Genomic DNA, 446,812 nt, shown 5'->3' on the forward strand with positions numbered 1-446,812 from the left:
CACCCTCGACCCGGACAGCGGTGCGCTGGACCTGTTGATGCCAAGCCAGTTCATGGCCGACTGGGTGCGCTCGCACTTCGGCGAACGGTTGACCCTGGCGTGGCGCGCGACCTTGCCGATCGTCCGCGAAGTGCGGGTGATGGCGGCCGCCGACGCTCCCAAGCCGGCGCCCCTGCTGATCCTTGAGGAAATCCCGGCGGCATCGCCCGCGGAGCGCGATCCTTCGACTCCCAATTTCGACCCGCGTTACCGGTTCGAAACTTTCGTCCTGGGCAAGGCGAACGAGGTTGCGGCGACCGCCGCGCGGACGCTCGCCACCAGCGAGGAGGTGGGCTTCAACCCGCTATTCATCCATGGCGGCACGGGTCGCGGCAAGACCCACTTGCTTCACGCCATCGGTCACGCGTTTTCGGAGCGTCACCGCGGCCGCAAGATCGTGTCGATGTCGGCCGAAAAATTCATGGTCGAGTTCATCCGGGCGCTGAAGGAAAATGACACGATCGGCTTCAAGAGCAGGTTGCGCGGCGCCGACCTGCTGCTGATCGACGACGTCCAGTTCATCGCCGGCAAGGATTCGACCCAGGAAGAATTCTTCCACACGATGAACGAGATCATCGGCGCCGGTAAGCGGCTGGTGATCACCTCCGACCGGGCGCCGCAGGACCTGGACGGGATCGCGCCGCGAATCCTCTCGCGCCTGTCGTGGGGCCTGGTTGCCGACATCAACTCGGCGGACTTTGAGCTTCGCTACAACATCATCCTCGCCAAGCTTGGCGCGCTGCCGGCGGTCGAGATGCCGCGCAATGTCGTCGAATTCCTGGCACGGCGGGTGACCTCCAGCGTCCGCGAGCTGGAAGGGGCGCTCAACCGCATCGCCGCTTATGCGATGATGACTGGCCGCGAAATCGACATTGCCTTCGTCGAGGAAGTGCTCGCCAACGTGCTGCGTGCCAACCAGCGGCGGATTACGATCGACGAAATCCAGGCGCAGGTCGCCGAGCATTACCGGATCCGCAAGGCCGAGATGACGTCGGCACGGCGCGCCCGCGAAGTCGCCCGGCCGCGCCAGGTGGCGATGTACTTGTCCAAGCAGTTGACCCCCAAGTCGCTGCCCGACATCGGCCGGCGCTTCGGCGGGCGCGACCACACGACCGTCATCCACGCCGTCCGCCAGATCGAGAAATTGCGCGCGCAGGACACCGAGCTGGACGCCGATATCCGCCTGCTGACGAGGCAGCTCGAGGGGTAAGAGCGAGCAAGCGGTCAGACGGCGCCGCTCCGACTTTCAACCATACTTCGAACTACCGCCAAGCCGGCCCCTCGATCTGGAATCCCGAGGCGCGAAGCCTGTCGAGCAGCCCGCCGTTGCTGGCCAAAGCATTGAGCTTGAGCACGGCGAGTGTCGTTCCCCGCGCGTGCAATGCCCCTACGGCTCGGTTGAACAGTGTGGCACTGGCCGGCAGCCGTGTGTTCGAAGGCCAGCAGGATTGCCCCAAGGCGCTTGCCGGAGCCGCGAGGGATGCCTGGACTTGCTTGTTTGCCCAATCGCGTGAGCGCTTGCGCAACCCGTCGGGGCCGGCCTCGAGGGCGCCGATCGTGGCGCGCAGGCAGGGCAGGTGTTCCGCCGGCTGGGAAGCAAAGACGCTTCCGAGCATGTAGCTGGCCGAGGTGCGATCAATCGCCACTCTCGGCACCTTATACTTGCTGGCCGCACGCGCGACGGTGGTGACCGGCCCTTCCATCAACTTCGTCTGCTTGCGGAGTCGGTCCTGCATGTTGAAGGCGAGGTGAAGCGGGTGCCATCGGTCAAAATCGGCCGGTACGAAGCCGCTGCGTGCCAAACGCTGCAAGCGGGCTGCGTCCGCGGGACCGAGCATCGCCGACAAGCTTTGCCCTTGTGGCAATCGCGCCCGTCGTTTCCATTTCGCATAATAGCCAACGATGCTGAACGGCGAGATTCCGACTGACACCATTTGCGGAAACATGACGCGATCCGATTTGCTGACCGTCTCCGCCAGCGCCTGCGGCCGCCAGTTCGTACCCGCGGCGACGTCGTCGATGGCGCCAACGAGGACCAAGGTCGATCCACCCGAAGTCACGCGCCAGACTGGCGCGCCGGTACGCACCGCCGTTACGATAATCTCGTCGGCAGAAGCCGCAGCTGGAGCCTGAGCTTGAGCCGGTACCGTTAAGACGACAAGCGCCGCCGCACAGAGTTTAGACGACTTCAGCATACCGACCCTTTTCTCAATTCGCTCCAAGGCCGAGCCGCCATCCCTGCGTGGGACAACGATAGTTCGACCGGGGAGTCCTCACGTTCGACCGGTGGTCGAGAAAAAGCCCGCCCGGACCTTGTCCGGACGGGCCGCTTCTCCCGCTCTAGTGCGCTTGCTTAGCGATGCGCGGGAACGGTGATCCGCACAGTCTCGCCATTGCGACCGGGGAAGCCGGTGAACATCGCGTCGACCAGGTTCGGGACGAGGGTGCCGAGCTCGTCGGTCTGCGAACGCGCCCGGGCATGGCCTTCGAACAGCGGCGCATTGTCGGCGCGGCGGACGATGTCCATGTCCAGGAAGCTCTGGAAGACGGTGTAGACCCGCACGTCGCCGCCCAGGCCGCCGCCACGGCGGTACCAGAACGGGTCGTTCCAGCCGTAATAATAAGGCGAGCGCGGGCCCCAATAGCCGTAGCGGCTATAATAAGGGCGGCCGTAATAGACGCCGAAGCGCGGGTCGTAGAAGCCGCGGTAGAAGGGATCGCCGAACCGGCCGTAGCGGCCGAACGGATCGACCTCGACCTCCTGCTTGCCCTGGTCGACGCCGTAGCTGACCCGGACGAGCATGTCCGCGGCCTGCGGCGAGGCGGCGGCCCGGTATCCGCGCGCCGCCAGTTGCCGAGTCACGACACCGGCGAAGCTGTTGAACTGCAAGCCGGACGCGGTGCCGTTGCCGGGAACCACGTAAAAGGACTGGCCGGCCGGGACCGGCATTGCGGAATAGCGCGTAACCTTGGCCGGAAGGCCGGTCGTGCAGGCGGAAAGGGCGAGCGAAGCGCCGATCAGCGCCGCAGCCCCAAGCTTCTTGATGATGTTCATTACGCCTCGACTCGGAAGGAATTTCCTAGGAACTTCCGCAGTGTAGCACGGACGGCCGCCAACCGTCGATGCGAGGCCCTCAGCGCGACAGGCCGACCGCGCGATAGGCTTCGGCCAGCGTCGGCTCGCTCAAGTCGCGGGCCCTCGCGGCGCCGATTTCCAGCAGCCGGTCGAGTTCGCCGGGATCGCCGCGAAGCTCGACCAGGCGCGTCCGGATCGGCGCGAGTAGCGCAACCAGCGCATCGGCCAGCTCCGGTTTGAAAGTGCCGAACCCCTGGCCCGAAAAGCGCGCAAGCACCGCTTCGACGCTCTCGCCGACAATTGCGGCATAGATGCCCACCAGGTTCTTCGCTTCCGCGCGGCCGGCCAGCTCGGCAGGGTCCGCCGGCAGCGGCTCGGGATCGGTCTTCGCCTTGCGCACTTTCTGGGCGATCGTGTCGTCATCGTCGGTCAGCAGGATCCGGCTAATTTCCGAGGGGTCGGACTTGCTCATTTTCGCAGTGCCGTCGCGAAGGCTCATGACCCGCGCGGCGGTGCCGCCACCGATGTACGGTTCGGGCACGACGAACAGGTCGACGTTGAAGTCGTTGTTGAACTTGAGCGCGATGTCGCGGGTCAGTTCGATATGCTGCTTCTGGTCCTCACCCACCGGCACGTGGCTGGCGTGGTACAGCAGGATGTCGGCGGCCTGCAGCACGGGATAAGTGAAGAGCCCGACCGACGAGCCTTCCTTGTTCTTCCCCGACTTCTCCTTGAACTGGGTCATGCGGTTCAGCCAGCCGATACGCGCGGTGCCCTGAAGCACCCAGGCGAGCTGGGCGTGGGCGGGCACGGCGCTCTGGCGGAACAGGGTCGACTTCGCCGGATCGACGCCGCTGGCGATCAGAGCGGCCGCCATTTCGCGGATGTTGGACGCAAGGTCCGCGGGATCGACGTCGACGGTCAACGCGTGGAGGTCGGCAAGGAAGAACAGGCATTCCGCCTCTTCCTGCATCCGGACCCAACGCAAGATCGCGCCGAGCAGGTTGCCGAGGTGAAGCCCGCCGGTCGGCTGGATTCCGGAGACGACCCGGGTCACCGGGGTGGGAGAGGGGCTATCCAGCATCTTCGACCGGCCTCTTGCGGCGGAGCAACGTCTTGAAGGCGTCCTTGTCCATGCCGCCCAGCAACCATGCGAGCGGGAAGTAGACGGCCATGCCGACCCCGACGAGGGCGATGACGCCCAACAGGCGATGTCCGACGCCGCCGGTGAACCAGTCGCCGATGACGAACCGGACGCCGTAGATGGCGGCGGCCATGGCGGCCGCAGCCAGCAATTGCCTGACGATCCGGCTGGCCAGCCAGCGTTCGACCCGGAAATGCCCGCGGCGATGGAGGATGACGTAGAGGATCACGCAGTTGAGCCAGCTGGCGATGGCGATCGCGGCGGCGAGGCCGGCGATTCCGAACGGCGGGATCAGGATGAAGTTGAGCGCGATGTTGGCGAGCAGCACGAAAGCGGCTGTCTTCACCGGCGTCGCGGTGTCCTGCCGGGCGTAAAAGCCCGGAGTGAGGACCTTGACCAACACGTAGGCGGGAAGCCCTACGACGATCAGCGTTAGAACGGTGGCGGTGATCGACGCGTCGGCGGCCTTGAACTCGCCGCCCTGGAACAGGGCGCCGATCAGGGGTTCCGATGCAACGGCGAGTGCGACAGCGGCCGGAAGGCACAGCAGCATCGCAAGCTCGGCCGCATCGCCCTGGACCTTCGCGGCCCGGGCCGGGTCGTTGGCGCCGACAAACCGGCTGACCTGCGGCAGGATCGCAGTCCCGAGCGCGGCCCCGATGACGCCGAGCGGCAGCTGGTTGAGGCGATCGGCATAGTTGAAGATCGCCGGCGCGCCCTCGCTGATTCGGGCGAGGAAGAACGTGTCGATGAAGGCGCTGATCTGGTAGACGCCCGCGCCCAGCGTAGCTGGCACGACGACGCGCACGAATTGCCGAACGCCCGGGGTCATCCGCGGCCGCCGCAGCTTCAGGGAAATGCCGGCGCGCCTGGCGGCGAAGATCAACAGGGCAAGCTGCAGGACCCCGCCGATGGTGACGCCGATCGATAGCGCGGTGGCGGACGGCTGCCCGCCCTCCGGGACAAGGATCAGCGCCGCGAGCATCGCAAGGTTCAGAAGGGCAGGGGCGAAGGCCGCAGCCGTAAAGCGCGCGAGCGAATTCAGGATTCCCGAAAACAGCGAGACCAGGCTGATCAGCAGCAGGTACGGAAATGTGATGCGTGTAAGGAAAGTCGTGACCGCGAGCTGCTCGCCCGAATAGCCGGACAAGGCCGCCACGAAGAGCGGCATGATCAGCTCGAACACCAGTGTAAACAGCACCAGAGTCGGCAGGAAGACCGCCAGCACTTCTTCGCTGAACTGCCGCGCGTCTTTCTCGCCGCCTTCGCCGTGCAGCCGCTGGCTGAACAGCGGCACGAAGCCCGCCGAGAACGCGCCTTCGCCGAACAGGCGGCGGAATGTGTTGGGAAGCCGGAAGGCGATGACGAATGCGGACGCTTCGGCGCTGGCGCCAAGAATCCGGCTCATCAGCATCTCGCGGGCGAAACCCGCGATCCGGCTGACCATGGTCAAGCCGCCGATCGTGCCCGTGGCCTTGACGAGGTTCATTGGCGCAGCCGCCCTGTCAGAGCCGCCGGTTTAGGCGTCGGTCGAACCTTCGACGGCGGGCGTGGCCCCGCCTCCGGCGCCCTCGCCCTGCTGCGCCTGCACCTGGTTCATGTAAGCGGCGGCGAAGTCGATCGGGTCGAGCAGGAGCGGCGCAAAGCCGGTGTTCTGGATCGAATCGGCGACGATCTGGCGCGCGAACGGGAACAGCAGGCGCGGCGCTTCGATCAGCAGGAAGGGCGCCATCGCTTCTTCCGGCAGGTTGCGGATGCCAAACAGGCCCGCGTAGGTCAGGTCGACGAGGAAGTGGGTCCCTTGCGCCGACGTCGCCTTCACCTCGATCTTGAGCGAGACTTCGTGGACGTCGGTCTGGACGTTGTTGACGTTGAGCTGGAACTGGACGTCGAGGCCCGGCTGTTCCTGCCACTGGAAGACCTGGGGAGAGCTTGGGCTCTCGACCGACAAGTCCTTCACATATTGCGCGATGGTCGCGACCTGCGGCTGGTCCTCTGCACCGTCGGCGCCGTTGCCAGCGGGGTTCGGATCCTGGTCAGCCATGCTATTTCGCCTCAATATCTGATGTTGGGGAGCCGGACGGATGCCAGCTGCGTTATCGGCAGGGCGCCTAGCAGCCGGTGAAATGGGGTGCAATGGCGCCGACACGTGCGAACGGCCACTTTGAATCCTGTTCGCTTGCGCACTATGTTGATTTGAAACTCTTGGCTCTGGAACCGCTCTTTTGACCCTGATTGTCATCCTCGCGCTGATCGCATTGTTCGTCGGCCTGCGGCTTTACAGCGTGCTTGGCGAACGGACCGGGCATGAACAGCAGCCGATCCTGAAGCCGGCCGATCCCGATGCTCGGGTCGAGCCGCGGCCGGCCGCACCCTCTGCGATGCCGCAACCGGCGAGCGACCCGGCCGACCTTGCGTACCTGCCGATGGCGGGGCCCGGCGTTCGCGCGCTGCTTGCCGCCGATCCGGCGTTCGACGTTGCCCGGTTTCTCGACGGCGCCAAGGCGGCTTACCGGATGATCCTGGAAGCTTACTGGAAAGGCGACATGGAGGCGGTTCGTCCTTACGTGGACGATAATGTGTTCGACACTTTCGCCTCCTCGGTCGAGCAGCGGAAGGCGGACGGCCTGGTCGTCGATAACCGCATCGTCGCCATCGAGCAGGCGGTGATTGCTTCGGCGACGCTCGAGCAAAGCGTCGCGTTCGTTACCGTCCGGCTTGAAGCCGACATTGCCGCGGTGACCCGCAATGCGGCGGCGGAAGTCGTCGCCGGGTCGATGAGCGATGCCGTCCAGACGCGCGACCTGTGGACCTTCCGCCGCGACATCGGCGCGCGCGATCCCAATTGGCTCCTGGTCGAAACAGACGAGGAAGAGTGAGGTTCGCCGCGCGCGCAGCCGCGCTTGCTTCTTTGTTGTTCGTCGCTGCCTGCGCCACCAAGCCGGCGCAGCCGCCGGTCGGCCAGCCGCCAGTGGTTCAGCCACCGGTGAGCCAACCGCCGGTCGTGCAGCCGCCGCTCGTCGAACCGCCCAAGCCGGCGACGGCGCGGGAAGCGGGAATCCTGCTTGCTGCTCCGCAACTGATCGGCGCCGAGCAGGCAGCCCGCGCGCTTGCTGCCTTTCGGATCAGTTGCCGGTCGGTCCGCACCCGCGCGGACGCATCCGGCCTCGCCAATCCCGCCGATTGGGTGGCGGTGTGTGCGGAAGCGGCAACGATCACGCCGCTGCAAGCGCCGGCCTTCTTCCGGGAGCGCTTCGACTGGGTCCAGGTCGGGGACGGCAAGGCGTTCGCGACCGGCTATTACGAGCCGGAAATTGCCGGCTCGCCGACGCCGCTGCCGGGCTACGTCCCAATCTATCGCACGCCGCCCGATCTCATTCGTTGCACGCGGGCCGACGGGCAGACTGGCCGCGGCCGGATCGACGCCAACGGCGCCTGCGTCTTTTATTACGACCGCCCGCAGATCGAAGATGGCGCCTTGGTCGGCAAGGGCCTTGAAATCGCCTGGGCCGCCGACCCGATCGAGCTGTTCTTCCTGCAGATCCAGGGCTCCGGCCGAGTCCGATTCCCGGACGGCAGCATCTTGCGAATCGGTTACGACAATCAGAACGGCCGCGAATATGTCGCCATTGGGCGCCAGCTGCGGGAGCGCGGGATCCTGCCGCCCGGCGGGGCCAACATGGACGCGATCGTCGCGTGGATGCGCGCCAACCCGGAGCAGGGCCGGGCGCTGATGCGGGAAAACCTGTCCTATATCTTCTTCAAGGTGCTGACCGGGCCGGGCCCGCTGGGCGCGCTTGGCGTGCCAGTGACGGAGCGGACGACGGTTGCCGCCGATCCGAAATTCGTGCCGCTGGGCGCACCGATCTTCATGCGGGTCGACCGCCCGGAGGCGAACGGGCTGTGGGTCGCGCAGGACACCGGCGGCGCCATCAAGGGCGCCAACCGCTTCGACACCTTCTGGGGCGCCGGCGATTACGCAAAGCGCACCGCCGGCGGCATGTCGGCTTCGGGACAAGCGCTGATCCTCTTGCCCAAGGGCGCAGCCCAGCGTGCGCTCGCTAGGCCCTGAAGAGGCCGAGCTCTGGTCGCGGGTGACCGCGACGATCCGACCGCTTTCCCGCGACGCTCCAGAGAAGCCGGCAGCAACGCGCCAATTGCAGGCTGAGCCCACTGTCGCTGCTGCGCCGCGCGGGCGCACCCCCGCGCCGCGCGCTCCCGTTGCGGTGAAGCAGCGGTCCCGGACGCACGCGGATGCGACGCTCGATGCGGCGTGGGACCGACGCCTCCGGTCCGGCACCGTCCAGCCGGACCGGACCATCGACCTACATGGGCGCAATCTCGACCAGGCGTGGCAGGCGATTGACGACGGGCTCGACCGGGCGATCGGCGCCGGGGACCGGTTGCTGCTGCTGATTACCGGGCACGCGCGGGCTGGGGCGCCGCCGGTGCAGCGCGGGAAGATCCGCGCCGCGGTGCACGATTGGCTGGCCGCGTCGCGCCACAGCGGCCGCATCGCCGCGGTCAGGGGCGCGCACCAGCGGCACGGTGGCGGGGGCAGCCTTTACATCGTCCTTCGCCGCGCTCGCTAGGCACTCCACTTTTTCTTAACCGATCCCGTTTAATCCGCATGTCCGGCGGGAAAGTCCGCCAAGCGGGGCGCAAGAATACTTCCGATGCAACCAGGCATGGCGCAGAAGATCAGCAACGCGGTGCTGTCGACCGCGGCCGGCGTGGCGTCCTTCGTCTTTTCGCTCGCGACCCTGCTGTACCTGACCGAGCTCGACACCAAGATCTTGGCCTCGCTGATTGCCGGTACATTTTGCTTGTTAATCAGCTACATAGCGTCGGAACGCCCCAATAGCGAAAGCGCCCGGGCGCTTTCGACGCTGGCCGAACGGCTGCTCGCGGTCGAAGACGGCGACCTGGTCTCCCCTGCACCGCCGGCCGTCCGCAAGACGATGCCGAAGCTCGCTGCGGCGGTCGACCGCCTGTTTTCCGAAGTGCGCGCCTCGATCGAAAACGCCCATGCGCTGGGCATGTACGACCCGGTCACCTCGCTTCCGAACCGACTCCATTTCCGCTCCGAAGCCGACAAGTTGCTTGGGGGCATTCCGGCAGGCGAAATGTCGGCGATGCTGTTCGTCGACCTCGATCGCTTCAAATCGGTCAATGACAGCCTTGGCCATGCGCGCGGCGACCAGCTGTTGATCATGGTCGCAAACCGCCTGCGGGTGGTCGTGACGAACGAGATGGGGGGCGGGGCCACCAAGCGGCCGCTGCTTGCGCGCCTTGCAGGCGACGAATTCACGATCTTCTTCCCGGCCGTCAAATCGGCCGATGAGATCGAGCGGGTGGCGCGCCGGGTCGCGATGGCGATCGCCGAGCCGTTTGAGCTATATGGCCACAGCGTGGATATCGGTGCTTCGGTCGGCGTTTCGATCAGCCCGGAACATGGCGCCAGCATCGAGGCGCTGATGCGCGCCGCGGATATCGCCATGTACCGCGCCAAGGCCCGTGGCGGCGGCCAGCATTGCTTGTTCAACGAAGAATTGGCGGCCGAGCACCAGGACAAGATCGAAACCGAGCGCGCGCTGAACGAGGCGCTGCTTCGCGGCGAGCTGGAACTGGCGCTGCAGCCGCAGTTGAGCCTGGTCAGCGGCGAAGTCGTCGGCGCCGAAGCGCTGCTGCGCTGGAACCATCCGCGCGACGGACTGCGCATGCCCGATACCTTTATTCCGATCGCCGAGCGCACCGGCATGATCAGTGAAGTCGGCGATTGGGTGACCAGCGAAGTCGCGCTGATGCTTGCGGGCTGGCAGCGCGATGGTGCCGCACACCGGATTTCTTTCAATGTCAGCCCGCGCCAGCTCGACCGCGCCGACTTCTTCACGCGCCTGCGCCAATCCTTTGCCGAACGGGACGTGCCGCTATCGCTGATCGAGCTCGAGTTCATCGAGAGCGCGGCGATGGAAGCGAGCGAGGCTGTGCTGGCCGAGATCGCCGCCCTTCGGCGCGACGGAGCGCGGATCGCGATCGACGACTTCGGGACCGGCTATTCCAACATCGCGCGCTTGCGCTCGATGCCGCTCGACCGGGTCAAGCTCGACCCATCGCTGATCAGCGACATCGAAACCTGCGAAAAGGCGCGGGTGGTGGTGCAGGCGGTCATTCACCTGGTCCATGGCGTCGGCTGCGAAATCGTTGCTGAAGCGGTGGAAACCGCCGCGCAGGCCGACATCCTGCGCGCGATGGGCTGCCAGACCGTCCAGGGCTACGTCTTCGCGCAGCCGATGCGGGAAGGCGAATATCGCTCGTGGGTCCGCCATGCCGGCGGCCTGTCCCGGTCGGTGGCTTAGCCCACGACCTTGCGCAGGGCGCGCGCGTAAATCCGGGCCAGCGCACGAATATCCTCAACCGCGGCACATTCGCCCACCTTGTGCATGGTCGCGTTCGGCAAGCCGAAATCGACGACCGGGCAAAGCTGGATCAGAAACCGCCCATCGGACGTTCCGCCACTGGTCGAAAGCTCGGGCTTCGCCCCCGTTTCCTCCTCGATCGCGCTGACGACGACGTCGAACAGCTCGCCGGGCGGAGTCAGGAACGCTTCGCCCGAGATTCGCGCACGCACCGTCGCTCCTGGCGCCTCGCGTGCCGCAACCTCTTCGACCATGCGGACCAGGTCCTCGCCGCGCTGAAGGTTGTTGAAGCGGATATTGAGCTGCGCCGTGGCGCTTCCGGGAATGACGTTGCTGGCGTGGGTCGGCGTGTCGATGCCGGTGAATTCCAGGTTCGACGGCGGGAAGGCGTCCGTGCCGTCGTCGAGATGAACCGAATCGAGGGCGGCGATGACCCGGGCGAGCGGGCCGATCGGGTTGGTCGCGCGGTGCGGGTAAGCGACGTGCCCCTGCACGCCCGGGACGTCGATCCACATGTTGGCCGACCCGCGGCGGCCGATCTTGATCGTATCGCCAAGCCGGTCGACCGAGGTCGGCTCGCCGATCAGGATCATGTCCGGCCGGATGCCGCGTTCATTGAGCCAGTCGATGATCCGCGGGGTGCCGTAGGTCGCATAGCCTTCCTCATCGCCCGTGATGAGCAATGAGATCGTCCCGCGCGCCTGCCCGATGCTTGCGACTGCGGCGACGAAAGCGGCAATCGCCGACTTCATGTCGTTGGCGCCGCGTCCGACCAGCAACCCGTCGGCAATGGCCGCGTGGTACGGGTCGCCGACCCAGCCTTCGCCGGCAGGCACGACGTCCAGGTGCCCGGCAAAGCCGAAATGGGGCGAGCCCTCGCCGCGGATCGCCACCATATTCTCGGTCGGCCCGTCCGGCGCTTCGCCCATCACCCAGCGGTGGACGGTGAAGCCGAGCGGAGTGAGCGCTTGTTCCAGCACATCGAACACTTCGCCGCGCGCGGGCGTGACGCTCGCGCAGTTGATGAGTTGCGATGCGAGACTTACTGGATCGATATCGGCCATGCCGCGGCCTAGCAAACGAGCAACGGGGATGCACCATGCCCAAAATCGACCTCGATCGGATCGAACCGACCAACCGGACGGGCTATCCCGCGCCATATGACCGGGAGGTCGCGGGACGCTGGCAGCGGCCGCTGGCCCAAGCCGCGGGAATCACCGAGTTCGGCGTCCGCCAGGTCACGCTGAAGCCGGGCGCCTGGTCGAGCCAGCGGCACTGGCACGACAATGAAGATGAATTCCTGGTCATGCTTTCCGGGCAGGCGGTGCTGGTCGAGGATGAAGGGCGGACGGTGCTTGGCGCCGGCGACTGTGTCGGCTGGCGCAAGGGCACCGGAAACGGGCATCATTTGCGCAACGAAAGCGATTCCGACTGTGTGTTCGTCGTGGTCGGCGGCGGTGAGTGCACGGGCGGCGGCTATTCCGATATCGACATGCTGTTCACCGCCGACGGCACGTACGTCCACAAGGACGGGACGCCCTATTAAGCGGCGTCGTTTTCGCTTTCATATTGGTCGATCACCCAAGGCTCGTCCTGCGCCTTGTCGATCCAGTCGTTCACGTCCGGATGGGACAGCACCGCTTTCATGTAGAGCGCGGCGAACGGCGGCATCGGCACGCCGTAGGTGATGAAGCGGGTGACGACCGGCGCGAACATGATGTCGGCCGCGCAATACCGCCCGAACAGGAAATCGCCGCCGCCGCCGTAACGCGCGCGAGCCTGCGCCCATAGCTGCAGGATGCGGTTGATCTCGTCACGGACATCGTCGGAAAGCTTGATTGGCGGGTAGGTTCGCCGGACATTCATCGTCAGCTCGCGGCGAAGGTTGGCGAAGCTGGAATGCATTTCCGCAGCCATCGACCGGGCCATTCCGCGTGCCGCCGCATCTTCCGGCCAGAACACTTCGCTTCCGACCCGGTCGGCGAGGAATTCGATGATCGCCAGGCTGTCCCAGACGACGCAATCGCCGTCCCACAGGATCGGCACCTTGCCGAGCGAGGGGGCAAATTCGTCACCCTGCCGGTGACGCTCCCATTCTTCGCCGAACATCGGCACGACCAGTTCCTCGAACGACTCGCCCGACTGCTTGCAGGCGAGCCAGCCGCGCATCGACCAGCTGGAATAAGCGCGATTGCCGATGATGAGCTTCAACGGGCGTTCCTATTGGTTGGCGGCTTCGAGGATTGCTGTACGCAACTCGGCGATGCCGGCGCCGGTTTCGCTGGAGGTCGCGAATAATTGCGGATGCGCCGCAGGCCGCTTCGCCGCTTCGTCGCGAGTCGCGGCGAAGACCGTTTCGAGTTCGGTCCGCTTTACCTTGTCGGACTTGGTCAGCACCAAATGGTAACCGACCGCCGCCCCGTCGAGCATGTCCATGACTTCACGGTCGACCGGCTTGATCCCGTGGCGCGAGTCGATCAGCACCAGCGCGCGCTTCAGCGCGGCTCGACCGCGCAGGAAGTCGTTGACCAGGAATCGCCAGCGCTTGACCAGGTCCCTTGGCGCTTCGGCAAAGCCGTAGCCGGGCATGTCGACCAGCCGCATCTGCAGCGGCTCGCCGACGTCGAAGAAATTGAGCTCCTGCGTCCGTCCCGGCGTGTTCGACGTGCGAGCCAGGCTCTTGCGGTTGGTCAACGCGTTGAGCAGCGAGCTCTTGCCGACGTTCGAACGGCCAGCGAAGGCGATTTCCGGCGCCGTCGGGTCGGGAATGAACTGCAGCGACGGCGCCGATTTCAAAAAGGCGATCGGCCCCGAAAACAGCTTGCGCGCTGCCTCTGCGAGCTCTGCCCGGTCGTCTTCCACGTCAGGTCTTAACCGGATGGGTGTCGGACAAATGCAGGCCGAACCGCCGGTACAGCCACCATTGCTGAGCGATCGTCAGGATGTTCGACGTCACCCAGTAAAGCACCAGCCCGGCCGCGAACGGCGCCAGCACGAACATCATGATCCACGGCATCCAGGCGAAGATCGCCTGCTGCGCCGGGTCCATCTGCTGCGGGTTGAGCTTGAACTGCAGCCACATGGTCACGCCAAGCAGGATCGGCAGCAGGCCCAGCGCAAGGAAGTGCGGCGGCGTGAAGTCGAGCAGGCCGAACAGGTTGACCGGAGTCAGCGGGTCCGGCGCGGACAGGTCCTTGATCCACAAGGCAAACGGCTGGTGGCGCATTTCCACCGATACCATCAGCACCTTATACAGCGCATAGAAGACTGGGATTTGCAGAAGGATCGGAAGGCAGCCCGCCGCCGGGTTGATCTTTTCCTGCTGATAAAGCTTCAGCATTTCCTGCTGCTGCTTCTGCTTGTCGTTCTTGAAGCGCTCCTGCATCGCCTTGATCTTCGGCTGCACCCTGCGCATCGCCGCCATCGACGCGAATTGCTTCTGCGCGATCGGGAACATCAGCAGTCGGACGATGAAGGTCAGGCAGATGATGGCCACGCCGAAGTTACCGGTGACCTTGAACAGCCAGTTCAAGAGGTCGGCAATCGGCCGCATGAACCATTCGAACCAACCCCAATCGATCGACTTGGACAGCTTGGGAATGCCCGCGTCCTCGTAACGGTCGAGCAGCGCCTTTTCCTTGGCGCCGGCGAACAGGCGAGTCTTGGTCGTTACCGTCGCCCCCGGGGCAACCACCTGCGGCGCGGCCGCATAGTCGGCCTGGTAACCGCCACTCGGCGTGCCGCGGAAGCTTGCGGCGATCGGCGCATTCCCGGCCGGCGCAAGCGCTGTCAGCCAATATTTGTCGGTGAAGCCAAGCCAGCCGCCATTGCTCGATACGGACTTCGACTTGCCGCCGTTAAGCGTGTCCCAATCGACCCCATATTCGGCCGATCCGCCAAGGAAGCCGAGCGGACCGACGTGCATCGTCCAGCTGGTGGCGTCTTTCGACTTGTCGGCGCGGCTGAGCAGCCCATAGGGACGAACCGCGATGGCGCCCGTGCCGCCGTTGGCGACCTGCTGCTGGACGCTGAATAGATAATCCTGGTCGACGCCGATGGTGATGGCGAAGCGCTGGCCGGTGGCGTTGCTCGCGGTCAGCGTGACCGGCTTGCCGGGCTCAAGGACCGGCGCGCTTGCCGTCCAGACCGTGTCGGGACCCGGCAGCTTGGCCCCTTCGCCGCTCCACCCGAACGAAGCGAAGTAAGCGTCGGGTGCGCCGGCGGGCGAGAGCAGCCGGACCGGCGGCGAATCGGCGCCGATCGACTGCCGCTCGCGCTGCAGGACGAGGTCGTCGATGCGCGCACCCTTGAGGTTGATCGAACCGCTCAGGCGTGGCGTGCGGATTTGCACCCGCGGCGTTTCGCCAAGCACCTGGGCCCTGGCGCGGATCTTCGGCGGGGTTTGGACCACCGGCCCCGCGCTCGGCTGCTCCACCGGCTTCACGGTCCCGTTTTCGACCTTTTGGGTCTGCGGCGCGGCGGTCGGGAAGAACCGGTCGGAAAGGAAGCTCCAGCCGAGCAGCACGAGGGCGCTCAGCACCAAGGCGAGAATCATGTTGCGATTGTCGTTCACGCGGGTCGGATCCTCGAAATGGTCATGGGACGGGGTCGAAACCTTGGCCGCCCCAGGGATTGCAGCGAAGGATTCGCTTCAAGGCAAGCCAGCTGCCCTTGGCCGCCCCGTAGCGCGTCCAGGCAGTGATCGCATAGGCCGAACAACTCGGCTGGAAGCGGCAGCTTGGCGGGAGCACCTGGCTCGGGCCCTTCTGCCAGCCGCGGGCGACCAGGATCAAAAGCCGGCTGATCACGGTGCGACCCGCTGCAAGGCGCGGGTTAGGTCTTCGCGAAGCAGGCCGAAGTCGCGTTCGATGCCGCTGCTGCGACCGATCATCACATGGTCGGAGCCATCGAAGCCGCGCGCCGGGAGAATTTCGCGGGCAAGCGCCCGGAAACGCCGCTTCATGCGGTTGCGAACGACGGCGTTGCCGATTTTCTTGGTGACGGTGAACCCGACGCGCTTGGCCGAATCGCCGTCCTTGCGGTCGCGGACCAGAAGCACGAAGCCAGCAGTCGCCGCTCGCCGGCCCGAGTTGGCGGCGAGGAAATCGGCGCGTTGCTTGAGGATCGAAGGGAAGGCTAGGCGCTGAGCTTGTTGCGGCCGCGGTTGCGGCGCGCATTCAGGACCTTGCGACCGCCGACCGTCGCCATGCGCGCGCGGAAGCCGTGGCGGCGTGCGCGGACCAGGTTGCTCGGTTGAAAGGTGCGCTTCATCGCTCATGCCCTTGAAAACTTGATTTTCAAAAATGAAAAGGGCCGCCGTTGGGCAGCCGCTGTCGGTCGCGCCAGTAGGGCAGGCGACCCGCGAAGTCAATCATTACAGGGCTCGCTGGGTAGCTGTTGCTGGCTCTCCCGACGCTTCTGCATTTCCTTGCGCCGCTGCGCGCTCTTCCGGCGCAGCGCCCAGTCGCCCCAGCGGCCCGCCAGCGGCTGCCAGCGCTTGACCCGCACGTAATTGCGCTTCGCCCACATGCTGGTCTTCAGGATCAGCGCCAGCCCGGGGCGATGAAAAAGACCCCGCCGGGCCCGGGAAGCGGCGAAATGATGATCCCGATGATGACGAGGATGATGCCGAAGATGAACAGCAAAGTCTCGCCAAGCGGCGAGTCGAAAAATGCGCTGAACCGGCTTCGGCGAGTCATGCCTTTCATGTGGTCGAGCGATGCCCCGCTCGCAAGGGCGCTTGCGGAAGAACCGTTCCGCGGGCTAGCCGTGCGATGCCGAGCTAGGGGGACAGTTGCGTGCTTGCGAATGGCTGATTGAGCGGGGGCGGCCCTGATGGTCGCTACCGTCGCCACTGTCGCCTACCTCGGGCTCGAAGCCCGCGCCGTCGAAGTGCAGGTCCAGCTTGCGTCCGGGTTACCGGCCTTCGTCATTGTTGGCTTGCCGGACAAGGCCGTGGCCGAAAGCCGCGAGCGGGTTCGCGCCGCCCTGGCCGCAATCGGGCTCGCGCTCCCACCCAAGCGAATCACGGTGAACCTCTCGCCGGCCGACCTGCCCAAGGAAGGCTCCCATTTTGACCTTCCCATCGCGCTTGGCCTGCTCGCGGCGATCGGCGCCGCCGACGCCGAGGCGCTGTCGCACTATGTGGCGGTGGGGGAGCTGTGCCTCGACGGCCGGATTGCGTCGTCGCCTGGCGTCCTGCTTGCGGCGCTGCATGCGTCCGGGGCCGACAAGGGCCTGATCTGCCCCGCCGCACAGGGCAGCGAGGCAAGCTGGGCCGGGCAGTTGGAGGTGCTCGCCGCGCCCGACCTGCTGGCGCTGCTTGCGCATTTGAAGGGCTCGGCCCTGCTCGCGGCGCCATCGCCGGCCGAAGCCGAGCCGGCCGACCGTGGCCCCGACCTGGCGCAAGTGAAAGGGCAGGAAGTCGCCAAGCGCGCGCTGGAGATCGCCGCGGCCGGCGGTCACAATTTGCTGATGAGCGGACCGCCGGGGGCAGGAAAGTCGCTGCTCGCCGCCTGCCTGCCGCGAATCCTGCCGCCGCTGGAGCCGGCGGAAGCGCTGGAAGTGTCGATGGTCGCGTCGGTCGCGGGCGAACTGGATGGCGGCAAGATCCGGCGTCGCCGTCCCTTCCGCGCGCCGCATCATAGCGCGTCGATGCCGGCGCTGGTCGGCGGCGGCCTGAAGGTGCGCCCGGGCGAGATCAGCCTTGCCCATCTCGGCGTGCTGTTCCTCGACGAGCTTCCCGAGTTCCAGCGCCAGGTGCTGGATTCGCTGCGGCAGCCGCTGGAGACCGGGAATGTCAGCGTCGCCCGGGCCAACACTCACGTCACCTTTCCGGCGCGCGTACAGCTGGTCGCGGCGATGAATCCCTGCCGTTGCGGGCATCTTGGCGATCCGGCGCTGGCGTGCAGCCGGGCGCCGCGCTGCGCCGCCGATTATCAGGCGCGGGTCTCCGGGCCCTTGCTCGATCGAATCGACCTGCACGTCGATGTGCAGGGCGTATCGGCCGCCGACTTGACGCTGCCGCCGCCGGCGGAAGGAAGCGAGCAAGTCGCGTCGCGGGTCGCCGCCGCACGCGCGGTCCAGTCACGCCGCTTCAACGGTTCCGGGGTGAGGACCAACGCCGAGGCCGACGGAGACTTGCTCGATCGCGTCGCCACGCCGGACGAAGCGGGGCGCAAGCTTTTGGCCGATGCGGCAACCGCGATGCGACTATCGGCGCGCGGCTTCCACCGCGTCCTTCGCGTCGCCCGCACGATCGCCGACTTGGCGGGCGCGGAGCAGGTCGGCCGAATCCACATCGCCGAAGCGCTGAGTTATCGCCGGCAGGCACCGCGCAATTGATCTGGCGAAGGCTCTCGCCTAGCTAAGCCGTGTCGCAGTGCCCCTGTGGCGGAATGGTAGACGCGCTCGACTCAAAATCGAGTTCTTCACGGAGTGTCCGTTCGAGTCGGACCAGGGGCACCACTGCTGCTGGTAGCTACAGTGCGACTTGGCTATGCTCAGCCGCGATGGACGCGCGCACCCGAAAAAAAGAGATTGAGGCGAGCGTCGACGCGCATGTCATCGCCGATGCCTTCACCGCCAAGCGTGACCGCCTGCTGGCCGCATTGGCGCTGATTGCCGGCGTCGGCCTCATCATCGCCCTTCCGTTTGCATTGCGCGGCGGCGCCGAATTCTTTTTGCCGGTCACCGCGGCGATGGTCATCGCGATCGCGCTGGTGCCTCTGCTGGAATGGTTCGAACGGCGCGGCATCCCGCCGGCCTTATCGGCCGCTTTATGCGTATTCCTGTTCCTGACCCTGGTGCTGTTCGCCATCGGGTCGATCGTCATTCCGGCGATCGACTGGGTCGCGTTGATCCCGAAGCGGATCGACAAGGTGCGGACGGCGATGGAGCCGTTGCTCGACCTCTACAAAAACCTGGAGCGGTTCGTCGATCGTACAACGGCCCAGATCGTGACTGCCGAAAGCGGACGCACGGTGCGGCTGGAAACGCCCAATTCGATGCTGGACCTGCTGACGACCTCGGCCCCGCACGCGATTATCCAGCTGTTCTTCGCCTTGCTGGTGATCTTCTTTTTCCTTTCCGGCTGGACCGGGATGCGCAAGCGCACGATCGTCAGCCGGGGAAGCTTCGAAGGCGCGCTGACGACTGCCCGAGTGATCCAGCAGGTGGTGGATTCGACCTCGACCTATCTGGGTACGATCACGCTCATCAATGTCACGCTCGGCGCGCTGACCGCGCTGATCATCTGGCAGCTGGGCATGACTTCGCCGCTGATGTGGGGCGGCATCGTCGCGGTTCTGAACTACATCCCTTACCTTGGCCCGATCGCTTCGGCGGGCCTGCTGTTCTTCGGCGGGCTGATGGTGTTTCCCGACGCCTGGTCGGCGCTATTGCCGCCCTTGGTGTTCGTCGCGCTTCACATGATCGAAGCCAACTTCATCACGCCGATGATTGTCGGCAAGCGGCTGACCATCAACCCGTTGGCTATCCTCGTGTCGCTCAGCTTCTGGGCATGGGTGTGGGGCACGACCGGTGCATTGCTGGCAGTGCCGCTGCTGATCATCATGAAGCAGATCTTTTCGGCTGCCGGAACGCCCGACATCGCCGGCTTCCTGTTCGAACATGGCACGTTGACGCATGTCGGCGAGGAAGTTGAAGACGACGCCGTTGACAGTGCCAAGGGCGTCACCTAGGTCGCCCGCCTCAACCCAATATGCGGGTGTAGCTCAGTTGGTTAGAGCGCCGGCCTGTCACGCCGGAGGTCGCGGGTTCGAGCCCCGTCACTCGCGCCATTTTTGGCATCGGCGGCATTGCCGCCGCTTTGGCAATCGCCGCGTGCCGCGCTAGTTGGGCAGGGTGAACGGGTCTCTCGAAGCCGCTTATGCAATGCTTGGCCTGCGCCCGGGCGCCAACCGCGATGCGGTCGAGCGCGAATATCGGCGCCTGATCAAGGAATATCATCCTGACCATGCCGGCGGCGACGGCGAGCGGGCGGCGGAAATCAATCGCGCCTACGCGCTGATCCGCAAGACTCCGGCTCATCCCCCACCCGTTGCGACCTATCCGCAGCATTCGTTGCAGCGGCGCAAACTCACCGGCCTGTCGCCGTTCCTGGGCCTCGCCTTGCTGATCGCGGCGGTGTTGGTGGGCTGGAACGTGGCCGGCAATGACGAGGTTTCCTGGACGGCCCTCGGCGCCTCGTTCGACGGCTCCGCGGCCAACGAGACCTTCATCAATGCCCAGCCGCGCCCGGGCCTCGACGAACCGCTCGCGACCAGGCTGATCGATCTGGCCGTCGCCGACGCAATCCGGTTGCACGAAGCGGCCGAGCCGCGATCGATGGCGGCCAATAGCGCTGAATGCCTGCGCGCGCTCCGCGCCGACCCGAGCGCGACCCGCTTCGACTCCTGCGCTGCCTTCGACGAGGCGATTTCCATCCTGGAGACGGGCCGCGCCGGATTCCAGCGCGGTCCGTTCAACGCGGCGTCGGTCTCTGCCCGTCAGGTTGCTGCCGGCCGGCTGCTATCGACCGATACGTTCGCGGTGGATTCGCGGCTTCAGCAGATGCGCTCGCGGGTGCAGATGACGCTGTTCCCAAGGATTCCCGATCCGCCGCGGACGGAGCACCGCAAAGAGGTCTAGTTCGAGGAGGCAGCGCCTGCCGGGGCAGCCGCCTTGCCGAGCGGCGCTTCATCCGAGCTCAGCCCTTTGGACAGGGTCCAGCGCAAATTGTCCGACGCTCCGGCCTTTTCGATATACGGCTTGTGCGTGGCATTCTCGACCGCCGCCTTGGCGAGGTCGAAGCGAATTGCGATGCGCCCGGCGTCAGCTTTCTGAATCTTCGCGCCGGGGATTTCCTCGACGGCCTTCTCCGCCTCGGCCTCAAGGTCTGCGACGGCTAGCGGTGTCTCGGCCGAGCGGTTGCCGAACGCGGCCAACGCGGCGGTGCGAAGCGCCAGCGAATCGGGCTCCTGCTTCGCATAGCGCTGGCTGAATGCCGGCGGGCGGCCCCAGCCGCCGCTCCAGCGATAGAAAAGGTGCGCGCCGACGACAGCGTTCTTGACCAGGCTCGAAGCCCAATAGGGAAGCACGTAATTGGCGTGATAATGGGTCGCCCAGCCGGCGGGCGCATAGACCGCGCCGTTGAGCGCCGCATAGGCGACGCGGCTTGCGCGCGCCCAGCCTTCGCTGTCGGGCCGGCGCTGCAGCGAGCCGTCGCAAGTAAAGGTGAACTGGCAGCCCGTCGCCCGGGTCGAGCCCTGGTAGACGACGCCGCAGACAGTGGACGGGAAGGCCGGGTGGCGGAGCCGGTTGAGCACGACCTGCGCGACCGCGCGCTGGCCGTCGTCGCTTTCCTGCCCGGCTTCGTAATAGACTGCGCTGCTCAGGCATTCGAGCGCGCGCGCCTTTGCCGCCGGGGTCAGCCCAGCCATCGAAAATGGCGCGGCCGCCGGGTTGGGCCCGCTTGCAACCGGGATCTTGCCGTTGAGCGCCAGCGCCTCTTCCGGGGCGACGTTGCGCACCAGCATGGGCGGCGGCGCGGGGGTGGCGGCAGCGACCTGTTCGCGGCTGAAGCCGGACAATCCGGGACTCGACCAGGCGGCGCCACCCGCGGTCAGCAAAATCGCCGCGGCAACGCCGCCCAGCGCGATGAGTTCGCGCGGGTGTTGCTGCCACAGGCGGGCCGGGGAGAGGTTGGTTGCGATCATCTTGGAAGGGGCAGTGATATACTCGGCTAATACGGCGAGTTCAATGACCCCCGCCTGAATGGGCCCGCCATTGCCCCGTTTCGGCCCACCGCAGCAGCGGCTTCAACGGCAGTATCCAGACCAGCCCGAGCGCGAGGTAGAAGACCGATTGCAACAGTACAGGCCAGCTTCCGACGAACCGTGACAAAGCGACGGCGATCAGACCGGTGACCACGATCAGTCCGACGATCGCGACGATTGCCGCCGGCTTGCGCCAGGATGGCGTTACCGGAACCATTCGAGGCCGTCCGGGCTGGCAAAGGCATGGAGCGGGATGTCCCACGGGTCGGATGGAATCAGGACGTCGATTCGCTGCAGCGGCCAGCCGACCCCGATCAGCTTCGCCCCGCCCTTGCGAAGCCGGGTCAGCGCCCGGTCGTAGTGGCCCTTGCCGCGGCCGAGCCGGGTGCCGCGCTTGTCGATCGCGATCAGCGGGACGAGGATCAGGTCCGGCTCGACCGCCGGCGCCGACAGCTTGGGCTGCATCATCCCGAACGGCCCGGGCGAAAGCGGGTCGCCGGCAAGGAAGCGGAACGGCTTTCCGGGATCGTGGAAAGCCGGAAAGGCGACGATCCGGCCGACCGCGCGGGCTTCCTCCATCGCCAACTGCGGACTTATTTCGCTGCCCAGTGGGGCGTAGCCGCCCACGACCGAGGCGGAGGCGCACAGTGCCGTGAGCCGTTCGGCAAGCTTTTGTTCGAGGCGCGCCTTCGCCCCGTCGCTAAGCGAACGGACGAATGCCTTGCGCGCGTCCAGGGTCGCTCGGCGAAGCACGTCCTTCTCGAACGGAGCGGACATGCCGAGCCCTCCGGTGCCAGCTGGGAAAGGGGGAAGTGACGGGACCACCATGGCCGTTTGCCGGAAATCCACTGACGCCACAAACGTCAGGTGGGAACCATGTGCATCGGACCAGGGTCCGAACAGGGACAGCTCCCTAGGATTTTAGATAGCCTCAGGGATTTTGAAGGCCACGTACCGGGCAGTTCCCGTCGCTTTCTATTTAGACCTTCGGCGCTTCATTCTCAAGGGCGTCGGCAAGCGACTCGAGGCGGCTGGCGAGCCGCTCCGCGCGCGCTGCAAGTTCCGGGTCTGGCGTAGACGGCAACGTCGTGCCGCCGCCTTTGTTCTCGATGATCTGGTCGGCCAGCAGGAGGCCGGCGAACAGCAGCTGGCGCGCTTCCGACAAGCTGCCCAGGCCGGACAGGGCCTCACGGCTTTTGGCGTCGACCATCCGCGCCGCGGCGCGCAGATTCTCTTCCTCTCCCGAGCGGCAGGCGACCCGGTACGGCCGGCCGGCGATGATGAGGTCGACTTCAGCCATTGGCGGCCCGGACCATTTGATCGAGTTCGGCGATGGCGGCGCCGACCTTCGCGCGCAATTCCTCGTCGCGGAGCTGCTTCGGGCGTTCGCGGATCGCGCGCTCGATCCTGCCGAGCGCGCGCTCGGCGCGGTCGAATGATGTCGCCAGGCCCCCGTCGTCCATGCCCTTGGGCCTACGCAAAGTGCGGCTGACCCGCAAGCATTGACGCTAAGCGACGCGGCTTCCAAAGGGGCGCGCGACGCCACGGCGAATCCGCCGTTTGCGGCCACACCCCATTGCGGAGCTCGGATGCAGCCGACCCAACGCCGACTTGCCAACGCCATCCGCGCCTTGTCGATGGATGCGGTGGAGACCGCGAACAGCGGCCATCCCGGCATGCCCATGGGGATGGCGGATGCCGCGACGGCCTTGTTCACGCGCTACCTGAAATTCGATCCCGCCGACCCCAGGTGGCCGGACCGAGACCGCTTTATCCTGTCGGCCGGCCACGGGTCGATGCTGATCTATTCGCTGCTTTACCTCACCGGCTACGACAACCCGACGCTCGAAGAGATCAAGAATTTCCGCAAGCTCGGCTCGCCGTGCGCCGGGCACCCGGAAAACTTTGAGCTGCCGGGCGTCGAAGTGACGACCGGCCCGCTCGGCCAGGGGCTGGCGATGGCGGTCGGCATGGCGATGGCAGAGCGGCATCTCAACGCTTGCTACGGCGACGAGCTGGTCGATCACCGCACCTACGTGATAGCCGGCGACGGCTGCCTGATGGAAGGCGTCAACCATGAGGCCGTCGGCCTTGCCGGCAACCTCAAGCTCGGTCGGCTGATCGTCCTGTGGGACGACAACAAGATCACCATCGACGGTTCGACCGACCTGTCGCGCAACGAAGACGTGATTGCCCGTCACGCCGCCTGCGGCTGGCACACGGTCGAATGCGACGGCCTCGACAGCGGCAAGGTGTCGAAGGCGATCGAGGAAGCGATTGCCGACGAGCGCCCCTCGCTGATCCGGTGCCGGACGATCATCGGCTATGGCGCGCCCAACAAGCAGGGCACGGCCGCCACCCACGGCGCAGCGCTCGGCAAGGACGAGGTAGAGGCGGCTCGGAAAGAACTCGGGCTCGACCCGCAGGAGTTCACTGTCCCCGACGACGTGCTCCAGGCATGGCGCACCGCGGGCCAGCGCTGCCAGCAGGCCCACGCCGAATGGAAACAGCGGCTCAAGCAAAGCGGGAAGGGCGATGAGTTTCTCGCCCGAATGGCCGGCCAGGCGGACGACAGCTGGCTCAAGCCCTATCTCGACGGACTGATCGCCAATCCGCCCACCGTCGCCACGCGCAAGGCGTCGGAAATGGCGCTGGAGGCGATCAACCCGGTGGTCACTTCCACCATCGGCGGTTCGGCCGACCTCACCGGATCCAACAATACCAAGACCAAGGCGCTGCAGCCGCTGACCGACAAGAATTACGGCGGCCGCTACGTCTATTATGGAATCCGCGAATTCGGGATGGCGGCTGCGATGAACGGGATGGCCCTTCACGGCGGAGTCATCCCTTACGGCGGCACGTTCCTGGTCTTTACCGATTACGCGCGGCCCGCGATCCGGCTGTCGGCGCTGCAGCGGGCCAAGGTCATCTACGTGATGACTCACGATTCCATCGGCCTTGGCGAAGACGGGCCGACCCACCAGCCGATCGAGCACCTGCAGAGCCTGCGCGTCATTCCTGGGCTGGAGACCTACCGGCCCGCCGATGCGGTGGAGACGGCCGAATGCTGGGCGCTGGCGCTGGCGAGCGAAGGGCCGAGCGTGCTGGCGCTGACCCGCCAGAACCTGCCGCCGGTGCGGACAAAGGCGTCGGGCGAGAATTTGTGCGCGCGCGGCGCTTACCGGCTGAAGGCGGCCGGCGCGGCGCGGAAGGTCATCCTGATCGCCACCGGTTCGGAGATCGAAATCGCGCTTGGCACGGCGGCGAAGCTTGAAGCGCGCGGCATCGGTGCCGACGTTGTGTCCATGCCGTCGACCGACCGTTTCGACAAACAGGACGAAGCCTATCGCGAAAGCGTCCTTCCGGACGTTTCCAACCGCGAGATCCTGCGCGTCAGTGTCGAGGCGGGGACCACGATCGGCTGGGAGCGCTATACCGGCCTGCATGGCCTGCGCATCGGCATCGACCGCTTCGGCGTCTCGGCGCCGGCGCCGGACGCTTACGAATATTTCGGACTGACGGCTGAAGCGATCGAATCGCGCGTCGTCGACCTCCTGCAAAAAAGGGAAATGCTATGACCAAAGTTGCAATCAACGGCTTCGGCCGGATCGGTCGCCTCGTCGCCCGCGCCATCCTGGAGCGTCCCGACAGCGGGCTTGAGCTGGTCGCGATCAACGACCTTGCGGACGCGAAGGCCAACGCCTGGCTGTTCAAGCGCGACAGCGTCCACGGCATGTTCCCGGGCGAAGTTTCGGCCGACGGCAACGACCTCATCGTCAACGGCAAGCGGATCAAGGTGACCGCCGAGCGCGATCCCGCCAACCTTCCGCACGGCGCCAACGGCATCGATATCGCGCTGGAATGCACCGGCTTTTTCACGGACCGTGCCGGCGGCGAAAAGCATTTGTCGGCCGGCGCCAAGCGCGTGCTGATTTCGGCCCCGGCCAAGGGCGCCGACCTGACCGTCGTCTACGGCGTCAACGACGACAAGCTGACCGCCGAGCACAAGATCGTCTCCAACGCGTCGTGCACGACCAACTGCCTGGCCCCGGTCGCCAAGGTGCTGAACGACACGATCGGCATCGAACGCGGGCTGATGACGACCATTCACGCTTACACCAACGACCAGAAGATCCTCGACCAGATCCACCCGGACATGCGCCGCGCCCGCGCCGCCGGAATGTCGATCATCCCGACCACCACCGGCGCCGCGCGCGCCGTCGGCGAAGTGCTTCCGGAACTGAAGGGCAAGCTGGACGGCTCCGCGGTGCGGGTGCCGGTGCCCAATGTCAGCCTCGTCGACCTGACCTTCACGCCTAAGCGCGACACGAGCGTCGAGGAAGTAAACGGAGCGCTCCGCGCCGCCAGCGAAAGCGGCCGGCTGAAGGGCATCCTCACCTATTCGGAAGAACCGCTGGTCTCGATCGACCTCAACCACAATCCGTCGAGCTCGACCGTCGACAGCCTCGAAACCGCGGTGCTCGAAGGCAAGCTGGTCCGCGTCGTTAGCTGGTATGACAACGAATGGGGCTTCTCCAACCGCATGGTCGATACCGCCGCGGCGATGGCCAAGCTGGGTTAGGGATGCCGTTCAAGACCCTCGACGACCTGCCCGACGACCTGACCGGCAAGAAAGTGCTGGTGCGGGTCGACCTCAACGTGCCGATGGAAGGCGCGTCGGTCGCCGACGACACGCGGCTCCGCGCCATGCTGCCGACGGTGCTGGACCTTAGCGACCGCGGCGCCATCGTGCTGCTGCTGTCGCACTTCGGGCGGCCAAAGGGGCAGGTGCGGCCGGACATGTCGACTGCGCAGCTGGTGATGCCGATGTCGAAGCTCACCGGCCGGTCCGTCCGTTTCATCGAGGACTGCCAGGGGCCGGAAGCGCAACGCGCGCTGACGACGATGCTGCCGGGCAACATCGGCATCCTCGAAAATACGCGCTTCCACGACGGCGAAGAGAAGAACGATCCAGCGCTTGCAAAGGCGATTGCGGCGCTTGGAGATTATTACGTCAACGACGCCTTCTCCGCCGCGCACCGGGCGCATGCCTCGACCGAGGGTGTTGCGCATTTGCTGCAAAGCTTTGCCGGCAGGGCGATGGAAGCTGAACTCAAGGCGTTGGAGCGCGCGCTCGGCAATCCCGAGCGGCCGGTGGCGGCGGTCGTCGGCGGCGCCAAGGTGTCGAGCAAGCTCGGCGTGCTCGGTCACCTGATCAGCAAGGTCGATCACCTGATCATCGGCGGCGGCATGGCCAACACCTTCCTCGCCGCGCGCGGCGTCGATGTCGGCGAGTCGCTGTGCGAGCATGAGCTGACCGGCGAAGCGAACGACATCTTCGATCGCGCCGATCAGGCGGGCTGCACGATCCACCTGCCTTACGACGTCGTGGTGGCCAAGGAATTCGCCGCCAACCCGCCGAGCGTCCGCACGTGCAACGTGCACGAAGTCGCCGCGGACGAGATGATCCTCGATGTCGGGCCGGCAGCGGTGGAAGCCCTGTCCGACGTGCTGAAGAATTGCCGCACCCTCGTCTGGAACGGGCCGCTCGGCGCGTTTGAGACGGAGCCTTTCGACGCGGCCACCGTTGCGCTCGCGCGAACTGCGGCGGCGCTGACGCAGGACGGCAGCCTCGTTTCCGTAGCCGGTGGCGGCGACACGGTCGCGGCGCTCAATCACGCCGGCGTCGCCGACGATTTCAGCTTCGTCTCGACCGCCGGCGGAGCGTTCTTGGAATGGATGGAAGGGCGCGTGCTGCCAGGCGTTGCCGCCCTTCAGAAGCAATAGGGGAAGTCATGAATTCGTCGGAAATGGCCCGGAAGATCGAACAGGGCCAAGGTTTCATCGCTGCGCTCGACCAGTCCGGCGGCTCCACGCCCAAGGCACTGGCCGGTTACGGTGTCGAAGAAGGCGCCTGGTCGAATGACGAGGAAATGTTCGGCCTCATCCACGACATGCGCAGCCGCATCATCACCGCGCCCTCGTTCGGCAGCGGCAAGGTCATCGGCGCGATCCTGTTCGAACGCACCATGGACGGCCAGGTCAACGGCAAGCCGACGCCGCAGGCACTGATCGATCAGGGCGTGGTTCCCTTCATCAAGATCGACAAGGGACTCGAGGACGAAAGCAACGGCGTCCAGCTGATGAAGCCGATGCCCGACCTCGACGCGTTGCTGGTGCGGGCCAAGGGCCTGGGCGTCTTCGGCACCAAGGAGCGTTCGGTCATCAACGTCGCCAACCCCGACGGCATCGCCGCAGTGGTCGCGCAGCAATTCGATGTCGCCCGGGAGGTGCTCGCCCACGGCATGATGCCGATCATCGAGCCGGAGGTAAACATCAAGAGCTCGTCCCGCGACGCCGCGGACCGGCTTCTGCTCGAAGCGCTGCTCGGCCAGCTCGATAGCTTGCGCGAAGGCGAGCGCGTGATGCTCAAGCTTTCGATTCCGGCCCAGCCGGGCCTGTTCCAGCCGCTGGTCGATCACCCCAATGTGCTGCGCCTCGTCGCGCTGTCGGGCGGCTTCAGCCGCGAAGATGCCTGCCGGGAACTTGCCCGCAACCCGGGGATGATCGCTAGCTTCTCGCGCGCCTTGCTGTCGGACCTGCGCCACGGCCAGAGCGACGAGGAATTCGACCGCACGCTGGGCGCCGCGATCGATGACATCCACCGCGCCTCGACGGAGAAGGTGGCGGCCTGAGTGGACGACGAGTTCGATCCGACGCTGTTCACCCCGCCCACACGAACGGCGCCGGCGCAGCTGTATCTGATCAGCCCGCAGGATGTCGGCGGCGTCTTCCCGGACCGGCTGAAGGCGGCGCTGGAGGGTGGGTCCGTCGGTGCGTTCCAGCTTCGCGTCAAGGATGTCCCTGACCACGATCTTGCTCGTCTCGCCGAGCCGCTGCAGCGCATCTGCGCCGACGCGGACGTAGCCTTCATCGTCAACGACAGCATCGCCCTGGCCAAGCGGCTCGGCGCGGACGGCGTCCACCTTGGCCAGCGTGACGGCGATATCCGCGAAGCGCGCGCCGAGCTTGGACCGGATGCACAGATCGGCAAGACCTGCCACGACAGCCGCCACTTCGCGATGGAAGCGGGGGAGGCCGGCGCCGATTATGTCGCGTTCGGCGCCTTCTACCCGACCACGACCAAGCCGAGCGACTACCGCCCCGATCCGGCGATGTTGAGCTGGTGGTCGTCGCTGTTTGAAATACCGTGCGTCGCGATTGGCGGCATCACCCCCGATAATGCGCGGCCGCTGGTCGCTGCCGGCGCCGATTTCCTCGCGGTCTGCCAGGCAGTCTGGGGCGCGGGCGATCCCGGCAAGGCGGTCGCCGATTTCGCCGACGTCCTCGCCGGCTGAGATTGCGACGGAAACACTTATCCGATCGGTCGTTACACCTCGGCAACAGACAGGGACGCTCGCGAGGCATGAATAGCCGGACCTTCAGCATCATCGCCACCGCGGTCGTCACGGCGATCCTGACCAGCGCATTCTGGATATTCGCGTTCAACATCGCCAAGGCGCCGAGCGGGCCCCAGCCCGCCGGCAAGGTGGCGAGGATCGACACGCCGCAAGGGCCGGAGGTCGCCATTGCCGAAGGCGTGGTGGTCGGCCCCGCCGGGCTCGCCATCCCGGTTGCAGGCATCAAGCCCGACAATCTGGTCGATACGTTCACGCAGGCGCGGGCCGGCGGGGCCCGGGTCCACGACGCAATCGACATCATGGCGGCCGAAGGCACGCCCGTCGTCGCCGCCGCCGACGGCAAGGTCGAAAAGCTGTACTTCTCCGACGGCGGCGGCGGGGTCACCGCCTACGTGCGCTCGCCCGACGGCCTCTGGTCTTATTATTACGCGCACCTGCAAGGGTACGCGCCGGGCCTGGCGGAAGGACAGCAGGTCAGGCGCGGCCAGCTGATTGGCCGCGTCGGCCATACTGGCAACGCGAACCCGGCCGGTCCGCACCTCCACTTCGCCATCAATCGGATGCAGCAGGGCCAGAAGTGGTACGACGGGGAGCCGGTCAATCCGTACCCGCTGCTTGCCGGGAAGAAGGTCGGCGGCTAGGGCGCAGCCTGCTCTTTCACACTCTATCACGAGACCGGTCATGAAGATCAGCGGCGTGGACATCCGTCCCGGCAACATCATCGAATATGAAGGCGGCATCTGGCGCGCGGTGAAGATCCAGCACACGCAGCCCGGCAAGGGCGGGGCCTACATGCAGGTCGAGCTGAAGAACCTCATCGACGGCCGCAAGAACAATGTCCGCTTCCGCAGCGCCGAGACGGTCGAGCGAGTCCGCCTCGACACGAAGGATTTCCAGTTCCTGTTCGCCGAAGGCGACATGCTGACCTTCATGGACAAGGAAAATTACGAGCAGATCAGCTTGCCGCGCGACTTGCTCGGCGACGCCGCGGCCTTCCTTCAGGACGGCATGGACGTGGTGATGGAGCTGTACGACGAACGGCCGATCTCGGTGCAGCTTCCGGACACCATCGAAGCGATGATCGTCGAGGCCGACGCAGTGGTGAAGGGGCAGACCGCCTCGTCCAGCTACAAGCCCGCGATCCTCGACAACGGCGTTCGCGTGATGGTGCCGCCGCACATCGGCAGCGGAACCCGAATCGTCGTCGACGTCTACGAGCAGACCTACGTCCGCCGCGCCGATTGATCGTGGCAATCTGAATGGTTTCCCACTCCGGCCTCATCACCGTCATGACCCGCGCCGCCCGCAAGGCGGCGCCGCGGCTTCGGCGCGACTTCGGCGAGGTCGAGCACCTGCAGGTCAGCCGCAAGGGGCCGGGCGACTTCGTGTCGATGGCCGACAAGCGTGCCGAGGAAAGCATTGTCGAGGAGCTTCGCACCGCGCGTCCCGACTGGGGTCTGCTGCTCGAAGAGGGCGGCGAGATCGCGGGCAACCCCGACAAGCCGCGTTGGGTCGTCGACCCGCTCGACGGAACCAGCAACTTCCTCCACGGGATCCCGCATTTCTCGATCTCGATCGCGGTAATGGAAAAGCGGCCCGACGGCCGCGAGGAACCGAGCAGCGCGCTCGTCTACCAGCCGCTGACGGACGAGACCTTCTGGGCCGAAAAGGGCAGGGGCGCCTGGCTTCACGATCGGCGCCTGCGCGTTTCCTCGCGCCGCGACCTGGCCGATACGGTTATCGGTACCGGCATTCCCCACCTTGGCCGAAGCGATCCCGCGCGCTGGTCGAGCATCTACGCCGCGGTGGCCCCCGAAGTGGCCGGAATCCGCCGCTTCGGATCGGCGGCGCTGGACCTTGCCTGGGTCGCCGCTGGTCGGATGGACGGCTTTTGGGAAGACGATCTGGCGCTTTGGGACACCGCCGCCGGCGTCCTCCTGGTCAAGGAAGCGGGCGGGTTCGTCACCGACTATCGCGGCTCCGACCGCGCGTTCGAGCGCGGCGAGTATGTGGCCGCCGCCGGCAGCATCCACAGCAAGCTGCAGAAACTCGTCGCCGGAGCGGTTCGATAGGCGCTCAGATGGTTGCGACCCGCTACTCGCTGGCCTAAAGCGCCGCCAAGTTCGAAGCCCCTGGAGTTCCCCTTGGCGAGCGTTGCCTTCGGTTACCTGCCGATCCTGCTGTTCCTGCTGGTCGCCCTGGGCCTTTCGGCGGCGTTCGTCGTGCTGCCGATGATCGTGTCGCGTTTCACCGGCGCGCACCGGCCGGACCCACAAAAGCTCAGCGAATATGAATGCGGCTTCCCGGCGTTCGAGGACAGCCGGTCCCAATTCGACGTCCGCTTCTATCTCGTCGCCATCCTGTTCATCGTCTTCGACCTCGAAGCGGCCTTTCTGTTCCCGTGGGCGGTTTCGCTCGACGCGACAGGCTGGGTCGGCTGGGGCGCGATGATGGTGTTCCTCGCCGAGCTCGCGCTTGGGCTGGCCTATGCCTGGAAGAAGGGAGCGCTCGAATGGGAGTGATGCTTCGCCCGGGCGAAGACCCGATGCCGACCGAGGAGGAGATTGCGCGCGCCGCGGGACTGCTCGCCGGCGACGTGGACCAGAAGCTGTTCGAGGAAATGCGGGCCGAGCTGGACAGCAAGGGCTTTATGGTCGCGAAGACCGAAGACCTGTTCACCTGGGCGCGCACCGGCTCGCTCTGGTGGATGACCTTCGGCCTCGCCTGCTGCGCGGTCGAGATGATCCACGTCAACATGCCGCGTTACGACCTGGAGCGCTTCGGGGTCGCCCCGCGCGCATCGCCGCGCCAGTCGGACGTGATGATCGTCGCCGGGACCCTGTGCAACAAGATGGCGCCGGCGCTGCGCCGGGTTTACGACCAGATGAGCGAGCCGCGCTACGTCATCTCGATGGGCAGCTGCGCCAACGGCGGCGGCTATTATCACTACAGCTACAGCGTCGTTCGCGGCTGCGACCGCATCGTGCCGGTCGACATCTACGTTCCCGGCTGCCCGCCGACGGCGGAAGCGCTGCTTTATGGAATCCTGCAGCTGCAGCGGAAAATTCGGCGCGAAGGGACGATCGAGCGCTGATGCTGGTCCCCCACGTCCCCAGGGCCGCGTCCGACGACGGCGTGATCGAGGCTGCGCGGGCGGCCATCGGTGATGCCGTGCGCGATGCGAAGGCGGCCGTCGGCGAGATCACGCTGACGGTGGAGCGCGGCGCGATCGTCGACGTGCTGCGGACGCTGCGCGACACGCCCGGCCTGGAATATCAGCAGCTGATGGAGATCGCGGGCGTCGATTATCCCGACCGGGCCGAACGGTTCGAAGTCGTCTATCACTTGCTCTCGCTGACGATGAACCGGCGGATCCGGGTCAAGCTGTCGACCGATGAGGCGAGCCCGGTGCCTAGCGTGGTCGGCCTGTGGCCGGTCGCCGGCTGGCTCGAGCGCGAAGTCTACGACATGTACGGCGTCAGCTTTGCCGGCAACCCGGACCTTCGGCGGATCCTGACCGACTACGGCTTCGAAGGCTTCCCGTTCCGCAAGGATTTCCCGCTGACCGGCTATACCGAGCTTCGCTATTCCGAAGCCGAAAAGCGGGTCGTCAGTGAACCTGTCGACCTGCCGCAGGACTTCCGCAGCTTCGATTTCCTGATGCCCTGGCAGGGACCGGAATATCTCCTTCCTGGCGATGAGAAAGCGAAAGCGGAAGGCGCCGGCGCACCGAGCCCCGCGCCGCCGCCAGCCGGCCCGGCGCCGGCCAATGTCGCGACCCCGGCCGACACGCCCAAGACCACGGAAAGCCCGGCGCAGACCGGCGGCGGCGCACCTGCCGACAAGGCGGCCGCCAAAAGCGCGGCGAAGAGCAGCGCAAGCAAGGCCAAGAGCCAGGTCAGCAAGGACAGCAACGAGCCGCAACCGAACCCGAAGGGGCCGGGCCGCCGCCGTCCGACGGGGAGCGCGTGATGAGCGAGACCCGCGCTGCCACCCGCAAGGTCGAAATGAGCGTCGGTGCCGCCGGTGCGGAGGGCGTTGTTGCCGGCCGTGAGACGGCCGCGGGCGCCGTCGGCGAAGCGATCGACAATTACACGATCAACTTCGGCCCGCAGCACCCGGCCGCGCACGGCGTGCTGCGCCTGATCCTGGAGCTGGACGGTGAGATCGTCGAACGCGTCGATCCGCACGTCGGGCTGCTCCACCGCGGCACTGAAAAGCTGATCGAGTACAAGACCTACGCGCAGGCGCTGCCCTACTTCGACCGGCTCGATTACTGCTCGCCGATGTGCATGGAGCATAGCTTCGTGCTGGCGATCGAGAAGCTGCTCGGCCTCGAGATCCCGCTGCGCGCCCAGTACATCCGGACGTTGATGGCGGAACTGACCCGCATCAAGAACCACATGCTCAACCTCGGCGCCCACATCATGGACGTCGGCGCGATGACCCCGAACCTGTGGCTGTTCGAGATCCGCGAAGACATCATGCAATTCTACGAGCGCGCGTCGGGCGCCCGGATGCATGCCAATTACTTCCGCGTCGGCGGCGTCCGCGAGGATTTGCCGGAGAAATTGCTCGCCGACCTCGGCGACTGGCTCGACACGCGCTTCAAGCTGTTCGAGGACGCGATCAGCCTGGTTGCCGACAACCGCATCTTCAAGCAGCGCAACGTCGACATCGGCGTGGTCAGCAAGGAAGATGCGATCGCGTGGGGCTTCTCCGGCCCGATGATCCGCGCGTCAGGCATCCCGTGGGATATCCGCCGCAGCCAACCGTACGAAGTCTACGACCGGATGGAATTCGACATTCCCGTCGGCACCAACGGCGACTGCTACGACCGCTTCATGGTCCGGGTCGAGGAAGTGCGCCAGTCGATGCGCATCATGCGCCAGTGCCTGAAGGAAATGCCGGCCGGCCCGATCGGCGCCGACAGCAAGGTCTTCCCGCCGCGCCGCGCCGAGATGAAGACCTCGATGGAAGCGCTGATCCATCACTTCAAGCTCTACACCGAAGGCTATCACGTCCCCGCTGGCGAAGTGTACGTCGCGACCGAAAGTCCGAAGGGCGAGTTCGGCGTCTATCTCGTCGCCGACGGCACCAACCGGCCTTACCGCTGCAAGATCAGGCCGACGGCGTTCAGCCACCTGCAGGCGATGGACTTCATGATGAAGGGCCATATGCTCGCCGATGTCACTGCGGTGCTCAGCGCCATCGACGTCGTGTTCGGGGAGTGCGACCGGTGATCTCGATGATCGGAGGAATTATCGGTATCACTGCCCTGCTTCTGTTTGTCGCCGCGCAAGGATTGGTCGTCTTCGTTTCGGCGTACCTGATATTGCGGGTTGTCGGTTCGACGAGTTGGGCAGCCAAGGGTGCTGCAATGCTGATTTCTTACGTGATTTGGGTCGCAGTGACGATCGTCGGCTACTCACTTATCGGCGGCGACGGTGGATTGATGGACGGCTTCGGAATGGTGCTCACGCTTTGCTTCTGCGCGCTGATTAGTTCGATTGTTTATTTGCTCGTGTGGGCCGCACCCAGTCGTAGGGTCGTCGACTAGTGGCCGTAAATGCACCAGTTGAGGATCCACAGGTCCTCGCCCAGTGGCAGGACTTCGCGTGGACGGCCGACAACGCGAAGCGCGCCACCGAAATCATCGCACGCTATCCGGCCGGTCGCCAGCATTCGGCGGTGCTGCCGTTGCTCGACCTCGCCCAGCGGCAGGTCGGCGCGCAGACGAATACGCAGGGCTGGATCCCGATTCCGGTGATGGAGTTCGTCGGGCGGCAGATCGACATGCCGTACATCCGCGTGCTTGAGGTCGCGACCTTCTACACGATGTTCAACCTGGCGCCGGTCGGCCGCTTCCATGTCCAGGTGTGCGGGACGACGCCATGCATGTTGCGCGGGTCGGACGACGTGCTCGACGCATGCTACAAGAAGGGGCTGGAGAAGGGGCACACCACCCCCGACGGCCTGTTCACGTTGAGCGAAGTCGAATGCCTCGGCGCCTGCGCCAACGCGCCGATGGTCCAGATCAACGACGACAATTACGAAGACCTGACGTTCGACAGCATGACCGCGATCCTTGACTCGCTCGCCGCGGGAAAGGCGCCCAAGCCGGGCCCGCAGGTCGATCGCCAGACCAGCGCGCCGGAAGGCGGCCCGACCAGCCTGAAGAAGATGGCCGAGCGCAATTACGACTACCGCTCGCAATGGGGCGCGGCTCCGGCTGGAGAGGGCGCATGAGGGCGAAACTCACTCCGGATTTCATGCGGGCGCATCCGGTCAGGTCGGGTCTGTGGTTCGCGCTTCCTTTGGCGTTTGGCTCCTTGCTCGGAACATGGCTCTTCGGCCGGTTCAACCTGCCCTTTGTGGTTACCGCGCTTCTGGTCTGGACCCTCGGAGGCCTTGCCTGGGGCTACTCGATGAAGTCCTACCATACCCGTTTCAGGAGTGATCGATGACGATCGTCGGAATCATCGTCCTCGCGCTGCTCGCCTTCCTCGTCCTCAAGGTCGTGGTTGGGGTCGTGAAGTTTGCGCTGCTCGCGGTCATTGTCATCGCCGCGGTCGGCTTCGTCGCGAAGAAGCTGCGCTGATGGACGCGCTTGCGATCATCGTCGCCGTCGTGCTCGGCTTCATCGCGCTGAAGTTCATCAGCGGGATGATCAAGTTCGCCGTGCTCGCGGTCATCGTCGTCGCGGCGGTCCTGTTCCTGACCGGCGGGTTCGGCGGATGAGCTACACCGGGCCGCTCAGCGACAAGGATCGCATCTTCACCAACGTCTACGGCTATCAGTCCGCCGGGCTGAAGGCGGCGCAGCAGCGCGGCGACTGGGACAATACCAAGGCGCTGATGGCGCTTGGCCAGGACGCGATCATTGACATCGTCAAGGAAAGCGGGCTTCGCGGCCGTGGCGGCGCGGGCTTCCCGACCGGCATGAAGTGGGGCTTCATGCCCAAGGAGCCCAAGCCCGGAAAACCCAACTTCCTGGTCATCAACGCCGACGAGTCTGAGCCCGGGTCGTGCAAGGACCGGGAAATCATCCGCCACGACCCGCACAAGCTGATCGAAGGCGCGCTGATCGCCAGCTTCGCGATGCGGGCGCGGGCCTGCTACATCTACATCCGCGGCGAGTTCATCCGCGAGGCGGAGGCGCTGTCGAAGGCGGTGGCCGAGGCCTATGACGCCGGCCTGCTGGGCAAGAATGCGGCTGGCTCGGGCTACGATTTCGACCTGTTCGTCCACCGGGGCGCGGGCGCCTACATCTGCGGCGAAGAAACGGCGATGCTCAACAGCCTGGAAGGCAAGAAGGGCTGGCCCCGGCTGAAACCGCCGTTCCCGGCGGGCGCCGGCCTCTACGGATGCCCGACCACGGTCAACAACGTTGAATCCATCGCCGTCGTGCCGACCATCCTTCGCCGCGGCGCAGCCTGGTTCAAGGGCTTCGGGCGCGAGAAGAACGAAGGCACGAAGCTGTTCCAGCTGTCGGGCCACATCAACACGCCGTGCGTGGTCGAGGAGACGATGAGCATCAGCTTCCGCGAGCTGATCGACCGCCATGGCGGCGGCATCCGCGGCGGCTGGGACAATCTGCTGGCGGTGATTCCGGGCGGATCGTCGGTGCCGCTGGTGCCCGCGCATGAGATTATGGACGCGCCGATGGACTTCGACGGCTTGAAGGCGCTCGGCTCCGGCCTTGGCACCGCGGCGGTCATCGTCATGGACAAGTCGACCGACATCGTCCGCGCGATCAGCCGCATCAGCTACTTCTACAAGCATGAAAGCTGCGGCCAGTGCACGCCGTGCCGCGAAGGCACCGGCTGGATGTGGCGGACGATGGAGCGGCTGCGCGACGGGGACGCCACCCCGGCGACCATCGACAAGCTGCTCGACGTCACCAAGCAGGTCGAAGGCCACACCATCTGCGCGCTGGGCGACGCCGCCGCCTGGCCGATCCAGGGCCTGATCAAGCATTTCCGCCCCGAAATCGAACGCCGTATCGCCGAACGCGCCGGCCGGACGATGCTGGAGGCGGCGGAATGAAGCTCATTCTCGCCATTGGCATCGTCGCCATCATCGCCATCGTCATCATCTCGATGCAGCGCAGCGGCCCGCGCGTGACGACGATCGAGCATCGCCGCGAAGACGAAGATACCGAGGATCGCGGGTGATGTACGGCGGCCTTGCCCTCATCCTGCTGGTGTTCGCGCTGATCCTGGCGCTGCCGCTGTTCGCCGTTTCCGCACGCGTGTCCCGCCGCGAAAATGCGAAGCTGGCGATGCGCGACGAAGAAGCGATCGGAGAGATTGAGCGCGAAGATCAGGTTCCGGGAGCGCGTCGCTAATGCCTAAGGTCACCGTCGACGGCGTTGAGCTGGAGGTTCCGCAAGGCGCGACCGTGCTGCAGGCGTGCGAGCTTGCGGGCAAGGAGATACCGCGCTTCTGCTACCATGAACGGCTGAGCATCGCCGGCAATTGCCGCATGTGCCTGGTCGAGGTCGCGCCGGGGCCGCCCAAGCCGCAGGCGTCGTGCGCGCTGCCCGCGGCCGACGGCCAGGCGATCCGCACCGACACCGCGATGGTCAAGAAGGCGCGCGAAGGGGTGATGGAGTTCCTGCTCATCAACCACCCGCTCGACTGCCCAATCTGCGACCAGGGCGGGGAATGCGACCTGCAGGACCAGGCGATGGCCTACGGCCGCAGCTTCTCCCGCTTCGACGAGAACAAGCGGGCGATCGACGACAAGTACATGGGCCCGGTCATCAAGACGTCGATGACCCGCTGCATCCAGTGCACGCGCTGCGTCCGCTTTGCCGAGGAAGTCGCCGGCGTGCCGGAAATCGGGATGCTCTATCGCGGCGAAGATTCGCAGATCACGACCTATCTGGAAAAGACCGTGTCGTCTGAGCTTGCCGGCAACCTTGCCGACGTCTGCCCGGTCGGCGCGCTGCTGCAGAAGCCGCAAATCTTCGAAATGCGGCCGTGGGAGCTGCGGCGCGTACCCGGCATTGACGTGATGGACGCGGTTGGATCGAACATCCGCATCGACGTTCGCCAGCGGCAGGTGATGCGGATCCTCCCGCGCGTCCACGACGACGTCAACGAGGAATGGATCAGCGACAAGACGCGCCACCATGTCGACGCGCTCGTCCGCAACCGGCTCGACCGCCCCTGGGTGCGCGAAAAGGGCAAGCTTCGCGAAGCGAACTGGACCGAAGCGCTGCAGTTGTTCGCCAAGAAGCTGAAGGCGGCGGGTCCGAGCGTCGCGGCGATTGCCGGCGACCTGCTCGACGCCGAGACGATGTATGCTGCCAAGGCGCTGCTCGCCCAGCAGGGCTCGACCTTGCTGGAAGGGCGGCAGACCGGTCTCGACTATGACGTGTCGAACCTCGCCTCGGTCGCTTTCAACTCGACCATCGCCGGAATCGAACATGCGGACGTGGTCCTGCTGGTCGGGAGCAATCCGCGCTGGGAGGCGCCGCTGGTCAATACGCGCCTGCGCAAGGTGGCGCGCAAGGGCGGCAAGATTTTCGCCATTGGGCCGGAAGTCGATCTCGCGCTCAAGGCCGAATGGCTGGGCGACGACCTCAAGCTGCTCGGCAAGCTGCCCAAGGCGGTGACGGAAGCCTTTTCGAGTGCCGAGCGGCCGGCGGTCATCGTCGGGCCGGGTGCGCTGGCCGCAGGCGGTTTCGGCGCTGCCCTGGCGCTGGTCGAACCGCTCGGGCTGATCAAAGACGGCTGGAACGGCTTCAACGTCATCCACACCGCCGCGTCGCGGATGGCGGGGATCATCCTCGGCTTCGCGCAGCCGCGCGGGCTCGCCGATATCGAGGCTGCGCAGCCTAAGCTCGCCATCCTGCTCGGCGCCGACGAAATTGCGGCGACCCGAATCCCGGGCAGCTTCAAGGTTTACATCGGCCACCACGGCGACAAGGGCGCGGCCTCGGCCGACCTCGTGCTTCCGGGCGCCGCTTACTCCGAAAAGCACGGCACCTACGTCAACCTGGAAGGCCGGGTTCAGCGCGGCGAGAAGGCGGCATTCCCGCCCGGCGAAGCGCGCGAGGATTGGTCGATCTTCCGCGCGGTTTCCGAACTGGCCGGCCAGCCGCTGCCGTTCGATACCTTCGGGCAATTGCGGCAGGCGATGGTCGCCGACCATCCCGAGCTTACCACCGAAGGGCTGCTCAAGCTCGACTGGTCGCCGCCGAAGCTCGATGCGAAGGCTTCGGGCCCGGTCGGCTACCCGATTGCCGATTTCTACCTGACCAACGCGATCTGCCGCGCCAGCCCGACCATGCACATCTGCTCGGCCGAAGTGCTGCACGGCCGCGCCCCAGCGCTGGAGGCTGCGGAGTGACCGCACAGTTCCAACAGTGGGGAATGACCTACGAATGGTCGTGGTTCCTCGCCACGATCATTGGCATCCTCGTCATCGCCCTGCCGCTGATGCTGGCGGTAGCGATGATCATCTATGCCGACCGCAAGATCTGGGCCGCGATCGCGCTTCGCCGTGGTCCGAACGTGGTCGGTCCGTGGGGCCTTCTGCAAAGCTTCGCCGACGGCCTGAAGGTGTTCCTGAAGGAAACCATCGTCCCCTCAGCCGCGAACAAGGGCCTGTTCCTGATCGCGCCGATCGTCGCCTTCACGACAGCGTTGATCGTCTGGGCGGTGATCCCGTTCGCACCGGGGGTCGTCCTGGCCGATATCAACGTCGGGCTGCTCTACGTCCTCGCGGCTTCGTCGCTGGGCGTTTACGGCGTGATCGTCGCCGGCTGGGCATCCAACTCCAAATACCCGTTCTACTCGGCGCTCCGTGCCGCAGCGCAGATGGTCAGTTACGAGGTTTCGATCGGCTTCGTCCTGATCTGCGTCGTGCTCTACGCCGGGACGTTCAACATGAGCGGGATCGTACTGGCGCAAACGGGGCACATCTTCGGCCTGCTCAACGGCTTCGGCTTCAACCCCTTGCTGTTCCCGATGGCGGTCGTGTTCCTGATCAGTTCGATGGCCGAGACCTTCCGCACGCCGTTCGACCTCACCGAGGCGGAGAGCGAGCTCGTCGCCGGGTTCCAGACGGAATATAGCTCGATGAGCTTCGCGCTCTTCTGGCTTGGCGAATATGGCAACGTCATCCTGATGTGCGCGCTCAACGCCATTCTATTCTGGGGCGGATGGTTGCCGCCGCTCAACATCGACCTCATCCCCTGGTTCGATATCCCCGGCATCCTCTGGCTGTTCCTGAAGATGAGCATCTTCTTCTTCATCTTCAGCTGGGTCCGAGCGACGGTGCCCAGGTACCGTTACGACCAGCTGATGCGGCTCGGCTGGAAGATCTTCCTGCCCTTGAGCCTGGTTTTTGTCGTCCTTGTGTCCGGCTGGCTGATGCTGACCCGTTATGGAGCCGCCGCATGATCGCGCACTGGATCAAGTCGTTCACCCTCTGGGAGCTGGTGAAGGCGCACTGGCTGACGCTGAAGTATTTCTTCAAGCCCAAGGCGACGATCAATTACCCGTATGAGAAGGCGCCGCAGAGCCCGCGCTTCCGCGGCGAGCATGCGCTGCGCCGTTACCCGAACGGCGAAGAGCGCTGCATCGCCTGCAAGTTGTGCGAGGCGATCTGCCCGGCGCTGGCCATCACCATCGAATCTGAACCGCGCGAGGACGGCAGCCGCCGCACCACCCGCTACGATATCGACATGGTGAAGTGCATTTACTGCGGGCTGTGCGCCGAAGCCTGCCCGGTGGATGCCATCGTCGAAGGCCCGAACCTGGAATTCGCGACCGAAACGCGGGAAGAATTGCTTTACGACAAGGCGAAACTGCTGGCCAACGGCGACCGCTGGGAACAGGCGATCGCCGCCAACCTTGCCGCCGATGCACCCTACCGATAAGCGCGCCGCAACCGGGACCCCCACTTGATAGCACTCATCGCCTTTTACCTGTTCGCGACCGTGACCATCGCTTCGGCGATCTGCGTCATTTTCGCGCGTAACCCGGTGCATTCGGTGCTGTGGCTGATCGTCGCCTTCTTCAACGCGGCCGGGCTGATGCTGCTGGTCGGGGCGGAGTTCATCGCGATGCTCCTCGTGATCGTCTACGTCGGCGCGGTCGCGGTGCTGTTCCTGTTCGTGGTGATGATGCTGAACGTCGATTTCGGGCAGCTTCGCTCCGGCTTCACCCGCAACCTGCCGCTGGGGCTTCTGGTCGCGCTCGTCCTGCTTGCGGAAATCGTCATTGCGGTGAACGCTTGGAAGGCGGGACCGATCTTGAGCGGTGCGGCGCCGCCGGCAGCCGAAGTGCAACCGAACATCATCGCTTTCGGCGAGCTCCTTTACAGCCGCTACCTGTTGCCGTTCGAACTTGCCGGCCTGATCCTGCTGGTGGCGATGATCGGCGCCATCGTCCTCACGCACCGAAGCCGCGGCGACACGCGCGGGCAAAAGCCGTCCAAGCAGATATCGCGCGTTCCCGGCGAAGCGGTGAAGAACCTCAATCCCGGCGTGGGCGAAGGGATGAAGCTGTGATCGGCCTGGTCCACTATCTCACCGTTGCCGCGATCCTGTTCGTGCTGGGCGTGCTCGGCATCTTCCTCAACCGCCGCAACGTCATCCTGATGCTGATGGCGATCGAGCTGATCCTGCTGGCGGTGAACATCAACCTGGTTGCGTTCAGCGCCTACCTTGGCGACCTCACCGGCCAGGTGATGGCAATGTTCGTCCTGACCGTCGCCGCCGCTGAAGCCGCTATCGGCCTTGCCATCCTCGTCATCTTCTTCCGCCGCCGCGGCTCTATCGCCGTCGATCTCGCCAGCCGGATGCACGGCTGATGATCCAGCTGATCGTCTTCCTGCCGCTGATCGCGGCCATCGTCGCCGGCCTTGGCGGGCGCTGGATTGGCAACGTTCCGGCCAAGGTCGTCACCACGGGTGCGCTTTTCGTTTCCTGCGCGCTGAGCTGGCCGATCTTCCTCGGATTCCTGTCCGGCGATTACCATGGCGGCTGGGTCGAACCGGTGCTGCAGTGGATCAATTCGGGCGACCTGCAGGTGCAATGGTCGCTGCGCGTGGACACGCTGACGGCGGTCATGCTCGTCGTCGTCACCACCGTCTCCAGCCTCGTCCACCTCTACAGCTGGGGGTATATGGAGGAGGACCCGAGCCAGCCGCGATTCTTCGCTTACCTGTCGCTGTTCACCTTCGCGATGCTGATGCTGGTGACCGCCGACAACCTCGTGCAGATGTTCTTCGGCTGGGAAGGGGTCGGCCTCGCGTCCTACCTGCTGATCGGCTTCTGGTATCACAAGCCCACCGCCAACGCGGCGGCGATGAAGGCCTTCGTCGTCAATCGCGTTGGCGACTTCGGCTTCAGCCTGGGCATCTTCGGCACCTTCCTCGTGTTCGGCACCGTCTCGATCCCGGCAATCCTGGCCGCGGCGCCCGGAATGGCCGGCTCGACCATCGGTTTTGCCGGCATGCACATCGACACGATGACCTTGCTCTGCCTGCTTCTGTTCGTCGGGGCTTGCGGCAAGTCGGCGCAGCTTGGCCTCCACACCTGGTTGCCGGACGCAATGGAAGGCCCGACCCCGGTCAGCGCGCTGATCCACGCCGCGACGATGGTCACCGCCGGCGTCTTTATGGTCTGCCGCTTGTCGCCGATGTTCGAGGTCAGCCAGGCGGCGCTCAACGTCGTTACCTACGTCGGCGCGATCACCTGCTTTGTCGCCGCCACCATCGGTACGGCCCAGAACGACATCAAGCGCGTCATCGCTTATTCGACGATGTCGCAGCTCGGCTACATGTTCTTCGCCGCCGGAGTCGGCGCTTACGGCGCGGCGATGTTCCACCTGTTCACCCACGCCTTCTTCAAGGCGTTGCTGTTCCTCGGCGCGGGCTCGGTGATCCACGCGATGCACCACGAACAGGACATGCGTTACTACGGCGCCCTGCGTAAGGAGATTCCGTTCACTTTCTGGGTGATGGTGATGGGCACGTTGGCGATCACCGGCGTCGGAATCTTCGGCGTCGGCTTCGCCGGCTATCACTCCAAGGATGCGATCCTCGAGAGCGCCTTCGCCAGTGGCAGCGTGGCAGGCGGCGTGGCCTTCTTCCTCGGTGGGGTAGCGGCGCTGCTGACCAGTTTCTATTCGTGGCGCCTGATCTTCCTGACCTTCTTCGGCAAGGCCCGCTGGGCCTCGTCGGAGCATATCCAGCACGCGGTCCATGGCGATCACGATCACCCGTCGGAAGAGCATGGCGACAGCTCTCACGCCAAGGGGATGCCGCCCGAAGGCACCGCCGGCTATCACCCGCACGAAAGCCCGCTGTCGATGCTCATCCCGCTTGGGCTTCTCGCGCTCGGCGCGATCGCGGCCGGCTTCGTCTTCAGCCACTATTTCCTGGAATCGGCCGAATTCTGGAACGGGAGCGTCGCGTTCGACGAGCATCTGGCCCACGCGATGCACGAGGCGCCGCTGTGGGTGAAATTCACCGCTACGGTGGCCATGCTCGCCGGGCTGCTGATCGCCTGGAACAACTACATCCGCCGTCCGGACGCCGCCGCCGGCTTCGTCCGAACCATGCCCGCGGTCCATCGCTTCGTGCTCAACAAATGGTATTTCGACGAGTTGTACGACCGGGTCTTCGTCCGGCCCGCGGTCTGGCTCGGCGGCCTGTTCTGGAAGCGCGGTGACGAGCAGACGATCGACCGCTTTGGGCCGCACGGCGCGGCTTATGCGGTTGGCGTCGGCAATCGGTTCACGACCCGGCTCCAGTCCGGCTACCTCTACAGCTACGCGCTGGTGATGCTGCTCGGCCTCATCGGCGCGGCGAGCTGGGCAATCTGGTGGGCGCAATGACCGGCTTGCCAATACTGTCCCTGCTGATCGCAGTGCCGATGATCGCGGCGCTCATCTGCCTGTTCGTCAATGCCAGCACGGCCCGCTGGCTGGCGCTGGCCGCGACGCTGATCGATTTCGCTCTTGGCATCGCCATGTGGGTCGGCTTCAACCCCGACCGAGCGCAATGGCAGTTCGTCGAAGCCGCGGACCTTGGCGGTGGCATCAGCTGGGCGCTCGGCATCGACGGCATTGCGCTGATGCTGATCATGCTCAGCGTATTCCTGATGCCCATCTGCATCGGCGCCAGCTGGCGCGCGATCGAGCGGCGCGTGCCCGAATACATGTCGGCCTTCCTGCTGATGGAAGCGCTGATGATCGGCGTCTTCGCGGCCCAGGACCTGTTCCTGTTCTACATCTTCTTCGAAGGCGGCCTGATCCCGATGTATCTGATCATCGGCATCTGGGGCGGGGCCGAGCGGATCAAGGCCAGCTACAAGTTCTTCCTCTACACGCTGCTCGGCTCGGTGCTGATGCTGATCGCAATGATCTACATGGCGACCACCGCGGGCACGACGAACATCCCGGCGCTGATGGCCTATGATTTCCCGCCGGAGGTGCAGCAGTGGCTATGGCTCGCCTTCTTCGCCAGCTTTGCGGTCAAGATGCCAATGTGGCCGGTCCACACCTGGCTGCCCGACGCGCACGTGCAGGCGCCGACCGCCGGGTCGGTGATCCTCGCCGGCGTGCTCCTGAAGATGGGCGGCTACGGCTTCGTCCGCTTCTCGCTGCCGATGTTCCCGGACGCTTCGGCGCAGTTCATTCCGTTGGTCTTCATCCTGTCGGGCATCGCCATCGTCTACACCTCGCTGGTGGCGCTGGTGCAGCGCGACATGAAGAAGCTGATCGCTTATTCCTCGGTCGCCCACATGGCGTTCGTCACCTTCGGCCTGTTCGCGCTGAACCGGCAGGGGATCGAGGGCGCGCTGATCGTGATGCTCAGCCACGGCCTCGTCTCGGGCGCGCTCTTCCTGTGCGTCGGCGTCATCTACGACCGCCTGCACACCCGCGAGATCGCGCAATATGGCGGGCTGTCGAACAACATGCCCGGCTATGCCCTGCTGTTCATGCTGTTCACGATGGCCAGCGTCGGGCTTCCCGGCACCAGCGGTTTCGTCGGCGAATTCCTGAGCCTGATGGGCACGTTCGAAATGTCCACTTGGGCAGCGATCGTCGCCACTACCGGCATCATCCTCGGCGCCGTCTACATGCTCTACCTTTACTGGCGCATCGCTTTCGGCGCCGCGCGCACTGCGGAGGCGGCGCAGATGGTCGACCTGTCCGCGCGCGAATGGTGGCTGCTGGCGCCGATCGCGGCCGGTGTGTTGTGGATGGGCGTCTATCCGGAAAGCTTCATGCGCCCAATGCGCGCCGATGTGGGCCGCCTGCTCGAGCGGCTGGAGCCGGCAACGCCCAAGGGTGACGCCAACCCGACCGCCGGCAAGGGAGCGCCCGCGCCCGCGCATGGGGAGGCGCACCACTAATGGATTATTTGGCTCCGATTTTGCCCGAAGCGATCCTCGCCATCGGCGGGATCGTGCTGATGATGGCCGCCGCTTTCGCCGGGCGGAAGGGCGCCGGCGCGATCAGCTGGGCGGCGGTTGCCTTGCTCATCGCGGCCACCGTCGCGCTGATCGGCGCGCCGTCCACCACCGGCCCGATCTTCGGCGGGCTGATGTCGGCCGACTGGTTCGGGTCGTTTGGCAAGGCGCTGATGTTCCCGGCCGCGGCCATTGCCATCCTGCTCGCCCACGGTTGGTTCGAGCGCGGCGCCGAGCACGGCAGCGAATATCCGGTGCTGATCCTGTTCAGCTCCGTCGGCGCCGCCGTCATGGTGTCGGCAACCAACCTGATCACGCTCTATGTCGGGCTCGAGCTGTTGAGCCTGTCGAGTTACGTGCTCGCGTCCTACCGCCGCACCGACGACCGCTCGGCCGAAGCGGGCCTTAAATATTTCGTGCTCGGCGCGCTTGCCAGCGGCATCCTGCTTTACGGCATTTCGCTGCTCTACGGCTTTACCGGCACGATGAGCTTCGCCGGCCTTTCTGCGGCCTTCGCGCGGGAGGGCACGCCGTCGCTCGGATTGCTGTTCGGCCTGGTCTTTCTGCTCGCGGGCATCGCGTTCAAGGCCAGCGCGGTGCCGTTCCACATGTGGACGCCCGACGTCTACGAAGGCGCGCCGACGCCGGTCACCGCTTACTTTGCGACCGCGCCGAAGATTGCCGCGATCCTGCTCGGCGTTCGCGTCTGCCTCGAAGGCCTCGGGCCGGCCATCGATGCGTGGCGGCAGATCATCATCTTCGCGGCGCTCGCCTCCATCTTCCTCGGCGCCGTTGCCGCCTATGGTCAGACCAACATCAAGCGGCTGCTTGCCTATTCGTCGATCAACAACGTCGGCTTCGCGCTGATCGGCCTTGCCGCCGGCGGACAGGCGGGTGCGGCATCGGTCTTGTTCTACATGGCGGTCTATGTCGTGATGACGATCGGCGCGTTCATCTGCGTGTTGTGGATGCGCGGCCCGGACGGCGAATCGGTCGAGGATCTCGCCAGCCTGTCGGGCCTGTCGCAAACCCGGCCCGCTTTCGCCGCCGCGCTTGCCGTCTTCATGTTCAGCCTCGCCGGGATCCCGCCGCTGTTCGGCTTCTGGGCCAAGCTGGTGGTGTTCAATGCCGCGGTTGACGCCGGGCTGTTGGCGCTTGCTGTCGCCGGGATCGTCGGCACCGTCGTCGGCGCTTATTATTACCTGCGCATAGTCAAGATCCTCTATTTCGACGATCCGGCCGGCACGATGCCGCGGGTGCGCGCTCCGCTGGAAGGCGCGCTGATGTTCATCGCGGCGGTTGCCGTTTCGCCGCTTGGCTACCTGCTGATCGGGCCGCTCAACGATCTGACCGCTCGCGCCGCGGGGTCGCTCTTCTGAGCCGAATCCGAATCGTCGAGCGGACCGGCTCGACCAACGCGGACCTCCTCGCCGACTCCAATAGCCGCGAAGGCGACTGGCTGGTCGCGCTGGCGCAGGACTCCGGCCGTGGCCGCCAGGGGCGAAGCTGGGTAGCCCAGCCGGGCAACTTCTTCGGCAGCACCGTCGTCGAGCTCAAGCCGGGCGACCCGGCGCCCCAGTCCCTGTCCCTGGTCGCAAGCCTCGCCTTGGTCGAGGCGGTGGACGTAGCGGCGCCCGGCGCTGCCACCATGCTCAAGTGGCCCAATGACCTGCTGCTCAACGGCGCCAAGTTCGCCGGCATACTGCTGGAGCGTTCCGGCGACCGGGTGATCGTCGGCATCGGCGTCAACCTTGCCGCCGCGCCCGCGCTTCCGGACCGCAGGGTCGATCATCTGGACGGGCGCATTACCCCGCAGGCCTTCGCGCCGCTGCTGGCCGGCAGCATGGCCAAGATGCTCGGCTTGTGGCGCGCGACCGCGCCGGATGCTTTTGCCTGCGCCTGGCTCGCCCGCGCCCACCCGGTCGGCACGGAATTGAAGGTTCATTCGGAGGAGGCGGAGGCGATCGAGGGCCGTTTCGACGGCATCGATCCCGACGGCACCTTGCGCCTGCGCCTGGCGGACGGCAGCGTCCGCGCCATTCACGCGGCCGACGTCAGCCTAAGCTAGAACGGGGATGCCCATGGCTTCCCCCGCGGCGGTTGAAGCCTCGCCACTCGCCAAGGTCAAGTTGCACCGCTAGTGGGGCGCAATGCTGCTCGCGGTCGATGCCGGTAACACCAACGTCGTCTTCGCGCTTGTCGACGGCGGGGAGATCAAGACGCGCTGGCGCATCGCCAGCGACCCGCGCCGCACCGCCGACGAATATGCCGTCTGGCTATACCAGCTGCTGGAGATCGAAGGCTTTACCAAGGCCGACGTCGATGCGGTGATGATCGGCACCGTTGTGCCGCGCGCGCTCCACAACCTCGAAGTGCTGGCCAGCAAGTATTTCGGCGTCGAGCCGATGGTCGCCGGCAGGGGCAGGGCAGGCTGGCCGATCCAGCTCGATGTGGATGAACCGCACAGCGTCGGCGCCGACCGAGCGCTCAACATCATCGCCGCCCACGCCAAATATCCCGGCGACATAATCATCGTCGATTTCGGCACCGCCACGACGTTCGACGTCGGCGACGCCGGCGGCGCCTACAAGGGCGGGATCATCGCTCCGGGCATCAACCTGTCGCTCGACGCGCTGGTCAACGCGGCTGCCAAGCTGCCCCGGATCGCGATCGCCGCGCCGGATGGGAACATGAGCGTCATCGGCCGAACTACCGAAAGTCAGATGCTGGTCGGCATCTACTGGGGCTATGTGGCGATGATCGAAGGCCTGCTCGACCGGGTGAAGGCCCAGATCGCGCAGCCGGTGAAGGTCATTGCCACCGGTGGCCTCGCCAACTTGTTCGACAAGCACAGCGACGCCTTCGACGCGATTGAGCCCGACCTGACCGTCCAGGGATTGAGCCTGCTCCATCAACGGATAGCAAACCAAACATGATTCCTGGAGAAGAGCTGCTGTTCTGCGCCCTCGGCGGTTCGGGCGAGATCGGCATGAACGTCAACCTGTACGGTACGCAGGGGCAATGGCTGATGGTCGATCTCGGCCTCACCTTCGCCGACCCATATTATCCCGGAATCGACCTGATCCTGCCGGAGCTCGAGTTCATCGAGAAGCAGCAGGACCGGCTGGCGGGAATCGTCCTGACCCATGGGCATGAGGACCATATCGGCGCGCTTCCCTACCTCGCGCACGACCTCAAGGTACCGCTTTACGCGACCCCGTTCACCGCCGCGCTGATTGCCCGCAAGCTCGAAGAGGAGGGGCTGACCGGCAAGGTTCCGCTGCACGTCATCGACCGCGACGGAAGCATCGAAGTCGGTCCGTTCAAGGTACGCTTCGTCGCGCTCGCTCACTCCATTCCAGAGGGCAACGGACTGCTGATCGAAACTGCTCACGGGCGAGTGTTCCACACCGGCGACTGGAAGCTCGACGAGACCCCGGTGCTTGGCAATCCATCGAGCGCGGAAGTGCTAAGCAGCATTGGCGACAAGGGCATCCTTGCCTTGGTCTGCGATTCCACCAACGTCTTCCAGGAGGAACCGTCCGGGTCCGAAGCGGGGGTGCACGTCGGGCTTCGCGAAGCGGTCGAAAAGGCGCGCGGGCGCGTGCTCGTCACCACCTTCGCTTCCAACGCCGCCCGGCTGAAGACGATCGGCGAAGTCGCGCTTGAAACGGGACGCCAGGTCTGTGTCGCCGGGCGTTCGCTCGACCGTATCCTCAGCGTCGCGCAGGCGACCGGCTACCTGCTCGATTTCCCCCGTCCGCTCTCCTTCGACGAGGCAATGCGCCTGCCGCGCAGCGAAGTGCTGATCGTCGCGACCGGCGGGCAGGGGGAGCCGCGCGCGGCCCTGGGCCGGATTGCGGCGGGCAATCACGACCTCAAGCTGGCGGCGGGCGACACGGTGATCTTCTCGTCGAAGATCATTCCCGGCAACGAAATCGGCATCGGCAAGGTGATGAACGACCTGTCGGACCTCGGCGTGCGGATCGTCACCGAACGCCAGGAACATGTCCACGTGTCGGGCCATCCCGGCCGGCCCGAACTTGCCGCAATGTACGGCTGGATGCGCCCGCAAATCATCGTGCCCGTGCACGGCGAGGCTCGTCACCTTAACGAACACGCCCGTTTCGCGGTGGCCAACGGCGTGCCCAAAAGCGTCATCCAGCAGAACGGCGACGTCATTCGTCTCGCGCCCGGCGAGCCCAAGAAGGTCGGCGAAGCGCGCGTCGGCCGCCTGGTTCTCGACGGCGACGTCATCCTCCCCGCCGACGGTGGCACGATCAACGAACGGCGGCGGATCAGCTTGAGCGGGCTAGTCACCGTCGTGCTTCCTGTCGGCGGCGACGGCAAGCTTGCCGGCGAACCGCACGTGCGCCCGTTCGGCGTTCCGGTCGAAGAGGACCGCGACGATTTCATTGCCGATGCAACCGATTCCGCCACGCGCGCCTTCGACAGCGGCAAGGGCGAGGAGCAAGTGCGCGAAGCGGTCCGGCTTGCCGTGCGCCGCTGCGCCACCGCGTGGACGGGCAAGAAACCGCTGGTCGAGGTTTCGATCGTCAGGGTCGGCCGCCGGTGAAGTGGACGTCGATCGTTGCGATCTACTTTCTGTTCTTCGTCGCCAGCGCCTTCATCCTGCTGCCGTTCGGGGTGAAGACCGATGAGGAAGTGGGCAATTCGCTGGTCGCCGGACAGGCCGACAGCGCCCCGCATCGGTTCGAACTCGGGAAGCACCTGGTCCGCGCATTGCTGCTCGCCGCGGTGCTGATGGCGCTTTACTACGCCAACTACGTCAACGGCTGGATCACCGCCGACGACCTCGACTTCTACAACTAACGGCGGCGGTCGATGGCCTGGGCGAGGGCGGCATAGAGCTTGCCCATGTCCGAGGACATGAGCGTGACCGCGATCATCCCGCCGTCGCGCTCCGCAAGCACCCGCCGAAGCATCGATTCGAAGTCGTGGACGTAGCGGTTGACCGACTGCTGGAACTCACCGTCGCCTTCGTAATGCGACCGGATCGCCCGGCTTTCGCCACCGTCGAGTAGCCGGACCGCGCGGCGGGTGAAGATTCCGCGATTGCCCTTCAGGTAGGAATCCCAGGCTTTTTCATCGACTTCGTCGGACAGGATCTTGCCGACGTCGATCGATGCCGAGTGCATGGAATCGATCAGTAGCGACACGCGCCGGGCAAAGTCCTCGCTGGCCTTCTCACGGTCCGACTCGCGTTCGCGTTCCAGGTGCTGCTCCAGCGCGTTGGCGCTCTGGCCAAGCGTCAGCATCTGTTGGGTCAGCCGCTCCGTCGCGTTGCGGGCCGACTCGACCGCACCCGCCGCAATCCCCTCGACTTCGCGCAGCCGCTCCTGGATCGTGTCGGCGATCACCCGTTCCAGCGCCGTTCGCGTGGCGTCGGACAGCGCTTCGGCGCTTTGCGGGATGACGCTTGCAATCGCTTCGCGCGCCCGCTCGGCAGCGTGGGCAGCGGCTTCCTTGATCTGCACCATCGCCGTGACCAGCCCAGGCCCCGTCTCCGCGCCGAAGGTTTCGGCCTGTGCGTGCGCCTCTTGGATCGCTTGCGACAATGCCGCCAGCCGGTCCTCCGCGGTGCCAGTGCCTTCGTCCAGATGCGCGAGCAACGCCGAAAGCCGGTCCTGCTGCTCGCCGATGCCGTCGGCGCCCGCGACGATCCGCTCGCTCGCTTCGCGGCTGGCGTCGCGCAGCCATTCGACTTCGGGGCGTAAGCGCCCGGTCGATTCCGCAAGCCGGTCGGCATCGCCCAAGGCGCCGCCAAGCGCTCCACCAAGTTCGTCGCGCACGTTCGCGCACAGCCGGTCGATGCCGCTGCGCAGCGCGTCCGTGCGATCGACGAGCAAGGAGATCGTCTGGTCCTGCCCCTCGGCCGCCTGGGCGAGGCCCTCGAGCTCGATCCGCGATCGGCCCAGTGCCTTGACGAAACGGCTGGCCCGCTCGTCGCCGCTCTCGCTGAGGGCGGCAAAGCGCTGCTCCAGGTCGCCAAGCGCCAGGTCGATGCCGGCGACCATGCGCTGCGACGTGCGTTCCTGCTCGGCAACCTGCGCGGACAGGGTTTCAAGCGCGCTGTTCGCGGCATTGAGGTTGCTTCCCAGCGCCTGCGACGCTTCGACCCCGGCCCGGCCGAAGCCGGCGGAAGCTTGCGCCACCAGCGCCGATACGGCCGCGCTTTGCGAATCGATGCCGGTGCGGATCTGCGCCAGCGAGTCCGCTGTCCGCTCGAGCAAGGCATCGACGGCGGCGGTAAAGCGCGACTCGGCATCGCCGACCTGCGCGGCCGCCGCGGCGCCGGCGCTTTCGATATGGGTGAGATGCGCGACCATCCGTTGGGCGGCGGCGGCGACGATCTCGTCGGCTTCCCGCGTTCGCGCGCCGATCGCGGTCACTTGCTCCGAGAAATCGGCGGCGCGGCCGGCGGTTTCGGTGCCGCAGGCGCGCAGCTCATCCGACATCGAACGGAAATGCTGCTCGGCGCGCGGCAAATCCTCGAGCATCACGGCCAGGTCGTTGCGGGCCGATTCGGCGGCGCGGTCGAACAGTATTGCCTGCTGCGCCAGTTTCTCGGTGCGTGCGCCCAGTTCGCCGCTGGTGGCGCCAAGCCGCGCCGTCGTCTCGTCGCCAAGGCGCATCAGGTTTTCGGCCATCGCGCTCAGCTCGCTGCGGCTGTCGCCAATCCGCTGCGAGAGGACGCCGAGCAGCCCTTCGAGCGAGCGCGCCTCGGCCCGCATTGCCACGACCGAACGGGTGAACCGCTCCGCTTCCTTGCGGCGGGTCCGGCCGAACATCAGCCAGACAAGGCCCAGCAGCGCCAGTGGGCCGGCCGCGACCGCGACCCATTGGGCGATAGCTGGCGACGTCAGCGCCTCGCGGGCAAGCGCCCGGCCCGCCGACCAGGCGGTGTAACCGATCCACAAGGCGGCGAGTAGCGACAATGCCCAGCCAAGCACGGCCCGCCCGCCGGCGCCATGGAGGTCGCCTTCCGCCCGGCTCTCGTCCCAGCGCAGGGTGTCGAAGCCTTCGTCCAGGCTCTCGCCCATCGGCATTGGCTCCTCGCGGAGAGGGGGCTCGGACGGCGCGTGCGGCTGCGGGTTAATCATGGTCGTGCAGTTTACCACCTTTGACCGCGCGCGAAAGCGATTAGAACGTGGGTCAGGATCGGGGAGGGACATGGGGCTCGGCGCTCTCATCGGAGCTTATCAGGAAGACGATTCCGGCGGCTTGCGCGCATTGCTTCCGCTCGCCGGCAGGACCCTGCTCGAATATCAGGTGCGCTGCGCCGCTGCCGCCGGCGCCGCACCCATCGTCGTCCTGGTCGACCGGATCCCGCCGGCGCTCAACGAGGCCTTGGAGCGGCTCGAAGGCGAACGCCTGCCGGTGACCGCCGTCACCGATGCTAATGAGGCCGCCAGTCGCTTCGGCGCGGGCGACCTCGTCCTGCTGCTCGCCGATGGGGTCGCGGCCCCGCCCGAGCTCGTTGCCGCCGCCGCCGCGGAGGAAGAGCCGACCGTGCTCACCCTTCCGGACGATCCCGACCATGCCGAATTCGAACGCCTCGACGCGGCGTCCCGCTGGTCGGGCATTGCCGTCGTCGATGCGCAGGCAATCGGCGCCACCGCCGCCATGCTTGGCGATTGGGACCTGCAATCGACCCTGCTTCGCCGAACGCTCCAGTCGGGCGCGCGACTGTTGGCGATTGCCCCCGGAGCGGCGGAACCGGTGCTCGCTTTTTCGGCGGACGATATCCACGCGCTCGACCGCCAGCTGATCGTCTCCTCGCGCCGCGGCAGGCGCGACTGGGCGAGCCGCTTCGTGCTGCCCTTGGTCGAGGACTTCGCCACCGAATCGCTGCTCGCGACGCGAATCGCGCCGGAACGGCTGATTGCCGCCGCTGTGCTGGTGACGATCGGCGCCGCGGCGGCTTTCCTGCTCGGCTGGCGATGGGTTGGCCTCGCCATGCTGGTCGTGTCCACGCCACTGGACCTGATTGCCCGCCGCCTCGCCGCGCTTCGCCTGCGTCCATTGTCGGTACGCTCCCATGCGCGGCGACTGCTGTGGCCCGCCGCCGGCTTGGCGATGCTCGCCCTCGGCTGGTGGATATGGCGCGATGACGGACAGTGGGGCGCGCTGCTGGCCGCCGCCGTCGCGGCTGCCTTTGCGGAGGCTTTCAGGGTCGAACGGGGCAGGACCGAGCTGCCGGGCCAATTGTGGCTCTTCAGCCGTCGCAACGCGATCCTCGGCTTCGTTCCGTTTGCCGCGTTCGGCCTGTGGACACTGGGGCTGGTCGCGCTCGCCATTTATGCCGCGGTCAGTTTCTTCATCGCCCAGTTCGCGCAACATCGTTTAGGCGCGGAGTTGACCGCGCGTTAACGTCGTTCGGATACTGAAGGTGCGATGGTGCCGATTGAATGGCCAATCGCTGGCCGGTCCGACGACCGTGGCCAACTTGCCGCGCGCCGCGCGGGCAGCGACCGCTTGTCCGTCGTCCGCGCCGATTTCTTCCTCGATTCCGGCCAGCGCCTGACCGAGCAGGAACGCTCGCTGATGACGGCGATGCTCGGCGATCTCGTCCAGGTCATTGCCGACGAAATCGCCGCCGAGCTTGCGCTGGACCAGGACGGCGACGGCGACTTCGCGTTGCTCGAACACTTATCGGCGACAGGCTTGCTCGACCTGCCGCCGCTGATTGCCGCGCTGCTCCGCCGTGCGGAGGAGCAGCGGGTCATTTCCGTCATTCGCGCCCGACAGGCCGGGAACGGCCGCCGTTTCCTGCACCGGCTGGTGGCTGATGCGGATCCCGATGTTGCCGCTGCGGCGATGGCGCTGGTGCTTGCCCGAAGCCGCCGGCGCGACCGCTTCGACTCCCCGCGAATCGATCTTGACGACGTGCCGGCGGAAGCGGTCGTCACCTTGGTCTATCGGATCGCCGCCGCCATTGGCCGCCGCTCTGGCACGCCGGAGCGGAGCCTGACCGACGCCGCGGCGAAAATCCTGTCCGGCCACGACGAAGGCAAGCGGCTGGAAGCGCTCAACTTCGGCCTCGTCCATGCGCTCGACCGGGCCGGCCGGCTCGACGAAGCAGCGATTGCGATGGCCTTTGACGATGGCGAGGCCTTCATCGGAGTCGAAGCGCTCGCCCGCGCCGCCGGGATCGAATTCGAGACCGCCTGGTCGCTGTTCGTGGCCGGCGCTCCGGGGCTGGCGCGCCTGCTGCGGCTATCCGGCGTCTCCCGGCAGGCTGCGGCCGAATTGCTGTCCGGCCTTGGCGATTTCATTCCCGGCGGGCCGGGCGAGACCATCGCCGACTTTGATTCGCTGTCCGAGGAGCAGGTCGCCGGCCTGCGCGCCTGGCTTCGGCTCCATCCCGCCTATCGCGACGCCGCGATCGCGTTGAAAGAATCCGATGGCCACGCGCCCGACTGATCGGCAGCCGGTAAGGGGCCGGGTCGACGGCCACGGCCGGCTTGTCTCTGCTGAGCCGCAGCTTGCGCGGCTGCAGCAGGAGGCCGGTTCGCGGATCGGCGCGCCGCTTGCCGTCCCGCAGCTCGCAGCCATTGCCCGGATCGCGCACCAGCTCCAGATTCCGGTCTCGCGCCGGGCGGTCGCCGCTGCTGCAAGGCAGGACATCGACATGTGGGTGCGCGCGGTGCCCGAAGGCGATGAGGTGATGCTGACCATCGAGCGATGGGAGCCGCGACCGCCGCGCCAACCGAGGCTTGCGACCGTCGGTGGAATCGAACCGGCGCCCAAGACTGGCCCCGCTCATTGGCGCCTGGACGAGCAGCTTCGCGTTGCCGAACTCTCCCCGGCTGCCGCCGACCTGTTTGGCGTCGATGCCGCTGACGCCGCCGGGCAATCGCTGACCCGGCTGGTCAGGCTGGAAGAGGCTGAGGATGGCGCGATGCCGCTGCTCGAAGCGCTTGCGCGCCGCGCTGCGTTCGATGCGCAACCGGTTCGCCGGCGCGGCGATGACCTTCGCCTGCTGCTGACCGGGGAACCGGTGTTCGACGAACAAGGGGGCTTTTCCGGCTTTCACGGCACCCTGCGCGGCGAAGAGCAGGCTGTTCCCGAGACGTCCGCGATCGTCGATCCGGCGATGAACGAGGTCCTCCGCTCGCCGCTCAAGCACATCATCGAAAGCGCCGACCGGATGGCCGGCGGCGCCGACGGGCCGCTGCGCCGCGAATATGAAGATTATGCCGCCGACATTTCGGCCGCCGCGCATCACCTGCTCTCGGTCGTTCGCGGCATCAGCGAGGAAGCGCGCGGGCGCCGGGCGACGGTCGACCTGGTCGAACTTGTTTCAGAAGCCGTCGGGCTGGTCGATTCCATCGCTACGGAGCGCCAGGTCGCGGTCGGGGTCGAGCACGCCGCCGGCTGCACCGCGCGCGGCGAATCGCGCAGCATCATCCAGATCCTGGTGAATTTGGTCGGCAATGGCGTCCGCTATTCCTACGAACGCGGCACGGTCACCGTTTCGTTCGAGCGTTCGGGGGACCAGGCGATCGTCCATGTCGCCGACGACGGCCCCGGCATCGACGCCGCCGACCAGGAACGCATTTTCGAACGCTTCGAACAGGCGGGGCAGGGCACGGGCCAGGGCACGGGCCTGGGCCTTGCCATTTCCCGCCGCCTTGCTCGTCAGATGGGCGGCGACATTTTGCTCGCCAGCCGGCCGGGCGTCGGCTCGCGCTTCAGCCTGGTGCTGCCCGCCGCCTAGCGCTGGCCGACCGGGACGTAGTCCCGCTGGGTCGCGCCGACGTACAGCTGGCGCGGCCGGCCGATCTTCTGTTCGGGATCGGAAATCATCTCGTTCCACTGCGCCACCCAGCCGACGGTCCGGGCAAGGGCGAACAGGGCAGTGAACATGTCCGTCGGGAAACCGATCGCGTTCAGGATCACGCCCGAATAGAAATCGACGTTCGGATACAGCTTCTTCTCGACGAAATAATCGTCGTGGAGCGCGATCTGCTCGAGCTCCTTGGCGACGTCGAGCACGGGGTCGGAGATGTTGAGCTCTTTCAGAACCTCGTCGGCGGTCTGCTGCATCACCTTCGCGCGCGGGTCGTAATTCTTGTAGACGCGGTGGCCGAAGCCCATCAGGCGGAACGGGTCGTTCTTGTCCTTGGCGCGGGCGATGTAGTCGGGGATGCGCTTCACGTCGCCGATCTCGCGCAGCATGTTGAGCGCCGCTTCGTTGGCGCCGCCATGCGCCGGCCCCCACAGGCAGGCGATGCCCGCGGCGATACAGGCGAACGGGTTCGCGCCCGACGATCCCGCCAGGCGGACGGTCGACGTCGACGCATTCTGCTCATGGTCGGCGTGGAGGATGAAGATCCGCCGCATCGCCCGCTCGATCACCGGGTTGATTTCATACGCCTCGGCCGGGACGCCGAACGTCATGCGCAGGAAATTCCCGGTGTAGGTCAGGCTGTTGTCCGGGAACATGAACGGCTGGCCCATCGAATATTTGAAGGCCATCGCGGTCAGCGTCGGCATTTTCGCGATCAGCCGGTGCGACGCGATCATCCGCTGTTCCGGGTCGGTGATATCGGTGCTGTCGTGATAGAAAGCGGATAAAGCGCCGACGACGCCGCACATGATCGCCATCGGATGGGCGTCGCGCCGGAACCCGCGGAAGAAGGTCGCCAGCTGCTCGTGCACCATGGTGTGGCGCGAAATGGTGTAGGTGAAGGTCGACAGCTCGTCCGCGGTCGGCAGTTCGCCGTGGATCAGCAGGTAAGCGACTTCCATGAAGGTCGAATGCTCGGCCAGCTGGTCGATCGGATAGCCGCGGTGAAGCAGGATGCCTTCTTCGCCGTCGATATAGGTGATCGCGCTCTGGCAGCTTGCGGTCGAGGTAAAGCCCGGATCGTAGGTGAAACGCCCGGTCTGGCCGTAGAACTTCCGGATATCGACGACCTCCGGCCCGACGGTACCTGGAAGCACGGGGTAGTCCCACTGCTCCGCGCCGGTTTTCATGGTCATCGTCTTCTCGGTCATTCGTTCGGCTCCACCATCTGATCGGCTATTCGGGCGAGGGCCTCGCCCTGCCCCAGCAATACGAGAACGTCAAAAATGCCCGGGCTGGTCGTCCGCCCGATCAGCGCCGCGCGCAGAGGCTGGGCCAGCTTGCCCAGCTTGACGCCTGCGCCGTCGGCAACTGCGCGGATAGCGGCTTCGACCGCATCATGGTTCCATTCGCCGACGCCCGACAGCGCCTGGTGGGCGGAGGCGAGCAGCTTGCGCGCTTCGTCGCCCAGCAATGCGGAAGCCGCCTCGTCGACGTCGAGCGGGCGCTGGGCGAACAGGAATTTCGCACCGTCGGCGAGCTGGTGAACGGTGGTCGCACGCGCCTTCAGCTCCGGCATCGCACGGACCAGCAGCTCCAGGTCCGCGCTCGGCCCCAACTGCGCCGCGACCATGTCGGCCAGCCGCCGGTCGTCGGCTTCGCGGATGTAATGGCCGTTGAGGTTTTCGAGTTTCTTGAAGTCGAAGCGCGAAGGCGACTTGCCGACATGGTCGAGGTCGAACCATTCGATCGCCTGTTCGCGGCTGATGATTTCGTCGTCGCCATGGCCCCAGCCAAGCCGCAGCAGGTAATTGGAGACGGCTTCGGGCAGGTAGCCGAGCTCATCGCGATAGGAATCGACGCCAAGCGCGCCGTGCCGCTTCGACAGCTTGGCCCCATCGGCACCGTGGATCAGGGGCACGTGGGCATAGACCGGTTCCGGCCACTCCATGCCCTTGATGATCGCCAGTTGGCGGAAGGCGTTGTTAAGGTGGTCGTCGCCGCGGATCACGTGGGTCACGCCCATGTCATGGTCATCGACCACCACTGCAAGCATGTAGGTCGGGCTGCCGTCCGAACGCAGCAGGATGAAATCGTCCAGCTCGCTGTTTTGGACGACGACGCGGCCCTGCACCTTGTCCTCGATGACCGTCTCGCCCTCGCGCGGAGCCTTTAGCCGGATCACGAAAGCGCCGTCGCCTTCCTTGCCGGAATCGCGCCACGGGCTGTCGATTCGGAACGGGCGTCGCTCGGACTGGGCCTTTTCGCGCTGCGCGGCCAGTTCTTCCTGGCTCATCCAGCAGCGGTAGGCATGGCCGCGCTCGAGCAATTGGTGTGCCACTTCCGCATGGCGGGCCCAGAATTGCGACTGGTAATATTCGTGCCCGTCCCAATCGAGGCCGAGCCAGCGCATCCCGTCCAGGATCGCGTCGATCGCCTCGGTCGTGGACCGCGCCTTGTCGGTGTCTTCGATGCGCAGCAGGAACTTGCCGCCGTGGTGCCGTGCGAACAGCCAGTTGAACAGGGCGGTGCGCGCACCGCCGATGTGCAGGAACCCGGTGGGGGAGGGCGCGAAGCGGGTGACCACGGACGTCGTATTGGTGCTTGCGCTCAAGCCCGCTTTCCTCTTCTTCTCATGCTGCAGTGCAATGGACGAGCGCCCCTAACATAGCGGGTGCGCCTCTTCCACAGCGTGCTCGGGGCTTTTGGAAGGCGCGCGCAAGCGCAGCGAAAGAGGGGGTGGAAAGCTTCCTCGAGGCGGAGCGCGCCCAGCTTCCGCCTTGGGTCGTCGTTGGCTTCGGGCTCGGCATCGCCCTCTGGTTTTGGCTCGACACGCCCGTGCAGTGGTTCGCCGTCCTGGCGCTGTCGAGCGGAGTCGGGATCCTCGGTTTCGCCATGGTCGGAGGCAGGGCGGAGCGCGCCGCCGGCTGGTTCGCGCTAGCCCTGGCGCTCGGCTGCGCGCTGATCTGGACGCGGTCGGAATGGGTCCGCGCGCCACGGCTGGAGCGCCCGGTCGTCACCAGCTTTCAAGCAACCGTCGAACGCGTCGAGCCACTCGTTGCCAAGGGCGCCGTTCGGCTGACCCTGGCGCCGCGCGATCCCGCCATTCCTCCCCGCGTGCGGGTCAGCCTGAAAGCGAGGGACGAGCCGCCCGGGCTTTCACCGGGCGCGCTGGTCCAGCTTCGCGCCCGGATCGCGCCGCCGCCGCAAATGGCCATGCCCGGGGGTTACGATTTCGCCCGCGACGCCTGGTTCAAACAGATCGGGGGCGTGGGAGCAGCGCTCGGCCCGGTGACGGTGCTCGCACCCGGCAAGTCGGGCGGCCTCGACCGCCTTCGCGACCGGCTCGGCGAACATATCCGCGGCCGCTTGCCCGGGCGGGAAGGCGGCATCGCCACCGCGCTTGCCAACGGCGACCAGAATGCGGTCGGCGAGGCGGATGCCGAAGCGATGCGTCGCAGCGGCCTGACGCACTTGCTGTCGGTCAGCGGCCTGCACATTGCGGCGGTGATCGGCGCGGTAATGCTGCTGACGCTCAAGCTGCTCGCACTGTCGGAACGGCTCGCGCTCCGCTTCAACCTCGTCCTCGTCTCGGCCGGCGCCGGGGCGATTGCCGGGGTGGCCTACACTTTGCTGACCGGCGCCCAGGTGCCGACCGTCCGAAGCTGCGTCGTAGCTTTACTGGTCCTGCTCGGGATTGCGCTCGGCCGCGATGCGTTGAGTATGCGCCTGCTCGCCGTCGCGGCGCTGGTAATCCTGCTGGTCAAGCCAGAGTCGCTTGCTGGGGCGAGCTTCCAGCTCAGTTTCGCGGCGGTCGGTGCGATCATCGCGCTCCATTCCACCGGCTGGGCGCGGCGTACGTTCCAGCGGCGCGATGAGGGTGTGGCGGGGCGTTTCGGGCGCTCCGTCGGCGGGATGGTGGCCACGGGGCTGGCGGTGGAGATCGCGCTGATCCCACTCGCGCTCTACCATTTCCACCGCGCCGGGCTTTACGGGATTGGCGCCAACCTCGTCGCCATCCCGCTGACCACCTTCGTCATCATGCCGCTGGAGGCGGGCGCGCTCTTCCTCGATTCCCTCGGTCTTGGCGCGCCTCTCTGGTTCCTCGCCGGCAAGGCGATCGCGCTGCTGCTCTGGATCGCGCACAGCGTCGCCGGGGCCCAGGGCGCCGTTGCAATGCTCGCCCGGATGCCGACGCTGGCCTTCGCGTCGATGGCGCTTGGCGGCCTGTGGCTGGCGCTTTGGACGACCAGGGTGCGGCTGCTCGGCCTTTACCCGCTTGTGCTCGGCGCGGCAGCCGCCGCATTTTCGCCGACACCCGACCTGCTCGTCAGCGGCGACGGTCGGCACGTCGCCCTGGTCGCCCAAGATGGGACGCCGCTGCTGCTGCGGGAACGGACCGGCGACTTCATGCGCGAAGTGATGGCGGAGAGCGCCGGGTTCGACGGCGATCCCGGTGCGCTCGGGGCCGCGCCTTTCGCCACTTGCTCGACCGACAGCTGCCTCGCCGACATCCGCCGGGGCGACCGTAGCTGGCGGATCATGGCCACGCGCTCGCCCCACCTGCTGGACTGGCGCCAGATGATTGCCGCCTGCCGTCAGGCCGACGTCGTCATCGCCGACCGCCGGTTGCCGCCGCAATGCCGGCCGCGGTGGCTGAAGCTCGACCGCCCGATGCTTCAGGGCATGGGCGCCGCAGCGCTCTACCTCGACGGCGTGCCGCGGATCGACAGCGTCGCGGCGCGGCTGGGCCAGCATCCGTGGGCGACGCTGCGGGAAAAATCGGCTATGCCCCGCGTCCTCACAGGCAGGAGGTAGGACAATGCCGCAGTTCGTGATTGAGCGTGAGATGCCGGGCGTCGGCGGGTTGGGGCAGGACGAGCTCAAGGGCGCATCGCAAACCAGTTGCGCGGTCCTTCGCGACCTCGGCCCTGAAATCCAGTGGGTCCACAGCTATGTGACCGACAACAAGATCTACTGCATCTACCGGGCGCCGAGCGAAGATTTAATTCGCCAGCACGCACAAACGGCCGGTTTCCCCGCCAATTCGATCAGCCAGGTGCGCAACACGATCGACCCGACGACGGCCGACTGATCAGCCTTCGGCGGGTTGCCAGACGGCCAACTCGTTTCCGGACGGGTCGATGAAGTGGAAGCGGCGGCCGCCTGGAAAGGCGTAGATCGGCTTGGCGATGATTCCGCCGGCCTTGCCGACGGCATCGAACGCCGCCTCCAGGTCGTCGACTCGAATCACCGGCAGCGGCGCCGAAATTTCGTCCTCCGGCGATCCGCTCAGGCCGAGGTCGACGTCGCCGGTCGTGGTCGCGGCATATTCCGGCCCGTAATCGGTGAAGGTCCAGTCGAACGCCTTGGCATAAAAGGCGCGCGTCAGCTCGTGCGCGGTCATGCTTGGTAATTCGACATAATCTATCCGCGCCATGGTCGCTCCTTACTCAAACGCTGCACACTGCCTCGATCAGATAATCGTCGCGATCGCGCAGGAATGCCGCATAATATGTCTCGCCATAATGCGGCCGCAGGTCCGGCGCGCCCTGATCGGTGCCACCGGCCGCCATTCCGCACGCATGCCAGCGATCGACCGCCGCCCGCGTCGCGGCTGCGAAGGCGAGGTGAAAACCCGGGCCGGGCGCCGCCGCATGTTCCCGCTGCTTGATCGCGAACACGTCCTCGCCCCCGGGCGCTCCGTAGCCCGCGGCATCCGCCGTCTTCCACACTTCGACCATGCCGAGCGGGGCAAGCACCGCCCCGTAAAATCGTGCCGCCGAATCCAGGTCGGCAACGCCGAAGGACAAGTGGCTGAGCATCGGCCGCTCAGTACCGGCGAATTAGACCGGCAAGCCGCCCCTGGATTTCGATCTGTTCGGGCCGGTAACGCTGCGGCTCGTACGACCGGTTGGCCGGATCGAGCCGGATCATCGCGCCTTCGCGGCGGAAGGTCTTGAGCGTCGCTTCCTCGGCATTGACCAGGGCCACGACGATTTCACCGTCCCGCGCCGTGTCGACCTTGCGGATCAGCGCGAAGTCGCCGTCGAGAATGCCTTCTTCGACCATCGAATCGCCGGACACTTCGAGCGCATAATGCTCGCCCGGGCCGAGCAGCGCCGCGGGCACGGCGAAATGCTCGGTGCCCTGGAGCGCCTCGATCGGCGTGCCGGCCGCGATCTTCCCGTGCAGCGGGATTTCGATCGTGTCGTTGGCCGGCGCCGGGACGACTGTCCGGACCGCGGCAGCGACCGCGGCGGGCGTGCTCGAATCGGGCAGTTTGAGCACCTCCAGCGCCCGCGCCCGGTTGGGCAGGCGGCGGATGAAGCCGCGCTCCTCGAGCGCGGAAATCAGCCGGTGAACCCCCGACTTCGACTTCAGGTCGAGCGCCTCGCGCATCTCGTCGAAGCTTGGGCTGACCCCGGTTTCCCCGAGCCGGTCCTGGACGAAGATCAGCAATTCACGTTGCTTGGCAGTTAGCATTCCGCCGGTCCCTTTCTGGAACGAACGGAGAACGTCTAGGCAACAAAGCGAATCGCGTCAAGCGATCAGCTACCGCCTTCGATCAATTGCTTGCGGGTGGCGGCGATGGCTTTCTCGTTCCGCCGCACTTTCAACTGCTTACGGACGGCGGCGACGAATTGCTGCGCATATTCCTGGGCCAGTGGGTCCTGGAATTCGCGCTGAACCGTGGTGATCAGCCCCGGCTGAGCCAGCGCGTTGCCCGGCGTTAGCTTCGTCAGCTTGACCACATAATAGCCGCGGCCCTCCGGGTCGGCTGCGACGCGGCTCTTGCCGGCGCCGAGCGTGAACATCAGCCGGATCGGCGGCGGCACCTGGTCGCCCATCTGCGACAGCTGGATCCGCCGGGCGCCGATATGCTTGGCTGGGGCAAGCTTGACCGGCGCCTGCTTGAGCGCGTCGGCAAGCGACCCAGCGCCGGTTGCCTTCGCCGCGATCGCATTGGCTGCGGCACGCGCGCGCTCGGTCGCCTGCTGCCCGATCCAGTCCTGGCGCACGCGGTCGCGGATGCTCGCCAGCGGCGCCGGGGCCGCCGGCACGACCTGCGCCGGGGCGACCATTGCAAAGCCTTGTTCGCCAAGTGCTTCGAGGACGGGGGGATCGTTGGTCGCAAGCTCGAAACCGCTCTTGAGCGCCGCTGCGAACTCCGCCGGCAATTTATAGGCTGGATTGCCACGCTGCTGGCCGTTGGCCGTAATCAGCGGCGTGGTAGTGACGGTCAGCCCGGCCGATTTCGCAGCCTCGTCGAAATTGCTGCCGTTATCGATCGAATCCTGCAGCTTGGCCTCCAGGTCGGCCAGGGCATTGGCCCGCTTTTCCGTCGTCAACTTCTCGGCGATCTCGCCGCGCACTTGGGCGAGCGACTTGCCGGGCTGGTTCTGCACCCCGTCGATCTTGATCACGTGCCAGCCAAGGTCGGACTGGACCGGCCCGACGATTGCGCCCGACTTGGCGGCAAAGGCGGCATTGGCCACCGCTTGCCCCGCCATCTCGGTGAATTGCGCCTTGGTCTGGGGCCCGACGGACACGTCGGCGGCGGCTAGGCCGGCGGGCTTGACCGCGTCGACGAAGCTTTGCCCACCCTTGGCCTTCGACGCGATCTGGTTGGCGACGTTGCGGTCGGGCACCACCGCCTGGCTGATCACGCGAATGTCCTTGGCCGCATATTGGGCCTGGTTGTCCTGGTAATATTTGGCGATTTCAGCGTCCGTCGCGGAAATTCCGGCGACCTGTTCCGGGCCAAGCCGGGCGATCCGCAGAACGCGCTGCTCTGGGACCAGGTAGCGGTTGCGGTTGAAGGCATAGAATTGCTGCAATTGCTGGTCGGTGGGGTTCAGCCCGGCGGCAAAGGCGGACAATGGCACCAGCGCGACATCGGCTTCGCGCGTTTCCAGAAGCATCGAGGCATAAGGCGTCGCCATGCCCAGCGGCACGCGCGGATTGTTGGCGCCGGGCAGGAGCAGCATCCGCTGCAGCATCGCACCCTCGATCACTTCGCGTACTTCGGCATCGGTCAGCCGCCGCTGCGCCAGGAACGCTTCATAGGCGGCCTGGCTGAATTGCCCGTTGAGGCCCTTGGTCCCCGGGATATTGGCGATTTCCGCGTCGATCAGGCGCTTGGAGACCTGGAAGCCGAACTTGTCGGCGAAGGCCTTGAGCGTGCGCTGGTCGATCAAGCTTTGCAGCAGCGGGTCGAAATCGCCGGCCAGGTCCGCGTAGGTCGCTTCCGGGTTCTGCGCGCGCACTTGCGTCAGCTGCCGCTCCATCGCCCGGCGCATGTCGCGGTCGGTGACTTCCAGGGAGCCGGTCTTGGCCAGGGTCGAGCTGCCAAGGCCGCCGTTCCCGCTCAGGCCAAGCCCCTGGATATCGCCCATTGCGAAGCCGATCAGGATGAACACGCCGATCAGCGCGACGACGATCGTTCCGATCTTCGACTTGGACGCGTTGCGGAAGGACTGAAGCATTTGGAATTTGAACTCTCTTGGGACGGTCGCAGGGCTTTACGGGCGCCTGCGGCCTCCATCAAGCGCGCCGCTTCCCGAAGCTCCGCAGCGCCGCTAGGGAACCGCTCTTGGATCAGGGGAAGACGATGCCGCGAACGAAGCTGGTGGTTGGAAATTGGAAGATGCACGGGGTCGGCAGCGACCTCGCCGAAATCCGCGCCATTGCCGACGCGTCGAGCGCTTACCCCAACGTCGACAGCGGCCTGTGCGTGCCGGCCACCTTGCTGGAGCGCGCGGCCCGCGAGGTCGCGCCATTCCCGATCGGCGCGCAGGACGTGCACCGTGCCGCGCAGGGCGCGCACACCGGCTGCAGCTCGACGACGATGCTGCTCGATGCCGGTGCGGCGATGGTCATCGTCGGCCATTCCGAACGGCGCGAAGCGCAGCGCGAAACCGACGCGGAGGTGCGCGCGAAGGCGCAGGCCGGCCTGGGCGGTGGGCTGCTGGTCATCCTGTGCGTCGGCGAATCGCTGGAAGTGCGCGAAGCGGGCGATGCGGTCGCGACGGTCCAGCGGCAGCTCGACGCCTCGCTTCCGCGCGACATTTCGGTCGACAAGCTCGCTATAGCCTACGAACCGATCTGGGCGATCGGGACGGGCCGCACCGCCACGCCGCAAGATATCGGTGAAATGCACGGCGCGCTGCGGCAGCGGCTGGTCGCCGCTTACGGCGCGGCGGGGCAGAGCATCCGCATTCTCTACGGCGGCTCGGTGAAGGCGCAGAATGCGGCCGAAATCTTCGCCGTTGCCGACGTCGATGGCGCGCTGGTCGGGGGCGCCAGCCTCAAGTCGGAGGATTTCGTTCCGATCATCGCCGCCGCCGCCGCAGCGGGCGAAGGTTGAACGCGCCGCGGCCATCGCCTAAGTCGCCGCCGCACATTCTCCTCGAAAGCCCGACCCCATGTTCACCTTCCTGCTGATCGTCCAGTCCGTGATTGCCGCCGCGCTGGTCGGCGTCATCCTGATGCAGCGCTCCGAAGGGGGCGGCCTTGGGGTGGGCGGCAGCTCGTCGGGCTTCATGACTGCGCGCGGCGCCGCCGATTTCCTCACCCGGACCACCGCCATCCTCGGCGGCATCTTCATCGTCCTGTCGATCACGCTCGCGGCGTTGGCCGGCGTGTCGCGGCAGCCGGCGACCATCGACACCTCGCTTGCCAACAAGGTCGCGCCGCAAAGCGGCCCGCTGCCGGCGCAGCAACAGCCGGTTAAGCCGGCCGCACCGGCGCAGCAGCAGCCGGCGCCGGTCGTTCCCGTCGCTCAGTAAGCGGCTTCACTCACAACTTTTTTGACTCAAGTGGCTTGCCCAATCGGGCAGTCGCACCCTAAGCCCCAACTCCCATGGCGCGGTTCATTTTCGTCACCGGCGGCGTGGTCTCATCGCTCGGTAAGGGTTTGCTCTCGGCATCGCTGGGGGCGTTGCTGCAGGCGCGTGGCTACAAGGTCCGAATCCGTAAGTTCGACCCTTATCTGAACGTCGATCCGGGGACGATGTCGCCCTACCAGCACGGCGAAGTCTACGTCACCGACGACGGTGCGGAGAGCGATCTCGACCTTGGCCATTACGAGCGGTTCACCGGCGTTTCGGCGCGGCAAAGCGACAACATCACCACCGGCCGCATCTACCGCGACATCATCGCCCGCGAACGCCGCGGCGATTATCTCGGCGCGACCGTCCAGGTGATCCCGCACGTCACTAACGCGATCAAGGAATTTGCCCGCGCCGACGTCGACGATGTCGATTTCGTCATTTGCGAGATCGGCGGCACCGTGGGCGATATCGAAAGCCTGCCCTTCGTGGAGGCACTTCGCCAGCTCCGCAACGACCTTGGCCGCGACAACACGGTCAGCGTCCACACCACTTTGGTGCCGTGGATCAAGGCGGCCGGCGAGCTGAAAACCAAGCCGACCCAGCACAGCGTCCGTGAGATCTCCAGCCTCGGGGTCCAGCCCGACGTGCTCCTGTGCCGCTGCGAAAAGCCGATCCCGCAAGGCGATCGCGAAAAGATCGCCTTGTTCTGCAACGTGCCCGCGTCGGCGGTCATCCAGGCGCTCGATGCCCGTTCGATCTACGACGTGCCGCTGCAATATCATTCCGAAGGGCTCGACGACGAAGTCCTGCGCGCCTTTCGGATCGACGATGCGCCCGCGCCCGACCTCTCGCGCTGGCACGACATCATGGACCGCCTCGACCATCCCGAGGGCGAGGTCACCATCGGCGTCGTCGGCAAATATGTCGGCCTTCCCGACGCCTACAAGAGCCTGAACGAGGCGCTGGTCCACGGCGGCCTCGCCAACCGCACCAAGGTCAACATTCGCTGGCTCGACGCGGAGTTGTTCGAGCGCGGCGACGAGAGCCTCGCGGCTGAGCTGGAGCCGCTGCACGGGATCCTGGTTCCCGGCGGCTTCGGCGAGCGCGGCAGCGAGGGCAAGATCGCCAGCGTGCGCTTCGCCAAGGAACGCGGCGTGCCCTTCTTCGGCATTTGCCTCGGCATGCAGATGGCCTGCATCGAAGGCGCCCGCGCGTCAGGCATAGAGCAGGCGTCGAGCACCGAATTCGGCCCGACGCCGGAACCCGTCATCGGCCTCATCACCGAATGGATGGGCAAGGAAGGCTTGCAGGAGCGGGCGGCCGATGGCGACCTTGGCGGCACCATGCGCCTAGGCGCCTATGAAGCGGAGCTGGGGCATAACAGCCGTGTCGCTTCGGCCTATGGCAGCACGCAGATCAGCGAGCGCCACCGCCACCGCTATGAAGTCAATACCCACTATAAGGACGCGCTCGAAAAGGACGGCCTGATCTTCTCGGGAATGTCCCCCGACGGCCGCTTGCCGGAGATCGTCGAGCGCCCCGACCACCCATGGTTCATCGGCGTCCAGTTCCACCCCGAACTCAAAAGCCGCCCGTTCGAACCGCACCCGCTCTTCGCCGGCTTCATCGGCGCCGCGCTCGAACAATCGCGGCTGGTGTGACAATGTGCCCCTGCGAAGGCAGGGGCCCAGCCCCGGACGCCAGTCCGGCCCTGTCGCGGTCATGAGCCCCGGCTTCGTCTACATGATGGCCAGCGCGCGCAACGGCACACTTTACGTCGGCTCGACCCGCGATCTTGCCAAGCGAGCGTGGGAGCATCGATCCGGCGCTGCCGCGGGCTTCACGCGGCGATATGGCTGCAAGCTTCTCGTCTGGTTCGAAGCGCACGACGACCTGCAAGAGGCTCGCCTCCGCGAACTGCAAATCAAGAAATGGAAACGGCTCTGGAAACTCAGCACGATTGAGGCGGCAAATCCCAACTGGACCGACCTTTATGACAGCATTGTCTAAGGCTCCGTGTGGAGCCTGTCTGGACCCCTGCCTGCGCAGGGGCACAAACTATCCACAGGCAATCGCAGGGCCTCGAAGGTCGGCGTTGCCGGATTTCGGCTGGCTTCTTAAATCCCCATTATGACGACCATCTCCACGCGACTCGCCGTTCTCGGCTCCGGCCCCGCGGGCCTGACCGCCGCCATCTACGCCGCCCGCGCCGGCCTTTCGCCGATCGTCATCCAGGGCATCCAGCCCGGCGGCCAGCTCACCACCACGACCGACGTCGAAAACTACCCCGGCTTCCGCGACGTCATCCAGGGCCCCTGGCTGATGGAGGAAATGCAGGCGCAGGCCGAACATGTCGGGACCAAGATGGTGTGGGACCACATCTCCTCGGTCGACCTGTCGCGCCGCCCGTTCGTGCTGAAGGGCGACAACGGCACCGAATATCATGCCGACACTTTGGTCATCGCCACCGGCGCGCAGGCCAAGTGGCTCGGCCTCCCGTCGGAAGAGCATATGAAGGGCAGGGGCGCCTCGGCTTGCGCGACCTGCGACGGCTTCTTCTATCGCGGCAAGAAGGTCGCGGTGATCGGCGGCGGCAACACTGCGGTCGAAGAAGCGCTCTACCTTACCAACCACAGCCACGACGTGACCCTGATCCACCGCCGCGATTCATTCCGCGCCGAGAAGATCCTGCAGGACCGGCTGTTCGCCAACGACAAGATCAAAGTCATCTGGGATTCGGAAGTCGTCGAATTCGTCGGCGGAGGCGATCCCGAAGCGCTGGTGGGCCTCGACATCCGCAACCGCCGCACGGGCGGAATCAGCCGCGTCGATTGCGACGGCGCCTTCGTCGCCATCGGCCACGCCCCTTCGACGGAGTTGTTCGCGGACCAGCTCGAGCTGGACGAAGACGGCTACATCAAGGTCGAAGTCGGCACGACCAAGACGAACATCCCCGGCGTCTTCGCCTGCGGCGATGTCATGGACAAGATCTACCGCCAGGCGGTCACCGCCGCCGGCACGGGCTGCATGGCCGCTCTCGACGCCGAGAAGTTCCTCGCCGCCGAAGAATATCAGGCCTTGGCCGCCGAGTAGATTGCTTCGACGAAATACAGCCCGTCCGGCGGCGCGTTGAAACCGAGCGCGGCGCGATCCTTCGCCGCCAGCGCCTTGCCGATATCTTCCGGCGACCACTGCCCGCGCCCGACCATCGCCAGGCAGCCGACCATCGATCGCACCTGGTGATGAAGGAAGCTGCGCGCGGCGGCCTCGATCCGGATTTCCTCGCCCTCGCGCCTCACCTCGAGCCGGTCGAGCGTCTTGACCGGGCTTTCCGACTGGCAATGCACCGAGCGGAAGGTGGTGAAATCGTGCCGTCCGACCAGGTGCTGCGCCCCCTCGGCCATTGCGTCCACGTCCAGCGGCACGCCGATGTGCCAGACCTTGCCGCGCTCCAGCGCCGGCGGCGCGCGGCGGTTGAGGATTCGGTACAAATACCGCCGCCCGGTGCAGGAGAAACGCGCGTGCCAGTCGTCCGCGACCGGCTCCACATCCAGCACCGAAATCGGCTGCGGCCGCACCAGCGCGTTGAGCCCTTCGCGAAGCCGGTGCGGCGTCAGCGCTTTCTCGACATCGACATGTGCGCTCATCGCCAGCGCGTGGACCCCGGCGTCGGTCCGGCCGGCCGCATGGACCGCCACCCGCTCGCCGGTCATCCGCCCCAGCGCCTCTTCCAGCGCCTGCTGCACCGACGGGCCATGGTCCTGGCGCTGCCAGCCCATGAACGGCCCGCCGTCATATTCGACCGTCAGCCGCCAGCGGGTCACGGCAGCATCGTGCCTTTCGGGATCGCAAAGCCGCGCAGCAATTCGCCGGCCGTCATCGCGCCTTTCCCGGCCCGCTGGACCTTGAGCGGACGAATATAGCCACTGCCGCAGGCGACGTTCAGGCATTCGTCCAGCACTTCGCCCGGCGTCCCGCTGGCGTCCTGCCCGACGGCCGCCGCAAGCAGCTTCACCCGGTCGCCATTCGCTTCAAACCAGGCGCCGGGGGAGGGCGCGAACGCCCGCACCTGCCGCTCGATCTCCTCGGCGCTCCGGCTCCACTCGATCCGCGCCTCCGCCTTGTCGATCTTCTTTGCGTAGGTGACGCCATCCTCCGGCTGGGTTTCTCCGGGCGCCGGGTCGTCCAGCCACGCCACCAGCGCCGCCGCGCCGATCCGCGCCAGCTCGCCAGTCAGCTCGCCGGCGGTCTTCCCGTCCACCGGCGTCTCGCGCTTCAGGAGCATCGGCCCGGTGTCGAGACCTTCCTCCATCTGCATGATCGTGACCCCGGTCTCCGCGTCGCCGGCCAGGATCGAGCGCTGGATCGGCGCCGCCCCGCGCCAGCGCGGCAGGAGCGAGGCGTGGACGTTGACGCAGCCATCGCGCGGCGCGTCCAGCACCGCTTTCGGCAGGATCAGCCCGTAAGCCGCGACCACCGCCAGCTCGGCCTCCAGCGCAGCGAAGCGCGCCTGCTCCTCCTCATTCCGCAAGGACTTCGGGCAGCGCACTTCAATCCCCAGTGCCTCCGCGCGTTCGTGCACCGCAGTCTTGCGCTCGCCCTTTCCGCGTCCCGCCGGCCGCGGCGGCTGCGTGTACACGCACGTCACCTCGTGCCCGGCCGCGACCAGCGCATCCAGGCTCGGCACCGCAAAGTCCGGTGATCCCATGAAGACGATCCGCATTGCCGGCGCGTATGGCGAAACTGTGCGGAAATGCCTACCTCACGCTCGTGGCCAGCCAGGAAATCGAAACGCTCGCGAACGCGCTTGCCCGGCTCCCGGGGCTCGGCCCGCGCTCGGCCCGGCGCGCCGTGCTGCATTTGATGAAGAAGCGGCACAATGCGCTGGAGCCGCTGCTGGCCGCGCTCCAGACCGTTGCCGACAAGCTTTCGACCTGCTCCACCTGCGGCAACGTCGACACCGCCGACCCGTGCAACATCTGTCGCGACCCGCGCCGCGACGAACGCTCGCTGTGCGTGGTGGAGGAGGTCAGCGACTTGTGGGCGCTCGACCGCTCGCGCCTGTTCCCGGGCCACTACCATGTGCTCGGCGGCCGGCTTTCCGCGCTCGACGGCGTGCGCCCTGAAGACCTCACCATCGACCGCCTCGTCGCGCGCGTGTCGGACGGCGGCATCGACGAGGTCGTGCTGGCGATGAACGCGACGCTGGAAGGCCAGACGACCGCGCATTACGTGGCGGAGCGGCTCGAAAGCTTTCCCGTCCGCCTGACCCAGCTCGCCCACGGCCTGCCGGTCGGCGGGGAGCTCGATTATCTCGACGAAGGCACGCTGGCGCAGGCCCTTCGCGCTCGCCGGCCGGTCAGCTGACGGCGATGACCGCCGATCCGCAGCTGCAGCAACTGCTGGTTTACGCCGTCATCGGCGCTGTCCTGATCATGCTGCTTTCGCGTCTTCCGTACGTCGGCAGGGCGGTCCGCTTCCTCTTCTCGTTCGGCCTCATCGTCTTTGCGCTGTTCCTGTTGTTCCAGCAGGCGCCTTACCAGCCGACGCTGGCGCGGATCACCGAACGCCTCGGCCTCGACGGCCAGCAGGTCGCGGGGGAGGAGCTCAGGGTGCGAATGTCGGCGGACGGGCATTTCTGGGCGCGGGCGACGGTCAATGGCGTGCCCACGCGAATGCTGATCGACAGCGGCGCAACCGTCACCGCCGTCTCCACCAAGACGGCGCACGCGGCCGGCATCGATGCGAAGTCGGGACTTGCGCCGATCGTCCTGCGCACCGCCAACGGGGTCGCCCCGGCGCGGACCGGCAGCGTCGACGAACTTCGCATCGGCAACATCGTCGCCCGCGATTTGAAGATCGTCAGCGCACCCGGGCTCGGCGACATGGACGTGCTCGGCATGAACTTCCTTTCGGAGCTCGAATCCTGGCGGGTCGAGGGCCGCACCCTGATCCTGGTGCCGCACCACCCGCAACCGGTCGCTTGACGGCCCAGACCGTCACTCTTAGCTCGCCCCCATGTCGCTCATGCACATCATCGAAGTCCCGGACCCGTTGCTCCGCGCCCAGTCGGCGCCAGTGGAGCGCGTCGACGATGAGCTTCGCGGCCTGATCGCGGACATGTTCGACACGATGTACGAAGCGCCGGGCATTGGCCTCGCCGCGGTGCAGGTGGCGGTTCCCCGGCGGCTTCTGGTGATCGACCTGCAGGACCCCGATCCAGTCGCGGAGGGCGAGGAAGAAGGGCCGCCGGTCAAGCGCCCGCACGTCTTCATCAACCCGGAAATCCTGCACCGGTCCGACGCGCGCAAAACTTACAACGAAGGCTGCCTGTCGATCCCCGATCAATATGCGGAGGTCGAGCGCCCGGATATCGTGCGCGCCCGCTGGCTCGACCAGGACGGCAAGCAGCAGGAAGGCGAATTCGACGGTCTCATGTCGGTCTGCCTCCAGCATGAGGTCGACCATCTCAACGGCGTCCTGTTCATCGACCACCTGTCACGGCTGAAGCGCGACATCATCGTCAAGAAGGTCGCCAAGGCCCGCAAGGACCGCGAAAAAGCTGCAATCCTTTAGCGCCGGCAAGCCCGTCAGGACGAAAGCAGCTACGCGACGATACTCGCCGCCGCGTTCCTGCAATCCTCGGCGCACTCGCGGCACATTTGCGCGCACAGCTTGCAATGCTCATGGTCGTGCTTCTCGCACTCGGCGGCGCATTCCTCGCAGACTCGGGCGCAGAACTCGAGCGCTTCCTTCAGCACCGCTTCGTTCGACCCGGTCCTGCGCACGGCCAGCTTGCCGGTAGCTTCGCATACGTCGGCGCAGTCGAGGCAGCGGCGGATGCATTCGCGCATGTCCATCGCTTCCGCCGAACAGGCATCGGCACAGCTCATGCACATGCGGGCGCAGTACATCAGGTGGTGCGCGGCATCGCCAAGCGGCTGGTTGACGTGGCCGTTCACGTCGGGATGCAGTGCGATCATCTTGCGAATGGACATTGATTTCTCCCCGTCATTGCCAGCGTAGCGAAGCAATCCAGCTTCGGGTTCCGCCCGCGGACCGCTTCATTGCTCACGCGCTTTGCAATGGCGCTTGAGAGGCGCGTTGAACAGCCCTACAGTTCCCATTCTGTTCCTCTGGGGATGACCAGCAATGACCACGGCCCTGATCGTCGCAACCGTCATCGCCGGCGTGGCCGTGGGAATCCTGATCGGCTGGCTTGCCGGAAGCCGCGGCGCCGCGGCGGCCAGGCACGTCACCGAATCGCTGCGGATGCAGCTCGACGGGGTCACGGCCGAACGCGATGGCGCCCGCGCCAGTTACGATGTTGCCGCGCGTGAACTGGCGACGCTTCAGGCTGACGCCCGCAATTTCGACCAAAGGATGAAGGACCTCGCCGAATCCCGCGACGCGCTGATCGCGCAATTCCGGGCCGTGGGCGACCAGTTGCTCGAAAAGGCGCACAAGGATTTCCTCGAAAAGGCGGGCGAGCGCCTCACCAAGGCCGACGAGCAGAGCGAGCAAAAGCTGAAAGCGCTGCTGCAGCCGGTCGAAACCACGCTCAAGCGCTACGAAGAAGGGCTGCAGCGGGTCGAAAAGGACCGCGTCGACAGTTACGCCGGCCTGCGCGAGCAGGTCGAGCTGGTGCGCGCTGGGCAGGGCCAGGTCCGCGATGAGACCCGCAACCTCGTCAACGCGCTGCGCTCTTCGCCCAAGGCGCGGGGCCGCTGGGGCGAACAGTCGCTGCGCAACGTCCTCACCCAGGCCGGCCTGGTGGAAGGCGTCGATTTCAACATGGAAGTTTCGGTCACGACCGACGAAGGCCGCTTGCGCCCCGACGTGATCGTCAACCTGCCGTCCAACCGCAAGCTGGTGATCGACGCCAAATGCTCGCTCAATTCCTTCCTCGAAGCGTGCGAGGAAGTGGACGACGACAAGCGGCTGGCCTGCTTCCGCGCCCACGTCGCCTCGATGCGCACCCACGTGCAGCAGCTCGGCTCGAAGGCTTACTGGGCGCAGTTCGGCGACGCCGCCGACTATGTCGTCATGTACATTCCGGGCGAACACTTTCTCACCGCCGCGCTCGACCAGGATCCGACGCTTTGGGAATGGGCGTTCGAACGCAAGGTGCTGCTTGCGACGCCGACCAACCTCGTCGCCATCGCCCGCACCGTCGCGACCGTCTGGAAACAGGAAAAGCTCGCCGCCGAAGCCGGCAAGATCGCCGAATTGGGGCGGGAACTTCACTCCCGGCTGGCGACGATGGCGGAACATGTCGCTTCGGTCGGCACCAACCTCAGCCGCGCCAACAACGCCTACAACAAGATGGTGGGCAGCCTCGAAAGCCAGGTGATGACCCAGGCCCGCCGCTTTGAGGATTTCGGCGCCGGCAGTGCCAAGGACATCGCCGAACTGCCGATGGTCGAAGCAAACCCGCGCCCACTGACCAAGATGTCGCCCTCAGCCAACGACGACCCGCACTCGATCGCGGCGGAATGAATGGCGCGCTTGTAAAATAGGGTTTCGATTGAGAGGGTCAGGGCGGCCGGGCAGGCCAGGCAGGCCAGGCAGGCCGGGCTACTCTTTCTCAACTCTCTATCCAAGGCCTTTCGACCGCGCCCCAGCCGCTGTTCTTAAAGTCACGAAAAAGCCGCACGACCGCGTGACTTTAGTGACTTTAAAGCCCGCCGCAGCCCCGATGTTGGGTGCCGTCGACGGTCACCTGGACGCTGTCGGGATAGGTCCGGCTGTTCGCGACGCAGGGGCCGTGGACGATGTTCACGTTGATCCGCGGCGTCTGGTAGATTTCGCCGGCGATGCCGATGATCGCCTGCGGCCTGGGTTGCAACACGGGCTGAGCGCCGACGCCGATGTAGGTCACGTTCTTGTCGTCGATGATCAGGTGCCAGGCCGAATCGATGCCCAGCGCATGATAGGGCGCGGGCGGGGGCGGCGGGTGCGGTCCGCAGGCGCCTGCTGCGGCGAACAGGGGGGCAAGGGCGGCGAGACGCGCGAGCTTCATGGCGGGACAAATCGCGGGCGCCGCCGCCGGTTCCCTGCTCATCGCCAACTGCCCTTGACCGCAAACGCCATGACGGCCGCGGCAACCGCTGCGTTGAGGCTGTCGGCACGGCCCGCCATCGGGATTTTCACCAGCAGGTCGCACTGCTCTTCATAGGCCGCTGGAAGCCCTTGCTGCTCGTTGCCGATCAGGAGGAAGCAGGGCTGGTCGTATTTGGCGGTAAGATAATCGTCGCTGGCCTTCAGGCTGGTGCCGACCAGCTGGCCCGCGCCGCCGCGAAGCCACGGCAGGAACTCTTCCCAGCGCCCCGCTGCCACCCGTTGCGTGAAGATCGCGCCCATCGACGCGCGCACCGCTTCGACCGAGAAGGGGTCGGCGCAGTCGTCGACCAGGATCAGGCCGCCGGCCCCGACCGCGTCGCCGGTGCGCAGGATGGTCCCGATATTGCCCGGATCGCGCAGCGCCTGCGCGACGATCCACAAAGGGGCGGCGGCACGGTCGATGCGGTCGAGCGACGTCTCGGGCTGGCGATAGGCGCCGAGCAGCAGCGGCGGATTATCCTTGCCGCTCATCTTGGTCAGTATGTCCGGCGTGGTTTCGATCGCCTCGCCGCCAGCCGCCTCGGTCGCGGCAATGATCTCCGCGGCCAGGGGATGCCGAGCGCCCTCGGCGGAGAAAGCGACGATTTCGGGAAGCTGGCCGCTGTCGCGGGCCTCGGCGAGGATGCGCAGCCCTTCGGCCAGGAACAGACCCTCGGCGCGGCGCGACTTCTTGTCCCGAAGCGAGCGCAGCCGTTTGACGGTCGTGTTGGAAAAGGCAGTGACCTGCCGCGGCATCGGTTCAGGCGTCCTCTTCGCCGAACCCGCTTTCGACCAGCGCGGTCATCCGGGCCAGCGCATCCTCTGCGCCTTCGCCCGCGACATGGATGATGATCGAATCGCCGAGCGCGGCGCCCAGCATCATCAGTCCCATGATCGATGTGCCGCAGACTCGGTTGCCGTCCTTTTCGACCTCGACGGTGGCGTCGATCTCGCTGGCGAGGTTGACGAACTTGGCGCTGGCGCGGGCGTGCAGGCCGCGGCGATTGACGATTCGGACCTCGCGGCTGACGGGGCTCAAGCGGCCGCTTCCCCGAGAATCTCCGAAGCGACCGAGATATATTTGCGGCCGGCTTCGCGGGCGGCGGCAACGGCGGCGTGGACGCCCATTGCCTTGCGCGCGCCTTCCAGCCTGATCAGCATCGGCAGGTTAACGCCCGCGATGACCTCCACCGCCTCGGTCTTCATCAGCGAGATAGCGAGGTTCGACGGGGTGCCGCCAAACAGGTCGGTGAGAATGATCACGCCCTTACCGGCGTCGACGCGCTGGATGGCTTCGGAAATATCCGTTCGCCGCGCTTCCATGTCGTCGTCGGCGTCGATGCAGACCGCCTCGATCGCCTCCTGCGGGCCGACGACATGTTCCATCGCGGTGATGAACTCCGCCGCCAAGCGGCCATGAGTCACCAGCACCAGTCCAATCATTTGCCTTAACTCGCTTCGCTCTCATTATCCGACGGGATACCAATTCCGTCTTCGATCCTGTCGTTGGGCAGTGAATCGAGGTCGCGGTGGCGGATGTTGGGGTGGAAACCCGCCGCTTGCAACCGTTCCGCCATTTCGACGACCGAAGCGACCGATCGATGCCGACCCCCGGTGCAGCCGAACCCGACGCTTAGATAGGTTTTGCCCGCTCTCCAGTAGCGGGGAATCCATGTCCTGAGAAGCGCTTCGACCCGGTCCATGCTTTCCGTCCAGCCCGGATCCCTGGCGATATAGTCGCGGACCGGCTGGTCGTTGCCGGTCAGCGGCCGAAGTTCGTCGACCCAGTGCGGGTTCTCAAGGAACCGCATGTCGAACACCAGGTCGGCGGTGCGGGAAATGCCGTGCGCGAACCCGAAGGACACAAGGGTCAGCACCGGCTGGTCGTTGGCGGTGCCGAAGTGGCGGCGCAGCTCGTCGCGAAGCTCGACGGGGGTCAGTTCGGTCGTGTCGATCACCCAGTCGGCGCTGTGCCGGAGCGGCGCGGTCAGGCTCCGCTCCCTCGCGATTCCGTCCTCGGCCGGGCGGTCTTCGGCCATCGGATGACGGCGACGCGTCTTGTCGAACCGGCGGATCAGCTCGGCGCCGGCGCAGTCCAGGTATAGGACCCCGGGCTCGACGTCGGGGATCGATCCGAGCAGGTCATTGGCCTTGGCCGGGTCGAAGCCGCGGCTTCGCACATCCATGCCGACGGCGATCGGCCGGCGGGTCCGGCGCGCCTCGGCCACGAAGTCCGCGAGCAGCGTGGCCGGAAGGTTGTCGATGCATTCCCAACCCATGTCTTCAAGCGCGTCGAGCACCGATGACTTGCCGGCGCCGGACATGCCGGTGACGAGCAACAGCCGGGGTTTGCGGCGGGCCTCGGTCATCGCAGCCCGAACCGGTCGAGGGCCATCACCGCCTTGGCGGCGGCGGAGGCCGTCGTGGCATCGATCGTCACCAAAGGCAGCGAGAGGCCAAGGATGACGCGCTGGCGATTGTCGTCCGGCATCCGCTCGATGTCGCCGGCGAGTTCGATGGCGAGGGCCACCGGCACATCACTGGTCGTGTCCACTTCGACGATTCCGATCCCGCGAATCTCCAGCTTGCCGGCGAGCGAGGGCGGCGCGGATGCAAGCAGCCGGTCGCCGTCGCGGCGGACAATGGTCTGGTCGTCGCTGACGAGCGAAAATCCGCGGTCGATCAGGCGTAACGCAAGGTCCGACTTGCCGGCCCCGCTCGGCCCGCTGATCAGCAGCGCCCGACCGTCCAGCGCGACGGTGCTGGCGTGAACGGTCTCGGAAGAAAGGCGCGGCCCAGTCATCACGATTCCATCGCTGGAAGGCTGATGACGAAGCGGGCGCCAGAGGGCGCGTCGTCGCGGTCAACGACGCCGATCTTCCCGTCATGGCCTTCGACGATGGCTTTGGCGATGGCGAGGCCCAGGCCGGAATGGCGGCCGAAGTCTTCCGTCTCCGGCCGGATGGAGTGGAAGCGATGGAAAATGGCCTCGCGCTCATCTTCGGGAACGCCGGGCCCCTCGTCGTCGATCCGGATCCGTACCTGCGATCCGACCCGGGTGACTGCGATCTCGACCAACCCGCCCGGGGGCGAAAAGCTGATCGCATTGTCGATCAAATTGTCGATCGCCCGCGCCAGCCGGCTGCCGTCGCCAAGCACGACCGCACTGTCCTTGCGCGGCCTTGCATAAGCGAGCCTGGCATCGCCCTTTTCGCGGCGGCCGTCCCACGCCTGGAACAATTGCTGGACGAGCGGGCCGAGGTCGACCGGCTCGAACCGCGCCCGCGCCATCTCCGCATCGGTCCGCGCCGCCTCGCTGATGTCGCTGATCAGCCGGTCGAGCCGGACGACGTCGTCGCGGGCCACGCCGATCAGCCGCGAACGCAATTGTTCGTCGTTTACCGTCTCCACCCCGTCGAGCGCCGAGCGAAGCGAAGCGAGCGGGTTCTTGAGCTCGTGAGTCACGTCGGCGGCGAACGCTTCGATATTGTCGATCCGTTGGCGCAGCGAATGGCTCATGTCGGACACGGCGCGCGCGAGCAGGCCGATCTCGTCGCGGCGCGAGGGCAGGCGCGGGACTCGAACTTCCCGGGCGCGGCCAAGCCGAACTCGGTGGGCGGCAAGCGCGATCCGGCGCAGCGGACGGACGATGGTCCGCGCCAGGAAGAGGGACAGAAGCACGGACAGCAGGATCGCCAGGGCCATCGCCGCTGCAAGCTCCGCCCGCTTGCCGCGGACGGTTCGGGTCAGGGTCCGCTCGTTGGCGGTGACCAGCACCGCGCCATCGCGGGCCGGCGCCGCTGCAGTCATCACCGGAGTCAGGTCGGGGGCCTGCCGGATTTCGCCGGTGACGGTTTTCGTGGCGACTGCCGCGACCGCTTCCGGCCAGGCCGACAAGCGGTCCCTCGGCGGTTCTTCGAAATCGGGCACGGCTTTGGCGCCGACCAGCGCATTGAACCCGCGGTCGAGCGCGCGCGCGGCCTCCTTGGTCCACCCTTCGGTCGCCGGGTCGCGCAGGCGATAGGTCGGCCCGGTCTGGCTCCAGCTGTCCTGGACCAGCTTCCCGCTCGAATCGTACAGCCGGATTCGGCTCCGGGTCGATTGGCCGATCGCGGCGACCGTATCGGCTTGCCTATCCGGCGCCGTCGCATTGACGACGATGGCGATGATCTGCGCCTCGCGAAGCGTGCGCTGCATCCGCTCCTTGCTGATCCGGTTGCGGAACGCGTCGAGGTAGATGATCCCAAGCGCAAGCAGCAGCACGGTCAGGATGTTCACCGCCAGGATTCGGTGGGTCAGGGTCCATTGGCCCGACCAGGCGCGAACTTTCTTGCGCTTCACTGGTCGCTGAACTTGTAGCCGACGCCGTACAGCGTCTCGATGGCGTCGAACTGCGGATCGACGGCGCGGAACTTGCGGCGGATTCGCTTGATGTGGCTGTCGATGGTGCGGTCGTCGACGTAGACGTCTTCCTGGTAGGCGATGTCGAGCAACTGGTTGCGGTTCTTCACCACGCCCGGGCGCTGCGCCAAAGTCTCGAGGATCAGGAACTCGGTGACGGTCAGGACCACGTCTTTCCCGTCCCAGACCACCTTGTGCCGGGCCGGATCCATGCTCAGCCGGCCGCGGACCAGAAGCTCCGGCTCCTGCTCCTCGGAACCTGGCTCAGCGGCGTTCTTGGCGAAATCCTGCCGACGCAGGATGGCGCGAATGCGGGCGATCAGAAGGCGCTGCGAAAACGGCTTGGAGATATAATCGTCGGCGCCCATCGCCAGGCCTAGCGCCTCGTCCAGCTCGTCGTCCTTGGACGTCAGGAAGATGACCGGCATCGCGCTGAATTCACGCAGCCGGCGGAGCAGCTCCATCCCGTCCATGCGCGGCATCTTGATGTCGAAAACGCCAAGGTCCGGCGGGTTGTCGCCGATGGCCTTCAGCGCGGCGGCGCCGTCCGAATAGACGCGGGTCGAGAAACCTTCGGCCTGGAGCGCGATGGAAACGGAGGTCAGGATGTTCCGGTCGTCATCGACCAGCGCGATCACATGGCTCATTCAGACGGTCTCAAGGCGCGGCTTACGCGGGGCACTATAGTGAAACAAGGCTAGAGCCCCGCTTTTGACCCCGCAACTTTTCTGGGGTTATAGGCGCTGTATAGCGGATCACGCGGTGGCGCCCGAAAATGGGGTCGCCGCCGCTTGTCTTTTTTACGGGAAGGAAAGCGCGTTGACCGACCGGGTCGCCACCATCGGGCTGAAAGAGCAGGGGATCGAGACCGCTGCCAAGTTGCATTGGAACCTGACGACGGCGCCTCTGGTCGAACATGCGGTGCGCCGCGGCGAGGGCATGCTTGCCAAGGACGGTCCGCTGGTCGTGCGCACCGGTGCCCACACCGGGCGCAGCGCGCAGGACAAGTTCACGGTCAAGGATGACACCACCGCTGACACCGTCTGGTGGGGCAAGTCGAACAAACCGATGGACCCCGCCGATTGGGCGCAGCTGAAGGCCGACTTCCTCGCCCACCTCGGCACTATCGACACGTTGTTCGTGCAGGACCTGTTCGGCGGATCGCAGCCCGAACATCGCGTCAACGTGCGGGTGGTCAACGAATATGCGTGGCACAACCTGTTCATCCGCACGATGCTGGTTCGCCCCAAGGCGGATGAGCTTGCCGGCTTTGCACCCGAATATACGATCATCGACCTGCCCAGCTTCCGCGCCGACCCGGCCAAGCACGGATGCCGCAGCGAGACGGTGATCGCGGTCAACCTGACCGAAAAGATGATCCTGATCGGCGGCACCGAATATGGCGGCGAAATGAAGAAGAGCGTCTTCGGGCTGCTCAACTTCATCCTGCCGGAAACGCAGACGATGCCGATGCACTGTTCGGCCAACATCGGCCCGAACGGCGACACCGCGGTTTTCTTCGGCCTGTCGGGCACCGGCAAGACGACTCTGTCGGCCGATCCTTCGCGTACGCTGATCGGCGACGACGAGCATGGCTGGTCGGACACGGCGGTCTTCAATTTCGAAGGCGGCTGCTACGCCAAGATGATCCGCCTGTCGGCCGAGAGCGAACCGGAAATTTACGCGACAACCAAGCGCTTCGGGACCGTGCTCGAGAACGTCGTGATGGACCCGGAAACGCGCGAGCTCGACCTCGACGACCCGACCCTCGCGGAAAACAGCCGTGGTGCTTACCCGATCGATTTTATTCCGAACTCGTCGGAAAAGAACCTTGGCCCGGTGCCGCAGAACATCGTGATGCTGACCGCCGACGCGTTCGGCGTGCTGCCCCCGATCGCGCGGCTGACGCCCGACCAGGCGATGTATCACTTCCTGTCCGGCTACACCGCCAAGGTCGCGGGCACCGAGATTGGCGTGACGGAGCCGGAAGCGACCTTCTCGACCTGCTTCGGCGCGCCGTTCATGCCGCGCCATCCGAGCGTCTACGGCAACCTGCTCAAGGAGCGGATCGCCAAGGGCGGGGTCGATTGCTGGCTGGTCAACACCGGCTGGACCGGCGGCAAGTACGGCGTCGGCAAGCGCATGCCGATTAAGGCCACCCGCGCTTTGCTCAATGCCGCGCTCGACGGCAGCCTCAAGTCCGCCGAGTTCCGCAAGGACCCGAACTTCGGCTTCGACGTGCCGACCGCGGTCCCGGGCGTCGATTCGGGCATCCTCGACCCGCGCAGCACCTGGGCGGACAAGGACGAGTACGACCGCACCGCGGCCAAGCTGGTCGACCTGTTCGTCGAGAATTTCGCGCAGTTCGCGGACCATGTCGACGAGGGCGTGCGCCAAGCGGCGCCGGGCAATGGCCAAGGCCAGCAAGCCCAACCGCAAGCGCAAGCCACGCCAGCCTGATTGCCCGGTCACCGATCGGGCGCCTTGAGTAGGACCCGATCGATGACCAGCTTTCCGATCCGCTATTTCAACGACGCTGCCGAGATCGAGCATCTCGGCGAAGGGCTGCTGCATTGCCGCCTCGAGCGCAGCGAATGGACGCACGAGGCGCACCTAGGGGCGACGCTCTACCTGCTTGTCCGGCGGCCTGACATCGACCTCGATGCCGAGCTGCCCGGCCTGATCCGCCGCTTCAACGAGAGCGTTGGCGGAATCAACGACGATACGCAGGGGTACCACGACACGATCACCCGCGCGTTCCTGCACGGCGTGCGATTGCATCTCGCCGCTGCGAATGGCGCAGAGCCGCTGCATCGGCTTGCCAACGCGTTGCTCGACAGCCCGATGGGCAGGCGCGATTGGCCGCTGCGCTTCTGGAGCGAAAGCGTCCTGTTCAGCGTCGAGGCACGGCGCGGGTGGGTAGAGCCCGACCGCGCGCCGCTTCCGCAGCCTACCGGCCGCTAGCGCTTGCTGGCGATATACTCGTCGATGTTACGCGCCAGCACGTCCATTGGGACGTTGCCGCCGAGCACGACCGCGTCGTCGAAGGCCTTGAGGTCGAACTTTGCCCCGAGCGCGGTCTTTGCCCGCTCGCGCTGCCGGTTGATCTCCTGGTGTCCGACCTCATAGCCTAGTGCCTGGCCGGGCCAGGTGGCGTAGCGGTCGACCTCGCTGGAGTTCGGATCGCCGACCGCGTCGAGGAAGAATTGCCGCGCCTGCTCCCGGCTCCACCTTTTGTGGTGAAGCCCGGTATCGACGACGAGCCGAGCGGCGCGGAAGGCGATCGAATTGAGGTAGCCGAGCCGGCCGACCTGGAAGTCGTCATAGACGCCAAGCTCGTCGGCCAGCTGCTCGGCGTACAACGCCCAGCCTTCGGAATAAGCGTTGAAGCTGAGCAGCGTCCGGATCAGCGGCAGCTTGTTGGCATATTCGCCCTGCCACACGTGCCCTGGGATCGCTTCGTGGTGCGTGGTCGACGGCAGGTCGTAGCGGGTGTGCTCGAATCCCGGTTTCAGGTTGATCCAGAACTTGCCCGGGACAGTGCCGTCGATCGACCCCGCACCGCCGTATGCGCCGGCAGCGCCGGGTTCCTCCTCCGGCGGCAGGCGGCGGACTTCGACATTGCCGCGAACCAGCGTGTTGAAGGCCAGCGGCATCTTCGCGCGAACGATATCGAGCCGCTGCTGGATAAACCGCATCACCTCGGCGCGACCCTTGTCATTGTCCGCGAAGCGGTACTTCGGGTCTTTCTGAAGCGCCTGCATGCGCGCACCGACGCTGCCTTGCGTGTAGCCGATACTGTCGAGGATCTGGTCCATCTGCGCGTGAAGGGTACGCAGCGTGTCGAGGCCCAGCTGGTGGATTTCGTCCGGGGTCATATCGGTCGTGGTCGAAGCCTTGACCGCCCACCGGTAATAGTCATCGCCGCCCGGCCGTGACCACATGCCGGGGATGTCCGTGGCGATTTTGCGCTGCTCTTCGAGTTCGGCAATCTGCCGGTCGAGGGCTGGGGCGACCTGCTGCCGGGCAATGGCGCGGGCGCGGGCAGCCCAGTCGCCGGCGATGCCCTTTTCCTTCGTTCGGCGCGCGATCGATTCGACCAGTGAGCCGCCGTCGCGCGCGCCCTTGGCGGTCGGCCGAAGCTGCTCAAGCGCCTTGTCGATAGCGAACTTGGGCGGCACCAGCCCTTTCGCCCGGGCGGCCTGCATCCGCGCCAGTTCGCCGTCGAGCACCGCCGGGAATTGCGCGAGCCGCGCCAGATAGGCTTCGGCATCGGCGGAGGTTTCGATCTGGTGTTCCGAATCCAGGAAGCGCGGCACATCGAGATAGGCGCCGACATTCTGGATGACGACATAAGGCGTGTTGCGCCAACTGCCGACCGCAACGTCGCCATACGGCTGGCGGAAGCCGGCAAGCGCGGTCGAATAAGCGCTCTTCACCACCTCGACGCTGGTCCGAGTCGAATGGTCGACGCCGGTCAGGTCGAGCGCTTCGGCACGCGCCAGGTCCGCGGCGAGCGTCCGGGCAAGCTGCGCCTGCCCCGCCGGCGAGCGATCGCTCAACCGCGACTTCAGATAGGCCAATTCCCCCTTGTCGATGCCAAGGCCCGTCGCGCCTTCGGGCGACAAGGCGAGCAGGTTCTTGCCGGCACTTTCGACGAACAGGGCGGCCGCGCGCTGATTGGCCTGCGTGTCGACCGCTGCGGGCGCGGGCGCCTGCACCAGCGGGGCGGTAACGACCTGCGCTGTCTGCGCGCAAGCGGACAGCAGCGGCATCGCCGTTGCGAGGGCCAGCAGCGAAAGCTTCGAATAGCGGTTGGGCGAACGGGTCAAGGCAGCGCTCCGTCAGGAAGAGGGAAGTTGCCGGTCAGCCTCCACGATCAGGCAATTGCCTTCAACCCCCGTAATGCGCACCTGCTCGCCGGCAGCGGCCGGTCCGCCCCGCGCGCTCCACTCGCCATCGCCAAGCCGGACCCGCCCGGACTGCTCGCCGATTGCGCTGATTGCCGTGACCCTGCGCCCGATCAGCCGGGCCGACGGATCGTTGAGCAGCGGGTCCTCGCTCGGAACGACCCGGCCGCCGTACCAGCGCCGGGCGACGAAGACGGCAAGCACCGCGTAAAGCGCGAAAAGGCCGAGCTGGCCGGCAACGCCGATCCCGAACAGGACGGTGAACAGGCCGGTCAGCATCGCCGCCGCGCCGATCCAGACCAGGAAAAAGCCCGGCGCGATCATCTCGGCGATCAGCAGGACGACCCCGCCGATCAGCCACAGCCAGCCGGGCTCGATGTTGTCCAGCATCAGCCCTCCACTCGCGGCACGCCAGGCAGTGCCGGCGGCGCACCGCGCCCGGCGGAGGTTCCCTTGTTCGGTGCTGGTGCCTTCGGCGGCGAATCTCCGCCCAGCGCTTGCTTGGCGATCTCCCCAATCCCGCCGAGCGAACCGATCAACTGCGTCGCCTCGACCGGGAACAGGATCGTCTTGGCGTTCGGCGAGCGCGCAAATTCGGCCACCGCCTCGACGTACTTCTGCGCGATGAAATAATTAATCGCCTGCGCGTTGCCGCCGGCGATGGCGTCGCTGACCACGCGCGTCGCTTCGGCCTCGGCCATGGCTTCGCGTTCGCGCGCTTCGGCGTCGCGGAAGGTCGCTTCCTTGCGGCCCTCCGCTTCCAGGATTCGCGATTGCTTGTCGCCTTCCGCCTTGAGGATCGCCGCCTGCCGGAAGCCCTCGGCGTCGAGGATGTTGGCGCGCTTCTCGCGCTCCGCCTTCATCTGCCGGGCCATGGCGTTTGAAATGTCCTGCGGCGGCCGGATGTCCTTCACCTCGACCCGGGTGATCTTGACGCCCCAGGCCTCGGTCGCCTGGTCGACGACGACGAGCAGCCGGGCATTGATCTCGTCACGCTTGGACAGGGTTTCGTCGAGGTCCATCGACCCCATCACGGTGCGCAGGTTGGTGGTCGAAAGCGCCATCAGCGCGGAATAAAGGTCGCTGACTTCATATGCCGCCTTGGCCGCGTCCAGCACCTGGAAAAAGACGACGCCGTCGACCGCGACCATCGCATTGTCCTTGGTGATGATCTCCTGCCCCGGAATGTCGAGCACCTGCTCCATCATGTTGATCTTGCGGCCAACGCGGTAGAAGAACGGCGGCACAAAGTTGAAGCCCGGCTGGGCGACCCGCACGAACCGCCCGAAATGTTCGATGGTGTAGCGAAAGCCCTGATGGACGATCTTGATGCTCATCATCACGAACAGCAGCGCGAGCACTGCGATCGCGGTCATGAAAGTGGTCAGCATGGTATCCCCCGGAATCGAGTCGACAGCGATGATGCTGCGTGGGCAATGCGAACTAAAGGAAAATCGCGGTGAATAGTGAACTGTTCGACGTACGATCGGTCCTGTTCCTGCCGGCGAGCAACCCGCGCGCCATCGAAAAGGCGCGCGCCGCAGGCGCGGACATGGTGATCCTCGACCTTGAGGACTCCGTCCGGTCCGAGGACAAGGCGTTTGCCCGTCAGGCCGCCGTGTCGGGCGCTGCGCAGGATTGGCCTTGCCTGGTCGCAATCCGCGTCAACGCGGTGGGCAGCGAATGGCACCGGGACGATCTTAAAGCCGTCGGCCGCTCGCTGGCCGACTTCGTAGTGTTGCCGCGCGCGGTTCAGCCGGACGATGCGCGAAGCGTCGCCGCCGCCACCGGCAAGCCCGTCTTGGCGATGATCGAAACCGCCGCCGGAGTCCTGGCTTCGGCGGACATCGCCACCGAATGTGCAGCACTGATTGCCGGCACCAACGATCTCGCCGCCGATCTGCGTTTGCCCGCGGGCGCAGGGCGAGGCCCGATGCAGACGGCGCTGCAGACCATCGTCCTTGCCGCTCGGAGCAGGGGCGTCGCCTGCTTCGACGGAGTCTTCAACCGACTGGAAGACTTGGCGGGCTTTGCCGCCGAAGCTGCGGAAAGCCGGCAGCTTGGCTTCGATGGGAAGTCCCTGATCCACCCGAACCAGGTGGCGCCGTGCCACCGCGCCTTCGCGCCCGCGCAAGCTGAACTTGACCGCGCCCAGCGCCTCATCGAGGCGTTCGGTGGGGGCGCCGGACGGTTCGAAGGCGAGATGATCGAGCGTATGCACGTCGAAACCGCCCGCCGGCTGATCGCCCGCGCGGGCGCTTAGTGGCCGATCTGACGACGAAGGCGGTGCGGATTGCCGCGACCGCCGCGCATAAGCTGCTCAAGGCATTCTGGTTCATTCGCAGGCCGCGGACGTTCGGCGCGCACGCGATCGCGCTGACGCCGGGCAACCGGCTGATCCTGGTGCGGCTCCGCTACGCGCCGGGCTGGCGGGTGCCGGGCGGCGGCAGGTCGGAGCATGAGGCGCCGGTGGAAGCCGCCTTGCGCGAATTGCGCGAGGAAATCGGCATGACTGCGCATGGCGAAGCAAAACTGGCGCGGGACTTTCAGGAACCGACCGATTTCAAGCGCGACACCGCCTCCCTCGTTATCGTCCGTGACGTCGAATACCGGCCGAAATCCTGGAATTGGGAGGTCGAGGCGGTAACCGAGACCTCGCTCGACGCGCTGCCGCAACCGATGTCGGAGATCAGTGCCCGTTGGATAGAAGCGATGCGTCCGCTGCTTTGATGCCCTTGGCGAATCGCCGCTCGGCTGCCATGGGCCGATATGGCCGTTCAGAACGACACTCCCGACATCCCGCTGGGCCTCACCTTCGACGATGTGCTGCTGCAGCCGCTGGCCTCCAGCGTGTTGCCGAGCCAGGCCGAAACCCGGACCCAGCTGACCCGCGAAATTCCGCTCAACATCCCGTTGCTATCTTCGGCGATGGACACGGTGACCGAAGCCGACATGGCGATCGCGCTGGCGCAGCTTGGCGGCATCGGCGTCCTTCACCGCAACCTCGGCATCGAGGAGCAGGCGGCCGCCGTCCGCGCGGTGAAGCGCTTCGAAAGCGGCATGGTGGTGAACCCCATCACGATGCGGCCGGACCAGACGCTGGCGGACGCGCTTGAGCTGATGAGCAGCAACCGGATCAGCGGCATTCCGGTGGTCGAGCAGTCGGGCAAGCTGGTCGGAATCGTCACCAACCGCGACGTTCGCTTTGCCGAGAACCCGCGGCAGCCGATCTCCGAATTCATGACTCGCGACAATCTGGCGACGGTGCCGATCGGAACGAGCCAGGAAGAAGCCCGCCGAATCCTTCATCAGCGGCGGATCGAGAAGCTGCTGGTGGTCGACGGCGACGGCCATTGCGTCGGCCTGATCACCGTCAAGGATATCGAGAAAGCCGTCGCCGCGCCGCTGGCAACCAAGGATGGCGAAGGGCGATTGCGGGTCGCGGCGGCGACGACGGTCGGGGATTCAGGATTTGAGCGGTCCGCGGCGCTGATCGAAGCGGGCTGCGACTGCATCGTCATCGACACCGCGCACGGCCATAATGTCGATGTCGGCCGCGCCGTCGAGCGGGTGAAGGCCCTTTCGAACAGCGTCCAGGTGATCGCCGGCAATGTCGCCACGGGTGACGCTGCGCGGGCGCTGGTCGATGCCGGCGCAGACGCGATCAAGGTCGGGATCGGTCCGGGATCGATCTGCACCACGCGGATCGTCGCCGGGGTCGGCGTCCCGCAACTAACCGCAGTGATGGAGGCTGCCGCGGCGGCGCGGTCGTCAGGCGTGCCGATCATCGCCGACGGCGGCATTCGCACCAGCGGCGACATTGCCAAGGCCCTTGCGGCCGGCGCCTCGACGGTGATGGTCGGATCGCTGCTTGCCGGCACCGAGGAAGCGCCGGGCGAGACGTTCCTTTACCATGGACGGGCCTACAAATCGTACCGTGGCATGGGGTCGATGGGGGCGATGGCCCGCGGCTCCGCCGACCGTTACTTCCAGCAGGATATCAAGGATCATTTGAAGCTCGTCCCCGAAGGGATTGAGGGGCAGGTGCCTTACAAGGGGCCGGTGCGCGATATCGTCCACCAGCTGGTCGGCGGCGTGAAAGCGGCGATGGGCTACACCGGATCGGCGACGATCGCCGAACTGCAGGCGCGGGCCCGGTTCGTCCGGATTACCAACGCCGGCCTGTCGGAAAGCCATGTCCACGACGTCGCCATCACCCGCGAGGCGCCCAACTATCCGACCCGCTAGCCGCTCTTTCTATCTCGGCAAGCGGGAGGGTGGCCGATGACACCCGCGGCCCGCCTGCAGGCCGCGATCGAGATCCTCGACCTGGTAATCGGGGCCGCGCGCGGGGAAGGGGCGCCCGCCGACGCGATCGTCACCCGCTACTTCAAGACCAGGCGCTACGCCGGATCGAAGGACCGGCGGGCGGTTCGTGAACTCGTATTCCAGGCGATCCGGCGGTCCGGCGAGCGGCCCGAAAGCGGGCGGTCGGCGATGCTCGGCCTGGCACTTTCAGAACCGGAGATGCTGGCCCTGTTCGGCGAGGGCCGGGGACCGGCACTGGCGGTCGAAGGCGAATTGGCGGCGGAGGCCCGCGTCGTGCCGCGCTGGATTGAGGCAGAATTTTCCCCGCTGGTTGGGCCGGCAGAATGGCCCGCCTTGCTGGAGCGCGCGCCGCTCGACATTCGGGTGAATATCGCGCGGACGTCCCGGGAAGCGATGCTGGCGGCGTTTGGCGGGTCCGTGCCGACCCCGCTGAGCCCGTGGGGGCTGCGGTTGCCGGTCGAATCGCGGGTCGACGACCGGGCGGAGTTCGCCGAAGGTCTCGTCGAAGTGCAGGATGAAGGCAGCCAGCTGATCGCCCTGGCCTGTTCGCCGCAAGCAGATGCTCGAATCCTCGACCTTTGCGCCGGTGCGGGGGGCAAGTCGCTGGCGCTCGCAGCCGCTGCGCCCGAGGCGGATATCTTGGCGACCGACAGCAATCGCGCGCGCTTGCAAAACCTCGTGCCCCGGGCCGCCCGGGCCGGGGCGCGGATCGAGACCCGCTTGCTCAACCCGCCCAATGAAGTCGCGGAGCTGCCTGATTGGCGGGGAAGCAGCGATGTCGTGCTGGTCGATGCCCCATGTTCGGGCAGCGGCACCTGGCGGCGCAACCCGGAAGGGCGGTGGCGGCTGACGCCCGAGCGGCTCGACCGACTGGCGGCCTCGCAGGCCCGCTTGCTCGGCATTGCCGCCGAGCTCGTCCGGCCTGGCGGCACGCTGGTCTATGCGGTTTGCTCGCTGCTTGCGCGCGAAGGCGCCAGCCAGGTCGAACGCTTCTTAGGGGAGCGTTCAGATTGGAACGCGCAGGAGGTGCTGGACGGGATCGGCCGGAAGGACGGGGCAGGCAAATTGCTTACTCCGGAACAGGACGGGACCGACGGCTTTTTCATCGCACGGCTTGTGAAGCCATGCTAATGACGGACGCGTGGAGAGAATGATGCGGATTTCGATGCGATTCCTGCTGCTTGGCGCCGCCGGCGCACTTGTCGCCAGCCCGGTGGTCGGCCAGCGGCCGGACAACCAGATCGCGCCGCTATCCCTCGATCTTGAACGCCAGGCCCAACGCGAAGTCGTTGCGGGTAACCTAGTGGACGCGGCCGGCCTTCTGGAAACGGCCCTGGCCGTCGATCCGCGCAACCGTTCCGCTTTCGTCGACCTCGCCCGCGTCGCGCAGAAGCAAAAGCTGTTCGGCAAAGCCATCCGGCTTACGAACAAGGCATTGGAGCTTGAACCCAACGACCTCGACGCGATCGAGGTGCAGGGCGAAGCGATGGTTGAGCTTGGCGCTGTGCCGAGGGCGCGCGAGAACCTGGCCAAGCTGCAGCGCATCTGCACCAGCGGCTGCAGGCAGGTGACTCAGCTTTCCGCTGTAATTTCGCGCGGGCCGACGGTCGCTTCGGTCAAGCCGGCCGGCAAGTCCAAGTCTGACTAGCTGAGCTCGCGGGCAACCGCGACGAAGTCGGCGACCGTCAGGGTTTCCGCCCGCCGCTCCGGGTCGATCCCCACCGTGGCCAGCGCATCGAGCGCGCCTGGCATCTGCCTCAGGCTTGAACGCAGCATCTTGCGCCGCTGCCCGAACGCCGCCTGGGTCAACGCTTCCATGATCGGCGCGCGAACGCCCTCTGGCGCCTCCGCGGGCACCATGTGGACCACCGCAGAGGTCACCTTCGGCGGCGGCACGAAGGCCGATCGGCTGACCGTCATCGCTAGCCGCGGATGCGAACGCCACTGCGCGGCGACCGACAGGCGGCAGTAGGCGTCGCTCCCCGGCGAAGCGACGATCCGCTCCGCCACCTCCTTCTGGAACATCAATGTCAGCGACGCCCACCAGGGCGGCCAAGCCTCGCTGCCGAGCCACCGCAACAGCAGCGCAGTCCCGATATTGTAGGGCAGGTTGGCAACGACGTGGGCGCCGGAGCCGACCGCGGCCTGCTCGTCGATCCGCAGTGCGTCGCCTTCGATCACCGACAGGCCTGGATATTCGGCCTCAAGCTCCTGGAGGGCCGGCAGGCAGCGCCGGTCGCGCTCGACTGCGACCACGCGGGCACCGGCGTCCAGCAAGGCGCGAGTCAGGCCGCCCGGGCCGGGGCCGACTTCGTAGACGGTCGAGTCTTGAAGGTTGCCGGGAATTGCGGCGATCCGCGCCAGCAGCTGGCGGTCGAGGATGAAGTTCTGCCCTAGCGCCTTGCTCGCATTCAGGCCGTGCCGGCCGATGACATCGCGCAGCGGCTCGGGCCCGCCGCTCACACGGTTTCCAGCCGATTCTGGGCGCATTGCGCAGCCATCCGGATCGCCGCCGACAGCGGCAGCGGGTTGGCCCGGTCCTGGCCGGCGATGTCGAAAGCCGTCCCATGGTCCGGCGCGGTGCGGATGATGGGCAGGCCAAGCGTGATGTTGACCGCTTCTTCAAAGTGAAGCGCCTTGATCGGGATCAGAGCCTGGTCGTGATAGGCGCACAGGGCCGCATCGTATTTGGCCCGTGCCGCCGCATGGAACATGGTGTCCGCGGGGGTCGGGCCGGTGACCCGCCATCCTTCGGCGCGCAAGGTCGCGATCGCCGGCTCAAGCACCTCGACGTCTTCGCGTCCCAGCGCTCCGCCTTCACCGGCGTGGGGGTTGAAGCCGGCAATCGCGAGACGAGGCTCGGCAATCCCGAACAGCCGCTGCAGCCCGCGCAAGGTCGTGCGCGCCCGCGCTTCCACCAGCGACGGCGTGAGCGCGTCGGCGACTTCGCGAAGCGGCATGTGAGTCGTCATCGGCACGGTCCGAAGCGTCGGTCCGGCCAGCATCATCGCCACGTTGCCGCCCGAAACGCCGCACCGCTCGGCGACGAATTCGGTCTGGCCGGGATGGGAAAAGCCGATGCCGTAGAGCTGCTGCTTCGACACCGGGCCGGTGACGACAGCCGATGCGGAGCCGGAGCGCGCCAGTCCGACCGCGATTTCGAGGCAATCGAGCGAGCAATGCGCGCCGGCCACGCTGGGGTGCCCGGGCGCGTCTTCGGAGGCCGACCGAATCTGCAACAATGGAAGGCCGGTATCGAAGGCCGCCTCGGCTTGACGGGGGTCGTCGACCAGCTCGATCGGACCGTCCCACACCGCCGCAATCGACTTGGGATCGCCAATTGCAACGAATGGCGGCAGCGAAAAGCGGTCGCGGTTATCCCAACACTTGGCCACGACCTCGGGCCCGATGCCGGCCGGGTCGCCCAGCGAGATCGCGATCGGCGGAAGGGGAGACCGCCCCATGGCGCCAAACTCTAGCGGAATTCGATCACCGCATCACGGCGAAGGTCGCGCAAGTAACGACGGGCACGCGAATTGACGCGCTGCTCGTTCAACTGCGCATAGATCTGGTCCTTGGTGGGAGTCCCTTCCTGCGGAACCTCGCGGCCGCATAGGACCAGGATGCGCGCGCTGCCGTCGTCGTTGCCGATGAACGGACGGGTCGCCTGGCCGACCTGCATCTGCATCATCATTTCCTGCAGGGCCGGCGGAAGGTCGCGAAGCTTGGTGGAATCGCTCTCGACGATTTCGCCGCTGAACTCATTGGCGATCTTCTCGGCCCCGCCGCAGCCGCCGATGTTCTGCGCGGCGGCAGCGAACCGGCGCAGCGCCGCTTCAGTTTCGGCCCCGGATGAGCCCGGCAACTTGATGGTCAACTGCTTGAGCGTGAGCACGGCATTGCGCGGATCGGGCGCGAGGAAGTTGCGGACGTCTTCAAGCCCGACAATCGACACGCCACCCGGAACCGGGATTGGGCGGCTGATGCTGCCCGGCGACATCTGCTGCAGCACGGCCGCCATCGATTCCGGCAGCTGTTCCGGGCGAACCCAGCCGAGATCGCCGCCGACCGCGGCGGTCGAAGCCTCCGAATACTGGCGCGCATAAGCGGGGAAGGATGCACCCTTCGCCAATTGCTCGAGGATCTGGGTGGCACGCGCCGTCGCCTGGGCAATGTCGCCGCCCGGCGCCGACAGGTAGATTTCGCTGACCTTATACTGGCGCGCGCCCTTGGACGCGTTCATCCGATCGATCACCGACTTCACTTCGTCGTCGCCAACGTGGATCGTGTCTTCGATCTTGGCGCGAAGCAGCTTCTCCCAGGCCAGCTCGCCTTCGAACTGCCGGCGCACTGCCTTCAGGGACGAACCGTTCGATTCCAGATATTTGGATAGCTGCTCCTGGCTCTGCTTATTAGCCTGGGCGAGCCGAGCGATTGCGCGGTCGATGTCCTTTTCCGTGACCGTGATCTTCTCGGCCTTCGCGGCCTGGATCTGCAGCACTTCGTCGATCAGGTTGCCGAGCACCTGCTGGCGAAGCTCGGGCATCTGCTCCTTCGGGATCGGCTTTCCGCTCGCGGCTGCAAGCAGCGCGACCCGCTGGTCGATGTCCGTCTGGGTAATGACCGCGCCGTTGACGATCGCGGTCGCCTTGACGACCGACGGCAGGGTCGTGCCGTACAGTTGCGGATTTTCCGGAAGCTTCAGGGCGCTGGCGCTGTTGGGTTGCGGCTGCGGTTGTGACTGCGGTTGTGCCTGGGGGGCAGTCTGCGCGAACGCCGCACCGGCAACGCCAATCGTTGCCGCGAGCAGGATCGAAGCCAGGCGCGAGCGCGTCGTTCTCGAAGTCACCACGTACGAATTTCCTTATTACCCAATATATTCTGCCCGAGCGCTTGGCCCTTTCCCGCTGAACGCAGGCTTAGCGGCCGAGGCCCTTAAGCGCGATCTGAAGCGCGAAGGTGTTGCCCTTGCGGAACTCCCCGAGCCGCTCATAGTCGCGCCGCCACGTGACGCCAAGCTCCAGGCAATCGTCCTCGTAGGAGATGCCGAGCCGGTTGCGCACCGGCTCGAACCCGTCCGCCAGCGAGAACGGATCTTCGTCCTTGTCCGTCAGGTCCAGCACCGTTGCTCCGAAGACCGACCAGTAGCGCGCGAATTTCACTCGCCCGGCGAGGCGAAGCTCTTCCTTGTCGCGCAAATCCTCGACCGTCTCGCTGATGTCGCGGTTGAGCCGCAGGTACCCGATCTGAACGTAAGTTTCCGACGAGCCGACGGTGAGGTCGAGCTCGTTCCGGCGAACGGCGAGGTTGTCCTTGTCCAGCCGGAAGCGGTGGGTGAGGTCGACAAAGGTGCCGTAGCGGATGCTGGTCCGGCCGACGACGTCGGACAAGCGGTCGGTCAGGCCCGTCCCTTCCGGAAAGATGCCGGCCCTGCGCGTGATCCGATAGCTCTGGCCGATGGTCGAACTGATCGACAGGCTTGGCCGGTCGTACATCCAGTCGACGCCGTAGGTCACCCGCGAACCGTCTTCCCAGCGGTCATAGCCGGGGAAGCGGTTGAGCGCGAACAGGTTGCTGTCCTCAAGGTCGACGGAGCGCGCGTCTTCGTTCGGGATCGCCAGGTTGGGCGTTGGCGGGGTCGCCACGATCTGAACGCGCGGGGTGACGCGCTGGATTCCGCCGAGCAACGGTCCGATCAACGGCCATTGCAGGTCAGCGGCGAGCGCGCCGATCCCGCGCACATGCCAGCCGTTGGTGCCGCGGTAGATCGGCACGACCGTCTCTTCGGCATCGTTGGTGTGATAGGCGTCGCCTCGACCGAAAGCGGTCAGGGTCAGCTGCTGCCCCAGCGGGGTCAGCCGCCGAAGCGTCCATTGAGCGCTTGCAAAGGCGCGCTGGGTGTCCTGCCCGTCGACGCGCAGGATCGCGAGGCTGTTCGCCTGGAGCTCGACCTTCCCACCCAGGATTGGCGGAGTAAGGCGCAGCCGGGCGTCGATCGCCGGCAGTGCGATCGGGAATTGCTTCTGCACGTCGTCGACGCGCAGCCCCTGGAACGCCCAGCCGGCGATCGAGACGTAGCTGTCCGGAGCGATCCGTTCGGCGTTGACGAAATTGCGCAGCCGGTCGTCGCGCGTGATGTCGTAGCGGCGCGTGACCGTCTTGTCCGAGGCCGCGCGCAGGTAGCCGGTCACTGTCCACAACGGGTCGAGCTGGGCGCGTCCGTTGGCCTCGATATATCCGCGAAGGCCGCGTTCGCGTTCGCCTGGCGCAAGGCTTGCGAAGTCGGAACTCTCAATGGTGCCGTAGGTCAGGAACCCGCCGACCTGGAAGGCGCCAAGCTCGTTCAGCTGGCGGTACTTGGCCTCGATCGCCGGCAAGGTGCCGGTGTAGAGGTGCGGGGTAATGGTGAGGTCGCGATTGGGCGCGACCCGCCAGAAATAGGGTAGCGCGACCTCAAAGCCGTTCTTGCGCGAAATCTTAAGGTCGGGGGGAAGGAAGCCGGTAGCGCCGCTGCCGTCGGAGCTGACGCTGAATATCGGCAACAGCGGCAGGGTCAGCCCGAACAGCTGCAATCGGCCGCCGCGGAACAGGACCCGGTTCGTCGCCGGATCGTGGATCACCCGGGCGGCGGTGATGACCCAGCTTGGGCGGCGCGAGCAGCCTGTCGCGCTGGTCACCGGGCACGCCGAATAAGCGGCGTTTTCAAGCGTCGTCACGTCGCCGTTGCGGGTTCCGCGTTCGGCTGCGATTCGACCGCCGCCTTCAAGCGCGACGAGAAGATTGTCGATGGTGCCGTCGCGCAACGTATCGCTCAACGCCACATTCTCACCGACCAGCTTGTCGCCGGTCGGATTGACGATGACGACATTGCCTTCCGCTCGGACCTGCCCCGTGCTTCGGGTCCAGACGACGCGGTCCGCGGCAAGGTAATTGCCCTCTCGCGACATGCGGACCTGGCCGGTCGCCGTGACGACGTCATTCTGGCTATCGTAGGTCAGCTGGTCGGCGCTGAATTCGACCGCTTCCTCGGCGGGCGCGGGCGAAGCTGGGGCGCCAACTCCCTGTGCGTGCGCGCCGCTCAGCGGGGCGAGCAGCAGCGGCAGGGCCGCCCACCAGACCAATCGACTACGCAAAATGCTTCCGCCCGCCTCGAAACCTCGTCCAGCCGACGCTATCGCACCTCGTCGGCCAGCCGACAATCACTTGTCGAAGCGGCTTTGCCAACTGACGGCAGCAGCCCTAAAGCGCCGGCAAATCACGACTTACAGGAAACGTCGATGCAAATTGAATTCCCCGCCAGCCGCCCCAGCGGAGACTATGCCCTCGTCATTCCGGCCTTGGGCTCCAACCGCCCGGCGGCAGCCGCCTTGTCCGCGGCCAACGTCGATGCGGCGCTTCGCGCCCAGCGCTTCGACGGCGACAGCGGCAGCACGGCGGAAGTCTTCGCCGACGATGGCGGGACGGTCAGGCGGATCGTGTTCGTCGGTGCCGGCGGCGGCTCGACCCCTCCGGAAGCGGCGGAAAAGATCGGGGGCGGCGCCATCGCCAAGCTGCTGACCTCGGGCGAAACGCACGTGGTCATCGACCTGTCCGGCCTCAATTTCGACGCCGATGCAGCGGCCCGCGTCGCCCTTTCGGCATCGCTGCGCGCGTGGCGTTACGACCGCTACCGGACCAAGCTGAAGGACAAGCAGAAGCCGACCGTCGCCAAGGTGACGATCGTCGGCGGCGGGGAGGGCGCGAAAGCGCGCTGGGACGATCGCTGGTCGGCGGTTGCGGAAGGCGCTTCGCTCACCCGCGAGCTGGTGACCGAGCCGGCAAACATCATCTATCCGGAAACCTTCGTCGAGCGCGTCCGCGCGGCCGCCGAAGGCACCGGCCTTGAAGTCGAAGCGCTCGATGGCGCGGCCATGGCCAAGCTTGGTATGGGCGCGCTGCTTGGCGTCGCGCAGGGCTCGGTCCGCGATGCGCGCCTGCTGGTGCTGCGCTGGAACGGCGGCGCGGAAGGCGAAACGCCCGTCGCGTTCGTCGGCAAGGGCGTTACGTTCGACACCGGCGGCATTTCGATCAAGCCGGCCGCCGGCATGGAAGCGATGAAGTGGGACATGGGCGGCGCCGGCGGCGTTGCCGGTGCGATGCTGGCGCTGGCCAAGCGGAAGGCCAAAGCGAACATCGTCGCCATCTGCGGCCTGGTTGAAAATATGCCCGACGGCAATGCGCAGCGCCCGGGCGATGTCGTGACCAGCATGTCGGGCCAGACGATCGAGGTGATCAACACCGACGCTGAGGGGCGCCTCGTCCTCGCGGACGCGATCACGTACGTGCAGCGGACCTACAAGCCGAAGACGATCATCGACTTTGCGACTCTGACCGGCGCGATCCTCATCAGCCTTGGCCATGAATATGCCGGACTGTTCTCCCCTGACGACGGCCTTGCCAACAAGCTCACCAAGGCGGGCGCGACCAGCGGCGATAAATTGTGGCGGATGCCGCTTGGCGAACCGTTCGACCGGCTGATCGATTCGCCGATCGCGGACATGAAGAACGTCGGCCCGCGCGAGGGCGGCTCGATCACCGCGGCGCAATTCATCAAGCGCTTCGTCGATGACGGCGTCGCCTGGGCGCACGTCGACATGGCGGGCAAAGCGTGGGCGGACAAGGCGTCCGACACCTACGACAAGGGCGCGACCGGCTTCGCGGTGCGCTTGCTCGACCAGTTCGTCGCCGACAATCTGGAGCGCTAGCGGAGCCGCGTGCGCGTCGATTTCTATCAGCTCGCCGGCACGCCGGTCGAACAGGTCGTCGCTGCGCTCGCGCAAAAGCTCCTCGATGGCGGGGAGCGCCTGCTGATCGTCGCGTCGGGCGAAGCCGCGCTCGCCCGGCTCGACCGGCTGTTGTGGGACTTCAGTCCGACCAGCTTCCTGCCGCATGGGCTATCGGGCGGGACCGACGACGCCCGGCAGCCGATCTTGCTTTCGACCACGCCCGACGCGGCGAACGTCGCCCGCAACCTGCTGATCGCCGACGGCGAGTGGCGGGAGGCGGCGCTGAACTTCGAGCGCGCATTCTATCTATTCGATGCCGCGACTCTCGACGGCGCTCGGCTCGCGTGGAAGCTGCTGACCGGGCGCGGCGTCGATCGCCACTATTGGGCGATGGAGGGCGGCCGCTGGGCCGAAAAGGCCTAAGCCTTGCCCGTTGGCGCTGGCGCGGCTAGGCGCTCGGCCAATTCCACCAACCCAAAGCAGGAGACGCACGGCCATGGCCGCGACGCGCACCTTTTCGATCATCAAGCCCGACGCCACCCGCCGCAACCTGACCGGCGCGGTCACCAAGAAGCTGGAGGACGCCGGCCTTCGCGTCGTCGCCTCCAAGCGCATCCTGATGAGCCGCGAACAGGCGGAAGGCTTTTACGGCGTTCACCGCGAACGGCCGTTCTTCAACGACCTGTGCAGCTTCATGACCTCGGGCCCCGTGGTCGTGCAGGTGCTTGAGGGCGAAGACGCCGTTCGCCGCAATCGCGAAGTGATGGGCGCCACCAACCCGGAGCAGGCCGACGAAGGCACCATCCGCAAGGAATTCGCCGAATCGATCGAAGCCAATTCGGTCCACGGCTCCGACAGCGACGAAAATGCGAAGATCGAGATCGACTACTTCTTCAAGCCTGAAGAAATCGTCGGCTAGCCGATCCGGGGGATCGGCGCAGCTGGCGATTGTCGGCTAGCCGGTCAGGGGGATCGGCGCGGCTGGCGATTGCCGGCTGACAAAGTCGCCTAGCGCTTCGGGATAGAGCCGGTGCTCCGCCGCGAGCACCCGCTCTTCCAGGCTTTTGGCGTCGTCGCCGGCAAGCACGGGCACCTCGGCCCGCGCCAACACATCCCCGGCATCCAGCTCCTCGGTGACCAGATGGACGCTGCAGCCGGCAACCTTGTCGCCGGCTTCAAGCGCGCGCTTGTGCGTGTCGAGACCGCGATATTTCGGCAGCAGCGATGGGTGGATGTTGAGGACGCGCCCGGCCCAGCGTTGGGTGAACTGCGCCGTCAAGATCTGCATGAAGCCGGCGAGTGCGATGGTCCCGATTCGGTGATCGTCGAGCGCTTGGTTGAGCGCCGCCTCGAATTCGGCCTTCCCACGGCCGCGGCTGTCCCATGTCCAGGTCGGAAGCTGCCTTGCCCGCGCCCAGTCGAGCCCCGCCGCCTCGGGCCGATTCGAAGCGACCAGCGCCACTTCGTACCCGCTCGCTCTTTCCACCAGGGCCCTCATGTTGCTGCCGCGTCCGGAGATCAGCACCGCGACGCGCGCCGGGTCATGCATCGTGGCTGGCCGTCCACTCCTCGGCCGAATTCCATGAGCCCGCCGGGCCACGCACCGTGCAGCCGCGCTGTCCGGCTTCGATGCGCCCGATGACGAAGGCGCGCTCGCCGGCCTGCTCGAGGCGCGCGATGACTGCAGCGCAATCGGCTTGCGCGACGATGGCCACCATCCCGACGCCGCAATTGAACGTACGCGCCATTTCCGGCGCGGCGACGTTCCCGCCGTCCTGGAGCTTGGCGAACAGCGCCGGCAGCGACCAGGCGCCGACGTCGATATCCGCCCTGCAATCCTCCGGAAGTACGCGCGGGACATTTTCCAGCAGCCCGCCGCCGGTGATGTGCGCGAGCCCGTGGATGAGGCCGTCCCGGACCAGCGGGAGCAGGGCGCGAACGTAAATCCGCGTCGGCTCCAGCAACTGGTTGCCCAGGCCGTCTTGTCCAAGGTCCCAATTGCGCTCGGCGACGATCCTGCGGACGAGGGAGAAGCCGTTGCTGTGCACGCCAGTGCTGGCGAGGCCGACGACGACGTCGCCGGGCGCGACTTTCGAACCGTCGAGCATTTCGCCCCGCTCGACCGCTCCGACGCAAAAGCCGGCCAGATCGTAGTCGCCGGCGGCATACATGCCGGGCATCTCGGCGGTTTCGCCGCCAATCAGTGCGCAGCCTGCCTGCCGGCATCCTTCGGCGATGGACGCGACCACGGCTTGCGCGACGCCGGTATCAAGCTTGCCGGTCGCGAAATAGTCGAGGAAAAAGAGTGGCTCGGCGCCCTGGACGATGAGGTCGTTGGCGCACATCGCCACCAGGTCGATTCCCACCCCCTCGTGGCGGCCAAGGTCGATTGCCAGCTTAAGCTTCGTGCCGACACCATCGTTGGCGGCGACCAGCAGCGGATCCTTGTAACCGGCAGCCTTGGGGTCGAAGACTCCTCCGAAGCCGCCAAGCTCCGCCCCTGCGCCCGGCCGCGCGGTCGAGCGCGCGAGCGGCCCGATCGCCTTGACGAGGGCATTGCCGGCGTCGATCGACACGCCGGAATCGGCATAAGTCAGTGGCTTCTGGGACATTGCGCGGCGCAGCTAGCCACATCGCGCTTGGATTTCCACGCCGTTGTCGCCAAAAGCGCCACCAATGGCTCGCCGCCCAAAGCTGATCCTTGCGCTCCTCTTGATCCTCGGCCTTTCCGCCGGGGGCTTTCTTTATGCGCAGATGGAAAGCGGCGACCGCGGGATCATGCCGCTCGACAGCTCCGGGACGCTGGAGGTTGACGACATTCACGTCGATGTCGCCGGCAAAGATTCCAATGCGGCGCGCTTCGCCGGCTGGCGAATCGCCCAGCGCGAAGGCTTCAAGAAGCTTTGGGCGAAATCCCACGGGCTGCCGGTCAGCCAGGCGCCGAACCTACCGGATTCGTTGCTCGATCAGCTCGTCAGCTCGATCATCGTGCAACGCGAACAGATCGGCCCGACCCGCTACATCGCCGACCTCGGCGTGTTGTTCGACCGCGCGCGGGCCGGGGAATTGCTCGGCATAGGCGGCGTCCAGCAACGCTCGCAGCCGATGCTCCTGATCCCGATCGTGGTGACGGGCGGAAGCGCGACGAGCGTTGAGCTGCGCAATGGCTGGCAGCGGGCATGGGCCCAGTTCCGGACGTCCCAGACGCCGATCGATTATGTGCGGATCAGCGGCATGGGCGGCGACCCGCTGCTGCTCAACGCCTCCCAGACCATGCGGCCGGGCAGGAGTGCATGGCGCAACCTGCTCGACCTGTACGGTGCCGCCGACATTCTGGTCGCGGAAGTGCAATTGCACCGGCTCTACCCCGGCGGCCCGGCGCAGGCGCGCTTCATCGCCCGTCACGGCCCGGATCGGGAGATTGTCGGCGGCTTCAGCATGACCGCGCCCAACAGCGCCGCCTTGCCCCAGATGATGGCCCAAGGTGTCGAGCGGATGGATCGGCTGTTCGCCGATGCCTTCGCGGCCGGGTTGCTGCAGCGGGACCGGACGTTGAACCAGCCCGAGCCGCCCCCGGCCGAGGATTTGGAGGAAAAGAAGGAGCCGGAGAAGAAGCCGGAGCAGGCGACGTCGACCTTCCAGGTGCAGGTCGTCACGCCCAACGCGCCGACTTACAACAGCGCGCTTGCCCACCTGCGCACCGTGCCGGGCGTATCGAGCGTCGGTCAGATCAACATCGGCATCGGCAACATCAGCAATTTCAACGTCGCCTATCGCGGCAACCTGCAGACCATGCGGGCCATCCTAGTCGCGCGGGGCTGGGGCGTGGACATCACCGGCGAAACGTTGCGGATGTACGTGGTTCGGCCTGCCGCGCCCGCGCCCAGTGCGCAGCCGGGTTCCACCGCTCCGAATTCGCCGCAGCCGCAGCCGCAACCCCAGCCGCCAGCGACGAACCAGAGCGGCGCGGCGCAGTGAACCGCGGCGCGGACCAGATCGCGCTGCCCCTGGACTGGCCGCAGACCCAAGGCGACACGCGCTTCATCCTTGGGGAGCCGAACCGGGAAGCGTTCGAGCATTTTCGCAAGTGGAGCATGTGGCCGGTCAAGGCGACGATCCTCACCGGCCCGCGACGGTCCGGCCGCAGCCTGTTGGCGCGAAGCTTCGTCGAGCGGGTTGGCGGACGGTTGATCGACCAGGCCGACCGGGCGGACGAGGAAGAGGTGTTCCATGCCTGGAACGCGGCGCAGGATAGCGGTCGACCACTGGTGATGATCGCCGATTCGGTGCCGCCGGACTGGGACATTGCGCTGCCCGACTTGCGGACCCGGATCGCGGTGACTCCGGCGACCACCATCGGGCCGCCCGACGATACTTTGTGCCAGCAGGTCATCGACCTGCATTTTGCCGACCGCGGGCTGCATATTCCGCGCGAGGCGCTGCGCTTCATGTCGGAGCGGATCGAGCGCGATTACTGGACGGCCGAGCGCGCCGTCGAAGTCGTCGACCGCTACGCCATTGCCGAGCGGGCGCGGCTGTCGCTCCCGACGATCAGGCGGGCATTGCTGGATGCCGGAATGATTTCCAGCGACTAGCTAGGCCTGGTGGATCGCCTTGACGACCTGGTAGGTCTCGAGCCCTTCCTTGCCGCCCTCGCTGCCGAAGCCCGAATCCTTGACCCCGCCGAATGGCGCGTCAGCGACCGAAATGGCGAAGGTGTTGATCCCGACCATGCCGGCTTCGATCGCGTCGCCAAGCAAGTTGGCTCGGCGACCGTTCTCGGTGAAGGCAAAGGCGGCCAGACCGAACGGAAGGCGGTTCGCCTGCTCGATCGCTTCGTCCATGTCCTTGAAGGCGCGTGACACGGCAACGGGGCCGAAGGGTTCGGTATTCATGATGTCGGCTTCGACCGGGACGTCCGCAAGCAGGGTCGGCCGGAAGAAGAAACCGCTGTCGCCCGGTTCGCCGCCTTCGACCAGGCGCGCGCCCTTCGCCTTGGCGTCCGCAACCAGGGCGCCGATCGCTTCGGGACGCCGCTTGTTGGCCAGCGGACCCATCCTGGTTTCCGCCTCCAGGCCGTCACCCATCGTCACCTTGCGGGTGCGCTCGGCAAAGCCTTTGATGAAGGCCTCGTAGATGGATTCCTGCACGTAGAATCGGGTCGGCGACACGCAGACCTGGCCCGCGTTCCGGAATTTCTGCGGGACCACCATGTCCAGCGTCTTTTCCAAGTCGCAATCGTCGAAGATCAGCACCGGCGCGTGGCCGCCAAGCTCCATCGTCACCCGGGTCATGCTGTCGGCGCACAGCTTCATCAAGTGCTTGCCGACCGCGGTCGACCCGGTGAAGCTGACCTTGCGGATCGTGGGCGACGCGATGAGGTGGCGGCTGACCATGTCCGGCACGCCGTGGACCAATTGGAACACGCCCTTGGGCAGGCCGGCATCGTCGAGCGCCTGGGCGACTGCGAGCGTGTTGCCCGGCGTCTCCTCCGGCGGCTTGGCAATCACCGAGCAGCCGGCGGCAAGTGCGGCGGCGACCTTTTTCGCGAGCAGATAGATCGGGAAATTCCACGGGGTGAACGTCGCCACCGGTCCGACCGGCTCGTGCATCACGCGTGAAAGCTGCCCCGGCGGCCGGACCAGGACGCGGCCATAGTCGCGCTTGATCTCCTCGGCGTACCAATCGAACAGGGACGCTGCCCCGAAGACCTCGCCCTTGGCTTCGGCAAAGGGCTTGCCCTGTTCCTGGGTCAGCGTCCGGCCGATCTGGTCGGCGCGTTCCTTCAGCAGTTTTGCGGCCTTGTGCAGGATGGCGCTGCGCTTCTCGACGTCGGTCGCGCGCCATTCGGGGTAGGTGCGCTTGGCGGTGTCCAGCGCTTCGTCCAGGTCCGCTTCGGTCGCCAGGGGCACGTCGGCAATGCCTTCGCCGGTGACCGGGTTGACGACCTGGAAGCTGTCACGGCCTTCGCCCGTGCGCCAGCTTCCGTTGATGAAGAGCTTGAGCTCCGGTTCATATCCCATGCTCGCCAGATAGGGCTGCCTTGATGCGCCCGCAACGGCCCGCTAGCGAATGGGACAAAGGAGATGCCGCAATGACCAAGCAGGAACTCGTTTCGAAGATGCAGGAAAACCGGGCCTGGGTTGCCGGCAAGACGGTAAAGCTCGACTTCGGTTCGGAAGGCACGGTCCTTCTGGATGGCGCGTCGGAGCAGGTTACCGAAGCCGACGGTGCGGCCGACACGACGATCAAGACCAGCTGGGAAGACTGGCAGAAAATGGCCGCTGGCGAGCTCGACGGCATGACCGCTTTCATGACCGGCAAGCTCAAGGTCGAAGGCGATATGTCGAACGCCATGCAGCTGCAGGGCGTGCTCGCCAAGCTCAAGGGCTAGCCGGTGGCACGCAAGATTTATCCCGATGCTTCGGCGGCGCTCGACGGGCTGCTGTTCGACGGGATGACGATCGCCGCAGGCGGCTTTGGCCTGTGCGGTATTCCCGAGCGGCTGATCGACGCCATCGTCGAGAGCGGCGTCAAGGATCTGACCATCGCGTCCAACAATGCGGGCATCGACAATGTCGGGCTCGGCAAGCTGCTTCGCACTCGGCAGGTCAAGAAGATGATCTCCTCCTACGTGGGTGAGAACAAGGAGTTCGAGCGCCAGTTTCTTGCCGGCGAGCTGGAGGTCGAGTTCTGCCCGCAAGGCACGCTGGCCGAGCGGATGCGGGCCGGCGGCGCGGGCATTCCGGGCTTCTACACCAAGACCGGGGTCGGCACCGTCGTCGCCGAAGGCAAGGAGCTGAAGGAGTTTGACGGGGACACCTACGTGCTCGAACGCGGGATCGTCGCCGACCTGGCCATCGTCAAAGGCCATAAGGCCGACGAGAGCGGCAATGTGACCTTCCGCAAGACCGCCCGCAATTTCAACCAACCCGCAGCGACCTGCGGCAAGGTCTGCGTGGTCGAGGTCGAGGAGATGGTAGCCACCGGCAGCCTCGATCCCGACTGCATCCACCTGCCATCCATCTACGTGAACCGCCTGATCGTCGGCGGGCCTTATGACAAGCAGATCGAATTCCGCACGACGCGGACCAGGGAGGCGGCATGATCCGGGCCTTTGCGATCGCCGGGGCGCTCGCGCTTGCCGGCTGCGCGACAACGACACCGACAGGAACCAAGATGACCGCAGCCAATCCCGCCGATTTGGCCGCAATCGATCAGGCGATCGACGGCGTCTATGCCATCATATCCGGCCCGCCCGGTCAGCCGCGCGATTTCGCCAAAATGCGGACGCTGTTCACGCCGACCGCGACGATGCGCGTGATCACGCCGGCGGGCGTTCGCGGCGGAACGCTTGACGATTACATCGCGCGCAGCGGCCCGATCCTCGAGAAAGAGGGCTTCGACGAACAGGAGCTTGGCCGCCGCGTGGAGGTCTACGGTAACCTCGCCAGCGTCTGGTCCTCCTATCATGGCAAGACAGCCAGCGGCAGCTTCGACGAGCGCGGGATCAACAGCTTCCAGCTGGTTAAGGTGGGCGGCCGCTGGCTGGTCGCCTCGATCCTCTGGCAGGAGGAGACGCCCGAGTTTCCAATTCCCGCCGACATGATCACGGAGCGATAGGCATGGCGTGGACCCGCGACGACATGGCCGCGCGCGCCGCAAAGGAGCTTCGCGACGGCTATTACGTCAACCTGGGCATCGGCATCCCGACCCTGGTCGCCAACCATGTGCCGGCCGGCATGACGGTCACGCTCCAGAGCGAGAACGGGATGCTGGGCATCGGCCCGTTCCCTTATGACGATGAAGTCGACGCCGACCTGATCAACGCCGGCAAGCAGACGGTAAGCCAGCTAGCGCAGACCAGCTATTTCTCATCGGACCAGAGCTTCGCGATGATCCGCGGCGGCCATATCGACCTGGCCGTGCTCGGCGGCATGGAGATCAGCGAGAAGGGCGACATCGCCAACTGGATGATCCCCGGCAAGATGATCAAGGGGATGGGCGGCGCCATGGACCTGGTCGCCGGGGTCAAGAAGATCATCGTGGTGATGGAACATACGTCCAAGAACGGCGACCCGAAGTTCATTCCGGAATGCACGTTGCCGCTGACCGGCAAGAACGTCGTCGACATGATCATCACCGACCTGTGCGTCTTTCACCGCCCCGACCACGACAGCGCGTTCAAGCTGGTTGAACTGGCGCCGGGGGTGACTGCGGAGGAAGTTCGCGCAAAGACATCCGCGCATTACACCGAGTGAGCGGCACGGCAGGAGGCTTGCAATGACGAAATGGCCCGCGATCGCAGCGATATTTCTGTTTGCGGGAGCCTGCGGGCAGCCCGCGGCGGAGCCGAATGCGGTTGCCGCGAATGAGGCGGGTAACGCGGCGCCGAAGCTGACCCTCGCGCGGCTCGATTGCGGCACGGCCACGATCAAGGATTTCGACAAGTTCTTCTCCGACCGCCCGGGATTGTATCCCAAGGGACCGAAGGACATCACCGATAGCTGCTATCTGATCACCCACGGCGACCAGCATCTGTTGTGGGATACCGGGCTTGGCGGCGGCAAGCCGGGCGGATCGTTCGACGCCGGCGACATGGTGGCGCACTTCGATGCGACGCTGACCGATCAACTGGCCAAGGGCGGGCTGAAGCCGGGCGACATCGACATCGTCGGGATCAGCCACATGCATCCCGATCACACCGGCCAGGCGGCCCAGTTCCCGAACGCTCGGCTGCTCGTCGGCAAGGCCGATTTCGACCAGACCGCCGGGAAGGACGATCCCTTCGGTCCGTGGCGCTCGGCCGGCGGCAAGGTTCAGCCGGTCACCGCCGACACCGACGTCTTTGGCGACGGCAGCGTCATTGCGCTGCACCTGCCGGGCCACACGCCGGATCACATGGCGCTGTTGGTCAAGCTTGCCAGCGGGCCCGTGCTACTGACCGGCGACCTCTACCATTCGACCATGGCGCGCGAGAAGCGCGGCGTGCCGCCGTTCAACACGAGCCGCGACCAGACACTGAAGTCGATGGACGCGTTTGAGGCGCTGGCGAAGAAGCTGGGCGCGAAGGTCGTCATCCAGCACGAGCCGGACGACGTCGCCAAGGTGCCGGCCTTCCCGCAAACGGCTGGGTAATGGACGCGCTTCCCCATCCGGCCTCGGCCTCGGTCGAGCGGTGGGGGAAGCATTTGGCGCATGACCGCCGGCGCTCGCCGCACACGGTTCGCGCCTATATCGGCACCGCGCACCGGCTGATCGATTTTCTCGGCCAGTATCGCGGCGAGGAAGTCGCGTTGGCCGACCTGCTCCAGGTTACCGCGCAGGATTTGCGTGCTTTCCTCGCGGCGCGCCGAACGTCCGGGCTTGGCGCGGCGTCGGCGGCACGCGAGCTTTCGGGGATTCGCGCCTTCCTTGCCTTCGCGGCTGAGATTCAAGGGGTGAAAGCGGCGGTGCCGCGCACCCGCGCGCCGCGCCGCCCGAAGACGCTGCCGCGTCCCGCCGCGCCGGCCGACGCCGTTGCCCTTGCCGAGGATGCAAGCGCCTTTGCTTCCGAGCCGTGGATCGGCGCCCGCGACCTGGCGGTGCTGCTGCTGCTTTACGGGTCGGGCCTGCGCGTTTCGGAAGCGCTGTCGCTCACCGCGCGCTCGCTGCCGCTGGGGCAAGCCATCCGCGTGACTGGCAAGCGATCGAAGACCCGGATCGTGCCGGTGGTGCCCGCGGTCCGGCAGGCGATCGCCGAATATGTCGGATTATGCCCTTATCCCGTCAGCGGCGATTCGCCCTTGTTCGTCGGCGCGCGTGGCGGGCCGCTGAGCGCCGACCTGGTCCGGCGAGCGGTGCGGGCGGCGCGCAAGCGGCTGGGGCTTCCCGACACGCTGACTCCCCATGCGCTGCGCCACAGTTTCGCGACTCACCTGCTGGCGCGCGGCGCGGACCTTCGCTCGTTGCAGGAGCTACTCGGCCACGCGAGCCTGTCGTCGACGCAGATCTACACGCAAGTGGACGCGGCCCACCTGCTCGACGTCTACCGGCACGCGCACCCGCGAGCTTGAGTGGCGGTGGGCGGTCAGTCGTCCCGGTGGCGGCGGCGCCAGGTCATCTGCCGCCACACGTAAGCGGCGACGATGCCGATGATGACGGCAATCGAAAGCGGGCCGACGACTTTCTCGATCTCGCCGAACTGCTGGCCCAGCACGAAGCCCGCGATGGCCAGCGCCGAACTCCACGCCGCGGTGCCGAGCGACGACCACAACAGGAAGCTCTTGAGCCGCATCCGAAGCAGGCCGGCGGGGATCGAGACGACAGAGCGGATGGTCGGCAGCATCCGCCCGGCGCCGACGACGATCCCGCCGAACCGGCCGAACAGGTGCTCGGCTTTCTCGACGTCGTACCAGTCGAGAGTCAGCCAGCGGCCGTGACGCTCAATGAACGGGCGGAAGCGCCCGATGCCGATGACCCGGGCGAGCAGGTACCAGAAGAAATTGCCGAACATCGCCCCGGCAGTCCCGCTCAGGATCACGCCCCAAAGCGCCATCTGCCCCCGCGCGGCGGCGAGGCCGGCGATCGGCATGATGACTTCCGACGGGATCGGCGGGAAGACCGTTTCCAGGAACATCAGCAGGAAGACGCCCACGTAGCCGGTCTGCTCGATGAGCCTGATCACCCAATCGGCCATCGCTTAGGCGAGCTTCGATTCGATGGCTTGCCAGATGAGGGCGGGGGTGTCGGTGCCGTTGAACTTATCGATGGCGACGATCCCGGTTGGCGAGGTGACGTTGATTTCGGTCAGCCACTTGCCGCCGATGACGTCGATGCCGACGAAAAGCAGGCCGCGCCGCTTCAGCTCGGGCGCAAGGGCCGCGCAAATCTCCTGCTCCCGGTCGGTCAGCTCGGCGGCCTGGGCGCTTCCGCCGGCCGCCAGGTTGGAGCGGATTTCGCCCTTGCCCGGAAGCCGGTTGATGGCCCCGGCGACCTCTCCGTCGACCAGCACGATGCGCTTGTCACCCTCCGCCACCTCGGGAACGAAGGCCTGCAGCACGTGCGGCTCGCGATAGGTGATGTTGAAAAGCTCCAGCAGCGCGGCGAGGTTGGCGCCGTCGGCCCCGATCTTGAAGACCGCCTTGCCGGCATTTCCGTGGAGAGGCTTCAGGACGATCTCGCCATGTTCGTCGAGGAACTTGCGGGCGACGCCCAGCGACCGGGTCAGGACCGTCGGCGGCATGAACTGCGCATAATCGAGCACCCACAGCTTTTCGGGCGCGTTGCGGACGGCGACGGGATCGTTGACCACCAGGGTTTCGCCGTGAAGCCGCTCCAGCAAGTGGCTGGCCGTGATGTAGCCGAGGTCGAATGGCGGGTCTTGCCGCATCAGCACGACGTCGATGTCGCGGCCAAGGTCGAGGATGGTGAAATCGCCCATTCGGAAATGGTCGCCCGGCACGGATTGCACAGCGACTTCATGCGCGCCGGCAAACACTCGCCCGTTCTCGTAGGTCAGGTCCTCGGCCAGGTAATGGTAAAGCCGGTGCCCGCGCGATTGCGCGCCAAGCATGATGGCGAAGGTGGAATCGCCGGAGATGTTGATCCCGGAAAGCGGGTCCATCTGGACTGCAACGCGAAGCGACATGGCTGCGCCGGTAGGCGAGGAGCGGGCGCTTGTCATCCTTGCCAAACGTCCTGGAGATGCCTTGGCAGCCGGCCGGGGACGAGGAAGACGGCGTCGATTCGGATGTCGTCGCCCGGGCGGGAATAGCGCGGGGCGAGCTGCTGTGCGGCCGCTGCCACGCGCCGGAGCCGGTAGCGGTCGAGCGATGCGGCGGCGCTTGCCTCGGTAGCGCGCGCCTTGACCTCGATGAACGCGACCACTTTTCCGCGCCGGGCGACGACGTCGACTTCGCCGCCGCGGACGCGGGCGCGTCGCGCCAGGATCCGCCAGCCCTTGAGCCGGAGGTAGCAGCAGGCGAGCGTTTCCGCCCATCGCCCGCGGTGCTCGGCCGCTTGCCGGCTGAGCGGGCGGTTCATTGGCCGGTGAGCTCTAGCGCGCGGGCGTAAGCGCGTTTGCGCGGGAGTCCGAGCTTCGCCGCGACCTCGGCCGCCGCCCGCGATGGCGACAAGCCGGCCAGCGCCTCCCGAAGCGCCGAATCCAGTGCGTCGTCGGACGCCGGTTCGGCTTCGGCCGGAGGGCCGACCACGACGACGATTTCGCCCCTGGGCCCGGCTTCTCGATAACGCTCGGCAAGCTCGGCGAGCGTCCCGGTCACGCAGTCCTCATGCAGCTTGGTCAGTTCGCGCGCGACCGCGGCGTGGCGCCCGCCAAGGCCGGCCGCGAGCGCGGCAAGGGCGGCGCCGAGGCGCGGCCCGCTTTCGTAGAAGACAAGTGTGGCGCGAAGGCCGCCGATCTCGGCGATCGCATCGGCTCGTGCCTTTTCCTTGGACGGAAGGAAACCGGCGAACAGGAAGCGGTCGGTGGGCAGGCCGGCGAGCGTCACCGCGGCGATTGCGGCGCATGGGCCGGGAACAGTGTGGATGGCGTGGCCGGCCGCCCGGGCCGCGCTCACCAGCTTGTATCCGGGGTCGGAAATGAGCGGCGTTCCGGCGTCGCTGACCAGCGCGACGGCCTTTCCGCCAAGCTCCGCGACGATCGCGTCCCGCTGGGCGTCGGTCGAATGGTCGTCGTAGCGCCGCATCGGAGTCCGCGTGCCGATATGCTGGAGCAGGCGGGCGGTGACCCTGGTATCCTCGACCAGCAGCAAATCGGCCCTGGCCAGCACATCGGCGGCCCGCGGCGAGAGGTCGCCGAGATTGCCGATCGGAGTGGCGACGATGTGCAGTCCGGCGGGCAGGGGGTCAGTCACCGGCGATGCCCTTCACAAGCTGCACGAAGTGAGTCACACTCCCGCCCAGTGATCGGTGCTTGGGGAGAAGGCAATGATCGCATTAGTGAGCGTGACCGCCATGCTTTTGAGCGGGGGACAGGCCGGCATCAGCGGGCCGCGCAACGCCTTTAACGATTGCCTGACACAGACCGCGACCAGGGCGATCAGCGAGAAAGTCGCTGGCGACGCCTATGAAGCGTATCTGCAGGCGGCGTGCGGCGGCAAGATCGCGGCATTCAAGAATGCGTCCATCGCATTCGATGTGAATAACCGGATCGCGCGCAAGCAAGCGACCGAGGATGCCGAAGCGATGATCGCCGATATGCTGCAAAGCGCCATCGGCAACTACAAGCGCAGGGTTGCTTCGCCGGCGAAGCCGTAACGACCGGTTCATGCTGCAAGCTCGCCCAGGATATGGTCGAGCACCAGCCTGCCTTCGGACGTTAGCGCGAGCTTGCCTGAGCGATCGCTCAGGTGCCCGCTGCGGATGAGCGCCGCAGCCTTGGCCGGGTCGAGCAGCGGAACGCCGAACCGGCTTTCGAGCGCGGCGATATCGATCCCTTCGCGCAGGCGAAGGCCCATCACCAGCGCTTCGTCCGCCGCCTCGCGCGCGGTCAGCGGTTCCTCCTCGACGATTCCGTAACCATTGCGGCTGAGGCCGGACAGGAAGTTTTCCGGCTTGCGATGGCGCACGGTGCGAACGCCGGAGCGGCGGCCGTGGGCGCCGGGGCCGACTCCGGCATAGTCGCCGTAACGCCAGTAGGTGAGGTTATGCCGGCTCTCCGCGCCCGGCGCGGCGTGATTGCTGATCTCGTAAGCGGGAAGGCCCGCTGCGTCGGTCAGTTGCTGCGTGATTTCGAACAGGCCGGCCGCCTCGTCACTGCCGAGCGGCTGCAGTTTCCCGGCGGCGTGGAGTGCGGCGAAGCGCGTGCCGGGCTCGATCGTCAGCTGGTAGAGCGAAAGGTGGGTCGTGCCGAAGCTCAAGGCGCGGCGGAGCATTGCCGACCACCGCGCTTCGTCGTCCTTCGGAAGCGCGTAGATGAGGTCAAAGCTGACTCGGCCGAAGTGGCGCTGCGCGGTCTCGAGCGCGGCGAGTCCTTCGTCGACCGAATGGGCGCGGCCGAGGAAGTGGAGCGCTTCGTCGTCAAGGCTTTGCAGGCCGAGCGAAACGCGGTTGACCCCGGCTGCCGCAAGGTTGGCAAAGCGGGCCGCCTCGACGCTATTGGGGTTGGCTTCGAGCGTGATCTCCATATCGTCCGAGACGCTCCAGTGCGCGCTGGCGGCTTCGATCAGCGCCGCGACGGTGGCTGGCTCCATCAGCGAGGGGGTGCCGCCGCCGAAGAAGATGGAGGTGAGTCGCCGTCCGGGAAGCAACCGCGCCTCATGCGCGAGGTCGGCGAGAAGTGCGGCGCGCCATTCATTTTGATCGATTTGCGCGCGAACGTGGCTGTTGAAATCGCAATAGGGGCATTTGGAAACGCAAAACGGCCAGTGGATGTAAAGCGCCAGCCCCTCCGAAGCCGGGCTTAAAGTCACTAAAGTCACGCGGTCGTGCGGCATTTTCGTGACTTTAAGCGCAGCCGCCCGATCCGGTGACTCAGCGAAGTCGGGCGCGCGCCGCATGGTCCGGGATGGTGGCGGCTGCTTTCCTATTAGGAAAGCGCCAGCGCCTCGGTGAGCTTGCGAAAAGCGTCGGCGCGGTGGCTGATCCGGTGCTTTTCGGCCGGGTCCATCTCCGCAAAAGTCTGGTCATGGCCGGCGGGCACGAACATCGGGTCGTAACCGAAGCCCTTGTCGCCGCGCGGCGGCCAGACGAGGGTGCCGTCGGCGCGGCCTTCGAAGCTTTCCGCCTGCCCGTCATCGGGCCAGGCGATGGCCAGCGCGCAAGCGAAATGCGCGTCGCTGCTGGCGTCCGGGCCGGCCTGCTGCAGTTCCGACCACGCCCGCTCCATCGCGCGGGTCCAATCGCGGTTGCCGGCTTCGTCCTCGGCCCAGTTAGCGGTGTGAACGCCGGGCCGGCCACCTAGCGCATCGATGCAGATGCCGCTGTCGTCGGCGAGTGCGGGAAGCCCGGTGAGGTCGGCGGCCTGCCGCGCCTTGAGGTCGGCATTGTCAACGAAGGTGACGCCGGTTTCCTCGGGCACCGGGAGGTCGAGATCGGCAGCGCCGACGCACTCGATCCCGAAGGGCGCGAGCAAATCGCGGATTTCGCGCAGCTTGCCGTCGTTATGCGTGGCGATGACCAGCTTCGGTCCGATCCGGCGGATCACCGTCCGGCCGCCTTCAACTGGGCCTGGAAAATCTCGCCGCAGCCGATGCGGGCGAGTCGGAGCAAGCGCAGCAGCCCTTCCTCGTCATAGCATTCGCCTTCGGCCGTAAGCTGCGCTTCGACGATCAGGCCGTCGCCGGTGAGCACGAAATTGCCGTCGCAGCCGGCGGCGCTGTCCTCGATATAGTCGAGGTCGAGCACGGCATTGCCGTCGTGGATGCCGCAGCTGACCGCGGCGACCTGGCTGCGGATCGGGTCGCTCGCGAGCGCCTTCGACTGGATGAGCTTGTCGACGGCGATCCGAAGCGCGACCCAGGCGCCGGAAATCGACGCGGTGCGGGTGCCGCCGTCGGCCTGGATGACGTCGCAGTCGACCAGGATCTGCCGTTCGCCAAGCTTTTGCAGGTCGACCACGGCGCGCAAGCTACGGCCGATCAGCCGCTGGATTTCCTGCGTCCGGCCCGATTGCTTGCCCTTGGCGGCTTCGCGATTGCCGCGGGTGTGGGTGGCGCGCGGAAGCATCCCATATTCCGCCGTTACCCAGCCCTGGCCCTTGCCGCGAAGGAATGGCGGCACCTTTTCCTCGATCGAAGCGGTGACGAGCACGCGGGTGTCGCCAAAACTGACGAGGCAGGAGCCTTCGGCATGCTTGGTAAAGCCAGGTTCGAATTTGACTTCGCGCATCTGGTCGGGGGCACGGCCGCTAGGGCGCATTCATCTCTCCTAAAACTGGTGTGCGGCAGCCCTAGACCGGACAAGAAAAATGCGGAAGGCTTGAGGAATGAGGAAAGACATCACCGTCATGGCCGTCCTGCTTGCGGCCGGGCTGGCCGCGGCGCCGGCCGAAGCCACCCGGAAACCGCGCTTCGTCGCGCCTGAGCAGGTCGAATTTGTCCGGCAAAGCTGGGGTGCGGTGACCGAGCGGTGGTCGTTGAACGGGAAATCGGTCGTCTGGGAGAAGCCCCGCGAACCGGCCTATGGGGGCGAGAAGGTGTCGGTCTACATCAAGCGCTTCACGCTTACGCCCCTGCAATATGATCTTCTGATGTCGGCGGTGCGGCGCGCGCAGGACGCGGTTCGGCTGCCCGACGAATGCGAGCAATATATTCCGGACGGGCCGTACGGCGGCGTCCGGTGGACCGCCGGATCGACGAAGGGCGAGCTGAAGTTCACCGCTTCGTGCATGAAGGGACCGAACGCGGACAAAGCCGCCGCCGGCTTCGCGGTGGGCAGGATCGTCACCGATGCGGCCGAGAAGATTGCCCGCACCGAGATGCGCATCGTCGATTGAAACGTTGAGCGGTGGGGCGGGCGGCACTAGGTCACGCCCATGACCCAGCCGATTGGCGAACTTTCCGACCGGATGCGGGCCATTTTCGGCCTGGTCGTCGAAGCGTACCTGGAGCGCGGGCAGCCGGTCGGGTCGAAGGCCCTTGCCGGCAGCGTCAGCCTGTCGCCGGCGTCGATCCGCGGAGTTATGCAGGAGCTTGAGGAGCGCGGGCTGCTGACCCACCCGCATACGTCCGCCGGGCGACTGCCCACGGAAAGCGGGCTTCGCCTGTTCGTCGACGGGATCATGCAGACGTCGGTGCCGGACGAGCGCGAGCGGCGCGAGATCGAGCGGCAGATCGGCCGCGACCAGCCGATCGAGGACGCGCTTGCGGCGGCGACGTCGGCCTTGTCCGGGCTGAGCCAGGCGGCGGGCGTGGTGCTCGCGCCAAAGCAGGAAGTGCGCCTCAAGCAGATCAACCTGGTGCCGCTGTCGGAGACTCGCGCGCTCGTGGTGCTGGTCGGCACCGACGGCGGAGTGGAAAACCGGATCGTCGAGGTCGAGCGCGGCACCAGCGCGTCGGCGCTGAACGAAGTGACCAATTTCATCAACGCACGCTTGTCAGGCATGACCCTGGGCGAGGCCGAAGCCCGCCTGCGGGCGGAGATCAAGGAGCAGCGGGAGGCGCTGGACACCGCCGCGGCCGAACTGGTCGCGTCCGGGCTCGCCGCCTGGTCGGAGGACCATTCGCGCCGGCCGGTGCTGATCGTGCGCGGACAGGCCAATTTGATCGACGACCATGCCGCGGCCGACCTGGAGCGGGTGCGGATGCTGCTGGAGGAGCTTGAGAACCGGCAGGAGATCGCGCGGGTGCTGGAGAATGCACGCGACGCGCCGGGCTGCCGAATCTTCATCGGCAGCGAGAACCGGATGTTCGCCCTTTCGGGCTCTTCGGTGATCGCCGCGCCTTATCGCGGGAGCCAGGGGCAGGTGGTCGGCGTTGTGGGTGTGATCGGCCCGACTCGGTTGAACTATGCGCGCGTGGTTCCCATGGTGGATTTCACGGCAAAGACCCTAACGAGATTGATGGGATGAACCAGGACAACGAAGACCTTCACGACGACGCCGACGAGATCCGCCGGGAAACCGCCGCGGACTCGCCCGAGCTGGCCGAACACGATCGGCTGGCCGAGCTGGAAAAGGCGTTGGAGGAGGCCAACAGCAAGGCGCTGTATGCCGCGGCCGAGACGCAGAACGTGCGGCGACGGCTGGAAGCCGAAAAGCAGCAGGCGGCGTCCTACGCGGCGGCGACATTCGCCCGCGACATGCTGGCGATCAAGGACCATCTCGACCGCGCGCTGGCGGCCGTCAGCGACGAGCTTCGCGCCGACAAGGTGGCGAGCAGTTTCCTTGACGGAATCGAATCGACGGCGCGCGAGCTCGACACCATCTTCAACCGCAACTCGGTCACCCGCATCGACACGGTCGGCCAGCCGCTCGACCCCAACAAGCACCAGGCGATGATGGAAGTGCCGAGCGACGAGCCGGCGGGGACCATCGTCCAGGAAATGCAGGCGGGCTACATGCTCAAGGACCGGTTGCTGCGCCCGGCACTGGTCGCGGTGGCCAAGAAGCCCGACTAGAACGGCAAAAGCGGCTCAAGCTGGGCGAAATCGCGCCCGGCAAGGCGAAAGCCTTGCTTCAGGATGAATGCATGGCGGACGATTTCCGCCTGCTGTTCAAGGCCGTAGCGATCGAACTGACGGCCGGGCACGAGGTCGTAGCCATAGCGGCAAAAGGGATGGCGCATCAGCGGCAGGTAAAAGCGGCCCCGCTTTTGCGACTGCCAGACGTGGGTCAGTTCGTGGATGAACAGGCCTTGCCGGGACAGCGGCTCCGCTGCGAAATCTTCGGACCACAAGGTGCCGTGGGGATGGAAGTGGATGTTGCCGGTGGGCGCCATCGCCACGTTCCTGGGCTGAAGCGGCCACCATTTGCGATTGACCATCCGCACCCGGGCGTAGTCGATCGCTTCGCCGAACACCGATCGGGCAAGTGCGATTTCACCTTCGGTCAGCGGTCGCGAACGCGCATCGTGCATACGTCTTCCAGGCCCCTTGTCCGCACTTGCTAGCCGCGGGCGGCATCGCTAGGCAGCGCACAACACATACGGAGGAAACCCCCAATGAGCGAAACTGCCGATCGGGTGAAGAAGATCGTTGTCGAACATCTTGGCGTCGAAGCCGAGAAGGTGACGGAAGAAGCGAGCTTCATCGATGACCTGGGTGCCGACAGCCTCGACATCGTCGAGCTGGTCATGGCGTTCGAGGAAGAATTCAACGTCGAGATTCCCGACGATGCCGCCGAGAAGATCACGACCGTCAAGGACGCGATCGACTATATCGACCAGAATCAGGGCTGATCGAGGCCGGACCGTCGCCGCCCATCCAAGCCGATCAAGGCGGCACGAACGGCTTCCCGAACAAAGCGGGAGGCCGTTTGTTTTTGTGATCCATGCGAGGTGATAAGATGCGCCGTGTCGTAGTGACGGGTCTAGGTCTGGTGACGCCGCTCGGCGCGGACGTCGAAACCACCTGGCAGAACCTGATCGCCGGAAAGAGCGGGATCGCCAAAATCACCCGCTTCGACGTCAGCGACCAGAAAGCGAAGATCGCCGGCGAGGTGAAGGCGAAGGACCACCCCTACGGCTTCGACCCCGACAAGCGCGTCGACCACAAGGTCCAGCGCCAGGTGGACCCCTTCATCGTCTATGCCATCGATGCCGCCGGCCAGGCGCTGGAGGATGCGGGCCTGACCGAGATGAGCGAAGCGGAGCGCGAGCGCGCCGGCGTGTCGATCGGGTCGGGCATCGGCGGACTGCCGGGTATCGAAAGCGAAAGCCTGGTGCTTGCGGAGAAGGGCCCGGGACGGGTCAGCCCGCATTTCGTGCACGGCCGGCTGATCAACCTCACCAGCGGCCAGGTATCGATCAAATACGGCCTGATGGGCCCGAACCACTCGGTCGTGACGGCCTGTTCGACCGGCGCTCACTCGATCGGCGACGCGGCGCGGATGATCAAGGACGGCGATGCCGACGTGATGCTCGCCGGCGGCGCGGAGTCGACCATCAACCCGCTCGGCGTGGCCGGCTTCGCCCAGGCACGCGCGCTCAACATGAGCATGAACGACAATCCGGAAAAGGCATCGCGCCCCTACGACAAGAATCGCGACGGCTTCGTCATGGGCGAGGGCGCGGGCGTCGTCGTGCTCGAGGAATATGAACACGCCAAGGCGCGCGGCGCGAAAATCTATGCCGAAGTCGTCGGCTATGGCCTGTCCGGCGATGCCTATCACGTCACCGCCCCGCATCCCGAAGGGCGCGGCGCCGAACTGGCGATGCGGATGGCGCTGAAGAAGGCGGGCATGGGGCCCGAGGACATCGACTACGTCAACGCGCACGGCACATCGACGATGGCCGACACGATCGAGCTTGCGGCGGCCAAGCGCGTGCTTGGCGACGACCTGAGCGGTGCATCGATGAGCAGCACAAAGTCGGCGATCGGCCATTTGCTCGGCGGCGCCGGGGCGGTCGAGACCATCTTCTGCATCCTTGCTATCCGCGATCAGATCGTGCCGCCGACGCTGAACCTGGAAGATCCGGATGAAGGCACTGAAGGCGTCGACCTGGTGCCGCTCAAGGCCAAGAAGCGGAAGGTGCGGGCGGCGCTCAACAACAGCTTCGGTTTCGGCGGGACCAACGCCAGCCTGATCGTCAAGGCCGTCGATTAGCCCGATGCGCAAGCTTGCCGGCGTCGCCATCCTCGCCGGCCTGGCCGCGCTGCTCCTGCTGTGGGGGCTGTGGTGGCGCGGCGGCGACAATGACAAGCCGGTCAACTTCATCGTCGAGCAGGGGTCGAGCATCGCTTCGGTCGCCAACAAGCTGGAGAAAGCTGGACTGATCCGCTCGGCCACCAGCTTCCGCGGGTTCGCCAAGGTGCTTGGCGGCGGCGACCCGGTGCAGGCCGGCGAATTCGAAATTCCGCCGCATTCAAGTCCCGCCGGGATTCTGCGCCTGCTGCAGCATGGCGAGCCGATCCAGCGGCTTGTGACGGTGACCGAGGGGATGCCGTCGATCATCGTCCAGGAAAGGCTGCTGGCGATTCCGTTCCTGACCGGCAGCCTGCCGGAAATCGCCGAAGGGTCGCTGCTTCCCGACAGCTATAGCTATGAGCGTGGCGAGAGCCGCGCCGCGGTGGTCGGGCGGATGCAGAAAGCGATGGCGAAGACGGTCCAATTACTGTGGGCGAAGCGCAAGGCGAACTGCCCGGTCAACACGCCCGAGGAGGCCGTCACACTCGCGTCCATCGTCGAAAAGGAGACCGGCAAGGCGGCGGAGCGGCGGACGATTGCCGGCGTTTACTGCAATCGGCTGAAGATCGGGATGAAGCTGGATGCCGACCCGACGGTGATTTACCCGGTCACCAAGGGCAAGCCGCTGGGGCGGCGGATCCTGCGCTCCGAGCTCAACGCCGACACCGGTTACAACACTTACAAGAAGCCCGGCCTGCCGGCTGGGCCGATCGCCAACCCGGGGCGGGACAGCATCGCCGCCGTGCTCGACCCGGCGCCGACCAAGGCCCTGTATTTCGTCGCCGACGGGACCGGCGGCCACGTCTTCGCCGCGACCTTCGCGGAACATCAGGCGAATGTGCAGCGGTGGTACGCGATCCGGCGGCAGCGGGGCGAGATGTGAGGAACCGGGGGATCGGCCGCGGCCGGATGTTCGTCGGCGGCTTCCTGCTGTTCGCGGCAGCCATCGTCGCACTGGTGGGATTGCGGATGAGCCCGCACGCCGACGGCGCGGCGGAGGGCACCCAATATGTGCGCGACGTCGTCGTCGTTTACGCGCGCAACAGCGCCATCGCGACGATCATCCTGTCCGCGCTTGCGGCGTTCCTGCTGTTTCCGACGCGCCGACCGCGCACGCCCAAGCGCGACTGGGCGGTGGGCCTGCTGTGCGGGCTGCTGATCGCCGCCAGCCTTTACCAATTGTGGTGGTTGCGAAGCCTCGGCTGAAGCCTCAGCCGGCGAGCGCATCCGCACGGATATAGCCGACGCGTCGTTCCGGCCCGGCATAGCCCCAGGCCCAACCGAGCGTATTGTCGAGCATGTCGAAGCCGTCGCCAGCCGTGAGCCGGCCCACAATTTCGCCGTCCGCCGACGGGCGATCCATCAAATCAGCGTTTGCGGCGAGGGAGCGGAGCAGGGGCTGCGCGTAGTGCGAAGCGATGACCTGGCCCGCAAGCGCGATGTCGGCCAAGTCCTTGCGATAAGCGTGGCGCGACGGGTCCGGCTCCGTCGAGGGGCCGGACAGGGCGAAGCCGTCAGCGCTGATGGGCGAAGGCCGGTGCCTGTCCGATGATTGGCCGGTGGGCCGCGCCGGCGCGATCGCTTTCGCGGAGGTTGCGCTTGAAGCCTTCAAGGAATTCCGCCCCGTTGCTGGTTCTGACGACGAACACGTTGCGACGGTCGTCCTGGTCGCGTTCACGGCGCAGATAGCCCAGTGCGCCAAGCGTGTTCAAGGCGCGGGTGACAACCGGCTTGGAGACCCCCAACACCTTCGCCAGGCCGCGTACCGTGTGCGGTCCGGGCGTGAGATACACCAGCATCAACAGGGCCATTTGGCGGTTGGTCAGATCGGGTTCGCCGGATCTGACATAAGCGATCAATGCCCGCATCCAGCCTGACAGCGATTCGTCGGCCATTGATGCACCTTCTCCCGTCGGTCGAGCAGTTGTCCCTTAAGAACAGGCAAGCGACAGAATTGTTGCAGGAAAGTAACTGCGACCCCAAGGAAATCGGCGCGGGCCGTTCAGGTTCGGCGGTAAAGCGACTGCAATGCGGCGAATGCGGCGCGCAAGCCCAGCGCCTCCCCGCCCTTGGGCCGGCCCGGTTTGGCTGAATCCCGCCAGGCGAAGGTATCGAAGTGCGCCCAGCGGATCGTGGGCGGCACGAAGCGCTTCATGAAAATTGCGGCGACGATCGCTCCGGCCATCGACGAATTGGCGGAATTGACGATGTCGGCGACGTCGCTTTTGAGCATCTCGTCATAGCCATCCCACAGGGGCATCCGCCACGCCGGGTCGTCGTTGTCCGATCCCGCCTGCTCGATCGCGGCGCTGAGGCCGTCGTCGTTCGCGAATAGCGCCGGCAATTCCGGGCCCAAAGCGACGCGGGCGGCGCCGGTCAGGGTCGCGAAGTCGACGATCAGTTCCGGCTCGCCCTCCACCGCCTTGGTCAGCGCGTCGGCAAGGATCAGCCGGCCTTCCGCATCGGTATTGTCGATTTCGACATGAAGGCCCTTCCGCGACCTGACCACGTCGCCGGGACGCAAGGCGTCGCCGGACACCGCATTTTCGACCGCCGGGATCAGCAGGTGCAGGCGCACCGGCAGCCCTTCGGCGGCAATTAGCCGGGCCAATGCAAGCGCATGGGCGGCCCCGCCCATGTCCTTTTTCATCAACCGCATCCCGCTTGCCGGCTTGAGGTCGAGGCCGCCGGAATCGAAGCACACGCCCTTGCCGACGATGGCGATCCGGGGGTTGGCCGGGTCGCCCCAGCTGGCCTCGATCAGGCGCGGCGCGCGGTCCGTACTGGCGGCGGCGCCGACCGCGGCGATGAGCGGAAAGCCGCTGGCAAGGTCGCGGCCGCTGGTGACCGTGACCTCGAACCCGCCCAGCGTTTCGCGGGCGGCGCGTTCGAGCTCGGCCGGGCCGAGGTCGCGCGCCGGGGTGTTAACGAGGTCGCGCACCAGCGCCGTCGCTTCGGCGAGCCGGATCGCCGGTTCGATGGCGGAAGCCTCGGCGGTGACCAAGACGCGCGGACCGGCGTCTTTGGCATCGGCCTCCCGATAGGAATCGAACCGGTGCTGGGCGAGCAGCCAGCCGAGCGCGGCCTTGCCGACGGCAGCGCCGGACAGCCGATAGCTGCCTTCGGGCAGGACGGACGGCAGCTTGGCCAGCGACCAGGTCGAGAGCGCGGCCGAATCCTTCACCGCGACGACCGCTTCGAAGTCGTCGCCGCGCGGCAGGATGGCGACCGCGTCGGGCGACTTGGCGTCGAACCGGTGGGCGGCGAGCAAGGCCCGGTCGGCAGCCGGCCGGCCGTTGAGCCAAGCGTCGAACCCGGCGGCATCGACGACGTGCACAAGGCGCGCGGCCTTGCCGCGGTCCGCGACGAGCAGGGAGGCGAAATCGGTCATTCGCCGGGGGTGATCAGGAATTGTTCGATCCGGCCGCGGCCGCCGGGCTCGTAAAAGGTCGAAAGGTCGAGCGTGCGTGTCGGATATTTGATCGTGTAGCCCTGGATCGCGAAGCCGCCGCGAAGCGTCGGCGAGCCGCGCGGTTCAAGCGCGGTCGGCGTGCCGAGCGGCGCGAGGCTGGCGCGGTAATCGGCCAGCGCCTGGGGGGTGAAATAATAATTGGCGTTTTCTGTCAGCAGCGAGCGATCGACCCGGCCGCTTGCGAGCTGGTCGAGCAGCGTCCTTGCGCGGGCCGCCGCCGTTACGCTCGCCTGGTCGGCCGGCGGCGCGGGCAGGACGATCGCGGCAAGATCGCGGGCGATCCGGCCCGACGCTCCGCCCGACCAGCTGTTGGTCAGCACGACAATCGCCGCGCGCTCTCTGGGGTAGACCGCGTTATTCGAAAGAAAGCCGACAGCTTCGCCGCCGTGCGCGATGACCCGGCGCCCGTTGGCGTCGCGGGCGAAGACGCCAAGCCCGTAATTGCTGTCGACGCCGCTGTTGAGCTTGATCGTCGTTTCCTGCTCGGCCCAGTCGTCGGCCGGGACCAGCGAGCGGTTGAGCCGCGCAATGTCCCATTTGGCGAGGTCTTCGGCGGTCATCGACAACTCGCCGGCCGCGTAGAGCCAGCCGCGGCCGGGGACGACCACCGGGCGCACCGGCCCGAGTGCGTTGCGGCCGTAGCCGGACGGGAAGCGGCGGCCGACGGCGTCGTCCTGGCTGATCACGCTGGCCATTCCCGCCGGATCGAACAGTCGCCGCTTCATGAATTGCAGCAGCGGTTCGCCGCTGACCTTTTCGGCGATCATGCCGGCGACGACGTAGCCGGTGTTCGAATATTGCCATTGCTCGCCCGGCTGGAAGTCGAGCGGCTTTTTCGCCCAGCGGTCGGCGATGGCCTGCGGGGTCGTCGGGCGGGCCATTGCCGCGAAGCTGTAGTCTTGCGGCCAATAGTCCTGCAGCCCGGACGTGTGCGAGAGCAATTGGCGCAAGGTGATCTGGTCGCCACCGCTGATGTTCGGAAGATATTTGGAGACGGTGTCGTCGAGGTCGAGCTTCCCGTCATCCTCCAGCAACAACAGCGCCATGGCGGTGAACTGCTTGGAAATCGAAGCGATCTGATAGGGCAGGGCCGGGCTTGCCGGCAGCCCTTCATTGGCTTTGCCATAAGCCTTCGCCAGCACGATCTTGCCATCGCGGACGACGGCGATCGAGGCCGAGGGCACAGAGGTTTCGGCCAAATGGCGGGTTACCGCCTGGTCGATCCGCGCGATTTCGGCCGCCGACAATGGCTGCGCATTGGCCGGGGCCGCGAAGGCAGCGGCGGCGAGGGCGAAGGCGATGGTGATCTTGGACATGGGCCGAACAGTAGTCCGTGCCCTGCCGCTGTCGAGAGCCATCTTGCGAGGGAGCCGGCCGACGGCGAAAAGCGCCTTGCTTCAGCCGGTTGCACTTGGCCGGGGGAGCGTATTAGTGGACGCAAAGCCGATCAGTCGGCCGCTCCGGGTTCTTCAGCGCCGAGTAGGGGGTTCTGAATGCGTAACGTCGAACAAGAGGCCATCGGCCGTTTCCTCGACCGTTTGCTGCTGCGTTCGCCGCTGACCCGCAAGGAACAGGAGGAAATCCTTGCGCTCGAGGGGTTTGTCGAGCGCTACGCCGCCCACCGCGACATCGTTTCGCCGGGCGAGCGGGTCAAGCATGCCTGCCTGATCGGCGAGGGACTGGCCGGAAGGTTCGACCAGATGGCCGACGGGCGACGCCAAATCACCGCCTTCCAGATCGCCGGCGACATGAGTGACCTGCTGTCCGTCGTCATCCCAATGGCGAGCTGGAGCATCACCGCGCTGAGCCAGGTGACCGTGTTCCGCTATTCGCACGAGCAGCTCAACCGCCTGATCACCACCTATCCCGGGATTGCCTTCGCCTTTTGGCGGGACACGGCCGTCGACGGATCCCTGGTCGAAAAATGGGTCGGCAACTTGGGCCGCAAGAATGCGCAGTCACGGGTTGCGCACCTGTTCTGCGAAATGGGGATGCGGATGGAGGCGGCGGGCCTGGGCTCGCGCACCAGCTACGCCTTTCCGGTGACGCAGGAGCAGCTGGCCGATGCCGTCGGGCTGACGCCCGTGCACACCAACCGCGTGATTCAGGAATTGCGGGCCAAGAACCGGCTGACCTTCCGCAGCGGCCAGGTGGAAATGCTCGATTTCGAAGCGCTCGCCGGCGACGCCGAGTTCGACCCGAGCTACCTCATCCTGCGTATGCCGGGCGATCGCCAGGCGACGCGGGTCAACCTGCAATCGACCGTTCGGGAACCGCCTGCGCCGGCGCAGTAAGCGCGCCATACAAATCGTGGTCGTCGGCGTCTTCGACGATCACGCTGACGATATCGCCGGGTTCGAGATGGCCCGCATCGCGAAGCAGGACTTCGCCATCGATTTCCGGCGCGTCAGCCTTGGAGCGGCCGGTGGCGCCGCCGCTTTCCACATCGACCGCGTCAACGATGACGTCGATGGTCTTGCCGACCTTGGCCGCGAGCTTGGTGGCGCTGATCCTTGCCGAAAGCTCCATCAGGCGCTCGTAACGCTCGGTCTTCACCTCTTCGGGAACCTGGTCGGGCAGCGCATTGGCGCTCGCACCTTCGACCGGCTCGAAGCGGAAGGCGCCGACCCGGTCGAGCTGGGCTTCTTCAAGCCAGCCAAGCAGGTAGCGAAAGTCTTCCTCGGTCTCGCCCGGGAAGCCGACCACGAAAGACGAGCGGATCGCCATGTCCGGCACTTCGGCGCGCCAGGCGCGCAGGCGCTGGAGCACCTTCGCTTCGTTGGCGGGCCGCTTCATCGCGCGCAGAACGCGCGGGCTGGCATGCTGGAACGGAATGTCGAGGTACGGAAGGACAAGCCCCTCGGCCATGAGCGGGATGACGCTGTCCACGTGCGGGTAGGGATAGACGTAGTGAAGCCGAACCCACGCGCCGAGCAGGCCAAGTTCGCGCGCCAGGTCGGTCATGTGGGCGCGCACTTCGCGGCCCTTCCAGGTGTAGCGGGCGTGTTTGAGGTCCAGCCCGTAGGCGGACGTGTCCTGGCTGATGACCAGCAATTCCCTGGTGCCCGCCGCGATAAGCTTTTCGGCTTCGCGAAGGATGGCGTCGGGGCGCCGGCTGGCGAGGTCGCCGCGAAGCTGCGGGATGATGCAGAAGGCGCAGCGATGGTTGCAGCCTTCGGAGATCTTCAAGTAGCTGAAGTGCCGCGGCGTGAGCTTCAGGCCGCTTTCCGGGACCAGGTCGGTGAAGGGCGAGGCGGCGGGCGGCGCGGCTTCATGCACCGCTTCGACCACCTGCTCATATTGATGGGCGCCGGTAATCGCGAGGACTTGCGGGAAGCGTTCGCGGATGACTTCGGCTTCCTTGCCCATGCAGCCGGTGACGACGACCCGGCCGTTTTCGGCAATCGCCTCGCCGATCGCGGACAGGCTTTCTTCCTTGGCGCTGTCGAGAAAGCCGCAGGTGTTGACCAGCACCACGTCCGCGCCGGCATAGTCGGCCGACATGTCGTAGCCGTCCGAGCGCAGCTTGGTCATGATCCGTTCGCTGTCGACCAGGTTCTTGGGACAGCCGAGCGAAACCAGGCCCACGCGGGGCGGCCGAGGAATGGTCGTGGTTTTCATGGTGAAGGGACGCGCCCTTAGCCGAGAAATCGGGCGAAAGCGAGACGCCTGGCGACGGCCGCTACGCGCGCTCGTCGATAATCTCGAGAATCCGGTCGCCGGCGGCGATCTTGGCGAAGGCCGGGTCGTGCGGGCCGAGCGGCGCGCCGTCGCGGATCAAGCGCACCGCCTGGCCGGTGCAGACCTGGCCCGGCGCCTTGCCGACCTCGTCCGCCCGCACCAGGCGTTCGCGCAGCACCACGTTGCCGCGGGTGGTCGCGAGGTCGGCGATATAGTCGGCGCGATGGGGGCCCTGCAGTGAGCTTGCGAGGAGCAGCCCGGAAAAACTGACCGGGTTGATGACGGTGTCGGCCCCGGCTTGCTTGGCGATGTCTTCATTGTCGCTTTCGCGGATGGTGACGCTGATCTTCGCTTTCGGGGCAAGCTTGCGCGCCGTCAGGACGATCAGGATATTGCTGTCGTCGCGGCCGGCGGAAATCAGCAGCGCCTGCGCCCGTTCCACGTGCGCCGCCTTGAGAGTCTCGTCGCGAGCGGCATCGCCGTGGAGGACCGCCACCCCGCAGTCGTTGGCGCGGGCGAGCGCCGCTTCGTCCGTGTCGACGACGACAATGCTCTTGGCCGCCACCCCGCGCGCGAGCAGCTCCTCCAGCGCCTTGGCGTTGCTGACGCCGAAGCCGGCCAGCACGATATGATTGCGAAGGTTCTTTTGAATCATGCGCATCACCCAACGGTTCCAGCTGCTTTTGATGACGAAGGTATAAGCGGTGCCCGCCAGGATAAGGAGGAAGAAGATCCTGATGGGCGAAACGATCAGAGCGTCGAACAGCCGCGCCCGTTCCGTCACCGGCACGATGTCGCCGTAGCCTGTCGTCGTCGCGCTGATCATCGTGAAATAGATGACGTCGGCGAAGCTGACGTGGCCGTCGATCTGGTCCTTCAGGCTGTCGCGTTCGATCCAGTGGAAGCTGACGATGAACGCCAGCAGCCCAAGCATCATCGCGACCCGGATCCAGAATTGCGTCCAGTCGCTGACCGAGGATCGGCGTCGGAGCGTTAGTTGCCGCTGTTCGAGGGACTTGCGCTTGTTCATGCCCCCGAACGGTACACAGGCCAAGCTGCACTGGCTAATGGATATGACGCTGGCTAAGAGGCCGCGGGCCTAGTGGGGGCAGGAGTGTAAGAATGCGTATCGCGATGATCGGCACCGGCTACGTCGGGCTTGTGTCCGGCGCCTGCTTTGCCGATTTCGGGCATGAGGTCGTCTGCATCGACAAGGACCAGTCGAAGATCGACGGGCTCAAGGCCGGGCGGATGCCGATCTGGGAACCGGGCCTTGAAGCCCTCGTCCGGACCAACGTCGAGCGCGAGCGGCTCAGCTTCACCACCGAACTTGCCGACGGGATCGAGGGCGCAGAGGCGGTGTTCATCGCCGTCGGGACCCCGGCGCGCCGCGGCGACGGCCACGCCGACCTGACCTTCGTCTTTGCCGCGGTGCGGGAGCTGGCGCGGGCGCTGACGTCGCCGGTGGTCCTGATCACCAAGTCGACGGTTCCCGTCGGGACCGGCGACGAGATTGCGCGCATCCTTAAGGAAGAAGGCGCGCCGGAGGGGACATCGGTCGCGTCGAACCCCGAATTCCTCCGCGAAGGCGCGGCCATCGCCGACTTCAAGCATCCCGACCGGATCGTCGTCGGCGCGGACGACGAACATGCGCGCGAAGTGCTTCGCGAAATCTATCGCCCGCTATTTCTCAACAAGGCGCCGATCCTGTTCACGGGCCGGCGCACGGCGGAGCTGACCAAATATGCAGCGAATGCGTTCCTGGCGATGAAGATCAGCTTCATCAACGAAATCGCCGACCTGTGCGAAGCAGTCGGCGCCGACGTGCAGGAAGTCGCGCGCGGGATCGGCCTCGACAACCGTATCGGCCCCAAGTTCCTCCACCCGGGTCCGGGCTACGGTGGCAGCTGCTTCCCCAAGGACACGCTGGCGCTGCTCAAGACGGCAGAGGAAGCGGGCGTGCAGCAACGCATCATCAGCACGGTCGTGGACGTCAATGACCGGCGCAAGGCGGCGATGGCCGATCGCGTTGCAGCGGCGCTCGGCGGCAGCGTCAGCGGCAAGAAAATCGGCGTGCTCGGGCTCGCGTTCAAGCAGAACACCGACGACATGCGCGACGCGGCGTCGATCCCGCTCGTCAACGCTTTGCTGAAGGCGGGGGCGGAGGTCATCGCTTTCGACCCGGCGGCGATGGATCATGCGGCGGCGCTGATGCCGGGCCTGGCGCTGGCAAAAAATGCAGCTTCGGTTGCCGACGGTGCGGATGCGCTGGTCGTCGTCACGGAGTGGGACGAATTTCGAGCGCTCGACCTCGACAAGCTGGCCAAGCGGATGCGGGGGCGGGCGCTGGTCGACCTGCGCAACGTCTATGACCAAGCGGAGGCTGAGCGGGCCGGGCTGGACTATCGAGGGATCGGCCGAGGCGCCGGCTCGAACGCCCTTCTGCAGGCAACAGCGCAGTGAGCGGCCGGATTGTCGTTGTCGGGCTCGGCTATGTCGGGCTTCCGCTGGCGGTTGCCCTGGCACGCAAGTTCGATGTCGTTGGCCTGGATATCGACGCCAAGCGCGTCGCCGAACTTCAGTCCGGTTTCGACCGCACCGCGGAAATCGACGAAGCGGACCTGAAAGCGTCATCGATCACGCTGACCGCCAATCCGGACGAGTGCCGGGGCGCAGACATCTATATCGTCGCCGTGCCGACCCCGGTGGATTCGATGAACCAGCCGGACCTTAAGGCCCTGCTCGGCGCGACGCGCACTGTGGCCAAGCTGATCGATCCCGCGGTCCGGCCCACGATCGTGTTCGAGAGCACCGTCTATCCGGGCGTCACCGAGGACATTTGCGGTCCCGAGATCGAACAGGCCGCGGGGCTGCAGCGCGGCCGAGACTTCCGGCTGGCCTACAGCCCCGAGCGGATCAATCCGGGCGACCGCGAACACACCATCGACAAGATCACCAAGGTCGTCGCCGGCGAAGACGATGAAGTGCTCGACCAGGTCGCGCAAATGTATGGCGCAATCACGTCCGGCGGCGCTTACAAGGCGGCGTCGATCAAGACGGCGGAAGCGGCCAAGGCGATCGAGAACGCCCAGCGCGACATCAACATCGCCTTCATGAACGAGGTCGCGCAGATCTTCAGCCATGCCGGCGTTTCGGTGTGGGACGTGCTCGCCGCGGCGAAGACCAAGTGGAATTTCCTGCCCTTCGAACCGGGCCTGGTCGGCGGGCACTGCATCGGCGTCGATCCGTATTACCTCAGCTACCTGGCGCAGAAGTTCGGCCATAACCCGCAGGTCATCCTGTCCGGGCGCGGGATCAACGACGGGATGGGCGGCTGGATCGCCGACCAGTTGCACGCCCGCCGCAACTCCAAGGCCGGGAGCGTCTTGGTGCTTGGCCTGACGTTCAAGGAAAACGTGCCCGACCTTCGCAACAGCCGGACGATCGACGTCATCAACCGGCTGCAATGGCTAGGCCATTCGGTCGATGTGGTCGACCCGGTCGCCGACCCGGCCGAAATCGAACATGAATATGGCATCAAGGTCGCCGACCAGGCCGGTCGCAAATACGACCTGGTCATCGGCGCCGTCGCCCACCACGAATATCGCGACTTCGCCCCTGACAGGCTGGAAGCGCTGCTTGGCGACGGCGGCACCCTTGCCGACCTGCGGGGCATGTGGCGCCACCTTTCGCTGAGCCCGGGGATCGACCGGTGGACGCTGTAACCGAGCCGCGTTCCAGGGGCGTGCGCGCCCGTTCGTTGCTGACGCGACGGCGCTTCCAGTTCGCTGGGGCAATGATGATCGGGGCGCTGTTGCCCTGGTCGCTGCGCGGACCGTTCCTGCCCGGCAGCATGTTCGAAGCAGCGAGCATCAACGCGCTGACCGGCAACGCCATCGGCGTCATCATCGCGTTCTGGATGCGGCTGTCGATCGAGACCTATCCGGGCATTCGCCGTACCTATGTCATCCTGCCGTCGTCGCTAACCGGGCATGGCGTTGCCGTCGTCTGGTTCCTGCTTACCCGCTTCCCATACGACCGCGTCGCGCTGCTGGGCGGGTTCGCGTTGCACGTGGTCTGGCTCTACCTGCTCTACATCGCCGCCGAACGGCGGGTGCAGCGCAAGATCGCTGTCGTCCCGTTCGGCGCGGTCGAGGGACTGGAGCGGATCGACGGGGTCGAGTGGTTCACGATGAAGCGCCCCCGGCTGCAGGACACGCGCGATTGCGACGCCATCGTCGCCGACTTTTCCGCCGACCTGCCGGACGAATGGGAAGGCTTCCTGGCCGATGCCGCGCTCGCCAGCCGGATCGTCTATCAGGTCAAGCAGCTCGCGGAATCGCTGACCGGGCGGGTGCAGCTGGAGCATCTGTCGGAAAACAGCTTCGGTTCGCTGGTGCCGGCGCGGGGCTATTTTCACCTGAAGGGGCTGCTCGACTTCGCTTTCGCAGTGGCTATCCTGCCAATCGCACTGCCGGTGATGGCGGTGCTGGCCTTGCTGATCCGCCTCGACAGCAAGGGGCCAGTGCTGTTTCGCCAGCTTCGCGTCGGCCACGCCGGACGGCCGATCACCGTCTATAAGTTCCGCACCATGCGCCCGCTCGATTCACAGGGCGCGGATGACGACGAACGCTTTGCGGCGATGACCAAGGCGGACGACGCCCGGATCACGAAGCTCGGCCGCGCGCTGCGCAAGCTGCGGCTGGACGAGCTGCCGCAGATGTTCAACATTCTGAAGTGGGAAATGAGCTGGATCGGCCCGCGCCCGGAAGCCGAGGTGCTATCGGTCTGGTACACCAGCGAGCTGCCCTTCTACCGTTACCGCCACGTGGTGAAGCCGGGAATTTCGGGCTGGGCGCAGGTCAACCAGGGCCATGTCGCGGACGTCGACGAGGTCCACCGCAAGCTGCAGTACGACTTTTATTACATCAAGTATTTCTCGCCCTGGCTCGACCTGCTGATCTTCTTCCGGACGATCAAGACGATGCTGACGGGGTTCGGATCGAAGTAGCGGCGCCGCGTCGCTCTTGCGGCCCGCCGTCAGAATTCGGAATCGAGCACCCAGACGCCCCAGGCAACCAGCAGCGCGATAGCGACGCTGGCGGTCAGCGCCGCGATCAGGGGTACGAGCCCGGAAACGACCAGCAGCGCGACAAAGCCGATCGCCAATCCCCCGGCGGCGAGGGAGCGGAGCTGGACCCTGGACCTGGCATGCCATTGCTGCGCAGGCGCTGGGGCCATGGGTTGGGCCATCAGCAGCGCGGCGCTTACGGACGCCCTGGTTATGGGGCGAACGAACTCGCAGCCCATGAAGACGCCATCGATGCGAACGACCTTGGCCGGCGTGCGCCCGGCATGCGGCAGATCGACATCTATCAGCTCGCCCGGCTGAAGCACGGAATCGGCCGCTTCCAATAACAGGCCGGTCGTGGACAGATTGAGAATCCGAATCTGCGTCCCAGACGCGCCGACCCGGATCCCGAGCAACAATGCCCGGCGAGGCGCCGAGCGACGGTCATCCCCCGCGGCGCGCCGCGGCTCCAACATAGCATAAAGGGACAATGGAACTCCTTCTCGAGCACAGCCCTAAGACCATACCCCTTCACGAAAGTTAAGGGGGTCAAACGGGATTTTTCGTCCGCGCCGCGAATTGATCAGCACCGCACGACGCCGTATCGATTGCGGCGGGCCCCGTAGCTCAGCAGGATAGAGCGCCGGATTCCTAATCCGTAGGTCACTGGTTCGAATCCAGTCGGGGTCACCACGAACGGAGCAGGCGCATGGCCGGGCAGAAAGGCGAGAGTGACGGCGTGGCCTGGAAGCGGCTGTTCACGGACCATCCCGCGTCGCTTGGCATGAGTTGGTTCGGCCATGGCGTCGGTGCGCTGAAGATCGGCGTGACCCTGATCGGTGCGGGGCTTGCGTGCCTGGTCCACGCCATCGTCCCGGCTCTGTTCACGCAGACCGCGGGCAAGACGGTCAGCGAAATTTACGACCACATGATGCGGCGCAAGGCGGGCGCCGCCAACCCCAACGACTGGCCCGACTATGAAATCTGACCGGCATTGGCCGGTGGTGATTGTCGGTGGCGGATTTTCAGGGACGATCCTGGCGGCGCAGCTCGCGCGGCGGGGAATCCGCTCGGTCATCGTCGAGGCGACCGACCGCGCCGGCCGGGGAACGGCCTATTCGACGACCGATCCGGCGCACCTGCTGAATGTCCCCGCAGCGAACATGGGCGCCTGGGCGGATGAGCCGGGCGATTTCGCGGCCCATAGCGGCGACCCGGCGGCCTTTGCCGCCCGGCGGGATTACGGCGCTTACCTAAGGGGCATCCTGGACGAGGCGCTGGCGTCGGGCGCGACCGTCGAGAGCGGACGCGCAGTCGGCGCGCGGCCCACGGCCGACGGTGGTTGGACCGTCGACTTGGCGGACGGCGATCCGATCACGGGCGAGGCGCTGGTCCTCGCCATCGGCAACCAGCCGCCGCAGACGATGGCCGCGCTCCGCGACGGCGGCGAGCGGGTGATCGAAAATCCGTGGAGCGTGGAAGCGCGCTCGGCCGTCGCCGAGGTCGCGACCACCGACGCGCCGGTGCTGATCGTCGGCACCGGGCTGACGATGGTGGACGTGATGCTGTCGCTGGATTCGGCCGGGCATGGCGGGCGCATCGTCGCTTTGTCGAGGCGCGGCCTGATCCCGCGCGGTCACGCGGCTTACGAAGCGCAGCCGATCGAGCGGTCGGCGCTTCCGGCGGGCGGCCTGAACGCGTTGTTCGCCTGGCTTCGGCACAGCGCGGCGGCGCTTGGAAGCTGGCGGGCGGCGATCGACCGCCTGCGGCCGCATAGCCAATATCTCTGGCAGTCCCTGCCGCCGGGCGAGCAGCAGCGCTTCCTGCGCCACGCGCGGCCGTGGTGGGATGTGCACCGCCACCGGATCGCGCCGCAGGTGTCCGCCAAGCTGGCCGGCATGATCGACGAGGGCCGGCTGGAAATCGTCGCCGGCCGGCTGGCGCACGTCGAGCCGCAGGCGAGCAGCGTCCGTGTCGGCTATCGGCGCCGGGGCGACGAAACGCTTCGCGAAGGCGAGTTCGCATACGTCTTCAATTGCACCGGCCCGCTGGGCCGGATCGAGCAAACGCGCGACCCGCTTCTACGCCAGCTCCTCGATGACGGTCTTGCCCGGCCCGACCCGCTCGGCATCGGGATTGCGGTCGACGAGCGTTCGGCGGTCGCGGGCGCGGCGCATCTGTGGGCGCTTGGGCCCCTGACCAAAGGGCGGTTCTGGGAAATCATCGCGGTGCCGGATATCAGGAACCAGGCCGCGCAGGTGGCCGACGACATTGCAAGGGAGCTTGGCCGATGAGCCCGACGCCGGATGATGGCGATACCTTTGAGGCGCCGCCGAAACTGCCCGTCCCCGACAACGTCGCCGAAGCAATCCGCACGCTGATCCGCTGGGCCGGCGACGATCCGGAGCGGGAGGGGTTGCTGGATACGCCGGCGCGGGTGGCGCGCGCGTGGAAGGAATATGCGCAAGGCTATGAAAGCGACCCGGCGGTCCATTTGAAGCGCACCTTCGACGAAGTCGGCGGCTATGACGAAATCGTGCTGTTGAAGGACATTCCGTTCCAGTCGCACTGCGAGCATCACATGGCGCCGATCATCGGCAAGGCGGCGATCGCCTACCTGCCGCGCGATAAGGTGGTCGGGATCAGCAAGCTGGCGCGGGTGCTGCACGGCTTTGCGCGGCGGTTGCAGGTGCAGGAACGGCTGACCGCGCAAGTGGCGGACTGCATCTGGGACCATTTGCACCCCAAGGGTGTGGCCGTGGTGATCGAGGCGACCCATGCCTGCATGACCGCGCGGGGCGTGAATACGCCGGGCGTGATGATGACCACGAGCCGGATGATGGGCACCTTCCGCTCCGATGAGCGTAGTCGTCGCGAAGTGCTGGCGCTGATGGGTTACTGACGCGCCGCTGACAGGAGATTTTCAGATGGCGAAGAAAGCAACGAGCGGAACGACTGGCGCGAAGGCCTCGGCCAAGCCGAAGAGCTCGCCGAAGAAGGCGTCCGGCAGCAAGGCGGTGACAAAGCCCAGTGCCCGCGCACGGTCGGGCGGAAGTACGCGGAACGAGGGCAATGGCGCGGCCGACATGCTGCTCAAGCTGCTGGAAAGCCCCTTGGTCGCCGACCTGCTGGCAGTGGGTGCGACGGCTGCGCTCGCGGCGCTGACCGAGCATCGCTACAGCGCGCGCACCGGCAGTGGCGAGGGACGCGGCGCGAAGCGGGCCCTGAAGGGCGCGGTCACGGCGGCGGCCGCGGCGATGGGCCGGCGGATCGCGAACGAGTTCGACGAGATCAAGTCGGCGGCGAAGTCCAAGCGCGACGAAGCAGCGTAAGCCGGGCGCGGCCGACGTCGCGCTCCGAATCCAGTTCCAGCGCGTGGCGGTCGACGGGGTCGCCGCGCTGAGTCTCGATCGCGGCCCAGCCGCCGGGGGCTAGCCACCCGGCGCGGACGATCTCAGCGACGACGGCTGAGCCCGATCCGGCGGCATAGGGCGGATCGGCGAAGATCAGGTCGAACGGCTGGCTTGGCGGCAGGCTGGTCGCCGAGCGCCCGAGGACTTCCGTCCTGGCCTGGACCGCAAAGACCGCGATGTTGCTTCGGATCGCGGCGATTGCGCCTCGGTCCTGCTCGACGAAGCAGGCGAAGGCCGCGCCCCTCGACAAGGCTTCGAAACCGAGCGCGCCGCTGCCCGCATAAAGGTCTGCGACGCGCAGCTCGTCGAAGGAGCCGAGGCGGCTCGCAAGCATTGAAAACAGCGTTTCGCGGACCCGGTCCGCGGTCGGGCGAGTCGCGCTTCCGGCCGGGGCGGCGAGCCTTCGCCCGCGCCATTGCCCGGCGACGATCCTCATTTCAGCGAGCTTCGGAAGTCCTGGAGGATTTGCTGCGGCACCTCGTCGGCATCGCCGGGTTCGAGCCCGCCGACGTCGAACGGGCCGTAAGCGGTGCGGATCAGGCGTGAGACCTGCATGCCGAGATGGGCGAGCACTCGGCGAACCTCGCGGTTCTTGCCTTCGGTCAGGCTCATTTCGATCCAGCAGTTGCGGCCGGTGCGACGCTCCAGGTTGGCGTTGATCGACCCGTAATGCATCCCTTCGATGGTGATTCCGTCGGCCAGCGCTTCGAGTTGCTCCTGCGTGACGTGGCCGAAAGAGCGGGCGCGATAGGTGCGCACGATCCCGGTCTTGGGAAGCTCAAGTTGCCGCTTCAATTCGCCGTCGTTGGTGAGGAGGAGCAAACCTTCGGTCATAAAATCGAGCCGGCCGACCGGCATTACGCGCGGCAGGCCGGGCGGAAGCCGGTCGTAGATCGTCGGGCGCCCCTTGGGGTCGTTGACCGCGGTCAGCGTGGTCGGCGGCTTGTAGAAACGGAACAGCCGCGCGCCTTCGGCCGCCTTCACCGGCTTGCCGTCCACGGTCACACCGCGCAAACTTTCAAGCAGGGTCGCGGGCGTTTCGAGAACCTTGCCGTCGAGTGCGATGCGGCCCTCGGCAATCATCCGCTCGATGTCGCGGCGCGAGGCGACGCCGGCGCGCGCAAGCAGCTTGGCAATGCGCTGCGGTCCGCTATCGCGTTGCTGCGGGCGCCGCCCGCGCGGACCTTTTCGGCGCTGCGGCACAGGATCGCGCTTCGTTCGTTCGGATCGCAATTGGTTGTTCCTTTGGGGGTGTGATGCTGTTCGGGAAGCGGAAGCGCATCGTCAAGCGCATCCTCATCGTCGAGGATGAGCCGCTGACCGCGTTCGACAATGAAATGATGCTTGGCGACGCCGGTTACGAGGTGGTGGCGACGCTCGATACATTCGATGACGCAATCGCGATGCTGGACAAACAGCAGATCGACCTGGTCCTGAGCGACGTCCGGCTGAGCGGCGAGCGGACCGGGATGGACCTGGCGCGCGCAGCAAAGGATCGCGGCGTGCCCGTGCTGTTTTCGACCGGCCTCGACCTGCCGGCGGATGCGGCGACCCTGGCGCTCGGGCGGCTGAAAAAGCCCTATAGCGAGCGGCAATTGCGAAGCGCGCTCGAAGCCGTCGAACGCATGCTTGCCGGCAAGGAGCCGAAGCTGCCGAAGGGGCTGGAAATCTACCGCTCCGGCAAGGCCGAGCCGGAAGCGAGCTAAACCCCTGTTCAGCGGCGGGCGTGCTGCTAAGCTTCTTTCAGAAGACGAACAGAGCGAAGGGTGGGGCATGAGCGAAGCAGTAGCGGGGCAAGCAACCGGCTGGAGGCGATCGATCCCAGCGGGCGTGCGCCCCTACACCGAAGGCGCACCGCTGGCCGCCTTGTTCCTCGGCATCTCGTCGGGCTTTCCTTACGCGATGATCGGCGCGACGCTGACCACCCGGCTGAAGCAGGACGGCATCGACAAGTCGACGATCACCGCCTTCACACTCGTCTTCCTCGCGTACAATTTCAAGTTCCTGTGGGCCTGGATCATCGACGGCGTCCGCTTGCCGCTGCTCGCCCGGCTGGGCCAGCGCGTGTCGTGGATGCTGGTGACCGGCGCGCTGGTGATTGCCGCCGTCATTAACCTGGCGCTTGCCGACCCGGCGGCAGGCATCGGCACGATGGTCACGGCAGCAATCCTGGTCGGGATCGCCGGCGCGACCTTCGACATCGTCATTGACGCTTATCGCATTGAGATCCTGGAGCCGCGCCAGCTCGGCGTCGGGTCGGGCATGTCCCAATATGGCTGGCGCATCGGTTCGGCCGGCGCCGGCGCGCTCGCGCTCGTCGTTGCGGCGCGAAGCGACTGGACCAACGCTTACCTCGCCTGCGCCGCGCTCGCGCTTCCGGCGATGATCACGGCGCTGGTGTATGGCGAGCCCAAGCGGCATCGCGATCCCATCGAACGGCGCGGGATGGGCGAAGCGGTCGCGGCCGTGTGGCGGCCGTTCACCGAATTCTTCCAGCGCCAGGGCGCGTTCCTGGTGCTGCTGTTCATCCTGCTGCACAAGATCGGCGACACGCTGGCCAACCTGACGTTCCGGCTGCTGTTCGACGACCTTGGCTTCAGCAACGACGAAATCGCCATCTGGGACGTGGGTGTCGGCTTTTGGGCCTATCTGATCGGCATCTTCATCGGCGGAATCCTCTACGCCCAGCTCGGCATGAAAAGGTCGGTGCTGATCAGCCTGATCCTGATGGCGGTGTCGAACTTCAGCTTCGCGCTGCTGGCGATGAGCGGGCATAGCAATATCGGAATGGCGGCGGCGATCGGGTTCGAAAACGCCGCCAGCGGTATCGGCGGGGTCTGCGTCGTCGCTTACTTCTCGGCCCTGTGCGACCTGCGCTTCACCGCCTCGCAATATGCGCTGATCTCCGCCGCGGCGAGCATCGTCGGGCGCTTCCTGACCGGGACGACGGCAGGCGCGCTGATCGAGGGTATGGGTTATGTGAACTTCTACCTGCTGACGACGCTCGCTGCAGTGCCCGGAATCCTCCTGTTCTGGTGGATGATGCGCGCGGGCCTGGTCGACAGCTCGATCGGTAGCGCGGGCAAGGCTGGGGAAGGCGACGTGCGCTCCGAACATCCGGACGAGGAACGGCCCGAAACGGCTTAGTCGGGCATTTCGCCGTTGGCCCTGAGAATCGCGCCGGCAAGGTAGAGCGAGCCGAGGATCGCGACGGGCGACCCGCGCGCGGCCGAAAGCGCGGTCATGGCGTCGGGAGCCGCTGTCGCATCGGGGAAGCCGAGTTCGCGGGCCAGCGCCGCCAGTTGTCCCGGGTCGTGGCAGGCGTGATCCGGTACCGGGACGGCGACCAGTGGAGAGCCTGAGGCCGCCAACGGCTTGAGGATTCCGGAAGCGTCCTTGTTGGCGAGGATCCCGACGACCAGCAGCGGGCGAGGGCCGTCCAGGTGGGACAGCCAGTCGCCAACGCGCTCCGCGGCGTCCGGATTGTGCCCGCCGTCCACCCAGATCGGCCTGCCGGTCAGTGCAGTAAGCGGGCCGGCCTGGAGCCGTTGCAGCCGGGCCGGCCACCGCGCCGCGACCGGCATGCGTTGCAGCGCGACGACTGGCACGTCGACGCTGCGCTGATGGCGAAGCATGGCGAGCGCGAGCGCGCAATTTTCCGCCTGGTGGGCGCCGGCGAGGTGAGGCAGCGGCAACTGCAACGCGCCCTCAGAATCGCGGTAATCGAGCTTTCCGTCCTCAACCGCGAAGTGCCAGTCGCGGTTCGCGGCGAACAGTGGTGCGCCCTGCTGCTGCGCAACGCGGGCGACGGTTGCAAAAATGTCTTGCGCATAGTCGCCGACGACAAGCGGGACGCCAGGCTTGGCGATCGACGCTTTTTCATAAGCGATCCCCGCCGGGTCGGCGCCGAGGAATTGTTCGTGGTCGACGCCAAGCGCGGCAATGCCGCAGACTGCGGGGAGTTCGAGGACGTTGGTGGCGTCCAGGCGTCCGCCAAGCCCGACCTCGACGATGCAGGCGTCGGCGGGGAACTGCGCGAAGGCGAGGAAGGCGACGGCGGTTGCGACCTCGAAGAAGCTCGGCTGAATGTCGGCGCCGACATCGAGCACTTGGGTAAGCAGTGCCGCCAGCGCGTCGTCCTCGATCAGCTTGCCGGCGACCCGGATCCGTTCGTTGAAGCGAACCAAGTGCGGACTGGTGAAAGCGTGCACGCGCTGTCCCGCAGCTTCGAGCCCGGCGCGCAGGAAGGCGCAGGTCGAGCCCTTGCCGTTGGTGCCGGCGACATGGAACACCGGAGGAAGCGAGTCCTGCGGACGCCCGAGCCGGTCGAGCAGTCGGGAGATGCGGTCGAGCCCGAGCTGGTCGCCGCCCGGGGACAACATCGACAATCGGTCGAGCTGGGCCTGGACAGCGGCGCTGTCCGACCGCGCGAAATCGGCCATTAGGCCGCTTTCTTCTCCGGCGCGAGATAGCCCACCAGTGCGGCCAGCCGCGTCTTCAGCTCGATCCGCGGCACGACCATGTCGATCATCCCGTGAGCGAGTAGATATTCCGCACGCTGGAACCCTTCGGGAAGCTTTTCGCGGATCGTCTGCTCGATGACCCGCTGGCCGGCAAAGCCGATCAATGCGCCCGGTTCCGCGATCTGCACGTCGCCCAGCATCGCATAGGAAGCGGTGACCCCCCCCGTGGTCGGATCGGTGAGGATGACGATGTAGGGCAGGCCGGCTTCGGCCAGCTCCGCCAGGGCCACGGTGGTCCGAGGCATCTGCATCAGCGACAAGATGCCTTCCTGCATCCGCGCGCCGCCGGCGGCCGTGTAGAGGATGTAGGGCGCCTTCGCCTCGATCGCGGCGCGCACGCCGGCGACGAAAGCCGCGCCGACCGCAATGCCCATCGATCCGCCCATGAACGCGAAGTCCTGGGCGCCGACGATTGCGGTGCGCCCGCCGACCTGGCCGCGCGCGTTGAGCAAGGCGTCGCGCTCATTGGTCGAAGCGCGGGCCGCCTTCAGCCGCTCCGAATAGCGCTTGCTGTCACGGAACTTCAGCGGGTCTTCGCGCACCTCGGGCGATGGCAGCAGCTCATACTCGCCGTCGTCGAACGTATATTCGAAGCGCAGCTTGGGCCCGATCCTGTCGTGGTAGTCGCACCGCGGGCAGACGTGAAAATTGTCTTCCCATTCCTTGAGGAAGACCATCGTCCCGCACTTGCGGCACTTGTGCCACAAGGTTTCGGCAGATTGGCGCTTGGGCAGGAACGGAATGCCGTTCCGAACGCGGCTGAGCCAGCTCATTTCTCACTCCCGGTCATCACGGCGCGGGTAGGCGCAAGCCGCCGCAATTGTCCACTCTAGAGGGTGCCGGCGATGTCGCGCGCAGCCTGCGCCGGGTCTTCTGCCTTGGTGATCGGCCGCCCGATGACCAGCACCGAAGCGCCCGAAGCGCGAGCCTGGCGCGGCGTCACCACCCGCTTTTGGTCGCCGCTGTCCGATCCCGAAGGCCGCAAGCCGGGAACCACGAAGAAGCCGTCGGGCCAGGCGCGGTGCGCGGCTTCGACCTCTGCGCCCGAGCAGACGATGCCGTCGAGGCCGGAATCGCGCGCGAGGGCGGCCAGCCGCTCGACTTGCTCGGCCGGCGCGGCGGCAACGCCGATGGAATCAAGGTCGCCAGCGTCGAGGCTGGTCAGCACCGTCACAGCGACGACTTTGGTCTCGACGGGCGCCGCGGCCTTGGCCTGCTCCAGCATTGCCCGGCCGCCGGCGGCATGGACGGTGACGATGGCCGGCCGCAAATCCGCCAATGCGCGCATCGCGCTGGCGACGGTGTTCGGGATGTCGTGCAGTTTGAGGTCGAGGAAGATAGGCAGGCCCGTCGCGGCGACCTTGGCCACGCCCGCCGGCCCGTTGGCGGCGAAGAATTCCAGCCCGAGCTTGACCCCGCCGACCGTCCCGCGAAGCGAGGCGGCGAGGTCGACCGCCTGCTGCGGATCGGGCGTGTCGATGGCGACGAAGACCGGGTTCATTCGAAGACTTCCTCGGGCCGCGTAATCGGCGGGACTGGGGGCGGTACTGCGGCCGGACGATGCTTGGCATTCCAAAGCCGCGCCTTGTAGGTCGCCCAGGCCGGAAGGAAGCCCGCCAGGAACATGATGAGGAGCAGCAGCGGCACCTTGATGTCCAGCCGCAGATCGCCCCACAGGCTGAGCGTAACGTCCTGCCAGTTTCGGATCGCGAACAGGATGATCAGCGTCGTCACGGCAACCCACATCAGGGCTTTCAGGAACTTCATCGCGCGTCTCCCTCGCGCGCTTTAGCAGGCGGCGGCGCGAAGGCCAGCGGCGGCCTGTGTTTGTCGTGACGGACACTCGCTTCGTCGCAACCCGACTCTTCCCCCGTTGAGCGGCGATTCAGCAGCGGCAAGACAGCGCTTGGGGAGGGTCGCTTTGAGGATAGTCTATCTGGCCGGGGTGGCTGCGCTTGCGCTCGGCTTCGGCACCTTCATGGCGATCCGGACCGCGCCGGACGAGCAGGGCAAGGCCGCAGGTGCGGCGGTCGCTTCGCACGCGCGCCTGGCGACAATCGCGCCCGCTTCCCGGCAGGATGTCGATTATTCCGTGTTGGACGCGCGGCTGCAGCGACTGATGGACAAGCCGGCGATGGTCGGCATGGCGGTGGGGATCGTCGAGGGCGGCCGGATCACCTTCCTTCGCGGCTATGGCGAGACTGCCGCCGGTTCGGGCGAACCGGTGACGCCGCAGACTGTGTTCCGCTGGGCATCGGTTTCGAAAGGGCTCGCGGCGACGATGGTTGCCAAGCTTGCCGAGCAGGGCAAGATCAACCTCCAGGCGCCGGTCGCGAACTATAGCGCGACGCTGAAGCTTCCGGCGGGAGCGGAGAACAGGGCAACGGTTTCCGACCTGCTCAGCCACCGGCTCGGCCTCTATCGCAATGCGTATGACAACAAGCTGGAGGAGGGGCAGGACCCGCGGCTTCTCCGGCAGACGCTGGCGCAGCTCAACCTGATCTGTCCGCCCGGCAGCTGCTGGAGCTACCAGAACGTCGCTTACGATGCCGCGTCGGAAATCGTCGCCCGGCAGACGGGGGAAAGCTATCCGCAGGCGGTGGGCCAGATGCTGTTCGGCCCGATCGGGATGACGAGCGCCAGCGTCACGATGCAGGGGTTGACCAGCGCGCAACGCTGGGCGCGGCCGCACAATGCGGGGCGCAGGGCGGTCGAGCTGACCGATGCCTATTATAAGGTGCCGGCGGCCGGCGGGGTCAACAGCGACATCAAGGACATGTCGCTGTGGATGCTGGCGCAGATGGGTGAGATGCCCGGCGTCATTTCGCCCAACGTGCTCAACACGATCCACGCGCCATTGGTGAAGACCCCGGGCGAGCGGGGACGGCTGCGCAAATTCCTCGAGCGGGTCGGCACCGCCTGGTACGGCTACGGCTGGCGGAGCTATGACTATGCCGGGCACCGGATCGTCGGCCACCGCGGCGGCGTCAACGGCTATCGATCCCTGATCCTGTTCGACCCGCAAAAGAAAAGCGGGGTCGTCGCGCTTTGGAATAGCAACACCAGCCAGCCCGGCGGGCTCGAGTTCGAAGTGATGGACATGATCTATCACCTGCCGGCCCGCGACTGGATGGAGATCGACAGCAAGAAGCCCGCGGCGCCGGCGCCGGCCGAGGAAGAAACCGCGCAGGACAGCGGCGATGGAGCGCGCCGCTAGCCTTCCCCGGCTCGTTCGAAATCGGTCACAGGAACATCACTGCCAGCGCGTTGGTTCAACCTTCCAACAAGGAGATTGGCATGGCTGAAAAGACGATGGACGCGGTTGCTTTGCTTAAGGCGGATCATCGCCGGGTCGAGGACCTGTTCGAACAATTCGAAAAGGCGAGCGGCGACGGCCGCAAGGAAAAGCTGGCGCGCGAAATCTGCCGCGAGCTGATCGTTCATTCCATGCTTGAGGAAGAAATCTTCTATCCGGCTTGCGAGGGGAAGATCGAAGAAGACCTGCTGAAGGAAGCCTTCGTCGAGCATGATGCCGCCAAGGTGCTGATCGCCCAGATCGAAGATGGCGAGCCCAGCGACGAATTCTACGACGCCAAGGTCAAGGTGCTCCAGGAGGAAATCGAGCACCATGTGAAGGAAGAGGAACAGCGGCTCGAAGGCCTGTTCTCCCAGGCCCGCAAGGCGGGGCTGGATATGGACGCGCTCGGCGAGCAGATCGCGGCGCGCCAGGCCGAATTGATGGAGCAGACCAAGTCCGGTCCGCTGCCCAAGCCCGAGCTGACGACGATGTAACCGGCAGCGCCGCTGCTCTTGCGAGCGGCGGCGCGCCGACTTCGGCTACGCGCTTGAAGCGCTAGCCTTTTTCAATGCTTAGTTGGTAGCGACCTGGCTGCCCGGCTGCGGGTCCCATCCGTAAATGTCCTTCACGAACGTCAGCTGCCCGTTTTCGGGCTGTGCCGTCAGGTAGGTGGTGAACACCGGCACGCCGCGCGGCAGTTGCTCGAACTGCTCGGCGCCGTTGCTTGGCTTGACGGGTTCATGCCCGAGCAGCCAGCGGGCGAAGCGCGGCGCGTCCTCAAGACGCACGCAGCCGTTGCTCTTGTCGCGGCTTGCGAGCTTGAAATAATCCCGCATCGGCGTGTCGTGGAGGAAGATGTCCTCCGGATTGGCGAACGGGAATTTCATGTCGCCCATTGAGTTTGCGCCGCTCGGCTTCTGCCGGACGCGGATCTGAATGGTGCCTTCCTTGACCGCTTTCCAATCGATCGACTTGGGGTCGAGCGCCGTCGATTCCGGGGTCCAATCTTTCATCACTTCATAGCCGCGCGCCTTGAGGTAGGCCGGGCCCTGGGCAAGCACGCCGGGGGCAACAGTCTTGCGCACCAGGTGGTGCGGCACGTTCCAATAGGGATTGTGCACCATGTAATAGATCATGCTGGCGATCATCGGCGTCGGCAGGCCAAGCTTGGTCTTGTCGCCGACCACGACCTTCATCGAATCGACGACCTGGCCGTTTTCGAACATCAGCAGCCGCTGCGTGGCGGCGTCGACCACCGCAAACTTGCCGGTCGCCGGGATCGATCGCGCCCGGTCGAGGTTGGCGACGACTCGCGGATCCGGCGCCGACGTCCCGGTCGCCTGCATCCGCTGCCATTCGGCATCCCGAATCTGGGCGTAGACTGGGTTGAGGGCAGACACCGAATTGAGGTGCTGGGCAAGCGACGCGGACCCGGCAGCGATGGACAGGATCTGGTCGGCCTGCGTGTTCCTCGGCTTGAGCATGTCATAGGCGTAGATCATGCCCGGGGTCGGCCGCTTGAGCGACTTGACGTAGAGCGTCCAGGCTTCAGACAAAGTATGTTCGGCATAAGCGACACTGGCCGGATCGCGCCCCGCGGCGCGCTGCATCGCTGCCTGGACGGTGGCGGCGAGCGCCGGCCCGTTGGCCAGGCCATCCAGCGGTGCCCGATTAAGGATGCGCATAAGATCGGCGGTCGCCGGCTTGGCGACACCGCCCTGGAACCAGATCGGCGCGAACTTCCACCCGCGGTAGAAATTCTGGACCTCGGACGAAGTCGCAAGGCCTGCCGACTGATAGGGCAGGGCCACGGCGACGGGGGGCGGAGGCGGCGCCTTCCGCGCAGATGCAACGGCAGGATGGAGGAGCGAGGCCACGAGGGCTGCTGCGGACAGGATTCCCGGTTTCATCATGGAAACCTACGTTAACGGTCCGCCCTGAACAACGCATGACCCGTGGCCGTGCGCGAAAAGGGCGGACCGTTGCATCGAAGACTCAGTCCGGCGTTGGGGCTCCGCCGATAGTCTTCGCGGTTAGGCGCCAATCAGGATCGGCGTGCCGACGCTGGTGGTCTTGAACAGCTTGGCGGCGAACTCCTTCGGCAGGCGGACGCAGCCGTGCGACGCCGGGCGACCGGGATTATGACCGGCGTGGAGCGCAATGCCGTACTGGTCGATGCGCTGCATGAACGGCATCGGCGCATTGTCGTACTTGCGCGAGTGATGCATCGGCTTCTTTTCCAGCACCTGGAAAATGCCGGTCGGCGTCGGGTTGGTCGAGCGGCCACTGGACACTGAAGAAACCGCCATCAATTCGTCGCCGCGATAAAGGTAGGCGAGCTGGTCGGAGAGGCTGACGACGACGCGTTCGTCGCCCTCGGCCGGCGAAACATCACGCCACAGATACTGGCCGGGCTTGAGGCTGCTCTTGCCGAACGTCGCGGCCATGTCGCCACGCGCGGTGGCGGCCGCGTCGGCCGCAGCGGCCTTGGCTTCATAGGTTTCCATCGAAGCGGCCGGGGCTGCGGTCGGAACCGCAAATGCGAACGCACCCGTCACCGCCAGCGCAATAGCTAGCTGTTTCATTTTGCACCTGAATTTAAGTGTTGACTTTTGCTGTTCTAATGCACCGTGCGCGATTCGGGTTCCCTTTCGAGTCGCGTTTCGACAATTTAAATGAGGCGGGTGTCGACCCTAGAACTGGAAGGAGATTCCGACCGCTGCCCGCTTGGAGCGCTTTTCCGGCGTCATGCCGTCATTCGACGCCCGCCGCTTCTTGGCCGTTTCGAAAAATCCGATGCCGACCATGGTGCGCGGCGCGACCTGGACCCCGGCAATGATCCCCCGCTTGCGGCGCAGCACACCGCCGGGGGTCGTGTAATTGACGATCGGGAGCGCGAAGCCGCTGCGGTCGAGCGGCGGTAGTGCGGGCGATTCCAGATTGGCCGATGGAAGGTCGAGTTTCGCCACTTCGCCAGCCGGTCCGGCGGCAGAAGCCAAGAACGTCACTGCAGCGGCGAAACCTAACACCGGTGCGCCTTCCCTGTTTAGCCCAAGTCGGAAAACTTCCGGGCTACCCAGCGGTTCCTAGTCGGTCTCGCTCGCTTCCAGCGGCGCGGCCGCGATCAGCAGCCAGCCCGCGGCAATGAAGCTGGCGGCGAAGACCCAGGCGAAGGTCGCGACGATTTCCGGCGTCGGGCCGAACAAGCCGTAGACGATGATCGCTACGGGAAGGCCGCCCAGCAAGAGGATACCAAGGAGGAAATCGACGATGGCGGCGAGATGGACCCACGTCTTCAACGGGCTGCGCGACCGCTGGGCGGAGACGAACAAGGCCGCCGCGCGCACGACCAGCCACAAGATGACCATGTTAAGGACCGCGAAGAAGTCGGCCGTCGGGTCGAGCTCGAGCCGCAGTCCGGCGAGCAAAGTCGCTGCCGCGGCGATCCCGGCGCTGAGATGGTGGGTCCGCCGAGCTGCGACGGCGAAGAGTTCGATCGCGCCGGCGGCGATCAGCAACAGGCCAATGACCCGACGCGCGGGGATGTCGCCGAACGTCGGCAGGATCGCCGAGCCGAAGGCCAGCAGGAAAATGAGCGCGCCCGCGGCGCGGATGATCAGTCCCCGGCTATTGTCCGACAGGCCGGCCATCAGTCGTCCAGGCTCAACTTGGCCCGCCACCCATCGGCGAGGAGGTCGTGCGTTTCGGAATGCTTCTTCATGTAAGCGGCGAAGAACGGACACGACGGGATGACTTTGAGCTGCCGCTTGCGAGCAGCGGCAAGGGCCGCCTCGATCAGCCGCGTGCCCAACCCCTGTCCTTCATGGCTTGGCGGCACTTTCGTATGGGTGAAAGCGATCGTGCCGTCTTTCAGCGTATATTGGGCGACAGCTCGTTCATCCCCGAGGTCGATTTCGAAGCGACTTTCATCGGGATTGTCGCGAACGGCGATCTGCGCTTCGGCCATTCGCCGCTTCTAGCCATTCCGGCACGGCAACGCCATCGCAAGCGGTCAGTGCACCTGCTTGTTAGGCTCGCGCGGTTCGCAATCGACCTCGTCCAATGCTTGCAGCAAATCTTCGAAGCAGGGCGCGTCGTCGACCGGCCAGGCGCGGTCGAAGGTCGGGCCCAGTAGGTCCAAGTCCCGCTGGGTCAAAAGGCCGAAGGCCACGATGCGCCGGTTATCATTCACAGTGCATAGAACGCCGGGAGCGGACGAGAGTGCCTTTAAATCGGCCGATGCGGGACAAGTTAAATCCGGAAACGCCAGAGCGCGCCGGCGGCGCGGCGGAGCGAACTTCCGTCGCCGATGCCTGCCCTTATGCTTGGACGCGTCGAGGGTCGGAGAATAAAAGTGGCGTGGATGATCGGCCGCACCGAAGCGGTGAACAACCCGGAAGGTGCACGGCGCAAGGCGCTGGAAAAACTACGAAATTTAGTAAATCTGGATGACCCGGAGGGGGTCGTTGTGCCGATCCTGCTGGACGCCTTGCTGATGGTCGAAAGCTATCGCGGCGCCCGCCATCAAGTCACCTTCCTCCCGGAGCTCACAGCGAGCGTCGATGCGATGCTGCGCGAGCTGACCATCGTCGAGAAGGCCGAGGCCTGGGCGGCCGAATAGCTATTTGGCAGGTGCCGGCTCGGCGCCCAGCCAGGCTGTGCGGAAGGCCTGCTGGGCCGGCGAGAGCGTCTTTCCGATCGCCTCGTCCCGCACGATTTCCACCGTCGGGTCGCCAACGAAGGTCAGCATGGCGGTGCGCTCATGGCCGCGCTGGACGAAGCGGACGGCGACCGATTGGCCCGGCTTCGTTTTGGCCAGGACTTTGTCCCAATCCGCCTTGCTCTCGATCTTGGCGCCGGCGACGCTGAGCAGCCGATCGCCACGTTCGATACCCGCGATGTAGAGCGGCGATCCCGGCTGCGTGGCGCTGTCCAAGGACAGCTCGTTCTTCGTCGCGGTCAGGTCGACGTCGCCCGCGAAGGCCTTGCCGGGGTTGGCGGGCCGGACGGACAGTCCCGCCTGCGCGAGCAACGGAGCAAGATCAGGCAGCGCGCTGCCGCGGATGAAGCGCGTGAAGACGTCGCTGGCAAAGGCCGGGTCGCGGGTGAATTCGGCCAGCCCGCGTTCGAGGTCTGCGGTCGTGAACGGCCGTTCGTTGACCCCGTTGCGAAGCCACATGTGGCGCATGAAGCCGTCCAGCGAGAGGCCGCGCTGCCGAAGCATCAGGTCCAGGGACAGCCCGATCGCGGCGCCGTAGGGGTAATAGTTGGTGATGATGTTGGGCGTCGTCGGATCGACTGACGTCGCAGCGTCGACGAACGGGGCCCGAAGGCTCATTTCCAGCGGCGAGCCGAAGCTTCGGCCCGGCCCGTTGGCGACGTAATTCCAGGTGCCGGCAAGGCCCTGCAGGAAGCGGTCCGTGCTCGATTCCCCAGCGCGGCGAATGAACAACGGCCCGTAATAGGTCGTGAAGCCTTCCGCGAACCATAGAGATGGCGTCGGATTGGCGCGGGTGAAGTCGAACGGCTCCAGCTCGCGCGGGCGCAGGCGCTCGACGTTCCAACTGTGGAAAAACTCGTGGCTGATCGTCCCCAGCTGCGCATAATCGCTGGCCGCGAGCCCGCCGCGCCCGCTTACGATCGTCGAGTTGCGGTGCTCCATCCCGTCGCCGCTCGCCTGCGGCATGGCATCGACGATGAAGGTGTACGTACCCGTGTCATAGGGGGCAGGGGCGCCGAACACCGCGATTTCCTGGGCCACCACCTTTTGCGTCTTCGCCATCAGTTTATCGACGTCCGCGGCGGTGCCTTCATGGTGAACCGCCAGCCGGATGGTTCGCGGCCCGCCGGGCGAGGGAACGGTCCAGCTGCGCATGTCGAAGTCGCTCAATTCCGCCGGGCTATCCATCAGATATTGGAAATTGGGCGCCTGGAATGTGAAGGGGTCGGCGGTCGGGAACAGCTGGGTGGCAACCTTCCAGCTCGCGTCGAACGGCTTGAAGCGGACGGTGACCGGTCGGTCGTCATAGCCCGTAGCCCACATCAGCGTCGCCGGCATGTTCAGATGCGCGTGGGTGGGATCGATCTGCGCGTAGGTGCCGTCGCCGCGGTCGGCATAGAGCGTGTAGGTGACTCGAACCGTCCCGTCGCCCGACGGCAGCACCGTCCAGCCGTACGGGTCGCTCCGGATGATTGCGAGCGGTCGTCCGGCGCCGTCGCTCGCCGAGACTGCGTAAACGTTCTTCGCAAACTCGTGGAGCGCGTAGCGGCCGGGGGAGGAGCGCGACATTTGGTATCGCATCGGACCCGGCCGGACGGCGCGGTAGGTAACGGTAATCCGCGCTTCGTTATGGACGGCGTTGTCGAAGCTTAGCGCATATTCGACCGGAGGCGCGGAAGGCTGCCGCTGCGCGGCCACCGGCATCGCGGCGCCAAGTGCAGTAGTGAAAGCGAGGACGTGCGGCAGCTTCATCGGATGCTCCGGATCGCAAAAGAGGCCGGAGCGTAGCAAGATGTTGCGCCGCCACAACAACCATCTTTCGGGGTCAATCAGGCGCAAACATGCCGGCCAAAGCCAGCGCGTCGGAAGTGGCGGCGGACGAGGCCGTGTTGTCGAAAATGCACCAGGAGTCAGGCGCGCCGTCTTCGCGGATCCCGGCGGCGACTTCCGCGATCCGGTCCGCATAGCTGGACCGATACATCACCGGCGATCCGTGCAGCCGCCAATAGGCCAGACCGCGCCAGCCGCCCGGCCGCGCGGCAGCTTCGCAAATCGCGGGATCGGCGGCCACGCGCGCCACTTCGTGATGGTCGAGCAGCGCATCCGCCTGATCCGTGAACCAGCTCAGGTGGCGCGGCTCGCAAGCAATCCGCGCCGCTGTCCGGCCGCGCAGGTCGCGGAAGAATGCGGACGCCACCGCGGCGTCGAAATCGAGCTTGGGTGGAAGCTGCACCAGCAACACGGCGAGCGCGTTGCCCAAATGGTGCGCCTGTTCGAGGAAGTCGCCGACGAGGTCGTTGCAGCCGGCCAGCTTCGCCTGGTGGGTCACCGTCCTTGGAAGTTTCACCGAGAAGCGGAAGTCCTGCGGCACGCTATCGCGCCAGCGCTGCCAGGTCGAGGCGCGGTGCGGGCGATGGAAGGAGCTGTTGATCTCAGCCGCGCCGAAGCGAGTGGCATAGCGCTGGAGCGAGGTGCCTTCGCCAAATTCGTCGGCAACCTGTCTAGGGATCGCCCATCCGGCAGTGCCGATTTTGACCGTCATGCCGCCCTAACGCCGCCGATTGCGGGAGGTGCCGCGGCTCCGCCGCTCCAAGGCATTGCAGCGCACAAAAACTTGTGGTTGAAATTGCGCTGGAGCGTGGGGCGGGGTCGATGAAACTTTACCGGATCAACAAGCTGAAGCGGGTCGGTGGACCCGTTATCAAGTCGAAGGATATCCTCGCGCGCGACGCTGCGGACGCGGTGAGCACGGCGGAAAACAGCGAGGATTGCCCGATCTGCGACGTCCTTGAAGCCGGCAAGAAGGTCGGCGCCGTCACCTGAAGCGCAACGCCGTCGGCGCGGCGGTCAGCCGGCGCTGACGAAGCTGTCGAGCACCTTTTTCATGCCCGCATGCTCGAATTCGATTTCGAGCTTATTGCCTTCGATCGCCTGGATCGTGCCGTAGCCGAACTTCCCGTGGAAGACGCGCTGGCCCAGCTCCAGATCGTCGCGCCCCTTGTTGCCAAGCGAGACGGCCGAAGCGCGGGCTTCGATCACGCGCGTGGGCTCGGTGCTGAAGCGGCCGCCGCTGCTGGCGCGCTGCCAGCCGGGGCCGCGGGTGCTGGCGCGCTTGGCCGCGCCGCTGGCGAGGTGGGCGAAGGGGTCGCCGCGCTCGCTCCATTGCGCGCGCCACAGGCTCTCGCCCCCGGTCATCGTCGTTTCGGTCTCGATCTCGGTCTCGGGCAGTTCGGCGACGAAGCGGGAGGGGAGGCTGCTTGTCCACTGGCCGTAGATCCGCCGGTTGGCGGCGTGGAGGATCGTGCATTTGCGGCGTGCGCGGGTGATCGCGACGTAGGCGAGGCGCCGTTCCTCCTCGAGGCTCTTGAGGCCGCCTTCGTCGAGCGCCCGCTGCGAGGGGAAAATGCCTTCCTCCCAGCCGGGCAGGAAGACAGTATCGAACTCCAACCCCTTGGCGGCGTGGATGGTCATGATCGTGACCTTGTCGCGGCCGCGGTCCTCGTCATTGTCCATCACCAGGCTGACATGTTCGAGGAAGCCGGAGAGGTTTTCATATTCCTCCATCGCCCGAGCGAGCTCCTGGAGGTTGTCGAGCCGGCCCGATGCCTCGGCCGACCGTTCGGCCTGAAGCATTGCCGTGTAGCCGCTTTCATCGAGGACGATCCGCGCCAGTTCCGCATGGGGCAGCTCGGCAGCCATCTGCCGCCAGCGAGAGATGTCGCCGACGAAGCGGCCCAGCGAATTGCGCGCGCGTGCCTGCAAGTCGTCGCTGTCGAGCATCGCCGCAGCGGCCATCAGCAGCGGCTGCTGGCTGGCGCGGGCAGCGGTGTGGATTGTAGCGATCGCCTTGTCGCCAAGCCCGCGTTTCGGCTGGTTGACGATGCGTTCGAACGCGAGATCGTCGGCGGGTTGGTGGATCAGGCGCAGGTAAGCGAGTGCATCGCGAATCTCGGCGCGCTCGTAAAAGCGGAAGCCGCCGATGATCTGGTAGGGCAGGCCAATGGCGATGAAGCGTTCTTCGAACTCGCGGGTCTGGAACTGCGCGCGGACCAGGATCGCGACTTCGGAAAGCGGGCGGCCGCGAGCCTGCGCGCGCTCAATCTCCTCGCCGACCCGCCGCGCTTCCTCCGGCCCATCCCAGACGCCGACGACGCGGATCTTCTCCCCGTCGCCCGCTTCGGTCCACAAGGTCTTGCCGAGCCGGCCGGAATTGTTGGCGATCAGCCCGTCGGCGGCGGCAAGGATGTGGCTGGTCGAGCGGTAATTTTGTTCCAGGCGAACGATCTTGGCGCCGGGAAAATCCTTTTCGAAGCGCAGGATGTTCGCGACTTCCGCGCCGCGCCAGCTGTAGATCGACTGGTCGTCGTCGCCGACGCAGCACAAGTTGCGCCGCGGCTCCGCGAGCAGGCGAAGCCACTCGTACTGGCCGCTGTTCGTATCCTGATATTCGTCGACCAGGATATAGCGGAAGCGGTCACGATACTGGCCGAGTACGTCGGGATGCTTGCGGAAAATGGCGAGCATATGGAGCAAGAGGTCGCCGAAGTCGCAGGCGTTGAGCGTGCGCAGGCGAGCCTGGTACGCGCTGTAAAGCTCGCGCCCGCGGCCCGGGCCGAACGCTTCCGCTTCGCCCGCATCGACCTGCTCTGGAGTCCAGCCGCGGTTCTTCCAGCGGTCGATCATCCCCGCCAGCTGGCGCGCGGGCCAGCGCTTGTCGTCGAGGTTGGCCGCCTGGATCAGCTGCTTGAGGACTCGCAGCTGGTCGTCGGTGTCGAGGATGGTGAAATTGGACTGCAGGCCGACCAGCTCCGCGTGGGTGCGGAGCATTCGTGCGGCGACCGAGTGAAAGGTGCCGAGCCAGGGCATGCCCTCGATTGCGCCGCCGCTGATTTGGGCGATGCGCTCCTTCATTTCGCGGGCGGCCTTGTTGGTGAAGGTCACCGCCAGGATCTGGCTGGGCCAGGCCTTGCGCGTGGCGATCAGGTTGGCCAGGCGCGCGGTCAGGGCGGCGGTCTTGCCGGTGCCAGCGCCGGCCAGCACCAGCACCGGCCCCTCGGTGGTCAGGACCGCATCCCGCTGCGGCGGATTGAGTCCCGCGAGCCAGGGTGATTCGGGCATCATTTCGGCGGGCTCGGGCACCATTGCGAGGTAGTGAAGCGAGAACGAAACGGCAACCGCCGCCGCAGATGGTTGCCGCACCGAAACTGTGCACGAAATCCCCGTTATCCACAGGCTAATTATGACCGATTCCGCTTTTCCGACTCGGCCGGCTGCAGCATAAGGAATGGGTGATCGGGACGGCGGCTCCCGGCCTCATCGGAAAGCCGGAAACGGACGGAAGATGCGGCAGGTGACCAAAGGTCCGATCTCCACCGGCAGGCAAGGCCGAAGCTCTTCGGAGCGGAAGCGGGCCAGTCGGAAGAGGCGCCGGAAGAGATGATCTTCGACTTGCGCGACGCGGCTTATCGGAAGGTTCTTCGGAACCGGACGTCAAGCAGAGCGAGGCGCGATGTTGGGATCGTCCCAAGAAGGGCCGCGGAACATTGGCAGGCTTTGACCTTCGGGTCAGGCACGGCAACTCCGGACGCAAGCGAGGTCTTCGGACTGGCGCAGCGAATTGAGAAGCCAGGCTCCTCCGCAAGGAGGGAGCGGTTGATGGGAAGCGACGCCTGAGCTGGTGAGCCAGACTTCAGGAAGCGGGTCCCCTGGGCTCGGTTGATGAAGCGAGGCAGATCCTTCGCTCGGCGCAGTGGGGGCTGGCAGCAATGCCGGCCCCCATTTCTGTTTGGGGCGCGGCGGGTGCCCAAATGCGACGGCTCCGTAGCTATAGCCGGTGGCTCAAGTGCGATGTGTCGAGAACCGATTTTCCCCACTTATCGGTTTGAGCGCGATGGCTGATGACAAAGTCTATGATGAGCCTACGCACGTCGATGCGGTTGAGGGTGTCGTTACCCTCATTGGACCCGATGCCGTCGACGTGCGAATGACCCCCGATGCTGCTGAAGAGACTTCGGAACGCCTGTTGGAAGGGGCGATGAAGGCGCGCGGCCAGGCGTTCTTCGGTGACAAGCGCGAACGCTGATCGCCGGCTATTTTTTTCGGGGTTCGATCCTGGCGACGAGCCGGCTGCCCTGCCAAAGTTCGCAGACGACGGATTTCTTCATGGCCTGGGCATTGCGGACGGCCGACTCATCATCGTCGGCATCGATCCACTCGGCCGCGGCAAAACTTCCCGCACCATCGATATGGTACAACCGGTACGCAGTCACAGACGAAGTGCCCCCCACATCGTAGGGGACAAGACTGGCACCGTTTTCGGGGGATTCCAATTAACTCTCGATAGCATGAACTTTTTATTGTCCTGCTTCCGCAGCGGCAAGAGCGTTGCTAGTCCAGCCGGCATGGACACCGAGCCCAGCACCACCATCGATACGCCCTTCGACGCCGCTCTGTCCGAGCGCTACCTCGTCTATGCGCTGTCGACGATCACGGCGCGGTCGTTGCCGGACGTTCGAGACGGGTTGAAGCCGGTGCACCGGCGGCTGTTGTGGGCGATGCGCCTCCTTCGGCTCGACCCGGCCGGTGCCTATAAGAAGTCGGCGCGGGTCGTCGGCGACGTCATCGGCAAGTATCACCCCCACGGCGACCAGAGCGTTTATGACGCGATGGTCCGCCTCGCCCAGGACTTCGCGCTTCGTTATCCGCTGGTCGACGGGCAGGGGAACTTCGGCAACATCGACGGCGATAACGCCGCCGCCTATCGCTACACCGAAGCCAAGCTGACAGCGATCGCGACGCAGCTGATGGCCGGGCTGGACGAAGGCACGGTCGACTTCCGGCCGACCTACAATGGCGAAGAGGAAGAGCCGGAAGTCTTCCCCGGCCTGTTTCCCAACCTGCTCGCCAACGGCGCCAGCGGCATTGCCGTCGGCATGGCCACCTCCATCCCACCGCACAACGTGTCCGAGCTCCTCGATGCGGCGGCCCACCTGATCGACAATCCCAAGGCCGAACATGCCGACCTGATGGATTTCGTCGGCGGTCCCGACTTCCCGACTGGCGGGGTGCTGGTGGACAGCCGCGAAAGCATCGCCACCGCCTATCGGACGGGCCGCGGTTCGTTCCGGCTGCGCGCTTCGATCAGCGTGGAAAAGGAAAAGGGGGGCGGCTGGTATCTGCTCGTCAGCGAGGTTCCGTACGGGGTGCAGAAGGGCAAGCTGATCGAGCAGATCGCGACCCTGATCGCCGACAAGAAGCTGCCGATCCTGGCCGATGTCAGGGACGAGAGCGCGGAGGAAGTGCGGCTGATCCTCGAGCCGAGGAGCCGGACGGTCGATCCCGACCTGCTGCTTGAAAGCCTTTACCGGCTGACCGACCTGGAAGTCCGCTTCCCGCTCAACCTCAACGTGCTCGACGCCAATCGGACGCCGATGGTGATGAGCCTGCGCGAAGCCCTGTCGTCCTGGCTCGCCTTCCAGTTCCAGGTGCTGGTGCGGCGGAGCGAGGTTCGGATCGGCAAGATCGACGATCGGCTGGAGTTGCTCGACGGGTTCCTGATCGCCTTCCTTAACCTCGATCGCGTAATCGAGATCATCCGCACGGAAGACGAGCCAAAGCCGATCATGATCGCCGAGTTTTCGCTCAGCGACCGCCAGGGAGAGGCGATCCTCAATATGCGGCTCCGCAGCCTGCGGCGGCTCGAGGAGATGGAGATCGGCCGCGAGCGCACGGCCCTGTCGAAGGAGCGGGAGGAGCTTCAAAAGCTGATCGAAAGCCCGGCGCGGCAGCGCACCCGGCTCAAGAAGGACCTGGAAAGCGTCAAAGCCAAGTTCGGCGACGACCGGCGGACCCGGCTGGAGGAAGCCGCCGGACCGCGCGAGGTCGACTGGTCGGCGATGATCGAAAAGGAACCGATCACCGTGATCCTGTCGCAGCGCGGCTGGATCCGGGCAATGCGCGGCCATGTCGATCTTCAGGAAATCGCGGACCTGAAATGGCGGGAAGGCGACGGGCCGTTCATCCATTTCCATGCGCAGACCACCGATAAGATTGCGCTCTTCGCGGCCAATGGCCGGGTCTACACGCTTGGCGGCGACAAGCTGCCGGGCGGGCGGGGCTTCGGCGAACCGGTGCGGCTGCAAATCGACCTTGCGCCGGAAGTCGAGATTGTCGGCATGATGGTCGCCCGACCGGGGACCAAGCTGCTGCTCGCATCCTCCGACGGCCGCGGCTTCATTGCTGCCGCCGAAGCAACGGTTGCCGAAACGCGCAAGGGCAAGCAACTCGTGAACCTGCGCGATCAGGCGACGGTGGCGATCGTCCGCGAAGTGCCGGTTGGTGCTGACTCGGTTGCGGTGATCGGCGACAACCGCAAGCTGCTTGTCTTCCCGCTCGCCGAACTGCCGGAAATGACCCGGGGGCAAGGCGTGCTGCTGCAGCGCTACCGCGACGGCGGGCTGGCCGATGTGATTGCATTCCGGCTGGGCGACGGGCTTAGCTGGACGCTCGGCGGCGAAAGCGCGCGGACGCGGACGGAAACCGACCTGACTCCGTGGCGCGCAGCGCGCGGGGCGGCGGGGCGGATGCCGCCGATGGGATTTCCGCGGAGCAATCGCTTCAGCTGAGCGGGTCGCCGTCGATCGGCACTTACGTTGAATTAACACCTGTCCGGCAAAGCCCCGTTATGCAGCCTGCATTCCAGCGCTTTCGGGAGCCGACCCGCGCGCGACCTGCCGGACCGAATGCGAACGCGCATCCGGCGGCAGGCGACGATGAGGCGTTGCTAAGCGCGCTGCCGATTGCCGCTGGAATCTTCTCGCTGCGCGGCGAAAAACTCTGGATTCACGGGGTCAACGACCGGTTTTTCAAGCTTGCGGGTTGTGCCGGCGCGCCGGAAAGGTTCGTCAGCATTTTCCGGCATTATGCGGCAGGGCCGGGCGGCGATTTCATCCGCAATTATCTGAAGTCCGGCGGCGACGCCTGCGACGAGATGGAATTCGACGACGGCGATGGGCCGCGCCGTCGGTTCATGAAGATGAAGCTGGCACCGCTTCGCTCGCTGAATTGCGATGAACCCAGGTGCCTGATCAGCGTCGTCGACCGCACCGTCGAAGTGCAGGCCGAGCATGCGTTGCGCGCGGAAATGGTTCGCGACAGCCTGACCGGCCTGGCCAACCGGCTTGGCTTCACCGAGACCATCGAAAAGGTCGTCGACGCGAGCGTGAAGGACGCCGAACATGCCGTCCTGGTCGTCGACCTGCTACGTTTTTCCCGAATCAACGAAAGCATGGGCAGCATCGCGGGCGACGAGCTGCTCATCACCTTCGCCCGGCGGCTGATGTCGGCGCTGCGCGGCGGCGACGTTCTGGCGCGCACCGGCGGCAACGAGTTCGGGATCCTCGTGGCGCTCGGGCGCGGGGCCGAAGATGCGCTGGCCGCGGCCGATCGGATCCAGCAGGTGATGTCGGCGCCGTTCACCATTTCCGACCTGGAAATACAGGTTGAGTGCGCGATCGGACTGGCGCTGATCCACGCCGGCGACGATGCGGAAGACCTGTTCCGCAACGCGCAATTCGCCGTCAAGCAAGCCAAGCAAAGCGGGCGGCCCCAAATCTATGAGCCGAAGGAAGCAAGCCTGGCGCGGCGCCGGTTCTCCGTCGAAACGGAACTTCGCCGAGCGCTTGATCGCGACCAGCTCAGGCTGTTCTACCAACCGCTGATTGACCTGAAATCGGGCAAGGTTGCAGGGTTTGAGGCGCTGGCTCGCTGGACCCATGAAGATCGCGGCGAAATCAGCCCGTCGGAATTCATTCCGGTGGCCGAGGAAAGCGGGCTGATCCTTCAGCTCGGCCGCTGGGCGCTGGACAAGGCGACGCAAACGCTGGCCGGTTGGGACCGCGAAGCGGGCGGACCGCTGCCAATCTATGTCGGCGTCAACCTTTCGGCGATTCAGGTCGCGCGCGACGATGTCGCTGGCGCCGTCGCCGAAGCGCTGCGATCGAGCGGGCTTGCCGGCAATCGGCTGACGCTTGAGTTGACCGAAAGCTCGATCGTTCAGGACCCGGGCCGCGCTACGCGCGTGTTCGACGCGCTCAAGGCGCTCGATACGACGGTGGCGATGGATGACTTCGGCACTGGCTATTCGAGCCTTGCCTACCTCCAGCGGCTGCCGATCGACGTGCTCAAGATCGACCGCAGCTTCGTGTCCGCAATGATGGTCGATCCCGACAGCGTCGCCATCGTCCGCGCGGTGCTCAGCCTGGCCGAGGCTTTGGGCATGTCGACCACTGCGGAAGGGATCGAGAGCGTCGAACTGGCGACGACCCTGGCCGCCTTGGGATGCGCGAGCGGGCAGGGCTTCTACTTCGCCAGGCCCCTGGAGGCGGAAGCGGCCGCCGACTATTGGAAAACCCGCCGCCGTTAGGCTTCCCCCCGGCGGCATCTCCGCGCTAAGCCCTCGTCATATGGCCTTTGGCAGTATCGACGCGATTATCGACGGCAGCCCCATGGCGGCGGTCGTCACCGATCCGCACCAGCCGGACAACCCGATCGTGGCGGCGAACCAGGCGTTCTGCGACCTGACCGGCTATGCCCGCGAAGAGATTATCGGGCGCAACTGCCGTTTCCTCGCCGGTAGCGGCACCGAGCCCTGGATGACCCAGGAGCTGCGCGACGCAATGGCCGGCCGGCGGCCGACGCTGGTCGAGATCCTCAATTACAAGAAGGACGGTTCGCCATTCCGTAACGGAGTGATGATCACGCCCTTGTTTGGGCAGGATGGCGAGCTAGCCTGGTTCCTTGGCTCCCAGGTTGATCTCGGACCGGGCGAGGGCAGCTTCGTTGCGCGCCGGCAGCGCGCCGAGCATCTGATCGGGCAGTTGTCGCCGCGGCAGCGGGAAGTGCTGGAACTGATGTCCAGCGGCCTGCTCAACAAGCAGATTGCCGGCGACCTTGGCCTGAGCGAGAAAACGGTCAAGATGCACCGGGCCCTGATGTTTCGGCGGCTTGGCGTGACAACTACCGCGGAGGCGGTTCGGACCGCGGTCGAGGCCGGGCTTTAGGCGATCAATAGTCGACGGTAACGTTGAACGTCCCTTGATAGAGTCCAGGCGCGGTCGTCGAATCCAGCTTGATCGAGCCGCCCAGCTGGAAATCGACGCCCGGCGGGCCGGAGCTGGTCAGCACCACTGAGGTCGGCCCGTCGACCGTCAGCTGCAATGTCTTCGACCCGTCACTCTGGTTGACCAGAAGGACGTCCGGCGTGGAGATGCGGACTACCATGTTATTGGTCCCGGCCACATTGTAAGCCGCGACTTGGGTTGCACCGGAGCAGGTGATTTGCACGGGGCAGGTACGCACGCCGCCGGCGGACAGGCTGAGGGTTGCGCCGCTGAAGCTTCCCGAGCCGAGCATGACCGTCCCTAGGTCGAGGTCCTGGAGGCGGTTGAGCACCAACGGTTTGACCACCTTGGCCGAGGTGGTGGCGGTAATCGTGGCGGCAGCCGCGGGCGCGGCGCAGGGCAGCGCAACAAGCGCCGTGACCCATGCAATCCTGGCCCAGTGTCCCACCATCCGCCGGGGGGTAAAGCAGCGCGGTTGAAACGCGGTTAACGGCCCGTTTGCCGTTGCTCCACCGCCGCATCCACGATTTGCTCGAATTCGTCCCCGGTGGGAAAGCCGGCCTCGACCCACATTTCTTCGATGCGTTTCAAGGTGTGCGCGACGTCCGGGCCCTGCGTGACCCCGCGATCGATCAGCGCCCCGCCGCCGATCGGCAGGCGAGGCGGCGCCCAGCCGGCGATTGCGATCGCGGCCTCGCCCTTGGCGCCCAATAGCAGGCGGTCGACGGCGCACTCGACGCCGATCCGGTAGGCGAGCGCCCTTGCATCGCCGCCAACGTCTTCCTCCGCCGCGCAGGCCAAGCGCTTGCGCGCCTTGTTGGACAGCTTGAGCCGGGCCGCGACCCGTTCGGCCGTCGCGGCGTCGCGCGGAAGCAGCGCCGACAGCCGGCGCACCGGCGCGGCCGGCAATTTGGCCTCGGCTTCGGCCCTGACCAGGAGCGAAAGGCGGGGCAGGGCGTCCGCTTCGATCTCCGGCAGCACCGGGCGGAATATGCCGCATTCGATCATCATCGCGACGGTCGCGGACGGATCGTCGACCGCCAGCAGCTTCAGCAGTTCATCGGCAATCCGCTCCCGCGAAAGGGCCATCAGGTCATTGGCGCGGGCGGTGCAGGCCTGGAGCGCTGCGGCATCGACGACGTCTCCGGCGAAGCGCGCGTGGAAGCGGAAGAAGCGCAATATCCGCAGATGGTCTTCGGCAATGCGCCGCAGGGGATCGCCGATAAAGCGGACCCGGCGCTCCGCGATGTCTTCAAGCCCGCCGAAATAATCGGACAGTTCGCCGGTCAGCGCATCGGCCATCAACGCGTTGATCGTGAAGTCGCGGCGGGCCGCATCCTCTTTCCAGTCATCGGTGAAGGCGACCGTCGCTCGCCGTCCGTCGGTGCTCACGTCGCGGCGCAGGGTCGTCACTTCGACGACATGACCCTCGCTGATCGCGGTCACCGTGCCGTGCTCGATCCCGGTCGGGACCACCTTGACCCGCGCCTGCTCCAGCCGGCGCACGACGTCTTCGGGCAACAGCCGCGTTGCCAGGTCGATGTCGCTGACCGGAAGCGATAGCAGCCGGTCGCGGACGCAGCCGCCGACGTAGCGGACCTCGCCTTCATTCGCGCCCAAGGCTTCGAGGATGCGCGACATACCGGGCACCTGCGCCCAAAGACTGACGTCGATGGTCATCGCCACTGGAGGCGCCGCGACAGGTTCACAAGCATTGCCGCAGTCGCTCCCCAAATCCGCCGCCCCTGCCAATCCACCACGTAATAGTCGCGTGTTGCGCCGCGGAAAACCGCGCTCTCGCGGCGGTGGTTGGCGGCGTCGAGCAGGTGCGCCATGGGCGCTTCGAACCAGGCTGCCACCTCACGGTCATGCGGCCGCAGCGCCAGGTCGGGCGGGATCACGGCCAGCACCGGGGTCACGACATAGCCGGTGACGGTACGATATTCGTCGGTAGTGCCGATTACGTCGGCGCCGGCGGGGTCGATCCCCAATTCCTCATGCGCTTCGCGAAGGGCCGCTGCGACCACGCCTTCGCCCGGGTCGATCCGCCCGCCCGGAAAGGCGATCTGCCCGGCGTGAGTCCGCATGTCCTCGCGCCGCACGGTGAGCAGGATCCCCGGCTCCTCTCGATCGGTGACCGCGACGAGCACAGCCGCCGCCGTGCTTGGCCCCAGCTCCTGCTCGGCAAGGTCGCCTGTCAGCGGCGGCTCGGCGGGCTCCGCGGAAAGGGTGGCGCGCAGCCGCTCGGCCAGGGTCATGCGGCATTCAGCGCAAAGTGCTGCCCGTCGCTCCAGAAACCGGGCGGGTCGCCGGCCTCGGCCAAGGCGATCTCGGCAAGCTCGTAATAAACCGGGCGCGACAGCTCCGCTTCCAGGCCATGCCTGACGGCGACGCGTGGCGCTTCGCCTTCGCCGGCCATGGTCAAGGCATGCTCGGGGCCGATGACGAGGCCATCGCCCGAATCGAGCTTGAGCGCCACCCGCCGTGCCGCGCCTTCGCCTTCCGTCGTCATCTCAATGGCTCGGAACGCCGTGCTTTCGACGTCGATGTCTAGCTTTTCGACCGGGGTGACGAGGACATGGCGCCCGTCCGGCTCCCGGCGAAGGATGGTCGAAAACAGCCTGACCATGGCCGGCCGGCGAATGGGCGCGCCCTGATGGTACCAGGTGCCGTCGCGAGCGATCCTCATCTGGGAATCCCCGCAATGCGACGGGTTCCACTTGTCCACCGGCGGCAGCTTGCGATCGGCATTATAGGCTTCGAGATCGGCGAGGGTCAGCCCGGCAAGGTCCAGCGGTGGTCGCGTTTCAGGCATCGGCATGGATTGCTTCGCTTCGCCGCGGATGACAACAGGCGAGCGATGGATGAACCCGGCACAGCAATCGTCACCGGCGCCGGCAAGCGCGTCGGCGAGACCATTGCCCGATCGCTGCTGGAAAGCGGCTGGAAGGTCATTGCGCACGTTCGGCGCGATTCGGACGAAGCGCCTGATGGCGCAGTGAAGGTCGCCGCCGAACTGGCGGACATCAATGTCGCGCGGCGGATTTTCGATGCTGCCCATGGCCTTCCGCCGGTGCGGCTGCTGGTCAACAACGCCAGCCGCTTCGCCTGGGATTCGATGGCGGACTTCGACGCCGGCGAGTTCGACGCGCACATGCACGTCAATGTGCGGGCGCCCTTGCTGTTGTCGGCGGAGCTGGCACGGCGTCACGCGGGCGGGGATGCCCTGATCGTCAACGTCCTCGACGCCAAGCTGGCTACGCCGAACCCGGATTTCCTGAGCTACACCGTGTCCAAGCAGGCGCTCGCCGGCTTCACGGAGCTTGGCGCGCGGGCGCTGGCTGGGCGGGGAATTCGAATGAACGCCATCGCCCCGGCGCTGATGCTTCGGTCGCCCGGCCAGAGCGAGGCGAACTTCGACCGAATGCATCGCCGCAACCCGCTCGGGCGCGGAGTGACGCCGGACGATGTGGCCAAAAGCGTCGCTTATCTCTGGTCGTGCAAGACCATCACCGGCGACGTGCTGATGCTTGATGGCGGGCTGCGGTTCGCGCCGCCGGCGCGCGACGTGCAATTCCTGGAGGATTGATTGGACGACGCAGCGAAACTAGACGGGATGGTGCCCCTGCATTTGCTGCCGAAGCAGGCGCGAATCATCGTCGAGGATTTAGAAATCCAGGCCGACATTGGGTTTCACCCGTTTGAAATCGGGTCGCCGCAACGCTTGCTCGTCACCGTCGAAGTGCTGCTCGATCACGCGACGCCGCCCGCCGACGACGACCCGGCGAATGCCTGGGATTACGATTTCGTTCGCGAGCAAGTGATCGCACTCGCCGTGCAGCGCCGGCACAATCTGCAGGAAACCTTGGCCTATAACATCTATTTAGGCCTGGCTGGGCTGCGCGGGGTTCGCGCGCTTCGGGTGCGCACCGCCAAGCCCGACGTTTACCCGGACACGCGCGCGGTCGGCGTCGAATATTCTTCGTTGCCGTGACACCGCGCCTGGCGTCACGACAATGACATACGCACGTGGAACAAAATGCGTTGCGCGGCACTTGGACGATAGATAAGGAAGCGCCCTTATGGCCCATGATATGTTGATACATGGGCGTCATTCGATCCAGTTTGGAGGGCCGTTTGCCGGCGGCCAATCAGACGTTGGAGTTCACGGCGTGACGAGGAGAATTGCGGCTTAATGTCCTACGCCAACCGTAAAGAGCTCAGCGGCAACCGTACCGCGGCGATCGTCGTCGTCGCGCTGATCCACCTGCTGCTCGGCTATGCGATCGTTACGGGCCTTGCCTACAATGTGATCAAGAAGGCCGCGGCCGACTTGAAAACGTTCGACGTCGAGGAACCGCCGCCCCCGCCCGAAGAGCCGCCGCCACCGCCGGAAGACATGCCTGACGTGCCGCCGCCGCCGATGCAGCCGCCGCCCGTGGTCCGGGTCAATACGCCGCCGCCGCCCATTCGGGTTCAGGAATCGACCGTGATTCCCGAACCGAGGCCGCTGCCGCCAATTGCGACCCCGCCGGGACCGCCGACGCCGCCACGTCCGCCAGCTCCGCCAGCAAAAGCGCAGTCGGCGGTGAGTGCAAAGGGAGACCTCCGTTCGCTCTTTTCGGGAGATGACTTCCCGGCAGGTGTCGAAGACGAAGGTACCACCCAAGCCACCTTGAGTATTGGAACTGACGGTCGTGTCTCAAACTGCTCAATTACGCGATCGTCTGGTAGTCGCGCTTTGGACAGCGCAACTTGTCGGGTGCTGAAAAGTCGCGCGCGGTTCACTCCCGCTCGAGATTCAAGCGGAAATCCAATTTCGGACACGATTACCACGCCGTTGATCAGGTGGGTGTTACCTGAGTAACGGACGACGATTTTTTCTCCAATCCCTACAGGAAAGTAGACGCCAATGTCCTTCATCGCTCTTACAGCTTCTGCCGCTACTGCCAGTGGCGAGAACCCATACGGTCTTCTGCCTGCGCTTCAGCAGGGCGGTGTCATCGCCTGGTCGGTGTTCATCATCCTGGTCGGCATGTCGATCTTCTCCTTCTACATCCTGTTCACCAAGCTGATGCAGCAGCAGAAGATCATCGCGCAGGGCCGCAAGGTGCGTTCCAGCTTCTGGAACTCGCCGAACCTGCGCGAAGCCGCGACCAAGCTTGAGGCGCGCAGCGCTTACCGCTCGATCGTCGACGATGCGCTGGTTGCCCAGGAACAGCACGGCAAGCTGACCGACCCGATCGACCAGCACGATTGGATGGCGAACAGCCTGGCCCGCAGTCAGGGCGCGATCGGTTCGCGCTTGGGTGAAGGCCTGGCCTTCCTTGCCACGGTCGGTTCGACGGCGCCGTTCATCGGTCTGTTCGGTACCGTCATCGGCATCTACCGCGCGCTGATCAAGATCGGTGCCGCCGGCCAGGCGTCGATCGACGCGGTTGCCGGCCCGGTCGGCGAAGCGCTGATCATGACCGCGCTCGGTCTGGTCGTCGCGGTTCCCGCCGTGCTTGCCTACAACTGGCTGCTGCGCCGCAATAAGTCGATCATGGAAGACCTCGCGGCCTTCACGAACGACCTGCACGGCTACCTGATGTCGGACGGAAAGGTGAAGCCGCGCATCGCCACCGGTGGCAAGGGTGACGTCGGCAATTCGACCACCACTGCCGGTTCGACGAGCAGCCGCACCCAGCAGCCGCTGCGCACGGGCTCGACCCAGTCGGGTTCGCAGGCGAGCAGCACGACTGGCGTATAACTTCCTGGTTCAACGGGCGGAGTGGCATTGCCGCTCCGCCCGGCGGACCGCACTAAAAAGCCGAAAGAAGGCATAGCCCTATGGCAATGAAAGTTGGCTCCGGCGAAGGCGAAGACGAAGCCATCTCCGACATCAACGTCATCCCGCTGGCTGACACGATGCTGGTGATGCTGATCATCTTCCTGATCGCGGTTCCGGTCGTGTTGCAGAGCGTCCCCGTGAAGCTTCCGTCGGTCCGCTACGAAGCGACCACGACGAAGCCCGAAAACGTCAACCTTTCGGTCCACGGCACTCCGGACGGCAACTGCGCGGTCTATTGGGGCGTCCAGAAGGTCGATAGCAAGGAGCTCCTGGAGCGCGCGGTCAAGAAGCTGGAGGACACCATCAAGGCGGTCGGCGGCGTCGAAAACGTGACTGACGAGAACATGCCCGAGGCGCACATCCGCGGCGACATCAACACGCCGTACAAGTGTGTCGGCGGCGCGATTATCACCATGCAACGCGCAGGATTCGCCCGCGTCGGATTCATCTCCGAGCCGGCACCGCAGTCCGGCGTCCGCGTCCAGTAGGAGTTTCGACCATGGCAATGACCGTCAAGCAAGGCGACTCCGAAGGCGAACCGATGAACGACATGAATGTCGTTCCGTTGATCGATGTTCTCCTGGTGCTGCTGATAATGTTCATCATCACCATTCCGGTGCAGAGCCACGCGGTGAAGCTCGACCTTCCGGTGAACCAGAACAATGTGAACCCACCGCCGGTCGATCCGGTCAAGAACAAGATCGTCATTACCGGTGACGACAAGATCCTGTGGAACGGCAACCCGGTGACGATGGACCAGCTCCGCCTGTACCTGGACACCACGCAGCAGATGGACCCGACTCCGGAACTCCACCTGCAGCCGGATTCCAAGGCTCGTTATGAAATGGTCGATGAGGTTCTTGCCGTCACCAAGCGGGCCAGGGTCGAAAAGATGGGTTTCGTCGGCAACGAATATTACATGAACGTCTTCTAGGCGGACGCTCAACCTGACGATGCTTTACAAGGGCGGCTTTCGGGCCGCCCCTTTTTTATGGCCGACGCGCCCTCTGGCGCTCTCAAAGTCGCCGTGCCATTGCTCGCCGCCATGAGTGCACCGCACGATTTCGCCGCTGTCGTCCTTGCCGCTGGGCAGGGCACGCGCATGCGCTCCGACACGCACAAGGTCTTGCATCCGATCGCCCAGCGGCCGCTGCTTTTGCACCTGCTTGACAGCATCGATGAGCTTGGCGCCAGCCGGCGTATCGTCGTCGTCGGCAAGGGCCGCGAGCAGGTCGAGCGCGCGGTCCAGGTACGCGGCGTCCTCGTCGCGCATCAGGCGAAGCAGAAAGGCACCGGCCACGCGGTGTTGCAGGCCCGCGATGCGCTTGGCGACTATGATGGCGCCGTCATCGTCCTCTACGGCGACACGCCCTTCGTCCGTGCTTCCACCTTGCAGCGAATGCTGGAGCGGCTGGACGGGGCAGGCGGTCCGGGGATCGTCGTCCTGGGATCGGTCCAGGACGATCCGGCGGCCTACGGGCGCATCATCGCCATCGGCGATCGCATCTTGAAGATGGTCGAATATAAGGACGCGACCGAGGAGGAACGGGCGGTTCGCCTATGCAATTCGGGCATGATGGCGGTGCGCGCGCCCGACCTGTTCCGCTGGCTCGAAAAGGTCGGCAACGACAATGCCGCGGGCGAATATTACCTGCCCGACATCGTCAACATCGCCGCCGCCGAAGGGCGCCAGGCGGTCGTGATCGAAGGCGATGCGTTCGAAACCGCCGGGGTCAACAGCCGCGCCGAACTGGCGCACCTGGAGGTCGACTGGCAGCGCCGCCGGCGTGAGCAGGCGCTTCAGGACGGTGCAACCCTGATCGACCCGGAAAGCGTCTGGTTCGCGTTCGACACCAGGCTCGGCCGCGACGTGACAGTCGAACCGCACGTCGTCTTCGGCGCTGGTGTCGCGGTCGCCGACGGCGCCACGATCAAGGCCTTCAGCCACATCGAAGGCGCCGCGATCGGCGCGCGCGCGGTGATCGGCCCCTTCGCCCGCATCCGGCCCGGGACCGAGCTGGCCGAGGACACCAAGGTCGGCAACTTCGTCGAGATCAAGCAGGCGCAGGTCGCCCGCGGCGCCAAGGTCAATCACCTTAGCTACATCGGCGACGCCAGCGTCGGTGAGAAAGCCAACATCGGCGCCGGGACGATCACCTGCAATTACGACGGGTTCGGCAAGTCGCGGACGGTGATCGGCGCAGGGGCGTTCATCGGTTCGAACAGCGCGCTGGTCGCGCCGGTGACGGTCGGCGACGGCGCGATCGTCGGCGCCGGATCGGTCATCACGCGCGATGTCGAAGCCGACAGCTTGGCCCTCGAACGCAACGAACAAAAGGGAATCGCCGGCTGGGCCCGCCGCTTCCGTGAACGGATGACAAAAAGGGCAGCTGAGTAATGTGCGGAATCGTTGGTATTGTCGGCAACCGGGATGTTGCCCAGCGGCTGTTCGACGGGCTCAAGCGGCTTGAGTATCGCGGCTATGACTCGGCCGGCATCTGCACCATCGACGGTGGCCGGCTCGACCGGCGGCGGGCCGAGGGGAAGCTCGACAACCTGCAGCGCGAGCTTGCCGGCAATCCGCTTGGCGGCGACGTCGGCGTTGCCCACACGCGCTGGGCGACCCACGGGGCGCCAACGGTCGGCAACGCGCATCCGCACATCGCCGGGCGCGTCGCTTTGGTGCACAACGGGATCATCGAGAACTTCAAGCCGCTGCGCGACGAACTGATCGCCGACGGGCGCGAATTCCTCAGCGAAACCGATAGCGAGGTCGTCGCCCATCTGGTCGCCCGCGAAGTCGAGCGCGGCTCGTCCCCCGCGGACGCCGTCGCAACCGTGCTGCCGCGGCTGCAGGGCGCCTTCGCCATCGCCTTCCTGTTCGAAGATCACCCAGACCTTATCATCGGCGCGCGCCTGGGTGCGCCGCTGACAGTCGGCTATGGCGAGGGCGAGAATTACCTGGGTTCCGACGCGCTTGCGGTGGCCCCCTGGACGCGCCGGATCGCCTACCTCGACGAGGGCGACTGGGCGGTCGTCCGCCGCGACGGGATCGAAATCTTCGACCGCGAGAACCGGCCGGTCGAGCGGGAGATCGTCGACAGCGGCGCATCCGCGGTGCGGATCGAGCGCGGCAACTACCGGCACTACATGCAGAAGGAAATCTTCGAGCAGCCGGTCGTCGTCGCCGACAGCCTGTCGAGCTACATTCGCCCGTTCGAAGGCATCGTCGCACTGCCCAATATCGACTTCGACCTCGCCGACGTCGACCGGCTGACCATCGTCGCCTGCGGCACCAGCTTCTACGCCGGCCTGGTCGCAAAATATTGGATCGAGCAATACGCCCGGGTGCCCGTCGACATCGATGTGGCGTCGGAATTCCGGTATCGCGATCCCGTTCTGCAGCCGGGCGGACTGGCCTTGTTCATCAGCCAATCGGGCGAGACCGCCGATACGCTGGCAGCGCTGCGCCATGCGCGCTCGCAGGAACAGCGGATCGCCGTCGTCGTCAACGTCCCGACCAGTTCGATGGCGCGCGAGGCCGACCTGCTGCTGCCGACCCACGCCGGCCCGGAGATCGGGGTCGCTTCGACCAAGGCGTTTACCTGCCAGCTGGCCGTCCTGGCCGCCCTTGCAGCGAATCTGGCGCGCGCGAAGGGCAGGCTGTCGGCCGCGGAAGAGCGCGAGATTGTCGCGCACCTGCAGGAGGCCCCGGCCGCGATCAACGGCGCGCTCGACCATGACGACGACATCGCCGCGATGGCGCATTTGATCGCGCCGGCGCGCGACGTGCTCTACCTGGGCCGCGGGCCCTATTATCCGATGGCGCTGGAAGGCGCGCTGAAACTGAAGGAAATCAGCTACATCCACGCCGAAGGCTATGCCGCGGGCGAGATGAAGCACGGCCCGATCGCGCTAATCGACGAGCATGTGCCGGTCATCGTCCTCGCGCCGTCCGGACCCTTGTTCGAAAAGACGGTCAGCAACATGCAGGAAGTGCGCGCGCGGGGCGGGAAGATTGTGCTGGTCAGCGACGCCAAGGGCCTGGAAGAAGCGGGCGAAGGCTGCATGGCGACGATCGAAATGCCTGAGGTGCACCCGTTGATCGCGCCGATCGTCTATGCCGTCCCGGTGCAGTTGCTCGCTTATCATACGGCCGTGCTGAAAGGCACCGACGTCGACCAGCCGCGTAATCTGGCGAAGAGCGTTACCGTCGAGTGATCAGGTCGAAAGGTTCAGGTCGGCCACGCGCTGCCTGATCCGTTCGAACAGGAAATCGGTGACGACCCGGACCCGCGGGCTGTGCCGGACCCGCTCGTGGGTCAGCAGCCACATGACGCGTCCGTGGCCGCTCCTTGGGCCAAAGCATTGCACCAGTTCAGGGTCGGAATCGGCAACCAGGCACGGCAGCACGGCGATGCCGACGCCGGATCGTACCGCAGCAAGCAGGCCGCTGGACGTGGCCTGATGGATCGCGACCTGCGATTCGACGCCAAGCCTGCGCAGGTACGATTGATATTCGCGCCACAGATTGCCGCCCCCGCCGCCGATCAGCGCGTGCCCGCGGAGCTGCTCGGGGGCGCCCGGGATGCCGTTGCGCTCGCCATATTCCGGTGTGCAGTAGAACGCCCAGTCATCGACACAGAGCCGACGCCCGACCACGCCTGCGGACTGTTCGAGGCGCGTTGCCCGCAGCGCGATGTCAGCTTCCCCAGCGCCAAGGTCGCGGACCTCGCTGGTGGCATCCATCTCGATAACGATTTCAGGATGCGCATCGTGCAGCGCGCGCAGCAGCGGCGGGAGCAGCTGAACGGCGAAAATCTCTTCGGTCGTTAACCGAACCGTCCCGCTGGTGTCCCGGACCTGGGCGGCTGCCGCGTCGCCGAGGGCGTCGACCGACGCGCCGACCGACCGTGCGTGACCGATCAGCCGCTCGCCGTCCGGCGTGAGCGTATAGCCCGCCTGGCGCCGGTCGAAGAGGGTAAGGCCCAAAGCCTGTTCCAGCGCGCCGATGCGACGGGCGACGGTCGTCTGGCTGACCCGCAGGTTTCGCGCCGCGGACAGCGTACTCCCGCTGTCGGCAACTGCGAGGAAGAAGCGGAGGTCGTTCCAGTCTAGCATCGCGCCATTCTGCATTATTGCAGAACCATCGTGCAACATCGTTGCTTATGCGAACTGAAATCGCGGCCTATCTGGTGTGTCGCGCCGCTCGATGCGGCTCCTCGTTGCAAAGGAAGCGACCATGAAACAGGCCCTGCGAATCATCCTTGCCTCCGCATTGCTGACGGCCGCCGGCACCAAGGCCGTGCCCGCCCTGGCAGAACCGCTGCGCAGCGACGTTCAGGTCAGCGTTGTCCACACCGGAGACCTCGACCTTTCGGGCAGCGATGGCCGACGTCAACTCCAGCTGCGGCTGTCGCAAGCGGCCCGCGAGGTGTGCGGTGCGGCGTCGGATTTCGACCTGGCCGGAAAGAACGACGTTCGCCGTTGCCGCGACGCGGTGCTCGCCAAGGCCCGTAGCGACAGCGACGCGCTGATCGCTGCTCGATCGACCCAGGGCTCGATTACGCTCGCCGCCATCCGATAGCGCCTTCGTATCCCCCCCCGGGGCGCCAGCGACCGCCGTTCGCCGAACCCAGCCCGCATTTCGCCTATACAGCGGTGACTGTTGGATTAGGCTCGTCAAAAGCGTTGGCTAACCGATTCCAACACCCGGGGGGGATTCACTGATGTTTGCTCGTAAGATTTTGCTCGCGACGGTCGCTTGGGGCGTCATCTCGGCGCCGGCCTTCGCGCAGTCCGCGCCTGCCGGTGCGCCGGACCTCAGCACGCCGGCACCGATGGTCTTCCCGGCCTGGGGCTTCGACATGGCGACGCTCGACCGGTCGGTCGATCCGGGCGATGACTTCGACGCCTTCGTCAACGGCAAGTGGAAAGCGGCTACCGCCATCCCGGCCAAATATCCCTATTATGGCGTCAGCCAGAACCTCTCGATCGTGTCCGACGCGGCGATGCGGGAGATCATCAAGGAAGCGATCGACGCCAAGGCTCCGCAGGGCGACATCCAGCAGAAGGTCGCGGATTTCTACCTGAGCTATCTCGACGTGCCGACGATCAACCGCCTCGGGCTGGAGCCGGCCAGGCCCTATCTCTCCCGCATCGATGCGCTCACCAGCCACGCCGACCTCGTGCGGCTGTTCGCGGACCCGGCGTTCGCATCGGCCATCGGGCCGGGCGTGACGATCGATCGCGACGACCCGAACCGCTATATCCCGACCTTCGGGATGGCCGGCTACGGCCTGCCGACGCGCGACAATTACCTGGTCGACAATCCGCGCAACGTCGAGATGCGCGGCAAATATATCGAATTCCTGGCATTCCTTCTCGAACGTAGCGGCGCCAGCGACGCCAAGGCGCGGGCCGAGCGCGTCTATGCCCTGGAAAAAGGCATTGCCCAGAACGATTGGGACCCCGCGGTCGTCCGCAATCCCGAGCTGACCAACAATTACCTGACCCGAGCCCAGCTGGAGGCGCTTGCGCCAGACCTGCCGATCGGCGAGCTGATCGACAAGGTCGGTTACACCGGCGAGCGCTTCCTGGTCACCCGCATCCGGCCGAGCGATGCGAAGCTCGACGAGCAGAAAGTCCCCGCCGAGCTTCGTTCGAAGATCGGCGACGGGATGATCGGGCAGCTGAAGCTCCTTAAGGCCACGCCAATGGATGTGTGGAAGGATTGGCTGAAGGTCCGCTTCCTAGCCGCTAACGCGCCGGTCCTGCCGAGCGACATCGACAAGGCGAACTTCGCGTTCAATTCGGCCTATCTGTACGGGGTGAAGACCGCTCCGCCGCGCCACGAGCGCGCGCTTAGCAACGTCAACTCGAACCTCGGGGAAGCAATCGGCAAGATCTACGTCGAGCGCAACTTCCCGGAAGCGAGCAAGACGGCGATGATCGAGCTGGTCGACAACCTTCGCAAAGCGATGGCGTCAAACATCTCCGAGTTGAAGTGGATGTCCCCGGCGACGCGCGAAGCCTCGCGCCAGAAGCTCGACGCGCTCAACGTAAAGATCGGCTATCCGTCGAAGTTCGAAACCTACGAAGGCTTCGAAGTCCAGCTCGGCCAGGCGCTCGAAAATCGACTCAACGCGTCTCGCTGGGGGCGCAAGGACACGCTGAAGAAGTTCGTCAAGCCGGTCGACCGCGAGCAGTGGTTCATGACGCCGCAGACGGTCAACGCTTATTACTCTTCCCAGCTGAACGAGATCGTCTTCCCGGCCGCGTACCTGCAAGCGCCGAACTTCAGCCCGACGGCGGACCCGGCGGTGAACTACGCCGCCATCGGATCGACCATCGGACACGAAATCGGTCACGGTTTTGACGATTCGGGCTCGCGATACGATGGCCAAGGTCGGCTGCGCGACTGGTGGACCCCGGATGACAAGGCGAAATTCCAGAAGCTGAGTTCGCAGCTGGCGGCCCAATATGGCAAGAATTGCCCCTTCGATGCCGGCAAGACCTGCATCAACGGATCGTTGACGCTGGGTGAGAATATCGGCGACCTTGCCGGAATCACCATCGCCTACCGCGCTTACAAATTGTCGCTCGACGGTAAGCCGGCGCCGGTGATCGACGGGCTGACCGGCGACCAGCGTTTCTTCATCGCTTACGCCCAGAAGTATCGCAACAAGTGGAGCGAACAGCTGCAGCGGGTCGTCATGGAGAGTGATCCGCACGCGCCGGACTATGCCCGAGTGAACGAAGTTCTGCGTAACTTCGACCCTTGGTATGCGGCGTTCAATGTGAAGCCGGGCGACAAGCTTTACGTCGCGCCAAAGAACCGCGTTCGCATCTGGTAGGGCGCGAGTGAGCGAGGCCACCGGCGGGTGCCATTGCGGGGCTGTGCGGTTCGCCGCGCAGCTTCCGCCGCCGCCGGTCCCCGCGCTCGACTGCAACTGCTCGGCCTGTCGCCGCACCGGGTTCCTGCACGTGATTGTGCCGCACGCGGGCTTTACGCTCCTGGGCGGAAGCGGGGCACTGAGCAGTTACCGCTTCGGGACGGGCGCCGCCGAGCATTTGTTCTGCTCAATCTGCGGAGTGAAGAGCTTCTACCAGCCGCGTTCCCATCCGGATTGCTGGAGCGTCAACGCGCGTTGCCTCGACGACGCCGTGCAACTGGCCATCGAGCAGTTCGACGGGCGCAACTGGGAGGAAGCGCTAACTCGCCTCGACGGCGGGCACAGCGGCGGCTAGTCGGCGGGCGATGCATCGCTCGCTGCGCCTTTCCGTCGAACGCCAGGCACTGATCGCGAACTGGCGCTGGTTGCAGGACCGGGCAGGGGTCCCTGCGGGCGCGGCGATCAAGGCCAATGGTTACGGGCTTGGCGCACATGAGGCGATGACGGCGCTGGCCCGGGCTGGGTGCCGGGATTTCTTCGTTTCAACCTACGCCGAGGCGGAAGAGCTTGGACCGCTGGCGGAGGGACTGTCGCTGGCGGTGCTCCACGGTCCGCAGCCGGCGGATCACGCGGTCGCTTTGGCATCGGTGGCCCGGCCGGTGCTGAACAGCGTCGAGCAGGTCGCGCGCTGGCGGGAGATCGCGCCGGGCAGGGCGTGCGACGTGATGGTCGATACGGGCATGAACCGCCTCGGCCTGCGGGTGGGCGAAACCGGGGCGCTCGCCGGCCTGACGATCGACACGCTCCACAGCCATCTCGCTTGCGCCGACGAGGATTCGCCGGTCAACTTGCGCCAGCTCGAGGCTTTTTCCGACCTTGCGACCGCAATCTCTGCCAAGCGCTATAGCCTCGCCAACTCGGCCGGCATCTGCCTTGGCCGCGACTTCAGCTTCGACCTCGTGCGGCCGGGTCTGGCCCTCTACGGCGGCATCCCGCGCAGCGAAGCCGGAGGGCAAATTGTGCAGGTGGCACGGGTCGAGGCGCAGGTGGTCCAACGCCGCACGATCCGGGCCGGGGAGAGCTGCGGCTACGGTTGCACCTTCACCGCTGAGACCGATACCCAGGCCGCGATCATCAACGTCGGCTATGCGGACGGATATTTGCGCGGCTTCTCGTCGCGCGGCGAAGCGTTAGCGGGCGAACGGAAACTGCCAGTTCTGGGCCGAGTGTCGATGGATCTGACCGCGGTCGGCTGCGATTCCGCGCCGGAGTTGAAGGAAGGCGACTGGGTCGAATTGAACTACGACCTGCTGAGCGCGGCTGCCGCCTCGGGCCTTAGCCAGTATGAGTTGCTGACGTCGCTGGGTTCCCGGTTCGAACGCCGCTGGACGAACTAAGCGGAACGTCCCCCAAGCGTGCCGGCCTTTGCTTGTGGCGTTAAAGTCTTGGGCTTGTAGCGGCACAGGTCGATCACTGGGCAGCGCCAGCATTCGGGGGTCCGCGCCTTGCACGTGTAGCGGCCGTGCAGGATCAGCCAATGGTGGGCATCGCGGCGGAAGGGCTGCGGGACGATCCGCTCAAGCTTGGCCTCGACCGCATCGACAGTCTTTCCGGGCGCCAGGCCGGTGCGGTTCGATACCCGGAAAACGTGCGTGTCGACGGCGAACGTCTCCTCGCCAAACGCCGTGTTGAGGACGACGTTCGCGGTCTTCCGCCCGACACCCGGGAGTTTTTGCAGTTCATCGCCCGTGCGCGGGACTTGTCCGGCGTGATCGCGGATCAACGCCTGCGACAGAAGGATGACATTCTTCGCCTTGGTGTTGAACAGGCCAATGGTCTTGATGGCGTCGCGCACGGCATCTTCGCCCAGGGCGACCATTTGTTCGGGCGTTTGCACCTTTGCGAACAACGGGCGCGTGGCGAGGTTGACGCTTGCGTCGGTGGCCTGCGCCGACAGCACGACGGCAACGAGCAAGGTGTAGGGATTGGTCGATTCCAGCTCGGTGGTCGGCGACGGGTTGTCCTCCGCCAGGCGGCGGAAGAATTCGAAAGCGTCAGCCTTGTTCACGCGGCCTCGATGACGTCCCGCATGGAATAAAGGCCGGCCGGCTTGCCGACCAGGAAGCGGGCTGCGGCAAGTGCGCCGCGCGCGAAGACCATCCGGTTCTCGGCGCGATGCGACAGGATCAGCCGCTCTTCCGGACCGGCGAAGATGACATCGTGATCGCCGGCGACGGACCCGCCGCGCAAGGAGGCAAAGCCGATGGCGCCTTCCTGCCGCTTCGATCCTGTCCCGTCGCGGCCGCGTTCCGACCGCAGCGGGCCGCCGCGGCCCTTCGCCGCCGCGTCGCCCAGCGTAAGCGCAGTGCCCGATGGAGCATCGGCCTTGTGACGATGGTGCATTTCCAGGATCTCTATGTCCCATTGCGGCCCGAGCACCCGCGCCGCCCGCTCGACGAGCTCTGAGAGAAGGGCGACGCCGAGGGACGTGTTGGACGCCTGCAGGACCGCAACCTGCTTCGATGCCTCCGCGATCCGCTGTTCCGCCAGGTCGTCCAGCCCGGTGGTGCCGACCAGGATCGGGACGCCAGCGGCGGTGGCGCGGTCAAGGCTTTGCTGGAGCGCGGCGGGCGCAGAAAAGTCGACAATCACATCGCCATGATTGTTGTCGACGATAAACCCGGGATCGGCCTCCACCGCCGCCGCAATGGCTTGCCCCATGCGGCCCTCGGGCGCGAACAGGGCGATGCGGATCGGCTGCTGGTCGGTGCGCATTGGCGGTGGTTAGCGGAGCCGCTCCTGCAGCGCCAGCGCGGCCGCCGGCGCGCGCTCCTTGGCGCCATTGATCATGTAGATGTAGGCGTCGCGCCCACCGTCGGCCCAGCGCCTGGCGCGCTCGGCGAAGGCGTCGAGCGAGGCCGCGTCATATCCGGTCTCAAGCTCCGAGCGCATGCGCTGCAGCCGCGCATAAGCGAAGTCGGCAGTGTCGACGTCGATGCATGGGAATTCGTCGTCATCCGCGAACGCGACGGCGATGTTGCGCGCCTTGCACAGCGCGAAAAATGCGGGATCGTCGAAGCTGTCATGGCGCGGTTCTATGACATGGCGCAGCGGCAACCCGTCCACTGCGTCCGGCAGCAAGTCGATGAAGCCCGCGATGTCGTCACGGTCGAAGTGCCGGCGCGGCGCAAACTGCCACAGGATCGGGCCAAGCTTCGGGCCGAGCGCGGACAGGCCCTGCGCGAAGAAATTGCCGAGGCCCTCGGCGCCTTCGCACAGCCTTGTCCGAGTCACGCAAAAGCGGGATCCCTTGATCGCGAACTGGAACCCGTCGGGCACCGTGCTCGCCCAATTCTCCCAGCTTTTCGGGCTTTGCCGGCCGTAGAAGGTGGCGTTGATTTCCAGCGTTCCGAAGCAGTGCGACGCATGTTCCAGCTCGCGCCGCTGCGGCAGCTTATCGGGATAGAATGTCTCACGCCACGGCGCGTAGCTCCAGCCGCCAATGCCGACCCGGACGATCCCCTTCGTCATTGCACCGGCTTAAGGGGCGACGGGCACGACCGCCGGTCCGGGCGTGACAAAGTCCTCAACCGCTTTCCATAATCCGTCCGACTGTTTCTTCCAGACGGTCAGGTAGCTGCCCTTGTCGACCCGCGGCTGGTTGCTGGCGGAGTCGGTGCTGGTCATCGTGAAGTGGCCGCGCGTGTAGGCGAGGTCGCCGGAGCTTGCGACGTCGACGCGGTCGCTGGCGAACTCCATCTTCAGATTGGGGTCTTTGGCCATGCCTTCGAGCGCGCCAGCGCGATCTGCCTCGGTGGTGGCGATTGGCGCGCCCGGGCTCGCCAGTGCGGCATCGGGGGCATAGTGGCTGCCAAGCGCTGCCGCGTCCTTCGACGCATAATCGCGCTGCCACTGATCTTCCTGCAGCTTGAGCGCGTGCTCGATGGACGCGCGGTCGTCTGCCGGAGCCTGGTTCTGGCAGCCTGAAAGGATCGCCAGGGCAACCCCGGCCAGCATCAACTTCGTGCGCATTGTATGCCCCCTGTTTATGGCGACTGCGATTGTATCACAGGCTGGGGAAGCATGGCCGAAATTCGCAACATCGTCATCCTCACTGGCGCGGGCGTGTCCGCGGAAAGCGGCGTCGCGACGTTTCGCGGCCCCGACGGGCTGTGGGAAGGGCATCGCGTCGAGGATGTCGCAACGCCGCAAGCGTTCGCCCGCGATCCGGCGCTCGTGCACGCATTTTACGATGCTCGCCGGGCGAAGCTTGCAACGGTGGAGCCGAACGCCGCGCACAAGTCGCTGGCTCGGCTCGATGCGTCATGGCCAGGCGACTTGCTGCTGGTCACCCAGAATGTCGACGACCTGCACGAACGCGCCGGATCGCAGCGGCTGCTGCACATGCACGGCGAGTTGAAGCGTGGCTGGTGCCTCGCATGCGGGCATCGCTTCGACTGGGAAGGGCCGATGGGCGAGCAGGCGGCATGCCCCTGCTGCGCGGTTGCCGGCCAGGTCCGGCCGGACATCGTCTGGTTCGGCGAAATGCCTTACGCCATGGAGCGGATCGAGGACGCGCTGCGCAAAGCCGACCTGTTCGTGTCGATCGGCACGTCCGGCGCTGTCTATCCCGCCGCCGGCTTCGTCCAGACAGCGAAATATTGCGGTGCGCGAACGCTGGAGATGAACCTGGAGCCGAGCCTTGGCAGCTATCTGTTCGACGAAAGCCGCACCGGTCCGGCCGGCGCATTGGTGCCGCAGTGGGTGGACGAATTGCTTGGCTAGCTGGTCCACTCCAGGCCGATGTCCTTGTAAAGCGCCCGATCCTCGTCCCAACGCGGGTTGACCTTGACGTGCAGGAACAGGTGCACCTTGCGGCCCAGGTGCTCGGCGATTTCCTTGCGCGCCGCCTCGCCGATCGCCTTGAGGCGCGATCCGCCCTTGCCGATCATGATCGCTTTCTGCGTGTCGCGCGCGACCAGGATCTGCTGGCGGATCGAGGTCGAACCGTCGGGGCGATCCTCCCAGGTCTCCGTCTCGATCGCCGTCGCATAAGGCAATTCTTGATAGAGCTGCTGATAGATTTGTTCGCGGGTCAGTTCCGCCGCGACCATGCGGTCGGTGGCGTCGGTCAGCTGGTCTTCGGGGAAATGCCATGGGCCTTGGGGCATCGCCTTGGCGAGCGCGGCCTTCAGGTCCGGTACGCCATCGCCCTCGCTGGCGCTGATCATGAAGATTTCGTCGGGCTTCAAGCGTCCCGCAAGTTCCGATGACAAGTGCAGCAGCTTGCCCTTGTCGATCAGGTCGACCTTGTTGAACGCTACGATCCGCGGATGCTGCCGGTCGGCCAGCCCCTCGATGATCCGCTCGACTTCAGGGCGGATCCCGGCGTCGGCATCGATCACAAGCAGGGTGAGGTCGGCATCGGAGGCACCGCTCCAGGCGGCCGCGACCATTGCCCGGTCGAGGCGGCGCTTGGGCGCGAAGATGCCGGGCGTGTCGACCAGCAGGATTTGCGACCCGTCGGCGATTGCGATGCCCATCAACCGGGCGCGCGTGGTCTGCGCCTTGGCGCTGACGATCGCGACCTTCTGGCCGACCAGCGCATTCACCAGCGTCGATTTGCCGGCGTTGGGCGCACCGATGACGGCGACGAAGCCGCAGCGGGTTTCAGGTTCGGTCATTGCAATTTTTCCAATAAGGCTTCGGCGGCCGCGGTTTCGGCTTCCTGCTTGCTCGACCCTTCGCCTTCTGCTTCGCCGAGCGTTGCAATCGTCACCTTGACCGTAAACCGGGGCTGATGCTGGGCACCGCTTCGGCGCACCAGTTCATAGTTGGGGTTCTTGAGCGCCTTGGCGGCCGCAAGCTCCTGAAGCGCCGACTTCGGATGTTTCGGTGCCTTGCGCTGTTCGTCGACCAACGGCTGCCACAATCGTCGTACCAGCGCTTCCGCCCTGTCCAGCCCGGCATCGACGAACAAAGCGCCGATCAGCGCCTCGACAACGTCGCCGACGACATTGTCGCTCCAGTTGGCGCCGTCGTCCCGGGCTTGCTTGCCCAGCCGGATGACCGCGGGCAGGCCGAGTTCGCGGCCGATTTCGCCGCAGGTTTCGCGCGCGACAAGCTGGTTGAAGCGATGCGACAGCTGGCCCTCGGCCTCGTTGGGGTAGCGTTCGTAGAGCAGGCGGGCGATGCAGACGCCGAGCACCCGGTCGCCGAGGAATTCGAGCCGCTCATAGCTGCTGCCGGTCGCGCTGGAATGCGTGAACGCTGCCTCGAACAGGCGCGGATCGGCCGGCGTGTGGCCGATTTCGCTAGCAATGAAGGCCTTAAGCTCTGCGTTCACGATGTCATCCGAACGTCTTGCCCAGTCGGTTTGTGCGGAGCGCGGAGAACCATGTCCACGGTTTGACGTAGCTTGACGACCCGTCGGTCGACCAGAAGGTGATCGTCGCCCTGCCGACGATGCGTTCAAGCGGGACGAAGCCCATCCCGCCTTCGATCGGGTCGAAGCGGCTGTCGAGGCTGTCGTCGCGATTGTCGCCCATCAGAAACACGTGCCCGGCCGGCACGGTCACGGTCGGGAAATTGTCCCCTGGGCCGGCGGCGACCTGATCGAGGACGGTATAGCTGCGACCGCCGGGCAACGTTTCGCGGAAAGCCTGGTAGGCGCATCGGTTCTGGCCGGCAGTTCCCATCAAGACACCCATGTCGGTGACCTGGCGGCACGGGGTGTTGGCGGAAACGGTCGCGACAAAGGGGCGTGTCGCGGTGCGCCCGACCGCCTTGCCGTTGAGCACGAGCTTGCCGCTGTCGACGGCGATGGTGTCGCCGGGAAGCCCGATGACGCGCTTGATCACGTCCTCTTCCTCATCGCCCGGCGCGCGGAAGACGACGATGTCGCCGCGGTCGGGGACGCCGGATGGCACCCGCCCGCTGAACGAGGGAATCCCCCACGGGAAGCTGTAGCGCGAGTAGCCGTAGGGCCATTTTGCAACGAGCAGATAGTCGCCAATGAACAAGGTCGGCAGCATCGAGCCGGAAGGAATGCTGAACGGCGCGAACACCAGGCTTCGGAACAGCCAGCCGACAACGGCGACCGTCAGCAGCAACCGGACGAGTTCATTGGCGCTCGACCGCTTCGTTTCTTCCCTCGGCTTGGCTCGTCGGCGCATCGCGCGCTTGTTTCGACCCGTCCACGCGCCGTCAAGCGGGGATGGCATTTGGCCGCCCGCCGACTATGTGCCTGATCGATGACCACAAGCGCCTGGACCGACCTTTCAAACCGTGGCTTGACCCCGCTGTCGACGCTGTTCGAGCAGGAGCCGGACCGGCTGTCTCGGCTCACCGGCGAAGTGGCGGGCATCTATTTCGACCTGTCTAAGACCCACATCGATGCGAAGTTGGTCGAAACCCTGCCGGGCCTTGCCGAGGAACGCGGCTTGTCTGCCGCCAGGGACGCACTGTTCGCCGGCGGCATCGTCAACCCGACGGAGGGGCGGCCAGCCGACCATCTCGCCGAGCGCGGGCAGGGCGCGGCCGGGGCGGTCGATTCGGCCGCGGCACGGCGCGAGCGGATGCGGGCGCTGGTCGACGCCATCGAGGCGGGCGCGTTCGGCGATATCACCGGAGTCCTGCATATCGGCATTGGCGGATCGGTGCTCGGACCGGCGCTGCTGGTCGACGCCCTGTCGGGCACCGCGCCGCGGATAGATGTCAGCTTCCTTTCGAACATCGACGGGCAGGCGTTCGATCGCGCGGTCGAGGTGCTCGACCCGGCAACCACCCTGGTCATTGCCGCGTCAAAGACGTTCACTACCGCCGAAACCCTGTCCAATCTCCAGGCGGCGATGGACTGGCTGCGCGGCGCGGGAATCGCCGATCCGCAAGGGCGGGTGATTGCCGTCACTGCCGCGCCGGAAGCGGCGCTGGAAGCGGGCATCGACGATACCCGAATCCTTCAATTCTCCGAGGGCGTCGGCGGCCGTTACTCGCTGTGGAGCGCGGTCTCGGTCACCGCCGCGCTGGCCTTGGGGTGGACGGCGTTCGAAGAACTCCTGGAGGGCGCCGCCGAAATGGACCGGCACTTCCGGTACAGCGAGCCAGGCAAGAACCTGGCGCTGCTCGCGGCCCTGGCCGACCAATTGTACGTGCAGAATGCCGGCGCGCAGAGCCGCGCGGTGTTCGCTTATGACGAGCGTTTGGAACTGCTGCCTTCCTACCTTCAACAGCTGGAGATGGAGTCGAACGGCAAATCGGTGTCGGTCACCGGCGAAGCCGTCGAACGAAGCGCGCCCGTCACCTGGGGCGGCGTTGGGACCGATGCCCAGCATGCGGTATTCCAGCTGCTCCATCAGGGGACCGCGTTGATCCCCGTCGAATTTGTCGCGGTTGCCGAGGACGAGAGCAGCTTGCCGGACCACCATCGCCTCTTGCTGCTCAACGCCTTCGCGCAGGGGGCGGCGCTGATGCGCGGGAAGCCGTCCGACGACCCGCACCGTAACTATGCCGGCAACCGGCCGAGCATCACGATCCTGCTCGACCGGCTCGATCCGCGAACGCTTGGTGCGCTGATTGCCTTTTACGAGCATCGCACCTTCGCCAACGCCGTATTGATGGGCATCAACCCCTTCGATCAGTTCGGGGTAGAGCTTGGGAAGGAAATTGCCCGGAAGCTGGGCGAGGGGGCGGAAGCGGCCGATCTCGACCCGTCGACCCGCGCCTTGATGGAAAGGGCCGCCATCTAATGGCCGATTACGACCTGTTCGTCATTGGCGCCGGTTCTGGCGGTGTGCGTGGGGCGCGGGTTTCAGCGGCTCATGGCGCCCGGGTCGCGGTTGCCGAAGAATATCGGGTGGGCGGCACCTGCGTGATCCGCGGCTGCGTCCCCAAGAAGCTGCTCGTCTACGGCGCGCACTTTGCCGAGGATCTGGAAGATGCCGCGATGTTCGGCTGGGACGTGCCGACCAAGCGCTTCGACTGGGCCGTCCTGCGCGACAACGTGCTGTCGGAAGTCGACCGGCTGGAAGGCGCTTACGGCGAGACATTGGGCACGCATGGGGTCGAGATTATCCGCGAGCGCGCGGTGCTAACCGGCCCCAATTCGGTTCGCCTTGCCTCCGGCCGAGAAGCGACCGCCGACAAGATATTGATCGCCACCGGCGCCCGCCCGCAACTGCCCAGGATCGAGAGCATCGAGCATGCGATCACGTCGAACGAAGTGTTTCATCTCGACAAGATTCCGCAGCGCATCGTTATCGTCGGCGGCGGGTACATCGCCAATGAATTCGCGGGCATCTTCCACGAGTTCGGGAGCCAGGTGACGCTGGTCAACCGCACCGACGTTCTGCTTCGCCATTACGACCAGCAGATCGTCGACCGCCTGCTGCAAATTTCTGTTCGCAAAGGCATCGACTTCAAATTCAACTCGAAGATCGAGCGGATCGAAAAGCTGGAAAGCGGCCGAATCCACATGACCATGACCGGTTGCGACGATTTCGAAGCGGACCAATTGCTGTTCGCGACTGGGCGGGTGCCGAACCTGGAGGGGCTAGGCTGCGAGGCTGCAGGCGTCGAAGTCACCGATCAAGGCGCGATCAAGGTCGACGACGACAATCGCACCTCGGCCCCGTCGATCTACGCCGTTGGCGATGTGACGAACCGGGTGCAGCTTACGCCCGTCGCAATCCGCGAGGCGCAGGCGTTCGCCGACACCGTCTTCGGAAACAAGCCGACCCGCGTCGATTATGGCTGCATCCCCTCGGCGGTATTCAGCCACCCGCCGCTGGCCGCTGTCGGCATGACCGAAGGCGAAGCGCGCAATCGCCTGGGCAGCGTCAAAGTCTACACGTCGGACTTCCGCCCGATGAAGAACGTGCTTGCCGGCCGCAACGAGCGTTCCTTGTACAAGCTAATCGTCGACGGCACGACCGACCGGATCGTCGGGCTGCACATGATCGGGCCGGATGCACCCGAAATCCTGCAGGCCGCCGCGATCGCGGTGCGCGCGCAACTGAAGAAGAGCGATTTCGACGCGACGGTAGCACTTCACCCGACGATGGCCGAAGAACTGGTGCTGATGCGCTAAACGCCGGGCGGGGGACGAAATGGACGCGATCATCATCGGCGCCGGCCACAACGGCCTGACCTGCGCATATTATCTCGCCCGCAAGGGGGTGAAGGTGCGGGTGCTGGAAGCGGCCGACAAGGTCGGCGGCGCGGCGGTGACCGACGAATTTCTGCCGGGCTTCAGGAATTCCGCCGCCAGCTACACCGTCAGCCTGCTACAGCCCAAGGTCATTCGCGACATGCAGCTGGAGCGGCACGGGTTGAAGGTCGTGCTCCGGAAAAAGGACAATTTCCTCCCCGGCGACGGCCAGTATCTGCTCGCCGGGCGAAACGGCCTGACGCGAAAGGACATCGCCCGCCTGAACAAGGCCGATGGCGATGGATACGATCGCTATATCGCCGAGCTCGCGGCGGTGGTTCCGCTGGTTAAGAAATGGATCCTGCGTGCGCCGCCCGAAGTGGGGGCAGGCACGCGCGGACTCCCGTCGCTCCTCAGCCTTGGGCGCGACATGATGGGTCTGTCGACGGCCGAGATCCGCGCGCTGCACGACTTCGCGACGCGCAGCGCGGGCGACATCCTCGACCGCTATTTCAGCGGGGACCTCGCCAAGGCGTTGTTCGGGTTTGACGGTATTGTCGGCAACTTCGCCTCGCCCTACGCGCCCGGGACCGCCTACGTCCTGCTGCATCACCTGTTCGGCGAGGCCGCGGGAGTCGAGGGCGCGTGGGGCCACGCGATCGGCGGCATGGGCGCGATCACGCAGGCAATGGCGCAGGCCTGCCGGGAGGCAGGTGTCGACATCGTGCTCAAGACCCCGGTCGAGGAGCTGATCGTCGAGCGCGGCCGGGCCGTGGGCGTGGTCGCGGGCGGCAAGGCCTGGCGAGCCGACGTTGTCGCGGCGGGCCTTCACCCGAAGCTTCTCTTCGACCGGCTGATCCCGCCGGGCGCCGTCGAGCAGGACATTCAGTCGCGGATGACCAACTGGCAGTCGGAAAGCGCGACCTTCCGGATGAACGTCGCGCTGTCCGAGCTGCCGAAATTCACCGTCCTGCCCAAGAAGGGCGATCATTTGACCGGCGGCATCATCGTCGCGCCGAGCCTCGACTATATGGACCGCGCCTATCTCGACGCGCGCGCCAATGGCTGGACGAAGCAGCCGATCGTCGAAATGTTGATCCCATCGACGCTCGACCCGGGCCTTTCGCCCAAGGGCAAGCATGTGGCTTCGCTGTTCTGCCAGCACTTTCGTTTCGACCTCGGGCCGGGCCGAAACTGGGACAAGGAGCGGGACAAGGCTGCGGACGCCATTATTGCGACGGTGGAAGGCCACGCGCCCGGTTTCGCCAAGTCGATCATCGGGCGGCAGATCCATTCGCCGCTCGATCTGGAGCGACGTTTCGGTCTCGTCGGCGGCGACATCTTCCACGGCAAGATGGGCCTCGACCAATTGTTCAGCGCCCGGCCGATGATCGGCTACGCCGATTACCGGATGCCGTTGAAGGGGCTGTATCTGTGCGGGTCGGGCGCGCATCCGGGCGGCGGCGTGACTGGCGCCCCAGGCCACAATGCGGCCCACGCCATCCTTGCCGACCGCAGCTGGTGGCGGAGGCGCGCCGGATGACATCCCCGCTGAACGGTCTTCGAGTCCTCGATCTCAGCCGCGTGCTGGCTGGGCCGTGGTGCACCCAGTTGCTGGCCGATCTTGGCGCCGACGTCATCAAGATCGAAAAGCCCGGCCTCGGCGACGACACGCGGCATTGGGGCCCGCCGTGGGTCAAGCATGAAGGGCGGAAGGTCGCTGCCTATTTCCTGTCCGCCAATCGCGGCAAACGGTCGGCGGCGATCGATATTGCGACGAAGGACGGTGCGGCGCTCGTCCGTCGGCTGGCTGAAACATGCGACATCGTCGTCGAGAATTTCAAGGTCGGCGGGCTGGCCAAATATGGGCTCGACGCTGCCTCGCTCCGCGCGGTCAATCCGCGCCTGATCGTCGCGTCGATCACCGGCTTCGGCCAGGACGGGCCGTACGCAGAACGCGCTGGCTACGATTATATGATCCAGGCGATGGGCGGCTTGATGAGCATCACCGGCCAGCCGGACGGCGAGCCGGGCGGCGGACCGATGCGGGTCGGGGTCGCGGTCGCCGATTTGTTCACCGGCATGTACACGACCGTCGCAATCCTCGCCGCGCTCCACCGGCGGTCGGTGACCGGCGAGGGCGGGCACATCGACATGGCGCTGTTCGATACGCAGCTGGCGATGCTCGCCAACCAGGCATCGAATGCACTCGTCTCCGGCAAGGACCCGCCGCGCCAGGGCAATACCCATCCCAACATCGTCCCTTACCAGCCGTTCGCAGCGGCCGATCAGCCGATCATCATCGCGGTCGGGAATGACGGGCAGTTCGCGCGGCTGGCCGAGATTTGCGGGCATCCCGAGTGGGCACTGGACGAGCGCTTCGCGACCAATGCTGCCCGGGTCGCCCACCGCGCCGAAATCGTCGCGCTGGTCCAGCAGTCGATTGCGGGAAGGACGGCCGCGCAGTGGCTCGAGGCACTTGAACGTGCCGGAATCCCGGCCGGGCCGATCAATTCGGTGACAAAGGCTCTGCAGGACGTGCAGGCGCAGCACCGCCAGGTCGTGCGGATGATGAGCAGCGCGTCCTTGGGCGATCTGCCGACGGTCGGCTCGCCGGTCAGGATCGATGGCGAACGGGCGGACTCCGACCTGCCGCCGCCGGCGCTGGGCGAGCATACCGATGTAGTGCTGGAGGAATTGGGGTTGCCGGCCGCCGAGACGGAACGGCTGCGAGCGGCGGGCGCGATCGGCTAGTCGCGCGCGCCTTCGATTTGCGCGTCGACGTAGCGTGACTTGATGAAGCGACCTTGGGTTTCCAGCGCCGCGACATCGGCGCGGGCAAGCTTTTCCGAAATCTCACACAGCGCGGTTCGACCGGCGGCAAGCCCCTCGACCAGCCGGTCGTTGACGCTGATATTTTCGCCGTCGCGCTCATCGCGATAATTCGCCGGCACGTTCAGGTAGCGGTCGATCAGTCCAGGCATGTGGATCGACATCAGGCGCCTTGCATCCTGCGCTTGCGGATCGACCGTCTCCAGCCGCTCCAACGTCTGCCTGAGCGTCGGTAGCTCGGCACTGATCGAGTCGATTTCCTTGCGTGCGGCGGCGGGCAGGGCGTCGCGCGTCCGATAAAGATAGGAATCGAATTTCTGGACCATCGGTCCGTTCGGCAGGTCGGCCGAGGGCGCCTTTTGCGCTTGCTCGCCCGGCATGAAGGCCAGCAATCCGGCAATGCCGATCGCGAGGCCGACCGCCGCAAGAAAGCCGAACATGCCGATCGGCATGATCAGGCCGATGACGATGGTGACGATGCTAACGATCCCGATGGCGACGGCGACTCGGCCGGCGCGACGGGCCAATCCCCGGTTCAGCCGCTGACGCTCGCGCTGGGCGGCATCGCGCGCAGCACCTTCGCGCTCATCGAGCGACCGCGTGACTCGCTCGAAACGGGCAAGCGCCCGGTCGACCTTGTCGCCGACGTCGCTCATTTGCTCTCGAGCGGGGTTAGCGGCGACGACGAGCCGGCCAGCTTGCCCTGCTGCACGCCTTCGGCCCGGGCGATGTAGCCCTTCGACTTCTCGACTTCGCTCGACAGGGTGGTGACCGTCTGTTTCATGCTGTCGAGCGCCTTGAGCTTGAACGTGTCGATCTGGTCCATCGTGTCGTAGATGTTCTGGAACGCGCGTTGCAGCGTTTCGAGCGGGATCGTCGACGATGCAGCCTGTTCGTGAATGGCGCCGGTCTGCGACTTCAGCATCTCGCCGGTCGTGTCGATCATGCCCGCGGTGGTCGTATTCAACGCGCCGATCTGTTCCAGCACCAGGCGCTGGTTGGTCATTGCCTGAGCGACGGTCACCGCAGTGCGCAGCGCCGCCACCGTCGTCGTCGAAGCTCGGTCGACGCCCTTCACCAGCTCGACATTGTTCTTCTTCACGAGGTCGAGGGCCAGGTAGCCCTGCACCGTCACCGCCATCTGCGTCAGCAGGTCGGTCGTCCTCTGGCGGGCGTAGAAGAGCGCGCTTTCGCGGATCGCCTTCGCCTTGGCGGGATCGGTGGCGTCAAGCTCGTTGGCCTTGTCCTCAAGCTGCCGGTCGAGGCTCTTGGAGATGTGGACCATCTGCTCAAGCTTGTGCATCGTCTTCCACAGCCCGGCGCGCTCGGTGTCGATCGCGGCATTGTCCATCAGCAGCTCGTCCTTGCCGGACGCAAGCCGGTTCAGCACCGCCGAGATGTGGGTCTGGGAGCTTTGATACTGGCGGAAGTAGTTCTTCATCTTGCCGCCGAAAGGGATCAGCCCGAACAATTTGCGGCCCGGATTCAGCCGTCCGTTCCTGGCGGGGTCGAGTTTCTCGACTGTGGTTCGGAGCTCCGTGAGGTCGGCGCCGATGCCGGTGTCGCTGTCGATCGCCTTTACCGGCCGGTCGAGGAAGCGGTTGGACGCGCCGGCCGCTTCCGCGACCTCCTTGCGACCCATCGCGGTCAGCTGGTCGACCTTTTTGCCGAATTCCGGGCTGTTGGAGTCGAGCGCCGCCAATTCGTTGACGAACTGGGCGACCTTCTTGTCGAGCTCGCTGGTTTCCTCCGTCTTGAGCGGGACAAGGCCCGCCGCTTCCGCCGGAGTGACCGCTTGCAACGGGTCGGGCGGGTCAAGCTTCAGCTTGGTTGCGGTGGTGGTGCCTGCTTCGGTCGCCATCGTTGCCAATCTCCTCGCGCCCTTGCCCAACGTCGCGGAAAAGCGTGAACGCCGCTCCGGCTGCGTGCAAGGGCCTTTGCAAGGTGTATTATAGGTGTAATACGGCGGGCTGCAAGGCCTCGGCGTCGCCGCGATCCCGTTAACCATCCTACGCAACGCTTCGATTACCTTGCTTACCGTAGACCGGCACCATGCGCAGGAATGTGTGGGGCTTTTACCGATGATCGCATTGTTCAAACGTCTCCGGGAAGACCGGCGCGGAAACATCCTAGTCCTTGCCGGCGCCTGCATGCCATTGCTGGTCGGCGCCGCTGGCCTGGCGACCGACACGATCCAGTGGGCCTTGTGGAAGCGCCAGCTGCAGCGCGCCGCCGACTCCGCGGCGATCGCCGGCGTGTACACGCGGGTCAAGACCGACACGGAAACGGCGGTCAACGCCAGCGTCACGACCGACCTGCAACTGAACAATCACACCGGGATCGCGCTCAATACCGGATTTCCGAAGGTGGAACTGCTCGCGAACGACGGCGACGCGCAGCGTCGGGTGCGAGTCACGCTGGAGCTTTCCAAGGCGCTGCCGTTCAGCTCCATTTTCCTGAAGAATGCGCCCCGGGTTAGCGTGGTCGCAACTGCCGCCAGCGTTCCGGGCGCCGCCGAATATTGCGTCGTCGCCCTCGACCCGAGCGCGTCCGCGGTCGGCATCGACATTGCCGGCAGCACGGATATCGACATGGGCGACTGCTCACTGATCGCCAACTCCAAGCACCCGTCGACGGCCGCAACCAACACCGGCATCGGGTCGACCGTGGTCGCGCGCTCGATCGCCGCGGCCGGCGGCGTCAGCTACTCCAGCAAGTGGACGGTCGACAGTTACGATCCGTACAGCTCGCCGGTCGCGGATCCCTTCGCCAAGGTGCCAATCCCTGCGAAGACGGCGTGCACGCGTACCGTCAACGTCAACAAAAGCGACTTTCCCATCGATTGGTCGGGCACCGACAGCGCTGGGCAAGTGGTCTGCATCACCGGCGATCTGACCGTTCAGGGCACCATGAAGCTGGGCAACGCAACCTATGTGATCAACGGCGGCGACCTGACGATGAACAGCACGGGCTCCAGCCTCAGCTGCGGCAGCTGCACGGTCATCATGACGAACTACGCCGACCCGACGAAGACCGGAAATATCAAGATCACCGGTGGCAACCTGGCGCTTACCGCGCCGACCAGCGGGACCTATCAGGGCATGGTCCTGATGCAGGACGCTCGCGGGACCGACACCGGCAAGAAGACGCAAAACCAGATCAACGGCAATAACGGCGCATCGCTGACCGGGGCGATCTACATCCCTAACCGGTCGCTTCTGTATAACGGTGGCGCCGGCACCACCGCGCCCTGCCTGCAGATCGTGTCGAAGCGGGTGGAGTTCAGCGGAAGCTCCAAGTTCAAGGTCAGCAACGAATGTGCTGCGGCCGGTCTCTCCCCCATCGGCGGCGGTGACAATGCCCGTCGAGTGAGGCTCGTCGCATGATGCTGCGTCGCTTGCGCTTACTGGCCCGCGAACAAGGTGGCGTCGCGACGATCGAGCTCGCCATGGTCGCGCCGGTCCTGGCGCTGATGGTGGTCGGCATTTCCGACATCAGCATCGCCTACAGCCGCAAGCTGGAGCTTGAGCAGGCGTCGCAGCGGGCCATCGAAAAGGTCATGCAGACGACCGGTGAGACGACGCCGGAAGCCGCTATCCAGAAGGAAGCCGTCTGCCAGATCAACGGCGCGAACGCTGACGGTACCTGCAAGACCGGGCGGATCAGCGCGTCGAACGTGACTGCGGAATATCTCCTGAAATGCAACGGCGTCACGACGGACTACTCGCTGGAGTGCGCCACCGGGGAGACCGAGCTGCGCTACATCAAGACGACCGTGACGGACACTTACACCCCCATGTTCCCGCTTAAATTCGGAACGGCGGCTGACGGAAAGTATCATATTTCCTCGACCACCGGCGTGAGGGTGGGATGAAGCTGCGGTCGGGAATCATTCGCCACGAAGAAGGCGCGACGGTCGTTGAGTTGGCATTCGCCCTGCCGATCCTGATCGCTATGCTGTGGATGATCATCCAGCTGGGCATGGTGTTCCGCGCCATGTCGGGGATCCACCACGCGCTCGGCGAGGGCGCGCGCGCTGCGACCATCTGGCCGGTCCCTGAAAAAACTGCGATCGTCGCGAAGATGAACAGCGCCGTCTGGGGAATCGGTCCGGGAAAGTTTTCCGTCTCCACGCCGGTTGACGGCACGGCGGACGGCAGCACGTTCATGGATCTCCAGGTCAATTACGAGCAGAAAACAAACCTGCTCCTGTTCCCCGGGCCGACTGTGAAGGTCAGCCGCAGCAAGCGCGTCTGGGTCGCGGAAGCCTCCTAGGACTTCCCGCGGCCAGCGAAGAAAGAAGCGATCGCAGCTTTGACTTCGTCGCTTTGCAGCCGCTCTGCGAACAATCCCGTCTCCAGGTCCATTCGGGCCAGCACTTCGTCGGTGCCGCCCTGACGCAACAGCCGCTGGGTCAGCTTCAATGCTTCCGGCGGTTTGCGCAGGAGCCGTTGGACCATTTCATCAAGCGCTTGTGGCCCTGCGCCAGGCGGGACGATGTGGCTGATCACGCCGGCCTCAAGCGCCTCCTTGGCGCCGAAGGGTTCGGCAAGCAGGAGCCAGCTTGCCGCCCTTCGGCGGCCGGCGAGAATCGGTAGCAGAAGCGAACTCGCCGCTTCCGGAACCAGGCCAAGGTCGACGAACGGCATCGAGAAGCGCGCGTTCTCCTCGGCGATCACGAGATCGCAGTGGAGAAGGAGGGTGGTGCCGATCCCGACCGCATTGCCCTGCACCGCCGCCACCAGCGGCTTGGGATTGCAAGCAAGCGCACGAAGCAGTCGCGTCACCGGTATATCCTCGGCCCGGGGCAAGGCGTTGAGGAAGTCGAACAGGTCGTTGCCGGCGGTGAAATCCTGGCCTTTCCCGCGGATCGCGATGACCCTGACCGAATCGTCGCCGGCCGCGCTTTCGACGGCGTCGGCGAGCGCTGCGTACATTGCGACGGTGATGGCATTGCGCCGCTCAGGCCGTGTCAGGGACAGCGAGAGCAGGCCGCCGTCGCGCTCGATCCTCACATGCTCGTCCATCTGCCCTCCAAGCGAATGTGATGACTGGCTGCTGCGCTGCCGCTATGCCGCTGTTCACCGCAGCAGAACAGGGTAGTCATGAAGTTCTTCGCAGATACCGCCGAGATCGATGAAATCCGCGAGCTTGCCGCGACCGGCTTGCTCGACGGCGTGACCACCAACCCGTCGCTCATCCATAAATCGGGCCGAAACTTCCTGGAAGTCGTCGCGGAAATCGCCAGGCTGGTGCCGGGGCCGGTCTCGGCCGAGGTCGTCGCACTCGACTACGACCAGATGATGCGCGAGGCCGAAGTGCTTCGAAAGATCGGCGACAATATCGCCATCAAGGTGCCGTTGACGCCCGACGGGCTGAAAACCTGCAAAGCGCTCACCAGCGACGGCGCTATGGTGAACGTCACCCTGTGCTTTTCTGCGGCGCAGGCGCTGCTCGCGGCCAAGGCGGGAGCGACCTTCATTTCCCCGTTCGTCGGGCGCCATGACGATGTCGGCTTCGACGGCATGGCCCTGATCGCCGATATCCGGATGATCTACGACAATTACGATTTCGCGACCGAGATCCTGGTCGCCAGCGTGCGTCACCCGATCCATGTGGTCGAGGCTGCGAAGCTCGGCGCGGACGTGATGACGGCACCGCCCAAGATCATCCACCAGCTGTTCAAGCATCCGCTCACCGACTCCGGTATCGCCAGCTTTCTCAAGGACTGGCAGGCAACGGGGCAGTCGATCGTCTGATTTGGTAGGAAATTAACCGCTGCGGGCGTACACTCGCCTCCTATGGCGCAGCTGATCCAGTTCGAAGAACATGCGTTGGCTCGCCTTCGCGCTCGCCTCGGCGAGGCGGAAGAAGCCAACCAGGATTTGATCGCCTTCGCCCGCGGCCATTCGGGCGCGGTTACTTCGATCCACGCGGCGGTGCTCGCCGCGCTTGAAACCGACAGCGTCGAAACGCTGCTGCACGTGGTCACCCAGGAATGGCCGCTGATTCTTGGCATCGATGCCGTCGCGGTCGGGCTGATCGTCGGCGACAAGGGCTTCCGGGCCGACGGCAGCGGGGTCCAGCTCGTCGATTCTTGCTTCCTCAGCCGGATGCTTGCCGACCTGCCGCCGGTAGACATGCGGACCGTCGAACGGGGGCACCCGCTATTCGGGCCGGCGTGCGAACTGATCGGTGCCGAAGCGCTCGTCCGGATCGATGCCGAGGCACCGTTTCCGTCCGGCCTGATCGCGCTGGGCCAGCGGGCGACGCTTGCGCTGGACGCGCGGCACGGCTCCGAGCTGTTGCTGTTCCTTGGGCGGGCGCTGGCGGCTATCATTCGACGGTGGATCGTCGAGCCCTAGGTTTTGCCATTGCCCTGGCGCTTACGGCGTCCGCCTGCAGCCGTGAGCAACCGGTGGTCATCGATGGCTCGAGCCAGCACCAATTCGAACGCACGACCGAACTTGCCCGCCGGGAGCTATCCAACGCCGACCGGCTGGTCTTCGACCGCGCCATTCACAGCATCGGCGGCCGGCGCATGGCCCAGCGCGATGCCGGAGCGCTCGCCCGCACGACCTTCGATGGAATGACCGCGCGGCAGGTGGTGGACGACCAGCGCAGCCGCGATCCTTGAGCGCCGCTGGACGATCACCGCGGCGATGCCTAATTGAAGCGCAAATTTTGAGAGGAACGGAATGACTCAGTTCGACGACCGGGAACGCGCCTTCGAAGCGAAGTTCGCCCACGATGAAGAGATGAAGTTTCGGATCGTGGCGCGGCGGAACCGGCTGCTCGGCGAATGGGCGGGCCGCAAGATGGACCTCTCCGACGAGGAAAAGGACGCTTACGCCAAGGATGTGGTTCGCGCCGACTTCGAAGAAGCCGGTGACGAGGACGTCATCCGCAAGGTGCTTGGCGACCTGACCAACGCCGGGGTCGAGACTGACGAGGCGGAAATTCGCGAGGCGCTCGAACAAAAGAATGTCGAAGCGCGCCGCCAGATCATCGAGGCGACGAACCAGTAATGCCGATGCCCGCAGACGAGATTGAACGGCTGATCGTCTCGGCGATCCCGGATGCGTCGGTGACGATCACCGACCTCGCCGGCGATGGCGACCATTATGCCGCGAAGGTCGTCAGCGCGTCGTTTGCAGGCGTCAGCCGGGTCAAGCGGCACCAACAGGTCTATGCCGCGCTCGGCGGCAGGATGGGGGGCGAATTGCACGCGCTGCAGCTTCAGACTGCAGCCCCTGAGGAGATTGCGAAGTGAGTAGCGCCAACGAGCGGATCGAAGAGATCGTCCGCAGCAATGACGTCGTCCTGTTCATGAAGGGGACGGCCCTGTTCCCGCAGTGCGGCTTTTCCGGCCGGGCGATCGCCATGCTCGATCGGCTGGGCACCAAATATGAAACGGTCGACGTGCTTCAGGATCCGGATCTTCGCGACGGCATCAAGGCTTACAGCGACTGGCCGACCATCCCGCAGCTTTACGTCAAGGGCGAGTTCGTCGGCGGGTCCGACATCATGATGGAAATGTACGAGAGCGGGGAGCTGCAACAGCTCGTCGGCGCCGAGGCTTAGCCACAACAAAAAAGGACGGTGAGGGCGGGACCAGAGAAAACCGCCGACACCGTCCTTTTCGTTGGCGTGGAACCAAGTGGACGCATTTAACTAAGCAACGCCTGTGCCAAACGGAATTTGTGGCGAAAAATAGCCATTCTTTGCCGGGGGTCGAACAGGGCTGAAGCGCATCCTGTAAGGAATTCCGACACTGCCAGCCGTGAAGGATCGGAAAAGGGCGACGGCGGCTTTGGAGTGAAGTGAAGCGATGTTGGACGAGATGGGCCGAAGCTTGTTGATCTGCGACCTGACGCAAAGCTGGTCGGCCGTCGGCGGCGGCGTCGGGACCTACATCCGCCACAAGCGCAGCCACATCCTCGAAAACACAAATCATCGGCACTTCCTGATCGTGCCGGGAGCAGCCGACACGATCGCGCAAGACCATGAGCGGGCGATGACGGTGACCATCAAGTCGCCGCCCGTGCCGGGAAGCCCCAATTACCGGCTGCTGCTTCGCAATGGCGCGGTTCGCGAAGCCCTGGCCAAGTACCGGCCCGACATTGTCGAGTGCCAGGATGCCTATAACCTGCCCTGGGCGGCATTCCGGCATCGCGAGGCGCACCCGGCCACTGCCCTGGTGGCGGTGTATATGACCGACTTTCCGACCGTTTATGTCGAACGGCCGTTCCGCCGCTTCCTTGGCGGCGCGCTCGCGGGGGCGGCTGCACGGCTGGCCTATCGGTACTGCGGCAATCTCTACCGCCATTTCGACGCGGTTTGTGCGCTTAGTGAAAATGGCGGCGCGACCAAATTGCGGGCGAGCGGGGTAAGCGATGTCGATATCGTCCCGCTGGGTGTCGAACTGGCCGAATTTTCGCCATCGAAGCGCGACCCCAGCCTTCGCGCGGAGCTTGGCCTCCGCGCCGATCAGCCTTTGCTGATCTACGTCGGGCGGCTGGATTCCGAAAAGCGCCCGCATGTGGTCGTCGAAGCGTTTCGCCGCTTGCCAAGGGAACTTGGCGCGAAGCTCGTGCTCCTAGGCGAGGGGCCGTTCCGCCAGAAGGTCCAGGAACTTGGCGACGATCGGATCGTCACGCCCGGCTTCGTCAAGGGCAGGGCCGAACTGTCGCGCTGGCTCGCCAGTGCCGACATTTATGTCTCCGGGATGCGCGACGAGACGTTCGGAGTCTCGATCGTCGAAGCGCAGGCATCCGGGCTGCCGGTTGTCGGGGTGGCGGCCGGGGCAATGGTCGACCGGGTCGATGCCCGCACCGGCCGGCTCGGGCCGATCGACGATTCGGGCGCGATGGCCGCGAACATCCTTGCCGTGCTCGACTCAGACCGGACGGCGATGAGCGACGCCGCGCAAGCCTTGGCACGCGAGTTTACCTGGGATCACAGCATGGAAGCCCTGTTCGGGCATGTTTATCCGAAGGTGCTGGCGAAGCGGGCGAAAGCAACCGCGGCGTAACCATTCACCTACCGTTCATGTGATGATTACAAATGTAATCACATGAGCGACACCAACACCAAGATCAGTGAAGCCGAGCTGCAGATCATGCAGTTGCTGTGGGACGATTCCCCGCTCGATGCTGCGGAAGTGGCGAACCGCGTGCCGGCGGAGCGAAGCTGGTCCCTGGCGACAGTGAAGACCTTGCTGTCCCGGCTCGTCGCGAAAGGTGCGGTCAAGACCGAGCCGGTAGGACGCAAGTTCCTGTACGAACCTTTGCTCGCCCGCGAGAAAGTGGCGGGACGGCAGGCGAACCGCCTGGTCGAGCGCCTGTTCGGCGGCCGCGTGTCGCCGCTCGTCGCGCAATTGGTCGAACAGCGCGAGATCGATCCGGAAGACCTTGCCGAGCTCGAACAGTTGATCCGGGACTTGCGCAAATGATTGCCTGGGTCACCGAAACGCTGATCGCGACCGCGCTGCTTATCGGCCTGGTCCTGCTGATCCGCCGCCCGGTCGCCCGCATTTTCGGCCCGCGCGCAGCTTATGCCTTGTGGCTTGCACCCTTGCTCAAGCTGCTGGTCCCATCGCCGCCAGAACCGGTCGCCGACACGGCGGTCGTGATCGTGTACGATCCGGCGACGATCGCTGCCGCGGCGCCGGCTTCGGCATCGCCCGGGCTGGCCCAAGCGCTATTCTATTTATGGATGGCGGGCGCGGCGCTCTTCCTGGTCTTCCAGCTCGTCACCCACCACCGGTTCGTATCGCGGGCGCTGCGGCAGGGCCGCAGGCTTTCGGGCGAACCCGGCCCCGTCCTGATCGAGAGCCCGGGAGTGGAGGGGCCGGTCGCGGTCGGCATCCTGCGCAAGCGAATCATCCTTCCGGTCGACTTCGCCGCGAGGGTGACCCCCGAACAGCGGGAGCTCGCGTTGGCGCATGAGCATTTGCACCACCGTCGCTTCGACCTGCTCGCGCTGGCGGGAGCGACCGTCGTCCTTGCACTGCACTGGTTCAACCCGCTCGCCCACGCCGCTTACCGCGCGTTCCGCATCGACCAGGAAGCGGCCTGCGATGCGCAATTGGCGGAACGGCTCAACGGCGACCAGCGCGCTGCCTACGCCGAAACCCTGGTGCGATGCGCCGCCGCGCCTGTGCCGCGCGCCATTTGCACCTTGACCACGATCGCCGACCTCAAAGGGAGACTGACCATGCTGAAGCTGACACACGGGCGCGCGGTGCGCCTGGCCGGGGTAGCCGTCGCTGCGCTACTGGCGGCCGGGGGGATAGCGATCACGGCACAGGCCCAGCCCACGCCCCAATCGCACACGGTCATCGCCGTGCCCATGGGGCCGAGGTTACCGACGTCGCCCATTGCGCTAACCCTCGTCCCGGCGCCGGTGCCGGCAGCGAAGGCTCCGCATCCGCCGATTGCGCCCAAGGCCCCGACCGCGCCGGCGGCAGGGATCGCGGCCGCCGCTCTTGCCGCTCCGCCGCCGCCCCCGGCGGTCCCGCAGGTGAGAAGCTTCGTCATCACCAACGGCGAAGCTCGGGCCGCCGACGGGAAGGGGCGGGTTATCCAGACCCAGCGGTTCGTCGTCACGAACGGCAAGGTCGCCGAAGCGTCGGGCGCGCCCCGCACAGCCGTCGTTCACTCATGCAGTGCGCGAAGCTTTGAAGCATCGGGCAGCTCGAACGCAAAGAATGCGCAGCAGACGTCGCACTTCTTCATCTGCGCCGACGATGGCAAGTCGAACGCCGAGTTCGCCGACATGCTGGAAAAGAGCCTCAAGGGCATTGAGGCGAATCAGGATATGGACCCGCAGAACAAGAGCTCGATCGTCGCTCGGCTTCGCGCCAAGATCGCTGAGCTGCGCGCCAATTAAGCCGGGGCTTACCCACAAGGGGCGTTCATGGCACAGGCAGTGCCGTGGACGCCCCTTACGCTTCGCTGGAACCGATCGAGCCGGCTATTGCGCGGCTGCTGGCGCATAATCCGTCGGCCTTCACCTACACCGGCACGCAAACTTACCTGGTCGGCGAGCGGAAAGTCGCCGTGATCGACCCGGGTCCCGATCTGCCGGACCATGTCGACGCCATCGTCGATGCGTTGGCCGGTCGGGAGCTGGTCGCCATCGCCTGCACTCACACCCATCGCGACCACAGCCCGGCGGCGCGGCCGCTGGCCGAGCGGACCGGCGCACCGATCGTCGGTTGCGCGCCGCTGGCACTGGCCGATGTCGGGCCGCGCGCCGATGCGTCCTTCGACACGGCCTATGTGCCGGACACGGTGCTTTGCGACGGGCACGCCATCGACATCGACGGCGAGCTGCTGACCGCCGTTGCAACACCGGGCCATACGTCCAATCACTTGTGCTTCGCCTGGGGCGATGCCTTGTTCACCGGCGATCACGTGATGGGCTGGTCGACGACCGTGGTGGTCCCGCCCGACGGCGACATGGCCGATTATATGCGCAGCCTCGATAAGTTGCGCGGGCGCGCGGACCGCATTTACTATCCGGCGCACGGGCCGGCGGTGACCAATCCGCAGCAATATGTGCGCCACCTGGTCGGCCATCGCCTGCAACGCGAGCGGCAGATCCTTGCGATCGTCGCCGACCGGCCGGCGAGCATCCCGCAAATCGTCGGCGCCGCTTACCCCGGCCTCGATCCCCGGCTGATCGCCGCCGCCGGAGGATCGGTGCTGGCCCACCTCATCGACCTTGAGCGGCGGGGCCGCGTCGTCCAGAAGGGCGAGCAATGGTTTCCAATCCCGTAGATCCACCCCGGTTGCGGCCGATTATCGGCGCCGGCACCGTGATAATCATCATCATCGGCATCCTGCTGACGATATTCTTCGCCGATCGGGCCGAGCGGCGGCGCGAGCGGGAAGAACTGGCGCAGGCACAGGGCGTCGCGCGGGTCATTTCGGCGACCTTCTCGCGGCAGAACGCGCTGAAGGTTGGCGAAGTCAGCGGCATGTTCGACGTCACGACGGTCGATCCGGGCGCGCTCAGCATCCTGCGGTCCTCGCAGAAGGTGAAGCTGCCGTATTCGATCGATTACAGCGTCAACCTCGCCGGGCTCGACGCCGACGATTATCGCTGGGATGCGGAGCGCAAGACCCTGCTGGTGGAGGCGCCGCCGGTGACCGTGGGTCGTCCCAATATAGATGAATCGCGCCGGCAGACGCTGGCCACCAGCGGCCTGTTCGTCACTCGGGGCGCCGCCGACAACCTCAGCCGCCGCGCTGCCGGCCTCGCCAACCAGGCGGCGGTGAAGGAAGCCAACAAGCCGGAACATCTGGCCAAGGCGCGGGACAATGCGCGGCAGGCGATTGCGGCGACCCTGCAAACGCCGCTCGAGGTGGCCGGCCTTGGCGATGTCAAAGTCGTCGTTCGCTTCCCCACCGATGGCTATCGCGACAAGGAGCGCTGGGATGTCAGCCCGTCGATGGCCGAAGTGCTTGCCAATGGCCCGCGCTAACCCAATCTATTCGCCGGAGGGCAATCGATGACCGCACCCGTGACCAGCCTGAAGGGGCTCGACCTCCTCGCCGAGATCGACCGGCTGAAGCGCGAACGCAATGCGATCATCCTTGCCCATTATTATCAAAAGCCGGAAATTCAGGATCTCGCCGACTTCGTTGGCGACAGCCTCGATCTCTCGCGCCGCGCGGCGGCGACCGACGCCGAAGTGATCGCCTTCTGCGGCGTCCGCTTCATGGCGGAAACGGCCAAGATCCTTTCCCCGGACAAGACCGTGATCCTGCCCGACATGGACGCCGGCTGCAGCCTGGAAGACAGCTGCCCGCCAGACCAGTTCAAGGCCTTCCGCGAAGCCCATCCGGACCACATTGCGCTGACCTACATCAATTGCTCGGCCGCGGTGAAAGCGCTCAGCGACATCATCGTCACGTCGAGCAGCGCGCAAATCATCCTCGACCAGATTCCAAAGGACCAGAAGATCATTTTCGGCCCGGACCGGCATCTGGGCGGCTATCTGTCGCGCAAGCTGGATCGCGAAATGCTGCTTTGGCCGGGCATTTGCATCGTCCATCAGGCCTTTAGCGAGACTGAGCTGCTCAAGCTCAAGGCGGAACACCCGGGCGCCCCCGTTGCCGCCCATCCGGAATGCCCGCCGCATATCGTCGACCATGCCGACCTGGTCGGATCGACCAAAGCGATCCTCGATTTCGCGCTGACTTCGCCCGCCGACACAATCCTCGTCGCGACCGAGCCGCACATCATCCACCAGATGGAAAAAGCGGCGCCGCACAAGACGTTCATCGGCGTTCCCGGCGGCGACGGGAACTGCAACTGCAACATGTGCCCCTACATGGCGCTCAACACGCTCGAAAAACTCTATGTTGCGTTGCGCGACTTGGAACCGCGGATCGAGCTGGATGCGGACACCATGCAAAAGGCGCGCGTGCCGCTGGAACGGATGCTGGAGATGGCCGGACGGACCGTTGGGCAGGGCGATGTCGGCACGCCGAAAATTGCCGACGGTCCAGTCACGCCGGAAGCGATCGACCCGCGAATCAGCGGCGATTGACCGTCGTTCGTTTGGCACGGTTCGCCGTCGCCAGGGTTACGTTCACCGGAGGTTCGGCGTGACCGGCGCAACTTTCGTTCGTGAACAGCCGTTCGCCTGACGAAACAATCAAGGATTATCCTATGCGAACTTTTTCAATGATCGGCGCTGCCGTCGCCCTGGTGGCGACTAGCTCGGTCCCGGCCGTCATGGCGCCGGCCGCGGCGCACGCCACTGGCCGTTACCATACGCACAAGCTGAAGAGCGGCAGGACTCACTATGCGCGCAAATATTGCCGCACCTCCTCGGGCACGACCGGCCTTGTCGCCGGCGGCGTCGGCGGCGCAGTGGTCGGTCGTCAGGTGCTCGGCAAGGGTATCCTGGGCACCGGCGCTGGCATCGTGGGCGGCGCGCTTGCCGGCCGCGCGATCGACCGCAGCATCACCGCCAAGAAGCGTTGTTACTGGCGCTAAATCCGGCTCGGGCCGTCATGCCCGGCAATTTTGAACCAGTGCCGCCGCGGGAGCGCTTCATTGCGCTTGCCGCGGCGGCTGTCATTCAGCTCGGCTTGCTCCTCGCCTTGCTGTGCGGGCTGCAGGTCTCGGTCGGGCGAATCAAGGACACTGCCCAGGAGCTGATCGAAGTCGCCTTGCCGCCGCTCCCAATCCCGGAACCAACGAAAATCGAGATTCTGAAGCAGCGTCTTGCGGCGAAAGCGCCGGCGGCGAGCGCGCCCAAAGCGGTCCCCGCGCCTCTGGGCGGATTGCCGGGCATCGCCCGTCCCAGCCCAATGCCGTCGGTCGAAGCCATCGTTCCCATTCGCCCGACCGCACCTGCGACGGGGGGAGGCACCGGGACCGGGCCGGCCGTCGGCAGCGGCGCCGGGGGAGGGACCGGCGGGGCCGGCACAGGTCCCGGCGAAGAGGGAGACGGCGGCGGGACCGAATTAGAGCAGATTGGCGGCGAGATCCTTCCGCGCGATTACCCCCGGCGCCTCGGCAATGCGGGGATCGGCGGCCAGGTCGGCGTGACGTTCACGGTCGAAGTGAACGGTCGGGCCGATCGGTGCCGGGTCAGGCGTTCCAGCGGCATCCCGGAGCTCGATCAACTGACCTGCCGCTTGATCGAGCAGCGCTTCCGTTTCCGCCCGGGCACGGATCGCTTCGGCCGCCCGATCGCGGATGAGGTCGAATATGACCATGAATGGACGGTCAATCGCTAAGGTTGGTGCCGAACATGGTCGTCCGCCTCGGCCCTAAGGGGTCGTAACCGATCCTTCCACGACCGCGCCGGACGGATGATGCTTGTCCAGGTGCCGCCTGATGATGCGCAGGTTGCGGCTATTCGAACGGAAGAAGAAATCGGGGATAGCGCCGACCAGCGGGATCATGCCCAGCGCCCAATCGACCCCGATGTTGCCGGCCATCCGCGACATCTGCCATTTGGACATGCCAAGATTGCGTGCTTCCCAGGCCAGATAGGCGCCGATTGCCGCCGCTGCGGTTGGCCCGGCGAACGGCACGAAGTCCAGGATCACGTCAAGGCCGACTGGCCGGTTGATTCCGGGGACGACGACCAACCGCTCCATCACGCGCTCAAGCGCTTCGACTCGGCTGCGAACTGCGGCGGCGTCGGTTGCGAAGCGGGTGCCGAGGCCGCGCTTCAAAGTATCGCTGCGATCATTCTCCACGGGTCAGGCGCTCCTCTAACCCGATGAGCGTGTGACGCCCGAAGCGGTTCCCGGCGAAGCTGGTGACTCGCGGCGACACCAGCGACCAGCGGATCGGTGCAGTGAGGGGGATGAAGAGCTGGAGCGAGTCGATCCGCTTCGACGCTTCCAGCAGCAGCGCGCCTCGCTCTGCGGCGATCGGAGTGGATCGCGCCTTGTCGAGCATTTCATCGACTTGCTCGTCGCAAACCCGAGCGGTGCCGCACCGGAAACGGCGCAGAAACCAGGCGGCGGATGTCGACGGCGCGACTTGGTCGATGAGCGTGAAGTCGGCTCCGGCAGCGCTCGTCGCGCGCTGCACCTCGAAACCGATCGCCCCCCAGTCCTGCTTCAGCCTGTCGAGCAGCGCCTGCGACCCTGGGCCAGCGGGAAGGCGCAAGCGGATGATCGGTCGCTCGCCATCCAGTCGCCGCTCCGCTTCGGCGGCAATCTGGGGCCGCCGGTCGGCGATCGCGACCTGCGTCCAGGCGGGGGGCGCGGGGTCGGCCACATTCGACAGCCCGGCTTCGAGGACGGTTGCCCGCGGCAGCAGGCCCGGAACCTTCAGCGCCGCCGTCAACGCTTCCCGGTCGATCGCCTGGCTGAGCAGCTGCCGCATCTCCGGCGAGGCCAGGGGGCCCTGGGTCCGGGTCGGGACCAGGCCGAACAGGCCCGAGGCCGGATCGAATTGGAGCGCGGTATCGGGCACCGAAGCCGCCCGCGCCGTGGGCAGGTCGACGAAGGTCCCGCCAAGGACCAGGTCGGCCGTCCCGGCCGCGAATTGAGCGACCGCTTGCTCGGCCGTCGCGCCCGACAGCTCCAAGCGCTCCTCTGTCGTCTCCTCCTCGTCCGGCGTGCTGACCGTGCGGCTAAGACGCAATTGGCCGTCACGCCGCTCGACGGAGAAGGGGCCAGTCCCCTGGCCCTTGTAGACAAGGCCCATCGCCGGCTGTGCGAGCAATTGCAGCAGTTCGGGGCGGGGGGCCGAGAGCCGGATTTCCAGCACCCGGTCGGTCATCGCCACGATCTCGTCGATCGCGCCCAGGGAGTCCTTGAGCTCGCTCTTGCTGCCCGGTGCGAGCATCCGGCGAATCATTCGCGCGATCTGCTCGGCGGTCACCTTGCGCCCATTCGGCCAGTGCGTGCTGGCGAGCCGGAAGACGTAGCTCAGCCCATCGTCGCTGACGTTCCAGCGCTCCGCCAACCCCGGTTCGATCTGCCCGCGCGCGTCGAGCCGAACCAGGCCCTGCGCACTATTGGCGATGAGCAGCGCCTGTCCGGGCGACAATGGTCCGGCCGAAGGCTCCACCAATTGGGGTGGCCCGCCGATCGAAACGACGTGGAGCGCGCCTTTGTCCTGCTTGCCGCAAGCGCCAGCAGCGCAAGCCGCAGCGGCTGCGAGCGCAAGCGCCAGCGCGCCGCTGGGGGTGAAGGGCCGCATGGATCGGCTTCTTAAACTCAATCGACTGTTCAGCAACCGTCTGGTTATAACAGCGCCACTGTTTTACACGCATAAGACAGCGAAGCGTTGGTGAGGGTCGCGCGTGGCCGATTACGACGGAATTTGGAGCCGTGGGGGCGTCAACGTGGAGGAGCTCCCCGACCCGTTCGCGCCGCCGTCGGCCGAGCCGATGCCGGAGGCGTTGCCCGAGGAGCAGCCCCGTTCGCGCTGGCGGCGGCTGCGGCCCTTCGTCTACGGCTTGTTCGGCCTCTTGCTGCTGACCCTGGTCTGGCTGATCGTCACCGCACCGCTGTCCCGGGCGCTTGAACCGCTGCCCAACCCGGCGATGCTGTTCCTGTCGGAAGAAGGGCGCCCGATCGCCCGCCGTGGCGCGATCAAGGAAGCGCCGGTCGACGTCCAGAAGCTCAACAAGCTGACGCCGGCCGCCTTCGTCGCCATCGAAGATCGGCGCTTCTACCGCCATTGGGGGATCGATCCTCGCGCCATCGGCCGCGCGTTCGTGACCAACATGCGGGCCGGGGGCGTCCGTCAGGGCGGGAGCACGATCACCCAGCAACTGGCCAAGACCAGCTTCCTGTCGTCAGACCGAAGCATCAAGCGCAAGGCGCAGGAAGTGATTATCGCTTTCTGGCTCGAAGCCTGGCTGACCAAGGACGAGATCCTCTCCCGCTACCTTTCCAGCGTTTATTTCGGCGACGGCGTCTATGGCTTGCGGGCGGCGTCGCGCCACTATTTCGGCCGCGACCCGGAAAACCTGTCGCTGGCCCAGTCGGCGATGCTTGCGGGCGTCGTCCAGGCGCCGTCCCGGCTTGCCCCGACCCAGCATCTGAAGCTGGCCCAGACGCGCAGCAAGCTGGTGCTAAGGGCGATGGCCGACACCAAGGTCGTAACCCCGGTGCGCGCCCGCAACGCGGTAATGGCGCGGCCGGTCAAGAAACGCGGCAAGCTGCCGACCGGCACGTATTTCGCCGATTGGGTCGCTCCTGCCGCGCAGGCTGCGTTCGATTCGGAATTCGGGCAGGTCGAGGTGCGCACGACGCTCGATGCCGACCTGCAGCGGGTGGCGGTCCGAGCGATCGGCCGCGCCCCGCTTGGCAAGGCGCAGGCGGCGCTGGTGGCGATGCGCCCGAGCGGCGAGGTCGTCGCGATGATCGGCGGCAAGAATTACGCCGAAAGCCCCTTCAATCGCGCGACCCAGGCGCTTCGCCAGCCCGGGTCGGCGTTCAAGCTGTTCGTCTACCTCGCGGCGCTGAGGGCGGGCTGGACCCCGGACAGCATCATCGAGGACGAACGGATCACGCTGAACGGCTGGACTCCAGTGAACGTCGATGGCGTCTATCGCGGGCCGATCACCCTTCGCGAGGCATTCGCGCGGTCGAGCAACGCCGCCACGGTGCGGCTGTCCGAATCGGTGGGGCGGAGCAATGTCCTGCGCGCGGCGCGGGACCTAGGCATCTCGACCCCACTTCCCAATGCGCCAAGCGTCGCCTTGGGCAGCGCCGGCGTGAACCTGCTCCAGCTGACCAGCGCCTATGCGGCAATTGCGGCGGGGCAATATCCGGTGCGGCCGCTCGGCCTCGATAAAAAGGAAGCCGAAGAGAGCGGCTTCGCGTCATTCTTCAACGCGCCGGCACGGCTGGAGCCGAGGCGCGACCGTGCCGCAATGCTCGATCTTTTGTGGGCAGCGGCGAACGAAGGCACCGGCCGGCGCGCCGCGCTTGCCGTCCCCACCTTCGGTAAGACCGGGACCAGCCAGGATAATCGCGATGCGCTGTTCGTCGGCATGGCCGGCGATCTGGTGGTCGGCGTGTGGGTTGGGCGCGACGACAACAAGTCGCTCGGCAAGGTCACCGGCGGCACCCTTCCGGCACGCATCTGGCGCGACTTCATGACCAGCGCGATCGCGATCGATGGGCGCTCGGGGCCGAACCTGCCGCGCGACTACGCGCCCAAGCGGCAACAGCAGCGGCAGGACAGGCAGAGCCCGCTGCCCGAGGACTGGAGCGAGATTACGCGTCCGCTTCGCCAGGCGTTGCGTGAACTCCGCCAGCTCGTGGAATAAGCCGAAACTGCCGCGCCACGTGGTTAACCCACGAAAACCGGTAGCTTTTACTCTTTGGCAACTCTCTGCCGGTTATTTCCACCCTCAACCTACGCGATGGACGGCGCAGGTGCGGGGGGAGGGTCTTCCCGTAAACGTGGAGCCTAGGAGACTTGAGATGGCGAAATTCCTGAAACTGATTAAGAACGAAGACGGTGCCACCGCGATCGAGTACGGCCTGATTGCCGCTCTCATCGCCGTTGCCGCGATCGGTGCCATGGGCGCCATCGGCACGCAGCTGAGCACGACCTTCAACTCGGTCAGCACGAACCTGTCGAGCGCCAACAGCTAAGCTGAACGCTTCGACAAAGAGAGACGGCGGTGCCGAAAGGCGCCGCCGTTTTTCGTTTTGGCAATTCGTTAACCGCTTCGCACTAGGTTCGATTCTGCAAACGGCCGACGGTCGCGAGCATCAAAGTGGAATTGGAGACTTGAGATGGCGAAATTCCTGAAGCTCATCAAGAATGAAGACGGTGCCACCGCGATCGAATACGGCCTCATTGCCGCCCTCATCGCAGTTGCGGCGATCGGCGCCATGGGCGCGATCGGTACGCAGCTGAGCACGACCTTCAACTCGGTCAGCACGAACCTGTCGAGCGCCAACAGCTAAGCTGAAGGCTTCGACAAAGAGACGGCGGTGCCGCAAGGCGCCGCCGTTTTTTTATGGCTGCCGACGGCGCGCCTGGGGGTTAGCCGAGCATTCCCTTGACCAGCGCGCTGGCGCGGGCCGGCTCGATGCTCGTGCCGAGGCGGGTTTTCACTTCCGCCATGACCCGGCCCATGTCCTTCATCGAGCTCGCGCCGGTGTCGGCGATGATCGACTGGATCTGGTCGCGTGCATCTTCTTCGCTGAGCTGCCTGGGCAGGAAGCGTTCGATAACGCCGATTTCCACCTCTTCGCTATCGGCCAGCTCGGCGCGGCCGCCCTTGCGGTACATCTCGACCGATTCGCGGCGTTGCTTGATCATCTTCTGAAGCACTTCGGTGACCATCGCGTCGTCGTCGGGCGTCTTGTCCGAAGTCCGCAGCTCGATGTCGCGGTTCTTGATTGCCGACTGTACCAGTCGCAGCGTCCCGGTGGTCGCTTTATCTCCGCTTTTCATGGCGGTGACGAGCGCGGCTTTGATGTCGTCTCGGATCATCGTTAAACTCTGGCTGGAAACGTCTAGCTTTAGCCGCGGTTTACGAAGCTGACCAGCCGTTGACCGAGGCGCCCAATGTCCATAGCAAGCGCGGCTTAGCGACATCGCTGCAAACCCGCTGACGGAAGGCTCCTCGCGCCTATGGCCGACGATCAACGCACGCGCGCACCCCAGCCAAAGGGCGCGAGCGGAGTCGTCGTCTTTGCCGACGGCCGCGTGATCTGGGGGCAGGGGTTCGGCGCGGAAGGGCAAGCGGTCGGGGAGCTGTGCTTCAATACCGCGATGACCGGTTATCAGGAAGTGATGACCGACCCGTCCTACGCGAGGCAGGTCGTCGCCTTCACTTTCCCGCACATCGGCAACGTCGGCGCCAACGACGAGGATATTGAGGCGGTCGAGGCGCATGCGCTCGGCTGCCTGGTGCGCGAGCCGGTCACGCAATCGTCAAACTATCGCGCGTCCGACGACTTTTCCGGCTGGATGGGCAAGCGCGGGCGAATCGGCATTTCCGGCATCGACACGCGCGCGCTGACCCGGCTGGTGCGGCGCGAGGGGCCGCCGACCATCGCCGTGGCGCATAATGCGTCCGGCGAGTTCGACCTCGATGGGCTGCAACGCATGGCCGCCGAGTGGCCGGGGCTGGAAGGGATGGACCTCGCCAAGGACGTTAGCCGGCTTCAGGTGGAGCGCTGGAGCGGCGGCAAATGGGCCTGGGGGCAGGGCTACGAGCTGGGCGGCGATGACGACCACCGGCCACACGTCGTCGCCATCGATTACGGCTCGAAGCGCAATATCTTCCGCAATTTGGTCGAGGCCGGGGCGCGGGTGACGGTGGTTCCGGCGCAGGCGACGTTCGAGGAAATCATGGCGCACGAGCCGGACGGATTTTTTCTGTCCAACGGGCCGGGCGATCCGGCGGCGACGGGCGAATATGCCATTCCGGTGATCCAGAAGATGCTGGAGACTCAGCTGCCGCTGTTTGGCATTTGCCTTGGCCACCAGCTACTGGCGCTCGCCGTTGGCGGCATGACGTCAAAGATGTTCCAGGGGCACCGCGGCGCCAACCATCCGGTCAAACGGCTTGGGGACGGGCGGGTCGAGATCACGAGCATGAACCACGGCTTTGCGGTCGAGCGCGAGGGGCTGCCCGAAACCATCCGCGAAACCCACGTCAGCCTGTTCGACGGGAGCAATTGCGGGATCGAGCTGAAGGACAAGCCGGCGTTCAGCGTGCAGTATCACCCCGAGGCGAGCCCGGGGCCGCAGGACAGCTTCTACCTGTTCGAGAAGTTCGTGGGGATGATGCGGTGATCGATGGAATCGCCGACGAGTTGAAGAATCCGACCAGGCCGGCATCCGTCGATGTCGACCTGCGCAGCATCGCCGTGTCCGGCGCGGCCACGACGGCGCTCGCCGACATGTATGCGCATTGGGAGGGCGGACGCGGTCCTAGAATGGTGTCGAGCCTAACGGCCACAGTCGCCCGGAAGGAAGTCTACGGCGAACAGGCGGCCAGCGCGGTCAGCGAGGCGATCGACCTTGGTCTTGCGCGAATCATAGGGCCGGGCCGGAAATCGGGAGAATATGTGCAGCTGACTCCGCTCGGAATCGCCTGGTTCGAGGAGAATTGCGATTACTGGCGGGCCGGGAACATCTACCGCTACAAATCGAGATTTGGAGCGATTGGCTGTTTTCAGTTCGATCCGCGCCTACCCTGGACGTCCCGCATTCGCGATCCGTTCGTCGCCCTTGCAGCCGTGCTTGGCGCAGTGGTGGGACTTCTGTTTGCGAGATTGGCTTTCTGATGCCCAAGCGCACGGACATCTCCTCCATCCTCATCATCGGCGCCGGGCCTATCGTCATCGGGCAGGCTGCCGAGTTCGATTATTCCGGTTCGCAGGCGGTCAAGGCGCTGAAGGCGGAGGGCTATCGCGTCATCGTGGTCAATTCGAACCCGGCGACGATCATGACCGACCCGGAACTGGCCGACGCGACCTATGTCGAGCCGATCACGCCGGGCTTCGTCGCCAGTATCCTCGAAAAGGAACGGCCGGACGCGGTGCTGCCGACGATGGGCGGGCAGACGGCGCTGAACACGGCGCTGGCGCTGTTCCAGGACGGAACGCTCGACCGGCTGGGCATCGAGCTGATCGGCGCCAATGCCGAGGCGATCGAGAAGGCCGAGGACCGGCAGAAATTCCGCGACGCGATGGACCGGATCGGGCTGGAAAGCCCGCGCTCGGCCATCGTCCATTCGATGGAGGAGGCGCAGGCGGCCCTGGAAACGGTCGGGCTTCCCGCCGTGATCCGGCCCAGCTTCACGCTTGGCGGGACCGGCGGCGGCATCGCCTACAACCGCGCCGAATATGAGCATTTCGTCCGCAGCGGGCTGGAGGCATCGCCGACCACCGAGGTGCTGATCGACGAAAGCCTGGTCGGGTGGAAGGAATATGAGATGGAGGTCGTGCGCGACCGCGCCGACAACGCCATCATCATCTGCTCGATCGAGAATATCGACCCGATGGGGGTGCATACGGGGGACTCGATCACGGTCGCCCCGGCGCTGACGCTGACCGACAAGGAATATCAACGGATGCGTTCCGCAAGCATTGCGGTGCTGCGGGAAATCGGCGTCGAAACAGGCGGTTCCAACGTCCAGTTCGCAATCGATCCGAAGACCGGGCGGATGGTGGTGATCGAGATGAACCCGCGCGTGTCGCGGTCTTCTGCGCTGGCGTCGAAGGCGACCGGCTTTCCCATCGCCAAGGTCGCGGCGAAGCTGGCCGTCGGCTACACGCTCGACGAGATCAAAAACGACATCACCGGCGGCGCGACTCCGGCGAGCTTCGAGCCGACCATCGATTATGTCGTCACCAAGATCCCGCGCTTCACCTTTGAGAAGTTCAAGGGGACCGAAGCGCTCCTGTCGACGGCGATGAAGTCGGTCGGCGAAGTGATGGCGATCGGCCGGTCGTTCCCGGAAAGCCTGCAAAAGGCGCTACGCGGGCTGGAAACCGGCCTGACCGGGCTCGACCGGGTGCGCGAGCTTGAGAACGCCGGCGAGGCGGATATCGAAAATGCGCTCGGACGGCAGGCGCCGGAGCGGCTGCTGGTCGCGGCCGAAGCACTTCGCCAGGGTTTCAGCGTCGAGCGGATCAACGCCATTTCCGGCTTCGACCCGTGGTTCCTCAATCAATTGGCTTCGATCGTCGAGGCGGAGTCGCAGGTGCGTTCCTGCGGCCTGCCGGCCGATGCCGAAGACATGCGGCGCCTCAAGATGCTCGGTTTCTCCGACGCTCGGCTGGCGCAATTGTCGGAACGATCAGCCCATGCCGCTGGCCAGGCCAAGTCGGGCGTCGTCCACGACGCAATGAAGGCGATGACCGGCGGCGTTACCGAGGCCGAGGTGCGCAAGCACCGGCTGAAGCTTGGCGTGCGTCCGGTGTTCAAGCGTATCGACAGTTGCGCGGCCGAGTTCGATGCGACCACGCCCTACCTCTATTCGACTTATGAAGCGCCGCTGTTCGACGATCCGGAAGACGAGGCCGACGTGTCCGACCGGCGCAAGGTGATGATCCTTGGCGGCGGTCCGAACCGGATCGGGCAGGGGATCGAGTTCGATTATTGCTGCTGCCATGCCGCCTTCGCGCTGCGCGATGCCGGGTTCGAAACGATCATGGTCAACTGCAACCCGGAAACGGTGTCGACCGACCCGGATACGTCCGACCGGCTCTATTTCGAGCCGCTCACGGCTGAGGACGTGCTGGAGGTTGTTGCCCGCGAGCAGGAGAAGGGCGAACTGCTCGGCGTCATCGTCCAGCTCGGCGGGCAGACGCCGCTCAAGCTAGCGGCGGAGCTGCAGGCCGCTGGGGTGCCGATCCTTGGCACCAGCCCCGACAGCATCGACCTGGCCGAAGACCGCGAACGCTTTGCCAAGCTGGTAACCCAGCTCGGCCTCAAGCAGCCGGCGAACGGGCTTGCGCGCAGCCGCGAGGAAGCGCTGACGGTTGCCGAGCGCATTGGCTATCCGGTGCTGCTGCGGCCGTCCTACGTCCTCGGCGGGAGGGGGATGGAGGTCGTCGACGGCCCCGAACAACTGGAACATTACATCGCCACCGCGGTCGCCGTGTCGGGCGCTTCACCGGTGCTGATCGACCGCTACCTGCGCGATGCGGTCGAGGTCGATGTCGACGCGATCTGCGACGGCACTGACGTCTTCGTCACCGGTGTCATGCAGCATATCGAGGAAGCAGGCGTACATTCCGGCGACAGCGCTTGCGCCATCCCGCCGCACAGCCTGCCCGTCGCCGTGGTCGACGAGATCGAGCGGCAGACGGCGGCGCTGGCCACTGCGCTCAAGGTCCGCGGGCTGATGAACGTGCAGTTCGCGGTGCAGGGCCCCTCCACGCCGCTCGGGACAGGCTTCGATGTCTACCTGATCGAGGTCAACCCGCGCGCCAGCCGGACGGTGCCGTTCGTCGCCAAGGCGGTCGGGCGGCCGATCGCCAAGATTGCTGCGCGCGTGATGGCGGGCGAAGCGCTGACCGCCTTCGATCCGATCCCGCGCGAAATCGGCCATATCGCCGTCAAGCAGCCGGTATTCCCCTTCGCCAGCTTCCCCGGCTCCGACCCGGTGCTCGGCCCGGAAATGCGCAGCACTGGCGAAGTGATGGGCATCGACCGCGACTTCGATGCGGCGTTCAGCAAGGCCTTGCTCGGCGCCGGTATCAAAATCCCGCGGTCCGGCACCGTATTCGTCTCGGTCAAGGACGCGGACAAGCAGCATATCGTGCCCGCGGTGGCGGCGATGCTGGAGCTTGGGTTCAAGGTGATTGCCACGGGCGGCACCGCCGATTTCCTGCGCAACGCCGGGCTGGACGTCGAAAAGGTCAACAAGGTGGCGCAGGGCCGGCCGCACATTGTCGACCGGATCACCGACGGCGACGTGCAACTGGTGTTCAACACCACCGAAGGCTGGCAGTCGCTGAAGGACAGCCATTCGATCCGCGCGACCGCGCTGAAGAGCAAGGTGCCCTACTTCACGACCGCGGCCGCAAGCCTTGCGGTCGCACGGTCTTTGGGCGCGCTTCAGGGCCGCAAGCTTGAAGTGCACTCGCTGCAGTCCTATTATTCCGCCTCCGACAGCTAGGTTTCCAACCACATTCCGGTCCCTCGTAGTGGCGCTGCTGGCGTCGCTGGGGTGAAGTTTTGAAGAGAGGTTTTTCATGGCGAGCGCCGACAAAGTCCCGATGCTGGCCGAAGGTCACCGCAAGCTAAGCGAGCAGTTGAAGGTGCTGAAGGCGGAGCGGCCGTCGATCGTCGATGCGATCGAAGAGGCGCGCGCCCACGGCGACCTTTCCGAAAATGCGGAATATCATGCGGCCAAGGAGCGGCAGGGCCAGATCGAGGCGAGCATCGCCGATATCGAGGACCAGCTCAGCCGCGCCCTCGTGATCGATCCGTCGACCCTGTCGGGCGACAAGGTCGTGTTCGGCGCGACCGTCACTTTGGTCGACGAGGACGACAAGAAGGTGAAATACCAGCTCGTCGGTCAGGTCGAGGCCGATGCCCGCGATGGCAAGATCAGCTTCAATTCTCCGCTTGGCCGGGCCCTGATCGGGCGCGAAGTCGGCGACGAGGTCGAAGTTTCGACGCCATCGGGCGACCGCTATTACGAGATCGAACAGGTCGACTTCATTTGAACGCCCACCCGGGCCAACTGCACAGCCAGCGCAACCTGCGCACCGCGACGGTCGCCATCACCGCGCTCACCGCACTGGCCTGGCTGATCGCCTTTCTCTTCCGGGTCGACGGAGAAGCGGCGGTGACCATGGGCTTCATCCCGATCCGCTGGAGCGGGGCGGACCTGCCCTTCGCCGCGGTGCCGGCGATCCTCACTCCGCTAAGCGCGACCTTGGTCCACGGCGGGTTGCTGCACCTGGCGCTCAACCTTTTGATTCTGCTGTGGTGCGGCACTTTGGTGGAACGGGTGCTCGGCATCGGCTCGATGATCCTCCTGTACCTCGTCGCGGCTTATACCTCGGCGCTTGCACAGTGGGCGGTGGACCCGTCGGCGGTCACGCCGATGATTGGCGCCAGCGGGGCGATCGCCGGGATCATCGGCGCTTTCGCGCTTAGCTTCGGGCGGCCGCGGCGCTTCGTGAAATCGAATTTCGTCAACCAACTGATCAACGCGGTGTGGCTGCTCGCGGCCTGGATCGTGTTGCAGCTAATGACCGGCTTCCTTGGCGGCACCCAGGGCTTGATGATCGCCACCCCGGCCCATGTCGGCGGGTTCGTTGCCGGCCTGCTTCTGCAGCGCCCGTTGCTGTTGTGGCGGTACCGGGGCGCCTAGGCGTTTGAGCGCTGCGTATCGCGGGTGTCGGTCTCCGGCTCGAGCAGGCGATGCAGGTGGACGACCACATATTTCATTTCGGCATCGTCGACGGTGCGCTGGGCGGCGCTTCGCCAAGCATCCTCGGCCTCCGCATAGCTGGCGAACAATCCGACGACGTCGAGGGTCTTGAGGTCGACGAAATCGAGGCCGCGCGGGTCCTTCACGCGGCCTCCGAAGACGAGATGCAATTTGCTCATGGCCGGACGGCTAGCACATTTCTGGCTTCAGAGAAGCGCTAGCGGTTCCCGGCCTCGTCCTTGAACGCGCCGACGGCGGCCTGGGCCGTCTCGCGCGCGGCCTGGGTCGCGCGCTCGGCAAGCGAGTCCGGCGCCAGTCCGAGTTCGCGCAACTTGTCGCTACCGACCTTGCGCGCGGTTTCGGCGGCGCTTCGGGCGGCATTGGCGACGCGATCGCCGACCGGCTTGGCGAGTTCGCGCTCGCGGCGGCTGACCGGCAGCAGGGCCGCGATCAGTGCGCCGGCAGCAGCGCCGGCGGCAAGCGCGATCAGCGGCGCCTCGTCCAGCGTATCGCTGGCCTTGCGGCCGACATCGCCGGCGCTGTCGCGCGCCGTTTCATAAGCGCTCAGCGCGCGCTGCCGCAGGTCCTGCGACGATCCCGACTGGCCGCTGGTTCCGGCCGCGTTGCTGTTGGTGTCGCTCATCATTCACTCTCCACTTTTTCCGTCTTTTCGATGTTGTCGGAATCCGCTTCCCCCTTGCGCCGGCCGATCAGCTTGGAAGCAAAATCCCACAAAGGCTCGCGGGCCAGGAACACGGCAAGCGCGGCCACCGCGCCGCCGGCGGCATAAGGCCGCTTCCGCACCGCATCGACCGCGTCTTCGGCAAGGTCAGCGCCCTTCGACTTGGCGCCCGACCACGCGTTTTGCGCAAGCGTTCCCGGCGCCACGCGGTGCTGCAGCTCGTGCAGCGTCGCCATGAAGCGGGCCTGCGCCTGCTCCGCGTCGGCCTTAGCGGCCAGCAGGTGCGGCGAATCGCTCATGGCTTAGCTCTCAGCTTTTGAACGCCGATCCAGGCCAGCAAACCGGCGGTGCCGGCAACCAGCACAAAGGCGACGAGGCCCGCCAGCACGGGCTGCATGATCAGCGCGAGCCCAACGAAGATGGTGAACGCCAGGACGTTGATCGCCGCGATGCCGATGAGCAGCGCGCCTGCGAACAGGATTGCTGGGACCTTGAACGCATTCGCGCGCTCCGAAGCGATCGTCTTGGCGACGTTCACCTCGGCGCGGGCGTAAGCCTTTCCGTCGTCGACGAGCTCGCGGACGATCTCGCCGATCGGCCGCTCGCTGGTCGGCGGGCTAGGGTCGGTCGGCTTTAGCATGGTTGGCCTAGCCGCGGTCCGACCTGTCGCCATTGTCACGATCGCTGCCGGATCCAAGGCCCGACTTCAGCAGTCGCGCAACCGCGAAGCCGACGATCGCCGCCCCGGCCAGGGCGACGCCCGGGCTCTTGCGGATGAACTGCCGCGTGTCGTCGATCAGCTCATCCGGGTTCTTGGACGCCAGGCTGTTCGCCGTGCCCTCGATCGCGCTGGCGGCGCGGCGGGCATAGTCGCCATATTCGGCGCCCAGCCGCTCCTCGATTCCATCGGCGGTATCGCCGATCATCCGGCTGACGTTGGCCAGTGCTTCCGACGAACGCTCGATGCCTTGGCCGAGCAGTCCGCGGGCCTTCTCGCCCGCCTGGCCGGAAAGGTCGCGGCCGCTGCTGCGGACTCGGTCCATCAACGCCGACGTGCTGCCCGTGGTCGAGCCGGCCGTCGCGGCGCCCGGGGTGCTGCCGCCGGAATCCGAAGCGCCTGCAGCGCTGCTGGCGGACGATGCCTGGGCGCGGCCTTCGGTGCCGCCGCCAGTTTCCATCGAACCGTCGATAACCTTGTCGGTGCCCTCGGGAAGCCCGGTATCCTGCTCAGCCATGTGATGAATCCTCCTTTTGGCAATCTCAACCAAGCATCGCGGCTGCCGTTCCGTTGCGATCCGGCAGAATGTTGCGAAGCGCCGACGTGCGTCCTAACGCACCTGCATCCACCCCATTCGTTACGCCTACGTAAGAAGGATTTCCATGACTGCAATCGCCGGCATTCGCGCGCGCCAGATCCTCGACAGCCGCGGCAACCCGACCGTCGAAGTCGATGTGACGCTTGAAGACGGCAGCATGGGGCGGGCGGCCGTGCCCTCGGGCGCTTCGACCGGCGCGCATGAAGCGATCGAATTACGCGATGGCGACAAGTCCCGCTGGGGCGGCAAGGGCGTCGAGAAAGCGGTGCAGTCGGTCAATGGCGAGATTGCCGATGCGCTGTGCGGGGTCGATGCCGACGACCAGGGCGAAGTCGACGCCTCGATGATCGCGCTCGACGAAACCGAGAACAAGGGCCGGCTGGGCGCCAACGCGATCCTGGGAGTCAGCCTTGCTACCGCCAAGGCCGCGGCGATCTCCAACAAGCTGCCGCTGTACCGCTACCTCGGCGGCGATGCGGCTACGCTGCTGCCGGTGCCGATGATGAACATCGTCAACGGCGGCGCACATGCCGACAACCCCATCGATTTCCAGGAATTCATGGTGATGCCGGTCGGCGCTGCCAGCTTCGCCGAAGCGCTGCGCTGCGGCACCGAGATTTTCCATGCGCTCAAGTCCGCGCTTCACGCCAAAGGGCTGGCCACCGCAGTCGGCGACGAGGGCGGCTTTGCCCCCAACATCGCGTCGCCCCGCGAAGCGCTCGATTTCATCATCGGCTCCGTCGAAGCGGCGGGGTACAAGGCCGGCAGCGACGTGCTGATCGCGCTCGATTGCGCGGCGACCGAGTTCTTCAGGGACGGCGCTTACCGCTTGGACGGGGAGGGCCGCAGCCTGACCCCGGAACAGATGGTCGATTATCTTGAAGCGCTGGCGAACGACTACCCCATTGCCTCGATCGAAGACGGCATGGGCGAAGACGACCTCGACGGCTGGAAGTTGCTGACCGAGCGCATCGGCAACCGCGTGCAGCTGGTCGGCGACGATCTGTTCGTGACCAACGTGCAGCGCCTGTCGATGGGGATCGAGCGCGGGCTTGCGAACTCGATCCTGGTCAAGGTCAACCAGATCGGGACGCTGAGTGAAACTATCGCCGCGGTCCGGATGGCGCAGCAGAACGGCTACACCGCAGTCATGTCCCACCGGTCGGGTGAGACGGAAGATTCGACCATCGCCGATCTCGCGGTGGCGCTCGGCTGCGGGCAGATCAAGACGGGCAGCCTCGCGCGTTCCGACCGCACCGCCAAGTACAACCAGCTGCTCCGGATCGAGGAAGATTTGGGCGATCGCGCCGCTTATCCTGGCCGCGCAGCATTGAAGTCTTATCGACCGGCTTGAGTCTGCACGACATTTTCTGCGGAAAAGCTGCGAAATTCGCTTGCCTTCATGCCGCCTTCGTGATTCTCCTGAACCCACGATGGGGGAACGGCGCAACATAAGCTTGATCAGGCGGGCCATGTGGCCGGCGCTGGCGTTGCTCGTCGTCGGCAACTTCGCCGGATACGCGGTTGCGGGGCCGAACGGGCTGCTCGCCTGGGGCGGATATCATCGCAATCTCAAGGAACGCCAGGTGGAGTTCAAGCGGCTCCAGGAACAGCGCGCGCAGCTGCGTCACCGTTCGGCACTGCTCGATCCGCGCAAGGCCGATCCAGACATGGCCGACGAACTGGTCCGCCGCGACCTCGGGCTGATCCGCCCGGATGAAGTCATCGTCCCGCTGAACTGACCCGGCGCCGCGCGAGGAGCGCGACCGCTATCACTACCAGCGACGGGACCAGCCAGTCGGCCAGCGCGTCGGCGCTCCAGACGCGCGGGTCGAAGCCGCCATGCCAGGGCATGTTCGCCCGCACTCCCGCCCCGAACCGTTCGATCCAGCGATATTCGGCCTGGGTGACTTCGCGCGCGATCGCCCAGGCGCAGGCCGCGGCGGCGCCCGCCCACCAGTTGCGCAGCGGCAGTGCGACCGCGGCCTGGATCAACAAGGCGATAACGATGTGGGCCAGCATCGACGCACTATCGCCGACACGCCGGCCATGTGCAAAAGCGGCGGGCGGTTGCCGCCCGTTGAGGCCTTTCCTATAGGCCGGAGCGCCCATTCAGCATGAAAGATAAACCGTGGCGCGTTCCGCGAAAGCAAAGACTGCTCCCTCCACCGACGAAGCGCGGCCGAACCGGCCGCCCGAGCCGAAGCGCTTCGAGGCGAGCAAGGACCAGTTGCTCGAATTCTATCGCGAGATGCTGCTCATCCGCCGCTTCGAGGAGCGGGCAGGGCAGCTCTACGGCCTCGGCCTGATCGGCGGCTTCTGCCACCTCTACATCGGCCAGGAAGCGGTCGCGGTCGGCCTGCAGAGCGCGATGACGGTCGGCAAGGACAGCGTCATCACCGGCTATCGCGACCATGGCCACATGCTCGCCTACAAGATCGACCCGAAGGTCATCATGGCCGAGCTGACCGGGCGCGCCGCCGGCATTTCCAAGGGTAAGGGCGGCTCGATGCACATGTTCAGCGTCGAGCATGGCTTTTACGGCGGCCACGGGATCGTCGGCGCGCAGGTGCCGCTGGGCTCCGGCCTGGCCTTCGCGCACAAGTATCGCGGCGACGGCGGCGTGTGCCTCGCCTATTTCGGCGACGGCGCCGCCAACCAGGGGCAGGTCTACGAAGCATTCAACATGGCCGAGCTGTGGAAGCTGCCGGTGATCTACGCGATCGAGAACAACCAATATGCGATGGGCACGTCGGTTGCCCGCTCCGCGTCCGAGCCCGACTTCTACAAGCGCGGCGAGAGCTTCCGGATCCCGGGCATTCGAGTTGACGGCATGGACGTGCTCGCGGTGCGCGGCGCGGCCGAGATGGCGGTCGAGTGGGCGCGGGACAACGGGCCGATCGTGATCGAGCTGATGACCTACCGCTATCGCGGCCACTCGATGTCCGATCCAGCCAAGTATCGTACGCGTGAGGAAGTGCAGGATTTCCGCGAGCATCGCGACCCCATCGACCGCGCGGCCAAGGAGCTGCAGGAAATGGGCGTGGGCGAAGAGGAGCTCAAGGCGATCGACAAGGAAATCAAAGCGATCATCGTCGAAGCTGCGAAGTTTGCTGAAGAAGCACCGGAGCCCGACGCGGGCGAATTGTATACCGACGTGCTGGTGGGGACGTACTGATGGCGACCGAGCTCAAAATGCCGGCGCTGTCGCCGACGATGGAAGAGGGCACGCTTGCCAAATGGCTCGTCAAGGAAGGCGACGCGGTCAAGTCGGGCGACATTCTGGCGGAGATCGAAACCGACAAGGCGACGATGGAGTTTGAAGCGGTCGACGAGGGCACGCTGGCCAAGATCCTGGTCGCCGAGGGCACCGACAATGTGAAGGTCGGCACGCCGATCGCGCTGATCGCCGGCGAGGGCGAGGATGCGTCGGCGGCCGCGCCGGCAAGCGAACCCGCAGCGCCGGTCGAAGCGCCCGAGGAACCTGCTTCGCAAACCACCGAGGCGACCCCGCCGCCGCCCGCGAAGCCTAATCCGCTGCCGACCCCCAAGCCCAAGGCCGCGCCGGTCGGTTCGGAAGTGCCCGAGGGCACGAAGATGGTGCAGGTCACCGTCCGCGAGGCGCTCCGCGACGCGATGGCCGAGGAAATGCGTGCCGACGAGCGCGTCTTCGTGATGGGCGAGGAGGTCGCGCAATATCAGGGCGCCTATAAGGTCACCCAGGGCCTGCTCGACGAATTCGGCGCCAAGCGCGTCATCGACACGCCGATTACCGAATATGGCTTTGCCGGCCTGGGCACCGGCGCCGCGATGGGCGGGTTGAAGCCGATTATCGAGTTCATGACCTTCAACTTCGCCATGCAGGCGATCGACCATGTCGTGAATTCGGCGGCCAAGACCAATTATATGTCCGGCGGCCAGATGCGTTGCCCGGTGGTGTTTCGTGGGCCGAACGGCGCCGCAAGCCGGGTCGGCGCCCAGCACAGCCAGAACTACGGCCCCTGGTACGCCAGCGTCCCCGGCCTGATCGTCATCGCGCCCTACAGCGCTTCGGATGCCAAGGGCTTGCTCAAGGCCGCGATCCGGACGGACGATCCCGTCGTTTTCCTCGAAAACGAGCTGATGTACGGCCACAGCTTCGACGTTCCGGAGCTCGACGATTTCGTGCTTCCGATCGGCAAGGCGAAGACGGTCCGCGAAGGCAAGGACGTGACGCTGGTCAGCTATTCGATCGGCGTCGGAGTCGCGCTGGAGGCGGCCCAAACCCTGGCGGGCGAGGGCATCGACGCCGAAGTCATCGACCTGCGCACGCTGCGACCGCTCGACAAGCAGGCGGTGCTCGACAGCCTGAAGAAGACCAACCGCATGGTGGTGGTCGAGGAAGGCTGGCCGACCTGCTCGATCAGCAGCGAGATCATCGCCATCTGCATGACCGAAGGGTTCGACGACCTCGATGCTCCGGTCCTGCGCGTGACCGACGAGGATGTGCCGCTGCCTTACGCCGCGAACCTCGAAAAGCTCGCGCTGATCAAGGCGGACGATGTCGTCAAGGCCGCCAAGCAGGTCTGCTATCGCTGACCAGAAGATGCGAACGCAAGGTCCCTCGGACGTTGCTGACTCGCATCTTGGCGCGGACCGTGAGTTCGCGCTGATCCACACGCCGGCGCGCCTGCGGAACGCGTTTCTCGCACTGTGGCGGCTGGACGTTGCGATGGGCGACGTCGTCGCTCGCTCGACCGAGCCGGCGCTGGCCGCGATCAAGCTCGCCTGGTGGCGCGAACGGCTCGACGAGCTTGCCGCCAAGGTCCCGGCCGAGCCCCGCCTCAAGTTCGCCGCCGAAGCGTTGCTGCCGCGCGGCGTCACCGGCGCCCAATTGGCAGCCATCGAACCGGGCTGGGCGACCCTGCTGGACGCTGAGCCCGACCCAGCCCTGGTGGCCGAGCGCGGGCGCGTACTGTTCGCCATCGGCTCGCAGCTTTTGCAATCGAACGCCGATGTTTCCGACGCGGGCGCGCTTTACGCGCTTGCCGCGGTTGGCAGGCGCGGGATGCCGCAGCTCTTCATTCCCGCCCGGGAGCTCTTGCCGCGGCTCGCCGGCAGGCGCTTCCCGCGCCAGCTTCGCCCATTGACGATGCTCGCCCGAGCGGCGGCGCGCGACCTTCGCGACGAGGTTGAGCCGGAGGGCAGCCCCGCCCGCCTGACGGCAATGCTGGGGCATCGCTGGAGCGGCCGAATCGCCTGATTGACACGCGATGCTCCGGAATGGAGCATGGGCGCGCCGAATCTCCTTGAATGGAGAAATCCCCTTATGTGGCGTTTTCTTGCCGGGGCCGCGGCCTGTTTCCTGCTGATGACCGGCGCTTTCCTGATGTGGCAGAGCCGCGCCGAGAGCGGATCCCAGCTTCCCGCCGCACCGCCGCCAGCAACCGTCCCCGATCAACCGTTGCTCGTCCAGCAACCGCTTCGTGCGCCGGAGGCGGACCCGAAGACCAAGGAAGAGAAGCGCTTCGCTCGCGCCGACAAGGACAAGAACGGGCGGATCGAAATGGCCGAATTGCTCGAGCCGCGGCGCAAGGCTTTCGCCAAGATCGACAAGAACGGCGACGGCCGCCTGTCGTTCGAGGAATGGGCGGTCAAGACGATCGACAAGTTCAACGGCGCCGACAAGGACCGGTCGCGCTGGCTCACACCCGCCGAATACGCCACCACCAAGCCGCCGCCCCCAAAGAAGAAGCGGTGCAGCTGCTGATCGTTCCTCCCCGTCCCGGACGGGAAGGGGGACCAGCGCAGCTGGTGGAGGGGTAAAGCACGACAGGAACCGGACCATCGTGCGCGCACGCGAACTGCGGCGATCTATGTCGTTGCCAGAAAGGCTGCTTTGGCAAGCACTGCGGAGCCGGCCGGGCGGACTGAAGTTCAGGCGGCAGCACCCGATCGGCCACTACGTGCTGGATTTTCACTGCCCGTCGGCGAAGTTGGCGATTGAGGTGGACGGAGAGAGTCATCGCATGGGTGACAGGTCCAGCCGCGACGAAAGTCGGGACCGCTGGCTGGCAGAGCAGGGGCTGCGAGTGAGCCGGATCGGTGCGGCCGATGTCTTCAGCGACCTCGAAGCGGTGGTCACGCAGGTCATCAACTTCGCAAAAATTTGACCTTACCCCTCCACCACCCCGGATCGCGGTCCGGGGTGGTCCCCCTCCCCAGCTTTGCTGGGGAGGAACTCGGGCTATCGCGCCGCGAGCTGGTTGCTGCCGTCCAGCTTCACCCGGGCGAGCAGGGGCTCGTCGCGGTTGTAGTGGTCGGTGCGGAAGGCGACGCCGGTGGCGGTCGGCTCGGCCGTGAAATAGGTCATGTAGACCGGTAGCGGCTCCGGCAGGTCGACGCGCTGGTCGGCCTCGCCGCTTGCAACCGGCGTTCGGCCGCCGAAGACCCAGCGCTGGAGCCGCTTGGCGTCTTCAAGCCGGACGCAGCCATTGCTGATCCAGCGGTCGTCCCCTGCGAAGGCAGCCTTGCTGGCTTCAGGAATGTCGTGAAGGTAGATGCCGAAGTCGTTGGGAAGCATGAACTTCATTTGCCCCATCGAATTCCACGGCCCGGGTCCGCGACGGACGCGCAGTTCCTTCTTGCCAGCCGAAACGGCCTGCCAGTCGATGCTTGCCGGGTCGAGCCGCGTGGCCTCCTCCGTCCAGTCGGAAAGGATCTGGTAGTCGCGGTCGGTGAGGTAGGTGAGCCCGTGCTCGAGCACCTTGTCGGCGACGAGCGGCTTCACCAGTTCCGGCGGCACGTTCCAATAAGGGTTGAGGCTGACGTACTTCATCTGTGCCGCCATCATCGGCGTCTGCGTCTTCGCATCGCCGACGATCACCTTCATGCTGTCGACCGGCTTGCCGCCTTCGTACATGTACAGGCGCGCCGCGCCGGCATCGATCAGGATATAGCGGCGCTTGTCGTCCGACGTCGGCAGGCGCAGCGCCCGCTCCATGTTGAGGATGATGACCTTTTCATAATGGTCGGAGCCAAGGTTGAGCGAAGCGATGGTGCCCGCTCCGGCGATGCCGTCCGCCTTCAGGCCGTGCGCCGCCTGGTATTCGGCGACGGCTTTGGCCAGCGCCGGGTCGAAGCTGGTACCGGCAGCCAGGCCCAGACGCTGGCGCAGGAGCGCCACGCGATCGCCGGTCGAGGCGGCCTTGAGCGTCGGCCCCTCAGGAATCGCCACGTCGGGAAGATCGCCCCAGCGTTGCTGGTACTTGACCAGCGCCTGGCGAAGGCCGGTGTAATAAGGATTGACCGAGGTGAAGAGGTCGATCGGCGCGCCGGTCCAATCCTGGAAGTCCAGCTTGTCGAGCACGCCGGTGCGCTGCTGCACCTCCGGCGCAATGTCGGGGTCGATGTAGATGAGGTCGATGCCCTGCTCGATGCTGGCGGGGATTTCCACCGGCTCGATCGGCTGATCCTCCTCGACCGGCCGGGCGAAGCTTGCAGCGACCGGGGTCGGCGGGGTCCAGGGCCGCGGTTGCTGCACTTGGATCGGCGCCGGGAACGGCTGGTACCCGGGCGGCGGGCTGGGCGGATAGCTTGGCGGCGGCGGCGCCCCGACGGGACCGCGCGGCGGCACGTACTGGCCATAAGCCGTTGACGCCGCGACCAGTGCGGCAAGGGCGGTCGAAGCAAGAACGAACCTTTTCATGACCGCCTAGGTAGCAAGCGAATGTGAACGTCTCCAGAATCAGCGGGGGTTCATTATTCGTGTTCTTGATATGTTCTCATCGATGGCTAAACTCGGCGAATGCCCATCGAGTCGATCAGCGGGCGCGGAGCGACGCGCAACGACACGCCGGCGCGCTTCAACCTGCAGGAGCGCCAGGTCGAAGGCGATTGGCTGGACAGCGTCGAAGCGCTTGACGGGCTGCCCCGGCGGCGGACCAGCGTCACGGTCGAGCATCCGCGCACGATCCTGACTCGCAACGCTTCGCCCGACATCGGCTTCGACCGCTCGGTCAATCCCTATCGCGGTTGCGAGCATGGCTGCATCTATTGCTTCGCGCGCCCGACCCACGCTTTTCACGACCTGTCGCCCGGCGTGGATTTCGAATCGAAGCTCTTCGTCAAACCGAATGCGGCGGCGCTGCTACACCAGACATTGGCGAAGCCGGGCTACGTTTGCGCGCCGATTGCGCTAGGTACCAATACCGATCCGTACCAGCCGATCGAGGAACGGTGGGAAGTCACGCGCTCGATCATCCAGTTGATGCTGGAGTGCAAGCATCCCTTCACTATCACCACCAAGTCGGATCGCGTGCTTCGCGACCTCGATATCCTGAAGCCCGCGGCCGCGATGGGGATTGCCACCGTCGCCATCTCGGTGACGTCGCTCGACCCCCAGGTCAGCCGGATCCTCGAGCCGCGCGCGCCATCGGGCCGCAAGCGGATTGCGGCGATCCGGCGCCTTAATGAAGAGGGCGTTCCTGCGCACGTCGCCATCGCCCCGGTCATTCCGCAAATCACCGACCACGAGCTGGAAAGCATCGTCGAAGCGGCGGTCGAGGCGAAGGCGCGGGGCGGATTCTACTTGCCGGTGCGGCTGCCGCACGAGGTCGCGCCGCTGTTCCGCGCCTGGCTGGACGAGCATTTCCCCGATCGGGCCGGCAAGGTGATGAGCGTGATCCGCTCGATGCGCGGTGGGCGCGACAACGATCCGAATTTCTTCAGCCGGATGCGCGGGCAGGGGGCATGGGCGGAGCTGCTCAAGACCCGATTCGCAATCGCTGCCAAGCGCCACGGACTGCGGCCCGCCAAATTCCCGGTCCGAAGCGACCTGTTTGAACCGCCGCAAGGGGACCAGTTGCGGCTGCTGTGAAGGCCAATGACAGACCGGCCGCGCTTGGCTAGGCACGGGCGATGATCACTCGCATCCTTCCTGCACTGTTCGCCGCCGTTTCCACCGCCGCAATCGCCCAGCCGGCGCCGCCGCCCGTGCAACTGCCCAGTTACGTTGCCGCGCTGCGCGATGCCGCGCTGAAGGACGATTTGGCCTGGGACATTACCGAAGGCCTGACCACCGAGGTCGGGCAGCGCTTGGCCGGGACCGAGGCGGAAGCGCGGGCGCGGGCCTGGGCGGTCGCCAAGCTGCGTTCGCTCGGCTTCGCCAACGTCAGGATCGAAACCTTCGACATGCCGGTGTGGGTGCGCGGCGCAGAAAGCGCGACCATCGTTTCGCCATTCCCGCAGAAACTGGTGCTTGCGGCGCTTGGCAACAGCGGCGCGACCCCGCCCGAAGGGATTGAGGCGGAGGTTGTCAGCTTCGACTCGCTCGACGCCTTGCGCGCCGCGCCGGATGCGCTGGTGCGCGGCAAGATCGTCTTCGTCAGCCATGCCATGCCGCGAACGCAGGACGGCAGCGGCTACGGCGAATTCGGCGCGCCCCGGCGCCAGGGCCCGAGCATCGCCAGCCGCAAGGGCGCGGCGGCCATCGTCATCCGCTCGATCGGCACCGACTATCACCGCAACCCGCACACCGGCGTCCAGCGCTTTGAAGACGGCGTTGCGCCGATTCCCGCGGCGGCGCTGTCCCTGCCGGATGCGGAGCAGTTGCAGCGCATCATCAAGCGCGCCAACGGGCAGCCGGTGCGGATGCGGCTCGTCCTTACCCCGCGCAACATCGGCACGCGCCAATCGGGCAACGTCATCGCCGAAGTCCCCGGCCGCGACCCGAGCCTGCCGCCGATCCTGGTCGGCGGTCACCTGGACAGCTGGGATCTTGGCACCGGTGCGATCGACGATGCCTCGGGCGTCGCCATCACGACCGCTGCTGCCAAGCGGATCATGGACGCCGGCCGGCCGCTCCGCACGATCCGGATTGTCTGGTTCGGGGCGGAGGAAGTGGGGCTGTACGGCGGCATCGACTATATGAAGCGCTACGGCGGCAAGCCGCATTATGCGGTCGCCGAAAGCGATTTCGGCGCCGACCGCGTGTGGCGGGTCAAGACCCGGCTCGGCGATGCGCGAAAGGCCGAAGCGGCGGCGCTTCGCCGCGCGCTGCTTCCGCTGGGCATCGTCCCCGGCGCCGAGGATGAAGGCGAAGGGTCGGACATCACGCCCCTGGTCGAGGCCGGGCAGCCGGTCGTCGAACTCAGCCAGGACGGCACGCATTATTTCGATCTTCACCACACGCCGGACGACACGCTGGACAAGATCAATCCGGAGGCGCTGCGCCAGAACGTGGCGGCTTGGACGACGATGCTCGCGGTGCTTTCGGGCGGCCTGGAGCCGATCCGCCGGCCGCGGCGTTAATTCACAAAGGGAGGATTTTTCATGCGCATCCTGTTTGCACTGCCGCTGCTTCTCGCCGCCGCCGCCTGCAACGTCAGCAAGGACGATAATGGCGTTACCGTCCAGTACGACCAGAACACTGCCGAGGACGCTGTGTCGGACGCCGGAAACGTCGCCGAAAATGTCGGCGGGGCCATCGTCAACGACGTCGAAAAGACCGCCGACAAGGTCCAGAACACGGATATTGACGTGAAGACCGACGTCGACACCAACACGGCCGACGGCAACAAGCAGTAAGGATTGGTCGGGGAGACAGGATTCGAACCTGCGACCCTCTGCTCCCAAAGCAGATGCGCTACCAGGCTGCGCCACTCCCCGACATCGCGGCCCCTAACAGGCCCCCGGCCACGGAGTAAATCCGTAACCTTGGCGGCGGTGGTGGGCCCGGAGGGACTCGAACCCCCAACCTAGCCGTTATGAGCGGCCGGCTCTACCATTGAGCTACAGGCCCCCAGGGGGGTCAGCGGGCGATAGTCGCCGCCGCGCGCGCCGCCAAGCCTGCGGTCAGGCGCGGGGGAACTGCAGCGCGATGCGATCGGCATCGGCAACCACGTCGCCGCCGCTCATCCGCGCCAGCATCCTTGCCAGCCGGAGCCAATAGCCGGACGCCATCCCTTCGCCCGAAGCGCCGAACAACTGGTCTTCCCCGGCATCGCGAATCGCCTCTGGCCGGCTGATCGAGACGATGCAGTTGCCGTTGTCGCGGTCGACCGCGAGCCGCAGCCGCTCCCCGACTTCAGCGCAACCGATGACCGCCGCGCACATGCGCAGGATCAGTCGCTCGAGCAGCTGTGGATCGATCCGCACGTTGATTTCGCCGGTTGCGCGCGAAGCCTCCAGCTCGGCGCCGCGGAGCGCTGCCTCGTCGCGGATGGCGGCGATCAGCTGCTCGACCGCTGCGCCCAGATGAACCTCGGGGCACTCGCCGGCGCGCGGCGAACACAGCTTTGCCGCCATGTCGAGGTCCTCGACCGCGCCGAGCAGCATCCGCGCCTGGGTGACGATGTCCTGCGAACGGCCGCGATAGACGTCGCTGGCCGGTCCCAGATACTGTCCCTGGATCATCTCTGCGAACCCGATGATCGCGTTCAGCGGAGTCTTGATTTCATGCACCAGCTCGCGAAGCGAATCCGGGTCGCGCGGAAGCGCTTGTTGCGCCGGCGCCGCCTCGGCTGCTGCCTCCTGCCGCTCGGCGACTCCGCGATAGCCGGCGAATCGGCCGCTCGCCGGTTCGAAGGCGGGCGTCCCGCTGACCGTCCACCAGCCGCCGAGCTCGCTGCCCGGCGCAAGCTCGATGGCGGCATCGCGAAACGGCACGCGCAGCGCGAAGGCACGTTCGATCGCCGGCTCGGCAATGCCTTCGGACCGTTCGGCGATGGTGCGGCCGATCACCGCCGTCCGCGCCGGCCCGTCGACCCAGTCGATCTCGCCGCTTTCGTCGCATTCCCACCGGAACAGTTTGGGCGGCTCGGTCGGCTGTTCGACCGGCTGCGGGCGCTCGGACGGCTGTTCGCGGGACTGCCGGAGTCGTTCGATCCGGGACAGCACTTCGCTGATCGTCGGCATCTCCCCGCTGGAAAATTGCGGCGCCGCGCGCTGGGGCGCTTCATTGCCGGCCTGGGGAGCGGGCTCGGTCCGCAGGGACGCGATGAAGCGGCGGCACTCGGGCGACGCGCACAGGTTGACCTCGGCCCATTCGGTCGCACTCAGCCTGGCCGAGGCGAGGACGGGTGCAGCGACGCTCAGCCGGTCTGCGGCGAAGGCACAGATCAGCTCGACCGGGGCATCGAGCGGCGCGATCGTCCGGGCCGCGGCCATCCGCACCCGCTCGTCGACATCCTCGAACCCGGCCTTGATCTGCGCGATCGCTTCGGACGACAGGTCGTCGTCGGCGCTGCCCGACCGAGCGAGCAGCTCGACCAGCTGGCGCCAGCGCACGGCGCGGTCGCGCGGATGGTCTGCCGGCTGGGCCAGCACCGTCCTTAAACGATCGTCGTATCGCACCGGCCAAACACTCGCCCGCAATGGAAACTGATTCGCTCTATGCCGGCGAGGAAATCGCGAAAGCTAACAACTGTTAACTATCCCGAAACGGTACAGCACCGAACAACCGGTAAATACCAATGGAACCGATTGCGTCCAGCGCTCGCGCATACGCGTACGCACACGCGCGCGGGGTGGCGTCGGTCGGTGCTATCGGCTAGACCGGACGGCAGGGGGAAAGCGCCGGACGGCGCTCTCTGACTTGTGCATGAGTTTGACAGGATAGGACAGGCTTTTGGCCACCGAACCGCCGGCCACTGACGGCCGCGAAAACAGCGACGCGACTCCTCCGGGCGGGAGCGACATTGCCCCAATCTCCATCGTCGAGGAGATGAAGACCAGCTATCTCGACTATGCGATGAGCGTCATCGTCAGCCGCGCGCTGCCCGACGTTCGCGACGGGCTGAAGCCGGTGCATCGCCGCATTCTCTATGCCTGCCAGGAGGCGGGCTATGTCGCCGGCCGGCCGCTGCGCAAATCCAGCCGCATCGTCGGCGACGTGATGGGTAAATATCACCCCCACGGCGACCAGGCGATTTACGATGCGCTTGCGCGGATGGTGCAGCCGTGGTCGATGCGGGTGCCGCTAATCGACGGGCAGGGCAATTTCGGCTCTATGGACCCGGATCCGCCGGCGGCGATGCGCTACACCGAAGCGCGCCTGGCCAAGGTCGCCAACTTCCTCCTTGCCGACATCGACAAGGACACCGTCACCTTCCAGCCTAACTACGACGCTAGCGAGAGCGAGCCGCAGGTGCTTCCGGCGCGCTTCCCCAACCTGCTGGTCAACGGCGCCGGCGGCATCGCGGTCGGCATGGCGACCAACATCCCGCCGCACAATTTGGGCGAAGTGCTGGCCGCCTGCCGCGCCTACATGGACGACCCGGCGATCACCTCGGAAGGGCTGATGGAGCATGTGCTCGGCCCCGATTTCCCGACCGCGCCGCTGATCCTGGGCACGGCGGGGATCCGCAGCGCCTACACCACCGGCCGCGGGTCGATCATGATGCGCTCGCGCTACGTGATCGAGGAAGGACGCGGCGACCGACGCTCGATCGTCCTCACCGCGATTCCCTACCAGGTCGGGAAGAACGGCCTGGTCGAAAAGATCGCGGAAGCGGCCAAGGACAAGCGCATCGAGGGCGTCAGCGACATTCGCGACGAATCCAATCGCGAAGGCGTGCGCGTCGTCATCGACCTGAAGCGCGATGCGACCCCGGAAGTGGTGCTCAACCAGCTCTGGCGGCACACGCCGGCGCAATCGTCCTTCCCGGCGAACATGCTTGCGATCCGCGGCGGCCGCCCGGAAACGCTAACTCTTCGCGACATCATCGAAAGCTTCGTCAAGTTCCGTGAAGAAGTGATCACCCGCCGCTCGAAGTTCGAGCTCCTCAAGGCGCGCGAGCGGGCGCACATCTTGCTCGGCCTGGTCGTCGCGGTGACCAACCTCGATGAAGTCGTACGGCTGATCCGTGGCTCCGGAAGCCCGGCCGAAGCGCGCGAGAAATTGATCGAGCGGACTTGGCCGATTGCCGAGATCGCCCAGTACATCCAGCTTGTCGAGGCGGTCGAACAGGAAGTCGCCGGCGACACGTATCGGCTGTCGGAAACGCAGGTGAAGGCGATCCTGGAGCTTCGTCTCCATCGCCTGACCGCGCTTGGCCGCGACGAAATCGGCGGCGAGCTGAAGACGCTGGCGGCCTCGATCGGCGAACTGCTCGAAATCCTCGCCAATCGCGCGCGCCTGTACGAAGTCATGCGCGCCGAGTTCGAGGAAGTCGAAGCCGAGTTCGCGACGCCGCGCGTGACCGAGCTTGCGGCTGCTTTCGACGGGCTCGACGATGAGGACCTGATCGAGCGCGAAGAGATGGTCGTGACCGTGACCATGACCGGCTACATCAAGCGCACCCCGCTTTCGATCTTCCGGGAACAGAAGCGCGGCGGCAAGGGCCGTTCGGGCATGTCAACCAAGGACGAGGATATCGTCACCGAATTGTTCGTCACTTCGACGCACAATCCGGTGCTGTTCTTCTCCAACCTTGGCCGCGTTTACCGGATGAAGGTCTGGCGGCTTCCCGAGGGCGGGCCGAACGCCAAGGGCCGGCCGATGATCAACCTGCTCCCGCTCAGCGAAGGCGAAACCATCTCCACGGTCCTGCCGCTGCCGCAGGATGAGGCGGAGTGGGACAACCTCCACCTGATGTTCGCCACCTGCAAGGGGCTGGTGCGGCGCAACGCGATGAGCGCGTTCACCAACATTCCCACCGCCGGCAAGATCGCGATGAAGTTCGGTGCATCCGACGAGGGGGACGAGGAAGACGTCACCGACCGCCTGATTGGCGTGGCGCTCCTCACCGAGGAGGACGACGTCCTGCTCGCCACCGGGAACGGCAAGGCGATCCGGTTCAAGTCGACCGACGTGCGCGAATTCCAGAGCCGGTCGTCAACCGGCGTTCGCGGAATCCGCCTGCTTGGCGAGGACCGGGTCATTTCCATGTCCATCCTGCGCCGCGCCGGCACCACGCAGGAAGAACGCGAAGCCTACCTCCGCTCCCCCAAGTGGCGCGACAACGATTCAGCGGAAGGACTGAGCGACGAACGCTATGCGGAAATCGCCGAGAAGGAACAGTTCCTGCTGACGATCACGCAGAACGGCTATGGCAAGCGTTCCTCGACGTACGAGTATCGCCGCACCAACCGCGGCGGGCAGGGCATCACCAACATCGTCACGTCCGACCGCAACGGCGGGGTCGTCGCAAGCTTCCCGGTCAAGCCGGGCGAGCAGCTGATGCTGGTCACTGATCAGGGCAAGATGATCCGCACCACCGTCGGCGATATCCGCATTGCGGGCCGCAACACGCAGGGCGTCACCATTTTCCGGGTCAACGAGGGGGAGCATGTCGTCAGCGTCGCCAAGATCGACGAGAGCGAGGAAGAGGAGATCGAGCTTGAGGGGGGCGAGGAAATCGACTCGGTGCCCGATGCGGTGGTCGGCGAAGACCTTGCGGCGGGCGACGAAGGCGACGGAACGGCTTGAAGCATGGCGGCGTTGCTCCTGTTGAACCAACATTAGGAGAAACGACGCGATGGCCATTCCCCACGGAGCTCTCGTCCTGGTCGCCGACGGCAAGAAGATGCTGTTCCTTCGCAACCGGGGCGATGAGGGGATCATCGACCTGCGCACCGAAGCGCACGACGAACGCAGCGATTCGATGGACCGTGACCTCAAGACCGACGCGCCCGGCGTTTCGGTGCAGAGCGGTGGCTACGGCCGGGATACGATGGAAGAGCCCGATTACCACCAGCAGGAAGAGGACCGCTGGGTGAAGGATGCCGCCGAGGAGCTGAAGAAGCGGGCGCTGCGCAACGATTTCGATGCGCTTGTCGTCGTCGCACCGCCCAAGGCGCTCGGCGTGTTGCGGAAGGAGCTGCACAAGGAAGTCGAGCGGCGGATCATCCTGACCATCAACAAGGAAATGACCGACAAGCCGATTCCGGACATCGAGACGTTGCTGACGAACGAAGCAGCGGCGGCCTGAGGTTGGCTGGAGCGTGAGCTCGGCGCGCATCGTCACGCTCACGCTCAACCCCGCGATCGATGTGTCGAGCGAGGCGGACGAGGTTCGCCATACGCATAAGATCCGGACGAGCCGGGAGGAGCTCGAAGCCGGCGGCGGCGGGATCAACGTCGCGCGGGTGCTCACTCGGCTGGGCGCCGATGTCCGGGCGGTCTTCCTTGCCGGCGGAGCGACCGGCCATGCGCTGGACGAATTGCTCGCCCGCACCTGCGTCGACCGGCGCCGGATCGAAATCGCCGGCGATACGCGGCTCAGCCTGACGGTGATGGAGCGGGCGACCGGGCACGAATATCGCTTCGTGCCGGAGGGGCCGGAGGTTTCGGACTCCGAATGGTCCGCGGCGCTCGAAGCCATCGCGGGTGAACGGTGCGATTATCTGGTTGCCAGCGGGTCGTTGCCGCGCGGCGTGCCGGCCGATTTCTACGTGCGGCTGGCCAAGGCGCTCGGCGGGCGCGGCGTTCGCCTGGTGCTCGACACGTCCGGCGAAGCGCTTGAGGCGGCGCTGGCGCACGGCGGACTGTTCCTGATCAAGCCGAGCCGAAGCGAGCTCGAGCATTTCGCCGGGACGCCGCTTCCAAACAACGACGACGTAATCGCCGCCGCCCGGCAGCTGGTTGACCAGGGCCGGGCCGAACATGTCGCGGTCAGCCTTGGCGGGGAGGGGGCAATCTTCGTCAGCCGGGACGGATCGCATTTCGCGCCCGCGCTCGACGTTCCGGCCCAAAGCGCGGTCGGTGCCGGCGACAGCTTCGTCGCCGGTATGGTGTTCGGCTTTTCGCGCGGCCTTCCGCCGGACGAGGCCTTCCGGCTCGGCATGGCGGCGGGGGCGGCGGCGGTGCTCACCTGCGGCAGCGAAATCGCCAGGGCCGACGACGTGTGGCGCCTGTTCGGCGGTCGCCCGGCGGATCGTGCAACGACCTAGCGCCGCCGCTCGTTACGCCTCCGTCGACATTCGTCTGGAGGGAAAATGAAAAAGCTTTTGATAGTTGCGCTGCTCGCGACCGCATCGCCGGCGTTGGCGCAGCAATCGCCGACCACCCAGGTCGCCCAGTTGGGGCCGGGCAGCGCCTTGCTCAGCCTGACCGCCGAGGGCCGAAGCCGGCGCACGCCGGACCTTGCCACGTTCACCGCCGGTGTCGTCACGCAAGGCACGACCGCGGCTCAAGCGATGGCCGCGAACAGCCGAAAGATGGAATCGGTCATCGCCGCGCTTCGCCGCGCGGGAATCGCGGAACGCGATATCCAGACGTCCTCGCTCAGCCTTTCCCCGCGCTACAACAATCCGGAGCGCGACGCGGAGCTTAGGGCCCGCGCCAGCCGCGAGCCCTATGTCCCGTCAATCAATCCGGAGCCGCCGCGGATCATCGGCTACGAGGCCCGCAATTCGGTGACGGTGCAGCAGCGGCGCCTGGGCGAAATGGGCCGGGTCATCGACACGCTCGTGGCCGCCGGCGCCAATGAAGTGAACGGCCCCAACTTCACGCTCGACGAGCCAAGGGCCGCCCAGGACGAAGCGCGGGTCGAGGCGATCGCCATAGGTCGCCAGCGGGCCGAGCTCTACGCACGAGCCGCGGGGATGCGGGTCGCGCGGATCGTCGCGATCAGCGAGAGCGGCGGCTATTATCCAGTGCAGGAAATCGTCGTGACGGGACGCAGTGCAAGCTACGCTGGCGCCCCTCCACCGCCGCCACCGACGCCGGTTTCGCCGGGCGAGCTCAGCATCGGCGTCAACGTGTCGATGCAGTTCGAACTGGTTCGCTAGGCGTAAAGATGCTCGACCTGGGCGTCGGGCGCCACCGCTTCGATCAGCATGGATCGGTGGCACCCGGCCGGGTCGCGCTCATAGCATAACAGGGCCGACGGCTTTTCTCGCGCCAGGTCCAGCATCTGCGCGCCTTGGGCAATCGCTTCGGGAAGCTCGAGCTGGCTGGCGTAGATGCGGGCCAGCTCTTCATGCTTGCCGGCCCGTGCCGCGGCGCGGCCATCCGCCGGCGTGCCAAGCGCGCGCAAATGGACGTAATCGATCCCGGCTTCGGCCAGGGCATTGCACAGCGGCGTCTTGGAAAAGCCCGGCCGCCGCGAATTGGGGACTGCGCGGATGTCGATCACCCGCTGCGCACCGGCGCTCGTCAGGGCCTCGATAAAGCCGCCGACCGTCGCATTTTCATAGCCGATGGTGAAGATGTGCATGGGCAGGGTGGATAGCGCAGGCGGCGGCGAGTAACAGCCCCGCCATGTCCTTCGACATCCACATCATTGGCGGTGGCTTGGCCGGCAGCGAAGCGGCCTGGCAGCTGGCCGAAGCCGGGCTGCGCGTCCGCTTGTCCGAAATGCGCGGCGGCGGCGACACCACGCCGGCGCACGACAGCGACCGGCTGGCCGAAATGGTCTGCTCCAACAGCTTCCGCTCGGACGATGCCGAAAACAATGCCGTCGGCCTGTTGCACCAGGAAATGCGCGCCCTGGGCTCGCTGATCATGCGCTGTGCCGACCAGCACCGCGTCCCGGCGGGCTCGGCCTTGGCGGTCGATCGCGAGGCCTTTGCGGCGGAGGTGACCTGGGCGGTCGAGGAGCATCCAAGGATCGCCGTCGTTCGCGAGCGGATCGATGCGCTTCCCGATCATCCGGCCATTATCGCCACTGGCCCGCTCACCGGTTCCGGCCTGGCCGCCGCCATCGCCGCCGAAACCGGCAGTGAAGCGCTCGCCTTTTTCGATGCCATCGCGCCCATCGTCCACCGCGACAGCGTCGACATGGATATCTGCTGGATGGCCGCGCGGTGGGACAAGGGCGGCAAGGACTACATAAATTGCCCGATGGACAAGCCGCAGTACGAGGCGTTCGTCCAGGCGCTGGTCGATGGCGACAAGACCGAGTTCAAGGACTGGGAAAAGGACACCCCTTACTTCGAAGGCTGCATGCCGATCGAAGTGATGGCCGATCGCGGCGTGGAGACGCTGCGCTTCGGGCCGATGAAGGGGGTGGGGCTCGACAATCCGCGCACCGGCCGCTGGCCTTACGCCTGCGTCCAACTGCGCCAGGACAATGCGCTCGGCACTCTCTGGAACATGGTCGGTTTCCAGACCAAGCTGAAGCACGGCGAGCAGGTGCGGATCTTCCGCACCATCCCGGGCCTCGAAAATGCCGAGTTCGCACGGCTGGGCGGCATCCACCGCAACAGCTTCATCAATTCGCCAAGGCTACTGGATGGGGAGCTTCGGCTGAAGACAAAGCCGAATATCCGCTTCGCCGGCCAGATTACGGGCTGCGAAGGCTATGTCGAAAGCGCCGCGGTAGGAATCCTCGCCGCGCGGTTCGCCGCGGCCGAACAGCGCGGCCACCGGCTCAGCCCGCCGCCCGTCGAGACGGCGCTCGGCGCGCTCCTCGGCCACATCACCGGCGGCGCCGATGCCGACACGTTCCAGCCAATGAACGTCAACTTCGGCCTGATGCCCCCCCTCGAAGGCCGCCCGAAGAAAGCGGACCGCAAGAAAGCCTATACCGAGCGGGCCCGCGAACACTTTCAGGCATGGCTCGACTAGGACTTGAATTTGGAAGTTTGAGGCTGACGAGGCGGTAGCGGCAACGGCGGTCGGGCAACTAACTTTAGACAACGTCAGAGTTTCCTGCCAAACTCAGATTTGTTGCGTACTGCTCTCGCGATCTGTTAGCCGACAGAGCTTCTACGCCTTCGGGGCGCGCAATAGCCGTAAGCGCTTTGCGCTTGGGCAATGTTCGGTCAGTGAGCCGGTCGGAATCATATAACGGTCAAGGTGTGCCCGTATTGAAAGTTCTCCACGTAATTAGTGGCCTTGGAATGGGCGGTGCCGAAACTTTGCTTTATCGCCTGATTCAACGGCAGTCCGGTACGAAGCACCATGTGGTTAGTCTCTCGTCTCCTGAATATTATAGTTCGTTGATTAAGCAGTTGGGTGTTCGCGTCGATCACCTAAATGCACGCGGGCTCTTGTCCGTAATTGCTACTGGCCGCTTACTCAAACTTATTCACGAAACTCGACCGGATGTCGTTCAATGCTGGATGTATCGCGCCAACATATTGGGCGGGCTGGCGGCTCGAACTGCCCAGGTACCGGTTGCTTGGGGCATTCATTCCGCGTCGATGGATGCGGTCAGGATGGGAAGTCGACGGCTGGTGCTTGCAAGCAGAATTCTAGCACGCTGGGCGCCACAGGCCATTGTGAACTGCTCTCAGGCTTCGGCCAGATTCCATGGTAGCATTGGCTATCCCACCGAACTTAGCGTGATCGTTCCTAACGGCTATAATTCCGATCAATTCTTTCCGGATGAGGCTCGCCGTCAGTCTTCACGATCTGCCCTCGGAATCGTGCCCGAACAATTCGTGATTGGAGCGCTGACCCGGTGGAACCCTGTGAAAGATGTTCCAACGCTCCTTCAGGCAATTGCAATTGCGCATCGCCGAGGGGTGCCGGTCGTTTGCTTGCTAGCGGGCACCGATCTCGATCCATCGAATTGCGAACTTGCCGCGGCAGTCGTGGAGGCGGGGGCGGCCACATCAGTTAGGGCGCTGGGGCGACGCGCCGACGTTCCTGATTTGGCTCGGGCAATGGATTTGCACGTACTGTCCAGCTTGTCAGAAGCATTTCCCAATGTGGTCGCAGAGACGATGCTTTCGAGTGTGCCGAATGCAACGACGGACGTTGGCGACGCGGCAGAAATTGTTGGGGAAACCGGGTGGGTCGTGCCCGTCGCCAAGCCTGACAAACTGGCTGACGCCATCGAAGCGGCCCATATCGAACGGAGCGAAAATCCGGCCGCTTGGCAGCGGCGGCGGGAGCATGCTCGGGCGCGTATAGTGCAAAATTTCTCGTTCGAAGGCATGGCTCGCTCTTACGAGGAAATCTGGAACGGACTTGCTGCCGGCAGGACCCACGCCACGCGAAACGGTTCGGAGGAAACAAACTAATGCGCGGTGCCGAGGCCGAGCTGGCGACATCGCCGGCAAAAGTCGTAGCGACCCTTCCCGCGCCAATTGAGGCCGCTGAGCTGAAGCAGCTCCAGTCCGTGCAATTGCAAGCGCTGCAAGCCCTCGTAGAGTTCTGCGCCGAGCGTTCCATTCGCTTATGCCTGCTCGCTGGCAGTGCTCTCGGAGCACGGCGCCATAAGGGAATTATTCCATGGGACGACGATATCGATGTCGGCATGCTACGAGCGGATTTTGAGCGGTTCATCGCTGCTTCCGCTGATTTTCCTCCAAACTTCTACGTCCAATACTGGTTGGAGGATCGCTCGCTCGCTCAGCCACTCGCCAAAATCCGCGTCAACGATACCGTTCTTGTTGAGCAAGGCTCCGCCGAAAGTGGCGGTCACAAGGGTATCGCTATCGACCTGTTTCCGCTCGACAACGTGCCCGCGAGTCGCGTGGCGCTTGGCAGGCACAGGTTGTGGATCAACATTTGGCGCAGAATCCTCATGCACCAGCGCGGATACATGGTTGGGCAGGGTAGCTTGATTAAGCGAGCGGCGGACACACTGATCGCCGGCGTGGCACGATTATTGTCACCGGATACGGTGCAACGCCGGCTGCACGCCAGGATCACCAGCTTCCAGCAAGTTCCGACCGGGGTCGTGGCTGCAGCTGCGGGCTCCTACCCGGCCACGGTGGAAAGCATCCCACTAAGTTGGATTGAATGCGCCGAACCGATGCGATTCCACCACCTCGAGGTGCTTTGCCCATCACCGGTCGACGCTTATCTTACGCAATTCTATGGGGATTTCATGGAGCTTCCGGCGCCCGAGAAACGGGTCAATAAGCACGCGATCGTGAAGCTGGAGTTTGCCTCATGAAGCGAGTGCTCACGTACGGGACGTTCGACTTGCTGCACTACGGTCACATAAATCTGCTAAAGCGGGCCAAGGCCCTTGGCGACTATCTAATCGTCGGCCTGTCTACCGACGAGTTCAACGCGCTTAAGGGCAAGCGCGCTCACTTCTCTTTCGCCGCGCGCAAAAGCATGGTGGAGGCGATCCGCTTCGTCGATCTCGTGGTTCCGGAGGATCGTTGGGAACAAAAGCGCGACGATATCACCGGCTATAATGTCGATGTGTTTACGATTGGCGACGATTGGGCCGGCAAGTTTGACGATCTGTGCGACCTTTGTGAGGTGGTGTACCTCGAACGAACGCCGGAAATATCGACCACGTCGATCAAGACCGAACTGGCGGGCCGCTCCGCTTAATGGGTTGCGAAGGGGGAGCCCCACGGCCAGCGCAGGATGGACGTCTCGACGCCGAGGAGTTTGCGGGCGTCCAGCCAGGTCATAACGTTCCAGCAAAGCATTGACAGAAGCAGGCCGAACGCACCGCCTGCAACACCGGAGGTCATCGTCAGTATTGGCACGATCACCACATTAACTGCCAGAGCCGCGGTCATCGCGCGGGCGACGCGAAGTTCGTGATGGGTCATGTTGAGCAACCATACGTTAGGTCCGAATGCCGCATTCGCGACCTGCCCGGCGGCGATGATCCGCAACGCATTTGCGGCATCGGTGAACTGCGGTCCATATGCCAGCGTCAGCAGGAACGTCGGCGCGATGACCAGAGGAAGACACAGCAACAGGACGCCCAGAAATTGCGCGTGGGCAACTGCGGTGACGGTTTTTTGCAGGCGCGCGTTCTCGTTCTGCTGATGCAGGCCAGCCATCACCGGGAGCGCGGCATGGACAACCATCGAAATCGGCGCCGCTGCCACCTGCGCCGTAACGTTGGCGATGCGCAGCAACCCGACGGTGGCTGGTCCGCTCACTAGCCCGACGAGCAGGATAGACAGTTCGGCTTGAAGGACTCGCATTCCCTCCATCAGGCCCATCGGCAGCAGGCCTCTCAGGGAATGGCTCGACAATGGCGCAATCTGCCTCGTCAAGTGGTGGGGCACGCGCCGGCGAAGCCAAAGATAGATGGGAAGCAGCGCGATCGTAGCGCTCACTGTGCTAAGCGCCATCGCACCCGGAGCGCCCGTCTTGCTACCTGACGCGAGCAGAATCAGTAGCAGGAATGCAAAGATCCCGGGACGGATGACTTGGGAAGCAGTTTGCGCCTTGACGATGGATTTCAGCCCCTGAAGGACACCGCCGTAAACACGCGTGAGTGAAGCGACCGGGATCGCTGGCGCCCCGACAAGCAGGGTCAGGCCAACGCCAGGCCATCCGAATTGTGTGAGAAACAAACCGACCATTGCCACGACGAGCGCCACGGCCATTGAAATTCCGATTGCCGCGCGCTGGGCCCAGCGGACGGTGCCGGCAACCTGCCTATCTTCGCCTGCCGCGGCAGCCCTCGCGACTTCGCGGGTGACGAGCAAGGGCAGGCCCAGTTCCGCTGGCAACGCCGCGACGGAAATGATTGCCAGCGCGATTCCATAAATTCCGTAAGCTTCAACGCCCAAGATGCGCGCCAGGAGAACGCCTGCGACAAAACTTGTCGCCATCCCCGCTAGGCGAATGGCCCCACCACCCGCCGAAGCCCGGATCAGGAACGGCCCCAGCCCGGCGCCGCGAACATAAGTGGCGAAGCGCGTGACGCGTTGTTTGGGGACCGTCGGCTTCATTCCTGCGTCGAACGGCGCGGCGGCGCTGCCGTCAAGCCTTATCGCCGATCAGGTGCAGTGCGATCGTGCGCGGCGGGCACGCGCGGCGGTGTTCGAACAGGTAGATGCCTTGCCACGTGCCAAGCATCATTCGGCCGGCCTGGACCGGGATGGCGACGCTCGTCTGGGTCATGGCTGCACGAAGGTGCGCCGGCATGTCGTCCGGCCCTTCCTCGCCATGTTCGTAAACGGCTGGATCCTCCGGTGCGACTTTCGCGAAATAGCGCTCTAGGTCGCGCCGGGCGGCCGGTGCGGCGTTTTCCTGGATCAGCAGGGACGCCGAAGTGTGCGTGCAGAAGAGGGTGAGCAGGCCATCGGCCACGTCCGGCGCGTCGAGCCAGGCCCGAACGTCCGCAGTGATTTCGTGAAGGCCAGGGGCCGGAGCGCGCACGACCAGCGAAGACGCAAATTGGGTCAGCTGGCGCAAGTCTAGACCCCAAACAGGCAAAGGGAAGCGCCCGCACAAACGGGCACTTCCCTGCAAATCCTGATGACGTCAGCCGAAGCCGACGCTCCGCTTAGGCGTTGCCGCCGCCAGCGTTGGCTTCACCGCTGCCGAGCAGCCAATTCCAGAAGCTCCAACGAGCCGGAGTGTTCTTCTTCATGATCGCAATCCCTGTCTTTTCTGCGATTCGGCAGATGAGGGATATTAACCTTAATAGATACGGTTAGCAAACGATTCACCATGTTGCGGGCGCAAATGGCCGGCGCTTGCCGAAACCGGCGACGCTAACGCATTCAAATGTAAGCTTAAGCGACCTTGACCGGACGGTCGGACTGGAGCCGCCGGCGGATGCTCTCAAAGCTCATCGGGCGGCCGACGATGAACCCCTGGGCGACGTCGCACTCCATCTCGGCAAGCAGCTCGAGCGCATCGCGCGACTCGACCCCTTCGGCGACCACGCTGCGGCCCAGCGAATGGGCGAGCGCGATGGTCGATTGCACCATCAGCCGCTCGCTGCGGTTTTCGGTCATGCCCTTGATGAAGCTTTGGTCGATCTTGATTTCGGCGGCAGGGATGCGCTTCAGATAGTCGAGCGTCGACAGGCCCGTGCCGTAATCGTCGATCGAAATCTTGATGCCGAGGTCGCGCAGCTGGGTCAGCACCTCGATGGCATCGCCGCTGCCCGCGAGCGCGGCCGTTTCGGTCAGTTCCAGCGTCAGCCGGCCCGGGTCCAGTCCGTGCTGCTCGAGCGCGATCGCGACCCTGCCGACCAACCCGCGATCGGAAAGCATACGACCGGACAGGTTGACCGAAATATTGAAGTGGGCGTGGCCCTTGTTCAACATTGCCCCGACATGGAGCGCCTGATCGAGCACGAATGCGGTCAGCTTGCCGATGCGGTCGTTCTGTTCGGCGGCGGCGACGAACTCCGAAGCGGCGATCGGTCCCTTGGTCGGGTGAGTCCACCGCGCCAGCGCTTCGGCGCCAATGATCCGCCGGGACTTGAGATCCACCTGCGGCTGGTAGGCGACCCAGACTTCGTTGCGGTCGATGGCTTCGTCGAGCTGGCTGAGCATCGACAGTTTCCACGACGCATTCTGAAGCGCGTCCGGATCGTAGAATTTCCACTTGAGCCCGTCATGCGCGGCCTCTTCCGCGGCGACCAAAGCGCTGCCGAGCCGGTTGGCCATCGACCGGCTGGAGCCGATCTCCACGCCGAAGCTGATCGCCAGGTCGATCGGCAGTCCGCCGACCCGCACCGGATTGCGGAACAGCGCGTACAGGGCCTCGAGGTGGTGGCCGAATGGCTTCGTTGGTTCATCGAACCAGGCAAAGATCCCGCCGTCGCCGTGATAATGCGTGCGCTGCTGCGCGCCGACCGAAAGACGCGAAACGATCTGCTCGATCAGCTCCCGCTCGCCGGAGGGCGGCAGCGTAGCGGCGACTTCGGCATAGTTGAGGACGCGCGCGACGATGAGCGCCTTGTCCTGCCCCGAACGAAAGGCTTTCAGCGCGGTCAGGTTGGGCAGTCCAGACACCGCATCGACGAGGCCGCGACGGTTGAACCGGCGCCGGATCAGGATGAAGCTGGTGACCAGCAGGAGCAGAAGGCCGGGCACGACGTCCACCGAAATTAGCTGCATTTCGGCAAGGACCGGCCCGAATAATACGGCGATGATCGCACCGGCCATGATGATGCCTTGCCCGGTCTCCCGCTTCCGGAACAGCAGGAGCGCGCAAATGCCCAGGCTGAGCAAGTAAATCGGGATCCAACCGAGCGCGACTGGCTTGCCGCTTTTCAAGGTTTCGGCGGCAAGCGCGTGAACGTACACGCCCCCCATCTGTCCGGTCCCGGGAAGAAAATAGATGTCGCCCAGCACGTCGGTCGTCCAACCGACGAGGACATCTTTTCCGCGCAAGCGATCGGCATTGAAACCGCCGCTGATGATGTCGGAGGCGGACACCGCCGGAATCGACGTCGGATCAAGCGAATAATCGATGAGGAAAGAGGAGGACGCAGGGCCGCTCCGGCCTCCTAGTAACGCACCGAAGCTCGGCAGACTGCCACCCTTGTACGACGTGGCGTAAGGAAGGCGCCAAACGGCATTCTGGTAATTGTAATTGACGCGGATGCTGGCAAGCTCCGCGTCGTTCATGAAGATGCTCTGGTTGGGGGCTCCTGTCCGCTCAGCCGTGCCGGGCGTAGGCACCCCGGGAACCGCAAGCACAACGTTCTTGGAGCGGCGCATCGCATTGCTCAGCCGCAGGTCATCTTCCGGATTGGTGGCGCCCGTGAACTGGATATCTAGGAAAATCCGATTGACCCGCGCCTCCGAAAGCTCATCAATGAGGCGCGCCATCTCCCGGCGCGGCCACGGCCATTTGCCAACCTGTTGCAGGGAGCGGTTGTCGATCTTGACGATGACAATGTCGCCGCTGGCCTTGTGCCAGTGAAGGCTGTTTCGACCGGTGCGCAGGACGTCTTCGGCAATTTGGCCAAGGCCAAGCAGGCCGCAGACAAGGCCGGCAAGGCCGATCCACAGCAGCAGCCGCCAGGGCTTCATTTCAAAACTGTCTTGTTCACGTGTGTGCACGAGGCCGGTCATGCCGCGCAAAGGTTAGGAAATTGGAAACTGTAAGCGGAGTTAACGGCCATATTGCGCCGCCACTGTCCTACACGCCAAGCTTGTGCAAAGGTCGATTCCGCTATTTCCCGTCCGGACGTTCCGATGGGGTAAAGTCACGAAAATGCTGCACGACCGCGTGACTTTAGTGACTTTAAGGGAGTGAGAAGGGCGCGAATGGACTTCATTTCCATCCTGTCGATCTTCGTATTGGCCTGCTTCGTCGGCTATTACGTGGTCTGGTCGGTGACCCCGGCGCTGCATACGCCGCTGATGAGCGTCACCAACGCCATTTCCTCGGTCATCATCGTCGGCGCGCTGATTGCCGCCGCAGCGGCGGGGAGCCCGTCGGCCAAGTGGCTCGGGCTGCTGGGCGTGATGCTGGCCAGCATCAACATTTTCGGCGGCTTCGCGGTCACGGCCCGAATGCTCGCCATGTACAAGAAGAAAGAGCGCAAAGCCCCGCAGGGAGGCCAGACGCATGGTTGAGGCGGCGCACGCACAGCCGGCCTGGGTGCTCCTGGCCTATCTCGCCGCCGGCATCTGCTTCATCCTCGCGTTGCGTGGGCTGTCGAGCCCCGAGAGCAGCCAGCGCGGCAACCGCGCCGGCATGATCGGCATGGGCATCGCCGTCGCGACGACGCTGGCGATCCATGACATTGCTTCCCTGCCGGAAATCATCGGCGCGATCCTCATCGGCGGCGGAATCGGCCTCATTACCGCGCGGCGCATCCAGATGACCGCGATGCCGCAGTTGGTCGCCGCCTTCCACAGCCTGGTCGGCATGGCCGCGGTGCTGGTCGGTGCGGCGGCTTTCCTCAATCCAGAAGCGTTCGGCATCGCCCAGCGGATCACGCCGATCCTCGGCCCGTCGTTCGTCAATATCTTCCCGGTGAGCCGGATCGAAATGGGGCTTGGCGTGGCCATCGGCGCGATCACTTTCTCCGGTTCGGTGATCGCCTTCCTGAAGCTCAACGGCAACATGAGCGGCAAGCCGATCCTGCTTCCGGGCCGGCACCTGATCAACCTCGGCACGCTCGCCGCGATCCTGATCCTGATCGCTTACTTCACGCAGAACCAGGACCCGTGGGTGTTCTTCACGATCCTGGGCCTGAGCTTCGTCATCGGTTTTCTGCTGATCGTGCCCATCGGCGGCGCCGACATGCCGGTCGTGATTTCGATGCTGAACAGCTATTCGGGCTGGGCCGCGGCGGCGATGGGCTTCACGCTGCACAACAGCGCGATGATCATCACCGGCGCACTGGTCGGAAGCTCCGGCGCGATCCTCAGTTACATCATGTGCCGGGCGATGAACCGAAGCTTCATCTCGGTCATCGCCGGCGGCTTCGGCGCGGTCGCCAGCAGCGGCGACGCGGCCGCCATCGACCGGCCCTACAAGCGCGGCTCGGCCGAGGATGCCGCCTTCCTAATGGCGCAAGCGGACCAGGTGATTATCGTGCCCGGCTACGGCATGGCGGTCAGCCAGGCGCAGCACGCGCTTCGCGAAATGGGCGATATCCTGAAGGCCAAGGGCGTGCGCGTGAAATATGCGATCCACCCGGTCGCGGGCCGGATGCCCGGGCACATGAACGTCCTGCTCGCCGAAGCCAACGTCCCCTACGACGAAGTGTTCGAGCTGGAAGACATCAACAGCGACTTCGCGCAGACCGATGTCGCTTTCGTCATCGGCGCCAACGACGTCACCAACCCCGCCGCAAAGACCGACAAGAGCTCGCCGATCTATGGGATGCCGGTGCTGGACGTGGAGAAAGCGCGCACCGTGCTGTTCGTGAAGCGCTCGATGGGCGGGGTCGGCTATGCCGGCGTCGACAACGAATTGTTCTACCGGGACAATACGATGATGCTGCTCGCGGACGCCAAGAAGATGGTCGAGGAGATCGTGAAGAGCCTGGGCTAGGCGCGGGGCAGGTGGATGTCGGCGATCATGCAGCGGACGCTGCCGCCGCCGACCGCTTCGATCGTCGGGATGCTCGTCGGCACCAACGCTGCGTAGCGTTCGAGCCGCCGCCGCTGTCCCGCGTTAAAGGCTTCAAAGGCCGACTGCGACATGGCGATGGCCGGGCCGCCGGAGCCCTCAAGCTCCAGGATGTTGCAGGCAAATCCGTTCATCTGCGCCGCATCGACGATGATCACTTCGTCACGAAGGGCGGAAAGCTCCTCCAGAAGGCCGATCCGCTGGTCGGCCGGGACCACGTCGAGGCAGACGACCGCGAAACGCCCGCCGAGGCTCAGCATCACGTTGGTGTGATAGATCGGCCGGTCCTGGCCGTCGAAGGCGTCGAACGTATAGGTCGAATAATCCAGCTGCGCGTCGAACTCGTCGAGCAAGTCGCGGTCGGTGCGCGGTCCGAGCGCGGCGAAAGCGCGGCGGCTCGGGCGGTCGAGGATCAGGCTGCCGGTCCCCTCCAGGTAGCGGCCGAGCTCCTCGCTGGGGCTAAGGTCGATTAGTCGGGAAATCTGGAAGCCGCGTTCGGCGAGCAGGGACCGGACATCGTCGACCCGCCGCTCGAACCGGCGGGTCGCGGCGGCCATCGGATAGATCGCCATCGTGCCATCGGCATGGAACGACACCCAGTTGTTGGGAAAGGCGGCGTCGGGCTTCACCGGGCTGGTCGTGTCTTCAAGCACGATCACCTCGACTCCGGCCCTCGCCAGCGCCTCCGCGACAGCGTCGAACTCGGCGGCGGCCCGGCCCAACACTTGCGGGTCGCTGACCGCTCGAGCGAAGGCGTTGCTGGCGGCGGTTTCGGGATTGAAGCCGAAGCTTGCTGGCCGCACCATGAGCACGCCGTTGCTGGTCTGGGGCGGGCCGCTCATCCGCTCCATTTGTGCGCGTCGGCAGCAATATGGCAAGCGCTTGCAACGGCTCATCGCAAAGCTGTTAAATGGCGGGAAACCGCGCCTGTTACCGCTTGTCGGCTGGCCGGCGTTGCGCTGAAGCTGGGCGCGGGGCGACTCCGGTCGCGGGCGAACATCTTTCCGGGGGTTTCACATTGCGCAAGTTGGGCATCGTTGGCGGGGCAAGCTGGGCCTCGACGGCTCTTTATTATGAGCAGATCAACCGCGCCGTCGGGCAGCGCCTCGGTGGCCTGCACAGCGCCCGGCTGGTGATCGAAAGCTTCGACTTCGAAGACGATTATGCCGCTTATCATCGGCGCGACGACTGGGAAGGCGCAAACCGCGTCGTCGTCGCGGCCGCGCAGCGCTTGGAGGCCGCCGGTGCGGAGGGCGTGCTGCTGGCGTCGAACACGATGCACAAGGCTGCCGACGCTGTGAGCGGAGCCGTTGGCCTGCCCCTGATCGATGTGCGCCATGCCACGGCCGACCGGTTGAAGGCGGACGGCCGATCCCGAATCGCATTGCTCGGTACGCGGTTCACGATGACCGAGGCCTTCGCTCGCGCGCCTTATGAAGCGCGAGGCATCGCCTTCCACGAACTGACTCCGCAATGGCGGGCCGAGGTCGACCGGATCATCTACGAGGAATTGGCCGCGGGCCGCGTCGTCCGCGACAGCCAGCGCAAGCTCAAGACCCTGATCACCGAACTCGCCAAACAGAAGGTGCAGGCCGTGGTTCTGGGCTGCACCGAGCTGGTGCTTGCGGTCGACGTTCGGGCCAATGTCCTCCCGGTCTACGACACGACCGCGATCCACGCCCGCGCCGCGGTCGAATGGATGCTGGCGGAAGAAGAGGAGGCCCGGGCAGCCGCCTGACGCTGGAACGCGGGGAGCGCCGCCTTGGTACGGTTGGTCCCTCTCGGGCATATGGATGAGTAAGCGCGGCGAGCATCCGCTTGGCCGGTCCCAGTTAACGCCGCTTTGCAATACACTGCGCCAGTTAAGTGGCGCACGCGATACCAAGTAACCAGGCAGAACTTCTCCACAATTCTCTGGCTAGTCCTTCAGCGAGTCAGTACGAATTGTGCTGCTCGGCCGTTCATCAAAGGCAGTCAAATGCGCGTTTTGAAAGTTGCGTCTGGTGCGATCGTGGTTGCGTTTGCTCTCCTATCCCCTGCTAACGCGCAAGAGCACAAAAGCGAGGTTGAGCGAGCAGCCGAACTGATGAGAGCAGGTGAACCCGAAAAATCGTTGGTCCTGGTGGAGCCAATCATCGCCCAAGCAATGCTTACGAGTGCTAAGAGGCCGACCGCCATCTGTCCCGGCGTAGCTGCTGCAATTTTACAGAGCTACATGAAAGGGGCGATTACAGCGACGGTAGAGAATGACTGGTGTGAAGCAATGCTTGTAAAGGGCTACGCTTTGAATGAGCTGAAGCGACACGCAGAAGCTGAACGGGTACTTGAAGTTCTAACGCACCACGATACCGGAAACGCCCAGTACCTGAATGAATATGCCTACACAGTGCGCCTGAATGGCGGATTGGAAAGGTCGCTGGATCTCTACCGACGGGCAGAGAAGCTAGCTTCAAAGCTTCCAGACCGAGCAAGCGCGGATCATTGGCGAGCAGTTGCGCTCCGCGGTCAAGGCTACGCGTTAGTTGAGCTCGGACGTTGGGACGAAGCTAAAAAAGCTTACGAAACAAGCTTCAAATACGAGCCTGCGAACGAGATTGCGCGGCACGAGTTGCAGTACATTGAGGAAAATCGACCTGACTGAACTCGTTTTCGCTCAAGCATAAGGTCGTGCCTGGCGCAGACGCGTAACCAACTCGCGAGCCGCAACAAGCGTCGCCTTCGAACACTCGCAGGTCCGCTCGTAAGTCCCTAAGTGGAAGCCGTGAACAAGGCCGACCGACCCGACCAGCCTAACGCCGCCGAGCGCTTCAACGAGGAGCAGGCGACCTATGCCGTGCGTGGCGGGGAAGGGGACAAGCCCGACCTCGACGCCGGCATCGCCGCGATCCGGTCGGTGGTGAAGACGCTGCCGGTTCGCCCCGGGGTCTATCGCATGCAGGATGCGCGCGGCGACGTGCTCTACGTTGGCAAGGCGCGGTCGCTGAAGAACCGGGTCACGAACTACACCCAGGTAAGCCGGCTGCCCAAGCGGTTGCAGCGGATGGTGTCGCAAACCCGATCGATGACGATCGTCACGACGCGCACCGAAGCGGAGGCGCTGCTGCTGGAAGCCCAGCTGATCAAGCGCTTCCGTCCGGCCTACAACGTCCTGCTGCGCGACGACAAAAGCTTCCCCTTCATCCTTTTGCGCGAGGACCACGCCTTTCCCCGGGTGCAGAAGCATCGCGGCGCTCGGCGCGCGAAGGGGCAATATTTCGGACCGTTCGCAAGTGCCGGGTCGGTGACCCGGACGCTCAACGCGTTGCAGAAGCTGTTCCTGCTGCGGAGTTGCTCCGACAGCTTTTTCGAAACGCGCTCCCGGCCCTGCCTGCTGTATCAAATCCGGCGCTGTTCGGCCCCGTGCGTCGGGCGCATTGGTGAAGCGGACTATAAGGAGCTGGTGGACGACGCGAAGGCCTTCCTGGCCGGCAAGTCGACCGGCGTGCAGGAACGGCTCGGCAAGCAAATGGCGACGGCGGCCGAGGGGCAGGATTACGAACTTGCCGCCGTTTACCGTGACCGGCTCCGCGCGTTGACCTATATCCAGGGCAGCCAGACCGTGCACGCCGAAGGGCTTGGCGACGCCGATGTCTTCGCACTCGCCTGCAAGGGCGGGGCGGTGTCGATCCAGGCCTTCTTCATCCGCGGCGGGCAGAATTGGGGCCACCGCGCCTTTTTCCCCGCGCACACGGCCGACGTTCCGGAAGCAGAGGTGCTGGCGAGCTTCCTCGTCCAATTTTACGAAGACGTGCCGCCGCCACGCCGGATCCTGCTCGACCGCGACCTTCCAGACCGCGAATTGCTGGAGGAAGCCCTTGGCGAGCGGGCGGAGCGAAAGGTCGCGATCGAGGAGCCGAAGCGCGGCCCGCGGGCCAAGTTGATCGACCAGGCCAGGCGCAATGCGGAGGAAGCGCTCGATCGCAGAATGGCCGAGACCGCGACGCAGGCCAGGGTGCTTCGCGAACTGGCCGAGACTTTCGAATTGTCCGACGTGCCCAAACGGATCGAAGTCTATGACAACAGCCACATCATGGGGACCAACGCCACCGGCGCGATGATCGTCGCCGGGCCGGAGGGTTTTCGCAAGAACAGCTATCGCAAGTTCAACATCAAGAATGCCGACACGACCCCCGGCGACGATTTCGCGATGATGCGCGAGGTCCTGCAGCGCCGTTTCGCGCGGTTGGAGAAGGACGATCCCGAACGGGCGACCGGGGAGTGGCCGGACTTGCTCCTGATCGATGGCGGCAAGGGGCAATTGTCGTCCGTGTGCGAAACCATGGAAGATGCCGGAGTCCACGATATTCCGGTGGTAGCGGTATCGAAGGGGCCAGACCGCAACGCCGGGCGCGAGACCTTTCATATGCCGGGCGGCCGCGAACTGACGCTCCCGCCCAACTCCGCCCTCATGTTCTACCTGCAACGGCTGCGCGACGAGGCGCACCGGTTCGCCATCGGCACCCATCGCGCCAAGCGGGCGAAGAGCCTTACGACGTCGACGCTGGACGACGTCCCGGGGATCGGGCCGAGCCGGAAGCGCGCGCTGCTGATGCACTTCGGAACCGCCCGTGCGGTCAAAGGGGCGGCGCTCGAAGACCTCGAGCGGGCACCGGGCATTTCCAAGGCCACCGCCCGCCAGGTCTACGACCACTTCCACCCGCGCGGCTGATCGTGGTCGTCGACACCGAGGCCATCGTCTGCGCGCTGCGTGCACATGGCGAGCATGGCGCGATCGTTCGGCTGTTCACGCCGGACGAGGGGCTGATCGCCGGCTATGTGCGCGGCGCCCGCGGTCGCCGGATGCGGCCGATCCTGATGGCCGGCAACGTCGTCGCCGCAGAATTCCGGTCGCGCAGCGAAGCGCAGTTGCCGCAGGTGTCGGTCGAACTCGCCCATAGCCGGGCGGCCGTGTTGGCGGAGCCACTGCCGTCGGAAGCGATCAGCTGGACGGCGACCTTGCTGGCAATCGCGCTGCCGGAGCGCCAGCCCTATCCCCGGCTATATCAGCTCTTCTCCGGCCTTCTCGACGCGATCGAGGCGGCGCCGTCGGCCAAGGGCTGGGCGCCGTCGCTGGTTCGCTTCGAGCTGATGCTGCTGAGCGAGCTCGGTTTTGGCCTCGACCTCGACTCTTGCGCGGCGACGGGCAGCGAAGAAGCGCTGGTCGCGGTCAGTCCCCGATCGGGCCGGGCGGTCAGCGCGGCGGCCGCGGAGCCGTATCGGGGGAAGCTGCTCCGCCTGCCGCCATTCCTTCGCGACGGGGGCACGCCCAATTGGAAGGACGTGCTGGATGGGATGGCGCTTTCGGGACACTTCCTGGTGCGCGACCTGTTGCCGCCATCGGCGCAGCCCCTGATCGAGGTTCGCGACCGGCTGGTCGAGCGCTTGAAGCGGGCAGCGGACTAGTGCAAGCCTGCACGGCACGTGCACAGCCTGATCCTCGCCAGCCGCCGCCGATGAGCGGATTCGCCGACAGTCTCGCCGTGCTGTTCCCGAACGTTGCGACCACGTCCGGAGTCACGATCCGGGTCGCCGTCAGCTACCTCGCCGAACAGTCCAACCCGGCGCTCAGCCGCTGGTTCTGGTCCTACCACATCCGGATCGAAAACGGTTCGGAACGGTCGGTGCAGCTGCTTTCCCGCTACTGGAAGATCGTCGATGGGCGCGGGTCGGTCCATGAAGTGCAGGGGGAGGGGGTCGTCGGCGAAACGCCGCTGATCGCGCCCGGCGGCAGCTTCGATTACGTTTCCGGCTGCCCGCTCGACACGCCCGGCGGTGCGATGAGCGGCCATTACCGGATGGTCGACGAGGACGGCACCGTCTTCGACGCAGCCATTCCAAGGTTCGTCCTGGCTGCCCCAACCAACTGAAAAGACACAACCTTCAAAGAAGTTCGATGCGGGAGGGAAATAAACTGCCTCCATATTGGTTGAGCGATTGTGATCGCGCCGCGGTCCGGAGGATTGTTTGAGGAGTAACGGGATGAAGCAGCGAGTAATTGGCTTGGCGGCTGGCGCCGCAATGTTGGCGGGGGCGGCCGGTACCGCTTCTGCCCAAATGGCCTGGATGCCGGGTTCGGAAATCGTCGGTCAGACCCTTCAGGTCCAGACCAACGGCGTGATGAACAGCGTCTATTTCGGCCCGAATGGCAATGCGACGATCACGACTGCTGGCGGCCGGGCCGTTCCGGCGACGTGGTCGGCAGCTGGCGGTCAGCTTTGCCTGTCCACTGGCGGTCCGCAGGAATGCTGGCCGTACACCCAGGCGTTCCGCGCCGGGCAGCAGATCGCGCTGACCAGCAATTGCCAGGCGACGTCGACGTTCATGGCGCCGAATACGAACCCGATGCAGCAACCTGCGGGCGAGCGCGGCTAAAAGCTACGCTTCCAGCTGGAAGATGCACGAGACGCACGCGGAGAAATCCGCGTGCGTTTTCGTATGGGCTTGAGATGCGTTCAATCCGGGAAGTGATCGGCCATAGAACCGAAGTCCCGGGACGTCGGACAAGAAAAAGGCGGCGCGCCAATGGCACGCCGCCTCTTGAGCTCGATTGAGCCGAAGTCCTACGGGCTGACGGGCGTCAGGTTACCGCTCGACTTGTTGCTTCCACCGAGGATCACGGCAGCCAGGCCGGCGATTGCCGCCAGACCGAGCAGCACCGGAAGAATGCCGAGGCCAATGCCGCCAGCCGCAACCGGAGCGACCATAACCGGGGTCGTGTCGACGGCGACTACCGGCGCATCGGCAACCGGAAGGACGCAGCCTGCGCCCGGCGCCTGGCCGGCAGCAGCCACTGCACCCGCAGTCGCGGCAGCACCGGCGGCCTGCGCACCCGCCGCGCAAACCGCGCTAGCAGAGGAAGCAGTCCCGAAAACGCTGAGCGAAACCAAGGGGTCAACCCGAGGGGCAGAGGTCGCCGCCACGGCGGTCGAACTGAAAGTCATTGCAAGTGCCGCCACTGCAGCACCAAATTTAAACGCGCGATTGCGCCCCATGTTCTTACTCCTACGCCCTTATCGGGGATTGGGCCCCTTTGCCACCAGAATGGATGAAACGCAAATCCCTAGCGAGGGTTGCGCTGAAAATTTTTTTCCCCTTACCTAAGAGAGAGTGACCAACTCCCTAATGATGTCCTGACGCCACAAACGTTCGAAGTGGATCGAAAGCTGAAGTCCCCTGCCGCGACTATCGAGAGTCGCGCAATTCCCCAACAGGACCCGCCACTACTCGCGCTGTCCGCGAACTCGGCCTGGAACCTGGTCAACTTTCGGACGCCCTTGCTCCAATCCCTGCAAGCGACCGGCTATCGGCTCGCGGCGCTGGTTCCGGACGGCGATGATGTCCGCCCACTGTCGGACCTCGGAGTCGAGGTGGTGCCGATCGCAATGAGCCCGCGGGGCATCTCTCCGCTTTCGGACGCACGCCTGACCTATGCCTATTGGAGGGCGCTTCGGCGGCTCAGTCCGCAGGCCTTCCTCGGTTTCACGCCCAAGCCGAATATTTATGGCTCGCTCGCCGCCCGTGCCGCCGGAGTGCCGGTCATCAACAACATTACCGGACTTGGTACGGGTTTCCTGTCCGGCCGCATGCTCGAGCGATTGGTTTCGGGCCTCTACAAGGCTGCGCTGCACGGTTCCCGGCGCGTCTTCTTCCACAATCCGGACGACCTGGCGCTCTTCGTCGAACGCCGGCTCGTTACTCCCGAGCAGGCAGAGGTAATCCCCGGCTCAGGAATCGACCTGGATGCGTTTGCGCCCGCGCCTCCGCGAAGCGGAGACGGTGTCGTCTTCCTGTTTGTCGGCCGAATGCTGATCGACAAGGGAATCGTGGAATTCGCCGAAGCTGCGCGACAGGTGCGCCGGCAGATCCCGGACACCCGCTTTGTGGTGGTCGGCGGTTGGAGCCCACACCCGAAAGCCGCTTCGGCCGAGCAGATCGATGGGTGGAAGGCGGAAGCGATCCTCGAATTCCACGGCAACAGGGACGATGTGCGCTCCTTCGTTGAAGCGTCCGATTGCGTCGTCCTGCCATCCTATCGCGAGGGCCTGCCCCGCGCGCTGCTGGAGGCGTCGGCGCTGGCGCGGCCGTTGATCGCCGCGGACGTGCCCGGGTGCCGCCACCTCGTCGAGGAAGGGGACAACGGGTTCATGTGCACCGTTCGTTCGGCGGACGCCCTCGCCGAGGCGATGGTGAGGTTCGCGCGCTTGCCGGAGGAGGAGCGAAACCAGATGGGCCGGCGTGCCCGGACGAATGCGGAGGAGCGCTTTGGGCACGACCGCGTTACTGATGCTTACATCCGCGCGTTGGAGCCATTAAGCTCCCAATTGACCTCTGTTTGAAGAGACTTGTTCGCCCCCCATGCAATTTTCGCGGAATTTCCTGTTCGGATCGTCGAAACCGTCGGCTCCCCGTGGCCATCGCGCTTATGCCGTCGGCGATATCCACGGGCGCCTTGACCTGCTCGACGACCTGCTGGCCCGGATCGAGGCCGATGCCCGCGGTCGGCGCCAGCTTAAGACGACCATCGTCTTCCTTGGCGACCTGATCGATCGCGGCCCGGATTCGCGCGGCGTCATCGAACGGCTGCGCACCTATCGGCCAGACTTCGCCAAAACGGCCTTCATCCTCGGTAACCATGAAGAGGTGATGCTCCGGGTCATTGCCGGTGAAGCGAAGCTGCTGCAGCAGTGGCTGCGTTTCGGCGGCGCCGAATGCCTCGTAAGTTACGGGCTTGATCCGGCGACCTTGAAGGATCGGTCGGAACGGGAAGCCGCGGCAATCATCGAGCGCCAGGTTCCAGCGTCGCACTTGGAATTCCTACGAAGTTTTGCTGACACCGTCAGTTTTGGCAGCTACTTCTTCGTGCACGCCGGCATTCGGCCGGGGACCAGCCTTGCCGAGCAGAGCGAATCGGATTTGCGCTGGATCCGCGAGCCGTTTTTGGCTGACGAGCGCGACCATGGATCGGTAATCGTGCACGGACACACCATCACGCAGAAGGTCGATGTCTGTGCAAACCGCATCGGTATTGATACGGGGGGGTATCGGACCGGCGTCCTGACGGCGCTCGGGCTCGAATCAACCCGGCAGTGGTTCCTGCAAACGGAAGGGGAGAATGTTGCAGCTAGTTCCTCGGCGCGTGTCGCGCATGGTTGAGCCGAGGGCTGCGACGTCTGGAGTTTATGAGATGAGCCTAGTTGAAGTCATCCTGTCGAAGGCGGGACGCCTGCTGATGTTGTTGCTGCTTGGAACGGCGGCGTTTGCCGCGTCCGGTTGCGGCGACAAGCGCGGGGGCCCGATCCCCTATGATCCGAGCAGCTTCGGAGCGCCGGACTCGGCCACTCTCGTGCCGCTTGAGCAAGGCTACAAGATCGCGCCGATGGACACGCTCTCGGTCAAGGTTTTCAAGATGACGGACCTGACCGGCGACTATCAGGTCGACTTGCTGGGTAACATTTCGATGCCGCTGATTGGCGAAGTGCCCGCGGCGAACAAGACGCCGGAAGAGCTTGATCGGCTGCTCACTGCCCGCTTTGGCGAGAAGTATCTCGAAAATCCCGACGTCAGCATCGGCATCAAGTCCTCCGCGCGGCGCAACGTCACGGTCGATGGCGCGGTGAAGAGCGCTGGCGCCTTCCCGGTCAACGGCCCGATGACCCTGATGCAGGCGGTCGCGCTGGCCGGAGGCTTGACGGAAGATGCCAACGCCAGGCGCGTTGCGGTCTTCCGGCAGATTTCGGGAACGCGGCAGGCCGCCGCTTTCGACCTTGTCACCATCCGTCGCGGCGAGACCCCGGATCCGCAGATTTATTCGGGCGACATCGTCGTGGTCGATGGTTCTTCGGTCAAGGCGACGCAGAAGAAGCTGCTGAATGCCCTCCCGGTATTCTCAATCTTCCGTCCTTTCTAATTCTTCCTACCCCGGAGACCTTTAAATGTCGCAGGCGTGCCCTTCGTGAACAGTGATATTGCGCTTACTGACCGTGAGGGGTCCTGGCCGCTCGCGCGCTTCGACCCGCGCGCCGAGCAGCAGCCGCAGACCGAGGCGGCGGCGCTCGACCTGGCGACGCTCGTCGGCATCCTCAAGGAATGGCGCTGGCTGATCATCGCGATGCTCGCCCTCGGGGCGGCGGCGGCGATCGTTTACAGCCTGCTCAGCACGCCGATGTACCGGTCGAGCGTCACGATGGAGGTCAACCCACCGAACGTCCAGGTGTCGCCGGAGCAGGAGCGCGAGCAAAGCGCCGCGCCGCAGACGTTCGACCTGGTCGCGACCAACGTCGGCCTGCTGAAAAGCCGCAGCCTCGCCTTGCGCGTCGCCGAGGATCTCAACCTGGGCAATAATCAGGATTTTCTCGAGCAACAGGGCGATCCGGGCATCCGGCTCAGCCGTGCGGCGAGCAAGGTCCTCGGCGGTCTCACGGTGAACACCCCCGAGATGGGCACGCTCATCAAGTTCAATTACGTTTCGGCCGACCCGCAGCTAGGCGCTCAAGTCGCCAACGGTCTTGCCGACGCATTCATCAACCAGACGCTCCAGCGGCGCTACGAGGCGTCTGCTTATGCCCGCAACTTCCTCGAGCGGCAGATCGGCAAGACCCGGTCCGACCTCGAGCGGTCGGAGCGCCAGCTGGTCGCTTATGCACAGGCGCAGGGCATCATCAACACCGGCACCGCGGATGAAGGTGGGCAAATCAGCGATACTGCATCGCCCACCGGCGGGTCGCTGATCGCGCTGAACACCGCGCTGGCCGAAGCCACCGCGCGCCGCGTTGCCGCGGAAGGCGCTTACCGTGCCAGCCGCAGCTCCGGACCGACGCAAGACGTCAACAGCAGCACGCAGGAGCTTCGCAACCAGCGTGCCACGCTGCAGTCGGAATATCAGGAAAAGCGCGAGCTGATGAAGCCGGACCATCCGGAAATGCTCAGCCTGCAGTCCCGCATTGCCGAACTCAACCGGCAGATCGCCCGCGAAGGGTCGACGGTCGCCACTGGACGTTCCAACTCGCTGCTTGCCGACTATCGCGGCGCGCTTGCCGCCGAGCAGGCCCTCCAGAGCCGCGTTTCCCAGCTGAAATCGCAGGTCCTGAACCTTCGTGGCCGGAGCATTCAATATACCATCCTCCAGCGCGAGGTGGACACCAACCGGGCACTCTACGACGCTCTGCTGCAGCGCTATAAGGAAATCGGGGTTGCCGGCGGTATCGGCATGGCGCCGGTCTCGATCGTCGACCGCGCCGAAGTTGCGCGGGCGCCCTACAAACCGAACCTAACGATGAACCTGCTGATCGGCGCGATCATCGGCCTCGTGGCGGGCATTGCCGGCGCAATCGCGCTCGAGTTCCTCAACGACACGATCAACACGCGTGATGACGTCCGCAAGAAGCTTGGGCTCGCCTGCCTTGGCGTCATTCCCAAGCGGTCGGGTCGCGAAACTTTCATCGACGATTTGCAGGAGCCAACTTCGCCCACGTCCGAAGCCTATTCGACCGTGGTCACCTCCCTACGCTTCAGCACGGAGCAGGGCGTGCCGAAGGTGCTGATGCTGACCAGCGCGCGGCCGTCGGAAGGCAAGTCGTCGTCGGCGCTTGCACTTGCACAAAACTTTGCCCGGCGCGGCAACCGGGTGCTGTTGCTCGACGCCGACCTTCGCAAGCCGGCGTTCAAGTCGGCGTCCGAAGAGCGTGGCGTGACAAAGCTGCTGACCGACAACGAGCCGATTACGGACCACGTGTCCCAGACCATGTATGAGCGCTTGTGGCTGCTGCCGGCGGGCCCGATCCCGCCCAACCCGGCCGACCTTCTGTCGACCGGGCGGTTTGCCCAGATCCTGCGCGAGGCGTCGACCCACTTCGATATCGTGATCGTCGACGCGCCGCCGGTGCTTGGCCTGGCCGATTCGCCGCTGCTGGCCGGCGTGGTGAAGAACGTCCTCATTGTTGTCGAAAGCGGGAAGACCCGCACCGGTGCGGCCATGGAAGCCGTGCGGGTGATGCGCGCGGCGGGAGCCCATATCCTTGGCGCCACTTTGACCAAGGCGACCAACGTGACCAGTGGCTACGGCTATGGCTACGGTTATGGCTACGGCTATGGGTACGGCTACAAATATGGCGGTGTGGACAGCAAGCGTAACCCGATTTCGCTGATCACCGATGGCTCGGACGAGTAGCACCCGCTCACGTTCACGCTTGCACGGGGGCAGGGCCATCGCCGGCGCGGTGGTCGGCCTCCTGCTGGCCGCGCTGAGCGGAGCCAATGCCTACGTTCTGCTCAAGGCGGAGTCGGATCCGGCGCGCGCCCAAAAGATCTGGGCCGGTCACCCGGCGGTGCTTCGATCCGTGGCATTCCAGGATATCGGTCTTGCCGCTGCCGCTCGCCGCGAGCCGGGTAGCGACACTCTCGCCAAGGTCGAGCGGCTTGCAGCGAACGCACCGCTGGAGCCGGATGCTTTCCTAATCAACGGGGCGCTTGCCCAGCGTGCTGGGGACAGCAAGCGGGCCGAACAATTGTTCCTGGAAGCACGGCAGCGCGACCCGCGGTCGGCGGCCGCGCGCTACCTGCTTGCCGATTATTACCTGCGCAGTGGGGCGACCCTGAAAGGGTTGCAGGAACTGGCGATCCTTGGCCGCCTTGTGAATGGCGCCACCGCACAGCTCGTGCCGGGCCTGGCCGCCTACGCCCGCCAACCGGGCGCGGCGGTCGAGCTGAAGCGAATCCTGGCCGCCAATCCGGAACTGGAGGGGCCGGTCCTGGCGTCCCTGTCCGAAGACGCGAGCAATGCCGATCTGGTGCTCACCCTTGCCAGCAAGCCCGCGCCCGGTGCGCCGCCGCCCGCATGGCAGCGCGCGCTCCTGCAAAGCCTGGTCCAGAGCGGCCAGTTCGCCAAAGCCCATTCCACATGGTCGCGCCTGGCCGGGTTGCCGGCGGTGCCGACGGGGATCTTCAAGCCGGCCTTCGCGCCAAGCCCGGCTCCGCCGCCGTTCAACTGGAGCTTTGCGGAAGCCGGCGGCGGCGTTGCGGAACCGATTTCCGGGGGCGGGCTCCATGTCCTGTATTTCGGGCGCGAGGACGTCGCATTGGCGAGCCAGACCTTGACGCTTGCCAGCGACCGCTACCTGTTTTCGACCCAGATCGGCGGCGACCTGGCCAACGTCCAGCAGCTTCGCTGGGTGCTGCGTTGCCTGCCGGGGCCCGGATCGGCATTCGACCTGCCTTTGTCGAAGCGCGACGGTCGCATATTCCGCGCCGAATTCACTGTCCCGGCGAGCGGCTGCGGCGCGCAGCGGCTTGAGCTGCGCGGTGTTGGGGAAGAGATGGCCAAGTCCAGCGATGTCACCATCGGCGCTCTCCAACTGACAAGGATCGCAGGCCAGTGACCTCGAAGCTCAAGCGGCTGGTCCTGCCGTTATACCTGGCGCTCTGCATCGTCGTCGGCGGCAGTTCGCAGGCGATCCTGCCAAGCGCGATCCTGCAGGTGGCTGCCATTGCATTGATCGTCTGGGCCATCGCGGCGCGGGCGTCCGAACAGGCGACTGCGCCGTCCCGGCGATTGCTGCTGCTGCTCGGCCTGTTTGCCTTGCTCGCAATCGTTCAACTGCTGCCGTTGCCGCCAAGTCTTTGGTCGGCCCTGCCAGGTCGCGCGATCATTGCCCAAGGCTTTGAGGCGCTTGGCTATGCTTTGCCGTGGCAGCCGCTGTCGATGACGCCATATGCGACCGTCGCATCGGCAATGGCCTTGCTTCCGCCCGCGGCCGTCCTCCTGATGGGCGTGCGTCACCGGCAACGCGAAGCGTGGCTCGCGGCCACGTTGGTGCTTTGCACGCTGGTCGGCGTGCTGCTGGGCGCGGTTCAGCTGGCGACCGGGGGACCAGCGTCGTCCGCGGCGTATTTCTACGAGGTCACCAACGACGGCGCCGTCGGCTTCTTCGCCAACCGTAACCACATGGGCTCGTTGCTGCTCGTCGGGATTCCGTTCGGGGTCGCGCTGTTCGCGTCGGCATCGTCGCTGGCCCAGCGAGACAACAAATTGGCCGGCGTGACGGTGTTCGCAGTCGCGGCACTGCTCGTCGTGCTCGCCGGAATCGCGCTCAACCGCTCGCTTGCGGCATTGAGCCTGGCGCTCCCCGTGATCCTGTTTTCCGGCCTGCTGCTGCCCCCGAGCATGCGGCTGCGCCGGTTTGCGCTGCCCGCCGGCGCGCTCGCCCTCGTTGCGACGATGATGGTCCTGGTCAGCAGTTCGATCGGCGATGAACTGACCGGATCCGATACCAGTTCGTTCACAAGCCGGGCCGAAATCTGGGACCGGACCTCCGCCCTGATCGGGAAAACGTTGCCGCTGGGGACCGGGCTTGGCTCCTTCGTCTCGGTCTATCCGCTGGCCGAAGACCCGGCCGAGGCGACCAGGACGTTCGTCAATCACGCCCACAACGACCTGCTCGAACTGACCTTGGAGCTGGGCGCCGCCGGCGTGATCCTGTTGCTCCTCTTTCTCGCCTGGTGGGGGCGTCAGGTCGTCAGGGTTTGGCGGACGACGTTGAGCACGGTCTACGCCCGCGCCGCGACCATCGCTTCGGGCGCGCTGCTGGCCCACAGCCTGGTCGATTATCCGCTCCGCACCCCCGCGCTCGCTGCTGTCTTCGCGATGTGCCTGGCGTTGATGACGCAGCCGTGGCTGAGCCGGCGAAGCTCGGAACGCGCCGCGGTCCGGCCGACCAAGCATGTGACGATTGGCTGACCCGGTGACGATTTCACGCGGGAAGGTTGAAGGTTGAAAGCGCTTTCCGAATTTCTCTGGTCGCTTCACGATGCGAAGATGTTCATAGAACATTCTTCGTCCGTGAGCCCGGATGCGCTGCACATGCTGACGGGGTGCGTGTTGCTAGTGCTGTTGGCGCTGACTCTTCGCCGGCCGCTTTCGAGTTTGCGCCCGTGGGCGGGGACTTTTGCCCTTCTGTTGCTCAACGAGGCCCTCGATCTATGGGTCGAGCAATGGCCAAGCATGGCAATGCAGCTAGGTGAAAGCGCCAAGGACTTGTGGATCACCATGGCGGTCCCCACCGCGATCATGTTGACGGCACGCTTTGCCCCCGCTCTTTACGTCGGCCATGGCAATCCCGATGGGCGGCCCGATCAAGCAGCGATAGGCAGTTAGTGTTCCCCTACTGGATTCTCTTCGGCTGCTTCAGCTTCGCTACGCTGATCGGGTCTGGGGGCGAACGCGATCGCAGGAACGCGATCTTCCTGACGGTAGCCAGCGTGTTCGTCGTGATTTTCATGGGGCTGCGATTCCAGGTCGGCGGCGACTGGATCAATTACCGCATCATCTACAACGACATTCTCTATCGAGGGATGCAGTGGTCCCTTGAAAGCGGCCGTGCGGACCCTGCATATATTTTGCTGAATTGGATTTCCCAGCAGCTGAAGACTGACATCTGGCTCGTCAACATCGTTTGCGCAGCTTCGTTGATGTGGGGCATCGTCGAGATTGCAAAGCGACAGCCGAACCCCTTTCTTATTGTCCTAATTGCTATTCCATACCTGATCATCGTCGTTGGGATGGGGTATACTCGCCAAGCATCGGCAATCGGCCTGAGCATGGTCGCACTTGTCGCGTTCCTGGACAAACGCTGGGCAAAATGCGTCGCCGCCATGATTCTCGCTGCACTATTCCATAAAAGCGCAGTAATTCTCGTGCCAATTGTCGGACTATCCTATTCCCGAAGTCGGATCGTGACGATTTCGATGTTTGCACTTCTTAGCGTCATCCTGTTCGAGCTGGTGGTCAGTTCTCGTCTTGAGACCATGTCCGAAAACTACATGACCGCTCAGTTGCAATCGCAAGGAGCGAACATTCGGGTTGCCATGAACACGTTGGCTGCGGTCTTGTTTTTAATTGCACAGCGTCGCTTCGGGTTTGAACCTCAGGAGCGCGTGCTTTGGCGAAACATTTCTTTTGCCTCACTGTTGGCTGTCCCCGCTATATTGCTGACAAGTTCTTCGACAGTCGTCGACCGCTTATCCCTTTATTTCATCATGTTGCAGCTGGTTGTGCTTGGTCGATTGCCATGGGCCTACACGCGCAACCGCAGCGTCGCTGCGCTTCTAATAGGAATCGTGATGGCCTATTCCGCCACGATCCAGTTTGTCTGGTTGAATTACGCGAACAACGCTTATTGGTGGCTACCTTACCGATCGATCCTCAGCGACGTGCCAGAGCGCAAGGTGGGAAGGCCGGGGCAAGATGAATAACTTTGCCTTGCTCGGTGCGGCCGGGTTCATCGCGCCGCGTCACATGCGCGCGATCCGCGATACGGGGCATCAGCTCGTCGCGGCGATGGATCCGTCGGATTCGGTCGGGATCATCGACACCTACTTCCCGCAAAGCGCGTTCTTCACCGAATTCGAGCGCTTCGACCGCCATGTCGACAAGCTACAGCGCAGCGGCGGGAGCGAGCGGATCGATTATGTCGCGGTCTGCTCTCCCAATTATCTTCACGATTCTCATATTCGTTTCGGCCTTCGTTCGGACGCTGACGTCGTTTGCGAAAAGCCCCTGGTGCTCAACCCATGGAATATCGACGGCCTGCGAGAGGCGGAGGAACGCTCGGGCCGCCGGGTCAACACGATCCTGCAGTTGCGCCTGCACCCGGATATCATCGCGCTTCGCGACCGGGTCGCCGCCGAACCCGCGGACGCGCCCAAGCACGAGGTCGACCTTACCTACATTACGTCCCGCGGGCGCTGGTACCTGTATTCCTGGAAGGGCGACGAGAAGAAATCCGGTGGCATCGCAAGCAACATCGGGGTCCATTTCTTCGACATGCTCAATTTCATTTTTGGCGCGCTCCAGGACAACAAGGTGCACGTCAACGACCCGCTGCGCGCATCCGGTTACCTTGAATATGAGCGGGCCAGGGTGCGCTGGTTCCTGTCGGTCGATGAGCGCGACCTGCCGGCCAGCCAGCATGAGGCGGGGCAGCGCACGTTCCGCTCGATCACGGTGGATGGCCAAGAGATCGAATTCTCGGGCGGGTTCACCGACCTTCACACTCAAAGCTACGAGTTGATCGTCGCTGGCAAAGGCTTCGGCCTGGAGAGTAGCCGCTGCGCCATCGAGACGGTGGCCGCGATCCGCACGATGGCGCCAAGCGGCGCCGGGGAACGGCACCCGCTGGCCGGCGAGCCCAAGTGAGCTATTTCGCCCACGCGACGGCGGTTATCGATGACGGCGCCGACATCGGGGAAGGCAGCCGGATCTGGCATTTCGTGCACGTTTGCGGCGGCAGCAAGATCGGCCGCAACGTCGTCCTTGGCCAGAACGTGTTCGTCGGCGGCGGCGCGGTCATCGGCGACGACTGCAAGGTGCAGAACAACGTCTCGCTATACGACGCCGTGATCCTTGAAGACGGGGTCTTTTGCGGACCCAGCGCTGTCTTTACCAACGTCAACAACCCGCGCGCGCGGGTCGAGCGGAAAGACGAATATCGGGAGACCCGGGTTCGCACTGGAGCCAGCCTGGGTGCCAATTGCACGATCATCTGCGGCGTCACGATCGGCCAATATGCCTTCGTCGCAGCCGGCGCGGTAGTGAACCGCGACGTGGCGGATCATGCGCTGGTGGCCGGGGTTCCCGCCCGGCAGATCGGCTGGATGAGCCGCAATGGAGACAAGCTCGACCTGCCGTTGGCCGGGGATGGCGAAGCGACCTGTCCTTCCACCGGAGAGCGCTATGCGCTGCGTGACGGTGCCTGCCGGCTGCACGGCGAATGATCCCGTTCATCGACCTCAAGAGCCAATATTCCGCGCTCAAGTCGCAGATCGACGGCAACATCGCCCGGGTCCTCGACCACGGCACGTTCATCATGGGGCCCGAAGTCGCGGAGATGGAGCAGGCGCTCGCCAGCTTCGTCGATGTGCCGCACTGCATCTCCGTCGGCAGCGGTACCGACGCCTTGCTGGTTAGCCTGATGGCCCTGGGGATCGGGCCCGGCGACGAAGTCATCGTGCCGGCGTTCACCTTTGCCGCGACCGCGGAAGTTGTGCTGCTGGCTGGTGCGACGCCCGTGTTCGTCGACGTCGAGCCCGACACGTGCAACGTTGACGTAGCTGCAATCGCGGCATCGATTACCCCGCAAACCAAGGCGGTGATGCCGGTCAGCCTATACGGCCAGCCCGCCGACATGGCCGAAATCAATGCGCTTGCACTGACGCACGGCTTCGCCGTCATCGAAGACGCCGCCCAAAGCTTCGGCGCGAGCTACGGCAATCGTCGAAGCTGCGCCTTGTCGCCGATCGGCTGCACAAGCTTTTTTCCGTCTAAGCCGCTCGGCTGCTACGGCGACGGCGGCGCCATCTTCGTCGACGACGATGCGATTGCGCAAGCGTGCCGCGAAATCCGCGTCCACGGTCAATCGAAGCGCTACCACCACACGCGCCTTGGCCTCGGCGGGCGCATGGACACGCTGCAATGCGCGGTTATCCTGGCCAAGCTCGAACGGTTCGAATGGGAGATCGAACGGCGCCTGGAAGTCGGCAGCCGCTACGACCGACTAATCGATTCAGTGGGGATCGAGCGCGCCCGGCTGCGTGACGGCCGGACCACCGTCTTTGCGCAATATACCGTGATGGTCGACGACAGGCCGCGGGTGCAGGACGCCTTGCACGGCAAAGGCATTCCGACCGCTGTCCATTATCCCATCCCGCTCCACCAGCAGCCGGCCTATCGCGAGCTTTCGGTGTTTGGCGACTTGCCGGTCGCGGAGGCGCTGTCGCAGCGGGTGATGAGCCTGCCGATGCACGCCGATTTGGACGAGGGCACGCAGGACCGCATCGTCGAAGCGCTGGTGGAGGCGGTTTCCGCCTGATGAAGGCCGACTTCGTCGTCATCGGCGCAGGGGTGGTGGGGATAACCATCGCCCGCGAGCTCAAGCGCCGGGAGCCGGGCGCCAAGATCGTCGTTCTCGAGAAGGAGGATCGGCCGGGGCGGCATTCCAGCGGGCGCAACAGCGGCGTCCTGCATAGCGGCATCTATTATCCGCCCGACTCGCTCAAGGCGCGGCTGTGCGGGCAGGGCGCGCGGGAAATGGCGCAATTCTGCGTCGAGCGGGGCCTGCCGCTCAACCGGATCGGGAAGGTGCTGGTCCCGACCAGGGCGGAGGACGGGCCGCAACTTGACCTGCTATTCTCGCGCGGCGCGGCAAACGGGGTCGAAGTTCAGCGCGTGGATGGAAAGGCGTTGCGCGAGATCGAGCCGGAGGCGCGGTCGGCGACGGGCGAGGCGCTCTTCGTCCCGACGACCTCGGTCGTCAGCTCCGCAGACGTGATGGCCGCGCTTGTCGATGACGCCTTGAGTAAAGGCATCGAAGTGCTTTGCGGCGGCGGCCTTGCCGGCGTCCGCCCGGGCTCGCGCGCATTGACCTGGGCAGGGCAGGGCATCGAATATGGTCATGCGGTCAACACCGCTGGCCTCCATGCCGACACCGTGGCCCACCTGTTCGGCGTCGGCCGCCGATACACCTTGCTGCCTTTCAAGGGACTGTATTGGAAACTTGATCCGCGAGCGGGGATCGCGGTGCGGCACCTGGTCTATCCGGTCCCGGATTTGCGCGTGCCGTTCCTGGGCATCCACACGACGACGGCGATTGACGGCACGGTCTACGTCGGGCCGACCGCGATCCCGGCCTTCGGGCGTGAGAATTATCGTGGGCTGGCGGGGGTCACGCCCGGGGAATTCCTTCGCATCGGCCGGCTACTGGCCGGCCAATTCGCCAGCGGCCGCGACGGTTTCCGGCGGCTTGCCTGGCAAGAAGGGCGCCGGTTCTCCCGCAATCACTTCGCAAGGGCGGCCCAGGCGCTATTACCGAGGCTGAGGGCCGAACATTTGCTGGGGTGCGACAAGGTCGGCCTTCGCGCCCAAATGTTCGACCGGGCGACCGGGTCGCTGGTCAACGATTTTCTGGTGGAGACTGGACCGGATTCGACGCACGTGCTTAACGCCATCTCGCCGGCGTTCACCAGCTCCCTTCCTTTGGCCCGGCACCTTTGTGCCAAGATACTGGCGAGCAAGGACAATCATGCAACTTGAAGGCAGCAGGCTCGTCCTGATCGGAGGCGCAGGCCTGATCGGTTCAAACACGGTCGATCGGTTGCTCCGCGAAGACGTGCGCGAAGTGGTCATCTACGACAACTTCGTGCGTGGGCGGGCCGAGAATTTGGCCGATGCGCTCAAGGATCCCAGGGTCCGTATCTTCGATATCGGCGGCGATATTCTCCAGACCGATATCCTCGAGGCCGCGCTCGATGGCGCCGATGGAGTGTTTCATTTCGCCGCCCTGTGGCTGCTCCAGTGCCACGAATTCCCACGCAGCGCTTTCGACGTTAACGTCCGCGGGACCTTCAACGTGATGGAAGCATGCGTGAAGAAGGGCGTGAAGCGGCTCGTTTATTCGTCTTCCGCATCGGTTTACGGCGACGCCGTGACCGAGCCGATGGACGAAGATCACCCGTTCAATAACCAGAATTTCTACGGCGCGACCAAGATTGCCGGCGAGGCGATGCTGCGTGCGTTCCACCACCGCTACGGGCTCGATTACGTCGGCCTTCGCTACATGAACGTCTACGGGCCGAGGCAGGACTACAAGGGCGCCTACATCGCCGTAATCATGAAGATGCTTGACGCCATCGATAATGGCGAGAGCCCCACCATCCTTGGCGACGGCTCCGAAGCGTTCGACTTCGTCGCAGTCGAGGATTGCGCGCTCGCCAATGTCCGGGCGATGCAGGCCGATGTCGCCGATCGCTTTTACAACGTCGGCACCGGCACCCGCACCTCACTCAAGGAACTGGCCGAAATGCTGCTCGACCTGACCGGCACCAGCAAGCCGATCAAATATGCGCCGCGAAGCCAGGCGACGCTGGTCCGCAACCGCATCGGCGACCCGGCCAGGGCCTCGAAGGAAATTGGCTTCACCGCCGAAATCGGGCTTCGCGAAGGCCTTGAAAAACTGATTGCTTGGCGTGCGGGCCACAAGGCGGAAGTCGAGGCGCGCCGCGCCGGGGCCGCGTCGTGAGCGCGCGCCCGATGATCCACATCTCCTTGCCGGCGACCGGCGAAGAGGAATGGCAGGCCACCCGCGAGCCATTGATGAGTGGTTGGGTGACCCAGGGACCGAAAGTCGCGGCGTTCGAGAAGGCGTTTGCCGAGCGCCACCAGGTGCCGCACGCGCTTGCGACTACCAGCTGCACCACCGGCCTTCACTTGATCCTGGCCGGCATGGGCATCGGGCCGGGCGATGAGGTCATCGTTCCCGCCTTCACCTGGGTCGCGACCGCCAATGTCGTTCTCTATTGCGGCGCGACGCCGGTCCTGGCCGATGTCGATCGCGATACCTACAACATCGACCCGGCCGACCTGGCCCGCAAGGTGACCGAGCGCACGCGCGCCGTCATTGTCGTCCACCTCTTCGGCCTGTGCGCCGACATGGACGCGATCCGTGCGGTCCTGCCCGCAGGGGTGAAGATCATTGAGGACGCCGCCTGTGCGGCCGGGGCGGCCTACAAGGGGGCGCCCGCCGGGACGCTTGGCGATGCCGCCGCTTTCTCGTTCCACCCGCGCAAGTCGGTGACGACGGGCGAGGGCGGAATGGTGACGACGACAGACGCGGATCTGGCTGCACGCATGGACATGCTTCGCAACCACGGTGCGTCCGTTTCAGAAGAACAACGCCACAAGGGGCCGCGTCCCTATTTGCTGCCGGAATTCAACTTGCTCGGCTTCAACTACCGGATGACCGACCTGCAGGGTGCGGTCGGCCTGGTGCAGCTTGGCAAGCTCGACCGCTTCATTGCCGAACGCCAGAAACTTGCCGAACGCTATCGCGACGGCCTGCAGCGCCTGGGATGGCTGCGCATGCCCGAATTCGGCAATGGCGAGCACGCCTGGCAGGCCTTCGTCACTTATGTCGATCCGGATAGCGCGCCGATGCCGCGCAACGACATCATGGAGAAGCTTCAGCAAGCCGGGATCGCGACCCGCCCCGGCACCCATGCCGTGCACATGCTCGGGCTTTACCGGGACCGCCTGGGCTGCAGCGACGACGACTTTCCAGGTGCGCGGGACTGCGACAGCAACACGATGGCGATCCCGCTGCACAATCGCATGACCGTCGAGGACGTCGATTATGTCATCGACACGATCCGCAGCCTTTAGCGTACTTTCGCGGCCAGTCGCATGTGCGGGATAGCCGGCCTCATCCACCTGGACGGCGCTCCAGTCTCGCCTGCGGTGCTGCAGCGGATGACGGACGCCATCGCCCATCGCGGGCCTGACGGCGAGGGGCACTGGATCGAAGGCAACGTCGGCATCGGCCATCGACGCCTGGCGATTATCGACCTGTCGCCTGCCGGGCATCAGCCAATGGTGACCGCCGATCACCGCTACGTCCTCACCTACAACGGCGAGATCTACAATTTCCGCGAGCTGAAGGCGGAGCTCGAGGCGAAGGGTTACTGGTTCCGTTCGCGCACCGACAGCGAAGTGCTGCTCTACGCGCTTGCGGAATGGGGAGCCAAGGCGCTCGATCGCCTCAACGGCATGTTCGCCTTCGCGCTTTGGGACCGCAAGGACCGCACGTTGCTCGTCGCGCGCGACCGCTACGGCATCAAGCCGTTCTACTACACGCAGCAGGGGAACCGCTTCGCTTTCGGGTCGGAGCAGAAGGCGATCCTGGCCGCTGGCGGGCCAAAGCCGGGCGTCGATAAGGAAGCGCTGCTCGAATATTTCACCTTCCAGAACATCTTCACCGACCGGACCCTACTTGAAGGGGTGAAGCTGCTTCCGGCCGGGCATTTCGCCATCCTCGACCTCGCCATCGCGGACCCGAAGCTTGAGCCGCAGCAATATTGGGACTTCGATTTCCGCGAGCCGGAACGGCCGCTGCCCGACCAGGAATATCGCGAGGAGCTTCGCCGGCTGTTCCAGCAAGCCGTCAATCGCCAGCTGATTACCGACGTCGAACTTGGCTCATATTTGTCCGGCGGGATGGATTCGGGCTCGATCACCGCGGTGGCGGCCACCAGCTTCCCCTATCTGAAAACCTTCACCTGCGGGTTCGACCTGTCGTCGGCATCGGGCATCGAGGTTGGCTTCGACGAGCGTTCGCGCGCCGAAGCCATGTCGTACCGCTTCAAGACCGAGCATTACGAGATGGTGCTGAAGGCCGGCGACATGGAGCGGTGCATGCCGCAACTCGCCCGGCACCTGGAAGAACCGCGGGTAGGCCAGAGCTACCCCAATTATTACGCGGCCAAGCTGGCGTCCAAGTTCGTCAAGGTCGTGTTGTCCGGCGCGGGCGGCGATGAGCTCTTCGGCGGTTACCCTTGGCGATACTACCGCGCCGTCGTGAACGACGGCTTCGACGATTATGTCGAGAAATATTACGGCTTCTGGCAGCGGCTGGTCAGCAATACCGAGCTCAAGGCCATGTTCGCGCCGCTGATGGGAGACGTCGGCCATGTGATGACCCGCGACATTTTCCGCGGGGTCTTCAAGCATCACGAAGACCAGCTCAATTCGCCCGAGGATTACATCAATCACTCGCTCTACTTCGAGTGCAAGACCTTCCTCCACGGGCTGCTGGTCGTCGAAGACAAGCTCAGCATGGCGCACAGCCTGGAAACGCGGGTGCCGTTCCTCGACAACGACCTGGTCGATTTTGCGATGAAGGTGCCGGTGCACCTGAAGCTCAACCGGCTCGAGGACGTGATCCGGATCGACGAGAACGTGCCCGGCAGCAAGCAGCAGGAATTTTTCAGCAAAACCAAGGACGGCAAGCAGATTCTGCGCGACGTCATGTCCGAATTCATCCCCGACGACGTGACTCGGGCCGAAAAGCAGGGCTTCAGCGCCCCCGACGCAAGCTGGTTCAAGGGCGAAAGCATCGACTTCGTCCGCGATCGCCTGATGGACGGCAACGCGCGGATCTATGGTCTCCTCGACAAGCAGGCCGTGCAGGGTCTCGTGCAGGAGCATCTTTCGGGTGACCGAAACCGCCGCCTGCTGATATGGTCGCTACTCAACGTCGAACAGTTTCTGGGGGAACATGCCAGCCACTGACGCGCCCGCGGTCGATCAGCCAGACTGGTTGTGGGAGTTGCTTGGTACTGGCGGTCCATGGGACGGCGAGCGGCAGATCCAGGGTCAGGGCTATGTCGTGCGCGGGGGCATTCCGCGCAGCCTCGCGGCTGTCTCGGCCAAGCAGAGTCAGACCGAAGAGACGTTCGGTTTCAAATGGAAAAAGCGGGACACCTTCGACAGCGCGAAGTCCCGCGGCAGGATGCGTGGCTGGCTAGAAGAGCGCTACGGCGCCGCGGCGAGCCACGACTTCTTGCGGACCGGCAATCCGGTGGTTGTGGACGCAGGGTGCGGCGGCGCGCTGTCCGCGCTGGAATATTTCTCGCCGGTCTTGGCCGATGTCCGTTATCTCGGCCTCGAAATCAGCGAGGCGGTTGACGTGGCGGCCGAGCGCTTTGTCGAACACGGCCGGCAAGGCGCCTTCGTCCAAGCGGACATTCTCAATCCCCCACTGGCGGACGGCAGCGTCGACGTCATTTTCTCGGAAGGCGTGCTGCACCATACCGATAACACGCGCAGCGCGTTGCTCAGGCTCGCCAAGCTGCTCAAGCTCGGTGGCCGATTCATGTTCTATGTCTACCGTCGCAAGGGGCCGGTGCGGGAGTTCACCGACGACTTCGTTCGTGACCGGATTCACTCGATGAGCCCTGCCGAAGCGTGGCAAGCCGTGGAACCGCTGACCGAACTGGGCATGAAGCTCGGTGAACTGGACGTTGAGATCGAGCTGGAGCGACCGAACGACCTGCTCGGCATTCCGGCCGGCCGGTTTAATGTCCAGCGCCTCTTTTACTGGCACGTGGCGAAGGCCTTCTACCATCCTGACCTGACGTTCGACGAACTGAACCACATCAATTTCGATTGGTACGGACCGATCAATGCACAGCGCCAATCTCCGGACGAGGTAAGAAGCTGGTGTGGCGAGGCGGGCCTGGAGGTCGAGCGCGAGGTAATCGAGGACGCCGGCATTACGATCATCGCAAGACGGACGGTTTAGCATCCAATGTCTCTCTTGGATTCCCTCCGCAGCTTCTGGCGCGACCGTCGAACGGAAGTCGATGCGCGATTCAAACGCACGCTTCCGTTCGGCGACTATGTCGTGGACCGCTGGGAAAAAGCGCGGACTCTCGGTTTCGGAGAGGGCACTTCGATCTATGACAGCTCGCTCGTCATCGGCGATGTTTCGGTGGGTGAAAACACCTGGATTGGCCCGGGAACTGTGCTTGACGGTTCAGGCGGTCTGGCGATCGGGTCCAACTGCTCGATCTCGGCGGGCGTGCAAATCTACACACATGACACCGTCGAATGGGCGGTGAGCGGGGGCGCGAAGAGCCCGGAACGCTCGGCAACGCGGATTGGAGATCGGTGCTATATCGGTCCCAACGCTGTCATCGCGAAGGGCGTGACCTTGGGCGACGGCGCGATCATCGGTGCTTGCAGCTTAGTACTCTCGGACGTCCCAGCGGGAAGCAAGGCGGTTGGGTGTCCAGCGAGGGTAATCGCAAAAGCGGAAGCATGACGTCTTGAATAAGCAATCGGCCGATCGGCCGTCAGTCTTGTACATCGACATGGCGTATTCCCTCTCGGAACTGCGCGCGCGCGGACACGACCAGTTTTTCGAGGCGCGACACAGCGGCGACTATTTCCACAAGGTCGTCGGCCTGTACCCGCTGGCCGATCGCGTCACGGCGGTGGAGGGCGCGCTCGAGCGGCATCGATTCTCCGATCGGCAAGACATCATCGAAGCCAGGTCCGCGGCATTAGGGTGGCCGAAGTGGCTGTTTCCCATTGACTTCCTCCTCACGCAGCGACGCCTGGTCGGTCATGTTGCGCGGTTGATGCGGCAAGAGCGTATCTCGCTGATCGTCGCGACGGACCCCTTATACTCGGGACTTTTCGGCCTTTGGCTGCGCCGGCGGACCGGGCGGCCGCTCGTGATATGGCTCGTGGCTAACTATGATTTGAATTTCGCGGCCACGCGATCGCTCGCCATGCCTCGACTGTTTCCCCTCCGCTTCATCGAAAAAGCGGTCGTTCGCTACGTTCTGCGGCGGGCCGACCTCGTCGCTGGCGGAAGCGGCACACTACGCGACTACGCGCTCGAGCAAGGAGCGGAGCCGGCGCGCACGGAAGTCTTTCGAGTCGTAAAAAACATGATCCCCGCGCGCCGCCTTCCCCCGGCGAGCGAGCGCCGTTGACGGCGAACGAACGCAGGGCTTTCGGCATTGAGGGCGCCACGAAGTTGCTGCTCACGATCGCGCGCCTCGAACCGGTCAAGATGGTCGATCATGCGATTAGGGCCTTCGCGATTGTCCACCGGGATCATCCCGATGCGTTGCTGCTGCTCGCGGGTGATGGCAGCGATCGAGCTCGTCTCGAAGCGCTCGCCCTGGACCTGGGCGTCGCGTCGAATGTGCGTTTCCTTGGCCTCGTGCCCCAGGAACTTCTTTCGCGCCTTGAGCCCGGGTGTCTCGTGCTTTCGCCGCTGACAGGCATGGCTTTGGCTGAAACGTCGATGGCAGGGTGCCCGGCAGTTGCGTACAATTATGACTCGGCCATGGCTGACCTGGTGATCACAGGAGAAACCGGCGTCCTCCTGTCACCGGGCGATTGGGGAGCTATGGGACGCGAGGCGAGCAAGCTTTTAAGCGACCCTGCCAAAATGCGCTCCCTCTCCACGGCGATGAGGGCGCGCGCGGAGGCGGTCTGTGACGAGCAGGCTGCCTATGCCCATGAAGCCGCGACCTATGATCGCCTCATTGCGGCGAACTCCAAGCGGGTTGCGTCGGCATGATGTCCAGGACGAGTGCAAACCGGAACGGTCTGATGAAGCGAGTGGCGCCATGGTACGTCATTTTCGCCGCTTTGGGCTTGGCGGCCGCCAGCTTTGTGCTGGGTTTGGCAATGGGGTTTCGGCAAATGACCCCGTCGCCCCAGTTGCAAAAGGCTTACGTTCTTGCTCGCGAGGCGGTCGCAGGCACCCCGACAGCGGCGGCCGAGCTAATGGCGACCGTGTTCAACGATGCGGCTGTTCCCGAACTGCTCTATCCGTCCGCCCGATCGCTCTCAGGGATCAAGGCATTCAACGACAGCATTTTCATTCCAGTTGACGACTTCCCAAGCGCCTACCGCGACTTGCGTGTCCTTCGGGCTTCGGCCTTCACCTTGGGCAGCCGTCGAATGTTGAAGGTCGAGTTCGAACTTGCCGGGCGGCGATTCGAGGCCTTTGCCTACGCCGTCCGGACGAGCTGGACGCCACTCAACCGCGAGGATCTCGCGACTTTAATGATTCCGGGCACTGGACTTAACCGCGCCATCGCAACAGTCGACCAGACGGCCGGGCCGGACACGAGCACCGCATTGCCGGCCCTGTCGCGCGACGCCAGCGACCTGTTCGTGTTCATCAAGCCGAACGAGGATGCGCTAGCCTTCCACAGTGGCCGAGCAAAGCTGACCCTGGACGCCATCAGGAACTACCAGTTAAACCGCGGCGGTTCCTATGGCGCCAGCTATATCGTGCATTCCCTTGCGGTGACCAAATATCTCCAGTCGCGCTACGCCAAGACGGTGGTGGCGGGCGTGTCGCAAGGCGGCACTGCCGCGCTGCTCAATGCCTTGCAGTCGGCGCCGGACCTTGCGATCGTCGCGTCCGGTTACAGCGCGCTTGGCGAGCAATTGGAGATCGCGAACTTCCAGCTAATTGCGATCCCCGGTTATTGGGATGAAATCGCGCCAGCAGCGCTTGCGGCGAAGTTGAAGGCGATGCCGACGCGTTTCTTCTTCAGTTGGGGTTTGCAGGATACTCCGCTCTATCGGCTCGATGCCGAATCCAATTACACCTGCAAGCGCTTCCGGGATATTTCGACAGTAACCTGCAGAGCCCATCCCGACGGCCATGCCTATCCGATCTCATTGGTGCGATCGTTCCTAAACTCCAACCTGGGGACGCCTGGAGCGGAAAGCGCCTCGGCAGCGACTCGCCAGTGATTCGTCAGCTCGCGGGACACACGGCCGCCTACACCTTCGCCAATCTCGCCTCGCGGGGGACAGTGCTGGCGTGGCTGTTGATCTTGCCCTCGTTCATGGGTGCGGCGGCCTATGGTGCGCTGGGGTTGATCATCACTGCCGCCGCACTCGTGAATTTCATCGTGCCGCTGGAGGTTTCGCAGGCCCTCGCGCGTTATTATCCGCCCGCGAATCCGGTCGATAAGGCCGCGTTCGTCACGAGCGCCTGGTCCTTCACGCTGACAATGCTTGGACTTGGCTCACTTCTTGGCCTGATCTTCGCCATCCCCCTCTGCCGCCTCCTTCTCGGCGACCTGCAATATTTATCGGCATATCGGCTGGCGGTCGGGTTTTTCCTGTTCAATACGCTATTCACGTTCATCCAGAACCAGCTGCGCTGGGATTTCCGGGTTCGAGCCTACACCTTGGTGACACTGCTCTTTGCGGTGGTGACGCTGGCAGGCTCGGTTGGGCTTGCCGCCCTTTGGCCGCGGCCGCTGGAGGGCGTGATCATCGGTCAGGCAATCGGTGCTGTTGCTGGCGTCGCTGCTGGCGCGCTCGTGCTTCGCCGCTCGCTTCGCTTCGACATTCACCGAAGCAAGTTGGCGACCCTTTTGAAATTCTCCTTGCCGATCGTGCCGGCCAGCCTGGCATTGTTCTTCAGCATCTATGCCAGCCGCTTCATCCTGCGCGACTTGCTGGACCTGCGCGATGTCGGCGTGTTCACCTGGGCAAGCCAACTGGCGAGTATCCCCGCGCTTCTGCTGCTGGGCCTCCAAGGGGCGCTGACCCCGTTGGTGATGAAAAATCTGGGCGAAGATGGCACCGCGCCGATGCTTGCCCGGACTTTCGAAGCAATCGTTGCAGCCGAGTTGCTGCTTTGCCTGGGTCTTGCCGCATTCACTCCTGAATTCGTGCGGTTGCTTGGCTATTCGCAGTTTATCGAGGCCGCGCCGCTGGTCCTCCTGCTCGCTCCGGCGAATGTGATGCTTCAATTGTATATCTTTGCGCCCGGCTTCGCGATCGCCGAAAAAACGCACCTGCAGATGTTCATCTCGGTGATTGCCGCGCTCGTTGCGGTGGTTGCAAACTACGTACTGATCGCCGGGATGGGCCTATACGGCGCCGGCTGGGCCAGCCTGGCTGCTGCAACGATTTTCTTGGGCGGCTGGTTTCTGCTTTCCCAGCGCTTATACCGCGTCCCCGTGAGGTGGGGCCGCATCGCTTTACTGTGCGCAGGCGCCGTTTCGGTGGGGTGGACGCTTTCATCGTTGCAAGGATTCCCAACCTTGGCCGCGATTGGCATCAAAACCTGCCTGCTCACCGCGTTCGGAATGGCAATCAGTTATCTGGTGGTGCGCGACGGGACGTGGGAGGCGCTGCGCCGGCGACGGGCGCGTAGCCGGACATGAAAGTCCTGTTCGTGATCAAGTCGCTCGCACTGCAGGGCGGGGGAGCCGAGCGCGTTCTTGGCGCGGTATCGTCTGAACTTTGGAATCGCCGCCAAGAGGTCGAGATTGCGACCTTCGACCGGCCAGGAGCAGAATCGTTTTACCCGTTGTGCGAAGGTCTGCAGTGGTCGCGGCTTGGCGTTGGCGACATTAAGCACAGTACCGGGCCAATGGGGTTCATTCGACAAATCCTGGCGCTTCGGGCCCTGCTGCGCCGTCACCGTCCGGCGATCGCAGTGGGCTTCATGCACAGCGGCTTCGTGCCGCTCTGGCTGGCCGCAACGGGCCTGCGAACGAAGGTGATCGCGAGCGAGCATATTTCCTTTGATCATTATCGAACACGGCCGCTTCAAGGGTTGCTGATGCGCCAAGCAATATTGAGCGCCGACTTGGCAACGGCAGTGTCGGCTGGTGTGCGGGAAGGGTTCCCCGAGGCAATCAGGCAGCGCATGACCGTTGTTCAAAATCCGGTGATTGCCTGGAGCGAGGGATCGGCCTTCGCCGGCGTCGACCTGGAACCCGGATCAGAAAACATCATCTTGTCGGTTGGCAGGCTGGAGCCGCAAAAGGATCACCGGACGCTCGTTGCAGCTTTCGACCGGATCGCGGCGCGGTCCCCCGACTGGAAGCTTCGTATCGTCGGCGATGGTGCCTTGGCCACAGATCTTATGAGAGCAGCAGAGTCTTCGGCTCATGCTGATCGTATCGAACTTACCGGGACGATCCGGGATATCGGGCCGCAATATCGCCGCGCCAAAATCTTTGCGATGCCCTCGCTGTACGAAAGCTTTGGCCTCGTAACCGCTGAGGCACTGGCAACTGGGATGCCGGCCATCGGTTTCCGCGATTGCCCGGGAACGAACGAGTTGATCGTCGACGGCGTCAATGGGCTGCTCGTCGATGGTGACGACAGGGTCGCGGCGCTTGCCGCCGGGTTGGAACGCCTCATGGCATCGCCGGAACTGCGGTCGAAGCTTGGCGCGGCCGGGCCGAAAAGCGTCGAGCGTTTTTCTCTTGGGAGCGTGGTCGACCGTTGGGAAGAAGTATTACAGGCTACAAACCGCGGAGAGCGTGTCAGTGGCTGAGCAGGCGAAGCCACAGTCGGCAGCGCAGCGCGAAGTCGCGCGCAACATCGCCATCCACGACAAGGTGGCGGGCCAGTACGAAAAACTGCACGGCGAGATCTTCAACACGATTGAGCAATCTCGGTTACGCGCCTCGCTGCAAAGCGCGCTCGACAGTGTCGAGACCGGGCGGACGCCGCCCCATGCGTTCGACTTCGGTTGCGGCTCCGGCAATCTTACCGCGCACCTGCTTGCGCTTGGCGCCAAGGTCACCGCCGCCGACGTGTCGCGTGGTTTCCTCGATCTCGTCAGCAAGCGGTTTGGCGGAGAACTGCTGCAGACGTTTCAGCTCAACGGCCGTGACCTGAGTGAAATCGCCGACGGCAGTTTCGACCTGGTCGCAACCTATTCGGTGCTTCACCACATTCCCGATTATCTCGACGCGTGCCGCGAATTGGCGCGGATCACGGCGCCGGGCGGCGTGGTCGTTATCGACCATGAAGCAAGCCCGGCCTCCTGGACCGACCCGATCCTGGCGGAATTCCGATCGAACGGGATGCGAACCGACTGGCGCAAATTCCTGACTCCGATGAACTACGTTCACCGCCTGAAACGGGTGTTCAACCCGAAGCATTCGAACGAGGGCGACATCCACGTCTGGCCCGACGATCATATCGAATGGAACAAAATCGCCGAGACCATGGGCGGGGGGGGCATGAGCGTTATCCGCGAGGAGGATTATCTGCTCAGCCGATCGCTGCAGCGACTGGACGCTTACGAGCAATATCGCGATCGCTGCAACGACACCCGGGTTACGGTCTACCGCAAGCAGCGCTGACTTAGTTTACCTGCGGACGCCGCCGATCAATTCGGCGTAGCTGCCAAATTGCACGAGCCGGCCGCGATCGAGTCGCGCCGCGATGTCGCAGCCAGCCAAGGTCGACAGGCGATGGGCAATCATGATGACGGTTCGGCCCTCCGCCTCGAGCGTATCCAACGCGTGCATGACGGCGGCCTCGGTGTCGTCGTCGAGTGCGCTGGTCGCTTCATCCAGCACCAGGACCGGCGCCTTCCTGTAAATGGCGCGGGCAATCCCAAGACGTTGGCGCTGCCCACCCGAGAGGCGCACGCCGCGTTCGCCGACCAGCGTCCGATAGCCGTCCGGAAGGGAGCCGATGAAATCGTGGAGCTGCGCCTTGGCAGCGGCCTCCTCGACCCGCCGCATGTCCATGGCGTCATCGTCCACCGCAACGGCGATGTTCCGTGCGATGGTCGTGTCGGCCAGGAAGATGGACTGCGGAACGTGGGCGATGCTGCGCCGCCAGGCCTCGCGCGCATCATCGCCAAGCTCCACTCCGTCGATCAGGATCCGGCCGGAGGTTGGCACCAGCAACCCCATCAGCAGGTCTGCCAGCGTGCTCTTGCCGCTTCCGGTCTTGCCGACGAGGGCAAGCCTGGAGCCGTTGGGAATGGTGAAGCTGATGTCCTCCAGCACCGCTTCCCGCCGGGCCTCGTAGCGAAAGCTTACCCGGTCGAATTCGATGCTCCGTTCGAACGGGAGCCTGGGGTGAGCGATGGCATCGGCACGTTGCTTGGGGAGGGGCAATCGAAACAGGTGGAGGACCTGATCGACGACTGCCTGGTTTCCCTGGGCCGTCGACCAGCCGAAATAGATTTGTTGCAGCAACGGCAGCAGCCGCTGCGCGCCGAGGGCCAGCGCCCCAAGGATTGGAAGCGCGCCGGCAAAGCCCGAGGTGCGGCTCGACAGGAGCACTGCAAGGCCCGCGATGACGGTGATCCCAAGCGCTTCGATGACGTATCGCGGGGCAGCGCCGATGAAGGCCGTGTTGGCGCGGGCCGTCGCCATTTGAAGGTCGACCCGCTTGAACATGTCCAGGTATAGCGCTTGCGAGCCATCGATGATGATGTCGCGAATGCCGCCCAGGCTTTCCTGGACGATCTGGATCCGCCGATCGTAACTTTCCGCCAGTATTTGCGAGTTTCGTTCCAGTCGGCGCCGAGTCACCGCGGACACGCCGACATAGATGGCGGCGAAGGCAACGGCGGCGGCGGCGGCAACCCTGGCATCGACCGCAATCAGTCCGGCGACGATGAAGATCGCGATGAAAGCGCCGATCGCCGCCTGCATCAGTTGCAGGATGACGTTGAAGACCAGCGACTCCACTTTTTCGATTGCGGCGACCAGTCCGCTGGTGTTCCGCCGCGTATGGAAAGCATAAGGCTGAAGCAGCAGGCGCCGCTGGATTTCGACCGCATAGCGGTGGCCGACGTGGGCCACGAATGCTTGCGTCGAGCGCGTGAGCTGGAGCCGGATTGCGCCTGCGACCAATGCGACCAGTGCAAACAATCCGGCGGCGGCAGCGAGGTTCCCGCGATCGAAGATGGCTGCGAATCTGCCGGTCGACCGCTGGAGCGCGGAAGGATCAGCCGGCAAGGGGCCCGCCAGAATGGACAGGAACGGCAAGACTGCGCCGATCGTCGCCAGCTCCGCCAAGGCCCCGAGCAGCATCAGCAACAGCAATGCGTAGAAGCGTTGCCGCTCCGCTGGTCCGAGCAATTGGTAAAGCAGCCGCATCGAGCGCAGCAGGGACGACCGTGGCGGCGCCGCTTCCATCGTCAGCGCTTCCGCCTGGAACGGCGCCGTCGCGTCATGCGACGGGATTGTCCTTCAACTTGCGTTCCCAGTCCAGTGCGTGGCGAACGATCGTCTGGATTTCATTGAAGCGGGGAGCCCATTTCAAGGTCTCGACCAATCGGGCATTGGCGGCAACCAGCATCGGCGGGTCTCCGGCGCGGCGCGCTTTCATCTCGCGCCGGACCGGCTGGTTAAGCTCGCGGTCGAGCGCGTCCAGCACCTGCAGCACCGATAGCCCTTTGCCGTAACCGCAATTCATCACCAGATTTTCATCAGGCTTTTCGATCAGCTTCTCCAGGGCCCGGACGTGGGCATCGGCGAGGTCGCTGACGTGAATGTAATCGCGCACGCACGTCCCGTCCTCGGTCTCATAATCATCGCCGAACACGTCGATATGGTCGCGCTTGCCGACCGCGGCTTCGACGGCGACCTTGATCAGGTGGGTCGATCCCTTGCCGATCTGGCCCGCCCGCCCGTCGGGGTCGGCGCCGGAAACGTTGAAATAGCGAAGCGCGCCATAGTTGAACGGATAGGCGGCTGAGCAATCGCTAAGCATCTGCTCGGTCATGAGTTTGGAAGCGCCGTAGGGGTTGATCGGCAGCTTGGGATCGTCCTCCTGGATCGGGACTCGATCGGGCGCGCCATAGACGGCTGCGGTCGAGGAGAAGAGGATATGCTTGGCGCCCTTGGCGACCGCCGCCGAAATCAGGGCGTGCGTGGCTACCGTGTTGTTCTGATAATATTCGAGCGGCTTTTCGACGCTCTCCGGAACGACGATGGACCCGGCGAAGTGCATGATCGCCTGGATTTTCTGCTCGTCGAAAATCCGTTCGACCAAGGCACGGTCCGCGATTGAGCCTTCGTAGAAGGGGACGTCGTCGGGAACGATCGCTCGGGTGCCACTGGAAAGATCGTCGATGACGGCGACCGACCAGCCGGCATCTTTGAGCGCGAGAATGGCATGGCTGCCGATGTAGCCGGCGCCGCCGGTGACCAGGACTGGGATCTTTTGCATGCGCGGTCGCTAGCGAACCTGCGCGGGGTAGGCCAGCCTGCCGAACGCGAGACGGCTTTTCAGGCGGCGGAAGCTGGCTATAAGCGCCGCTCCCGCGCCCGAGCGGGTGCGCCTGCTGGGGCGTCGCCAAGTGGTAAGGCACCGGTTTTTGGTACCGGCATTCGCAGGTTCGAATCCTGCCGCCCCAGCCAGCAGCTAGCCACCTGTCCACAGGCCGTTCCGAACTCCCGTTCGCAAGGTTGGGGAACTTCATCCTTTCGTCAGCTGTCCGGCGAACAGTTTACATCCTGTCCAAGGTGCGCTTTCTCCCGGGTTGAAAGTGGGGGGCACAGTGAGACCGAAAGCCGATCGAACTTTAAGCGCTCTCATCGCGTTAGTCTTGGCAGGAGCGGCAGCTCCTACCGCCGGCGCGCAATCCAAAGCAAATCCGTGGGAGAAGCATGAAACCGCGGCACTGGCGGAAGGGCGCGGATGCTACGCCAGCAACGACGTCAGCGCCTGCAAGCGGATGCTCGCCGCTTACGCTCTGGCGCTCAAGTCACCCGGCCTTGGGGAGCAGGCGAGAGAAAGGTTCGTGGCCGCCATGCTCGACGTCTACGCCTCAGCTGCCAAAACATCCCGCAAGAAGGGCGACGCGAACGGCGCCTTGATGCTGCTTGGCGACGGCCAGAAACTGATGGTCGACCACTATGCAGGCGGCAGTCATTGGCACATCCTTTTCGATACCTCCGACTTGCTCGTTGAAAAAGTGGCGACGCTCTGGGAGCTCGGTCACGGCAAGGAAATGGCCGCGGCGCTCGATGACGTGCGCGGAGCACAAGATACTATATTCAAGGGAATAACCGATCAGCCTTGCAGCGAGGACCAGCAAAACGCCCGCATGTACATGGTTCAGCAGGCGGCGAACTTCGAATGGCGACTTGGCCGTTTCGCGAACGACGCATCCTCCGAGGCCGGTGAGAATGTAAGCACCGAAGCTATCGATCTGTTGGTGCAGTTGGGCACGGATGCTCAGGAACGGATGACCAGATGGAACGTGGCCGCCCCTTCGCGGGTGGCGCCCGTCGTTCCCGATATTTGCAAATACCTCGGCGTGGCGAAGAAGTGAGCGCCGGCTGCATGTGCGCCGTACCGCCGCCGCTATTTGCCGATCGTGCGAAATGGCCGGATCGACCGGCTGATCCGCCACCTTTCCACGACGGTCCATGGAAAGTTGACGCTCATATGGCTGTGGCGCAGGCTGAAATCGGCGCGGACAATCGTGCTTTGGGGACGGTGTGAAAACCTTGGCATTGGCAGCTATTGCGCTGCTCTTCCTATCCGGTGCGCAAGTACCGGGCGCCCCGCCCGAACCACAAACGGAAATTAGCCTCGACCTCGATAACGACGGGTCGATGGACCGCGCTTCGGTGCATATGCGACCGCACAGCATGCGGCTCGACGTCGAGATCGTGCTTGGCAAGCAGACCAACCGCACGATCAACCTGATTGCTTTGCAGCAGCCTCCAAACGGCCCCTTGGTTTACGCAAAGTTGCGGCCAGTGGCGCCCGGGCGGTACACCTATGAGTGCAAGGTCAGCTCCAACCATGACACGCAGCCGTGTCGGGCCGGTGTCGTCGAAACCTCGACAGACAGCATTGAAGTGGTGACGCCTGACCAGCCTAACCTGCTGATCTGGCTGGAAGACGGAAAGCCCCAGGTGGCCCGGCTTACAGACAGGCAGGCCTCTGTAGAGCCGCCGCGAGCCCATGTTCTGTTTGTAGTCTCCGCGAAATCCGGTCCGCCGGTGCTCAGTAGAAGTGAATCCCTGCGCGACAGCTTGGCGCTGCCCTGGCTCGCAAAAGGCATCGCACCGCTGTCGCCGCGTTGGTTCCAGGGCTGCCCGCACGCAGGCAACCTTAACGCCATGGAGGCGTGTGTGCGCCCGATTTGGCGTGCGCGGCAGGCGCAGCAATACGATCGCGTAGTGCTTGTCCTCGCCGTCCGTCGCGACTCTCGGTCGATGATTTGGCGATGCCTCGGCAACCGCGACTTCGCGAGCGCGGTCATTCGTACAACGGGACTGCTGCGCAGGTCGGATTCCGAAGCTGCCGTGCTCTGCCTCGACGAGGCGGTGTCGGATCTACCTCCATCGAAGCTGCGGGACCGATGATGGGAAGGCGGTGCCTTTGGTCGGCTGCCGCGGAGTTGGGCGGCGTTGTTCGCTAAGTGATTGGATCTGGGGGGTAAGATATGATCATTCAAAGTCGGCTTTGGTGCATCCTGGCATCAGCGGTGATGGCTTCGGGCTGCACGACCGCACCAGCCGCGCCGCATATCCTGTGCCTGTCCGGCTGCCCGATAACCTCGAACTCGTCCGAGGGCCCGCCTGCTCCGCGCAAGCTGCCGAACCCGCATGGCGTTGGCCAGACTTACGAAAAAGACATTCAGCCGAATTGAGCTGACCCGACCGCACCTATTCGCAACATCGCCCTCCACCAGGTTACTGCTTCTCGCATTGACAAGGGCGGGCGAGTGGGGCGCGTACTGCGCTCGCAGAGCGGGGGGTCGCGCGTTATTGCGCCTGGAAATTCGTAACAGGGACAAGTGTGTTCGAGCGCGTGGTGCCGACACGATGCGTTTGAGGTTTGCGAACCCAGAATGATTTCAGATCGCGGGCTTTCGTTGAATGGCAGCTCGCCGATTGCGCCACCAATCAAAGCTCCAGGCGCATAACCAACCACGCGCAGAAGGTTAGTGTGAAGGGTCTTACTCATCCTGGTGGTCACCCGCGGTACGCAAGTAGTGCGGTCTGAAGTTGCTGACGAACGTAAGTGCACGCGTCCACAGCATTTGGCGACCCGGCGTTGGCCGCGACAATGATAGCCAGGCCGCGTTCTGGCGAAGCAACCATATGGGTGAACCAAAACGTGTTGCTTCCGTCATGGGAAAGCAAGCGACTTGGCGCCCAGATGCCTTGCGGCGAGGAACTCAGCCATCCCAAAGAATATGGTGTGCCGGCTGAATGAGTTGGCGCGGTCAGTTTTGCGTAAGTCTGTCGGGACACGAACCCTCCTCCCTCGTTGAGAAAGAGCCTGATGAACCTCGCATAATCGCTCAGGGTCATCGAGTAACGCCCCGCCGGGCCATCGATCGGCGGATTGTCCGAGTCAGGAGCCCAAGGATCCAGCGCTGCATAGCTTTTGGAAACGCTATCGTACTCGTGGCCCCATGGTTGCCCCAGTTCCTGCGGCGGCCCAAAGACGACGCTGTTCATTTTGAGTGGCTCAATGAGCTCCTGACGGAGACATTGCTCATATGGTTGGTTCGCCAACCGATCGATCGCTGCGGCGACCAGAATGTAACCGAAATTGGAGTACTCATATTCTCCCGGCACGCCGCTGGCCGAGCGTGTGAAAATCAGCTCAGCAACCATCTGCCGCTGCTTCGGTAGTGACATATGATGAGGCCAGTTTTCATTTTTGAACGGACCGCGAGCGTACATCGAATCCTTGATTCCGGCCCGGTGGCTAAGCAGATCTTCGACGAGCAAAGCTTTCCAACTCGGGTCCAATTTAAGGTCAGGGAAGAGATCGCCGACTGAGGCTTCCCAGCGGGCACGGCCCTGTTCAACCAGACGACCGTAGAGAAGGGCCGTCATTGCCTTCAGGTTCGAACCTATGTGCCACTGGTCGTGCACCGAAACCGGTTCGTTACGTCCAAATTGTCGGACGCCGACCGCCTCTTGGAACACCGTTCGGCCGGTACGGTTGATGGCCAAGGCGGCCAGGGCGGGAATGTTCCAAGACTTCCTGGCTTTAGAAACCGGGCTGAAGTCGCGGGGTCTGCTTAGATGCCACCTTGGCGATTCCTGCGGGGGCTAACAAAGCGACCGACGAGGCAGCTGCAGTATATCGAAAAATTTGACGCCTCGTGTAGTCCATGGCGACCCCCTAATTTGCGTGCCTCGAATATGAGCGGCTATGTCGAGGAGGTACGAAACGTACCGTACGAAACAGAAAGTGCAATGGTTATGCCGATTACTGAGCTCGAGGGGGTGATCCTGGGAATCGTCCACAGCCGGGGGGTTTGCTCGACTTACGCGATCCGGCGACGCTTTGAGCAGTCCCCAACGTGGGGCTGGTCGTCCAGCAAGGGCTCCATCTACCCGGCGGTCCGTAGGCTGACGGCTCGCGGGCTCCTGGTTGGCGCTCAATCCCGTGAGACCGAGCGTGGTACCGAATTGCTGCAGATCACCGCGACGGGCAAGCATGAGCTAGCTGCTTGGATAACGGCCTTGACCCCTGAGATGGGCGGAGCGCCTGTTGACCCGATTCGGACCCGAGTGAACTACCTTGGCGCACTGGTTGCGAAGGACAGGAACACGTTCCTGGCTGCGGCAGAGAAATCGATTAGAGATGCACTTGATCGCGCGTCCGCCGCGGAAAACGACCCGCTAGCAAGCGATAACTGGACGCTGCACGCTACTGCGCTTGGGATTCAGCTCCAGCTTCAGGCAAAGCTGCGCTGGATTGAGGAGCTGCGCAAGCTGCCTCGATCGAGGTCTTTCACGGACCGGTCTGGGAGTTAACCCGCAACGCGCGGATCAAAACGAAGGTGTCCATTCGCGACGGCAGGAACAGCGCGAAGTCGGCGCCGTACACAAGGTCACGAAAGGTCGGCAGCGCCTGTCCCGACAGGCCGAACATACGTCCGGCGTGGAAGTGGTTTCTCAGCGGGCGCAGGTCGACGAGGGTGGGTTTGCCGACATCTTTCGACACGAGCAGGACCTGGAGCTCGGGCGGCAGGGCTTCGAACTTCGCGCCGTCCCCGGCCTGGATCGGCAACATCAGGACATTGACGGCTTCGAGGCCGTTGGAAGCGGCGAGCTCGTGGAAGAAGTTGCCGATCGGAAAAGTGTAGTTGCCGGGAGTCCGCCCTTCGACCAAATGCTTGCTACCGGCCTTGACCAGGACCTTCGGCAGCTTGCCGTCGAGCCTTTGCGCGTTGCGGTAGTTGGCCATGAAGTGGCGGCGCATCGCCCGCTCGCGAACGGACGTATTGAACCAGGCGACCGGAACGCCCTCCGGCGTGCTCTTTTCGCCGGCCCGCGCATAGTAACTGTAGATCAGCGCCGATTCGTACAGTTCGTCGATCAATTCGGCGGCGCGGCTTCCAGGGCGCGGCCGGAACGTTTCGCGCAGCGAACGCAGCCTGGGCAACAGGGCGACCGACTGGCGAGAGATGAAGTGGCCGGTTTCGAAATCGCGAATGCCGCGCCAGTCGCGAAAGTCGGGAACTGGCCGTTCGATGTCGCGTGCCGTGCTCAACAACGCATCGACGGCGGTTCGTTGATTTGCGTTGGTGGTAAGGCCACGCAATTCTTCCAGCGGGGCAGTCGCACCGAAGGCCTGGTCGAACCCCCAATAGGGCTGCCACTTGCCGGTCGAAGTACGGCCTACCTCCGCCGTCAGCCGCAGTTCCTCGTCATTGACGAAGGTCAGCGCATAAGGGGTCCGGCGAACGAAGGCGGCGATCCGCTGCACGTCGCCGCGTAGCGGTGGCCGCGAGACCTGCTGCGCCCCCAAATAATCCTGCTCGGCCGCGTAGTAGTTAAAGGCGTTGCGGGCATGGAGCTCTCGGAACAGCGCCGCGGCGAAGGCCGGCGTCGCATTGTCCACGTGCCACAGATATTCGGACAGCAGGACGAACTGCGCGTTTCTCGAAGCTTCGAGAATCTTGTCGAGACCCGGGCCTGAGATGCGCTTTCCGTTGAACTCCAAGGGATAGGTCAGCCGCGCGATCAAGGCGGAGTCCTCGGCGGACGGTGCCGGCACCGTGGACGAAGCGGCCTGCTGCGCCGCCGCGTTGGTCGCGCTGCTCGTCGCCAAGCAAAGGCCAAGGCCGACGACTAGCGCCCAGTTGCTCCGCATCCCCTGTTCCCCGCTTGCTGGTGGGGGCCAACACAGCCCGAGGCGGCGGAAACTTGCGCCGGAAATCGACGAACGCTCGCGGTGCTTCGACTAACGTGGGAGGCTGTTGCCACATTCCCCCGGCTCCTTGCACTCGCCGTGCGGGGGATCGCGCGTTATTGCGCTCGCACATCGCGGTGGGGACACGAGTGTTCGAACTTTACGAAAATATGCGGACAAGCGTGTTCGAGCGCATGTCGGGCCTTGCCGCCAAGCACGGCGCGGTGAACCTGGGTCAGGGTTTTCCCGACTTCGGCTGGCCGCCAGAAATCCTCGACGCGGCGGCAAAAGCGGTGGTCGAAGGGTCGAACCAATATGCGCCGTCGCGCGGCTTGCCGCAGCTGCGCGCTGCAATCGCCGATCATTACAATCGTCATTTCGGGGAGTCGCTGACGCCCGAAGGCGTGTGCGTCACCTCGGGCGCGACCGAGGCGCTTTCCGCGTGCATCTTCGCCACTGTCGCGCCGGGGGACGAGGCGATCGTCTTCACGCCGGCCTATGACAGCTACGCGCCGACCGTCCGCCGCGCTGGGGGAGTTGTCCGGGAGATCGCGCTGCGGCCGCCGGAATGGCGGATCGAGCGCGATGCCCTTCAAGCAGCTGTGACGCAAAAAACGCGGATCATCATCCTGAACAATCCGCACAATCCGACCGGGCGACTGTTCAGCGCCAGCGAGCTCCAGGCGGTGGCGGATGTAGCCAAGGCCAACGACCTGATCGTCATCGCCGATGAGGTGTGGGAGCACATATTGCTCGACGGACTGACGTTCACGCCGTTCGCAACGCTGCCGGGGATGGCGGAGCGGACGCTGAAGACCGGTTCGGCGGGGAAAATCTTTTCGCTTACCGGCTGGAAGATCGGCTGGATCGCCGCTGCGCCGGAGCTGGGCGACATCGCCGCGCGTGCGCATCAGTTCCTGACCTTTGCCACCGCGCCAAACCTGCAGTCCGCGGTCGCTTTTGGCCTGGCCGAGGGCGATTCCTGGCTCGCACCGATGCGGGAGCGTTTCGCCCGCGCCCGCGACCGGATGGCCGACGGGCTGGCCAAGGCGGGATTTAGCGCGCTTCACCCGGCCTCAACCTACTTCCTGTGTGTCGACCTTGCCGCCTCCGGCCTGGCGGTCGACGACGAGACGTTCGCGGCGCGAGCGGTCGCCGAGGCGGGGGTAGCGGTCGTGCCGCTCTCAGCTTTTGCCGAGGGCGACGCGCCGCGACACCTGGTGCGGCTATGCTTCGCCAAGCGCGACGACACCATCGATGCCGGCCTCGCGGCAATGGCAAGGGCAAAGGAATTGTGCGCATGACACCCGCAGAAGAAACGCGGCGCTTGCTGGGCGAACTCGGCGTGGAATGCAGCGGCGACCTGGTCAGCCGTTCGCCGATTGACGGCAGCGCGATCGGCAGTGTCCGGGAAGCGTCGACCGGCGACGTCGAAGCGGCTTGCAGTCGGGCGACCGCCGCATTCGATGCCTGGAAGTCCATCCCTCCGCCCCGGCGTGGCGAACTGGTGCGCCTGCTTGGCGAGGAGCTTCGAGCCGCCAAGGAGCCCTTGGCGCGCCTGGTGACGCTTGAGGCGGGCAAGATCGTCCAGGAAGGGCTGGGCGAAGTCCAGGAGATGATCGACATTTGCGACTTCGCGGTCGGCCTGTCGCGCCAGCTTTACGGCCTCACCATTGCCAGTGAGCGGCCGAACCATCGGATGATCGAGCAATGGCATCCGCTGGGCCCGGTCGCGGTCATCACCGCTTTCAATTTCCCGGTCGCGGTCTGGGCGTGGAATGCCGCCCTGGCGCTGGTCTGCGGCGACCCGGTCATTTGGAAGCCGAGCGAGAAGACCCCTTTGACGGCCGAGGCGGTGATGGCGCTTGCAAGGCGTGCGCTCGCGCGGTTCGGCGATGCGCCCGATGGTTTGCTTCAGTGCCTCCAGGGCGGGCGCGATATCGGCCAGGCGCTGGTCGACGATCGCCGGGTCGCGCTCGTCTCGGCGACGGGATCGACCGCGATGGGCAGGGCGGTCGGTCCGCGTGTTGCGGAGCGCTTCGGACGGGTCCTGCTGGAGCTCGGCGGCAATAACGCGATGATCGTCGCCCCGAGTGCGGACCTCTCGCTGGCGGAGCGCGCCATCGTCTTTTCCGCCGTCGGCACGGCTGGCCAGCGCTGCACCACGCTCCGGCGGCTGATCGTTCACGAAAGTGTGGCCGACGGTCTCGTCAAGCGCATCCGCCACCTGTTCGCATCGGTGAAGATCGGCGACCCGCGCGACCCCGATACGCTGGTCGGACCGTTGATCGACCGTCCCGCATTCGAGGCGATGGCGAACGTGCTCGGCGAGCAGGTGGAAACCGTCGATGCCGTCGAGGGCGGGATCTATGTGCGCCCGGCCGTGGTGGAAGTGGAACAGCAGGTCGGAAGCGTCTTGCAGGAAACGTTCGCACCGATCCTCTACGTCCTGCGCTATAGCGACCTGGACGAAGCGATTGCGCTCAACAACGCTGTAAACCAAGGGCTTAGCTCATCGATCTTCACGAACGATCTTAGGGAAGCGGAGCGCTTCCTCAGCGCTTCTGGATCCGATTGCGGAATTGCCAACGTCAACATCGGCCCGTCCGGCGCCGAAATCGGCGGTGCGTTCGGCGGCGAGAAAGAGACCGGCGGTGGGCGCGAAAGCGGTTCCGACAGCTGGCGCGCCTATATGCGGCGGGCGACCAATACCATCAATTACGGCGCCGACCTGCCGCTTGCCCAGGGCGTCGAGTTCAACGTCGCGCCTTAACCGGCGTAGTCGGGCCAGCGCCGCCGGAAATCGCTTTGCCATGCCGGCAGGTCGTCGGGCTCGAGCGGCTGGGCGATCAGATATCCCTGTGCGACGTCGCATCGCACGCGGCGCAGGAAACGGAGCTGTTCGGCGGTCTCAACCCCTTCCGCGGTGGCGGTGAGGTCGAGCGCGTGGGCCAGGTCGATGATCGATTTGACGATCACGCAGCTGTCGTGCGCGTGGGGCAGGTCGCGAACGAACAGGCGGTCGATCTTCACTTCTGTAAAGGGCAGCTGGCGAAGCTGCATCAGCGACGAATAGCCGGTACCGAAGTCGTCGATTGCCAGGCCGATGCCCTTGATCCGAAATCGCGTGAGCGTGTCCATCAGGTTGATCAGCGGCTGCGTGGCGCCCTCGGTCAGCTCCAACACCAGCCGCTCGGCGGGCACCTCCAATTCGCGGCACATACGTTCGACCAGGTCCGGAAAGTCGAGCCGTTGGAGGCTGGTCGCCGAGATGTTGAAGGCAAGCTCGATATCGAAGCCCTGGGCCTTCCAGGCGCGCCATTGCGTCAGGACAGTGCGCAAGCCCCATTCGGTGAGCTGCTCGATGAAGCCATGTTCCTCGGCAAGCGGCACGAAGCGGGACGGTGCGACAGGCCCAAGTTCCGGTTCCACCCAGCGGACGAGCGCCTCGACCCGGCTTAGGCCGCCGTCCTCCAGCCGGACCTTGGGCTGGTAAACCATGTGCAGTTCGTCGGAAGCGAGAGCTTGCTCGAATCCCGTTGCGAAACGACGCTCCAGCTGCCCGGTCACGAGATGAGGCTGGTCCGCATGCTGGTCAGCACCTGTTCGAGATCGTCGGCGCGAACCGGCTTTTCGAGGGGGCCCGTCATTCGCAATCCAAGCGCTTCGCCGAGGCGGAACGCGGATTCGAGGACGCGGCGGTCGAAACCGCTGAGGATCAGCACCGGAGCGGCGACATTTTCGGCGGCCAGCAAGCGCAGCAGCTCCACGCCGTCGACTGGCATCCCAAGGTCGAGCGCGATCGCGTCAGGCTTTTCTTCCCGAAGCAAGGTTCGGAAATGCGCGCCGGACTCGGCAAGCAGCGGCTCGAAGCCGCAATCTTCCGCCACTTGAGCGACGAAGCTGGCCAGCGCCGGCTCGTCGTCAATCAGGAGCAGCCGGGGCCGCTTCATCACTCATCTCCTAGCCCCGATACGAATACCGGCGTCAGAAGCGCCTTTGCGCTGCGTTGCCGGCTAAAGAAACCGCTTTTTAACCGGCATCCCCCTACATCGGGTCAGTTTCGCTCCACCGCGGAGGCAATGCCCGTGTTTGCATCGATAATCCGCCGGAAGGCCGCAGTGCCTGCCTTGCCGCCGGAAGGTGTGTTCGAGTCGACCACCTTTTCGTTGAGCACGGCGGTTCCGCGCCCGGAAGAACGGCGTGCGGACGAGCGGGTGACCGCCATGTTGCGCGTCGCCAAGCTCATTTGCGACGGCGGCGATCGCCTGATGCGAGTCCGCAACGTCTCCGCGGGCGGGCTGATGGCCGAATTGCCGGATCCGCCACAGGTGGGTGAGCAGGTCGCAATCGAATTCTCGTCGCAAAAGATCGCGGCGACGGTCGTCTGGACCCGCGAGGCCTCCACCGGCCTCAAGTTCGACCAGAGCATCGACCTTGGCGAGCTTTTGGCCGGCCGCAAGCCGCGGCACGGGTTCCGGCCCCGGCCGCCGCGCCTGGAAGTCGCGTGCAAGGCCACGGTGCGGGTCGGCAAAGTCTATTACACCGTCGACGTTCACGACATCTCGCTCGGCGGGCTGAAGGTTGAGCCGATTGAGGAATATTGCGTCGGCAAGGACGTGATTGTCGCCGTCGAGAGCCTGCGCCCGGTCAAGGGTGAAGTGCGCTGGTATTCCGATCGCCGCGCCGGAATCGTCTTCAAGAAGCCGCTCGAGTTCGAGGAATTGGCCGAGTGGATCGGCAAGCGGCTGGAAGTCGCAAGCTTCAAGGCCACGACGCCGAGCCGTCCCGGGCTTTAAGACGCGCCATCCGCGCCTATCTTGGGGGCCGGAGGATTTTATGGCTGAAGACGTAGCGGTGCTCGCCGGCGGTTGCTTCTGGTGCACGGAAGCGGTGTTCAATGACGTCGTCGGGGTGAAGTCGGTCGAAAGCGGCTACACCGGAGGCTCGGTCGACAACCCGACCTACAAACAGATTTGTGGCGGGAACACCGGCCACGCGGAGGCAATCCGGATCACCTTTGATCCCGAAGCGATCAGCTATCCGGAATTGCTCGAGATCTTCTTCGCGACTCACGACCCGACCCAGCTCAATCGGCAGGGCAACGATGTCGGCACCCAATATCGGTCCGCGATCTTCCCGCAGTCGCCCGAGCAGGAAACGGAAGCTGTGAACGCGAAAGCTGCCGCTAATGTCGACTGGCTTGGCGCGATCGTCACCACGATCGAGCCAAAGGCGCAGTGGTGGCCGGCCGAAGACTATCACCAGGAGTATTGGAGCGGGGAGGGGCAACGGAACCCCTATTGCATCGCGACCATCCCGCCGAAGTTGCAGAAGCTCCGCAAGAGCTTCCAGGCGCGCCTCAAGAGCGCGGCGGCGAACGCCTAAGGGTGCGCGGCGCGGCGGCGCGGCGCAGGCGGTCGTTTATCGCCGTTCCCAGCCCCTCGTCAGGTATCGGCGCGACGGCAATCCGCGGTTGATCAGCGGCGTCGGCGACATGGAGCAAGTCGAACAGGCGCGCGGCCGCTTCCTCTAGGTTGCTGCTCGCGCTGAGGTTCGAATGCCCCGCAACCGCGCCGAAGCCGATCAGGAATTCGTCGGGCCGGCCTTCGCTGGCATTAAGGCGAAGCGGCTTGCTCGGTGCATAGTGGCTGGGCAGCTGGCCCGGAGACTGGATTTTGCCCGTTGGCGCTAGTTCGGCAGCGACTTGGACTGGGCCGGGCCGAAGCACGCGTAAGTCGCCTTCATGCTCGGCGACGATGGTCGATTCCAGCCCGCCGGGACAAGGGCCGGCGTCGACGATCAGCGGAATTCGGCCGTTCAGGCTGATGAAGACATGCTCCGCCCGGGTCGGGCTGATCGTCCCGCTGGCATTGGCCGACGGTGCCGCGAGCGGCCGACCGGTCGCAGCGAGCAACGCCCGCATCGCCGGGTGCGCCGGAACCCTGACGGCCAGGGTCGGCAGTCCCGCCGCCACCAGCGATGCGATGCGCGACGGCTGGCGCAGCGGCGCGACAAGGGTGAGCGGTCCCGGCCAGTAGCGGACCGCGAGTTCCCGCAACTCCGGGCTCAGCGTAACCAGCTCTTCCGCGTCAGCCAGCGTCGGGACGTGCACGATGAGGGGGTTGAATCCTGGCCGGCCCTTGGCGGCGTAGATCCGCGCGACTGCATGGGGGTTCGTGGCGTCGGCCGCCAAACCGTAAACCGTCTCCGTCGCCACCGCGACCGGTTCGCCCGCAGTGATTAGGCGCGCCGCCTCGGCGATTGTCTCGGCAGAGTAAGGGAGGATGCGCGTTTCGACCACGCGGCCGCGCTATCGCATCAGGCGATTGGCGTGAAGCTAGGCAGGCTGCCGCTGCAGCAATTCGTCCGGCTCGATTCCCAGCCGCTCCATCCGCTCGCGGATCGCCGGCCATTCCTCGGTCAGGAATTGCTGCCGTTCGGAATTGCGCAGCCTGGCTCGCGCCCCTTCGACCACGAACAGGCCGACACCGCGCCGTACGACGATCAACCCTTCGGTCTGAAGGCCCTGATACGCCTTGGCGACGGTAAGCGGGTTCGCTGATTCTTCCGCGGCGAAGGCACGAACCGACGGCAAAGGCGCGCCATCCTGGTACCGGCCGGTCAAGATGCCATCGACGATCGCCTCGCGCAGGCGGACGTAAACCGGCTTTTCGTGCTGTTTGCCAACCGTCATGCTGTCATAATACAGCAGTGCAGACTTTCGTCAATCGCCCGGGGTCTTAGGTCGGGGCTGCCAATCGCTGGCAACGGCGTCCAGCACGGGCCGTTCGCGCTCGGCCAGAGGGAAGTCCGGCCGGCCGATGAAGATGAAGCCGGCGATGCGCTCGCCGGGTCCGCAGAAGGCTTCGAGCACGCGCGGTGAATAGGCCCGCCAACCGGTCACCCAGCCGCCGGCATAGCCCAGCGCATGGGCGGCGTGGAGCAGGTTCATCCCCGCCGCTCCGACCGACAGTTCCTGTTCCCACACGGGGATCTTGTGGTTGGCCACCGGAGCGGACACCAACACGATGAGCGCGCCGGGGTAATGGGCGAAATCCCGCTCTTTGGCGTAATGCGCGGGGGACGGTGCAGGGTCGTTTTCGGCCAGTGCCTGGCGGAGCGTTTCGCCCAATGCGTCGCGCTGGTCCTTGGCAACCCGAACGAACCGCCAAGGATGCAGCTTGCCATGGTCGGGCGTGCGCGCAGCGATCGTCAGCATGTGATCGAGTTCGGCCGGCGAGGGGCCATCGCCGACCAGTTCGCGCGGCTTGGCGGAACGGCGCGTTTCGAGCAGCGAAAGCGGGGAGGTGAGGTCGTTGAGCATGTCTTCACGCATCTAGGCACGTCACGCCCCGGCAACAATCGGCTTCACATCGCAATTTTGCCCGTTACGGTGCCGCTCCAATATTGGGCGCCGCGCTCGCAGCATGGGACTGCTTTTTTATGAAATCGATTGGCTTGTGGCAGGAAGGCGACTGGATTGCCGCCATCGCTGTTTTGGTTCTCATCGTCTTCCTCGCGATGGGCGGGAAGATTGCGGCGCAGAAGCAGCCGGAATTCGCTGGGCACCCCAAGGGCCTGTACATGCTGTTCTTCGCCGAAATGTGGGAGCGCTTCTCCTACTACGGCATGCGCGCGCTGCTGATCTTCTACCTGACCAAGCATTGGCTGTTCGCCGATGACAAGGCCAACCTCATCTACGGCGCCTATACCAGCCTGGTGTACATCACGCCGGTCCTGGGCGGCTACCTCGCGGATCGCTATTTGGGTCAGCGCAAAGCGGTGCTGTTCGGCGGCTTGCTCCTCGCGATCGGCCACAGCCTGATGGCGGTGGAGGGCACCGGCGGGCAAAGCGACCCGACGATCAACGTCTTCTGGGCCGCGCTCGCCTTCATTATCGTCGGTTCGGGCTTCCTGAAAGCCAACATCTCGGTGATGGTCGGGCAGCTCTACAAGCTCACCGATATCCGCCGCGACGGCGCCTACACGATCTTCTACATGGGGATTAACGTCGGTGCGGCGATCGGCACGATCATGGTCGGCTATCTCGGCGAAACCATCGGCTGGGGCTACGGCTTCGGGCTTGCCGGAATCGGGATGCTTGCGGGCCTGGTCGTCTTCGTCCTTGGCAAGAAGGCGCTCAACGGCGCCGGCGAAGCGCCGCAGCCGCTCAGCCGCAACAAGGAGTTTTCGCTTTACGGCATCGGCGTCGCCGCGGTGGCGGTGATCTGGGCCCTGGTCCAGTATCAGGACGTCATCCAGGGCTTGCTCGCGGTCTCCGGCATCGCGCTGCTCGGCTACGTTCTTTACGAGAGCTTCAAGCTCGACAAGGAACCGCGCGAGCGCATGTTTGCGATCCTGTTCCTGATCAGCCTCAATCCGCTGTTCTGGGGCCTGTTCGAACAGGCCGGCGGATCGATGAACCTGTTCACCGATCGCTTCGTCGACCGCTCGGGCGTCCCGGCGTCGATCTTCCAGTCGATCAACCCGATCCTGATCATGGCGCTGGCGCCGTTGTTCGCGATCCTCTGGGTGAAGCTTGGACGTCGGCGGGCCGAACCGTCCGCGCCGGCCAAGTTCGGCCTGGCGCTCGCCCAGATGGGCTTGGCCAACCTCGTCCTCGTTTGGGGCGCGGAAGCTTATGGCGTTGCGGCAATGACCCCCGTCATCCTGGTCTTCGCTTACTACTTCTTCGCCACGACTGCCGAGCTGTGCCTGTCGCCGGTTGGGCTTAGCGCGATGAACCGGTTGGCGCCGCGGCACCTGGCGTCGCTGATCATGGGCGCGTGGTTCTACATGACCGCGGTCGGCAACTTCGTCGCCGGCAAGATTGGCGAAGCGACCGGCGGCCATGATGGCGAAATGAGCAAGCAGGGCCTGCTGGACGTCTATCAGCTGTTCGGGTGGATCTCGATCGGCGTTGCCGTCGTCGTGCTGGCACTTTCGCCGATCGTGAAACGGTGGATGCATCTGGATACGCTGCAGGACCGGGAAGACCTTGCTGGGCGCGACGAGCTGGCCGAAAACCAGGCGCCGGGCATGTTCCCCGACGGCGAGGAAAAGCCGCGTCGCGGTGGACCCAAGCCCGCCCGCAGCTAGTGCATTCGGCGCTGCTCGGTTGAGCAGCGCCGACAGGAGGTCACAATGATCGCGCTCGCGCTTGCAGCGGTGGCCTTTGTCGGCACCCATTTCCTGATGTCGCATCCGCTGCGTTCGGAAATGGTAAGCAGGATCGGGGAGCCGGGGTTCCGCGGTTTCTACTCGCTGGTCTCCCTGCTGACGTTCGCGGCGATGATCTGGGCGTATCGCGAGCTTGGCGACCAGGTGCCGCTCTGGCCGGCGGCCGACGCGCTGTGGGTCGCTGCGGCAATCGTCATGTGGTTTGCAAGCATCCTGCTGGCCGGTTCGCTAGTCGGCAATCCGGCGCTTCCGGGCGCACGTGCCGCCAAGTCGCCGCGCGGCGTTCTGGCAATCACGCGTCACCCAATGATGTGGTCGTTCGCGCTTTGGGCAATCGTCCATGCGGCGGTGATCGCGACGCCCAAGGCGCTGCTGTTCGATGGGGCCATCCTGTTCCTGGCGCTGGCTGGCTCGGTCGGACAGGATTCGAAGAAGCGCCGGCTGATGGGTGCCCGCTGGCATGAGTGGACGGCGCAAACGGCGTTCGTGCCCTTTGCTCGCGGCGTGGCCAATCCGGGTTTGGTCGCATTAGTCGGCGGGACCTTGTTTTTCCTTTTGGCGACATGGCTGCACCCGCTGCCCGTCGCCCCGTGGCGTTGGATTGGAATGGCCGGATGAAGCGCAGATTCTTCGGCACGGATGGGATCCGCGGCCTCACCAATACCGAGCCGATGACGGCCGAGATGGCGCTGAAGGTCGGCCAGGCTGCCGGCGCGCACTTCCTGCGCGGCGATCATCGCCACCGTGTGGTCATCGGCAAGGACACGCGCTTGTCCGGTTATATGATGGAATCGGCGCTGGTCGCCGGCTTCACCAGCGTCGGCATGGACGTCGTGCTGCTGGGTCCGATGCCGACTCCGGCTGTCGCGATGCTGACGACCTCGATGCGTGCCGACCTTGGCGTGATGATCTCCGCCTCGCACAATCCCTTTGCCGACAACGGCATCAAGCTGTTCGGGCCCGACGGCTACAAGCTCAGCGACGCAGATGAAGCGTCGATCGAGCGTCGCCTCGACGATGCGCCCAATCTCGCGAAGCCCGAAGCGATCGGTCGGGCCAAGCGGATCGACGACGCCCGCGGCCGCTATATCCACCACGCCAAATCGACCTTCCCCGACGAATTGCGCCTCGACGGTCTCAAGATCGTCGTCGATTGCGCCAATGGCGCCGCCTATCAGGTCGCGCCGTCCGCGCTGTGGGAACTTGGGGCCGAAGTCATCGCCATCGGGGTCGAGCCGAACGGCACCAACATCAACGACGGATGCGGGTCGACCCACCCCCAGACGTTGCAGGAAACGGTCGTCGCCAGCGGTGCCGACATCGGCCTCGCGCTCGACGGCGACGCGGACCGGATCATCATCGTCGACGAAAACGGCAAGATTACCGACGGCGACCAGCTGATGGCGCTCATCGCCCTCGACTATCAGCGACGCGGCGTCCTTCGCGGCGGGCTGGTGGCGACGGTGATGTCGAACCTCGGGTTGGAACGGAAGCTGGAAGGTGCCGGTATCGCGATGCTGCGAACGCAGGTCGGCGACCGCTACGTGCTGGAAAAGATGCGCGAAACCGGAAGCAATTTGGGCGGCGAGCAGTCCGGGCACCTGATCCTGGCCGATTATTCGACGACTGGGGACGGGCTGGTCGCCGCGCTTCAGGTGCTCGCGGCCATCGTCGATAGCGGCAAGCCAGCGAGCGAAGTGCTCGACCAGTTCGAGCCGGTCCCGCAACTACTCAAGAACGTTCGCTTTTCCGGCGCGTCGCCCCTCGACCATGATTCGGTCAAGAAGTGCATCGCCGCGGCCGAAGCCGAGCTGGACGGGCGCGGGCGCGTGCTGATCCGCAAGTCCGGGACCGAGGCGCTGATCCGGGTGATGGCGGAAGGCGACGATCCAGTGCTCGTCGAGCGCCTGGTCGACGGCATTTGCGACGCCGTCCAATCGGCTGCGTGAACGCTTTCTTTGGGTTTGTCCTTCACAACCCCATCTCGTGCACATGGAAAACTTCGCCGCTCGGGCCGGGTCGAAGGTGGATAAAGTGACGCCGACGGCCAGGATCCTCATCGTCGCCGGTTCGGATTCCGGCGGCGGGGCCGGGATTCAGGCCGATATCAAGACCGTCACGATGCTCGGCGGCCACGCGATGACCGCGATCACCGCAATCACCGCGCAAAATACCCTGGGCGTCGATGGCGTTCACCCGGTGCCGGCCGAAATGGTGCTTGCCCAGATCGACTCGGTCGTCGCCGACATCGGCGTCGATGCGGTCAAGATCGGCATGATCGGCGGCGCCTTTACCGCCGAACAGGTGGCCAAGCGACTGGAGCGCCTGCGCGCCGAACAACCCGGCCTGCCGATCGTGTTCGATCCGGTGATGGTGGCAAGCAGCGGCTCGATCCTTGCCGACGAGGCGACCATCGCGGCCTTCGGCAAGCTGATGAAGCTAGCGACGATCACCACGCCCAACCTTCCCGAGCTTAAGGCGCTGACGTCGGAGGAAGACCCTGTCGCCGGCGCATTGCACCTTGTCGGCGAGCATGGCTGCGCGGTCCTGATCAAGGGCGGGCACGAGGAAGGCGACGCGCTCGCCGATGCCTTGATCGAAACGGATAATATGACGAGCTGGCAGGGCCAGCGGATCGACACGACCAGCACGCACGGGACCGGCTGCACCCTGGCGAGCGGCATTGCGCTGTTCCTGGCCCAGGGCCAGTCGTTGACGGAATCGGTCGCCCGCGCGCGCGAATTCGTCAGGATCGCACTGCTCGATGCGCCGGACCTGGGGCAGGGGGCTGGACCGCTTGGCCACGACCGAGTGCGGCTCGACGCCGGACCGTCGTTGCGGCTCAACCAGGTGACGGTGACCGGCAAGGATTATGCCAAGTCGGTGGACTTCTACCGTCGGCTCGGCCTTCGCCAGATCGTCGCAAGTCCGGAAAATGGCTACGCGCGGTTTGAGACCGGCGGCGGAGTCACCCTATCGGTCCAGATCGATCCGGAGCAGGAGATCAACGGCACCGTCGCCATCTATCTCGAGTGCGACGACCTGGACGAGCGCGTCGAGCGCCTGGCGCGCAGCGGCATTCCGTTCGAGCACGGGCCTCGCAACCAGCCGTGGATGTGGCGGGAGGCATGCCTGCGGGATCCTTCGGGCAACATCATCTTCCTCTACAAGGCGGGCGAGGCACGGCGCTTCCCGCCGTGGCGCATCGCCTAATCCACAAAAATTTCAGGCGCCTACTGGCGGCTTGTCGGCGTCGCCCATAGGCTTGGCAAATGCCGCGCCGCTGCTCGTTCAAGCTTGAGATCGGGTTTCCGCAACCGCTCGCCGGTGTCGACGAGGCGGGCTGCGCGCCCTTGGCCGGCCCCGTCGTCGCCGCCGCCATTATCCTCGACCGGGAGAAATTCCCGCGCGGGATCGACGATTCGAAAAACTTGCCGCTCGAAACCCGCGAGGCGCTCTACGCCAAGCTGGTGAAATGCGCGTCCTGGGGCGTGGGAGTTGCGACGGTCGAGGAGATCGACAGCATCAACATCTATTGGGCACGAATGCTTGCGATGACCCGCGCGGTGGAAGCTTTGGGCATCGAACCGGCCTGGGTGCTGGTCGACGGCAATACCTGTCCACGTTGGCAGCGGCCGTCCAAGGCGATCGTCGACGGCGACGCCAAGTGCAGGTCGATTGCCGCGGCGTCCATCATCGCCAAGGTCACGCGCGACCGGATGATGGTGGAGCTTGCAGGCGAATACCCCGGCTACGGGTGGGAGACCAACCGCGGCTACGGTACGCCAGCGCACCAGCGGGCGTTGCGGGAAAAGGGGCCGACCCCGCTGCATCGCCGAAGCTTTGCGCCGGTGCGGGCGATCGAGGCGCAATGGGCGCAACCGCAGCTGCCGGTGATCGAAATCGTGCCAGCCGAGTCCTTTGAGTCACACCCACCACAGTTTGAGTCCGCACCCATCGCCGGGACTCAAGATGTTGTGCTCGTTCCTTCCCAACCCCACGCCTTTTAGCGTTTTCGGCTGCGTCGCGCCGCCGCCCGCGCTTGACCCGGAGTCCTCCCTGACTCACCCTCAAGCCTTGTGCAGGGGGCATAGCTGGCATGAACTTCGTCACGCCGATCGTCGAACCGACTCGCGCCGTCCGGCGGCGCACCGAGCAGCCGAAGCGCGAGCTTGAACTCGACCGCATAATCCAGGGGGAATGCATCGCCGAGATGGCGCGCCTGCCCGATAAATGCGTCGACATGATCTTCGCCGACCCGCCGTACAATTTGCAGCTTGGCGGCGACCTGTTCCGGCCGGAAGGGAGCCGCGTCGACGCGGTCAACGACGCCTGGGACAAGTTCGACAGCCTCGCCGCCTATGACGATTTCACCCGTGAATGGCTGGAGCAGGCGCGCCGCATCCTGAAGGACACCGGCACGATTTGGGTGATCGGCAGCTACCACAACATCTACCGGGTCGGGGCGCTGCTGCAGGACGCGGACTTCTGGATCCTCAACGACATCGTCTGGCGCAAGTCCAACCCGATGCCCAATTTCCGCGGCACCCGCTTCACCAACGCCCACGAAACCCTGCTGTGGTGCGCCAAGGACGAAAAGGCGCGTTACACCTTCAACTATCGCGCGATGAAGGCGCTGAACGACGACTTGCAAATGCGGTCGGACTGGGTGCTGCCGATCTGCAGCGGCGTCGAGCGGGTGAAGGGCGACGACGGCGCCAAGGCCCATCCGACCCAGAAACCGGAAAGCCTGCTTTATCGCGTGCTGCTCGCCTGCACGAAGCCGGGCGATGTGGTGCTAGACCCCTTCTTCGGGACCGGGACCACCGGCGCCGTCGCGCGGCGCCTCGGCCGCCATTGGATCGGCATCGAGCGCGAGCGAGAATATATCAAGGTCGCGGCCCAGCGCATCGCGTCCACGCTCCCCCTCGACGAAAGCGCGATGGCGACCGTGACGGACATGCGTTCGCAGCCGCGCGTCGCCTTCGGGTTGCTGGTCGAAAGCGGGATCATTCCCGCCGGCACCATGGTCACCGATTCAAAGCGCCGTTTCTGCGCGCGGGTTCGGGCAGACGGCTCGATCGAGTGCAAGGGCCACGCAGGCTCCATCCACAAGGTCGGCGCGGCGCTGCAAGGGGCGCCGTCCTGTAACGGCTGGACGTTCTGGCACCATGCGACCGAGACCGGGCTGGAGCCGGTCGATGCACTTCGGCAGCGTTATCTGGCGTCCTTGTGACGGCTTCCCGGACGCTGATCCGACCGACCGGCTTCGTCGATTCCCCGTTCGGGCACGACGGCAAGGTCGCGCGGCTGGCCGGCGGACTGAACTGGTTCGCGGCGGTCGAGCTTCTTCAAGTGGAAGGCAACCGCCGCGTCGGCCGCGAGCTGGTCGCAGTGGACGGGTTCGACCCCCAAGCGGATGAGAGCCTGGCGGCACAATGGAAAGCGCTGACTTCGCCACGCGCCGCACTGACGGTCGGGGCCCGGACGATCAGGCTCGACCAGCCGCAAGTCATGGGCATCCTCAACGTCACGCCCGACAGCTTTTCCGACGGTGGGCAGTTTTCGGATTCGGCGGCTGCGGCGGAAGCGGGCGCGCGTCTTGGCGAAGCCGGTGCCGCAGTCATCGACATCGGCGGGGAGTCGACGCGGCCCGGCGCAAAGCCGGTGTGGGAGCGCGACGAGATCGAGCGCATCGAGCCGGTGATCCGACAGCTTGCCGGGGGCGGCTCGGCGGTTTCAGCCGACACCCGTAAATCCGAAGTGATGGCGGCAGCGATCGCCGCCGGCGCGGGGATGATCAACGACGTGTCGGCGCTGACCTTTGACCCGCGCGCCGCCGCGGCGGTGGCCGAGGCGAAGGTCCCGGTGGTGCTCATGCATCACAAGGGCGACCCGGAATCGATGCAGGACGATCCGCGTTACGACGATGTCGTCGTCGAGGTCTATCAATGGCTGGAAGAGCGGATCGCGACGGCGGCGGCGGCGGGCATCGATCGGTCGGCGATCCTGGTCGATCCAGGCTTTGGCTTCGGCAAGGCCGTCGGTCACAATCTGGAATTGATGAACCACCTGGCGCTATTCCACTCGCTGGGCTGCGCAGTCGTCGTCGGCGCGAGCCGGAAGCGGACGATCGGCGCCTTGGCCAACGAGGCTCCGGCCGACCAGCGCCTCGGCGGAAGCATCGCGCTGGCGCTCAAAGCCGTCGAGCAAGGCGCGCAAATCATCCGCGTTCACGACGTCTTCGACACCGTTCAGGCGTTCAAGGTTTGGCGCGGCCTTCGCGATCAGGCGCTGACTCCGCCGGCCTGAAGGCAACGATCATCGGGCCTAGCAATGAATACGAATCCTGCCGCCCGTTCGCAGGATCCCAAAGCGAACTCACCGCGCCGTCGAAATAGAGCGCGTCCGGGGTCTTCAGCGAATCGCGGAAGAAGCGCGCAAGCTTGCCGAAGGACACCGGCTCTTCGGAAATGACAAAGATGGCTCGGCCATCGCGAACCCCCACGCCGTTGCGCACGTAGCGAGACTTGCCGTCCGCTTCGAAGCTTGGGTGCAGCTTGCCCTTGATGACCAGCATGGGCCCGGACTGGGTGGCAAGGTACGACGCCGTCTTGAAGGTCGGCAGCGCCTTGCTTTGGTGGATAGCTGCTCGGCCGCCGGCCTCCACGACGAAAACTCCGTTCGGCAGCAAATGGAAATTGCCGCCGCCTTTGCGCAGGTTGATGGCGTGCTTTTGCAGTCCGTCGCTAACCGCGAGCCCGATCGGGCGCCCCTCCTCGTCGAACATCCCGGCATTCATCGCGAAAGCGACTCTTGCCGGATCGATTTTGGCGGCAAGGTCGGAAAAGCTTCGCGGAGCGTCCTCGTCCGGGCCGGCGGCGATCAGGCGCAGTTGGCCGCCCTTGGCATCGCAAACCGTGAACGCCGATTCCTCGAAGATGCGTTCGGCGCAGAAGGATTGCGGCTGGGGAGCGGGCGCATCGTGTTGCGCGCAACCGGCGAGCGCAAGGGCGATCAAGCAGGGGAGGGCTCGCACAAAAACGAGCCTAGCGGCTCAAGCGGCGGTGTCGATGCCGATGTCGCCCAGCTTACGATAGAGCGTCGAGCGGCCAATGCCGAGCCGCCGCGCAACCTCGGTCATCCGCCCGCCGTAATGGCCGATCGCGAGCCGGATGATGTCGGCTTCGATCTCCTCGAGCATCCGCAAGTGGCCGTCGTTGCCGAACAAAGTGATCGACGGATCGCCATTGACCGAGGCTTCGGTCCGGCGCTGCCCAAGGTTGGGTTGGGCATCGCCGGCGCGGTTGGAAAAGCGGGCTTGGGTAGCAATGTGCGGAAAATCGGCAGCGCCGAGCGAGCCGCCTTCGCATTCGAGCGCGGCGCGAAGCAGGGCGCTGGCCAGTTGGCGCACGTTTCCGGGCCAACCGTAATGCATCAGGATCGAAAGGGCCTCGTTGTCGATGGTCAGCGGGCGGATCAGTTGCTGCTCCGCAAAGCGGCTGAGAAGGTGCCGCGCCAGCGACGGAATGTCGGCGGAACGCTCGCGCAGGGGCGGCAAGGTGACGACCGTTGCCGAGACCCGCTCCCGCAGGGCGGGGTTGAAGCCTTCGCCCAACGGCGCCCCAGCGGTGGCGATCAGGCGGACATCGACCGAATTGCTTCCGTTGCAGCCGACTGGTCGAACCTCGCCGGTGGCAAGGACTCGGTCGAGCGCTTCCTGGGTTTCGCCCGGAAGCTCGTCGATGGCGTCGAGCACGAGCGTGCCGCCGCTCGCTTCGACGATCTTGCCCTGGCGGTCGGTGAAGGCGCCGGCAAATGCGCCGGCCTGGTGGCCGAACAGCTCGCTGTCGGTGCTGTTGTGCGGGGTCGCTTTGCAATCGACGGTCACCAACGGGCCGCGCGCACGCAGGCTTGCGGCATGGATGGCGCGGGCGAAGGTTTCCTTCCCGCTTCCCGCTTCCCCGATGATCAGGATCGGCAGGCGGTTGCGGGCGGCCTTGGCGGCGATCGCCAGCGCGCTGCGGAATTCGGGGGTCGAGCCGATCAGCTCTTCCAGCGACAGCAAGGGGGCGAGCTTCTCGGCAACCGGCATCAGTTCGCCGGAAGGCCGGCGACGGTCGGCGGCGGTCGCCAGGGCGTCGAGCAGGCGCTCCGGCGCGATCGGCCGCCCGAGGAAGTCGGTGGCGCCGGCGCGAAGCGCGTCGATCGCCTTTGGCACCGCGCCGCTTTCGGTTAGCACCACCACCGGCAGCTCAGGCCGGCAAGCGCGCAGATTATCGATGATTTCGCCAGCCTTGTCGGCCTGCCAATCGCCCAGCAGGGCGACCTTGATCTCAAGGCCGTAAGGGCCGCGCAGGATGGCCACCGCGGTCTGGATTCCGTCAGCGCCGATTACCGTCCAGCCCGCGCGCGACGCCATCGCCGAAATCAATCGGCGCTCGGCCGGATTGGCATCGACCAGCAACAGTGACCGGATCTGGGACTCGGGCATTGGCTGCACCTCTCTGGCTTCGTGTAGGCGCGATGCGTAAAGGGGGCCTTAAAGTGTGTGCCTTGTATCTTGGGCGCGGCACGTTGAGTTGTTATGCACCGTGGCAGGCGACAGAAAGGGACGATTGGATGGACGTTGACGCATTGACGAACGCGAACCAGCCGGGCGAGATCGGCCGCCACGCGCGGGATTATTCGAAATTCATCTTCATGCTGAAATGGGGCGCGGTCGCAGCGATCATCATCGCCTTCTTCGTCGTCATCCTGATTGCCTAGCGCCGGCATGAAGATCGCGGTTCTCAAGGAAACTGTCGAAGGGGAAACCCGCTGCGCTGCAATCCCGGAAACCGTGAAGAAATTCATTGCCTTGGGTGCATCTGTTGCGGTCGAGTCTGATGTTGGCTCAAGTGCTGGACTGAGCGACCGGGACTTTGCCGAAGCTGGCGCGGAGGTCGTCAGCCGTCAGCAGGCGATCGCCGATGCCGACGTCATCCTGTGCGTTACCGGTCCGGAGCCGGCGACGCTTGAGGGTGTCAAAGCCGGGGCCTTACTGGTCGGCGGCCTGGACCCGCTTCGCCGCGGCCCTGCGATCCAGGGCTATGCGGCATCGGGCATCGAGGCGCTGGCGATGGAGTGGATGCCGCGCATCACTCGCGCACAGTCGATGGACATCCTGTCGTCACAGTCGAACTTGGCCGGCTACAAGGCGGTCGTCGAAGCGGCGGCCATCTACGGCCGCGCGTTCCCGATGATGATGACCGCCGCCGGCACGATCAGCCCGACCAAGGTGTTCGTGATGGGTGTCGGGGTCGCCGGGCTCCAGGCGATCGCCACTGCTCGCCGGCTCGGCGCGCAGGTCAGCGCGACCGACGTGCGATCGGCGACTCGCGAGCAGATCCAGTCGCTCGGCGCCAAGCCGATCTTCGTCGAAAATGTCGCCGGCATCGAAGGCGAGGGGCAGGGCGGTTATGCGGCCGAAATGTCGGAAGACTATCGCGCGGCGCAGGCGGAGCTCGTTTCCAGCCACATCGCCAAGCAGGATATCGTCATCACCACGGCCTTGATCCCGGGCAAGCCGGCGCCGCGCCTGATTAGCGACGACCAGTTAGCGACGATGCGCGAAGGCAGCGTGGTCATCGACCTTGCCGCTGAAGCGGGCGGCAACGTCGAAGGGTGCGTGGCCGGGCAAAGCACCAGGCGTCATGGCGTGACCGTAGTTGGCGCGATCAACCTGGCGCGGAGCTTGCCGGCCGATGCTTCCGCCTTGTTCGCACGCAACCTGTTCAACTTCCTCAGCGCTTTCTGGCACAAAGACTCGAACGCGGTCGTCCTGGCCGACGACGACGAAATCGTCCGCGCGGTGCGGCTGACGCGCGGCGGAAAAGTGGTCAACGAACGACTAGCCGCGTCCTAGGGCGCTGCCGGAAATTCGTGCGCGGTTCATAATTTCGCGCTAAAAACGTCCGATGCGCTGGGCACTGAACGCGGCGTTGTGCGCGGTCACCGCGGCGAGTTCCGCGGCGCAAGCACAACCGGGGCTGGATCCATTCTTGCAGCGGCTGCTCGCCGCTCACAATCGTGAGCGTGCCGCGGTTGGGGTGCCGCCGCTCACGTGGGATCCGATCCTTGCGGCCTCCGCCCGCTCCTACGGCCCGACCCTCGAGGCGATTGGGCGCCTGCAGCATTCCCCGCGCGCAAGTCGCCCCGGGCAGCGCGAAAATTTGTGGATGGGCACCAAGGGATATTTCACGCCGGAGCAGATGATCGGCAGCTGGAGCGCAGAGAAGCGATTCTACCGCCCCGGCCTGTTTCCCGGCGTTAGCACCACCGGTAATTGGATCGACGTTGCGCATTACACGCAGATGGTGTGGCGGACGACGACGCGGGTCGGCTGTGGACTCTATCGGGGCGTCCGCATGGACTGGCTCATCTGCCGCTACTCGCCACCGGGCAACGTCGACAACAAGCCGGTTTTCTGAATCTGTCCCACTTTCGATTTTGACGCGTGGAAGCGAACCGCTAAGCGCGGCCGATGAGTATTCTTGTTACTGGTGCCGCCGGCTTCATCGGATTTTCGACCGCCCATGCGCTGCTTGAGCGCGGGGAGAGCGTGGTCGGCATCGACAACGTCAACGATTATTACGACGTCCGCCTGAAACGGGCGCGCGTCGCTCGGCTCAACGATCGGTTCGGGAACCGCTTCCGCTTCCTGGAGGTGGACTTCAGTGATGCCGCCGCGCTCAGCGAAGCGCTTGCCAACGAGAAGATCGATTCCATCGTCCACCTCGGTGCCCAGGCCGGGGTTCGCTACAGCCTGGAAAACCCGTCGGCCTATGTGCAGTCGAACCTGGTCGGGCACTGCAACATGCTGGAGCTGGCGCGGGCGCGGGAAACCCGGCACTTCGTCTACGCCTCGTCGTCATCGGTCTATGGCGGCAACAAGAGCATTCCGTTCCGGGTCGAGGATCGGGTGGACCAGCCGCTGTCGCTCTATGCAGCGACGAAGAAGTCGGACGAGCTGATCAGCGAATCCTACGCCAACGTCTTCCGCCTGCCGATGACGGGCCTGCGGTTCTTCACCGTCTATGGCCCGTGGGGCCGCCCGGACATGGCGATGTGGATTTTCGTCAAGGCGCTGTTCGAAGGCACGCCGCTGCCCTTGTTCAACGGCGGCGACATGCGGCGCGATTTCACCTTCGTCGACGACATCGTCGCGGGGGTCATTGCCTGCCACGATTCGCCCCCGGCCGACGACGGCTCGGTGAAGGCTGGCGGCGGCACGAATCCCCATGCGCTCTACAACATCGGTAATAACCGAAGCGAAGAACTGATGCGCGTGGTCAAGCTGCTGGAGCGGGAGACCGGGCGCGAGGCGGTGATCGAGAAGCTGCCGATGCAGGTTGCCGACGTCCCCGACAGCTGCGCCGACATTTCGGCCATCCAGGCCGACCTTGGTTTCGAGCCCAAGACCACCATCGACGAAGGCGTGCCGCGGTTCGTTTCCTGGTACCGCGAGTACCACGGGCTGTGAGCCTGCCCCCGGCCCTGGCCGGATTGCGGTTGCCGGTAATCGCGGCGCCGCTGTTCATCATTTCAAATCCGCAGCTGGTCATCGCCCAATGCACGTCGGGGATCGTCGGCAGCTTTCCGGCCCTCAATGCGCGTCCAGCCTCGCAACTCGACGAATGGATCCATGAGATTACCGAGGCGCTGGCGGCGCACGACCGCGCCCATCCCGATCGCCCGGCAGCGCCGTTCGCGGTCAACCAAATCGTTCACCGCACCAACGATCGCTTCGAAGCGGACATGGAAGTGTGCGCGAAGTGGAAGGTGCCGATCGTCATCACCTCGCTCGGCGCGCGGGAGGAACTCAACGTCGCGGTCCATGGCTGGGGCGGCGTGACGTTGCACGACGTCATCGACGACCGTTTCGCGCGCAAGGCGATTGAAAAGGGCGCGGACGGGCTGATCGCTGTGGCGGCTGGCGCAGGGGGGCACGCGGGCCGCTGGTCGCCCTTCGCGCTGGTCCAGGAAATCCGCTCCTGGTTCGACGGGCCGCTGATCCTGTCGGGCGCCATCGCGACGGGTTCGGCAGTGCTCGCGGCCACCGCGATGGGCGCCGACTTTGCCTACATCGGCTCGCCGTTCATTGCGACGGATGAAGCGCGTGCAAGCGAAGGATACAAGCAGGCGATCGTCGACGGAAACGCTGCCGAAATCGTCAACAGCGACCTCTTCACCGGGGTCCACGGCAATTATCTGCGCACGTCGATCGTCGCTGCCGGGCTCGACCCCGACGCCCTGGCCCGAGGCGATGTCTCGACGATGAAATTCGCCTCGGACAGCGCCAAGGCGTGGCGCGATATCTGGGGGTCGGGGCAGGGGATCGGCGCGGTTTCGAAAATCCAGGGCGCGGCCGATTACATCGCGCAGCTTGCCGACGAATATGTGGCTGCCCGGCGCCGCCTGTGCGGCTAGTGGCCGATCAGCCCGCGCTCAAGTCGGCCCATTAGGGCCCGGGCCGGGCTCTGCGCCGGGGCGGTGGTGACATTTCCCTCGTCGAGCCGCTTCACGCGAACGTAGAGGTCGGCGCTGGCGTTGATCAGCCGCTGCGCTTCGTCGGGCAGGCGCGATACCGTTTCCGGATCGCTTTCCTGCGCATTGCCCAGCCGGCGTTCAGGCCGGCGGCCCTCGGCATATTGGATTTCGCCGCTTTCCACGGCCCGCTGCGTCAGCAGCCAGGCGACGATGTGCATGATGCGCGTCGTCACTTTCAGCGATTCGCAGGCGAAGGTGACCCGCGTGAACGGGTCCAGCCGGTCGCGATCCGACTGCGCGGCTTCGTCGAAATAGGAACGCGCCTCGTCGGCAAGCAGCATCGACTCCGTGTAGAACGAGTCGATCAGCCGCGGCGTGATGCGGACTTCTGGCTCGGAAGCATCATACGATTCGTTCATGCGCATCAAGGTGCCACCTATTCCTCGCTTAGAAAACGCTCAGGCAGTCAAGAAGCGCTCATTGTCCCGTCGCGGGACAATGCAGCGCCGGGGCGGTGGCTCGAACCTGCCGCGCGACGGGCGGATTTGGCGGGCGAGACAAACGCTTCGTTTCGTGATTTATTGACCGTTGCTGTCACGCGTTTGTCACGAAAGGAACCAGCGCCAATGGACAAGTCACAGGTCGAAGCTCTCGAATCCAAGCACGCCGCACTTCATGCGATCATCGACGAGGAAGAGCATCGACCGCACCCGAACGAAGATTTGCTCCATGAACTCAAGAAGGAAAAGCTCAAGCTCAAGGACGAGCTCGCCGGCCACTACGTCCACTAGCCGGTCGCGCCGCGCGGCGAGGTCAATCGTCGCGCGAGACCTTCTCTACCCGCTCGTGACGCTCCTGCGCTTCAAGCGTCATCGTCGCGATCGGACGGGCCTCGAGCCTGGCTAGCGAGATCGGTTCGCCGGTTACTTCGCAATAGCCGTACTCACCCTCGTACAGCCGGCGAACCGCGGCATCGATCTTGGCGATCAGCTTGCGTTGCCGGTCGCGAGTACGAAGTTCGATCGACCAGTCCGTTTCGCTGGAGGCGCGGTCGGCAAGGTCCGGTTCGCGCAGCGAATCGACCTGCAGCTGGGCCATGGTCGCGCGCGATTCATCGACGATCGCTTCCTTCCATTCCCGCAATTTCTTCAGGAAATAGGCGCGATGCAGATCGCACATGAAGCTTTCGCCGTCCGACGGCCGATACCCCTCCGGGACGATCAGCCGATCGAAAGGTTCAGGTTGTTCATTGTAGAAGTCGACTAGAGCCGTCGCCATGGAACGCCCTCCCACCGAACCCACCCGTCATCGACGAATGGGCACCCTCACGCCGCCGTCTACCGCGACCGGGGCCACCGGTGCGGCCGGAGGCGAATTCAACCAATCTTTCCCGATGCTTAAAGACCGGGCAAGTCGGTCATCCCCGACCGCGCCTATAAATATCGGTGAGTCGCTTAACAAGCGCTGACGAATGGCCTTTGTGAAAATCGGCAAGCTGTTGCGGATATGGCGCATTTCGGTCTTTCGCCGCCACTGGTTGCGGGTCTACCGTGGCTCCCGCATAGGCTAAGGCGATGCGCATCCTGCTGACCAACGACGACGGGGTTAACGCCCGCGGGCTCGAGTTGCTGGAAACGGTCGCGCGGACATTTTCCGACGACATCTGGATCGTCGCGCCGGCGGACGAGCAGTCGGGCACCGGCCACTCGCTGACGCTGACCGTGCCGGTGCGCGTGCGCCGCCACGACGATCGCCGCTTCTCGGTCACCGGGACCCCGACCGATGCGGTGATGCTGGCGCTTGCCCACATCATGAAGGATTCGCCGCCGGACCTGATCCTGTCCGGCATCAACCGCGGGGCCAACCTTGGTGAGGACGTTACCTATTCTGGTACCGTCTCGGCAGCGATGGAAGGGGCGCTGGCCGGCGTCCGCTCGATCGCGCTCAGCCAGGGCTATTCGCGCGAGGGCATGGGCGACACGGTCCCGTTTGCGGCTGCGCAGGCCTGGGCCGAGCGCGTGCTCGCTCCACTCGTCGAATTCGACATGCCGGCTCGGAGCCTGGTCAACATCAACTTCCCGGCACTACCGCCCGAGCAGATCCAGGGCATCCGCATCTGCCGCCAGGGCATCCGCGACTACGGACGACTGCGGATCGTCCAGCGCAAGGACCCCCGCGGCTACGAATATTTCTGGTTCGGCCTGGCGCCGGTGGTGCAGACCCCGGGCCACTCCACCGACCTGGAAACGGTCGCCGACGGATACATCGCCGTCACCCCGTTGCACCTCGACCTGACCCACGATGCGTCGCTGGCGACCCTGAAGGACCGGTTCGGCTGAGTTCGCCGTCCGACATCGTCAGCTTGTGGGTCGGCGAGCGGCTCGGGACCATCGAGCGCGCCTGCTTCAGGTCGATCCTTCGCCAAGGCCATCGGCTGACGCTCTATTGCTACGAAGAGCCCGCCGGAGTCCCCGCGGGGGTCGAGCTGGCCGACGCGAATGGCGTGATCGGTGCGGATCGCATCTTTCGTCATCCGAACGGCAGCATCGCGCCTTTTTCCGATTGGTTTCGGCTCGAATTGCAGCAGCGCCAACTCGGCACCTGGCTCGATTCCGACATATACTTGCTTCGCCCGGTCGACACGTCACGGCCCGTCTTGTTTGGGGAGCAGGCGCCGGGCGTGCTTAACAATGCGGTCCTGCGGTTACCGTCGGGCTCGCCTTTGCTTGAAGCTCTGCTCGCGATGTTCGCCTCCGGGGCGATCCCCGATTGGCTACCGCTCCGAGCGAAAGCGGCTGCCTGGCTGCGCTCGTTGTCCGATGAGAAATCCACCCTCGCAAAGTTGCCGTGGGGGACGACGGGCCCTCACGCGCTGACTGCCCAGGCTCGAAGATTCGGGTTGATGAGGGAGGCGAGCCCGCCGGACATTTTCTACCCGGTGCAGTGGAAGCAGGCAGGGTGGATTCGCGACCCGGGCCGCGCGCTTGAGGACGTTATTACCGATCGCACTGTGGCCGTTCACCTGTGGAACGAGTGCATCAAGGGCTTCAAGGACAATCCCGCGGCGGACGGGTCTTTCCTGCAGCGCCTGCAGCGCGAAGGGGCGTAGCAGCGTGAGCAGCACCCCGCTTGTTACCGTCGTCATCCCGGCCTGGAATGCCCAGGACACGCTGGAACGCACGCTGCGGTCCGCGGCGGCGCAAACCTATTCGAACTTTGAGATCGTGATTGTCGATGACGGATCGACAGATGCGACGGCTGAGATCGCGCGACGTTTCTGCGCTGAACGTGGGAATGCGCGGCTGCTGCAACAGGCGAACGCCGGCGTGGCGTCCGCTCGCAACCTCGGGATCGCGCAAGCGCGCGGAGAGTGGGTGGCCCCGCTTGACGCGGACGACCTGTGGCATCCCACGAAGCTTGCTCGCCAAGTCGCTGCAGCGCTCGCTGCACCCGAGCGCCCGGGCTTCGTCTATTGCTGGTACCAGGTCATCGATGAGGAGGACCGCGTGCTCAGCTCGGGTCCCGAATGGCGCATCGCAGGCCGGGTCTTCGGGCCGCTGCTTTACTGCAACCCGGTCGAAAACGGCAGTTCGCTGCTCATTTGGCGGCAGGCAGCCTTGGAGATCGAGGGTTACGACCCCAGCCTCAGGGCTCGCGGGGCCGAGGGCTGTGAAGACCTTAAGCTGCAGCTGCAAATTGCGCGCAACTGGCCCGTTGAATTGGTGGCCCAGCACCTGGTTGGCTACCGCAAGAGGGCCGGCAGCATGTCTCGCAACACCGAACAGATCATTCAGTCGTGGAACCTCGTCTACGACGACCTGGCCGCAGACCCGCAAATTCCCCGCGCGCCGATCCGGTGGAACCGGGCCTTCTTCGCGCGTGTCCGTGCCGAGGAGGGGTTGAGCCGCGGATCTGCCCGGCAAGCGTTTGGACAGATCGGGCGCGCGCTCGTACTCGACCCGGTAAAATGGGGTTCCTACCTTGCTTATCGGGCGGTGCGCACCGCGATGCGGTTGGCTCGCAACCGGCCAGCTTTGTCGCATGGACCGAAGTTCAGTGAGGTCGATCCGGGACAGTTCCTAAATCCGGATCCGAACGAAGTCGCGGTCCTCGCGCGCCTGATGCGCCGCCTGGACGAACGGCGGCTCGAGAGCCTTGCCCGCAGGCCTGTTGCGTAATCAGCCGTCGGGGATCGGTTCGATACCGGACGGGCTGATCATGAATCCGTGCTTGCGGGCCTGGCGCCAGTCCATCCTGACGATCGCCGGCAGCTTGCTCCACGGCGCTTCGGCCCCGGGCAATGCATTCGGCTGGCTCTCGTACCAGCGATTGCTCTGCCAACTCATGAAATGCAGGTACATGAAGGGGTGCGACGGATAGAATTCGTTGGTGAGCTGCCCGTCTTGCCAATACCAGCGCATGCTGTCCGTCACTCCAGGCGTGCTATGCGTCTCCTGGAACAGGCACCGAATGCCGGGCGCCTTTGCAGGAAGGAGCCGGGAGCGATTGCCTTTCAGATAGTTGAAGATCGCGCGTTCGTCGAAATTTGTGTAATCCGAAGTTGCAACACATGCCTTCCAGCCGCGCGTCTTGCGAAAAGCGGTCGTCACTTCGGGCGTGTTTCGCATCAGGCAATAATGGCCAGACACGCGATCAAGGTGCGTGGACAACACGTCATAACGCGACAGCGTTTCGTCGTCGTGAAAACGGCGCAGATCGCCGTAGATGACATCTAGATCACCGAACCCAACAAAATCATAATTTCCCACGAGGTCGCGATGCACGAACGCTAGCGATGGCCTTAAATCGCACAGCTTGTACGGCTGGGTGATGTTCAGTGGTTGGCCCAGCCGGGCGGAAAGGAGCGCGACATAATCGTCGAACCCAATGCGGACGTGACGGACGTTGGCAGCGCGGTTTTCCGGCGGCTCGCTATCGCCAAAGATGAACCAGTCGATCGAACGGTTTGCCCGGCAACTTTCCACGAAGAAGTTCATCCACCCGGGCCAGTTGCCGAAGTAAGCGATCAACACCGCAATCTTGTGCCTCACGCGGCGCCCCCCAATAGCTTATGGTTAAGCCGATCCGTTGCGGGTAGCTCAAGGGACTTTGGGAAATGACGGCCGATCGGGCAATGGCCACGGGACGAACGACTTCCGATGTTGCCATTGTCATTCCCTGTTTCCGCCATGGCGATTTCCTGTCGGGAGCGATCGAAAGCGCCATCGGGCAATCGCACCCGCCAACCGAGATCATCGTCGTCGACGACGGTTCCGACGACAACACTTCCGATGTCGCCCGATCCTATCCTGAGGTCACGCTGCTGTGCCAGGACAATGCCGGGCTTGCGGCGGCCAGGAATGCCGGGCTGCGCGCCGCGACCTCCAGCAAGATCGTGTTCCTGGATGCCGACGATTTGTTGCTTCCGGCCGCCCTTGAACTCGGCCTCCAATGCTTCGCTCGGCAAGCCGATGCCGCCTTCGTCTACGGCGCCTTCGTCGAGCGGCGGATGGGGCATGACTGGCCTCGTTTCGAACCGGCTTCTCATCACCATGATCTCGTCCGCTGCAACTGGATTGCCTGCGTCAATTCCGTAATGTTCGATCGGGCAAAGCTCGCGGACATCGGCGGTTTCGACGAGACGCTGGGCATGTGCGAAGATTGGGACGCGTACCTGCGCCTTAGCCGCTTGCACGCGTTCCTCCATCATCGGTCCGCAGTAGCCGTCTATCTCAGGCACGACACCAACATGTCGAACGATGAGACGGAGCTCCTGCGCTGGATCGAAGCTGTCCGGCGCAAGGAACTGGCGCGGGGACTTGACCCGGCGGGCCTTGCCGCTTGGCAGGAAGGCGAAGGGATTTGGCGATCCTTCTACGACCGCACACCGGTTCCGCTCGTCAAGCGGGCGTGGCGCAAGGCGTGGCGGGCCGGGGCAAAGGCCTGGACGGTCGTCAAGCGACCGCTCTCCCGGTGACGAGGACGGGATAGGCGAGGTCCACGCGTTCGAGCTTGCGAGGCCGGATTTCCTCTACCGCGGCACCGTGAAGAAAAGCGGTTGCGGCAAACAAATTGCCCTGGACCGCAACGTCGATTTTCCCCTCATCGAAGCATTCGCCGAGCAGCCGCCCGAGCGCTTCGCCGGTCAGCGACCAGTACCAGCCGTAGCCGGGGCCAGGGCGTACCGGTGTGATGCCGGGCGCCGTGACCAGCAACACGCCGCCTGGCTTGAGCGACCGGCGCAACTGCACGAGGGCGGCGCGCATGTCGTAGAGGACGTGCAACGTCTGGGTGAAAATTATGCAGTCGAAGGCGGCCGACGGAAGGACTGCGGGATCGCACACATCGCCGACGATGGTTGCACCGCTATTTCCCGGATCGACGTCCAGCACATGCTGTTCGGCGACGTCCTTCCCGCCGAACCGCGTCGAATATGCGCTGTCGCCAACTTCCAGGACGGATCCGCGAATGTCTCGCGCATGTTTCGCAAGGAAGGCGTCGATGTAGTAGCGATCGACCGGCGTTCCTCGGTCGTAACCGTAGTGGACGCTGAGCGGTTCGCTGCTTGCCACCCGGCCGACAGCCAGCGCGGCTTTCCCGCGAAAGCGCTGCAACCTTCGCTTTGCCGCCCTGGCCAAAGCGAGCGGCGTCATGCCGGTGCGCCCTTCAGGATCCGGTGGAGAACCGCTGCGCTCCAATTGCCTACGGCCAGGCGGGGCAGGGCGAAGCTGCCCGAGTCCTTGCCCACAGTCCTATATTCCGTCGTGCAGGCGCATTCGAAACCCGCCTTCCGCACCAGGACTCCGCTCTCGGTATCATAGTCGCCGAACGGATAGGCGAAGGATCGCGGCGTCGATCCGCTAAGCGCCCGGCACCGCGCGACGCTTTCGCTGACCTCGCGTGCCCTCTCCGATGGCGGAATGTTCGGCAGCGATGGGTGGGTCAGCGCGTGCGATCCAATCTCGATCAAATCGCCGGCGACCTGCCTGACCTCCTCGGGCCGCATCAGCGTCGGAGCACCTGCCGCAGTGACGCTGGACTCTTCCCGGATTTGCTCGATCGCCTTGGCGATCCTGGTCGAGGTCTGGGTTCGCAGGTGCGACCAGATCGCCAGGAAGGCATTCTGGCGCGGCGACGACGGGGGAGCATTGGGTCGCCACCGAAGGTCGCGCTCCTCGCGCGCGCCAAGGGGCATGGTCAGCCCGTCGACCACCAGCATCGTCTTCGGCGTCGTCATCACCAGCGGGACGAGTTCATCCCACCAGTAGGGCGTTTCGCTCTCCACCTGCGCCGCGGCGATGAAGATGGTGGCCGGAAGCGAATGGTCTTCCAGCAGTGGAGCCGCGATCGTCTTGTTGCACCCATAGCCGTCATCAAAGGTGATCGCGGCTGCGTTGGGCGCAAGTGTGCCGGCGGCATGCGCCCGCGCGAATTCCGGAAGCGGAAGCACGGTCCGCGCTCGCTTGAGCAGGCGAAGATGCATCGCAAAATTGCCCGGAGCGACGGCCAGCCCCCAAGGATCGAACGCCTCCACCGTAACCCGATGGTACATTAGGATGACCGGGCGGGGAGCGACCGGAAACAGGTTGCGCAGCCGACGAGCGCCGCGTGTCACGATGCTTTCGGCGTTCATCGACTACGCGACCCTCACATCTACTGGCGCTATCTTGGCATGCGGACTACAGTCGCGCCGGTGACAAGGCCAGAGCCAAGCCGATGTGCGGGATAGCCGGCCTGCTTGGAGCTGGCGCGCGCGAACCTTCCATCGTTCGCCGGATGATCGCTCCCATCGCGCACCGCGGCCCTGACGACGAGGGGGTTTGGATCGACGCCGATGCCGGCGTCGCCCTCGGCCAGCGCCGGCTTGCGATTATCGACCTATCGCCAGCTGGCCATCAGCCGATGGAAGCGTCCGACGGCCGGTACGTGATCGATTTCAACGGTGAAATTTACAACCACAACGATATCCGCGCTGCCTTGGCAGCAGCGGATGCCGTTCCCGAGGGCGGATGGCGGGGGCATTCCGACACCGAAACGCTCCTCCAGGGGATTTCAATCTGGGGTCTCGACGAAACCATTGCACGCTGTGTCGGCATGTTCGCGATCGCGCTGTGGGATCGGCGTGAACGGACGCTCACACTGGCTCGCGACCGGTTCGGCGAAAAGCCGCTTTATTACGGTTGGGCAGGCAAGGATTTCGTCTTCGGGTCGGAGCTTAAGGCGTTGCGGGCGCACCCGGCCTTCCGGGGCGAGATCGACCGTGAGGCCGTCAGCCGCTTCATGCAACGCGGCTACATTCCGGCTCCGCTGTCCATCTATCGCGGGATCTTCAAGCTCCAGCCGGGCTGCGTGCTCACCATCGAAAGCGGGCACCGGCCGGTGCGAACGCTGCCCGAAATCGGCGCCGGTTCCGACGGGCTTCGCCTGCGCCGCTACTGGTCTTACCGCAATGTCGTCGCCGATGGCCTGGCGGACCCAATCGTCAACGAGGCCGAGGCGATCGAGCAGCTCGATTTGGTGCTCGGCCAGGCCGTCAAGGACCAATCGCTCGCCGACGTCCCGGTTGGCGCGTTCCTTTCCGGAGGGGTCGACAGCTCAACCGTCGTCGCATTGTATCAGAAGCACTCCTCGGTCCCTGTGCGCACCTTCTCGATGGGGTTCGAAGATTCCGCGTTCGACGAATCGCAATATGCCGCCGCGGTCGCCAGGCATCTCGGCACGGTGCACTCGGAGCGTCGGGTCACCGTCGCTGAAGCGCAGGACGTCATCCCATTGCTTCCGGAAATGTATGACGAGCCCTTCGCGGATTCATCCCAGATACCCACCTATCTGGTCAGCCGGTTTGCTCGCCAGAAGGTGACGGTCGCACTGACTGGGGACGGTGGCGACGAATTGTTTGCCGGATACAACAGGCACTTCGTAGCGCCGAGATTATGGCGGCAGGTCGAACGCGTGCCACGTCCGTTACGCAGCCTTGCGGCGGCATCGCTTGGCGGTCTGCCTGCCGGGGCGTGGAACCTGGCCGGATCGCTGCTCGCCGGACAACGCCAAAAGACCTTTGGTGCAAAGCTGCAAAAGGCACTTTTGCTGTCCGCCAATGCGCGTTCGTTCGACGATGCCTATGTCGGACTGGTCGACGAATGGAGCGGTGGTCGCTCGCCGGTGATTGGCGAGGTCGGCAGTGCGTTCGATGATTTCGACTGCGCGGCCGACGCCCCGGACGCGGTCCGTGCCATGTACTGCGATGCGACCGGCTACCTGCCCGGCGATGTGCTGTGCAAGGTCGACCGGGCGTCGATGGCGGTCAGCCTTGAAACCAGGGTGCCATTTCTCGATCACCGCGTGGCCGCAATCGCAGCGCGGATCCCGCTGTCGATGAAAATTGCGAATGGCGGCGGCAAGCAGATCCTGCGCAAGCTTTTAGATCAATACGTCCCGCGCCACCTGATCGATCGACCCAAGGCCGGGTTCGCGGTTCCCGTCGGCGAATGGATCAAGGGCCCATTGCGCGGCTGGGCGGAAGAGTTGCTGGACGCCGGTCAGATGGCGGGGGAGGGTTGGCTCGACCCCGCCCTCGTTCAGCGTCGTTGGCGCGACCATTTGGCCGGCAAGCGCGACTCAACCGCAGCCTTGTGGTCCGTGCTCATGTTCCAGGCCTGGCTTCGCGAACAGGAAACCGCGATGCAGGCAGCCGCCTAGCGCCCGTTCGCCACCGGGAATTCCGGCCAGCGGTGCTGGGCGATGGCGGACAGGGTCGGGGTGTCCTTGCCTGCCAGCCCTTCGTACACCCATAGGTTCCGAAGGACTGCCGGAACGTAATAACGGGTTTCCCAATAAGGGATGCTCTCCATCCATAGCGACGGATCGTGGCCGCCCGGTATTGCCGCCCAGCGTCCGACCGGCAGCGGCCCGGCGTTGTAGGAAGCGATCACCTTCGGCAGGTGCCCGCCGGTAACGGCAGAGCCGCGCATCCGCTCGATGAAGGACTGGCCGAATTCCAGGTTGTAGGCGGCGTCGTACAGCGCATCGGGCGAGTAGGGGATGCCGTTGCGCGCGGCGACCGAGGCGGCGGTCACAGGCAGGACCTGCATCAGCCCAACCGCTCCCGCGTGGCTGACCACGCCGGTCTGAAAGCTCGATTCCTGGATCGCGTGCGCGAAGGCGAGGGACGGCTCGATCCGCCAGCCGCGAACCGGCGCCCACCGCGGCATTGGATAACGCTCGGCCGCCTGGACGGAGGCGCCGCGCTGTCCGTTGATCGCCAGCCAATATTGGGTGCCCGGCAGCTCCATCTTCTTGGCCACCGCGACCAGCGCCGCATGGTCGGCGGCAGCGCCGATCCGCGCCTGATGGCGAAGCATCTGCTCGGCAAGGGCCGGCTCGCCAATGCGAAGCAACTCATGGGCACGTTGCACATTCGGCAGCCGCTCCACGGCGGCGGTCGAGACCGGCACCGCTTTTGGAATTCGGGTATCGGTCCCGAGCGTTTCCCTTGCGACCAGTCCGTAGAAACTCTCCGGCGATTCCGCGGCCGCCTTCAGCAACGGAAACACCGCCTGAGGTCGTCGGCAGGCCTGTTCCGACCGGGCCGCCCAATAATACGCGCCTGCGCGAAGCTCGCGTTGGCTGCTGTTGCCAACCACTTCGCGGAAGGCGGCGGAGGACGCATTGCAGTCCTGCTGACGCCATGCCGCCAGCCCGGACACCCACGCGGTCGCAGCCGCCCAATCGCCGGTTGCGCCGAGCCGTCCGCCATCCGCGACCCGGCGCGCATTGGCGTCGTCCCCGCGTACGTAATAGGCCCAGGCCACGCGCTGCCACGCCTCGGCGCGCGCATTGGGGGTCAAATAGGGCGCCTGGCTGGCGACGAGCAGTTCCGCGTTCATCGCATCGTCGGCTTTGATCAAGGGATCGAGCTGCGTGCGCAGCGCGTCCGCAAGCGGTTCGCCGGCGACGGGCTTGATCCGGTAGCGGGTCGGCGGCGTCGGCAGGCTGATCAGCGGCTTCCTGGCGACGACTGGCGGCGCGACCAAAGCCCCGCGCGCAATCGCCATCCGCGCCAGTTGCTCCGCTTGCGGCAGGTCCGGCGCTTGCGCCAGCAGCGCCTGGATTTCGGGCAGCGACACGACGGGAGAATTCTTGGCGGTGTAGAGTTCGGCCCTAGCCACGGCGGTGGCGAGCGATGGCGGCAAGGTCTCAATCCCGGCTCGCGCGCCTGCCCAGTCGCCGGCCCGGATCGCCACAAAAACGCCCTTCCAGTCGCGCGGGACGACCAGCGGCCGAACGATCGGCGGGACGATCACTTGAGGCTGCGGCTGCGGCTGCGCTAGGGGCGGGGTGGCGGACGGGGGGACGACCGGCGCCAATGGGTCCTGCTGGGCAAGGGCAGGGTGCGCCGCGAACAGGGCCAAGGCCGGAGCCAGCCGGATGAGCTTCATTTCTGGTCTTCCATCAATAGCAGGAGGTCGCTCCAGGCCTGAGCCTTTTGCGACGGATGTTTAAGCAGGAAGCGGGGGTGGAAGGTCGCGACCGTCCGGACGCCTTCGACCGTGTGGACGTGACCGCGCGCCTCCAGGGTCAATTTTCCAAGCAGCGCCTTGGCCGGCCCGTCGCCGAGCAGGAGCAATCGTTTGGGCCTGGCCAGGGCCACATGCTGCCGCGCGGCCGCGGCGCACGCCGCGAGATCCGCTGCGGACAATTTGGCCCCCGGCGCGTAGAAGCAGCCCAGGTTGGCGACATAGGCTTGCGCGGGCTCCAGCCCGATCGCGCCCAGCATGCGCTTTGCCAGTTCCCACGCCTCGCCGCCGATCGGCTGCCCGGCCGCCGCATCGTCGCGGCCCGGCAATTCCGACAACAGCATGATCTCGGCCGCCTCGTCTCCGTTGGGAGCGATCGGCTTCGACCGCGTCGTCCCAAGCGGCGCCTCGGCGCCGGTCATCCAGCTGCGGAACGTTAGCAAATCGGCGGGCAGGCGCGGCGGAGGAGCAGGTTCCACGGCCACCTCAGTGGGTACTGGCGCGGGCGCGCGTTGTTCGAGCCAGTTGCGCGGCTCTTCCTGCACGAGGGTGTCGACGCCGCTCTCGAGCCACCAGCGCAGCGCGCTCGCAGCCTCGGCCTCGCTCATCGCAACCCGATCCCCACCCATGAACCAGACCTTCGCCACCATTGACCTGATGGTCAAGGAATTGGCAGTGCATGGCAAAGCCAAACTGCCCCGGCCCCGCGACGAGAGGTTCCAAGTGAGCGAACGCGAATCCATGCACTATGACGTGGTCATTGTCGGCGGCGGCCCGGCGGGGCTGTCGGCGGCAATCCGCCTGAAACAGCTGGCCAGCGAAGCGGGACGCGAAGTCGGCGTCTGCGTCCTGGAAAAGGGCAGCGAGATCGGGGCGCACATCCTGTCGGGGGCGGTGATCGACCCGAAGGCGCTCGACGAACTCATTCCCGATTGGGCGGACAAGGGTTCGCCGCTCACGGTGCCGGTGACCGAGAACCATCATTGGCTGCTGACCAAGACAGGCAAGTTCGGAATCCCGCATGCCTTCCTGCCGCCCTTCATGCGCAACAAGGGCACGTATACGCTCAGCCTCGGCAACTTCTGCCGCTGGCTCGCCGGGCAGGCCGAGGAGCTCGGGGTCGAAATCTTCCCGGGCTTCGCCGCCGCCGAAGTGCTGTTCAACGACGATGGCTCGGTCAAAGGCGTGGCGACCGGCGACATGGGCATCGCCCGCGACGGCAGCAGGCGCGCCGATTACCAGCCGGGTATCGAGCTTCACGCCCGCTATACGTTTTTCGCAGAGGGCGCGCGCGGTCACCTGACCAAGGAACTGACCCGCATCTTCGACCTTCGCAAGGATAGCGGTCCGCAGGTTTACGGCATTGGTATCAAGGAATTATGGGATGTTCCTGCGGAGAAGCATAAGCCCGGGCGAGTGATTCACACGCAAGGCTGGCCGCTCGACGACGCTTGGGGCGGGGGTTTCCTCTATCACCAGGACAATGGGCAGGTCGCGCTCGGCTTCGTCGTCGCGCTCGACTATGAAAACCCTTACCTTTCACCCTTCGAGGAATTCCAGCGTTGGAAGACCCACCCGTCGATCGGCGCCGAAATCGAGGGCGGCCGCCGCGTCTCTTACGGTGCGCGCGCGATCAACGAGGGCGGGTACCAGTCCATTCCAAAGCTGGTCTTCCCCGGCGGCGCGCTGATCGGCTGTTCCGCGGGCTTTGTGAACGTCCCGCGGATCAAGGGCACGCATACGGCGATGAAATCGGGCATGCTCGCGGCCGAGGCCGCCTTTGCAGCGCTGGCCGGCGAGAACGCGAACACGCTCGACGGATATGAGCAGGCGCTGCACGCCAGCTGGGTGACCAAGGAGCTGAAGACGGTCCGGAATGCGCAGCCGGCCGTCGCCCACTTCGGCGGCACGCTCGGCACGCTCTACGCGGGGCTGGACATGTGGCTGGCGCACCTGGGGATCCGGATGCCGTGGACGTTGAAGCACAAGCCCGACCACAGCACCCTGCGTCGCAAGCAGGACGTCCGGCCGATCGCCTATCCCAAGCCGGACGGGGTGATCACCTTCGACAAGCTTTCATCGGTCTTCCTGTCGAACACCAACCATGAGGAAGACCAGCCGGTTCATCTGACGCTCAAGGACGCCGACATACCCGTCGCCGTGAATTTGGCCGAATATGCCGGACCGGAGCAGCGTTACTGTCCGGCGGGCGTTTACGAATATGTCGAGGAGGGTGGGCGTCCGCGCCTGCAGATCAATGCCCAAAATTGCGTCCACTGCAAAACCTGCGACATCAAGGACCCGACCCAGAACATCAACTGGGTCGTCCCCGAAGGTGGCGGAGGGCCGAATTATCCCAACATGTAAGCTGCTCCTCGCCTCAGCCGCGGTCGCCTTGCTGCCTGCGGCCGCGCACGCTTCCGCCCCGATGAGCCCGGGGACGGCCTATGTGAAGGCGCGGGCGGCGGCGATCGGCGGCGACCATGGAGAAGCCGCAGAGCTTTACGCCGCCCTTGTCCGCTCGTCGGGCGACAAGGACTTGGTCGCCCGGGCGGTCAGCGAGGCGATCAGCGCCGGCAATATGCCGCTTGCTCTGCAGCTGATCCGTTCGACGCCCGGCGGTGTCCGCTCGATCGATGGCAAGCTGCTGCAGGTCGCGGATTCGCTTCGCCGCCGGCAATATGCCGAAGCCTCGGCTCTGTTGGCCGACAAGGAAGTCGATCTTAGTTTCTGGTTGCCGCTGGTGCAGGCGTGGAGCGCTGCGGAGACGGGCAATGCCGGCGCGGCGGCCTCGGTGCTTCGCGCAGTGCCCAAGACTAGCGCGCTGGGCAGCTTCGTCGACGAACAGATTGCGCTGATCCTGCTCCGGCTCGGCCGCAGTACGGAAGCCGAGCCTTTTGCCGAGCAAGCTTTGTTGAAGGCGGGTCCGCGCGAATCTCGGGTGCGGCTGGCGCTTGCGGCTGGCTATGATGCGGCCAAGGACCGGACACGCGCGCTCGCCGTGCTTGCCGGGGCCAAGGGATCGTCGAGCATCCTCCAGCGCGCGCTCGAAGGCGGCAACCTCAAAGGCGCGCGCATCGATTCTGCCGCCAAGGCTTATTCGGAGCAGCTCGTCGCGCTCGCGCTGGAAATGCGCCGCTCCAATCCGCGTGGGGCGCCGGTCAATGTCCTCCAGGTGGCCCGCTACGCAGCGCCTGAAAACAGCTCTGCCACGGTGTTGCTCGGCTCGCTGCTGGCCAGCGTCGACAGGACCGAGGACGCCGTCGCCGTCTTGCGATCGATCGATCCCAACGATGCCTTCGCCCCCGAGGCACTCGACGCACAGGTGCGCGCATTGACCAAGGCCGAGCGCGTGCCGGAAGCCATGGCTCTCGCGCAGCGTAGCGTCGCCCGGAAAAATGCCAGCAGCGACGATTTCGCGCGGCTTGGCGACGTGCTCGCCGACCTGAAGCGGTTCGGCGAGGCCGCCGATGCCTATCGCCGCGCCGTTGCGCTTACGCCGGCAGGCCAGGGCGATCAGCGTTGGCCGCTGCTGCTGTTGCAAGCCAGTGCATTGGAATCGGCCGGTCGTTGGCCGGAAGCCAAAGTCGCCTTGGTCGAAGCGCTCGGCCTTGCCCCGGACGAGCCGGCTTTGCTCAACTTCCTGGGCTATGCGAAGCTTGAGCATGGCGAGGATCTGGAGGCTGCCGAAGCGATGATCCGCAAGGCCAGCGAGCTTGTCCCGGACGATGCTTCGATCACCGATTCGCTTGGTTGGGCATTGTTCAAGCGCGGGCGCACCGAAGAAGCGATCAAGCTGTTGCAGGCGGCTGCCGTCGGCGACCCGGCCCAGGCGGAAATCCACGAGCATTTGGGCGACGCGTTGTTCACCGCCGGGCGCCGGTTCGAAGCGCGCTTCGCCTGGGAAGCGGCGCTTAGCACCGCCGACGACGAGGACAGCACTCGGCTGAAATCGAAGCTTGCCACCGGCCTCACTCCGGCGACGGCCGCGCGTTGAGCGACCGCGAAGTCGCCTTCGCGAAGATCAACCTGGCGCTTCACGTCCGTTCGCGTCGCCCCGACGGCTATCATGACATCGAAACCGTCTTCGCCTTTTGTGAAGACGGCGACCTGCTGACGGTCCGGCCTTCCGACGAACTGGCGCTGACAGTCAGCGGGCCATTCGCGGGTGCGCTATCCGTGCCCTTCAACCTGGTGATGCAGGCAGCGCTTCGGCTTCAACAATCCACGCCGGGCGCGCCCGGCGCTGCAATCCATCTCGAAAAGCTGCTTCCGGTCGCGGCCGGCTTGGGCGGGGGGTCGGCCGATGCCGCCGCGGCCCTGCGCCTGCTTCAGCGGCAATGGGATTCACCGCAAGGTGAAGCTTCGCTTGACGAAATTGCCGGCAAGCTTGGGGCCGACGTTCCCGCCTGCCTGGCCTCCGAACCGGCGATGGGTCGAGGCCGCGGCGACGAGCTCGACCGGGTCGATCCTGGCCTGTCCGGAACGCCGGTGCTCCTGGTCAATCCCCGTGTCGAGCTGTCGACCGAGCAAGTGTTCAAGGCCTGGGACGGCGTCGATCGCGGGCCGCTTGAGGACTGGCGGTCGGGCCGCAACGACCTTGAAGCCGCAGCAGGGGCGCTCGCTCCCCAAATCCGCGGCATTCTCGCCTGGCTCGCGATCCAGCCGGGCGCGGAACTGGCGCGCATGTCGGGCAGCGGCGCGACCTGCTTTGCATTCTTCGCCAGCGACGCGGATCGCGACCGGGCCGCGGAAGCCGTCCCGCGTGAATGGTGGCGCCTCGCAACCCGTCTGCGCTAAGCGCAAGCATGATCCAGCGACCGATTCTTGCGTCGTCCTTCATTCGGACGTCGGAACAGCGCGCGATCGACGGCGGCGCCAGCGTCGAGCAGTTGATGGAACGGGCAGGGACCGCCTTGGCCGAGGCTGTGGTCCGCTACATCGCGAAGGCGCCGGTGCTGTTGCTGTGCGGTCCGGGGAACAATGGCGGCGATGGATATGTGGCGGCGCGCCTGCTTGCCGACCGGGGTGTCCATGTCCGGGTCGCCGCGCTCGGCGAAGCGCGAAGCGAAGCCGCGGTTCGGGCCAGAGACCGTTTCGCCGGGACCGTAGAAACGCTCACGGCTGAAACGATGACCGGCCCCGTGGTCGTCGACGCCCTGTTTGGGACCGGCATGTCCCGCGGCCTCGAAGCGGCTGCCGAACACCAGTTTCTCCGGCTGTGCGAGGCCGCTAAGGTGCGCATCGCCTGCGACTTGCCGACCGGCGTGCACAGCGACAGCGGCGCGCTTTTGAACGCTGTCCCTGACTTCGACCTGACCGTTGCCTTCGGCGCGCTCAAGCCGGCGCACCGGTTGATGCCGTCAATGGCGCATTGCGGCCGCGTCGTGGTCGGCGACATCGGCATCGAGACGCAAAGCGACTGGTTCGAGATCGGTCGGCCGAACCTCCCGCCGCTCGATCGGGCCGGCCACAAATATTCGCGCGGCCTCGTCCATCTCCTGGCCGGCAAGATGCCTGGCGCCATCGCCTTGGCGGCGACCGCCGCGGCGCGGGCAGGGGCGGGCTATGTCCGCGTCAGCACCTCGCGCAGCATCGACGGGTTGCCTGCGGCAATCGTCCAGACCGACACTGCGCCGGTCAACGACCCGCGTATCGGCTGCATTCTCGTCGGGCCCGGCATGGGCGACCTGCCGCAGGTCCTGACGCTCGCACTGACGTCGCACGCGCCCAAGGTAATCGATGCGGACGCGATTGGCGCGCTTGGCGAGCCAGAGCGCCTGCGCGGGCAGGACGCGATCATCACCCCGCACGCCGGCGAGTTCGCGGCGCTGTTCGGCGACGTGCAGGGCAGCAAGGCAGAACAGGCGCTCGCGGCAGCGCAGCGGTCCGGTGCCGTCGTCATCTACAAGGGGCCGGATACGCTGGTCGCCGCACCCGACGGGCGGCTCGGCTTCGCGCCACCGGCGCCGCCTTGGCTGGCCACTGCCGGGACCGGCGATGTGCTCGCTGGAATGGCCGCCGCACTGCGCGCGCAGGGCCTGCAGTCGTTCGAAGCGGCGTGCGCGGCAGTCTGGCTACATGGCCGCGCCGCCGAGGCTGCCGGGCCGTTTATGATTGCCGACGACCTCGCCGCCGCCATTCCCGCCGCGCTGGCGCTCCGCGATGGCTGAAGAGATTATCCGGATTGCGGCGCGCGGCGACGGAGTCACGCAGAGCGGACGCCACGTCGCCTTCGCCGCGCCCGGTGACCGAATCCACGACGACGGGACGCTGGAACATGGTCCTCACCACCAGGCGCCGCCATGCCGTCACTTCCCGGAATGCGGCGGCTGCCAGCTCCAGCACGTCAACGATGCGGCATACCGCAATTACCTCGCGTCGCGGATCCAAACCGCGCTCGCGCAGCACGATCTCGTCACCGATATCCGCGAGCCGCATTTGTCCCCGCCCAACAGCCGACGGCGGGCGACGCTGCGCGCGCTGAAGGTCGGGCAGGGGGTCCTGCTCGGTTTCAACGCCGCCAAGTCGCACCGAATCGTCGACATGCGGGAAAATCACATCCTTCGGCGCGAACTGCTGGCGCTGCTCGAACCCTTGCGTCGACTGCTCGCCGAGCTGCTGCAACCCAAGCGGACTGCCGAAGTGCAACTAACCCTGATCGACCAGGGCGTGGACGTGCTCTTCAAAAACGTCGCCGCGGACGGCCTGCAGTCGATCGAGGCGCTGAGCGCTTTTGCCGAAGATCAGGGTATCGCGCGCCTGTCGCTCGACAACGGGCTTGGCCCCGAGACCATGTTCGAGCCGAACCCGGCAACGATCGAGATGTCGGGCGTCCGAGTGCCGTTCCCGCATGGCGGCTTCCTGCAGGCCACTGCTGACGGCGAAGCAGCGCTGGTGGCGGCGGTCCGCGACATCGTCGCCGACACGAACTCCGCCGCCGACCTGTTCGCCGGCCTGGGGACGTTCGCACTGGCGCTTCCGGGCCACGTCTACGCTGCGGAAGCCGGCCGGGACGCCGCCCTGGCCCTCAAGCGCGCCGCGCCCAGGATCGCGGTCGATCATCGCGACCTCTACCGTAGGCCGCTCGATCCGTCCGAGCTAAACCGCTTTGCCGCGGTCATCCTCGATCCGCCCCGGTCCGGCGCGGCTGAGCAAGTGGCGGCGCTCGTAAGTTCGTCGGTGGAGCGGATCGCTTACGTCAGCTGCAACCCTGCAACGTTTGCGCGCGACGCGCGAACCCTGGTCGACGGCGGCTATCGACTCGAATGGATCAAGCCGGTCGGCCAGTTCCGCTGGTCGACCCACGTCGAGCTTGCGGCGGCGTTCAGCCGAGCAGGCGGATCGCCGCGTGGATCGTCAGGCTGAGCAGGCACAAGGTGCTCAGTGCAAAGGCGACCAAGCGATAGCGCACGATGTTCACCGTGCCCTGGATCAGGCTGTGGACGATGCGCAAGGCGACATAGCCCCACGCCAGCCAGACGTTGATCGGATCGTCGAAGCCCATCAGCACCAGCGCAAAGACGATCGCGTAAAAGATCGTCGGTTGCTCGACCAGGTGCATGTAGTTGTGGGCTTTCCACTGCGCTTCGGGGCGGGCGTGCGGCTCCAGGTCGACGCCGCGCGACCCGTTCGGGATGCTCGCCCGGGTGATCCCCAGGCGCTTGAACTCGCCGGCCCGGGCAATCGCCATCCAGACAAGCACGATTAACGTCCAACCGACCAGCGCGACCACCGGCCCGAGCAACGGACTTGGCTGCATGAAAAACCCTCCCCCCGATAATGTCGGGAGGAGGGTGCTTCACTTCGTTTCGGCTTGCAACCTTAGTCGAAGAGTTTGGCGAAGCGGCGCTTCTCGCGCGTTTTCCAGGCCCCGCGGTGCCAGGCGTCGCTGGCCAGCAGCGGCAGCACCGACGTCGCTTCGGCGAACACCATCTGCTCCATCGCCGTCGACACCTTGCCCCAGCTCGCCGCTTCCTGGAGGGTAGAAGAGGAACAGGCGCCGTCCCGCACGTCGGCCACCGTGATCTGCACCGCATATTTGTGCACTTCGACATCGTCGTGTCCCAGGATTTCCGCGCACACGACCGTGTCCTGCGTGAAGTTCTTCGGCACGCCCCCGCCGATCATCAGCAGGCCAGTGGTGCCGGCCTTGATCTTGATGTCGGTCAGCTCGCGGAAGTCGGCGATGGCGTCGAGCACCATATAATGCCCGCCGCGCTTCATCGCGTCGACCTGGTGCTTGACCAGGCCGAAGCCGGCCGAGCTGTCTACGAAGGCCGGGCAGAAAATCGGCACGTCATGCTCGTAAGCGAGCTGGACCAGGCTGCCTTCCTTCTTGGCGTTACCCTCGCTCAGCCACTTGCCCATCTCCTTGATGAACTCGCGGCTCGAATAGGGGCGCGGCTCCAGGCTGTCGGCGATCTTGCCGATGGTGAAGTCGGTTTCCTGCAGCTTTTCTTCGTCGATGTAGGTGTCGTAGATGCGGTCGATGTAGAGCGAACGCAGCGTATCATCGTCAGGAATTTCATTGGCTTGGAAGTGCTTGTGACCAAGCGCTTCGAAGAAATCCATGTCGACGACGGTGGCTCCGGTGGCGACGATCGCATCGACCATGTTGGACCGGACGAGCTCGGCATACAGGTCCATGCAGCCGCCGGCCGAAGTCGAACCGGCGATGACCAGGATGATCGAACACTCCTTGTCCTCCAGCATCTGGTTGTAGATGCCGGTGGCCCGCGACAGGTCGCGGCTGGTGAAGCTCATCTTGCCCATCGCCTCGACGATCGGGCGCGCGTCGAACTTGGTGATGTCGATATGCTCGACCGGACTCGACAGCAGCTCCGCCTTGCGGGTGTCGTTGATCTTCGAATTCGCAGTCATGTCGAAACTCCAATGGTCCCCGCCCGCACCTGGCGAGCGAGGTCAGAGGCCTGTCGTTACCGTTCAGGAGGGGACAGCCTCACCCTCCGCTTGGCCTCAGGTCGAAACCCGAGGCTGTCTCGTTCTAGAGCGTCACCACGTTCGAACGCTTAGCCGGCTCGGCTGCTCCGTACAGGCTCGCCATCGGCTCGTCGTCGACGATCGCGACCGTCTCCGAACCGAAACCATTGAAGCCGGTCCGCATCGCGCTTCCGTAAGCGCCAAGCATGCCGATCTCGATATAGTCGCCCGGCTGGACGTCGGCTGGCAATTCGAAGGGGCCAGCCATGTGGTCGAGGTCGTCGCAGGTCGGCCCGTAAAAGCTGAACTCGGCCGGGCGAACGTGCGACTCGGGCTCGCGCAGCAACTGCACCGGATAGCGCCAGCCGATGTGGGCCGCGTCGAACAGCGCGCCATAGGCACCGTCGTTGATGTACAGCTCGCTCCCGCGGCGCTTTTCGACCCGCACGACCAGGCTGCCATATTCGGCGCACAGCGCCCGGCCCGGCTCGCACCAAAGCTCGGACGAATAGCTGACCGGCAGCTTCTCGAACGTCTCGTGGATGACCGCGAAATAGGTTTCGAGCGGCGGCGGCTCCATCCCCGGGTAGGAGGACGGAAAACCGCCCCCGACGTCGACGATATCGACCGTGACCGCCGCTTCGACGATGGCGTCGCGAACACGGCTCATCGCCTCGGCGTAAGCGGACGGGCTCATCGCCTGGCTGCCGACATGGAAGCAGATGCCGAGCGCGTCCGCGGCCTGGCGGGTTGCCATCAGCAATTGCTTCACTTCGCCGGCTTCGGCCCCGAACTTCGAGGCGAGGCTGAGCTTGGCGTGCTCCGAGCTAACACGAAGCCGGACGAGCAGGTTGAGGTCGCTCGCGGCTTCGCCGTCGCTGGCCGTCGCTTGGACGATCTTCTCCAGCTCTTCCAGCGTATCGAGCGAGAAGGTGCGGACGCCATGCGTGAAATAGGCTTCGGCAATCGCTTCGGCCGACTTCACCGGGTGCATGAAGCACAGCACGGCCTCGGGAAGGGTTTCGCTGACAAGCCGGACTTCGCCGATCGAAGCGACGTCGTAATGCGTGACGCCCGATTCCCACAGAATTTGCAGCAAGTCGGGCGACGGGTTCGCCTTAACCGCATAGAGCGACCGGCCCGGAAACTTCTCCACGAAGAAACGGGCGGCCCGGCGCGCGGCGTGGGGACGAAGCAGCGTTACCGGCTGGGCCGGGCGCATTCTGGCGAGATCGGCACCGCAGCGGATGCCGGACGGGGCGGTCGCTAGCCCCAGCGCGCGATGATGCTTGTGCAATTCAAGGGACCTCCAAGTGCCTTTCGGCGAACGTTGACGAAAGCTGCCTTGCGGTTGGAAGTCCCATGGGGCAGCGAGGGGGGCGATATATGGACGGCGACCCCCTCTGTAAAGGATTTTCCGGCCGCCTTTTCTGGCCCTCGGCGCGATTCGTCCCTCGTCGACCACGGTTCAGCTAAACTAATGATGTAAAAGGGTTTTCACGCACGGTGACAGTGACGCGCAGCGACATTCTGGAGGCGGCGGACAGCATCCGCAGCGACGTCGAGCAAACCCCGCTCATCGAAACGCGGATTTCGGGCCGCACGATGTGGCTGAAATGCGAATCCCTGCAGACGGGCGGCGCGTTCAAATTGCGCGGCGCCACCAATCGCCTGCGCCAGCTATCTCCGGCCGAGCAAGCCCAGGGCGTGGTCGCTTTCTCGTCGGGTAATCACGCGCAGGGCGTCGCCATTGCTGCCAGCCGCCTTGGCATCCGCGCGACCATCGTCATGCCATCCGATGCGCCGGCGGTGAAGATCGACGCCACCCGCAGCCACGGTGCCGAGATCGTTTTCTACGACCGCTCCAGGCAGAGCCGCGAAGAGATCGCCGCCAAGATAGCGCAAGAGCAGGGCGCCACCGTCGTGCCCAGCTTCGACGATCCGGCGATTGTTGCCGGTCAGGGGACGGTTGGGCTGGAAATCCTGGACCAGATGCCAATTCCGCCGCGCCAAATCGTCATCCCCTGCGGCGGCGGCGGGCTTGCCGCCGGAATTGCGCTCGCCTGTCCCGACGCTGAAATCGTCATCGTCGAGCCGGAGGGCTGGGACGACATGCGGCGTTCGCTGGAGGGCGGCGCGATCGTTCCGGTTCAGCCCAACCCGCCGACTACGCTGTGCGACGCCCTGCAGACCCCGCGGGTCTCGCCGATCACTTTCGGAATTTTGCAGCGGCGCTCGGCCCAGGCGCTGGTCGTCACCGATGACGAAGTCACGCAGGCGGTTCGCATCGCGTGGCGGGAGCATGGGCTGACCGTTGAAGCCGGCGGTGCGGCTGCTTTGGCGGCCGTGCTCGCTGCGAAGGCTCAGTTGGTCGAGGGAATGGTGGTGGTCTTGTCGGGCGGGAATATCGATCCCGAACTTCATGCGTCGATCGTCGAAGGCTAGGCGGCGACGGTGCGATATTGGCCCGGCTCGACCTGGGCGGGGCTCGAATGTTCTACCGCCTGCGTCAACTCCTCGAGCTCGGCGGCCAGTGTGCGTAGCTCGGCAGCAAGGGCCTTGGGATCGCTTTCGCCAAGGCCGGCAGAGGCGTCAATGAGCGTATCGAGCATCATCGCGATGCAGGGCAGGATCGTTTCCTCGATCCGTTCGAACGCCTCGTCCAGGCGTTCTTGCTGCTCGGCCAGGTTCATTGCGCCACAATGGCGCAACTACGGTTAAGTGTTGGTGAAGGATGTAGCCGCTTTGAACGATCTTTCATCGGCAGCGATGGCAATTGCCATGATCGCCGCGTTCCTGCTCGCAATCGGCGGGTTCAAGCTCCTGCGTGATCGCAGCAGCCGCAGCCGCGGGGTGCTGATGCTCGCAGCGGCCGCAGTCGTTGCCGCTAACGTCCTGATTTGGACTTTATAGGCTGCCGCTTGGGGTCGGTGGCCAATCGCATGTCGAGATAGTCGTCGACGCTCTTCATCAGCAGGTCGAGCTCGTTGGCAAAGAAGTGGTTGGCGCCCGGGATAGTGTCGTGATGGATGGTAATGTGGCGCTGGGTGCGAAGCTTGTCGACCAGCTTCTGGACCGCGCTCGGAGTCACCACTTCATCGGATTCGCCCTGGATGATGATCCCGGATGACGGGCAGGGGGCGAGGAAGCTGAAATCGTACATGTTCGCCGGCGGGGCGATCGAGATGAAGCCCTTGATCTCGGGACGGCGCATCAGCAGCTGCATGCCGATCCACGCGCCGAAGCTCACGCCCGCGATCCAGGTCGTTTCAGCCTCGGGATGGATCTGCTGCACCCAGTCGAGGGCGCTGGCCGCGTCGCTAAGCTCGCCGACGCCATTGTCGAACGTGCCCTGGCTCTTGCCGACGCCGCGGAAGTTGAAGCGAAGCGTCGCGAAGCCGCGCTTGACGAAGGTTTGGTAGAGCAGCTGGACGATTTTGTTGTTCATCGTCCCGCCGGCCTGCGGGTGCGAATGGAGGATCATCGCAACGGGTGCGCGCGGGCGCGGGCCGGGGTGGAAGCGGCCTTCAAGGCGCCCCTCGGGACCTGGGAAAATGACTTCGGGCATGGGTGCGGCTGCTCGCGTAAATGATGGGGCCACGGGTGCACCGCGGCGGCGGCTCCTATATAGGCAGGCGGGTTGAACAGGCAATCGGCAGTTATCCGCGCAAAATGAAGGATCGCATCTACCTCGACCACGCCGCGACCACGCCGGTGCTGCCATCGGCGCGGCAGGCGATGGTGCGCGCCATGGACAGCTGGGCCAACCCCAGTTCGCCCCATGCGGATGGCCGCGCCGCCCGTGCCATTCTCGAAAAAGCGAGGGAATCCCTCAAGCAAGCGCTTGTCTGGCGTCATGACGTCATCTTCACGTCCGGCGCCAGCGAAGCGGTGGAAATCGTCGCCAGCCGCGCCAAGCCCGCCCTGCGGGTGGTCGGCGCCACCGAGCATTCGATCGTGCCGCACGCCTTCGGGCCCGAGGCGGCGATCATTTCGGTGGGACCCGACGGCCTGATCGACTGCGATGCATTGGCAAGGGCGCTCAAGGAGCCCGCCGTGGTCGCGATCCAGCAGGTCAATAACGAAACGGGCGTCATCCAGCAGCTGGGCGAGATCGCCGCGATCGTGCGCGAAAGCGGTTCGCTGCTGCTGGCCGATTGCGCCCAGAGCGCGGGCAAGATCGACCTTCCCGACGCCGACTTCATCGCGGTCTCCGCCCATAAGCTTGGCGGCCCGCCCGGCATCGGCGCTCTGCTCGTCAAGGACCTTGGCGCACTGAGTGCGGTCGGCGGGCAGGAGCAGGGTTATCGACGCGGGACGCAGGACGCGCCTTCGGCCGCAGGCTTCGCGGCCGCGCTCGAGAGCCGCGCCTTTGCCGCCGCGATGCCCCGCCTCGCCAAGCTGCGCAGCCGCCTCGACGAGGGCGTAAAGGCCAGCGGCGGCCTCGTCATTGCCGAGGATAGTCCGCGCATCGCCAACATTGGCGCGATCGCATTGCCGGGGGCCGACCAATCGACCCTTCTCGTCCAGTTCGACCTCGCCGGTTTCGCGGTCAGCGCCGGCAGCGCCTGTTCCAGCGGCAAGATGAAGGCGAGCGACGTCCTTCGCGCCATGGCCGTGCCGCCGCAGGTCGCAAGCTCCGCCTTGCGCATCAGCTTCGGCCCGGAAACCTCGGAAGCCGACATCGACGCCTTCCTCGCCGAATGGGCGGCGATCGCAAGGCGCGTCGGGGCGAAAGCGGCATGATCTACCTCGATTACCAGGCCACCACCCCGCTTGCGCCGGAAGCGGCAGCCGCGATGCAACCGTGGGTCGAAGACAAGTTCGCCAATCCTCACTCGCCGTCGCGTTGGGGCGCCGAGGCCGCTGCCGCGGTCGAGGTTGCGCGCGACCGCGTCGAACGCGCCATCGGTCTCGACGGCGGTTCGCTCGCATTCACCGGCAGCGCGACCGAGGCGCTCAATTGGGCGCTCAAGGGCAGTGTCGAGAAGGCGCGCGACGGCCGCAATCGCATCCTTACGGTTGAGACGGAGCATGCCGCCGTGCTCGACAGCTGCGCCTGGCTCGAAGGGCAGGGCGCTAAGGTCACGCGCCTTCCCGTAAGTAGTGACGGTCTGCTCGATCTCTCGGCGCTCGAAGCGGCGCTCGACGATCGCGTGCTGCTGGTCGCGGTGATGCTGGTCAACAACGAGATTGGCGTCATCCAGCCGGTGGCGGAGGTCGCCAGGCTCGCCCATGCAGCCGGCGCTCTGATGCTCTGCGACGCGGTGCAGGCGCTTGGCCGTGTGACCATCCCCGACGGCCCCGACCTGGTCGCAGTCTCCGCCCACAAGGTTCACGGACCCAAGGGCATTGGCGCGCTGTGGATGCGCGAAGGCTGCGAACCGGCGCCGCTGATCCACGGCGGCGGGCAGGAACGCGGTCTTCGCTCCGGCACGCTTTCTCCAGCGCTGTGCGCCGGATTCGGCGCGGCGGCGAAGCTGGCGTCAGAACGTCACGACCGGGACTGCGATCATGTCGAGGACTTGTGGAACGCGGCGCTGGCGGCGCTCGGCCCGGGCTGGATCGTCAACGGCAGTGTTGGCCAGCGCTACCGCGGCAACCTCAACCTCCGCCGCGATGGGCTCGACGCCGGCCGGTTACTTGGCGAGCTGCGCGGGATAGCGCTTTCGCTCGGCTCCGCCTGCGCCAGCGGTTCGGGCCGGCCCAGCCATGTGCTCCGCGCGCTCGGCCTCAGCGATCGCCAGGCGCGTTCCTCGATCCGGCTCGGCTTCGGCCGCTACACCACGCAGGAGGAGTTGCGCGACGCGATCGGCCAGATTGAGGCCGCAGCGGCCCGCCAGGAGCAGTTCGCGGCGTGACGACAGTCCGGTTCCACAAGGCCGACGGTACGCTCGACCGCGAGGTCGAGGCAGAGCCGGGCCAGCGGTTGCTCGACGTCGCCTGGGCGGCGAACCAGCCGCTCGAGGGCGCCTGCGAAGGCGTGATGAGCTGTTCGACCTGCCACGTAATCGTCGATGCGGAGGATTTTCCGAAACTTCCCAAGGCCAGCGAGGAGGAAGAGGACATGCTCGACCTCGCCGCCCACGCGACCAGGCATTCCCGCCTGGCATGCCAGATCCTGCTGACCGAAGCGCTGGAAACGCTCAGCGTCCGGATCCCGTCCGGCGCCCGCAACTGGCTGCGCGGCTGAACGGCTTGCGGCGGAACGGCTTAGCGACCATATGGCGCCTCGGAAGTCGGCGGACGGCGCTGTCGCCAACCTGGTCAGGTCCGGAAGGAAGCAGCCACAACGATTTGGTGCCGGGTCGTCGGCTTCCACCCTCCTTTTCATCTTGAGCCAAGCGAAGCCGTCGCCCTTGCGGATTGCAGGGATGCGCGCCTCGCAATGACGGCGCGAACCCCGTAAACCGACCGCAATGACCGACGAATCGCTGGGATTGGGACTGGACCTGCCGGAAGCGCCGAAGAGCGCCGCTTCGCCGTATCGCGTGCTCGCCCGCAAATACCGCCCGCAAAGCTTCGACCAATTGATCGGGCAGGAGGCGATGGTGCAAACCCTCGCCAACGCCATCGAACGCGGCCGGGTTGCTCACGCCTTCCTGCTGACCGGCGTCCGGGGGGTCGGCAAGACCTCGACGGCGCGCCTGATCGCCAAGGCTCTTAACTGCATCGGCCCAGACGGGCAGGGCGGCCCGACCATCGCCCCCTGCGGCGAGTGCGAGAATTGCCGCGCAATCGCCGAGGGCCGGCACATCGACGTCGTGGAAATGGACGCCGCCTCGCACACCGGCGTCGACGACGTCCGCGAGATCATCGATGCGGTTCGCTACGCATCGGTATCGGCGCGCTACAAGATCTACATTATCGACGAAGTTCACATGCTGTCGAAGAACGCTTTCAATGCGTTGCTGAAGACTCTTGAGGAACCGCCTGAACATGTGAAGTTCCTGTTCGCGACAACCGAAGTGAACAAGGTGCCGGTGACGGTGTTGTCGCGGACGCAGCGGTTCGACCTGCGCCGGATACCGGCTGAGAAGCTCATCGCTCATTTCAAGGAAGTCGCGCGCCTCGAAGGCGTCGAGGTTGAGGATGACGCACTGACGATGATCGTCCGTGCCGCCGAGGGCTCCGCCCGCGACGGGCTTTCGATTCTCGACCAGGCGATTGCCCATGGCGGCGGCAGCGTTTCTGCGGCGCAGGTGCGCGAAATGCTTGGCCTTGCCGATCGCGGCCGGATCCGTGACCTGCTGCAGCTCATTCTCGACGGCGACACGCCGGGAGCGCTCGCCGCGCTCGACCAGGCCCACGACCTTGGCATCGACCCGCTGTCGCTGCTGCGCGGTTTGATGGAGGCATTGCACGGGGCCAGCCGCTCGAAAGCCGGCGCTAATGCCGACGTGCTCCTGTCGGCTGAACAGCGTCAATTCGCGGAAGTGCTCGCCGCCAAGCTGTCCTGGGCGCAAATTCATCGCTTGTGGCAGATGCTGCTCAAGGGCCTGGCTGACGTCACGACGGCGCCGGAACCGTCGGAGGCCGCGACGATGGCCGTGCTGCGGCTGATCCATTCGGCCGAAATGCCCGACCCGGCGGCGATCCTCGACCGCTTGAACGGTGCCGCCGTAACCGCCGGCAAGCCGGGGGCGCCGTCTCAGGCGTCCCCATCGGCGCCGGCGGCGCAATTGCCCGCGGACTTCCGGGCACTGGTCGCGACGCTTGAAAACAATCGCAAGGCGCTGCTCGCCCAACAAATGCACGACCAGGTCGGCCTGGTGCGCTATGCCGCGCCGGAGCTGGTGGTGAAACCGCTGCGCCCACTGGGCACGGACTGGCCCCGAGACCTTGCTGCCGCGCTCAAGGCGATCACCGGCCAGACGTGGACCGTCTCCATTGCCGACGAAGCGGCCGAGCCGTCGCTTCTGGAGCAGGAGAAAATGGCCGAGGAGCGCGTTCGCAATGACGTCCTCCAGGACCCGGCGGTTCGCGCCGCGTTCGACGCTTTCCCCGAGGCGGAACTTGAATCCTATTCCAATACAAGAGGTTGATGACCATGCCTGAGATGCCGAACCTGGATGAGATCATGAAGATGGCGCAGGAGGTCCAGGCCGAAATGCAAAAGGCGCAGGACAACCTTGAGAATATCGAGGTCGAGGGCGCGGCGGGCGGCGGCATGGTCAAGGTCAAGGCCTCGGCCAAGGGGCGGATCATCGCCGTGACGATCGACGAAAGCCTGCTTCAGCCGTCGGAAAAATCGATGCTGGAGGACTTGGTCACCGCCGCAATCAACGATGCGCGCGCCAAGGCCGACGCCGCTGCCGGCCCGGAAATGCAGAAAATGACGGCCGGCATCCCGCTTCCCCCGGGCTTCAAGCTGCCGTTCTAGGAAAGTCGGTCATCGCGAGCGCGGCGCAGCGATCCAGCGTCCCGGATTGCCGCGTCGCCTTTGGCTTCTCGCGATGACGTGCATCTAGAAATGCGCCTGCGCATCCCCTAATTGCGCCGCTAACCCCGCACATCTTAAAGGACCCGCGACCCCAATGGCCGCTCAATACGCATTTGTGATGAAGGACATGACCAAGTCCTTCCCCGGCGCCGCAAAGCCGGTGCTCAGCAACATCAACCTGCAATTCTATCACGGCGCTAAGATCGGCATCGTCGGCCCCAACGGCGCCGGCAAGTCGACGCTGATGAAGATCATGGCCGGCATCGATACCGAATTTCAGGGCGAGGCCTGGCCGGGCGAGAACATCACTGTCGGCTATCTGGCGCAGGAACCGCAGCTCGACCCAAGCAAGACGGTGCTTGAGAACGTCAAGGACGGGGCGCGCGACATCGCCGACATGGTCGATCGCTTCAACGCCATTTCGGCCGAGATGGGCGATCCCAAGGACGACACTGATTTCGACGCGCTGATGGAAGAAATGGGCGACCTTCAGGGCAAGATCGACGCCGCCGACGGATGGACGCTCGACAATCAGCTTGAAGTGGCGATGGAAGCATTGCGCTGCCCGCCGTCGGATTCCGCGGTGGAGAACCTGTCCGGCGGTGAAAAGCGCCGCGTCGCGCTGACCCGGCTGCTGATCCAGAAGCCGTCGATCCTGCTCCTGGACGAGCCGACCAACCACCTCGACGCCGAAAGCGTCCAGTGGCTCGAACAGCACCTCAAGGAATATGCCGGCGCGGTGCTGATGATCACCCACGACCGCTACTTCCTCGACAATGTGGTGGAATGGATCCTCGAAATCGATCGCGGGAAGTACTTCCCGTACGAAGGCAATTATTCGACCTATCTGGAGAAGAAGGCCAAGCGGCTCGAGCAGGAGGACCGCGAGGAATCCGGGCGCCAGAAGGCGATCAAGGACGAGCTTGAGTGGATCCGGCAGGGCGCCAAGGCGCGCCAGACCAAGTCGAAGGCGCGTATCGCCAAGTTCGATCAGCTCGTCGCCAGCCAGGAGAAGCGGATCCCCGGCAAGGCCGAAATCCTTATCCAGGTGCCCGAACGGCTTGGCGGCAAGGTGATCGAGGTCAACGGCGTCACCAAAGCCTATGGCGACAAACTGTTGTTCGAAAACCTGTCCTTCACGCTTCCGCCGGGCGGGATCGTCGGCGTCATCGGCCCCAACGGCGCCGGCAAGTCGACCCTGTTCAAGCTGATCACCGGCCAGGAAAAGCCCGATTCCGGCAACGTCGATATCGGCCCGACCGTGCACCTCGGCTACGTCGACCAGAGCCGCGACCATTTGAACGAGAAGAACAACGTCTGGCAGGAAATCTCCGACGGCCTCGACTATATGAAGGTCAACGGCCACGACCAGTCGACGCGGGCTTATGTCGGCGCTTTCAACTTCAAAGGGCAGGACCAGCAGAAGAACGTCGGCAAGCTGTCCGGTGGTGAGCGCAACCGCGTCAATATCGCCAAAATGCTGAAGCGCGGCGGCAACGTGCTCCTGCTCGACGAGCCGACCAACGATCTCGACGTCGAGACCTTGGGCGCGCTCGAAGAAGCGATCGAGAATTTCGCCGGTTGCGCTGTGGTGATCAGCCACGATCGCTTCTTCCTCGATCGCCTGGCGACGCACATCCTTGCCTTTGAGGGCGATGCGCATGTCGAATGGTTCGAAGGCAATTTCGCCGCTTACGAGGAAGACAAGGTCAGGCGCCTGGGCGAAGAGGCCACGCGCCCCGGGCGCATGACCTATCGGAAGCTGACCAGGTAATGATCGCCTTCGCCTCGCTGCTTTGGACTTGGCGCAGCGAAGCGACGGGAAGCTGGTATTTTGTCACCGTGCCCGAGGAGCAATCGGGGGAGATCAAGGCCCATGCCTTCGGGAGCCCGCGCGGATTTCGCTCGGTGCGGGTCGAGGCCACGATCCGCGACGTCACTTGGCGCACCTCAGTTTTCCCGCAGAAGGACGGTGGCTACCTGCTCCCGGTCAAGGCGGATGTGCGACGCAGGGCAGGGCTGGCCGAGGGCGACGAGCTTACTGTAACGCTGGAACTCCTCTGACGATCGCCGCCTTTCACTTGTGGAACTGGACCTTCGTTCCGATTGCGTAGACCTTCGGCGTCCCGTCCGCGGCGCGAACCCTGATTTTGTTTGCCGCCGGGGCTAGCGCCACCGGGGCCCAGCTCTTGCCGCCATCGCGGGTTTCAAAGCCGCCCACCATGGTTCCAACCCAACCGACGTTTGGCGTTACGAAGCCGACTCCAAACTGGCGCGCCTTGGCATTCACGACCAGCGGAACTTCCGCCCAATGCTCGCCGCCATCGACCGTCTTGGCAATCACCTGCTGCTGCCGTTCCGGATCGTACGTCTGCACTGTTGCATAGCCGGTCTTGGCGTTGACGAAGCTGCCTTTCCAGCTGTTCTCCAGCTTGCGCGGGGAGCGATAGACTTCGCGCCAGCTTTTCCCGCCGTCACCGGTTTTCAGGATCACCGCATTGGATTCCTGAATGTTGCTGTTGCTGCCGGCAAAGACGAAGCCGGTTTTGGCGTCGATGAATTTGACGTCCAAGATCATGCCGGCCTGCGCGCTAAGGTCGATGAACGTCCAGCTTTCGCCGCCGTCGGTCGAGCGAAGCAGCTTGGCGGGCCCGCTGACCCGGCCCGCAGCATGGATGATCGCACGGCTCCGCAGCTGGCCCTGGTAAATCGATTTAGTGAGAAGAACGTCGATCGCGCAAATGCCTTCCACGCTCGCGCCGCCGAGATCGACCGGGGTGAACGACTTGCCCCCATCGCGGGTGCGGTAAAGCGGCACGGTGTCGGTGACGTTGGGATAGGCGTCGCCGACGTTGCCGATGAAGCCAAGCTGCGGACTGATGAAGCCGACTGCCCGGATGAAGGTGCCGGGGTGGGACCAAACCTTGGCCCAGGTCGCGCCGCCGTCGTCGCTTCGGAAGAAGTCGCCGGCGCCGGTGCCGTAAAAGCCGGTCCGTGCATTGGCGAAGTGGATGTCGTCGCGCTTGCCCTTGTACGCCTCGGTCGTGACGGTGGTCCAGGCGCTCGCCGGAACCACCTGTTCGACACGAAGTGGCGGCTGCATGGCGCAACCGCCCATCGAAAGTGTCAGCGCTAGAGCGGCACTTCCAAGAAAAGACTTTACCCTCATTCCAGCCCCCTGAAATCTTACCAGAAGGACAGTCCAGCTTGTCAGCCGTAGTGGCGAGGGCATTTCTGCGAAACCGCCTGCCGTCTCGGCAGGCGGTTCGCTAATTAGGCGCTAAAGAACGACTTCGGCGCGGTTCTCGTCCTGCTGCTGTTTGCCCGGATCGCGGCCCAACATCTTGATGACGGCCGCTTTCAACGTCGATCCAGCGCTTGCGCGCCAGATATCCGCCGACGTCGTGTCGAACCGCAGCAGCGCCAGGTCAGGATCGTCTTTCCCGTCCTTGTACCAGGATGCGATGATCGGGTTCCACAGCCGCTCGATGACTTGGCGGTCGTTGCTGAGCTGCAAGGTGCCGTGGATCGACGCGAACAGCTTGTGATCCTTGCTCGCGTAAGTGGCGATCGCCTTCGGGTTTTGCCCAAGGCCCTTGACCAGGTCTTCGGACCGGGCGGCGAAGAACCAGATTTGGCCGTCGTCGACCTGCGCCGTCATCGGGCGTGTCATCGCGTCGTCGACGCCTTGGAGACCCAGCATCACGAAGGGCGAATCGTCCAGCTTGTCCCAAAATTCTTCGCGCAACTCCTGCTCGGCTTCGCTCATCATGTCCTCCTGCTGCTTTTGATGGGCAACGGGGAGGGGGCGGGCCGGTTCCGATTCCGGGACCAAGGGCGGTATCGGTCAGCGCAGCCGTTTCACCCGCAAGCGACCGTCGGGGCCGGGCTTCACGTCGAAGTTCGGAATCGACCGGATCAGCTCCGACAGGCGGTTGAAGCCGTAGTTGCGCGTGGCGAAGCTGGACACCGCTTTGGCCCGTTGCCCGAGTTCGGACAGCGAGGCGTATCCATCTTCGTCGCGTTCGGAGGCCTTGAAGGCCGCGCCGAGCAGGTCGAGCAGTTCGTGGTCGACCGGGCGGTCCTTGCGCTCGGCTTCGACCTCGGCCGACGCTTCTTCATTGTTCGACAAGGCAGCAACATCGAAGAAGCGCGTGCAGGCCTGGCGAAAGCCGAGCGGCGTCTTCGCGGTCCCGAAACCGTAGACGTTGAGCCCGTCTTCCCGGATCCGCTGGACCAGCGGCAGGAAGTCGCTGTCGCTCGACATGATTCCAAAGCCATCGACATTGCCGCGATAGAGCAGGTCCATTGCGTCGATTGTCATCCGCATGTCGGTTGCGCTCTTGCCTTTCACCACATCGAATTGCTGCATCGGCACGATCGAGTGGGGGCCGGTCAAATTGCCCCAGCCTTTCAAGCTGGCCTTCGCCCAATTGCCGTAGGCGCGACGGATGTTGATGGTGCCAAGCTCGCCCAGCACGAGAAGCACTTCGTCGATCGTATCGGGGGACGCATTGTCGGCATCGATCAGCAGTGCAATGTTGAGGTCGCGGCCGTTATTTTTGTCATTCATCGCCCGATTCCCTTCGCAATGGCGCGTCTTAGCTGATCAATCCGGGAACGAAACGCCTTCTCGCGCACTGAAAGCATAGTGGGTGACCGGGGAAGGTTGGAGGACGAACATGAAGCGTTTAGCATTGACGGCAGCCGTTGCTGCCAGCGTTGGCCTGACTGGCTGCGCAACGAATCCCTATGGATCGGGCTACGGCTATAACGATCCTTACAACAACAACGCGCAGGCGGGCCGTACGGCGACCGGCGCGGCCGCTGGTGCGGTTGGCGGTGCCGTCCTTGGCGCGATCGTCCCGGGCGTGAGCACGGTCGAAGGCGCGATTGCCGGTGCGGTTCTGGGCGGTGTGCTCGGTGCCGTGGTCAAGGGTAAGCAATATTACCGCGCGACCAACGGCTACTGCTATTACGTCGACCAGTACGGTCAGGCGCACTACGACTATAACGTTCGCTGCTAGTCAGCGGATCAGCTGACGGGGCGGAAGTGAACTTCCGCCTCGTCCAGCAGATAGAATTTGCCTTCCGCCACTGAAAAGTGGCCACCGTGAAGCTTAAGCCTGCCGTCCCGTTCGCGCTCAGCGATCCAGGGAAACGTCCGCAGGTTGGACAACGACAGCTTCACCGATTCCCATTCCATTTCCAGGACTGCCTGCGGTGTCAGCTCGCTATGGCGCTGCCGAACGCGATCGCGGGCGGGGCCTAGCTGGCGCACCCACGCGGCGATGAATTGGCCTTCACCGTCCTCGGCACCGTCGAACTGGCCGGTCAGCGCGGCAGCGCAGCCACCGCATGACCCGTGGCCCATCACCAGGATTTCATCGACCTCCAGCTGAGTGACAGCAAATTCCAGCGCTGCCGAAACGCCGTGGAGGCCGCCGGTCGTTTCATAGGGCGGCGCAAGGTTGGCGACGTTGCGAACGACGAAAATCTCGCCAGGACGCACATCGAAAATCTGCGCGGGGTCGACCCTGCTATCGGAGCAAGCGATCACCATGACGCGCGGACTTTGGCCTTCAGCCAGCTCTGCCCAGCGGTCGCGTTCCTCGCGCCAGCCAGTGTCGCGAAACCGGCGATAGCCGTCGAGCAATTCGGTCAAGCGGGACATGGCCGCGGGCTAGCGCCGCAGTCCGGGGCTGGCAAGCGGCGGGCTGGATCGCTATCTGGCCGGCATGAACCTCCCCGTCGCAGTCCCCCGCCAGCGCAAGCCCGATTGGATCAGGGTCAAAGCGCCGACCAGCAACGGCTATGCCGAGACCCGAAAGCTGATGCGATCGCTGAACCTGGCGACGGTCTGCGAGGAGGCGGCTTGCCCCAATATCGGCGAATGCTGGACCAAGAAGCACGCGACGGTGATGATCCTTGGCGACACGTGCACACGGGCCTGCGCCTTCTGCAACGTCAAGACCGGGATGCCGCGCGCGGTCGATCCGCTTGAGCCGGAACATGTCGCCACTGCCGCCGCCGAGCTTGGCCTTGAACATATCGTCGTCACCTCGGTCGATCGCGACGACCTGCCGGACGGCGGCGCTTCGCAATTCGTCAAGGTGATCCAGGCGCTCCGGCGGAACACGCCAAGCACGACCATCGAAATCCTGACCCCGGATTTCCGCAACAAGAGCGAAGCGGCGGTCGAAGCCATCGTCGAGGCCGGACCCGATGTCTACAACCACAACCTGGAGACGGTGCCGAGGCTTTATCCGACGATCCGCCCGGGCGCGCGTTACTATGCGTCGCTTCGGCTGCTTGAGAGCGTGAAGCGGCACGACCCGGCAATCTTCACCAAGTCCGGGGTGATGGTCGGGCTCGGCGAGCAGCGCCTGGAAGTGCACCAGGTGATGGACGACATGCGGTCGGCCAACGTCGATTTCCTGACCATGGGCCAATATCTGCAGCCGACGCCGCGCCACGCCAAGGTCGAGGAGTTCGTTACCCCACAGGCATTCGACGCTTATGCAGCGATCGCCCGGGCGAAGGGGTTCCTGCTGGTGGCCGCATCGCCGTTGACCCGGTCGAGCTACCACGCCGGCGACGACTTCAAGAAGATGCAGGCCAATCGCGCCGCCAAGCTGGAGCGGGGGCATTCGGTGGAGCGGGTGGGGGGCTGATGCCGCGGCACAGCGAAACCAGGCACCTTCCGTATCGCCCCGAGCAACTGTTCGACCTCGTTGCCGACGTCGAACGCTATGACGAATTCCTGCCGTGGGTGGTCGCGGTCCGTATCCGATCGTCCAGCGAGACGGAGACGGTCGCGGACCTGGTCGTGGGCTTCAATGCGTTCAAGGAGCGCTTCACCAGCCGCGTCACGAAGGAGCGGCCGAACCGGATCGTCGTCGATTATATCGAAGGGCCGCTGAAGTATCTGAAGAACGAATGGCGCTTCGAGCCCGCCGATAAAGGGGGCACAGAAATCTTCTTCTCAGTCGATTTCGCGTTCCGGTCGCGGATTTTCGAGGCGATTGCCGGCCAGATGTTCGACCGCGCGCTGCGGCGCATGACCGACGCGTTCGAACAACGCGCCGCCGCGCTTTACGGAATCAGCAAGTCGAGCGCGCAGAGCGCCGCCTGAAGGCGCACACCCGAACGGGTCTTTTCGTCGAAGAATTTCTGGTCGGCGACGATCCTGGCTGGGTCGGCATCGCGTTCGGCGCGGGCGAAGACGACAGTTCCGACCGGCTTGCCCGGCGTGCCGCCGCCAGGACCGGCAATGCCGGTAATCGCGACCGCAACGTCAGCTTGGGCGGCTTCGAGCGCGCCGCGGGCCATCGCCCAGGCTGTGGCGACGCTGACCGCGCCAAAGGTTTCGACCACGTCTGAACTGACTCTCAGGCCGCCGATCTTCGCCGCGTTGGAATAGGTCACATAACCGGCTTCGAACACATCAGATGAGCCGGGGATTTCGGTAATCGCGGCCGAGACGAGGCCGCCGGTGCAGCTTTCGGCGACCGCGATCCGCCGCCCGGCAGCGCGATTGGCGGCGACAACCTCTTCGGCCTTGTCGACCAATTCCTGCGGCAGGAGCCTGTCAGTCATTGTTCGCTGCGACCCATCCTGATGTTGACCACGGCTTGCGCGGCAATGCCTTCGCCGCGCCCGGTAAAGCCAAGCCGTTCCGTCGTGGTTGCCTTGATGCTGACGTCATCGCCACAAATCCCAAGGATGTCAGCGACCTTGGCGCGGATCCGTTCCCGATGCGGACCTACTTTCGGAAATTCGCAGATGACGGTGCAATCCACGTGGTCGATCACGCCGCCGCGGGCCCGGACCTGCTCCGCCGCAAAGGCCAGGAAGCGGTCGGACGCCGCCCCCTTCCACTGCGGATCGGACGGGGGGAAGTGCTGGCCAATGTCGCCCATCGCGGCTGCGCCGAGCAAGGCGTCGGTGATGGCGTGAAGAACGACGTCCGCATCGCTATGCCCGGCCAGGCCACGATCGCTGTCGATGGCGATGCCACCCAGCGTGATCGGGCCGGGGCCGGCAAAGGCGTGAACGTCAAAGCCCATGCCGGTGCGCGGGACCAGGCGCCCGGTAATCGCGGCTTCGGCGCGCTTCCAGTCGGCGGCGGTCGTCAGCTTGTCTAGCATCGGATTGCCTTCAACGGTTGCGACGCGCATGCCGGCGCTCCTGATCACGGTCGTCTCATCGGTCGGTGGGTCGCCTGACCACTCCTCATACGCTTGTCGTAACGCGGGCAACTGGAAAGCTTGGGGAGTCTGGATCCGAACGATGCCGTCCCGCGGGACCGTATCCCGGAGCTCCCCGTCGGCTCGGGCAAGCGTATCGCCGACGGCAAGCACCGGTGCAGCGCCTTCGAAGAATTCGAGCGGTGCAAGCAGCCGGTCGATCACTGCGGCAGGGCAGAAGGGGCGGGCGGCGTCATGCACCAGCACCGCGTCCCCATCGATGGCGGAGAGGCCGGCCTGGACCGAATCCGCGCGTTCGGCGCCGCCTTCGATGAACGGGCCGACGTCGAGGCCAGCGAGCGCCGCTGCGGCGAGCCCGTGCTGCCCCGGCCCGACGACGACGCGGACCCCGGCGATCGCCGGATGCTCGGCCAGCGCCTCGACCGCCCAGCGCAGCACGGGCTTCCCGGCGATCGCGCGATATTGTTTCGGCAAGCCGCCGCCCAGCCGCGTTCCGCTTCCGGCGGCGACGATGAGGGCAGTCGTTGTCATCGCTGGCGCCTTGCCCGTCCCGCGGCCCTCCTGTAAAGGCGCGGCTTCCCATGACCTTGCTGAAGCCTATCGAGATCGGTCCGGTCCGCATCGACGCGCCAGTCATCCTGGCGCCGATGACGGGCGTCACCGACCTGCCGTTCCGCAAGGTCGTGAAGCGCTTTGGCGCCGGCCTGACGGTCAGCGAGATGATCGCCAGCCAGGCGATGATCCGGGAGACCCGCCAGTCGCTGCAAAAGGCCTTGTGGGATCAAAGCGAGCAACCGGTATCGCTGCAGCTCGCCGGATGCGAGCCGCACGTGATGGCCGAGGCCGCCAAGCTCAACGAGCAGCGGGGCGTCGCCATCATCGACATCAACATGGGCTGCCCGGTGCGCAAGGTCGTCAACGGCGACGCCGGGTCGGCGCTGATGGCGAACCTGCCGTTGGCGACCCGGCTGATCGAGGCCACCGTCAAGGCGGTCAGCCTGCCGGTGACCCTGAAGATGCGGATGGGCTGGGACCACCAGAGCCTCAATGCGCCGGAACTCGCGAGGATCGCCCAAGACCTCGGCATCAAGATGATCACCGTGCACGGCCGCACCCGTTGCCAGCTCTACAAGGGCAGCGCCGACTGGGCGTTCGTGCGCAAGGTCAAGGACGCCGTGTCGCTTCCGGTCATCGTCAACGGCGACATCTGCTCGGTCGAAGACGCCAGGGAAGCGTTGCGGCAATCGGGCGCCGATGGAGTGATGATCGGGCGGGGCGCCTACGGAAAGCCGTGGCTCCTCGGCCAGGCGATCGCGGACCTGGTCGATGGCGGCAGCCGCGCCGACCCCTCGCTGGATGAGCAGCTCGACACCATGCTTGGCCAATATGACGAGATGCTGTCGCTGTATGGCCGCCACACTGGCGTCAATCTCGCGCGCAAGCACTTCGGCTGGTACACCAAGGGGCTCCCGGGCTCGGCCGAGCTTCGTAACCGCGTGAATCAGTTGGACGATCCGGCTGACGTCATCGCCATGCTCAAGGGCTTCTACGCACCCTGGCTGACCCGCGCCGCTGCCTGAGGGCGTCGCATAGCGGTAATAGTGTGTTGTTTTTGCAACGGCGCATGCTAGGGCGCGAGCGATGGATGCGCCCTCCGTTGAGTCGGACCTGGGATTGATCGACGGCGGCAGCTGGCTCGCTCGCCAGCGAGAGAGCGGCCGCTTTTACGATTATGCCGCCTGGGCCGCGGCTGCGACGCTCATTTTCACCCTCGGTTTCAGCATCTGGCTGCTTGAGAGGCCGGCAACGCCAGGGTCGCTGCTCTCGCCGGCGCTGATCGCGGCGCTGCTGATTGCCAACCTGATCCCCGCGATCGTGCTGATGGTCCTGTTGTCGCGGCGTTTCGCAATGGCCCACGCCGCGAGGGGAGGGCTCGGAACGGGCAAGCTGCACAACCGGCTCGTTGCCTTGTTCTCCGTCATTGCAGCAGTGCCGACCGTCCTCGTCGCCATCTTCGCGTCGCTGCTCTTCCAGAGCGGCATGGAGTTCTGGTTCTCCGACCGTGCCCGCAACATGATCGAGAATACCGTCGAGATCCCGAAGGCCGCCTACGCCGCGGAGGAAAGGCGCGTTGCCGACAACACGGTGACGATGAGCGCGGACCTTGCGGACTATCTCAAGCAGATGGCCATCGATGATCCGCGGTTCATCACCGCATTTGGAGGCGTCCAGCTTTATCAGCGCGAGCTCTCCGAAGGCATCATTTTCACGTACGGCGCCGACCGGCAAATCCGCACCCTGGTTCTGGTCAATCCCTACGACCGCCCGCTCGACACGGTGATAACGCCGGAACGCATCGCCCAGCTCAAGAAGCGGGACAGTGTGTCGATCAGTTCGTCGGACCGGATCGGCGCTCTGGCCAAGTTGGATTATGGTCCGGACACCTACATTTATGCGGCCCGGGTCTTCGATCCGGAGTTCCAGAAGCAGATCGATCGCGGCAATCAGGTGCTGAACGATTATCGCGCGCTGCTTGCCCGGTCCCGGACGAACCAGCTGCGATTCAACGCGGCGCTGCTGCTCGGTTCGCTGATCATCGTCGGCCTCGCCATTCTGGCGGCACTGCGCCTGGCGGACCGGCTGGTTCGCCCCGTTGGGCAATTGGCCGCGGCGGCAGGCCGTATCGAGCAAGGCGATTTCTCGACCCGCGTTCCAGTCAACCAGACGGAGGACGAGATTCAGACCCTGGCAGCTGCCTTCAACCAGATGACCGATCGCCTGGAGGAGCAAACCGGCGCGCTGAAGAGCGCCAATGCGCAGCTCGAAACGCGCCGGGCATTTATCGAGGCGGTGCTGTCGAGCGTCACCGCCGGCGTACTTGCCCTCGACGCGGCAAATCGGGTCCTGCTAAGCAACCGTTCGGCGGAAGAATTGCTTCGATCGGGCGAGGACACGATCGACGGCGCCCAACTTGCCCGCCTTTCGAGCGAACTGGCCGAATTCATGCTTGGCGAGGAGCGAGAGGCGAACGTCACGGTGACCGCCGAGGACGGACAGCGAACGCTGGCGGTCAAGCGGGTGCGCTATCAGGACGGCGCCGTGCTGACCTTTGACGACATCACCGACCAGCTTTCCGACCAGCGCAGCGCTGCCTGGGCCGACATCGCGCAGCGCATCGCGCATGAGATCAAGAATCCGCTGACACCGATCCAACTGGCGGCGGAGCGGCTGCAGCGCCGGTTCCTGCCGGAGGTTTCGTCGGACAAGGAAACGTTCGAGCGGTTGACTGGCACCATCGTCCGGCAGGTCGGCGACCTGCGCCGGATGGTCGATGAGTTCTCCAACTTCGCGCGGATGCCAAAACCGGTGTTCCGCCAGGAGAACCTGCACGAAATCGCCCGGCAGGCGCTCTTCCTTCACGAAGTCGCGCATCCGGGGATCACCTTCGCCCTGACCCCGGCCGTAGGGAATTTGCCGATGGTTTGCGATCGCCGCCAGCTCGGCCAGGCGCTGACCAACATCGTCAAGAACGCCGTCGAAGCTATTGAAACCAGGCGTTCGCGCGGCGAGCATCACCTTAGCGGCGATCGCATCGACCTGCGGCTGAGCAATGAAGATGAGCAGCTGGTGATCGACGTCATCGATACGGGCATCGGCCTGCCCGAGGATCGGGAGCGGCTGACGGAGCCGTACATCACAACCCGCGTTCGCGGCACCGGACTTGGCCTCGCCATCGTCAAGAAGATCGTCGAGGAGCATTGCGGCGAGATCGCTTTCCTTGACCAGCCGGGCGGCGGCACCCGTGTTCGCATTGCATTCGATTGTGCAAGGCTGGCCGCGCGCGAGCACGACCAAGCCGCGGATTTCACGCCGGACGCGAAGAACGACGGAAATACAGATGTTTGAGGAAGGTTTCTGAATGGCGCTCGAAGTGCTCGTCGTCGACGATGAGGCAGATATCCGCGAGCTCGTCAGCGGGGTTCTGGAGGACGAAGGGTATAGCGTCCGGACCGCGGCGGACAGCACCGGTGCGCTGGAGGCCGTGCGCGACCGGCGGCCGTCGCTGGTGCTGCTCGACGTGTGGCTGCAGGGATCCCGTCTTGATGGGTTGCAGTTGCTTGAAGAATTGAAGCGGCAGGACCCGAGCCTCCCCGTTTTGATGATCTCCGGCCATGGCAACCTGGACACCGCCGTCGCCGCCATCCGCGAGGGCGCCGTCGACTTCATCGAGAAGCCGTTTGAGGCAGAACGGCTGCTGCACCTCGTTGCCAGAGCCACCGAGACCGACCGCCTGCGCCGAGAGAATGCGAGCCTTCGCGAACAGGTCAGTCACGAGCAGGCGCTCGGCGGCAATTCGGTGACGATCAACTCGGTCCGGGCAACGCTTAAGCGGGTCGCCCCGACCGGCAGCCGGGTCCTCATCACGGGGCCAGCGGGGGTCGGCAAGGAAGTGGCCGCGCGGACCATCCACCAGTGGAGCACGAGGGCAGAGGGCCCGTTCATCGTCGTCTCGGCGGCGATGATGACGCCCGAGCGAGTGGAAGAAGAACTGTTCGGCATCGAACAGGACGACGTCAACCGCCCGGGCCTATTGGAACAAGCGCACGGCGGTACCCTGTTCCTCGACGAAATCGCCGACATGCCACTGACCACGCAGGGCAAGATCCTGCGCGTGCTGACCGACCAGAGCTATCATCGAGTGGGCGGCCAGCGTCCGGTCAAGGTGGACGTGCGCGTGCTTTCGGCCACCTCCAGGGACCTACAGCAGGAAATCGACGCTAGCCGGTTTCGCGAGGATCTCTACTACCGGCTCAATGTCGTGCCGGTGAAGTTGCCGCCGCTGCGCGACCGGCGCGAAGACATTCCCGAACTGGCCAACCAGTTCCTCGCCCGCTTCGCTGCCGAGCGGCGCATTCCGGCGCCCAGCTTCAGCGAGGAAGCGATGGCCGCGCTCCAGGCGCACGACTGGCCGGGTAACGTCCGGCAGCTGCGCAACATCATCGAGCGGACCGTCATCCTGGCGCCGTGCGAGCGGGTGGAGACGATCGAGGTGGACATGCTTCCGCCCGAAATCCTTGAGAGCCAGGGGCAGGCCGGGATGTCGAACCAGGCGATGCTGATCATGGGCAGTCCCTTGCGGGAAGCGCGGGAGTCGTTCGAACGCGAGTATCTCAAAATTCAGATTCGACGCTTCTCCGGCAACATCTCCCGGACCGCCTCGTTCATCGGCATGGAACGTTCCGCGCTCCACCGGAAGCTCAAGGCGCTCGGTATCGGCGACAAGCGGGACGAGGAATAGAAAGAACAACCGCCGCAATGGCCGACAAGCCGCTCAGCGTTCAGGATCATTTCCTCAACCAGGTTCGCCGATCGAAAACGCCGCTGACCATTTTCCTGGTCAAGGGCGTCAAGCTTCAGGGCGTCATCACTTGGTTCGATACCTTTTCGCTGCTGCTTCGCCGCGATGGGAATTCGCAGCTGGTCTACAAGCACGCCGTTTCTACCATCGTTCCAGTCGGCGACTTCGAAATCGTAGGCCTGACGGGGGAGGGGGCGAACGCCCGGCCAACGCTGCAGGATACGTTCCTGTCAGCCGCGGCGCGTGAGCATTCGGCAATGACGATCTTCCTGATGAATGGCGTCATGCTGCAGGGCGGTGTGACGGCCCACGACCAGTTTTCCTTGCTGCTCGAGCGCGGAACGCAGGCCCAGCTCGTCTACAAGCACGCTATTTCGACGTTGCAGCCCGCTGCACCGCTCCACCTGAGCGGCGAGCCGGATGTGGTGGCCCCAACGGAGGAAGAACGGTGACCATCGACGACACTGACGTCAACGACGTCACTCGGGGCGAGCGGGCACTGGTCATCGGGGTCGAGCGCCACGGCCAGACCAACGGGCGTTCGAGCGAAGCCCGACTGGACGAGGCTGCGGGCCTTGCCGAGGCGATCGGAGTCGAGGTTGTCGCCCGCAGAACCTACCGCCTTCGCCAAGTGCGACCGGCGACATTGCTCGGAAGCGGCCAGGTTGCCGAGATCGCACAACTGGCCGAAGAGCATGGCGCCGGGTTGGCCGTGATCGATGCCGCGCTGACGCCAGTGCAACAGAAGTCGTTGGAAGAAGGCCTGAAAACCAAGGTTATCGATCGTACGGGTCTGATCCTGGAAATCTTCGGCGAACGTGCGGCAACCGCTGAAGGCCGGCTGCAGGTCGAGCTTGCCCACCTCGATTACCAGGCCGGCCGACTGGTTCGTAGCTGGACCCACCTTGAACGCCAGCGCGGCGGGTTCGGCTTCCTGGGTGGCCCGGGCGAAACGCAGATCGAGGCGGACCGGCGAATGATCCGCGACCGGATGGCGCGGATCCGGCGCGAACTGGAGCAAGTGAAGCGCACCCGGACCTTGCACCGCGACCGAAGGCAGCGGGCGCCGTGGCCGGTCGTCGCGCTGGTCGGCTACACCAACGCTGGCAAATCGACGCTGTTCAACCGGCTGACCGGCGAAGCGGTGGTGGCCGAAGACATGCTTTTCGCAACGCTCGACCCAACGATGCGCGAAATCCGCCTTCCGGGGTTCGACAAGGCGATCCTCTCCGACACCGTCGGTTTCGTCTCGGACCTGCCGACGCAGTTGGTCGCGGCCTTTCGGGCAACCCTGGAAGAGGTCGCGTCGGCCGATCTGCTCATCCACGTGCGCGACATCTCCCACCCGGACAGTGAAGCCCAGCGGGCCGACGTCGAAGCTGTGCTCGAACAATTGGGCGTTGGCCGCGAAGAGGAGGGGGCCCCACCGCTGGTCGAAGCATGGAACAAGATCGACCTGATCGAGGGCGACGACCGCCAGGCATTGCTTAACGAAGCTTCCCGCCGCGCGGACGTCTTGCCGATTTCAGCGATCAGCGGCGAGGGGATCGATGCCTTAAAGGCCTTCATTGCCGAGCGCTTGCGGAGTGGATCCGCCATGCATTCGATCCGCATCCCGATCAGCGACGGCGGCAGGATTGCCTGGCTACACGCCCGCGGGGAGGTCGTCGGGCAGCGGATGCACGACGGCGAGGTCGAGATCGAGGTCCGGCTGTCGCCGGAGAATTGGGCGCGCTTCCAATCGCTCGTGGATCAGTCGGTCTGAGCTGCCTTTGCTTCGGTCCAAAGCCGTTCCATCGATTCCAGATCCATCGCTTCGAACCCGGGCGCCGTCTCGATCGCACGGAAGCGGCGTTCGAACTTGTTGGTCGCTTTCCGTAGAGCGTCTTCAGGGTCAATGTTGAGATGCCGTGCGAGGTTCACGACCGCGAACAGCAGGTCGCCCAATTCCTCCTCGCGCCGATCCCGGTGCGTCTCGGCATCGAGTTCAGCCAACTCTTCATCGATCTTTGCGCGCGGGCCGGACTCGTCGGGCCAGTCGAAGCCGGTCCGCGCTGCCCGCCGCTGCAGCTTTGCCGCGCGATCCAGGGCCGGCAACGCCAGCGCGATGCCAGCCAAGGCGCTGTCGTCGCCGCCGCCGACACGTTCGGCGGCCTTGATCGCGTCCCAGCCAGGGCTTTCTGCCGCACCGCCGAACACGTGCGGGTGGCGGCGCTCCAGCTTGTCGCCGATGCGCCGCATGACGTCATCCAGCGTGAAAAGCCCAGCTTCTTCGGCCATTTGGGCGTGAAACACGACCTGCAGCTGCAGGTCGCCTAGCTCTTCGACGAGCGCGTCCATGTCGCCGCGCTGGATGGCGTCCGCGACTTCGTAGGCTTCCTCGATCGTGTAGGGCGCGATGGTCGCAAAGCTCTGCTGCAAATCCCATTCGCATCCGCGCTGCGGATCGCGCAACCGTCGCATGATGGAAACGAGCCGCTCGAGGCTCATGAGGGCCCCCAAGCTCCGGCTAGGACACCGATATTCGCAAGTCTGATAATATGCATTATGTAAAGTGATGCAGCCATCAGGGCTTTCCCACCATCAGGAACAGCCAAATTACCAGAATGAAGATCGCCACCCAGGCAAGGATCATCTTTACCGTCGCGCTTGGCTTAAGTCCGCGGCCGATGAGCGAGCTGCCCACGAAAACGGCGGCGACGATACAAAAGACCAGATAGGCCGCCTTGTCGCCGTTCACAGCGCGATCTCCAGTCCGTCGAATGCCGGCGCTGCCCAGTCCGGAAGCTCCGCGACCAGAGTCCGATAGTCCATGCTGTTGTTCATATGGCTCAAGTAGAGCGCACCGATCCGCAGCTCGCGGGCCCAGCCGAGCACCGCGTCCAGGTGCGCGTGCGTCGGATGCGGCCGCCGTTGCAGGCAATCGCAAATCATGACGTCTGCAGCTTCGTACTGCGTTGCCATGTCGGGCGTCATCTCGTGGAAATCGATGGCATAAACCGCCCGGTGGCCGCCTTCCTCGAAGCGCAGGCCAAGCGAGGTGATTTCGCCGTGAGGCTGGTCGACGACGGCCACGTCGACGGAACCGAACCGCGTGAATTCCGCAACATCGCGTCCTTCTACGACCGGAATGTAAAACGACGAAGCATTGAAGGCATAACCGAAACGTTGCCCGAGTTTCCCCACCACATCCGGGCGCGCATAGAGCGGGATCGCGCCACCGGCGTGCTGGGCGACGGTCCGAAGTTCATCGATGCCGTGGCAATGGTCGGCATGGTCGTGGGTGACGACGACGGCGTCCAAAGTGCCGATTTCCGCCGCCAGCAGTTGCTGGCGCAAGTCGGGACCGCAGTCCACCAGCAAGCGCTTACGGCCGCTCTCAACGACCACCGAGCAGCGGGTGCGACGGTTGCGCGGCTCTTGCGGGTCGCACTGGCCCCAATCGGGACCAATCCGGGGCACGCCGGCCGAAGTGCCGCAGCCCAGGATGCGAAGCTTCAAGCGCTCACCGGTGCCGCCCGGTTGAACAGGCGGTAGAAATTGGCGCTCGTGGCGTCGGCGAGCATTTCAGGGCCCTCTTCCCGCAAGCCTGCCACGAATGCGGCCGTATCCACGACGAACGCTGGCTCGCAGGTTTTCCCGCGGTTCGGTACCGGTGCAAGGAACGGCGCGTCAGTTTCGACCAACAGTCGGTCGAGCGGGATTTGCTTGGCGGTATCCTGCAGATCCCGCGCATTCTTGAACGTGACGATGCCGGACAGGGAGATGAAGAAGCCGAGGTCCAACGCCTTGCGCGCCAAGTCGGCCGAGCCTGTGAAGCAGTGAAGCACGCCGCGTACCCCGCCCTCGGCGACCGCGGCTTCCAGCATGGTCGCGGTGTCGTCTTCGGCATCGCGCGTGTGCACGACGAGCGGCAGTCCGGTTGCTCGCGCCGCCTCGATGTGGGCCTGGAACCGGTCGCGCTGGGCGGCGCGGTCGGACTTGTCGTAGAAATAGTCGAGGCCGCATTCGCCGATCGCGATCACGCGCGGATGCTGCGCGGCCTCGACCAGCGCCGCAGCTCCTAAATCGGGGTGCGCATCCGCTTCGTGGGGGTGAACGCCGACGCTGGCCCAGACGTCCGCATTGCGTTCGGCAACGGCAATGACGTCACTCCATTCGCGCTGCCTGGTCGAGATGTTGAGGAAGGCGGTGACGCCGCGGGCACGGGCATTGTCCAGAACTTCGTCCTGGCGCTCGGCAAGGCCCTCGTAAATGAGGTGGCAATGGCTGTCGACGAGCCTCAAGCCCCCTCCTCCATCAGCTCGAGGCGAGGAAAGATCGGCACCGGCTGGGCGATCGGCGCATCGGCCCCGGCGTCAATGATGTCGATCAACTTCTGCGCGGCGGCGGGGACGACGGGCAGAACCGCCTGTGCCAGCTTGCGGACTGCTGCGACCAGCGTCCCAAGCACCTCCGCCATGCGTTTCGGATCCGTCTTGCGAAGGGCCCAAGGCGCGGTGGCATCGACATAGGCGTTGCAGGCGAAGACGGCGCTCATCCACGCTTCAAGCCCGACAGAGAACGCCATGTCCTCGAAGCGCCCTGCCAGGTCGGCGACTGCCTGGTCGACCTTGCCCAGCAACTCGCGGTCTTCCGCTCGCTCACCTTGTTGCGGAAGAACGCCGTCGAGATTTTTGTAAACCATGGATAAAGTGCGCTGCGCGAGATTGCCGAAGCTGTTTGCAAGCTCGGCATTGACGCGGTTGACGATCGCTTCGGCCGAATAGCTCCCGTCCTGGCCGAAGGTTACTTCCCGCATCAGGAAATAGCGCAGCGGATCGACCCCGAACGCATCGACCAGCGCGATCGGGTCGACAACGTTGCCGACGCTTTTCGACATCTTTTCGCCTCGGCTGAGCAGGAAACCGTGCCCGTAAACCTGCTTCGGCAACGCGATTCCCGCCGACATCAGGAACGCCGGCCAATAGACGGCGTGGAAGCGGACGACGTCCTTGCCGATGAGGTGAACATCGGCCGGCCAATAGCGGCGCCAGGCTGCAGTATCATCCGGATAGCCGACTCCGGTGATGTAGTTGGTCAGCGCGTCGAGCCAGACATACATCACATGGTCGTCGCTGCCCGGCACCGGCACGCCCCAGTCGAAGCTGGTTCGCGAGACCGAAAGATCCTTCAAGCCGCCTTCGACGAAGCGCACGACTTCGTTGCGACGGCTTTCGGGGCGGATGAAGTCGGGATGCGCCTGATAATGGTCGAGCAGTTTCTGCTGGTAGGCCGACAGGCGGAAAAACCAGCTTTCCTCCGCCGTCCATTCGACCGGCGTGCCCTGCGGGGACAGCTTCGCACCGCCCTCGCCCGCCACCAACTCGCTTTCTTCGTAGAATGCCTCGTCGCGGACGGAGTACCAGCCTTCGTAACGGTCGAGGTACAGGTCGCCGCGTTCGGCCATCGCGGTCCAGATCGCCTGGCTCGCGCGGTGGTGATCCGGTTCGGACGTGCGAATGAAACGATCGTATGAAACCTCAAGACGATCGCACATCTCCTGGAAAAGTAACGACATTTTGCCGGCAAACTCGGCTGGCGGCACATCCTGGGCACGGGCTGCCTGGGCCATTTTCAGGCCATGTTCGTCGGTGCCGGTCTGGAATCGCACGTCGCGGCCGCGGGCGCGCTGGAAGCGGGCGATGACATCGGCGGCAATAGCCTCATAGGCATGGCCGATGTGCGGCGGCCCGTTGGGATAGCTGATCGCGGTAGTGATATAATATGGGTCGGCCACGGCTGCGCCCTACCCGCGCGGCTTCAACGCTTCAAGGAAGCTGCTTCGGTGCAACCGAGGCAAGGATACCGCCAAGCTGGAACACCGTAGCGGCGGGATCGAGCGAAAGGCGCGGCGCGAGCGCAGCAAGTTCCCGAACCCGTTCGTAGGCGGCGATCGCAGGCCCGCGCCGCTCTGGGGGTAAGCGCCGGCTCTGTTGCACTAGCACTGTCGGCACGAGCTCCAGGAACGCGGCGTAACGATCGCCCGCGCCTTTCCGGCCGAGTTCTTCGGCCAGCTGGACGCGCTGCTGGTTCGTGGCATCGCCGGTTTTCAGGATGGCGACCACCTTTTGCTCCAGCGGCGCTAGATCAAGTGCGGCCATGCCCAGCGCGCGGCCAGCGGAACCGCCCGCAAGGTCAATCAGCCGCTGGCGGTCCGCCGCAGCGATTTCAGGGGCTTGGGCGTCGAGTACTGACGTCATGGCAGCATCATCCAGCTTGCTGAAGTCCAGCCGCCGGCACCGTGACCGGATCGTCGGCAGCAGTCGCCCCGGGGCATGGCTGACCAGGAAGAAGATGGTGTTGGCCGGCGGCTCCTCGAGCATTTTCAGGAGCGCATTGGCACCTTCGCGCTCAAGATCGTCGACGCTGTCGATCACGATCGCCCGCCAGGGGGAGAGCGCGGGTGTCAGGTTGAGGAACTCGCCGAGCTCGCGGACTTGCTTGACGGTGATGCTTCGTGCCAGGCCCTCGCCGCGCTCCTTGGGCAGCCGCTCGATCCAGCGCATGTCGGGGTGGCTACCGGCTTCCAGCAGCTTGACGATCGGGTGATCCGACGGTGCGTCCAGCGCGGCGGCTTCGAAAGACGGTCCCGCAGCTTCCGCGAGCACTCGCCGCGCGGCCAGGCGAGCGAAGTGCGCCTTGCCGATGCCGCGAGGTCCGCCGAGCAGCCACGCATGGTGAAGCTCGCGGCTATCCCAAGCGCGGCGGAACTGCTCGATCGCCTTGTCTTGTCCGAAAATCACGGCAGCAAGTCCGCCAACTGGTCGAGCAAGCGACCGGTGACGGCTTCCGGGGAACCCGAGGCATCGACGAGGCGGACCCGTTCGGGTTCCTCCGCAGCAATCGTCCGGAAGGCCCGCTCGACGGAGTCGTGGAAGTCGGTCGAACGGCCGCCAATGCGATCGCTTTCGCCCGTGTCCCGGGCAAGTGCGCGATCGCGCCCGCCGTCCATAAGCAGGATCAACGTGCGGTCGGGCAGGAAACCGCCACTGCCGAAAGCGTGCAACTGCCGCACCCGATCGATGCCAAGCTCAAGGGCCCCGCCCTGATAGGCCAACGAGGAATCGACGAAGCGATCGCTCAGCACCCATTGGCCGCGATCGAGCGCCGGGCGGATCGTTTTGCCCACATGGTCGGAGCGTGCCGCCGCGAACAGCAATGCCTCGGCCTCAGCCGACCAGCGGCTGTCGTCACCCTCTAGCAGCAATCGCCGGATCGCCTCGGCCCCCTCGCTGCCGCCGGGTTCGCGCGTGGTGACGACGGTGAGGCCGAGCTCCTGTAAGGCCGCGGCCAACGCCCGAAGCTGGGTCGACTTACCGACGCCTTCCCCGCCTTCGAGGCTGATGAAGCGCCCGCGCGCGTTCACGTTCGGTCAGGCCATTCCAAACAGGCTCTTGAACCCGTGCCAGGCGCGGCCGAAGAATCCGGCTTCGCCGACAGCCTCGCCGGCGACCAGCGGCACCGTCTGCGGCGCCGTGTCACCGGTCAGCACGACCAGGTCGGCGATATGCTGGCCCTTGGCGATCGGTGCCTTGATCGGGCCGTTGTAACGGACCTTGACCTGCATCTTGCCGCCATTGACCGACAAGCCTGCGGGGATCGTGACGGCCAGGTCGCGCGGGGCGACCAGCGATACTTCGCTCTCACTACCCATTTGCACCTGCGCCTTCGCGATCTCGGTCCCGGCCTTGAACAGCGGCTTGGCCTGCCAGGCATTGAAGCCCCAGCTGATCAGCCGCGTCGACTCGCTGACCCGGTCGTTCCAGCTCGGCAGCCCCGCCACGACTTCGATCAACCGGCGACCATTCTGTTCGGCCGACCCGGTGAAGCCATAGCCGGCCTCTTCCGTATGGCCCGTCTTCAGCCCATCGGCGCCCGGAACCTTGCCTAGGATCGGATTGCGATTGCCCTGAGTGATGGCGGTGCCTGAACCCAGAGTCTTGCCCCAGGTGAAGCTCAACTGGCCGTAGAACTGCTTGTAGAGCTTGGGATGCCGCTCGATCGTTGCGCGGGCGAGCGTGCCGAGGTCGCGGGCGGTCACATAGGTGCGCCCCTCGTCAGGCCAGCCGTTGCTGTTGCCAAAGTGGCTGTTCGTCAGCCCAAGCGTCCCGGCCAGCGCATTCATCTGCTCGGCAAAGGCTTCTTCGGTGCCGGCAATGCACTCGGCCAGCACCACCGAGGCATCGTTGCCAGACAGCGTGACGATCCCGTGCAGCAGGTTTTCGACGCTGACCTGCTCATTGGCGGAAAGGAACATTGTAGAGCCCGCCGCCGGACCATGCCATTTCTGCCATGTCTCCGGGCGAACGGTGCACATCTTGTCGAGCGGTAGCTTCCCCTGGTCGATCAGTTCGAAGGCGACTTCGGTCGTCATCATCTTCGCCATCGAGGCCGGCGGCATCCGCTGGTCGGCGTTCTTGGCGTAAAGGACAGCACCGGAGCTCAGGTCGATGAGGAAGGCGTTGCGCGCCGTCGTCTCGAATTGCGGCGCCCTGGCCGGCGCTGGAGCGGAAAGCATTGCTGCGGCGGTGATAAGGAAGAATGCGCGCTTCATCGGACTGACCGTGAATCCCTGATCGTTGGCTTGAACGCCTTTCCTACCGCCCGGATCGCGGCACGGCGAGAGGGCTGCGCGGATTAATCAGCGCCGGGCAATGCGATCGGCCAGCAGTCCCACCGACATCGCATAGAAGTTCGAGCAATTGTAATCGAGGATGGCGCGATAGTTGGTGGTCAGCAGATAGCCGCCGGCGCCGGGGCCGTCCGGCTCCATCAGGGTCGCCAGTTCCGTGTCCGGAAGCGTCCGATAGACCGGCGTGACGCCAAGCGCGCGCCATTCGGCGACGGTTAGCCAGCGGCTGTGCCGGCGAAAGACGGCGGCGCAACGCGGTGCATTGAGATGCGACTGGATAGCGGTGCGGTTCAGCGTCGGCGCGACCCGCACCGGAATTCCCCACGGGACATTCGGTTTCCAGCCGGCACTGCGCAGGTAGTTGGCGATCGACGCGAAGGCGTCGTCCTCGTTGCGCCAGATATCGGCATAGCCGTCTCCATCGCCGTCGGCGCGAAGGCGCAGCGCGACGGACGGCATGAACTGCGGATATCCGGTTGCGCCGGCGTAACTGCCCTTCAGCGTCCAGCGCCCCACGCCCTGGTCCAGGAGCCGGAGCGCGGCGATGAACTCTTCCTCGAAAAAGGCGCGCCTTCGCCCTTCATAGGCAAGCGTTGCCAAGGCCGGCAGCAAGTCGAAGTTTCCGGTAACCGAACCGTAACTCGTTTCCTTGCCGTAGATCGCCATGATCACCGCCGGATCGACGCCGAAGCGAAGCTGAATGCGCGACAGGTTAGGCCAATGGGCGGCGTAGCGCGCCTGCCCCCGGGTGATCAGCGACGAGGTCACGTGGTCGCGAATGTAGGGCGCCATTGGCGGAACATAGCTGGTGCCCGCCGTCGATCGCGGCCGCTGCGCGCGGTCGAGCTCGATCACCCGGTTGCTGAGTTCAAGGCCCGGAATCACCGACTGAATGGTCTGCTCCCGGATCCGCGCCGCCCGGGCAAGAGCGGTCAGACGTAGCTTATATTGCTGGAAGGCCCCGCCGGCCGGCGCTGGCTGCGCAACCGGCGGAAGCGCGTTCTGGTGAACGACCACCGGTTGCGCCTGGGTCGCGACCGCTGCCGCTGCCGGAATGGCCGACGCGCGTTGAGCCGCGCCTTGCGCCTGCGCCGGTCCCAGCGCGAGGGGCGCCAGTGCCGCGATCGTCCAGCCTATTTCCCAACGCAAACACACTCTCCCTGCCCGGCACGTAATCAACCGCCCGGCCGGATTGCTGTTCCCTTGCACCGATGCGCATTCCAAACGATAGCATCGCCAGCTTAACCGCGGATGGGTGGCCGAGTGGTTTAAGGCAGCGGTCTTGAAAACCGCCGTGCGGGGAACCGTACCGTGGGTTCGAATCCCACCCCATCCGCCAGGCGCCTGGCGGATTTCTCGGAAGCGCTTGCATAATCAGCAAAATTTGGCACTTTCCATGACCTTTCCAAGCCGCGCATTTCGGGCTTGCAAGGCTACTACAATTGTAGCATTGCTACATATGTAGCGCTTCTAAAGGTGATTCGTGCTCAACAAGATACCTCCCCGCGAACGGCAAATTGTCGACCTGCTCTTCCAACGTGGCGAAATGACCGCGTCGGATGTCTGCGAAGCGCTGCCCGTGCAGCTCAGCGGTTCCGCGGTGCGCGCGATGCTCAAGCGGCTCGAGGACAAGGGCTTCGTCAAGCGCGCCGATTCGGAGCGCGGCTATCTCTATAGCCCCGCGGTTTCCGAGACCGCGGCGCGCAAGTCTGCGTTGAGCGAAGTCGTCCGCGTCTTTTTCAACGGTTCCCCGGCGGGTGCCGCGACGGCTTTGCTGGGCATGTCCGACCGCCTCGATACCGATCAGCTCGACGAGCTCGAGCAGATGATCGCCAAGGCGCGCGCGGACAAGGGAACGAAGTAATGGACACCGTCGTCCTCCTGGCCGCCAAATCTTTCCTGGTTGCCGGCGCTGCGCTGCTTCTGCTTCGACTGATGCGCGACCGTTCGGCCGCGGACCGGAGCTGGATCGCCCACTTGGCGCTGGCCGCCCTCCTCGTCCTGCCGTTAGCGGCTTGGGCCCTGCCCTCCTACGACGTCGCCGGCCCCAGCTTCCTGGTAGGCGAGCCGCAACCGCTACCCGCTTCGGCGCCGATCGAAGTGGCAATCGCTGACGAAGTTTCCACCAGCCTCGCGGCGCCTGAAGCAGCCGCTGCGGCCCCTTCGACACTGTCCCAGGTCGATTGGCCCTTCTGGGGCTATGTCCTGCCCGCGGGCTTGCTGATGTTGCTGACCGCGATCGCGCTTGGCCGGCTGTTCGTGCTCAAGGCCCGCGCGACCGTGCTCGTTGAGCCGCATTGGCTGACCGCCTTGGCGCGGGCGCAGCAGCGCATGGGGTTTAAGCACGGGACGGCCTTGCTGACGAGCGATGAGCTTCCTTCGCCGATCAGCTGGGGCGTGGTCCGTCCGGTGATCCTGCTCAATCGCGACGCCGCCAATTCGCGGGACGAGGCGGAAGCGATCATCACGCACGAGCTCGCCCACGTGGCGAGGCTGGACTGGGCCAAGTTGATGATTTCGCGCCTTGCGGTCGCGCTCTTCTGGTTCAATCCGCTGGTCTGGCTACTCGCCCGCGAAGCCCACCAGCTACGCGAGGAAGCCGCCGACGACGCCGTCCTCGCCGCCGACATTGAAGACACCGACTATGCCAAGCTGCTGGTGGGCGTCGCCCGTCACGAATGTCGCGGCTTGCTAATCGGGGCCCATGGCGTGGCTCCGGGCCGCAACTCCCTCTCGCGCCGGATCAAGCGCGTCCTCGACGTCGCCGCCAAGCGGGCGCCCGGTGGATGGCGCTGGACCTCCGCAGCCGGCTTCTTCGCCGCGGGAATGTCGGTGCCGGTGGCGGCGCTCAACCTGGTCGCTCCAACGGTGGCCGTCGCGGAAGCGCCCCGTCAGTCGCAATCGGACCGTTATTACGGCAGCGCCGAAACGCTCGATACATCAAGTGGAACTGGCGGCCAGGCGGCGGCAATCGCCCAGACGGCGGCGATCGCCGAAACCGCCGCGGCCGCAGCCGAGGCAGCAGCTGCAGCAGGTGTGGCGTCGGTCGCCAGCGTTCCGGAAGGCTTTGTGGCCCGCGCGCCAGGCGGTGCGAGCGTCACAACGCGTGACGGACGGACGGTCCTTCGCAACCCCGACGGCGCCACGGTCACCATCGAAGCGACCGATCGCAACGGCCGGCGGCGGACGGTCCTGCGCGCACCAGGTGGCGCCATGGTCACTTTTGACGACGTCAGGCGCGTGCCAGGGCTGATGGCGGCGGCCCAGCCGTTGCCACGCTCGCCTCGCGACCGGGCGGATCGGATGGTCGACATGGCTGTCGCTGGTGTCACGCCCGCTTACGCGGCGTCCATTCGTGCTGCTGCCCCGCAGCTTCGCAACGTTAGCGACGACGAGCTGATCGATTTGAAAGCGCTCGGGGTTAATTCCAACTACATCCGGGACCTTGCTGCGGCGGGCTTCAAAAACCTCAACGCAGATTCGATAACGGATGCTCGCGGCGCAGGCCTGACAGGCCAATACGTGCGGGAAATCGCAAAGGCCGGATATGCGAACCTCAGCCTTGATGAACTGACCGAGATGCGAGCTGTCGGAGTGACCGCGGCATACATCCGCAAGCTGCGCGCTGCAGGATACTCCGGCCTCTCGGTCGACAAGCTGGTCGAACTTCGCGCGGTCGGGGTCGGCCACAACGACGCGCCTGACGACGACGGCGGCTGATCGCCAAAGGCTTCTGTCGTCTACTTAAAAGCCAGGCGTCACACCGGATCAGTCGGTTCTGCCGCCCTGGCCTCGGCAAGCTCATTTAATTTCAAACCAGCGGCGTCGAAGCGGCACCATCCTCGGCGTCGATAGAAGGCCTGCGCCAGTCCAGATTAGAGTTTCAGGGGGGATGTTATGATGCGTATCTATCGGGCCAGCCTGCTTGCGAGCGCGATCGCTTTCGCACCGGCAACTGGCCACGCACAGGCGTCCGAGACGCCGAGCGACCCGGCCGTCGTTCCGGGACCGGCGGCGACGCCCGTGCTCGGCAAGCGGGTCTACGTTGTTGGTGACTTTGCGCGGTACGCGCCGAAGACAGCTTACGACCTGTTGCAACAGGTGCCGGGCTTCACGATCCGCTCTGCAAGCCAGGACCGCGGCCTCGGCCAGGCTTCCGAAAACGTACTGATCAACGGCCAGCGCGTCGCCAACAAGTCCGGCGGCGCAATCGATCAGTTGCAGAATGTGTCGGTGAACAGTGTCGAACGGATCGAGATTGTCGACGCATCCGCCCTGGGCATTGCGGGACTGTCGGGCCAAGTCGCGAACGTGGTCTTGAGCAGCGCTGCCAAGCCTTCGGGCAATTTCGAATATGCCCCTTCCTTCCGGGCCCATTACACGAAGCCTGCCCTCTTGGCGGGGTCGGTCAGCTATTCGGGCAAGTCGGGACCGGTCGATTACACGCTGTCGGCGAAGTATAATCCCGGACGCGGAGGTTTTGGCGGCCCGGTCCTGATCTACGACGGGAACGGCGTGCTTACCGAGACTCGGGACGAAGCGTATTTCTCCCAGTTCGAGCAACCGGTCTTCCAGGCGAAGTTCGGCTTGGACGGACCCGGCACTTCGATCGGAAACCTCACCTTGGGTTACGGCCCCTATTGGGGTCCAGGGCGACAGCTCGACCGGCGAGTTTCAGTCAGCGGTGAGACGAGTGCCCGGGATATCAGGACGACCAACACCGGATATGTGTTCGACGCCAATGCGGACTATGAGTTCGCGTTCGGGCCGGGCCGGCTGAAGGTCATCGGCGTTCGCCACTTCGACCATGAACCGCTGGTCAATACGCGGGTCGATACGTTCGACAGCGGAGCGCCGGCGCAAGGCGTCCGGTTCGATCGCAACACCCGCATCGGTGAATCGATCGGTCGCGGTGAATATTCCTGGAAAACGGGAAAGAACGACTGGCAGGTCTCAATCGAGCGGGCGTTCAATTCGCTCGACCAGAAAGGAAGGCTTTTCCTGCTCGATTCATCGGGCGAATTCGTCGAGACCGATTATCCGCAAGGGACTGGCAAGGTGACCGAGGTTCGTTACGAAGCCATCGGCACTCTCAGCCGGCCCCTGACCTCGAACCTCGACCTGCAAGTGGCCGGCGGCGCCGAGGTATCGACGCTCGACCGGGTTGATGACGACCAAGCGGCGCGCAAGTTCTTCCGGCCCAAGGGCAGCCTGACGCTGGGCTGGCGCCCGGCCAACGGCTGGGATGCAAGCCTGAAAATCCGCCGGCACGTCGGGCAGATCAGCTTCTACGATTTTCTCTCCCAACCGAAGCTTAGCCAGGACAAGGAAAGCGCCGGCAATCCCGACCTCGTGCCACCGCAAAGTTGGCGGCTCGATACCGAAGTAGGCCGCGATCTTGGGCCCTGGGGTAAAACCAGGCTCAATCTCCATTACTACCGCGTTGAAGACATCGTCGACGTCATCCCCATTGGCGTGGGCGGCGAAGGCGTCGGCAACCTGCCCCGCGCGGACCGGCTTGGGTTTGAAAGCATCAGCACGATCCAGTTCGACCCGATCGGATGGACTGGCGGCAAGGTCGACCTTTCATTCGGTGCCGAGCGTACGTCCGTCCGAGATCCGCTCACCGGCGAGAAGCGCTCCATCAGCGGGGTTCGCGACCGCTGGATGAGCTTCGAAGTCCGGCATGACATTCCGCGCACGCAGATCGCCTGGAACGCCTTCGTCAATCACAACCACTATGGGCGCTACTATTATCCGACCGAGATCTCCCAGAATCTCGATCTGCCGTGGATCGCAGGATTTGGAGTCGAGCATAAGAACATCCGCGGCCTTGCGGTGCGGCTCTCCGTCGACAACGTCCTTAACGGCCGGCACCTGGTCGATCGGATCGTTTACGAAGGATATCGCAATCAGACCCCGGTCTCGTACCGGCAAAAGCAGGACCAGCTCGTCGGCCCCATTTTCAACCTCAATATTCGCGGCAGTTTCTAGATTGGCGGGCGGCTGGCAATCCGTCTTGCCGCTAGCTACCGTCCCGAACCGATGGCGGATCAGGGGAAAAGCAGGACTCTATTGTGGCCGAGCGACCTTGCGCTCGACCTGCTGGGCCCTGTCCGGCTTCGCAACCTAGCCGGCGAGGACCAAACTCCCCGCTCACGCAAGGCCCGCGCGGTGCTGGCTATCGTCACGCTTTCGCCGCGGCCGGTTCCGCGCGAGGTGCTCGCCGACCTGCTTTGGGGCGACCGCGGAGACGAGCAGGCCAAGGCGAGCCTCAGGCAGTCACTCTATGAGCTTCGCCAACTTGGCGCCGCCGGATATCTGAACATCAGCCGCGAGGCCGTGGCACTGGGCACGAAGCGGCTTCAGACGGATGTGGGCTTGCTTGAACGGCAGGCCGACGGCAACGATGCCGACGCGCTTATCGAGAGCCTGCGCGGCGTGTCGATGCCGATCCTCGGGTCGATCGACGACTTGAGCCCGCAACTCGACAACTGGCTGCGCGAAGCGCGAAGCTCGATCATTCGGCAGATTACCGGGCACGGCGAGCGTGCCGCAAACCATTGCATCGCCCAAGGCGACGGACGACGGGCCCGCCTCCTTGCCGATGAATTGGAACGTCTCGATCCGCTGGACCAGGACGCTGCACGCATCGGAATCATGGCCGATCTTGCGTGCGGGGACGAAGCGGCGGCCAGACGGCGATTCAAGCGCATCGACCAGCGGTTGCGGGAAGAACTGGGGTCGCCCGCTTCGCCCGACCTGTCCGTCCTTCTCGGCCCTTGCGGAAAAGCCGAGACGCGCGGCGAGCCTAAGCCGCAGCAACTGACGGCACCCGACGAAGCTCGCCAGGCACGTCCCTGGCAACGCCGCCGGCTTTCCGTCATCGTCGTCCTCATCGCTGCCTGCGCCGCCGCGCTCTTCGGCGTGTACCGCGCCACCTTGCGCGCCGAGACCCCGACGATCGCCGTGCTTCCCTTCGACGAGGTTGGCGGGAAGCAGGGTTACTTCGCCGCCGGCGTGTCGGACGAAGTGCTCAACCTGTTGTCCAACCAATCCAACCTGAAATTGATGGGACGGCTCACGGCCCAGGAGATCGGCGAGCGCCCAAATCCTATCGAGGTCGCCCGCGACCTTGGCGTGACACACTTGCTGGATGGAAGCATTCGAAGCTCCAGCGACCGGCTCTTGGTCATCGTCCGGCTAACGCGGGTCGCAGACGGCGCCCAGCTGTGGTCGGAGCGCTACGAGCGCCGCGCCGGCGATATCTTCGCTGTGCAGGCGGAGATCGCCAAGGCCGTCGCCGGACGCCTGTCCCGGTCGCTGATGCCCGCCGTCCAGCACCCGACCTCGCCGGTCGTCTACGAGCTCTATCTCGCCGCTCGCCGATTAGCGCGGGAGCGCCGCGACCTGACGTTGACGGAAGCCGATCGCCTGCTCCGCCGAGCCATCCGCCTCGACCCCAATTACGCGCCGCCATATGCGGAGCTCGCACAGGTGCTCATGCTGCGAAGCGACCACCCGACGGCTTATGGCACCATCCCGATCGTGCAGGCGCAGCAGGAAGCCGGGCAATTCGCGCGCAAGGCGATCGCGCTCGATCCCAACCTTGGCGACGGCTACGCGGCCTTGGGCCTCATTTCGCTCAACCTCGACGGGCATTCCGAGCCGTATATGCGCAAGGCCGTGGCACTGAGCCCGCAACGGCCCGAGTTCCACCGCTGGCATGGCGAAACGCTGGCCGCGCTCGACCGCAATGACGAGGCGGTGGAGGAGTTCCGCCAGGCGGTGGAGATCGATCCCCTGTGGGGCCTCAACTACGACCACTTGATCGGCGCCCTCTTCGCCGTCGGCCGAAACGACGAGGCGCGCAGGCAGGTGCAGCGTTTCCTTGCGCTAAGCACGGACGCGCGCGCGAAGAACCTGGTCGTGCTCTCCCTTCGCAAGCTGCAGTCGGATCTCGCCGGCCAGCTGCAAGCGGCCCGCGCCTTGTGGAAAGCTTATCCGAACGAGCGCCAGATGCGCTTCAACCTCGCCGCGATCCTCGCCCAACTGGGCGAGCGCCGCCAGTCGGCCGATCTGGTCGGCTTCGACCCATTAGCCAAGGCGGCCTTGACCGGCGACGGCGCCGAACTTGAGCGGCAGTCCGAGAAACTTGGGGCAAGCTTCTGGAATCAATCGCGGTTGTGGAATGCGACCGCGCTCCTGATTAGGGACGGCCGATCCGCTGCCGTCGTTCGCTTCTACGATCGCAACCGCAACGACCTGGCCAGCAATAACGGCGGCGAAATCGCCGTTCCCGAAGCCATCGTCGCCTTGCGCAATACGGGCCGGAACGCCGACGCCGCGGCCCTGCTTCGCCAATTGGAAGCAAGCAATGCGCGCTTGCCCAACAAAGGATTCCTGCAGAAACGAAAGGTCGTCAGGCAGGCGGCGATCGCGGCCCTCAACGGCGATGACGCGCAGGCGTTGGCCTTGCTGGACGCGGGGTCCCGGCGCCGGCCGTTCGACCTGATCGGCATCCCGGCAGCTTCGATCCGCTTCGATCCGGTCTTTGGGCGACTGGCGGACAACCCCCGCTTCGATCCTATCGACGATCGCATCTTGCAGGCCGTGAACCGTGAGCGCGCCAGGGCCGGGCTGCAGCCGCTCAGCCGCGAGGCCTGGCGCAGAGACAATCTGACGATTTGACGAACAATTGACGGTGCTTTCACGAAAGCGCTGACGCTGACCCGCTAGCGCGCTTTTTCGCAAATCAACTCGCGGAGAGTGCGTTCATGAGTGCCATCGACCCCGTTCGTCGAACTTGGGTAGCGGAAAATCAGGATCCGGAAACACTTCGCCCCGCCCAATTGCGGAGGTTCCCGATCCAACGCCGATCTTCCCTGGCCCTGACCGTCTCGCTCCTCGCCTTGACGTATCCCGGTCCCGCGCTCGCACAGACGGCGACGAACGCCGCGCCCAGCGCCAACGGCGCCCGGACGACGATTTATGACGCCGCTTTCTTCGCGCCGTTCGCGCCGCGCACCGCGCTGGACATCGCCCGCCGAGTTCCCGGCTTCACGCTGGATCTTGGCACCGGCCAGGGCGATGACGACGCCGATGTCCGGGGTTTTGCGGGGACTGCGGGCAACGTCGTATTCAACGGCGCACGCCCTAGTTCCAAGGCGGAATCGCTGGAAACCCTCCTCGCCCGGATACCTGCGCAGCGCGTGGTTCGGGTCGAGGTCGGGTCGGGCGACCTGTTCGGCTCCGATTATTCCGGGAAAAGCCAGGTCATCAATATCGTTATGTCGGCCGAGGCCGGGGTCGACGCCAATATCACCGCGTCCGTGCAGCGCCGCTATGAGGGCACGATCAACTCGGACATCTCGGCTTCCGCGCTGCTTCGCCGCGGCGCTTCCACGATCAACGTGTCCGCCGGAACCGGGCGCAACCATGAGATGGAGGAAGGCACCGATACGGTGACTGGTGCGGTAGCCGGGGAGTTCCGCGAGTTTCGCCGCAAGTTCAATGACATCTTCAACCGCGATCCCTACGTCGCGGGCAGCTGGGCTCTGGAGCGCGAGTCCGACAATGCCCTGCGGTTCAATGCCCGCTGGCAACCGAGCCGCCTGGATCTGTTTCAACGCAACCGCGTCACTCCGGCCAACGGCGCGCCGCATGATGACGTGCTCGTCCAGCGTTACCGGCGCCCGGTCATCGAGGTCGGCGGCGACATAACGCGCCCGCTTGCCGGCGGCGCAATGAAACTGGTCGCGCTCGCCACCCGGCGCAAGCGCACCGACTTCGAAGCCTATGACCTGCGCGATGGGCTGGAGAGCGACGGCGCCACTACCATCGGCGGCTACGAACAGACGCTCGATGCCCGTCGTGACGAGACGATCGGCCGAGTTAGCTGGACCCGCTCCAACCTTGCCGGTTTCTCGGTGGAGGCCGGCGCCGAAGCCGCACTCAACACGCTCGACAGCTCGCTGCTGGTTTACGAAATCGACGAGAATGGCGAGAAAATCCCGATCGACCTGAACATCAAGGATGCCCAGGTCCGAGAAACGCGCGGCGAGCTGTTTTTCAGCGCCGGCCGCAACCTTTCGCCCGCGCTTCGGATCGACGGCGGCGTCAATGTCGAATTTTCCCGCCTGAAAGTCCGCGGCGATGCCCAGGCCGACCGCAAGCTGCGCTTCCTGAAGCCCAACCTGGCCGTGGACTGGAAGTTTGGCGGCGGCTGGCACAGCCGGCTGTCGGTCCGGCGCACGGTCGCCCAGCTCGATTTCTACGACTTTGTCAGCGCGGTCCAGCTTTCGACCGATCAGTTCAGCGCCGGGAACGAGAATCTGCAGCCGCAGCGGACCTGGGAAGTGCGGTTGCTCGCTGAGCGCCCCATCCTTGGCGACGGGCTGATCAAACTCGACCTTGGCCACGACCGGGTCAGCATGCTTCAGGACCGCATCCTGATCTTCGACGAGGATGGAAAGGGCTTCGACGCGCCGGGTAATCTGGGCCGCGGAACCCGTTCCTTCGCGACCCTGACGATCGACGCGCCTTTGTCGCGGCTGTGGTCGGGGCTTCGCGCAAAGTTCGACGCCACTGTCCAGCGCACGCGGGTCGAAGACCCGATCTCCGGCGAAGACCGCAACTTCAGCGGCTTTTTTCCCGATTGGACGTGGCGGGTCGATGTCCGCCGCGACGCCGACCGCTGGTCCTACGGCCTGGCGCTAGACGATCGCAGTTCGATCACCTTCTTCCGGACCGATGAATTCGATGCCAACTTCAACGGCCGGCCCTATACCAGCGCTTTCGCAGAATTCCGGCCCTCCGCTCGAAGCTCCATCACCTTCGACGTCGACAATTTGCTCGAATCGGTCGGCAGCCGTTCGCGCCGGTTGTTCAGCCCGAACCGGGCGGAGCCGACGGATATCGAGGACGAGTTCCGTGAGCGTAATCGCCACGCCAGTTTCCGAGTGACGCTCAAACACAGCTTCGGGGGCGGCGCGGCCGCCTCGCCGGGGAACTGAACCGGGACTGGCGGACGGGCCGCCGCCTCGCTAGAGGCGGCGCATCCGTTAACTTCCAAGGCGATCCTCGCGTGGGCGAACCGAAACTGCTGCCGTTCGATTGGGCGGACCCATACGATCTTGATGGACAGCTGACCGACGAGGAACGGCTCGTCCGCGACACTGCCGAGGGCTACGCCCAGGAAAAGCTGCAGCCGCGGGTGATGAAGGCCTATATGGACGAGCAGTTCGACCGCTCGATCCTCAGCGAAATGGGCGAGCTCGGCCTGCTCGGCGCGACCATCCCAGGCGAATATGGCGGCGCCGGCCTTGGCTACGTCAGCTACGGGCTCATCGCCCGCGCCGTCGAGCGCGTCGACAGTGGCTATCGGTCGGCGATGTCGGTGCAGTCCAGCCTCGTGATGTACCCGATCTTCGCTTACGGGTCCGAGGAACAGCGGAAGAAATACCTGCCCGGCCTCGCCAGTGGGGATCTCGTCGGCTGCTTCGGACTGACCGAGCCCGATGCCGGCTCCGACCCTGGCGGCATGCGCACGCGCGCCGAAAAGGTCGATGGCGGCTACCGCATCAGCGGCAGCAAGATCTGGATCACCAACTCACCGATCGCCGACGTCTTTGTCGTCTGGGCAAAGTCCGATGCGCACGGCGGCAAGATCCGCGGCTTCATCCTGGAAAAAGGCATGGCCGGGCTGTCGGCGCCGAAGATCAACGAGAAGCTGTCGCTTCGGGCCTCGATCACCGGCGAGATCGTGATGGACGAGGTCGAAGTGGGCGAAGACGCACTCCTCCCCAATGTCGAAGGCCTCAAGGGACCGTTCGGCTGCTTGAACCGGGCGCGGTACGGCATTGGCTGGGGCGCGATGGGCGCGGCGGAATTCTGTTACGCGGCGGCGCGTCAATATACGCTTGACCGCAAGCAGTTCGGCCGCCCCCTCGCTTCCAACCAGCTGGTGCAGCTCAAGCTTGCCAACATGGTGACGGAAATCACGCTTGGGCTGCAGGCGGCGCTCCGTGTCGGCCGCCGCCTCGAAGCTGGCGAACTAGTCCCTGAAACAATCAGCCTCATCAAACGCAACAATTGCGGCAAGGCGCTGGAGATCGCGCGGACCGCGCGCGACATGCACGGCGGCAACGGCATCTCCGCCGAATTCCACGTCATGCGGCACTCCGCGAACCTGGAGACGGTCAACACCTACGAGGGCACGCACGACGTCCACGCGCTGATCCTTGGGCGAGCGATCACCGGCCTTTCCGCCTTCTAGCCCTGTTTACATTTCCGGCGTAAGATCGGCCCCGGGGTTTTAGGGGGCATTGTCCATGAGTCTTACGGGCTGGATCATCGTCGGCGTAATCGTCCTGCTGCTGCTTTACGCGGTCGCGGTGTACAACCGGCTCGTACGGCTTCGCGCGCTGGTGAAAGAGGCCTTCAGCGGCATCACCGTGCAGCTGCGCCGCCGGGCCGATCTCATCCCCAACCTCGTACAGACCGTCCAGGGCTATGCGACGCACGAGCGGCAGGTGCTGGATGAAGTCATCGCCCATCGGGCCGATGCGACCAAGGCCGGAACCGTCGAAGGCACCGCGCAAGCGGACGCGCAGATGACCAGCCTGCTCGGCCGGCTGATGGTGGTTGCGGAGGCCTATCCGGACCTCAAGGCCAACACCAACTTCCTTGAATTGCAGCAGCAGCTCGAAACGATCGAGACGGAGCTGCAAAGCTCGCGGCGCTATTACAATGCGACGGTGCGCGATCTGAACATGAACGTGCAAAGCTTCCCGCCGGTCCTGGTTGCCCGGCCGCTCGGCTTTTCGGAAGGGCCGTTTTACCAGGACGACGACCAGTCGATCCAATCGGCGCCGAAGGTCTCGTTCCCCGCCGCTACGGCCTGACTAATGCGCCTCATCAAGGCGGTCCTGGCCGTTGCCCTGCTCGCTTGCGCGGTGCCGGCCGCGGCCCAGGAGCGGATCACCCACTTCCTTAGCGACGTTCAGGTGCAGCCCGACGGTGCCCTCGACGTTACCGAGACGATCGACGTGGTCGCCCAGAACCAGCGGATCAACCACGGCATCTTCCGTGATTTTCCGACCCGCTACAAAGGCCGGCACGGCAGCCAGGTCCGGGTCGGGTTCACGCTCGGCGCGGTCACCCGTGACGGCAAGCCGGAGCCGGCCAAGGTGGAGCCGATCCGCAACGGCGTTCGCATCCGCATCGGCGATGCGGAAACGATCGTTCCCGAAGGGGAACACCGTTACGTCCTCCACTATCGAACCACGCGCCAAATCGGCCGGTTCAAGGATTTTGACGAACTGTTCTGGAACGCGACCGGCAACCGCTGGGTGTTCCCGATCGAGACGGCACAGGCTCGGATCACCCTGCCCAAGCAGGTCCCGTTCGGGCAGCGGGCCATTTACACCGGAGCGCAAGGCAGCCGGCAAAGCAACGCCATGGTCGCCAGCGAACGCCCAGGCGAAATACTATTCGAAACGACCGCCCCGCTTCAGGCTAACGAAGGTTTGAGCGTGGCGGTCGCCTTTCCCAAAGGCATTGTCGGGCCGGAAAGCGGCGAAGAGCGCACCGCCAATTGGCTTGCCGACTACGGCCCCCTGATCGTCGGGGTTGCAGGTTTGCTGGGCCTGCTCGGTTTCTACTACGTCGCCTGGCAGCGCGCGGGGCGGGATCCGCGGCCTGGCACCATCGTCCCGCTATTCTCTCCGCCCGACGATTTGTCCCCACCTGCCGTGCGCTACATTTGGAAAATGGGGCTCGACGACCGGGCCTTCGCCGCTGCGCTGGTCGATGCCGGGGTCACGGGTCACGTCCGGATCAGCGAGGAGGATGGCGGCTGGCTGTCCGCAGACAAGCGGCGCCTCACGCGGTTCGAATCGACGACTCCCCTGCCCGCGCCTGAAGAAGCGATGCTCGGCAAGCTGCTCAGTCCCGGCGAGTCGATCGCGATGGAGCAGAAGAACCACACTTACTTCGGCGCTGCGAAAAAGGCGCTGACCGAAGCGTTGAAGGACGCGTACCAGGGCAAGTTGTTCAACCTCAATTGGGGTTGGGCGTTCGCTGGGCTCGCCATCTGGGCGGCGGTGATGTGGCTTGCCGCTGCTGCCATCGTCGCTGCGACCGGGGTGTTCGACCTGCTGGCGGTCGGCGTAGCGTTGGGCGCATTGCTGAGCACCGCTTTGCTGTTGCTTGCGGTGCAGACCATGGAAGCGGTCGGCAAATGCCTCCTGGTCATACTCGCCTTCGCGTTCGGTGCGCTTGGCCTGGCGTTGGCGATGCCGATCTTCTTTGCTGCGCTGGAGCTTGGTTGGTGGCTGCCGCTCGTCATTCCGGCGCTTGGCTTTGCGGTCGTCATTTCCGGTTTCTTCTGGATGGGGGCGCCGACGCGTGAAGGCCGGGCGGTGCTCGACCGGATCATGGGCTTCCGCCAATATCTGTCGATTACGGAACGGGAGCGTCTCGACCGGATGATGCCGCCCGACGACACGCCGGAGTTGTTCGAACGCTACCTTCCGTACGCGATCGCGCTCGGCGTCGAAAATCGCTGGGCCGACCGCTTCAAAAGCGTGCTTGCGGCCGCTGCGGTCGAAGGGAAGCAGGGTTTCGCTTGGTATAGCGGCGGCAGCAGCCCGTGGCGCGATACCAGCAGCTTCGTCAGCAGCGTCGGCTCGTCGCTTGCCACCACCGTCAGCTCAGCCTCGACCGCACCCGGCTCGAGCAGCGGCTCGGGCGGTGGCGGTTCGTCGGGCGGCGGCGGCGGCGGTGGCGGTGGCGGTGGCTGGTAACTCACCGCGCACGGCGGTTGAGGACCAGGGTGCGCTCGTTGTGATACCGCGTTTCGCCGACATGCTCGAACCCTAAGCGTTCCGCCAAGCGGATCGACGGGACGTTCGACGGCGCGATGATTGCCCACAGCGGGGTTGGCGCGAGGTTCGCCTCAATCCAATCGATCACCGCTGAGCAGGCTTCGGACGCGATCCCCTGCCCGTGCGTATCGGCCGAGAAGATCCACCCCATCTCCGGTTGCTCGCCAAACTCCGGTTCGAGATCCCGCCAAGCGGTGAAGATGCCGACGTTGCCGATCAGCTTGCCGTCGCTTTTGCGCTCAACCGCCCAAGTGCCGAAGCCGTTGAGCTGCCAACCGCCGACCGCGGCCGTCAGCCGTCGCCAGCATTCTTCCGCCCCAATCGGCTCCGGCCCGAAGTGCCGGTGCACTTCGGGCTGCTTCATGATGGCATGCCAGGGGCGGAAATCTTCCTTGCGCCACGGGCGCAGGATTAGTCGCTCGGTCTCGATCCGCGGCGCTTGGCGGACCAAGCGGGTCGTGCTCACTTGCCGCTCGGACAAGCTCCGCGCGTCGCTTACTTCTTGCCGAGGCTCAGGCCGCCGAAGCGCTTGTTGAAGCGCGCAACCTGGCCGCCGGTGTCGAGCAGCTTCTGGTTGCCGCCGGTCCAGGCCGGGTGAGCGGTCGGATCGATGTCGAGGTGCAACGTGTCGCCTTCCTTGCCCCAGGTGGAGCGGGTCTGGAACACGGTGCCGTCGGTCATCTCGACGTTGATCATGTGATAATCGGGATGGGTATCGGACTTCATCTGCTTATTCCTTGAAATTGGCTGGTTTCCGACCAGCCCCAAAAGGTCGCGCGGCCCTTATCGCGAAGGGCCGCGAGTTGCAACTGAACGCTTGGGTTCAGGCCGTCGCGGCGACCGGCCGTTCGCGCAGGATCGGCACCGCCCGCTCCAGCAAGGCGAACCCGCCGAACAGCAGTCCGGCAAAGAAAAGGTCCCCGGCAACGGTGTTCTGGAAGAACGGAATGGCGGCCGCATAGCAGGCCACCAGGCCAGCGGCCGACTTGGGATACATGTCCATCATCAGCCATGTGCCAAAATTGCTCAGCACGAAGAACAAGACCGAACTTGCCAAGGCGCCGCCCGCGACCTGCAAAACCGACCGGCGGCTGGAAATCACCCAGCCAATCAGCACGGTGATTGCTACGGCCAGGTAGACGAGCGAGATGCCGGGGTAGAAGCCGAGGACCGCATCGCTGAGCAGGAGCGCACCGAACGGTGCGACGAAGCCCAGGGTGCGGCGCGGCAGGTGAGCCCCGCCGAACAGCGCGATCGCTGCGATTGGCGAGAAATTGGCCGGATGCGGCAACAGCCGGAACATGGCCGCGGCAAGGATCGCCGTCACCAATACGAGAATTCGCGTGTTGTTCGCCGTCATCGAGCCTGCCTTGTCCTTCGGCGGAGTTCATAGCGGAGCAGCGCCGCCGCGCAAACCCGCCGCTGCCGCGTTGACACTCGGGCTGCCGCGAACGTAGTGGCCTCCTCGACGAGGTGCCGCCCACAAGCTTGCTTGGCGGGGGCGGTTAAATGGGAAGCCGGCGCAATTCCGGCACTGTGCCCGCAACTGTGAAGCCGACCTTCGGCCAAGTCAGGAACCTGCCCCGTCAGTCGTCCGCACCCGGCCGGGACCAGCCACCGGTGCGTGGCGCTCTGCGGCCAGTCGCAGGGCACCTCCGAGGCGACATTCGTGTCGTTCAAGGAGGTCCAGATGATTCTATTGTTGCTCGCCCAATCCGCCGCAACGCCGCCCTTCACGACGAATCCCGACGAGATCGTCGTCGTCGCCTCGCGCGCGCCAGAAGAGCAAGCGGACGCCGCTGCAAGCGCCAGCGTTACCGACCGGGAACGGATCGAGCGGCTCGGCTCCCCGCTGGTGGACGCAATGCTTCGGCTGATCCCGTCCGCCTCGATTGCCACCAGCGGCCCGGCGGGGAGCTTCACGGAAGTCCGAATCCGTGGATCGGAGGCGAACCACACCCTCCTGTTCCTCGACGGCATCCGCGCCAACGACCCCGCGGCCGGCAACGCCGCTCGCTTCGAGTTGCTGAACAGCGACCTGGTGTCGCGCATCGAGGTCGTGCGCGGACCTCAGTCTGCCTTGTGGGGATCCGAAGCAATCGGCGGGGTTATCGCGGTCGACGGCTCAGCTTCGGACCAGGAAGGCTTTGCAGCGAGTAGCGAGGCGGGGTCATTCGGGTTCGCCCGCGCGAGCGGCAACGCATCGGTGCGGACCGGACCGGTCCACGTAAATGCCGGCGCCGCCTGGCAGCGAGCGACGGGCATCGACAGTTTCAGCGGCCTGGGCGACCGGGACGGCTACCGCAACCTGTCGGGCCGGCTACGCGCCACATGGTCCTTGTCGCCGGATATCGAAGTCGGCGTCTCCGCGTTCAGCCTGACTGGTCGCACCGAATATGACGGCATCGATCTCCTCACCTTCATCCACTCGGACACGCTCGACGTTACCCGCAACCGGCTCTCCGCCGGACGGGTTTGGGCGCAGGCCGGGCGCATGGACCAAGGCTTCCGAGGGATCGTGTCGACCTCCCTTCTTGGATCGTCGAACCGCAACGCGCTCGACGGGGAGGAACTGAACCGCACGAAAGGCCGGCGATGGACCGCTTCCGGGCAGTTCGAATATCGCTTCTCCACCGGCGCCCTCGCCCACACCGCGATCGTCGCGCTCGACCATGACCGCGAGGACTTTGGCGCCCGCGATGTCCTCTACGGCGGCTTCACCAACCAGGACCGCAAGCGGACTCACGATGCGATCACCGCCGAGTGGCGAAGCGAAGCGGCGCCCGGCGCGATCGATGTCGCCGTCCGGAAGGACCGCTTCAGCGATTTCAAGGACAGCACGACGCTTCGCGCGTCCGTTCTTGGCCGAGTCAGCGGGAATTGGTCGGTTGCCGCCTCTTACGGCGAAGGCATCGCCCAGCCGACGTTCTTCGACCTCTACGGCTTTTTCCCAGGCACTTACCTGGGCAACCCCGACTTGAAACCGGAACGATCGCGCGGATACGAGGCTTCGTTGCGCTACAGGGATTCCCGTCTGTCGGGGTCGCTGACCGCTTTCCGGCAGCGCCTGGAGGATGAGATCGTCGACGATCCCACCTTCACCAGTACGCTGAATTCGACGGGCATAAGCCACCGGTCGGGTGTCGAGGCGGAGCTCGCCTGGAAGACGAGCGACCGGCTTCGCCTGTCCGGCAATTACGCCTATTTGAAAGCCGACCAGCCGACCGATGCAGGGGTGCAAGCCGAATTGCGCCGGCCGCGCCACAGCGGCTCCGTCACGGTAGACGGGCGTATGTCGCGCTGGAGCTATGGAGCGTCGGTCAGCTATGTCGGCGCGCGGCGTGACCGGCAGGAGCTTCCGCCTTACGCCATTGTCGGGCTCGACCGGTACATCCTCGGCAATGCCAGGATTGCCTATCGCCTTTCACCCACGCTCGACATTTTCGCCCGCGTGTCGAACGTCTTTGACGAGGATTATCGCGACGCTGTCGATTACCGGACTGAGGGGCGCGGTGCGTTCGCCGGCATACGGCTGACGCGCTTTTAAGCTCAATCGCTGGGCGGGTCCGCGATCATCGCGGTGAAGCGGGCTTCGGCGGCAACCTTGCCGTCGACCAGCGCCCGCCCGGCAAACTTGCACACGCTCGGGCGCTTCTGCACGAATTCGACTTCGAGGCGGAGCAGGACGCCGGGTTCGACCGGCGCCCGGAACTTGGCCCCTTCGATCGCCATGAAGTAAACCAGCTTGCCGCTGTCGCCGAGACCGAGCGACTGGATCGCCAATACGCCTGCCGCCTGGGCAAGCGCTTCGACAATCAGCACCCCGGGCATGATCGGCCGGCCCGGGAAATGGCCTTGGAAAAACTGCTCGTTGATCGTCACCGCCTTGATGGCGACGATCGACTTATCGAGCTCGATGCTCTCGACCCGGTCGACCAGCAGTAAGGGGTAACGGTGCGGCAGGGCCGCCATGACCCGCCGAACATCGAGCGGGCCGACAGCTTCCGACGCACCGTCACTCATGCTTTAGCGGCCCTGCGGCTGCTGCTGGGTCGCCTGCTGCGGGAGCGGGGTGACGCTGATGGACGTTAGCTGCTGGTTAAGTGCAGCGAGCGTCTCCGCGGTCACGTCGATCGTCGGATCGTTAGCAAGCGTGCTCTGCTTGTTGAGGGCAATCGCCGCGCCGCGCCGAGCGCGAACCTGCTCGACAACCGCGATCAGTCGGGTTCCGATCTGCTGCTGGACGTGCGCCTGGGTGGACCGGAGCTGCTGTTGGCGTTGTGCAAGCTGCTGGCGAGCGGTGTTCTCACGCTGCTGGTAGGCATCGACACGCTTCTTGAGCGCGGCATCGCTGTTCGCCTTCGCGCCAAGCGCCTTTGCCGCCGCTTCGATCGCGCGAGCTTCAGTTTCAAGCGGTTGCGACAGCGTCGTCGAATATTGCTGGGCCGCCTGGAGCTGCTGCTCGAGCTGGGTCCGCGCAGTGCGGCAGGCGTTGCAGTTCTGGATGATGGATTCGGAATCCACGACGATGACCCCGCCGCGCTGCTGTGCGCTCGCGGTGGAGGCGGCGGAGATGGTGAGGACCGACGCTGCGGCCAGGATCAATGAATTGCGCATCAGTATGCTGTTCCTACGTTGAAGCTGAAGACTTTGTCCTCGTCGCCGTCCTGCTTGAGCAGGGCCTTGGCGAGGTCGATCCGGAGTGGACCAAAAGGCGATACCCAGTTGAAACCGAAGCCCACCGACAAGCGCGGCTTGGCCGAATTGCCGAGGAAGAATTCCTTGGAGCCCGGCTGGAAGCTCGCCACGTCATTGGCCCCGGGGACCAGCAATGTGGCGCAGTCGGCCTTGGTCTGACCGGGGTTTAGCTGCTTGAACTGGGTCACCGCATCGGCGCCGGTCCCGGAGGTAAGAGCGCAAATGCCCGGAATGTCGTTCAGCAGCGGCTTTTTGAGGCCAAAGACCGACCCCGCCTCAACATAAACGCTCGGGCGGATCCCAAGGCTGCGCAGCCCCGACGTCATCGGCGGCTCCACTTCGACCCGCGCCATATAATAAGCGTGACCGCCGACCGCGTCGCTGACCTTCTTCGCAGTTTCCAGGTCTAGCACGCCCTCGGCGTTGTAAAACAGGCGCTGAATGCGCGGCCCCACGCCCCGGATGTCGAAGCCGCGCAGTGACGGCGATGGGCCGAAGAAGCGGTCGGTGAGCCGGATTGGATCGGCGCCCGATGCGGGACCGTCGCTGAACGGATGGATGTAACCACCCTCGGCATGCGCCGACAGGACGATGCCGTTCTTCCGGCCCCAATATTTGGTGGCGTCGGCACGGGTGCGCAGGTAGCGGACGTCGCCGCCGAGCCCGGCGAAGTCCTGGGAAAGAACCAGCCGCTGACCGCGCGTGGGTCGAATGCCGTCGGTATTGTCGAAACCGATCGAATAACCGACCGTCGACGTCACCCGCTTGCCGAGTTCATCGCAAAGGTACCGCCCTGCCTTCAGTGGATCGCACTGCGAGTCCAGCGGACCGTTCCCGTCGGGATCGGTGTAGTAAAAGCTTTTCGACAAGGTGACGTCGTCGAGCACCAGCGAATATCGGGTCGCCAGGGTGGTATATTCGTTGATCGGGAAGCCGAGGCGCAAGCCGCCGCCGGTGCTGACCTGCCCGTACGTCGTGTTCTTTTGCCCGCCCGAGTAATTGAAGCTGTTGTAGTCGCGGCGATAGATCTGCCCGCCGAGCAGCACCTGCCGATCGAACAGGTAAGGCTCGGAGAAGCTCAGATTGATCGAGCGCGAATAGCGCGAATAATCGATCCCAGCGCCCAGCGACTGGCCCATGCCGCGGAAGTTGTTCTGCTGCACGGACAACGACAGGACGAATTGCTCAAGGCTGGAGTAGCCGCCGGAGAACTGGATCTGCCCGGTCGGTTTTTCCTGCAGGTCGGCAGTCAGCACCACGCGGTCATCGGCCGAGCCTTCCGACTGCTTGATCTCGAACTTGTCCTGGAAATAGCCAAGGCTCTGGATACGGTCCTGCGTCCGCTTGACCTTGATCGCGCTGAAGGCGTCGCCTTCGTTGACGCGGAATTCGCGGCGGATCACCTTGTCGCGAGTCACGGTGTTGCCGTTGATATCGACCCGTTCGACGTAGACGCGCGGAGTCTCTTCGACGCGGAAGTTGATGTTCATCAGCCGCTTGGCGGGATCGCGATCGTAGCCGGGGTTGATGTTGCTGAAGGCATAGCCAAGGTTGCCGGCGATCTCGCTAAGATCGGTGACCGTGTCCTCGATCGCCTGGGCGTTGAACCACTCGCCCGACTTGACCTTCACCTGCTCCATCACCTTTTCGGCGGGGAGGTCGCGAAGGGCGCTTTCCGCCTTGATCTCGCCGAACTTGTAGCGAGGTCCCTCTTCGACGACGTAGGTGATGATGAAGTCGCGGCGGTCAGGCGTCAGCTCGGCAAGCGCAGAAATCACGCGGAAATCCGCGTAGCCCTGCGTCAGGTAGAAAATGCGCAGCTTCGACTGGTCCGCAGCAAGGCGGTCGGGGTCGTAAGTGTCGTTGGACTTCAGGAAGCCGAGAACGCCGCCCGACTCGCGGCTGAACATTTCCTTGCGGAGACGATCGTCCTTGAAGGCGTCATTGCCGATAATGTTGATCGCCCGGATCTTCGACTTGTCGCCTTCATAGATTTCGAAAACGACATCGACGCGATTCTGGTCGAGCTGCACGATCTTCGGCTCGACCCGGGCAGCGAAACGGCCCTCGCGCTTGTACAGCTCGACGATCCGTTCGACGTCGGAGCGGGCCTGCGTGCGGGTGAAGATCTGCCGCGGAGCAAGCTTGATCTCCGGCATGATTTTGTCGGTCTTGAGCCGCTTGTTGCCCTCCAGCACGATGCGGTTGATGACCGGATTTTCCTTGACGTTGATCACCAGGTTGCCGGTCTCGGCACCAGTGATGTTGACGTCATTGAACAAGTCCGTGGCGTAAAGGTCCTTCAACGCTTGGTCGAGCGTCGCCGCGGTGTAACTCTGCCCGGGCAAGATACTGGCGTAGGAAATGATCGTCGCCGGCTCGAGTCGCTGATTGCCGCGAACGGAGATCGAGCGGATCATCGAGCTGGCCGGTGCCGCTGGGGCAGCGACCGGCTGGGCAACTGCCGGAGCCGGCTGGCTGCCGGTCGCGGGCGCGGCCGCTTGTGCGTGCAGTGGCGACCAGCCGCCAAGAGCGGTCCCAACGAGGAGCATTGCGCCAGCGCGCCGCCCGAGCTTCGTCTTGTTTGAAATCACGCGTCCCCGCCTATGAAGTCTCTACCGCGGCCCAAATCCGAGCCGCTGAACGGATGCCAGCCCCTGCCCCAACCTACCTAGCCAATCAAGCTTCCGAGGCGCTCCCACACGCCAAACGAGCCAAGATCGTTCAGCGTCGTGAACAGGAACAGGGAAAGCAACAGCGCAAGGCCGCCGCGAAATGCCCACTCCTGCGCGCGAGCGCTGACCGGGCGCCGGCGAACTGCCTCGATTGCATAGAATAGAAGATGGCCACCATCCAGCATCGGAACTGGCAACAAGTTGATGAATCCGAGATTAATTGAAATCAAGGCGACAAGGGCCGCGAAGGCGAAAGGCCCGGCCGCGGCGCCTTCCCCGGCCACTTTCGCGATCTTCAGCGGGCCACCGAGTTGCTCCGGCGAGACCCGGCCACGGACCATTTGGACAAGACCGTCGACGATCCCCTCGGTCATCCTGGCGGTGTAGCGTACCGCGGTCGCCGTCGCGTCAACGGGACCGAGCCGTTCGCGGGCAGTCACCGAAGACGTGACCCCCAACAACCCTGCCTGGAACGTCCGGGTGCCGTCTTTGAAGGTGGTGGATCCAAGCGTTACCGGGACAGACCGAAGCTGTTCGCCGTGTTGCACGGTGACCGGTATCGTTTCGTTCGGCCGAAGCAGCACGATCCTGAGAATGTCGTCGAAGGTCGGCGTGGCCCGGCCCGCAATCGCGACCAGGCGGTCGCCAGGCTGGATTCCTGCCGCCGCGGCCGCACTGCCCGGCTTCACCGATCCCACGACATTGGTCAGGGGCGCCCCGACAAAAGCGAAGAATGCTGCAAAAATGGCGATGGCGAGCAGGAAGTTCGCAACCGGGCCAGCCAGTACGATGAGGAACCGCTTCCACACCGGCTTGCCTGCGAAACTGTCGGGACGACTGGTCGCGCCCGCGGTTGCGCCAGCGCTGGCAGGGTCGGCGTCGCCAACGAAGCGCACGTAACCGCCAAGGGGCAGCCAACCGACCTTCCACCGTGTGCCGCGTTTGTCGGTCCAGCCGAAGATTTCGCGCCCGAAGCCGATCGAAAAGATCTCGGCCCCGACGCCGAAGGCCCGTGCGACCAGGAAATGACCGAGCTCGTGCACGAACACCAGCGGACCGATCATGGCCACGAAGGCGATGACAATCAGCCACAGCGGCGGATCGGCGAACATTAGGCACATCTCTCAAGCGCGAAGGAGCGGACGTCCCGGCGCACCGCCGCATCGAGCGCCGTCACTTCAGCGATAGAGCGCGGCAGCGTCGTGGACGTCGCGTCGAGGGCGCGCTCGACCATCGCGGGGATTTCGGTGAAGCCGATTTGGCCGGCGAGGAAGAGCTCGACCGCAATCTCATTGGCAGCGTTAAGGACCACCGCCGCGCCGTCTCCAGCTTCGAGCGCCCGGCGCGCAAGCCGAAGCGCCGGGAACCGGTCCAGGTCGGGCGCCTCGAAGTCCAGCCGCCCGACCTCGATCAGGTCGAGCTTCGCGGCCGGCGTTTCCATCCGCTCCGGCCAGGCCAGGGCATAAGCGATAGGGATGCGCATGTCGGCGCTGCCCAACTGGGCAAGCATCGATCCGTCGACGAATTCGACCAGCGAATGAACGATGGATTGCGGGTGGATGACGATGTTGATCTGCTCCGACGGCAATGCAAACAGGTAATGCGCCTCGATGAGCTCGAGACCCTTGTTCATCAGCGTCGCCGAATCGACGGAGATTTTCGAGCCCATCGACCATTTCGGATGGGCCACCGCTTGCGCGGGCGTGGCCGAACGAAGCTCAGCCCTCGTGGCAGTGCGAAAAGGCCCACCGCTCGCGGTGAGGACAAGTCTTGCGACGTCTTGTGAGCGGCTAGTCGCAAGGCATTGAAATATGGCGTTATGTTCGCTGTCGACGGGCAACAGAGTTGCTCCGGACTTTGCCGCCGCATCGATCATCAAATGGCCGGCCGTTACCAGCGCTTCCTTGTTGGCGAGCGCGACCGTCTTGCCCGCCTCGACCGCCGCCATGGTCGGCAGCAAGCCGGCGCAACCGACGATCGCCGCCATCACCAGCTCTGCTTCGCCAGTTGCCGCCTCGGCCAGGCCGTCGGCGCCAGCAGCCGCCTTGCAGTCGGTGCCCGACAAGGCATTGCGAAGCTCGTCCAACCGAGCGGGGTCGGCAACCACGGCCAGCTTCGCCTGCGTCGCCCTCGCGGCCTCGGCAAGCGCCGGCACATTCGTCTGCGCGGTCAAAGCGATGACGTCGAAGCGTTCGGGCGAGCGAAGGATCAGGTCCAGCGTCGATTTGCCGACGGACCCGGTCGCGCCCAGGATAGAGATGCGCCGCTTCACGCGACGCCGGCGAAGCTAATGAGGGCCGTAAGGATCGCGACCGGAAGCAGGCCGTCCAGCCGATCGAAAGCACCGCCGTGCCCCGGAAGCAGTCGCCCGGAGTCTTTCACGCCGGCGCGGCGCTTGATCCAGCTTTCGAACAGGTCGCCGCCCTGCGCCACCACCGAAAAGAGAGGCGCGACCAGGATCAGGATCCAGTGCAATTGCATCACTAAGACCCATGCCCCGGACAGGATCGTCGCCGCCGCCACGCCCCCGTAGAATCCTGCCCAGGTCTTGCCCGGGCTGATGGCGGGCGCAAGCTTGGGGCCGCCAATCGATCGCCCGACCAGATAGGCGCCAATGTCGGTGGCCCAAACGATGATGAAGGCCCAGACAACCAGCCACAGGCCGCTGTCGGCGCGATCGCGAAGCCATAGGAGCGCCAGCGCGGCGAGAAGCGAGTAAGCGAAGCCGCTGATATACCAGCCCGCTCCCCAGCCCTTGGTCAGGCGAGTCCATTCATAAAACACCGCAGTTGCCGCAGCCGCCACGAAGACCGCGAACCAGTAGCCGCCAAGGAACAGCGCGCAGATTGCGACCGAAACCATCACCACGGCCGAGATCGTGCGGACGACAAATTCGCTCATCGGCCGCCGAATCTCCGTTGCCGGGCCGCAAACTGGCCTAGCGCATCGTTGAAGGCCGCTTCATCGAAGTCGGGCCACAGGACCGGCGTGAACAGCAGCTCCGCATAAGCGGTCTGCCACAACAGGAAATTGGAAAGGCGTACTTCGCCAGAGGTACGGATCAGCAGGTCCAGTTGCGGCAACTCTGCAGTATCGAGTTCCGCTTCAATGGCGGCCTCGTCGATGGATTCGGGGGCGATCTCTCCGGCAACGGCTTTGCTCGCGAGCTTTGACGCGACCGCTGCAAGCTCCGCTCGAGAGCCGTAATTCAGCGCAATGACGAGGGTCAGTCTGCTGTTGGACGCCGTTCGCGCAACCGCCGCTTCCAGCTGCTTGGCAAGATCGGGCCCGAACGCTCTGTAATTGCCGATCAAGCGCAGTCGGACGCCTTCGCTTTCCAGTCGCTTGAGCTCTCGCTCGAGATAATAGCGCATCAGGCCTTTGAGGTCGGAAATCTCCTCGTCGGGCCGGCGCCAGTTCTCGGATGAGAAGGCGTAGATGGTGAGGACTTTGACGCCGGCGTCCGCGGCCGCTTGGAGGGTACGACGCAACGCTTCGGCGCCGGCACGATGGCCAGCGACGCGCGGCAGGCCCCGCTGGCTGGCCCAGCGCCCGTTCCCGTCCATGATGATGGCGACGTGGCGCGGCACCGCGCTGGCGCCACCATTTCCGGCGCTCTCAGCCGCGTTCACGGCGGATGGCGCCGGCTGAGAGGTCACTTGCCCAGGATTTCCTTTTCCTTGGCAGCCGACACCTCGTCGATTTCCTTGATCGTGTCGTCCGTCATCTTCTGAACTTCAGTCTCGAACCGCTTGCGCTCGTCCTCGCTGATCAGATGCTTCTTCTCGTCCTGCTTGAGATGATCCATCCCGTCGCGGCGAACGTTGCGGACGGCGATCCTGGCTTTTTCGGCATATTGCCCAACCAGCTTCGCCAGTTCCTTGCGGCGTTCCTCGGTCAGGTCGGGGATGGGCAGGCGAATCATCTGGCCGTCGGTGATCGGGTTAAGGCCAAGGCCCGCCGAGCGGATCGCCTTTTCCACGGGCCCCACGTTGGAGCGGTCCCAAACCTGGACGGAGATCATGCGCGGTTCCGGCACCGATACCGTTGCCACCTGGTTCAATGGCATGTGCGCGCCGTAGACTTCGACGTTCACCGGATCGAGCAACGCCGTCGAGGCACGACCCGTGCGAAGGCCGCCAAGGTCATGCCGCAACGCTTCTATGCCGCCCTGCATGCGTCGCTGAAGGTCTGATTTGTCATACGTGCCGGCCATCGATCAGTCTCCGTTCTGAACGATCGTCGCAACGCCACCGCCCGACAGAACCTGCGCTAGGTTCCCCGGCTGACGAATGTTGAAGACGACGATCGGAATATTGTTGTCGCGGCACAGGGCCACGGCGGCGCCGTCCATCACCCGCAAGTTGTCGCTGAGCACGCGATTGAACGACAATTCGTCGTAGCGGGTGGCGGTGGAATCGGTCTTCGGGTCGGCGGTGTAGACCCCGTCGACACTGGTGCCCTTGAACAAGGCGTCGCAACCCATTTCGGCGGCGCGCAGCGCAGCTGCGGTATCCGTGGTGAAATAGGGGTTGCCGGTGCCCGCGGCGAACAGCACGATCCGGCCCTTTTCCAAGTGCCGGAGCGCGCGACGGCGAATGTAGGGCTCGCTGATGCTGGCCATCGGGATTGCCGACTGGACGCGGGTATCGACGCCCGCCCGCTCAAGCGAGCCTTGCAGCGCGATCGCGTTCATGACCGTCGCCAGCATGCCCATGTAGTCGGCATTGGCGCGGTCGAAGCCTTTCGCCGCGGCCGCCATTCCGCGGAAGATGTTGCCGCCGCCGACGACCAGGCACAGCTCCGGGCAGATTTCCCGCGCCGTCGCGATCTCCGCGGCGAGGGCATCAACCGCTTGGGGATCGATCCCGAACTGCCCCTGCCCCATCAGCGCTTCGCCGGACAGCTTGAGCAGGATGCGTTTAAACCGCGGGCGGGTCATGCGCGAATGCAGTCCTTTAGATACACGAAGGGCGGCCATGCCTTTATGGCGCGGCCGCCCCGTTGCCAACTGCTAAGCGGCAACGCGTGCTTATGCGACCGGCTCAGCCTTGCTGGTGCCAGCGGCAGCGGCGACCTCGGCCGCGAAATCGTTGGCTTCCTTTTCGATGCCTTCGCCAAGCTGGAAACGGACGAAGTTGGTCAGTTCGATGCCTGAGCCGGCGTCCTTGCCGGCAGCGGCGAGGACTTCAGCGACCGGGGTCTTGTTGTCCATCACGAACAGCTGCGACAGCAGGGCGTTTTCTTTGCGGAACTTGGCCATCGCGCCTTCGACCATCTTGACTGCGATGTTCTCCGGCTTGCCGCTTTCCTTCGCCTTTTCAAGCGCAATGCCACGTTCGCGCTCGATCAGCGCCGGATCCAACTGGTCGCCGTTGAGCGCCAGCGGGTTCGCAGCGGCGATGTGCATCGCGATCTGCTTGCCGAGCGCCTGAAGTGTGTCGGCCGGTGCGCCGCTTTCGAGCGCGACGAGCACGCCGATCTTGCCCAGGCCCGGAGCCACGGCGTTGTGAATGTACGACACGACCGCGCCCTGCCCGACTTCGAGCACGGCAGCGCGGCGAAGCGACTGGTTCTCACCGATCGTGGCGATGTTGTTGGTCAGCTTCTCCGAAACCGAACCGCCGCCCGGATATTGTGCGGCGCCGAGCGCTTCGACGTCATCGCCCGTTTGCAGCGCAAGCTTCGCGGCATTGCGGACGAAATCCTGAAACTGCTCGTTCTTGGCGACGAAGTCGGTCTCCGAGTTGATCTCGACGAGCGCTCCGCGATTGCCTTCGACGGCAGCGCCGATCAGGCCTTCGGCGGCGGTGCGGCCGGCCTTCTTGGCAGCGGCGGCCAGGCCCTTGGTGCGGAGCCAATCGACGGCCGCTTCCATCTCGCCATTGGTTTCGGCCAACGCCTTCTTGCAATCCATCATGCCGGCGCCGGTGCGCTCACGCAGTTCCTTGACGGATGCGGCGGTGATCTCAGCCATATCTATATCCTCTTGCATGGACCCCAGCGCAGGCAGGGGCCCAGTTATTCCGTTGAAAAAAGGGCTCTGCTCCCGCTTTCGCGGGAGCGGCCAAGTCAGGCGACCGCGGCCTCGACCGGCGGTTCAGCCATGGCGCCGACGTCCTCGCCGCGCGCCTGGGCGTTGCCACTGCGGCCAGCGGCGACGGCGGCGGCGATCGAATCGCAATACAGGCGGATCGCGCGGCTGGCGTCGTCATTGCCCGGGACCGGGAATGAGATGCCGTTCGGGTCGCTGTTCGAATCGAGGATCGCGACGACCGGGATGCCAAGCACGTTGGCTTCCTTGACCGCCAGCTCTTCCTTGTTGGTGTCGACCACGAACATGATGTCCGGCAGGCCGCCCATGTCGCGAATGCCGCCGAGCGACTTTTCGAGCTTGTCGCGCTCACGGGTCAGCTGCAGCACTTCCTTCTTGGTCAGGCCGGCGGTGTCACCCGAGAGCTGCTCTTCAAGCGTCTTCAGGCGCTTGATGGAGTTGGAGATCGTCTTCCAGTTGGTCAGCATGCCGCCAAGCCAGCGGTGATTGACGAAGTGCTGGCCGGAGCTCTGCGCCGCTTCGGCGACCGCATCCTGCGCCTGGCGCTTGGTGCCGACGAACAGCACCTTGCCGCCACGCGCGACAGTCTGCTGAACGAAGTCCAGCGCGCGCGCGAACAAGGGTACGGTCTGCGAAAGATCGATGATGTGGACGCCGTTGCGATCGCCGAAAATGTACGGCTTCATCCGCGGATTCCAGCGGTGGGTCTGGTGGCCGAAATGCGATCCGGCTTCAAGCAATTGCTGCATGGTGACGACAGTAGCCGCCATAAGTCTTCTCCTCCGGTTTAGCCTCGACGGAACCGAGTCACCGATCAGCTGATCGGCACCGGTATGTATGGTTCCGTCTGTGGAATGCCCGGGCCCCTACCCGAACACTCGTGCCGTTTCAACCTTTCGCCGCGTGATCGGCGCGTGCGCTTGACACGATAGAACAAATGGGGAACATTCCCTCGTCCTACCTACCCGGAAGACCCCGTGCCGGAACAAAGCGTGTCCGACATGGTTCAACCCGAAACCCAAGGGACGAAGTCATGCTTGCACCGTTCGCAACCCTCATCTTCCTCGTCACCGCGTGGCTGATTGCCAAGCTTGTCATCGAAACGATTGACGACAGTGGCCAGCGCATCGTCGCGGCGCTTTTCCGCCGACAGCCGACAGTTGCGGTTCACGCGATGAAAATCCCGGTCAGGGCCAGCCGCCAGCGTACGCCGGCTAGGCCGGTTGCTGCACCGCGGATGCAGTGGCGCGACGCCGCTTGACCCTCGCATAGCTGCTCAGGCTGAAGGGCAAGGTCAGCAGGTAGACGCCCGCGATACCCAGCAACGTGATCCAGGGTGCCCGGATCAGGGCCGCTCCTAGCAACGCGATCCCGGCAAGCGCGAACAAGCGCCAACCGCTGCGGATCCGGAGCGACGTCCAGCTGAAGGTCGGGACGCTCGAGATCATCAGCAGTGCGATGAAGACGGTCCATGGCATTACCAGCTGCCAGGCCCGAAACAGCTCGTTGCCGGTGATCAACCAAAGGAAAATCGGGATGAAGGCGACGCCTGCTCCCGCCGGTGCCGGGACGCCGGTGTTGAAGCCGGCGGATTTGTGCGGCTGGTCGGTGACATCGATCCGCGCGTTGAAGCGCGCCAGGCGAAGCGCGCAGCACACCGCCAGCGCCAGCGCCGCGACCCAACCGAACATCGGCGCGCGCTGAAGCGACCAGAGAAACATGATCAAGGCCGGCGCAGTTCCGAATGCGATATTGTCGCTCAGGGAATCGAGCTCCGCGCCGAAGCGGCTTTGCGCGCGAAGCAGCCGGGCGATCCGACCGTCGAGACCATCGAGAACGCCGGCGAAAACGATTGAGCCGAGCGCCTTTTCCCACTCCCCGCCAATGGCGAAGCTGACCCCCGTCAATCCGAAACAGAGCGCCAGCAAGGTGATTGCGTTCGGGACCATCGCACGAAACGGAATTCCGCGCGCTTCCCGATCGGCGGTCACTGGCTGATTCCAGCGGTTGCTGGCTGCACGCCAAGCTCCGCGATCACCGTCTCCCCGGCAATCGTACGTTGCCCGAGGAGGACCCGCGGCCCGGTTCCGGCGGGCAGGTAAACGTCGACCCGGCTGCCGAAACGGATCATGCCGATGCGCTGGCCGCCCTCGACCGCGTCGCCTTCACGGACGAACGTGAGGATCCGCCGTGCGATGAGGCCGGCAATCTGGGTGAAAGCGATGCTCACCCCGTCCGCACTTTCGACGATGAAGTGCTGCCGTTCATTGTCCTCGCTCGCCTTGTCTAGGTCGGCGTTGACGAACTTGCCCGGAACGTAGGCCATTTTCGTCACTCGGCCGCTGATCGGCGAGCGATTGATGTGCACGTCGAACACGCTCATGAAAATCGAAACGCGGGTATATTCCCCCGCTTCCATGCTTCCGGCGAGCTCAACCGGCGGCGACACCTTCGAAATCAGCGTGATCAACCCGTCCGCCGGAGCGACGATCAACCGCGGGTCGCGCGGCGTCGTCCGGATCGGATCGCGGAAGAAGGCCGCTACCCAGATCGTCACGCCGACCAGAAGCCAGCCGAGGAAGTGGCTGAACGCACTGTACGTGACGATCGTCGCCACCCCGGCGATCAGGAGGAACTTGCGGCCCTCCGGATGAACCGAAGGAAAGCGCCATTTGACGTTCGTCGTAAGGGGCCCGTCGGGGCTCTTGAGTTTGGCCATGCGGCTTCCCTTAAAGACGCTGCATCGGCTGCACAATCTCGGCGCCCGGTTGCTTTGGCGGGAGCGCCTGGCCTATGCGCCCGCCGAACTTCCGTTCCAGGATAGCAGAGGCAGCAATGGCCAAGATCAAGGTGAAGAACCCCGTCGTCGAAATCGACGGCGACGAAATGACGCGCATCATCTGGCAGTGGATCCGCGAGCGGCTGATCCAGCCCTACCTCGACGTGGACCTGCTCTACTACGACCTTTCGGTCGAAAACCGCGATGCCACGGAAGACCGGGTGACCGTCGAAGCGGCCGAGGCGATCAAGAAGCATGGCGTCGGCGTGAAATGCGCCACCATCACGCCCGACGAGCAGCGCGTCGAAGAATTCGGCCTCAAGAAGATGTGGAAGTCGCCCAACGGCACGATCCGCAACATCCTGGGCGGCGTCGTCTTTCGCGAGCCGATCGTGATCGCCAACGTCCCACGCCTAATCCCCGGCTGGACCGACCCGATCGTCGTCGGCCGCCATGCCTTTGGCGACCAGTATAAGGCGACCGACTTCCTGGTCCCGGGCAAGGGCAAGCTGACCATAAAATGGGTCGGTGAGGATGGCCAGGAGATCGAGCATGAAGTGTTCGACTTCCCAAGCTCCGGCGTTGCCATGGGAATGTACAACCTCGACGAGAGCATCCGCGACTTTGCCCATGCCTGCCTGAACTACGGGCTCAACCGCGGCTGGCCCGTATACCTGTCCACCAAGAACACGATCCTCAAGGCTTACGACGGGCGCTTCAAGGATCTGTTCCAGGACATTTACGACAACGAATACAAGGCGAAGTTCGAGGCGGCTGGTATTGAATATCAACACCGGTTGATCGACGACATGGTTGCCTCGGCCCTCAAATGGAGCGGCAAATTCGTCTGGGCCTGCAAGAACTATGATGGTGACGTCCAGTCGGACCAGGTGGCGCAGGGCTTCGGTTCGCTAGGCCTGATGACGTCGGTGCTGATGACGCCCGACGGCAAGACCGTGGAGGCGGAAGCGGCGCACGGCACCGTCACCCGCCACTATCGCATGCACCAACAAGGGAAGGCGACCTCGACCAACCCCATTGCGTCGATCTTCGCCTGGACCGGCGGCCTCAAGTATCGCGGCAAGTTCGACGATACGCCCGAGGTGGTGAAGTTCGCCGAGACGCTGGAGCGCGTCTGCGTCGAAACCGTCGAGTCCGGTCAGATGACGAAGGATCTCGCGATCCTGGTCGGCCCCGACCAGCCATGGATGACGACCGAGCAATTCTTCGAGGCGATCCGCGCCAATCTCGAACAGGCGATGACCGCCGAAGGAATCGGTCAGGCGTAAGCGTTAGGCGAGCGCACCTTCTCCCGCCGGATGCCAAGGCCGATCAGACGCCCCGGTATCCGCCGCAACAGCGGGACGCGATCGAACAGCCGAATGATCACGGGCGCCTGGCGGATCGGTTCGCCGGGCTGGAGAAGCTTTCCGATCACCCTGTCCTGCGCGGCTTTCTGCCCTGCCTGGATGATCCGCGTAGGTAGCAGGCGCCGCTTCTGAACCTTGTGCAGCAACGCATCCACGTCTGCGCCCGCCGCAAGCGGACCAGCGAGGCAGTTGGCGGCCGCGACTGCGTCCTGGATGGCGAGATTGATCCCGACGCCGCCGATGGGGCTCATCGCATGCGCGGCATCGCCGATAGCCAGCAGCCCGGGACGATGCCAGCGGGTCAGTCGGTCGAGCGAGACGCTGAGCAGCTTCAGGTCGTCGATTGCATCGAGTTCGGCGAGATCGAGGTCGGGCGCTGCGGCTGCAACCGCCTGGCGGATCGGCCCGATCCCGTCGGCCTTCATCGCTTCCGCCTTGCCCTTGGGAATGACCAGCGCGCACTGCCAATAATCGCCGCGGTCGATGAGCACGAGCAAGCGGCCGCGCTCGAAGCTGCCCCGAAGCTTCTCCCCGCCGCTGCGTTTCGGAATCCGGAACCAGAAGACGTCCATCGGCGCTCCAAGAGTCTCCAGCGGCAGCATTTTCTGCTTTCGAACGATCGAGTCCCGGCCGTCGGCGGCGATCGTCAGCCTTGCCCGCATCGCGGTGCCGTCGCGTAGCCGGACGCCTTCGATGCGCCCGCCTTCCTCGATCAGCCCTTCGACCGGCGCATTCATCTGCAATGCGAAGCCCGGGAATGCGCTCGCCTGCTGGCGCAGGAAATCGAGGAAGTCCCATTGCGGCATCATCGCGATGAAGGGGGCCGGCGTGGGCAGATGTGACAAATCGCCGATCGCCCAGCGGCGGCCGGCCAATTCGAGCTCCGCACCCCTCAATTCGCTATGCGGCCGCTTTAGGAATTCCTGCAGCAGCCCGAGCTGATGGAGGATTTCCATGGTCGAAGGGTGGACCGTGTCGCCGCGGAAATCGCGGAAGAAATCGGCATGCTTCTCGAGAACTTCGACGCGGCATCCGGCGCGGGCGAAAAGCAGTCCCGCCATGATCCCCGCCGGGCCGCCACCGACGATGACCAGGTCGCGATCGTTGTTCCCCGCGGGCATTTGCCGAGTGTCGCACACTTGGCGCCGATGCGGAAATGCACTCGGTTGATCGTTCGCGCTGGTCGATCAGCCTTTCTTCAAGGCTCGTGGCTTGTGCGCGGCGCGCTTGCCCTCGTCCGTCTCCACCAGATATTCCGGATTGTCCTTCGATGCCGCGACCTTGTGACCCTTGATGGTCATTGGCGAGGTGACTTTCTTCACCACCTTGCCGTGCGCGTCGCCGCCATGCGAGCTCCAGCTGACGCGGTCGCCCTTCTTCAGTTTTTCAGCCATTACGTACCTCCGCGCGACCAACGCTCGGGCGCCCCGCCGGGGTGACAGAATCCGGGCGACCTGCTCTAAAGCGGGTATGCACGGTAATTTCGCGACTTCGGGGTTCAGCGACGCGCTGGTAATCCTTGGCGCGGCCGGAATCGTGATCCCCGCCTTCGCTCGCCTGCGCATCAGCCCGATTATCGGCTTCATCCTTATCGGCGCGCTCGTCGGCCCAGCGGCCCTCGGCGCACTTTCTCACAGCCAACACTGGCTGAGCTATGTGACGATCTCCAACCCCGAGGCGATCGGGCCGTTTGCGGAGCTCGGCATCATCATGCTGTTGTTTTCGATCGGCCTAGAGCTGTCTTTCCGACGCTTGTGGACAATGCGCCGGCTTGTGTTCGGCGTTGGCGCAGCCGAGCTGATCCTGGGCGCCTCGGTCATCGGGATCGGACTGTACCTGCTTGGCGAGAGCCTCAGCGGGTCGGTCGGCCTGGGCCTGGCATTGGCACTGTCTTCGACGGCGCTGGTCATTCCCTTGGTCGGCACGCACAGCCCGGTCGGCCGTTCCGCGCTCGCCATGCTTCTGTTCGAGGACGTTGCGCTGGTCCCCATCGTCTTCGCCCTGGGCGCAATGTCGCCTGCTGCCGATGCAGGGGTTGGCGAATTGCTGACCACCCTTGCCTTCGGCGTGGTTGGAGTCGCGGGCCTTCTGATCGGCGGCCGGCTGCTGCTCCCACGCCTGTTCGCGCAAGCCGCTCGGACCAAGAGCCCGGAGCTGTTCCTTGCCGCGTGCCTGGTCGTGGTCATCGTCGCCAGCCTGATCACCTCCGCGATCGGCTTCTCGCCAGTGCTGGGCGCGCTCGTCGCCGGGATCGTCATCGCGGAAACCGAATATCGCGGCGAGGTGGAGGTCGTGACCGCACCACTACGCGGCCTCGGCCTCGGCATCTTCCTGATCACCGTCGGCATGGGGGTCGACCTGCGCCTCGTGATTGCCGACTGGCAATCGATTTTTGCGGCCGTGCTGGGCGTCCTGCTGGTCAAGGCGATGGTCACGGCCTTCCTGCTTCGGCTCGAGGGGGCCAGGCCAGCGGTCGCGGCGGAAACCGGCGTCCTAATGGCCTCGCCGTCGGAAACGACCCTGATCGTGCTCGCGACCGCAACCGCCGCGCAGCTGATCAGCGGCGAGACGGCGGCCTTCTGGCAGATCGTCACCGCCATCGGCCTGACCGTGACGCCGCTGCTTGCCAATCTCGGCCGGCTGGCGGCGCGTGGCATGGACCGGGGCGCCCAAGGCCGGGCTACATTGAGCCTGGAAACGAGTGCTTCCGGGAAGGTCGTGGTCCTCGGCTTCGGTCGGGTCGGCCGCATGGTCTCGGAAATGCTCGACGCGCACGAGCGCGACTATATCGCCATGGATGCCGATCCTGACGTCGTCGCGGCCGGCGCCGAAGATGGCTTTCCGCTGGTGTTCGCGGATGTCGCCCACCCGGCAATCATCAGCCGCATCCAGCAAGGCCGGCCAACCGCCTTCGTGCTGACCATGGACAATCCCGTCCTCGTCAACCGGATCGCGCGTCGCCTTCGGGAGACCTTCCCGGACCTTCCGATTGTCGCACGCGCTCGCGACACCGACCATGCCGCCGAGCTCTATCGTGCCGGCGTTACCGATGCGGTGCCGGAAACGCTGGAAGCGTCGCTCCAGCTCGCGGAAGCCGCGCTGGTCGATCTTGGCGTTGCGATGGGCCCAGTCATCGCCTCCGTCCACGAAAAGCGGGATGAATTGCGCTCCAGGATCAAGGCCGCGGCCGAACTCGTCGAACAGCCGCGGCTTGGCCGCCGCCGCGCGCGGGACTCGGTCAAGGTTTAAGCGGGTACGCTTTCCAGCGCCTGCTTGACGGCGGCAAGTGCCTCGCCTGCCTTGCCACCTTCCGGACCACCGCCCTGTGCCATATCCGGGCGGCCGCCGCCGCCTTGGCCGCCGAGCGCGGAAACAGCGACTTTGACCAGCTCGACGGCGCTAACTTGGCCCGCCAGGTCATCGGTGACGCCGATCGCGACGCTGGCGCGCCCCTCGTTCACGGCGACCAAGGCGGCAATGCCGGATCCGACGCGCTGCTTCAGCGTGTCGATGGCGGAACGCAGGCCCTTGGGGTCGAGGCCTTCGACAATTTGACCGATGAAGGCGTGGCCGTTGACCTGTTCGGCGGCGGTCGTGTCCGACTTGGCCCCGCCACCCATCGCCAGCGCCTTCTTGGCCTCGGCGAGTTCACGCTCGAGCCGCCGCCGCTCGTCGACCAGCGCGGCGACACGAGCCGGAACGTCCTCAGGCGAACTCTTCAACGTGGCGGCCGCTTCACGAAGCCTCGCGTCGCGTTCGACCAGCCACTGCCGCGCGGCTTCACCGGTCAGCGCTTCGATCCGCCGGACGCCGGATGAAACCGCACTCTCGCCGATGATCTTGAACAGCTGGATGTCGCCCAGCGCGTTGACGTGCGTGCCGCCGCAAAGCTCGACCGAATAATCGGCATCGACACTGCGCCCCATGCTCAACACGCGGACCTCGTCCCCGTATTTTTCGCCGAACAGGGCCATCGCCCCGGCGGCGATCGCCTCGTCCGCGCTCATGAGCCGGGTCGTTACCCCCTCGTTCGAGCGGATATGAGCGTTCACCTCCGCCTCGATGGCGGCAATGTCGTCCGCGGTCAGGGCAGAGGGATGCGAAAAATCGAAACGCAGGCGATCCGGCGCAACGAGGCTGCCTTTCTGCGTAACATGGGTACCAAGGCGGTGGCGCAAGGCGGCGTGCAGCAGGTGCGTCGCGCTATGGTTTGCCCGAGTCCGGTCGCGGCGCTCGCCATCGACCTTCTGTTGCAGTGTCTCGCCGACCGAGACTTCGCCCACCCTGACCTTGGTGCGCAGCACATGCAGCTTGCCTAGCGGTTTGTTCGTGTCCACAACTTGCGCTTCCAAGCCCTTGAGCGAAGACAGTTTTCCGCTGTCGCCTACCTGTCCCCCGCTTTCGCCGTAAAACGGGGTCTGGTTGAGAAGCAGGTCGATCGTCTCGCCTTCCTTGGCGGACTGGACGGATGTTCCGTCCCTGACGATGGCAAGCACGACGCCCTCGCCTTCATCGCCGGAATAGCCGGTGAACTCCGTCGCGCCATGCTCTTCAGCAAGGTCGAACCAGATATCGTCGCTGGCCTTCGCGCCGGACCCTTTCCAGGCTGCGCGTGCCGCTGCCTTCTGCTGCGCCATGGCGGCGTCGAAGCCCTCGCGGTCGACCGCCAAGTTCTGGGCTCGAAGCGCGTCCTCGGTAAGGTCGTAGGGGAAACCGAACGTGTCGTAGAGTTTGAACGCGGTCGCACCGGAAAGTGTGCCGCCTTCCGGCAAATTTGCAGTCGCTTCGTCCAGGAGCTTGAGGCCGTTGACCAGCGTCTGGCGGAACCGCGTCTCTTCCTGCTGAAGCGTCGCTTCGATCAACGGCTGCGCGCGCAGGAGCTCGGGGTAAGCGCCGCCCATTTCCGCGACCAGAGCCGGTACGAGCCGATACATCAGCGGCTCGCGTGCGCCGAGCAGATGCGCATGCCGCATCGCCCGCCGCATGATCCGCCGAAGCACGTAACCCCTGCCCTCGTTAGCGGGCAGAACACCGTCGGCGACTAGGAAGCCGGACGTGCGCAGATGGTCCGCGATGATCCGGTGACTGGCCGTCATTGCGCTGCTTGCATTGCCGGTCAGGGATTGCGACGCTTCGATCAGCGCGCGGAAGGTGTCCGTGTCGTAATTGTCGTGCACGCCCTGCAGGACCGCGGCGATCCGCTCCAGGCCCATGCCTGTATCGATGCTCTTTTTGGGCAGTTCGGAGACGATTTCGCCTGCGGCCTGCTCATATTGCATGAAGACCAGGTTCCAGATTTCGACGAAGCGGTCGCCGTCCTCGTCCGGACTTCCGGGCGGACCGCCGGGAATGTGCTCGCCGTGATCGAAGAAGATTTCGGAGCAGGGACCGCACGGCCCGTCGTCGCCCATCGACCAGAAGTTGTCCTTGGTCGGGATCCGGATGATGCGGCTGTCGGGGAGGCCCGCAATCCGCTTCCACAGGTCGACCGCCTCATCATCGGTATGATAGACGGTGACGGTCAGCCGGTCGGGGCTGATCCCCCATTCCTTCGTGACCAGGTTCCACGCCAGCTCGATCGCGCGATCCTTGAAATAATCGCCAAACGAGAAATTGCCGAGCATTTCAAAGAAGGTATGGTGGCGCGCGGTGTAGCCGACATTGTCGAGGTCGTTGTGCTTGCCGCCAGCCCGGACGCACTTCTGGCTGCTTGAAGCGGTCGTGTACGGCCGGGTTTCGAGGCCGGTGAACACGTTCTTGAACGGCACCATGCCGGCGTTGGTAAACATCAACGTCGGATCGTTGTGCGGCACCAGAGGCGCCGATGCGACCCGGGCATGACCCTCCTTCTCGAAAAAGTCGAGGAAGGATCGGCGCACATCGTTGGTCGAGGTCATCAGCGGCATGTAAATGCGCCGCTGCAGTGCGGCAAGGCGGGACGGTGGACGAGTGGCGCGCCCGTGCTAGGCTTTGCCAGAGGGGGAATCAGATGATCCATTTGCTCTATGCGGCTGCCATCGTCGCGCAGGCGCCACCGCCTGCCACCCAGCCCGCCGCCGCGAGCGAGCACCGCAATCATTCCGACATGGCGGCACCGAAGTCCCCCATGCTGATGCCCGGTTACGGGAGTGGCGGCTTTCCCGTCGGAACGTCAAACCCGCGCGCGCAGGCCTTCTTCGACAACGGCATGCAGCTGGCCCACGCCTTTGCCCACAAGGCCGCGGTTGAAGCGATGGTGGAAGCGGTTCGGCTCGATCCCAATTGCGCCATGTGCCTGTGGGGTCAGGCCTGGGCCGACGGGCCGACGATAAACTATGGCAAGAACGAGCAGGAGGTCGAGCAGCTCAAGGCGCTTGCCGACAAGGCGGCCGAACTCGCCAAGCCGCGCGGAACCGAGCGAGAGCGCGCAATGATCGAGGCGCTTCAGCTTCGCTACACCGATGGCGGTGGGGGCAAGAACGGCGACTTGAACTTCGCCAAGGGGATGGCTGCGCTTGCGATGCGATATCCGGACGACAAGGAAATTGCGGTCCTTGCCGCGGACGCTTGGTTGATGACCGCGGCCGCCAATCGCGCCGAAGAAAAGCTGAATGCCGAAATGGCGATGCCCCTGCTTGAGCGAGTCCTGGCCCGCGACCCGAACTACACCCCCGCGATCCACTTTTTCATTCACGCAGCCGAGGCCGCCAGCCGTTCTGCTTCGGCGGAACGCTTTGCCGACCTACTCCCTGCCCTTGCGCCGCGGGCTAGCCACCTCGTCCATATGCCCAGCCACACCTATTATTGGGTTGGCCGCTATCAGGACGCCGCCGACGTCAATATGCGCGCTGTCCAGCTTGGCATCGAAAATGCCCAGCGGCTCGGGCTGCCGGAGCCGGACGGCGTTTGGGGTCTTCCCTATCACGTCCACAATGTGACGTTCGGCCTTGGCGGCGCGCTGATGGCCGGGGACTCCAGGACTGCGCTCGCGCTCGGCCGGCCCCTGGTCGAGCGTTCGCAAGTGGGCACCGAAGCAGGGCCGTTCCGCCAACTGATCGCCGCTAGCGGCTATGCCGCGGTCGGGCTGTTCGCACCCACGGCCGAGGTGCTGGCACTGCCCGAACCCAAGCTGCCCTACGTGACTGCCGCCTGGCATTACGCCCGCGGCGAGGCATTCGCGCGACTTGGCAATGCGGCCCGCGTTCGCGCCGAGGCTGCGGCCATCCGGGCCGTGCCGGGAGGGACCAGTCCGGACGACGGATCGATGCAGGCGCAGCAAATGACCTTCATCGCTCGCAACGTGCTCAGCGGCCGCGCCGCGCTGCTCGAGCACCGCCTGGTCGAGGCCCAGGCCCATTTCCGCGAGGCCGCCGAGCTTCAGGAAAATCATGATTTCAGCCGCTTCAGCGACCCTCCCGCCTGGTACTATCCGGTGCGCCGCGATCTCGCCGCGGCCCTGCTGGCCGCCGGCGACCGGGCCGGCGCAATTCGCGAGGCCCAGGCGGTGCTTGCGTCTCGTCCCAAAGATCCCGGCGCGCTGCAGCTGCTTCGCAAGCTCGACGCCGGCCCGAGCGCCCGCTAGGCCTCCGTCGTGCCGCCGCCCAAACGTAAACCCCTGCCGTTGCCCTACAAGCGGAAGCGCAAATATCCCGCGCTGGTCCGACCGTTCATCTGGCTGTTCAAGCTGATCCTGATCCTGGCGATCATCTCGGTGCTGTGGGTGTTCGAGTATAAATTCTTCAACCCGCCAACCACGGCGACCATGATTTCAGACAAATGGGCGGGCCGGGGAGCGACGCGCAAATGGATGCCGATCGAGCAGATCGACCGCGACATGGTGCGGGCCGCGATCGCTGCCGAGGACGGCAAGTTTTGCCAACACAACGGCTTCGATATTGAGGCGATCGAGGATGCGATGAAGCGCAACGCCTCGGGCGGGCGAATCCGCGGCGGTTCGACGATCAGCCAGCAGACCGCCAAGAACGCATTCCTGTGGCAAGGCGGCGGCTATCCCCGCAAAGCGGCGGAGGCTTGGTTCACCTTCCTGATCGAAAATCTGTGGGGCAAGCGCCGGATCATGGAGGTCTACCTCAACATCGCCGAGACCGGCATCGGGACCTATGGCGTCAACGCCGGCTCGATGCGTTATTTCGGCCATGACGCAAAGGCGATGAGCCGAACGGAGGCAGCGCGGATTGCCGCTATCCTGCCCCTTCCAAAAGCGCGCGGCGCAACGTCGCCCAAGGGCTTCACCAAGCGGTACGGCAACACGATCGCAACGCGGATCGGCACAGTTGCGCGCGACGGGTTGGACGCCTGTGTCTACAAAGGCATCCAGGCGCCGCCTGAACGGACACCAGAAAAAACGAAAAGCGGTCCGCTGCCGGGTTCGGAATATGAGAGCGCAAAGCCGTTACCGCCGGTCGAAAAGCCGGTGTCCGTGCCGGCCGAGGAAGCGCCAGTCGAGGCGGATCCAGCCACGACCCCCGACCCGGTGTCAGCCTCCCCGGTCGAACCGACCGCGACCGTCGACGGAAAGCCGGCGCCGCAGGAGCCAACGCCCGACGCGAGCTAAGCCTCAATTCGTCGCGCGACCGACTCGCAACAGGAACGCCTCCCCCGCCCTGCCGTTGAATCTCGAAACAGATTCAATGGAGGAAAATCATGGCAACACGCACCAAAAGCGCGACTTCGAAAAGCAGTGGCACGACCAGTCGGGGCCGCTCGAGCACCAAGACCAAGACGGCGCCCCGCGCCACTGCGGAGCGTGAAAGCAATACGTCAGGCGGCCGCGGATCGTCGGAGCGGAGTGCCTTCTCGTTCGGCAACGGCAACAGCAGCACCGGCGCTTTGGTCGGCGCGGCCCTGGCCGGCGCGGCCATCGGCTTTGCCGCCAATTATGGCCGCAAGCTCCTGATGCAGGGCATGGAAGCCATGGCCGGCGATTGGGACGTCATTCTCGCCAATGAGCATGAGATGACGCTGGCGATCTTCGACAAGATGCTCGCCACCGATGAGACGCAGACCTTCAAGCGCAAGATGCTGCTGATGAAACTGACGCATGCGCTCGACAAGCACGCGCACCAGGAAGAAATGGTCGTTTACCCGGCGCTCCGCGAAGCCGGCATCCGGGTCGAAGCCGACCAGCTCGAGCACGAGCATGGCGAGGTGAAGACGTTCCTCTACGAGCTGCAGCAGATGGGCGGTGAATCGCCGAACTGGATCGAGCGCGTCCGGGAATTCCGCGACCTCGTCTCCCGCCATGCCCACATGGAAGAGGAAGAAGTCTTCCCGTCGTTCAAGCGTGTCCTGACCGAGGAGCAGGATGCGAAGATCACGAGCTTGGTGAACCGCGACGGCTTCTGGCAGGCCTAACCGACCAGGGCGAGCTTCGGCGGCTCCTGCACCGACAGGTCGACGCTGGATTCGCCCGCCAACACGGTGATTCGGGCGGCAAGCTCCGCATCCAGCATGAAATCGCGGCCGGCGAGGATCACTGCCTCGTCGGCCGTTTGCGTACCGACGATCAGGCGCACAACGCCAGTCCCCCCCCGCGCGCGGTTCAGCTCCGCGGCAATTGCAGGCATGAAAGCCGGATCGCTCACGCGGATGGTCAGATGGAGCCGGGTCCGCTTCGCCAGCGTCTCTAGCGGCTGGAAGCGCTTGATCGTCACGCGTGGCAATTCGTCGCCAGGGCGGCGGTCGAGCTCCACGGTGAGTAGCCCACAGGCACCGGACTGCGCCGCTTGCTCCAGCGCAATGGTCGCCTCGTCATCGAAGGCGGTCGCAACGAACTGGCCGGAAGGATCGCTGACCGTCGCCATCTGGTAGCGTCGGCCCTTGGCCGATGTGCGCCACCGCGTGTCCTCGATCAGCGCCGCCATGGTCGCGGTCACTCGCTCCTCGGCCGGAATGGGTACGGAAGCCAGGTCGCCAAAGCGCTTCACCTTGTACGCGGCCAGCAAGTGCGCGTGCGCATCCACCGGGTGGGCCGAGAAATAGAAACCGAAGGCTTCCCGCTCAGCCGCCATGCGCTGCGACAGGCTCCATTGCATGTCGACCAGGCGGATCGGCGGGACGCTGGCATCCCCGGCGCCGAACAGCCCCCCCTGCCCGCTGGTCCGCTGATCGGCGGCGCTCGCCGCGTGGGCAAGAATGGTCTCCGCCGAAGCGAACACGCTCGCCCGATTGGCGGCCAGCTCGTCGAATGCGCCGCCGCCTGCCAAGCTTTCGATCTGGCGTCGGTTGAGTATTCGAGGATCGACCCGCTCCGCGAAATTATCGATGGTTGAAAAAGCGCCGCCCGACTCGCGCTCGGCAACCAGCGCCTCCATCGCTTTTTCCCCGACGCCCTTGAGCGCGCCAAGCGCGTAGCGGACACCGCCCTCTTCAACAGTGAAGCAGGCGCCGCTGGCGTTGACCGACGGCGGCAGGCACTCGACCCCGCCGCGCCGCATGTCCTCGACGAACAAGGACAGCTTGTCGGTCAGCGCCAGGTCGAAGGTCATGGAGGCGGCATAGAATTCGGGACGGTGGTGCGTCTTGAGCCAGGCCGTCTGGTAGGCGACGAGTGCATAGGCCGCGGCGTGGCTCTTGTTGAAGCCATAGCCGGCGAACTTGTCGATCAAGTCGAACAGCTCCGACGCCTTCTGCGGCGAAATGTCGTTCGCCGCGCAGCCTTCGACGAACCGGGCCCGCTGCGCGTCCATCTCGCTCTGAATTTTCTTGCCCATGGCACGGCGAAGCAAATCGGCCTCGCCCAGGCTGTAGCCGGCGAGCACCTGCGCCGCCTGCATCACCTGTTCCTGGTAGACAAAGATGCCGTAGGTTTCGCGCAGGACCTGTTCCAGCATCGGATGCGGATATTCGATGGCGGCGCGGCCATTCTTGCGGTCGCCGAACATCGGGATGTTGTCCATCGGGCCAGGGCGATACAGCGAGACCAGTGCGATGATGTCGCCGAAGCCGGTCGGCCTGACCGCCGACAGCGTCCGCCGCATCCCTTCCGATTCCAGCTGGAAGACGCCGACCGTGTCGCCCTTCTGCAGCAGTTCGTAGACCGCGGGGTCGTCCAGCGGGAGGGCCGTCAGGTCGACATGCACGCCGCTTGCGGCGAGCAGCCGCTGCCCTTCCTTGAGCACCGACAGGGTTTTGAGGCCGAGGAAATCGAACTTCACCAGCCCGGCGCCCTCGACATATTTCATGTCGAATTGGGTGACCGGCATGTCGGAGCGCGGATCGCGGTAGAGCGGGACGAGTTCGTCCAGCGGCCGGTCGCCGATGACCACACCCGCTGCGTGGGTCGAGGCGTGCCGCGGCAAGCCCTCCAGCCGCATCGCCAGGTCGAACAGCTTCTTCACCTGGCTGTCCGACTTATATTCGGCGGCCAGTTCCGAGACGCCGTTGAGCGACCGCTCGAGGGTCCAAGGGTCGGTCGGATGGTTCGGGATCAGCTTGGCCAGGCGATCGACCTGGCCGTAGCTCATCTGCAAGACTCGCCCCGTGTCCTTGAGCACGGCGCGGGCCTTCAAGCGCCCGAACGTGATGATCTGCGCGACCTTGTCCCGCCCATATTTACGCTGGACGTAGGCAATCACCTTGTCGCGATGGGTTTCGCAAAAATCGATGTCGAAGTCCGGCATCGACACGCGTTCCGGATTGAGGAAGCGTTCGAACAGCAGGTTGAGCTCGATCGGATCGAGATCGGTGATGGTCAGTGACCAGGCAACGACCGAGCCCGCGCCGGACCCGCGGCCCGGTCCGACCGGAATATCGTTCGCTTTCGCCCATTTGATAAAGTCGGCGACGATCAGGAAGTAGCCCGCGAACCCCATGTTGATGATGACGTCGAGTTCGAAATCGAGCCGCTCGCGATAACGCGCCAAATCCTCCGCGCTTCGATCCGTGAGCCGGTCGTCGAGGCCGGCGTGGGCATCCCGGCGAAGCTGCTCGTCTTCCTGGTCGGAGAGTCTCGGCAAGATCGGCCGCCGCTTCGGCGCACCGACGGCACAGCGCTGGGCGATGACCGCGGTGTTGGCCAGGGCTTCCGGAACGTCGATGAAGAGCTCGGCCATGGCGGCCGAATCCTTCAACCAGGCGTCGGCCGACGAAGTTACCCGCTCGTTACTTTCGACGTAGGCCGAATTGGCGATGCACAGCAGCGCGTCGTGCGCGGCATGGAAGCTGGGATCCTTGTAAGCGGCAGGATTGGTAGCGACGAGCGGCAAATCCCGTGCGTAAGCAAGGTCGATCAATCGTTCTTCGGCGGCCTCCTCGACAGGGTCACCGCGCCGGCTGAGCTCAATGTACAGCCGATCCTTGAACAGCGCCTGCAGCCGGTCGAGGTATGCTGAGGCCTTGTCGTCCTGCCCATCTGCCAGAAGCCGGGCGAGCGCGCCCTCGCTGCCAGCGGTCAATGCCAATAGGCCGCCGGACAGGCCATCAAGCTTGGCGAAGGGAACGTGCGGCTCCTGCTCGACCGGCCGATCGAGATGCGCGGCCGACACCAGCTTGCACAGATTGTCGTAGCCGCTTTCGTCCTTGGCCAGCAGCGCCAGCCAGTCGATCCCGGCAACGCCGAGTTCGGCCGGGCGGGCCACGGCCAGCATCGCGCCGACCACCGGCTGCACCCCCTTGGCGATGCAGGCGTCGGTGAACGGCATTGCGGCATACAGGCCGTTGCGATCGGTGAGTGCGACGGCGGGGAAACCAAGCTTGGCCGATTGCTCGGCAATCGTCTTGGGCTCCATGGCCCCTTCGAGCATGGTGAAGCAGGAAAAAACGCGTAGCGGGACGTAGGGGCCGGGCACGGGACGAATATGCGTTCGCAGGCGCAGCTATGGAAGCGCTGCGCGGGCAATTATCCCCAGCTTAGCGGCCGTTCCAGCGCCCGGCCATGATGTCGCTGATTTCCCGCATGCGGCCGCGATAGGTGTCGGCAACGCAAGCGTCGGACCGGCAACGGTCGCGGAAGGCCAGGAAACCGGAACGGGTCGAGGTCAGCAGTGCGCGTTGCTCCGCATCGGCACGGCCCATCGCATTGTTGAACTGGGAGGCCATCTGGCGGTCCAGCGCGGCAAGACCGGAGTCGCTGCACACCGCGACCTCCCCGCGCGTGCGGGCGAAGCGGCAGTTGAAGCTGGGCTTGGCAGAGCCGACGACCGGCCGCGCGGGTTCGTCAACCGGCGCGGGTTGCTGGACCGCTGGCGAATCGCTGCTGGGCTCAGGAGGAGATGGTTCCGCCGGCGCGTCCGGCTGCTGCGGCTGGACGCTCATCGGGTCCATGTCCGGCACTGCCAGCGGCGCGGCCGGGGCGGCACCGCTACGGCCGATGGTCGCCAGGGGCACGGTCAGCGCGTCCGTATTGCCAAGCATGATCGCATTGCCGGTCCCGTCGGCGGCCGGCTGCACCGCATAAGCGATATCGCCGCTCAACGTGCTTCCGCCTTCCGAGACTTTCACGCCGGGCGGCAATTGGAGCACTGCCGTACCTTCGCAATTGATCCGCTGCGTATCCTCATCGACCCCGCGCAGGATCGGCGACTGGACCCGCAGCAGGGCATAATCGGAAAGCTTGGCAAAGGCGGCGGCATCGCTGCCCCGGGTCGCTGCAGCGCGGCGGAACAGCTCGCGCTTGATCAGGTCGTAAGTGCTTTGCAGCGCGCACTGCTTTTCGGGCGCGAGCATGCGCTCGTCGACCTTCGCCGTGTCGAGCTTGTCCTTGTCGGCGTCGGAACGAGTCCACACCGAGCTGGCGAGCAGCAAGCCAATCAGCACCGCAGTGACGACGGCGAGGATCCACCAGGTCCGCTGCGACGGCGGCTGTCGGCCGCCGGGCGAACCTCCGTCGACACCGTCGCGGTCGGTTTTCGGTTGCTCCGGCTCGACCCGAGGAGGTTCGCGGCGTGGCGGCTCGGGGTCCTGGGAGAGTCGGATATCGACCATTTTACTTGCCTTCCTCCAGTCGACCCTCATGCAAACGCACAACTCGATCCATCTTTGCAGCCAGGCGCTCGTTATGCGTTGCGACCAGCGCGGCGCTCCCCTCGCCTCGCACCAGATCGAGGAACTCGGCAAGCACCTTGTCGGCAGTCGCCTCGTCCAGGTTGCCGGTTGGCTCGTCGGCAAGCACCAGCGGCGGGCGATTGGCTAGGGCCCGCGCAACCGCGACCCGCTGCTGCTCCCCGCCCGAAAGCTTCGACGGCCGGTGGTCGAGACGCTGGTCCAGACCAAGCTTCGACAGGAGTTCGTCGGCCCGCGCCGTTGCGGCTTCCCGTTCCGCGCCGTGGACCAATTGCGGCAGGATCACATTCTCGCGAGCGGTGAATTCCGGCAACAGGTGATGGAACTGGTAGACGAAGCCGAGCACGTCGCGGCGCACCTCCGTCCGACCGTCATCGTCGAGTTCCGCGGCCTCGCGCCCGTGCAGCCGGATCGAGCCTTCGAAGCCACCCTCCAGCAGACCCACTGCCTGCAGCAGAGTCGACTTGCCCGACCCGGACGGGCCGAGCAGTGCGACGATCTCGCCGGCCCCGACCTGAAGGTCGACCCCGCGCAGCACTTCGATCGCCACATCGCCCTGGACGAAGCGGCGGCGCAGCGCCTGCGTTTGCAGGACCGGCTCATTCATAGCGAAGCACCTGTACGGGATCCGTGCTCGCCGCTTTCCACGCCGGGTAGAGCGTGGCGAGGAACGAGAGGACGAGTGCGATCACCACGATCGCCGTCACTTCCAGCGGGTTGGTCTTGGACGGCAGTTCGGTCAGCGTCCGGATCGCGGGATCCCACAGGTTCGCACCGGTCGCGTATTGAATGGCATTCACCACATTCTGGCGGAAAAACAGGAAGATCGCGCCAAGTATGACGCCAAGGATGATGCCGAGCGAGCCGATCGTCACACCCACCGTCACGAATATCTTCATCATCCCGCGGCGGCTCGCCCCCATCGTCCGAAGGATAGCGATGTCCCGGGTTTTCGCACGGACCAGCATGATCAGCGACGACAGGATGTTGAAGACGGCGACCAGGATGATCAGCGACAAGACCACGAACATCGCCACCCGCTCGATTTCCAGCGCCTGGAACAACGCGGAATTCATCTGCCGCCAGTCGACGATGACGCCGCGACCGTTCGCGACGCTTTGCAACGGCGCCAGGATCTGGTCGACCTTGTCGGGATTGCTGGTTTGGATTTCGACCGTAGTGATTTCGTCGCCGAGCATCAGCAACTGTTGGGCATCCTCGATCGGCATGACCACGAACGCCTTGTCGTAATCATACACGCCGACTTCGATGACTGCGGCGACGGTGTAGGAGACGATCCGCGGGACGGTTCCGACCACCGTCGATCGCCCTTCCGGGCTAATCAGGCTGATCTCGCTGCCCGGATAAGCCCCAAGCGTCTCTGCCAGGCGGATGCCGATCGCGACCCGATTGCTGCCCGGCGCCATGGTGCTGAGGCTGCCCGACTTGATGTTGCCGGCGATCACCGGGTTGCTGGCAATGTCCTGCATGCGCATCCCGCGCACCAGCACGCCTTCGACGCGCCCGTTCGCCGAAGCCATCAATGGCTGCTCGACGAGCGGGAGCGACTCGGTCACCCCTGGGGTCTTTCGCGCTGCATCGGCAACCTGCCGCCAGTCGGCGAGCCTGCCGTCATACCCTTGCACTACCGCGTGGCCGTTAAGCCCGACGATCTTGTCGAACAGCTCGGCGCGGAAGCCGTTCATGACGCTCATGACGATGATCAGCGCCGCAACGCCAAGCGCGACCGCAACTAGGCTGATCGACGCGACGAGGAAGATGAACCCCTCGCCCTTCCCGGGAAGCAGGTAACGCCGAGCGACCATTCGCTCGTAGCGGTTGAGGATCATTCCGTGAGCCTCGCCAGGGCGGACTCGATGCTCAGGTCTTCACGCTCGCCAGTGGCCCGTCGTTTCAGCTCCACGGTTCCGTTGGCGATCCCGCGCGGGCCGACAATCACCTGCCAGGGCAGCCCGATCAGGTCCATCGTTCCCAACTTGACGCCGCCCCGCTCGTCGCGGTCGTCGTACAGCGTCTCGACGCCGGCTGCGTTGAGCCGATCGTAAATGGTCTCCGCGGCGGTCCGGCTCGGTTCGTCATCGGCCCGCATGGTCACCAGCCCGACGGTCCACGGCGCCACCGCCTCTGGCCAGACGATCCCAGCATCGTCGTGGCTCGCCTCGATGATCGCGCCCACGAGCCGGGACACGCCAACTCCGTAGCTGCCCATCATCGGCGTGATCATCTGCCCATCGGGGCCGGAGACCTTGAGACCCATGGCCTGCGAATATTTATCGCCAAAGTAGAAGATGTGCCCGACTTCGATGCCGCGCCCGGTCCGCTGCCGATCCGAAGCGACTTGCGACCAGCGATCCGGATCGTGGGTCTCGTCCGTGGCGGCGTAGGTCGTGCTGACCTGGTCGAACAGCCGCTGCAGTCCTTGCGCATCGCCGTAGCGAAGCTGCGCCTGGCTCCAGTCGAATTCCTCGAATGCAGCGTCGTAGAAAACTTCGCTTTCGCCGGTCGGTGCGAGGACGATGAATTCGTGGCTAAGGTCGCCGCCGATCGGCCCCGAAGCAGCCTTCATCGGTACGGCCCGGATACCCATCCGCTGGAAAGTGCGCAGATAGGCAAGCAGCTGAGTGTAATAACTCTGCCGGGCGCCGGCCTCGTCGAGGTCGAAGCTATAGGCGTCCTTCATCAGGAATTCGCGGCCGCGCATCACGCCGAACCTGGGGCGAACCTCGTCGCGGAATTTCCATTGAATGTGATACAGCGTTCGCGGCAGCTCGCGGTAGCTTTTGACCTCGTCGCGGAACAGCGCGGTTATCATTTCCTCGTTGGTCGGCCCGTAGAGCATCTCGCGCTCGTGACGGTCGCGGATGCGCAGCATCTCGGGCCCGTAAGCGTCGTAGCGGCCGCTCTCGCGCCACAGGTCGGCCGACTGAAGCGTCGGCATCAGCATTTCCTGCGCGCCGGAACGGTCCTGCTCCTCGCGCACGATCTGCTCGATCTTCTGCAACACTCGAAAACCGATCGGCAGCCACGCGTAAATGCCGGCGGCGGTTTGCCGCACCAGCCCGGCGCGAAGCATCAGCTTGTGGCTGACGATCTGCGCGTCCGACGGGCTGTCTTTCATCACCGGCAGGAAACAGCGGGAAACGCGCAAGAGTTGTCGTCCTCTGGTTGGGTGCGGCTCACCTAAGGTGGGGAACCGTTCAACGCAATGCGGCCGGCTGGGGTCCGACGCTGTGGCGCGATCGACACATGCGATGCACAAATGCGCCTGTGGGCAGTTCACGTCGTGACTTTGGCGCCGGTTCGTGGTCAGTCATGCCGGTCACAAGGGGGCTGGCGAGCAATCGTCACGCAGGACGCCCGGGTCGCTCAAGCGGCCCGGGCGTTTCCTTTTAAAGGTTCATCGGCATGGATCCTCGGCGACGTCCCGATCACAACTCTCCGGTGCAGCCGCACAGTCCTGGCCCGCTGCCCTGGATTGCTGCTGCCATCGGCCTAGGAGTGATATTGTGGAGCTGGCAGGATGTTTCCGTCGATCCGTTCAAGCCGCCATACGAACTTCGCGAAGAGCCTGAGACTCCGCGGCGTTCGCCGTCGGACTCGTCGCTCAAAGCCAACCTTCCCGGCCTCATTCGCGCCGACGATTACCCGCCGGAGGCACTTCTGAGGAATGAGCAAGGAACTGTCGGGGCCAGACTGGTGATCGATAGCGGCGGACGCGTAAGCCAGTGCATCGTGGAGCAAAGCAGCGGTTCCGCCATCCTCGATACGACGACCTGCGACATCTTCCGCAAACGGGCCAAATTCCCGCCGGCTGCCGAGGCGACGACGGGCGAACGAACGTTTTCGCAAAGCGTCCGCTGGCAGTTGCAGTGACCGGGAAGTTGGTAGCGGAGGAGGGACTTGAACCCCCGACACGCGGATTATGATTCCGCTGCTCTAACCAGCTGAGCTACTCCGCCCCAAGGGTGGCGCCACCCGTCCGGGCGGCGCAAACCAGAGCGCCCGCGGTGAGCAGGCGGGCGGCGCTATAGGTCGCCGCACCTTGACGGTCAACGAGAGGAACCGCTTGGCGTTCGATGTCGTTGAGTGACGCAAACAAGGATAGGTGAATGGACCCGCTAACGCCGCTCGAAACCCTGTGCCGAATCATCCTGCGCGCTCGTGAATATGAAGCGCAGACGCCGTCCGACTACGCCCGCGGCGAAGGGGCGGACAATATCGATGATGAAGACGAAGGCGCCCTCTCCGTCCTCGACGACGACATTAACGACGGTGTCGAAGAGGAACTTCGGGCAGCACTGGAGGATCTCGGCGAGGACCAATTGGCGGAAGTCCTGGCCTTCTGCTGGGTCGGTGCCGGCACTTACGATGCCAGCGACTGGGACGAAGCGATGGCCGAGGCCAACGACATGAACGGCAGCGGCGGCGACGGCATCGTCGACGAACTTCTCGACCTGCCGATGCTGGCGTCAGTGCTCGAACAAGGCATGGCAGCGTTCGAACTTAGTTGCGAAGGGATCGGCGAAGTCAGCTGACGCCGCGGAACTGCCAATTGCCGAGCGGCTCCCAGGGACCGCCCAAATAGCGGAACAGCAGGAGCCCGCGGATCGATAACGGCCGCGGCTCGAAGCTGCGCTCCAGTGACGTCATGAGCTCACGCGCGGCCGCCGGTTCGACCTTGTTCTGGATGGTAATATGCGGGGCCCAGCCGCCACTGTCCTGCGCGGTCAGCAACCCGTGAAACGCACTTGCCAATTCTTCGCGAACGGCATCGAGCTCCGCCGAGCGGATCCGAAAGGCAACGCCGCCTCCAAGGCTCATCAAGCCGGCAATCTCCGCGCCCGGCGGCGGCGCGGCGCAGGCTCGCTTGATCGCCCGGCGAACCTCTCCCTCGCTCGATGGCGGGAGCGCATGGAACAGCGTCAGGTGAGTGGGCACCTGGTTGCGCTCGGGTGGGAAGTGGCGGCTTCGCAGGCCGTTCGCCCAGGCGAAGTCGGCCTTTCCAAGCTCGGCAGTGACGATCAGCGGGCCGGCCATTGGTCTTTCTGTAGTTCGTCCAGGCCGGAAAACCGCGTCCGGTCGAAGTTGGCAACCAGCGTTTCATCCTCGATCCGCAAATCGTGCCAGGGCACACGTCGAAGAGTCTCACCGACCCCGGCGACTCCACCTTCAGAAACCACCACATACGCCACGCGCCCGCTGGCGCATCCAGCCATCGCGTCGACGCAGGTACCAACTTCTTCCTCGCCGCACCGAAATTTAGCGCTCGATAGCAGCGAGACGGGAAACAGCTTTTCACCCGGCGCTCGCTCGCTCGCCTTGGCTGCAGCCTTGCCCCCTTCTTCGACCCGGGCCTGGCGTCCAAGCCAGCGCCAGATGCCGAACAGGTTGAGCAGCGTCAGCACCGCGTTGGTCCATTGCAGCGCCGGCTGGCCGGTCAGCAGTCCAGTGGCGAACCAGGCGATCGAGCCGACAGTAAAAACGATGAACCCGTAACCGGTGATCCTCGAACCGAGGTTCGATGCGGTCATGCAGGCTGCGATGATGGTGGCCGCGGTCGCGACCCAGGAAATGTTGTCACCCATGGCACGTGCAATTCCGGGCGGGCCCAAAGGCTCCGCCTAGATTTCGACCTGGCTTCCCAGTTCGACGACGCGATTGGTCGGCAGCTTGAAGAACTCCATCGCGCCTTCCGCATTGCGAAGCATCCAGGCGAACAGCTTTTCGCGCCAGATCGCCATCCCCGGGCGCGCCGAGGCCAGCAGCGTCTGGCGCGCCAGGAAGTAGCTCGTTTCCATCGTCTTGCAGGTCGGTCCGCAGCCTTTCACCTTTGCCAGTGCCGCCGGGACATCGACCTCTTCCATGAAGCCGTAACGCAGGATGATGCGATAGAAGCCGCTGCCATATTCCTCCATCGAAGAGCGCTTTTCCTGCGGCACGTAAGGCACGTCCTCGATCCGGACCGTGACCAGGAATACGCGCTCATGAAGCACCTTGTTGTGCTTGAGGTTGTGAAGCAGGGCATGCGGCACGCCGTTGGGCGAGCTGGTCATGAAGACCGCCGTTCCAGGGACCCGCGCAGCGCTCGGGGCCGCCGACTTGATGAAGATTTCCATCGGCAGGCTGGCCTCGTTCATCCGGGCGATCATCAACTGCCGGCCCTTGGCCCAGGTTGTCAGCAGCGTGAATGCGATCGCGCCGATGAGCAGCGGGAACCACCCGCCGTCGGGCACCTTGAGCAGGTTCGCGCCGAAATAGAGCAGGTCGATGCCGAAGAAGACGACAAGCATCGAAATCACCAGGACCCGGTTCCACTTCCACATCAGCAGCAGGACGACGCTGATGAGGACTCCGTCGATCAGCATCGCACCGGTCACCGCGATCCCATAGGCGGCGGCAAGATTGGATGAGGTGCGGAAGGTGAGCACCAATAGGATCACCATCACCAGCAGCGCCCAATTGACGACCGGGATGTAGATTTGCCCGGCGGCGCGCTCGCTGGTGTGTTCGATCCGCAAGCGCGGTACGAAGCCGAGCTGGATCGCCTGCTGCGTGACCGAAAATGCGCCGGAGATCACGGCCTGGCTGGCGATGATGGTCGCCAGTGTCGCCAGCAAAACCAGCGGCAGCCGAAGCATGTCCGGGGCCATGTAGAAGAACGGGTTCTTGACCGTCTCGACCGCTTCGGCCGGCGTCTGGCTAAGCAACATCGCAGCCTGACCCATGTAGTTGAGCAGCAGTGCCGGCATGACGAAGTAGATCCACGACACCCGAATGGGCCGGCGGCCGAAATGGCCCATGTCGGAATACAGTGCCTCCGCCCCAGTGACCGCCAGGACGACCGAACCCATGGCGATAAACGCGCGTACCGGCTCCTGAATGTAGAAGTTGAGCGCGTTCCACGGATTGAATGTGTTGAGGATGACCGCCGGGTGATCGAGGATGTGCATCGAGCCGAGCACGGCAAGCGTCAGAAAATAGACGATCATGATCGGCCCAAAGAGCAGTCCGACCTTCGCGGTCCCGCGTGACTGAATCGAAAACAGGCCGACCAGGATGCCGATCGCGACGGGGATGACGAACGGCTCGAAACTCGCCTGGACGGTGGTCAATCCCTCGACCGCCGAAAGCACGGAGATCGCCGGCGTGATCATCGAATCGCCGTAGAACAGCGCCGTCGCGAACACGCCAAGCAAGACGATTCCGCCAGTCCAGCTGACTCGCCCGCTGAGCGAGCGGTTGATGAGCGCAAGCAACGCAAGGCTGCCGCCCTCGCCCTTGTTGTCGGCGCGCATGATCACTGTGAGGTACTTGATCGCGACGATGATCAGCATCGACCAGAAGATCAGGCTCATCACGCCGAAAATATGGAGCTGGTCCGGCGCCAGCTCGTGGTGACCGGCAAAGGTCTCGCGGAACGCGTAAATCGGGCTGGTGCCGATATCGCCGTAAACGATGCCGATCGCTCCGATCGCCATTTTGTAGAGAGGGCCGCCGTGCGCGTGGCCATGCGCCCCATGGGGATCCGCGGTGTGTTCGCCGTCGACGACGGCAGTACCGGTCTCGGTGACGCTCATCGCTCGAATTTCCGGACGAAAAGATGACTCACAAGCGCTGCCGCCGATGGGATTGGCTGGATTGGCATCGCCGCGCGCCACTAGCAGTCGTAATCAACCGCCGCAATCGGTGAGGACATTCCCGATATCGCTGTCTATAGCCCGCGCCAATCAACACGATGGAGCTAACGAACGATGCGGATCGGGGTGCCGAAAGAGATCAAGAACAACGAGTTTCGGGTTGGCCTGACTCCAGCGTCCGTGGCCGAACTCGTTGCCGCAGGTCATGAGCTGTTCGTCGAGACGCACGCCGGGAGCGGCATCGATTGCCCCGACGCAGCCTTCAAGAAAGCCGGCGCGACGATCCTTCCAACAGCGCAGGATGTGTTCAAATCCAGTGACATGATCGTCAAGGTTAAGGAGCCGCAGCAACGAGAAATCGCGCTTCTGGAGCCCCGGCACATCCTATTCACTTACCTTCACCTGGCCGCGGACAAGCCGCAGGCGGAAGGGCTGATGAAGTCCGGTGCGACCTGCATTGCCTATGAGACGGTGACATCGCGCACCGGCGCCCTGCCCTTGCTCAAGCCGATGAGCGAAGTCGCCGGCCGGATGTCGGTGCAGGTTGGCGCCCACTACCTTGAGAAGGAACAGGGCGGCCGCGGCGTGCTGCTAGGCGGCGTTCCCGGTGTCGCTCCGGCGAAGGTCGCGATCCTCGGCGGCGGCGTTTCCGGCGTGAATGCGGCGCAGATGGCGGTCGGAATGCGGGCGGACGTCACGATCTATGACATCAACCACGAACGGCTGGCCGAGCTCGACATGTTCTTTTCGAGCCAGATCAAGACCGCCTACGCATCCAAGTCGGCGATCGCGAAGGCCGTGGAAGAAGCGGAGCTAGTGATTGGCGCGGTGCTGGTCCCGGGCGCTGCCGCCCCGAAGCTGGTGACCCGCGAGATGCTCAAGACAATGAAGCGCGGCAGCGTCTTGGTCGACATCGCCATCGATCAGGGCGGGTGCTTTGAGACGTCGCACGCGACGACCCACGCCGATCCGGTTTTCGAGATCGACGGGATCATCCATTATTGCGTGGCCAACATGCCGGGCGCGGTCGCCCGGACGAGCGCCTTCGCGCTGAACAATGCCACGCTGCCCTTTGCGCTGCGCATCGCGAACCTGGGCGCGGAAGCGGCGATGAAGGCCGATCCGCATCTCGCCAACGGGCTCAATGTGTCGAATGGCAAGATCCGGCACCAGGCGGTGGCGGAAGCGCTCGACCTGCCGTTCGAGCCGCTCGCGGCGTAGGCGACTAAGCGGAAGGTTGGGATGCCGGTGGCTGCAGGGCAGCGACCGCATCTTCGACCACGGGCCGCCAGCTCGCCTCCGCCGGGGCGCTGGCAAGGACGCTTTGCCAGATTGCCAGGGCCGCTTCCGGACGGCCTGACCGCAGCATCGCCACGCCCATGAAGAAGGGCGGCGCCGGATATCCAGGCGACAGCTCACCGGCGCGGCGGTAGGCGAACTCCGCTGCCGGCGTCAGCACTTCGGCATGGTCGACGAGCGCATTGCCCAGCCCCACCCACAGTTGCGGGTCGCCCGGATGTTCCTTTACGGCCGCTTTCAACACGCCGACGGCATCGGCGCTATTCCCGCGTCGCGCCAACGATTCGGATATGATCAGCCAATGCTCGTTGGCAGCGAAGTTGCCGTAAAAAGCATGGCGCAGGTTGGTCACCGGGACCGGCGGCCTTTGCTCCTTGGCGCCACGCGGCGAACCGGCGAGGCCGGGATTGCCCTGGAGCGCGTAGCCGGCGCATCCGAACAGCAATGTCGCCCCGGCAAGCTTGAGCATCGGACCGCGCAGCCCGAGTGCGCGCATCGCTAACGCTGACAAAGCGGCGAAGACCAGCAGGATCAGGCAGCCCATTAACCGCCTCCCCGCCTTTTGAGGCGCGAACCGGCGATCCAGCCGCCGACTGCGATCAGCAGAATCGGCGCGATCCATAATGGCCAACCGACCGGTTCCGTCGGCGGGCGATAGCTCACCCAATTGCCATATCGCTCGACCAGCCACGCGCGGATTGCCGATGGCCTCTCGCCCGCGGCGATGCGCCGCCGAATGAGGTCGCGCATGTCGCCGGCAAGCTCGGCGTCGGAATCGACGATCGCCTGCCCCTGGCAAACCAGGCAGCGGATTTCCGCCATCAACGCTTGGGCTTTTGCCTCCTGGCTCGCGTCGGGAAGCTGTCGGTTAGCCCAATGAGCCGGGGGCAGGTTGGAATCGGCCAACGCGGGCGTTGCAACCGCCAGCGATAGAAGGATCAGCACTTTCACCGCGCCTGCTCCAGTGCCTGCACGATCTTCGGGACGTCGCTCGGCTCGATCGGGCCGATGTGCTGCATCCGAATGACGCCGCGACCATCGATCACGAAGCTTTCCGGGACACCGGCCGAGCCAAGCGCGACCTGCGCCTTGCTTTCCGGGTCCGAGCCGATCCGTTCGAACGGGTTGCCGTGCCGCTCCAGAAAATTGCCCAGATCGCGTTCGGTGTCGCGAATGGCGATGCCATCGATCCGAACACCTTGCCGCTTGAGCTCCATCAGCACCGGCGCTTCGGCAATGCACGGTACGCACCAACTCGCGAACAAATTGAGTAGCCGTGGCTGGCCATCGGCCAAGCTCGCCGCAGTAATCGCCGGATGACCGGCGACGGGTGCCAGCGCGAGTTGCGGCACGGGCCGCCCGACCATCCGGGACCGAATATCCGTGTCGCCCGGATTGGCGAGCCGCCACAGCAGCCCGGCCACGATCAGCCCGAGCACGAGCAACGGCACGAACCCCAGCCAGCGCCTCACCGTGCGTTCTCCTTGCGCCGGCCACGCAGCGCCCGCCCGATCAGGGACAGGCCGCCGCCGAGCGCAATCAGGATGCCGCCCAGCCAGATCAGGGTCACCAGAGGCTTCCACCACAAGCGAAGCTGCCAGCGTCCATCCTCGGTCGCCTGGCCCAACACCGTGTAAAGCTGGCCCGAGGGCACGGTCTTGATCGCGGACTCGGTCGTCCCCGTCGGTGGGCTGGAATAGAAACGCGCCTGCGGCTTGAGCACGGACACGCCGCCACCCCGCGACACGCGAAGCTCCGCTTCGAGCGCGGTCCAATTGGGGCCAGCGGTTGGGGTCACGGATTCGAAGCGCACTAGCCACGGCCCGACCGGAACCGTGTCGCCAACCTTCGCGGCGACCAGCACCTCCCTCGTCAGCAGGGCGCTTCCGGCCATGCCGGCGATCGCCACGGCCACTCCTGCGTGCGCGACGACCATGCCCCAGACAGGCAGCGGCGTCCGCCGCAGCCTGCGACCGAACAGCGGCAGGATGCTTGCGGTCAGCAGGGCCGCCGCGACACCGAGCGAAAGCTTGGCCAGCAGCCCGCCGTCGAACACGAACACGACCGCCGCAAACACCGTCAGCCCGACGAGCCCCGGTATTGCGAGCCGTCGGAGTCTCTCACCGCTATCCGACCGCCAGCTAAGCAGCGGTCCAACCCCGGCGAGAAGCGCCAGCAGCAGTGCGATCGGGCCGGCGACTGCATTAAAATATGGCGGCCCGACTGAGAGCTTTTCACCGCTGATGGCTTCGACGAACAGCGGATAGAGCGTGCCGATGAACACCACCCCGAGGATGACGGTCAGCAACAGGTTGTTGCCGACCAGCCCCGCCTCGCGGCTCAGCAGCTGGAACCGTGGCCCTTCGGACAAGGCGCTGGATTTCACCGCGAACAGGGCGAGCGCCGCACCGACGTACACCGCCAGAAGTACGAGCAGGAAGGCGCCGCGGCCTGGATCGACGGCAAAGGCATGGACTGAAGTCAGCACGCCGGAGCGCACCAGGAACGTGCCGACCATGGACATTGAAAAGGCGACCACCGCCAGCATGATGGTCCACGCCCGGAGTGAATCCCGCGACGCCAGCACGTTGATCGAATGGAGCAACGCCGTCGCCGCCAGCCACGGCATCAGCGACGCGTTCTCAACCGGGTCCCAGAACCACCAACCGCCCCAGCCCAGCTCGTAATAGGCCCAGTAGCTCCCTGCCGTGATGCCGAGCGTCAAAAAAATCCACGCGCCAAGCACCCAGGGCCGCATCGCCTTGGCGAGGTCGCGGTCTACCCGACCGGTCAGCAGCGCTCCGACGGCCAGACTGAACGCCACCGACAGGCCGACGTAGCCGAAGTAGAGCGTCGGCGGATGGAAGGCCAAGCCGGGGTCCTGCAGCAGGGGATTGAGCCCCCTGCCCTCCACGGCCGCTGGGCTTAGCCGAGCAAAGGGATTAGACGCGAACAACAGGAACCCGAAGAAGCCCAGGGCTAGCGCTCCTTGGGCGCCCAGGGCCGCGGTGAAGGTCCGTTCCTCAAGCCGGTGCGAGAACAGCGCCAGGATCGCACCGGACACGCCCAGCACCGTTACCCACAGCAGCATCGATCCTTCGTGGTTTCCCCAGCTGCCGGCCAGCTTATAAAGCATCAGCTTGGCGGTGTGGCTGTTCTCCGCCACCAGCTCGACCGACAGATCGGTCCTCGCGAACAGCACGATCAGCAGGATCATCGCCAGCGATGTCAGCGCGCCCTGCGTAACAGCAACCGCGCGAATAGCGCCGGGCTCGCTCCGTAACGCTGCCGGGCCCAACCCCAGCAAAGTCTGCAATAATGACAGCGCCGCCGCCAGCCAAAGCGCCGCAAGGCCGGCTTCTGCGATCACTGCTCGACCGTCTTCGCCGCTTTGTGCTCGGCCTGCTGGTTGCCAAGCTCCGGCGGCATGTAGCGCTCGTCATGCTTGGCCAGGATGTTGTCCGCGACGAAGGTCCCGCGCTGGTCGACAAAGCCCTCCGCGACGGCACCGCTCCCCTCTCGGAACAGGTCGGGCAAGATGCCCCGATATACGACCGGCACCCGCGCAGCCTCGTCGAACACGACGAAGCGGATGGTGACGCCATCGGCATCGCGCTTCACCGAACCTGCCTGGACCATGCCGCCCAATCGCGCTGCCTGGCCCGTGGTCGCCTTGCCTGCGGCGATGTCCGTCGGCGTGAAGAAGTAAGCCGCGCGATCCTTGAGGCCCCACATTGCAAGCAATACCGCCGCGCCGATCGCGATGACGGCGACGAAAATCAGGATGAGCCGCTGGTGCTTGGGCTTGGCGATCATCGGTCGGCCCGCGATTGCTCAGCCTGGCGCTCCGCCCGCCGCATCGCCGTAAAGGCCCAGAGCAACAGGCCGCCGGTTGCCAGCAGGGCCACCGCATAGGCCGCGGTCACGAAGGCCCAATGGTTCATTGCGTCGCGCTCCGCCGCAAGCGCGCCTCGACCTTCAGCCGAGCAAGCTCGGCACGCATCAACATCAACGTCGCCGCCGCGAACAGGCAGGTGAAGCCAAGCACCGACAGCCGCAGCGGCCAGGCCAAGTCAGGATGAATGCTCGAACCGCCAAGAGTGATGCTTTGCACCTGGTGGAGCGTGCGCCACCACAGCACCGAATAATGGATGATCGGCAAGTTGATCGCGCCCACCAGGCCGAACAGCGCGGCCATGCGCCCTTCGGTGCCGCGCTCGCGTTCCGACGCGGCGAGCGCGATGTACCCGAGGTAAAGGAAGAACAAGATGAGCATTGACGTCAGGCGCCCGTCCCATTCCCACCAAGTGCCCCAGGTCGGCCGTCCCCAGATCGACCCGGTCAGCAGGCAGACCGCAGCGAAGACGGCGCCGCACGGCGCGAGCGCCCGCCCAGCGACCGCTGCCAGCGGGTGGCGCCACACGAGTTGGGAAACCGAAGCCGCCGCAATGCCGCCCCAGCCCGCCATGCCCAACCATGCCGAAGGCACGTGAACGTACATGATGCGGACCGTTTCACCTTGAAGGTAGTCAGGGGGCGATAGGGTCAATCCGCCAACCAGGGCCATCGCCGTCAACACGAGGCCGACACCCAGCAACCAACTGGTCGCCGGCTTCGCGATGCGTAGGAAACGCGCCGGGTTGGCAAGCGCGTGCACGATTGGGCCTATGCCCTTCCGATCAATCGCTGCGCCATCGCGTCGGCGACTGCCGCCGGGTTGCGACCGCTGCTCGCGCTCTCGGACCAGATTTGCTCAAGGCGCGTCGGAATGCCTTCGATCCGCTCCCGGACCAAGTGCGCGTCCCCGTCACCCAGATATTCGGTGCAGACGTTGATGATGCCGCCGGCATTGATGACATAGTCAGGTGCGTAAAGGATGCCCCGCTGCTGCAGCCGCTCGCCGTCCTGCGGCGTCGCAAGCTGGTTATTGGCGCCGCCGGCAACGACTGGCGCGTTGAGACGAGCAATGCTCTCCTCGGTGAGGATCCCGCCCAGCGCATTGGGGCTGATAACGTCGGCCTCGAGGAACAGGATCTCGTCGGTGGAGACAACCTTGCCGTCCACCTTCTTCGCAAGCGCCTGCGCCTTCGCCTGATCGACGTCCGCAATCGACAGCCGCGCGCCTTCCGAACATGCGTGCAGCGCGACACCGCTCGCGACGCTGCCAGCGCCTTGCAGGGCGATATGCAGGCCCTCGACGCTATCCTTGCCCAGCGCCTGCTTCACCGCCGCCTTCAGGCCCAGGAAGACGCCAAGCGAAGTGTGCGGCCCCGGGTCGCCGCCAACGCCTTGCGCCTCCTCGGGTGGAAGGCCGGCGACGAACCTGGTCTGGCGGCGCACTTCGATCATGTCGGTGACGCTCATGCCGACGTCTTCAGCCGTGACGTAGCGCCCGCTCAACTGGTCGACGGCCTTGCCGAACGCGGCGAGATAACCCGGGCTCTTGGTCCGGTCCTCGGGCGCCAACAGCACCGACTTGCCCCCGCCCAGCGGAAGCCCCGCCATGGCATTCTTGTAGCTCATGCCGCGCGACAGCCGCAGGGCATCCTTCAGCGCCTCGGCCGAATCTGCATAATGCCAGAAGCGAGCGCCGCCGGCCGCCGGGCCAAGGTGCGTCGAGTGAACGGCAATGATCGCCTTCAGCCCGCTGGTCGGCTCATCGATGAAATGAAGGCCTTCGTGCGCGTCGTAATCGGGGAAGCCCCAGGGCGTTTCCATGTCTTCGGGAAGTCCAATTCTGCCAGAAAAATGGGGCGACCGACGGGACTTGAACCCGCGACCCCCGGTACCACAAACCGGTGCTCTAACCAGCTGAGCTACGATCGCCACCGCGCCGCGCGGGACGGTTCCCTTGGACGCGCGCGCTCCTTAGGGTTCGCTGCTCTCGAAGGCAAGCAAAGGGGGCGGCAAATGGCCAACGCGACGATGGGCAAATTCGGCTTCCCCGGAACGCTTGTCCGGGACTTTGGCCATTGGGCGGTGTTGGTCCGTCCGGCTCAGGTCACACTCGGTTCGCTGATCCTTGCCTCGACGGGCGAGGCGACGCGCTATTCCGACCTCCCGGCCGCCGCCTTTGGGCAGCAGGGAGAGGCTATCCGGGCGATCGAGGCCGCCCTCACCGCATTCTGCAAATATGAGCGGCTTAATTACCTGATGCTGATGATGGTCGACCCGCACGTGCACTTCCACGTCATCCCGCGTTACGAGGGTGCGCGCGAGTGGAACGGGCTCAAATTTGCGGATGCGGGCTGGCCCGGCCCGCCAGACCTGGGCTCGGCAAGGACATTGGCCGCGCCTCAACTGACTGCGCTAACCGAGGAATTGCGGCCACTGTTCGACGAGGGGCGTGGTGGGCGCGACAGGGATTGAACCTGTGACCCCACCCGTGTGAAGGGTGTGCTCTACCGCTGAGCTACGCGCCCGCCTGTGCCGCGGAGCGCGCCAGATACGAGCCGCTCCGCGTCGTGTCCAGAGAGTTACTGAACGGCGTCCTTGAGCACCTTGCCGGCGCGAAATTTGGGCTGCGACGTTGCCTTGATCTGCATTGGCTCCCCGGTGCGCGGGTTACGCCCGCTCGAGGCCTTGCGACGAGTTACGGAGAAATTGCCGAAACCGACCAGCCGAACTTCGTCGCCGCGCTTGAGCGTCGAGGTGATGACCTCGAGCATCGTTTCGACCGCCCGCGCGGCATCGCCGCGATTGAGGCCTGCACGATCGGCGACCTGACCAATCAACTCCTGCTTGTTCATCGTGTCGCCGCTCCAATCGTCCGCTGAAGAGACTCGCACAGCCTCGGCCGCCGGTTAAGGCAATAACTTCGCCGCGAGTCAAAGCCTCTAGTGCCGTACTCCGACCGGGTTGTCGCCAACCGGGACATGTAACGCCTCCGCCGCATGTTCATCGGCGTCGGTCCACTCGATCGGCCGCATTGGCTCGGTCATCGCGATTGGGATAACCTCGTCGACATGGCTGACGGGGATGATTTCCAGGCTGGCGGTGACCGCCGCCGGAATTTCGACCAGGTCCTTCTCGTTTTCGGCGGGGATCAGCACCGTCTTGATGCCGGCGCGAAGCGCAGCAAGCAGCTTTTCCTTAAGTCCACCGATCGGCAACACGCGGCCGCGCAGCGTCACTTCGCCGGTCATCGCGACGTCGCGCCGAACCGGGATCCCGGTCAGCGTCGAAATCATTGCCGTGACCATGCCGATCCCGGCTGAGGGCCCATCCTTTGGAACCGCGCCCTCGGGCAAGTGGATGTGGATGTCCTTGCGGGCGAACACGCTCGGCTTGACCCCGTAGGATGGAGAGCGCGCCTTCACGAAGCTCATCGCCGCCTGGATCGACTCCTGCATGACATCGCCAAGCTTGCCGGTGGTCTTGATCTGGCCCTTGCCGGGCACGGTGACCGCTTCGATCGTAAGCAATTCGCCGCCGACTTCTGTCCAGGCCAGGCCGGTGACAGCGCCGATCTGGTCCTCCTCCTCGCTCATCCCGTAACGGTAACGGGTCACGCCCAGGAACTCGCCGAGGTTCTCGTCGGTCACGGTGACGCTGTCGGTCTTGTTTTCCAGGATTCGGCGCAGCGACTTGCGGGCGATCTTCGCCAATTCGCGCTCGAGGGTCCGGACACCGGCCTCGCGCGTGTAATGCCGAAGGATTCCGCGCAGGCCGTCGTCCGTGATGGTCAGTTCGTTCGGCTTGAGCCCATGCGCCTCGACCTGCTTTGGCATCAGGTGACGCTTGGCAATCTCGACCTTCTCGTCCTCGGTATAGCCTTCGAGCCGGATGATCTCCATGCGGTCGAGCAGCGGCTGCGGCATGTCGAGCGAGTTGGCGGTCGTCACGAACATCACGTCCGACAGGTCGTAATCGAGCTCGAGATAATGGTCCTGGAACTTGCTGTTCTGCTCCGGATCCAGGACCTCAAGCAGCGCCGATGCTGGATCGCCTCGGAAATCCTGACCGAGCTTGTCGATTTCGTCGAGCAGGAACAACGGGTTGGACGTCCCTGCTTTCTTGAGATTTGAAATCACCTTGCCCGGCAACGAGCCGATATAGGTACGGCGGTGGCCGCGGATTTCTGCTTCGTCGCGAACGCCGCCGAGCGACTGGCGAACGAATTCGCGGCCCGTTGCGCGCGCGATCGAGCGGCCGAGCGAGGTTTTGCCCACGCCAGGCGGGCCGACCAGGCACAGGATCGGTCCTTTCAGCTTATTAGTGCGGGCCTGGACCGCGAGATACTCGACAATCCGCTCCTTCACCTTTTCGAGGCCGTAATGATCCTCATCGAGGATGGCCTGCGCCTCGGCGATGTCTTTCTTGACCCGCGACTTCTTGCCCCACGGCAGCGACAGCAGGACGTCCAGATAATTGCGCGCGACCGTCGCTTCCGCTGACATCGGCGCCATGGCCTTGAGCTTCTTCAGCTCGACGTTGGCCTTGGTTCGCGCTTCCTTCGACAGCTTGGTCTTGCGGATCTTGGCGGCGAGCTCGACGAGTTCGTCCCCGCCCTCCTCGCTCTCATTGCCAAGCTCGCGCTGGATCGCCTTCAACTGCTCGTTGAGATAATATTCGCGCTGGGTCTTCTCCATCTGGCGCTTGACCCGGCTGCGGATCTTTTTCTCGACCTGAAGCACGCCCAGTTCGCCTTCCATGAAGGCGAATACCATCTCCAGCCGGCGCGCCGGGTTCAGCTCACCCAGCAAAGCCTGCTTGTCGGCGACCTTCACCGACAGGTTTGACGCCACCGCGTCGGCTAGCACCGACGCATCGCCGATCTCGGCCAGCTGGATGCCGGTTTCCGGCGGCAAGCGCTTGTTGAGCTTCGCGTAATTCTCGAACTGATCGACAACCGAGCGCATCAGCGCCTGTGCTTCCGGTCCATCGGCCGCTTCTTCGGCGACATCCTCAACCTCGGCAGCCATGAAACCGTCCTGCTCGACGATCGCGGTCAGCCGGGCACGGCGGACGCCCTCGACCAGCACGCGCACGGTCCCGTCCGGCAGCTTGAGCAATTGCATGGCGGTCGCGACCACGCCGAGATCGTAAAGCGCGTCACGATCGGGATCGTCCTCGCTCGGATCGAGTTGCGCGACGAGGAACAGCTCCTTGTCGGCGCCCATCGCCGCTTCAAGCGCGGCAACGGACTTTGCGCGACCGACGAATAGCGGGACGATCCGCTGGGGAAAGACGACGATGTCGCGGAGCGGCAGTAGCGGAAGTGTGCGAGTCATATGATGCTATATGGAGAGCGCGACCTCCATCCGCAACGCGACGAAGGCTTCGATTGAATCGCCGGTAAGCCCGGCCTGCCCGGGAGGGAAGCAACACCGGTCAACCGTAGGGAAGTGAGCTAGGGCGTCATGCCCCTGGAGACGAGGAGAGCCGGCAAGAGGTTCTGCAACGCGTGCACGGCCATCGGGATCAGGAAGGCCAGCAGCAAGGAGCGCTGGCGCCAGGTGATAAAAAGGGTCGAAAAGACGAGGAATGGCCACCAGATGATGAAGCCCCACACCGGCGCCTTCGCCGCATGGAGCAGGCCCCAACCGACAGCGCTGATCGCGACTGCAATTTCGGGACGAACCAGCCGTTGCAGCAGGAGCAAGACCACGCCCATTGCCAGCGTTTCAACCACTGGCGCAAAGATCACGAGCGCGAAGATCGCTTCGATCCCCCGCATCGGGAAAACCGGTGCGGCGGCATCATCGACCAAGGTCGAGGCAATCAGCGCCAGCACCATGCTGATGGGAAACGAGACGAGCCATCCCGCACCAATCGCAATCAGCGGGTCGCGCGGCTTGAGCAGCTGATCCGGCACATATTTATAGAGCGGCCGCGCCCAAATTTGACTGGACGCTCCCGGACCGTGCGCCATCAGGCCGCGTCGCCCGCCTTATCCTTCTTCGCATAGACCCGCACCGGATCCTTGCGTCCCTCGACGACATCCTTGTCGATATGCACCTCGTCCACGCCGTCCATCGACGGCAGGTCGAACATGGTGTCGAGCAGGATACCCTCGAGGATCGAGCGCAGGCCGCGAGCGCCCGTCTTGCGGTCGATGGCCTTGCGGGCGACCGAGCCCAGCGCTTCGTCGCTGAACGCAAGTTCGACATCTTCCATGTCGAACAGCTTGGCATATTGCTTGACGAGCGCGTTCTTTGGCTCGACCAAGATCTTGATCAGCGCCGCTTCGTCCAGGTCTTCGAGCGTTGCGATCACCGGCAAGCGGCCGATGAATTCCGGGATCAGGCCGAACTTGAGCAAATCCTCCGGCTCGCAATGCTTGAGCACTTCGCCCGTCTTGCGCTCGTCCGGCGCGACGACGTGTGCACCAAAGCCCATCGACTTGCCCTGCATGCGGTCGGAGATGATTTTCTCAAGACCGGCGAAGGCGCCGCCGCAGATGAACAGGATGTTCGTCGTGTCGACCTGCAGGAATTCCTGCTGCGGATGCTTGCGCCCGCCCTGCGGCGGAACGCTGGCTGTAGTGCCTTCCATCAGCTTCAGGAGCGCCTGCTGGACGCCCTCGCCCGAAACGTCACGGGTGATGGACGGATTGTCCGACTTGCGGCTGATCTTGTCGATTTCGTCGATGTAGACGATCCCGCGCTGGGCCTTTTCGACGTTATAGTCGGAGGCCTGGAGCAGCTTGAGGATGATGTTCTCGACGTCCTCACCGACGTAGCCGGCCTCGGTCAGCGTCGTCGCGTCGGCCATCGTGAACGGCACGTCGAGGATCCGGGCGAGCGTTTGCGCCAGCAGGGTCTTGCCGCAGCCGGTCGGCCCGATCAGCAGGATGTTCGACTTGGCAAGCTCGACCTCGGTGCCGCTCTTGGCGCCGTGATTGAGCCGCTTGTAATGGTTGTGCACCGCGACCGACAGGACGCGCTTGGCCCGCGACTGGCCGATCACATAGTCATCGAGGACCTTGCAGATTTCCGCAGGCGTCGGCACGCCGTCGCGCGTTTTCACCAGCGCCGACTTGCTCTCCTCGCGGATGATGTCGTTGCACAGCTCAACGCATTCATCGCAGATGAACACCGTCGGCCCGGCAATGAGCTTGCGCACCTCATGCTGCGATTTACCGCAGAAGGAGCAGTAGAGTGTGCTCTTGCCGTCGCTGCCCGAAAGCTTTGTCATTGGGGTCCTTACGCTGGCGAAGTCGAAAAGCTCCGCACCGGTCACGCTAACCGGATTTATGGCACACGCAAGCTTGGGGTTCGGTTAACGCTCCACCTACGTGCGATCTGTCCCGAATATGGATGCCCGTCCGCTGGGGCACAAGGGACGATCGACGCCATCCAGTTGCGATTGCAGCAACTTTGAAATCGCGACGATGCGTGGCGTTACCCCTCTTCCTGCTTGCCAAATCGCGATCGAGCAATACGGTCGAACTGCCGATAGTTGGGGGATACGTTGCGTAAAATCCTGTTTTTGCTGGCTGGTGCGTCCTGCATCGGCAGCCAACCCGCATATGCGGCTGAGGTGCTGAAGTTCGGGCCTGCGGCCAACTGGGTCGTCCCGCACCCGGTTCCCCTGGCGTCCACGGTCGCGAAAGACGCGCCACTAGCTATCCTGCTGAGCGATCAGCAGGTCCGCTTCGATCCGGGCAAGGTCAGCGAGTATATCGAAATCGCGCTCAAGCTGCAGTCCGCAGAGGGCCTCAACGCCTCTAACATCGCGTTCCCGTGGCAGCCTTCGACCGACACGGTCACCGTCCACAAGGTCCAACTGATCCGCGGTGGCCGGACGATCGACGTGCTCGGCTCCGGACAGACATTCACGATCGCGCGCCGCGAAACGAACCTGGACGCGGCGACGCTCGATGGCACCCTGACAGCAATGCTCCAGCCCGAAGGTGTCCAAATCGGCGACATCCTGTCGGTCGCCTACACCACAGAACGCGTCGACCCAGTCATGAAAGGCCACGTCGAAGCCGATTTCGCGATGTGGAACAGCCTGCCCATCGAACGCGCGCGCAGCCGGTTGAGCTGGCCGACCACCATCAATCTCACCACCCGACAGTCGGTCGGTCTTCCACAAACGAAAGCCGTCGCTGCCACCGGCAACATGCGGCTGCTTGAGGTTGCCGGTCCAGCGGTCGAACCGCTGGTCCTGCCAAAGTCGGCGCCCCCCCGTTTCTCCATCGGCCGCCGTGGCGAAGCAACGGACTTCCGATCCTGGGCTGATGTGGCCGGACTCATCAGTCCCTTGTTCAAAAGTGCCGCCGTGATCCCGGCGACCGGCCCCCTTCGCAATGAAGTGGAAAGCATCCGCAAGCTCGGTCTTCCGCCGATTGCGATGGCCGAAAGGGCGCTGCAGCTTGTTCAGGGCAAGGTGCGATACGTCGCCCTGCTGATGGGCACCGGCGGCTACGTGCCCGCAAGTGCAGAAACGACGTGGTCGCGGCGCTACGGCGATTGCAAGGCGAAGACCGCCCTCCTCGTCGCCATCCTCCAAGACCTCGGGATTGCCGCGGAGCCGGTGCTGGTAAACTCCAGCTATGGCGACGCCCTTCCCGAACGGCTGCCGATGGTCGGCCTGTTCGACCATGTCATTGCCCGCGCCAGCATTGGTGGCCAGACCTACTGGCTGGACGGAACGCGCAATGGTGACACCAGCCTGGCGCAACTGACCGGCGCGAACTTCCGCTGGGGATTGCCGCTGGTGAATGGCCCCGCTCTCGTCCCGATTGCACCGCAGCAGCTGTCGTTGCCTAGCAATGAAAGCACGCTGGTGATCGATGCCAGCGCCGGGCTTCTCGCGCCGGCTCCAACGACTGCGGAGCTCGTCTATCGGGGTGAGAGTGCAAAGGGTTTAAAGGTGTTGCTCGCCAATCTGCCGGCGGCACAGAAGAAGGAGATGCTGCGCACAAGCTGGAAGGAGGATTTCGACTTCCTCGACCCGGGTGAGACTTCCGTGGCGTTCGACGAGGCCCGCGCCGAATTGCGTCTCTCCACCTCCGGTACGAGCAAGATCGAGTTCGATGATGGCCAATTCGAACTTCCCGGAACGAGCATCGGCTACGAAGCCGAGTTCGAAAGGGCGCCGGGCCCCTTCCGGGACGCTCCGATCTCTGTCGGTCACCCTTGGTGGTCCCGCAGCGTGTTTACGATCAAGCTGCCCCGCTCGCTCGTGGCCGCCGCCCCAAAAGGCGTGACTCCGCCGGTCGAAGAGACGCTGGCCGGGGTGCAGTACAAACGCACCCAGTCGTTCGACGGAAATACGATGACCGTCCAAACGACGAAACGCTCCGTCGCTTCCGAAATCCCGTACAAGGACGCGCGGGCAGCGGAGACTCGGTTGAAAGCCCTGTACGACCAGGCCCTCTACCTCCAGCGGCCTCGGACCTCGACGCTGACCGAAGACGATTGGTCCACAATCGAAAAATCGAAGCCGATCACCAGCGACCAATATCATCTTCGGGCCGGCACGCTCGCTGATGCTGGAAAGATTGATGAGGCCTTCGCGGACCTGAAGGAAGCGATCCGGCTGGATCCGCGCAATATCAATGCGTTGGCTACCCGATCGCTTTTATACAGTGAAATTGGCCGCTCGGCGGATGCCGAAAAGGATATCGCGGCCATCGAGGCGATCGGGGCCCCACGCGCTGGAATGCTTGCCTTCAAGGCATCTCAGGCCAGCAACGCGGGCAAGTTCAACGACGTAGTGGCTTACACAACGGAGTTGCTGAAGACCGCTCCCAATCACCCGGTCGCGCTGACTCGGCGCGCCAATGCTTATTATGCGATGCAGAAATACGACAAAGCTCTGGCAGACACCGCGCTCGCGCTCGAAAACTATGGTGATGCCAGCGACCTGCACCTGCTTCGGGCGAACATCCTCATGCAGAAAGGCGACCTCACGGCCGCCGCGCGCGAAGCCGAAGCGCTGGCGAAGATCGAGGACGATGGTGTCGGCCTCATCGCCGCCGGCAAAGTCTATGCAAAGATCAAGAACAAGCCAAAGTCGATGGAGATGTTCGATCGCGCGCTGCGCCTGAAGCCGTCGGCGATGGTGTACCTCAACCGCGCGCAGGCGCGGTCGATTGACGACGTGGCGGCGAAAAAGGCCGACATCGCCAAGGCGGCCGAGCTTGAACCGGACAATGCGGCCCTGATGGAATCGGCGGCCTCGACGTTGCAGCGGCTTGGCGACAATGCCGGCGCGCTGGCGCTGGTCGACCGTGCCATCGCCGCCGGGGCCGACAATCCACACATCCGGATCGAACGCGCCGTCGCCCTCTACAAAGTTGGCCGGGTGGCAGAAGCCAATGAAATCTTCGCCGCCCAAAAGCGGATGAGCCAAACGGTCAGCCAACTGAATTCGCTCTGCTGGACGAAAGCGGCTGCGGGAATTCTGCTGGAGAGCGCGGTCGAGGACTGCAAGGCCGGGTTGAAACTCATGCCGGACCGCAAGGCTCTCCACGACAGCCTGGGACTGGCATTGTTCCGGCTTGGCAGGTTCGACCAGGCGATCGACAGCTACGATGAGGCATTGGCCAGGTCGAAAGGCGCTACCTCGCTGATGGGACGTGCGCTCGCCCGGAAGGCCAAGGGCGATGAGGCTGGCGCTCGCGAAGATCTTGCGGCGGCCAGGAAGCTCGACGTCGACATCGAAGACGACTTCGCCGGCTACGGCCTCAAACTGTAACTAGAAGAGCTTCGTCAGCATGTAGAATAGCGCGCCGACCGCGGCCGAGGCCGGGATGGTGATGAGCCAGGCCAAGGCAACGCTCTTGGCGACGCCCCAGCGCACAGAGGACGCCCGTCTCGCCGCACCCGCGCCGATTACGCAGCCGGTGATGGTGTGCGTCGTCGACACCGGGATTCCGAGCCACGAGGCGCCGATCAGCATGACCGATCCGCCGGCGGAAGCGCTGAAGCCCTGATGCTGCGACAACTTGGTGATCCGGGTGCCCATCGTCTCGATAATCCGCCAGCCGCCCGACAAGGTGCCGAGGCCGATGGCGACATAGCAAGCGAGCGCGACCCAGTGCGGGACTTCGAACTCGCCGCTGAGGTATCCGGTCGAATAGAGGAGGACGGTGATGATCCCCATCGTCTTCTGAGCATCGTTGAGGCCGTGACCGAGCGAATAGGTCGCAGCCGACAGGAGGTGGAGCGCGCGAAACGTGCGCTCGGCACCGCGCGCGGAGGCCCGTACGCCAAGCCAGCTCGTCACCAGCATGATCAGCATCGCAAGCATCATGCCGAGCGTCGGCGACAGCACGATGGCGATCAGGGTCTTGTTGAGGCCCGGCCACTGGATCGCGCTGAAGCTGGCGTGAGCGACCCCCGCCCCGACCAGCCCGCCGACCAGGGCATGGCTCGATGAAGACGGAATACCCTTGAGCCAGGTCACGATGTTCCAGAACATCGCCCCGCACAGCGCGCCGAATACGACGGCCGGGGTCACCAGGTCCTTGTCGATCAGCCCCTTGCCGATCGTTTCCGCCACCTTGTGAAGCTCTGGCACCGCCAGCGACAGGAAGTAAGCCGCGAAGTTGAAGAAGGCGGCGAAACCGACTGCTGCGACCGGACTGAGCAACCGGGTGGCAACCACGGTGGCGATGGAATTGGCAGCGTCGTGCAGCCCGTTGAGGAAGTCGAAGGCCAACGCGATCGCGATCAGGCCGATCAGCAGCGGAAGGGCAAGCTCATGCATGCTCTTGTCGCCTAGGAGTGGTCGATCACGATGCCGTCGATCTCATTGGCGACGTCCTCGAAGGCGTCGGTGACCCTTTCCAGATTCTTGAAGACTTCGCGCGCCACGGCGAACTGCAAGGGTCCCGATTGCGAATATTCCTGGAATGCGCGCTTCAGCCCGGCGGCGTGAATTTCATCGGCCTGCCCCTCCAGCTCGACCAGGCGGGCGGTGAGCTCGTGCAGGTCCTTCCCGTTCTTGCCGACGTTTCGAAGCAGCGGAATCGCCTTGTTCGTGACCATCGCTGCCTCGACAATGAGGACGACGATCTCCTTCATTTCCGGACGCAATTGGCGAAGATCGTACAGATCGATCGCCCGCGCCGCCGTCAGCATTTCGTCGATGGCGTCGTCCATGGCCCCGATCAGGTCGGTGATCGCGCCCCGGTCAAACGGAGTCAGGAAGGTCAGCCGGACGGTATGAAGCACCTCGCGGATAATATCGTCCGCCTCATGCTCGCGGTCCTGGATGACCTTGAGCGAGCGTTCGGTCGAACCGCCATCTTCGGAAAGCGCTTGCAAAGCTTCGGCAGCCGCGACGAGCGTGGCGGCGTGAGCCTCGAACATGCCGAAGAAATCACCCTTCTTCGGAAGCAGCCGCTGGAACCAATTAAACACCCGACCCCCTGTCGATCAGAATGTGACAGTCCCATGACAGCGTTTGCGCGAAGCGCAAGCGCGATCCAGCGACAGTTTAGGCCGGCGTGACGTCGCCGGCGCCGGTGCCGTCGTCTTCGCCCTGCTCCGGACGGCGCTCGAAAACGACGTCGATCAGGCCAAATTCCTTGGCCTCGTCGGCCTCCAAGAACTTGTCGCGATCCATCGCCTTCTCGATCTCCTCGATCTTCTGGCCGGTATATTTGGCGTAAAGCGAATTGAGCCGGCTGCGCATCCGCAGGATCTCGCGCGCCTGGATCTCGATGTCCGCCGCCATGCCTTGCGCGCCGCCCGACGGCTGGTGCACCATGATTCGGCTGTTCGTCAGCGCAACGCGCATCCCCGGCTCGCCAGCCGCCAGCAGGAAGCTGCCCATCGACGCGGCCTGGCCGATGCAGACGGTGCTGATCTTCGGCCGGATATATTGCATCGTGTCGTGGATCGCGAGGCCAGCCGTCACCACGCCGCCCGGCGAGTTGATGTACATGAAGATGTCCTTCTTCGGGTTCTCGGACTCGAGGAAGAGCAGCTGGGCGGTGATCAACGAGGCCATGTGGTCCTCGATCGGGCCGGTGATGAAGACGATGCGCTCTCTCAGCAGGCGAGAATAAATGTCGAAGCTGCGCTCGCCGCGGTTCGACTGTTCGATGACGATTGGGACGAGCTGCGAAACGATGTCCTGGTGATCAAGCACGTGTGATGGATCCTGCTGTGGTTGCGCGCCCTACATCGGGCGGATCGGTGGAAGGTTCAAGCTGCCAGGATCAGGCCGCCGGGTCGGATGGACCCTGCAGCGACAAATAGGCGAGCCGGCGCATCTCCCTCCGCCCACGCGTGACGGTGTCGAGGATGAGCCCCGCGAAAAAGCACAGCACGGCAATAATGATCATGCCGGTGACAAGGATCGCGGTCGGGAATCGGGGGACCAGGCCGGTGTGGAGATACGTCACGACGAGCGGGACCGCCAAGGCGACCGCGATGCCGATAAATAGGGCCCCGATCAGGCCGAAAAACAGCACCGGGCGCTCGATCCGGTACAGCGTTCCGATGGTTTTCAGGATCCGCCAGCCGTCGCGGAACGTCGACAGCTTCGATGCCGACCCTTCCGGCCGCGCGAGATAGCGCGTCTCAAGCTCCCCGACCGGCATCCGAAGTTCAAGCGCGTGCACGCTCATCTCGGTCTCGATCTCGAAGCCCGACGAAAGCACTGGGAAGCTTTTGACGAAACGTCTGGAAAACACCCTGTAACCTGAGAAAATATCGGTAAAACTTCTGCCGAAGAGTCCCGACAATATACCGGTGAATAGCCGGTTTCCGACCACGTGCCCGCCGCGATAGGCCGCCGCGGCTTCGTGCTTGCGCGTGCCGACAACCATGTCGAGCTGGTCGGCCAGCATCAGCTCGATCATCCCCGGCGCTGCTTCTGGATCGTAGGTCAGGTCGCCATCGGCCATGACGTAGATGTCGGCGTCGATGTCGGCGAACATTCGACGCACGACATGACCCTTGCCCTGCTGGCGCTCGGTCCGAACGACCGCCCCCGCCTCGCGCGCGATGGCGCAAGTCCGGTCACGGCTGTTGTTGTCGTAGACATAGACCTTGGCGCCGGACAGCGCGGCGCGGAAACCGGCGACGGTCGCGCCAATCGCCGCTTCCTCGTTATAGCAAGGCAAGAGCACGGCGATCCGCGGTTGCTGCTGAGCCAAGCCTGTCCCCCTCATCGTCGCCCTCGCCGCTTCGCGGGCAAAGCCAGGCTTTTATAGCCGGCTTCCCCCACGTGCGGGAACGACGATTATTTTTTCGCCGGTTTTTTCGCCGCAGCCTTCTTCGGCTTGTCGGCTTCAACCTTCGCTGCCTGCGCCTTGTTGGCCGGCTCGCTCTTCAGCGGCTTGGCAGGCTTCGGCGCGTCGGTGGCATCACCGGTGAGCTTGGCCTTGGCCGGCGCAGCCTTGGCGGGAGCAGGCTTCGCCTTCTTGCCCGCGGCTTCCTTCGCGGCCGGCGCCTCGGCGGCCTGCTTCTTGCCCTTGCCCTTGCCCTTAGGCTTGGCGGCAGCCTCGCCATGGTCATGGCCGCAGCCAGGCCCATGCACGTGGCCCTCTTCGCTCTCAAGGTCGGCTTCCAGCTCGGCCCGCGTCGCGGTGCGATCGCTCACTTCCGCCTTCGAGAACAAGAAATCGACGACCTTGTCTTCATATAGCGGCGCGCGCAGCTGGGCGGCCGCGGCCGGCTCCTGCTGGACATATTCGATGAACCGCTCGCGGTCCTTGTCCTGGTATTGCGACGCGGCCTGCCCGATCAGGCGGTTCATTTCCGCCTGCGTGATCTCGACATTGTTGGCGGCACCGATCTCGGACAGGACCAGGCCCAGGCGGACCCGGCGCTCGGCAATCTTGCGATATTCGCCGGCATCCTTTTCGATTTCGGCAAGCGCCGCTTCGGAATCCTCTTCATGACCCGCTTCATGGCGAAGCTGCTGCATGATGCCCTGGAATTCGGCCTCGACCATCGAAGGCGGGACGTCAAAGTCCGAACGCTCGGCAAGCTGGTCAAGCAAGCGGCGCTTCATGTGCGTGCGAGTCAGGCCGTTCAGTTCCTGCGCCTGCTGGTCGCGGATCAATCCACGCAACTGGTCTAGGTCCTTGAGGCCGAGCTGCTTGGCGAACTCGTCGTCCGCTTTGCCTTCCCCGGCGATCTTCACGCCCTTCACCGTCACCGCGAAGGTCGCATCCTTGCCTTTGAGATTCTCCGCCGGATAATCTTTCGGGAAGGTGACGTTGACGTCGCGCTGCTCGCCCGCCTTCGCGCCGACCAGCTGCTCTTCGAAGCCCGGGATCAGCTGTCCCGAGCCGAGCTCGATGGTCATGTCTTCGCCTTTGCCGCCCTCGAACAGCTCGCCGCCCACACGGCCTTCGAAATCGACGACAACCGCGTCACCGTTTTCGGCCGCCTTGCCCTTCTTGGCGTCGCTCCAGCTCTTGTTCGAGGAAACCAGGCGCTGGATCTGCTCATCGACGATGGTCTCGTCGGGCTCGATCATCAGGCGCTCCAGCTTCAACCCGTCGATCGACGGAGTCGGGATTTCCGGCAACGCCTCGAGGCTGACGCTGACTTCGGCGTCCTTTCCGGGCGCGTAAGCTTCATTGAGCTCGACCTGCGGCTGCATCGCCGGGCGCAGCTTCTGCTCCTGCAGCAATTGCTGGACGCCGTCCTGGACGGCTCGGTTCAGGGCTTCGCTTTGCAGGCTGTCGCCATGCATCTTCTTGATCAGGTTCGGCGGCACCTTGCCGGGACGGAAGCCGGGCATGCGCACCTGCGGCGCGATCCGCTTCACTTCCTGCTCGACGCGCTGTTCGATGTCCTTGGCGGGGATGGTGAGCATGAAAGCCCGCTTCAGTCCCTCGTTTTGCGTCTCGACGGTCTTGATTGCCACTGTCTGTTGATCCCGTTGATGTTTGCTCGGCAATTCCGCTGCTCGCCAGTCCAACGGACCGGCTGCGCCGCGAAATGGTGCGCGCGAAGGGACTCGAACCCCCACGTCTTTCGACACTGGAACCTAAATCCAGCGCGTCTACCAATTCCGCCACGCGCGCGCGGAGCTTCTCGATTAGGTGCGCGGCCTATAGCAAGGCTGGCTGGCGGAGCAAGGACGCCCGCGCCGGACTGCAACTTCCTCACGCGGAACCGCGTTTCCTAGTCAGAGGAGAGCAATCATCACCCAGGAACAGCCAAGCCCCGGCCAACCGGCCGAGCCGTCGGAAACTCCGCCTGAAACGCCACCGGTCCAGCCCGATATCGACGTGCCGGCACCGACCCAGCCGGACACCAGCCCCAGCCCGACCCCAATCTCGCCGACCGCCTAGCCTAGCGCCTCAGGCGCGCCGACGCGGCCATCGCTTCGAAGTCGCGAAGCGTGTCGGCATAGTAATGGGAGCGCGCGGCATCGAGCATGATCAGGTAAAGCCGGCCGTTCACGACTGCGCCTACGGCACGGCCGCGCCGCCACAGTTCGTCGCTGTCGAGATGTTCGAAGTCGAGTTGGAAACCATTGACGCCGAGGAACTGGCGCGGCGCCAGCGCCAGCGTCTTGAAGTCGACCGCGCCGCCACGGACCCGGTACGCGCTTTCCAGCATCGAGACGATTTCCGGCGCGGTCATGTTCGAGCGGAACATCGGCACTTGCTGGCTATCGCTGCTGCGCTGTCGAACCAGCGTCCGGCGATCGGGAAGGCCGGCGATGAACATCATGTCGTCGAGCAGCGGACCATTGAGGGTCCAGTCCTCGACATATGGGACGTCATCGAAGAACAGCCGCCGCTGCTTGTTCCAGGCGCGCGGCGGAATGACGGTCATCGAACCGTTGCCGACGTTCACCGGCCGGACCGGGACCGCGGTGTAGAGCCCGAAGCCTCCCCCTTCGCCGCCGACGGAGGAGCAGGCCGACAGGGTGAGCGCGGTCGCCGCGACAAGAACGAACTTTTTCATGCAGATTTGCTCCACTAGCCGACCATCGCGCGGATGTAGGGTGCGTCCGGCGCGGTCGGGTTCATCGTCAGGTAGCGGGACAAGACGACGCGCCCTTCCGCCGTGCGACCCTGCTTCATCAGCGACAGGCCATGCCAACGCCAGGCATCGGCGGGCGCATCGGGATAGGCCACCGCCACGGCATAGCTTTGCGCCGCGCGAATATCGTCGCCCGGCCGATTGCGAAGCCGCCACACTTCGCCTTCGTAAAAGCGGAGCAGGCCGTTCCAGCCGTCCTGGGCAAGCGTGTTGATCACATACTGGCTGGCGCCCGGATCGTTGAGCTTGACCTGGTCGTCCAGGATCATCTGCCGGATCGGCGCGATCGCCTGCAGGTATTGGGCCCGGCGACTGTCGTAGGACCGTCCCGGCACCATCAGCTCCGCCGCCGTGATGCGCAGGTCGCGCATCCGGGTTTCAGGCAGCGGGTGGGTCTGGAACAGGGACAAGTCGCGCTCGCGCGGCTTGCGGCGATATTTGGCGCTCAGGTCTAGCTCGCCAATCAGCTGCTGCCAGGTATTGGCCATTTCGACCGGCGGATAACCCGCATCGGCCATCAGCCTCGCACCCATCGCGTCCGCTTCCGCTTCCAGTTCGCGGCTGTAGCGAAGCAGCGACAGGATGGCGCCGAATTGCGCCAGCTGGGCGATGTCGCCGGTGTACACCCCGGCCCCGGCGCCGCCGATGCCAAGCGCCAACGACCCGATCGCGAACAGGTCGCTCTTGCGCTTCATGTCGCGCCACTGGCGGATCATGTGGCGGCGCAGGAAGTGCGCGGATTCGTGGGCGATGACGCCGGTCAGATGGGCCTCGTTCCGCATCCGCAGGATCAGGCCAGAAAACACGACCGCAAAGCCGGTCGGGAACATCATCGCGTTGAATTCGGGCACGCGCACGACATAGATGCGCATGTCGCGAGCGGCCGGGCCTCCGACCTTGCCGATCAGGTCGCGGACATAACCGTCGACACCCGACCCCTTGATCACCAGGTTCGACCCGGCGATCTCTTCCTCGACCCGTTCGACCTGCTGCCAAAGCCCCTTCTCATCCGCGTCGGTCGGCCGGTAACCGGGGCCGATCAACGGCACCATGTCCTGCGGTCGGATCCGGGCGTTGGCGACACCGGTTGCAAGGGAAGCGGTCAGCGCTCCGCCTGCGGCCAGAATGCCCCGGCGGGAAATCTCGCCGTTCATCGGGCCTGTCCCTGTTGCTGCTGACGGATCGCACGGCCCGGCTTCATCCGCCCGAGCAACCGCTCAACCATTTGAGCAGCCCCCTGCGGCGTGCGGATATCGCCAAACGTGACGCCGGGAAGCTGGCTTCCGGTCTTGACCACGTTGAACCACACGACCTCACCGGAACGAAGGTCGACGAGCGACGCGTAAGCAAGCTGGTTGCTGCCGCCGCTCGGCGCGCAAAAGCCGATGATGCAGCCCGCGATGCCGACGACTTGCAGCGCCGTCCTGCCGCCCGACGCGCGATTGTCCTCGGCATGCATGAACAGCATGTAGTCGTAGCCGGATTTCTGGCCGAGCTGCAGCGCCTGCTCGCCGAGCGTCCAGTCGAGACCTTTGCCCCGCTTGGTGGGCAGGGCGAGGCCGGAATATTTGTGCAGGACGATCGATTCGGCGACGACCTGGTTCAGCCGCTCAACGTCGGCCACAAGGTTGGCGTCGACGCCCGGCACCTGGGTGCGCCGCTCGGCGACGAGCAAGCGGCCGCCGCGCGCGCCTTGCTGGGCTCGAAGCGCGGCGGCGATGTTCGCCCGCGCCTGCTCGGTCCAGTCGGCCCGCGGCTGGGACATTCCCCCGGTCGTCAATTCGTTCACACTGACGTCGGGACGAAGCACCAACAGCCTGAAATCGCCTTGCGGCGGCGTGAACTGCAGGTCGGCATATTGCCGCGTCTCGACGCAGCCCGCCGTGGCAAGTGTCAGCGCCGCAGCTGACGCGATCGCGAATTTGCGCATTTCAAAGATCTCCCCACCGCGAACGCGCGAGCGCCGCCGCTGTGCCTTTCTCGCAATAGCGCTGAACGCTTGATTAAGAAAAGTCCATGTTAATCAATGAAATGAGCCGCTCAGCAGCGCGCCCAGGCAACTTCGACAAGGCACTCGCCGTCGAGCGTAGCCGGCTCGATGGGAAGGCCAATGGACGCCGCGAGCGTCGGCATGATGGCGGTGGTCGAGACGGCCCGGGTGGGTTGCTTTGGCGCCAGGCCCGACGTCCAGAAGACGATCGGCACTCTGCGATCATAATCCCATGGCGTGCCATGGCTGGCGATGTAGGTGCCGACACCGCTGGCTAAGCTGACATTCGGTTTCGTCACGACATAGAAATCGCCTGACCGTTCGGGATCGAACGAGGCGCGCACCCGCTGCAGCACGGACCAGCGGGACGGATCGCCGGACGGCATCGGTGTGCCTTGGATCTCGTCCCTTGAATAGACCGCGAACACCTGCGGATGCGCGCGATAGGCAGCAGTCGCCGCGGCAAGCACGCGGGCACGCTGGGCGCCGGACAGCTTGCTGCTGATAAATTGGTCGCCGGTCGGCCCAAGCGATTCTAGGACCTTGCCGCCAATGCCGGTACGGTTCGAAACCTGCCGCCCGATCGCATCGACGGTCAGCGCCGGGTCGATGGTCTGCGCGTCGGTGACGCCTCGGGCCCGCAGCCGCTCGGGAAAGTCCAACCCGCCGTGGTCGGCGGTCAGGACGACGTTGTAGGCGACACCCCAGCGATCGAGCTGACCGAAGAAGTCGCCGAGCGAACGGTCAAGCGCAAGCAGGTTGAGGCACATCTCCTGCCCACCGGAACCGAGGCTGTGCCCGACATAGTCGGTTGCCGACAGCCCGATCGAAAGCACGTCGGGTGCCGCGTCGCGGCCAAGCTTCATCTCGCTGACCAGGCCCGCCGCCAGGGCCAGCACTGCACCGTCCAGGCTGGGCGAAGCGCGAAAGGCGGTCTTGTCCCCGGGCACGCGGGCAAAGGTGCCGTTGCCGACTGTCCTCCCCCCAACTTGGAACGGTTGCGCTCGGCTCGCACAATACGGAGCCGTCTGCAGTCCCGGCTGGCCGGCGGCGATGCTCGCTTGGACCGCCGCGTTTACCGGCGCCACCACTTTGGGCACGGGTGCGCTCGCAAGGTCGGTGACAAAGCGGTCGCTGCTCCAATACCAGCGCTGGTCGGCTGAATGCCCGCTCATCATCACCGCCGCGCGGTCCTTGCCGGCGACGGCGACATTTTGACTGTCGGGCGAACGTTGCTTGAGCAGGTCGCCAAGGGTCGGCGCCTTCAAATGCGCCGGCGACACCGTGTAATTGCTGGAGCTCGACCGGGGGACCGTCTCGTCTTCAGCGCAATAAAGAGTCTTGTCAGGCCGGGTCGCCCTGGCGCTGAACCAGTCGTTGGCGACGATGCCGGTGCGTGCTGGCGATGCCCCGGTAAGGATCGTCGAATGGCCGGGACACGTTTCGGTGGCCGCATGCGCCTGGTAGCCGTTGCGGAACACCGTTCCCTCGCGCGCCAACTTGCCGAGCCCGCCGGTGAACTGACCCTGATACTGATCGAAGAGGTCGGCGGAAAACTGATCGACGGAGATGGCGATGAGCAGGCGGGGCGCCGACGATGCCGGAGCGGCAGCCGTGCCCGATTGCGGCTGAGCGTTGGAGGCTGTGCCCGCCAGGGCCGTTACCGCGAGGGCAAGAACGAACTTACGCATTGGACACCCCGTCATTGCGAGCGAGCGAAGCAATCCGGCTTCACAACGCCCTCGATTGCCGCGTCGCTGCGTCCTTCGCAATGACGCTTAGGAGTCCAGCTTCGCCCGCAGCTGCTCGTTGACCAGTTTCGGGTTAGCCTTGCCCGCCATCGCCTTCATCACCTGCCCGACGAAGAAGCCGAACAGCGCCTCCTTGCCCGCCTTGTACTGCGCCACCTTGTCGCCGTTGGCGGCGAGAACCTCATCGATCCTGGCGTCGATCTCGCCGGTGTCGCTGGTCTGCTTCAGGCCACGCTCCTCGACGATCTGCGAAGCGCCCTGCCCGGTCTCCAGCATGATCTCGAAGACCTGCTTGGCCAATGTCCCCGAAAGGGTGCCATCGGCCACCAGTGCAAGCAACTCGGCCGCCCGCCCCGGCGTGACCGGGCCAGCGTCGATCGTCTCGCCGCGCCGGTTGAGCGCTCCGAACAATTCGGCGACCACCCAGTTCGCAGCCTGTTTAGGTTCGGCACCGGCGGTCAGCAGCTGGTCGAACCAGGCGGCCGTCTCTACTTCCGCCGTCAGCACGCCTGCATTGTAGGGCGTGATGCCTTGCGCTTCGTACCGCCGCCGCTTGGCGTCCGGCAGCTCCGGCAGGCTGGCTCGGCATTCCTCGACGAACGCCTCGTCCAGCTCCAGCGGGAGCAGGTCGGGGTCGGGGAAGTAGCGGTAATCATGCGCATCTTCCTTCGACCGCAGAGTCCGCGTCTCCCCCTTGTCGGGGTCGAACAGCCGCGTTTCCTGGGCGACCGCGCCGCCATCTTCGATCAGTTCGACCTGGCGCCGCGCTTCATGCTCGATCACCTGCATGACGAAGCGGACGCTGTTGACGTTCTTGGTTTCGGTCCGGGTGCCTAGCTCGGCGCCCGGCTTACGCACGCTGACGTTGACGTCGGCGCGCATTGAACCTTCTTCCATATTGCCGTCGCACGACCCGACGTAGCGCAGGATTGCTCGCAGCTTCCGCAGATAAGCCCCTGCTTCAGCAGGCGAACGCATGTCCGGGCGCGACACGATTTCCATCAGCGCGACACCGGCGCGGTTGAGGTCGACGTAGCTCATCGTCGCGTGCTGGTCGTGCATCAACTTGCCCGCGTCCTGCTCGACGTGGATCCGCTCGATGCCGATGGTCTTGGCGCTGCTCTCGTCCTGCTCATCCAGCAGGACCTCGATTTCGCCCTCCCCGACCAAGGGATGGAACAGCTGGCTGATCTGATAGCCCTGCGGCAGGTCGGCGTAGAAATAATTTTTCCGATCGAACCGGCTCCACCGGTTGATCTTTGCATCGAGGGCCAGGCCGGTGCGCACCGCCTGGCGGATGCACTCGCGGTTCGGGACCGGCAGCATCCCGGGCATCGCGGCGTCGATCAGCGACACCTGCGTGTTCGGCTCCGCACCGAAGGCGGTCGCCGCGCCGGAGAACAGCTTGGACGCAGTAGCGGTGATCTGTGCGTGGACTTCAAGGCCGACCACGACCTCCCACTCGCCAGTCTCGCCCTTGATTCGGAAAGGCGCGCTTGCGTCAGCCATCACCACCACTTCTCCGCCTTGGCGGTGAATCCCGCTCGCTCCTCGATCGCCAGCCCGGCATCCAGCACGATCTGCTCGTCCATCTCGTTGCCGATGATGTGCAGCCCCAATGGCAGCCCCTGCGCGTCGAGCCCACCCGGAACGCTCATTGCCGGCAGTCCGGCGAGGCTGGCCGGCACCGCGAAGACGTCATTGAGGTACATTGCCAGCGGGTCGCTCATTTTCTCGCCGATACCGAACGCCGCGCTCGGCGCGGTCGGCGTCAGGATCAGGTCGCACTGTTCGAACGCGCGGGCGAAATCCTGCTTGATCAAGGCCCGCACCCGCTGCGCCTTCGTGAAGTAGGCATCGTAGAAGCCGGCCGACAGCACGTAGGTGCCGATCATGATCCGCCGCTTGACCTCGGCGCCAAAGCCCGCGGCTCGCGTTGCGGAATACATGTCGTCGAGGGTCTTTACGCCCTCGACCCGCATCCCGTAGCGAACCCCGTCGTAGCGGGCGAGGTTCGACGACGCCTCGGCCGGCGCGATGATATAATAGGTTGGAAGCGCATATTTGGTGTGCGGCAGGCTGATCTCGACCGGCTCGGCGCCCGCGTCGCGCAGCCACTCAATGCCACGATCCCACAGCGCATTGATGTCGTCGGGCACACCGTCAATCCGATATTCTCTGGGAATGCCGACACGTTTGCCTTTGAGATTGCTCGATAAGTTCGCTTCCCACTGCGGCACCGGCGCGTCCAGCGAGGTGGAATCCTTCGGGTCGAACCCGCTCATCGCTTCAAGCAGGATCGCGCAATCGCGCACCGACTTGGCCATCGGCCCCGCCTGGTCGAGCGAGCTTGCGAACGAGACGATGCCCCAGCGCGAGCAGCGGCCATAGGTCGGCTTGATCCCGCAGATGCCGGTGAAGGCTGCCGGCTGGCGGATTGACCCGCCGGTGTCCGTGCCGGTCACCCCCGGCGCAATGTCCGCGGCGACGGCCGCAGCCGATCCGCCCGACGATCCGCCCGGAGTGAGCGAAACGTTGCTGCCGTCGTTGCGCCGCCATGGGCTGATCACCGGCCCGTAGGCGCTGGTCTCGTTCGACGAGCCCATCGCGAACTCGTCCATGTTGAGCTTGCCCAGCATGCCCGCGCCCGCCTTGCGAAGGTTGGCGACGACCGTGCTTTCGTAAGGCGGCTTGAACCCCGACAGGATCTTGCTTCCGGCGGTCGAGTCGACGCCCTTGGTCGCGAACAAGTCCTTGATGCCCAATGGGATGCCGGCAAGTGACGCCAGTTCGCTAGAACCCCGGGCGGAATCCGCGACAGCCGCGGCCGCCAGCGCGTCGTCGGGCGTCTCGACGGTATAAGCGTTCAACTGCCGAGCGGCGGCGACGGCGGCGTTGTACGCCTCTGCAATCTCCCGGGCGGTGAATTCGCCGGAGCGGAAGCCATCGCGCAGCTGGGCAATCGTTTTCGACGTCAGCTCGCTCACTCGATCACCTTCGGGACTGCAAAGAACCCATGTTCGGCGCCCGGTGCGTTGGCCAGTACCGCGTCGCGGCAATTACCGTCGGTCACCGAGTCTTCGCGCAGGCGCAACTTGCTTTCGATGACCGTCGCCAGCGGCTCGACCCCATCGGTGTCGACTTCGCCGAGCTGCTCGACCCAGCCAAGGATATTGTTGAGTTCGGGCACCAGCCGGCCAAGCTCGTCATCGCTCATGGCGATGCGGGCAAGCTTGGCAATATGGCGGATCTGTTCGGAGGTAACGGACATAGGAACCTTGTCTGGACGCATCGACCGGCGATGCTTGGGGGGGCGGATAGCGGCGGCCTGTGGCAGCGGCAAGCTCCGCGGCCAGACCGGACCCGCCGTCGCGCTTGCCCCTGCCCCGCGCCTCGCCTAACCGCCGCCGCCAATGTGCGCCCGCCGTTTCCTGATCGTCGTCACGATCCTCACGCTGATGGCGGTGGGCGCGGCCTTCGCCGTCTTCCAATGGGGTGGCACCGCCTTGTTGAGCCAGGCCACACCACAGGGACATTACCAGGCGCCGCCGCCGAGCAGCGGGCCCGACTATGCGTCGCTCGACAGCTGGGTGGCGCGGCCGGGCATTGCGGAAGACCCTTCCGGATGGCGACCGCCCACCGCACCGCCGTCGACGGCGTCCGGGCCAGCCCACGTATTCTACATCCATCCCACCACATATTTGCTCAGCGATCGCTGGAACGCGCCGCTGAAACCCGGCGGCGATACCGAGTTTCGGACGCGCCTGTTCGTGCAAAGCCAGGCGAGCGCGCTCGCGGACGCCGGAGACGTGTGGGCGCCGCGTTATCGCCAGGCCGCTTACGGCGCGTTCCTGCTGAAAAGCGCGGACGCAGCGCAGGCGCTGGATCTTGCCTATTCCGACGTTTCGGCCGCTTTCAGGACATTTCTCGCGGCTGTTCCTGCTGACGATCCGATCGTGCTCGCCGGACACAGTCAGGGCTCCCTACACCTGATGCGTTTGCTCGCGGACTATCGCCAGCAGCTCGACGGCCGGATTGCAGCAGCCTACGTCGTCGGCTGGCCGGTCAGCCACACCGCCGACCTGCCCGCGATCGGACTGCCGCCGTGCGCGACGCCAGGGCAGTCCCGATGCCTGCTGACATGGCTGACATTTGGCGATCCGGCCAACCCCTCGATCCTGCTCGACGCCTGGGAAAAGGGTTCCGCGCGGTCCGGCCAGCCGTATCGCCGCGAAGACATCATCTGCGTGAACCCGATCACTGGAACCGACAAGGGTGCGGCCGTGCCCGGCGACAATCCAGGGACGCTCGTCCCGTCGGGCAACCTCATGACCGCCGAGCTTCAGCCGGGGCGCGTCGGCGCGTCGTGCGAGGAGGGATTGCTCAAGCTCAACGGCGACGTGCCGACGATGGGCCCGTTCGTGCTTCCGGGCAACAATTACCACGTTTACGACTACGCCTTGTTCTGGGGCGCAATCCGCCGCGATGTCGGGCGCAGGGTCGCGGCATGGGCGCGCTGATTACCTCCACCCCTTCCGAATTCATCGAGGCGCTCGCGGCGCCGGGCAAGCTCGCCGGGCTCGACGTCGGTACCAGGACGGTCGGCCTCGCCACCTGCGATGCCGGCTGGCATTTCGCTGGCCCCGCCGAGACCATCGGCCGGACCAAGTTCACCGCCGACCTTGAACGCCTGCGCGCCTTCACCGTTCGCGAACGGATTGTCGGGCTGGTCGTCGGCCTGCCGCTCAACATGGACGGCAGCGACAGCCCGCGTACGCAGTCGGTGCGCGCATTTGCCCGCAACCTTGCGCCGCTCGACCTGCCAGTGCTGCTGTGGGACGAGCGCTGGTCGACGCAGGCCGTCGAGCGCGCGATGATCGACGCCGACGTCAGCCGGGCCAAGCGCGCCGAGCGCGTCGATGCCCTCGCCGCCGCCCATATCCTCCAAGGTGCAATCGACGCGCTGGTCAACTTGCCGGCGCCGGAATAGGCAGCTGGTCGTGGACATTTTTTCGATCGACAGCCTGACCGACGGTCACATCGCCGCGATTCTCGACCGCGCCGACTTGCACCTCGCTGCCAATCGTGAAAGCCGCCGCTCGACGACGCTGCGCGACAAGATCGTCTTCAACCTGTTCTACGAAAACTCGACGCGCACCTTGATGTCCTTCGCGACGGCGGCACACCGGCTTGGCGCAAGCGTCGTTACCCTTCCCGTCGGGCAATCCTCAGTGAAGAAAGGCGAAACGCTGGCGGACACGGCGCGGACGCTCGGCGCCATGCGCCCCGACGCGATCGTGATCCGGCATCCCGAAACCGGGGCGCCGTCGAGGGTGGCCGAACTGGTGGATGCCCCCGTCCTGAACGCTGGCGATGGCACCAACGAACATCCGACGCAGGCTCTCCTCGACGCCGCGACTTTGCGCGCACACTTCGGCCGGGTCGACGGCCTGACCGTCGCCATCTGCGGCGACATTCGTCACAGCCGGGTCGCGCATTCCAACGCCCTGCTCCTGCCCCGCCTCGGCGCCAATGTCCGGCTTGCCGGCCCGCTGGAGTTGATGCCCGACGAGTTGAGCGCGCGGCCAACGGTCGACGACGCCATTGCGGGCGCGGATGTAGTGATGATGCTGCGGGTCCAGCGCGAACGCCTGGACCGGGATCTTGGCGACGGACCTGGCGAATATCTCTCGCGCTACGGCCTTACCGCCGAGCGGTTGCGCCGGGCTGCGCCGAACGCGGTGGTGATGCACCCGGGCCCGATGAACCGTGGCATCGAAATCGAGGATTCGGTTGCCGACGATCAGCAGCGGTCGCTGATCACGCGCCAGGTCGAATATGGTGTCGCGGTCCGGATGGCCTGCCTTGAGCTGGCCGCCGGGGCCATCGATTAGCGCGAAGCGAAGCGCACCGGCGAATCGCCGGCTACTCGGCGCACGAAGCAGCTTTGGCCACTGCTTTTGAGCGTACCGCACAGCTTCTGCGCTTCTTCGGCAGAGGCGAAGCCCTTCACCGACAGGCGATAGACGGTGCCGGCACCGGCATCGAACCGGGCGCTCATCGGGCGATAGCGGTTAACCGCCGAGTGGCGCTTGGCGATGGCGTTCCATGCCGAGGCAACCCGTTGCGGGGATCCGTACGCGCCAAGCTGGACGACCGCATCGGCCTTGCCGTTGGCCAATCCCCCGGCGGCCGCCTTCCGTACCCGCTTGGTGATCGCGACGTAGCTGGCGGTCTTGGGCTGTTCGTCGAAGCGGACCGGCACGGCTTCGGCCGGGGCCGAAGCGGCGGCGAACAAGGCGGCGGTAACCGGCTGTTCGGGCATCGGCAGCGGCTTGGCTTCCGGAACCGGCGGCAGTGCCGGCGCAACCGAAACGGGTTCGAACGACGCGACCTGCTGCACCGGCTGCGGTGCGGGCATCTGGACAGCAGCGACCTGAACGTTGGCGGCTTCGGGCTGGGTCAGTGCAAGCCGGCTCGGCTGGCCCGGGTCTGCAACCGGGGTGACGCCGGTCAGTGCGGCGACCTGGTCCGATGCATGAACCGGCTTGGCGATCTGCATCCATTGTTGCAGGCGCTGGTTGAGATCGGCGGCGGCGACATCCTGGGCCGCAACCGTGCGTGCTTCCGTCCAATCGCCGCTCAATGCGTAGGCGAGTGCCAAATTCTGGCGGATGCGTGAGTCGGCGCCAGGCTGGCGAGCAGCCTGGTTGAGGACGGCGATCGCATCGGCGGGAACGCCGGCAAGCGCCATCGCCAGTCCGTAATCGGCAACGTCGAGCTGGCCCTGGGCCGATTGCAGCCGACCGATTGCCTGGCTATTCTTGCCCTGGGCGATTTGCGCGAGGGCGAGTTTGAGCACCAGCTTCGGCTGGGTGGGATCAAGCGCAATCGCATCGCGGAACGCCGCTTCCGCCGAAGCGAACCGACCGGCCCCGAAATAGCTGTTGGCAAGCACCGCGCGGAACAGCGCATCGTTCGGCTTGCTCTCGACGGCGCGCTCAGCAAGGCTGACGGCCTCCACATAATTGCCCGAGTCCAGCGCCGCCAGAGCCCGGCTACCAATGCCGATGTTGGACCGATCGACCTTGGAAGCCGTCGCCGTGGACTTGTGACCGCCGATTGCGCAGCCTGGCAGCGTTGCCGAGATGGCCAGCGCCGAAATCGCGGTACCGAGGCGGAGCGATCGATTCATGGTCTAGCCTTTCCGTTTGGCTTTCTCTGCCAGCGCTTCAAGCTCCGGCATCGAGTCCAGCAGATGGTCGAGGGCCTGCGTGACGAATTGCTGCGCCGAGCGGCCGTCAATGGCGCAAGCAAGGCGAAGCTTGAGGTGACGGTCCGCGTCGAGGCGAAGCGTGAATGCCGCGCGATCCTTGCTGCCCGGAGCCGGTCGCGGCTGCCGTGAGCGGCGCGGCGCGGGCGACGGGACCACCGTTTCGGCAACCGTTTTCATCCGCGTCCCAGCAAGGGCTACCACCGGTGCTGGCGCAACGTCGTCGACCTGTGGATCACCCACATCGGCGGCGTCGAGTTCGGGCACGTAAAGTTCGGCCGTCTCGTCCTCTTCTTCGCCGGCATCGTCCGGCTCGTAGGTCGACAGCCGTCCGGCAATCTCCGCCTGCTGGCTGTGCACGGGGGAATCGACCGGAGTGAGGCCCGCAAGCGGGTTGCGCGACGGTGCCTGGACCACTTCGCCGAACGCGTCATGATCAGCGTCCGCCAGCGAGGTCGGAGCGGGCTTGGGCGGTTCGAAGCCCATGTCGTTCCAGCCGAGATCCTCAAGGCCGTTGCCGACCTGGCCGAACCCTTGCGGGCGCATCGCTGGCTTGGCCGCACCCTTGCGGGCCAGAAGCCCGGAAGAAAGCGAAGCGAAAGGCTTGGGTTCGCTGTTCACGCCGGCCCCCGTCACTGACCGACGACTCGGCGGCCGAAGCCACCGACGGGACGCGGACTGGCCTGGCTGATGCCGGGCGCGACGTTCGGGGCCGCGAAGACGGTGCGGCGGAAATTCTTTTCGAGGCGGTCGGAGATGTAATCCCAAAGCTCGACCACTTCCTTGGCGGAACGGCCGTTGGGATCGATTTCCATCACCGTTCGGCCGTCGATCATCGAAGCTGCGAAGTCGGTGCGGTGGTGAACGGTGACCGGAGCGACGGTGCCATGCTGCGACAGCGCGACCGCAGCCTCATAAGTGATCTTGGCTTTCGGCGTCGCTGCATTGACGACGAAGATGAGCGGCTTGCCGGCGCGATCGCAAAGATCGACGGTGGCGCCGACGGCGCGAAGGTCGTGCGGGCTCGGCCGGGTCGGAATGACGATCAGCTCGGCGACGGCGATGACGCTCTGGATTGCCATGGTGATCGCCGGCGGCGTGTCGATGACCGCCAGTCGGAAACCTTGCTGGCGCAAGACTTCAAGATCGGAAGCAAGCCGCGCGACGGTCGTCTGGGCGAAGGCCGGCATCTCGGCTTCGCGTTCATTCCACCAATCGGCAAGGCTTCCCTGCGGGTCGATGTCGATAAGGCAGACCGGGCCTGCCCCCGCCAGCTGCGCCTGCACCGCGAGATGGCCGGAGAGCGTGGTCTTGCCCGATCCGCCTTTCTGCGATGCCATAGCCAGTACGCGCATGCTCTTCCCCTAACCCCGTTACGATCGATCGATGGGTGAAGTGGCACTCAAGGCTCTAAAATCTGGTTAATGTGCGCCGGCACGGTTGCCCTGAAGTCCGCCGCGGCTACTCTGCGGATCGAGGGAGGAGCCGCGGTGCTAAAATTAACTGCGCTATCGGTAATGGCTGCGGTCGCGATCGCCGGCACCGCTGCTGCCGCGCCGACGGTTCGGCAAGGTATCGACGCCTGGCAAAAGCGCGATTTCACCACTGCGGTCGCAATTTGGCGCCCGCTTGCCCAGCAGGGGGATTTGGACGCAGCCTTTAACCTCGGCCAGGCCTACCGGCTCGGGCGCGGTGTGCCCACTGACCTCGCCGCAGCGCAGCGGTGGCTGTCCCAGGCCGCAGGCGGCGGCCACACCGATGCACAAACGACGCTAGGCCTGTTGCTTTTCGATAGCGGCGACCGCGCCTCCGGTGTCCGCTGGCTCAAGCTCGCCGCCGAAGCGGGCGAGCCGCGGGCGCTGCTGATGCTCGGCACCGCTCTGTTCAACGGCGACGGCGTCCCAAAGGATCGGGTGCTTGGCTATGCTTATGTCAGCCGCTCGGCCGCGCAAGGCTTGGCCCCCGCCAGGACGACGCTGAAGCAAATGAACGGGCTCATTCCCGTTTCCCAACGCCAGAAGGGCGTTGCCGTCGCCCGTGCGGCTGCTTCGAAGCTCAAGCCATCGCGCAGCCCGGTGGCGCCGACAGGGCCCACCAAAACCACGGCCGCGCAAGGCGGAGGCTGGCGCATCCAGCTTGGCGCGTTTTCGCAGCGCTCTTCGGCGCAGGCCCTGTTCGACCGCCTGTCGCCGGCTTTAGGTGGCAAGGTCGCCAATTACGTCAGCGCCGGCGCGATCACCCGGTTGCAAGTCGGTCCATATCAAAGCCGCGCCGCCGCCGCTTCGGCGTGCGCCGCGCTCAAAGGCCAGGCCTGCTTCCCGGTTCCGGCAAAGTAATCAGCCCTGCACCCATTCCCGCTTGCGGATGCCCTGGGCCCACAACAGAGCGTCCAGGCCATGGTGATCGAGCCGCGCGTCGGCGATTTCAATGAGCGCCGGCTTGGCGCGGAAGGCGATGCCAAGGCCCGCCTCCGCGATCATCAGCCGGTCGTTGGCGCCGTCGCCCACTGCAATCACGTCCCCTGCCGCCAAGCCAAGCTCTTCTCGGGTTGCCAGCAAGGCGGCCTGCTTGGCGGCCCCATCGATGATCGGGTCCGCCACCCGCCCGGCCAGCTGCCGACCGTCGAACACCAGCATATTCGCCTTGACCCGGTCGAACCCGACCAGGCGGGCGATCGGTTCCGCAAAAGACAGGAACCCGCCCGAAACGAGCAGCGCGCTCGCCCCGCCTGCCCGCATCGTTCGAACCAGCGTTCCCGCCCCGGGATTCGGAACGACGCGTTCGGCCAGGCAGCGGGCAATGGCATCTTCGTCCAGGCCCGACAGCAGCGCGACGCGTTCGCGAAGCGCGGCCTTGAAGTCGACCTTGCCCTGCATTGCCCGCTCGGTGATCTCGGCCACTTCGCGCTTCAGGCCGGCAAAGTCTGCGAGCTCATCGATGCATTCCTGCCCGATGATGGTGGAATCCATGTCGGCCACCAGCAAGCGGCGGAAACGCGGTTCATCCGGCTGCACCACGACGTCGACACCGTCGATGGCACTCAGCGCCCATCGTGCAGCCGCAAGGTCCGCGGTGAACCGCAGGTCCGCCGCGTCGCCTTCGTCGATCCACTGCGCGAACTGGGCGTCGGCATCGAACTCGCGAAGCAAGCCAAGCGCGCGGTCGATCAGCCTATCATCAAGCCGTCCCGCTGCTATCAGCGTTGCAATGCCCATTCGTCCTCCGCTCGCTTTAATCGCCGGGCCGACCGCAAGCGGCAAGTCGGCACTTGCGCTGCGCCTTGCGGAAGCGGTGGATGGAGTGATCGTCAACGCCGACAGCGCGCAGATTTACCGCGACTTGCCGATATTGTCGGCAGCCCCCACGGCTGACGACCAGGCTCGCGCCGAGCACCGCCTCTACGGTTTCCGCGATGGGGCAAATCCATGCTCGGCCGCGGACTGGGCGGCCCTCGCCCGGCGCGAGATCGAGAAAATTCATGCCGAGGAGCGCCTGCCCATTCTGGTCGGCGGAACCGGCCTCTATATTCGTACCCTTCTCGACGGGATCGCGCCCGTGCCGCCGATCGATCCGTCAGTCCGCGAATATGTGCGGGGGCGCGAGGTCGAAGCGAATTGGGCCGAACTGGCGAAGGCCGACCCCGACGCCGCCAAGTGCCTTGGGCCACGGGACACGACGCGGGTTTCCCGCGCGCTTGAAGTCGTGTTGTCGAGCGGGCGTCCCCTGGCGCATTGGCAGCAGCTGCGCGAAGGCGGAATCGTCGCGTCGGTTACGCTCCACCCGATAGTTCTGATGCCGCCGCGCGCCTGGCTGTACGAGCGATGCGACCGCCGCTTCGTCGCAATGTGGAATGGCGGTGCGCTGCCAGAGGTCGAACGACTTCTTGCCCGGCAACTCGATCCCGCGCTGCCGGTCATGCGCGCGATCGGCGTCCGCGAGGCGACTTCCTTCCTGCGCGGAGAGGTCACCAGCGAAAAAGCGCTCAGCCAAGGTCAGCAAGCCACGCGCAATTATGCGAAGCGCCAATATACCTGGCTTGCCCACCAGCCGCCCGCCCAATGGCGGCGGTTCGCCGAGCCACTGACGGACGAAACCAGCGACGATGCTCTGGCCCTGCTTCACCCGAAAGCGTAGTCGCCCGGCATGGAGCTGATCCGCGAAGCCGACATCGACCCCGCGCCGCTGGTCGGCAAGCGGGTCGCGATCATCGGCTTTGGCAACCAGGGCCGGGCGCAGGCGCTGAACCTGAACGATTCGGGGATCGAGGTCGTCGTCGGCCTTCGTGAAGGTTCACCGAGCCGGGCCGAGGTCCAAGCTGCCGGCATTGCCGTCTCCCTCCCCTCAGAAGCAGCCGGTGATGCCGACCTGGTCATGTTGCTCGCACCGGACGAGACACTGCCGAAGATTTACGCCGGTCTCGAGCCGATGCTTCGTCCGGGAACGGCGCTCGGCTTCAGCCACGGCCTCGCCATCCATTTCCAGCAGATCCGGCCCCGCTCCGACCTCGACGTCTTCTTGGTTGCCCCCAAGGGGCCGGGAACGGCGCTTCGCTCCCTCTACAAAGAGGGCAAGGGAATGATTGCGCTTTGGGCCGTTGCCCAGGATTCGACCGGCACCGCGCGCGCCACTGCGCTCGCTTACGGCCGCGCCATCGGCTGCGCCCGCGCCGGCCTCATCGCTTCATCGTTTGAAGAGGAAGCGGTCGCCGACCTGTTTAACGAGAATGCGGTCGTCTGGGGCGGGGTGCCGGAGCTTCTGCGCGCCGGCTTTGAGGCGCTCGTCGGGGCCGGGGTCACGCCTGAGATCGCGTACATGGAGTGCGTCGGAGAGCTGAAATTGCTCGCCGAGCTGATCGAGGCGCGCGGCATCGCCGGGATGCGCGAGGTGATTTCCAACACTGCCGAGTTCGGCGCCGAAATAGGCGGTCCGCGGATCGTCGACGCAGGCGTGCGCGACCGGATGCGCAGCATCCTCGCGGATATCAAGTCAGGCGAGTTCGCCCGAGCCTTGAGTGATGAGGCCGCCACCGATTATCCCAAGCTGCGCGCGGCCCGCCAACGGGACCGGGCAGCGATCCTCGAACGAACGTTCGTTCGGCTTCGGGATCTCGGCGGCAACTAGCCGATCAAGTCGGCGGCGAAGCTTTCGCGATCGCCGACGGACGCACGCTCGATATAGGCGCGCTGCAGCTTGCGATGGGCCTCCGCCGCAGTGCCGTCGGTCGCGGATTGGGCAAGCTCGAGCTCTTCGGCGGCGCGCTGCGCATAATAGGCCCGGTCCTTGGCGCTGTGCTGTTCCATATGCCTGCTCCTCGCTTGGACGACGCTTATAGCACAAGATGACGCGAAAGTCGTGCTGACGGCTCGGCCTGGCCCGTCATCCAGGCGCGTGGACGGAACCGGCGAAGAGGGAGAAAGCCAGGAACAGCGCCAACACGGACAAAACGACCGACGATCCGGCATAGATCGCCGCCTCGCCATAGGCGTTACGCTGGATCAGCAGGACGGTGTCGA

The 446,812-nt window shown here is 65.1% G+C and carries 465 protein-coding genes, 11 tRNA genes, 1 other RNA gene, 2 pseudogenes and 1 riboswitch (2 of these 480 running past the window's edge); of the genes and pseudogenes, 268 read left to right on the forward strand and 211 right to left on the reverse strand.

What is annotated here, in order from left to right:
- Positions 1 to 1,249 carry the 3' portion of a chromosomal replication initiator protein DnaA gene (gene dnaA / locus G7078_RS04760; protein ID WP_166093520.1) on the forward strand. The gene continues 140 nt to the left of window position 1, outside the view, so 1,249 of the gene's 1,389 nt are visible here — the last part of the coding sequence; its start codon lies off the left edge, out of view; the stop codon is at positions 1,247 to 1,249.
- Between the two features lie 52 nt (positions 1,250 to 1,301).
- Here dnaA and G7078_RS04765 read toward each other — a convergent pair whose 3' ends face one another.
- From G7078_RS04765 to secB, 5 genes are all read right to left on the reverse strand, one after another.
- Complete coding sequence (locus G7078_RS04765) at positions 1,302 to 2,261, reverse strand: TraB/GumN family protein (RefSeq protein ID WP_166093524.1); 960 nt, start codon at positions 2,259 to 2,261, stop codon at positions 1,302 to 1,304.
- 131 nt (positions 2,262 to 2,392) lie between these two features.
- The gene (locus G7078_RS04770; protein ID WP_166093526.1) at positions 2,393 to 3,094 is read right to left on the reverse strand and encodes a DUF4136 domain-containing protein; all 702 of its coding nucleotides are present in this window, start codon (positions 3,092 to 3,094) and stop codon (positions 2,393 to 2,395) included.
- Positions 3,095 to 3,173: 79 nt separating this feature from the next.
- Entirely contained in the window at positions 3,174 to 4,199 is a 1,026-nt protein-coding gene (gene trpS, locus G7078_RS04775; RefSeq protein ID WP_166093529.1) for a tryptophan--tRNA ligase, read from the reverse strand.
- Positions 4,189 to 5,748 carry a murein biosynthesis integral membrane protein MurJ gene (gene murJ / locus G7078_RS04780; RefSeq protein ID WP_166093531.1) on the reverse strand — a complete coding sequence of 520 codons (1,560 nt, stop codon included), beginning with the start codon at positions 5,746 to 5,748 and terminating at the stop codon, positions 4,189 to 4,191. The genes trpS and murJ overlap by 11 nt, the downstream gene beginning before the upstream one ends.
- 30 nt (positions 5,749 to 5,778) lie before the next feature.
- A complete protein-coding gene (gene secB, locus G7078_RS04785; RefSeq protein ID WP_166093533.1) occupies positions 5,779 to 6,303 on the reverse strand; it encodes a protein-export chaperone SecB in 525 nt (174 codons plus the stop codon).
- A gap of 181 nt (positions 6,304 to 6,484) precedes the next feature.
- Between secB and G7078_RS04790 the strand changes: the two genes are divergently transcribed.
- The 4 genes from G7078_RS04790 (at position 6,485) to G7078_RS04805 (ending at position 10,618) form a co-directional block, all read left to right on the forward strand.
- On the forward strand, positions 6,485 to 7,138 hold the full coding sequence (locus G7078_RS04790; RefSeq protein ID WP_166093536.1) for a Tim44/TimA family putative adaptor protein: 654 nt from the start codon (positions 6,485 to 6,487) through the stop codon (positions 7,136 to 7,138).
- Positions 7,135 to 8,331, forward strand: coding sequence for a murein transglycosylase A (mltA, locus tag G7078_RS04795; RefSeq protein WP_166093538.1), 1,197 nt, complete (start codon positions 7,135 to 7,137; stop codon positions 8,329 to 8,331). The genes G7078_RS04790 and mltA overlap by 4 nt, the downstream gene beginning before the upstream one ends.
- Before the next feature lie 154 nt (positions 8,332 to 8,485).
- A complete protein-coding gene (locus tag G7078_RS04800; RefSeq protein WP_343037798.1) occupies positions 8,486 to 8,851 on the forward strand; it encodes a Smr/MutS family protein in 366 nt (121 codons plus the stop codon).
- 96 nt (positions 8,852 to 8,947) lie between these two features.
- Positions 8,948 to 10,618 carry a putative bifunctional diguanylate cyclase/phosphodiesterase gene (locus G7078_RS04805; RefSeq protein ID WP_166093543.1) on the forward strand — a complete coding sequence of 557 codons (1,671 nt, stop codon included), beginning with the start codon at positions 8,948 to 8,950 and terminating at the stop codon, positions 10,616 to 10,618.
- Here G7078_RS04805 and dapE read toward each other — a convergent pair.
- Positions 10,615 to 11,742 (reverse strand): succinyl-diaminopimelate desuccinylase, encoded by a 1,128-nt coding sequence (dapE, locus tag G7078_RS04810; RefSeq protein WP_166093546.1) that lies wholly within the window; start codon positions 11,740 to 11,742, stop codon positions 10,615 to 10,617. The genes G7078_RS04805 and dapE overlap by 4 nt on opposite strands.
- Before the next feature lie 35 nt (positions 11,743 to 11,777).
- Here dapE and G7078_RS04815 point away from each other — a divergent pair, with 35 nt between their 5' ends.
- Positions 11,778 to 12,224, forward strand: a complete 447-nt coding sequence (locus tag G7078_RS04815) for a cupin domain-containing protein (RefSeq protein WP_166093548.1) — start codon at positions 11,778 to 11,780, stop codon at positions 12,222 to 12,224.
- Here the strand turns inward: G7078_RS04815 and G7078_RS04820 are convergent.
- The 8 genes from G7078_RS04820 to G7078_RS04855 all read right to left on the reverse strand — a co-directional run bounded on the left by G7078_RS04820 (position 12,221) and on the right by G7078_RS04855 (position 16,377).
- Positions 12,221 to 12,889, reverse strand: coding sequence for a glutathione S-transferase family protein (locus G7078_RS04820; RefSeq protein WP_166093550.1), 669 nt, complete (start codon positions 12,887 to 12,889; stop codon positions 12,221 to 12,223). The two genes, G7078_RS04815 and G7078_RS04820, sit on opposite strands and share 4 nt — an antisense overlap.
- Positions 12,890 to 12,898: 9 nt before the next feature.
- Positions 12,899 to 13,540, reverse strand: a complete 642-nt coding sequence (gene yihA, locus G7078_RS04825; protein WP_166093553.1) for a ribosome biogenesis GTP-binding protein YihA/YsxC — start codon at positions 13,538 to 13,540, stop codon at positions 12,899 to 12,901.
- Position 13,541: 1 nt separating this feature from the next.
- Entirely contained in the window at positions 13,542 to 15,251 is a 1,710-nt protein-coding gene (gene yidC / locus G7078_RS04830; protein WP_166093556.1) for a membrane protein insertase YidC, read from the reverse strand.
- 22 nt (positions 15,252 to 15,273) lie between these two features.
- Complete coding sequence (gene yidD / locus G7078_RS04835; RefSeq protein ID WP_166093558.1) at positions 15,274 to 15,486, reverse strand: membrane protein insertion efficiency factor YidD; 213 nt, start codon at positions 15,484 to 15,486, stop codon at positions 15,274 to 15,276.
- Entirely contained in the window at positions 15,483 to 15,803 is a 321-nt protein-coding gene (gene rnpA, locus G7078_RS04840) for a ribonuclease P protein component (RefSeq protein WP_166096146.1), read from the reverse strand. Before rnpA ends, yidD begins: the two co-directional genes overlap by 4 nt.
- A gap of 11 nt (positions 15,804 to 15,814) precedes the next feature.
- Complete coding sequence (rpmH, locus tag G7078_RS04845; RefSeq protein ID WP_166096143.1) at positions 15,815 to 15,949, reverse strand: 50S ribosomal protein L34; 135 nt, start codon at positions 15,947 to 15,949, stop codon at positions 15,815 to 15,817.
- Positions 15,950 to 16,045: 96 nt separating this feature from the next.
- Positions 16,046 to 16,207, reverse strand: a complete 162-nt coding sequence (locus tag G7078_RS04850) for a hypothetical protein (RefSeq protein ID WP_166093561.1) — start codon at positions 16,205 to 16,207, stop codon at positions 16,046 to 16,048.
- 14 nt (positions 16,208 to 16,221) lie between these two features.
- On the reverse strand, positions 16,222 to 16,377 hold the full coding sequence (locus tag G7078_RS04855; protein WP_166093563.1) for a hypothetical protein: 156 nt from the start codon (positions 16,375 to 16,377) through the stop codon (positions 16,222 to 16,224).
- Between the two features lie 136 nt (positions 16,378 to 16,513).
- Here G7078_RS04855 and G7078_RS04860 point away from each other — a divergent pair, with 136 nt between their 5' ends.
- From G7078_RS04860 to G7078_RS04880, 5 genes are all read left to right on the forward strand, one after another.
- Positions 16,514 to 18,022, forward strand: coding sequence for a YifB family Mg chelatase-like AAA ATPase (locus G7078_RS04860; RefSeq protein WP_166093565.1), 1,509 nt, complete (start codon positions 16,514 to 16,516; stop codon positions 18,020 to 18,022).
- A 39-nt stretch (positions 18,023 to 18,061) separates the two neighbouring features.
- Positions 18,062 to 18,145 (forward strand) — tRNA-Leu (locus G7078_RS04865).
- A 44-nt stretch (positions 18,146 to 18,189) separates the two neighbouring features.
- On the forward strand, positions 18,190 to 19,380 hold the full coding sequence (locus G7078_RS04870) for an AI-2E family transporter (protein WP_166093567.1): 1,191 nt from the start codon (positions 18,190 to 18,192) through the stop codon (positions 19,378 to 19,380).
- A gap of 22 nt (positions 19,381 to 19,402) precedes the next feature.
- A tRNA-Asp gene (locus G7078_RS04875) sits at positions 19,403 to 19,479 on the forward strand.
- Between the two features lie 64 nt (positions 19,480 to 19,543).
- Positions 19,544 to 20,329, forward strand: a complete 786-nt coding sequence (locus tag G7078_RS04880) for a J domain-containing protein (RefSeq protein WP_166093569.1) — start codon at positions 19,544 to 19,546, stop codon at positions 20,327 to 20,329.
- Here G7078_RS04880 and G7078_RS04885 read toward each other — a convergent pair.
- The 5 genes from G7078_RS04885 to G7078_RS04905 all read right to left on the reverse strand — a co-directional run bounded on the left by G7078_RS04885 (position 20,326) and on the right by G7078_RS04905 (position 22,919).
- Complete coding sequence (locus G7078_RS04885) at positions 20,326 to 21,396, reverse strand: cell wall hydrolase (RefSeq protein WP_166093571.1); 1,071 nt, start codon at positions 21,394 to 21,396, stop codon at positions 20,326 to 20,328. The two genes, G7078_RS04880 and G7078_RS04885, sit on opposite strands and share 4 nt — an antisense overlap.
- A 40-nt stretch (positions 21,397 to 21,436) precedes the next feature.
- Entirely contained in the window at positions 21,437 to 21,673 is a 237-nt protein-coding gene (locus G7078_RS04890; protein WP_166093574.1) for a DUF2842 domain-containing protein, read from the reverse strand.
- Positions 21,661 to 22,233 (reverse strand): 5-formyltetrahydrofolate cyclo-ligase, encoded by a 573-nt coding sequence (locus G7078_RS04895; RefSeq protein WP_166093576.1) that lies wholly within the window; start codon positions 22,231 to 22,233, stop codon positions 21,661 to 21,663. The genes G7078_RS04890 and G7078_RS04895 overlap by 13 nt, the downstream gene beginning before the upstream one ends.
- A 202-nt stretch (positions 22,234 to 22,435) precedes the next feature.
- Positions 22,436 to 22,756 (reverse strand): cell division protein ZapA, encoded by a 321-nt coding sequence (locus G7078_RS04900; RefSeq protein WP_166093579.1) that lies wholly within the window; start codon positions 22,754 to 22,756, stop codon positions 22,436 to 22,438.
- Positions 22,749 to 22,919 (reverse strand): hypothetical protein, encoded by a 171-nt coding sequence (locus tag G7078_RS04905; protein ID WP_166093581.1) that lies wholly within the window; start codon positions 22,917 to 22,919, stop codon positions 22,749 to 22,751. Before G7078_RS04905 ends, G7078_RS04900 begins: the two co-directional genes overlap by 8 nt.
- A 126-nt stretch (positions 22,920 to 23,045) precedes the next feature.
- On the opposite strand from G7078_RS04905, the gene tkt reads away from it, so the two are divergent.
- The 31 genes from tkt (at position 23,046) to G7078_RS05055 (ending at position 50,150) form a co-directional block, all read left to right on the forward strand.
- Entirely contained in the window at positions 23,046 to 25,034 is a 1,989-nt protein-coding gene (gene tkt, locus G7078_RS04910; RefSeq protein WP_166093583.1) for a transketolase, read from the forward strand.
- Positions 25,031 to 26,038 carry a type I glyceraldehyde-3-phosphate dehydrogenase gene (gene gap / locus G7078_RS04915; RefSeq protein WP_166093585.1) on the forward strand — a complete coding sequence of 336 codons (1,008 nt, stop codon included), beginning with the start codon at positions 25,031 to 25,033 and terminating at the stop codon, positions 26,036 to 26,038. The genes tkt and gap overlap by 4 nt, the downstream gene beginning before the upstream one ends.
- A 2-nt stretch (positions 26,039 to 26,040) precedes the next feature.
- Positions 26,041 to 27,243 carry a phosphoglycerate kinase gene (locus G7078_RS04920; RefSeq protein ID WP_166093587.1) on the forward strand — a complete coding sequence of 401 codons (1,203 nt, stop codon included), beginning with the start codon at positions 26,041 to 26,043 and terminating at the stop codon, positions 27,241 to 27,243.
- An 8-nt stretch (positions 27,244 to 27,251) separates the two neighbouring features.
- Positions 27,252 to 28,151, forward strand: a complete 900-nt coding sequence (locus G7078_RS04925; RefSeq protein WP_166093590.1) for a fructose bisphosphate aldolase — start codon at positions 27,252 to 27,254, stop codon at positions 28,149 to 28,151.
- Positions 28,152 to 28,814 (forward strand): thiamine phosphate synthase, encoded by a 663-nt coding sequence (gene thiE / locus G7078_RS04930; RefSeq protein WP_166093592.1) that lies wholly within the window; start codon positions 28,152 to 28,154, stop codon positions 28,812 to 28,814.
- 68 nt (positions 28,815 to 28,882) lie between these two features.
- The gene (locus tag G7078_RS04935; RefSeq protein ID WP_166093594.1) at positions 28,883 to 29,518 is read left to right on the forward strand and encodes a M23 family metallopeptidase; all 636 of its coding nucleotides are present in this window, start codon (positions 28,883 to 28,885) and stop codon (positions 29,516 to 29,518) included.
- 40 nt (positions 29,519 to 29,558) lie between these two features.
- Entirely contained in the window at positions 29,559 to 30,122 is a 564-nt protein-coding gene (gene efp, locus G7078_RS04940) for an elongation factor P (protein ID WP_166093597.1), read from the forward strand.
- A 14-nt stretch (positions 30,123 to 30,136) separates the two neighbouring features.
- Positions 30,137 to 30,949, forward strand: coding sequence for an inositol monophosphatase family protein (locus G7078_RS04945; RefSeq protein ID WP_166093599.1), 813 nt, complete (start codon positions 30,137 to 30,139; stop codon positions 30,947 to 30,949).
- A gap of 72 nt (positions 30,950 to 31,021) precedes the next feature.
- A complete protein-coding gene (locus tag G7078_RS04950; RefSeq protein ID WP_166093602.1) occupies positions 31,022 to 31,399 on the forward strand; it encodes an NADH-quinone oxidoreductase subunit A in 378 nt (125 codons plus the stop codon).
- Positions 31,390 to 31,971 (forward strand): NuoB/complex I 20 kDa subunit family protein, encoded by a 582-nt coding sequence (locus G7078_RS04955; RefSeq protein WP_425505261.1) that lies wholly within the window; start codon positions 31,390 to 31,392, stop codon positions 31,969 to 31,971. Before G7078_RS04950 ends, G7078_RS04955 begins: the two co-directional genes overlap by 10 nt.
- Positions 31,971 to 32,849: an NADH-quinone oxidoreductase subunit C gene (locus tag G7078_RS04960; protein WP_166093605.1), complete on the forward strand. Its 879-nt coding sequence runs from the start codon at positions 31,971 to 31,973 to the stop codon at positions 32,847 to 32,849. The genes G7078_RS04955 and G7078_RS04960 overlap by 1 nt, the downstream gene beginning before the upstream one ends.
- Complete coding sequence (locus G7078_RS04965) at positions 32,849 to 34,120, forward strand: NADH-quinone oxidoreductase subunit D (protein WP_246166487.1); 1,272 nt, start codon at positions 32,849 to 32,851, stop codon at positions 34,118 to 34,120. Before G7078_RS04960 ends, G7078_RS04965 begins: the two co-directional genes overlap by 1 nt.
- Entirely contained in the window at positions 34,117 to 34,437 is a 321-nt protein-coding gene (locus tag G7078_RS04970; RefSeq protein WP_166093608.1) for a hypothetical protein, read from the forward strand. Before G7078_RS04965 ends, G7078_RS04970 begins: the two co-directional genes overlap by 4 nt.
- Complete coding sequence (locus tag G7078_RS04975; protein ID WP_166093609.1) at positions 34,437 to 35,126, forward strand: complex I 24 kDa subunit family protein; 690 nt, start codon at positions 34,437 to 34,439, stop codon at positions 35,124 to 35,126. The genes G7078_RS04970 and G7078_RS04975 overlap by 1 nt, the downstream gene beginning before the upstream one ends.
- 214 nt (positions 35,127 to 35,340) lie before the next feature.
- Entirely contained in the window at positions 35,341 to 35,478 is a 138-nt protein-coding gene (locus G7078_RS04980; protein WP_166093612.1) for a hypothetical protein, read from the forward strand.
- A complete protein-coding gene (locus G7078_RS04985; protein ID WP_166093614.1) occupies positions 35,478 to 35,618 on the forward strand; it encodes a hypothetical protein in 141 nt (46 codons plus the stop codon). Before G7078_RS04980 ends, G7078_RS04985 begins: the two co-directional genes overlap by 1 nt.
- Entirely contained in the window at positions 35,615 to 36,925 is a 1,311-nt protein-coding gene (gene nuoF, locus G7078_RS04990) for an NADH-quinone oxidoreductase subunit NuoF (RefSeq protein WP_166093617.1), read from the forward strand. Before G7078_RS04985 ends, nuoF begins: the two co-directional genes overlap by 4 nt.
- A complete protein-coding gene (locus G7078_RS10995) occupies positions 36,922 to 37,053 on the forward strand; it encodes a hypothetical protein (protein WP_281346923.1) in 132 nt (43 codons plus the stop codon). Before nuoF ends, G7078_RS10995 begins: the two co-directional genes overlap by 4 nt.
- Positions 37,053 to 37,226, forward strand: a complete 174-nt coding sequence (locus G7078_RS04995) for a hypothetical protein (RefSeq protein WP_166093619.1) — start codon at positions 37,053 to 37,055, stop codon at positions 37,224 to 37,226. The genes G7078_RS10995 and G7078_RS04995 overlap by 1 nt, the downstream gene beginning before the upstream one ends.
- Complete coding sequence (gene nuoG / locus G7078_RS05000; RefSeq protein WP_166093621.1) at positions 37,226 to 39,238, forward strand: NADH-quinone oxidoreductase subunit NuoG; 2,013 nt, start codon at positions 37,226 to 37,228, stop codon at positions 39,236 to 39,238. The genes G7078_RS04995 and nuoG overlap by 1 nt, the downstream gene beginning before the upstream one ends.
- On the forward strand, positions 39,235 to 40,293 hold the full coding sequence (nuoH, locus tag G7078_RS05005) for an NADH-quinone oxidoreductase subunit NuoH (protein ID WP_166093623.1): 1,059 nt from the start codon (positions 39,235 to 39,237) through the stop codon (positions 40,291 to 40,293). The genes nuoG and nuoH overlap by 4 nt, the downstream gene beginning before the upstream one ends.
- On the forward strand, positions 40,290 to 40,772 hold the full coding sequence (gene nuoI, locus G7078_RS05010) for an NADH-quinone oxidoreductase subunit NuoI (RefSeq protein ID WP_166093626.1): 483 nt from the start codon (positions 40,290 to 40,292) through the stop codon (positions 40,770 to 40,772). Before nuoH ends, nuoI begins: the two co-directional genes overlap by 4 nt.
- Before the next feature lie 24 nt (positions 40,773 to 40,796).
- On the forward strand, positions 40,797 to 41,405 hold the full coding sequence (locus G7078_RS05015) for an NADH-quinone oxidoreductase subunit J (RefSeq protein ID WP_166093628.1): 609 nt from the start codon (positions 40,797 to 40,799) through the stop codon (positions 41,403 to 41,405).
- The gene (gene nuoK, locus G7078_RS05020) at positions 41,402 to 41,707 is read left to right on the forward strand and encodes an NADH-quinone oxidoreductase subunit NuoK (RefSeq protein WP_166093630.1); all 306 of its coding nucleotides are present in this window, start codon (positions 41,402 to 41,404) and stop codon (positions 41,705 to 41,707) included. Before G7078_RS05015 ends, nuoK begins: the two co-directional genes overlap by 4 nt.
- Positions 41,707 to 43,737 (forward strand): NADH-quinone oxidoreductase subunit L, encoded by a 2,031-nt coding sequence (gene nuoL / locus G7078_RS05025; protein ID WP_166093633.1) that lies wholly within the window; start codon positions 41,707 to 41,709, stop codon positions 43,735 to 43,737. The genes nuoK and nuoL overlap by 1 nt, the downstream gene beginning before the upstream one ends.
- Positions 43,734 to 45,260 carry an NADH-quinone oxidoreductase subunit M gene (locus G7078_RS05030; RefSeq protein ID WP_166093635.1) on the forward strand — a complete coding sequence of 509 codons (1,527 nt, stop codon included), beginning with the start codon at positions 43,734 to 43,736 and terminating at the stop codon, positions 45,258 to 45,260. Before nuoL ends, G7078_RS05030 begins: the two co-directional genes overlap by 4 nt.
- A complete protein-coding gene (nuoN, locus tag G7078_RS05035; RefSeq protein WP_166093637.1) occupies positions 45,260 to 46,696 on the forward strand; it encodes an NADH-quinone oxidoreductase subunit NuoN in 1,437 nt (478 codons plus the stop codon). The genes G7078_RS05030 and nuoN overlap by 1 nt, the downstream gene beginning before the upstream one ends.
- Before the next feature lie 11 nt (positions 46,697 to 46,707).
- Entirely contained in the window at positions 46,708 to 47,385 is a 678-nt protein-coding gene (locus G7078_RS05040; protein WP_246166529.1) for a biotin--[acetyl-CoA-carboxylase] ligase, read from the forward strand.
- A gap of 82 nt (positions 47,386 to 47,467) precedes the next feature.
- On the forward strand, positions 47,468 to 48,253 hold the full coding sequence (locus tag G7078_RS05045; protein WP_166093639.1) for a type III pantothenate kinase: 786 nt from the start codon (positions 47,468 to 47,470) through the stop codon (positions 48,251 to 48,253).
- Complete coding sequence (locus G7078_RS05050) at positions 48,250 to 49,893, forward strand: ribonuclease J (RefSeq protein ID WP_166093641.1); 1,644 nt, start codon at positions 48,250 to 48,252, stop codon at positions 49,891 to 49,893. Before G7078_RS05045 ends, G7078_RS05050 begins: the two co-directional genes overlap by 4 nt.
- Positions 49,890 to 50,150 (forward strand): DUF1467 family protein, encoded by a 261-nt coding sequence (locus G7078_RS05055; protein ID WP_166093642.1) that lies wholly within the window; start codon positions 49,890 to 49,892, stop codon positions 50,148 to 50,150. The genes G7078_RS05050 and G7078_RS05055 overlap by 4 nt, the downstream gene beginning before the upstream one ends.
- Here G7078_RS05055 and G7078_RS05060 read toward each other — a convergent pair.
- Positions 50,147 to 52,381, reverse strand: a complete 2,235-nt coding sequence (locus G7078_RS05060; protein WP_166093644.1) for a coiled-coil domain-containing protein — start codon at positions 52,379 to 52,381, stop codon at positions 50,147 to 50,149. The genes G7078_RS05055 and G7078_RS05060 overlap by 4 nt on opposite strands.
- A 130-nt stretch (positions 52,382 to 52,511) precedes the next feature.
- Between G7078_RS05060 and G7078_RS05065 the strand changes: the two genes are divergently transcribed.
- From G7078_RS05065 to G7078_RS05075, 3 genes are read left to right on the forward strand one after another with little or no spacing between them, the layout of a single operon-like run.
- Positions 52,512 to 53,711 carry a hypothetical protein gene (locus G7078_RS05065; RefSeq protein WP_166093646.1) on the forward strand — a complete coding sequence of 400 codons (1,200 nt, stop codon included), beginning with the start codon at positions 52,512 to 52,514 and terminating at the stop codon, positions 53,709 to 53,711.
- A gap of 24 nt (positions 53,712 to 53,735) precedes the next feature.
- Complete coding sequence (locus G7078_RS05070; protein WP_166093648.1) at positions 53,736 to 54,764, forward strand: DUF2336 domain-containing protein; 1,029 nt, start codon at positions 53,736 to 53,738, stop codon at positions 54,762 to 54,764.
- Positions 54,745 to 56,061, forward strand: coding sequence for a sensor histidine kinase (locus tag G7078_RS05075; protein ID WP_166093650.1), 1,317 nt, complete (start codon positions 54,745 to 54,747; stop codon positions 56,059 to 56,061). Before G7078_RS05070 ends, G7078_RS05075 begins: the two co-directional genes overlap by 20 nt.
- Here the strand turns inward: G7078_RS05075 and G7078_RS05080 are convergent.
- On the reverse strand, positions 56,058 to 57,344 hold the full coding sequence (locus G7078_RS05080; protein ID WP_166093652.1) for a citrate synthase: 1,287 nt from the start codon (positions 57,342 to 57,344) through the stop codon (positions 56,058 to 56,060). The two genes, G7078_RS05075 and G7078_RS05080, sit on opposite strands and share 4 nt — an antisense overlap.
- On the reverse strand, positions 57,341 to 58,747 hold the full coding sequence (gltX, locus tag G7078_RS05085) for a glutamate--tRNA ligase (protein ID WP_166093655.1): 1,407 nt from the start codon (positions 58,745 to 58,747) through the stop codon (positions 57,341 to 57,343). The genes G7078_RS05080 and gltX overlap by 4 nt, the downstream gene beginning before the upstream one ends.
- A gap of 125 nt (positions 58,748 to 58,872) precedes the next feature.
- Here gltX and G7078_RS05090 point away from each other — a divergent pair, with 125 nt between their 5' ends.
- Both G7078_RS05090 and G7078_RS05095 read left to right on the forward strand, forming a co-directional pair.
- On the forward strand, positions 58,873 to 60,951 hold the full coding sequence (locus G7078_RS05090) for a ComEC/Rec2 family competence protein (protein WP_166093657.1): 2,079 nt from the start codon (positions 58,873 to 58,875) through the stop codon (positions 60,949 to 60,951).
- 4 nt (positions 60,952 to 60,955) lie between these two features.
- Entirely contained in the window at positions 60,956 to 61,228 is a 273-nt protein-coding gene (locus G7078_RS05095; protein ID WP_166093660.1) for a DUF4242 domain-containing protein, read from the forward strand.
- On the opposite strand, the gene G7078_RS05100 is transcribed toward G7078_RS05095, so the two are convergent.
- From G7078_RS05100 to G7078_RS05115, 4 genes are all read right to left on the reverse strand, one after another.
- Positions 61,229 to 61,573 (reverse strand): VOC family protein, encoded by a 345-nt coding sequence (locus tag G7078_RS05100; RefSeq protein WP_166093662.1) that lies wholly within the window; start codon positions 61,571 to 61,573, stop codon positions 61,229 to 61,231.
- Between the two features lie 13 nt (positions 61,574 to 61,586).
- Positions 61,587 to 61,958 (reverse strand): VOC family protein, encoded by a 372-nt coding sequence (locus G7078_RS05105; RefSeq protein WP_166093664.1) that lies wholly within the window; start codon positions 61,956 to 61,958, stop codon positions 61,587 to 61,589.
- A 7-nt stretch (positions 61,959 to 61,965) separates the two neighbouring features.
- Entirely contained in the window at positions 61,966 to 62,619 is a 654-nt protein-coding gene (gene lexA, locus G7078_RS05110) for a transcriptional repressor LexA (protein ID WP_166093667.1), read from the reverse strand.
- Positions 62,620 to 62,684: 65 nt separating this feature from the next.
- Positions 62,685 to 64,622, reverse strand: coding sequence for a peptidylprolyl isomerase (locus G7078_RS05115; RefSeq protein ID WP_166093669.1), 1,938 nt, complete (start codon positions 64,620 to 64,622; stop codon positions 62,685 to 62,687).
- 125 nt (positions 64,623 to 64,747) lie between these two features.
- Between G7078_RS05115 and tpiA the strand changes: the two genes are divergently transcribed.
- The 5 genes from tpiA (at position 64,748) to trxB (ending at position 69,062) form a co-directional block, all read left to right on the forward strand.
- On the forward strand, positions 64,748 to 65,503 hold the full coding sequence (gene tpiA, locus G7078_RS05120) for a triose-phosphate isomerase (RefSeq protein WP_166093671.1): 756 nt from the start codon (positions 64,748 to 64,750) through the stop codon (positions 65,501 to 65,503).
- 58 nt (positions 65,504 to 65,561) lie between these two features.
- On the forward strand, positions 65,562 to 65,924 hold the full coding sequence (gene secG, locus G7078_RS05125) for a preprotein translocase subunit SecG (RefSeq protein ID WP_166093674.1): 363 nt from the start codon (positions 65,562 to 65,564) through the stop codon (positions 65,922 to 65,924).
- A gap of 74 nt (positions 65,925 to 65,998) precedes the next feature.
- Positions 65,999 to 67,630, forward strand: coding sequence for a CTP synthase (pyrG, locus tag G7078_RS05130; RefSeq protein WP_166093676.1), 1,632 nt, complete (start codon positions 65,999 to 66,001; stop codon positions 67,628 to 67,630).
- A 61-nt stretch (positions 67,631 to 67,691) separates the two neighbouring features.
- The gene (locus G7078_RS05135) at positions 67,692 to 67,979 is read left to right on the forward strand and encodes a GIY-YIG nuclease family protein (protein WP_166093679.1); all 288 of its coding nucleotides are present in this window, start codon (positions 67,692 to 67,694) and stop codon (positions 67,977 to 67,979) included.
- Positions 67,980 to 68,096: 117 nt separating this feature from the next.
- Positions 68,097 to 69,062, forward strand: a complete 966-nt coding sequence (gene trxB / locus G7078_RS05140) for a thioredoxin-disulfide reductase (RefSeq protein ID WP_166096158.1) — start codon at positions 68,097 to 68,099, stop codon at positions 69,060 to 69,062.
- Here trxB and truA read toward each other — a convergent pair.
- Together truA and fmt are read right to left on the reverse strand one after the other, a co-directional pair.
- Positions 69,041 to 69,793, reverse strand: coding sequence for a tRNA pseudouridine(38-40) synthase TruA (truA, locus tag G7078_RS05145; protein WP_166093680.1), 753 nt, complete (start codon positions 69,791 to 69,793; stop codon positions 69,041 to 69,043). The two genes, trxB and truA, sit on opposite strands and share 22 nt — an antisense overlap.
- Entirely contained in the window at positions 69,790 to 70,692 is a 903-nt protein-coding gene (gene fmt / locus G7078_RS05150) for a methionyl-tRNA formyltransferase (protein ID WP_166093683.1), read from the reverse strand. The genes truA and fmt overlap by 4 nt, the downstream gene beginning before the upstream one ends.
- Positions 70,693 to 70,739: 47 nt before the next feature.
- On the opposite strand from fmt, the gene recR reads away from it, so the two are divergent.
- The 3 genes from recR to def are packed head-to-tail and all read left to right on the forward strand — an operon-like array spanning position 70,740 to position 72,545.
- Positions 70,740 to 71,336 (forward strand): recombination mediator RecR, encoded by a 597-nt coding sequence (recR, locus tag G7078_RS05155; RefSeq protein WP_166096160.1) that lies wholly within the window; start codon positions 70,740 to 70,742, stop codon positions 71,334 to 71,336.
- Between the two features lie 5 nt (positions 71,337 to 71,341).
- Positions 71,342 to 71,956 carry a retropepsin-like aspartic protease family protein gene (locus tag G7078_RS05160; protein WP_166093685.1) on the forward strand — a complete coding sequence of 205 codons (615 nt, stop codon included), beginning with the start codon at positions 71,342 to 71,344 and terminating at the stop codon, positions 71,954 to 71,956.
- Between the two features lie 31 nt (positions 71,957 to 71,987).
- Complete coding sequence (gene def, locus G7078_RS05165; RefSeq protein ID WP_166093688.1) at positions 71,988 to 72,545, forward strand: peptide deformylase; 558 nt, start codon at positions 71,988 to 71,990, stop codon at positions 72,543 to 72,545.
- A 29-nt stretch (positions 72,546 to 72,574) separates the two neighbouring features.
- On the opposite strand, the gene G7078_RS05170 is transcribed toward def, so the two are convergent.
- Complete coding sequence (locus G7078_RS05170; protein WP_166093690.1) at positions 72,575 to 72,967, reverse strand: four-helix bundle copper-binding protein; 393 nt, start codon at positions 72,965 to 72,967, stop codon at positions 72,575 to 72,577.
- Positions 72,968 to 73,121: 154 nt separating this feature from the next.
- Here G7078_RS05170 and G7078_RS05175 point away from each other — a divergent pair, with 154 nt between their 5' ends.
- Complete coding sequence (locus G7078_RS05175; protein WP_166093692.1) at positions 73,122 to 74,468, forward strand: DNA recombination protein RmuC; 1,347 nt, start codon at positions 73,122 to 73,124, stop codon at positions 74,466 to 74,468.
- 178 nt (positions 74,469 to 74,646) lie between these two features.
- On the opposite strand, the gene G7078_RS05180 is transcribed toward G7078_RS05175, so the two are convergent.
- From G7078_RS05180 to G7078_RS05215, 8 genes are read right to left on the reverse strand one after another with little or no spacing between them, the layout of a single operon-like run.
- On the reverse strand, positions 74,647 to 74,991 hold the full coding sequence (locus G7078_RS05180) for a hypothetical protein (RefSeq protein ID WP_166093695.1): 345 nt from the start codon (positions 74,989 to 74,991) through the stop codon (positions 74,647 to 74,649).
- 38 nt (positions 74,992 to 75,029) lie between these two features.
- Positions 75,030 to 75,827, reverse strand: coding sequence for a TrmH family RNA methyltransferase (locus G7078_RS05185; protein ID WP_166093697.1), 798 nt, complete (start codon positions 75,825 to 75,827; stop codon positions 75,030 to 75,032).
- Between the two features lie 4 nt (positions 75,828 to 75,831).
- The gene (locus G7078_RS05190) at positions 75,832 to 76,110 is read right to left on the reverse strand and encodes an HPr family phosphocarrier protein (protein ID WP_166093699.1); all 279 of its coding nucleotides are present in this window, start codon (positions 76,108 to 76,110) and stop codon (positions 75,832 to 75,834) included.
- Positions 76,107 to 76,514 (reverse strand): PTS sugar transporter subunit IIA, encoded by a 408-nt coding sequence (locus G7078_RS05195; protein ID WP_166093702.1) that lies wholly within the window; start codon positions 76,512 to 76,514, stop codon positions 76,107 to 76,109. Before G7078_RS05195 ends, G7078_RS05190 begins: the two co-directional genes overlap by 4 nt.
- A 5-nt stretch (positions 76,515 to 76,519) precedes the next feature.
- On the reverse strand, positions 76,520 to 77,440 hold the full coding sequence (gene rapZ, locus G7078_RS05200) for an RNase adapter RapZ (protein WP_166093704.1): 921 nt from the start codon (positions 77,438 to 77,440) through the stop codon (positions 76,520 to 76,522).
- Positions 77,437 to 77,874: an HPr kinase/phosphorylase gene (locus G7078_RS05205; protein WP_166093705.1), complete on the reverse strand. Its 438-nt coding sequence runs from the start codon at positions 77,872 to 77,874 to the stop codon at positions 77,437 to 77,439. The genes rapZ and G7078_RS05205 overlap by 4 nt, the downstream gene beginning before the upstream one ends.
- Positions 77,874 to 79,412 (reverse strand): sensor histidine kinase, encoded by a 1,539-nt coding sequence (locus G7078_RS05210; RefSeq protein ID WP_166093707.1) that lies wholly within the window; start codon positions 79,410 to 79,412, stop codon positions 77,874 to 77,876. The genes G7078_RS05205 and G7078_RS05210 overlap by 1 nt, the downstream gene beginning before the upstream one ends.
- A complete protein-coding gene (locus tag G7078_RS05215; protein ID WP_166093709.1) occupies positions 79,409 to 80,119 on the reverse strand; it encodes a response regulator transcription factor in 711 nt (236 codons plus the stop codon). The genes G7078_RS05210 and G7078_RS05215 overlap by 4 nt, the downstream gene beginning before the upstream one ends.
- A 172-nt stretch (positions 80,120 to 80,291) precedes the next feature.
- Between G7078_RS05215 and G7078_RS05220 the strand changes: the two genes are divergently transcribed.
- Together G7078_RS05220 and G7078_RS05225 are read left to right on the forward strand one after the other, a co-directional pair.
- Complete coding sequence (locus G7078_RS05220; protein WP_166093712.1) at positions 80,292 to 81,932, forward strand: phosphoenolpyruvate carboxykinase; 1,641 nt, start codon at positions 80,292 to 80,294, stop codon at positions 81,930 to 81,932.
- A 42-nt stretch (positions 81,933 to 81,974) separates the two neighbouring features.
- On the forward strand, positions 81,975 to 82,436 hold the full coding sequence (locus G7078_RS05225; RefSeq protein WP_166093715.1) for a hypothetical protein: 462 nt from the start codon (positions 81,975 to 81,977) through the stop codon (positions 82,434 to 82,436).
- Here the strand turns inward: G7078_RS05225 and G7078_RS05230 are convergent.
- The 3 genes from G7078_RS05230 to G7078_RS05240 all read right to left on the reverse strand — a co-directional run bounded on the left by G7078_RS05230 (position 82,433) and on the right by G7078_RS05240 (position 85,773).
- Positions 82,433 to 84,247, reverse strand: a complete 1,815-nt coding sequence (locus G7078_RS05230) for a DUF885 domain-containing protein (protein WP_166096163.1) — start codon at positions 84,245 to 84,247, stop codon at positions 82,433 to 82,435. The genes G7078_RS05225 and G7078_RS05230 overlap by 4 nt on opposite strands.
- A 69-nt stretch (positions 84,248 to 84,316) precedes the next feature.
- Positions 84,317 to 84,772, reverse strand: coding sequence for an NfeD family protein (locus tag G7078_RS05235; RefSeq protein ID WP_166093717.1), 456 nt, complete (start codon positions 84,770 to 84,772; stop codon positions 84,317 to 84,319).
- On the reverse strand, positions 84,772 to 85,773 hold the full coding sequence (locus G7078_RS05240) for an SPFH domain-containing protein (RefSeq protein WP_166093719.1): 1,002 nt from the start codon (positions 85,771 to 85,773) through the stop codon (positions 84,772 to 84,774). Before G7078_RS05240 ends, G7078_RS05235 begins: the two co-directional genes overlap by 1 nt.
- Before the next feature lie 68 nt (positions 85,774 to 85,841).
- Here G7078_RS05240 and G7078_RS05245 point away from each other — a divergent pair, with 68 nt between their 5' ends.
- From G7078_RS05245 to G7078_RS05265, 5 genes are read left to right on the forward strand one after another with little or no spacing between them, the layout of a single operon-like run.
- Positions 85,842 to 86,645 (forward strand): HpcH/HpaI aldolase/citrate lyase family protein, encoded by an 804-nt coding sequence (locus G7078_RS05245; protein ID WP_246166489.1) that lies wholly within the window; start codon positions 85,842 to 85,844, stop codon positions 86,643 to 86,645.
- A complete protein-coding gene (locus G7078_RS05250; RefSeq protein WP_166093721.1) occupies positions 86,645 to 87,112 on the forward strand; it encodes an NUDIX domain-containing protein in 468 nt (155 codons plus the stop codon). Before G7078_RS05245 ends, G7078_RS05250 begins: the two co-directional genes overlap by 1 nt.
- A gap of 39 nt (positions 87,113 to 87,151) precedes the next feature.
- The gene (gene guaB / locus G7078_RS05255) at positions 87,152 to 88,630 is read left to right on the forward strand and encodes an IMP dehydrogenase (RefSeq protein WP_166093723.1); all 1,479 of its coding nucleotides are present in this window, start codon (positions 87,152 to 87,154) and stop codon (positions 88,628 to 88,630) included.
- Between the two features lie 36 nt (positions 88,631 to 88,666).
- Complete coding sequence (locus G7078_RS05260) at positions 88,667 to 89,842, forward strand: RsmB/NOP family class I SAM-dependent RNA methyltransferase (RefSeq protein ID WP_166093725.1); 1,176 nt, start codon at positions 88,667 to 88,669, stop codon at positions 89,840 to 89,842.
- A gap of 19 nt (positions 89,843 to 89,861) precedes the next feature.
- Entirely contained in the window at positions 89,862 to 90,359 is a 498-nt protein-coding gene (locus G7078_RS05265; protein WP_246166491.1) for a tetratricopeptide repeat protein, read from the forward strand.
- Here G7078_RS05265 and rsmA read toward each other — a convergent pair.
- The 4 genes from rsmA to G7078_RS05285 form a co-directional block, all read right to left on the reverse strand.
- The gene (rsmA, locus tag G7078_RS05270) at positions 90,356 to 91,174 is read right to left on the reverse strand and encodes a 16S rRNA (adenine(1518)-N(6)/adenine(1519)-N(6))-dimethyltransferase RsmA (protein WP_425505262.1); all 819 of its coding nucleotides are present in this window, start codon (positions 91,172 to 91,174) and stop codon (positions 90,356 to 90,358) included. The genes G7078_RS05265 and rsmA overlap by 4 nt on opposite strands.
- Complete coding sequence (gene pdxA, locus G7078_RS05275) at positions 91,171 to 92,175, reverse strand: 4-hydroxythreonine-4-phosphate dehydrogenase PdxA (RefSeq protein WP_166093730.1); 1,005 nt, start codon at positions 92,173 to 92,175, stop codon at positions 91,171 to 91,173. The genes rsmA and pdxA overlap by 4 nt, the downstream gene beginning before the upstream one ends.
- Positions 92,176 to 92,186: 11 nt before the next feature.
- Positions 92,187 to 93,416 carry a peptidylprolyl isomerase gene (locus G7078_RS05280; RefSeq protein WP_425505265.1) on the reverse strand — a complete coding sequence of 410 codons (1,230 nt, stop codon included), beginning with the start codon at positions 93,414 to 93,416 and terminating at the stop codon, positions 92,187 to 92,189.
- A gap of 214 nt (positions 93,417 to 93,630) precedes the next feature.
- Entirely contained in the window at positions 93,631 to 95,844 is a 2,214-nt protein-coding gene (locus G7078_RS05285) for an LPS-assembly protein LptD (RefSeq protein WP_246166492.1), read from the reverse strand.
- Positions 95,845 to 95,988: 144 nt separating this feature from the next.
- Here G7078_RS05285 and G7078_RS05290 point away from each other — a divergent pair, with 144 nt between their 5' ends.
- The 3 genes from G7078_RS05290 (at position 95,989) to ndk (ending at position 98,395) form a co-directional block, all read left to right on the forward strand.
- Entirely contained in the window at positions 95,989 to 97,455 is a 1,467-nt protein-coding gene (locus tag G7078_RS05290) for a leucyl aminopeptidase (RefSeq protein ID WP_166093734.1), read from the forward strand.
- 9 nt (positions 97,456 to 97,464) lie between these two features.
- Entirely contained in the window at positions 97,465 to 97,899 is a 435-nt protein-coding gene (locus G7078_RS05295) for a DNA polymerase III subunit chi (RefSeq protein WP_166093736.1), read from the forward strand.
- A 73-nt stretch (positions 97,900 to 97,972) separates the two neighbouring features.
- On the forward strand, positions 97,973 to 98,395 hold the full coding sequence (gene ndk, locus G7078_RS05300) for a nucleoside-diphosphate kinase (RefSeq protein ID WP_166093738.1): 423 nt from the start codon (positions 97,973 to 97,975) through the stop codon (positions 98,393 to 98,395).
- 36 nt (positions 98,396 to 98,431) lie between these two features.
- Here the strand turns inward: ndk and purN are convergent, their stop codons facing one another.
- Positions 98,432 to 99,025, reverse strand: a complete 594-nt coding sequence (purN, locus tag G7078_RS05305; protein ID WP_166093740.1) for a phosphoribosylglycinamide formyltransferase — start codon at positions 99,023 to 99,025, stop codon at positions 98,432 to 98,434.
- On the reverse strand, positions 99,018 to 100,088 hold the full coding sequence (purM, locus tag G7078_RS05310; RefSeq protein WP_166093742.1) for a phosphoribosylformylglycinamidine cyclo-ligase: 1,071 nt from the start codon (positions 100,086 to 100,088) through the stop codon (positions 99,018 to 99,020). Before purM ends, purN begins: the two co-directional genes overlap by 8 nt.
- A 64-nt stretch (positions 100,089 to 100,152) precedes the next feature.
- Between purM and G7078_RS05315 the strand changes: the two genes are divergently transcribed.
- Both G7078_RS05315 and G7078_RS05320 read left to right on the forward strand, forming a co-directional pair.
- On the forward strand, positions 100,153 to 101,454 hold the full coding sequence (locus tag G7078_RS05315) for a heavy-metal-associated domain-containing protein (protein ID WP_166093744.1): 1,302 nt from the start codon (positions 100,153 to 100,155) through the stop codon (positions 101,452 to 101,454).
- Positions 101,451 to 102,071 (forward strand): HdaA/DnaA family protein, encoded by a 621-nt coding sequence (locus tag G7078_RS05320; protein ID WP_166093746.1) that lies wholly within the window; start codon positions 101,451 to 101,453, stop codon positions 102,069 to 102,071. Before G7078_RS05315 ends, G7078_RS05320 begins: the two co-directional genes overlap by 4 nt.
- Here G7078_RS05320 and G7078_RS05325 read toward each other — a convergent pair whose 3' ends face one another.
- Positions 102,072 to 103,499 (reverse strand): NAD-dependent succinate-semialdehyde dehydrogenase, encoded by a 1,428-nt coding sequence (locus G7078_RS05325; protein ID WP_166093748.1) that lies wholly within the window; start codon positions 103,497 to 103,499, stop codon positions 102,072 to 102,074.
- 71 nt (positions 103,500 to 103,570) lie between these two features.
- On the opposite strand from G7078_RS05325, the gene G7078_RS05330 reads away from it, so the two are divergent.
- The 6 genes from G7078_RS05330 to G7078_RS05355 are packed head-to-tail and all read left to right on the forward strand — an operon-like array spanning position 103,571 to position 107,531.
- Positions 103,571 to 103,870, forward strand: a complete 300-nt coding sequence (locus G7078_RS05330) for an SCP2 sterol-binding domain-containing protein (RefSeq protein ID WP_166093751.1) — start codon at positions 103,571 to 103,573, stop codon at positions 103,868 to 103,870.
- A 3-nt stretch (positions 103,871 to 103,873) separates the two neighbouring features.
- On the forward strand, positions 103,874 to 104,584 hold the full coding sequence (locus G7078_RS05335; RefSeq protein WP_166093754.1) for a CoA transferase subunit A: 711 nt from the start codon (positions 103,874 to 103,876) through the stop codon (positions 104,582 to 104,584).
- Positions 104,581 to 105,099, forward strand: a complete 519-nt coding sequence (locus G7078_RS05340) for a nuclear transport factor 2 family protein (RefSeq protein ID WP_166093757.1) — start codon at positions 104,581 to 104,583, stop codon at positions 105,097 to 105,099. Before G7078_RS05335 ends, G7078_RS05340 begins: the two co-directional genes overlap by 4 nt.
- 2 nt (positions 105,100 to 105,101) lie before the next feature.
- Positions 105,102 to 105,737, forward strand: coding sequence for a CoA transferase subunit B (locus tag G7078_RS05345; protein WP_166093759.1), 636 nt, complete (start codon positions 105,102 to 105,104; stop codon positions 105,735 to 105,737).
- Between the two features lie 22 nt (positions 105,738 to 105,759).
- Positions 105,760 to 106,614 (forward strand): N-acyl homoserine lactonase family protein, encoded by an 855-nt coding sequence (locus tag G7078_RS05350; protein WP_166093760.1) that lies wholly within the window; start codon positions 105,760 to 105,762, stop codon positions 106,612 to 106,614.
- Complete coding sequence (locus G7078_RS05355) at positions 106,614 to 107,531, forward strand: tyrosine recombinase XerC (RefSeq protein WP_166093762.1); 918 nt, start codon at positions 106,614 to 106,616, stop codon at positions 107,529 to 107,531. Before G7078_RS05350 ends, G7078_RS05355 begins: the two co-directional genes overlap by 1 nt.
- A 14-nt stretch (positions 107,532 to 107,545) precedes the next feature.
- Here G7078_RS05355 and G7078_RS05360 read toward each other — a convergent pair whose 3' ends face one another.
- Genes G7078_RS05360 through rsmI form a run of 4 tightly spaced genes read right to left on the reverse strand, consistent with a single transcriptional unit; the run spans position 107,546 to position 110,333 of the window.
- On the reverse strand, positions 107,546 to 108,154 hold the full coding sequence (locus G7078_RS05360; protein ID WP_166093765.1) for a DedA family protein: 609 nt from the start codon (positions 108,152 to 108,154) through the stop codon (positions 107,546 to 107,548).
- A gap of 3 nt (positions 108,155 to 108,157) precedes the next feature.
- The gene (gshB, locus tag G7078_RS05365; RefSeq protein WP_166093768.1) at positions 108,158 to 109,105 is read right to left on the reverse strand and encodes a glutathione synthase; all 948 of its coding nucleotides are present in this window, start codon (positions 109,103 to 109,105) and stop codon (positions 108,158 to 108,160) included.
- A gap of 32 nt (positions 109,106 to 109,137) precedes the next feature.
- A complete protein-coding gene (locus G7078_RS05370) occupies positions 109,138 to 109,500 on the reverse strand; it encodes a YraN family protein (protein WP_166093770.1) in 363 nt (120 codons plus the stop codon).
- A complete protein-coding gene (gene rsmI / locus G7078_RS05375; protein ID WP_166093772.1) occupies positions 109,497 to 110,333 on the reverse strand; it encodes a 16S rRNA (cytidine(1402)-2'-O)-methyltransferase in 837 nt (278 codons plus the stop codon). The genes G7078_RS05370 and rsmI overlap by 4 nt, the downstream gene beginning before the upstream one ends.
- A gap of 73 nt (positions 110,334 to 110,406) precedes the next feature.
- Between rsmI and G7078_RS05380 the strand changes: the two genes are divergently transcribed.
- On the forward strand, positions 110,407 to 110,736 hold the full coding sequence (locus G7078_RS05380; RefSeq protein WP_166093774.1) for a hypothetical protein: 330 nt from the start codon (positions 110,407 to 110,409) through the stop codon (positions 110,734 to 110,736).
- A gap of 8 nt (positions 110,737 to 110,744) precedes the next feature.
- On the opposite strand, the gene hemW is transcribed toward G7078_RS05380, so the two are convergent.
- From hemW to rph, 3 genes are all read right to left on the reverse strand, one after another.
- Positions 110,745 to 111,914, reverse strand: coding sequence for a radical SAM family heme chaperone HemW (hemW, locus tag G7078_RS05385; protein ID WP_166093776.1), 1,170 nt, complete (start codon positions 111,912 to 111,914; stop codon positions 110,745 to 110,747).
- Positions 111,915 to 112,006: 92 nt separating this feature from the next.
- The gene (rdgB, locus tag G7078_RS05390) at positions 112,007 to 112,624 is read right to left on the reverse strand and encodes an RdgB/HAM1 family non-canonical purine NTP pyrophosphatase (RefSeq protein WP_166093778.1); all 618 of its coding nucleotides are present in this window, start codon (positions 112,622 to 112,624) and stop codon (positions 112,007 to 112,009) included.
- Positions 112,621 to 113,337, reverse strand: a complete 717-nt coding sequence (rph, locus tag G7078_RS05395; RefSeq protein WP_166093780.1) for a ribonuclease PH — start codon at positions 113,335 to 113,337, stop codon at positions 112,621 to 112,623. The genes rdgB and rph overlap by 4 nt, the downstream gene beginning before the upstream one ends.
- A 67-nt stretch (positions 113,338 to 113,404) precedes the next feature.
- Here rph and G7078_RS05400 point away from each other — a divergent pair, with 67 nt between their 5' ends.
- The 3 genes from G7078_RS05400 to G7078_RS05410 are packed head-to-tail and all read left to right on the forward strand — an operon-like array spanning position 113,405 to position 115,536.
- The gene (locus tag G7078_RS05400; RefSeq protein ID WP_166093782.1) at positions 113,405 to 113,914 is read left to right on the forward strand and encodes a hypothetical protein; all 510 of its coding nucleotides are present in this window, start codon (positions 113,405 to 113,407) and stop codon (positions 113,912 to 113,914) included.
- Between the two features lie 39 nt (positions 113,915 to 113,953).
- Positions 113,954 to 114,988 (forward strand): heat-inducible transcriptional repressor HrcA, encoded by a 1,035-nt coding sequence (gene hrcA, locus G7078_RS05405; RefSeq protein WP_166093784.1) that lies wholly within the window; start codon positions 113,954 to 113,956, stop codon positions 114,986 to 114,988.
- A complete protein-coding gene (locus tag G7078_RS05410) occupies positions 114,985 to 115,536 on the forward strand; it encodes a nucleotide exchange factor GrpE (protein WP_166093786.1) in 552 nt (183 codons plus the stop codon). Before hrcA ends, G7078_RS05410 begins: the two co-directional genes overlap by 4 nt.
- On the opposite strand, the gene G7078_RS05415 is transcribed toward G7078_RS05410, so the two are convergent.
- On the reverse strand, positions 115,533 to 115,994 hold the full coding sequence (locus G7078_RS05415; RefSeq protein ID WP_166093788.1) for a vgr related protein: 462 nt from the start codon (positions 115,992 to 115,994) through the stop codon (positions 115,533 to 115,535). The genes G7078_RS05410 and G7078_RS05415 overlap by 4 nt on opposite strands.
- An 84-nt stretch (positions 115,995 to 116,078) precedes the next feature.
- Here G7078_RS05415 and G7078_RS05420 point away from each other — a divergent pair, with 84 nt between their 5' ends.
- The 4 genes from G7078_RS05420 (at position 116,079) to G7078_RS05435 (ending at position 118,969) form a co-directional block, all read left to right on the forward strand.
- The gene (locus G7078_RS05420) at positions 116,079 to 116,315 is read left to right on the forward strand and encodes an acyl carrier protein (RefSeq protein WP_166093790.1); all 237 of its coding nucleotides are present in this window, start codon (positions 116,079 to 116,081) and stop codon (positions 116,313 to 116,315) included.
- A 107-nt stretch (positions 116,316 to 116,422) separates the two neighbouring features.
- Positions 116,423 to 117,682 carry a beta-ketoacyl-ACP synthase II gene (gene fabF / locus G7078_RS05425; RefSeq protein ID WP_166093792.1) on the forward strand — a complete coding sequence of 420 codons (1,260 nt, stop codon included), beginning with the start codon at positions 116,423 to 116,425 and terminating at the stop codon, positions 117,680 to 117,682.
- Between the two features lie 4 nt (positions 117,683 to 117,686).
- On the forward strand, positions 117,687 to 118,646 hold the full coding sequence (mltG, locus tag G7078_RS05430; RefSeq protein ID WP_166093794.1) for an endolytic transglycosylase MltG: 960 nt from the start codon (positions 117,687 to 117,689) through the stop codon (positions 118,644 to 118,646).
- Entirely contained in the window at positions 118,643 to 118,969 is a 327-nt protein-coding gene (locus tag G7078_RS05435; protein ID WP_166093796.1) for a hypothetical protein, read from the forward strand. The genes mltG and G7078_RS05435 overlap by 4 nt, the downstream gene beginning before the upstream one ends.
- A 4-nt stretch (positions 118,970 to 118,973) precedes the next feature.
- Here the strand turns inward: G7078_RS05435 and G7078_RS05440 are convergent, their stop codons facing one another.
- The 4 genes from G7078_RS05440 to G7078_RS05455 form a co-directional block, all read right to left on the reverse strand.
- Complete coding sequence (locus G7078_RS05440; RefSeq protein ID WP_166093798.1) at positions 118,974 to 119,213, reverse strand: SH3 domain-containing protein; 240 nt, start codon at positions 119,211 to 119,213, stop codon at positions 118,974 to 118,976.
- Positions 119,214 to 119,277: 64 nt separating this feature from the next.
- Positions 119,278 to 119,631 carry a MarR family winged helix-turn-helix transcriptional regulator gene (locus G7078_RS05445; RefSeq protein ID WP_166096173.1) on the reverse strand — a complete coding sequence of 118 codons (354 nt, stop codon included), beginning with the start codon at positions 119,629 to 119,631 and terminating at the stop codon, positions 119,278 to 119,280.
- 134 nt (positions 119,632 to 119,765) lie between these two features.
- Complete coding sequence (locus G7078_RS05450; protein WP_166093800.1) at positions 119,766 to 121,154, reverse strand: leucyl aminopeptidase family protein; 1,389 nt, start codon at positions 121,152 to 121,154, stop codon at positions 119,766 to 119,768.
- Entirely contained in the window at positions 121,151 to 122,551 is a 1,401-nt protein-coding gene (locus G7078_RS05455) for a serine hydrolase domain-containing protein (RefSeq protein WP_166093802.1), read from the reverse strand. The genes G7078_RS05450 and G7078_RS05455 overlap by 4 nt, the downstream gene beginning before the upstream one ends.
- A 177-nt stretch (positions 122,552 to 122,728) precedes the next feature.
- Between G7078_RS05455 and G7078_RS05460 the strand changes: the two genes are divergently transcribed.
- Positions 122,729 to 123,529: a Crp/Fnr family transcriptional regulator gene (locus tag G7078_RS05460; RefSeq protein WP_166093804.1), complete on the forward strand. Its 801-nt coding sequence runs from the start codon at positions 122,729 to 122,731 to the stop codon at positions 123,527 to 123,529.
- Here G7078_RS05460 and rimO read toward each other — a convergent pair.
- Positions 123,483 to 124,856, reverse strand: coding sequence for a 30S ribosomal protein S12 methylthiotransferase RimO (rimO, locus tag G7078_RS05465; protein WP_166093806.1), 1,374 nt, complete (start codon positions 124,854 to 124,856; stop codon positions 123,483 to 123,485). The genes G7078_RS05460 and rimO overlap by 47 nt on opposite strands.
- Positions 124,857 to 124,917: 61 nt before the next feature.
- Entirely contained in the window at positions 124,918 to 125,946 is a 1,029-nt protein-coding gene (locus tag G7078_RS05470) for a potassium channel family protein (protein ID WP_166093808.1), read from the reverse strand.
- Between the two features lie 92 nt (positions 125,947 to 126,038).
- Here G7078_RS05470 and G7078_RS05475 point away from each other — a divergent pair, with 92 nt between their 5' ends.
- The 3 genes from G7078_RS05475 to G7078_RS05485 are packed head-to-tail and all read left to right on the forward strand — an operon-like array spanning position 126,039 to position 129,927.
- Positions 126,039 to 127,379 carry a UDP-glucose dehydrogenase family protein gene (locus G7078_RS05475; RefSeq protein WP_166093811.1) on the forward strand — a complete coding sequence of 447 codons (1,341 nt, stop codon included), beginning with the start codon at positions 126,039 to 126,041 and terminating at the stop codon, positions 127,377 to 127,379.
- Positions 127,376 to 128,641 carry a nucleotide sugar dehydrogenase gene (locus G7078_RS05480; RefSeq protein WP_166093813.1) on the forward strand — a complete coding sequence of 422 codons (1,266 nt, stop codon included), beginning with the start codon at positions 127,376 to 127,378 and terminating at the stop codon, positions 128,639 to 128,641. The genes G7078_RS05475 and G7078_RS05480 overlap by 4 nt, the downstream gene beginning before the upstream one ends.
- Entirely contained in the window at positions 128,629 to 129,927 is a 1,299-nt protein-coding gene (locus tag G7078_RS05485) for a sugar transferase (RefSeq protein ID WP_166093815.1), read from the forward strand. Before G7078_RS05480 ends, G7078_RS05485 begins: the two co-directional genes overlap by 13 nt.
- Positions 129,928 to 129,956: 29 nt before the next feature.
- Here the strand turns inward: G7078_RS05485 and G7078_RS05490 are convergent, their stop codons facing one another.
- Entirely contained in the window at positions 129,957 to 130,478 is a 522-nt protein-coding gene (locus G7078_RS05490) for a PilZ domain-containing protein (protein ID WP_166093817.1), read from the reverse strand.
- A 125-nt stretch (positions 130,479 to 130,603) separates the two neighbouring features.
- Here G7078_RS05490 and G7078_RS05495 point away from each other — a divergent pair.
- The 5 genes from G7078_RS05495 (at position 130,604) to G7078_RS05515 (ending at position 133,319) form a co-directional block, all read left to right on the forward strand.
- Positions 130,604 to 130,680 (forward strand) — tRNA-Arg (locus tag G7078_RS05495).
- Between the two features lie 16 nt (positions 130,681 to 130,696).
- Positions 130,697 to 130,975: a DUF6356 family protein gene (locus G7078_RS05500; protein WP_166093819.1), complete on the forward strand. Its 279-nt coding sequence runs from the start codon at positions 130,697 to 130,699 to the stop codon at positions 130,973 to 130,975.
- Positions 130,965 to 132,281, forward strand: coding sequence for an FAD/NAD(P)-binding protein (locus tag G7078_RS05505; protein WP_166093821.1), 1,317 nt, complete (start codon positions 130,965 to 130,967; stop codon positions 132,279 to 132,281). Before G7078_RS05500 ends, G7078_RS05505 begins: the two co-directional genes overlap by 11 nt.
- Positions 132,278 to 132,889: a GTP cyclohydrolase I FolE gene (folE, locus tag G7078_RS05510; RefSeq protein ID WP_166093823.1), complete on the forward strand. Its 612-nt coding sequence runs from the start codon at positions 132,278 to 132,280 to the stop codon at positions 132,887 to 132,889. Before G7078_RS05505 ends, folE begins: the two co-directional genes overlap by 4 nt.
- Before the next feature lie 25 nt (positions 132,890 to 132,914).
- The gene (locus G7078_RS05515; RefSeq protein WP_166093825.1) at positions 132,915 to 133,319 is read left to right on the forward strand and encodes a hypothetical protein; all 405 of its coding nucleotides are present in this window, start codon (positions 132,915 to 132,917) and stop codon (positions 133,317 to 133,319) included.
- On the opposite strand, the gene rsmD is transcribed toward G7078_RS05515, so the two are convergent.
- On the reverse strand, positions 133,279 to 133,836 hold the full coding sequence (rsmD, locus tag G7078_RS05520) for a 16S rRNA (guanine(966)-N(2))-methyltransferase RsmD (RefSeq protein WP_166093827.1): 558 nt from the start codon (positions 133,834 to 133,836) through the stop codon (positions 133,279 to 133,281). The genes G7078_RS05515 and rsmD overlap by 41 nt on opposite strands.
- Positions 133,833 to 134,633, reverse strand: coding sequence for a pseudouridine synthase (locus G7078_RS05525; protein WP_425505231.1), 801 nt, complete (start codon positions 134,631 to 134,633; stop codon positions 133,833 to 133,835). The genes rsmD and G7078_RS05525 overlap by 4 nt, the downstream gene beginning before the upstream one ends.
- A gap of 23 nt (positions 134,634 to 134,656) precedes the next feature.
- On the opposite strand from G7078_RS05525, the gene G7078_RS05530 reads away from it, so the two are divergent.
- Positions 134,657 to 135,106 (forward strand): response regulator, encoded by a 450-nt coding sequence (locus tag G7078_RS05530; protein WP_166093829.1) that lies wholly within the window; start codon positions 134,657 to 134,659, stop codon positions 135,104 to 135,106.
- Positions 135,107 to 135,173: 67 nt separating this feature from the next.
- Entirely contained in the window at positions 135,174 to 136,547 is a 1,374-nt protein-coding gene (locus G7078_RS05535) for an AmpG family muropeptide MFS transporter (protein WP_166093831.1), read from the forward strand.
- On the opposite strand, the gene G7078_RS05540 is transcribed toward G7078_RS05535, so the two are convergent.
- The 4 genes from G7078_RS05540 to G7078_RS05555 are packed head-to-tail and all read right to left on the reverse strand — an operon-like array spanning position 136,544 to position 139,690.
- A complete protein-coding gene (locus G7078_RS05540) occupies positions 136,544 to 137,842 on the reverse strand; it encodes a bifunctional folylpolyglutamate synthase/dihydrofolate synthase (protein WP_166093833.1) in 1,299 nt (432 codons plus the stop codon). The two genes, G7078_RS05535 and G7078_RS05540, sit on opposite strands and share 4 nt — an antisense overlap.
- Positions 137,842 to 138,696, reverse strand: coding sequence for an acetyl-CoA carboxylase, carboxyltransferase subunit beta (gene accD, locus G7078_RS05545; RefSeq protein WP_166093835.1), 855 nt, complete (start codon positions 138,694 to 138,696; stop codon positions 137,842 to 137,844). Before accD ends, G7078_RS05540 begins: the two co-directional genes overlap by 1 nt.
- Positions 138,697 to 138,752: 56 nt before the next feature.
- Positions 138,753 to 139,424 (reverse strand): orotidine-5'-phosphate decarboxylase, encoded by a 672-nt coding sequence (pyrF, locus tag G7078_RS05550; protein WP_166093837.1) that lies wholly within the window; start codon positions 139,422 to 139,424, stop codon positions 138,753 to 138,755.
- The gene (locus tag G7078_RS05555) at positions 139,421 to 139,690 is read right to left on the reverse strand and encodes a LapA family protein (protein ID WP_166093839.1); all 270 of its coding nucleotides are present in this window, start codon (positions 139,688 to 139,690) and stop codon (positions 139,421 to 139,423) included. Before G7078_RS05555 ends, pyrF begins: the two co-directional genes overlap by 4 nt.
- A 178-nt stretch (positions 139,691 to 139,868) precedes the next feature.
- On the opposite strand from G7078_RS05555, the gene G7078_RS05560 reads away from it, so the two are divergent.
- Together G7078_RS05560 and G7078_RS05565 are read left to right on the forward strand one after the other, a co-directional pair.
- Positions 139,869 to 141,140, forward strand: a complete 1,272-nt coding sequence (locus G7078_RS05560) for a serine hydrolase domain-containing protein (RefSeq protein WP_166093841.1) — start codon at positions 139,869 to 139,871, stop codon at positions 141,138 to 141,140.
- Between the two features lie 80 nt (positions 141,141 to 141,220).
- Entirely contained in the window at positions 141,221 to 141,715 is a 495-nt protein-coding gene (locus tag G7078_RS05565) for a hemerythrin domain-containing protein (RefSeq protein ID WP_166093843.1), read from the forward strand.
- Positions 141,716 to 141,793: 78 nt separating this feature from the next.
- On the opposite strand, the gene G7078_RS05570 is transcribed toward G7078_RS05565, so the two are convergent.
- The 6 genes from G7078_RS05570 to G7078_RS05595 form a co-directional block, all read right to left on the reverse strand.
- A complete protein-coding gene (locus tag G7078_RS05570) occupies positions 141,794 to 143,032 on the reverse strand; it encodes a L,D-transpeptidase family protein (RefSeq protein ID WP_166093846.1) in 1,239 nt (412 codons plus the stop codon).
- A gap of 222 nt (positions 143,033 to 143,254) precedes the next feature.
- Complete coding sequence (locus G7078_RS05575; protein ID WP_166093848.1) at positions 143,255 to 143,806, reverse strand: L,D-transpeptidase family protein; 552 nt, start codon at positions 143,804 to 143,806, stop codon at positions 143,255 to 143,257.
- A 108-nt stretch (positions 143,807 to 143,914) separates the two neighbouring features.
- Complete coding sequence (locus tag G7078_RS05580) at positions 143,915 to 144,220, reverse strand: hypothetical protein (protein WP_166093850.1); 306 nt, start codon at positions 144,218 to 144,220, stop codon at positions 143,915 to 143,917.
- A gap of 87 nt (positions 144,221 to 144,307) precedes the next feature.
- Positions 144,308 to 144,871: a hypothetical protein gene (locus tag G7078_RS05585; protein WP_166093852.1), complete on the reverse strand. Its 564-nt coding sequence runs from the start codon at positions 144,869 to 144,871 to the stop codon at positions 144,308 to 144,310.
- Positions 144,871 to 145,188: a GNAT family N-acetyltransferase gene (locus tag G7078_RS05590; RefSeq protein ID WP_166093854.1), complete on the reverse strand. Its 318-nt coding sequence runs from the start codon at positions 145,186 to 145,188 to the stop codon at positions 144,871 to 144,873. The genes G7078_RS05585 and G7078_RS05590 overlap by 1 nt, the downstream gene beginning before the upstream one ends.
- 45 nt (positions 145,189 to 145,233) lie before the next feature.
- Positions 145,234 to 145,413 carry a hypothetical protein gene (locus G7078_RS05595; protein WP_166091710.1) on the reverse strand — a complete coding sequence of 60 codons (180 nt, stop codon included), beginning with the start codon at positions 145,411 to 145,413 and terminating at the stop codon, positions 145,234 to 145,236.
- A 162-nt stretch (positions 145,414 to 145,575) separates the two neighbouring features.
- On the opposite strand from G7078_RS05595, the gene G7078_RS05600 reads away from it, so the two are divergent.
- Positions 145,576 to 145,842, forward strand: a complete 267-nt coding sequence (locus G7078_RS05600) for a hypothetical protein (protein WP_166093856.1) — start codon at positions 145,576 to 145,578, stop codon at positions 145,840 to 145,842.
- On the opposite strand, the gene G7078_RS05605 is transcribed toward G7078_RS05600, so the two are convergent.
- Positions 145,843 to 147,693, reverse strand: a complete 1,851-nt coding sequence (locus tag G7078_RS05605) for a M61 family metallopeptidase (RefSeq protein ID WP_206367431.1) — start codon at positions 147,691 to 147,693, stop codon at positions 145,843 to 145,845. It lies immediately after the preceding gene.
- Between the two features lie 73 nt (positions 147,694 to 147,766).
- Positions 147,767 to 148,483: a DUF72 domain-containing protein gene (locus G7078_RS05610; RefSeq protein ID WP_166093858.1), complete on the reverse strand. Its 717-nt coding sequence runs from the start codon at positions 148,481 to 148,483 to the stop codon at positions 147,767 to 147,769.
- Positions 148,484 to 148,593: 110 nt separating this feature from the next.
- On the opposite strand from G7078_RS05610, the gene G7078_RS05615 reads away from it, so the two are divergent.
- A complete protein-coding gene (locus G7078_RS05615; RefSeq protein ID WP_166093860.1) occupies positions 148,594 to 148,764 on the forward strand; it encodes a hypothetical protein in 171 nt (56 codons plus the stop codon).
- Positions 148,765 to 148,788: 24 nt separating this feature from the next.
- Here G7078_RS05615 and G7078_RS05620 read toward each other — a convergent pair whose 3' ends face one another.
- Positions 148,789 to 151,083, reverse strand: coding sequence for an ATP-dependent helicase (locus G7078_RS05620; RefSeq protein WP_166093862.1), 2,295 nt, complete (start codon positions 151,081 to 151,083; stop codon positions 148,789 to 148,791).
- 748 nt (positions 151,084 to 151,831) lie between these two features.
- Between G7078_RS05620 and G7078_RS05625 the strand changes: the two genes are divergently transcribed.
- Positions 151,832 to 152,023 carry a hypothetical protein gene (locus G7078_RS05625; protein ID WP_166093864.1) on the forward strand — a complete coding sequence of 64 codons (192 nt, stop codon included), beginning with the start codon at positions 151,832 to 151,834 and terminating at the stop codon, positions 152,021 to 152,023.
- Positions 152,024 to 152,030: 7 nt separating this feature from the next.
- Here the strand turns inward: G7078_RS05625 and G7078_RS05630 are convergent, their stop codons facing one another.
- Positions 152,031 to 152,270 carry a hypothetical protein gene (locus tag G7078_RS05630; RefSeq protein ID WP_166093866.1) on the reverse strand — a complete coding sequence of 80 codons (240 nt, stop codon included), beginning with the start codon at positions 152,268 to 152,270 and terminating at the stop codon, positions 152,031 to 152,033.
- 72 nt (positions 152,271 to 152,342) lie between these two features.
- Here G7078_RS05630 and parC point away from each other — a divergent pair, with 72 nt between their 5' ends.
- The 3 genes from parC to G7078_RS05645 are packed head-to-tail and all read left to right on the forward strand — an operon-like array spanning position 152,343 to position 157,001.
- Positions 152,343 to 154,565: a DNA topoisomerase IV subunit A gene (parC, locus tag G7078_RS05635; protein WP_166093869.1), complete on the forward strand. Its 2,223-nt coding sequence runs from the start codon at positions 152,343 to 152,345 to the stop codon at positions 154,563 to 154,565.
- Positions 154,566 to 154,624: 59 nt separating this feature from the next.
- Entirely contained in the window at positions 154,625 to 156,364 is a 1,740-nt protein-coding gene (locus G7078_RS05640; protein ID WP_166093871.1) for a putative bifunctional diguanylate cyclase/phosphodiesterase, read from the forward strand.
- Between the two features lie 40 nt (positions 156,365 to 156,404).
- On the forward strand, positions 156,405 to 157,001 hold the full coding sequence (locus tag G7078_RS05645) for a LuxR C-terminal-related transcriptional regulator (protein WP_166093873.1): 597 nt from the start codon (positions 156,405 to 156,407) through the stop codon (positions 156,999 to 157,001).
- A 4-nt stretch (positions 157,002 to 157,005) separates the two neighbouring features.
- On the opposite strand, the gene G7078_RS05650 is transcribed toward G7078_RS05645, so the two are convergent.
- From G7078_RS05650 to G7078_RS05665, 4 genes are read right to left on the reverse strand one after another with little or no spacing between them, the layout of a single operon-like run.
- Positions 157,006 to 157,512: a DUF4402 domain-containing protein gene (locus tag G7078_RS05650; protein WP_166093876.1), complete on the reverse strand. Its 507-nt coding sequence runs from the start codon at positions 157,510 to 157,512 to the stop codon at positions 157,006 to 157,008.
- A 35-nt stretch (positions 157,513 to 157,547) separates the two neighbouring features.
- Positions 157,548 to 158,741 carry a CCA tRNA nucleotidyltransferase gene (locus G7078_RS05655; protein ID WP_166096178.1) on the reverse strand — a complete coding sequence of 398 codons (1,194 nt, stop codon included), beginning with the start codon at positions 158,739 to 158,741 and terminating at the stop codon, positions 157,548 to 157,550.
- Complete coding sequence (locus tag G7078_RS05660; RefSeq protein WP_166093878.1) at positions 158,738 to 159,319, reverse strand: CoA pyrophosphatase; 582 nt, start codon at positions 159,317 to 159,319, stop codon at positions 158,738 to 158,740. The genes G7078_RS05655 and G7078_RS05660 overlap by 4 nt, the downstream gene beginning before the upstream one ends.
- A complete protein-coding gene (locus tag G7078_RS05665; RefSeq protein WP_166093880.1) occupies positions 159,316 to 159,882 on the reverse strand; it encodes a DUF1285 domain-containing protein in 567 nt (188 codons plus the stop codon). The genes G7078_RS05660 and G7078_RS05665 overlap by 4 nt, the downstream gene beginning before the upstream one ends.
- A gap of 39 nt (positions 159,883 to 159,921) precedes the next feature.
- Between G7078_RS05665 and G7078_RS05670 the strand changes: the two genes are divergently transcribed.
- The 8 genes from G7078_RS05670 (at position 159,922) to glmS (ending at position 167,115) form a co-directional block, all read left to right on the forward strand.
- Entirely contained in the window at positions 159,922 to 160,650 is a 729-nt protein-coding gene (locus tag G7078_RS05670) for an SDR family oxidoreductase (RefSeq protein ID WP_166093882.1), read from the forward strand.
- Positions 160,651 to 160,677: 27 nt separating this feature from the next.
- Positions 160,678 to 161,055, forward strand: coding sequence for a dihydroneopterin aldolase (locus G7078_RS05675; protein WP_166093885.1), 378 nt, complete (start codon positions 160,678 to 160,680; stop codon positions 161,053 to 161,055).
- A 201-nt stretch (positions 161,056 to 161,256) separates the two neighbouring features.
- A complete protein-coding gene (locus G7078_RS05680; RefSeq protein ID WP_166093887.1) occupies positions 161,257 to 161,928 on the forward strand; it encodes an energy transducer TonB in 672 nt (223 codons plus the stop codon).
- A 45-nt stretch (positions 161,929 to 161,973) separates the two neighbouring features.
- A complete protein-coding gene (locus G7078_RS05685; protein WP_166093889.1) occupies positions 161,974 to 162,813 on the forward strand; it encodes a MotA/TolQ/ExbB proton channel family protein in 840 nt (279 codons plus the stop codon).
- 80 nt (positions 162,814 to 162,893) lie between these two features.
- Positions 162,894 to 163,382, forward strand: coding sequence for an ExbD/TolR family protein (locus tag G7078_RS05690; protein ID WP_166093892.1), 489 nt, complete (start codon positions 162,894 to 162,896; stop codon positions 163,380 to 163,382).
- Positions 163,383 to 163,399: 17 nt separating this feature from the next.
- On the forward strand, positions 163,400 to 163,828 hold the full coding sequence (locus G7078_RS05695; RefSeq protein WP_166096181.1) for an ExbD/TolR family protein: 429 nt from the start codon (positions 163,400 to 163,402) through the stop codon (positions 163,826 to 163,828).
- 111 nt (positions 163,829 to 163,939) lie between these two features.
- Positions 163,940 to 165,292, forward strand: a complete 1,353-nt coding sequence (gene glmU / locus G7078_RS05700) for a bifunctional UDP-N-acetylglucosamine diphosphorylase/glucosamine-1-phosphate N-acetyltransferase GlmU (RefSeq protein ID WP_166093894.1) — start codon at positions 163,940 to 163,942, stop codon at positions 165,290 to 165,292.
- On the forward strand, positions 165,292 to 167,115 hold the full coding sequence (glmS, locus tag G7078_RS05705) for a glutamine--fructose-6-phosphate transaminase (isomerizing) (protein ID WP_166093897.1): 1,824 nt from the start codon (positions 165,292 to 165,294) through the stop codon (positions 167,113 to 167,115). The genes glmU and glmS overlap by 1 nt, the downstream gene beginning before the upstream one ends.
- Here glmS and G7078_RS05710 read toward each other — a convergent pair whose 3' ends face one another.
- Positions 167,116 to 168,015 (reverse strand): LysR family transcriptional regulator, encoded by a 900-nt coding sequence (locus tag G7078_RS05710; protein ID WP_166093898.1) that lies wholly within the window; start codon positions 168,013 to 168,015, stop codon positions 167,116 to 167,118.
- Positions 168,016 to 168,136: 121 nt separating this feature from the next.
- Here G7078_RS05710 and G7078_RS05715 point away from each other — a divergent pair, with 121 nt between their 5' ends.
- The 4 genes from G7078_RS05715 (at position 168,137) to alr (ending at position 172,186) form a co-directional block, all read left to right on the forward strand.
- Positions 168,137 to 168,481: a UrcA family protein gene (locus G7078_RS05715; RefSeq protein WP_166093900.1), complete on the forward strand. Its 345-nt coding sequence runs from the start codon at positions 168,137 to 168,139 to the stop codon at positions 168,479 to 168,481.
- Positions 168,482 to 168,623: 142 nt separating this feature from the next.
- On the forward strand, positions 168,624 to 170,750 hold the full coding sequence (locus G7078_RS05720; protein ID WP_166093902.1) for a M13 family metallopeptidase: 2,127 nt from the start codon (positions 168,624 to 168,626) through the stop codon (positions 170,748 to 170,750).
- A gap of 7 nt (positions 170,751 to 170,757) precedes the next feature.
- On the forward strand, positions 170,758 to 171,144 hold the full coding sequence (locus G7078_RS05725; RefSeq protein WP_166093904.1) for a GFA family protein: 387 nt from the start codon (positions 170,758 to 170,760) through the stop codon (positions 171,142 to 171,144).
- Positions 171,145 to 171,154: 10 nt separating this feature from the next.
- Entirely contained in the window at positions 171,155 to 172,186 is a 1,032-nt protein-coding gene (alr, locus tag G7078_RS05730) for an alanine racemase (RefSeq protein WP_166093906.1), read from the forward strand.
- Here alr and nth read toward each other — a convergent pair.
- The 4 genes from nth to G7078_RS05750 are packed head-to-tail and all read right to left on the reverse strand — an operon-like array spanning position 172,183 to position 174,821.
- Positions 172,183 to 172,857 carry an endonuclease III gene (gene nth, locus G7078_RS05735; RefSeq protein ID WP_166093907.1) on the reverse strand — a complete coding sequence of 225 codons (675 nt, stop codon included), beginning with the start codon at positions 172,855 to 172,857 and terminating at the stop codon, positions 172,183 to 172,185. The genes alr and nth overlap by 4 nt on opposite strands.
- A complete protein-coding gene (dapB, locus tag G7078_RS05740; RefSeq protein ID WP_166093910.1) occupies positions 172,854 to 173,564 on the reverse strand; it encodes a 4-hydroxy-tetrahydrodipicolinate reductase in 711 nt (236 codons plus the stop codon). Before dapB ends, nth begins: the two co-directional genes overlap by 4 nt.
- A gap of 9 nt (positions 173,565 to 173,573) precedes the next feature.
- Positions 173,574 to 174,320 (reverse strand): DUF72 domain-containing protein, encoded by a 747-nt coding sequence (locus tag G7078_RS05745; protein WP_166093912.1) that lies wholly within the window; start codon positions 174,318 to 174,320, stop codon positions 173,574 to 173,576.
- Between the two features lie 9 nt (positions 174,321 to 174,329).
- Positions 174,330 to 174,821, reverse strand: a complete 492-nt coding sequence (locus G7078_RS05750) for a YybH family protein (RefSeq protein ID WP_166093915.1) — start codon at positions 174,819 to 174,821, stop codon at positions 174,330 to 174,332.
- Between the two features lie 51 nt (positions 174,822 to 174,872).
- On the opposite strand from G7078_RS05750, the gene G7078_RS05755 reads away from it, so the two are divergent.
- Positions 174,873 to 175,574 carry an NAD-dependent deacylase gene (locus G7078_RS05755; RefSeq protein ID WP_166093918.1) on the forward strand — a complete coding sequence of 234 codons (702 nt, stop codon included), beginning with the start codon at positions 174,873 to 174,875 and terminating at the stop codon, positions 175,572 to 175,574.
- Here the strand turns inward: G7078_RS05755 and era are convergent.
- The 3 genes from era to lepB are packed head-to-tail and all read right to left on the reverse strand — an operon-like array spanning position 175,571 to position 177,964.
- A complete protein-coding gene (gene era, locus G7078_RS05760; protein WP_166093920.1) occupies positions 175,571 to 176,473 on the reverse strand; it encodes a GTPase Era in 903 nt (300 codons plus the stop codon). The two genes, G7078_RS05755 and era, sit on opposite strands and share 4 nt — an antisense overlap.
- Entirely contained in the window at positions 176,470 to 177,138 is a 669-nt protein-coding gene (rnc, locus tag G7078_RS05765; RefSeq protein ID WP_166096182.1) for a ribonuclease III, read from the reverse strand. The genes era and rnc overlap by 4 nt, the downstream gene beginning before the upstream one ends.
- 1 nt (position 177,139) lies before the next feature.
- A complete protein-coding gene (lepB, locus tag G7078_RS05770; protein ID WP_166093923.1) occupies positions 177,140 to 177,964 on the reverse strand; it encodes a signal peptidase I in 825 nt (274 codons plus the stop codon).
- A 78-nt stretch (positions 177,965 to 178,042) separates the two neighbouring features.
- Between lepB and pgi the strand changes: the two genes are divergently transcribed.
- Genes pgi through G7078_RS05790 form a run of 4 tightly spaced genes read left to right on the forward strand, consistent with a single transcriptional unit; the run spans position 178,043 to position 183,690 of the window.
- Positions 178,043 to 179,536: a glucose-6-phosphate isomerase gene (gene pgi / locus G7078_RS05775; protein WP_166093926.1), complete on the forward strand. Its 1,494-nt coding sequence runs from the start codon at positions 178,043 to 178,045 to the stop codon at positions 179,534 to 179,536.
- A complete protein-coding gene (gene gorA, locus G7078_RS05780; RefSeq protein ID WP_166093928.1) occupies positions 179,536 to 180,876 on the forward strand; it encodes a glutathione-disulfide reductase in 1,341 nt (446 codons plus the stop codon). The genes pgi and gorA overlap by 1 nt, the downstream gene beginning before the upstream one ends.
- A gap of 19 nt (positions 180,877 to 180,895) precedes the next feature.
- Positions 180,896 to 182,479 carry a phytoene desaturase family protein gene (locus tag G7078_RS05785; RefSeq protein ID WP_166093930.1) on the forward strand — a complete coding sequence of 528 codons (1,584 nt, stop codon included), beginning with the start codon at positions 180,896 to 180,898 and terminating at the stop codon, positions 182,477 to 182,479.
- Positions 182,476 to 183,690, forward strand: a complete 1,215-nt coding sequence (locus tag G7078_RS05790) for a CaiB/BaiF CoA transferase family protein (protein WP_166093932.1) — start codon at positions 182,476 to 182,478, stop codon at positions 183,688 to 183,690. The genes G7078_RS05785 and G7078_RS05790 overlap by 4 nt, the downstream gene beginning before the upstream one ends.
- Here G7078_RS05790 and G7078_RS05795 read toward each other — a convergent pair.
- Both G7078_RS05795 and G7078_RS05800 read right to left on the reverse strand, forming a co-directional pair.
- Positions 183,687 to 184,424, reverse strand: coding sequence for a hypothetical protein (locus tag G7078_RS05795; protein ID WP_166093935.1), 738 nt, complete (start codon positions 184,422 to 184,424; stop codon positions 183,687 to 183,689). The two genes, G7078_RS05790 and G7078_RS05795, sit on opposite strands and share 4 nt — an antisense overlap.
- Positions 184,421 to 185,629, reverse strand: a complete 1,209-nt coding sequence (locus tag G7078_RS05800) for a toxic anion resistance protein (protein WP_166093937.1) — start codon at positions 185,627 to 185,629, stop codon at positions 184,421 to 184,423. Before G7078_RS05800 ends, G7078_RS05795 begins: the two co-directional genes overlap by 4 nt.
- A 220-nt stretch (positions 185,630 to 185,849) precedes the next feature.
- Here G7078_RS05800 and G7078_RS05805 point away from each other — a divergent pair, with 220 nt between their 5' ends.
- Genes G7078_RS05805 through G7078_RS05815 form a run of 3 tightly spaced genes read left to right on the forward strand, consistent with a single transcriptional unit; the run spans position 185,850 to position 188,043 of the window.
- Entirely contained in the window at positions 185,850 to 187,154 is a 1,305-nt protein-coding gene (locus G7078_RS05805) for a pilus assembly protein TadG-related protein (protein ID WP_166093939.1), read from the forward strand.
- Positions 187,151 to 187,642 (forward strand): TadE/TadG family type IV pilus assembly protein, encoded by a 492-nt coding sequence (locus tag G7078_RS05810; protein WP_166093941.1) that lies wholly within the window; start codon positions 187,151 to 187,153, stop codon positions 187,640 to 187,642. Before G7078_RS05805 ends, G7078_RS05810 begins: the two co-directional genes overlap by 4 nt.
- On the forward strand, positions 187,639 to 188,043 hold the full coding sequence (locus G7078_RS05815) for a TadE/TadG family type IV pilus assembly protein (protein ID WP_166093944.1): 405 nt from the start codon (positions 187,639 to 187,641) through the stop codon (positions 188,041 to 188,043). The genes G7078_RS05810 and G7078_RS05815 overlap by 4 nt, the downstream gene beginning before the upstream one ends.
- On the opposite strand, the gene G7078_RS05820 is transcribed toward G7078_RS05815, so the two are convergent.
- Positions 188,040 to 188,795: an enoyl-CoA hydratase gene (locus G7078_RS05820; RefSeq protein ID WP_166093946.1), complete on the reverse strand. Its 756-nt coding sequence runs from the start codon at positions 188,793 to 188,795 to the stop codon at positions 188,040 to 188,042. The two genes, G7078_RS05815 and G7078_RS05820, sit on opposite strands and share 4 nt — an antisense overlap.
- A gap of 78 nt (positions 188,796 to 188,873) precedes the next feature.
- Between G7078_RS05820 and fsa the strand changes: the two genes are divergently transcribed.
- The 14 genes from fsa to G7078_RS10915 all read left to right on the forward strand — a co-directional run bounded on the left by fsa (position 188,874) and on the right by G7078_RS10915 (position 198,533).
- Positions 188,874 to 189,527: a fructose-6-phosphate aldolase gene (fsa, locus tag G7078_RS05825; protein ID WP_166093948.1), complete on the forward strand. Its 654-nt coding sequence runs from the start codon at positions 188,874 to 188,876 to the stop codon at positions 189,525 to 189,527.
- 42 nt (positions 189,528 to 189,569) lie between these two features.
- A complete protein-coding gene (locus G7078_RS05830; protein ID WP_166093950.1) occupies positions 189,570 to 190,133 on the forward strand; it encodes a DUF484 family protein in 564 nt (187 codons plus the stop codon).
- Positions 190,115 to 190,405, forward strand: a complete 291-nt coding sequence (locus G7078_RS05835; protein ID WP_166093952.1) for a hypothetical protein — start codon at positions 190,115 to 190,117, stop codon at positions 190,403 to 190,405. The genes G7078_RS05830 and G7078_RS05835 overlap by 19 nt, the downstream gene beginning before the upstream one ends.
- A gap of 61 nt (positions 190,406 to 190,466) precedes the next feature.
- Entirely contained in the window at positions 190,467 to 190,796 is a 330-nt protein-coding gene (locus G7078_RS05840; protein ID WP_166093954.1) for a DUF1476 domain-containing protein, read from the forward strand.
- Complete coding sequence (locus G7078_RS05845) at positions 190,796 to 191,041, forward strand: BolA family protein (RefSeq protein WP_166093956.1); 246 nt, start codon at positions 190,796 to 190,798, stop codon at positions 191,039 to 191,041. The genes G7078_RS05840 and G7078_RS05845 overlap by 1 nt, the downstream gene beginning before the upstream one ends.
- Positions 191,038 to 191,352, forward strand: coding sequence for a Grx4 family monothiol glutaredoxin (grxD, locus tag G7078_RS05850; RefSeq protein WP_166093960.1), 315 nt, complete (start codon positions 191,038 to 191,040; stop codon positions 191,350 to 191,352). The genes G7078_RS05845 and grxD overlap by 4 nt, the downstream gene beginning before the upstream one ends.
- A 247-nt stretch (positions 191,353 to 191,599) precedes the next feature.
- Positions 191,600 to 192,802 carry a glycosyltransferase gene (locus tag G7078_RS05855; protein WP_166093962.1) on the forward strand — a complete coding sequence of 401 codons (1,203 nt, stop codon included), beginning with the start codon at positions 191,600 to 191,602 and terminating at the stop codon, positions 192,800 to 192,802.
- Positions 192,803 to 192,844: 42 nt separating this feature from the next.
- A complete protein-coding gene (locus tag G7078_RS05860) occupies positions 192,845 to 193,222 on the forward strand; it encodes a BlaI/MecI/CopY family transcriptional regulator (RefSeq protein WP_166093965.1) in 378 nt (125 codons plus the stop codon).
- A complete protein-coding gene (locus G7078_RS05865; protein ID WP_166093968.1) occupies positions 193,219 to 194,661 on the forward strand; it encodes a M56 family metallopeptidase in 1,443 nt (480 codons plus the stop codon). Before G7078_RS05860 ends, G7078_RS05865 begins: the two co-directional genes overlap by 4 nt.
- A 44-nt stretch (positions 194,662 to 194,705) precedes the next feature.
- Positions 194,706 to 195,554, forward strand: coding sequence for an MBL fold metallo-hydrolase (locus G7078_RS05870; protein WP_166093970.1), 849 nt, complete (start codon positions 194,706 to 194,708; stop codon positions 195,552 to 195,554).
- An 11-nt stretch (positions 195,555 to 195,565) separates the two neighbouring features.
- Positions 195,566 to 196,261, forward strand: coding sequence for a DUF4230 domain-containing protein (locus G7078_RS05875; protein WP_166093973.1), 696 nt, complete (start codon positions 195,566 to 195,568; stop codon positions 196,259 to 196,261).
- 27 nt (positions 196,262 to 196,288) lie between these two features.
- A complete protein-coding gene (gene nadA / locus G7078_RS05880) occupies positions 196,289 to 197,332 on the forward strand; it encodes a quinolinate synthase NadA (RefSeq protein ID WP_166093975.1) in 1,044 nt (347 codons plus the stop codon).
- Positions 197,333 to 197,469: 137 nt separating this feature from the next.
- Complete coding sequence (locus tag G7078_RS05885) at positions 197,470 to 197,784, forward strand: hypothetical protein (protein WP_343037788.1); 315 nt, start codon at positions 197,470 to 197,472, stop codon at positions 197,782 to 197,784.
- A 38-nt stretch (positions 197,785 to 197,822) separates the two neighbouring features.
- A complete protein-coding gene (locus G7078_RS10915; RefSeq protein WP_246166269.1) occupies positions 197,823 to 198,533 on the forward strand; it encodes an energy transducer TonB in 711 nt (236 codons plus the stop codon).
- 33 nt (positions 198,534 to 198,566) lie between these two features.
- Here the strand turns inward: G7078_RS10915 and G7078_RS05895 are convergent, their stop codons facing one another.
- Positions 198,567 to 199,001 (reverse strand): DUF4112 domain-containing protein, encoded by a 435-nt coding sequence (locus tag G7078_RS05895; RefSeq protein ID WP_246166270.1) that lies wholly within the window; start codon positions 198,999 to 199,001, stop codon positions 198,567 to 198,569.
- Positions 198,991 to 200,460 carry an ABC transporter substrate-binding protein gene (locus G7078_RS05900; protein WP_166093980.1) on the reverse strand — a complete coding sequence of 490 codons (1,470 nt, stop codon included), beginning with the start codon at positions 200,458 to 200,460 and terminating at the stop codon, positions 198,991 to 198,993. Before G7078_RS05900 ends, G7078_RS05895 begins: the two co-directional genes overlap by 11 nt.
- Before the next feature lie 103 nt (positions 200,461 to 200,563).
- Here G7078_RS05900 and G7078_RS05905 point away from each other — a divergent pair, with 103 nt between their 5' ends.
- From G7078_RS05905 to G7078_RS05915, 3 genes are all read left to right on the forward strand, one after another.
- Positions 200,564 to 202,543, forward strand: a complete 1,980-nt coding sequence (locus G7078_RS05905; protein ID WP_246166272.1) for a transglycosylase domain-containing protein — start codon at positions 200,564 to 200,566, stop codon at positions 202,541 to 202,543.
- Between the two features lie 157 nt (positions 202,544 to 202,700).
- Complete coding sequence (locus G7078_RS05910) at positions 202,701 to 202,874, forward strand: Flp family type IVb pilin (RefSeq protein WP_166093982.1); 174 nt, start codon at positions 202,701 to 202,703, stop codon at positions 202,872 to 202,874.
- 144 nt (positions 202,875 to 203,018) lie between these two features.
- Positions 203,019 to 203,192 carry a Flp family type IVb pilin gene (locus G7078_RS05915; RefSeq protein WP_166093982.1) on the forward strand — a complete coding sequence of 58 codons (174 nt, stop codon included), beginning with the start codon at positions 203,019 to 203,021 and terminating at the stop codon, positions 203,190 to 203,192.
- A 79-nt stretch (positions 203,193 to 203,271) separates the two neighbouring features.
- Here G7078_RS05915 and G7078_RS05920 read toward each other — a convergent pair whose 3' ends face one another.
- Positions 203,272 to 203,724: a GatB/YqeY domain-containing protein gene (locus G7078_RS05920; RefSeq protein ID WP_166093984.1), complete on the reverse strand. Its 453-nt coding sequence runs from the start codon at positions 203,722 to 203,724 to the stop codon at positions 203,272 to 203,274.
- A gap of 141 nt (positions 203,725 to 203,865) precedes the next feature.
- Between G7078_RS05920 and carA the strand changes: the two genes are divergently transcribed.
- The 5 genes from carA (at position 203,866) to G7078_RS05945 (ending at position 210,079) form a co-directional block, all read left to right on the forward strand.
- Positions 203,866 to 205,035, forward strand: a complete 1,170-nt coding sequence (gene carA / locus G7078_RS05925) for a glutamine-hydrolyzing carbamoyl-phosphate synthase small subunit (RefSeq protein ID WP_166093986.1) — start codon at positions 203,866 to 203,868, stop codon at positions 205,033 to 205,035.
- Positions 205,032 to 205,529, forward strand: a complete 498-nt coding sequence (locus G7078_RS05930) for a hypothetical protein (protein WP_166093988.1) — start codon at positions 205,032 to 205,034, stop codon at positions 205,527 to 205,529. The genes carA and G7078_RS05930 overlap by 4 nt, the downstream gene beginning before the upstream one ends.
- Positions 205,529 to 208,873 carry a carbamoyl-phosphate synthase large subunit gene (gene carB / locus G7078_RS05935; RefSeq protein WP_166093990.1) on the forward strand — a complete coding sequence of 1,115 codons (3,345 nt, stop codon included), beginning with the start codon at positions 205,529 to 205,531 and terminating at the stop codon, positions 208,871 to 208,873. Before G7078_RS05930 ends, carB begins: the two co-directional genes overlap by 1 nt.
- Before the next feature lie 76 nt (positions 208,874 to 208,949).
- Positions 208,950 to 209,426, forward strand: a complete 477-nt coding sequence (greA, locus tag G7078_RS05940) for a transcription elongation factor GreA (RefSeq protein ID WP_166093993.1) — start codon at positions 208,950 to 208,952, stop codon at positions 209,424 to 209,426.
- Positions 209,423 to 210,079 carry a rhomboid family intramembrane serine protease gene (locus G7078_RS05945; RefSeq protein WP_246166274.1) on the forward strand — a complete coding sequence of 219 codons (657 nt, stop codon included), beginning with the start codon at positions 209,423 to 209,425 and terminating at the stop codon, positions 210,077 to 210,079. The genes greA and G7078_RS05945 overlap by 4 nt, the downstream gene beginning before the upstream one ends.
- Here G7078_RS05945 and G7078_RS05950 read toward each other — a convergent pair.
- The 5 genes from G7078_RS05950 to G7078_RS05970 are packed head-to-tail and all read right to left on the reverse strand — an operon-like array spanning position 210,076 to position 212,056.
- A complete protein-coding gene (locus G7078_RS05950; protein WP_166093996.1) occupies positions 210,076 to 210,318 on the reverse strand; it encodes a DUF4170 domain-containing protein in 243 nt (80 codons plus the stop codon). The two genes, G7078_RS05945 and G7078_RS05950, sit on opposite strands and share 4 nt — an antisense overlap.
- A 38-nt stretch (positions 210,319 to 210,356) precedes the next feature.
- Positions 210,357 to 210,785 (reverse strand): hypothetical protein, encoded by a 429-nt coding sequence (locus tag G7078_RS05955; RefSeq protein WP_166093998.1) that lies wholly within the window; start codon positions 210,783 to 210,785, stop codon positions 210,357 to 210,359.
- On the reverse strand, positions 210,782 to 211,120 hold the full coding sequence (locus G7078_RS05960; protein WP_166094000.1) for a DUF3618 domain-containing protein: 339 nt from the start codon (positions 211,118 to 211,120) through the stop codon (positions 210,782 to 210,784). Before G7078_RS05960 ends, G7078_RS05955 begins: the two co-directional genes overlap by 4 nt.
- Positions 211,117 to 211,461, reverse strand: coding sequence for a phage holin family protein (locus G7078_RS05965; protein ID WP_166094003.1), 345 nt, complete (start codon positions 211,459 to 211,461; stop codon positions 211,117 to 211,119). The genes G7078_RS05960 and G7078_RS05965 overlap by 4 nt, the downstream gene beginning before the upstream one ends.
- A gap of 7 nt (positions 211,462 to 211,468) precedes the next feature.
- Positions 211,469 to 212,056 carry a hypothetical protein gene (locus tag G7078_RS05970; RefSeq protein ID WP_166094005.1) on the reverse strand — a complete coding sequence of 196 codons (588 nt, stop codon included), beginning with the start codon at positions 212,054 to 212,056 and terminating at the stop codon, positions 211,469 to 211,471.
- Between the two features lie 145 nt (positions 212,057 to 212,201).
- Between G7078_RS05970 and eno the strand changes: the two genes are divergently transcribed.
- Positions 212,202 to 213,491 (forward strand): phosphopyruvate hydratase, encoded by a 1,290-nt coding sequence (gene eno / locus G7078_RS05975; RefSeq protein ID WP_166094008.1) that lies wholly within the window; start codon positions 212,202 to 212,204, stop codon positions 213,489 to 213,491.
- A gap of 118 nt (positions 213,492 to 213,609) precedes the next feature.
- Positions 213,610 to 213,879: an FtsB family cell division protein gene (locus G7078_RS05980; protein WP_246166276.1), complete on the forward strand. Its 270-nt coding sequence runs from the start codon at positions 213,610 to 213,612 to the stop codon at positions 213,877 to 213,879.
- On the opposite strand, the gene G7078_RS05985 is transcribed toward G7078_RS05980, so the two are convergent.
- Entirely contained in the window at positions 213,860 to 214,159 is a 300-nt protein-coding gene (locus tag G7078_RS05985; protein ID WP_166094012.1) for a hypothetical protein, read from the reverse strand. The two genes, G7078_RS05980 and G7078_RS05985, sit on opposite strands and share 20 nt — an antisense overlap.
- 109 nt (positions 214,160 to 214,268) lie before the next feature.
- Here G7078_RS05985 and pdhA point away from each other — a divergent pair, with 109 nt between their 5' ends.
- The 5 genes from pdhA (at position 214,269) to G7078_RS06010 (ending at position 218,289) form a co-directional block, all read left to right on the forward strand.
- Positions 214,269 to 215,315, forward strand: a complete 1,047-nt coding sequence (pdhA, locus tag G7078_RS05990) for a pyruvate dehydrogenase (acetyl-transferring) E1 component subunit alpha (RefSeq protein WP_166094014.1) — start codon at positions 214,269 to 214,271, stop codon at positions 215,313 to 215,315.
- Positions 215,315 to 216,715 carry a pyruvate dehydrogenase complex E1 component subunit beta gene (locus tag G7078_RS05995; protein ID WP_166094016.1) on the forward strand — a complete coding sequence of 467 codons (1,401 nt, stop codon included), beginning with the start codon at positions 215,315 to 215,317 and terminating at the stop codon, positions 216,713 to 216,715. Before pdhA ends, G7078_RS05995 begins: the two co-directional genes overlap by 1 nt.
- A gap of 7 nt (positions 216,716 to 216,722) precedes the next feature.
- Complete coding sequence (locus G7078_RS06000) at positions 216,723 to 217,379, forward strand: isoprenoid biosynthesis enzyme family protein (protein WP_166094018.1); 657 nt, start codon at positions 216,723 to 216,725, stop codon at positions 217,377 to 217,379.
- Positions 217,380 to 217,445: 66 nt separating this feature from the next.
- Positions 217,446 to 217,886, forward strand: coding sequence for an EF-hand domain-containing protein (locus G7078_RS06005; protein WP_166094020.1), 441 nt, complete (start codon positions 217,446 to 217,448; stop codon positions 217,884 to 217,886).
- Between the two features lie 106 nt (positions 217,887 to 217,992).
- Entirely contained in the window at positions 217,993 to 218,289 is a 297-nt protein-coding gene (locus G7078_RS06010) for an endonuclease domain-containing protein (protein WP_166094023.1), read from the forward strand.
- 74 nt (positions 218,290 to 218,363) lie between these two features.
- Here G7078_RS06010 and G7078_RS06015 read toward each other — a convergent pair whose 3' ends face one another.
- Complete coding sequence (locus G7078_RS06015; RefSeq protein WP_166094025.1) at positions 218,364 to 219,824, reverse strand: L,D-transpeptidase family protein; 1,461 nt, start codon at positions 219,822 to 219,824, stop codon at positions 218,364 to 218,366.
- 99 nt (positions 219,825 to 219,923) lie between these two features.
- On the opposite strand from G7078_RS06015, the gene G7078_RS06020 reads away from it, so the two are divergent.
- Genes G7078_RS06020 through G7078_RS06030 form a run of 3 tightly spaced genes read left to right on the forward strand, consistent with a single transcriptional unit; the run spans position 219,924 to position 222,703 of the window.
- Complete coding sequence (locus tag G7078_RS06020) at positions 219,924 to 220,994, forward strand: PA0069 family radical SAM protein (RefSeq protein ID WP_166094028.1); 1,071 nt, start codon at positions 219,924 to 219,926, stop codon at positions 220,992 to 220,994.
- A gap of 41 nt (positions 220,995 to 221,035) precedes the next feature.
- Positions 221,036 to 222,427: a M28 family peptidase gene (locus tag G7078_RS06025; RefSeq protein ID WP_166094030.1), complete on the forward strand. Its 1,392-nt coding sequence runs from the start codon at positions 221,036 to 221,038 to the stop codon at positions 222,425 to 222,427.
- 21 nt (positions 222,428 to 222,448) lie between these two features.
- Entirely contained in the window at positions 222,449 to 222,703 is a 255-nt protein-coding gene (locus G7078_RS06030) for a hypothetical protein (RefSeq protein ID WP_166094032.1), read from the forward strand.
- 4 nt (positions 222,704 to 222,707) lie between these two features.
- On the opposite strand, the gene G7078_RS06035 is transcribed toward G7078_RS06030, so the two are convergent.
- The 3 genes from G7078_RS06035 to G7078_RS06045 all read right to left on the reverse strand — a co-directional run bounded on the left by G7078_RS06035 (position 222,708) and on the right by G7078_RS06045 (position 224,443).
- Positions 222,708 to 222,784, reverse strand: a tRNA-Pro gene (locus tag G7078_RS06035).
- A gap of 58 nt (positions 222,785 to 222,842) precedes the next feature.
- Positions 222,843 to 222,917, reverse strand: a tRNA-Ile gene (locus tag G7078_RS06040).
- Between the two features lie 53 nt (positions 222,918 to 222,970).
- Complete coding sequence (locus G7078_RS06045) at positions 222,971 to 224,443, reverse strand: histidine kinase dimerization/phospho-acceptor domain-containing protein (protein WP_166094034.1); 1,473 nt, start codon at positions 224,441 to 224,443, stop codon at positions 222,971 to 222,973.
- Positions 224,444 to 224,813: 370 nt separating this feature from the next.
- Here G7078_RS06045 and gyrA point away from each other — a divergent pair, with 370 nt between their 5' ends.
- From gyrA to G7078_RS06065, 4 genes are read left to right on the forward strand one after another with little or no spacing between them, the layout of a single operon-like run.
- On the forward strand, positions 224,814 to 227,546 hold the full coding sequence (gyrA, locus tag G7078_RS06050; protein ID WP_281346926.1) for a DNA gyrase subunit A: 2,733 nt from the start codon (positions 224,814 to 224,816) through the stop codon (positions 227,544 to 227,546).
- 49 nt (positions 227,547 to 227,595) lie between these two features.
- Positions 227,596 to 228,048 carry a host attachment family protein gene (locus G7078_RS06055; RefSeq protein ID WP_166094037.1) on the forward strand — a complete coding sequence of 151 codons (453 nt, stop codon included), beginning with the start codon at positions 227,596 to 227,598 and terminating at the stop codon, positions 228,046 to 228,048.
- A 13-nt stretch (positions 228,049 to 228,061) separates the two neighbouring features.
- Entirely contained in the window at positions 228,062 to 229,009 is a 948-nt protein-coding gene (locus tag G7078_RS06060) for a 1-phosphofructokinase family hexose kinase (protein ID WP_206367432.1), read from the forward strand.
- Positions 229,010 to 229,054: 45 nt separating this feature from the next.
- On the forward strand, positions 229,055 to 229,849 hold the full coding sequence (locus tag G7078_RS06065; RefSeq protein ID WP_166094041.1) for an SIMPL domain-containing protein: 795 nt from the start codon (positions 229,055 to 229,057) through the stop codon (positions 229,847 to 229,849).
- On the opposite strand, the gene G7078_RS06070 is transcribed toward G7078_RS06065, so the two are convergent.
- Positions 229,846 to 230,277 (reverse strand): DUF488 domain-containing protein, encoded by a 432-nt coding sequence (locus tag G7078_RS06070; protein ID WP_166094043.1) that lies wholly within the window; start codon positions 230,275 to 230,277, stop codon positions 229,846 to 229,848. The two genes, G7078_RS06065 and G7078_RS06070, sit on opposite strands and share 4 nt — an antisense overlap.
- A 44-nt stretch (positions 230,278 to 230,321) precedes the next feature.
- On the opposite strand from G7078_RS06070, the gene trmFO reads away from it, so the two are divergent.
- The 4 genes from trmFO to tagD all read left to right on the forward strand — a co-directional run bounded on the left by trmFO (position 230,322) and on the right by tagD (position 234,305).
- A complete protein-coding gene (gene trmFO / locus G7078_RS06075) occupies positions 230,322 to 231,629 on the forward strand; it encodes a methylenetetrahydrofolate--tRNA-(uracil(54)-C(5))-methyltransferase (FADH(2)-oxidizing) TrmFO (protein WP_166094045.1) in 1,308 nt (435 codons plus the stop codon).
- Between the two features lie 242 nt (positions 231,630 to 231,871).
- Complete coding sequence (locus tag G7078_RS06080; RefSeq protein WP_166094047.1) at positions 231,872 to 233,032, forward strand: glycosyltransferase; 1,161 nt, start codon at positions 231,872 to 231,874, stop codon at positions 233,030 to 233,032.
- Positions 233,032 to 233,913 (forward strand): LicD family protein, encoded by an 882-nt coding sequence (locus G7078_RS06085; RefSeq protein WP_166094049.1) that lies wholly within the window; start codon positions 233,032 to 233,034, stop codon positions 233,911 to 233,913. Before G7078_RS06080 ends, G7078_RS06085 begins: the two co-directional genes overlap by 1 nt.
- Positions 233,910 to 234,305, forward strand: coding sequence for a glycerol-3-phosphate cytidylyltransferase (gene tagD, locus G7078_RS06090; RefSeq protein ID WP_166094052.1), 396 nt, complete (start codon positions 233,910 to 233,912; stop codon positions 234,303 to 234,305). Before G7078_RS06085 ends, tagD begins: the two co-directional genes overlap by 4 nt.
- On the opposite strand, the gene G7078_RS06095 is transcribed toward tagD, so the two are convergent.
- The 3 genes from G7078_RS06095 to G7078_RS06105 form a co-directional block, all read right to left on the reverse strand.
- Positions 234,302 to 235,672, reverse strand: a complete 1,371-nt coding sequence (locus G7078_RS06095; RefSeq protein ID WP_166094054.1) for an oligosaccharide flippase family protein — start codon at positions 235,670 to 235,672, stop codon at positions 234,302 to 234,304. The two genes, tagD and G7078_RS06095, sit on opposite strands and share 4 nt — an antisense overlap.
- Positions 235,673 to 235,703: 31 nt before the next feature.
- Positions 235,704 to 236,129 (reverse strand): secondary thiamine-phosphate synthase enzyme YjbQ, encoded by a 426-nt coding sequence (locus G7078_RS06100; RefSeq protein WP_166096199.1) that lies wholly within the window; start codon positions 236,127 to 236,129, stop codon positions 235,704 to 235,706.
- A 332-nt stretch (positions 236,130 to 236,461) separates the two neighbouring features.
- Positions 236,462 to 238,720 (reverse strand): EAL domain-containing protein, encoded by a 2,259-nt coding sequence (locus G7078_RS06105; protein ID WP_166094056.1) that lies wholly within the window; start codon positions 238,718 to 238,720, stop codon positions 236,462 to 236,464.
- A 237-nt stretch (positions 238,721 to 238,957) separates the two neighbouring features.
- Here G7078_RS06105 and G7078_RS06110 point away from each other — a divergent pair, with 237 nt between their 5' ends.
- Both G7078_RS06110 and G7078_RS06115 read left to right on the forward strand, forming a co-directional pair.
- Positions 238,958 to 239,269, forward strand: a complete 312-nt coding sequence (locus G7078_RS06110; protein ID WP_166094058.1) for an NAD(P) transhydrogenase subunit alpha part 2 — start codon at positions 238,958 to 238,960, stop codon at positions 239,267 to 239,269.
- Positions 239,262 to 240,698 (forward strand): NAD(P)(+) transhydrogenase (Re/Si-specific) subunit beta, encoded by a 1,437-nt coding sequence (locus G7078_RS06115; protein WP_166094061.1) that lies wholly within the window; start codon positions 239,262 to 239,264, stop codon positions 240,696 to 240,698. The genes G7078_RS06110 and G7078_RS06115 overlap by 8 nt, the downstream gene beginning before the upstream one ends.
- Here G7078_RS06115 and ctlX read toward each other — a convergent pair.
- Positions 240,695 to 241,618, reverse strand: coding sequence for a citrulline utilization hydrolase CtlX (ctlX, locus tag G7078_RS06120; RefSeq protein ID WP_166094063.1), 924 nt, complete (start codon positions 241,616 to 241,618; stop codon positions 240,695 to 240,697). The genes G7078_RS06115 and ctlX overlap by 4 nt on opposite strands.
- 176 nt (positions 241,619 to 241,794) lie before the next feature.
- Between ctlX and G7078_RS06125 the strand changes: the two genes are divergently transcribed.
- The 6 genes from G7078_RS06125 to G7078_RS06150 all read left to right on the forward strand — a co-directional run bounded on the left by G7078_RS06125 (position 241,795) and on the right by G7078_RS06150 (position 247,187).
- Positions 241,795 to 242,514, forward strand: coding sequence for an aspartate/glutamate racemase family protein (locus G7078_RS06125; protein ID WP_166094066.1), 720 nt, complete (start codon positions 241,795 to 241,797; stop codon positions 242,512 to 242,514).
- A gap of 240 nt (positions 242,515 to 242,754) precedes the next feature.
- A complete protein-coding gene (locus G7078_RS06130; protein ID WP_166094068.1) occupies positions 242,755 to 243,417 on the forward strand; it encodes a hypothetical protein in 663 nt (220 codons plus the stop codon).
- A gap of 120 nt (positions 243,418 to 243,537) precedes the next feature.
- On the forward strand, positions 243,538 to 245,484 hold the full coding sequence (gene uvrC, locus G7078_RS06135; RefSeq protein WP_166094071.1) for an excinuclease ABC subunit UvrC: 1,947 nt from the start codon (positions 243,538 to 243,540) through the stop codon (positions 245,482 to 245,484).
- A complete protein-coding gene (recO, locus tag G7078_RS06140; RefSeq protein ID WP_166096200.1) occupies positions 245,484 to 246,218 on the forward strand; it encodes a DNA repair protein RecO in 735 nt (244 codons plus the stop codon). Before uvrC ends, recO begins: the two co-directional genes overlap by 1 nt.
- A gap of 50 nt (positions 246,219 to 246,268) precedes the next feature.
- Entirely contained in the window at positions 246,269 to 246,682 is a 414-nt protein-coding gene (gene apaG / locus G7078_RS06145) for a Co2+/Mg2+ efflux protein ApaG (RefSeq protein ID WP_166094073.1), read from the forward strand.
- A 112-nt stretch (positions 246,683 to 246,794) separates the two neighbouring features.
- The gene (locus G7078_RS06150; protein ID WP_166094074.1) at positions 246,795 to 247,187 is read left to right on the forward strand and encodes a hypothetical protein; all 393 of its coding nucleotides are present in this window, start codon (positions 246,795 to 246,797) and stop codon (positions 247,185 to 247,187) included.
- Between the two features lie 188 nt (positions 247,188 to 247,375).
- Here the strand turns inward: G7078_RS06150 and G7078_RS06155 are convergent, their stop codons facing one another.
- Entirely contained in the window at positions 247,376 to 247,606 is a 231-nt protein-coding gene (locus tag G7078_RS06155) for a hypothetical protein (RefSeq protein WP_166094076.1), read from the reverse strand.
- Positions 247,607 to 247,966: 360 nt separating this feature from the next.
- Here G7078_RS06155 and G7078_RS06160 point away from each other — a divergent pair, with 360 nt between their 5' ends.
- Genes G7078_RS06160 through G7078_RS06270 form a run of 23 tightly spaced genes read left to right on the forward strand, consistent with a single transcriptional unit; the run spans position 247,967 to position 272,297 of the window.
- Positions 247,967 to 249,151, forward strand: coding sequence for a glycosyltransferase family 4 protein (locus G7078_RS06160; protein WP_425505234.1), 1,185 nt, complete (start codon positions 247,967 to 247,969; stop codon positions 249,149 to 249,151).
- Between the two features lie 19 nt (positions 249,152 to 249,170).
- Positions 249,171 to 249,968, forward strand: coding sequence for a metallophosphoesterase (locus G7078_RS06165; protein WP_166094082.1), 798 nt, complete (start codon positions 249,171 to 249,173; stop codon positions 249,966 to 249,968).
- Between the two features lie 31 nt (positions 249,969 to 249,999).
- A complete protein-coding gene (locus G7078_RS06170) occupies positions 250,000 to 250,722 on the forward strand; it encodes a polysaccharide biosynthesis/export family protein (protein WP_166094084.1) in 723 nt (240 codons plus the stop codon).
- Positions 250,723 to 250,767: 45 nt separating this feature from the next.
- On the forward strand, positions 250,768 to 252,981 hold the full coding sequence (locus G7078_RS06175; protein WP_166094085.1) for a GumC family protein: 2,214 nt from the start codon (positions 250,768 to 250,770) through the stop codon (positions 252,979 to 252,981).
- A gap of 19 nt (positions 252,982 to 253,000) precedes the next feature.
- On the forward strand, positions 253,001 to 254,188 hold the full coding sequence (locus G7078_RS06180; protein WP_166094087.1) for a tetratricopeptide repeat protein: 1,188 nt from the start codon (positions 253,001 to 253,003) through the stop codon (positions 254,186 to 254,188).
- The gene (locus G7078_RS06185; RefSeq protein WP_166094090.1) at positions 254,185 to 255,546 is read left to right on the forward strand and encodes an O-antigen ligase family protein; all 1,362 of its coding nucleotides are present in this window, start codon (positions 254,185 to 254,187) and stop codon (positions 255,544 to 255,546) included. The genes G7078_RS06180 and G7078_RS06185 overlap by 4 nt, the downstream gene beginning before the upstream one ends.
- A gap of 33 nt (positions 255,547 to 255,579) precedes the next feature.
- On the forward strand, positions 255,580 to 255,963 hold the full coding sequence (locus G7078_RS06190) for a hypothetical protein (RefSeq protein WP_166094092.1): 384 nt from the start codon (positions 255,580 to 255,582) through the stop codon (positions 255,961 to 255,963).
- On the forward strand, positions 255,963 to 257,060 hold the full coding sequence (locus tag G7078_RS06195) for an EpsG family protein (protein WP_166094094.1): 1,098 nt from the start codon (positions 255,963 to 255,965) through the stop codon (positions 257,058 to 257,060). The genes G7078_RS06190 and G7078_RS06195 overlap by 1 nt, the downstream gene beginning before the upstream one ends.
- Positions 257,053 to 258,003, forward strand: coding sequence for a Gfo/Idh/MocA family oxidoreductase (locus tag G7078_RS06200; RefSeq protein ID WP_166094097.1), 951 nt, complete (start codon positions 257,053 to 257,055; stop codon positions 258,001 to 258,003). The genes G7078_RS06195 and G7078_RS06200 overlap by 8 nt, the downstream gene beginning before the upstream one ends.
- The gene (locus G7078_RS06205; RefSeq protein ID WP_166094099.1) at positions 258,000 to 258,581 is read left to right on the forward strand and encodes an N-acetyltransferase; all 582 of its coding nucleotides are present in this window, start codon (positions 258,000 to 258,002) and stop codon (positions 258,579 to 258,581) included. Before G7078_RS06200 ends, G7078_RS06205 begins: the two co-directional genes overlap by 4 nt.
- A complete protein-coding gene (locus G7078_RS06210) occupies positions 258,578 to 259,675 on the forward strand; it encodes a DegT/DnrJ/EryC1/StrS family aminotransferase (RefSeq protein ID WP_206367433.1) in 1,098 nt (365 codons plus the stop codon). Before G7078_RS06205 ends, G7078_RS06210 begins: the two co-directional genes overlap by 4 nt.
- On the forward strand, positions 259,675 to 260,895 hold the full coding sequence (lhgO, locus tag G7078_RS06215) for an L-2-hydroxyglutarate oxidase (RefSeq protein ID WP_166094102.1): 1,221 nt from the start codon (positions 259,675 to 259,677) through the stop codon (positions 260,893 to 260,895). The genes G7078_RS06210 and lhgO overlap by 1 nt, the downstream gene beginning before the upstream one ends.
- The gene (locus G7078_RS06220; protein WP_166094104.1) at positions 260,885 to 261,880 is read left to right on the forward strand and encodes an NAD-dependent epimerase/dehydratase family protein; all 996 of its coding nucleotides are present in this window, start codon (positions 260,885 to 260,887) and stop codon (positions 261,878 to 261,880) included. The genes lhgO and G7078_RS06220 overlap by 11 nt, the downstream gene beginning before the upstream one ends.
- Before the next feature lie 11 nt (positions 261,881 to 261,891).
- On the forward strand, positions 261,892 to 263,019 hold the full coding sequence (locus tag G7078_RS06225; RefSeq protein WP_166094107.1) for a DegT/DnrJ/EryC1/StrS family aminotransferase: 1,128 nt from the start codon (positions 261,892 to 261,894) through the stop codon (positions 263,017 to 263,019).
- 21 nt (positions 263,020 to 263,040) lie between these two features.
- Positions 263,041 to 264,924, forward strand: a complete 1,884-nt coding sequence (asnB, locus tag G7078_RS06230; RefSeq protein ID WP_166094110.1) for an asparagine synthase (glutamine-hydrolyzing) — start codon at positions 263,041 to 263,043, stop codon at positions 264,922 to 264,924.
- Entirely contained in the window at positions 264,911 to 265,936 is a 1,026-nt protein-coding gene (locus G7078_RS06235) for a class I SAM-dependent methyltransferase (protein ID WP_166094112.1), read from the forward strand. The genes asnB (G7078_RS06230) and G7078_RS06235 overlap by 14 nt, the downstream gene beginning before the upstream one ends.
- A gap of 15 nt (positions 265,937 to 265,951) precedes the next feature.
- Complete coding sequence (locus G7078_RS06240) at positions 265,952 to 266,458, forward strand: acyltransferase (protein ID WP_206367434.1); 507 nt, start codon at positions 265,952 to 265,954, stop codon at positions 266,456 to 266,458.
- 37 nt (positions 266,459 to 266,495) lie between these two features.
- Entirely contained in the window at positions 266,496 to 267,137 is a 642-nt protein-coding gene (locus G7078_RS06245) for a glycosyltransferase (RefSeq protein WP_166094117.1), read from the forward strand.
- A complete protein-coding gene (locus G7078_RS06250; RefSeq protein ID WP_166094120.1) occupies positions 267,134 to 267,733 on the forward strand; it encodes a glycosyltransferase in 600 nt (199 codons plus the stop codon). The genes G7078_RS06245 and G7078_RS06250 overlap by 4 nt, the downstream gene beginning before the upstream one ends.
- 32 nt (positions 267,734 to 267,765) lie before the next feature.
- On the forward strand, positions 267,766 to 268,926 hold the full coding sequence (locus G7078_RS06255; RefSeq protein WP_166094122.1) for a hypothetical protein: 1,161 nt from the start codon (positions 267,766 to 267,768) through the stop codon (positions 268,924 to 268,926).
- Entirely contained in the window at positions 268,923 to 270,356 is a 1,434-nt protein-coding gene (locus tag G7078_RS06260) for a lipopolysaccharide biosynthesis protein (protein ID WP_166094124.1), read from the forward strand. Before G7078_RS06255 ends, G7078_RS06260 begins: the two co-directional genes overlap by 4 nt.
- The gene (locus tag G7078_RS06265; protein WP_166094126.1) at positions 270,353 to 271,480 is read left to right on the forward strand and encodes a glycosyltransferase family 4 protein; all 1,128 of its coding nucleotides are present in this window, start codon (positions 270,353 to 270,355) and stop codon (positions 271,478 to 271,480) included. Before G7078_RS06260 ends, G7078_RS06265 begins: the two co-directional genes overlap by 4 nt.
- Positions 271,473 to 272,297: a class I SAM-dependent methyltransferase gene (locus G7078_RS06270; protein ID WP_166094128.1), complete on the forward strand. Its 825-nt coding sequence runs from the start codon at positions 271,473 to 271,475 to the stop codon at positions 272,295 to 272,297. Before G7078_RS06265 ends, G7078_RS06270 begins: the two co-directional genes overlap by 8 nt.
- 6 nt (positions 272,298 to 272,303) lie before the next feature.
- On the opposite strand, the gene G7078_RS06275 is transcribed toward G7078_RS06270, so the two are convergent.
- Both G7078_RS06275 and galE read right to left on the reverse strand, forming a co-directional pair.
- Positions 272,304 to 274,094 carry an ABC transporter ATP-binding protein gene (locus tag G7078_RS06275; protein WP_166094130.1) on the reverse strand — a complete coding sequence of 597 codons (1,791 nt, stop codon included), beginning with the start codon at positions 274,092 to 274,094 and terminating at the stop codon, positions 272,304 to 272,306.
- A gap of 34 nt (positions 274,095 to 274,128) precedes the next feature.
- A complete protein-coding gene (gene galE, locus G7078_RS06280; RefSeq protein ID WP_166094132.1) occupies positions 274,129 to 275,130 on the reverse strand; it encodes a UDP-glucose 4-epimerase GalE in 1,002 nt (333 codons plus the stop codon).
- 116 nt (positions 275,131 to 275,246) lie between these two features.
- Here galE and G7078_RS06285 point away from each other — a divergent pair.
- The 3 genes from G7078_RS06285 to G7078_RS06295 all read left to right on the forward strand — a co-directional run bounded on the left by G7078_RS06285 (position 275,247) and on the right by G7078_RS06295 (position 277,283).
- Positions 275,247 to 275,321 (forward strand) — tRNA-Gln (locus G7078_RS06285).
- A 140-nt stretch (positions 275,322 to 275,461) separates the two neighbouring features.
- Positions 275,462 to 276,238 carry a hypothetical protein gene (locus tag G7078_RS06290; RefSeq protein WP_166094134.1) on the forward strand — a complete coding sequence of 259 codons (777 nt, stop codon included), beginning with the start codon at positions 275,462 to 275,464 and terminating at the stop codon, positions 276,236 to 276,238.
- 169 nt (positions 276,239 to 276,407) lie between these two features.
- Positions 276,408 to 277,283, forward strand: coding sequence for a hypothetical protein (locus tag G7078_RS06295; protein ID WP_166094136.1), 876 nt, complete (start codon positions 276,408 to 276,410; stop codon positions 277,281 to 277,283).
- A gap of 612 nt (positions 277,284 to 277,895) precedes the next feature.
- On the opposite strand, the gene G7078_RS06300 is transcribed toward G7078_RS06295, so the two are convergent.
- Positions 277,896 to 278,891 carry a serine hydrolase domain-containing protein gene (locus tag G7078_RS06300; RefSeq protein WP_166094138.1) on the reverse strand — a complete coding sequence of 332 codons (996 nt, stop codon included), beginning with the start codon at positions 278,889 to 278,891 and terminating at the stop codon, positions 277,896 to 277,898.
- A gap of 252 nt (positions 278,892 to 279,143) precedes the next feature.
- Between G7078_RS06300 and G7078_RS11040 the strand changes: the two genes are divergently transcribed.
- A complete protein-coding gene (locus G7078_RS11040) occupies positions 279,144 to 279,701 on the forward strand; it encodes a PadR family transcriptional regulator (RefSeq protein ID WP_425505266.1) in 558 nt (185 codons plus the stop codon).
- Here the strand turns inward: G7078_RS11040 and G7078_RS06310 are convergent.
- Positions 279,679 to 281,043 (reverse strand): hypothetical protein, encoded by a 1,365-nt coding sequence (locus tag G7078_RS06310; protein ID WP_166094143.1) that lies wholly within the window; start codon positions 281,041 to 281,043, stop codon positions 279,679 to 279,681. The genes G7078_RS11040 and G7078_RS06310 overlap by 23 nt on opposite strands.
- 188 nt (positions 281,044 to 281,231) lie before the next feature.
- On the opposite strand from G7078_RS06310, the gene G7078_RS06315 reads away from it, so the two are divergent.
- Both G7078_RS06315 and amaB read left to right on the forward strand, forming a co-directional pair.
- Positions 281,232 to 282,386: an aminotransferase gene (locus G7078_RS06315; protein WP_166094145.1), complete on the forward strand. Its 1,155-nt coding sequence runs from the start codon at positions 281,232 to 281,234 to the stop codon at positions 282,384 to 282,386.
- Positions 282,383 to 283,855, forward strand: coding sequence for an L-piperidine-6-carboxylate dehydrogenase (gene amaB / locus G7078_RS06320; RefSeq protein WP_166094148.1), 1,473 nt, complete (start codon positions 282,383 to 282,385; stop codon positions 283,853 to 283,855). Before G7078_RS06315 ends, amaB begins: the two co-directional genes overlap by 4 nt.
- Here the strand turns inward: amaB and G7078_RS06325 are convergent.
- Positions 283,852 to 284,652, reverse strand: a complete 801-nt coding sequence (locus G7078_RS06325; protein ID WP_166094151.1) for an EAL domain-containing protein — start codon at positions 284,650 to 284,652, stop codon at positions 283,852 to 283,854. The two genes, amaB and G7078_RS06325, sit on opposite strands and share 4 nt — an antisense overlap.
- Positions 284,649 to 285,035: a response regulator gene (locus tag G7078_RS06330; protein ID WP_166094153.1), complete on the reverse strand. Its 387-nt coding sequence runs from the start codon at positions 285,033 to 285,035 to the stop codon at positions 284,649 to 284,651. Before G7078_RS06330 ends, G7078_RS06325 begins: the two co-directional genes overlap by 4 nt.
- A gap of 168 nt (positions 285,036 to 285,203) precedes the next feature.
- Between G7078_RS06330 and G7078_RS06335 the strand changes: the two genes are divergently transcribed.
- Positions 285,204 to 285,881: a PilZ domain-containing protein gene (locus tag G7078_RS06335; RefSeq protein WP_166094155.1), complete on the forward strand. Its 678-nt coding sequence runs from the start codon at positions 285,204 to 285,206 to the stop codon at positions 285,879 to 285,881.
- 40 nt (positions 285,882 to 285,921) lie between these two features.
- On the forward strand, positions 285,922 to 286,470 hold the full coding sequence (gene msrA / locus G7078_RS06340) for a peptide-methionine (S)-S-oxide reductase MsrA (RefSeq protein ID WP_166094158.1): 549 nt from the start codon (positions 285,922 to 285,924) through the stop codon (positions 286,468 to 286,470).
- On the opposite strand, the gene G7078_RS06345 is transcribed toward msrA, so the two are convergent.
- The 3 genes from G7078_RS06345 to G7078_RS06355 are packed head-to-tail and all read right to left on the reverse strand — an operon-like array spanning position 286,445 to position 288,409.
- Complete coding sequence (locus G7078_RS06345; protein WP_166094161.1) at positions 286,445 to 287,386, reverse strand: L-threonylcarbamoyladenylate synthase; 942 nt, start codon at positions 287,384 to 287,386, stop codon at positions 286,445 to 286,447. The genes msrA and G7078_RS06345 overlap by 26 nt on opposite strands.
- Before the next feature lie 36 nt (positions 287,387 to 287,422).
- A complete protein-coding gene (locus G7078_RS06350) occupies positions 287,423 to 287,779 on the reverse strand; it encodes a GntR family transcriptional regulator (RefSeq protein WP_166094164.1) in 357 nt (118 codons plus the stop codon).
- Positions 287,780 to 287,809: 30 nt separating this feature from the next.
- A complete protein-coding gene (locus G7078_RS06355; RefSeq protein ID WP_166096211.1) occupies positions 287,810 to 288,409 on the reverse strand; it encodes a nitroreductase family protein in 600 nt (199 codons plus the stop codon).
- Between the two features lie 119 nt (positions 288,410 to 288,528).
- Between G7078_RS06355 and G7078_RS06360 the strand changes: the two genes are divergently transcribed.
- The 7 genes and pseudogenes from G7078_RS06360 to folP all read left to right on the forward strand — a co-directional run bounded on the left by G7078_RS06360 (position 288,529) and on the right by folP (position 296,577).
- Positions 288,529 to 290,184 (forward strand): peptide MFS transporter, encoded by a 1,656-nt coding sequence (locus G7078_RS06360; protein ID WP_166094166.1) that lies wholly within the window; start codon positions 288,529 to 288,531, stop codon positions 290,182 to 290,184.
- Between the two features lie 45 nt (positions 290,185 to 290,229).
- Positions 290,230 to 290,883: an NnrU family protein gene (locus tag G7078_RS06365; RefSeq protein ID WP_166094169.1), complete on the forward strand. Its 654-nt coding sequence runs from the start codon at positions 290,230 to 290,232 to the stop codon at positions 290,881 to 290,883.
- Positions 290,880 to 292,214, forward strand: a complete 1,335-nt coding sequence (gene glmM, locus G7078_RS06370) for a phosphoglucosamine mutase (protein ID WP_166094171.1) — start codon at positions 290,880 to 290,882, stop codon at positions 292,212 to 292,214. Before G7078_RS06365 ends, glmM begins: the two co-directional genes overlap by 4 nt.
- Positions 292,215 to 292,257: 43 nt before the next feature.
- Positions 292,258 to 293,478, forward strand: a complete 1,221-nt coding sequence (thiD, locus tag G7078_RS06375) for a bifunctional hydroxymethylpyrimidine kinase/phosphomethylpyrimidine kinase (protein ID WP_166094173.1) — start codon at positions 292,258 to 292,260, stop codon at positions 293,476 to 293,478.
- Between the two features lie 59 nt (positions 293,479 to 293,537).
- A pseudogene (locus G7078_RS06380) lies at positions 293,538 to 294,119 on the forward strand (ribonuclease HII); the annotation flags it as partial.
- A 245-nt stretch (positions 294,120 to 294,364) separates the two neighbouring features.
- A complete protein-coding gene (locus G7078_RS06385; protein WP_166094177.1) occupies positions 294,365 to 295,501 on the forward strand; it encodes a site-specific DNA-methyltransferase in 1,137 nt (378 codons plus the stop codon).
- Complete coding sequence (folP, locus tag G7078_RS06390; RefSeq protein WP_166094179.1) at positions 295,498 to 296,577, forward strand: dihydropteroate synthase; 1,080 nt, start codon at positions 295,498 to 295,500, stop codon at positions 296,575 to 296,577. The genes G7078_RS06385 and folP overlap by 4 nt, the downstream gene beginning before the upstream one ends.
- Here folP and G7078_RS06395 read toward each other — a convergent pair.
- The gene (locus G7078_RS06395) at positions 296,528 to 297,286 is read right to left on the reverse strand and encodes a phosphodiester glycosidase family protein (RefSeq protein WP_246166279.1); all 759 of its coding nucleotides are present in this window, start codon (positions 297,284 to 297,286) and stop codon (positions 296,528 to 296,530) included. The two genes, folP and G7078_RS06395, sit on opposite strands and share 50 nt — an antisense overlap.
- A 36-nt stretch (positions 297,287 to 297,322) precedes the next feature.
- Entirely contained in the window at positions 297,323 to 298,759 is a 1,437-nt protein-coding gene (locus G7078_RS06400; RefSeq protein WP_166094185.1) for a sigma-54-dependent transcriptional regulator, read from the reverse strand.
- A 128-nt stretch (positions 298,760 to 298,887) separates the two neighbouring features.
- Here G7078_RS06400 and G7078_RS06405 point away from each other — a divergent pair, with 128 nt between their 5' ends.
- The 5 genes from G7078_RS06405 to G7078_RS06425 are packed head-to-tail and all read left to right on the forward strand — an operon-like array spanning position 298,888 to position 302,736.
- Positions 298,888 to 299,034, forward strand: a complete 147-nt coding sequence (locus G7078_RS06405; RefSeq protein ID WP_166091712.1) for an aa3-type cytochrome c oxidase subunit IV — start codon at positions 298,888 to 298,890, stop codon at positions 299,032 to 299,034.
- 7 nt (positions 299,035 to 299,041) lie between these two features.
- Positions 299,042 to 300,172: a Re/Si-specific NAD(P)(+) transhydrogenase subunit alpha gene (locus tag G7078_RS06410; protein WP_166094187.1), complete on the forward strand. Its 1,131-nt coding sequence runs from the start codon at positions 299,042 to 299,044 to the stop codon at positions 300,170 to 300,172.
- A gap of 52 nt (positions 300,173 to 300,224) precedes the next feature.
- Entirely contained in the window at positions 300,225 to 300,737 is a 513-nt protein-coding gene (locus tag G7078_RS06415; protein WP_166094190.1) for a CAP domain-containing protein, read from the forward strand.
- A 53-nt stretch (positions 300,738 to 300,790) separates the two neighbouring features.
- Positions 300,791 to 301,789 (forward strand): GDP-mannose 4,6-dehydratase, encoded by a 999-nt coding sequence (locus G7078_RS06420; protein WP_166094193.1) that lies wholly within the window; start codon positions 300,791 to 300,793, stop codon positions 301,787 to 301,789.
- Positions 301,786 to 302,736 carry an NAD(P)H-dependent flavin oxidoreductase gene (locus tag G7078_RS06425; RefSeq protein ID WP_166094196.1) on the forward strand — a complete coding sequence of 317 codons (951 nt, stop codon included), beginning with the start codon at positions 301,786 to 301,788 and terminating at the stop codon, positions 302,734 to 302,736. The genes G7078_RS06420 and G7078_RS06425 overlap by 4 nt, the downstream gene beginning before the upstream one ends.
- On the opposite strand, the gene G7078_RS06430 is transcribed toward G7078_RS06425, so the two are convergent.
- Positions 302,733 to 303,215 (reverse strand): DUF1465 family protein, encoded by a 483-nt coding sequence (locus G7078_RS06430; protein WP_166094198.1) that lies wholly within the window; start codon positions 303,213 to 303,215, stop codon positions 302,733 to 302,735. The two genes, G7078_RS06425 and G7078_RS06430, sit on opposite strands and share 4 nt — an antisense overlap.
- Positions 303,216 to 303,422: 207 nt before the next feature.
- On the opposite strand from G7078_RS06430, the gene G7078_RS06435 reads away from it, so the two are divergent.
- Complete coding sequence (locus G7078_RS06435) at positions 303,423 to 303,587, forward strand: DUF465 domain-containing protein (protein WP_166094202.1); 165 nt, start codon at positions 303,423 to 303,425, stop codon at positions 303,585 to 303,587.
- Between the two features lie 22 nt (positions 303,588 to 303,609).
- Here the strand turns inward: G7078_RS06435 and dksA are convergent, their stop codons facing one another.
- A complete protein-coding gene (gene dksA / locus G7078_RS06440) occupies positions 303,610 to 304,074 on the reverse strand; it encodes an RNA polymerase-binding protein DksA (RefSeq protein WP_166094204.1) in 465 nt (154 codons plus the stop codon).
- Positions 304,075 to 304,370: 296 nt separating this feature from the next.
- On the opposite strand from dksA, the gene surE reads away from it, so the two are divergent.
- The 3 genes from surE to G7078_RS06455 are packed head-to-tail and all read left to right on the forward strand — an operon-like array spanning position 304,371 to position 306,974.
- Positions 304,371 to 305,135, forward strand: coding sequence for a 5'/3'-nucleotidase SurE (surE, locus tag G7078_RS06445; RefSeq protein WP_166094207.1), 765 nt, complete (start codon positions 304,371 to 304,373; stop codon positions 305,133 to 305,135).
- Between the two features lie 23 nt (positions 305,136 to 305,158).
- Positions 305,159 to 305,905, forward strand: coding sequence for a hypothetical protein (locus G7078_RS06450; RefSeq protein ID WP_166094209.1), 747 nt, complete (start codon positions 305,159 to 305,161; stop codon positions 305,903 to 305,905).
- A gap of 4 nt (positions 305,906 to 305,909) precedes the next feature.
- The gene (locus G7078_RS06455) at positions 305,910 to 306,974 is read left to right on the forward strand and encodes a glycosyltransferase family 2 protein (RefSeq protein WP_166094211.1); all 1,065 of its coding nucleotides are present in this window, start codon (positions 305,910 to 305,912) and stop codon (positions 306,972 to 306,974) included.
- Here the strand turns inward: G7078_RS06455 and G7078_RS06460 are convergent, their stop codons facing one another.
- Positions 306,975 to 307,847, reverse strand: a complete 873-nt coding sequence (locus G7078_RS06460) for a DUF6625 family protein (protein WP_166094214.1) — start codon at positions 307,845 to 307,847, stop codon at positions 306,975 to 306,977.
- Positions 307,848 to 307,912: 65 nt separating this feature from the next.
- Between G7078_RS06460 and G7078_RS06465 the strand changes: the two genes are divergently transcribed.
- Positions 307,913 to 308,773 carry a glycosyltransferase family 2 protein gene (locus G7078_RS06465; protein WP_166094216.1) on the forward strand — a complete coding sequence of 287 codons (861 nt, stop codon included), beginning with the start codon at positions 307,913 to 307,915 and terminating at the stop codon, positions 308,771 to 308,773.
- Here the strand turns inward: G7078_RS06465 and G7078_RS06470 are convergent.
- Both G7078_RS06470 and G7078_RS06475 read right to left on the reverse strand, forming a co-directional pair.
- On the reverse strand, positions 308,751 to 309,449 hold the full coding sequence (locus tag G7078_RS06470) for a class I SAM-dependent methyltransferase (RefSeq protein WP_166094218.1): 699 nt from the start codon (positions 309,447 to 309,449) through the stop codon (positions 308,751 to 308,753). The genes G7078_RS06465 and G7078_RS06470 overlap by 23 nt on opposite strands.
- Positions 309,446 to 310,429: a polysaccharide deacetylase family protein gene (locus G7078_RS06475; RefSeq protein ID WP_166094220.1), complete on the reverse strand. Its 984-nt coding sequence runs from the start codon at positions 310,427 to 310,429 to the stop codon at positions 309,446 to 309,448. Before G7078_RS06475 ends, G7078_RS06470 begins: the two co-directional genes overlap by 4 nt.
- A gap of 83 nt (positions 310,430 to 310,512) precedes the next feature.
- Here G7078_RS06475 and asnB (G7078_RS06480) point away from each other — a divergent pair, with 83 nt between their 5' ends.
- The gene (asnB, locus tag G7078_RS06480) at positions 310,513 to 312,495 is read left to right on the forward strand and encodes an asparagine synthase (glutamine-hydrolyzing) (RefSeq protein WP_166094222.1); all 1,983 of its coding nucleotides are present in this window, start codon (positions 310,513 to 310,515) and stop codon (positions 312,493 to 312,495) included.
- Here asnB (G7078_RS06480) and G7078_RS06485 read toward each other — a convergent pair.
- A complete protein-coding gene (locus G7078_RS06485; RefSeq protein ID WP_166094224.1) occupies positions 312,492 to 314,234 on the reverse strand; it encodes a lytic transglycosylase domain-containing protein in 1,743 nt (580 codons plus the stop codon). The genes asnB (G7078_RS06480) and G7078_RS06485 overlap by 4 nt on opposite strands.
- Positions 314,231 to 314,962 carry a uracil-DNA glycosylase family protein gene (locus G7078_RS06490; RefSeq protein WP_166094227.1) on the reverse strand — a complete coding sequence of 244 codons (732 nt, stop codon included), beginning with the start codon at positions 314,960 to 314,962 and terminating at the stop codon, positions 314,231 to 314,233. The genes G7078_RS06485 and G7078_RS06490 overlap by 4 nt, the downstream gene beginning before the upstream one ends.
- A 73-nt stretch (positions 314,963 to 315,035) precedes the next feature.
- Here G7078_RS06490 and G7078_RS06495 point away from each other — a divergent pair, with 73 nt between their 5' ends.
- The 5 genes from G7078_RS06495 to G7078_RS06515 all read left to right on the forward strand — a co-directional run bounded on the left by G7078_RS06495 (position 315,036) and on the right by G7078_RS06515 (position 321,680).
- Positions 315,036 to 316,679, forward strand: coding sequence for an electron transfer flavoprotein-ubiquinone oxidoreductase (locus tag G7078_RS06495; protein WP_166096213.1), 1,644 nt, complete (start codon positions 315,036 to 315,038; stop codon positions 316,677 to 316,679).
- A gap of 61 nt (positions 316,680 to 316,740) precedes the next feature.
- Complete coding sequence (locus tag G7078_RS06500) at positions 316,741 to 318,309, forward strand: tetratricopeptide repeat protein (protein ID WP_166094229.1); 1,569 nt, start codon at positions 316,741 to 316,743, stop codon at positions 318,307 to 318,309.
- Entirely contained in the window at positions 318,306 to 319,112 is an 807-nt protein-coding gene (locus tag G7078_RS06505; protein WP_166094231.1) for a 4-(cytidine 5'-diphospho)-2-C-methyl-D-erythritol kinase, read from the forward strand. The genes G7078_RS06500 and G7078_RS06505 overlap by 4 nt, the downstream gene beginning before the upstream one ends.
- 8 nt (positions 319,113 to 319,120) lie before the next feature.
- Positions 319,121 to 320,485 (forward strand): NAD(P)H-hydrate dehydratase, encoded by a 1,365-nt coding sequence (locus G7078_RS06510; RefSeq protein WP_166094234.1) that lies wholly within the window; start codon positions 319,121 to 319,123, stop codon positions 320,483 to 320,485.
- Positions 320,478 to 321,680 carry a class I SAM-dependent RNA methyltransferase gene (locus tag G7078_RS06515; protein ID WP_166094236.1) on the forward strand — a complete coding sequence of 401 codons (1,203 nt, stop codon included), beginning with the start codon at positions 320,478 to 320,480 and terminating at the stop codon, positions 321,678 to 321,680. Before G7078_RS06510 ends, G7078_RS06515 begins: the two co-directional genes overlap by 8 nt.
- On the opposite strand, the gene G7078_RS06520 is transcribed toward G7078_RS06515, so the two are convergent.
- The 3 genes from G7078_RS06520 to G7078_RS06530 form a co-directional block, all read right to left on the reverse strand.
- On the reverse strand, positions 321,640 to 322,074 hold the full coding sequence (locus G7078_RS06520) for an MAPEG family protein (RefSeq protein WP_166094238.1): 435 nt from the start codon (positions 322,072 to 322,074) through the stop codon (positions 321,640 to 321,642). The genes G7078_RS06515 and G7078_RS06520 overlap by 41 nt on opposite strands.
- 62 nt (positions 322,075 to 322,136) lie before the next feature.
- Complete coding sequence (locus G7078_RS06525) at positions 322,137 to 323,195, reverse strand: 1,9-bis(guanidino)-5-aza-nonane synthase (protein WP_166094240.1); 1,059 nt, start codon at positions 323,193 to 323,195, stop codon at positions 322,137 to 322,139.
- A gap of 124 nt (positions 323,196 to 323,319) precedes the next feature.
- Positions 323,320 to 324,552, reverse strand: a complete 1,233-nt coding sequence (locus G7078_RS06530) for a type III PLP-dependent enzyme (protein WP_166094242.1) — start codon at positions 324,550 to 324,552, stop codon at positions 323,320 to 323,322.
- A 209-nt stretch (positions 324,553 to 324,761) separates the two neighbouring features.
- On the opposite strand from G7078_RS06530, the gene G7078_RS06535 reads away from it, so the two are divergent.
- The gene (locus G7078_RS06535; RefSeq protein ID WP_166094244.1) at positions 324,762 to 325,700 is read left to right on the forward strand and encodes a threonine ammonia-lyase; all 939 of its coding nucleotides are present in this window, start codon (positions 324,762 to 324,764) and stop codon (positions 325,698 to 325,700) included.
- On the opposite strand, the gene G7078_RS06540 is transcribed toward G7078_RS06535, so the two are convergent.
- A complete protein-coding gene (locus tag G7078_RS06540) occupies positions 325,697 to 325,948 on the reverse strand; it encodes a hypothetical protein (protein ID WP_166094246.1) in 252 nt (83 codons plus the stop codon). The genes G7078_RS06535 and G7078_RS06540 overlap by 4 nt on opposite strands.
- Before the next feature lie 28 nt (positions 325,949 to 325,976).
- Here G7078_RS06540 and G7078_RS06545 point away from each other — a divergent pair, with 28 nt between their 5' ends.
- Positions 325,977 to 326,168 (forward strand): hypothetical protein, encoded by a 192-nt coding sequence (locus G7078_RS06545; protein WP_166091714.1) that lies wholly within the window; start codon positions 325,977 to 325,979, stop codon positions 326,166 to 326,168.
- Here the strand turns inward: G7078_RS06545 and G7078_RS06550 are convergent.
- Positions 326,143 to 326,823: an alpha/beta hydrolase gene (locus G7078_RS06550; protein WP_166094248.1), complete on the reverse strand. Its 681-nt coding sequence runs from the start codon at positions 326,821 to 326,823 to the stop codon at positions 326,143 to 326,145. The genes G7078_RS06545 and G7078_RS06550 overlap by 26 nt on opposite strands.
- Before the next feature lie 104 nt (positions 326,824 to 326,927).
- Between G7078_RS06550 and G7078_RS06555 the strand changes: the two genes are divergently transcribed.
- From G7078_RS06555 to G7078_RS06590, 8 genes are all read left to right on the forward strand, one after another.
- On the forward strand, positions 326,928 to 328,001 hold the full coding sequence (locus G7078_RS06555) for a cysteine desulfurase family protein (RefSeq protein ID WP_166094251.1): 1,074 nt from the start codon (positions 326,928 to 326,930) through the stop codon (positions 327,999 to 328,001).
- On the forward strand, positions 327,959 to 329,116 hold the full coding sequence (locus G7078_RS06560) for a cysteine desulfurase family protein (RefSeq protein ID WP_425505235.1): 1,158 nt from the start codon (positions 327,959 to 327,961) through the stop codon (positions 329,114 to 329,116). Before G7078_RS06555 ends, G7078_RS06560 begins: the two co-directional genes overlap by 43 nt.
- Entirely contained in the window at positions 329,113 to 329,448 is a 336-nt protein-coding gene (locus G7078_RS06565; protein ID WP_166094253.1) for a 2Fe-2S iron-sulfur cluster-binding protein, read from the forward strand. Before G7078_RS06560 ends, G7078_RS06565 begins: the two co-directional genes overlap by 4 nt.
- A gap of 38 nt (positions 329,449 to 329,486) precedes the next feature.
- Positions 329,487 to 329,581, forward strand: an RNA gene (ffs, locus tag G7078_RS06570) — signal recognition particle sRNA small type.
- 93 nt (positions 329,582 to 329,674) lie between these two features.
- Positions 329,675 to 331,300, forward strand: coding sequence for a DNA polymerase III subunit gamma/tau (locus tag G7078_RS06575; RefSeq protein WP_166094256.1), 1,626 nt, complete (start codon positions 329,675 to 329,677; stop codon positions 331,298 to 331,300).
- A gap of 14 nt (positions 331,301 to 331,314) precedes the next feature.
- Positions 331,315 to 331,638, forward strand: a complete 324-nt coding sequence (locus G7078_RS06580) for a YbaB/EbfC family nucleoid-associated protein (protein WP_166096218.1) — start codon at positions 331,315 to 331,317, stop codon at positions 331,636 to 331,638.
- Positions 331,639 to 331,792: 154 nt separating this feature from the next.
- On the forward strand, positions 331,793 to 333,472 hold the full coding sequence (gene ettA / locus G7078_RS06585) for an energy-dependent translational throttle protein EttA (RefSeq protein ID WP_166094257.1): 1,680 nt from the start codon (positions 331,793 to 331,795) through the stop codon (positions 333,470 to 333,472).
- Entirely contained in the window at positions 333,472 to 333,762 is a 291-nt protein-coding gene (locus G7078_RS06590) for a DUF1905 domain-containing protein (RefSeq protein ID WP_166094260.1), read from the forward strand. Before ettA ends, G7078_RS06590 begins: the two co-directional genes overlap by 1 nt.
- A 13-nt stretch (positions 333,763 to 333,775) precedes the next feature.
- Here the strand turns inward: G7078_RS06590 and G7078_RS06595 are convergent, their stop codons facing one another.
- The 3 genes from G7078_RS06595 to G7078_RS06605 form a co-directional block, all read right to left on the reverse strand.
- Positions 333,776 to 334,801: a WD40/YVTN/BNR-like repeat-containing protein gene (locus G7078_RS06595; protein ID WP_166094261.1), complete on the reverse strand. Its 1,026-nt coding sequence runs from the start codon at positions 334,799 to 334,801 to the stop codon at positions 333,776 to 333,778.
- A 177-nt stretch (positions 334,802 to 334,978) separates the two neighbouring features.
- Positions 334,979 to 335,470: a pyridoxamine 5'-phosphate oxidase family protein gene (locus G7078_RS06600; protein WP_206367435.1), complete on the reverse strand. Its 492-nt coding sequence runs from the start codon at positions 335,468 to 335,470 to the stop codon at positions 334,979 to 334,981.
- Between the two features lie 75 nt (positions 335,471 to 335,545).
- Positions 335,546 to 336,271: an NYN domain-containing protein gene (locus G7078_RS06605; RefSeq protein ID WP_166094263.1), complete on the reverse strand. Its 726-nt coding sequence runs from the start codon at positions 336,269 to 336,271 to the stop codon at positions 335,546 to 335,548.
- A gap of 109 nt (positions 336,272 to 336,380) precedes the next feature.
- Between G7078_RS06605 and G7078_RS10920 the strand changes: the two genes are divergently transcribed.
- A complete protein-coding gene (locus G7078_RS10920) occupies positions 336,381 to 336,725 on the forward strand; it encodes a hypothetical protein (RefSeq protein ID WP_246166283.1) in 345 nt (114 codons plus the stop codon).
- Positions 336,726 to 336,733: 8 nt separating this feature from the next.
- On the opposite strand, the gene G7078_RS06615 is transcribed toward G7078_RS10920, so the two are convergent.
- Positions 336,734 to 337,372: a carbonic anhydrase gene (locus G7078_RS06615; protein WP_166094265.1), complete on the reverse strand. Its 639-nt coding sequence runs from the start codon at positions 337,370 to 337,372 to the stop codon at positions 336,734 to 336,736.
- Between the two features lie 64 nt (positions 337,373 to 337,436).
- Here G7078_RS06615 and lipA point away from each other — a divergent pair, with 64 nt between their 5' ends.
- Both lipA and G7078_RS06625 read left to right on the forward strand, forming a co-directional pair.
- Positions 337,437 to 338,372, forward strand: coding sequence for a lipoyl synthase (gene lipA / locus G7078_RS06620; RefSeq protein WP_166094268.1), 936 nt, complete (start codon positions 337,437 to 337,439; stop codon positions 338,370 to 338,372).
- Positions 338,372 to 338,833 carry a type II toxin-antitoxin system RatA family toxin gene (locus G7078_RS06625; RefSeq protein ID WP_166094270.1) on the forward strand — a complete coding sequence of 154 codons (462 nt, stop codon included), beginning with the start codon at positions 338,372 to 338,374 and terminating at the stop codon, positions 338,831 to 338,833. Before lipA ends, G7078_RS06625 begins: the two co-directional genes overlap by 1 nt.
- On the opposite strand, the gene G7078_RS06630 is transcribed toward G7078_RS06625, so the two are convergent.
- A complete protein-coding gene (locus tag G7078_RS06630) occupies positions 338,794 to 339,297 on the reverse strand; it encodes a CinA family protein (RefSeq protein ID WP_166094272.1) in 504 nt (167 codons plus the stop codon). The genes G7078_RS06625 and G7078_RS06630 overlap by 40 nt on opposite strands.
- The gene (locus G7078_RS06635; RefSeq protein WP_166094274.1) at positions 339,294 to 340,439 is read right to left on the reverse strand and encodes a bifunctional 2-C-methyl-D-erythritol 4-phosphate cytidylyltransferase/2-C-methyl-D-erythritol 2,4-cyclodiphosphate synthase; all 1,146 of its coding nucleotides are present in this window, start codon (positions 340,437 to 340,439) and stop codon (positions 339,294 to 339,296) included. The genes G7078_RS06630 and G7078_RS06635 overlap by 4 nt, the downstream gene beginning before the upstream one ends.
- Positions 340,440 to 340,489: 50 nt before the next feature.
- Here G7078_RS06635 and dusB point away from each other — a divergent pair, with 50 nt between their 5' ends.
- The 5 genes from dusB (at position 340,490) to hflX (ending at position 347,032) form a co-directional block, all read left to right on the forward strand.
- Positions 340,490 to 341,488 carry a tRNA dihydrouridine synthase DusB gene (gene dusB, locus G7078_RS06640; RefSeq protein WP_166094276.1) on the forward strand — a complete coding sequence of 333 codons (999 nt, stop codon included), beginning with the start codon at positions 340,490 to 340,492 and terminating at the stop codon, positions 341,486 to 341,488.
- Between the two features lie 61 nt (positions 341,489 to 341,549).
- Positions 341,550 to 343,814: a sensor histidine kinase gene (locus G7078_RS06645; RefSeq protein ID WP_166094278.1), complete on the forward strand. Its 2,265-nt coding sequence runs from the start codon at positions 341,550 to 341,552 to the stop codon at positions 343,812 to 343,814.
- A 13-nt stretch (positions 343,815 to 343,827) separates the two neighbouring features.
- Positions 343,828 to 345,207 (forward strand): nitrogen assimilation response regulator NtrX, encoded by a 1,380-nt coding sequence (ntrX, locus tag G7078_RS06650; protein WP_166094280.1) that lies wholly within the window; start codon positions 343,828 to 343,830, stop codon positions 345,205 to 345,207.
- A gap of 17 nt (positions 345,208 to 345,224) precedes the next feature.
- Entirely contained in the window at positions 345,225 to 345,719 is a 495-nt protein-coding gene (gene hfq / locus G7078_RS06655; protein WP_166094282.1) for an RNA chaperone Hfq, read from the forward strand.
- Complete coding sequence (hflX, locus tag G7078_RS06660) at positions 345,716 to 347,032, forward strand: GTPase HflX (RefSeq protein ID WP_166094284.1); 1,317 nt, start codon at positions 345,716 to 345,718, stop codon at positions 347,030 to 347,032. The genes hfq and hflX overlap by 4 nt, the downstream gene beginning before the upstream one ends.
- On the opposite strand, the gene mazG is transcribed toward hflX, so the two are convergent.
- The 9 genes from mazG to G7078_RS06705 form a co-directional block, all read right to left on the reverse strand.
- A complete protein-coding gene (gene mazG, locus G7078_RS06665) occupies positions 347,020 to 347,757 on the reverse strand; it encodes a nucleoside triphosphate pyrophosphohydrolase (protein WP_166094286.1) in 738 nt (245 codons plus the stop codon). The two genes, hflX and mazG, sit on opposite strands and share 13 nt — an antisense overlap.
- A gap of 76 nt (positions 347,758 to 347,833) precedes the next feature.
- Entirely contained in the window at positions 347,834 to 348,007 is a 174-nt protein-coding gene (locus G7078_RS06670; protein WP_166094288.1) for a hypothetical protein, read from the reverse strand.
- Positions 348,004 to 348,768, reverse strand: a complete 765-nt coding sequence (locus tag G7078_RS06675) for an MBL fold metallo-hydrolase (protein WP_166094290.1) — start codon at positions 348,766 to 348,768, stop codon at positions 348,004 to 348,006. The genes G7078_RS06670 and G7078_RS06675 overlap by 4 nt, the downstream gene beginning before the upstream one ends.
- Positions 348,765 to 349,553, reverse strand: a complete 789-nt coding sequence (locus tag G7078_RS06680) for a TatD family hydrolase (protein WP_166094292.1) — start codon at positions 349,551 to 349,553, stop codon at positions 348,765 to 348,767. Before G7078_RS06680 ends, G7078_RS06675 begins: the two co-directional genes overlap by 4 nt.
- Positions 349,550 to 351,046 carry a methionine--tRNA ligase gene (gene metG / locus G7078_RS06685; RefSeq protein ID WP_166094295.1) on the reverse strand — a complete coding sequence of 499 codons (1,497 nt, stop codon included), beginning with the start codon at positions 351,044 to 351,046 and terminating at the stop codon, positions 349,550 to 349,552. The genes G7078_RS06680 and metG overlap by 4 nt, the downstream gene beginning before the upstream one ends.
- Before the next feature lie 31 nt (positions 351,047 to 351,077).
- Entirely contained in the window at positions 351,078 to 352,052 is a 975-nt protein-coding gene (locus G7078_RS06690) for a DNA polymerase III subunit delta' (protein WP_166094298.1), read from the reverse strand.
- Positions 352,049 to 352,675, reverse strand: a complete 627-nt coding sequence (gene tmk, locus G7078_RS06695) for a dTMP kinase (RefSeq protein ID WP_166094300.1) — start codon at positions 352,673 to 352,675, stop codon at positions 352,049 to 352,051. The genes G7078_RS06690 and tmk overlap by 4 nt, the downstream gene beginning before the upstream one ends.
- A 6-nt stretch (positions 352,676 to 352,681) precedes the next feature.
- Positions 352,682 to 353,863, reverse strand: a complete 1,182-nt coding sequence (locus tag G7078_RS06700) for a D-alanyl-D-alanine carboxypeptidase family protein (RefSeq protein ID WP_166094303.1) — start codon at positions 353,861 to 353,863, stop codon at positions 352,682 to 352,684.
- 87 nt (positions 353,864 to 353,950) lie between these two features.
- Positions 353,951 to 355,090, reverse strand: a complete 1,140-nt coding sequence (locus tag G7078_RS06705; RefSeq protein WP_246166284.1) for a lytic murein transglycosylase — start codon at positions 355,088 to 355,090, stop codon at positions 353,951 to 353,953.
- Between the two features lie 100 nt (positions 355,091 to 355,190).
- Between G7078_RS06705 and G7078_RS06710 the strand changes: the two genes are divergently transcribed.
- The 9 genes from G7078_RS06710 (at position 355,191) to G7078_RS06750 (ending at position 368,748) form a co-directional block, all read left to right on the forward strand.
- Positions 355,191 to 355,280: transfer RNA gene (locus G7078_RS06710), tRNA-Ser, on the forward strand.
- 144 nt (positions 355,281 to 355,424) lie between these two features.
- Positions 355,425 to 355,805, forward strand: coding sequence for a BlaI/MecI/CopY family transcriptional regulator (locus tag G7078_RS06715; protein WP_166094305.1), 381 nt, complete (start codon positions 355,425 to 355,427; stop codon positions 355,803 to 355,805).
- Positions 355,805 to 357,661, forward strand: coding sequence for a M56 family metallopeptidase (locus G7078_RS06720; protein WP_166094307.1), 1,857 nt, complete (start codon positions 355,805 to 355,807; stop codon positions 357,659 to 357,661). Before G7078_RS06715 ends, G7078_RS06720 begins: the two co-directional genes overlap by 1 nt.
- A 177-nt stretch (positions 357,662 to 357,838) precedes the next feature.
- The gene (locus tag G7078_RS06725) at positions 357,839 to 359,935 is read left to right on the forward strand and encodes a TonB-dependent receptor plug domain-containing protein (RefSeq protein ID WP_166094309.1); all 2,097 of its coding nucleotides are present in this window, start codon (positions 357,839 to 357,841) and stop codon (positions 359,933 to 359,935) included.
- A gap of 51 nt (positions 359,936 to 359,986) precedes the next feature.
- On the forward strand, positions 359,987 to 362,632 hold the full coding sequence (locus tag G7078_RS06730) for a BTAD domain-containing putative transcriptional regulator (RefSeq protein ID WP_166094312.1): 2,646 nt from the start codon (positions 359,987 to 359,989) through the stop codon (positions 362,630 to 362,632).
- 221 nt (positions 362,633 to 362,853) lie between these two features.
- Entirely contained in the window at positions 362,854 to 364,956 is a 2,103-nt protein-coding gene (locus tag G7078_RS06735; RefSeq protein WP_166094314.1) for a TonB-dependent receptor plug domain-containing protein, read from the forward strand.
- Positions 364,957 to 365,027: 71 nt separating this feature from the next.
- Positions 365,028 to 366,218, forward strand: coding sequence for an acyl-CoA dehydrogenase (locus G7078_RS06740; protein WP_166094316.1), 1,191 nt, complete (start codon positions 365,028 to 365,030; stop codon positions 366,216 to 366,218).
- Between the two features lie 55 nt (positions 366,219 to 366,273).
- On the forward strand, positions 366,274 to 366,846 hold the full coding sequence (locus G7078_RS06745; RefSeq protein WP_166094319.1) for a LemA family protein: 573 nt from the start codon (positions 366,274 to 366,276) through the stop codon (positions 366,844 to 366,846).
- A 3-nt stretch (positions 366,847 to 366,849) separates the two neighbouring features.
- Entirely contained in the window at positions 366,850 to 368,748 is a 1,899-nt protein-coding gene (locus tag G7078_RS06750; protein ID WP_166094321.1) for a DUF2207 domain-containing protein, read from the forward strand.
- A gap of 1 nt (position 368,749) precedes the next feature.
- On the opposite strand, the gene G7078_RS06755 is transcribed toward G7078_RS06750, so the two are convergent.
- The 3 genes from G7078_RS06755 to G7078_RS06765 form a co-directional block, all read right to left on the reverse strand.
- Entirely contained in the window at positions 368,750 to 369,295 is a 546-nt protein-coding gene (locus G7078_RS06755) for a GNAT family N-acetyltransferase (RefSeq protein ID WP_166094323.1), read from the reverse strand.
- Between the two features lie 29 nt (positions 369,296 to 369,324).
- On the reverse strand, positions 369,325 to 369,555 hold the full coding sequence (gene rpmE / locus G7078_RS06760) for a 50S ribosomal protein L31 (RefSeq protein ID WP_166094325.1): 231 nt from the start codon (positions 369,553 to 369,555) through the stop codon (positions 369,325 to 369,327).
- A gap of 97 nt (positions 369,556 to 369,652) precedes the next feature.
- Positions 369,653 to 370,189: a DUF6580 family putative transport protein gene (locus tag G7078_RS06765; protein WP_166094328.1), complete on the reverse strand. Its 537-nt coding sequence runs from the start codon at positions 370,187 to 370,189 to the stop codon at positions 369,653 to 369,655.
- Positions 370,190 to 370,283: 94 nt separating this feature from the next.
- Positions 370,284 to 370,429: riboswitch (cobalamin riboswitch) on the forward strand.
- Positions 370,430 to 370,519: 90 nt separating this feature from the next.
- On the opposite strand from G7078_RS06765, the gene G7078_RS06770 reads away from it, so the two are divergent.
- Positions 370,520 to 372,376, forward strand: coding sequence for a TonB-dependent receptor plug domain-containing protein (locus tag G7078_RS06770; protein WP_166094330.1), 1,857 nt, complete (start codon positions 370,520 to 370,522; stop codon positions 372,374 to 372,376).
- A 2-nt stretch (positions 372,377 to 372,378) separates the two neighbouring features.
- Here the strand turns inward: G7078_RS06770 and fabZ are convergent, their stop codons facing one another.
- From fabZ to rpsB, 11 genes are all read right to left on the reverse strand, one after another.
- Positions 372,379 to 372,852, reverse strand: a complete 474-nt coding sequence (gene fabZ, locus G7078_RS06775) for a 3-hydroxyacyl-ACP dehydratase FabZ (RefSeq protein WP_166094333.1) — start codon at positions 372,850 to 372,852, stop codon at positions 372,379 to 372,381.
- A 3-nt stretch (positions 372,853 to 372,855) separates the two neighbouring features.
- Positions 372,856 to 373,446 carry an OmpH family outer membrane protein gene (locus tag G7078_RS06780; RefSeq protein ID WP_166094335.1) on the reverse strand — a complete coding sequence of 197 codons (591 nt, stop codon included), beginning with the start codon at positions 373,444 to 373,446 and terminating at the stop codon, positions 372,856 to 372,858.
- Positions 373,446 to 376,121 (reverse strand): outer membrane protein assembly factor BamA, encoded by a 2,676-nt coding sequence (bamA, locus tag G7078_RS06785; RefSeq protein ID WP_246166286.1) that lies wholly within the window; start codon positions 376,119 to 376,121, stop codon positions 373,446 to 373,448. Before bamA ends, G7078_RS06780 begins: the two co-directional genes overlap by 1 nt.
- Before the next feature lie 77 nt (positions 376,122 to 376,198).
- Positions 376,199 to 377,314 carry a M50 family metallopeptidase gene (locus tag G7078_RS06790; protein WP_166094337.1) on the reverse strand — a complete coding sequence of 372 codons (1,116 nt, stop codon included), beginning with the start codon at positions 377,312 to 377,314 and terminating at the stop codon, positions 376,199 to 376,201.
- Positions 377,314 to 378,474 (reverse strand): 1-deoxy-D-xylulose-5-phosphate reductoisomerase, encoded by a 1,161-nt coding sequence (locus G7078_RS06795; RefSeq protein WP_166094339.1) that lies wholly within the window; start codon positions 378,472 to 378,474, stop codon positions 377,314 to 377,316. Before G7078_RS06795 ends, G7078_RS06790 begins: the two co-directional genes overlap by 1 nt.
- Positions 378,471 to 379,103, reverse strand: coding sequence for a phosphatidate cytidylyltransferase (locus G7078_RS06800; RefSeq protein WP_166094341.1), 633 nt, complete (start codon positions 379,101 to 379,103; stop codon positions 378,471 to 378,473). The genes G7078_RS06795 and G7078_RS06800 overlap by 4 nt, the downstream gene beginning before the upstream one ends.
- Positions 379,100 to 379,861: a polyprenyl diphosphate synthase gene (gene uppS / locus G7078_RS06805; protein WP_166094343.1), complete on the reverse strand. Its 762-nt coding sequence runs from the start codon at positions 379,859 to 379,861 to the stop codon at positions 379,100 to 379,102. Before uppS ends, G7078_RS06800 begins: the two co-directional genes overlap by 4 nt.
- Complete coding sequence (gene frr, locus G7078_RS06810) at positions 379,858 to 380,418, reverse strand: ribosome recycling factor (RefSeq protein WP_166094345.1); 561 nt, start codon at positions 380,416 to 380,418, stop codon at positions 379,858 to 379,860. Before frr ends, uppS begins: the two co-directional genes overlap by 4 nt.
- Positions 380,419 to 380,421: 3 nt before the next feature.
- A complete protein-coding gene (gene pyrH, locus G7078_RS06815) occupies positions 380,422 to 381,144 on the reverse strand; it encodes a UMP kinase (RefSeq protein WP_166094348.1) in 723 nt (240 codons plus the stop codon).
- Positions 381,145 to 381,234: 90 nt separating this feature from the next.
- The gene (gene tsf / locus G7078_RS06820; protein ID WP_166094350.1) at positions 381,235 to 382,179 is read right to left on the reverse strand and encodes a translation elongation factor Ts; all 945 of its coding nucleotides are present in this window, start codon (positions 382,177 to 382,179) and stop codon (positions 381,235 to 381,237) included.
- 95 nt (positions 382,180 to 382,274) lie between these two features.
- Positions 382,275 to 383,027: a 30S ribosomal protein S2 gene (gene rpsB / locus G7078_RS06825; RefSeq protein WP_166094352.1), complete on the reverse strand. Its 753-nt coding sequence runs from the start codon at positions 383,025 to 383,027 to the stop codon at positions 382,275 to 382,277.
- A gap of 263 nt (positions 383,028 to 383,290) precedes the next feature.
- Between rpsB and G7078_RS06830 the strand changes: the two genes are divergently transcribed.
- Positions 383,291 to 383,518, forward strand: a complete 228-nt coding sequence (locus tag G7078_RS06830) for a hypothetical protein (RefSeq protein WP_166094354.1) — start codon at positions 383,291 to 383,293, stop codon at positions 383,516 to 383,518.
- On the opposite strand, the gene G7078_RS06835 is transcribed toward G7078_RS06830, so the two are convergent.
- Together G7078_RS06835 and G7078_RS06840 are read right to left on the reverse strand one after the other, a co-directional pair.
- Entirely contained in the window at positions 383,472 to 384,206 is a 735-nt protein-coding gene (locus G7078_RS06835) for a CDP-alcohol phosphatidyltransferase family protein (RefSeq protein ID WP_166096226.1), read from the reverse strand. The genes G7078_RS06830 and G7078_RS06835 overlap by 47 nt on opposite strands.
- A 38-nt stretch (positions 384,207 to 384,244) precedes the next feature.
- On the reverse strand, positions 384,245 to 384,976 hold the full coding sequence (locus tag G7078_RS06840; RefSeq protein WP_166094356.1) for a phosphatidylserine decarboxylase: 732 nt from the start codon (positions 384,974 to 384,976) through the stop codon (positions 384,245 to 384,247).
- Between the two features lie 116 nt (positions 384,977 to 385,092).
- On the opposite strand from G7078_RS06840, the gene G7078_RS06845 reads away from it, so the two are divergent.
- Entirely contained in the window at positions 385,093 to 386,325 is a 1,233-nt protein-coding gene (locus G7078_RS06845; RefSeq protein ID WP_166094358.1) for an NADP-dependent isocitrate dehydrogenase, read from the forward strand.
- Here G7078_RS06845 and G7078_RS06850 read toward each other — a convergent pair.
- Positions 386,316 to 387,527, reverse strand: coding sequence for an FAD-dependent oxidoreductase (locus G7078_RS06850; RefSeq protein WP_166094361.1), 1,212 nt, complete (start codon positions 387,525 to 387,527; stop codon positions 386,316 to 386,318). The genes G7078_RS06845 and G7078_RS06850 overlap by 10 nt on opposite strands.
- 66 nt (positions 387,528 to 387,593) lie before the next feature.
- Positions 387,594 to 387,800, reverse strand: coding sequence for a hypervirulence associated TUDOR domain-containing protein (locus G7078_RS06855; protein WP_166094363.1), 207 nt, complete (start codon positions 387,798 to 387,800; stop codon positions 387,594 to 387,596).
- 76 nt (positions 387,801 to 387,876) lie between these two features.
- Between G7078_RS06855 and G7078_RS06860 the strand changes: the two genes are divergently transcribed.
- Positions 387,877 to 389,655, forward strand: a complete 1,779-nt coding sequence (locus G7078_RS06860; protein WP_166094365.1) for a cation:proton antiporter domain-containing protein — start codon at positions 387,877 to 387,879, stop codon at positions 389,653 to 389,655.
- Here the strand turns inward: G7078_RS06860 and alaS are convergent.
- Positions 389,652 to 392,303, reverse strand: a complete 2,652-nt coding sequence (gene alaS, locus G7078_RS06865; protein WP_166096228.1) for an alanine--tRNA ligase — start codon at positions 392,301 to 392,303, stop codon at positions 389,652 to 389,654. The genes G7078_RS06860 and alaS overlap by 4 nt on opposite strands.
- Positions 392,304 to 392,395: 92 nt before the next feature.
- On the opposite strand from alaS, the gene G7078_RS06870 reads away from it, so the two are divergent.
- The 3 genes and pseudogenes from G7078_RS06870 (at position 392,396) to G7078_RS06880 (ending at position 395,760) form a co-directional block, all read left to right on the forward strand.
- Positions 392,396 to 393,967, forward strand: coding sequence for a hypothetical protein (locus G7078_RS06870; RefSeq protein WP_166094368.1), 1,572 nt, complete (start codon positions 392,396 to 392,398; stop codon positions 393,965 to 393,967).
- A 39-nt stretch (positions 393,968 to 394,006) separates the two neighbouring features.
- A pseudogene (mtgA, locus tag G7078_RS06875) lies at positions 394,007 to 394,708 on the forward strand (monofunctional biosynthetic peptidoglycan transglycosylase); the annotation flags it as partial.
- Between the two features lie 341 nt (positions 394,709 to 395,049).
- Positions 395,050 to 395,760 (forward strand): hemerythrin domain-containing protein, encoded by a 711-nt coding sequence (locus G7078_RS06880; RefSeq protein WP_166094370.1) that lies wholly within the window; start codon positions 395,050 to 395,052, stop codon positions 395,758 to 395,760.
- Here G7078_RS06880 and dnaE read toward each other — a convergent pair.
- From dnaE to proS, 5 genes are all read right to left on the reverse strand, one after another.
- A complete protein-coding gene (gene dnaE / locus G7078_RS06885; RefSeq protein ID WP_281346906.1) occupies positions 395,757 to 399,194 on the reverse strand; it encodes a DNA polymerase III subunit alpha in 3,438 nt (1,145 codons plus the stop codon). The two genes, G7078_RS06880 and dnaE, sit on opposite strands and share 4 nt — an antisense overlap.
- 61 nt (positions 399,195 to 399,255) lie before the next feature.
- The gene (locus tag G7078_RS06890; protein ID WP_166094372.1) at positions 399,256 to 400,329 is read right to left on the reverse strand and encodes a lysozyme inhibitor LprI family protein; all 1,074 of its coding nucleotides are present in this window, start codon (positions 400,327 to 400,329) and stop codon (positions 399,256 to 399,258) included.
- A gap of 1 nt (position 400,330) precedes the next feature.
- On the reverse strand, positions 400,331 to 401,014 hold the full coding sequence (locus G7078_RS06895; protein ID WP_166094374.1) for an ABC transporter ATP-binding protein: 684 nt from the start codon (positions 401,012 to 401,014) through the stop codon (positions 400,331 to 400,333).
- Positions 401,007 to 402,257 carry a lipoprotein-releasing ABC transporter permease subunit gene (locus tag G7078_RS06900; RefSeq protein ID WP_166094376.1) on the reverse strand — a complete coding sequence of 417 codons (1,251 nt, stop codon included), beginning with the start codon at positions 402,255 to 402,257 and terminating at the stop codon, positions 401,007 to 401,009. The genes G7078_RS06895 and G7078_RS06900 overlap by 8 nt, the downstream gene beginning before the upstream one ends.
- Positions 402,254 to 403,576, reverse strand: a complete 1,323-nt coding sequence (gene proS, locus G7078_RS06905) for a proline--tRNA ligase (protein ID WP_166094378.1) — start codon at positions 403,574 to 403,576, stop codon at positions 402,254 to 402,256. Before proS ends, G7078_RS06900 begins: the two co-directional genes overlap by 4 nt.
- 293 nt (positions 403,577 to 403,869) lie before the next feature.
- Here proS and G7078_RS06910 point away from each other — a divergent pair, with 293 nt between their 5' ends.
- Positions 403,870 to 404,301, forward strand: a complete 432-nt coding sequence (locus tag G7078_RS06910) for an energy transducer TonB (RefSeq protein ID WP_166094381.1) — start codon at positions 403,870 to 403,872, stop codon at positions 404,299 to 404,301.
- Positions 404,302 to 404,310: 9 nt separating this feature from the next.
- On the opposite strand, the gene G7078_RS06915 is transcribed toward G7078_RS06910, so the two are convergent.
- A tRNA-Met gene (locus G7078_RS06915) sits at positions 404,311 to 404,387 on the reverse strand.
- Between the two features lie 150 nt (positions 404,388 to 404,537).
- On the opposite strand from G7078_RS06915, the gene G7078_RS06920 reads away from it, so the two are divergent.
- Positions 404,538 to 404,963: a DUF3775 domain-containing protein gene (locus G7078_RS06920; RefSeq protein WP_166094385.1), complete on the forward strand. Its 426-nt coding sequence runs from the start codon at positions 404,538 to 404,540 to the stop codon at positions 404,961 to 404,963.
- On the opposite strand, the gene G7078_RS06925 is transcribed toward G7078_RS06920, so the two are convergent.
- Genes G7078_RS06925 through G7078_RS06935 form a run of 3 tightly spaced genes read right to left on the reverse strand, consistent with a single transcriptional unit; the run spans position 404,956 to position 408,005 of the window.
- Positions 404,956 to 405,465, reverse strand: coding sequence for a 2'-5' RNA ligase family protein (locus G7078_RS06925; protein ID WP_166094387.1), 510 nt, complete (start codon positions 405,463 to 405,465; stop codon positions 404,956 to 404,958). The genes G7078_RS06920 and G7078_RS06925 overlap by 8 nt on opposite strands.
- Positions 405,450 to 406,013: a PRC-barrel domain-containing protein gene (locus G7078_RS06930; protein WP_166094390.1), complete on the reverse strand. Its 564-nt coding sequence runs from the start codon at positions 406,011 to 406,013 to the stop codon at positions 405,450 to 405,452. Before G7078_RS06930 ends, G7078_RS06925 begins: the two co-directional genes overlap by 16 nt.
- Before the next feature lie 36 nt (positions 406,014 to 406,049).
- On the reverse strand, positions 406,050 to 408,005 hold the full coding sequence (locus tag G7078_RS06935; protein WP_166094393.1) for a potassium transporter Kup: 1,956 nt from the start codon (positions 408,003 to 408,005) through the stop codon (positions 406,050 to 406,052).
- A gap of 174 nt (positions 408,006 to 408,179) precedes the next feature.
- Between G7078_RS06935 and ald the strand changes: the two genes are divergently transcribed.
- Complete coding sequence (ald, locus tag G7078_RS06940; protein ID WP_166094395.1) at positions 408,180 to 409,286, forward strand: alanine dehydrogenase; 1,107 nt, start codon at positions 408,180 to 408,182, stop codon at positions 409,284 to 409,286.
- Between the two features lie 4 nt (positions 409,287 to 409,290).
- Here ald and G7078_RS06945 read toward each other — a convergent pair whose 3' ends face one another.
- The 9 genes from G7078_RS06945 to G7078_RS06985 all read right to left on the reverse strand — a co-directional run bounded on the left by G7078_RS06945 (position 409,291) and on the right by G7078_RS06985 (position 415,190).
- Positions 409,291 to 409,908 carry a tetratricopeptide repeat protein gene (locus G7078_RS06945; RefSeq protein ID WP_166094398.1) on the reverse strand — a complete coding sequence of 206 codons (618 nt, stop codon included), beginning with the start codon at positions 409,906 to 409,908 and terminating at the stop codon, positions 409,291 to 409,293.
- The gene (locus G7078_RS06950; protein WP_166094400.1) at positions 409,908 to 410,315 is read right to left on the reverse strand and encodes a cytochrome c-type biogenesis protein; all 408 of its coding nucleotides are present in this window, start codon (positions 410,313 to 410,315) and stop codon (positions 409,908 to 409,910) included. Before G7078_RS06950 ends, G7078_RS06945 begins: the two co-directional genes overlap by 1 nt.
- Positions 410,312 to 410,836, reverse strand: coding sequence for a DsbE family thiol:disulfide interchange protein (locus G7078_RS06955; protein WP_166094402.1), 525 nt, complete (start codon positions 410,834 to 410,836; stop codon positions 410,312 to 410,314). The genes G7078_RS06950 and G7078_RS06955 overlap by 4 nt, the downstream gene beginning before the upstream one ends.
- Entirely contained in the window at positions 410,833 to 412,734 is a 1,902-nt protein-coding gene (locus G7078_RS06960) for a heme lyase CcmF/NrfE family subunit (protein WP_166094404.1), read from the reverse strand. Before G7078_RS06960 ends, G7078_RS06955 begins: the two co-directional genes overlap by 4 nt.
- On the reverse strand, positions 412,731 to 413,180 hold the full coding sequence (ccmE, locus tag G7078_RS06965; RefSeq protein ID WP_166094407.1) for a cytochrome c maturation protein CcmE: 450 nt from the start codon (positions 413,178 to 413,180) through the stop codon (positions 412,731 to 412,733). Before ccmE ends, G7078_RS06960 begins: the two co-directional genes overlap by 4 nt.
- Positions 413,177 to 413,308 (reverse strand): heme exporter protein CcmD, encoded by a 132-nt coding sequence (gene ccmD, locus G7078_RS06970; RefSeq protein ID WP_166094408.1) that lies wholly within the window; start codon positions 413,306 to 413,308, stop codon positions 413,177 to 413,179. The genes ccmE and ccmD overlap by 4 nt, the downstream gene beginning before the upstream one ends.
- The gene (ccmC, locus tag G7078_RS06975; protein WP_166094410.1) at positions 413,305 to 414,021 is read right to left on the reverse strand and encodes a heme ABC transporter permease CcmC; all 717 of its coding nucleotides are present in this window, start codon (positions 414,019 to 414,021) and stop codon (positions 413,305 to 413,307) included. The genes ccmD and ccmC overlap by 4 nt, the downstream gene beginning before the upstream one ends.
- 8 nt (positions 414,022 to 414,029) lie before the next feature.
- Entirely contained in the window at positions 414,030 to 415,082 is a 1,053-nt protein-coding gene (locus G7078_RS06980; RefSeq protein WP_166094412.1) for a Glu/Leu/Phe/Val family dehydrogenase, read from the reverse strand.
- Between the two features lie 31 nt (positions 415,083 to 415,113).
- Positions 415,114 to 415,190, reverse strand: a tRNA-His gene (locus G7078_RS06985).
- Positions 415,191 to 415,274: 84 nt separating this feature from the next.
- Here G7078_RS06985 and G7078_RS06990 point away from each other — a divergent pair.
- Positions 415,275 to 415,733: an HIT family protein gene (locus tag G7078_RS06990; RefSeq protein WP_166094414.1), complete on the forward strand. Its 459-nt coding sequence runs from the start codon at positions 415,275 to 415,277 to the stop codon at positions 415,731 to 415,733.
- Here the strand turns inward: G7078_RS06990 and G7078_RS06995 are convergent.
- The 5 genes from G7078_RS06995 to clpX form a co-directional block, all read right to left on the reverse strand.
- Positions 415,712 to 415,786, reverse strand: a tRNA-Val gene (locus G7078_RS06995). The genes G7078_RS06990 and G7078_RS06995 overlap by 22 nt on opposite strands.
- A gap of 54 nt (positions 415,787 to 415,840) precedes the next feature.
- A complete protein-coding gene (locus G7078_RS07000; protein ID WP_166094416.1) occupies positions 415,841 to 416,113 on the reverse strand; it encodes an HU family DNA-binding protein in 273 nt (90 codons plus the stop codon).
- An 87-nt stretch (positions 416,114 to 416,200) separates the two neighbouring features.
- Positions 416,201 to 418,597, reverse strand: a complete 2,397-nt coding sequence (lon, locus tag G7078_RS07005) for an endopeptidase La (RefSeq protein ID WP_166094419.1) — start codon at positions 418,595 to 418,597, stop codon at positions 416,201 to 416,203.
- Positions 418,598 to 418,716: 119 nt separating this feature from the next.
- Positions 418,717 to 419,181 (reverse strand): CPBP family glutamic-type intramembrane protease, encoded by a 465-nt coding sequence (locus G7078_RS07010; protein WP_166094421.1) that lies wholly within the window; start codon positions 419,179 to 419,181, stop codon positions 418,717 to 418,719.
- 56 nt (positions 419,182 to 419,237) lie between these two features.
- Entirely contained in the window at positions 419,238 to 420,503 is a 1,266-nt protein-coding gene (clpX, locus tag G7078_RS07015) for an ATP-dependent Clp protease ATP-binding subunit ClpX (protein WP_166094422.1), read from the reverse strand.
- Between the two features lie 276 nt (positions 420,504 to 420,779).
- On the opposite strand from clpX, the gene G7078_RS07020 reads away from it, so the two are divergent.
- Positions 420,780 to 424,016, forward strand: coding sequence for a DUF3857 domain-containing protein (locus G7078_RS07020; protein WP_166094424.1), 3,237 nt, complete (start codon positions 420,780 to 420,782; stop codon positions 424,014 to 424,016).
- On the opposite strand, the gene G7078_RS07025 is transcribed toward G7078_RS07020, so the two are convergent.
- The 13 genes from G7078_RS07025 to gatC form a co-directional block, all read right to left on the reverse strand.
- A complete protein-coding gene (locus G7078_RS07025; RefSeq protein ID WP_166094426.1) occupies positions 424,017 to 425,030 on the reverse strand; it encodes an inorganic phosphate transporter in 1,014 nt (337 codons plus the stop codon). It abuts the gene before it with no gap.
- A gap of 11 nt (positions 425,031 to 425,041) precedes the next feature.
- Positions 425,042 to 425,686, reverse strand: a complete 645-nt coding sequence (locus G7078_RS07030) for a DUF47 domain-containing protein (protein WP_246166288.1) — start codon at positions 425,684 to 425,686, stop codon at positions 425,042 to 425,044.
- A gap of 76 nt (positions 425,687 to 425,762) precedes the next feature.
- On the reverse strand, positions 425,763 to 426,419 hold the full coding sequence (gene clpP / locus G7078_RS07035) for an ATP-dependent Clp endopeptidase proteolytic subunit ClpP (RefSeq protein WP_166094428.1): 657 nt from the start codon (positions 426,417 to 426,419) through the stop codon (positions 425,763 to 425,765).
- A gap of 70 nt (positions 426,420 to 426,489) precedes the next feature.
- A complete protein-coding gene (locus G7078_RS07040) occupies positions 426,490 to 427,446 on the reverse strand; it encodes a glycosyltransferase family 2 protein (protein WP_166094430.1) in 957 nt (318 codons plus the stop codon).
- Positions 427,447 to 427,517: 71 nt separating this feature from the next.
- The gene (gene tig, locus G7078_RS07045) at positions 427,518 to 429,149 is read right to left on the reverse strand and encodes a trigger factor (protein WP_166096237.1); all 1,632 of its coding nucleotides are present in this window, start codon (positions 429,147 to 429,149) and stop codon (positions 427,518 to 427,520) included.
- 81 nt (positions 429,150 to 429,230) lie between these two features.
- Positions 429,231 to 429,315, reverse strand: a tRNA-Leu gene (locus tag G7078_RS07050).
- A gap of 271 nt (positions 429,316 to 429,586) precedes the next feature.
- Positions 429,587 to 430,207: a hypothetical protein gene (locus G7078_RS07055; protein ID WP_166094432.1), complete on the reverse strand. Its 621-nt coding sequence runs from the start codon at positions 430,205 to 430,207 to the stop codon at positions 429,587 to 429,589.
- A 14-nt stretch (positions 430,208 to 430,221) separates the two neighbouring features.
- The gene (locus G7078_RS07060) at positions 430,222 to 431,439 is read right to left on the reverse strand and encodes a M48 family metallopeptidase (RefSeq protein WP_166094434.1); all 1,218 of its coding nucleotides are present in this window, start codon (positions 431,437 to 431,439) and stop codon (positions 430,222 to 430,224) included.
- The gene (locus tag G7078_RS07065) at positions 431,436 to 432,215 is read right to left on the reverse strand and encodes a hypothetical protein (protein WP_166094436.1); all 780 of its coding nucleotides are present in this window, start codon (positions 432,213 to 432,215) and stop codon (positions 431,436 to 431,438) included. The genes G7078_RS07060 and G7078_RS07065 overlap by 4 nt, the downstream gene beginning before the upstream one ends.
- Before the next feature lie 110 nt (positions 432,216 to 432,325).
- Positions 432,326 to 433,966: an alkaline phosphatase family protein gene (locus tag G7078_RS07070; RefSeq protein ID WP_166094438.1), complete on the reverse strand. Its 1,641-nt coding sequence runs from the start codon at positions 433,964 to 433,966 to the stop codon at positions 432,326 to 432,328.
- 87 nt (positions 433,967 to 434,053) lie between these two features.
- Positions 434,054 to 435,535 carry an Asp-tRNA(Asn)/Glu-tRNA(Gln) amidotransferase subunit GatB gene (gene gatB, locus G7078_RS07075; protein ID WP_166094440.1) on the reverse strand — a complete coding sequence of 494 codons (1,482 nt, stop codon included), beginning with the start codon at positions 435,533 to 435,535 and terminating at the stop codon, positions 434,054 to 434,056.
- On the reverse strand, positions 435,535 to 437,013 hold the full coding sequence (gatA, locus tag G7078_RS07080) for an Asp-tRNA(Asn)/Glu-tRNA(Gln) amidotransferase subunit GatA (protein WP_166094442.1): 1,479 nt from the start codon (positions 437,011 to 437,013) through the stop codon (positions 435,535 to 435,537). Before gatA ends, gatB begins: the two co-directional genes overlap by 1 nt.
- Positions 437,010 to 437,297: an Asp-tRNA(Asn)/Glu-tRNA(Gln) amidotransferase subunit GatC gene (gatC, locus tag G7078_RS07085; RefSeq protein WP_166094445.1), complete on the reverse strand. Its 288-nt coding sequence runs from the start codon at positions 437,295 to 437,297 to the stop codon at positions 437,010 to 437,012. The genes gatA and gatC overlap by 4 nt, the downstream gene beginning before the upstream one ends.
- Positions 437,298 to 437,439: 142 nt before the next feature.
- Here gatC and G7078_RS07090 point away from each other — a divergent pair, with 142 nt between their 5' ends.
- From G7078_RS07090 to G7078_RS07100, 3 genes are read left to right on the forward strand one after another with little or no spacing between them, the layout of a single operon-like run.
- A complete protein-coding gene (locus G7078_RS07090) occupies positions 437,440 to 438,546 on the forward strand; it encodes a DUF3089 domain-containing protein (protein ID WP_166094447.1) in 1,107 nt (368 codons plus the stop codon).
- The gene (ruvX, locus tag G7078_RS07095) at positions 438,543 to 439,016 is read left to right on the forward strand and encodes a Holliday junction resolvase RuvX (protein WP_166096239.1); all 474 of its coding nucleotides are present in this window, start codon (positions 438,543 to 438,545) and stop codon (positions 439,014 to 439,016) included. Before G7078_RS07090 ends, ruvX begins: the two co-directional genes overlap by 4 nt.
- 10 nt (positions 439,017 to 439,026) lie before the next feature.
- A complete protein-coding gene (locus G7078_RS07100; RefSeq protein ID WP_246166292.1) occupies positions 439,027 to 439,920 on the forward strand; it encodes an aspartate carbamoyltransferase catalytic subunit in 894 nt (297 codons plus the stop codon).
- Here G7078_RS07100 and G7078_RS07105 read toward each other — a convergent pair.
- From G7078_RS07105 to G7078_RS07115, 3 genes are read right to left on the reverse strand one after another with little or no spacing between them, the layout of a single operon-like run.
- Positions 439,917 to 441,221, reverse strand: coding sequence for a tetratricopeptide repeat protein (locus tag G7078_RS07105; RefSeq protein WP_166094453.1), 1,305 nt, complete (start codon positions 441,219 to 441,221; stop codon positions 439,917 to 439,919). The two genes, G7078_RS07100 and G7078_RS07105, sit on opposite strands and share 4 nt — an antisense overlap.
- A gap of 3 nt (positions 441,222 to 441,224) precedes the next feature.
- On the reverse strand, positions 441,225 to 441,920 hold the full coding sequence (locus G7078_RS07110) for a hypothetical protein (RefSeq protein ID WP_166094455.1): 696 nt from the start codon (positions 441,918 to 441,920) through the stop codon (positions 441,225 to 441,227).
- 11 nt (positions 441,921 to 441,931) lie between these two features.
- A complete protein-coding gene (locus tag G7078_RS07115; RefSeq protein WP_166094457.1) occupies positions 441,932 to 442,654 on the reverse strand; it encodes a ParA family protein in 723 nt (240 codons plus the stop codon).
- 162 nt (positions 442,655 to 442,816) lie between these two features.
- On the opposite strand from G7078_RS07115, the gene G7078_RS07120 reads away from it, so the two are divergent.
- On the forward strand, positions 442,817 to 443,635 hold the full coding sequence (locus tag G7078_RS07120) for an SPOR domain-containing protein (RefSeq protein ID WP_166094461.1): 819 nt from the start codon (positions 442,817 to 442,819) through the stop codon (positions 443,633 to 443,635).
- Here the strand turns inward: G7078_RS07120 and serB are convergent, their stop codons facing one another.
- A complete protein-coding gene (serB, locus tag G7078_RS07125; protein ID WP_166094463.1) occupies positions 443,636 to 444,514 on the reverse strand; it encodes a phosphoserine phosphatase SerB in 879 nt (292 codons plus the stop codon). It abuts the gene before it with no gap.
- On the opposite strand from serB, the gene miaA reads away from it, so the two are divergent.
- On the forward strand, positions 444,507 to 445,433 hold the full coding sequence (gene miaA, locus G7078_RS07130; protein WP_166094466.1) for a tRNA (adenosine(37)-N6)-dimethylallyltransferase MiaA: 927 nt from the start codon (positions 444,507 to 444,509) through the stop codon (positions 445,431 to 445,433). The two genes, serB and miaA, sit on opposite strands and share 8 nt — an antisense overlap.
- Before the next feature lie 9 nt (positions 445,434 to 445,442).
- Positions 445,443 to 446,420 carry a ketol-acid reductoisomerase gene (gene ilvC, locus G7078_RS07135; protein ID WP_166094468.1) on the forward strand — a complete coding sequence of 326 codons (978 nt, stop codon included), beginning with the start codon at positions 445,443 to 445,445 and terminating at the stop codon, positions 446,418 to 446,420.
- Here ilvC and G7078_RS07140 read toward each other — a convergent pair.
- Together G7078_RS07140 and crcB are read right to left on the reverse strand one after the other, a co-directional pair.
- Positions 446,417 to 446,599: a hypothetical protein gene (locus tag G7078_RS07140; RefSeq protein ID WP_166094470.1), complete on the reverse strand. Its 183-nt coding sequence runs from the start codon at positions 446,597 to 446,599 to the stop codon at positions 446,417 to 446,419. The genes ilvC and G7078_RS07140 overlap by 4 nt on opposite strands.
- Positions 446,600 to 446,675: 76 nt before the next feature.
- Positions 446,676 to 446,812 carry the 3' end of a fluoride efflux transporter CrcB gene (gene crcB, locus G7078_RS07145; RefSeq protein WP_166094475.1) on the reverse strand. The gene runs 250 nt beyond the window's last position, so 137 of the gene's 387 nt are visible here — the last part of the coding sequence; its start codon lies off the right edge, out of view; it ends in the stop codon at positions 446,676 to 446,678.

Source organism: Sphingomonas sinipercae (assembly GCF_011302055.1).
In the GTDB taxonomy this organism is placed as follows: domain Bacteria; phylum Pseudomonadota; class Alphaproteobacteria; order Sphingomonadales; family Sphingomonadaceae; genus Sphingomicrobium; species Sphingomicrobium sinipercae.

Bases quoted from the DNA above. Each gene is read 5' to 3' on its own strand.
- G7078_RS04770 (WP_166093526.1), bottom strand. From the start codon at position 3,094: ATGAACATCATCAAGAAGCTTGGGGCTGCGGCGCTGATCGGCGCTTCG.
- trpS (WP_166093529.1), bottom strand. From the start codon at position 4,199: ATGCTGGATAGCCCCTCTCCCACCCCGGTGACCCGGGTCGTCTCCGGA.
- murJ (WP_166093531.1), bottom strand. From the start codon at position 5,748: ATGAACCTCGTCAAGGCCACGGGCACGATCGGCGGCTTGACCATGGTC.
- secB (WP_166093533.1), bottom strand. From the start codon at position 6,303: ATGGCTGACCAGGATCCGAACCCCGCTGGCAACGGCGCCGACGGTGCA.
- G7078_RS04805 (WP_166093543.1), top strand. From the start codon at position 8,948: ATGGCGCAGAAGATCAGCAACGCGGTGCTGTCGACCGCGGCCGGCGTG.
- dapE (WP_166093546.1), bottom strand. From the start codon at position 11,742: ATGGCCGATATCGATCCAGTAAGTCTCGCATCGCAACTCATCAACTGC.
- G7078_RS04815 (WP_166093548.1), top strand. From the start codon at position 11,778: ATGCCCAAAATCGACCTCGATCGGATCGAACCGACCAACCGGACGGGC.
- rpmH (WP_166096143.1), bottom strand. From the start codon at position 15,949: ATGAAGCGCACCTTTCAACCGAGCAACCTGGTCCGCGCACGCCGCCAC.
- G7078_RS04850 (WP_166093561.1), bottom strand. From the start codon at position 16,207: ATGTGGGCGAAGCGCAATTACGTGCGGGTCAAGCGCTGGCAGCCGCTG.
- G7078_RS04855 (WP_166093563.1), bottom strand. From the start codon at position 16,377: ATGACTCGCCGAAGCCGGTTCAGCGCATTTTTCGACTCGCCGCTTGGC.
- G7078_RS04860 (WP_166093565.1), top strand. From the start codon at position 16,514: ATGGTCGCTACCGTCGCCACTGTCGCCTACCTCGGGCTCGAAGCCCGC.
- G7078_RS04870 (WP_166093567.1), top strand. From the start codon at position 18,190: ATGGACGCGCGCACCCGAAAAAAAGAGATTGAGGCGAGCGTCGACGCG.
- G7078_RS04885 (WP_166093571.1), bottom strand. From the start codon at position 21,396: ATGATCGCAACCAACCTCTCCCCGGCCCGCCTGTGGCAGCAACACCCG.
- G7078_RS04890 (WP_166093574.1), bottom strand. From the start codon at position 21,673: ATGGTTCCGGTAACGCCATCCTGGCGCAAGCCGGCGGCAATCGTCGCG.
- G7078_RS04895 (WP_166093576.1), bottom strand. From the start codon at position 22,233: ATGTCCGCTCCGTTCGAGAAGGACGTGCTTCGCCGAGCGACCCTGGAC.
- G7078_RS04900 (WP_166093579.1), bottom strand. From the start codon at position 22,756: ATGGCTGAAGTCGACCTCATCATCGCCGGCCGGCCGTACCGGGTCGCC.
- G7078_RS04905 (WP_166093581.1), bottom strand. From the start codon at position 22,919: ATGGACGACGGGGGCCTGGCGACATCATTCGACCGCGCCGAGCGCGCG.
- tkt (WP_166093583.1), top strand. From the start codon at position 23,046: ATGCAGCCGACCCAACGCCGACTTGCCAACGCCATCCGCGCCTTGTCG.
- gap (WP_166093585.1), top strand. From the start codon at position 25,031: ATGACCAAAGTTGCAATCAACGGCTTCGGCCGGATCGGTCGCCTCGTC.
- G7078_RS04920 (WP_166093587.1), top strand. From the start codon at position 26,041: ATGCCGTTCAAGACCCTCGACGACCTGCCCGACGACCTGACCGGCAAG.
- G7078_RS04925 (WP_166093590.1), top strand. From the start codon at position 27,252: ATGAATTCGTCGGAAATGGCCCGGAAGATCGAACAGGGCCAAGGTTTC.
- G7078_RS04935 (WP_166093594.1), top strand. From the start codon at position 28,883: ATGAATAGCCGGACCTTCAGCATCATCGCCACCGCGGTCGTCACGGCG.
- efp (WP_166093597.1), top strand. From the start codon at position 29,559: ATGAAGATCAGCGGCGTGGACATCCGTCCCGGCAACATCATCGAATAT.
- G7078_RS04945 (WP_166093599.1), top strand. From the start codon at position 30,137: ATGGTTTCCCACTCCGGCCTCATCACCGTCATGACCCGCGCCGCCCGC.
- G7078_RS04955 (WP_425505261.1), top strand. From the start codon at position 31,390: ATGGGAGTGATGCTTCGCCCGGGCGAAGACCCGATGCCGACCGAGGAG.
- G7078_RS04960 (WP_166093605.1), top strand. From the start codon at position 31,971: ATGCTGGTCCCCCACGTCCCCAGGGCCGCGTCCGACGACGGCGTGATC.
- G7078_RS04965 (WP_246166487.1), top strand. From the start codon at position 32,849: ATGAGCGAGACCCGCGCTGCCACCCGCAAGGTCGAAATGAGCGTCGGT.
- G7078_RS04980 (WP_166093612.1), top strand. From the start codon at position 35,341: ATGACGATCGTCGGAATCATCGTCCTCGCGCTGCTCGCCTTCCTCGTC.
- G7078_RS04985 (WP_166093614.1), top strand. From the start codon at position 35,478: ATGGACGCGCTTGCGATCATCGTCGCCGTCGTGCTCGGCTTCATCGCG.
- nuoF (WP_166093617.1), top strand. From the start codon at position 35,615: ATGAGCTACACCGGGCCGCTCAGCGACAAGGATCGCATCTTCACCAAC.
- G7078_RS10995 (WP_281346923.1), top strand. From the start codon at position 36,922: ATGAAGCTCATTCTCGCCATTGGCATCGTCGCCATCATCGCCATCGTC.
- G7078_RS04995 (WP_166093619.1), top strand. From the start codon at position 37,053: ATGTACGGCGGCCTTGCCCTCATCCTGCTGGTGTTCGCGCTGATCCTG.
- nuoG (WP_166093621.1), top strand. From the start codon at position 37,226: ATGCCTAAGGTCACCGTCGACGGCGTTGAGCTGGAGGTTCCGCAAGGC.
- nuoI (WP_166093626.1), top strand. From the start codon at position 40,290: ATGATCGCGCACTGGATCAAGTCGTTCACCCTCTGGGAGCTGGTGAAG.
- nuoL (WP_166093633.1), top strand. From the start codon at position 41,707: ATGATCCAGCTGATCGTCTTCCTGCCGCTGATCGCGGCCATCGTCGCC.
- G7078_RS05030 (WP_166093635.1), top strand. From the start codon at position 43,734: ATGACCGGCTTGCCAATACTGTCCCTGCTGATCGCAGTGCCGATGATC.
- nuoN (WP_166093637.1), top strand. From the start codon at position 45,260: ATGGATTATTTGGCTCCGATTTTGCCCGAAGCGATCCTCGCCATCGGC.
- G7078_RS05045 (WP_166093639.1), top strand. From the start codon at position 47,468: ATGCTGCTCGCGGTCGATGCCGGTAACACCAACGTCGTCTTCGCGCTT.
- G7078_RS05050 (WP_166093641.1), top strand. From the start codon at position 48,250: ATGATTCCTGGAGAAGAGCTGCTGTTCTGCGCCCTCGGCGGTTCGGGC.
- G7078_RS05060 (WP_166093644.1), bottom strand. From the start codon at position 52,381: ATGGGCGAGAGCCTGGACGAAGGCTTCGACACCCTGCGCTGGGACGAG.
- G7078_RS05065 (WP_166093646.1), top strand. From the start codon at position 52,512: ATGGGGCTCGGCGCTCTCATCGGAGCTTATCAGGAAGACGATTCCGGC.
- G7078_RS05070 (WP_166093648.1), top strand. From the start codon at position 53,736: ATGGTGCCGATTGAATGGCCAATCGCTGGCCGGTCCGACGACCGTGGC.
- G7078_RS05075 (WP_166093650.1), top strand. From the start codon at position 54,745: ATGGCCACGCGCCCGACTGATCGGCAGCCGGTAAGGGGCCGGGTCGAC.
- G7078_RS05080 (WP_166093652.1), bottom strand. From the start codon at position 57,344: ATGACCGAGAAGACGATGACCATGAAAACCGGCGCGGAGCAGTGGGAC.
- G7078_RS05095 (WP_166093660.1), top strand. From the start codon at position 60,956: ATGCCGCAGTTCGTGATTGAGCGTGAGATGCCGGGCGTCGGCGGGTTG.
- G7078_RS05100 (WP_166093662.1), bottom strand. From the start codon at position 61,573: ATGGCGCGGATAGATTATGTCGAATTACCAAGCATGACCGCGCACGAG.
- G7078_RS05105 (WP_166093664.1), bottom strand. From the start codon at position 61,958: ATGCTCAGCCACTTGTCCTTCGGCGTTGCCGACCTGGATTCGGCGGCA.
- lexA (WP_166093667.1), bottom strand. From the start codon at position 62,619: ATGCTAACTGCCAAGCAACGTGAATTGCTGATCTTCGTCCAGGACCGG.
- G7078_RS05115 (WP_166093669.1), bottom strand. From the start codon at position 64,622: ATGCTTCAGTCCTTCCGCAACGCGTCCAAGTCGAAGATCGGAACGATC.
- tpiA (WP_166093671.1), top strand. From the start codon at position 64,748: ATGCCGCGAACGAAGCTGGTGGTTGGAAATTGGAAGATGCACGGGGTC.
- secG (WP_166093674.1), top strand. From the start codon at position 65,562: ATGTTCACCTTCCTGCTGATCGTCCAGTCCGTGATTGCCGCCGCGCTG.
- pyrG (WP_166093676.1), top strand. From the start codon at position 65,999: ATGGCGCGGTTCATTTTCGTCACCGGCGGCGTGGTCTCATCGCTCGGT.
- G7078_RS05135 (WP_166093679.1), top strand. From the start codon at position 67,692: ATGAGCCCCGGCTTCGTCTACATGATGGCCAGCGCGCGCAACGGCACA.
- fmt (WP_166093683.1), bottom strand. From the start codon at position 70,692: ATGCGGATCGTCTTCATGGGATCACCGGACTTTGCGGTGCCGAGCCTG.
- G7078_RS05160 (WP_166093685.1), top strand. From the start codon at position 71,342: ATGACCGCCGATCCGCAGCTGCAGCAACTGCTGGTTTACGCCGTCATC.
- def (WP_166093688.1), top strand. From the start codon at position 71,988: ATGTCGCTCATGCACATCATCGAAGTCCCGGACCCGTTGCTCCGCGCC.
- G7078_RS05170 (WP_166093690.1), bottom strand. From the start codon at position 72,967: ATGTCCATTCGCAAGATGATCGCACTGCATCCCGACGTGAACGGCCAC.
- G7078_RS05175 (WP_166093692.1), top strand. From the start codon at position 73,122: ATGACCACGGCCCTGATCGTCGCAACCGTCATCGCCGGCGTGGCCGTG.
- G7078_RS05180 (WP_166093695.1), bottom strand. From the start codon at position 74,991: ATGAAGCTCGCGCGTCTCGCCGCCCTTGCCCCCCTGTTCGCCGCAGCA.
- G7078_RS05185 (WP_166093697.1), bottom strand. From the start codon at position 75,827: ATGCCGCGGCAGGTCACTGCCTTTTCCAACACGACCGTCAAACGGCTG.
- G7078_RS05195 (WP_166093702.1), bottom strand. From the start codon at position 76,514: ATGATTGGACTGGTGCTGGTGACTCATGGCCGCTTGGCGGCGGAGTTC.
- rapZ (WP_166093704.1), bottom strand. From the start codon at position 77,440: ATGACCGAGGCCCGCCGCAAACCCCGGCTGTTGCTCGTCACCGGCATG.
- G7078_RS05205 (WP_166093705.1), bottom strand. From the start codon at position 77,874: ATGACTGGGCCGCGCCTTTCTTCCGAGACCGTTCACGCCAGCACCGTC.
- G7078_RS05215 (WP_166093709.1), bottom strand. From the start codon at position 80,119: ATGAGCCATGTGATCGCGCTGGTCGATGACGACCGGAACATCCTGACC.
- G7078_RS05225 (WP_166093715.1), top strand. From the start codon at position 81,975: ATGACCAGCTTTCCGATCCGCTATTTCAACGACGCTGCCGAGATCGAG.
- G7078_RS05230 (WP_166096163.1), bottom strand. From the start codon at position 84,247: ATGCCGCTGCTGTCCGCTTGCGCGCAGACAGCGCAGGTCGTTACCGCC.
- G7078_RS05235 (WP_166093717.1), bottom strand. From the start codon at position 84,772: ATGCTGGACAACATCGAGCCCGGCTGGCTGTGGCTGATCGGCGGGGTC.
- G7078_RS05240 (WP_166093719.1), bottom strand. From the start codon at position 85,773: ATGCTGACCACTTTCATGACCGCGATCGCAGTGCTCGCGCTGCTGTTC.
- guaB (WP_166093723.1), top strand. From the start codon at position 87,152: ATGGCCGTTCAGAACGACACTCCCGACATCCCGCTGGGCCTCACCTTC.
- G7078_RS05260 (WP_166093725.1), top strand. From the start codon at position 88,667: ATGACACCCGCGGCCCGCCTGCAGGCCGCGATCGAGATCCTCGACCTG.
- G7078_RS05265 (WP_246166491.1), top strand. From the start codon at position 89,862: ATGATGCGGATTTCGATGCGATTCCTGCTGCTTGGCGCCGCCGGCGCA.
- pdxA (WP_166093730.1), bottom strand. From the start codon at position 92,175: ATGGGGCGGTCTCCCCTTCCGCCGATCGCGATCTCGCTGGGCGACCCG.
- G7078_RS05290 (WP_166093734.1), top strand. From the start codon at position 95,989: ATGCAAATTGAATTCCCCGCCAGCCGCCCCAGCGGAGACTATGCCCTC.
- ndk (WP_166093738.1), top strand. From the start codon at position 97,973: ATGGCCGCGACGCGCACCTTTTCGATCATCAAGCCCGACGCCACCCGC.
- purN (WP_166093740.1), bottom strand. From the start codon at position 99,025: ATGCATGACCCGGCGCGCGTCGCGGTGCTGATCTCCGGACGCGGCAGC.
- purM (WP_166093742.1), bottom strand. From the start codon at position 100,088: ATGTCCCAGAAGCCACTGACTTATGCCGATTCCGGCGTGTCGATCGAC.
- G7078_RS05315 (WP_166093744.1), top strand. From the start codon at position 100,153: ATGGCTCGCCGCCCAAAGCTGATCCTTGCGCTCCTCTTGATCCTCGGC.
- G7078_RS05325 (WP_166093748.1), bottom strand. From the start codon at position 103,499: ATGGGATATGAACCGGAGCTCAAGCTCTTCATCAACGGAAGCTGGCGC.
- G7078_RS05330 (WP_166093751.1), top strand. From the start codon at position 103,571: ATGACCAAGCAGGAACTCGTTTCGAAGATGCAGGAAAACCGGGCCTGG.
- G7078_RS05340 (WP_166093757.1), top strand. From the start codon at position 104,581: ATGATCCGGGCCTTTGCGATCGCCGGGGCGCTCGCGCTTGCCGGCTGC.
- G7078_RS05345 (WP_166093759.1), top strand. From the start codon at position 105,102: ATGGCGTGGACCCGCGACGACATGGCCGCGCGCGCCGCAAAGGAGCTT.
- G7078_RS05350 (WP_166093760.1), top strand. From the start codon at position 105,760: ATGACGAAATGGCCCGCGATCGCAGCGATATTTCTGTTTGCGGGAGCC.
- G7078_RS05355 (WP_166093762.1), top strand. From the start codon at position 106,614: ATGGACGCGCTTCCCCATCCGGCCTCGGCCTCGGTCGAGCGGTGGGGG.
- G7078_RS05360 (WP_166093765.1), bottom strand. From the start codon at position 108,154: ATGGCCGATTGGGTGATCAGGCTCATCGAGCAGACCGGCTACGTGGGC.
- gshB (WP_166093768.1), bottom strand. From the start codon at position 109,105: ATGTCGCTTCGCGTTGCAGTCCAGATGGACCCGCTTTCCGGGATCAAC.
- G7078_RS05370 (WP_166093770.1), bottom strand. From the start codon at position 109,500: ATGAACCGCCCGCTCAGCCGGCAAGCGGCCGAGCACCGCGGGCGATGG.
- G7078_RS05380 (WP_166093774.1), top strand. From the start codon at position 110,407: ATGATCGCATTAGTGAGCGTGACCGCCATGCTTTTGAGCGGGGGACAG.
- hemW (WP_166093776.1), bottom strand. From the start codon at position 111,914: ATGCCGCACGACCGCGTGACTTTAGTGACTTTAAGCCCGGCTTCGGAG.
- rph (WP_166093780.1), bottom strand. From the start codon at position 113,337: ATGCGCCCTAGCGGCCGTGCCCCCGACCAGATGCGCGAAGTCAAATTC.
- G7078_RS05400 (WP_166093782.1), top strand. From the start codon at position 113,405: ATGAGGAAAGACATCACCGTCATGGCCGTCCTGCTTGCGGCCGGGCTG.
- hrcA (WP_166093784.1), top strand. From the start codon at position 113,954: ATGACCCAGCCGATTGGCGAACTTTCCGACCGGATGCGGGCCATTTTC.
- G7078_RS05410 (WP_166093786.1), top strand. From the start codon at position 114,985: ATGAACCAGGACAACGAAGACCTTCACGACGACGCCGACGAGATCCGC.
- G7078_RS05415 (WP_166093788.1), bottom strand. From the start codon at position 115,994: ATGCACGATGCGCGTTCGCGACCGCTGACCGAAGGTGAAATCGCACTT.
- G7078_RS05420 (WP_166093790.1), top strand. From the start codon at position 116,079: ATGAGCGAAACTGCCGATCGGGTGAAGAAGATCGTTGTCGAACATCTT.
- fabF (WP_166093792.1), top strand. From the start codon at position 116,423: ATGCGCCGTGTCGTAGTGACGGGTCTAGGTCTGGTGACGCCGCTCGGC.
- mltG (WP_166093794.1), top strand. From the start codon at position 117,687: ATGCGCAAGCTTGCCGGCGTCGCCATCCTCGCCGGCCTGGCCGCGCTG.
- G7078_RS05445 (WP_166096173.1), bottom strand. From the start codon at position 119,631: ATGCGGGCATTGATCGCTTATGTCAGATCCGGCGAACCCGATCTGACC.
- G7078_RS05450 (WP_166093800.1), bottom strand. From the start codon at position 121,154: ATGACCGATTTCGCCTCCCTGCTCGTCGCGGACCGCGGCAAGGCCGCG.
- G7078_RS05455 (WP_166093802.1), bottom strand. From the start codon at position 122,551: ATGTCCAAGATCACCATCGCCTTCGCCCTCGCCGCCGCTGCCTTCGCG.
- G7078_RS05460 (WP_166093804.1), top strand. From the start codon at position 122,729: ATGCGTAACGTCGAACAAGAGGCCATCGGCCGTTTCCTCGACCGTTTG.
- rimO (WP_166093806.1), bottom strand. From the start codon at position 124,856: ATGAAAACCACGACCATTCCTCGGCCGCCCCGCGTGGGCCTGGTTTCG.
- G7078_RS05470 (WP_166093808.1), bottom strand. From the start codon at position 125,946: ATGAACAAGCGCAAGTCCCTCGAACAGCGGCAACTAACGCTCCGACGC.
- G7078_RS05475 (WP_166093811.1), top strand. From the start codon at position 126,039: ATGCGTATCGCGATGATCGGCACCGGCTACGTCGGGCTTGTGTCCGGC.
- G7078_RS05500 (WP_166093819.1), top strand. From the start codon at position 130,697: ATGGCCGGGCAGAAAGGCGAGAGTGACGGCGTGGCCTGGAAGCGGCTG.
- G7078_RS05505 (WP_166093821.1), top strand. From the start codon at position 130,965: ATGAAATCTGACCGGCATTGGCCGGTGGTGATTGTCGGTGGCGGATTT.
- folE (WP_166093823.1), top strand. From the start codon at position 132,278: ATGAGCCCGACGCCGGATGATGGCGATACCTTTGAGGCGCCGCCGAAA.
- G7078_RS05515 (WP_166093825.1), top strand. From the start codon at position 132,915: ATGGCGAAGAAAGCAACGAGCGGAACGACTGGCGCGAAGGCCTCGGCC.
- rsmD (WP_166093827.1), bottom strand. From the start codon at position 133,836: ATGAGGATCGTCGCCGGGCAATGGCGCGGGCGAAGGCTCGCCGCCCCG.
- G7078_RS05530 (WP_166093829.1), top strand. From the start codon at position 134,657: ATGCTGTTCGGGAAGCGGAAGCGCATCGTCAAGCGCATCCTCATCGTC.
- G7078_RS05535 (WP_166093831.1), top strand. From the start codon at position 135,174: ATGAGCGAAGCAGTAGCGGGGCAAGCAACCGGCTGGAGGCGATCGATC.
- G7078_RS05540 (WP_166093833.1), bottom strand. From the start codon at position 137,842: ATGGCCGATTTCGCGCGGTCGGACAGCGCCGCTGTCCAGGCCCAGCTC.
- accD (WP_166093835.1), bottom strand. From the start codon at position 138,696: ATGAGCTGGCTCAGCCGCGTTCGGAACGGCATTCCGTTCCTGCCCAAG.
- pyrF (WP_166093837.1), bottom strand. From the start codon at position 139,424: ATGAACCCGGTCTTCGTCGCCATCGACACGCCCGATCCGCAGCAGGCG.
- G7078_RS05555 (WP_166093839.1), bottom strand. From the start codon at position 139,690: ATGAAGTTCCTGAAAGCCCTGATGTGGGTTGCCGTGACGACGCTGATC.
- G7078_RS05565 (WP_166093843.1), top strand. From the start codon at position 141,221: ATGGCTGAAAAGACGATGGACGCGGTTGCTTTGCTTAAGGCGGATCAT.
- G7078_RS05575 (WP_166093848.1), bottom strand. From the start codon at position 143,806: ATGAAACAGCTAGCTATTGCGCTGGCGGTGACGGGTGCGTTCGCATTT.
- G7078_RS05585 (WP_166093852.1), bottom strand. From the start codon at position 144,871: ATGGCCGGCCTGTCGGACAATAGCCGGGGACTGATCATCCGCGCCGCG.
- G7078_RS05590 (WP_166093854.1), bottom strand. From the start codon at position 145,188: ATGGCCGAAGCGCAGATCGCCGTTCGCGACAATCCCGATGAAAGTCGC.
- G7078_RS05605 (WP_206367431.1), bottom strand. From the start codon at position 147,693: ATGAAGCTGCCGCACGTCCTCGCTTTCACTACTGCACTTGGCGCCGCG.
- G7078_RS05610 (WP_166093858.1), bottom strand. From the start codon at position 148,483: ATGACGGTCAAAATCGGCACTGCCGGATGGGCGATCCCTAGACAGGTT.
- G7078_RS05615 (WP_166093860.1), top strand. From the start codon at position 148,594: ATGAAACTTTACCGGATCAACAAGCTGAAGCGGGTCGGTGGACCCGTT.
- G7078_RS05620 (WP_166093862.1), bottom strand. From the start codon at position 151,083: ATGGTGCCCGAGCCCGCCGAAATGATGCCCGAATCACCCTGGCTCGCG.
- G7078_RS05625 (WP_166093864.1), top strand. From the start codon at position 151,832: ATGGCTGATGACAAAGTCTATGATGAGCCTACGCACGTCGATGCGGTT.
- parC (WP_166093869.1), top strand. From the start codon at position 152,343: ATGGACACCGAGCCCAGCACCACCATCGATACGCCCTTCGACGCCGCT.
- G7078_RS05640 (WP_166093871.1), top strand. From the start codon at position 154,625: ATGCAGCCTGCATTCCAGCGCTTTCGGGAGCCGACCCGCGCGCGACCT.
- G7078_RS05645 (WP_166093873.1), top strand. From the start codon at position 156,405: ATGGCCTTTGGCAGTATCGACGCGATTATCGACGGCAGCCCCATGGCG.
- G7078_RS05650 (WP_166093876.1), bottom strand. From the start codon at position 157,512: ATGGTGGGACACTGGGCCAGGATTGCATGGGTCACGGCGCTTGTTGCG.
- G7078_RS05655 (WP_166096178.1), bottom strand. From the start codon at position 158,741: ATGACCATCGACGTCAGTCTTTGGGCGCAGGTGCCCGGTATGTCGCGC.
- G7078_RS05660 (WP_166093878.1), bottom strand. From the start codon at position 159,319: ATGACCCTGGCCGAGCGGCTGCGCGCCACCCTTTCCGCGGAGCCCGCC.
- G7078_RS05665 (WP_166093880.1), bottom strand. From the start codon at position 159,882: ATGCCGATGCCTGAAACGCGACCACCGCTGGACCTTGCCGGGCTGACC.
- G7078_RS05670 (WP_166093882.1), top strand. From the start codon at position 159,922: ATGGATGAACCCGGCACAGCAATCGTCACCGGCGCCGGCAAGCGCGTC.
- G7078_RS05675 (WP_166093885.1), top strand. From the start codon at position 160,678: ATGGTGCCCCTGCATTTGCTGCCGAAGCAGGCGCGAATCATCGTCGAG.
- G7078_RS05680 (WP_166093887.1), top strand. From the start codon at position 161,257: ATGTCCTACGCCAACCGTAAAGAGCTCAGCGGCAACCGTACCGCGGCG.
- G7078_RS05685 (WP_166093889.1), top strand. From the start codon at position 161,974: ATGTCCTTCATCGCTCTTACAGCTTCTGCCGCTACTGCCAGTGGCGAG.
- G7078_RS05690 (WP_166093892.1), top strand. From the start codon at position 162,894: ATGGCAATGAAAGTTGGCTCCGGCGAAGGCGAAGACGAAGCCATCTCC.
- G7078_RS05695 (WP_166096181.1), top strand. From the start codon at position 163,400: ATGACCGTCAAGCAAGGCGACTCCGAAGGCGAACCGATGAACGACATG.
- glmU (WP_166093894.1), top strand. From the start codon at position 163,940: ATGAGTGCACCGCACGATTTCGCCGCTGTCGTCCTTGCCGCTGGGCAG.
- glmS (WP_166093897.1), top strand. From the start codon at position 165,292: ATGTGCGGAATCGTTGGTATTGTCGGCAACCGGGATGTTGCCCAGCGG.
- G7078_RS05710 (WP_166093898.1), bottom strand. From the start codon at position 168,015: ATGCTAGACTGGAACGACCTCCGCTTCTTCCTCGCAGTTGCCGACAGC.
- G7078_RS05715 (WP_166093900.1), top strand. From the start codon at position 168,137: ATGAAACAGGCCCTGCGAATCATCCTTGCCTCCGCATTGCTGACGGCC.
- G7078_RS05720 (WP_166093902.1), top strand. From the start codon at position 168,624: ATGTTTGCTCGTAAGATTTTGCTCGCGACGGTCGCTTGGGGCGTCATC.
- alr (WP_166093906.1), top strand. From the start codon at position 171,155: ATGCATCGCTCGCTGCGCCTTTCCGTCGAACGCCAGGCACTGATCGCG.
- dapB (WP_166093910.1), bottom strand. From the start codon at position 173,564: ATGCGCACCGACCAGCAGCCGATCCGCATCGCCCTGTTCGCGCCCGAG.
- G7078_RS05745 (WP_166093912.1), bottom strand. From the start codon at position 174,320: ATGACGAAGGGGATCGTCCGGGTCGGCATTGGCGGCTGGAGCTACGCG.
- G7078_RS05750 (WP_166093915.1), bottom strand. From the start codon at position 174,821: ATGCGCACGAAGTTGATGCTGGCCGGGGTTGCCCTGGCGATCCTTTCA.
- G7078_RS05755 (WP_166093918.1), top strand. From the start codon at position 174,873: ATGGCCGAAATTCGCAACATCGTCATCCTCACTGGCGCGGGCGTGTCC.
- era (WP_166093920.1), bottom strand. From the start codon at position 176,473: ATGACCGAACCTGAAACCCGCTGCGGCTTCGTCGCCGTCATCGGTGCG.
- lepB (WP_166093923.1), bottom strand. From the start codon at position 177,964: ATGCGCCGACGAGCCAAGCCGAGGGAAGAAACGAAGCGGTCGAGCGCC.
- pgi (WP_166093926.1), top strand. From the start codon at position 178,043: ATGACCACAAGCGCCTGGACCGACCTTTCAAACCGTGGCTTGACCCCG.
- gorA (WP_166093928.1), top strand. From the start codon at position 179,536: ATGGCCGATTACGACCTGTTCGTCATTGGCGCCGGTTCTGGCGGTGTG.
- G7078_RS05785 (WP_166093930.1), top strand. From the start codon at position 180,896: ATGGACGCGATCATCATCGGCGCCGGCCACAACGGCCTGACCTGCGCA.
- G7078_RS05790 (WP_166093932.1), top strand. From the start codon at position 182,476: ATGACATCCCCGCTGAACGGTCTTCGAGTCCTCGATCTCAGCCGCGTG.
- G7078_RS05795 (WP_166093935.1), bottom strand. From the start codon at position 184,424: ATGAGCGACGTCGGCGACAAGGTCGACCGGGCGCTTGCCCGTTTCGAG.
- G7078_RS05800 (WP_166093937.1), bottom strand. From the start codon at position 185,629: ATGGCGACCGAAGCAGGCACCACCACCGCAACCAAGCTGAAGCTTGAC.
- G7078_RS05805 (WP_166093939.1), top strand. From the start codon at position 185,850: ATGATCGCATTGTTCAAACGTCTCCGGGAAGACCGGCGCGGAAACATC.
- G7078_RS05810 (WP_166093941.1), top strand. From the start codon at position 187,151: ATGATGCTGCGTCGCTTGCGCTTACTGGCCCGCGAACAAGGTGGCGTC.
- G7078_RS05815 (WP_166093944.1), top strand. From the start codon at position 187,639: ATGAAGCTGCGGTCGGGAATCATTCGCCACGAAGAAGGCGCGACGGTC.
- G7078_RS05820 (WP_166093946.1), bottom strand. From the start codon at position 188,795: ATGGACGAGCATGTGAGGATCGAGCGCGACGGCGGCCTGCTCTCGCTG.
- fsa (WP_166093948.1), top strand. From the start codon at position 188,874: ATGAAGTTCTTCGCAGATACCGCCGAGATCGATGAAATCCGCGAGCTT.
- G7078_RS05830 (WP_166093950.1), top strand. From the start codon at position 189,570: ATGGCGCAGCTGATCCAGTTCGAAGAACATGCGTTGGCTCGCCTTCGC.
- G7078_RS05840 (WP_166093954.1), top strand. From the start codon at position 190,467: ATGACTCAGTTCGACGACCGGGAACGCGCCTTCGAAGCGAAGTTCGCC.
- G7078_RS05845 (WP_166093956.1), top strand. From the start codon at position 190,796: ATGCCGATGCCCGCAGACGAGATTGAACGGCTGATCGTCTCGGCGATC.
- G7078_RS05855 (WP_166093962.1), top strand. From the start codon at position 191,600: ATGTTGGACGAGATGGGCCGAAGCTTGTTGATCTGCGACCTGACGCAA.
- G7078_RS05860 (WP_166093965.1), top strand. From the start codon at position 192,845: ATGAGCGACACCAACACCAAGATCAGTGAAGCCGAGCTGCAGATCATG.
- G7078_RS05865 (WP_166093968.1), top strand. From the start codon at position 193,219: ATGATTGCCTGGGTCACCGAAACGCTGATCGCGACCGCGCTGCTTATC.
- nadA (WP_166093975.1), top strand. From the start codon at position 196,289: ATGACCGCACCCGTGACCAGCCTGAAGGGGCTCGACCTCCTCGCCGAG.
- G7078_RS05885 (WP_343037788.1), top strand. From the start codon at position 197,470: ATGATCGGCGCTGCCGTCGCCCTGGTGGCGACTAGCTCGGTCCCGGCC.
- G7078_RS05900 (WP_166093980.1), bottom strand. From the start codon at position 200,460: ATGCGGCCCTTCACCCCCAGCGGCGCGCTGGCGCTTGCGCTCGCAGCC.
- G7078_RS05910 (WP_166093982.1), top strand. From the start codon at position 202,701: ATGGCGAAATTCCTGAAACTGATTAAGAACGAAGACGGTGCCACCGCG.
- G7078_RS05915 (WP_166093982.1), top strand. From the start codon at position 203,019: ATGGCGAAATTCCTGAAGCTCATCAAGAATGAAGACGGTGCCACCGCG.
- G7078_RS05920 (WP_166093984.1), bottom strand. From the start codon at position 203,724: ATGATCCGAGACGACATCAAAGCCGCGCTCGTCACCGCCATGAAAAGC.
- carA (WP_166093986.1), top strand. From the start codon at position 203,866: ATGGCCGACGATCAACGCACGCGCGCACCCCAGCCAAAGGGCGCGAGC.
- carB (WP_166093990.1), top strand. From the start codon at position 205,529: ATGCCCAAGCGCACGGACATCTCCTCCATCCTCATCATCGGCGCCGGG.
- greA (WP_166093993.1), top strand. From the start codon at position 208,950: ATGGCGAGCGCCGACAAAGTCCCGATGCTGGCCGAAGGTCACCGCAAG.
- G7078_RS05950 (WP_166093996.1), bottom strand. From the start codon at position 210,318: ATGAGCAAATTGCATCTCGTCTTCGGAGGCCGCGTGAAGGACCCGCGC.
- G7078_RS05955 (WP_166093998.1), bottom strand. From the start codon at position 210,785: ATGATGAGCGACACCAACAGCAACGCGGCCGGAACCAGCGGCCAGTCG.
- G7078_RS05960 (WP_166094000.1), bottom strand. From the start codon at position 211,120: ATGAGCGATTCGCCGCACCTGCTGGCCGCTAAGGCCGACGCGGAGCAG.
- G7078_RS05965 (WP_166094003.1), bottom strand. From the start codon at position 211,461: ATGCTAAAGCCGACCGACCCTAGCCCGCCGACCAGCGAGCGGCCGATC.
- G7078_RS05970 (WP_166094005.1), bottom strand. From the start codon at position 212,056: ATGGCTGAGCAGGATACCGGGCTTCCCGAGGGCACCGACAAGGTTATC.
- eno (WP_166094008.1), top strand. From the start codon at position 212,202: ATGACTGCAATCGCCGGCATTCGCGCGCGCCAGATCCTCGACAGCCGC.
- G7078_RS05980 (WP_246166276.1), top strand. From the start codon at position 213,610: ATGTGGCCGGCGCTGGCGTTGCTCGTCGTCGGCAACTTCGCCGGATAC.
- G7078_RS05985 (WP_166094012.1), bottom strand. From the start codon at position 214,159: ATGCTGGCCCACATCGTTATCGCCTTGTTGATCCAGGCCGCGGTCGCA.
- G7078_RS05995 (WP_166094016.1), top strand. From the start codon at position 215,315: ATGGCGACCGAGCTCAAAATGCCGGCGCTGTCGCCGACGATGGAAGAG.
- G7078_RS06000 (WP_166094018.1), top strand. From the start codon at position 216,723: ATGCGAACGCAAGGTCCCTCGGACGTTGCTGACTCGCATCTTGGCGCG.
- G7078_RS06005 (WP_166094020.1), top strand. From the start codon at position 217,446: ATGTGGCGTTTTCTTGCCGGGGCCGCGGCCTGTTTCCTGCTGATGACC.
- G7078_RS06010 (WP_166094023.1), top strand. From the start codon at position 217,993: ATGTCGTTGCCAGAAAGGCTGCTTTGGCAAGCACTGCGGAGCCGGCCG.
- G7078_RS06015 (WP_166094025.1), bottom strand. From the start codon at position 219,824: ATGAAAAGGTTCGTTCTTGCTTCGACCGCCCTTGCCGCACTGGTCGCG.
- G7078_RS06020 (WP_166094028.1), top strand. From the start codon at position 219,924: ATGCCCATCGAGTCGATCAGCGGGCGCGGAGCGACGCGCAACGACACG.
- G7078_RS06025 (WP_166094030.1), top strand. From the start codon at position 221,036: ATGATCACTCGCATCCTTCCTGCACTGTTCGCCGCCGTTTCCACCGCC.
- G7078_RS06030 (WP_166094032.1), top strand. From the start codon at position 222,449: ATGCGCATCCTGTTTGCACTGCCGCTGCTTCTCGCCGCCGCCGCCTGC.
- G7078_RS06055 (WP_166094037.1), top strand. From the start codon at position 227,596: ATGGCCATTCCCCACGGAGCTCTCGTCCTGGTCGCCGACGGCAAGAAG.
- G7078_RS06065 (WP_166094041.1), top strand. From the start codon at position 229,055: ATGAAAAAGCTTTTGATAGTTGCGCTGCTCGCGACCGCATCGCCGGCG.
- G7078_RS06070 (WP_166094043.1), bottom strand. From the start codon at position 230,277: ATGCACATCTTCACCATCGGCTATGAAAATGCGACGGTCGGCGGCTTT.
- trmFO (WP_166094045.1), top strand. From the start codon at position 230,322: ATGTCCTTCGACATCCACATCATTGGCGGTGGCTTGGCCGGCAGCGAA.
- G7078_RS06085 (WP_166094049.1), top strand. From the start codon at position 233,032: ATGCGCGGTGCCGAGGCCGAGCTGGCGACATCGCCGGCAAAAGTCGTA.
- tagD (WP_166094052.1), top strand. From the start codon at position 233,910: ATGAAGCGAGTGCTCACGTACGGGACGTTCGACTTGCTGCACTACGGT.
- G7078_RS06095 (WP_166094054.1), bottom strand. From the start codon at position 235,672: ATGAAGCCGACGGTCCCCAAACAACGCGTCACGCGCTTCGCCACTTAT.
- G7078_RS06105 (WP_166094056.1), bottom strand. From the start codon at position 238,720: ATGAAGCCCTGGCGGCTGCTGCTGTGGATCGGCCTTGCCGGCCTTGTC.
- G7078_RS06110 (WP_166094058.1), top strand. From the start codon at position 238,958: ATGGACTTCATTTCCATCCTGTCGATCTTCGTATTGGCCTGCTTCGTC.
- G7078_RS06115 (WP_166094061.1), top strand. From the start codon at position 239,262: ATGGTTGAGGCGGCGCACGCACAGCCGGCCTGGGTGCTCCTGGCCTAT.
- ctlX (WP_166094063.1), bottom strand. From the start codon at position 241,618: ATGAGCGGCCCGCCCCAGACCAGCAACGGCGTGCTCATGGTGCGGCCA.
- G7078_RS06130 (WP_166094068.1), top strand. From the start codon at position 242,755: ATGCGCGTTTTGAAAGTTGCGTCTGGTGCGATCGTGGTTGCGTTTGCT.
- apaG (WP_166094073.1), top strand. From the start codon at position 246,269: ATGAGCGGATTCGCCGACAGTCTCGCCGTGCTGTTCCCGAACGTTGCG.
- G7078_RS06150 (WP_166094074.1), top strand. From the start codon at position 246,795: ATGAAGCAGCGAGTAATTGGCTTGGCGGCTGGCGCCGCAATGTTGGCG.
- G7078_RS06165 (WP_166094082.1), top strand. From the start codon at position 249,171: ATGCAATTTTCGCGGAATTTCCTGTTCGGATCGTCGAAACCGTCGGCT.
- G7078_RS06170 (WP_166094084.1), top strand. From the start codon at position 250,000: ATGAGCCTAGTTGAAGTCATCCTGTCGAAGGCGGGACGCCTGCTGATG.
- G7078_RS06200 (WP_166094097.1), top strand. From the start codon at position 257,053: ATGAATAACTTTGCCTTGCTCGGTGCGGCCGGGTTCATCGCGCCGCGT.
- G7078_RS06210 (WP_206367433.1), top strand. From the start codon at position 258,578: ATGATCCCGTTCATCGACCTCAAGAGCCAATATTCCGCGCTCAAGTCG.
- lhgO (WP_166094102.1), top strand. From the start codon at position 259,675: ATGAAGGCCGACTTCGTCGTCATCGGCGCAGGGGTGGTGGGGATAACC.
- G7078_RS06220 (WP_166094104.1), top strand. From the start codon at position 260,885: ATGCAACTTGAAGGCAGCAGGCTCGTCCTGATCGGAGGCGCAGGCCTG.
- G7078_RS06225 (WP_166094107.1), top strand. From the start codon at position 261,892: ATGATCCACATCTCCTTGCCGGCGACCGGCGAAGAGGAATGGCAGGCC.
- asnB (WP_166094110.1), top strand. From the start codon at position 263,041: ATGTGCGGGATAGCCGGCCTCATCCACCTGGACGGCGCTCCAGTCTCG.
- G7078_RS06235 (WP_166094112.1), top strand. From the start codon at position 264,911: ATGCCAGCCACTGACGCGCCCGCGGTCGATCAGCCAGACTGGTTGTGG.
- G7078_RS06255 (WP_166094122.1), top strand. From the start codon at position 267,766: ATGAAGCGAGTGGCGCCATGGTACGTCATTTTCGCCGCTTTGGGCTTG.
- G7078_RS06265 (WP_166094126.1), top strand. From the start codon at position 270,353: ATGAAAGTCCTGTTCGTGATCAAGTCGCTCGCACTGCAGGGCGGGGGA.
- G7078_RS06275 (WP_166094130.1), bottom strand. From the start codon at position 274,094: ATGGAAGCGGCGCCGCCACGGTCGTCCCTGCTGCGCTCGATGCGGCTG.
- galE (WP_166094132.1), bottom strand. From the start codon at position 275,130: ATGCAAAAGATCCCAGTCCTGGTCACCGGCGGCGCCGGCTACATCGGC.
- G7078_RS11040 (WP_425505266.1), top strand. From the start codon at position 279,144: ATGCCGATTACTGAGCTCGAGGGGGTGATCCTGGGAATCGTCCACAGC.
- G7078_RS06310 (WP_166094143.1), bottom strand. From the start codon at position 281,043: ATGCGGAGCAACTGGGCGCTAGTCGTCGGCCTTGGCCTTTGCTTGGCG.
- amaB (WP_166094148.1), top strand. From the start codon at position 282,383: ATGACACCCGCAGAAGAAACGCGGCGCTTGCTGGGCGAACTCGGCGTG.
- G7078_RS06330 (WP_166094153.1), bottom strand. From the start codon at position 285,035: ATGAAGCGGCCCCGGCTGCTCCTGATTGACGACGAGCCGGCGCTGGCC.
- msrA (WP_166094158.1), top strand. From the start codon at position 285,922: ATGGCTGAAGACGTAGCGGTGCTCGCCGGCGGTTGCTTCTGGTGCACG.
- G7078_RS06350 (WP_166094164.1), bottom strand. From the start codon at position 287,779: ATGACGGTTGGCAAACAGCACGAAAAGCCGGTTTACGTCCGCCTGCGC.
- G7078_RS06355 (WP_166096211.1), bottom strand. From the start codon at position 288,409: ATGCTCAACGACCTCACCTCCCCGCTTTCGCTGCTCGAAACGCGCCGT.
- G7078_RS06360 (WP_166094166.1), top strand. From the start codon at position 288,529: ATGAAATCGATTGGCTTGTGGCAGGAAGGCGACTGGATTGCCGCCATC.
- G7078_RS06365 (WP_166094169.1), top strand. From the start codon at position 290,230: ATGATCGCGCTCGCGCTTGCAGCGGTGGCCTTTGTCGGCACCCATTTC.
- glmM (WP_166094171.1), top strand. From the start codon at position 290,880: ATGAAGCGCAGATTCTTCGGCACGGATGGGATCCGCGGCCTCACCAAT.
- thiD (WP_166094173.1), top strand. From the start codon at position 292,258: ATGGAAAACTTCGCCGCTCGGGCCGGGTCGAAGGTGGATAAAGTGACG.
- G7078_RS06385 (WP_166094177.1), top strand. From the start codon at position 294,365: ATGAACTTCGTCACGCCGATCGTCGAACCGACTCGCGCCGTCCGGCGG.
- G7078_RS06400 (WP_166094185.1), bottom strand. From the start codon at position 298,759: ATGCCCGAGTCCCAGATCCGGTCACTGTTGCTGGTCGATGCCAATCCG.
- G7078_RS06405 (WP_166091712.1), top strand. From the start codon at position 298,888: ATGGACGTTGACGCATTGACGAACGCGAACCAGCCGGGCGAGATCGGC.
- G7078_RS06410 (WP_166094187.1), top strand. From the start codon at position 299,042: ATGAAGATCGCGGTTCTCAAGGAAACTGTCGAAGGGGAAACCCGCTGC.
- G7078_RS06415 (WP_166094190.1), top strand. From the start codon at position 300,225: ATGCGCTGGGCACTGAACGCGGCGTTGTGCGCGGTCACCGCGGCGAGT.
- G7078_RS06420 (WP_166094193.1), top strand. From the start codon at position 300,791: ATGAGTATTCTTGTTACTGGTGCCGCCGGCTTCATCGGATTTTCGACC.
- G7078_RS06430 (WP_166094198.1), bottom strand. From the start codon at position 303,215: ATGAACGAATCGTATGATGCTTCCGAGCCAGAAGTCCGCATCACGCCG.
- G7078_RS06435 (WP_166094202.1), top strand. From the start codon at position 303,423: ATGGACAAGTCACAGGTCGAAGCTCTCGAATCCAAGCACGCCGCACTT.
- dksA (WP_166094204.1), bottom strand. From the start codon at position 304,074: ATGGCGACGGCTCTAGTCGACTTCTACAATGAACAACCTGAACCTTTC.
- surE (WP_166094207.1), top strand. From the start codon at position 304,371: ATGCGCATCCTGCTGACCAACGACGACGGGGTTAACGCCCGCGGGCTC.
- G7078_RS06465 (WP_166094216.1), top strand. From the start codon at position 307,913: ATGACGGCCGATCGGGCAATGGCCACGGGACGAACGACTTCCGATGTT.
- G7078_RS06470 (WP_166094218.1), bottom strand. From the start codon at position 309,449: ATGACGCCGCTCGCTTTGGCCAGGGCGGCAAAGCGAAGGTTGCAGCGC.
- G7078_RS06475 (WP_166094220.1), bottom strand. From the start codon at position 310,429: ATGAACGCCGAAAGCATCGTGACACGCGGCGCTCGTCGGCTGCGCAAC.
- asnB (WP_166094222.1), top strand. From the start codon at position 310,513: ATGTGCGGGATAGCCGGCCTGCTTGGAGCTGGCGCGCGCGAACCTTCC.
- G7078_RS06485 (WP_166094224.1), bottom strand. From the start codon at position 314,234: ATGAAGCTCATCCGGCTGGCTCCGGCCTTGGCCCTGTTCGCGGCGCAC.
- G7078_RS06490 (WP_166094227.1), bottom strand. From the start codon at position 314,962: ATGGTGGCGAAGGTCTGGTTCATGGGTGGGGATCGGGTTGCGATGAGC.
- G7078_RS06500 (WP_166094229.1), top strand. From the start codon at position 316,741: ATGAGCCCGGGGACGGCCTATGTGAAGGCGCGGGCGGCGGCGATCGGC.
- G7078_RS06510 (WP_166094234.1), top strand. From the start codon at position 319,121: ATGATCCAGCGACCGATTCTTGCGTCGTCCTTCATTCGGACGTCGGAA.
- G7078_RS06515 (WP_166094236.1), top strand. From the start codon at position 320,478: ATGGCTGAAGAGATTATCCGGATTGCGGCGCGCGGCGACGGAGTCACG.
- G7078_RS06520 (WP_166094238.1), bottom strand. From the start codon at position 322,074: ATGCAGCCAAGTCCGTTGCTCGGGCCGGTGGTCGCGCTGGTCGGTTGG.
- G7078_RS06525 (WP_166094240.1), bottom strand. From the start codon at position 323,195: ATGACTGCGAATTCGAAGATCAACGACACCCGCAAGGCGGAGCTGCTG.
- G7078_RS06540 (WP_166094246.1), bottom strand. From the start codon at position 325,948: ATGAACCTGGCCGAGCAGCAAGAACGCCTGGACGAGGCGTTCGAACGG.
- G7078_RS06550 (WP_166094248.1), bottom strand. From the start codon at position 326,823: ATGCCCGAAGTCATTTTCCCAGGTCCCGAGGGGCGCCTTGAAGGCCGC.
- G7078_RS06555 (WP_166094251.1), top strand. From the start codon at position 326,928: ATGAAGGATCGCATCTACCTCGACCACGCCGCGACCACGCCGGTGCTG.
- G7078_RS06560 (WP_425505235.1), top strand. From the start codon at position 327,959: ATGGGCGGCGATCGCAAGGCGCGTCGGGGCGAAAGCGGCATGATCTAC.
- G7078_RS06575 (WP_166094256.1), top strand. From the start codon at position 329,675: ATGACCGACGAATCGCTGGGATTGGGACTGGACCTGCCGGAAGCGCCG.
- G7078_RS06580 (WP_166096218.1), top strand. From the start codon at position 331,315: ATGCCGAACCTGGATGAGATCATGAAGATGGCGCAGGAGGTCCAGGCC.
- ettA (WP_166094257.1), top strand. From the start codon at position 331,793: ATGGCCGCTCAATACGCATTTGTGATGAAGGACATGACCAAGTCCTTC.
- G7078_RS06590 (WP_166094260.1), top strand. From the start codon at position 333,472: ATGATCGCCTTCGCCTCGCTGCTTTGGACTTGGCGCAGCGAAGCGACG.
- G7078_RS06595 (WP_166094261.1), bottom strand. From the start codon at position 334,801: ATGCAGCCGCCACTTCGTGTCGAACAGGTGGTTCCGGCGAGCGCCTGG.
- G7078_RS06600 (WP_206367435.1), bottom strand. From the start codon at position 335,470: ATGATGAGCGAAGCCGAGCAGGAGTTGCGCGAAGAATTTTGGGACAAG.
- G7078_RS06605 (WP_166094263.1), bottom strand. From the start codon at position 336,271: ATGAATGACAAAAATAACGGCCGCGACCTCAACATTGCACTGCTGATC.
- G7078_RS10920 (WP_246166283.1), top strand. From the start codon at position 336,381: ATGAAGCGTTTAGCATTGACGGCAGCCGTTGCTGCCAGCGTTGGCCTG.
- G7078_RS06615 (WP_166094265.1), bottom strand. From the start codon at position 337,372: ATGTCCCGCTTGACCGAATTGCTCGACGGCTATCGCCGGTTTCGCGAC.
- lipA (WP_166094268.1), top strand. From the start codon at position 337,437: ATGAACCTCCCCGTCGCAGTCCCCCGCCAGCGCAAGCCCGATTGGATC.
- G7078_RS06625 (WP_166094270.1), top strand. From the start codon at position 338,372: ATGCCGCGGCACAGCGAAACCAGGCACCTTCCGTATCGCCCCGAGCAA.
- G7078_RS06630 (WP_166094272.1), bottom strand. From the start codon at position 339,297: ATGACTGACAGGCTCCTGCCGCAGGAATTGGTCGACAAGGCCGAAGAG.
- G7078_RS06635 (WP_166094274.1), bottom strand. From the start codon at position 340,439: ATGACAACGACTGCCCTCATCGTCGCCGCCGGAAGCGGAACGCGGCTG.
- dusB (WP_166094276.1), top strand. From the start codon at position 340,490: ATGACCTTGCTGAAGCCTATCGAGATCGGTCCGGTCCGCATCGACGCG.
- G7078_RS06645 (WP_166094278.1), top strand. From the start codon at position 341,550: ATGGATGCGCCCTCCGTTGAGTCGGACCTGGGATTGATCGACGGCGGC.
- ntrX (WP_166094280.1), top strand. From the start codon at position 343,828: ATGGCGCTCGAAGTGCTCGTCGTCGACGATGAGGCAGATATCCGCGAG.
- hfq (WP_166094282.1), top strand. From the start codon at position 345,225: ATGGCCGACAAGCCGCTCAGCGTTCAGGATCATTTCCTCAACCAGGTT.
- mazG (WP_166094286.1), bottom strand. From the start codon at position 347,757: ATGAGCCTCGAGCGGCTCGTTTCCATCATGCGACGGTTGCGCGATCCG.
- G7078_RS06700 (WP_166094303.1), bottom strand. From the start codon at position 353,863: ATGAAGCGCGCATTCTTCCTTATCACCGCCGCAGCAATGCTTTCCGCT.
- G7078_RS06720 (WP_166094307.1), top strand. From the start codon at position 355,805: ATGGACACCGTCGTCCTCCTGGCCGCCAAATCTTTCCTGGTTGCCGGC.
- G7078_RS06725 (WP_166094309.1), top strand. From the start codon at position 357,839: ATGATGCGTATCTATCGGGCCAGCCTGCTTGCGAGCGCGATCGCTTTC.
- G7078_RS06730 (WP_166094312.1), top strand. From the start codon at position 359,987: ATGGCGGATCAGGGGAAAAGCAGGACTCTATTGTGGCCGAGCGACCTT.
- G7078_RS06745 (WP_166094319.1), top strand. From the start codon at position 366,274: ATGAGTCTTACGGGCTGGATCATCGTCGGCGTAATCGTCCTGCTGCTG.
- G7078_RS06750 (WP_166094321.1), top strand. From the start codon at position 366,850: ATGCGCCTCATCAAGGCGGTCCTGGCCGTTGCCCTGCTCGCTTGCGCG.
- rpmE (WP_166094325.1), bottom strand. From the start codon at position 369,555: ATGAAGTCCGATACCCATCCCGATTATCACATGATCAACGTCGAGATG.
- G7078_RS06765 (WP_166094328.1), bottom strand. From the start codon at position 370,189: ATGACGGCGAACAACACGCGAATTCTCGTATTGGTGACGGCGATCCTT.
- G7078_RS06770 (WP_166094330.1), top strand. From the start codon at position 370,520: ATGATTCTATTGTTGCTCGCCCAATCCGCCGCAACGCCGCCCTTCACG.
- fabZ (WP_166094333.1), bottom strand. From the start codon at position 372,852: ATGAGTGACGGTGCGTCGGAAGCTGTCGGCCCGCTCGATGTTCGGCGG.
- G7078_RS06780 (WP_166094335.1), bottom strand. From the start codon at position 373,446: ATGCGCAATTCATTGATCCTGGCCGCAGCGTCGGTCCTCACCATCTCC.
- G7078_RS06790 (WP_166094337.1), bottom strand. From the start codon at position 377,314: ATGTTCGCCGATCCGCCGCTGTGGCTGATTGTCATCGCCTTCGTGGCC.
- G7078_RS06800 (WP_166094341.1), bottom strand. From the start codon at position 379,103: ATGAGCGAATTTGTCGTCCGCACGATCTCGGCCGTGGTGATGGTTTCG.
- frr (WP_166094345.1), bottom strand. From the start codon at position 380,418: ATGGCCGGCACGTATGACAAATCAGACCTTCAGCGACGCATGCAGGGC.
- pyrH (WP_166094348.1), bottom strand. From the start codon at position 381,144: ATGACCCGCCCGCGGTTTAAACGCATCCTGCTCAAGCTGTCCGGCGAA.
- tsf (WP_166094350.1), bottom strand. From the start codon at position 382,179: ATGGCTGAGATCACCGCCGCATCCGTCAAGGAACTGCGTGAGCGCACC.
- rpsB (WP_166094352.1), bottom strand. From the start codon at position 383,027: ATGGCGGCTACTGTCGTCACCATGCAGCAATTGCTTGAAGCCGGATCG.
- G7078_RS06830 (WP_166094354.1), top strand. From the start codon at position 383,291: ATGCTTGCACCGTTCGCAACCCTCATCTTCCTCGTCACCGCGTGGCTG.
- G7078_RS06835 (WP_166096226.1), bottom strand. From the start codon at position 384,206: ATGGTCCCGAACGCAATCACCTTGCTGGCGCTCTGTTTCGGATTGACG.
- G7078_RS06840 (WP_166094356.1), bottom strand. From the start codon at position 384,976: ATGGCCAAACTCAAGAGCCCCGACGGGCCCCTTACGACGAACGTCAAA.
- G7078_RS06845 (WP_166094358.1), top strand. From the start codon at position 385,093: ATGGCCAAGATCAAGGTGAAGAACCCCGTCGTCGAAATCGACGGCGAC.
- G7078_RS06850 (WP_166094361.1), bottom strand. From the start codon at position 387,527: ATGCCCGCGGGGAACAACGATCGCGACCTGGTCATCGTCGGTGGCGGC.
- G7078_RS06855 (WP_166094363.1), bottom strand. From the start codon at position 387,800: ATGGCTGAAAAACTGAAGAAGGGCGACCGCGTCAGCTGGAGCTCGCAT.
- G7078_RS06860 (WP_166094365.1), top strand. From the start codon at position 387,877: ATGCACGGTAATTTCGCGACTTCGGGGTTCAGCGACGCGCTGGTAATC.
- alaS (WP_166096228.1), bottom strand. From the start codon at position 392,303: ATGACCTCGACCAACGATGTGCGCCGATCCTTCCTCGACTTTTTCGAG.
- G7078_RS06870 (WP_166094368.1), top strand. From the start codon at position 392,396: ATGATCCATTTGCTCTATGCGGCTGCCATCGTCGCGCAGGCGCCACCG.
- G7078_RS06880 (WP_166094370.1), top strand. From the start codon at position 395,050: ATGGCAACACGCACCAAAAGCGCGACTTCGAAAAGCAGTGGCACGACC.
- G7078_RS06890 (WP_166094372.1), bottom strand. From the start codon at position 400,329: ATGGTCGATATCCGACTCTCCCAGGACCCCGAGCCGCCACGCCGCGAA.
- G7078_RS06895 (WP_166094374.1), bottom strand. From the start codon at position 401,014: ATGAATGAGCCGGTCCTGCAAACGCAGGCGCTGCGCCGCCGCTTCGTC.
- G7078_RS06900 (WP_166094376.1), bottom strand. From the start codon at position 402,257: ATGATCCTCAACCGCTACGAGCGAATGGTCGCTCGGCGTTACCTGCTT.
- G7078_RS06920 (WP_166094385.1), top strand. From the start codon at position 404,538: ATGGACCCGCTAACGCCGCTCGAAACCCTGTGCCGAATCATCCTGCGC.
- G7078_RS06925 (WP_166094387.1), bottom strand. From the start codon at position 405,465: ATGGCCGGCCCGCTGATCGTCACTGCCGAGCTTGGAAAGGCCGACTTC.
- G7078_RS06930 (WP_166094390.1), bottom strand. From the start codon at position 406,013: ATGGGTGACAACATTTCCTGGGTCGCGACCGCGGCCACCATCATCGCA.
- G7078_RS06935 (WP_166094393.1), bottom strand. From the start codon at position 408,005: ATGAGCGTCACCGAGACCGGTACTGCCGTCGTCGACGGCGAACACACC.
- ald (WP_166094395.1), top strand. From the start codon at position 408,180: ATGCGGATCGGGGTGCCGAAAGAGATCAAGAACAACGAGTTTCGGGTT.
- G7078_RS06945 (WP_166094398.1), bottom strand. From the start codon at position 409,908: ATGGGCTGCCTGATCCTGCTGGTCTTCGCCGCTTTGTCAGCGTTAGCG.
- ccmE (WP_166094407.1), bottom strand. From the start codon at position 413,180: ATGATCGCCAAGCCCAAGCACCAGCGGCTCATCCTGATTTTCGTCGCC.
- ccmD (WP_166094408.1), bottom strand. From the start codon at position 413,308: ATGAACCATTGGGCCTTCGTGACCGCGGCCTATGCGGTGGCCCTGCTG.
- G7078_RS06980 (WP_166094412.1), bottom strand. From the start codon at position 415,082: ATGGAAACGCCCTGGGGCTTCCCCGATTACGACGCGCACGAAGGCCTT.
- G7078_RS06990 (WP_166094414.1), top strand. From the start codon at position 415,275: ATGGCCAACGCGACGATGGGCAAATTCGGCTTCCCCGGAACGCTTGTC.
- G7078_RS07000 (WP_166094416.1), bottom strand. From the start codon at position 416,113: ATGAACAAGCAGGAGTTGATTGGTCAGGTCGCCGATCGTGCAGGCCTC.
- lon (WP_166094419.1), bottom strand. From the start codon at position 418,597: ATGACTCGCACACTTCCGCTACTGCCGCTCCGCGACATCGTCGTCTTT.
- clpX (WP_166094422.1), bottom strand. From the start codon at position 420,503: ATGACAAAGCTTTCGGGCAGCGACGGCAAGAGCACACTCTACTGCTCC.
- G7078_RS07025 (WP_166094426.1), bottom strand. From the start codon at position 425,030: ATGCATGAGCTTGCCCTTCCGCTGCTGATCGGCCTGATCGCGATCGCG.
- G7078_RS07040 (WP_166094430.1), bottom strand. From the start codon at position 427,446: ATGAGGGGGACAGGCTTGGCTCAGCAGCAACCGCGGATCGCCGTGCTC.
- G7078_RS07055 (WP_166094432.1), bottom strand. From the start codon at position 430,207: ATGAAAAAGTTCGTTCTTGTCGCGGCGACCGCGCTCACCCTGTCGGCC.
- G7078_RS07060 (WP_166094434.1), bottom strand. From the start codon at position 431,439: ATGAACGGCGAGATTTCCCGCCGGGGCATTCTGGCCGCAGGCGGAGCG.
- G7078_RS07065 (WP_166094436.1), bottom strand. From the start codon at position 432,215: ATGCGCAAATTCGCGATCGCGTCAGCTGCGGCGCTGACACTTGCCACG.
- G7078_RS07070 (WP_166094438.1), bottom strand. From the start codon at position 433,966: ATGCGTAAGTTCGTTCTTGCCCTCGCGGTAACGGCCCTGGCGGGCACA.
- gatB (WP_166094440.1), bottom strand. From the start codon at position 435,535: ATGGCTGACGCAAGCGCGCCTTTCCGAATCAAGGGCGAGACTGGCGAG.
- gatC (WP_166094445.1), bottom strand. From the start codon at position 437,297: ATGTCCGTTACCTCCGAACAGATCCGCCATATTGCCAAGCTTGCCCGC.
- G7078_RS07090 (WP_166094447.1), top strand. From the start codon at position 437,440: ATGTGCGCCCGCCGTTTCCTGATCGTCGTCACGATCCTCACGCTGATG.
- G7078_RS07105 (WP_166094453.1), bottom strand. From the start codon at position 441,221: ATGAATCGATCGCTCCGCCTCGGTACCGCGATTTCGGCGCTGGCCATC.
- G7078_RS07115 (WP_166094457.1), bottom strand. From the start codon at position 442,654: ATGCGCGTACTGGCTATGGCATCGCAGAAAGGCGGATCGGGCAAGACC.
- G7078_RS07120 (WP_166094461.1), top strand. From the start codon at position 442,817: ATGGCTGCGGTCGCGATCGCCGGCACCGCTGCTGCCGCGCCGACGGTT.
- miaA (WP_166094466.1), top strand. From the start codon at position 444,507: ATGCCCATTCGTCCTCCGCTCGCTTTAATCGCCGGGCCGACCGCAAGC.
- serB (WP_166094463.1), bottom strand. From the start codon at position 444,514: ATGGGCATTGCAACGCTGATAGCAGCGGGACGGCTTGATGATAGGCTG.
- ilvC (WP_166094468.1), top strand. From the start codon at position 445,443: ATGGAGCTGATCCGCGAAGCCGACATCGACCCCGCGCCGCTGGTCGGC.
- G7078_RS07140 (WP_166094470.1), bottom strand. From the start codon at position 446,599: ATGGAACAGCACAGCGCCAAGGACCGGGCCTATTATGCGCAGCGCGCC.